This is a genomic window from Pseudomonas sp. S3_A09, from assembly GCF_054668065.1.
In genome coordinates this window covers 614,806-1,076,178 of record NZ_CP162752.1, presented here as the reverse complement: position 1 = coordinate 1,076,178, position 461,373 = coordinate 614,806, and the positions used below count along the sequence as shown (strand labels likewise).

Annotated in this window: 393 protein-coding genes, 2 tRNA genes, 1 other RNA gene, 10 pseudogenes and 1 riboswitch (2 of these 407 cut by a window edge); of the genes and pseudogenes, 235 read left to right on the top strand and 171 right to left on the bottom strand. The window is 60.0% G+C overall.

The features are described from left to right. The 8 genes from AB4N92_RS05065 to AB4N92_RS05030 all read left to right on the top strand — a co-directional run. A protein-coding gene (locus AB4N92_RS05065; RefSeq protein ID WP_045791723.1) for a hypothetical protein crosses the window boundary here: on the top strand, window positions 1–325 show its 3' portion. It extends 161 nt beyond the left edge of the window; the window shows 325 of its 486 coding nt (coding positions 162–486); the start codon falls outside the window, past its left edge; its stop codon occupies window positions 323–325. 162 nt (window positions 326–487) lie between these two features. Then, complete coding sequence (locus tag AB4N92_RS05060) at window positions 488–742, top strand: YkgJ family cysteine cluster protein (protein WP_010208425.1); 255 nt, start codon at window positions 488–490, stop codon at window positions 740–742. A 41-nt stretch (window positions 743–783) separates the two neighbouring features. Then, window positions 784–1,389: an START domain-containing protein gene (locus AB4N92_RS05055; RefSeq protein WP_021491496.1), complete on the top strand. Its 606-nt coding sequence runs from the start codon at window positions 784–786 to the stop codon at window positions 1,387–1,389. A 103-nt stretch (window positions 1,390–1,492) separates the two neighbouring features. Further along, window positions 1,493–1,729: a hypothetical protein gene (locus tag AB4N92_RS05050; RefSeq protein ID WP_010208428.1), complete on the top strand. Its 237-nt coding sequence runs from the start codon at window positions 1,493–1,495 to the stop codon at window positions 1,727–1,729. Window positions 1,730–1,942: 213 nt separating this feature from the next. After that, a complete protein-coding gene (locus tag AB4N92_RS05045) occupies window positions 1,943–2,284 on the top strand; it encodes a ribonuclease E inhibitor RraB (protein ID WP_010208429.1) in 342 nt (113 codons plus the stop codon). A gap of 413 nt (window positions 2,285–2,697) precedes the next feature. Then, a complete protein-coding gene (locus AB4N92_RS05040; protein ID WP_021491497.1) occupies window positions 2,698–4,107 on the top strand; it encodes a circularly permuted type 2 ATP-grasp protein in 1,410 nt (469 codons plus the stop codon). Between the two features lie 4 nt (window positions 4,108–4,111). Then, on the top strand, window positions 4,112–5,062 hold the full coding sequence (locus AB4N92_RS05035) for an alpha-E domain-containing protein (RefSeq protein WP_010208431.1): 951 nt from the start codon (window positions 4,112–4,114) through the stop codon (window positions 5,060–5,062). Continuing rightward, window positions 5,059–5,862 (top strand): transglutaminase family protein, encoded by an 804-nt coding sequence (locus AB4N92_RS05030; RefSeq protein WP_010208433.1) that lies wholly within the window; start codon window positions 5,059–5,061, stop codon window positions 5,860–5,862. The genes AB4N92_RS05035 and AB4N92_RS05030 overlap by 4 nt, the downstream gene beginning before the upstream one ends. Window positions 5,863–5,993: 131 nt before the next feature. Here AB4N92_RS05030 and AB4N92_RS05025 read toward each other — a convergent pair whose 3' ends face one another. Beyond that, window positions 5,994–6,797, bottom strand: coding sequence for a c-type cytochrome (locus tag AB4N92_RS05025; protein ID WP_047540250.1), 804 nt, complete (start codon window positions 6,795–6,797; stop codon window positions 5,994–5,996). Window positions 6,798–7,443: 646 nt separating this feature from the next. On the opposite strand from AB4N92_RS05025, the gene AB4N92_RS05020 reads away from it, so the two are divergent. The 3 genes from AB4N92_RS05020 to AB4N92_RS05010 all read left to right on the top strand — a co-directional run bounded on the left by AB4N92_RS05020 (window position 7,444) and on the right by AB4N92_RS05010 (window position 11,622). Further along, the gene (locus AB4N92_RS05020; protein ID WP_010208436.1) at window positions 7,444–8,649 is read left to right on the top strand and encodes an acetyl-CoA C-acetyltransferase; all 1,206 of its coding nucleotides are present in this window, start codon (window positions 7,444–7,446) and stop codon (window positions 8,647–8,649) included. A 16-nt stretch (window positions 8,650–8,665) separates the two neighbouring features. Continuing rightward, on the top strand, window positions 8,666–10,813 hold the full coding sequence (locus AB4N92_RS05015) for a 3-hydroxyacyl-CoA dehydrogenase NAD-binding domain-containing protein (RefSeq protein WP_236267336.1): 2,148 nt from the start codon (window positions 8,666–8,668) through the stop codon (window positions 10,811–10,813). A gap of 83 nt (window positions 10,814–10,896) precedes the next feature. After that, on the top strand, window positions 10,897–11,622 hold the full coding sequence (locus tag AB4N92_RS05010; protein WP_236267337.1) for an amidotransferase: 726 nt from the start codon (window positions 10,897–10,899) through the stop codon (window positions 11,620–11,622). Here the strand turns inward: AB4N92_RS05010 and AB4N92_RS05005 are convergent. The 3 genes from AB4N92_RS05005 to AB4N92_RS04995 form a co-directional block, all read right to left on the bottom strand. Beyond that, entirely contained in the window at window positions 11,619–12,590 is a 972-nt protein-coding gene (locus tag AB4N92_RS05005) for a magnesium and cobalt transport protein CorA (protein WP_010208441.1), read from the bottom strand. The two genes, AB4N92_RS05010 and AB4N92_RS05005, sit on opposite strands and share 4 nt — an antisense overlap. Before the next feature lie 138 nt (window positions 12,591–12,728). Next, window positions 12,729–13,457 carry a 1-acylglycerol-3-phosphate O-acyltransferase gene (locus AB4N92_RS05000; protein WP_045791728.1) on the bottom strand — a complete coding sequence of 243 codons (729 nt, stop codon included), beginning with the start codon at window positions 13,455–13,457 and terminating at the stop codon, window positions 12,729–12,731. 212 nt (window positions 13,458–13,669) lie between these two features. After that, window positions 13,670–14,362 (bottom strand): crotonase/enoyl-CoA hydratase family protein, encoded by a 693-nt coding sequence (locus tag AB4N92_RS04995; protein WP_010208444.1) that lies wholly within the window; start codon window positions 14,360–14,362, stop codon window positions 13,670–13,672. Window positions 14,363–14,698: 336 nt separating this feature from the next. On the opposite strand from AB4N92_RS04995, the gene AB4N92_RS04990 reads away from it, so the two are divergent. Next, window positions 14,699–14,788: transfer RNA gene (locus tag AB4N92_RS04990), tRNA-Ser, on the top strand. A gap of 314 nt (window positions 14,789–15,102) precedes the next feature. After that, a complete protein-coding gene (locus AB4N92_RS04985; protein ID WP_183702619.1) occupies window positions 15,103–15,579 on the top strand; it encodes a hypothetical protein in 477 nt (158 codons plus the stop codon). A gap of 262 nt (window positions 15,580–15,841) precedes the next feature. Here AB4N92_RS04985 and AB4N92_RS04980 read toward each other — a convergent pair whose 3' ends face one another. The 4 genes from AB4N92_RS04980 to AB4N92_RS04965 form a co-directional block, all read right to left on the bottom strand. After that, the gene (locus tag AB4N92_RS04980) at window positions 15,842–16,111 is read right to left on the bottom strand and encodes a hypothetical protein (RefSeq protein ID WP_010208447.1); all 270 of its coding nucleotides are present in this window, start codon (window positions 16,109–16,111) and stop codon (window positions 15,842–15,844) included. Window positions 16,112–16,501: 390 nt separating this feature from the next. Next, window positions 16,502–17,134, bottom strand: a complete 633-nt coding sequence (locus AB4N92_RS04975) for a hypothetical protein (RefSeq protein ID WP_010208448.1) — start codon at window positions 17,132–17,134, stop codon at window positions 16,502–16,504. A gap of 119 nt (window positions 17,135–17,253) precedes the next feature. Further along, the gene (locus AB4N92_RS04970) at window positions 17,254–17,832 is read right to left on the bottom strand and encodes a DUF4337 domain-containing protein (RefSeq protein WP_236267660.1); all 579 of its coding nucleotides are present in this window, start codon (window positions 17,830–17,832) and stop codon (window positions 17,254–17,256) included. Window positions 17,833–17,886: 54 nt separating this feature from the next. After that, a complete protein-coding gene (locus AB4N92_RS04965; protein WP_198831722.1) occupies window positions 17,887–18,771 on the bottom strand; it encodes a LysR family transcriptional regulator in 885 nt (294 codons plus the stop codon). A gap of 93 nt (window positions 18,772–18,864) precedes the next feature. On the opposite strand from AB4N92_RS04965, the pseudogene AB4N92_RS04960 reads away from it, so the two are divergent. After that, window positions 18,865–19,832: pseudogene (locus tag AB4N92_RS04960) on the top strand (NAD-dependent epimerase/dehydratase family protein). Here AB4N92_RS04960 and AB4N92_RS04955 read toward each other — a convergent pair. Next, window positions 19,792–20,175: a DUF2784 domain-containing protein gene (locus AB4N92_RS04955; protein WP_010208452.1), complete on the bottom strand. Its 384-nt coding sequence runs from the start codon at window positions 20,173–20,175 to the stop codon at window positions 19,792–19,794. The pseudogene AB4N92_RS04960 and the gene AB4N92_RS04955 overlap by 41 nt on opposite strands. 107 nt (window positions 20,176–20,282) lie before the next feature. Between AB4N92_RS04955 and AB4N92_RS04950 the strand changes: the two genes are divergently transcribed. Beyond that, window positions 20,283–20,972 (top strand): HAD-IA family hydrolase, encoded by a 690-nt coding sequence (locus AB4N92_RS04950; protein WP_010208454.1) that lies wholly within the window; start codon window positions 20,283–20,285, stop codon window positions 20,970–20,972. 133 nt (window positions 20,973–21,105) lie between these two features. Here the strand turns inward: AB4N92_RS04950 and AB4N92_RS04945 are convergent, their stop codons facing one another. Beyond that, window positions 21,106–21,852 (bottom strand): 3-oxoacyl-ACP reductase family protein, encoded by a 747-nt coding sequence (locus tag AB4N92_RS04945; RefSeq protein ID WP_021491508.1) that lies wholly within the window; start codon window positions 21,850–21,852, stop codon window positions 21,106–21,108. Window positions 21,853–21,978: 126 nt separating this feature from the next. On the opposite strand from AB4N92_RS04945, the gene AB4N92_RS04940 reads away from it, so the two are divergent. Further along, entirely contained in the window at window positions 21,979–22,908 is a 930-nt protein-coding gene (locus tag AB4N92_RS04940; RefSeq protein WP_044287679.1) for a LysR family transcriptional regulator, read from the top strand. Here the strand turns inward: AB4N92_RS04940 and AB4N92_RS04935 are convergent. The 3 genes from AB4N92_RS04935 to AB4N92_RS04925 all read right to left on the bottom strand — a co-directional run bounded on the left by AB4N92_RS04935 (window position 22,889) and on the right by AB4N92_RS04925 (window position 26,356). Beyond that, a complete protein-coding gene (locus tag AB4N92_RS04935; RefSeq protein ID WP_021491510.1) occupies window positions 22,889–23,605 on the bottom strand; it encodes an aspartate/glutamate racemase family protein in 717 nt (238 codons plus the stop codon). The genes AB4N92_RS04940 and AB4N92_RS04935 overlap by 20 nt on opposite strands. A gap of 13 nt (window positions 23,606–23,618) precedes the next feature. Further along, complete coding sequence (locus AB4N92_RS04930) at window positions 23,619–25,148, bottom strand: NCS1 family nucleobase:cation symporter-1 (protein WP_047540275.1); 1,530 nt, start codon at window positions 25,146–25,148, stop codon at window positions 23,619–23,621. A gap of 473 nt (window positions 25,149–25,621) precedes the next feature. Then, window positions 25,622–26,356, bottom strand: a complete 735-nt coding sequence (locus tag AB4N92_RS04925) for a phosphoadenylyl-sulfate reductase (RefSeq protein WP_010208461.1) — start codon at window positions 26,354–26,356, stop codon at window positions 25,622–25,624. 152 nt (window positions 26,357–26,508) lie between these two features. On the opposite strand from AB4N92_RS04925, the gene thrH reads away from it, so the two are divergent. Continuing rightward, entirely contained in the window at window positions 26,509–27,126 is a 618-nt protein-coding gene (gene thrH, locus AB4N92_RS04920) for a bifunctional phosphoserine phosphatase/homoserine phosphotransferase ThrH (protein ID WP_236267025.1), read from the top strand. A gap of 122 nt (window positions 27,127–27,248) precedes the next feature. Here the strand turns inward: thrH and AB4N92_RS04915 are convergent, their stop codons facing one another. The 6 genes from AB4N92_RS04915 to rloA all read right to left on the bottom strand — a co-directional run bounded on the left by AB4N92_RS04915 (window position 27,249) and on the right by rloA (window position 32,641). Beyond that, entirely contained in the window at window positions 27,249–27,605 is a 357-nt protein-coding gene (locus tag AB4N92_RS04915; protein WP_010208463.1) for a helix-turn-helix domain-containing protein, read from the bottom strand. After that, the gene (locus AB4N92_RS04910) at window positions 27,605–27,907 is read right to left on the bottom strand and encodes a type II toxin-antitoxin system HigB family toxin (RefSeq protein WP_010208464.1); all 303 of its coding nucleotides are present in this window, start codon (window positions 27,905–27,907) and stop codon (window positions 27,605–27,607) included. The genes AB4N92_RS04915 and AB4N92_RS04910 overlap by 1 nt, the downstream gene beginning before the upstream one ends. 229 nt (window positions 27,908–28,136) lie before the next feature. Then, window positions 28,137–29,480, bottom strand: a complete 1,344-nt coding sequence (gene pabB / locus AB4N92_RS04905; protein ID WP_044287675.1) for an aminodeoxychorismate synthase component I — start codon at window positions 29,478–29,480, stop codon at window positions 28,137–28,139. 100 nt (window positions 29,481–29,580) lie between these two features. Next, complete coding sequence (locus AB4N92_RS04900) at window positions 29,581–30,567, bottom strand: alpha-L-glutamate ligase-like protein (RefSeq protein WP_010208468.1); 987 nt, start codon at window positions 30,565–30,567, stop codon at window positions 29,581–29,583. Further along, window positions 30,567–32,099: an osmotic stress tolerance membrane protein RloB gene (rloB, locus tag AB4N92_RS04895; RefSeq protein ID WP_021491514.1), complete on the bottom strand. Its 1,533-nt coding sequence runs from the start codon at window positions 32,097–32,099 to the stop codon at window positions 30,567–30,569. The genes AB4N92_RS04900 and rloB overlap by 1 nt, the downstream gene beginning before the upstream one ends. A 5-nt stretch (window positions 32,100–32,104) precedes the next feature. Continuing rightward, entirely contained in the window at window positions 32,105–32,641 is a 537-nt protein-coding gene (rloA, locus tag AB4N92_RS04890) for a retropepsin-like aspartic peptidase RloA (protein ID WP_021491515.1), read from the bottom strand. 272 nt (window positions 32,642–32,913) lie between these two features. Between rloA and AB4N92_RS04885 the strand changes: the two genes are divergently transcribed. The 6 genes from AB4N92_RS04885 to prpD all read left to right on the top strand — a co-directional run bounded on the left by AB4N92_RS04885 (window position 32,914) and on the right by prpD (window position 41,281). Then, window positions 32,914–33,624: a GntR family transcriptional regulator gene (locus AB4N92_RS04885; RefSeq protein WP_021491516.1), complete on the top strand. Its 711-nt coding sequence runs from the start codon at window positions 32,914–32,916 to the stop codon at window positions 33,622–33,624. Beyond that, the gene (prpB, locus tag AB4N92_RS04880; protein ID WP_021491517.1) at window positions 33,624–34,517 is read left to right on the top strand and encodes a methylisocitrate lyase; all 894 of its coding nucleotides are present in this window, start codon (window positions 33,624–33,626) and stop codon (window positions 34,515–34,517) included. Before AB4N92_RS04885 ends, prpB begins: the two co-directional genes overlap by 1 nt. Window positions 34,518–34,557: 40 nt before the next feature. Next, on the top strand, window positions 34,558–35,685 hold the full coding sequence (gene prpC / locus AB4N92_RS04875) for a bifunctional 2-methylcitrate synthase/citrate synthase (RefSeq protein WP_010208473.1): 1,128 nt from the start codon (window positions 34,558–34,560) through the stop codon (window positions 35,683–35,685). 197 nt (window positions 35,686–35,882) lie between these two features. Next, window positions 35,883–38,477: a Fe/S-dependent 2-methylisocitrate dehydratase AcnD gene (gene acnD, locus AB4N92_RS04870; protein ID WP_236267027.1), complete on the top strand. Its 2,595-nt coding sequence runs from the start codon at window positions 35,883–35,885 to the stop codon at window positions 38,475–38,477. Window positions 38,478–38,486: 9 nt separating this feature from the next. Beyond that, the gene (gene prpF, locus AB4N92_RS04865; protein WP_042571959.1) at window positions 38,487–39,677 is read left to right on the top strand and encodes a 2-methylaconitate cis-trans isomerase PrpF; all 1,191 of its coding nucleotides are present in this window, start codon (window positions 38,487–38,489) and stop codon (window positions 39,675–39,677) included. A 119-nt stretch (window positions 39,678–39,796) separates the two neighbouring features. After that, a complete protein-coding gene (gene prpD, locus AB4N92_RS04860; protein WP_021491519.1) occupies window positions 39,797–41,281 on the top strand; it encodes a 2-methylcitrate dehydratase in 1,485 nt (494 codons plus the stop codon). A gap of 136 nt (window positions 41,282–41,417) precedes the next feature. Here the strand turns inward: prpD and AB4N92_RS04855 are convergent, their stop codons facing one another. Genes AB4N92_RS04855 through AB4N92_RS04835 form a run of 5 tightly spaced genes read right to left on the bottom strand, consistent with a single transcriptional unit; the run spans window position 41,418 to window position 46,891 of the window. Continuing rightward, window positions 41,418–42,146, bottom strand: coding sequence for an alanyl-tRNA editing protein (locus tag AB4N92_RS04855; RefSeq protein WP_010208482.1), 729 nt, complete (start codon window positions 42,144–42,146; stop codon window positions 41,418–41,420). Window positions 42,147–42,148: 2 nt separating this feature from the next. Beyond that, window positions 42,149–43,141 carry a serine O-acetyltransferase gene (locus AB4N92_RS04850; RefSeq protein ID WP_010208483.1) on the bottom strand — a complete coding sequence of 331 codons (993 nt, stop codon included), beginning with the start codon at window positions 43,139–43,141 and terminating at the stop codon, window positions 42,149–42,151. 37 nt (window positions 43,142–43,178) lie between these two features. Continuing rightward, window positions 43,179–44,093, bottom strand: coding sequence for a PLP-dependent cysteine synthase family protein (locus AB4N92_RS04845; RefSeq protein ID WP_236267035.1), 915 nt, complete (start codon window positions 44,091–44,093; stop codon window positions 43,179–43,181). A 15-nt stretch (window positions 44,094–44,108) separates the two neighbouring features. Then, on the bottom strand, window positions 44,109–45,971 hold the full coding sequence (gene moeB, locus AB4N92_RS04840; protein WP_236267028.1) for a molybdopterin-synthase adenylyltransferase MoeB: 1,863 nt from the start codon (window positions 45,969–45,971) through the stop codon (window positions 44,109–44,111). A 26-nt stretch (window positions 45,972–45,997) separates the two neighbouring features. After that, window positions 45,998–46,891, bottom strand: coding sequence for a DMT family transporter (locus AB4N92_RS04835; protein ID WP_162098521.1), 894 nt, complete (start codon window positions 46,889–46,891; stop codon window positions 45,998–46,000). Between the two features lie 160 nt (window positions 46,892–47,051). Between AB4N92_RS04835 and AB4N92_RS04830 the strand changes: the two genes are divergently transcribed. Beyond that, a complete protein-coding gene (locus AB4N92_RS04830; protein WP_021491523.1) occupies window positions 47,052–48,476 on the top strand; it encodes an aminotransferase-like domain-containing protein in 1,425 nt (474 codons plus the stop codon). A gap of 114 nt (window positions 48,477–48,590) precedes the next feature. Here the strand turns inward: AB4N92_RS04830 and ppsR are convergent, their stop codons facing one another. Beyond that, a complete protein-coding gene (gene ppsR / locus AB4N92_RS04825) occupies window positions 48,591–49,409 on the bottom strand; it encodes a posphoenolpyruvate synthetase regulatory kinase/phosphorylase PpsR (RefSeq protein WP_003193298.1) in 819 nt (272 codons plus the stop codon). 178 nt (window positions 49,410–49,587) lie between these two features. Here ppsR and ppsA point away from each other — a divergent pair, with 178 nt between their 5' ends. The 8 genes and pseudogenes from ppsA (at window position 49,588) to AB4N92_RS04785 (ending at window position 57,672) form a co-directional block, all read left to right on the top strand. Beyond that, window positions 49,588–51,963 carry a phosphoenolpyruvate synthase gene (gene ppsA / locus AB4N92_RS04820; RefSeq protein ID WP_021491524.1) on the top strand — a complete coding sequence of 792 codons (2,376 nt, stop codon included), beginning with the start codon at window positions 49,588–49,590 and terminating at the stop codon, window positions 51,961–51,963. Between the two features lie 106 nt (window positions 51,964–52,069). After that, a complete protein-coding gene (locus tag AB4N92_RS04815) occupies window positions 52,070–53,059 on the top strand; it encodes an alpha/beta fold hydrolase (RefSeq protein WP_010208489.1) in 990 nt (329 codons plus the stop codon). A 188-nt stretch (window positions 53,060–53,247) separates the two neighbouring features. Next, the gene (rraA, locus tag AB4N92_RS04810) at window positions 53,248–53,739 is read left to right on the top strand and encodes a ribonuclease E activity regulator RraA (RefSeq protein ID WP_010208490.1); all 492 of its coding nucleotides are present in this window, start codon (window positions 53,248–53,250) and stop codon (window positions 53,737–53,739) included. Between the two features lie 13 nt (window positions 53,740–53,752). Then, window positions 53,753–54,747: pseudogene (locus AB4N92_RS04805) on the top strand (zinc transporter ZntB). An 86-nt stretch (window positions 54,748–54,833) separates the two neighbouring features. Continuing rightward, entirely contained in the window at window positions 54,834–55,079 is a 246-nt protein-coding gene (locus tag AB4N92_RS04800; protein WP_010208493.1) for a hypothetical protein, read from the top strand. Window positions 55,080–55,081: 2 nt separating this feature from the next. Continuing rightward, window positions 55,082–55,906 (top strand): mechanosensitive ion channel family protein, encoded by an 825-nt coding sequence (locus AB4N92_RS04795; RefSeq protein ID WP_003175519.1) that lies wholly within the window; start codon window positions 55,082–55,084, stop codon window positions 55,904–55,906. 87 nt (window positions 55,907–55,993) lie between these two features. Continuing rightward, complete coding sequence (gene sigX, locus AB4N92_RS04790; protein WP_010208495.1) at window positions 55,994–56,584, top strand: RNA polymerase sigma factor SigX; 591 nt, start codon at window positions 55,994–55,996, stop codon at window positions 56,582–56,584. Window positions 56,585–56,691: 107 nt separating this feature from the next. Further along, window positions 56,692–57,672 carry an OmpA family protein gene (locus AB4N92_RS04785; RefSeq protein ID WP_010208496.1) on the top strand — a complete coding sequence of 327 codons (981 nt, stop codon included), beginning with the start codon at window positions 56,692–56,694 and terminating at the stop codon, window positions 57,670–57,672. Window positions 57,673–57,732: 60 nt separating this feature from the next. Here the strand turns inward: AB4N92_RS04785 and cobA are convergent, their stop codons facing one another. The 5 genes from cobA to AB4N92_RS04760 form a co-directional block, all read right to left on the bottom strand. Then, window positions 57,733–58,476, bottom strand: a complete 744-nt coding sequence (gene cobA, locus AB4N92_RS04780) for a uroporphyrinogen-III C-methyltransferase (protein WP_010208497.1) — start codon at window positions 58,474–58,476, stop codon at window positions 57,733–57,735. Window positions 58,477–58,502: 26 nt separating this feature from the next. Further along, window positions 58,503–60,173, bottom strand: a complete 1,671-nt coding sequence (locus tag AB4N92_RS04775) for a bifunctional protein-serine/threonine kinase/phosphatase (RefSeq protein ID WP_010208498.1) — start codon at window positions 60,171–60,173, stop codon at window positions 58,503–58,505. Next, entirely contained in the window at window positions 60,173–61,384 is a 1,212-nt protein-coding gene (locus AB4N92_RS04770; protein ID WP_010208500.1) for a nitrate/nitrite transporter, read from the bottom strand. Before AB4N92_RS04770 ends, AB4N92_RS04775 begins: the two co-directional genes overlap by 1 nt. Before the next feature lie 157 nt (window positions 61,385–61,541). Further along, a complete protein-coding gene (locus AB4N92_RS04765; RefSeq protein ID WP_010208501.1) occupies window positions 61,542–62,117 on the bottom strand; it encodes an ANTAR domain-containing response regulator in 576 nt (191 codons plus the stop codon). Window positions 62,118–62,130: 13 nt separating this feature from the next. Continuing rightward, window positions 62,131–63,357, bottom strand: coding sequence for a CmpA/NrtA family ABC transporter substrate-binding protein (locus AB4N92_RS04760; protein ID WP_044287670.1), 1,227 nt, complete (start codon window positions 63,355–63,357; stop codon window positions 62,131–62,133). 250 nt (window positions 63,358–63,607) lie between these two features. Between AB4N92_RS04760 and sctC the strand changes: the two genes are divergently transcribed. From sctC to AB4N92_RS04735, 5 genes are all read left to right on the top strand, one after another. After that, complete coding sequence (gene sctC, locus AB4N92_RS04755) at window positions 63,608–65,059, top strand: type III secretion system outer membrane ring subunit SctC (protein ID WP_413469071.1); 1,452 nt, start codon at window positions 63,608–63,610, stop codon at window positions 65,057–65,059. Window positions 65,060–65,074: 15 nt separating this feature from the next. After that, complete coding sequence (locus tag AB4N92_RS04750) at window positions 65,075–65,299, top strand: FliM/FliN family flagellar motor switch protein (protein ID WP_010208506.1); 225 nt, start codon at window positions 65,075–65,077, stop codon at window positions 65,297–65,299. 155 nt (window positions 65,300–65,454) lie between these two features. Further along, entirely contained in the window at window positions 65,455–65,850 is a 396-nt protein-coding gene (locus AB4N92_RS04745; protein ID WP_042571955.1) for a winged helix-turn-helix domain-containing protein, read from the top strand. Next, window positions 65,843–66,304 carry a transglycosylase SLT domain-containing protein gene (locus tag AB4N92_RS04740; protein ID WP_021491530.1) on the top strand — a complete coding sequence of 154 codons (462 nt, stop codon included), beginning with the start codon at window positions 65,843–65,845 and terminating at the stop codon, window positions 66,302–66,304. The genes AB4N92_RS04745 and AB4N92_RS04740 overlap by 8 nt, the downstream gene beginning before the upstream one ends. Window positions 66,305–66,388: 84 nt before the next feature. Beyond that, complete coding sequence (locus tag AB4N92_RS04735) at window positions 66,389–67,408, top strand: quinone-dependent dihydroorotate dehydrogenase (RefSeq protein WP_021491531.1); 1,020 nt, start codon at window positions 66,389–66,391, stop codon at window positions 67,406–67,408. 227 nt (window positions 67,409–67,635) lie between these two features. Here AB4N92_RS04735 and rmf read toward each other — a convergent pair whose 3' ends face one another. Beyond that, complete coding sequence (gene rmf, locus AB4N92_RS04730) at window positions 67,636–67,851, bottom strand: ribosome modulation factor (protein ID WP_002553055.1); 216 nt, start codon at window positions 67,849–67,851, stop codon at window positions 67,636–67,638. Window positions 67,852–68,384: 533 nt separating this feature from the next. Here rmf and rlmKL point away from each other — a divergent pair. Both rlmKL and AB4N92_RS04720 read left to right on the top strand, forming a co-directional pair. Then, window positions 68,385–70,649: a bifunctional 23S rRNA (guanine(2069)-N(7))-methyltransferase RlmK/23S rRNA (guanine(2445)-N(2))-methyltransferase RlmL gene (rlmKL, locus tag AB4N92_RS04725; RefSeq protein ID WP_042571954.1), complete on the top strand. Its 2,265-nt coding sequence runs from the start codon at window positions 68,385–68,387 to the stop codon at window positions 70,647–70,649. Window positions 70,650–70,848: 199 nt separating this feature from the next. Continuing rightward, window positions 70,849–73,248 (top strand): sensor domain-containing diguanylate cyclase, encoded by a 2,400-nt coding sequence (locus tag AB4N92_RS04720; RefSeq protein WP_154846722.1) that lies wholly within the window; start codon window positions 70,849–70,851, stop codon window positions 73,246–73,248. Between the two features lie 125 nt (window positions 73,249–73,373). Here the strand turns inward: AB4N92_RS04720 and dacB are convergent, their stop codons facing one another. Continuing rightward, window positions 73,374–74,834 carry a D-alanyl-D-alanine carboxypeptidase/D-alanyl-D-alanine endopeptidase gene (dacB, locus tag AB4N92_RS04715; RefSeq protein WP_010208514.1) on the bottom strand — a complete coding sequence of 487 codons (1,461 nt, stop codon included), beginning with the start codon at window positions 74,832–74,834 and terminating at the stop codon, window positions 73,374–73,376. A 238-nt stretch (window positions 74,835–75,072) separates the two neighbouring features. Between dacB and AB4N92_RS04710 the strand changes: the two genes are divergently transcribed. Continuing rightward, on the top strand, window positions 75,073–75,417 hold the full coding sequence (locus AB4N92_RS04710; RefSeq protein ID WP_010208515.1) for a YggL family protein: 345 nt from the start codon (window positions 75,073–75,075) through the stop codon (window positions 75,415–75,417). A gap of 37 nt (window positions 75,418–75,454) precedes the next feature. Here the strand turns inward: AB4N92_RS04710 and AB4N92_RS04705 are convergent, their stop codons facing one another. Beyond that, on the bottom strand, window positions 75,455–76,645 hold the full coding sequence (locus tag AB4N92_RS04705; RefSeq protein WP_236267029.1) for a benzoate/H(+) symporter BenE family transporter: 1,191 nt from the start codon (window positions 76,643–76,645) through the stop codon (window positions 75,455–75,457). A 226-nt stretch (window positions 76,646–76,871) separates the two neighbouring features. Between AB4N92_RS04705 and AB4N92_RS04700 the strand changes: the two genes are divergently transcribed. Next, window positions 76,872–77,636 (top strand): GntR family transcriptional regulator, encoded by a 765-nt coding sequence (locus tag AB4N92_RS04700; protein ID WP_003175499.1) that lies wholly within the window; start codon window positions 76,872–76,874, stop codon window positions 77,634–77,636. 139 nt (window positions 77,637–77,775) lie between these two features. Here the strand turns inward: AB4N92_RS04700 and guaD are convergent, their stop codons facing one another. From guaD to xdhA, 4 genes are all read right to left on the bottom strand, one after another. Further along, window positions 77,776–79,080, bottom strand: a complete 1,305-nt coding sequence (guaD, locus tag AB4N92_RS04695; protein WP_236267030.1) for a guanine deaminase — start codon at window positions 79,078–79,080, stop codon at window positions 77,776–77,778. Window positions 79,081–79,092: 12 nt separating this feature from the next. Then, window positions 79,093–79,932 (bottom strand): xanthine dehydrogenase accessory protein XdhC, encoded by an 840-nt coding sequence (gene xdhC, locus AB4N92_RS04690; RefSeq protein ID WP_010208519.1) that lies wholly within the window; start codon window positions 79,930–79,932, stop codon window positions 79,093–79,095. A gap of 123 nt (window positions 79,933–80,055) precedes the next feature. Beyond that, window positions 80,056–82,455, bottom strand: a complete 2,400-nt coding sequence (xdhB, locus tag AB4N92_RS04685) for a xanthine dehydrogenase molybdopterin binding subunit (RefSeq protein WP_010208520.1) — start codon at window positions 82,453–82,455, stop codon at window positions 80,056–80,058. After that, window positions 82,448–83,896 carry a xanthine dehydrogenase small subunit gene (gene xdhA, locus AB4N92_RS04680; protein WP_010208521.1) on the bottom strand — a complete coding sequence of 483 codons (1,449 nt, stop codon included), beginning with the start codon at window positions 83,894–83,896 and terminating at the stop codon, window positions 82,448–82,450. Before xdhA ends, xdhB begins: the two co-directional genes overlap by 8 nt. Before the next feature lie 280 nt (window positions 83,897–84,176). Here xdhA and AB4N92_RS04675 point away from each other — a divergent pair, with 280 nt between their 5' ends. The 11 genes and pseudogenes from AB4N92_RS04675 (at window position 84,177) to AB4N92_RS04625 (ending at window position 97,897) form a co-directional block, all read left to right on the top strand. Then, a complete protein-coding gene (locus tag AB4N92_RS04675; protein ID WP_010208523.1) occupies window positions 84,177–84,836 on the top strand; it encodes a GntR family transcriptional regulator in 660 nt (219 codons plus the stop codon). Window positions 84,837–84,838: 2 nt separating this feature from the next. Next, window positions 84,839–88,327: a chromosome segregation protein SMC gene (gene smc, locus AB4N92_RS04670; RefSeq protein ID WP_010208525.1), complete on the top strand. Its 3,489-nt coding sequence runs from the start codon at window positions 84,839–84,841 to the stop codon at window positions 88,325–88,327. 259 nt (window positions 88,328–88,586) lie between these two features. Beyond that, window positions 88,587–89,450, top strand: coding sequence for a cell division protein ZipA (gene zipA / locus AB4N92_RS04665; RefSeq protein ID WP_010208526.1), 864 nt, complete (start codon window positions 88,587–88,589; stop codon window positions 89,448–89,450). A gap of 87 nt (window positions 89,451–89,537) precedes the next feature. Continuing rightward, the gene (gene ligA, locus AB4N92_RS04660; protein WP_137205628.1) at window positions 89,538–91,895 is read left to right on the top strand and encodes an NAD-dependent DNA ligase LigA; all 2,358 of its coding nucleotides are present in this window, start codon (window positions 89,538–89,540) and stop codon (window positions 91,893–91,895) included. A 175-nt stretch (window positions 91,896–92,070) separates the two neighbouring features. Further along, window positions 92,071–93,234 carry a zinc-binding metallopeptidase family protein gene (locus AB4N92_RS04655; protein WP_021490928.1) on the top strand — a complete coding sequence of 388 codons (1,164 nt, stop codon included), beginning with the start codon at window positions 92,071–92,073 and terminating at the stop codon, window positions 93,232–93,234. A gap of 8 nt (window positions 93,235–93,242) precedes the next feature. After that, window positions 93,243–93,329 (top strand): annotated as a pseudogene (locus tag AB4N92_RS04650) (outer membrane lipoprotein carrier protein LolA); the annotation flags it as partial. A 134-nt stretch (window positions 93,330–93,463) separates the two neighbouring features. After that, window positions 93,464–93,560: signal recognition particle sRNA small type (gene ffs, locus AB4N92_RS04645), an RNA gene on the top strand. Between the two features lie 127 nt (window positions 93,561–93,687). Then, window positions 93,688–94,119: a hypothetical protein gene (locus tag AB4N92_RS04640; RefSeq protein WP_042571910.1), complete on the top strand. Its 432-nt coding sequence runs from the start codon at window positions 93,688–93,690 to the stop codon at window positions 94,117–94,119. Between the two features lie 20 nt (window positions 94,120–94,139). Beyond that, on the top strand, window positions 94,140–96,101 hold the full coding sequence (locus AB4N92_RS04635) for a DEAD/DEAH box helicase (protein ID WP_236267031.1): 1,962 nt from the start codon (window positions 94,140–94,142) through the stop codon (window positions 96,099–96,101). A gap of 157 nt (window positions 96,102–96,258) precedes the next feature. Further along, the gene (locus AB4N92_RS04630; RefSeq protein WP_010208531.1) at window positions 96,259–97,305 is read left to right on the top strand and encodes an N-acetylmuramidase family protein; all 1,047 of its coding nucleotides are present in this window, start codon (window positions 96,259–96,261) and stop codon (window positions 97,303–97,305) included. Between the two features lies 1 nt (window position 97,306). After that, the gene (locus AB4N92_RS04625; protein ID WP_021490925.1) at window positions 97,307–97,897 is read left to right on the top strand and encodes a hypothetical protein; all 591 of its coding nucleotides are present in this window, start codon (window positions 97,307–97,309) and stop codon (window positions 97,895–97,897) included. Window positions 97,898–97,953: 56 nt separating this feature from the next. Here AB4N92_RS04625 and AB4N92_RS04620 read toward each other — a convergent pair whose 3' ends face one another. Beyond that, window positions 97,954–98,817: a LysR family transcriptional regulator gene (locus AB4N92_RS04620; protein ID WP_010208534.1), complete on the bottom strand. Its 864-nt coding sequence runs from the start codon at window positions 98,815–98,817 to the stop codon at window positions 97,954–97,956. 102 nt (window positions 98,818–98,919) lie between these two features. On the opposite strand from AB4N92_RS04620, the gene AB4N92_RS04615 reads away from it, so the two are divergent. Beyond that, window positions 98,920–99,879 carry a DMT family transporter gene (locus tag AB4N92_RS04615; protein ID WP_187517044.1) on the top strand — a complete coding sequence of 320 codons (960 nt, stop codon included), beginning with the start codon at window positions 98,920–98,922 and terminating at the stop codon, window positions 99,877–99,879. Here the strand turns inward: AB4N92_RS04615 and AB4N92_RS04610 are convergent. Next, a complete protein-coding gene (locus AB4N92_RS04610) occupies window positions 99,793–100,164 on the bottom strand; it encodes a VOC family protein (protein WP_021490924.1) in 372 nt (123 codons plus the stop codon). The two genes, AB4N92_RS04615 and AB4N92_RS04610, sit on opposite strands and share 87 nt — an antisense overlap. A gap of 321 nt (window positions 100,165–100,485) precedes the next feature. On the opposite strand from AB4N92_RS04610, the gene dnaX reads away from it, so the two are divergent. The 5 genes from dnaX to AB4N92_RS04585 all read left to right on the top strand — a co-directional run bounded on the left by dnaX (window position 100,486) and on the right by AB4N92_RS04585 (window position 106,023). Further along, window positions 100,486–102,540 (top strand): DNA polymerase III subunit gamma/tau, encoded by a 2,055-nt coding sequence (dnaX, locus tag AB4N92_RS04605; RefSeq protein ID WP_042571906.1) that lies wholly within the window; start codon window positions 100,486–100,488, stop codon window positions 102,538–102,540. A 43-nt stretch (window positions 102,541–102,583) separates the two neighbouring features. After that, on the top strand, window positions 102,584–102,922 hold the full coding sequence (locus AB4N92_RS04600; protein ID WP_003175481.1) for a YbaB/EbfC family nucleoid-associated protein: 339 nt from the start codon (window positions 102,584–102,586) through the stop codon (window positions 102,920–102,922). A gap of 134 nt (window positions 102,923–103,056) precedes the next feature. After that, window positions 103,057–104,082: an NADP-dependent oxidoreductase gene (locus tag AB4N92_RS04595; RefSeq protein WP_010208538.1), complete on the top strand. Its 1,026-nt coding sequence runs from the start codon at window positions 103,057–103,059 to the stop codon at window positions 104,080–104,082. A 58-nt stretch (window positions 104,083–104,140) separates the two neighbouring features. Next, window positions 104,141–104,743, top strand: a complete 603-nt coding sequence (gene recR, locus AB4N92_RS04590) for a recombination mediator RecR (protein ID WP_010208540.1) — start codon at window positions 104,141–104,143, stop codon at window positions 104,741–104,743. 131 nt (window positions 104,744–104,874) lie between these two features. Then, a complete protein-coding gene (locus AB4N92_RS04585; RefSeq protein ID WP_021490921.1) occupies window positions 104,875–106,023 on the top strand; it encodes an acyl-CoA dehydrogenase family protein in 1,149 nt (382 codons plus the stop codon). Between the two features lie 134 nt (window positions 106,024–106,157). Here the strand turns inward: AB4N92_RS04585 and AB4N92_RS04580 are convergent, their stop codons facing one another. Beyond that, the gene (locus AB4N92_RS04580; RefSeq protein ID WP_010208542.1) at window positions 106,158–106,706 is read right to left on the bottom strand and encodes an adenine phosphoribosyltransferase; all 549 of its coding nucleotides are present in this window, start codon (window positions 106,704–106,706) and stop codon (window positions 106,158–106,160) included. 80 nt (window positions 106,707–106,786) lie between these two features. Next, complete coding sequence (gene fnr / locus AB4N92_RS04575; protein WP_010208544.1) at window positions 106,787–107,521, bottom strand: fumarate/nitrate reduction transcriptional regulator Fnr; 735 nt, start codon at window positions 107,519–107,521, stop codon at window positions 106,787–106,789. A 152-nt stretch (window positions 107,522–107,673) separates the two neighbouring features. On the opposite strand from fnr, the gene AB4N92_RS04570 reads away from it, so the two are divergent. Beyond that, a complete protein-coding gene (locus AB4N92_RS04570; protein ID WP_010208545.1) occupies window positions 107,674–108,141 on the top strand; it encodes a FlxA-like family protein in 468 nt (155 codons plus the stop codon). A 1-nt stretch (window position 108,142) separates the two neighbouring features. Here the strand turns inward: AB4N92_RS04570 and hemN are convergent, their stop codons facing one another. The 16 genes from hemN to ccoN (AB4N92_RS04490) form a co-directional block, all read right to left on the bottom strand. Next, window positions 108,143–109,525, bottom strand: coding sequence for an oxygen-independent coproporphyrinogen III oxidase (hemN, locus tag AB4N92_RS04565; protein ID WP_010208547.1), 1,383 nt, complete (start codon window positions 109,523–109,525; stop codon window positions 108,143–108,145). A gap of 103 nt (window positions 109,526–109,628) precedes the next feature. Next, the gene (locus AB4N92_RS04560) at window positions 109,629–110,312 is read right to left on the bottom strand and encodes a sulfite exporter TauE/SafE family protein (RefSeq protein ID WP_010208548.1); all 684 of its coding nucleotides are present in this window, start codon (window positions 110,310–110,312) and stop codon (window positions 109,629–109,631) included. Then, window positions 110,305–110,517, bottom strand: a complete 213-nt coding sequence (gene ccoS / locus AB4N92_RS04555; protein WP_010208549.1) for a cbb3-type cytochrome oxidase assembly protein CcoS — start codon at window positions 110,515–110,517, stop codon at window positions 110,305–110,307. Before ccoS ends, AB4N92_RS04560 begins: the two co-directional genes overlap by 8 nt. Before the next feature lie 22 nt (window positions 110,518–110,539). Next, window positions 110,540–112,990 (bottom strand): heavy metal translocating P-type ATPase, encoded by a 2,451-nt coding sequence (locus AB4N92_RS04550; RefSeq protein ID WP_044287662.1) that lies wholly within the window; start codon window positions 112,988–112,990, stop codon window positions 110,540–110,542. A gap of 115 nt (window positions 112,991–113,105) precedes the next feature. After that, entirely contained in the window at window positions 113,106–113,645 is a 540-nt protein-coding gene (locus AB4N92_RS04545; RefSeq protein WP_010208551.1) for a FixH family protein, read from the bottom strand. A gap of 16 nt (window positions 113,646–113,661) precedes the next feature. Next, complete coding sequence (gene ccoG / locus AB4N92_RS04540) at window positions 113,662–115,089, bottom strand: cytochrome c oxidase accessory protein CcoG (RefSeq protein ID WP_010208552.1); 1,428 nt, start codon at window positions 115,087–115,089, stop codon at window positions 113,662–113,664. 207 nt (window positions 115,090–115,296) lie between these two features. Next, a complete protein-coding gene (locus AB4N92_RS04535; RefSeq protein ID WP_029529067.1) occupies window positions 115,297–115,707 on the bottom strand; it encodes a type II toxin-antitoxin system VapC family toxin in 411 nt (136 codons plus the stop codon). Beyond that, on the bottom strand, window positions 115,707–115,961 hold the full coding sequence (locus AB4N92_RS04530; protein WP_010208555.1) for a type II toxin-antitoxin system Phd/YefM family antitoxin: 255 nt from the start codon (window positions 115,959–115,961) through the stop codon (window positions 115,707–115,709). The genes AB4N92_RS04535 and AB4N92_RS04530 overlap by 1 nt, the downstream gene beginning before the upstream one ends. Before the next feature lie 172 nt (window positions 115,962–116,133). Further along, window positions 116,134–117,111 (bottom strand): cytochrome-c oxidase, cbb3-type subunit III, encoded by a 978-nt coding sequence (gene ccoP / locus AB4N92_RS04525; RefSeq protein ID WP_010208556.1) that lies wholly within the window; start codon window positions 117,109–117,111, stop codon window positions 116,134–116,136. Further along, window positions 117,108–117,293 (bottom strand): CcoQ/FixQ family Cbb3-type cytochrome c oxidase assembly chaperone, encoded by a 186-nt coding sequence (locus AB4N92_RS04520; protein WP_003175465.1) that lies wholly within the window; start codon window positions 117,291–117,293, stop codon window positions 117,108–117,110. The genes ccoP (AB4N92_RS04525) and AB4N92_RS04520 overlap by 4 nt, the downstream gene beginning before the upstream one ends. 6 nt (window positions 117,294–117,299) lie before the next feature. Continuing rightward, window positions 117,300–117,908, bottom strand: a complete 609-nt coding sequence (ccoO, locus tag AB4N92_RS04515; RefSeq protein ID WP_003193167.1) for a cytochrome-c oxidase, cbb3-type subunit II — start codon at window positions 117,906–117,908, stop codon at window positions 117,300–117,302. Then, window positions 117,908–119,350 carry a cytochrome-c oxidase, cbb3-type subunit I gene (ccoN, locus tag AB4N92_RS04510; RefSeq protein ID WP_021490916.1) on the bottom strand — a complete coding sequence of 481 codons (1,443 nt, stop codon included), beginning with the start codon at window positions 119,348–119,350 and terminating at the stop codon, window positions 117,908–117,910. The genes ccoO (AB4N92_RS04515) and ccoN (AB4N92_RS04510) overlap by 1 nt, the downstream gene beginning before the upstream one ends. 350 nt (window positions 119,351–119,700) lie before the next feature. Continuing rightward, window positions 119,701–120,648 (bottom strand): cytochrome-c oxidase, cbb3-type subunit III, encoded by a 948-nt coding sequence (gene ccoP, locus AB4N92_RS04505; RefSeq protein WP_021490915.1) that lies wholly within the window; start codon window positions 120,646–120,648, stop codon window positions 119,701–119,703. Then, window positions 120,645–120,845 (bottom strand): cbb3-type cytochrome oxidase subunit 3, encoded by a 201-nt coding sequence (locus tag AB4N92_RS04500; RefSeq protein ID WP_010208563.1) that lies wholly within the window; start codon window positions 120,843–120,845, stop codon window positions 120,645–120,647. The genes ccoP (AB4N92_RS04505) and AB4N92_RS04500 overlap by 4 nt, the downstream gene beginning before the upstream one ends. A gap of 3 nt (window positions 120,846–120,848) precedes the next feature. Further along, window positions 120,849–121,457 (bottom strand): cytochrome-c oxidase, cbb3-type subunit II, encoded by a 609-nt coding sequence (gene ccoO / locus AB4N92_RS04495; RefSeq protein WP_010208565.1) that lies wholly within the window; start codon window positions 121,455–121,457, stop codon window positions 120,849–120,851. A 10-nt stretch (window positions 121,458–121,467) separates the two neighbouring features. Further along, window positions 121,468–122,892, bottom strand: a complete 1,425-nt coding sequence (gene ccoN / locus AB4N92_RS04490) for a cytochrome-c oxidase, cbb3-type subunit I (RefSeq protein WP_021490914.1) — start codon at window positions 122,890–122,892, stop codon at window positions 121,468–121,470. Window positions 122,893–122,971: 79 nt separating this feature from the next. On the opposite strand from ccoN (AB4N92_RS04490), the gene AB4N92_RS04485 reads away from it, so the two are divergent. After that, window positions 122,972–123,664: an alpha/beta family hydrolase gene (locus AB4N92_RS04485; protein WP_236267032.1), complete on the top strand. Its 693-nt coding sequence runs from the start codon at window positions 122,972–122,974 to the stop codon at window positions 123,662–123,664. Window positions 123,665–123,748: 84 nt separating this feature from the next. Here AB4N92_RS04485 and AB4N92_RS04480 read toward each other — a convergent pair whose 3' ends face one another. Beyond that, on the bottom strand, window positions 123,749–125,314 hold the full coding sequence (locus AB4N92_RS04480; protein WP_010208570.1) for a methyl-accepting chemotaxis protein: 1,566 nt from the start codon (window positions 125,312–125,314) through the stop codon (window positions 123,749–123,751). A 73-nt stretch (window positions 125,315–125,387) separates the two neighbouring features. Continuing rightward, the gene (locus AB4N92_RS04475) at window positions 125,388–126,179 is read right to left on the bottom strand and encodes a CPBP family intramembrane glutamic endopeptidase (protein ID WP_047540334.1); all 792 of its coding nucleotides are present in this window, start codon (window positions 126,177–126,179) and stop codon (window positions 125,388–125,390) included. Between the two features lie 406 nt (window positions 126,180–126,585). Here AB4N92_RS04475 and AB4N92_RS04470 point away from each other — a divergent pair, with 406 nt between their 5' ends. Continuing rightward, entirely contained in the window at window positions 126,586–127,446 is an 861-nt protein-coding gene (locus tag AB4N92_RS04470; RefSeq protein WP_236267033.1) for a DMT family transporter, read from the top strand. A gap of 53 nt (window positions 127,447–127,499) precedes the next feature. Here the strand turns inward: AB4N92_RS04470 and AB4N92_RS04465 are convergent, their stop codons facing one another. Next, window positions 127,500–128,888 carry an FAD/NAD(P)-binding protein gene (locus tag AB4N92_RS04465; protein WP_042571896.1) on the bottom strand — a complete coding sequence of 463 codons (1,389 nt, stop codon included), beginning with the start codon at window positions 128,886–128,888 and terminating at the stop codon, window positions 127,500–127,502. 595 nt (window positions 128,889–129,483) lie between these two features. Here AB4N92_RS04465 and AB4N92_RS04460 point away from each other — a divergent pair. The 8 genes from AB4N92_RS04460 (at window position 129,484) to cysC (ending at window position 139,888) form a co-directional block, all read left to right on the top strand. Next, a complete protein-coding gene (locus AB4N92_RS04460) occupies window positions 129,484–130,455 on the top strand; it encodes a glycosyltransferase family 2 protein (RefSeq protein ID WP_029529069.1) in 972 nt (323 codons plus the stop codon). A gap of 185 nt (window positions 130,456–130,640) precedes the next feature. Then, a complete protein-coding gene (locus AB4N92_RS04455) occupies window positions 130,641–132,344 on the top strand; it encodes a sulfotransferase family protein (RefSeq protein ID WP_010208578.1) in 1,704 nt (567 codons plus the stop codon). Window positions 132,345–132,405: 61 nt separating this feature from the next. Beyond that, on the top strand, window positions 132,406–134,055 hold the full coding sequence (locus AB4N92_RS04450; protein WP_187517046.1) for a glycosyltransferase: 1,650 nt from the start codon (window positions 132,406–132,408) through the stop codon (window positions 134,053–134,055). Beyond that, window positions 134,052–135,320, top strand: a complete 1,269-nt coding sequence (locus AB4N92_RS04445) for a hypothetical protein (RefSeq protein WP_010208582.1) — start codon at window positions 134,052–134,054, stop codon at window positions 135,318–135,320. Before AB4N92_RS04450 ends, AB4N92_RS04445 begins: the two co-directional genes overlap by 4 nt. Before the next feature lie 28 nt (window positions 135,321–135,348). Further along, entirely contained in the window at window positions 135,349–136,800 is a 1,452-nt protein-coding gene (locus tag AB4N92_RS04440) for a hypothetical protein (protein WP_010208583.1), read from the top strand. Between the two features lie 265 nt (window positions 136,801–137,065). Beyond that, the gene (locus AB4N92_RS04435) at window positions 137,066–137,905 is read left to right on the top strand and encodes an ABC transporter permease (RefSeq protein ID WP_038453610.1); all 840 of its coding nucleotides are present in this window, start codon (window positions 137,066–137,068) and stop codon (window positions 137,903–137,905) included. Beyond that, window positions 137,895–139,259 carry an ABC transporter ATP-binding protein gene (locus tag AB4N92_RS04430; RefSeq protein WP_175439675.1) on the top strand — a complete coding sequence of 455 codons (1,365 nt, stop codon included), beginning with the start codon at window positions 137,895–137,897 and terminating at the stop codon, window positions 139,257–139,259. The genes AB4N92_RS04435 and AB4N92_RS04430 overlap by 11 nt, the downstream gene beginning before the upstream one ends. A 35-nt stretch (window positions 139,260–139,294) precedes the next feature. Further along, the gene (cysC, locus tag AB4N92_RS04425) at window positions 139,295–139,888 is read left to right on the top strand and encodes an adenylyl-sulfate kinase (RefSeq protein ID WP_010208590.1); all 594 of its coding nucleotides are present in this window, start codon (window positions 139,295–139,297) and stop codon (window positions 139,886–139,888) included. Window positions 139,889–139,904: 16 nt separating this feature from the next. Here cysC and AB4N92_RS04420 read toward each other — a convergent pair whose 3' ends face one another. From AB4N92_RS04420 to AB4N92_RS04405, 4 genes are all read right to left on the bottom strand, one after another. Then, window positions 139,905–140,243: an EamA family transporter gene (locus AB4N92_RS04420; RefSeq protein WP_010208592.1), complete on the bottom strand. Its 339-nt coding sequence runs from the start codon at window positions 140,241–140,243 to the stop codon at window positions 139,905–139,907. After that, the gene (locus AB4N92_RS04415) at window positions 140,240–141,238 is read right to left on the bottom strand and encodes a glycosyltransferase family 2 protein (protein ID WP_010208593.1); all 999 of its coding nucleotides are present in this window, start codon (window positions 141,236–141,238) and stop codon (window positions 140,240–140,242) included. The genes AB4N92_RS04420 and AB4N92_RS04415 overlap by 4 nt, the downstream gene beginning before the upstream one ends. A gap of 430 nt (window positions 141,239–141,668) precedes the next feature. Beyond that, window positions 141,669–142,451, bottom strand: a complete 783-nt coding sequence (locus tag AB4N92_RS04410) for a PIG-L deacetylase family protein (protein WP_080923226.1) — start codon at window positions 142,449–142,451, stop codon at window positions 141,669–141,671. A 16-nt stretch (window positions 142,452–142,467) separates the two neighbouring features. Then, on the bottom strand, window positions 142,468–143,220 hold the full coding sequence (locus AB4N92_RS04405; protein ID WP_010208595.1) for a hypothetical protein: 753 nt from the start codon (window positions 143,218–143,220) through the stop codon (window positions 142,468–142,470). A 382-nt stretch (window positions 143,221–143,602) separates the two neighbouring features. On the opposite strand from AB4N92_RS04405, the gene AB4N92_RS04400 reads away from it, so the two are divergent. Both AB4N92_RS04400 and AB4N92_RS04395 read left to right on the top strand, forming a co-directional pair. Beyond that, a complete protein-coding gene (locus tag AB4N92_RS04400) occupies window positions 143,603–145,093 on the top strand; it encodes an MBOAT family O-acyltransferase (RefSeq protein WP_144407269.1) in 1,491 nt (496 codons plus the stop codon). 9 nt (window positions 145,094–145,102) lie between these two features. Continuing rightward, window positions 145,103–146,275, top strand: coding sequence for an alginate O-acetyltransferase AlgX-related protein (locus AB4N92_RS04395; RefSeq protein ID WP_010208598.1), 1,173 nt, complete (start codon window positions 145,103–145,105; stop codon window positions 146,273–146,275). Window positions 146,276–146,415: 140 nt separating this feature from the next. Here the strand turns inward: AB4N92_RS04395 and AB4N92_RS04390 are convergent, their stop codons facing one another. The 3 genes and pseudogenes from AB4N92_RS04390 to AB4N92_RS04380 all read right to left on the bottom strand — a co-directional run bounded on the left by AB4N92_RS04390 (window position 146,416) and on the right by AB4N92_RS04380 (window position 149,892). Next, the gene (locus AB4N92_RS04390) at window positions 146,416–147,162 is read right to left on the bottom strand and encodes a class I SAM-dependent methyltransferase (RefSeq protein WP_010208599.1); all 747 of its coding nucleotides are present in this window, start codon (window positions 147,160–147,162) and stop codon (window positions 146,416–146,418) included. 156 nt (window positions 147,163–147,318) lie between these two features. Continuing rightward, window positions 147,319–148,214, bottom strand: a pseudogene (locus AB4N92_RS04385) (DMT family transporter). A 52-nt stretch (window positions 148,215–148,266) separates the two neighbouring features. Beyond that, window positions 148,267–149,892 (bottom strand): methyl-accepting chemotaxis protein, encoded by a 1,626-nt coding sequence (locus AB4N92_RS04380; protein ID WP_236266882.1) that lies wholly within the window; start codon window positions 149,890–149,892, stop codon window positions 148,267–148,269. Between the two features lie 390 nt (window positions 149,893–150,282). Between AB4N92_RS04380 and aceK the strand changes: the two genes are divergently transcribed. The 5 genes from aceK to AB4N92_RS04355 all read left to right on the top strand — a co-directional run bounded on the left by aceK (window position 150,283) and on the right by AB4N92_RS04355 (window position 158,324). Continuing rightward, a complete protein-coding gene (gene aceK, locus AB4N92_RS04375) occupies window positions 150,283–151,998 on the top strand; it encodes a bifunctional isocitrate dehydrogenase kinase/phosphatase (RefSeq protein ID WP_021490891.1) in 1,716 nt (571 codons plus the stop codon). A gap of 70 nt (window positions 151,999–152,068) precedes the next feature. Further along, a complete protein-coding gene (gene hrpA, locus AB4N92_RS04370) occupies window positions 152,069–155,980 on the top strand; it encodes an ATP-dependent RNA helicase HrpA (protein ID WP_042571890.1) in 3,912 nt (1,303 codons plus the stop codon). 351 nt (window positions 155,981–156,331) lie between these two features. Further along, the gene (locus AB4N92_RS04365; RefSeq protein WP_010208605.1) at window positions 156,332–157,453 is read left to right on the top strand and encodes a beta-ketoacyl-ACP synthase III; all 1,122 of its coding nucleotides are present in this window, start codon (window positions 156,332–156,334) and stop codon (window positions 157,451–157,453) included. Between the two features lie 17 nt (window positions 157,454–157,470). Continuing rightward, window positions 157,471–158,085 carry an RNA polymerase sigma factor gene (locus AB4N92_RS04360; protein WP_010208606.1) on the top strand — a complete coding sequence of 205 codons (615 nt, stop codon included), beginning with the start codon at window positions 157,471–157,473 and terminating at the stop codon, window positions 158,083–158,085. Beyond that, the gene (locus AB4N92_RS04355) at window positions 158,079–158,324 is read left to right on the top strand and encodes an anti-sigma factor family protein (RefSeq protein WP_010208608.1); all 246 of its coding nucleotides are present in this window, start codon (window positions 158,079–158,081) and stop codon (window positions 158,322–158,324) included. The genes AB4N92_RS04360 and AB4N92_RS04355 overlap by 7 nt, the downstream gene beginning before the upstream one ends. A 107-nt stretch (window positions 158,325–158,431) precedes the next feature. Here the strand turns inward: AB4N92_RS04355 and AB4N92_RS04350 are convergent, their stop codons facing one another. After that, complete coding sequence (locus tag AB4N92_RS04350) at window positions 158,432–159,754, bottom strand: putative porin (protein ID WP_010208610.1); 1,323 nt, start codon at window positions 159,752–159,754, stop codon at window positions 158,432–158,434. Window positions 159,755–160,037: 283 nt separating this feature from the next. Between AB4N92_RS04350 and AB4N92_RS04345 the strand changes: the two genes are divergently transcribed. Then, on the top strand, window positions 160,038–161,162 hold the full coding sequence (locus AB4N92_RS04345) for a GNAT family N-acetyltransferase (RefSeq protein ID WP_010208611.1): 1,125 nt from the start codon (window positions 160,038–160,040) through the stop codon (window positions 161,160–161,162). Between the two features lie 119 nt (window positions 161,163–161,281). Here the strand turns inward: AB4N92_RS04345 and aqpZ are convergent, their stop codons facing one another. From aqpZ to AB4N92_RS04320, 5 genes are all read right to left on the bottom strand, one after another. Next, the gene (aqpZ, locus tag AB4N92_RS04340) at window positions 161,282–161,983 is read right to left on the bottom strand and encodes an aquaporin Z (RefSeq protein ID WP_236266883.1); all 702 of its coding nucleotides are present in this window, start codon (window positions 161,981–161,983) and stop codon (window positions 161,282–161,284) included. Window positions 161,984–162,275: 292 nt separating this feature from the next. Beyond that, a complete protein-coding gene (locus AB4N92_RS04335) occupies window positions 162,276–164,108 on the bottom strand; it encodes an ABC transporter ATP-binding protein (protein WP_010208613.1) in 1,833 nt (610 codons plus the stop codon). Between the two features lie 79 nt (window positions 164,109–164,187). Then, window positions 164,188–164,751 (bottom strand): peptidylprolyl isomerase A, encoded by a 564-nt coding sequence (locus tag AB4N92_RS04330; RefSeq protein ID WP_010208614.1) that lies wholly within the window; start codon window positions 164,749–164,751, stop codon window positions 164,188–164,190. Window positions 164,752–164,754: 3 nt separating this feature from the next. Beyond that, window positions 164,755–165,558: an alpha/beta fold hydrolase gene (locus AB4N92_RS04325; protein ID WP_236266884.1), complete on the bottom strand. Its 804-nt coding sequence runs from the start codon at window positions 165,556–165,558 to the stop codon at window positions 164,755–164,757. Window positions 165,559–165,572: 14 nt separating this feature from the next. Beyond that, window positions 165,573–166,496, bottom strand: coding sequence for a LysR family transcriptional regulator (locus AB4N92_RS04320; protein ID WP_010208617.1), 924 nt, complete (start codon window positions 166,494–166,496; stop codon window positions 165,573–165,575). A gap of 49 nt (window positions 166,497–166,545) precedes the next feature. On the opposite strand from AB4N92_RS04320, the gene AB4N92_RS04315 reads away from it, so the two are divergent. The 3 genes from AB4N92_RS04315 (at window position 166,546) to AB4N92_RS04305 (ending at window position 168,669) form a co-directional block, all read left to right on the top strand. Continuing rightward, window positions 166,546–166,860 (top strand): hypothetical protein, encoded by a 315-nt coding sequence (locus AB4N92_RS04315; protein WP_029529072.1) that lies wholly within the window; start codon window positions 166,546–166,548, stop codon window positions 166,858–166,860. Window positions 166,861–166,999: 139 nt separating this feature from the next. Further along, window positions 167,000–167,599: an FMN-dependent NADH-azoreductase gene (locus AB4N92_RS04310; protein WP_010208620.1), complete on the top strand. Its 600-nt coding sequence runs from the start codon at window positions 167,000–167,002 to the stop codon at window positions 167,597–167,599. A gap of 203 nt (window positions 167,600–167,802) precedes the next feature. Further along, window positions 167,803–168,669, top strand: coding sequence for a carboxylate/amino acid/amine transporter (locus tag AB4N92_RS04305; protein WP_010208622.1), 867 nt, complete (start codon window positions 167,803–167,805; stop codon window positions 168,667–168,669). Window positions 168,670–168,700: 31 nt separating this feature from the next. Here AB4N92_RS04305 and AB4N92_RS04300 read toward each other — a convergent pair whose 3' ends face one another. Then, window positions 168,701–169,999: a mechanosensitive ion channel family protein gene (locus tag AB4N92_RS04300; protein ID WP_021490884.1), complete on the bottom strand. Its 1,299-nt coding sequence runs from the start codon at window positions 169,997–169,999 to the stop codon at window positions 168,701–168,703. 193 nt (window positions 170,000–170,192) lie between these two features. On the opposite strand from AB4N92_RS04300, the gene AB4N92_RS04295 reads away from it, so the two are divergent. After that, window positions 170,193–171,539 (top strand): DEAD/DEAH box helicase, encoded by a 1,347-nt coding sequence (locus tag AB4N92_RS04295; protein WP_010208624.1) that lies wholly within the window; start codon window positions 170,193–170,195, stop codon window positions 171,537–171,539. Between the two features lie 50 nt (window positions 171,540–171,589). Here AB4N92_RS04295 and AB4N92_RS04290 read toward each other — a convergent pair whose 3' ends face one another. After that, entirely contained in the window at window positions 171,590–171,865 is a 276-nt protein-coding gene (locus AB4N92_RS04290; RefSeq protein ID WP_010208625.1) for a hypothetical protein, read from the bottom strand. Window positions 171,866–172,018: 153 nt separating this feature from the next. Between AB4N92_RS04290 and AB4N92_RS04285 the strand changes: the two genes are divergently transcribed. The 5 genes from AB4N92_RS04285 to copD all read left to right on the top strand — a co-directional run bounded on the left by AB4N92_RS04285 (window position 172,019) and on the right by copD (window position 176,356). Beyond that, window positions 172,019–172,408: a hypothetical protein gene (locus AB4N92_RS04285; RefSeq protein WP_010208626.1), complete on the top strand. Its 390-nt coding sequence runs from the start codon at window positions 172,019–172,021 to the stop codon at window positions 172,406–172,408. Between the two features lie 127 nt (window positions 172,409–172,535). Further along, the gene (locus AB4N92_RS04280; RefSeq protein ID WP_460129338.1) at window positions 172,536–174,242 is read left to right on the top strand and encodes a copper resistance system multicopper oxidase; all 1,707 of its coding nucleotides are present in this window, start codon (window positions 172,536–172,538) and stop codon (window positions 174,240–174,242) included. 10 nt (window positions 174,243–174,252) lie between these two features. Further along, window positions 174,253–175,068, top strand: coding sequence for a copper resistance protein B (locus AB4N92_RS04275; RefSeq protein WP_045791762.1), 816 nt, complete (start codon window positions 174,253–174,255; stop codon window positions 175,066–175,068). Window positions 175,069–175,118: 50 nt separating this feature from the next. Next, window positions 175,119–175,505, top strand: coding sequence for a copper homeostasis periplasmic binding protein CopC (gene copC, locus AB4N92_RS04270; RefSeq protein ID WP_010208629.1), 387 nt, complete (start codon window positions 175,119–175,121; stop codon window positions 175,503–175,505). Then, a complete protein-coding gene (copD, locus tag AB4N92_RS04265; protein WP_069673218.1) occupies window positions 175,502–176,356 on the top strand; it encodes a copper homeostasis membrane protein CopD in 855 nt (284 codons plus the stop codon). Before copC ends, copD begins: the two co-directional genes overlap by 4 nt. On the opposite strand, the gene AB4N92_RS04260 is transcribed toward copD, so the two are convergent. The 3 genes from AB4N92_RS04260 to AB4N92_RS04250 form a co-directional block, all read right to left on the bottom strand. Further along, entirely contained in the window at window positions 176,353–177,219 is an 867-nt protein-coding gene (locus AB4N92_RS04260) for a DUF6279 family lipoprotein (protein WP_042571886.1), read from the bottom strand. The genes copD and AB4N92_RS04260 overlap by 4 nt on opposite strands. A 65-nt stretch (window positions 177,220–177,284) precedes the next feature. Further along, window positions 177,285–178,007 (bottom strand): TorF family putative porin, encoded by a 723-nt coding sequence (locus tag AB4N92_RS04255; RefSeq protein WP_042571885.1) that lies wholly within the window; start codon window positions 178,005–178,007, stop codon window positions 177,285–177,287. A 207-nt stretch (window positions 178,008–178,214) separates the two neighbouring features. After that, window positions 178,215–178,394 (bottom strand): hypothetical protein, encoded by a 180-nt coding sequence (locus AB4N92_RS04250; protein WP_003193095.1) that lies wholly within the window; start codon window positions 178,392–178,394, stop codon window positions 178,215–178,217. 322 nt (window positions 178,395–178,716) lie between these two features. Between AB4N92_RS04250 and AB4N92_RS04245 the strand changes: the two genes are divergently transcribed. The 3 genes from AB4N92_RS04245 to AB4N92_RS04235 all read left to right on the top strand — a co-directional run bounded on the left by AB4N92_RS04245 (window position 178,717) and on the right by AB4N92_RS04235 (window position 181,721). Beyond that, window positions 178,717–179,553 (top strand): CvfB family protein, encoded by an 837-nt coding sequence (locus tag AB4N92_RS04245; protein WP_010208634.1) that lies wholly within the window; start codon window positions 178,717–178,719, stop codon window positions 179,551–179,553. A gap of 128 nt (window positions 179,554–179,681) precedes the next feature. After that, on the top strand, window positions 179,682–180,080 hold the full coding sequence (locus tag AB4N92_RS04240; RefSeq protein WP_010208636.1) for a DUF2177 family protein: 399 nt from the start codon (window positions 179,682–179,684) through the stop codon (window positions 180,078–180,080). A gap of 198 nt (window positions 180,081–180,278) precedes the next feature. Then, window positions 180,279–181,721 carry an NCS1 family nucleobase:cation symporter-1 gene (locus AB4N92_RS04235; RefSeq protein WP_010208638.1) on the top strand — a complete coding sequence of 481 codons (1,443 nt, stop codon included), beginning with the start codon at window positions 180,279–180,281 and terminating at the stop codon, window positions 181,719–181,721. Here AB4N92_RS04235 and AB4N92_RS04230 read toward each other — a convergent pair. Next, on the bottom strand, window positions 181,633–182,841 hold the full coding sequence (locus AB4N92_RS04230) for an MFS transporter (RefSeq protein ID WP_460129330.1): 1,209 nt from the start codon (window positions 182,839–182,841) through the stop codon (window positions 181,633–181,635). The two genes, AB4N92_RS04235 and AB4N92_RS04230, sit on opposite strands and share 89 nt — an antisense overlap. A gap of 103 nt (window positions 182,842–182,944) precedes the next feature. Here AB4N92_RS04230 and ptrR point away from each other — a divergent pair, with 103 nt between their 5' ends. After that, window positions 182,945–183,838 (top strand): putrescine utilization regulator PtrR, encoded by an 894-nt coding sequence (gene ptrR, locus AB4N92_RS04225; RefSeq protein ID WP_010208641.1) that lies wholly within the window; start codon window positions 182,945–182,947, stop codon window positions 183,836–183,838. 142 nt (window positions 183,839–183,980) lie between these two features. Further along, window positions 183,981–184,103, top strand: coding sequence for a PA1414 family protein (locus AB4N92_RS04220; RefSeq protein WP_003193089.1), 123 nt, complete (start codon window positions 183,981–183,983; stop codon window positions 184,101–184,103). 278 nt (window positions 184,104–184,381) lie between these two features. On the opposite strand, the gene AB4N92_RS04215 is transcribed toward AB4N92_RS04220, so the two are convergent. Genes AB4N92_RS04215 through speB form a run of 4 tightly spaced genes read right to left on the bottom strand, consistent with a single transcriptional unit; the run spans window position 184,382 to window position 188,704 of the window. Continuing rightward, complete coding sequence (locus AB4N92_RS04215; RefSeq protein ID WP_021490875.1) at window positions 184,382–185,764, bottom strand: sodium:solute symporter family protein; 1,383 nt, start codon at window positions 185,762–185,764, stop codon at window positions 184,382–184,384. Between the two features lie 34 nt (window positions 185,765–185,798). Continuing rightward, window positions 185,799–187,310 carry a purine-cytosine permease family protein gene (locus tag AB4N92_RS04210; protein WP_021490874.1) on the bottom strand — a complete coding sequence of 504 codons (1,512 nt, stop codon included), beginning with the start codon at window positions 187,308–187,310 and terminating at the stop codon, window positions 185,799–185,801. A gap of 21 nt (window positions 187,311–187,331) precedes the next feature. Then, entirely contained in the window at window positions 187,332–187,754 is a 423-nt protein-coding gene (locus AB4N92_RS04205) for a YybH family protein (RefSeq protein WP_010208645.1), read from the bottom strand. Next, window positions 187,754–188,704 carry an agmatinase gene (speB, locus tag AB4N92_RS04200; protein WP_010208646.1) on the bottom strand — a complete coding sequence of 317 codons (951 nt, stop codon included), beginning with the start codon at window positions 188,702–188,704 and terminating at the stop codon, window positions 187,754–187,756. Before speB ends, AB4N92_RS04205 begins: the two co-directional genes overlap by 1 nt. A gap of 149 nt (window positions 188,705–188,853) precedes the next feature. On the opposite strand from speB, the gene AB4N92_RS04195 reads away from it, so the two are divergent. From AB4N92_RS04195 to AB4N92_RS04160, 8 genes are all read left to right on the top strand, one after another. Further along, on the top strand, window positions 188,854–189,747 hold the full coding sequence (locus AB4N92_RS04195) for a LysR family transcriptional regulator (protein ID WP_021490872.1): 894 nt from the start codon (window positions 188,854–188,856) through the stop codon (window positions 189,745–189,747). A 7-nt stretch (window positions 189,748–189,754) separates the two neighbouring features. After that, window positions 189,755–190,345 carry a tRNA-uridine aminocarboxypropyltransferase gene (locus tag AB4N92_RS04190; protein ID WP_044287628.1) on the top strand — a complete coding sequence of 197 codons (591 nt, stop codon included), beginning with the start codon at window positions 189,755–189,757 and terminating at the stop codon, window positions 190,343–190,345. Window positions 190,346–190,418: 73 nt separating this feature from the next. Beyond that, entirely contained in the window at window positions 190,419–196,313 is a 5,895-nt protein-coding gene (locus tag AB4N92_RS04185) for an NEL-type E3 ubiquitin ligase domain-containing protein (protein WP_236266887.1), read from the top strand. A 107-nt stretch (window positions 196,314–196,420) separates the two neighbouring features. Continuing rightward, a complete protein-coding gene (gene cysM / locus AB4N92_RS04180; protein ID WP_021490869.1) occupies window positions 196,421–197,323 on the top strand; it encodes a cysteine synthase CysM in 903 nt (300 codons plus the stop codon). Then, entirely contained in the window at window positions 197,323–198,675 is a 1,353-nt protein-coding gene (gene rlmD / locus AB4N92_RS04175; RefSeq protein ID WP_010208652.1) for a 23S rRNA (uracil(1939)-C(5))-methyltransferase RlmD, read from the top strand. Before cysM ends, rlmD begins: the two co-directional genes overlap by 1 nt. Before the next feature lie 119 nt (window positions 198,676–198,794). After that, window positions 198,795–201,038 carry a GTP diphosphokinase gene (relA, locus tag AB4N92_RS04170; RefSeq protein WP_021490867.1) on the top strand — a complete coding sequence of 748 codons (2,244 nt, stop codon included), beginning with the start codon at window positions 198,795–198,797 and terminating at the stop codon, window positions 201,036–201,038. Window positions 201,039–201,191: 153 nt separating this feature from the next. Continuing rightward, window positions 201,192–202,025, top strand: coding sequence for a nucleoside triphosphate pyrophosphohydrolase (gene mazG, locus AB4N92_RS04165; protein ID WP_042571879.1), 834 nt, complete (start codon window positions 201,192–201,194; stop codon window positions 202,023–202,025). Window positions 202,026–202,050: 25 nt separating this feature from the next. After that, on the top strand, window positions 202,051–202,596 hold the full coding sequence (locus tag AB4N92_RS04160) for a DUF2058 domain-containing protein (RefSeq protein ID WP_021490865.1): 546 nt from the start codon (window positions 202,051–202,053) through the stop codon (window positions 202,594–202,596). A 141-nt stretch (window positions 202,597–202,737) separates the two neighbouring features. Here AB4N92_RS04160 and AB4N92_RS04155 read toward each other — a convergent pair whose 3' ends face one another. From AB4N92_RS04155 to purM, 4 genes are all read right to left on the bottom strand, one after another. Next, a complete protein-coding gene (locus AB4N92_RS04155) occupies window positions 202,738–202,926 on the bottom strand; it encodes a hypothetical protein (RefSeq protein ID WP_010208657.1) in 189 nt (62 codons plus the stop codon). A gap of 377 nt (window positions 202,927–203,303) precedes the next feature. Beyond that, window positions 203,304–204,017, bottom strand: coding sequence for a DUF3108 domain-containing protein (locus AB4N92_RS04150; RefSeq protein WP_010208658.1), 714 nt, complete (start codon window positions 204,015–204,017; stop codon window positions 203,304–203,306). Window positions 204,018–204,025: 8 nt separating this feature from the next. Continuing rightward, on the bottom strand, window positions 204,026–204,676 hold the full coding sequence (purN, locus tag AB4N92_RS04145; RefSeq protein WP_042571878.1) for a phosphoribosylglycinamide formyltransferase: 651 nt from the start codon (window positions 204,674–204,676) through the stop codon (window positions 204,026–204,028). Then, on the bottom strand, window positions 204,676–205,734 hold the full coding sequence (purM, locus tag AB4N92_RS04140; protein ID WP_010208661.1) for a phosphoribosylformylglycinamidine cyclo-ligase: 1,059 nt from the start codon (window positions 205,732–205,734) through the stop codon (window positions 204,676–204,678). Before purM ends, purN begins: the two co-directional genes overlap by 1 nt. Window positions 205,735–206,088: 354 nt before the next feature. Here purM and AB4N92_RS04135 point away from each other — a divergent pair, with 354 nt between their 5' ends. Together AB4N92_RS04135 and AB4N92_RS04130 are read left to right on the top strand one after the other, a co-directional pair. After that, window positions 206,089–207,129, top strand: coding sequence for a DUF2066 domain-containing protein (locus AB4N92_RS04135; protein ID WP_010208662.1), 1,041 nt, complete (start codon window positions 206,089–206,091; stop codon window positions 207,127–207,129). A gap of 32 nt (window positions 207,130–207,161) precedes the next feature. After that, window positions 207,162–208,235: an AI-2E family transporter gene (locus AB4N92_RS04130; protein ID WP_010208663.1), complete on the top strand. Its 1,074-nt coding sequence runs from the start codon at window positions 207,162–207,164 to the stop codon at window positions 208,233–208,235. A gap of 105 nt (window positions 208,236–208,340) precedes the next feature. On the opposite strand, the gene AB4N92_RS04125 is transcribed toward AB4N92_RS04130, so the two are convergent. From AB4N92_RS04125 to AB4N92_RS04110, 4 genes are read right to left on the bottom strand one after another with little or no spacing between them, the layout of a single operon-like run. Continuing rightward, the gene (locus AB4N92_RS04125; RefSeq protein ID WP_236266888.1) at window positions 208,341–212,678 is read right to left on the bottom strand and encodes a glycosyltransferase; all 4,338 of its coding nucleotides are present in this window, start codon (window positions 212,676–212,678) and stop codon (window positions 208,341–208,343) included. Window positions 212,679–212,680: 2 nt separating this feature from the next. Next, window positions 212,681–213,472 carry a class I SAM-dependent methyltransferase gene (locus AB4N92_RS04120; protein WP_010208665.1) on the bottom strand — a complete coding sequence of 264 codons (792 nt, stop codon included), beginning with the start codon at window positions 213,470–213,472 and terminating at the stop codon, window positions 212,681–212,683. Beyond that, window positions 213,469–214,614 carry an ATP-grasp domain-containing protein gene (locus AB4N92_RS04115; protein ID WP_236266889.1) on the bottom strand — a complete coding sequence of 382 codons (1,146 nt, stop codon included), beginning with the start codon at window positions 214,612–214,614 and terminating at the stop codon, window positions 213,469–213,471. Before AB4N92_RS04115 ends, AB4N92_RS04120 begins: the two co-directional genes overlap by 4 nt. Next, window positions 214,611–215,846, bottom strand: a complete 1,236-nt coding sequence (locus AB4N92_RS04110; RefSeq protein ID WP_010208668.1) for a DegT/DnrJ/EryC1/StrS family aminotransferase — start codon at window positions 215,844–215,846, stop codon at window positions 214,611–214,613. The genes AB4N92_RS04115 and AB4N92_RS04110 overlap by 4 nt, the downstream gene beginning before the upstream one ends. A 147-nt stretch (window positions 215,847–215,993) precedes the next feature. On the opposite strand from AB4N92_RS04110, the gene hda reads away from it, so the two are divergent. The 16 genes from hda to AB4N92_RS04030 all read left to right on the top strand — a co-directional run bounded on the left by hda (window position 215,994) and on the right by AB4N92_RS04030 (window position 229,970). Next, window positions 215,994–216,698, top strand: coding sequence for a DnaA regulatory inactivator Hda (gene hda, locus AB4N92_RS04105; protein ID WP_010208669.1), 705 nt, complete (start codon window positions 215,994–215,996; stop codon window positions 216,696–216,698). A 213-nt stretch (window positions 216,699–216,911) separates the two neighbouring features. Beyond that, the gene (locus AB4N92_RS04100) at window positions 216,912–217,541 is read left to right on the top strand and encodes a C40 family peptidase (RefSeq protein ID WP_010208671.1); all 630 of its coding nucleotides are present in this window, start codon (window positions 216,912–216,914) and stop codon (window positions 217,539–217,541) included. Window positions 217,542–217,685: 144 nt separating this feature from the next. Continuing rightward, window positions 217,686–218,225, top strand: coding sequence for a C40 family peptidase (locus tag AB4N92_RS04095; RefSeq protein WP_010208673.1), 540 nt, complete (start codon window positions 217,686–217,688; stop codon window positions 218,223–218,225). Between the two features lie 97 nt (window positions 218,226–218,322). Further along, window positions 218,323–218,573, top strand: a riboswitch (cobalamin riboswitch). 79 nt (window positions 218,574–218,652) lie between these two features. After that, window positions 218,653–219,264, top strand: a complete 612-nt coding sequence (gene cobO / locus AB4N92_RS04090) for a cob(I)yrinic acid a,c-diamide adenosyltransferase (RefSeq protein WP_010208674.1) — start codon at window positions 218,653–218,655, stop codon at window positions 219,262–219,264. Then, window positions 219,261–220,592, top strand: coding sequence for a cobyrinate a,c-diamide synthase (locus tag AB4N92_RS04085; protein ID WP_042571877.1), 1,332 nt, complete (start codon window positions 219,261–219,263; stop codon window positions 220,590–220,592). Before cobO ends, AB4N92_RS04085 begins: the two co-directional genes overlap by 4 nt. Beyond that, window positions 220,589–221,239 carry a 5,6-dimethylbenzimidazole synthase gene (bluB, locus tag AB4N92_RS04080; protein ID WP_042571876.1) on the top strand — a complete coding sequence of 217 codons (651 nt, stop codon included), beginning with the start codon at window positions 220,589–220,591 and terminating at the stop codon, window positions 221,237–221,239. The genes AB4N92_RS04085 and bluB overlap by 4 nt, the downstream gene beginning before the upstream one ends. After that, window positions 221,236–222,144 carry an adenosylcobinamide-phosphate synthase CbiB gene (gene cbiB / locus AB4N92_RS04075; protein WP_010208681.1) on the top strand — a complete coding sequence of 303 codons (909 nt, stop codon included), beginning with the start codon at window positions 221,236–221,238 and terminating at the stop codon, window positions 222,142–222,144. Before bluB ends, cbiB begins: the two co-directional genes overlap by 4 nt. After that, entirely contained in the window at window positions 222,137–223,126 is a 990-nt protein-coding gene (gene cobD / locus AB4N92_RS04070) for a threonine-phosphate decarboxylase CobD (RefSeq protein WP_047540394.1), read from the top strand. Before cbiB ends, cobD begins: the two co-directional genes overlap by 8 nt. Next, window positions 223,123–224,574, top strand: coding sequence for a cobyric acid synthase (locus AB4N92_RS04065; protein WP_460129314.1), 1,452 nt, complete (start codon window positions 223,123–223,125; stop codon window positions 224,572–224,574). The genes cobD and AB4N92_RS04065 overlap by 4 nt, the downstream gene beginning before the upstream one ends. A gap of 91 nt (window positions 224,575–224,665) precedes the next feature. Further along, on the top strand, window positions 224,666–225,187 hold the full coding sequence (gene cobU, locus AB4N92_RS04060) for a bifunctional adenosylcobinamide kinase/adenosylcobinamide-phosphate guanylyltransferase (protein ID WP_010208684.1): 522 nt from the start codon (window positions 224,666–224,668) through the stop codon (window positions 225,185–225,187). Continuing rightward, entirely contained in the window at window positions 225,184–226,239 is a 1,056-nt protein-coding gene (cobT, locus tag AB4N92_RS04055; protein ID WP_236266890.1) for a nicotinate-nucleotide--dimethylbenzimidazole phosphoribosyltransferase, read from the top strand. Before cobU ends, cobT begins: the two co-directional genes overlap by 4 nt. Beyond that, window positions 226,236–226,811 (top strand): alpha-ribazole phosphatase family protein, encoded by a 576-nt coding sequence (cobC, locus tag AB4N92_RS04050; RefSeq protein ID WP_021490858.1) that lies wholly within the window; start codon window positions 226,236–226,238, stop codon window positions 226,809–226,811. Before cobT ends, cobC begins: the two co-directional genes overlap by 4 nt. 2 nt (window positions 226,812–226,813) lie before the next feature. After that, window positions 226,814–227,542: an adenosylcobinamide-GDP ribazoletransferase gene (locus AB4N92_RS04045; RefSeq protein WP_042571873.1), complete on the top strand. Its 729-nt coding sequence runs from the start codon at window positions 226,814–226,816 to the stop codon at window positions 227,540–227,542. A 42-nt stretch (window positions 227,543–227,584) separates the two neighbouring features. Next, window positions 227,585–227,989, top strand: coding sequence for a MarR family winged helix-turn-helix transcriptional regulator (locus AB4N92_RS04040; protein ID WP_010208689.1), 405 nt, complete (start codon window positions 227,585–227,587; stop codon window positions 227,987–227,989). Window positions 227,990–228,053: 64 nt separating this feature from the next. Next, a complete protein-coding gene (locus tag AB4N92_RS04035; RefSeq protein ID WP_162098522.1) occupies window positions 228,054–229,253 on the top strand; it encodes an MFS transporter in 1,200 nt (399 codons plus the stop codon). Between the two features lie 165 nt (window positions 229,254–229,418). Then, window positions 229,419–229,970, top strand: a complete 552-nt coding sequence (locus AB4N92_RS04030; RefSeq protein ID WP_010208695.1) for a glutathione peroxidase — start codon at window positions 229,419–229,421, stop codon at window positions 229,968–229,970. 65 nt (window positions 229,971–230,035) lie between these two features. Here the strand turns inward: AB4N92_RS04030 and AB4N92_RS04025 are convergent, their stop codons facing one another. From AB4N92_RS04025 to AB4N92_RS04010, 4 genes are all read right to left on the bottom strand, one after another. Further along, entirely contained in the window at window positions 230,036–231,325 is a 1,290-nt protein-coding gene (locus AB4N92_RS04025) for an OmpP1/FadL family transporter (RefSeq protein WP_010208696.1), read from the bottom strand. 146 nt (window positions 231,326–231,471) lie between these two features. Further along, entirely contained in the window at window positions 231,472–231,954 is a 483-nt protein-coding gene (locus AB4N92_RS04020) for a hypothetical protein (protein WP_021490856.1), read from the bottom strand. A gap of 277 nt (window positions 231,955–232,231) precedes the next feature. Further along, window positions 232,232–232,456, bottom strand: a complete 225-nt coding sequence (locus AB4N92_RS04015) for a hypothetical protein (RefSeq protein WP_010208698.1) — start codon at window positions 232,454–232,456, stop codon at window positions 232,232–232,234. A gap of 444 nt (window positions 232,457–232,900) precedes the next feature. Then, on the bottom strand, window positions 232,901–233,206 hold the full coding sequence (locus AB4N92_RS04010; protein ID WP_010208700.1) for a hypothetical protein: 306 nt from the start codon (window positions 233,204–233,206) through the stop codon (window positions 232,901–232,903). 457 nt (window positions 233,207–233,663) lie between these two features. On the opposite strand from AB4N92_RS04010, the gene AB4N92_RS04005 reads away from it, so the two are divergent. Together AB4N92_RS04005 and AB4N92_RS04000 are read left to right on the top strand one after the other, a co-directional pair. Further along, the gene (locus AB4N92_RS04005; RefSeq protein WP_029529074.1) at window positions 233,664–233,987 is read left to right on the top strand and encodes an SEL1-like repeat protein; all 324 of its coding nucleotides are present in this window, start codon (window positions 233,664–233,666) and stop codon (window positions 233,985–233,987) included. A 175-nt stretch (window positions 233,988–234,162) separates the two neighbouring features. Further along, window positions 234,163–235,527 carry a DNA recombination protein RmuC gene (locus AB4N92_RS04000; RefSeq protein ID WP_176331999.1) on the top strand — a complete coding sequence of 455 codons (1,365 nt, stop codon included), beginning with the start codon at window positions 234,163–234,165 and terminating at the stop codon, window positions 235,525–235,527. A 46-nt stretch (window positions 235,528–235,573) separates the two neighbouring features. On the opposite strand, the gene AB4N92_RS03995 is transcribed toward AB4N92_RS04000, so the two are convergent. From AB4N92_RS03995 to AB4N92_RS03985, 3 genes are all read right to left on the bottom strand, one after another. Next, window positions 235,574–239,044, bottom strand: coding sequence for a hybrid sensor histidine kinase/response regulator (locus AB4N92_RS03995; protein WP_010208704.1), 3,471 nt, complete (start codon window positions 239,042–239,044; stop codon window positions 235,574–235,576). A 114-nt stretch (window positions 239,045–239,158) separates the two neighbouring features. Beyond that, entirely contained in the window at window positions 239,159–239,542 is a 384-nt protein-coding gene (locus AB4N92_RS03990; RefSeq protein WP_010208705.1) for a YbaN family protein, read from the bottom strand. Between the two features lie 20 nt (window positions 239,543–239,562). Then, window positions 239,563–240,150: a UPF0149 family protein gene (locus AB4N92_RS03985; protein WP_010208706.1), complete on the bottom strand. Its 588-nt coding sequence runs from the start codon at window positions 240,148–240,150 to the stop codon at window positions 239,563–239,565. A gap of 265 nt (window positions 240,151–240,415) precedes the next feature. On the opposite strand from AB4N92_RS03985, the gene recQ reads away from it, so the two are divergent. Next, window positions 240,416–242,542, top strand: coding sequence for a DNA helicase RecQ (gene recQ, locus AB4N92_RS03980; RefSeq protein ID WP_021490852.1), 2,127 nt, complete (start codon window positions 240,416–240,418; stop codon window positions 242,540–242,542). A 121-nt stretch (window positions 242,543–242,663) separates the two neighbouring features. Next, window positions 242,664–243,098 carry a MarR family transcriptional regulator gene (locus tag AB4N92_RS03975; protein ID WP_010208708.1) on the top strand — a complete coding sequence of 145 codons (435 nt, stop codon included), beginning with the start codon at window positions 242,664–242,666 and terminating at the stop codon, window positions 243,096–243,098. Window positions 243,099–243,159: 61 nt separating this feature from the next. Here the strand turns inward: AB4N92_RS03975 and AB4N92_RS03970 are convergent, their stop codons facing one another. Beyond that, window positions 243,160–245,349 carry a patatin-like phospholipase family protein gene (locus AB4N92_RS03970; RefSeq protein ID WP_236266896.1) on the bottom strand — a complete coding sequence of 730 codons (2,190 nt, stop codon included), beginning with the start codon at window positions 245,347–245,349 and terminating at the stop codon, window positions 243,160–243,162. Between the two features lie 84 nt (window positions 245,350–245,433). Between AB4N92_RS03970 and AB4N92_RS03965 the strand changes: the two genes are divergently transcribed. Further along, window positions 245,434–245,721: an Rdx family protein gene (locus AB4N92_RS03965; protein WP_021490851.1), complete on the top strand. Its 288-nt coding sequence runs from the start codon at window positions 245,434–245,436 to the stop codon at window positions 245,719–245,721. Between the two features lie 41 nt (window positions 245,722–245,762). Here the strand turns inward: AB4N92_RS03965 and AB4N92_RS03960 are convergent, their stop codons facing one another. The 3 genes from AB4N92_RS03960 to AB4N92_RS03950 all read right to left on the bottom strand — a co-directional run bounded on the left by AB4N92_RS03960 (window position 245,763) and on the right by AB4N92_RS03950 (window position 247,910). Beyond that, on the bottom strand, window positions 245,763–246,044 hold the full coding sequence (locus AB4N92_RS03960) for a hypothetical protein (protein WP_010208716.1): 282 nt from the start codon (window positions 246,042–246,044) through the stop codon (window positions 245,763–245,765). 132 nt (window positions 246,045–246,176) lie between these two features. Further along, window positions 246,177–247,061: a DMT family transporter gene (locus tag AB4N92_RS03955; RefSeq protein ID WP_021490850.1), complete on the bottom strand. Its 885-nt coding sequence runs from the start codon at window positions 247,059–247,061 to the stop codon at window positions 246,177–246,179. Between the two features lie 99 nt (window positions 247,062–247,160). Further along, window positions 247,161–247,910: an AraC family transcriptional regulator gene (locus AB4N92_RS03950; protein ID WP_044287607.1), complete on the bottom strand. Its 750-nt coding sequence runs from the start codon at window positions 247,908–247,910 to the stop codon at window positions 247,161–247,163. A gap of 137 nt (window positions 247,911–248,047) precedes the next feature. On the opposite strand from AB4N92_RS03950, the gene AB4N92_RS03945 reads away from it, so the two are divergent. After that, window positions 248,048–248,857, top strand: coding sequence for a UDP-2,3-diacylglucosamine diphosphatase (locus AB4N92_RS03945; RefSeq protein WP_069673213.1), 810 nt, complete (start codon window positions 248,048–248,050; stop codon window positions 248,855–248,857). 64 nt (window positions 248,858–248,921) lie between these two features. Here the strand turns inward: AB4N92_RS03945 and AB4N92_RS03940 are convergent, their stop codons facing one another. The 3 genes from AB4N92_RS03940 to phhA all read right to left on the bottom strand — a co-directional run bounded on the left by AB4N92_RS03940 (window position 248,922) and on the right by phhA (window position 251,360). Then, the gene (locus AB4N92_RS03940) at window positions 248,922–250,115 is read right to left on the bottom strand and encodes an amino acid aminotransferase (protein ID WP_010208720.1); all 1,194 of its coding nucleotides are present in this window, start codon (window positions 250,113–250,115) and stop codon (window positions 248,922–248,924) included. Beyond that, entirely contained in the window at window positions 250,115–250,471 is a 357-nt protein-coding gene (locus AB4N92_RS03935) for a 4a-hydroxytetrahydrobiopterin dehydratase (RefSeq protein WP_010208721.1), read from the bottom strand. Before AB4N92_RS03935 ends, AB4N92_RS03940 begins: the two co-directional genes overlap by 1 nt. Before the next feature lie 97 nt (window positions 250,472–250,568). Next, window positions 250,569–251,360 (bottom strand): phenylalanine 4-monooxygenase, encoded by a 792-nt coding sequence (gene phhA / locus AB4N92_RS03930; protein WP_010208722.1) that lies wholly within the window; start codon window positions 251,358–251,360, stop codon window positions 250,569–250,571. Between the two features lie 257 nt (window positions 251,361–251,617). On the opposite strand from phhA, the gene AB4N92_RS03925 reads away from it, so the two are divergent. The 51 genes from AB4N92_RS03925 to yegS all read left to right on the top strand — a co-directional run bounded on the left by AB4N92_RS03925 (window position 251,618) and on the right by yegS (window position 303,718). Continuing rightward, the gene (locus tag AB4N92_RS03925) at window positions 251,618–253,180 is read left to right on the top strand and encodes a sigma-54-dependent phenylalanine hydroxylase transcriptional regulator PhhR (RefSeq protein WP_010208723.1); all 1,563 of its coding nucleotides are present in this window, start codon (window positions 251,618–251,620) and stop codon (window positions 253,178–253,180) included. Window positions 253,181–253,422: 242 nt separating this feature from the next. Continuing rightward, complete coding sequence (locus AB4N92_RS03920; RefSeq protein WP_010208724.1) at window positions 253,423–254,163, top strand: flagellar basal body rod protein FlgF; 741 nt, start codon at window positions 253,423–253,425, stop codon at window positions 254,161–254,163. Window positions 254,164–254,234: 71 nt separating this feature from the next. Then, the gene (gene flgG, locus AB4N92_RS03915; protein ID WP_005790105.1) at window positions 254,235–255,020 is read left to right on the top strand and encodes a flagellar basal-body rod protein FlgG; all 786 of its coding nucleotides are present in this window, start codon (window positions 254,235–254,237) and stop codon (window positions 255,018–255,020) included. Window positions 255,021–255,073: 53 nt separating this feature from the next. After that, the gene (gene flgH / locus AB4N92_RS03910) at window positions 255,074–255,769 is read left to right on the top strand and encodes a flagellar basal body L-ring protein FlgH (protein WP_010208725.1); all 696 of its coding nucleotides are present in this window, start codon (window positions 255,074–255,076) and stop codon (window positions 255,767–255,769) included. 27 nt (window positions 255,770–255,796) lie between these two features. After that, window positions 255,797–256,885: a flagellar basal body P-ring protein FlgI gene (locus AB4N92_RS03905; RefSeq protein WP_183702797.1), complete on the top strand. Its 1,089-nt coding sequence runs from the start codon at window positions 255,797–255,799 to the stop codon at window positions 256,883–256,885. 4 nt (window positions 256,886–256,889) lie between these two features. After that, window positions 256,890–258,161, top strand: coding sequence for a flagellar assembly peptidoglycan hydrolase FlgJ (gene flgJ, locus AB4N92_RS03900; protein ID WP_010208727.1), 1,272 nt, complete (start codon window positions 256,890–256,892; stop codon window positions 258,159–258,161). Between the two features lie 10 nt (window positions 258,162–258,171). Beyond that, complete coding sequence (gene flgK / locus AB4N92_RS03895; protein WP_029529075.1) at window positions 258,172–260,217, top strand: flagellar hook-associated protein FlgK; 2,046 nt, start codon at window positions 258,172–258,174, stop codon at window positions 260,215–260,217. Window positions 260,218–260,231: 14 nt separating this feature from the next. Beyond that, on the top strand, window positions 260,232–261,836 hold the full coding sequence (locus AB4N92_RS03890; protein WP_042571868.1) for a flagellar hook-associated protein 3: 1,605 nt from the start codon (window positions 260,232–260,234) through the stop codon (window positions 261,834–261,836). A gap of 276 nt (window positions 261,837–262,112) precedes the next feature. Then, on the top strand, window positions 262,113–263,042 hold the full coding sequence (locus AB4N92_RS03885; RefSeq protein ID WP_010208730.1) for a ketoacyl-ACP synthase III: 930 nt from the start codon (window positions 262,113–262,115) through the stop codon (window positions 263,040–263,042). A 265-nt stretch (window positions 263,043–263,307) separates the two neighbouring features. Further along, the gene (locus tag AB4N92_RS03880) at window positions 263,308–264,729 is read left to right on the top strand and encodes a flagellin N-terminal helical domain-containing protein (RefSeq protein ID WP_029529076.1); all 1,422 of its coding nucleotides are present in this window, start codon (window positions 263,308–263,310) and stop codon (window positions 264,727–264,729) included. 75 nt (window positions 264,730–264,804) lie between these two features. Continuing rightward, window positions 264,805–265,155: a flagellar protein FlaG gene (locus tag AB4N92_RS03875; RefSeq protein ID WP_010208733.1), complete on the top strand. Its 351-nt coding sequence runs from the start codon at window positions 264,805–264,807 to the stop codon at window positions 265,153–265,155. A gap of 81 nt (window positions 265,156–265,236) precedes the next feature. Continuing rightward, window positions 265,237–266,625 carry a flagellar filament capping protein FliD gene (gene fliD / locus AB4N92_RS03870; RefSeq protein ID WP_010208734.1) on the top strand — a complete coding sequence of 463 codons (1,389 nt, stop codon included), beginning with the start codon at window positions 265,237–265,239 and terminating at the stop codon, window positions 266,623–266,625. 140 nt (window positions 266,626–266,765) lie between these two features. Next, complete coding sequence (gene fliS / locus AB4N92_RS03865) at window positions 266,766–267,170, top strand: flagellar export chaperone FliS (protein WP_010208735.1); 405 nt, start codon at window positions 266,766–266,768, stop codon at window positions 267,168–267,170. A 25-nt stretch (window positions 267,171–267,195) separates the two neighbouring features. Further along, the gene (locus tag AB4N92_RS03860) at window positions 267,196–267,492 is read left to right on the top strand and encodes a hypothetical protein (RefSeq protein WP_010208736.1); all 297 of its coding nucleotides are present in this window, start codon (window positions 267,196–267,198) and stop codon (window positions 267,490–267,492) included. Window positions 267,493–267,662: 170 nt separating this feature from the next. Beyond that, a complete protein-coding gene (locus AB4N92_RS03855; RefSeq protein WP_010208737.1) occupies window positions 267,663–269,138 on the top strand; it encodes a sigma-54 dependent transcriptional regulator in 1,476 nt (491 codons plus the stop codon). 110 nt (window positions 269,139–269,248) lie between these two features. After that, window positions 269,249–270,460: a sensor histidine kinase gene (locus tag AB4N92_RS03850; RefSeq protein WP_031290412.1), complete on the top strand. Its 1,212-nt coding sequence runs from the start codon at window positions 269,249–269,251 to the stop codon at window positions 270,458–270,460. Window positions 270,461–270,467: 7 nt separating this feature from the next. Then, on the top strand, window positions 270,468–271,844 hold the full coding sequence (locus AB4N92_RS03845) for a sigma-54-dependent transcriptional regulator (RefSeq protein ID WP_021490840.1): 1,377 nt from the start codon (window positions 270,468–270,470) through the stop codon (window positions 271,842–271,844). Between the two features lie 131 nt (window positions 271,845–271,975). Beyond that, window positions 271,976–272,305: a flagellar hook-basal body complex protein FliE gene (fliE, locus tag AB4N92_RS03840; protein ID WP_010208741.1), complete on the top strand. Its 330-nt coding sequence runs from the start codon at window positions 271,976–271,978 to the stop codon at window positions 272,303–272,305. A 16-nt stretch (window positions 272,306–272,321) separates the two neighbouring features. Continuing rightward, on the top strand, window positions 272,322–274,100 hold the full coding sequence (gene fliF, locus AB4N92_RS03835) for a flagellar basal-body MS-ring/collar protein FliF (protein ID WP_010208742.1): 1,779 nt from the start codon (window positions 272,322–272,324) through the stop codon (window positions 274,098–274,100). After that, on the top strand, window positions 274,093–275,112 hold the full coding sequence (fliG, locus tag AB4N92_RS03830; protein ID WP_010208743.1) for a flagellar motor switch protein FliG: 1,020 nt from the start codon (window positions 274,093–274,095) through the stop codon (window positions 275,110–275,112). The genes fliF and fliG overlap by 8 nt, the downstream gene beginning before the upstream one ends. Before the next feature lie 10 nt (window positions 275,113–275,122). Beyond that, complete coding sequence (gene fliH, locus AB4N92_RS03825) at window positions 275,123–275,887, top strand: flagellar assembly protein FliH (protein WP_021490839.1); 765 nt, start codon at window positions 275,123–275,125, stop codon at window positions 275,885–275,887. Then, window positions 275,877–277,235, top strand: a complete 1,359-nt coding sequence (gene fliI, locus AB4N92_RS03820) for a flagellar protein export ATPase FliI (protein WP_010208746.1) — start codon at window positions 275,877–275,879, stop codon at window positions 277,233–277,235. Before fliH ends, fliI begins: the two co-directional genes overlap by 11 nt. A 3-nt stretch (window positions 277,236–277,238) precedes the next feature. Beyond that, the gene (gene fliJ / locus AB4N92_RS03815) at window positions 277,239–277,688 is read left to right on the top strand and encodes a flagellar export protein FliJ (protein WP_010208747.1); all 450 of its coding nucleotides are present in this window, start codon (window positions 277,239–277,241) and stop codon (window positions 277,686–277,688) included. A 65-nt stretch (window positions 277,689–277,753) separates the two neighbouring features. Continuing rightward, complete coding sequence (locus tag AB4N92_RS03810; RefSeq protein ID WP_010208748.1) at window positions 277,754–278,059, top strand: STAS domain-containing protein; 306 nt, start codon at window positions 277,754–277,756, stop codon at window positions 278,057–278,059. Further along, a complete protein-coding gene (locus tag AB4N92_RS03805) occupies window positions 278,056–279,774 on the top strand; it encodes an ATP-binding SpoIIE family protein phosphatase (RefSeq protein ID WP_010208749.1) in 1,719 nt (572 codons plus the stop codon). The genes AB4N92_RS03810 and AB4N92_RS03805 overlap by 4 nt, the downstream gene beginning before the upstream one ends. A gap of 30 nt (window positions 279,775–279,804) precedes the next feature. Then, window positions 279,805–280,149, top strand: a complete 345-nt coding sequence (locus AB4N92_RS03800) for an Hpt domain-containing protein (RefSeq protein ID WP_010208750.1) — start codon at window positions 279,805–279,807, stop codon at window positions 280,147–280,149. Window positions 280,150–280,288: 139 nt separating this feature from the next. Next, window positions 280,289–281,620, top strand: a complete 1,332-nt coding sequence (locus tag AB4N92_RS03795) for a flagellar hook-length control protein FliK (protein ID WP_010208751.1) — start codon at window positions 280,289–280,291, stop codon at window positions 281,618–281,620. 152 nt (window positions 281,621–281,772) lie between these two features. Then, entirely contained in the window at window positions 281,773–282,273 is a 501-nt protein-coding gene (fliL, locus tag AB4N92_RS03790; protein ID WP_010208753.1) for a flagellar basal body-associated protein FliL, read from the top strand. A 9-nt stretch (window positions 282,274–282,282) separates the two neighbouring features. Next, a complete protein-coding gene (gene fliM / locus AB4N92_RS03785) occupies window positions 282,283–283,251 on the top strand; it encodes a flagellar motor switch protein FliM (RefSeq protein WP_010208755.1) in 969 nt (322 codons plus the stop codon). 46 nt (window positions 283,252–283,297) lie between these two features. Continuing rightward, window positions 283,298–283,765 carry a flagellar motor switch protein FliN gene (gene fliN / locus AB4N92_RS03780; RefSeq protein WP_010208756.1) on the top strand — a complete coding sequence of 156 codons (468 nt, stop codon included), beginning with the start codon at window positions 283,298–283,300 and terminating at the stop codon, window positions 283,763–283,765. Window position 283,766: 1 nt separating this feature from the next. After that, on the top strand, window positions 283,767–284,210 hold the full coding sequence (gene fliO, locus AB4N92_RS03775; protein WP_010208758.1) for a flagellar biosynthetic protein FliO: 444 nt from the start codon (window positions 283,767–283,769) through the stop codon (window positions 284,208–284,210). Next, window positions 284,210–284,953: a flagellar type III secretion system pore protein FliP gene (gene fliP / locus AB4N92_RS03770; protein WP_010208759.1), complete on the top strand. Its 744-nt coding sequence runs from the start codon at window positions 284,210–284,212 to the stop codon at window positions 284,951–284,953. Before fliO ends, fliP begins: the two co-directional genes overlap by 1 nt. Before the next feature lie 4 nt (window positions 284,954–284,957). Next, window positions 284,958–285,227, top strand: a complete 270-nt coding sequence (gene fliQ, locus AB4N92_RS03765) for a flagellar biosynthesis protein FliQ (protein ID WP_010208761.1) — start codon at window positions 284,958–284,960, stop codon at window positions 285,225–285,227. A 4-nt stretch (window positions 285,228–285,231) separates the two neighbouring features. After that, the gene (gene fliR, locus AB4N92_RS03760; RefSeq protein ID WP_021490834.1) at window positions 285,232–286,017 is read left to right on the top strand and encodes a flagellar biosynthetic protein FliR; all 786 of its coding nucleotides are present in this window, start codon (window positions 285,232–285,234) and stop codon (window positions 286,015–286,017) included. 3 nt (window positions 286,018–286,020) lie between these two features. Further along, window positions 286,021–287,157, top strand: coding sequence for a flagellar biosynthesis protein FlhB (flhB, locus tag AB4N92_RS03755; protein WP_010208764.1), 1,137 nt, complete (start codon window positions 286,021–286,023; stop codon window positions 287,155–287,157). A 366-nt stretch (window positions 287,158–287,523) separates the two neighbouring features. Next, the gene (gene cspE / locus AB4N92_RS03750; protein ID WP_010208766.1) at window positions 287,524–287,727 is read left to right on the top strand and encodes a transcription antiterminator/RNA stability regulator CspE; all 204 of its coding nucleotides are present in this window, start codon (window positions 287,524–287,526) and stop codon (window positions 287,725–287,727) included. A gap of 417 nt (window positions 287,728–288,144) precedes the next feature. Next, on the top strand, window positions 288,145–290,259 hold the full coding sequence (flhA, locus tag AB4N92_RS03745) for a flagellar biosynthesis protein FlhA (RefSeq protein ID WP_197999020.1): 2,115 nt from the start codon (window positions 288,145–288,147) through the stop codon (window positions 290,257–290,259). A 12-nt stretch (window positions 290,260–290,271) separates the two neighbouring features. Beyond that, the gene (flhF, locus tag AB4N92_RS03740; protein ID WP_010208769.1) at window positions 290,272–291,588 is read left to right on the top strand and encodes a flagellar biosynthesis protein FlhF; all 1,317 of its coding nucleotides are present in this window, start codon (window positions 290,272–290,274) and stop codon (window positions 291,586–291,588) included. A 106-nt stretch (window positions 291,589–291,694) separates the two neighbouring features. Next, window positions 291,695–292,528: a flagellar synthesis regulator FleN gene (gene fleN / locus AB4N92_RS03735; RefSeq protein ID WP_003192912.1), complete on the top strand. Its 834-nt coding sequence runs from the start codon at window positions 291,695–291,697 to the stop codon at window positions 292,526–292,528. Then, window positions 292,525–293,265, top strand: a complete 741-nt coding sequence (fliA, locus tag AB4N92_RS03730) for an RNA polymerase sigma factor FliA (protein ID WP_010208770.1) — start codon at window positions 292,525–292,527, stop codon at window positions 293,263–293,265. Before fleN ends, fliA begins: the two co-directional genes overlap by 4 nt. Window positions 293,266–293,433: 168 nt before the next feature. Then, the gene (locus tag AB4N92_RS03725) at window positions 293,434–293,808 is read left to right on the top strand and encodes a chemotaxis response regulator CheY (protein WP_162098512.1); all 375 of its coding nucleotides are present in this window, start codon (window positions 293,434–293,436) and stop codon (window positions 293,806–293,808) included. Window positions 293,809–293,826: 18 nt separating this feature from the next. Continuing rightward, window positions 293,827–294,615 (top strand): protein phosphatase CheZ, encoded by a 789-nt coding sequence (locus AB4N92_RS03720; protein ID WP_010208772.1) that lies wholly within the window; start codon window positions 293,827–293,829, stop codon window positions 294,613–294,615. 11 nt (window positions 294,616–294,626) lie between these two features. Next, window positions 294,627–296,834 (top strand): chemotaxis protein CheA, encoded by a 2,208-nt coding sequence (locus tag AB4N92_RS03715; protein ID WP_010208773.1) that lies wholly within the window; start codon window positions 294,627–294,629, stop codon window positions 296,832–296,834. A gap of 48 nt (window positions 296,835–296,882) precedes the next feature. Then, a complete protein-coding gene (locus AB4N92_RS03710) occupies window positions 296,883–298,010 on the top strand; it encodes a protein-glutamate methylesterase/protein-glutamine glutaminase (protein WP_010208774.1) in 1,128 nt (375 codons plus the stop codon). Then, on the top strand, window positions 298,010–298,750 hold the full coding sequence (locus AB4N92_RS03705; RefSeq protein ID WP_010208778.1) for a flagellar motor protein: 741 nt from the start codon (window positions 298,010–298,012) through the stop codon (window positions 298,748–298,750). The genes AB4N92_RS03710 and AB4N92_RS03705 overlap by 1 nt, the downstream gene beginning before the upstream one ends. A 15-nt stretch (window positions 298,751–298,765) precedes the next feature. Further along, entirely contained in the window at window positions 298,766–299,653 is an 888-nt protein-coding gene (gene motD, locus AB4N92_RS03700; RefSeq protein ID WP_010208779.1) for a flagellar motor protein MotD, read from the top strand. A 51-nt stretch (window positions 299,654–299,704) separates the two neighbouring features. Next, on the top strand, window positions 299,705–300,493 hold the full coding sequence (locus AB4N92_RS03695; RefSeq protein WP_010208781.1) for a ParA family protein: 789 nt from the start codon (window positions 299,705–299,707) through the stop codon (window positions 300,491–300,493). Next, complete coding sequence (locus tag AB4N92_RS03690; RefSeq protein ID WP_010208784.1) at window positions 300,493–301,281, top strand: CheW domain-containing protein; 789 nt, start codon at window positions 300,493–300,495, stop codon at window positions 301,279–301,281. Before AB4N92_RS03695 ends, AB4N92_RS03690 begins: the two co-directional genes overlap by 1 nt. An 81-nt stretch (window positions 301,282–301,362) precedes the next feature. Further along, window positions 301,363–301,845, top strand: a complete 483-nt coding sequence (locus AB4N92_RS03685) for a chemotaxis protein CheW (RefSeq protein WP_010208785.1) — start codon at window positions 301,363–301,365, stop codon at window positions 301,843–301,845. Then, window positions 301,846–302,238 (top strand): DUF2802 domain-containing protein, encoded by a 393-nt coding sequence (locus tag AB4N92_RS03680; RefSeq protein ID WP_010208786.1) that lies wholly within the window; start codon window positions 301,846–301,848, stop codon window positions 302,236–302,238. A 559-nt stretch (window positions 302,239–302,797) separates the two neighbouring features. Further along, window positions 302,798–303,718, top strand: coding sequence for a lipid kinase YegS (gene yegS, locus AB4N92_RS03675; protein ID WP_010208787.1), 921 nt, complete (start codon window positions 302,798–302,800; stop codon window positions 303,716–303,718). Here yegS and AB4N92_RS03670 read toward each other — a convergent pair. The 3 genes from AB4N92_RS03670 to AB4N92_RS03660 form a co-directional block, all read right to left on the bottom strand. After that, entirely contained in the window at window positions 303,677–304,336 is a 660-nt protein-coding gene (locus AB4N92_RS03670) for a response regulator transcription factor (RefSeq protein ID WP_010208790.1), read from the bottom strand. The genes yegS and AB4N92_RS03670 overlap by 42 nt on opposite strands. After that, window positions 304,333–305,223, bottom strand: a complete 891-nt coding sequence (locus AB4N92_RS03665) for a sensor histidine kinase (protein WP_010208791.1) — start codon at window positions 305,221–305,223, stop codon at window positions 304,333–304,335. Before AB4N92_RS03665 ends, AB4N92_RS03670 begins: the two co-directional genes overlap by 4 nt. A 369-nt stretch (window positions 305,224–305,592) precedes the next feature. Next, window positions 305,593–306,042 carry a hypothetical protein gene (locus AB4N92_RS03660; RefSeq protein WP_021490826.1) on the bottom strand — a complete coding sequence of 150 codons (450 nt, stop codon included), beginning with the start codon at window positions 306,040–306,042 and terminating at the stop codon, window positions 305,593–305,595. 539 nt (window positions 306,043–306,581) lie between these two features. Here AB4N92_RS03660 and AB4N92_RS03655 point away from each other — a divergent pair. Both AB4N92_RS03655 and AB4N92_RS03650 read left to right on the top strand, forming a co-directional pair. Then, entirely contained in the window at window positions 306,582–307,517 is a 936-nt protein-coding gene (locus AB4N92_RS03655; protein ID WP_010208794.1) for a chemotaxis protein CheV, read from the top strand. Between the two features lie 39 nt (window positions 307,518–307,556). Continuing rightward, on the top strand, window positions 307,557–308,363 hold the full coding sequence (locus tag AB4N92_RS03650) for an MOSC domain-containing protein (RefSeq protein WP_010208795.1): 807 nt from the start codon (window positions 307,557–307,559) through the stop codon (window positions 308,361–308,363). Between the two features lie 66 nt (window positions 308,364–308,429). On the opposite strand, the gene ppnP is transcribed toward AB4N92_RS03650, so the two are convergent. From ppnP to AB4N92_RS03605, 9 genes and pseudogenes are all read right to left on the bottom strand, one after another. Next, a complete protein-coding gene (gene ppnP, locus AB4N92_RS03645; protein ID WP_460129272.1) occupies window positions 308,430–308,714 on the bottom strand; it encodes a pyrimidine/purine nucleoside phosphorylase in 285 nt (94 codons plus the stop codon). Between the two features lie 32 nt (window positions 308,715–308,746). Further along, window positions 308,747–308,836, bottom strand: a pseudogene (locus tag AB4N92_RS03640) (outer membrane lipoprotein carrier protein LolA); the annotation flags it as partial. Between the two features lie 65 nt (window positions 308,837–308,901). Then, window positions 308,902–309,444 (bottom strand): 3'-5' exonuclease, encoded by a 543-nt coding sequence (locus AB4N92_RS03635; RefSeq protein WP_010208797.1) that lies wholly within the window; start codon window positions 309,442–309,444, stop codon window positions 308,902–308,904. Window positions 309,445–309,517: 73 nt separating this feature from the next. Further along, a pseudogene (locus AB4N92_RS03630) lies at window positions 309,518–311,400 on the bottom strand (acetyl/propionyl/methylcrotonyl-CoA carboxylase subunit alpha). Between the two features lie 117 nt (window positions 311,401–311,517). Beyond that, complete coding sequence (locus AB4N92_RS03625; protein ID WP_010208799.1) at window positions 311,518–312,279, bottom strand: enoyl-CoA hydratase/isomerase family protein; 762 nt, start codon at window positions 312,277–312,279, stop codon at window positions 311,518–311,520. Further along, window positions 312,276–313,433 (bottom strand): citronellyl-CoA dehydrogenase, encoded by a 1,158-nt coding sequence (atuD, locus tag AB4N92_RS03620; RefSeq protein WP_010208800.1) that lies wholly within the window; start codon window positions 313,431–313,433, stop codon window positions 312,276–312,278. The genes AB4N92_RS03625 and atuD overlap by 4 nt, the downstream gene beginning before the upstream one ends. Before the next feature lie 13 nt (window positions 313,434–313,446). Continuing rightward, window positions 313,447–315,063, bottom strand: coding sequence for a geranyl-CoA carboxylase subunit beta (gene atuC, locus AB4N92_RS03615; protein ID WP_010208801.1), 1,617 nt, complete (start codon window positions 315,061–315,063; stop codon window positions 313,447–313,449). A 3-nt stretch (window positions 315,064–315,066) separates the two neighbouring features. Next, on the bottom strand, window positions 315,067–315,939 hold the full coding sequence (locus tag AB4N92_RS03610; protein WP_010208802.1) for an SDR family oxidoreductase: 873 nt from the start codon (window positions 315,937–315,939) through the stop codon (window positions 315,067–315,069). A gap of 13 nt (window positions 315,940–315,952) precedes the next feature. Further along, window positions 315,953–317,731, bottom strand: coding sequence for an acyclic terpene utilization AtuA family protein (locus AB4N92_RS03605; protein WP_010208804.1), 1,779 nt, complete (start codon window positions 317,729–317,731; stop codon window positions 315,953–315,955). Between the two features lie 153 nt (window positions 317,732–317,884). Between AB4N92_RS03605 and AB4N92_RS03600 the strand changes: the two genes are divergently transcribed. Continuing rightward, window positions 317,885–318,508 carry a TetR/AcrR family transcriptional regulator gene (locus AB4N92_RS03600; protein WP_010208805.1) on the top strand — a complete coding sequence of 208 codons (624 nt, stop codon included), beginning with the start codon at window positions 317,885–317,887 and terminating at the stop codon, window positions 318,506–318,508. A 94-nt stretch (window positions 318,509–318,602) separates the two neighbouring features. After that, window positions 318,603–319,391 carry a substrate-binding periplasmic protein gene (locus AB4N92_RS03595; protein WP_010208806.1) on the top strand — a complete coding sequence of 263 codons (789 nt, stop codon included), beginning with the start codon at window positions 318,603–318,605 and terminating at the stop codon, window positions 319,389–319,391. A 42-nt stretch (window positions 319,392–319,433) separates the two neighbouring features. On the opposite strand, the gene AB4N92_RS03590 is transcribed toward AB4N92_RS03595, so the two are convergent. After that, a complete protein-coding gene (locus tag AB4N92_RS03590) occupies window positions 319,434–319,985 on the bottom strand; it encodes an RNA polymerase factor sigma-70 (protein ID WP_005789991.1) in 552 nt (183 codons plus the stop codon). Between the two features lie 302 nt (window positions 319,986–320,287). On the opposite strand from AB4N92_RS03590, the gene AB4N92_RS03585 reads away from it, so the two are divergent. The 3 genes from AB4N92_RS03585 (at window position 320,288) to AB4N92_RS03575 (ending at window position 336,837) form a co-directional block, all read left to right on the top strand. Further along, a complete protein-coding gene (locus AB4N92_RS03585; protein WP_236266893.1) occupies window positions 320,288–321,040 on the top strand; it encodes a thioesterase II family protein in 753 nt (250 codons plus the stop codon). A gap of 54 nt (window positions 321,041–321,094) precedes the next feature. After that, on the top strand, window positions 321,095–333,976 hold the full coding sequence (locus AB4N92_RS03580; RefSeq protein WP_236266894.1) for a non-ribosomal peptide synthetase: 12,882 nt from the start codon (window positions 321,095–321,097) through the stop codon (window positions 333,974–333,976). Between the two features lie 149 nt (window positions 333,977–334,125). Then, window positions 334,126–336,837 (top strand): hypothetical protein, encoded by a 2,712-nt coding sequence (locus tag AB4N92_RS03575; protein WP_010208809.1) that lies wholly within the window; start codon window positions 334,126–334,128, stop codon window positions 336,835–336,837. A gap of 71 nt (window positions 336,838–336,908) precedes the next feature. On the opposite strand, the gene dsbG is transcribed toward AB4N92_RS03575, so the two are convergent. From dsbG to dsbD, 3 genes and pseudogenes are all read right to left on the bottom strand, one after another. Continuing rightward, entirely contained in the window at window positions 336,909–337,670 is a 762-nt protein-coding gene (gene dsbG, locus AB4N92_RS03570) for a thiol:disulfide interchange protein DsbG (protein WP_042571854.1), read from the bottom strand. Continuing rightward, window positions 337,646–338,497 (bottom strand): TlpA disulfide reductase family protein, encoded by an 852-nt coding sequence (locus tag AB4N92_RS03565; RefSeq protein ID WP_010208811.1) that lies wholly within the window; start codon window positions 338,495–338,497, stop codon window positions 337,646–337,648. Before AB4N92_RS03565 ends, dsbG begins: the two co-directional genes overlap by 25 nt. Beyond that, window positions 338,498–340,224, bottom strand: a pseudogene (gene dsbD / locus AB4N92_RS03560) (protein-disulfide reductase DsbD). Window positions 340,225–340,385: 161 nt separating this feature from the next. Here dsbD and AB4N92_RS03555 point away from each other — a divergent pair. From AB4N92_RS03555 to AB4N92_RS03535, 5 genes are all read left to right on the top strand, one after another. Then, the gene (locus AB4N92_RS03555; RefSeq protein WP_010208813.1) at window positions 340,386–341,066 is read left to right on the top strand and encodes a response regulator; all 681 of its coding nucleotides are present in this window, start codon (window positions 340,386–340,388) and stop codon (window positions 341,064–341,066) included. Beyond that, window positions 341,063–342,385: an ATP-binding protein gene (locus AB4N92_RS03550; protein ID WP_045791795.1), complete on the top strand. Its 1,323-nt coding sequence runs from the start codon at window positions 341,063–341,065 to the stop codon at window positions 342,383–342,385. Before AB4N92_RS03555 ends, AB4N92_RS03550 begins: the two co-directional genes overlap by 4 nt. Window positions 342,386–342,508: 123 nt before the next feature. Continuing rightward, on the top strand, window positions 342,509–343,282 hold the full coding sequence (locus tag AB4N92_RS03545; protein ID WP_010208815.1) for an N-acetylmuramoyl-L-alanine amidase: 774 nt from the start codon (window positions 342,509–342,511) through the stop codon (window positions 343,280–343,282). A gap of 141 nt (window positions 343,283–343,423) precedes the next feature. Then, the gene (locus tag AB4N92_RS03540) at window positions 343,424–344,818 is read left to right on the top strand and encodes an aspartate aminotransferase family protein (RefSeq protein WP_021490813.1); all 1,395 of its coding nucleotides are present in this window, start codon (window positions 343,424–343,426) and stop codon (window positions 344,816–344,818) included. A gap of 82 nt (window positions 344,819–344,900) precedes the next feature. After that, window positions 344,901–345,125: an MbtH family protein gene (locus AB4N92_RS03535; RefSeq protein ID WP_198581078.1), complete on the top strand. Its 225-nt coding sequence runs from the start codon at window positions 344,901–344,903 to the stop codon at window positions 345,123–345,125. A gap of 125 nt (window positions 345,126–345,250) precedes the next feature. Here the strand turns inward: AB4N92_RS03535 and AB4N92_RS03530 are convergent, their stop codons facing one another. The 8 genes from AB4N92_RS03530 to minC all read right to left on the bottom strand — a co-directional run bounded on the left by AB4N92_RS03530 (window position 345,251) and on the right by minC (window position 353,361). Then, entirely contained in the window at window positions 345,251–346,597 is a 1,347-nt protein-coding gene (locus AB4N92_RS03530; protein WP_236267112.1) for an amidohydrolase, read from the bottom strand. 17 nt (window positions 346,598–346,614) lie between these two features. Continuing rightward, window positions 346,615–348,780 carry a mechanosensitive ion channel family protein gene (locus tag AB4N92_RS03525; RefSeq protein ID WP_010208819.1) on the bottom strand — a complete coding sequence of 722 codons (2,166 nt, stop codon included), beginning with the start codon at window positions 348,778–348,780 and terminating at the stop codon, window positions 346,615–346,617. A gap of 52 nt (window positions 348,781–348,832) precedes the next feature. Continuing rightward, a complete protein-coding gene (locus tag AB4N92_RS03520; RefSeq protein ID WP_010208820.1) occupies window positions 348,833–349,009 on the bottom strand; it encodes a hypothetical protein in 177 nt (58 codons plus the stop codon). 184 nt (window positions 349,010–349,193) lie between these two features. Continuing rightward, window positions 349,194–350,483, bottom strand: coding sequence for a M18 family aminopeptidase (locus AB4N92_RS03515; RefSeq protein ID WP_010208821.1), 1,290 nt, complete (start codon window positions 350,481–350,483; stop codon window positions 349,194–349,196). A 171-nt stretch (window positions 350,484–350,654) separates the two neighbouring features. Next, window positions 350,655–351,290: an RluA family pseudouridine synthase gene (locus AB4N92_RS03510; protein ID WP_010208822.1), complete on the bottom strand. Its 636-nt coding sequence runs from the start codon at window positions 351,288–351,290 to the stop codon at window positions 350,655–350,657. A 96-nt stretch (window positions 351,291–351,386) separates the two neighbouring features. Beyond that, window positions 351,387–351,641, bottom strand: a complete 255-nt coding sequence (gene minE, locus AB4N92_RS03505) for a cell division topological specificity factor MinE (protein ID WP_010208824.1) — start codon at window positions 351,639–351,641, stop codon at window positions 351,387–351,389. A 3-nt stretch (window positions 351,642–351,644) separates the two neighbouring features. Then, window positions 351,645–352,457, bottom strand: a complete 813-nt coding sequence (gene minD, locus AB4N92_RS03500) for a septum site-determining protein MinD (RefSeq protein WP_003175251.1) — start codon at window positions 352,455–352,457, stop codon at window positions 351,645–351,647. 166 nt (window positions 352,458–352,623) lie between these two features. Continuing rightward, window positions 352,624–353,361, bottom strand: a complete 738-nt coding sequence (minC, locus tag AB4N92_RS03495; protein ID WP_010208827.1) for a septum site-determining protein MinC — start codon at window positions 353,359–353,361, stop codon at window positions 352,624–352,626. A gap of 119 nt (window positions 353,362–353,480) precedes the next feature. Here minC and AB4N92_RS03490 point away from each other — a divergent pair, with 119 nt between their 5' ends. Beyond that, window positions 353,481–354,416: a lipid A biosynthesis lauroyl acyltransferase gene (locus tag AB4N92_RS03490; RefSeq protein ID WP_010208829.1), complete on the top strand. Its 936-nt coding sequence runs from the start codon at window positions 353,481–353,483 to the stop codon at window positions 354,414–354,416. Window positions 354,417–354,446: 30 nt separating this feature from the next. After that, window positions 354,447–355,580, top strand: coding sequence for a patatin-like phospholipase family protein (locus tag AB4N92_RS03485; RefSeq protein ID WP_021490810.1), 1,134 nt, complete (start codon window positions 354,447–354,449; stop codon window positions 355,578–355,580). Between the two features lie 31 nt (window positions 355,581–355,611). On the opposite strand, the gene AB4N92_RS03480 is transcribed toward AB4N92_RS03485, so the two are convergent. The 8 genes from AB4N92_RS03480 to puuE all read right to left on the bottom strand — a co-directional run bounded on the left by AB4N92_RS03480 (window position 355,612) and on the right by puuE (window position 362,819). Then, entirely contained in the window at window positions 355,612–356,397 is a 786-nt protein-coding gene (locus tag AB4N92_RS03480) for an outer membrane protein OmpK (protein WP_236267113.1), read from the bottom strand. 23 nt (window positions 356,398–356,420) lie between these two features. Then, on the bottom strand, window positions 356,421–356,789 hold the full coding sequence (locus AB4N92_RS03475) for a hypothetical protein (protein WP_236267114.1): 369 nt from the start codon (window positions 356,787–356,789) through the stop codon (window positions 356,421–356,423). 44 nt (window positions 356,790–356,833) lie between these two features. Then, a complete protein-coding gene (locus AB4N92_RS03470; RefSeq protein ID WP_010208832.1) occupies window positions 356,834–358,180 on the bottom strand; it encodes a nucleobase:cation symporter-2 family protein in 1,347 nt (448 codons plus the stop codon). Window positions 358,181–358,362: 182 nt separating this feature from the next. Next, the gene (locus tag AB4N92_RS03465) at window positions 358,363–359,664 is read right to left on the bottom strand and encodes a urate hydroxylase PuuD (RefSeq protein ID WP_236267115.1); all 1,302 of its coding nucleotides are present in this window, start codon (window positions 359,662–359,664) and stop codon (window positions 358,363–358,365) included. 51 nt (window positions 359,665–359,715) lie between these two features. Beyond that, a complete protein-coding gene (locus tag AB4N92_RS03460; RefSeq protein ID WP_010208834.1) occupies window positions 359,716–360,219 on the bottom strand; it encodes an ureidoglycolate lyase in 504 nt (167 codons plus the stop codon). A gap of 124 nt (window positions 360,220–360,343) precedes the next feature. Then, window positions 360,344–361,339 (bottom strand): allantoicase, encoded by a 996-nt coding sequence (gene alc, locus AB4N92_RS03455; protein ID WP_010208835.1) that lies wholly within the window; start codon window positions 361,337–361,339, stop codon window positions 360,344–360,346. A 41-nt stretch (window positions 361,340–361,380) separates the two neighbouring features. Further along, window positions 361,381–361,896, bottom strand: a complete 516-nt coding sequence (gene uraD, locus AB4N92_RS03450) for a 2-oxo-4-hydroxy-4-carboxy-5-ureidoimidazoline decarboxylase (protein WP_010208836.1) — start codon at window positions 361,894–361,896, stop codon at window positions 361,381–361,383. Further along, window positions 361,893–362,819 (bottom strand): allantoinase PuuE, encoded by a 927-nt coding sequence (gene puuE, locus AB4N92_RS03445; RefSeq protein ID WP_010208837.1) that lies wholly within the window; start codon window positions 362,817–362,819, stop codon window positions 361,893–361,895. The genes uraD and puuE overlap by 4 nt, the downstream gene beginning before the upstream one ends. Before the next feature lie 396 nt (window positions 362,820–363,215). Here puuE and uraH point away from each other — a divergent pair, with 396 nt between their 5' ends. Continuing rightward, the gene (gene uraH / locus AB4N92_RS03440; RefSeq protein WP_021490807.1) at window positions 363,216–363,569 is read left to right on the top strand and encodes a hydroxyisourate hydrolase; all 354 of its coding nucleotides are present in this window, start codon (window positions 363,216–363,218) and stop codon (window positions 363,567–363,569) included. Between the two features lie 153 nt (window positions 363,570–363,722). Then, window positions 363,723–368,957 carry a dermonecrotic toxin domain-containing protein gene (locus tag AB4N92_RS03435; RefSeq protein WP_236267116.1) on the top strand — a complete coding sequence of 1,745 codons (5,235 nt, stop codon included), beginning with the start codon at window positions 363,723–363,725 and terminating at the stop codon, window positions 368,955–368,957. Here the strand turns inward: AB4N92_RS03435 and AB4N92_RS03430 are convergent. From AB4N92_RS03430 to AB4N92_RS03420, 3 genes are all read right to left on the bottom strand, one after another. Further along, window positions 368,944–369,579, bottom strand: a complete 636-nt coding sequence (locus AB4N92_RS03430) for a LysE family translocator (RefSeq protein ID WP_010208841.1) — start codon at window positions 369,577–369,579, stop codon at window positions 368,944–368,946. The two genes, AB4N92_RS03435 and AB4N92_RS03430, sit on opposite strands and share 14 nt — an antisense overlap. Window positions 369,580–369,592: 13 nt before the next feature. Further along, on the bottom strand, window positions 369,593–370,939 hold the full coding sequence (locus tag AB4N92_RS03425) for an NCS2 family permease (RefSeq protein WP_021490805.1): 1,347 nt from the start codon (window positions 370,937–370,939) through the stop codon (window positions 369,593–369,595). A 175-nt stretch (window positions 370,940–371,114) separates the two neighbouring features. Further along, a complete protein-coding gene (locus AB4N92_RS03420; RefSeq protein ID WP_010208844.1) occupies window positions 371,115–371,546 on the bottom strand; it encodes a MarR family winged helix-turn-helix transcriptional regulator in 432 nt (143 codons plus the stop codon). A gap of 81 nt (window positions 371,547–371,627) precedes the next feature. Between AB4N92_RS03420 and AB4N92_RS03415 the strand changes: the two genes are divergently transcribed. Both AB4N92_RS03415 and AB4N92_RS03410 read left to right on the top strand, forming a co-directional pair. Further along, window positions 371,628–372,794: an aminotransferase-like domain-containing protein gene (locus AB4N92_RS03415; protein ID WP_021490804.1), complete on the top strand. Its 1,167-nt coding sequence runs from the start codon at window positions 371,628–371,630 to the stop codon at window positions 372,792–372,794. 10 nt (window positions 372,795–372,804) lie between these two features. Then, window positions 372,805–373,407: a glutathione S-transferase family protein gene (locus tag AB4N92_RS03410; protein WP_021490803.1), complete on the top strand. Its 603-nt coding sequence runs from the start codon at window positions 372,805–372,807 to the stop codon at window positions 373,405–373,407. A 104-nt stretch (window positions 373,408–373,511) separates the two neighbouring features. On the opposite strand, the gene AB4N92_RS03405 is transcribed toward AB4N92_RS03410, so the two are convergent. Next, a complete protein-coding gene (locus tag AB4N92_RS03405; RefSeq protein WP_010208849.1) occupies window positions 373,512–374,408 on the bottom strand; it encodes a LysR family transcriptional regulator in 897 nt (298 codons plus the stop codon). Between the two features lie 111 nt (window positions 374,409–374,519). On the opposite strand from AB4N92_RS03405, the gene AB4N92_RS03400 reads away from it, so the two are divergent. The 3 genes from AB4N92_RS03400 to AB4N92_RS03390 are packed head-to-tail and all read left to right on the top strand — an operon-like array spanning window position 374,520 to window position 377,456. Beyond that, window positions 374,520–375,812, top strand: coding sequence for a CitMHS family transporter (locus AB4N92_RS03400; protein ID WP_016976366.1), 1,293 nt, complete (start codon window positions 374,520–374,522; stop codon window positions 375,810–375,812). 1 nt (window position 375,813) lies between these two features. After that, window positions 375,814–377,139 (top strand): acyclic terpene utilization AtuA family protein, encoded by a 1,326-nt coding sequence (locus AB4N92_RS03395; RefSeq protein WP_154846756.1) that lies wholly within the window; start codon window positions 375,814–375,816, stop codon window positions 377,137–377,139. Continuing rightward, complete coding sequence (locus AB4N92_RS03390; RefSeq protein WP_010208852.1) at window positions 377,136–377,456, top strand: AtuA-related protein; 321 nt, start codon at window positions 377,136–377,138, stop codon at window positions 377,454–377,456. Before AB4N92_RS03395 ends, AB4N92_RS03390 begins: the two co-directional genes overlap by 4 nt. A gap of 22 nt (window positions 377,457–377,478) precedes the next feature. Here the strand turns inward: AB4N92_RS03390 and AB4N92_RS03385 are convergent, their stop codons facing one another. From AB4N92_RS03385 to AB4N92_RS03365, 5 genes are all read right to left on the bottom strand, one after another. Then, the gene (locus AB4N92_RS03385) at window positions 377,479–377,850 is read right to left on the bottom strand and encodes a glutathione S-transferase N-terminal domain-containing protein (RefSeq protein WP_010208853.1); all 372 of its coding nucleotides are present in this window, start codon (window positions 377,848–377,850) and stop codon (window positions 377,479–377,481) included. A 101-nt stretch (window positions 377,851–377,951) separates the two neighbouring features. Then, entirely contained in the window at window positions 377,952–378,497 is a 546-nt protein-coding gene (gene folE / locus AB4N92_RS03380) for a GTP cyclohydrolase I FolE (RefSeq protein ID WP_003236739.1), read from the bottom strand. 78 nt (window positions 378,498–378,575) lie between these two features. Beyond that, window positions 378,576–379,133 carry a Smr/MutS family protein gene (locus AB4N92_RS03375; protein WP_010208858.1) on the bottom strand — a complete coding sequence of 186 codons (558 nt, stop codon included), beginning with the start codon at window positions 379,131–379,133 and terminating at the stop codon, window positions 378,576–378,578. A 75-nt stretch (window positions 379,134–379,208) separates the two neighbouring features. Continuing rightward, window positions 379,209–379,529 carry a hypothetical protein gene (locus AB4N92_RS03370; RefSeq protein WP_236267117.1) on the bottom strand — a complete coding sequence of 107 codons (321 nt, stop codon included), beginning with the start codon at window positions 379,527–379,529 and terminating at the stop codon, window positions 379,209–379,211. A gap of 142 nt (window positions 379,530–379,671) precedes the next feature. Next, window positions 379,672–380,262 (bottom strand): cysteine hydrolase family protein, encoded by a 591-nt coding sequence (locus AB4N92_RS03365; protein WP_010208860.1) that lies wholly within the window; start codon window positions 380,260–380,262, stop codon window positions 379,672–379,674. 239 nt (window positions 380,263–380,501) lie between these two features. On the opposite strand from AB4N92_RS03365, the gene prmB reads away from it, so the two are divergent. Continuing rightward, window positions 380,502–381,413, top strand: coding sequence for a 50S ribosomal protein L3 N(5)-glutamine methyltransferase (gene prmB / locus AB4N92_RS03360; protein WP_042571844.1), 912 nt, complete (start codon window positions 380,502–380,504; stop codon window positions 381,411–381,413). Window positions 381,414–381,540: 127 nt separating this feature from the next. Here the strand turns inward: prmB and AB4N92_RS03355 are convergent, their stop codons facing one another. Continuing rightward, window positions 381,541–382,347 (bottom strand): hypothetical protein, encoded by an 807-nt coding sequence (locus tag AB4N92_RS03355; RefSeq protein ID WP_010208862.1) that lies wholly within the window; start codon window positions 382,345–382,347, stop codon window positions 381,541–381,543. Between the two features lie 99 nt (window positions 382,348–382,446). Then, window positions 382,447–383,409, bottom strand: coding sequence for an alpha/beta hydrolase (locus AB4N92_RS03350; RefSeq protein ID WP_069672408.1), 963 nt, complete (start codon window positions 383,407–383,409; stop codon window positions 382,447–382,449). Between the two features lie 143 nt (window positions 383,410–383,552). Between AB4N92_RS03350 and aroC the strand changes: the two genes are divergently transcribed. The 4 genes from aroC to AB4N92_RS03330 all read left to right on the top strand — a co-directional run bounded on the left by aroC (window position 383,553) and on the right by AB4N92_RS03330 (window position 386,890). Next, window positions 383,553–384,644, top strand: a complete 1,092-nt coding sequence (aroC, locus tag AB4N92_RS03345) for a chorismate synthase (protein ID WP_010208866.1) — start codon at window positions 383,553–383,555, stop codon at window positions 384,642–384,644. 73 nt (window positions 384,645–384,717) lie between these two features. Continuing rightward, window positions 384,718–385,881 carry an MFS transporter gene (locus AB4N92_RS03340; protein WP_010208867.1) on the top strand — a complete coding sequence of 388 codons (1,164 nt, stop codon included), beginning with the start codon at window positions 384,718–384,720 and terminating at the stop codon, window positions 385,879–385,881. Continuing rightward, on the top strand, window positions 385,878–386,408 hold the full coding sequence (locus AB4N92_RS03335; RefSeq protein ID WP_045791804.1) for an acireductone dioxygenase: 531 nt from the start codon (window positions 385,878–385,880) through the stop codon (window positions 386,406–386,408). The genes AB4N92_RS03340 and AB4N92_RS03335 overlap by 4 nt, the downstream gene beginning before the upstream one ends. Before the next feature lie 212 nt (window positions 386,409–386,620). Next, window positions 386,621–386,890, top strand: a complete 270-nt coding sequence (locus AB4N92_RS03330; RefSeq protein ID WP_010208869.1) for a response regulator transcription factor — start codon at window positions 386,621–386,623, stop codon at window positions 386,888–386,890. A 60-nt stretch (window positions 386,891–386,950) separates the two neighbouring features. Here the strand turns inward: AB4N92_RS03330 and AB4N92_RS03325 are convergent, their stop codons facing one another. Continuing rightward, window positions 386,951–387,229 carry a DUF3509 domain-containing protein gene (locus tag AB4N92_RS03325; RefSeq protein WP_010208870.1) on the bottom strand — a complete coding sequence of 93 codons (279 nt, stop codon included), beginning with the start codon at window positions 387,227–387,229 and terminating at the stop codon, window positions 386,951–386,953. Window positions 387,230–387,581: 352 nt separating this feature from the next. Between AB4N92_RS03325 and AB4N92_RS03320 the strand changes: the two genes are divergently transcribed. Both AB4N92_RS03320 and AB4N92_RS03315 read left to right on the top strand, forming a co-directional pair. Next, complete coding sequence (locus AB4N92_RS03320; protein ID WP_010208871.1) at window positions 387,582–389,408, top strand: long-chain-acyl-CoA synthetase; 1,827 nt, start codon at window positions 387,582–387,584, stop codon at window positions 389,406–389,408. Window positions 389,409–389,517: 109 nt separating this feature from the next. Continuing rightward, window positions 389,518–390,033, top strand: coding sequence for an ankyrin repeat domain-containing protein (locus AB4N92_RS03315; RefSeq protein WP_021490800.1), 516 nt, complete (start codon window positions 389,518–389,520; stop codon window positions 390,031–390,033). A 22-nt stretch (window positions 390,034–390,055) separates the two neighbouring features. Here AB4N92_RS03315 and AB4N92_RS03310 read toward each other — a convergent pair whose 3' ends face one another. After that, window positions 390,056–390,256 (bottom strand): hypothetical protein, encoded by a 201-nt coding sequence (locus AB4N92_RS03310; RefSeq protein ID WP_106119544.1) that lies wholly within the window; start codon window positions 390,254–390,256, stop codon window positions 390,056–390,058. 472 nt (window positions 390,257–390,728) lie between these two features. Between AB4N92_RS03310 and AB4N92_RS03305 the strand changes: the two genes are divergently transcribed. From AB4N92_RS03305 to AB4N92_RS03295, 3 genes are all read left to right on the top strand, one after another. Further along, window positions 390,729–391,259 carry a hypothetical protein gene (locus AB4N92_RS03305; protein WP_010208874.1) on the top strand — a complete coding sequence of 177 codons (531 nt, stop codon included), beginning with the start codon at window positions 390,729–390,731 and terminating at the stop codon, window positions 391,257–391,259. Between the two features lie 68 nt (window positions 391,260–391,327). Beyond that, window positions 391,328–391,519, top strand: a complete 192-nt coding sequence (locus AB4N92_RS03300; RefSeq protein ID WP_003172956.1) for a PLDc N-terminal domain-containing protein — start codon at window positions 391,328–391,330, stop codon at window positions 391,517–391,519. 295 nt (window positions 391,520–391,814) lie between these two features. Next, a complete protein-coding gene (locus AB4N92_RS03295) occupies window positions 391,815–393,902 on the top strand; it encodes an LTA synthase family protein (RefSeq protein ID WP_236267118.1) in 2,088 nt (695 codons plus the stop codon). Window positions 393,903–393,956: 54 nt separating this feature from the next. Here AB4N92_RS03295 and AB4N92_RS03290 read toward each other — a convergent pair whose 3' ends face one another. After that, a complete protein-coding gene (locus tag AB4N92_RS03290) occupies window positions 393,957–394,109 on the bottom strand; it encodes a DUF3309 family protein (protein WP_010208879.1) in 153 nt (50 codons plus the stop codon). A 338-nt stretch (window positions 394,110–394,447) separates the two neighbouring features. On the opposite strand from AB4N92_RS03290, the gene AB4N92_RS03285 reads away from it, so the two are divergent. Together AB4N92_RS03285 and csrA are read left to right on the top strand one after the other, a co-directional pair. Then, window positions 394,448–395,263 carry an SDR family oxidoreductase gene (locus AB4N92_RS03285; RefSeq protein ID WP_010208880.1) on the top strand — a complete coding sequence of 272 codons (816 nt, stop codon included), beginning with the start codon at window positions 394,448–394,450 and terminating at the stop codon, window positions 395,261–395,263. A 129-nt stretch (window positions 395,264–395,392) separates the two neighbouring features. After that, entirely contained in the window at window positions 395,393–395,596 is a 204-nt protein-coding gene (gene csrA / locus AB4N92_RS03280; protein ID WP_010208881.1) for a carbon storage regulator CsrA, read from the top strand. Between the two features lie 8 nt (window positions 395,597–395,604). Here the strand turns inward: csrA and AB4N92_RS03275 are convergent, their stop codons facing one another. The 5 genes from AB4N92_RS03275 to mnmC form a co-directional block, all read right to left on the bottom strand. Next, on the bottom strand, window positions 395,605–395,832 hold the full coding sequence (locus AB4N92_RS03275) for a YheU family protein (RefSeq protein ID WP_003192759.1): 228 nt from the start codon (window positions 395,830–395,832) through the stop codon (window positions 395,605–395,607). Between the two features lie 59 nt (window positions 395,833–395,891). Next, a complete protein-coding gene (locus tag AB4N92_RS03270; RefSeq protein ID WP_010208883.1) occupies window positions 395,892–397,076 on the bottom strand; it encodes an osmoprotectant NAGGN system M42 family peptidase in 1,185 nt (394 codons plus the stop codon). Window positions 397,077–397,100: 24 nt separating this feature from the next. Further along, the gene (gene ngg / locus AB4N92_RS03265) at window positions 397,101–398,834 is read right to left on the bottom strand and encodes an N-acetylglutaminylglutamine synthetase (protein ID WP_044287586.1); all 1,734 of its coding nucleotides are present in this window, start codon (window positions 398,832–398,834) and stop codon (window positions 397,101–397,103) included. A gap of 3 nt (window positions 398,835–398,837) precedes the next feature. Continuing rightward, window positions 398,838–400,610, bottom strand: a complete 1,773-nt coding sequence (locus AB4N92_RS03260) for an N-acetylglutaminylglutamine amidotransferase (RefSeq protein WP_010208886.1) — start codon at window positions 400,608–400,610, stop codon at window positions 398,838–398,840. A 134-nt stretch (window positions 400,611–400,744) separates the two neighbouring features. Continuing rightward, complete coding sequence (gene mnmC / locus AB4N92_RS03255; protein WP_044287585.1) at window positions 400,745–402,745, bottom strand: bifunctional tRNA (5-methylaminomethyl-2-thiouridine)(34)-methyltransferase MnmC2/FAD-dependent 5-carboxymethylaminomethyl-2-thiouridine(34) oxidoreductase MnmC1; 2,001 nt, start codon at window positions 402,743–402,745, stop codon at window positions 400,745–400,747. A 212-nt stretch (window positions 402,746–402,957) separates the two neighbouring features. Here mnmC and AB4N92_RS03250 point away from each other — a divergent pair, with 212 nt between their 5' ends. The 4 genes from AB4N92_RS03250 (at window position 402,958) to AB4N92_RS03235 (ending at window position 411,797) form a co-directional block, all read left to right on the top strand. Next, window positions 402,958–407,805: an NEL-type E3 ubiquitin ligase domain-containing protein gene (locus AB4N92_RS03250; RefSeq protein WP_236267119.1), complete on the top strand. Its 4,848-nt coding sequence runs from the start codon at window positions 402,958–402,960 to the stop codon at window positions 407,803–407,805. A 102-nt stretch (window positions 407,806–407,907) separates the two neighbouring features. Then, on the top strand, window positions 407,908–409,434 hold the full coding sequence (pap, locus tag AB4N92_RS03245; RefSeq protein WP_236267120.1) for a polyphosphate:AMP phosphotransferase: 1,527 nt from the start codon (window positions 407,908–407,910) through the stop codon (window positions 409,432–409,434). A gap of 91 nt (window positions 409,435–409,525) precedes the next feature. Further along, window positions 409,526–410,710: a thiolase family protein gene (locus AB4N92_RS03240; protein WP_010208890.1), complete on the top strand. Its 1,185-nt coding sequence runs from the start codon at window positions 409,526–409,528 to the stop codon at window positions 410,708–410,710. A gap of 130 nt (window positions 410,711–410,840) precedes the next feature. Further along, the gene (locus tag AB4N92_RS03235) at window positions 410,841–411,797 is read left to right on the top strand and encodes a DMT family transporter (protein ID WP_021490795.1); all 957 of its coding nucleotides are present in this window, start codon (window positions 410,841–410,843) and stop codon (window positions 411,795–411,797) included. Here the strand turns inward: AB4N92_RS03235 and AB4N92_RS03230 are convergent. Next, a complete protein-coding gene (locus AB4N92_RS03230; RefSeq protein ID WP_047540511.1) occupies window positions 411,794–413,176 on the bottom strand; it encodes a class II fumarate hydratase in 1,383 nt (460 codons plus the stop codon). The two genes, AB4N92_RS03235 and AB4N92_RS03230, sit on opposite strands and share 4 nt — an antisense overlap. Window positions 413,177–413,369: 193 nt before the next feature. Here AB4N92_RS03230 and AB4N92_RS03225 point away from each other — a divergent pair, with 193 nt between their 5' ends. The 4 genes from AB4N92_RS03225 to AB4N92_RS03210 all read left to right on the top strand — a co-directional run bounded on the left by AB4N92_RS03225 (window position 413,370) and on the right by AB4N92_RS03210 (window position 420,169). Next, a complete protein-coding gene (locus tag AB4N92_RS03225; protein ID WP_010208895.1) occupies window positions 413,370–413,891 on the top strand; it encodes a DUF2059 domain-containing protein in 522 nt (173 codons plus the stop codon). A 12-nt stretch (window positions 413,892–413,903) separates the two neighbouring features. Beyond that, window positions 413,904–414,197, top strand: coding sequence for a BolA family protein (locus tag AB4N92_RS03220; protein ID WP_010208898.1), 294 nt, complete (start codon window positions 413,904–413,906; stop codon window positions 414,195–414,197). Between the two features lie 231 nt (window positions 414,198–414,428). Further along, the gene (locus AB4N92_RS03215) at window positions 414,429–417,311 is read left to right on the top strand and encodes an RHS repeat-associated core domain-containing protein (protein WP_236267121.1); all 2,883 of its coding nucleotides are present in this window, start codon (window positions 414,429–414,431) and stop codon (window positions 417,309–417,311) included. Window positions 417,312–417,436: 125 nt separating this feature from the next. Further along, a complete protein-coding gene (locus tag AB4N92_RS03210; RefSeq protein ID WP_236267122.1) occupies window positions 417,437–420,169 on the top strand; it encodes an RHS repeat-associated core domain-containing protein in 2,733 nt (910 codons plus the stop codon). Window positions 420,170–420,221: 52 nt separating this feature from the next. Here AB4N92_RS03210 and AB4N92_RS03205 read toward each other — a convergent pair whose 3' ends face one another. The 3 genes from AB4N92_RS03205 to AB4N92_RS03195 are packed head-to-tail and all read right to left on the bottom strand — an operon-like array spanning window position 420,222 to window position 432,157. Beyond that, window positions 420,222–424,820 (bottom strand): SpvB/TcaC N-terminal domain-containing protein, encoded by a 4,599-nt coding sequence (locus AB4N92_RS03205; protein ID WP_236267123.1) that lies wholly within the window; start codon window positions 424,818–424,820, stop codon window positions 420,222–420,224. Beyond that, a complete protein-coding gene (locus tag AB4N92_RS03200) occupies window positions 424,817–429,691 on the bottom strand; it encodes a Tc toxin subunit A-related protein (RefSeq protein WP_236298127.1) in 4,875 nt (1,624 codons plus the stop codon). Before AB4N92_RS03200 ends, AB4N92_RS03205 begins: the two co-directional genes overlap by 4 nt. A 36-nt stretch (window positions 429,692–429,727) precedes the next feature. Continuing rightward, window positions 429,728–432,157 (bottom strand): Tc toxin subunit A, encoded by a 2,430-nt coding sequence (locus tag AB4N92_RS03195; RefSeq protein ID WP_236267637.1) that lies wholly within the window; start codon window positions 432,155–432,157, stop codon window positions 429,728–429,730. 235 nt (window positions 432,158–432,392) lie between these two features. On the opposite strand from AB4N92_RS03195, the gene trhO reads away from it, so the two are divergent. From trhO to AB4N92_RS03170, 5 genes are all read left to right on the top strand, one after another. Then, window positions 432,393–433,334, top strand: coding sequence for an oxygen-dependent tRNA uridine(34) hydroxylase TrhO (trhO, locus tag AB4N92_RS03190; RefSeq protein ID WP_010208911.1), 942 nt, complete (start codon window positions 432,393–432,395; stop codon window positions 433,332–433,334). Between the two features lie 36 nt (window positions 433,335–433,370). Further along, window positions 433,371–433,973, top strand: coding sequence for a DsbA family protein (locus tag AB4N92_RS03185; protein WP_175439633.1), 603 nt, complete (start codon window positions 433,371–433,373; stop codon window positions 433,971–433,973). Continuing rightward, window positions 433,966–435,768 (top strand): ABC transporter ATP-binding protein, encoded by a 1,803-nt coding sequence (locus AB4N92_RS03180; protein ID WP_010208913.1) that lies wholly within the window; start codon window positions 433,966–433,968, stop codon window positions 435,766–435,768. The genes AB4N92_RS03185 and AB4N92_RS03180 overlap by 8 nt, the downstream gene beginning before the upstream one ends. A gap of 71 nt (window positions 435,769–435,839) precedes the next feature. After that, a complete protein-coding gene (locus AB4N92_RS03175; RefSeq protein WP_021490788.1) occupies window positions 435,840–438,302 on the top strand; it encodes an EAL domain-containing protein in 2,463 nt (820 codons plus the stop codon). Between the two features lie 79 nt (window positions 438,303–438,381). After that, complete coding sequence (locus tag AB4N92_RS03170) at window positions 438,382–439,149, top strand: TenA family transcriptional regulator (RefSeq protein ID WP_268934420.1); 768 nt, start codon at window positions 438,382–438,384, stop codon at window positions 439,147–439,149. A 21-nt stretch (window positions 439,150–439,170) separates the two neighbouring features. On the opposite strand, the gene AB4N92_RS03165 is transcribed toward AB4N92_RS03170, so the two are convergent. Beyond that, window positions 439,171–440,097, bottom strand: coding sequence for a GGDEF domain-containing protein (locus AB4N92_RS03165; protein WP_010208916.1), 927 nt, complete (start codon window positions 440,095–440,097; stop codon window positions 439,171–439,173). 484 nt (window positions 440,098–440,581) lie between these two features. Then, on the bottom strand, window positions 440,582–441,712 hold the full coding sequence (gene lldD, locus AB4N92_RS03160; protein WP_010208917.1) for an FMN-dependent L-lactate dehydrogenase LldD: 1,131 nt from the start codon (window positions 441,710–441,712) through the stop codon (window positions 440,582–440,584). A 101-nt stretch (window positions 441,713–441,813) separates the two neighbouring features. Between lldD and AB4N92_RS03155 the strand changes: the two genes are divergently transcribed. From AB4N92_RS03155 to AB4N92_RS03145, 3 genes and pseudogenes are all read left to right on the top strand, one after another. After that, window positions 441,814–442,710 (top strand): LysR family transcriptional regulator, encoded by an 897-nt coding sequence (locus AB4N92_RS03155; protein WP_021490785.1) that lies wholly within the window; start codon window positions 441,814–441,816, stop codon window positions 442,708–442,710. Window positions 442,711–442,770: 60 nt separating this feature from the next. Then, window positions 442,771–442,846 (top strand) — tRNA-Asn (locus AB4N92_RS03150). Between the two features lie 93 nt (window positions 442,847–442,939). Further along, a pseudogene (locus AB4N92_RS03145) lies at window positions 442,940–443,188 on the top strand (DUF4113 domain-containing protein); the annotation flags it as partial. Between the two features lie 90 nt (window positions 443,189–443,278). Here AB4N92_RS03145 and AB4N92_RS03140 read toward each other — a convergent pair. Next, on the bottom strand, window positions 443,279–443,593 hold the full coding sequence (locus AB4N92_RS03140) for a hypothetical protein (RefSeq protein ID WP_010208924.1): 315 nt from the start codon (window positions 443,591–443,593) through the stop codon (window positions 443,279–443,281). Window positions 443,594–443,618: 25 nt separating this feature from the next. Here AB4N92_RS03140 and AB4N92_RS03135 point away from each other — a divergent pair. The 5 genes and pseudogenes from AB4N92_RS03135 to AB4N92_RS03115 form a co-directional block, all read left to right on the top strand. Beyond that, window positions 443,619–444,125, top strand: a pseudogene (locus tag AB4N92_RS03135) (transposase); the annotation flags it as partial. 44 nt (window positions 444,126–444,169) lie between these two features. Next, window positions 444,170–444,424, top strand: a pseudogene (locus AB4N92_RS03130) (hypothetical protein); the annotation flags it as partial. Continuing rightward, window positions 444,400–444,666 (top strand): hypothetical protein, encoded by a 267-nt coding sequence (locus AB4N92_RS03125; RefSeq protein WP_010208925.1) that lies wholly within the window; start codon window positions 444,400–444,402, stop codon window positions 444,664–444,666. The pseudogene AB4N92_RS03130 and the gene AB4N92_RS03125, both read left to right, overlap by 25 nt. 1,046 nt (window positions 444,667–445,712) lie before the next feature. Next, window positions 445,713–447,044: an ABC transporter ATP-binding protein gene (locus tag AB4N92_RS03120; protein ID WP_010208927.1), complete on the top strand. Its 1,332-nt coding sequence runs from the start codon at window positions 445,713–445,715 to the stop codon at window positions 447,042–447,044. Between the two features lie 4 nt (window positions 447,045–447,048). Then, complete coding sequence (locus AB4N92_RS03115) at window positions 447,049–447,777, top strand: sulfotransferase family protein (RefSeq protein WP_010208928.1); 729 nt, start codon at window positions 447,049–447,051, stop codon at window positions 447,775–447,777. Here the strand turns inward: AB4N92_RS03115 and AB4N92_RS03110 are convergent. The 4 genes from AB4N92_RS03110 to AB4N92_RS03095 all read right to left on the bottom strand — a co-directional run bounded on the left by AB4N92_RS03110 (window position 447,766) and on the right by AB4N92_RS03095 (window position 450,425). Continuing rightward, the gene (locus tag AB4N92_RS03110) at window positions 447,766–448,104 is read right to left on the bottom strand and encodes an antibiotic biosynthesis monooxygenase family protein (RefSeq protein ID WP_010208929.1); all 339 of its coding nucleotides are present in this window, start codon (window positions 448,102–448,104) and stop codon (window positions 447,766–447,768) included. The two genes, AB4N92_RS03115 and AB4N92_RS03110, sit on opposite strands and share 12 nt — an antisense overlap. Then, the gene (locus tag AB4N92_RS03105; RefSeq protein WP_010208931.1) at window positions 448,101–449,081 is read right to left on the bottom strand and encodes a zinc-dependent alcohol dehydrogenase family protein; all 981 of its coding nucleotides are present in this window, start codon (window positions 449,079–449,081) and stop codon (window positions 448,101–448,103) included. The genes AB4N92_RS03110 and AB4N92_RS03105 overlap by 4 nt, the downstream gene beginning before the upstream one ends. 61 nt (window positions 449,082–449,142) lie before the next feature. Next, window positions 449,143–449,445 carry an ArsR/SmtB family transcription factor gene (locus AB4N92_RS03100; protein WP_010208932.1) on the bottom strand — a complete coding sequence of 101 codons (303 nt, stop codon included), beginning with the start codon at window positions 449,443–449,445 and terminating at the stop codon, window positions 449,143–449,145. A gap of 68 nt (window positions 449,446–449,513) precedes the next feature. Further along, window positions 449,514–450,425, bottom strand: a complete 912-nt coding sequence (locus AB4N92_RS03095) for a LysR substrate-binding domain-containing protein (RefSeq protein WP_021490775.1) — start codon at window positions 450,423–450,425, stop codon at window positions 449,514–449,516. 173 nt (window positions 450,426–450,598) lie between these two features. Here AB4N92_RS03095 and AB4N92_RS03090 point away from each other — a divergent pair, with 173 nt between their 5' ends. The 3 genes from AB4N92_RS03090 (at window position 450,599) to AB4N92_RS03080 (ending at window position 453,883) form a co-directional block, all read left to right on the top strand. Next, a complete protein-coding gene (locus AB4N92_RS03090; protein ID WP_010208934.1) occupies window positions 450,599–451,861 on the top strand; it encodes a dicarboxylate/amino acid:cation symporter in 1,263 nt (420 codons plus the stop codon). Next, complete coding sequence (gene cuyB, locus AB4N92_RS03085; RefSeq protein WP_010208935.1) at window positions 451,858–453,309, top strand: cysteate racemase; 1,452 nt, start codon at window positions 451,858–451,860, stop codon at window positions 453,307–453,309. Before AB4N92_RS03090 ends, cuyB begins: the two co-directional genes overlap by 4 nt. A gap of 115 nt (window positions 453,310–453,424) precedes the next feature. Beyond that, window positions 453,425–453,883, top strand: a complete 459-nt coding sequence (locus AB4N92_RS03080; protein ID WP_010208936.1) for an Hsp20 family protein — start codon at window positions 453,425–453,427, stop codon at window positions 453,881–453,883. A gap of 52 nt (window positions 453,884–453,935) precedes the next feature. Here the strand turns inward: AB4N92_RS03080 and AB4N92_RS03075 are convergent, their stop codons facing one another. From AB4N92_RS03075 to AB4N92_RS03065, 3 genes are all read right to left on the bottom strand, one after another. Continuing rightward, the gene (locus AB4N92_RS03075; RefSeq protein ID WP_042571826.1) at window positions 453,936–455,213 is read right to left on the bottom strand and encodes a cation:dicarboxylate symporter family transporter; all 1,278 of its coding nucleotides are present in this window, start codon (window positions 455,211–455,213) and stop codon (window positions 453,936–453,938) included. Between the two features lie 95 nt (window positions 455,214–455,308). Further along, window positions 455,309–456,514, bottom strand: coding sequence for a pyridoxal phosphate-dependent aminotransferase (locus AB4N92_RS03070; protein WP_154974171.1), 1,206 nt, complete (start codon window positions 456,512–456,514; stop codon window positions 455,309–455,311). After that, window positions 456,511–457,176 carry an RraA family protein gene (locus tag AB4N92_RS03065; RefSeq protein WP_010208940.1) on the bottom strand — a complete coding sequence of 222 codons (666 nt, stop codon included), beginning with the start codon at window positions 457,174–457,176 and terminating at the stop codon, window positions 456,511–456,513. Before AB4N92_RS03065 ends, AB4N92_RS03070 begins: the two co-directional genes overlap by 4 nt. Window positions 457,177–457,299: 123 nt before the next feature. On the opposite strand from AB4N92_RS03065, the gene AB4N92_RS03060 reads away from it, so the two are divergent. Continuing rightward, window positions 457,300–458,196, top strand: coding sequence for a LysR family transcriptional regulator (locus AB4N92_RS03060; protein ID WP_021490774.1), 897 nt, complete (start codon window positions 457,300–457,302; stop codon window positions 458,194–458,196). A 9-nt stretch (window positions 458,197–458,205) separates the two neighbouring features. Next, on the top strand, window positions 458,206–459,129 hold the full coding sequence (locus AB4N92_RS03055; protein WP_021490773.1) for a LysR family transcriptional regulator: 924 nt from the start codon (window positions 458,206–458,208) through the stop codon (window positions 459,127–459,129). Here AB4N92_RS03055 and AB4N92_RS03050 read toward each other — a convergent pair. Beyond that, complete coding sequence (locus tag AB4N92_RS03050) at window positions 459,032–459,736, bottom strand: TetR/AcrR family transcriptional regulator (protein ID WP_047540532.1); 705 nt, start codon at window positions 459,734–459,736, stop codon at window positions 459,032–459,034. The two genes, AB4N92_RS03055 and AB4N92_RS03050, sit on opposite strands and share 98 nt — an antisense overlap. Window positions 459,737–459,857: 121 nt before the next feature. Between AB4N92_RS03050 and AB4N92_RS03045 the strand changes: the two genes are divergently transcribed. Next, window positions 459,858–461,075 carry an MFS transporter gene (locus AB4N92_RS03045; RefSeq protein ID WP_029529082.1) on the top strand — a complete coding sequence of 406 codons (1,218 nt, stop codon included), beginning with the start codon at window positions 459,858–459,860 and terminating at the stop codon, window positions 461,073–461,075. 94 nt (window positions 461,076–461,169) lie between these two features. Then, window positions 461,170–461,373, top strand: the 5' end (the start) of a protein-coding gene (locus AB4N92_RS03040; protein ID WP_042571824.1) for a DNA/RNA non-specific endonuclease. The gene runs 591 nt beyond the window's last position; only the first 204 of its 795 coding nucleotides appear in the window; its start codon is at window positions 461,170–461,172; its stop codon lies beyond the right edge, outside the window.

Below are 461,373 nucleotides of genomic sequence, written 5' to 3'. Positions count from 1 at the left end.
GGTGAAGAAACCCACCGCCGCCGCCAAAAGGCGGGCGGCCACCAAGGCCAAGGCGTCCCGCGAAGTGGCGCAGACACAATTGCCACCGGCACAGTTGGACCTGTCGCTGCCTTCTGACATGGTCAGGCACTTGCAACCCATTGGCACCATGCCCAAGCCGAAAAGCGTGCCCCTGCTGCCGCCGATGTTTGGCGAGAAACCGACTGACAACAGTGCATTCCAGATCAACGGCCGCCTGCTCAGCAATGAGATGAGGCTGCAATTGCGCAACGAAGAGCGGCGCGATGTGGAAGGTGCAGCGCTGGATTTCGAGTTCAAGCAGTAAACTTTTCCCACAAAGGTGACGTCGACCGCCGACCATGTGTCGGAGACTGATCAGTCACTTTTGTTTTCTGCGAAAAACCACTGTTAGGCCATTTTAAAACGGCTGTTTTAGGGCGTACCCTAGCCCGGCCATCCACATTGAGTCGTCGAGGACCTGCTGGTCATGAATTGCCGTGAAGGCTGTGGCGCGTGCTGCATCGCCCCCTCCATCAGTTCGCCATTACCCGGAATGCCACAGGGCAAACCGGCAGGCGAACGCTGCCTGCACCTGTCGGTCGAACAACTGTGCCTGCTGTTCGGTCAGCCGGAGCGACCGGCGGTATGCAGTGATTTCAAGGCGAATATCGAGGTCTGCGGCACCGACCAGGCCGATGCGATCCGTTTGATCGGCTGGTGGGAGCAAATGACGGCGGCTTGATGGGCTTTACTATCGGAACTTCAACAATAAGGAATACAACAATGGGTTCGCTGAAACGAATGGCTGTGTTGTGCGGTTTTACGGTGTTGTTTGCTGCCACTGCCCAGGCTGAGGATTGGCAAGTCGCCAAGGACGAAGACGGTATCAAGGTGTCCCTGAGCGAAATTGCCGGCTCTAAATACAAGGCGTATCGCGGTGTAACGGTGATCAAGGCGCCTGTGGCAAAAGTCGTCGCCCTCCAGGACGACGTAGCCGGTGCCTGTGCCTGGATCCACGAGTGCAAGTCCCAGAAGCTGGTCGATAAGAAAGGCGACGAGAGTTGGACCTACACCCAATTCAAAGCCCCGTTTCCCGTGACGGACCGTGATTCCTACCTGCATATCACCACGACCAAGGCGGCCGACGGCACGCTGACGCGTAAGCTGGAAGGTGTGCCGACCTACAAGCCTGAAGAAAAAGGCTACGTACGTGTCGCCCAGGTCGACGGCTTCTGGAAGCTGGTGCCCAAAGGCGACAACCAAACCGAAGTCACCTACCAGGTGCACACCGAGCCAGGCGGCAGCGTGCCATCGTGGCTGGCCAACAAGTTCGTGGTGGACGCACCGTACAACACCTTGAAAGCCTTGAAAGAACGCGCTGAAAAGTAAGCGCAGTTGATCAGGTGTCTCCTACCTTGGGTGGAACGTTTGCCGAGCCCCCAAGGTCCAGATAGAAGTAAGCCCACACACGGGTTTTATCGAGGAGGCACCGATGCAAAAGTGGCAGATTACCTTCGTTGATGATCACGGCGTGAAGTCCGTCGAGCAGTTCACCTGCGACCAGAAGCCCAGCCTCGAAGATGCGGCACACATGATTCGCAACAAGTTGGTGCCCGTTGCCGCCGAACTCGATCTCAACGACTTCGAAGGCCGCCAGCCCGAACCTACGCTCAAGATCCTCAAAGACCAGAACGGTATCCAGATTCTCGACATCTCTCCCGCCGCCTGAACATTCCCTGTACACCCTTAAAACCCCTCTGGTGGAGGCGAAAGCTTCGCGCTACTCTGCAAGGGAGATCAGCGAATGAATCGCTAGGTTCTGGTCTTGTCAGCTACATGCTTGTTTTCCAGCGGTGAAGTTATTGCCGTAGTTCCCACGCCAGTAAGGCGTGGGCTTCGGGAAGCACGGAAAGTCTATCCATCAATTCGAGGAGCACTTTTCATGAGCACAGCCTATCAAGAAGACATCAGCACCAACGTCCTGCGCCGCATGAAAGAAGGCGGCTTCGACTTCTCGCGTTTTCACCCCATCGAGTTCTACGCCATTTTCCCGGATGAGGAACGTGCGCGCAGGGCTGCGGGTGAGTTTCGTGGGGAATCCCTGAATGCCCAGGTCAGCGCGCGCGACGACGGCGCCTGGTACCTGGAGCTAAGTAAAATCATGTCGGCCACCTACGATGGCATAGGAGACTTCGAGCAGGACTTCGGGGCGGTGGTCGAGCCGCTGGGCGGGATCATCGAGGGATGGGGCGTGAAGCAGGAGGTGCGTGGGTTACCCATGTAGCAGCAGTTTATGAGCAGCACAGCGTGTCGGCTGACCTTTTGGGTCGGCCGATTTTGTTTGTGCAGCATGCTCAACATCGCCCTCGCTGCTACATGTTTCAGGGCGCAAAAAAAAACCACCCAAGAGGGTGGCTTAAAGGGAAGAGCGGTTCGCTGAAGCGCTAGGACGTGTCCTGTTCAGCAGATGGGCCGATTATCCGCAGACTTGGCCAGGCAGTGAAATCAACTCTGACTATGCTGTTGATAGTCAAAGCCCGCATTGCGATGAAGCGTCGGGCGGTGCACCGGGCATTCTGCGCACCAGGACGGTGCGACTGGATTCTGGTTGTAATTCAACTCACTGATTTTTAAGTGTTTATGCCGCTGGCACGGGCCTTGCGATGGTTCTTTCGCCCGGGTGACAAGGAGTTCGGCATGATCCGCACTTATTACGATGAAATGTACGATGGGGCAGGCCAGGTCCGGCCTCATTACCGCGAGTTCGCGCGCTGGTTGGCCGACACCCCTGATGATCTGTTGGCCCAGCGCCGACGCGAGGCCGATTTGCTGTTTCACCGCGCCGGGATCACCTTCACGCTTTATGGCGACGAGCAGGGCACCGAGCGGTTGATTCCTTTCGATACCATCCCGCGCAGTATTCCGGCCAGCGAATGGCGGATTGTCGAGCGCGGCTGTATCCAGCGGGTCAAGGCGCTGAACATGTTTCTCGCCGATCTGTACCACGAACAGCGCATCATCAAGGCCGGAATCATTCCCGCCGAACAGGTGCTGGCCAACGAGCAATACCAGTTGGCGATGCAGGGCTTGGACCTGCATCGTGACCTTTATTCCCACATCTCCGGCGTCGACCTCGTACGCGATGGTGACGGCACCTATTACGTGCTCGAGGACAACCTGCGCACACCGAGCGGCGTGAGCTACATGCTCGAAGACCGTAAGATGATGATGCGCCTGTTCCCCGAACTGTTCGCCGCCCAGCGCATCGCGCCCATCGACCACTACCCCAACCTGTTGCTGGACACCTTGAAAAGCTCCAGCCCTCTGGATAATCCCAGCGTGGTCGTGCTGACGCCGGGCCGTTTCAACAGCGCGTTCTTCGAACATGCCTTTCTCGCGCGAGAAATGGGCGTGGAACTGGTGGAGGGCGCCGATCTGTTCGTGCGCGATGACCGTGTCTTCATGCGCACTACCGACGGGCCCAAGGCCGTGGACGTGATCTACCGCCGTCTCGATGACGCGTTCCTCGACCCATTGGCTTTCAACCCGGCGTCCATGCTTGGTGTGCCGGGCCTGCTTGCGGCCTATCGCTCGGGTAATGTGGTGCTGGCCAATGCGATTGGCACCGGCGTGGCGGATGACAAGTCGGTATACCCTTTCGTCACCGAGATGATCCGTTTTTACCTGGATGAAGAACCCATCCTGAAGAACGTTCCGACGTTCCAGTGCCGTAAGCCCGACGAACTGTCCCACGTGCTGGCCAACCTGCCAGACCTGGTGGTAAAGGAAACCCAAGGCTCAGGCGGCTACGGCATGCTGGTGGGCCCAGCGTCCACCGTTGCGGAAATCGAAGCCTTCCGCGCCCGTATCAAGGCCAAGCCCCACGCCTATATCGCCCAGCCGACCCTGTGTTTATCCACGTGCCCGACCTTTGTCGAAAACGGCATCGCGCCGCGTCATATCGACCTGCGCCCGTTTGTGTTGTCCGGCAAGGAAACCCGTGTCGTGCCTGGCGGCTTGACCCGAGTGGCACTGCGCGAAGGCTCGTTGGTGGTCAACTCGTCCCAGGGCGGCGGCACCAAAGACACCTGGGTGGTCGAGGACTGATGCCATGTTGAGTAGAACTGCCTCGGATCTGTACTGGATGTCGCGCTACCTGGAGCGTGCGGAAAACCTCGCACGCATGCTCGATGTCAGCTATTCGCTGTCGCTGATGCCCCAGGACGGGCGTGGCGATGGCCTGCACGAACTGGCCATGCCGCTGTTGATCACCGGCACCCTGGAGGATTACCACGAACGTCACGGTGAGCTGCACGCCGAACGCCTGTTGCACTTCTTTGCGCTGGATGCTGCCAACCCGGCCAGCATCTACAGCTGCCTTGGCGCCGCGCGGGCCAGCGCCCATGCAGTGCGTGGGCGAATTACCGCCGATATGTGGGAAAACATCAACGCCACCTGGCTGGATATTCGCGATATCGCCCAGCAGGGCTTGAGCCGCTATGGCATGAGCCGGTTCTGTGAGTGGGTAAAAGAGCGTTCTCATCTGTTCCGCGGCGCCACCTACGGCACCATCATGCGTAACGATGCATTTCGCTTCATTCGCCTGGGCACTTTCATCGAGCGTGCCGACAACACGCTGCGCCTGCTGGACGCCCGCTATGAAATGGCCGGCGACCGTGCCGACGCCGTCACCGATGGCACAGCGCACGCCTACTATCAGTGGAGCGCCTTGTTGCGCGCGTTGTCGTCGTTCGAGGCCTACACCGAGATCTACCGCGATGCGCCCGGCGCGCGGCAAGTCGCCGAGTTGTTGCTGTTGCGCGCCGATGTGCCGCGCTCGCTGCGCGCCTGCAGTGAAGAGATCGACCAGATCCTGGCCAGCCTGCCCGGCCTCAACGGCCGGCCTGCCCAGCGCCTGGCCGCCGAAATGGACGCGCGCCTGCGCTTCACCGCCATCGATGAAATCCTCGAGGAAGGCCTGCACGCCTGGCTGACCGACTTTATTCCCCTGGTCCGCCAATTGGGCGACGCCATCTACAGTTCCTACCTGGAGGCGGCATGAGACTCTCCATCAGCCACGAAACCACCTACCACTACGAAGACCAGGTGCGTGCCAGCATCCAGTACTTGCGCCTTACGCCCCACGACAGCGAGCGCCAGCGCGTACTCAGCTGGCAGCTCGACCTGCCGCGCCCGGTGCGTGCCCAGGTGGATCCGTTCGGCAACATCCTGCATGTGCTGACCTTGGATGAGCCCCACGACGCCATCATCATCGGCGCCCGTGGCCAGGTGGACATCGACGAATTGCGCGAGGCCGAACATGAGAGCCAATCGGCGTTCCCGTTTCTGCGTTGCACCCGCCTGACTGAACCTGACGAAGCCTTGCGCGGTTTTGCCGACCAGCAGTGCCATCAACGTCGTGACCGCACCGCGTTGATCGACCTGATGCATGCGCTCAACCAGGCGATGGTCTACACACCCGGCGCCACCGAAGTCGACACCTGTGCCGCCCAGGCCTTCGCGGGTCGTGCGGGGGTGTGCCAGGATCACACCCATGCATTCCTGGCGTGCGCGCGCAGCCTGGGGATCCCTGCGCGGTATGTGTCGGGGTATTTGTACAGTGAGGACAGCACGCACCTGGCCAGTCACGCCTGGGCCGAAGCCTGGCTGGATGACGCCTGGTACAGCTTTGATGTGACCAACCAGCTGTCACGGCCGGAGCGGCATTTGAAACTGGCGGTGGGGTTGGATTACCTCGATGCCTGCCCGGTACGCGGCATGCGCCGTGGCGGTGGGCATGAGCAGATGCATGCCAAGGTGTTTGTGGCGCCGACCCCGGTGATCGCCGTCCAACAGCAATGATCTCCAGAGCGGAGCGTTCCCCCTCAGTGGGAGCGGGCTTGCTCGCGAATACGGTGGGTCAGCCACACATTTATTGACTGACACACCGCTTTCGCAAGCAAGCCCGCTCCCACAGAGGGAATGCGCCAAGCTTATGGCTGCTTACGCCCTGCCATGTGTTTCAAATACCCCACCAACAAATCCAGCTCACTGTCCGGCAACACACTGGCCGCAAACGCCGGCATCTTCGCCTGCGGCCAGTGCCGCAAACTCTGCGGGTCACGGATGTAGCGCTTGAGGAAATCGGCGCCGAAATACTCGGTGGGGTTATACGGAATATTCAAATCCGGCCCCACCTGCGCATCACCGGCACCATTGAGCCGATGACAGGCCAGGCAGTTCTTCTGGAACACTGCAAAACCCTGATTGATCGGGTCGTTGGCCGCCAGTTTCGGGTCAGGCAATAACGCCGGAAAGCGCTCCGCCACGGTCTTCAATTGTTTGATCCTGGAGATCTGGAACGGCCACTGCTCAGGGCTGATGTGTCCGGCTTGCGGATCGGTCCATACCAGGTAGAACGGTCCCGCACTCGGTTTACCTTCCGCCAATGCCGGCCAGGGTTGCGCAGGATCTTCCACCGCCAGCCAGGCGCGTGCGCCGTGGGTTTCCAGCAGTGGCGCGGCCGTGAGTTCGGCGGCGAAACCATCCAAGGCAATGGCTTGCAGATGGCTCTCAGGTTTCAACCCCGGCAGCAGCGACGCCAAAGGCACTGCGCGATAGCTCATAGTGCGCTTGTAGGAAACGTCATCGACGATTTGCACCGTTTGCACCTGGGGATGGGTGAGCAGGTCATCGGTCTGCCACGTCTTGCTGGTGTGGTCGAGTTCGAGAGTCAATTGTGCTGCCGAAGCGGGAAGAGCGATCAGCAAGGCGAGGAGGGCGAAGATCGATTTCAAGAGGGAGGCCCGGTGTGAAGTGGCGATGACGCTCACGATACCGGAAATCGGCGCGCAAAAAGGCAGCCCCTGCAGGACCGCTATGCGCAATGTCCCGGCAGGTGCTGCCAAAAGCTGCAAACCCGGTGCTGTGAAGGCACTGAATGTAGGCGTTGAGGGGTCACCCAATGACCTTGGTCAGGTTGGGCAAAATCAGAATCAGTGTGGTGGCGAACAGAATAAGTCCCGCCTGACGTACTTTCGAATGTTTAAACATGGCTGACTGCCTTTTGTTGTTATTCCTGAGCGTCAAATGCATGCCGGTGTCTTTCAGTATGGCGAGATGACGTGTCGCTTTTCTTACAGCCGCTCCAGCAAAACCCGGCAGCAGCCTCCTACTGATTCAACCTTAGAGCCCTCGTTCTTCGTGGCTTAGACTCATTTCATATCAGCTAATAAGCATTTCTACTTAAAAAGGCATGAGGCATATCGCCATCTTGGCGCCAATGCCTTGGCTAGACAGCTAAAACGATTAACCCGGCAATTAGCTTAGGAGACTACCGTTCGTCCGAGCGAGGGGGTCAAAAGCAATGAGCGCATCCGTCATTGAAACCGTGTCAATCGGGCCTAAGGTAGAGGCACACATGCACAGCGGTTCGAGGACGTCATGACCCAAGCTTTGATCTTTGATGCGATACGCACGCCCCGTGGCAAAGGCAAGGCCGACGGTGCCTTGCACAGTGTCAAACCGGTGAACCTGGTGGCCGGCCTGCTTACGGCATTGGCCCGGCGCAGTGACCTCGACACCCACCAAGTGGACGACATCGTGCTCGGCTGCGTGACCCCGATCGGCGACCAGGGCGCCGACATCGCCAAGACCGCCGCCCTGGTGGCGGACTGGGACATCAGCGTCGCCGGCGTGCAGATCAACCGCTTCTGCGCCTCGGGCCTGGAAGCCGTCAACGTGGGCGCGATGAAGGTGCGCTCCGGCTTCGAAGACCTGGTGGTGGTCGGTGGGGTCGAGTCCATGTCCCGCGTGCCCATGGGCAGCGACGGTGGCGCTTGGGTACTCGACCCGCAGACCAATATGCACAGCCATTTCACCCCACAGGGCATCGGCGCGGACCTGATCGCCACCCTGGAAGGGTTCACCCGCGACGACGTCGACGCCTTTGCCCTGCATTCGCAGCAGAAAGCGGCCAGGGCCCGTGCGGACGGTTCCTTCAACAAGTCGCTGATCGCGGTGCAGGACCAGAACGGTATTGTGCTGCTGGACCATGACGAATTCATCCGCGGCGACTCCACCCTGGAAGGCCTGGGCAAGCTCAAGCCCAGCTTCGAAATGATGGGGCAGATGGGCTTCGATGCAACCGCGTTGAGGGTCTACAGCCATGTGGAGCGCATCCACCATGTGCACACACCGGGCAACAGCTCCGGTATCGTCGATGGTGCCGCGTTGATGTTGATCGGCTCCGAGGCCAAGGGGCGCGAGCTGGGCCTGCAACCCCGCGCGCGTATCGTCGCCACGGCGGTCACCAGTACCGACCCGACCATCATGCTCACCGGCCCTGCGCCCGCCACGCGCAAGGCCCTGGCCAAGGCTGGCTTGCGAATCGAAGACATCGACTTGTTTGAGGTCAATGAAGCCTTTGCCTCGGTGGTGCTCAAGTTCATCAAGGACATGGGCATCGACGCGGCGCGGGTCAACGTGAATGGCGGCTCCATCGCCATGGGCCACCCACTGGGCGCCACCGGTTGCGCGATTCTCGGCACCTTGCTCGACGAACTGGAAGTGCGCCAGCAGCGCTACGGCCTGGCCACCTTGTGTGTCGGCGGTGGCATGGGCATCGCCACCATTATCGAACGCCTCTGAGCCCAAGGAATTTGTCATGACCCAAGCTATTCGTTACGAAAAAGGCCAGGACGGCATCGTGGTGCTGACCCTCGACATGCCCGGCCAAAGCGCCAACACCATGAACGGCGCGTACCGCGAGGCCATGGCGGCGATGGTCGAGCGTCTGGAAGCGCAAAAAGATGACCTTGCCGGCGTGGTAATCACCTCGGCCAAGAAGACATTTTTTGCCGGTGGCGACCTGAATGAACTGATCAAGGTCGACAAGGCCCACGCCAAGGATTTCTACGACAGCGTACGGGAACTGAAAGCGCAACTGCGCCGCCTGGAAACCCTCGGTAAACCCGTGGTGGCCGCCATCAATGGCGCGGCGCTGGGGGGCGGCTGGGAGATTTGCCTGGCGTGTCATTACCGCGTGGCGCTGGACGACAAATCGGTGCAGCTTGGCCTGCCGGAAGTCACCCTGGGCTTGCTGCCGGGCGGCGGCGGGGTGGTGCGCATGGTGCGCATGCTCGGGTTGGAAAAGGCTTTGCCGTATTTGCTCGAAGGCAAGAAAGTGCGGCCGCAGCAGGCGCTGCAAGCCAGCCTGGTAAATGAGCTGGCGGCGGATCGCGACGAGCTGTTGGCCAAGTCCCGCGCCTGGATCCTGGCCAATCCGGACGCCAAGCAACCGTGGGACAATAAGGGCTACCAGATCCCAGGCGGTACACCGTCGAGCCCCAAAGTGGCGCAGATGCTGGCGATTGCGCCGTCGATTCTGCGCAGTAAGACCCAGGGCTGTTTCCCCGCGCCCGAGAAGATCCTCTGTGCCGCCGTCGAAGGTGCCCAAGTGGATTTTGATACTGCGCACCTGATTGAAACCCGCTATTTCACCGAACTGGTGACGGGGCAGGTGGCGAAGAACATGATCGGCACGTTCTGGTTCCAGCTCAATGAGATCAACGCGGGTAGCTCCCGGCCGCAAGGTTTTGCGCCGTACGTCACGCGCAAAGTCGGCGTGCTCGGCGCAGGGATGATGGGCGCAGGCATCGCCTACGTCAGCGCCAGCGCAGGCATCGAGGTGGTGCTCAAGGACATCAACCTGGCGGCCGCCGAGAAGGGCAAGGCGCATTCGGCGGCACTGCTGGACAAGAAAGTCAGCCGTGGGCAACTGACCGCCGAACAGCGGGAAACCTTCTTGGCGCGGATTCATCCTACGGCCACCGATGAAGACCTGGCCGGTTGCGACCTGATTATCGAAGCGGTGTTCGAAGACCGCGAACTCAAGGCCAAGGTCTCAGCCGCCGCGCAAAGTGTGGTCGGTGCCGACGCCGTGATCGCCTCCAACACCTCCACCTTGCCCATCAGCGGCCTGGCCACGGCAGTGCCGGATCAAACCCGGTTCATCGGTCTGCACTTCTTCAGCCCGGTGGACAAGATGCCCCTGGTGGAAATCATCAAGGGTGCGCGCACCAGCGACGAAACCCTGGCCCGTGGTTTCGATTTCGTACTGCAAATCAAGAAAACCCCGATCGTGGTCAACGACAGCCGTGGCTTCTTCACCTCGCGGGTGTTCGGCACCTTCACCAACGAAGGTATCGCCATGCTCGGCGAAGGCGTAGCGGCGCCGATGATCGAGACTGAAGCGCGCAAAGCCGGCATGCCGGTAGGGCCGTTAGCGGTGTCGGATGAAGTTTCCCTCAGCCTGATGAGCCATATCCGGCAGCAGACGGCGAAGGATCAGCAGGCGGAAGGCAAGGCCGTGCCGACACATCCGGCGACAGCGGTGATCGATCTGCTGGTCAACGAATACCAGCGCATGGGCAAGGCGGCGGGCGGCGGCTTCTATGACTATCCCAGCGGCGGGCACAAGTACCTGTGGCCGGAGCTGAAAAGCCGCTTTGAACGGCCCGACCAACGTATCTCGCCACAGGATGTGCGCGACCGCCTGCTGTTTATCCAAGCCATCGAGACCGTACGGTGTGTGGAGGAGGGGGTGTTGATGTCCACGGCGGATGCCAACGTGGGGTCGATCTTCGGCATTGGCTTCGCGGCCTGGAGCGGTGGCGCGTTGCAGTTTATCAACCAATATGGGCTGAACGACTTCATAGCCCGCGCCCGCTACCTGGCCGAGCAATATGGCGAACGCTTCATGCCGCCCGCGTTGTTGCTGGAGAAAGCCGCGCAAGGTGACGTGTTCCGGTGACTAAGAGGGGCTTGCCTTGAAGGGGCATTTCAAGGCAGGCTCTGGGGTGTGCAATATTCCCATCACCGTGTCAGGTATTTTTTATGTCGCTACGCGTCTGTATCCTGGAAACCGATATCCTGCGTCCAGGCTTGATCGATCAATACCAAGGGTACGGGCAGATGTTCAAGCGCCTGTTCTCCAAGCAGCCCATACCCGCTGAGTTTGTCGTGTACAACGTGGTGAACGGCGAATACCCGTCGGAAGATGAAGTGTTCGATGCCTACCTGGTGACCGGCAGCAAGGCCGATTCCTTTGGCACCGACCCATGGATCCAGACCCTCAAGACCTACCTGCTCGAACGTTACGAGCGCGGCGACAAGCTGCTCGGGATCTGCTTCGGCCACCAACTGCTGGCACTGTTGCTCGGCGGCAAGACTGAACGCGCCGGCCAGGGCTGGGGCATGGGCATTCACGACTACAAGCTGGATGCCAAGACACCGTGGATGAGCCCTGAAGTGGAGGAGCTGACGCTACTGATCAGCCACCAGGACCAGGTCACCACGCTGCCGGACAATGCCACGGTCATCGCCTCCAGCGCCTTTTGCCCGTTTGCCGCGTACCACATCGGCGACCAGGTCCTGTGCTTCCAAGGTCACCCGGAGTTTGTCCACGACTATTCCCGCGAGTTGCTGGAGATTCTGCAGACCACATTGGGCGAAAAGGTCTACACGAACGGCGTGGCCAGCCTGGAGCGCGACCACCACGGCGCAACCGTGGCGGAATGGATGATGCGTTTCGTGGCGCACAAGCCCGAGGTCCAGGTTTAAAGCCAGCCCGAACGCTTGAAACTGGCCCACAGGCTGGTGCAACCCACCGCGATAAACCCGAGCACCGCAAAATAGCCGTAGTGCCATTGCAGCTCGGGCATGTTCTGGAAGTTCATCCCGTAGATCCCTGCCACCGCGGTGGGGAACGCGAGAATCGCCGCCCATGCAGCAAACTTGCGCTGCACCACACTCTGGCGCGACGCCTCCAGCAGTACACCGATCTCGATGGTCTGGCTGGCGATATCGCGCAGGGTGGTGAGATCTTCCATCTGCCGTGTCACGTGGATCTGCACATCACGGAAATACGGGCGCATGTTTTTGTCGATGAACGGGAAGTTGAGTTTCTGCAGCTCCTGGCTGATCTCCACCATCGGCGCCACATAGCGCTTGAGCCGCAACACATCGCGACGCAGGCCGTGAATCTTCTGGATATCCCGCTCGCTCAGCGAACTGCACAGCACATTGCGCTCCAGCTCATCGATCTCGGCATGGATCGCCTCGCTCACCGGTTGGTAGTTCTCGGTGACGAAATCCAGCAGCGCATAGAGTACGAAATCTTCCCCATGCTCCAGCAACAGAGGCCGTGCCTCACAACGCTGGCGCACAAAACCGTAGGACGCCGAGTGCCCGTTGCGTGCGGTGATGATATAGCCGTTGCCGGCAAAGATATGGGTCTCGATAAACTCCAGCTTGCCGTTTTCGCGCACCGGTGAGTAGGTGACGATAAACAGCGCATCGCCGAAGGTTTCCAGCTTCGGGCGGCTGTGTTTTTCCAGGGCGTCTTCGATGGCCAATTCATGCAGGTTGAACTGGCGTTGCAGGTTGGAGAGCTCCTGAGCGTCAGGCTCTTCCAGACCGATCCATACAAAGTGGTTGGGTTTGGCGGCCCAGGCCGCCCCTTCATCGAGGGTGATATCCGTGACTTTCTTACCGGCACTGTAGACAGCGGCCGCAACAACTCTACCCATGGTGCTGATCGCTTCTTATTGGGAGGACAGGTGTTGGGCAGCTTAGCCTGAATGGCGTTCCGTTGTAGCTACCGTTGCGGCAAGCTTTTTTGTGGTGAACGAGCTTGCTCGTGCTGGGGGGCGAATCGCTCCAAAGCGTTAAAGAGGGCCCGGTGCCAATTCGCGATCCATCTCCTCTATGCACGCCTCCATCTGCGCATGACACGCCTGCATCAACGCGGGGATGTCATCCGGAGTCATCCCAATGGTAGGAATCGGCGGCAACGACCGTATGAGCACATCCCCACTGTTCCAGCGATTGAGCTGCATATGTGTCACGTAACTGCTGACACACACCTGCACGATCGGCACACCGGCCGCAATCGCCATATGGAACGCGCCTTTCTTGAACGGCAGCAACCCCTTGCCCAAATTGCGCGTGCCCTCCGGGAACACCCAGATCGACGTGTCCTCATGTTGCAACGTGTGAGTGGTGGTGAGCATCGCACGGCGAGCCTTGTACGCATTGCCCCGGTCGATCAGCACGTTACCCGCCAGCCAGAACAACTGACCGAACAACGGCACCCATTTCAGGCTTTTCTTGGCGATACACACGGTGCGGTAAGGCACCACGTTACCGAACACAAACAGGTCATAGTTGGACTGATGGTTGGCGATAACCACGCAGGTGCCGGGCTTGTGGCGCAGCGAGTCCACATCGGCCTTTACGTTCAGCCCCAGAATCCACATGGCCGGCAGCGCGTAGAGGCGAGCACACAGGCGACTGTTGTCCGGGTTGAACGGTCGACACAGACCGACCAACACGCCCAGCACACCGGCGAGCATAAAGTGCAGGCCCATCAACAACATACGCAGCAGAAAAAGCATCGACACAGCCTATCCGGACAAAAGGTGGCGCAGTGTACGGATGTGCACTGTATTCGGCAATTAGCCCTGTAGAGGTAGGAGATAAGCGATGTTTAAGAGCATGTTTCAGCATCTATCGACACGGGCAGGCTAGAGCGGCTCAATAGGATTCGGATTAGTTTGTAAGAAAAAGCCCGACTCAAGGTCGGGCTCTGGCGTATCAAGGGTAGGACTTAGCTCAGGATATGCCCCTGGTCCTGGATGATTGCATCGTCCAGGGCTTCCAGCAGCGCTTTGCGCACCTTCAACTTGGTGTGTTTGTGAGCATTCATGTTCAATTTCTTCAACTGACGCGCCGCTTCCAGGGCTGCCGCATGCAATTCTTCCGGTGCCACCACCTTGTCGAGGAAACCGGCTTGCAACGCGCCCTGTGGGTCAAACATCTCGGCATTGATCACCGAACGATGGAACGCCGACTTACGCAGACGATCTCGCGCCAGCTCGATACCGGCGTGGTGCATGGTCATGCCGATCGCCACTTCATTCAGGCCAATGCTGAACGGGCCTTCCACGCCAATCCGATAGTCTGCTGACAACAGCAGGAACGCACCCTTGGCCACCGCATGCCCAGGGCACGCCACAATCACCGGGAACGGGTGCGACAACAGACGGCGTGCCAAGGTCGAACCGGACGTCACCAGGCCGATCGCCTCTTTAGGGCCGGCGGTCATCACCTTCAAATCATAACCACCCGACAGAATCCCCGGCGTGCCGGTGATCACCACCACCGCCCGGTCCTTCTCCGCCTGATCCAGCGCTTCATTAAACGCACTGACCACCGCCGGAGAAATGGCATTCACCTTGCCGTTGCTCAAGGTCAGGGTCGCGATACCGTCTTCGAGGTGGTAGGCAATCAACTCACTCATGACGCGGTTCCTTGTAGGATTTTTTATAGAAGGCTAGTTAATAGACGTGCATGCGCAGACGTTACCCACCACGCCCGCCCCGGTAAAGCGCTGTGACTGACTGCCCAGTCAGACTTTTCCCGCATATAGGCGTTTGAAAAGCCGGGGGCAGGGCGCAATCGCCGCCCCAGACCCATCCTGCCGATGCCTGAGAATGGCACAATCACCGCCCCTTGCCGGGCGTGGATCGGCATAACCGGCTAACCGCATGAAAATTCTGAAAAAAACCTTTGCCATCAGAAAGGCTTTCGACTACATTAGCGCGCCTCGACAGACTGAACTGGTTTGCCGAGATACGGTGAAGTGTCCGAGTGGCTTAAGGAGCACGCCTGGAAAGTGTGTATACAAGAAATTGTATCGAGAGTTCGAATCTCTCCTTCACCGCCAAATTACGAAAACGCAAACCCCTGACTTTCCTAGAGAAAGTCGGGGGTTTGTGGTTTTTGGCGCCTGAAAAATAGCCCCATGGGACCACCATGGGAATGGTGCGCCTTTTTGGTGCATAAATACTGAGCCCATGGACTCGAACGTCCTCGCTTGCGCCAAGAGTCGGTTCGGTCCCACGTGAGCTAGGCTTTCCGCACCGCTCATCAACGACGAATGCCAGTTTGATAAGGCGTCTCTGAAGTTCGTGAGGCCGAATTCCCCACTAGCCCCGCACCAAGCTGTGCAGGCCGTAGAATCAAAAACTGAGTCCTTCTATGAACAAGATGAGCCTACCACCTTTAGTAGGTGAAATCCGCGATGGCAAACTCACGTGGCAGCGCCTCGATAACTTGAATTACGAGTTAATTGGTTATTTTTTGTCCTGCCATCTCATCATTGAGCACTACCTTGATGAGTACCTAAAGTCCCAATACTCCAAGCTGGACTGGGATTCCTCTAGGCAGTCGTTTGGGCAAAAAGTCTCGCTTCTTGCTTCAGATGGTTATCCGGAGAAGTACAACTCCATTTCCGCTATCAAGCATATGAACAACCTTCGGAATAAGCTCAGTCACAATATCGACTTCAAAATAGGTAGTGTTGAGTTACTTCCGCTCTCTCAATACCTGAAGAAAGCCTGCGGGCCGGAGTACGTGGAATCAACCCAGCCTAAAGAAATTCTAGAGATGTTTACTTCACTGGTGTGCGTTTGGTTTGCCTCTAGAATCAGCTTTAATGCCAATCAGACAAAGTAAAATAGGGGCTGAGTTCAATCTTTGTACGGCAGCTTTCATTACTGTGGGTTGCCTCATCCATTGTCCCTATACAACCGACCGCTTCGGTCGATCGTGGCATTTGCCGACGGGTGAATAGAACGCCGCTTATGTAAAAAAGCCCCCACACTTAGACTTGGTGTGGCGGCCTTTTTGTGTGCCCTCGTAAACCAGAACCCCCTGGATTGCTATTCCGAAGCCAGGGGAATTGGTCGCTAAAGCTCTAAAGCGACCTGCAGTATTTCTAGGGTAGCGGTACATCCATTCGCCGGCCTATGACATCCAGCAAGTCACACCCGTCGCGCATTGGAATTGAGCACAGCAAGGCAAAGTCGCTGAGTACCACCGCATCGCTGCCTATCTCACTACGTAGCGCAAGATTCTCAAGCACCTGCGTCACCGAGCGGATTCGATAGTTGGCGGCATCAAGAAGGATTTCCAACGGGACGGTTGTGTCGACGAAAAGGGCGGGTGTGGCGCTGTCGTTGCTGGTGAGTGCTATGTATTGGTTCATGCCTTAAGTCCGTTCACTTAGAGGATGTGAGCCACGCATTTGTCGCCAAACAAAAGGTGGCAGCTGTACGCAGGTTGGCGAACCGGGACAAGAACGGACAAAGACCGGCAGACCCGAAGGTCTCCCACGCACAGCTACCATGAAGCAGCTTATTGCGTGCAGGGGCATCCCGCAAATCTGCCGGGAAGCTTTTGCCTCTTGTAGTCGAGTCGCCAAACCCGGTCGCCCTGTGAGCGACCGTTGGACTATAGGCGGGGTGAATTTGAAGTGGGAGAGTGGCGCTTCTGAATAGGCCGTAGGAAATTGCCCAAATCAATTATCAGGGCCAGTACAGCCGATTCAGTGGATACACACGCCCGGCCTATTTTCTTCACGCTCAACCGTCGCAGGTTAAGGTGTCTCTTCCGTATTCAATAACGGCCCAACCGACCCAAATGGATAGCTGCCCATTCCGATGCGCAACGGCGCTATCGGGTTCGCTGCGGCGCCTATCAGCAGTACATTGTCGATGACAATGGTTTCCCCTGGCGCACGGTTATCCGCTGCGACGATAAGGTAGTAGGTTCCGCTGTTTTTCACCGTGCCTTTCAAGACCTGGCTGATGACCCCCACGATGCCAGACGCCTTGCCAAAGCCTTCAGCCTGCACATTGCCTTGGGCGTCCATCAGGATCAAATAAGGGTTCAGGGCGTATTTGCTGAATCCCAGGCACGCGTTGACGCACCAAGAGTTAACGTCGATATGGAAGGGTTTATCTTTTATTAAGGCTACGCTGAATAATCGGTAGTTCGACGGGATCCCGTTGATCAGGATGCGCGGTTCTTCGGCCGTGATCTTCCACTGGGGCGGCCGCCACCCTGGGTCGATCGGCATGGGCACCGCTTGAGTGTTACGCATGGCCTCAGAGGGGGTTCGCGCTAACGGCGTGCTGCTGTTTTTGACTTGTTCTTCAAACAGTGTTGTCGGATTGCTTGAACAGGCGGTGATTAACAAACAGCACAGCAATAGAAACAGACTCCGCATTCGTACTTCCCTGTCATTGTCGTTTTCGAGAGGGCAAGACTACCACCCCGCGCGTCAGGCTTGTACGTACACCCAAGCCCTCAACCCCACAGCCACCCCCACCTTTTGACTGCACCGCGTCAGATATGCAGCCACGCCAGGCTGCCCAATACCACTGCCACACCCGCTGCCGCATACGACAGGCGCTTCAACCATTCCCGCCTCGTCAACAACGTAATCGCCGCCAACGAGATCGCGATCTGAATCGCGGTCATTGCCTGGGCCCAGCGGTGATGCTGGTGCAGCGCCTGTTCCGATTTTTCATCCCATTCCTTTGAGGTGGCTTCAAGCGTTTCGGCTTGTTTGCGCACGTCTTCCTTCTGGCGCTTGTAGCGTTCGAGCTCGTCCTTGTAATGCGCTGCATCCACGCCGGGAATGTGAGTGGCCAGTTCCGCAAGGTTCTGCCGGCTGGATTTGGCCTGGTAATAGTTCCACTGGTTCGCGGCTTCGGTCTTGATGATGGCGGCGTTGTTTTTGTCCATGGCCGCTTCACTTTCGGTGGAGCCGGCCTGGTAGCTGAGCATGGCGCCGAGAGTCGCCATGAGGGCGGTCATCACGGCGATGCGGCTGGCGAAACTGTCACCTCGCCCGTGGGCATGTTCGGTGGTGTGCTCGAGGTGTTTTTCGTGGGGGCTGGGGACTTCGAAGGCTTCGGACATGGTGGCGTCTGTGAAGGGACTGAGGGAGTCTGATTCTTCACCAGTGAAGCTGTCTCAATCCTGTACGTAACGCTGCAAACCTTCCACCAGGGCGTCGAACATTACGCGGCAGCGCGGGCTGTTGCGCAGGTCTTCGTGCATCGTCACCCAGGTGTCCAGCCTGAGTGCAACGCCTTCCGGCAGGACTCGGCGCAGGCGTGGGTCGCGCTTGGCCAGTTGGACCTGGCAGCCGCCGATGCCGGCGCCGGCGCGGATCAGGGCCAGTTGCGCCAGGTCGCTGTCGCTGCTGCAGGCGAAGGTGCTGCGTTCGAAGCCCTTGATGGCCAGGCTGCGGATAAACGCATTTTCCTGATCGAAGCCGATCACTGAGTGGCTGGCCAGGTCTTGCATGTGCAGGGGCGTGCCGTGTTTTAGCAGGTAATCATCGCGGGCATGCAGGCCGATTTCGATCAGGCCAATGCGTCGCGCCAGCAGTTGTTCCTGGCTGGGACGGACCATGCGCACGGCGATATCGGCTTCCAGTTGCAGCAGGTCGCTCAGGCGGTTGGTCAGGACCAGTTCGACCCTGAGGTGCGGGTGAGTCTGGCGCAATTGCGTGAGGATCGGCGGCAGCACTTCTACGCCGACCACTTCACTGGCGGACACGCGCACCACGCCGCGCACGTCGTCGCCTTGAGAAGAGGCCGCACGTTCAAGCGCCGCTGCCGTGCGCTCCATGGTTTCGGCGTGGGCGCGCAGGGTGCGGGCCAGTGATGTGGGCAACAAACCGTTCGGTGAACGGGTAAACAGCACCACGCCCAGCGCCGTTTCCAGCGCGGCAATGTGCCGTCCGACCGTGGGCTGTGTAATGCCGAGCTGCCGTGCGGCCCCCGACAGCGATCCCTCCCTGAACACGCCGAGGAACGATCGGTAAAGCTCCCAACCAATAGTCGATGCCATGCATAAATGTATAGCGACTGCATTGTGTTCGGCAATTTATCTATAGCGAGACTGCACACAAAATGGCCACACCAACCACTGTGGGAGAAGGCCATGAAAAAGGTTCTGGTACTGGGTGCAACCGGCGGGATAGGCGGTGAAGTGGCGCCACAGCTGAGTGCTGCAGGCTGGGAAGTGTGTGCGTTGACCCGTGATGTCGACAGAGCCCGCAGCCAGAACGCAGCGTTTACCTGGGTTGAAGGCGATGCGCTCAATCGTGATGCGGTACTGGCGGCTGCCCGTGGGTGCGCGGTCATCGTGCACGGAGTCAACCCACCGGTTATCGCAATTGGGCGGAGCAGGTGCTGCCGATGATCGACAACACCATCGCAGCAGCCCTCGTCGAAGGCGCCACTATCGTATTGCCCGGTACGGTCTATAACTACGGGCCGGATGCATTCCCGGTGTTGCACGAGGATTCACCTCAGCACCCGCAGACCCGCAAAGGCGCAATCCGCGTGCACTTGGAGCAGCGCTTGCTGGACGCCTCCCGTCAGGGGGCGCGGGCGCTGATCGTGCGCGCCGGGGACTTTTTCGGCGCGCGGGTGGCTAACAACTGGTTTGCCCAGGGTTTGGTCAAGCCCGGAAAGCCGGTGCAGGTCGTCAACTACCCAGGTGCCCCGGGTGTGATGCATCAGTGGGCGTATCTGCCCGATGTAGCGCGCACGATGGTCGAGCTGATTGAGCGTCGAGCAACCCTCGACGCCTTCGCCTGCTTCCACATGGCCGGGCACGTGGACGCGGATGGCACACAGATGGTCCAAGCGATTCAGCGCGTAATGCTGCGTAGGACGGGGCATCAACCGCGCGTCAATCGTTTCCCGTGGTGGTTGCTGAAAGTGGCAGCACCCTTTGTCGTCACCCTGCGCGAGATGCAAGAGATGCGCTACCTGTGGCAAACCCCCTTGCGCATGGATAACCAACGCCTGTTGGCGGCCCTGGGCCATGAGCCGCATACGCCGCTCGAAGCAGCGGTGGAAGCTACGTTGGCCAACCTTGGTTGCTTGCCTGCGCACGCCTGATCAAGCACGCATACACCGCGATATTGACCAGCAGCACCACCGTCCCGAGCGCCAATTGAATCCCAGGGGTCAACCCCGCCGGGTAGATCAGCGTGAGGATGTAATGCTCGACAAAACCACCGCCGTAACCGTCTTGTCCGGCGAGGTGACGAAGCAGGTTCTCCCACCGGGTCAACGGGCAGGGCAGGTGCAGCACTTCCACCGCCACGCCCCAGGCGGCCGCCGGCAAATGCAGCCAGATTACCCGGCGCCACTTCAGCGCGAGCAAGCCTCCAAACAGCACGAACAGGATAAAGGTGAGGTGAAACAGCACCAGGCTGTCGGCAGCGAGACGGAAGAGCATTGCGGGTACTTCGAAAGGAGGGGACTACAGTCTAAAGGGTTGCTTGCCGGCAAGCGTGGCCGTTATTGTGCTGAATCCTTTTAGTCCTCTCCCAAGGTTCTGTTGCGATGAATGCACCGCGTACCGCAGTCGGTCCAATCAAGGCCGTGATTTTCGATATGGACGGGTTGTTGCTGGATACCGAAGGCATCTACACCGAAGTTACGCAGATCATCGCCGAACGCTACGGCCGTACCTACGATTGGGGCATCAAGCAGCACATCATCGGGCGCGGTGCCCAGGACTTGGCTGACTACGTGGTGAAGGCGCTGGATTTGCCGATCACACCGGCGCAGTTCCTGGAAATACGCGAGCCGCTGATGAGCGAGCGCTTCCCCAAGGCATTGGGCATGCCTGGCGCTGAAGCCTTGGTGCGGCACTTGAAAGCGCACAATATCCCGATTGCGGTGGGCACCAGTTCGTCGCGCAATTCGTTCGGCCACAAGACCACGCTGCACCGCGAATGGTTTGGCCTGTTCGATACCATCGTCACCGCTGACGACCCGGAAGTCGGTGCTGCCAAGCCTGCGCCGGACATCTTCCTCACCGCCGCCCGCCGCCTGGGCGTTGCGCCCGAGGACTGCCTGGTGTTCGAAGACTCGCCGTTTGGCGTCACCGCCGCCAAGGCCGCGCACATGACCGCCATCGCCGTGCCGGATGAAGCCATGGCCGACAGCAAGTACCACCATGCCGACCAGATCATCCGCAAGCTCGCGGACTTTGACCTGGCGGCCTATGGCTTGCCGCCCCGTCCCTGAATCAAACACAGGTCAACCCTGTGGGAGCGGTCTTGCTCGCGAAAGCGGTGTATCAGTCGATGTATTAAGTGACCGATACTCAGCCTTCGCGAGCAAGCCCGCTCCCACAGGGTTTTGCAGTGTTTAAGAAGTACTAGGCGCTGAAGCCACCATCGATGGTCAAACTGGCACCTGTGATGTAACCCGCTTCCGGCCCTGCGAGGTAAGCCACAAAGCTGGCGATCTCTTCCACATGCCCGTAACGCCCCACCGCCATCAACCCGATCAAGCTTTCGGCAAAATCGCTGTTCGCCGGGTTCATATCGGTGTCCACCGGCCCAGGCTGCACGTTGTTGATGGTGATGCCGCGTGGCCCCAGATCTCGCGCCAGGCCCTTGGTCAACCCCACCAGCGCCGCCTTGCTCATGGCGTACGGGCCGCCACCGCCAAACGGCATGCGCTCGGCATTGGTGCTACCAATGTTGATCACCCGACCGCCGTCACCCATATGCTTGGCCGCTTCCTGGGTCGCGATAAACACGCTGCGTACGTTGATCGCCAACGTCTGGTCAAAATCTTCCAGCTTGAAATCTTCCAGCGGCGCAATGGCCAGCACACCGGCGTTGTTCACCAGAATGTCCAGGCGACCAAAGGCTTTGACGGTGGCGTTGACGGCGTTGCGGATCGCCCCGGCATCGGCGCTGTCGGCGTGGATCGCCAGGGCTTTGCCGCCCTCGCTGATCACGCTGTTCTGCAGTTCTTCAGCCTTGGCGACCGAGCTGACGTAAGTAAAGGCGACTGCTGCACCCTGCGCCGCGAGGCGCTTGACGATGGCGGCGCCGATGCCGCGGGAACCGCCTTGGATCAAGGCGACTTTGCCGCTGAGGTTCTGTGTGGTCATGTCGATCTCCTAGCTGTTCAAGGCAGGATGCCTTGTTGTTGGGGCCGAGTATCGACCTCGCCAGTTCCTCCCGGTAGACCGTGATTGCTATAGTCTGTGTAAACCAAAAGTTTAGAGTGAGTCGATATGGAGAGCTTTGGCAGTATCGAATGCTTCGTGCGCAGCGCTGAAGGCGGCAGCTTTGCGGAGGCTGCCCGGCACCTGAGCCTGACCCCGGCAGCCGTCGGCAAAAGTGTCGCCAAGCTGGAGGCGCGCCTGGGGGTGAGATTGTTCCAGCGCAGCACTCGGCGTCTCACTCTGACCGAAGCCGGAAAACTGTTTCTGGAAGAGGTCAGCGGTAGCCTCACCACCATCCAGAACGCCATGGCCAACCTGGCGAGCGCTGAAGGGCGGCCGGTAGGGACGCTCAAGGTCAGCATGGGCACCGTGTTTGGCAATCGCTATGTGGTGCCACTGCTGGGGGAGTTCATGCAGCGCTTTCCAGACATCAGCCCGGATTGGCATTTCGATAACCGTCAGGTGGACCTGATCGGCCAAGGTTTCGATGCGGCCATCGGCGGCGGTTTTGAACTGCCCCAGGGGGTCGTGGCGCGCAAACTCACACCGGCACATCGGGTATTGGTGGCGTCGCCGGATTACCTGGCGCGACGCGCGCCGGTATTGACCCCAGAGGACTTGGCGCGCTGCACGGGGATTCTCATCCGCTCCCCCCAAACCGGCCGCGTACGCTCCTGGCAGTTGACCAGCACCGAGCGTGAACACCGCCCGCTGGTGCTTAAGTCGAGAATGACCATGAGCGACTCTGAAGCTGCCTGCTGCGCCAGCGCGCAGGGCCTGGGCATCGCCCTAGTGAGCATGCCCATGGCCGTGCCGTTTCTGGACAGCGGCGCGGTGGTGCGGGTGCTGCCCGACTGGTATGTCGACGACGGCAACATCTCCATTTACTACGCCGAACATAAACTGCTACCCGGCAAGACCCGCGCGTTTGTGGATTTCATCATCGAGCAGTTTGCCGAACAGCAGTTGAGCCAGCGTTTTAACGCGGCCAGCCGATGATTTTTTTCGGCCTTGGCGTCGCATAAGTCCTGATTTTCGACGTCGACAACCCCAACCGCACCAGCGATTCGGCGATGGTCACTGCGGCGGTTACGCCGTCCACCACTGGCACGCCGGTGCGCTGGCGGATCTGCTCGTCCAGCCCGGCCATGCCGCCGCAGCCCAGGCAGATCACTTCAGCCTTGTCTTCGCTGATGGCCAGTTCCGCCTGGCGCACGATGGCTTCCATCGCCGCCCGCGGGTTCTCTTCCAACTCCAGCACTGCCATGCCGCTGGCCCGTACCGAGGCACAGCGTTGATACAAGCCGGCCAGTTTCAGGCGGTCTTCGATCAGCGGCACGGTGCGGTCCAGCGTGGTCACCACCGAATAGGCATGGCCCAGAAACATTGCGGTACTGGCGGCCGCTTCGGTGATGTCCACCACCGGCACGTTGAGCAACTCCTGCAAGCCTTCGCGGCCGTGCTCACCGTAACCGGCCTGGATCACCGCGTCGAACGGCTGGTCGTAGGCCATCACGCGGTCCATCACGGCGATGGCCGCCAGGTAGCTTTCAAAGTTGCCTTCCACCGACTCCGCGCCGAAGTAGGGCGTGAGCCCGACAATCTCAGTGCCCGGCGCAGCCACAGCCCGTGCCTGCTGGGCGATGGTTTCAGTGATGGATTCGGTGGTGTTGACGTTGACCACGAGGATACGCATGGAGTGTCCTTGATTAATGACTGACGTTATCGACTGCAATGCTTTCGCCGCTGACATCGGCGTAGAACGGCTGACGCTTGGCGATCAGCAGGTAGAGCAACCCTGCAATACCAGCGCCAAACATCCAGGAAAACGGTGAAACACTGGCGAAACCGGGCAGCAGCGCCAGGAGAATGGCGATCACGGCTGCGGGAATGAATGCTGCCACCGCGCGTAAATTGACCCCACGGCTGTAGTAATAAACGCCATTTGGGTCTTCGCTATACAGCTGCAACACGTCCACCCGGCTTTTACGGATCAGCCAGTAATCAACCATGATCACCCCATACAACGGCCCCAGCAGGGCACCCAGGCCGGAGAGGAAATACACGATCACCAACGGGCTGTTGTAGAGGTTCCACGGCAGGATCAGCACCGCCACGGTGGCACTGATCAAACCGGCGCGGCGGAAGTTCAGGTACTTGGGCGCCAGGTTGCTCAGCACAAAGGCTGGTGCGACGAAGTTGGCCATGATGTTCACTGCCACGGTAACGATCAGGAACGCCAGGCAACCGAGCACCAGGAAAAAGGTGCTGGGAATGGCCGCGATGATTTCAGTGGGGCTTTCGATCACCCGGCCGTTAAGCTGGAATTGCCCGCCGCACAGCAGCACGGTGATCGCGGCAAACACCAGGATATTCACCGGCAGGCCCCAGAAATTGCCGACCTGGATGGTCTTGCGGCACGGCGAAGAGCGGGCGAAGTCGCAGAAATTGAGGATCAGCGTGCCGTAGATCGCCAGCCACAGCGCGCCACCGGCAAAGATATTGCGCCACATCTCGCCGCCGCTCAGCGGGTCGCGGATCGACCAGGCGATGTTCCCGCCCGTCTGGAAGTACATCCAGCCGGCCAGTGACGCTACCGTCAGCAGAATCACCGGTCCGGCGAAGCCTTCGTAGCGGCGCACCATCTCCATGCCGTAGGCCAGGATCACCAGCTGCACCAGCCAGATCGTCACAAAACAGGCCCAGCCGAGGGACGACAGGCCCAGGATCGAGTTGTGGTCATAGTCGGCAAAACCTGGATGAATTGCCGTCAGCAACACGCGGAAAACCACCGAGGCCAGGTAGGTCTGGATACCGAACCAGGCAATCGCAATCACTGCGCGGATCAACGCCGGAATCTGCGCGCCATGGATGCCGAAGCTGATTCGACTCATCACTGGGAACGGCACACCGGTCTTCTGCCCCATATAACCCGACAGGTTCATGAAGAAGTACACCAGCGCCGCGCCGATACCCAGGGACAACAGAATCTGCCAACCGCCCAGACCCAAGGCATACAAGCCAATGGCGAAGGAATAGTTGGCGATGTTGTGCACGTCGTTGGTCCACAGTGCAAAAATGCTGTAGCGCCCCCAGCGTCGGCCTTCGACCTTGGTCGGGGCCAGGTCTTTGTTGTGCAGCCGTGGGCTCAGCACCAGGGGGCCGGGGCTTGTCGCTTCGGGGTTGAGGGGCGAGGAGGGCAGATCCAGTGCGATATTGTTCGAGAGGCTTGGACGCATTCCGGCAGGCTCCAGCGCATCGGCAGCCAGGCCGCAGATGGCAAAGTGTATGTATGTTTTGTATTTATTGTATACAAAGCGCATTTCACCTTAAGCCACTTACGTGCCAGTTTTTGATCTATGAAAGCTGGAGGTAATTTCCTTTTTGCATGTTCTCGAAATAACTATCTGAATTACAAACGATATAAATTGACCGTTTGAACAGCTATTTATTTTGCTGTGGGAAGCGTGCGATGCACGGTGGGAAACTGCGGGCGGATAGAGGTGTTACGTTAGGGTGCGGATCACAGAAAATTGCACACATAAATGCCACCTATGGTTACATCTGTGTGTACACCTTCAGTGTTAAACACATAACAAATGTGGGAGCGGGCTTGCCCGCGATGACGGAAAATCAGTCACGCAAATAGCGACTGATCCACCGCGATCGCGGGCAAGCCCGCTCCCACATTGATTATTTGATCGCGAAGCGCTTAGGCCTTGCTGATGATGTTCCCGGCATGCAGGCCGCATTCCTTCTGCGTGGCTTCTTCCCACCACCAGCGACCTTCGCGTTCATGCTGGTTCGGCAGCACCGGCCGGGTGCAGGGCTCGCAGCCGATGCTGATAAAGCCGCGCTCATGCAGGCTGTTGTACGGCAGCTCCAGCATGCGGATGTAACCCCAGACTTCCTCACTGGTCATCTGCGCCAGCGGGTTGAACTTGTATAGCGTGCGTTCCGGGGTGGAGAAGGCTGTGTCAATTTCCAGCGCCGCCACTTGGCTGCGGGTACCGGGACTCTGGTCACGGCGCTGGCCGGTGGCCCAGGCATTCACGCCTGCGAGTTTGCGGCGCAGCGGCTCGATCTTGCGCACGCCGCAGCATTCGCCATGGCCGTCCTTATAGAAGCTGAACAGGCCCTTCTCTTTGACGAAGGGTTCCAGCTTGCTCTGGTCCGGCGAGATCAGCTCGATGTCGATTTTGTAGAACTCGCGTACCTGCTCGATGAACCGGTAGGTCTCCGGGTGCAGGCGGCCGGTGTCGAGGCTGAATACCTTGACGTTCTTGTTCAGCTTCCAGGCCATGTCGACCAGCACCACGTCCTCGGCACCGCTGAAGGAAATCCACAGGTCATCACCGAACTGGCTGAACGCCAGCTTGAGAATATCCTGGGCGGATTTGTTGGCGTAAGTCGCGGCGAGTTCAGCGACGTCGAAGGCTTGGTTCATCAGGACGGTTCCTACAGGTCAGTGGCGCTGAGCGCTCTATAGGGGAGCGATGGTATCAAAATCCGCTCTGCGTTGCGGCGGTGAGCTTGAATCGCTAGAGTTCGGCAGTCCTTTTGCTCGCTCAACCAACAAACTACAAATGGGAGTGTCTTGTGGAAATTGCCTGTCTCGACCTGGAAGGGGTGCTGGTTCCGGAAATCTGGATCGCCTTCGCCGAAAAAACCGGTATTGAATCCCTGCGGGCGACTACACGGGACATTCCCGACTATGACGTGCTGATGAAGCAACGCCTGCGCATCCTCGACGAACACGGGCTCAAGCTCGCCGACATCCAGGCAGTGATCGCCACTCTCAAGCCGTTGGACGGCGCCATCGAATTCGTCAACTGGCTGCGCGAGCGCTTCCAGGTGGTGATCCTGTCCGACACCTTCTATGAATTTTCCCAACCCCTGATGCGCCAACTGGGTTTCCCGACCCTGCTGTGCCATCGGCTGATTACCGACGACACCGATCGCGTGGTCAGTTACCAACTGCGCCAGAAAGATCCGAAGCGCCAATCCGTGCTGGCCTTCAAGAGTCTGTACTACCGGGTGATCGCCGCCGGCGACTCTTACAACGACACCACCATGCTGGGCGAAGCCGACTGTGGGATTCTGTTCCATGCGCCGGAGAACGTGATCCGCGAATTCCCGCAATTCCCGGCGGTGCATACGTTCGAGGATCTGAAGCACGCGTTCATCAAGGCGTCGAATCGGCCGTTGAGCCTGTAGGTTTTCACCAAGGCTGGTGGCCCCTTCACAGGCAAGCCAGCGCCCACACGTGAACGGGTTTACACGTCAAAATGTGGGAGCCGGGCTTGCCCGCAATGAGGTCCTTACAAACACCGTAAATCTCAGACGCCAGCCAGCAAGCGCTCATAAGGAATACTTAAGCCTTCATGCAGGCGCTTGATCATCGACAAGCTCAGCTTGCGCTTGTGATTCAATACTTCGGACACACGTCCGCTTGTCCCGATGAAAGGCTCAAGATCCCGAGCGGTCATGCCCAACTGCTCCATGCGAAATTTAATCGCTTCCACTGGATCCGAAGGTGGCATTGGATAATGTTCTGCCTCGTATTTTTCTATGAGGACTGCAAGAATTTCGAGCTCGTCACCTTCCGGTGAGCCGACTTCGGCTCCCCATAGCTGCTCGACGCGCGTGAGTGCCGCGGTCAGGTCTTCCTGGGAATGTATAGGTTTGATGTTCATCACACGGTCTCCGCGTTGATCTGGTCGTACTGCGCATGCGTCCCCACGAAACGTATGAACCCAAGCTGGCGCTGATAATCGATCGCCATGATCACTCGATATTTGTTGCCGCCCACGTTGAAGGCAACCCTGCCACCTTTCAGGATACTTGCCGCTCTAAGCTCTGCTTTGAGTGCTTGCGGCGTTGGGTAAGTGGCTTTCTCCAAATGACGGTACAGTTCGACCAGCGGTGTTTTGGCGTCGGAATAAGCTGAGTGGCTTTCCCAGAATATTCGTAGGGTTGAGAGAGCGATTATGCGCATCGCTTCATCCTCCCAATTTGGGAGAATATAGGCGCGGTTGGATCGAGATGCAATCTCGGAAACAATTTCTTAAGAGTAAGCAGTCGGTTCATGTGATCCCTCACAGACGGCTAGTGGACGGTCCGAGCCGGACGCTATCGTCCAGCTCGAATGTCGTCCATAGACGTTCTGATTCAGGTTTTTTCCTGCCGGGCGGCTTTGCGTCCGAGAGCCAGGAGGGGCTTGGCGACTACAGGTTTTCCAAAGTGTGTAACAACACCTTCACCTTGGTCAGCGACTCCTGGTACTCCGCTTCCCACTGCGAGTCCGCGACAATCCCGCCGCCCCCCCAGCAACATACCTGCCCATCCTTGACCAGCAGGCTGCGGATGGCGATGGAGCTGTCCATCTCGCCACGCACGTCCAGGTACACCAGCGAACCGCAGTACAACCCGCGTCGCGTCGGCTCCAGCTCGTCGATGATCTGCATCGCGCGGATCTTCGGCGCGCCGGTGATGGAGCCGCCGGGAAAGCTGCCGGCGATGAGGTCGAGGGCGTCTTTGCCGTCGGCCAATTCGCCGATAACGCTGCTCACCAGGTGGTGCACGTTGGGGTAGCTTTCCAGGTTGAACAGTTCCGGCACGCTCACCGAGCCGGTGCGGCAGGTGCGGCCGAGGTCGTTGCGCAGCAGGTCGACGATCATCAGGTTTTCGGCGCGGTCTTTGGGACTGGCCAGCAGTTCGGCGGCGTTGGCGGCGTCCTCTTCGGGCGTCAGACCGCGTGGGCGAGTGCCTTTGATGGGGCGGGTCTCGACGCGGCGCTCGCTGACATGCACGAAACGCTCGGGCGACAGGCTCAGCACCGCGCCGTCGTCCGGCAGGCTCTGGAACCCGGAGAACGGCGTCGGGCAGGCTTCGCGCAGGGCGCAGTAGGCGACCCAGGGATCGCCGACACACGACGCACGGAAGCGCTGGGCAAAGTTGACCTGGTAGCAGTCGCCGGCCTGGATGTAGTCCTGGATGCGCACGATTGCCTGGCGGTAGGCCTCACCGGTGAGGTCCGGGGCCATGGGGCCGTTAAGTTTGAAGGTCGCTGTGTTGTCGGCTACCGGCCGACCGAACAGGGTGATCAAGCGTTGCCGCTCTGTCTCCGCCAGTGCGGGATGAAACACAAGCTGGCTGGTCCGGGCCTGATGATCACTGATCAGCGCCCAGGCATACAGCCCGAAACGCGCATCCGGCAGGTGCAGATCGTCCACGGCAAGGTGTGGCATTTGCTCAAGGTGCCGGCCGAAGTCATAGCTCAAATAGCCGATCAGGCCACCGGCAAACGGCAGTTCACACCCGGTGGGCAGGTCTGCTTTCCCCAACTGGGTAAGGTTTTTCCGCAAGCGTTGCAGGAAATCACTACCACTTTCGTCAGGTGAAACCGTCAAGGTTGCAAGTGGCCAGGCACTCAGCACGTCATACCGCCCACGCTCGGCTGCCGGTCGCCCGCTATCCAGCAGCACCGCGCCAGGCGCGTGGCGAATCGCCGCAAAATACTCGGCGGGGTTAGCCCGATAGGGCAGCGTATATACGGAGCAGGTCGACATGCGGGGTGGATCAGCTAATGGCGCGGGGGGAGGGGATTGTAGTCCCCTGTAGGATTTGCTCCTAGAGGGGATGTCGGGGATAAGGCGATGAAAAGTCGCGTTAACCTTCTACGGGCGGAATATGCCCAAACATTTCCTGCGCAAACTTCACCCGCTCCTCCGGCGTTTCCGTCACGCCAGCGGCGTTCAGCTCTTCCAGCCGCGCCTCTACTGCATGAGTTCGCAGGGTCAAACCGCAGTCGTTGGCGATCTGGATATTCAGCCCCGGCCGCGCATTCAGCTCAAGAATCAGCGGACCTTTTTCCTGGTCCAGCACCATGTCCACGCCGATGTACCCCAGCCCACACAACTCATAGCAACCCGCCGCAAGCTTCATGAACCCGTCCCAGTTGGGCAGTTGCACGCCATCCACCGCGTTGGTGGTGTCGGGGTGTTTGGTGATGATGTTGTTGAGCCAGGTGCCGCGCAGGGTCAGGCCCGTGGCGAGGTCCACACCCACGCCGATGGCGCCTTGGTGCAGGTTGGCCTTGCCGCCCGATTGACGGGTCGGCAAGCGCAGCATGGCCATCACCGGGTAGCCCATCAGCACGATAATGCGGATGTCCGGCACGCCTTCATAGCTGATGCTCTTGAAGATCTGGTCAGGCACCACGCGGTACTCAATCAACGCGCGGTCGCGGTGGCCGCCGAGTGAATACAGGCCGGTGAGGATGCTGGATATCTGATGTTCGATCTCTTCGTGGCTGATGATCTTGCCGGACACCGTGCGATAGCGCCCTTCAAAGCGGTCCGCCACCACCAGGATGCCGTCACCGCCGGCACCTTGCGCTGGTTTGATCACGAAATCGCTGCGCCCGCCGATGATCTCGTCGAGCTTGTCGATTTCCTTCTCGGTGGAAATCACCCCGTACATTTCCGGCACATGGATGCCGGCGGCCAGTGCGCGTTCCTTGGTGATGATCTTGTCATCCACGATGGGGTACAGGCTGCGCTTGTTGTACTTGAGCACGTAGTCGGCATTACGCCGGTTGATGCCCATGATTCCCCGCGCTTCCAGCGCCTTCCAGGTCTTCCAGAAACCGAACATTACTGGTCAGCCTTCAAGAAGGCCTTGAAACGCACCAGCTCGGTCAAGCGGTAGCCGCGATAACGACCCATGGCCAGCATGAAGCCCACCAAAATCAGCAGGATGGCCGGGAAGGTGAATACAAAGTAGATCAGCTCCGGCACGCTCATGATCAGGTGCGCCAGGGACGCGGCGAACAGCGTGCCAATCGCCACCTTCAGCGCATGGTTGGCGCCACGCTCTTCCCAGGTGATCGACAGGCGTTCGATGGTCATGGTCAAGATCACCATCGGGAACAGCGCCACCGACAGCCCGCGCTCCAGCCCCAGTTTATGGCTGAACAGGCTGATGGCCGCGATCAGCACTACCACGAACGTCAGCACCACCGACAGTCTTGGCAGCATCTGCAGCTTCAAGTGTTCCAGGTACGACCTGAGGGACAGCCCCAGCGCCGTGATAATCGTAAACAGCACAATCCCGAAGCCCAACTGCGTCTCTCGGAACGCCAGGGCGATCAGCACCGGCGTGAACGTGCCCAGCGTCTGCAAGCCGATCAGGTTGCGCAGGACCAGGATCACCAGCACACCGATCGGGATCATCACCATGATCATGAAGGTCTGCTGGGTTTGCAGCGGCAGGCCATACAGCGAGTATTCGAGGAAGTTGGCGTCGGTGTTCTCGTCGGTCAGCTTGGCCAGGCGAATGGCGTTCATCTCGCTGTTGTTCAGGCTGAAGGTTACCGTGGCTTTCTTGCCGCCATCGACGGTGATCAGGTTTTCATCGCCGGTCCACCACAGCAGGCGGTCGGCGGGCAGGCCTTGTTCGCCGGTTTCCGGGTTGAAGTACAGCCAGTCATTGCCGTTGAAGCTGCGCAGCCACAGTTCCGGGGTTTGCGGCTGGTCGGCGACCAGGCGGATGGTGTGGACCTTTTCCACCGGCACGTGGGCGATGGACAGCAGCAACTCGACGATCTTGGCCTTGTGCGGCGTAGACGGATCGCCCGCCAGCAACAGCTTCACGTTGTCATCGTTGAGGTTGTTGGTGCGCTTGATGGCTTCGCTGATAAACGTCTCGACGTCGGCCGAGTGCTGGCGGATCGGCGCCAGCAGGGCTTCGGCAGCGATCTTTTCCGGGCCTTCCACGGCAATGCTGTCGCGGAAGGTCGGGCCCTTGATCTTGACCTTTTCACCGCTGTAACGCTTGGTGAGGACCAGGCGGTAATACAGGGTCTGGTTGCCCTTGGCGCGGCGGGCCGACCAGGTCACCTTGCGGTTGCCATCGGTGCGGTTGACGCTCACGCCGTAGTTGTTCGAGATGAAGCTCTCGTTGAGGCTGACGAAGTCGCGGCTCAGGGGCGGCACGAACATCTGGATCTTCACCGGGTCTTTCGGGCTGGCGACGAACTCGACCTTGGCGTCGATGTTCCACAAGTCGTCGGTGGCGTCCTCGGTGACGGGGATCCCCAGCACGAAGATCTGGTAAGCGGTGACCGAAATACCCAGCACCACCAGGATGGCGATCAGGATTTTCAGGTGCAGGGTCAGAGAGCGCATTCGGTTTACTCGGCGGTATGAGCGTCGGCGGCGCAGGCGGGTTTGCCTGCTGCGTATTTAAGACTGGGGTCGACCAGCGCATCAAAGCGTTTCAGCGCTTCGGAGCCGATCAGCAGCGGGTATTGGAAAGCGCTGCGGTCAGTCAAGTTCACTTCGATGCTGCGTAAAGCAGTGCCCATGCAGATATCCAGGGCAATCACCGGACGGGCGGTGTAGTTCTTGTCCTCATCGGGGTCGTAGTCACCGGCGCGGCGCTTGATCTTGCTGACGCGGGCCAGGGGGCGTTCGATGGGGTGGGAATGGGCGGTGTCGATGGCCAGGTAGAAGCGCACCCAGGATTCGCCGTTGCGCTTGAAGCGCTTGATATCACGGGCACTGAGGGAGGCGGTCTTGGCACCGGTGTCCAGTTTGGCGGCGACTTCCAGGTCGATCCCGGCCAGTTGGGCATATTCGTTGAGGCCATACACGGTCTTCTCGGCGGCAACGCCAAGGCCCGGTGCGGTCAGGAGGCAAGTCAATAAAAGGAAGGGCTTGAGTCTCATAAATCCCGAGGCGGTGCAGTGCGATGTTCAATTCAAGGCGACTGGCATTACTGCGCAAGCTCCCTCGTGCGCCGTTTCATCTCGCGATGTCAGGCAAAAGTGGCGTGCATTCTAACATGATGCTTTTTTGGCGCCAGCGCTGGCAGGCGGCCATGCTCTGGAAGAGTGCAACAGCGGTTATTAGACGATTGTCGACAATGTGCATTTATTCTTTGACTATCCAGGGCTGATTGGCTAGTTTTTGCGGCATTGCTTTTAAAGGTGTCGACAATATGCTGGATCAGCTGGAATCCCCAGTGGTGGCGCAAGACGATTCCCAGACCATGTCCGAGAACGTCTTCCGGCGTATCCAGGCCGCCATCGTCAAGGGTGAGATCGCGCCCGGCAGCAAGATTTCCGAGCCGGAACTGGCGCGCACCTACGGCATCAGCCGTGGGCCGCTGCGCGAGGCGATTCACCGCCTGGAAGGCCAGCGCCTGCTGGTGCGCGTGCCGCATGTCGGCGCGCGCGTGGTTTCGTTAAGCCATGCCGAGCTGGTCGAACTCTATGAAATCCGCGAATCCCTCGAAGGCATGGCCTGTCGCCTGGCCGCCGAGCGCATGACCGACGCGGAAATCGAAGAGCTGCGCCAGGTGCTGCACACCCACGAACGCGACGAAGCCTTCCAGGCCGGCCTCGGTTATTACCAGCAGGAAGGTGACTTCGACTTTCATTACCGGATCATTCAAGGCGCCGGTAACCGTACTCTGACCCAAATGCTCTGCGGCGAGCTGTACCAATTGGTGCGCATGTACCGCATCCAGTTTTCCGCCACCCCCAATCGTCCACGCCAGGCCTTTGCCGAGCACCACCGCATTCTTGACGCGATTGCCGATCGCGACGGTGAACTGGCCGAACTGTTGATGCGCCGGCATATCGGCGCGTCAAAACGCAACATTGCCCGTCACTTCCCGGACGGTACTGCCCAATCACGAGGTGAATGATGAGTTCCAATAATAAGACGACTCCAGGCCAGCGTTTTCGTGACGCGGTCGCCAGCGAGCATCCTTTGCAGGTGGTCGGTGCGATCAACGCCAACCACGCTCTGCTGGCCAAACGCGCCGGGTTCAAGGCGATCTACCTGTCGGGTGGCGGCGTAGCTGCCGGTTCCCTCGGCGTGCCGGACCTGGGCATTACCGGCCTGGATGACGTGCTGACCGACGTACGCCGCATCACCGACGTGTGCGACCTGCCGCTGCTGGTGGACGTCGACACCGGCTTCGGCTCCTCGGCGTTCAACGTGGCGCGCACCGTCAAGTCGATGATCAAGTTCGGCGCGGCTGCGATCCATATCGAAGATCAGGTGGGCGCCAAGCGCTGCGGTCACCGTCCGAACAAGGAAATCGTGTCCCAGCAGGAAATGGTCGACCGCATCAAGGCCGCCGTGGATGCGCGCACCGATGACAGCTTCGTGATCATGGCGCGCACCGATGCCCTGGCCGTCGAAGGTTTGGAATCAGCCCTGGAGCGCGCCGCCGCCTGCATCGAGGCCGGCGCCGACATGGTATTCCCGGAAGCCATCACTGAACTTGAGATGTACAAGCTGTTCGCGTCCCGTGTGAAAGCGCCAATCCTGGCCAACATCACCGAGTTCGGCGCCACGCCGCTGTACACCACCGAACAGTTGAAATCTGCCGATGTTTCCATCGTGCTGTACCCGCTCTCGGCCTTCCGCGCCATGAACAAGGCCGCCGAAAACGTCTACACCGCGATCCGTCGCGACGGCACCCAACAGAATGTGATCGACACCATGCAAACCCGCATGGAGCTTTACGATCGCATCGATTACCACACCTTCGAGCAAAAGCTCGACGCGCTGTTTGCAGCCAAGAAGTAACAAACAGCCTCCCTAATAAATTCAAGATTGGAGAACCGACATGGCTGAAGCAAAAGTATTGAGTGGGGCCGGCCTGCGCGGCCAGGTGGCCGGGCAGACCGCATTGTCCACCGTGGGCCAGGCCGGTGCCGGCCTGACCTATCGCGGCTATGACGTGCGCGAACTGGCCGCCGATGCGCAGTTTGAGGAAGTCGCCTACTTGCTGCTGTACGGCGAATTGCCGACCCAGACCGAACTGGCCGCCTACAGCGCCAAGCTGAGCAAGCTGCGCGACCTGCCGCAAGCGCTGAAGGAAGTCCTGGAACGCATCCCCGCCGACGCCCACCCGATGGACGTGATGCGCACCGGTTGTTCGTTCCTGGGCAACATCGAACCTGAGAAAGACTTCAGTGTGCAGCGCGACGTCACCGACCGCCTGCTGGCCGCTTTCCCGGCGATCATGTGCTACTGGTACCGCTTCAGCCACGACGGCAAACGCATCGACTGCGTGACCGACGAGCCTTCCATCGGCGGCCACTTCCTGCACCTGCTGCACGGCAAGAAGCCGAGCGAGTTGCACGTCAAGGTCATGAACGTATCGTTGATCCTCTACGCGGAACACGAATTCAACGCCTCGACCTTTACCGCGCGGGTGTGTGCTTCGACCCTGTCCGACCTGTATTCCTGCGTCACTGCCGCTATCGGCTCCCTGCGTGGCCCGCTGCACGGCGGCGCCAACGAAGCGGCGATGGAGATGATCGAGCGCTTCTCATCCGCTGAAGAAGCGGTCGAAGGCACTCTCGGCATGCTGGCGCGCAAGGACAAGATCATGGGCTTCGGCCACGCGATCTACAAAGACAGCGACCCGCGTAATGAAGTGATCAAAGGCTGGTCGAAAAAACTCGCTGACGAGGTGGGTGACAAGGTGCTGTTCCCGGTCTCTGAAGCCATCGACAAGACCATGTGGGAACAGAAAAAACTGTTCCCCAATGCCGACTTCTACCATGCCTCGGCATACCACTTCATGGGTATCCCGACCAAGCTGTTCACCCCGATCTTCGTCTGCTCACGCCTCACCGGCTGGGCCGCGCATGTATTCGAACAGCGCGCCAACAATCGCATCATCCGTCCAAGCGCCGAATACACCGGCGTAGAGCAGCGCAAGTTCGTGCCAATCGAACGTCGCTGAATGGAGAAACCGCTGATCCCGGGGTGAAACCGGATCAAAAATGTGGGAGCGGGCTTGCTCGCGAAAGCGGTGTGTCATTCAACACACATGGCGACTGTTAAACCGCTTTCGCGAGCAAGCCCGCTCCCACCTTTTGATCGCATTCCCTCCCAGGATCCGTGGGCTCCTTTTGCAACCACCGTGACCGAGTCCTGACGATGAACACTGAATTCCGCAAACCGCTTCCCGACAGCCGCCTGGATTACTTCGACGCCCGCGCGGCAGTTGATGCAATCAGTCCCGGCGCCTACGCCACGTTGCCTTACACCTCCCGCGTGCTCGCGGAAAACCTGGTGCGTCGCTGCGACCCGGCCACCCTCAACGCGTCCCTGAGCCAACTGATCGAGCGCAAGCGCGACCTAGACTTCCCGTGGTTCCCGGCGCGTGTGGTGTGCCACGACATCCTCGGCCAGACCGCCCTGGTCGACCTCGCCGGTCTGCGCGATGCCATTGCCCTGCAAGGCGGTGACCCGGCGCAGGTCAACCCGGTGGTGCCAACCCAACTGATCGTCGACCACTCCCTGGCCGTCGAAGCCGGTGGGTTCGACCCGGACGCGTTCGAAAAAAACCGCGCCATTGAAGACCGTCGCAACGAAGACCGTTTCCACTTTATCGAGTGGACCAAGAAGGCGTTCAAGAACGTCGACGTGATCCCGCCCGGCAACGGCATCATGCACCAGATCAACCTGGAGAAAATGTCCCCGGTGATCCAGGTGCGCGACGGCGTGGCGTTCCCGGACACCTGCGTCGGCACTGACAGCCACACGCCTCACGTAGACGCGCTGGGCGTGATTGCCATTGGCGTCGGCGGCCTGGAAGCGGAAAGTGTGATGCTCGGCCGCGCCTCATGGATGCGCCTGCCGGAAAGCGTTGGTGTGGAGCTCACCGGCAAGCTGTTGCCGGGTATCACCGCTACTGACATGGTGCTGGCGCTGACTGAGTTCTTGCGTAAACAGAAAGTGGTCGGTGCCTGGCTGGAGTTCTTCGGCGAAGGTGCTTCGGCACTGACCCTGGGCGACCGCGCAACCATTTCCAACATGGCCCCGGAGTACGGCGCCACTGCGGCGATGTTCTACATCGACCAGCAGACTATCGCCTACCTCAAGCTCACTGGCCGTGAAGACGAACAAGTCACCTTGGTGGAGCAATACGCTCGCCACACCGGCCTGTGGGCCGATGATCTGAAAGGTGCGCAATACGAGCGCGGCCTCACTTTCGACCTGTCCAGCGTCGTGCGCAACATGGCCGGTCCAAGCAACCCGCATGCCCGCGTTGCCACCAGCGACCTGGCGTCCAAGGGCATTTCCGGTCAGTGGGATGAAGTGCCGGGCCAAATGCCCGACGGCGCGGTGATCATCGCAGCCATCACCAGTTGCACCAACACCAGCAACCCACGCAACGTGATTGCCGCCGGCCTGCTGGCGCGCAATGCCAACAAGCTGGGGCTGACGCGCAAGCCGTGGGTCAAATCGTCCCTGGCACCCGGCTCGAAAACCGTGGCCATGTACCTGGAGGAAGCGGGCCTGGGTCATGAGCTGGAAAAACTCGGTTTCGGTGTCGTCGCATTTGCCTGCACCACCTGCAACGGCATGTCCGGTGCGCTCGACCCCGTGATCCAGCAGGAAATCATCGACCGCGACCTGTACGCCACCGCCGTGCTTTCGGGTAACCGCAACTTCGACGGGCGTATCCACCCCTATGCCAAGCAAGCCTTTCTCGCCTCGCCGCCGCTGGTAGTGGCCTATGCGATTGCCGGCACCATCCGTTTCGACATCGAAAAAGACGTGCTCGGCCTCGACGCCAACGGCAAGGAAATCCGCCTGCAGGATATCTGGCCGAGCGACGAAGAGATCGACGCGGTGGTCAAGGCCTCGGTCAAGCCGGAGCAGTTCCGCGCGGTGTATATCCCGATGTTTGCCATCCACGAAGACACCGGCCCGAAAGTCGCGCCGCTGTATGACTGGCGCCCGCAAAGCACCTACATCCGTCGCCCACCCTACTGGGAAGGCGCGCTGGCCGGTGCCCGTCCGCTCAAGGGCATGCGCCCGCTGGCGGTGCTGCCGGACAACATCACCACTGACCATCTGTCGCCGTCGAATGCGATCATGCTCGACAGCGCCGCCGGCGAATACCTGGCGAAAATGGGCCTGCCGGAAGTCGACTTCAACTCTTACGCGACGCACCGTGGCGACCATTTGACCGCGCAGCGCGCGACCTTCGCCAACCCGAAACTGTTCAACGAAATGGTGGTTGAGAACGGCAAGGTCAAGCAGGGTTCCCTGGCGCGGATCGAGCCGGAAGGCCAGGTCACGCGGATGTGGGAAGCCATCGAAACCTACATGGAGCGCAAGCAGCCGCTGATTATCATCGCCGGCGCCGACTACGGCCAAGGCTCGTCCCGTGACTGGGCGGCCAAGGGCGTGCGCCTGGCGGGTGTGGAAGCGATTGCCGCCGAAGGTTTCGAGCGCATCCACCGCACCAACCTGGTGGGCATGGGCGTGCTGCCGCTGGAGTTCCTGCCAGGCACGGATCGCCACACCCTGAAGATCGACGGCAGCGAAACCTATGACGTGGTGGGGGCACGCACTCCGCGTGCGCAGTTGACCCTGGTAATCAACCGCAAGAATGGCGAACGTGTCGAAGTGCCGGTGACCTGCCGCCTGGACACCGCCGAAGAAGTGTCGATCTACGAAGCGGGCGGCGTGTTGCAACGTTTTGCCCAGGACTTCCTGGAATCGGCGGCGACGGCCTGAGAGGACACCATGGCACACGTAGCGCAAATCAAGATACCCGCCACCTACATGCGTGGTGGCACCAGCAAGGGCGTGTTTTTCAGCCTCCAGGACCTGCCCGAATCGGCGCAGGTGCCGGGTGCTGCGCGCGACGCCTTGCTGTTGCGGGTGATCGGCAGCCCCGATCCCTACGACAAACAGATCGACGGCATGGGCGGCGCGACATCGAGCACCAGCAAGACGGTGATCCTGGCCAAAAGTACCCGCGCCGATCATGACGTGGACTACCTGTTCGGCCAGGTCTCCATCGACAAGCCCTTCGTGGACTGGAGCGGCAACTGCGGCAACTTGTCGGCGGCGGTCGGTTCCTTTGCCATCAGCGCCGGCCTGGTCGACCCGGCCCGCGTCCCCCACAACGGCGTGGCGGTGGTGCGGGTGTGGCAGGCCAATATCGGCAAGACCATCATTGCCCACGTGCCAATCACTGACGGCGCGGTGCAGGAAACCGGTGATTTCGAACTGGACGGCGTGACCTTCCCGGCCGCCGAAGTGCAGTTGGAGTTCATGGACCCGGCGGCGGAAGAAGAGGGCGGCGGTGGTTCGATGTTCCCCACCGGCAATCTGGTCGACGACCTGGAAGTGCCCGGCGTCGGCACCTTCAAGGCCACGCTGATCAACGCCGGTATCCCGACGATCTTCATCAACGCCGAAGACCTCGGCTACACCGGCACCGAGCTGCAAGGCGCGATCAACAGCGACCCGAAAGCCCTGGCCATGTTTGAAACCGTGCGGGCGTATGGCGCCTTGCGCATGGGCCTGATCAAACACCTGGACGAAGCCGCCCAGCGTCAGCACACCCCCAAGGTGGCGTTCGTGGCCAAGCCTGCGGACTACGTGGCGTCCAGTGGCAAGGCAATCAATGCCGGGGATGTCGACCTGCTGGTGCGCGCACTGTCCATGGGCAAGCTGCACCACGCGATGATGGGCACGGCGGCGGTGGCGATTGGCACAGCGGCGGCGATTTCCGGGACTTTGGTCAACCTAGCTGCCGGAGGTGTGGAGCGCAACGCGGTGCGGTTCGGGCATCCGTCCGGCACCTTGCGCGTGGGCGCTGAAGCTACTCAGGTCAACGGCGAATGGGTGGTGAAGAAAGCCATCATGAGCCGCAGCGCGCGCGTATTGATGGAAGGTTTCGTCCGCGTTCCCGGCGACGCTTTCTAAGGTTCGACACTGCTCCCACAGTGGGGGCTTCTATCCCAAGGCTGGCGATCAGACCGGCCATGACCCCATCAACCGTTAGCCCGAGGACTGTCACCCCACCTACCTTTTGGAGAACTGCCATGAGCGCCAACGTCGACCAGAACAACCGCCCGGACTACGACCAGGTTCTGCAGGATATTGCTGACTATGTCCTCAACTACCGCATCGACTCCCGGGATGCGCTGGACACCGCCCGCAACTGCCTGATGGACACCCTGGGCTGTGGCCTGTTGGCCCTGCGCTTTCCCGAGTGCACCAAGCACCTGGGGCCCATCGTCGAGGGCACGGTGGTGCCGTTTGGCGCGCGGGTGCCGGGCACGTCGTTTCGGTTGGATCCGGTCAAGGCCGCGTGGGACATCGGCTGTATCGTGCGTTGGCTTGACTACAACGACACCTGGCTCGCTGCCGAATGGGGTCACCCCTCGGACAACCTCGGCGGCATCCTCGCTGTGGCTGATCATCTGTCGCAAAAGCGCGTGGCCAATGGCGACGTGCCGTTGACCGTGCGCGCGGTGCTGGAAGCGATGATCATGGCTCACGAAATCCAGGGCGTAATTGCCCTGGAAAACTCTTTTAACCGCGTAGGCCTCGACCATGTACTTCTGGTGAAAGTCGCCTCCACGGCTGTCACCGCCAAGCTGATGGGCGCCAACCGTGAGCAATTGCTGGCAGCCTTGTCCCATGCGTTTGTCGATGGGCAGGCATTGCGAACTTACCGGCATGCGCCGAATGCCGGCTCGCGAAAATCCTGGGCGGCGGGGGATGCGTCGAGTCGCGGCGTACGTCTGGCGGATATCGCCATGCGTGGCGAGATGGGGATTCCTGGCGTACTGAGCGCGCCGCAGTGGGGGTTCTACGACGTGCTGTTCAGCCACACCAACAAGGACCTGGCACTCAAGCCGGAGGATAGACGCGCGTTCAGCCTGTCCCAGCCTTACGGCACTTATGTGATGGAAAACGTACTGTTCAAAATCAGCTTCCCCGCCGAATTCCATGCGCAAACGGCCTGCGAAGCAGCGGTGACATTGCATCCATGGGTGAAAGATCGTCTGCATGAAATCGACCGCATCGTGATTACCACCCATGAATCGGCGATTCGCATCATCTCCAAGGTCGGCCAACTGGCCAACGCCGCTGACCGCGATCATTGCCTGCAATACATGACCGCCGTGCCGTTGGCGTTCGGCAACCTGGTGGCCGAGCAGTACGAAGACGAATTCCACGCCGCCCATCCGATCATCGATCAGTTGCGCGACAAAATGGTCATCGTCGAAGACCCACGCTACAGCCGCGAATACCTGGAGGCCGACAAGCGTTCCATCGCCAATGCGGTGCAGGTGTTTTTCAAGGACGGTAGCTGCACGGAACAGGTGGCGGTGGAATACCCGATTGGCCATCGCCGTCGTCGGGTGGAGGGCATTCCGTTGCTGGAAGACAAGTTCAAGGCCAACCTGGCGACGCGGTTCACCGGGCAGCGCAGTGCCGAGATTTTTGCACTGTGCAAGGACCAGGCACGGCTTGAAGCAACGCCAGTGAACCGCTTCGTGGACCTGTTCGTGATCTAGCAGACACCCCGTATTCATCTGTGCAAACCCAATGAATGTGGGAGGGGGCTTGCCCCCGATAGCGGTGCGGCAGTGCCCGCTGCATCAACTGACAGACTGCAATCGGGGGCAAGCCCCCTCCCACAGTTGACCGTGTTCACTCGAATCGCAGGATTACCCGGCGGTTATGCTTGCTCTTCTTCTCGATCTTCTCGCAGAACACCCGGCCGATTTCTTCGGTGTTGATCACATGGGTGCCCCCACACGGCTGGATATCAATGCCGGCGATTTCAATCACCCTTACCGACCCCTGAATCACCGGCGGGGCCACGGCCTGTGTGCGGGTGATCTGTAGCAGAGTCGAGTATTCGGAAGCCGGCATCGACAGGGTTTTCACCGGGTGGGCCTGTTCGATCAGCGCATTGAGGTCGCGGGTGATGCTGTCTTTATCGAGGGTCATTTCCGGCAGGTCGAAATCCAGTCGGCCCTTGTCCGCACTGATGCTGCAGCCGGTGACCGGTGCGTCGATGATCGAGCACAGCAGGTGCAGGCAGGTGTGCATCTTCATGTGCTGGTAGCGCCGGTCCCAATCGAGGCCGGCATCTACTTGTACGCCTGCAGTCAACTGCGTGGGGCAGTGTTCCACCTGGTGCCAGATGATCGAGCGCAGTACCGGATCGCGCACAGTGCCGGTGACCTCGACTCGCGTACCGTCCGCCAGTGTGAAATGGCCCGTGTCGCCTGGCTGTCCGCCGCCAGTGGGGTAGAACAACGTATGCTCCAGGGCGATGCCGTGTTCGCTGACGGCAATCACCCGGGCGCTGAAGGCATTCTGGTAGGGCGCGCTGTCGAACAGCGCCAGGGTTTCCATGGTGTGCACGGACATGTTCAACCTCCGACAATCAGTGGGCTGGCTTGCAGCAGGGAGCGCACCATTGCACTCAAGCCAGGGGGGGAGAGCAGGGTAATTTCAAATTCCGGGCCGCAGACTTTCAGGTTCAGCGGCAAGCGCGGTAAATGGCTGCCCGACTCGACGCGATGCAAGCGAAATTGCAGGTGGTGGCGCTCCTTCACCGTGGGCTCCAGCATCAGCCCCGGCAAAGGGTGGAAGTCGGCGTCCAGCACTGTCACCTTATGGCTGGCGTTGATCTCGCCCACCACATGCAATCGCTCTTCCAGGGCGAAGGCTCCGAGGTAGTTGCTGTGGTCCGATTCATCGTTTTTTTGCAGCTGGATCTGGTTCACCACCTTCACCTTGGTGCCGGCGGGGACGTCCTGGGTGATCACGCAGGACGGGCTGATAAACACGTTATCGCCGATCAGCACATAGCCCAGCACGCGGGCACCGGAGCCTACCTCGACGTTGTTGCCCAGGCGTGGGTGGCGCTTGCCGTCGGGGTTGTTGGCGATGCCTCGAGCTCCCAGGGTCACGCCGCAGAGGATGTAGCAGTCGTTGCCGATCTCGCAGGTTTCGCCGATCACCGTGCCGTAGCCGTGGTCCAGCACGAAGCGTCGGCCGATGCGTGCCGCTGGGTGGATCTCGGCACCGGAAAGCACCTTGCCCTGGTTGCTCAGCTTGAGGGCAATGCGCGAAAACACGCTATTGGTCTGGTTCGGGAAATGCCATACCAGGTGCGCCAGGCGGTAATACAGTACCGCCTTGAACGAGGCGTAGGACTCCAGGATTAAATCGCCACGCCCGCGTGAGGCCGGATCACGGTAGGCATAGGCGATCAGGTCCTCAGCCACCGCCTGGGCGGCGTTCTGGATCAGCGGGGCCAGGTGCGGTTCCAGTTGTTTCATTTGGGCGGGTGTGAGGGTCTTGATGAGGTGGGTGAGCAACTCATCGTGCAGCTGTTGCATGTCGATAAAACCGCCCATGGGGGCACCCCCGCATTCTGGTTGGCTGGACACCCGTTTATTCGAAACTGGGCAGGTAGCTGTCGGCATTGTCGTAGACCATGGTCAGCACCACCGTTTCGGGTGGTAGTTCGGGGGCGAGCCTGGCGATGGCCACCATGTTGGCGGCGGACGACAGGCCTAGGCTGATGGCGTCGGTGCGCATGATGCGTTTCATCATGTTGATGCAGTCCTGGCGCGAGACCTTGAGCATGCCGTCGATCACGTCCAGGTTGAGGATGCTCGGGATCAAACCGATCGACAGGCCCTGGATGTGATGCGGCGCGTGCTGGTTTTTCAGCAGGTCGCACTCTTCCGGTTCCACGCCCATGACGCGCAGCTCCGGCCAGGCGGTTTTCAGGGTTTCGCCGATGCCGGTGATATGCCCCCCAGTGCCGATGCCGCAGACAAAGTAGTCGGCGCGTTTCTCGCCAAAGGCACGCAGGATTTCCGGTGCGGTGGTGTCGCGATGGGTCTGTGGGTTTGCGCCATTGCGTTGCTGGTTGAGCATCACGTAGCTGGGGTTTTCCAGCTGCAGTTCCATGCACTTTTCGCCATGGGAATTGTTACCCAGGCGACTGTCCGACAGCACCACCTTGGCCCCATATAAACGCAGCAGCTTCTGCTTTTCGGGGCTGTAGTTATCGGGGATCACCAACACCACTTTGTAGCCCAGTACATTGCCGGCCATCACCAGGCCGATGCCGGTGTTGCCACCACTGGGTTCGATGATGGTCTGCCCGGAATCGCGGATCAGCACGCCCCGGCGCTCGGCGTCGAGGATCATGCCCAGGGCGATGCGCGCCTTGTGGCTGCCACCGGGGTTAAGGGACTCAAGCTTGGCGTAGACCTCGATGCCGAGGTCTTCGGAAAACTGCGCCAGGCGCACGATCGGCGTTTGGCCGATCACGTCGAGAATGGAGTTATGCAACATCATTCAGCCCTCGCCTCAATACAACGGCATGTCGGGTTCGACATCGCGAACCCAGTGCTTCATGCCGCCCTGCAGGACTTTGGTATTGGCGAAACCGGCTGCCAGCAAGGTACTTGCGGCTTGCTCCGCGCGGGTGCCGGCGTAGCAAATCAGGTAGTGGGTGTTGTCCCGGCTGAGGCGGTCCAGGTGGCCGTCCAGCTCGGCCAACGGGATATGCACCACGCCCGGCAATTTGCACACTTCCAGTTCGCTGGCGTCGCGCACATCCAACAGCACATCGGCGCTGCTGTGGTGTTCGAGTACTTGTTTGAGTACCTGCGGCTTGATATAGCGCTCTTCGGCCAGCGACGGTGGGCTGGGCATGGTATCTGCGCAGGCGGCCGGTGCCCGGGTCTCGCTGTGGCGCAGCTCTGAGCAGCACGGGCAGTCGACGCGGCGCTTGAAGCGGATTTCACTGAATTTCATCGCCAGCGCGTCGAAGCGCATCAGACGGCCGGATAACGGTTCACCAATACCGATCAGTAGCTTGATGGCCTCGGTGGCCTGGATCATCCCGACCACACCGGGCAGCACGCCGATCACCCCACCGGCACTGCAATTGGGCGCGAGTTCTGCAGGCGGTGCGCTGGGGAACAGGCAGCGGTAGCACGGCCCGCCTTTGTAGTTGAGCACGCTGATCTGCCCGTCGAAGCGGTAGATCGCGCCGTACACCAAGGGCTTACCCAGTTGCACGCACGCGTCGTTGACCAAGTAGCGGGTATCGAAATTGTCGGTGCCGTCGATCACCAGGTCGTAGGCGCCCACCAGCTCCAGCGCGTTGTCGGCGTTCAGGGCGGTGTCGTGGGCGTTGATCTGAATATGGCGGTTCAGGTCCTGCAAGCGCTGCCTGGCGGATTCCACCTTGGGCATGCCGAGGGTGCTGTTGCCGTGGACGATCTGGCGTTGCAGGTTGCTGCTTTCGACCACATCGAAGTCCACCAGTCCCAGGGTGCCTACGCCGGCAGCCGCAAGGTAAAGGCTGATGGGCGAACCCAGACCGCCGGTGCCGATGATCAGCACCTTGGCTTTCTTCAGGTTCAACTGACCTTCGCGACCCACGCCTGGCAGGGTGATGTGGCGCACATAGCGTTGTACTTCTTCATTACTCAGCGCGTCGACGTCCATGCCGCCGGACGTGGCCAGGAGCACTTCGATTTTGGCTTTTTCCGGCAGTGGGTCATCAGCACCGATCAATGCTTCCTCGGCAGTGAACAGGAAGTGCTCCTTGAGCTGGTGGTTTTTTTCGTGAAACAGGTGGGGGCGCAGCTGCGGGTGACTGCTGCAGAGGTTTTCAATGACTTCGCGCAATGTCGATCCGGAGCCCTCAAGGGTCGATTCCGGCAGCTTGGCCACGCGAACCAGAATGTCGGGGAAAGAGACAGCGTTCATGGACAACTCCGTGTGCAGGTCGTTGAAAGGTTGAAGAGCGAAATGCTTGCCATCCCAGGCAAACAGCTTGGAGCCCAGCGCCTGGCCCCGGCGAACGTCGACCACCAGGTAGCTGACGGGGTAGATCGGCTCACCCATGAACAGCGCCTTGTCTTGGTCTTCGTCGCTGAAATAGGCACCCACATCCGGGTGCGAGTGGTAGATCGCCACCACTGGGTTGTCGCTGCGAAACGCCTTGTTCATCAGCAGGGTGTCGGCCACCGAAAACGTGTAGCCGTTGGCCGCGCTGCGCGGGTACATCTCGGGGTGCTTGCGGTGCAGCTCATTCTGGATATTGCTGCCCAGGTACACGCTGCCGTCGGCGAAGACGAAGCCACAGCATTCTTCGGGGTAGCTGCGGCTGGCGTGGGCGTAGATCTGTTCCAGGGCTTTTGGGCGGAGGACGTCCATGTTTCTCTCGCAGGGTTGTAGAAGGGTCAATTTTTCTTGGCCAGGAGTTTTTCTACCGGCAATTTGGTGATCGCAAAACCGGCCAGCAGGATGGCCGAATACAGCATCAGGTCGCGGGAAATCGATACGCCTTCGTACCAGGCGCCGATGATGACCGCGAACACCGGAAAGATGATGAACACAAACGACAGGATGATCGGGCTCAAGCGCTTGAGCAGCATGAAGTAAACGATGAAGCCGCCCACCGAAGCCACCAGGCCCAGGTAGAACAGCGCGCCCCAGGAACGGAGAGTGATGGCTTCGAAGGTCGGCGTTTCAAACCACAGTCCGGCGACGAACAGCATCAGCCCGGCAATGCCGATGGGCAGGGTGTTGTAGGTGATCACACTGATCGCGCTGCCTTTCTGCTTGGTAATCACGTAGCACAGGGCATGCATGATCGCGGCGGTGAGGATTGCCAGTACGCCGAAGAACTCCGCATGGTCCAGGTGCAGGCCCTGGCTCTTGATGATCATGTAGAGGCTGCCGAAACCGATGCCGATGCCAACCACCTGGGAAAGGTAGATGCGCTCGCGCAGGAACAATGCGGAGAAGATCAGGATGAACACCGGCATGCAGCTGAACAGCAGCGCCGTAAGGCCGGACGACACGTGCATCTCGCCATAATTGAGCAGGTAGTAGGGCACGCTGAAGTAGGACAGGGTCACGAACACGAAGAACCAGCGGCTTTCACGGGGGAACAGGATCGGCTCGCGACGCACCATGGCAAAACACAGGAACAACGGGAAGGCGATCAGGAAGCGCAGACCGGCGGACGTCAGTGGCGGCACGCTCTCCACCGCGATCTTGATCCCCAGCCACGTGGTGCCCCAACTCAGGCACACGATCAGGAACATCACGCTGGTGATCAGCCCGGCCAACCACTGTTTTTGGGTTTTGGTCTTGGCGGTGTTTTCGAGAACGGCGGACATTGGCATCGTTTATTGCTTCCCTGAGCCGGAATTGAACTCTATATTGAGCTTGTAATGAGTTGTAAAATTCGGCGATTGAACCCGTAAAAGCACACTATTAGGGCGAAAGATGGCTGTCAAAACAAATATTGACATGGTGTCAATTATGCGTGAGGGGTTGTCCAACGGTCAGGGCGTGAAGTACAAGCGCCTGTCCGATGTCATGGAACGGGGCATCCTTGAAGGCTTGATTGAACCAGGACGAAAACTGCCGCCCCATCGGGTGCTGTCCGACAACCTGGGTGTGACGATCGGCACCATCAGCCGAGCCTACGGCGAACTGGAACGCCTGGGGCTGGTTGTGGCGCGCGTCGGTGACGGCACCTTCGTGCGCAAGCGTGGAATGGAGCGCCAGCGCGACGAAGGCTTTCGCAATTTCAGCGAAGAGCCGCGCCAGTACTTCGACATGAGCCGCAATATGCACATTCCGGGTCAAGAGACCGTTTTCCTGGCCCAGAGCTTCCAGACCCTGTCGACCAACACCAAATTCCTCCAGGACATCAGTGCCTACACCCCGGATGCCGGCCTGCCGCGCTACCGTGAAGCGGGCGCGCAATGGCTGGTGCAGCGTGATTTTCACCCGATCCCCGAACAAGTTATTTGCGTCAATGGCGGCCAGCACGGCTTGCTGTGCTCGATGATGGCGCTGTTGCGGGCCGGCGATACGGTGGTCACCGAGCAACTGACGTATCCGGGCCTGATCACCGCTGCGCGGATGCTGGGTATCCGGTTGATCGGCCTGGAGATGGACGAAGAAGGCGTGCTGCCGAGTGCGCTGGACGAAGTCTGTCGAAATCACCGGGTTTCAGCGCTGTACTGCACCCCGACTATTCAGAACCCCACCACAGCGGTACTTTCGGTGGCGCGCCGCGAAGCATTGGTCAAAGTGTGTCGCGAGCACAATCTGCTGATTCTTGAAGACGAAGCCCACGGTGTATTGGTCGAAGACCGGCCGCCGCCCCTCAGTCATTTCGCCCCGGAACGGACGATTTTGATCAGCAGCCTCAGCAAAGCCGTGTCAGCCGGGCTGCGTGTGGGCTATGTGCATGCGCCACCGGCGTTGGTCAGCCGTATTTCGGCGGCGCTGCGTTCGACTTGCTGGATGGCCACGCCCGTCACCCTGGAACTGGCTACCCAGTGGATCGAAAACGGCACGGCGGAATACCTGCTGCGCCAACAAATCAACGAGATCAGCCGACGCAAAGCCTTGGTGCGCGACTTGCTGACCGGGCTGGAATACCGCACCCACCTCAACAGCCCACATTTCTGGATTGAAGTGCCGGAGCCATGGCGGGCGTCGGAAATTGAGGCGGAGCTCAAGCAGAATAATTACCTGATCGCCACCGCCGAGGCGTTCGCCGTGGGACAGACGGCGGTGCCGCAGTTCATTCGGGCGAGTATCTGCAATACGTCGGGGGATGATCAGTTGCTGAGGGCGGGGTTTGATGCGCTGGCGACCGCGTTGGGGCAGGGCGGTGGAAGGTTTCACCTATAACTGCGTGATCGTTCTTCGCGAGCAAGCCCGCCCACATTCGACCGCGTTGTAGGGTGGAGTATGGTCAAATGTGGGAGCTGGCTTGCCTGCGAAGGGCCGGTCCGGACGACACAACTATTTGAATCTACGCTCCACGCCTTTCTCCACTAGAATCTTCGCGGAAATCTCTTCCACCGAAAAATGCGTGGAATTGATATGCGCAATATTCTCGCGGCGGAACAGATTTTCTACTTCGCGGACTTCGAACTCGCACTGTGCATAGCTGGAATACCGGCTGTTGGGCTTGCGCTCATTGCGGATCGCCGTCAGCCGGTCCGGGTCGATGGTCAGCCCAAACAGCTTATGCGAATGCGCACGCAGGGCGGCCGGCAGCGTCAAATGCTCCATGTCGTCTTCGGTCAGCGGGTAGTTTGCCGCGCGGATGCCGAATTGCATGGCCATGTACAGACAGGTGGGCGTTTTGCCGCAGCGGGACACGCCCACCAGGATCAGGTCGGCCTTGTCGTAGTAGTGGGTGCGGGCGCCGTCGTCGTTGTCGAGGGCGAAGTTCACCGCCTCGATACGCTCCATATAGTTGGAGTTGTGCCCAATGGAATGGGACTTTCCTACCGAGTACGACGAATGCTCACTCAGCTCTTGTTCCAGTGGCGCCAGGAATGTCGAGAAAATGTCGATCATGAAACCATTCGACGTTGCGAGAATCTCACGAATGTCTTGATTGACGATGGTGTCGAAAATGATCGGACGAAAACCGTCTTTTTCAGCCGCCAGATTGATTTGTTGTACCATGGCCCGCGCTTTATCCACGCTGTCGATGTACGGCCGCGTAAATTTGGCGAAGGTAATGTTTTCGAACTGCGCGAGCAGGCTTTGACCCAATGTTTCGGCTGTGATGCCCGTGCCGTCGGAGATAAAGAAAGCAGATCGTTTCATTTGAGCCCTGGGCCTTAAGCTGATGGCGAATCTTGGATATGATAGGCGCGATTTTGCCGTCCCGCAGTGGGCCGCATTCTCACTTATTTTCCAGGTCCAGGCCACAAGCGCTGGCACTCGCTCCTACTGAGCAGCCGGCGTCCTGAGCTTTTCCAACACAGTTAGTGGAGAGATCACCTTGGTAGAGTACGTAGTTTCCCTCGATAAGCTCGGCGTCCATGATGTAGAGCACGTGGGGGGCAAGAACGCATCCCTCGGCGAGATGATCAGTAATCTTGCAGGCGCTGGTGTGTCGGTGCCCGGTGGTTTCGCCACCACGGCCCAGGCTTACCGCGATTTCCTCGAACTGAGCGGCCTCAATGCTCAGATCCACGCCGCGCTGGACGCCCTGGACGTCGATGACGTCAATGCCCTGGCCAAGACCGGTGCCCAGATCCGCCAATGGATCATGGAAGCCGAGTTCCCAGAGAAGCTCAACGAAGAAATTCGCACCGCCTTCGCCACGCTGTCGGCCGGTAACCCGGACGTCGCCGTTGCCGTGCGCTCCTCGGCCACCGCCGAAGACTTGCCGGACGCCTCCTTCGCCGGCCAGCAAGAAACTTTCCTGAACATCCGCGGCGTGGAAAACGTGATCCGCGCGGCCAAGGAAGTATTCGCTTCGCTGTTCAACGATCGCGCCATTTCCTACCGCGTACACCAGGGTTTCGACCACAAGCTGGTGGCCCTGTCTGCCGGTGTGCAGCGCATGGTGCGTTCGGAAACCGGCACCGCCGGCGTGATGTTCACCCTCGATACCGAATCGGGCTTCCGTGATGTGGTGTTCATCACCGGCGCCTACGGCCTGGGCGAAACCGTCGTACAAGGCGCGGTCAACCCCGACGAATTCTACGTACACAAGGGCACCCTCGAAGCGGGCCGCCCGGCCATCCTGCGCCGCAACCTGGGCAGCAAAGCCATCAAAATGATCTACGGCGACGAGGCCAAGGCCGGTCGCTCGGTGAAAACCGTTGAAGTCGACAAGGCTGAACGCGCGCGTTTCTGCCTGACCGACGCTGAAGTCAGCGAATTGGCCAAACAAGCGATGATCATCGAAAAGCACTACAAGTGCCCGATGGACATCGAGTGGGCCAAAGACGGTGACGACGGCAAGCTGTACATCGTGCAGGCCCGTCCGGAAACCGTGAAAAGCCGTACCTCGGCCAATGTCATGGAGCGCTACCTGCTCAAAGAAACCGGCACTGTGCTGGTGGAAGGCCGTGCCATCGGCCAGCGTATCGGTGCCGGCAAGGTGCGGATCATCAAGGACGTGTCCGAGATGGACAAAGTCCAGCCAGGCGACGTACTGGTCTCCGACATGACCGACCCGGACTGGGAACCGGTGATGAAGCGCGCCAGCGCCATCGTCACCAACCGTGGCGGGCGTACCTGCCATGCGGCGATCATCGCCCGTGAACTTGGGATTCCTGCGGTCGTGGGCTGCGGCAACGCGACCCAACTGCTCAAAGATGGCCAGGGCGTCACCGTTTCCTGTGCCGAAGGCGACACCGGTTTCATCTTCGAAGGTGAGCTGGGCTTCGATATCAAGCAAAACTCCATCGACGCCATGCCGGACCTGCCGTTCAAGATCATGATGAACGTCGGCAACCCGGACCGCGCCTTTGACTTCGCGCAGTTGCCGAACGCCGGTGTGGGCCTGGCCCGCCTGGAGTTCATCATCAATCGCATGATCGGCGTGCACCCCAAGGCCCTGTTGAACTACGACGGCCTGCCGCTGGACATCAAGGAAAGCGTCGACAAGCGCATCGCCGGCTACAACGACCCGGTAGGTTTCTACGTCGAGAAACTGGTGGAAGGCATCAGCACCCTCGCGGCGGCGTTCTACCCGAAAAAGGTCATCGTGCGCCTGTCGGACTTCAAGTCCAACGAATACGCCAACCTGATCGGCGGCAAGCTCTATGAGCCGGAAGAAGAAAACCCGATGCTAGGTTTCCGTGGCGCCTCGCGTTACATCAGCGAAGCGTTCCGCGACTGCTTCGAGCTCGAATGCCGCGCCCTCAAGCGTGTGCGCAACGAGATGGGCCTGACCAACGTCGAGATCATGGTGCCGTTCGTGCGTACCCTGGGCGAGGCGAGCCAAGTGGTCGACTTGCTGGCTGAAAACGGCCTGTCCCGTGGCGAAAACGGCCTGCGCGTAATCATGATGTGTGAACTGCCGTCCAACGCCATCCTGGCCGAGGAGTTCCTGGAATTCTTCGACGGTTTCTCCATCGGCTCCAACGACCTGACCCAGCTCACCCTGGGCCTGGACCGTGACTCCGGGATCATTGCGCACCTGTTCGACGAGCGAAATCCTGCGGTCAAGAAGCTGCTGGCCAATGCCATCCAGGCCTGCAACAAGGCCGGCAAATACATCGGTATCTGCGGCCAAGGCCCTTCCGATCACCCTGACCTGGCCAAATGGCTGATGGAGCAGGGCATCGAAAGCGTTTCGCTGAACCCCGATTCCGTGCTGGAAACCTGGTTCTTCCTGGCGGAAGGCCAAGCGTCCGCCTAAGACCGTCACGTCAAAAGTGCCGGTCACCCGTTGTGGGTGACCGGCATTCTTATCTGTGCAGGGCGGAATTCCTTCCGGACGCCGCCCTTTTTTGTGCAAGAGCATTATGCAAAGCAGCAGCAACCTGTTTCCCGTCGCCCTGATCAGCGCTGAACGTCGTGGCGACCTGAGTGAAGACGTGTACCGGCTCAAACCCGGTAACAGTCCCGACGGTACCGTCGAGCTGGCGGTTACCCGTTTGGGCCTGGCCGATGTCCCGGAAAACCGGGGCATCCCGGTCATTTTGTTGCATGGCAGTTTTTCCAATCGGCGTTTCTGGTACTCGCCCAAGGGTATCGGCCTGGGCGCTTACTTGGCGCGCGAGGGGTTTGATGTCTGGATCCCGGAAATGCGCGGCCATGGCCTGTCCAAGCGCAATCATGACTACGCGCGCAACCGCGTCGCTGACTATGCGCGTTATGATTTGCCGGCCATCGGCGCATTCGTGCGTGAGCAAAGCGGGCAGATTCCCCATTGGATCGGCCATTCGCTGGGCGGTACCAGCTTGGCGGCCGCTCTTGGCGGGCAGCACCTTGGTGCGCCGGCAGTGGCGTCGGTGGCGCTGTTTGGCTGCCAGGTCAGTCGCACTCATTGGCCGTTGAAACTGCCACCGGTTGAGTGGACGGGCCGCTTGCTGTTGAAACGCTTCGGCGAGGTCTCTGGCTCGCGCCTGAAGCGGGGCCCCGAGGACGAACCGGCGGGCGTGATGATCGAAGCTATGCGCTGGAATGGCCTGTTTGGCCGCTTTGGCGAAGGCAAGAATGATTGGTGGAAAGGCTTGGCTGAGGTTGATGTGCCGCTGTTGGCCGTCAGCGCAGCCGGGGATCATCAAGACCCCGACTGGGCCTGTCGCAAGCTGTTCGAGCAAATGGGCTCCGAGCACCGTCAGTACCTGTGCCTGGGCCGACAACAAGGCTTTACCGGGGATTTCGGGCATGTGGAGATGCTCGTCAGCAAAGCTGCCCAGTCCGAAGTGTGGCCGTTGGTGGCGCAGTGGCTGAAAGATCCGCTCACACCGCTGTCAGGCGCACAGGCCGAGGTGCGGGCCGCGGTTTGAGGCGGTGCTCTGCCAAGGGCGTTTCGCTTGTGTGTGGTTGCGGCTAAGATATGACGCGTTAAACGCTTCTGGTCATATTCAGTCGCGCAGTGGCTATTGCGTTGCGGCGAGGCGGATGGGATGTTTCGCACCTGCTTGGGCTGGCGCTTCTTTCGAAAGACACTTCTTTGACAGAAAGGAATTTTTCAATGAACCATTACGTGACCCCCGACCTGTGCGACGCCTACCCAGACCTGGTGCAGGTGCTCGAACCGATGTTCAGCAACTTCGGCGGCCGGGACTCCTTCGGCGGCGAGATCGTCACCATCAAGTGTTTCGAAGATAACTCCCTGGTCAAGGAACAAGCCGATCAGCCGGGTGCCGGCAAGGTGCTGGTGGTCGACGGCGGTGGTTCCCTGCGTCGCGCGCTGCTGGGCGATATGATCGCCGAGAAAGCGGCGAAGAACGGCTGGGAAGGGCTGGTGATCTACGGTTGCATCCGTGATGTTGACGTCATTGCCCAGACAGATCTGGGCGTACAGGCCCTCGCCAGCCATCCGATGAAGACTGACAAGCGCGGTATTGGCGACCTGAACGTGGTCGTCACGTTCGCAGGTGTGACCTTTCGTCCGGGTGAATACATCTACGCCGATAACAATGGCGTGATCGTTTCCCCCAGCCCGCTGAAAATGCCTGAATAAGACAGGGGTAAGGATGTTCGAGGAAGAAAACGCGCAATGGGGCCTGGTGCATGCCCTGGTGCTGGACGGTAAAGGCGGTGCGCGTTCGATTGCCCGGACTGAGCTCGACGAATTGCAACTGCAGCCCCAGGAAAGCCTGTGGCTGCATTGGGATCGCAGTCACCCGCAAACCCAGACCTGGCTGCGCAAATCCAGCGGCTTGAGCGAATTTGCCTGTGACTTGTTGCTGGAGGAGAACACCCGTCCGCGCCTGTTGGCGCTGCCGGACTCCGAATTGCTGCTGTTCCTGCGCGGGGTCAACCTCAACCCCGGTGCAGAGCCGGAAGACATGGTCTCGGTGCGCATCTTTGCTGCCGCCAGCCGCGTTATTTCCCTGCGCCTGCGGCCGTTGCGCGCCACTGACGAGCTGTTGGTGCAATTGGCGGACGGCAAGGGGCCTAAGACCGCGTCGGAACTCATCCTTTATATGGCGCAGTACCTGACCAATAAAGTGCAGGATTTGGTCTCCGACCTGTCTGAAATCGTCGACGCAGAGGAAGAAAAACTCGATACCGACGAACGGTATACCCCGGAACATGGCAGCGTTCTACAGATCCGTCGACGAGCCGCAGGGCTGAAGCGATTTTTGGCGCCGCAACGGGATATTTTTGCCCAGCTCACGCGGATCAAATTGCCGTGGTTCTGTGACGACGATGCCGACTACTGGAACGAATTGAACAACAGCCTGACCCGCTATCTGGAAGAGCTCGAATTGACCCGAGAGCGCGTGGGGCTTGTGCTGGAGGCTGAAGACCGGCGTTTGAGCGTGCGCATGAATCGCACCATGTACCGCTTCGGGATCATCACTGGGATCTTTCTGCCGATGAGTTTTTTGACCGGTCTGCTGGGGATCAATGTGGGGGGATTCCGTTCTCCTCCAGCCCCTATGGATTCATGGTTGCGTGCCTGTTAATGGTCTCGGTGGCGCTCGGACAATGGTGGCTTTTTCGACGACTGCGCTGGGTTTGAGCTGAATATGACCTGAACGTAGGAAGGGGCGTATGTGACCCCAATAATTTTACCCTCGTCTTTTAAAACACTTGCGAGAGGTTTTTATGCACGATCCGTTCGAACAGTCTTTGCGTGACATGCTCAATGCCTCGCCGTCCAACCGCGACGACGATGCTTGCCTGGGCCGCGTGTTGAAAACCGCCAACCGTCAGGTGGGGGCGGGTGACCTGTTCGGTCTGCTCGGCCGTTGGGTGCCGGCGCTGATGATGGCCCTGAACAATGGTTCGGCCCATGTATCGCCCGTGTCCCGTCGTAAATCTCTTGCTCGCACTGCTGATAAGGCTGATTGAATATGGAACTTGATCTCTGGACCCAGAGCCTGGTCACCGCGATGACCGCATTGTGGACCAAGGTGGCGAATTTCATTCCCAACCTGTTTGGTGCCCTGGTGCTGGTGTTGCTGGGCTTTGTCGTGGCCAAGTTGCTCGACACCCTGCTGTCCAAATTGCTCGCAAAACTGGGCCTGGATCGCTTGATGGCAGGCACCGGCCTGACCAAGCTGCTGGGTCGCGCAGGGTTGCAGGTGCCGATCTCCACCTTGATCGGCAAGATCGTTTATTGGTTTGTTTTGCTGATTTTTCTGGTTTCTGCGGCTCAATCGCTTGGACTTGAGCGAGTTTCAGCTACGCTCGACATGCTGGCGCTGTATTTGCCGAAGGTTTTCGGCGGCGCGCTGGTATTGCTGGTAGGTGTTTTGCTGGCGCAACTGGCCAATGGGCTGGTGCGCGGCGCTGCCGAAGGCGTGGGTTTGGATTATGCTGCCGGCCTGGGACGAATCGCCCAGGGACTGGTGATCATCATCAGTATTTCGGTCGCGATCAGCCAGTTGGAGGTCAAGACTGACCTGCTCAACCATGTGATTGTGATCGTTTTGATTACCGTTGGTCTGGCCGTTGCGCTGGCCATGGGCTTGGGAAGCCGGGAAATTGCCGGTCAGATTCTTGCGGGAATCTATGTGCGTGAGTTATATCAGGTTGGGCAACAGGTGCGTGTGGGCGAGGTCGAAGGGCAAATTGAGGAGATCGGTACGGTCAAGACGACGGTGCTGACCGATGACGGAGACCTGGTGTCGCTGTCCAATCGGATTCTCCTGGAGCAGCAGGTCAGTAGCCGCTAAACCGGCAAACCCTGCTAATGTACGCCGCCGCTGGCCCGGCTGACCGGGTTGTGGCGGACATTGACCTGACTGTCGGCACGACTTGTTTTGAATAAAGCCCAAACGTTGTCCACGCGCTATGACCCCCGTGAGCTCTCTGATGAGGAGTTGGTCGCGCGCTCGCACACGGAGCTGTTTCACGTAACTCGCGCGTACGAAGAATTGATGCGCAGATATCAACGCACTTTGTTCAACGTTTGTTCAAGGTATTTAGGGAACGATAGAGATGCGGATGATGTCTGTCAGGAAGTGATGCTCAAGGTGCTGTACGGCCTGAAGAACTTCGAGGGCAAATCGAAGTTCAAGACATGGCTATACAGCATCACGTACAACGAGTGCATCACGCAGTATCGGAAGGAACGGCGAAAGCGTCGCTTGATGGACGCGTTGAGTCTTGACCCCCTTGAGGAGGCGTCTGAAGAAAAGGCGCCGGCACCCGAGGAGAAGGGTGGACTTGATCGCTGGTTGGTGTATGTGAACCCGATTGACCGGGAAATTCTGGTGCTACGATTTGTCGCAGAGCTAGAATTCCAGGAAATCGCTGACATCATGCACATGGGTTTGAGTGCTACAAAAATGCGTTACAAACGTGCTCTTGATAAATTACGTGAGAAATTTGCGGGCGAGACTGAAACTTAGTGCGTGGCAAATATCTCTTACGTGTAGGCAAGTTCTGTTAGACTTGTCGCCGAGTTGTCCCCCGGTTTGTGGGACTGCTTTACAATCACCAGATGGGGATTTAACGGATGAAACTGAAAAACACCTTGGGCTTGGCCATTGGTTCTCTTATTGCCGCTACTTCTTTCGGCGTTCTGGCACAAGGCCAAGGCGCAGTTGAAGGCGAGCTGTTCTACAAGAAGCAGTACAACGATAGCGTCAAGCACATCGAAGACGGCTTCAATCCTGGCGCTCGCATCGGTTACTTCCTGACCGACGACCTGTCCTTGAACCTGTCCTACGACAAGACCAACCACACCCGTTCGAACGACGGTACTGGTAACCAGAAGATCAAAGGCGATACCGGCAGCCTGGTTGCCCAGTATCACTTCGGTCAAGCTGGCGTAGACAGCCTGCGTCCATACGTAGAGGGCGGTTTCGGCCACCAGAGCCGTACCAACGTTCAAGCTGACGGCCACAGCGGTCGCGACCAGACTACCTTCGCTACCGTTGGTACTGGCGTGAAGTACTACTTCACCAACAACCTGTACGCTCGTGCCGGTGTTGAAGCTGACTACGGTCTGGACAACGGCAAGTGGGACTACTCCGCACTGGTCGGCCTGGGCGTGAACTTCGGCGGTAACGCTGGCGCAGTTGCTCCAGCTCCTACCCCAGCACCAGCTCCAGAGCCAACTCCAGAGCCAGAAGCTCCAGTTGCTCAGGTTGTTCGTGTTGAGCTGGACGTCAAGTTCGACTTCGACAAATCCGTTGTTAAGCCTAACAGCTACGGCGACGTGAAAAACCTGGCCGACTTCATGGCTCAGTACCCAGCTACCAACGTAGAAGTTGCTGGTCACACTGACTCCGTAGGTCCAGACGCTTACAACCAGAAGCTGTCCCAGCGTCGTGCTGACGCTGTTAAGCAAGTCCTGGTTAAAGACGGCGTTGCTCCTAGCCGTATCACCGCAGTAGGTTACGGTGAGTCCCGCCCAGTTGCTGACAACGCAACTGAAGCTGGTCGCGCTGTTAACCGTCGCGTAGAAGCGTCGGTTGAAGCTCAAGCTCAGTAATTACTGAGTGGTAGAAAAAAGCCCGGCTTAGGCCGGGCTTTTTTTCGCCTGTGATTTGCCTCAGGCGCTCACGGCCTGAGCGAGGCAAGCGGCCTGGCCTGGGGCTGCAACACGGCCAATCACCAGGATGGCCGGGCTTTTCAAGGCAAATGCCTGTGCATCTTCGTGCATACGCCACAGCGCGCTGCGACATTCCCTTTGCTGGGGCAGCGATGCGTTCTCGATCATCGCCACTGGCATATCCGCCGCCATCCCGCCGTCCAGCAGTTGCTGGCAAATTTCCTCCAGCTTCGCCACGCCCATGTACACCACCAGGGTTGTCCCACCTTCTGCCAGCGCACGCCAATTCAGGCTGCTGTCGTCCTGGGTATGCGCCGTGACCAGCGTCACGCCCCGACTCACGCCGCGCAAGGTCAGTGGCACCGCGCAATTCGTCGCGCCTGCCAACCCTGCGGTAATGCCGTTGACCAACTCCACCTCGACGCCCCGTTCACGCAACCACATCGCCTCTTCACCGCCGCGTCCGAAAATGCACGGGTCGCCGCCTTTGAGGCGTACCACGCACTTGCCCTGGCGCGTATAGCGCAGCATCAGCCGGTGGATGAAATCTTGCGGGGTCGACCGGCAGCCACCGCGTTTCCCCACGGTGACCACCCGCGCGTTCGTGCAATGTTCCAGCACGGCCGGGTTGACCAAGTCATCGATCAGCACCACATCGGCCTCACGCAGGGCGCGTACCGCCTTGAGGGTCAGCAACTCCGGGTCACCCGGACCCGCGCCCACCAGCCAGACTTTTGCATTCATAGGGTGTTCCTCGTCCAGGGATGACATCAGCGGTGAAAGAGTGAGTACAACAGCACCAGATTGATCAACAGCGAAAGCAGCGCCAGCGTGCGCCAGACCTTCAAGGGTTCACGCTCCAGCAATGGCTTGGGGCGGACACTCAGTTCCTGCCGGTCAGCCTGTTCCAGCACGCGCAACCACTCTTCGGCGGTTTCATAGCGATGGGCTGGATGGGCGGCCACGGCCCGTTCCAGGCTGAGGGGAAGCCAATCCGGCAGGTCGGGGCGGTAGCGGCTGGCGCTGACAGGCTGAGTGAACCGGGGCCGTTGGAAGGCCTCGATTTCGCCGTAGGGGTAATGTCCGGTCAGCAGGTAATACAAGGTTACGCCTACGCTGTATAAGTCCTGTTGAGTCGTAGGGCGCTCGCCGTTGAAGGCTTCAGGTGCAATAAAGCTAGGCGTGCCCGGCAGCGCATGGACGTGGTCTTCAGACAGGCCTGGGCAATACGCCAGGCCGAAATCCAACACACGTAATTCGCCGTCTTCCCCCAGCAGCAGGTTTTCGGGCTTGAGGTCGCGATGCAGGATCTGCCGACGGTGCAAAATGCCCACGGCCCGCAGCAGACGTTCGGCTATTGCCTGCCATTGTGCCAAGGGCAGTGGGCCTTGACGCTGGAACAGTTCGGCCAGGGTCTGGCCCGAATACTCACGCATCACATAATACAAATGCTGACGCGCGCTACCGGCATGGACCTCAGGGAACGCCCGCCCCGCAACCCGCCGCAGAAACCATTCCTCCGACAGTAAGGCCTGGCCGGCGTCGTGATCATCGTCGCGGCTCAAGGGCAGGGTTTTCAGCAGCCAGGGTTGCTGCTGGGCATCGCGCACCCGGTAGAGCAATGACTGCCGGCTTTGCGCCAATACGCTTTCCACCTGCCAGCCTTCAAAGTGTTGCCCGGCTTTCAACAAGGGCGGCAGTGGCCATTGCTGCAACTGCACCAGCGCATCGCCGAGGGTGGCTGCGCCGAGGGCGTCGATACGCACGAGCAGCGCGCTGGCATTGTCCTGGCTGCCTGCCAGGTGCGCGGCATTCACCAGGGTGTTGACCGCCAATTCCATGTCTGTTTGTTCGCGCAAAATCGTCTGGATACTGGGATCACCCAGGGTTGCCCACACGCCATCACTGACCAACAGGAAACATTCGCCTTCACGCAGCTGACCGTCGAGAAAATCCACCACCAGATGCTGATCCAGGCCAAGGGCGCGCTTGAGCACGTGCTGCATGCCCGGTTGCTCCCACACGTGATCCTCGGTGATGCGCTGTAATTGGCCAGCGAACCAACGATACGCCCGACAATCGCCGACATGCGCCAGGGTAAAACGCTGGCCGCGAAACACCAGCGCACTCAGGGTGGTCAACAGAGGCTGGCCACCGCCATTGGCTTGCAGCCAGCGATTCTGTGCCAGTAGCAACCGCTCCAGGGCCTGGGCCACGCCCCAGGTTTGCGGCGTGGCGTAGTAGTCCAGGGCCAGCGCCTGCAAGGTCGAGCGCGCAGCCAGGCCGCCGTCGGCGCACTGGCTCACCCCATCGGCGATGGCACATAAGTAGCCTTTGCTCGCCGCCAGTTCGGCCACAGGCGTGACCACCCGCAGTGCGTCCTGATTTTCCGTCCGTGGCCCGATGGCACTGGCCTGGGCGACGCTCAGTTGCAGGCTCATCAGACCCGCGCAGCCGTGACGGCAGCCGAGCCCCAGGTGGTTCTCCAGCGACGCTTCACGCCGTGCAGGCCGAACCAGGCCAGCACGCCCAGGCTGGCGAACAACCACAACGCCAGCTGATAGCTGCCGGTGCTTTGCTTGATCGCACCCATGCCCGCCGCCAAGGCAAAGCCGCCGATACCGCCGGCCATGCCGATCAGGCCGGTCATCACGCCGATTTCACGGCGGAAACGCTGCGGCACGAGTTGGAACACTGCGCCGTTTCCTGCGCCGAGACCCAGCATGGTGCAGACGAAGAGCGCGAGCGCCGCAACGGGACTCGGTAGGTTGAAACCCACCGCTGCGATACAGATCGCCGCCACGCTGTACATGCCCAGCAGCGTACGGATCCCGCCGAAGCGGTCCGCCAGCGCGCCGCCCAGTGGGCGCATCAGGCTACCGCCAAAGACACAGGCGGCGGTGTAGTAACCAGCGGTCACCGGGCTCAGGCCGTATTGGTCGTTGAAATAACCGGGCAGGGCGCTGGCCAGGCCGATAAAGCCCCCAAAGGTAACGCTGTAGAAAAACATGAACCACCAGCTGTCACGGTCGCCCAGGGCCTTGAAGTAGTCGGCCATGGACTTCGCCTTCGGCCGTTCTGGTGCATTGCGCGCCAGCCAGGCAAAGACAATCAGGGTCAGCACCAAGGGGATCAGCGCGAAGCCGAACACGTTGCTCCAGCCAAAGGCGGCCGCCAATACCGGTGCCAGCAACGCGGCGAACACCGTGCCGGAGTTGCCCGCGCCCGCGATGCCCATGGCTTTGCCCTGGTGTTCCGCTGGATACCATTGGGAGGCCAGCGGCAGTGCGACCGCAAACGATGCACCGGCCATGCCGAGAAACAAGCCCAGCAACAGCGCTTGTTCGTAGCTGTGGATCCCAAGTTTCCAGGCGCCGAACAGGGCGCAGATGACAATCACCTGGCCAATCAGGCCGGCCGTCTTCGGCGACAGCTTATCCGCCAGCATGCCCATCAGAAAGCGCAACACCGCGCCCGCGAGAATCGGTGTAGCGACCACCAGGCCGCGTTGTTGAGTGGTCAGGTGCAGGTCGGCGGCAATCTGCACGGCCAGTGGGCCCAGCAGGTACCAGACCATAAAGCTCAGGTCGAAATACAGGAACGCGGCAAACAGGGTCGGGGTGTGCCCGGATTTCCAGAAGCTTGATTTCATCACGCACCTCAACGGTTGGGAGTCTTGTAAGAAGGCCAAAACGAAAAAACGCCGCCACCGGGTTCGCGTGAGCAAACCGGGTGTGCGACGTCTTTGTCGTGGAGGGGCAACCGCCGTTGGCTACCTGTGATCAATCCTTAGCAAGAGCTGCGCCACATCAGCCAAGCAGCTCACTCATGGCGATAATCTGCTCTGCCACCTGAATCAGTTTCTGCTGGCGGCTCATGGCTTGGCGGCGCATCAGGGTGTAGGCCTCTTCCTCATTGCAGTCCTTCATTTTCATCAACATGCCCTTGGCCAACTCGATGCGCTTGCGCTCGGCCAACTGTTGGTCCCGCGCCTGGAGCTGCGCGCGCAAGGCCTGATCGCTTTCGAATCGGGCCATGGCCACGTCAAGGATCGGCTGCAGGCGCTGGGCCTGGATGCCTTCGACGATATAGGCGCTGACGCCGGACTTGATCGCCTGGCGCATCACGTTCGGGTCGTGTTCGTCGGTGAACATCACGATGGGCCGGGGTTGGTCACGACTGACCAGCACCACTTGCTCCATTACATCGCGGCCCGGTGACTCGGTATCGATCAGGATCACATCCGGGCGCACCGTTTCGACGCGCGCGGGCAGGTCGATGGTCAGGCCCGACTCATCGATGACGTCAAAACCGGCTTCGATCAGCGCAGTCCTGAGTCGGCCTACTTTGCGCGGCGTGTCGTTGATCAGCAGGATTCGCAGCATGGACGTCCTCCTGTCAGCGCAAGGCTTGGCGGTGGGTGGTATCGGCCAGGGCGTGCAGGCGGAAGCTGCGGGCATAGCCGGCGGGGTCGGAGCCGTCCCAGACTTTGCCGTCGATCAATTGGCTGCTGCGCATGTCCGGGTGTTTTGTGGCGATACCCAGCGCAGCGGCGGCCTGGCGATACAGCGGCAGTTGCTGCACCTGGCGCGCAACGCCGAGGTAGTCGGGGTCTTCGCGCAACAGACCCCACCGCCGGAACTGGGTCATGAACCACATGCCATCAGAGAGGTAGGGCAGGTTCACTTCACCGTCGGCAAAAAATCGCAGCGCGTGGGGATCCTGCCAGTGATTGCCCAGGCCGTCGTCATAGGTCCCCAGCAGGCGCGGCTCGATGCAGTCAAGCGGGGCGTCGAGGTATTCGCGGCCACTGAGCAATTGCGCGGTGGAGCGGCGGTTTTCGCTGCTTTCTTCGATAAAGCGGCTGGCCTCCAGGATCGCCATCACCAGCACGCGTGCAGTGTTGGGATACTGGTCCACGAAAGCCTGAGTGCAGCCGAGCACCTTTTCCGGATGATCCGGCCAGATCGCCTGGGTCGTCGCCAGGGTAAACCCTTGGTTCTGCTTTACCGCGCTGGCGCACCAGGGCTCGCCGACACAAAAGCCATCGATGCGTCCGGCTTGCAGGTGCGCAACCATTTGCGGCGGCGGGACCACCACGCTGTCCACGTCCTGCAACGGGTGAATGCCCTGGCTCGCCAGCCAGTAATACAACCACATGGCGTGGGTGCCTGTGGGAAACGTCTGGGCGAAGGTCAGTTTTGTTCGGCTTTGGTGCACGTGGCGATCCAGTGCCTCAGGAGTGATCACCCCTTGTTGCTGCAAGCCGCGGGACAGGTTGATGCTCTGGCCGTTCTGGTTGAGCCCCATCAGCACGGCCATGTCGGTGGGGGCGACACCGCCGATGCCCAAGTGCACGGCGTAGATCAGCCCGTACAGGCTGTGGGCGGCGTCCAGCTCGCCGCTGACCAGTTTGTCGCGCAGGTTGGCCCAGGACGTTTGGCGCTTGAGGTTCAAGGTCAGGCCGTAGGGTTGAGCGAAGCCCTGGGTGGCTGCCACCACCATTGAGGCGCAGTCGCTCAAGGCCATGAAGCCCAGGTCGAGACTGCTTTTTTCCGGTGCATCACTGCCGTTGACCCAGGCCAGCGGGTCGTTCATCGGGCTGTTGCCATCCGAATCGTTCATCAACACCTACCTTTTATTTCAAAAAAAGCGTCGTTCCCTCAGATGGCGGTGTAAGCCAATGCGGGTAACGACGCCTTTGTCCGTAAGCTCGCTCCGCCATTGGCGCGTGCTCTGATACAGAGTTCATAGCAAGGCACATGCCACGGGTGAGTGGGCCTGGAAAGTCATCAACTTTTCATCAAGATTGAAAGCGGGCGGGCTCTCAGTATGGCCACACCTTCAATGCCCGATCACCCAGGAACTCCCCACGGTGCACGCCGACTTTCTCGCGACGATTTCCTTCCGCCGGTACTGCCGTTGGATGCTGTTTTCTGCGCTGTTGCTGGGAAGTGCGCTGGCCTGGGGCACGCTTTACCAGGCTCAGGATGAAAGTCTGTACACGGTGCTCACCGCACTCTCGGAGCCACTGGGGTTGCCCATCGTCGTCAGTCGCGAAGTCGCACGCAAACGTCTCAGCGCCGCCCTGGATTTCAATGCGCCACAACAGGCCCTGGAGGCGCTTGCACTTCAACAAGGGTTGATCTGGTACAGCGACGGGCAGGCGCTGTATGTCTATGACGCGGGCGAAGCCAAAAACTCTGCGGTCACCTTGCGACACATTTCCGTCGACAGGCTGCGTAGCCTCATGCGCCGCTCGGGCCTCGATGAGTCACGCTATCCCTTGCGGGAAAGCGGAGCGCGCACGTTCTATGTGTCCGGTCCACCGAATTACATCGATCAGGTGCTGCGTCTGGCCCAGTTGATGGACCGGCAAAGAGCGGAGTTGCGGGTAGGCGCTCAGTCCTTTGCCGTCGTCCAGGTGCTCAATACCGATGTGGCAGACCGGCAGTACGGTACGCGCGCTAACCCGGTCACCGTGCCGGGGATGGCGTCGATGATCGAAACCTTCCTGGCCGGCGAACACAAGGGGTTGCTCTCGGACAAGAGCCTCGGCGTGATCGCTTACCCGGATAGCAACAGCTTGTTGATCAAGGGCAAGCCGGCCCAGGTGAGCTTCATCCAGAAACTGGTGGCGGAACTCGACATCCCCAAGCGAGCGATCGAGGTCTCGCTGTGGCTGGTGGATGTTGAGCGCGAAGAATTGAAGAAGCTGGGCCTGGCCTGGGACGAAGAAACGAAGGCGTCGACCACGCGAGTCCTGGCTCCTTTGGACGATAGCCACCTTATGGCAAAGGTCGGTGCATTGGAGCGCCGTCGACGAGCGAAGGTAACGACATTGCCGGTGATCCTCACTCAGGAGAATGTGCCGGCGGTGTTCCAGGACAATCATACGTTTTACCTGCCACCCCGCGGAGATGATCGCGCTGACTGGAAACCGCTGCGTTATGGCACCCAGGTCAGCGTACTGCCGCGTTTTGTCGAGGCTAACCAGATCGAGATGCGTCTTGAGGTGGAAGAAGGGCGCCTGATGAGTGAGGCGAGCCAGCGTGAGAAAAACGCGGCGGTGAGGCAAGTCGGCATCAACAGCGTGGTCCGAGTGCCTCAGGCCAGGCGCCTGTGGCTGGGGGCGTTTCAACGGGAATCAGAAGGGCGGGGGGCTGGTCGTCCGGCCCAGGCGCGCCTGTTTGTGATCCAGGCCACGGCGGTGGGTAGTGAGTCGAAGGGGCTGGAAGAGGCGGGAGGACCACCGCCCATGACTGCGGCGCAATATGAGCGTGTCCAGCGTGCGTTTGTAAGGCCGCAGCGCGATGTCTCACCGTAAACAAGGTGTTAACCCATGCATCTGGAAATTCTTCTACAGGAACAACTGATCAGCCGCAGGCGCCTGGCAGCCTTTGCGCCCGGAAAGGTGTTGCCGTTGATGCCAGAGATCATCCACTGCGTGGAGGTTCGGGTGAATGGGCAATTGCTGGCGTTGGGCGAGTTGGTGCAGTTAGAGGACCGGCTAGGGGTTGAACTGCATGAGGTGTATCAGACGTGGCTGCCTGGAGGAGCAGGGTAGCGAAACCTCCTACAGTGCTTTTTCAAACGCCGCCTGATGTATGGGTTTTTTCCTAGGGCGAGCCATGAGGCAGGTTTTTACAGTGGTGACATGGGCACATGGGCCAGTGATTGGAATGAGGACGTCAATGTCATTAGTCGGAGGTCGGGGTAGCAATGGCTGTCAAGGATGATGGAGGGGCGACGACTACCCTGGTTTTTGCGCGTTGGAAGCTGCATGACCACGGTCGCCTGACGGGTGAAGGGTCGGATGTGCAGTTACCCCCTAAGGAATGGCAGGTGTTGCGGCTATTGTTGGTGTCTGGTGGTGCCTTGATGACCAAGGATCGCTTGCTGGAACTGGGCTGGCCGCAGGGGGAGGTTGCCGAGGAATCGTTGACGCGCTGCATTTATTCGCTGCGCAAGTACCTCGGTGCCGACAAGGGGTTTATCAAGACGATCTACGGCCGGGGGTATCGCTTTATCTGTCCGGTGAGCACAGTGTCGGGTTGTGCGGAACAAGTGTGTTCGGCCTGCGGCCACGTCAGCCAGGGTGTGTTGAAACGTGGCTAGGTTCTGGAGGAAGGGCTTGTTGCTGGGCGCTGTGATAGTCAGTAATCAGGCGTTGGCCTACTGCTGGGAGGAGGCCGCCAGCCACTACCAAATCGAGCCGGAGTTGCTGCAAGCAATCGCCGTCGTGGAGTCGGGTAATCGTGCGCAAGCGATGAATCATGCCAACCGTAATGGCACCCGGGACATCGGGCTGATGCAGATCAACAGCATTCATCTGCCACGTCTGCTCAAGCAAGGTATTACCGAGGACCGCTTGATCAATGAGCCATGCTTGTCGGTTGAGGTGGGGGCTTCGATCCTGGCCGAGTTCATTCAGCGTTTTGGTTACAACTGGACAGCTGTGGGTTCCTATAACGTGGGAACAGGCGCCGGGCCCGAGCGTGAGGCGCTGCGCCTGCAATATGCACAGAAAATCTGGGCGTATTACGAGCAGTTGGTCGCGCACCGTTACTGACATTGAGGTTCACGCCTCGCGCGTGCCCTGTCACCCCGGCTATAATCGCCGCCACCTTTCGCCGCCTTCGAGTCTAGCCCACCCATGTATACCCTGGCCCGCCAGCTGTTGTTCAAACTCTCCCCGGAAACTTCCCACGATCTGTCCCTGGACCTGATCGGTGCCGGTGGACGCCTGGGGCTCAATGGCCTGGTATGCAAGGCACCGGCGAAAATGCCGGTCTCGGTGATGGGGCTCGATTTCCCCAACCCGGTCGGGTTGGCGGCTGGCCTGGATAAAAACGGCGCGGCCATCGATGGCTTTGCACAGCTGGGTTTCGGTTTCGTCGAAATCGGCACCGTGACCCCGCGACCGCAGCCGGGCAACCCCAAGCCGCGCATTTTCCGCCTGCCGGAAGCCGAGGCGATCATCAACCGCATGGGCTTCAACAACCTGGGCGTTGATCATCTGCTGTCGCGGGTTCAGGCGGCGAAGTACAAGGGCATCCTCGGTATCAATATCGGCAAGAACTTCGATACGCCGGTCGAGCGTGCCGTCGACGATTACCTGATCTGCCTGGACAAAGTCTACGCCCACGCCAGCTACGTCACGGTCAACGTCAGCTCGCCCAACACCCCGGGCCTGCGCAGCCTGCAGTTCGGGGACTCGCTCAAGCAACTGCTCGAAGCCCTGCGTCAGCGCCAGGAAGACCTGGCCGTGCGCCATGGCAAGCGCGTGCCGCTGGCCATCAAGATTGCCCCGGACATGAGCGACGAAGAAACCGTATTGGTCGCCCAGGCCCTGGTGGATTCGGGCATGGACGCGGTGATTGCGACCAACACTACCCTCAGCCGCGTAGGTGTCGAAGGCCTGGCCCATGGTGACGAGGCGGGCGGTCTGTCGGGTGCTCCGGTGCGCGAGCAAAGCACTCATATCGTCAAGGTGCTGGCCGCCGAACTGGCTGGACGCTTGCCGATCATCGCCGCCGGTGGCATCACCGAAGGTAAGCACGCGGCCGAGAAGATCGCCGCGGGTGCCAGCCTGGTGCAGTTGTACTCCGGTTTCATTTACAAAGGGCCGGCCCTGATCCGCCAGTCGGTGGATGCGATTGCCGCCCTGCGCTGATGCCTCTCATGTAGGAGCGGTCGTGTTCGCGAAAGCGGTGTTTCAGTAACAGATAGGCTGGCTGACCCACCGCTTTCGTGAGCCCGCTCCCACACAGATTATTCTCCAGCCAATAAAAAGGGCTCCATTAAGGAGCCCCCTGGGCCGAAGCCCGCCGCCCGGATGGGGCGTGCATGGTAAGTCGTTACATATTCAGAAGTGGTGATGTCGGAATTAATTGCCCTTGATTAGCCGACGGCGTGAAGTTCGTTGAGTCTGTGGATGCCCGCAGTGCCAGTCATACCGTCCCAGTTGTCGCCGCGTCCTTCTCGCCAGCCGTTGATCCAGGCTTGGCGTACCGACGGTAGAGTAAATGGGCAAAGCTCACGGGATTTGCCATGAACGCCATATTGATATCCGCGTAAAAATGCTCTTTCCAACGGATCACGCTTAAGTCTTCTCATAGGGTGTTTCCCTCACTTGTTGACTGTCTTGATATCCTTCGGTCTCGTCTGAGGCCGGGCAGAGTTTTTCTGCCGTTGGTGGGCTCGCTGCCGGCGTGGCGAGCCTGAGTGTCGGCGTCGTTACGGCGCCAACCTGTGTTGAGTTCTAACCAATAGGTCACATGGATTCAATGATCGTTTTGTCATAAGCACGTAACGATAACGATGCTATAGCCATAAGCTGGGATGGCTTTTCGCCCCATTTGTTGGGCAAAGCCAGCTATGATGCACCCTGCATAGAGGATGGGTTTAATCCTTTAGTGAGAATACCCGCCCGTTGCAGTCGGTTATTATTCGACGAAGGGTCGGAATATTTCTTTTTGTTACGGCTAATTGTTTATCTGCCCCGTCAATAAAGGCCCAAGCGCCTGTTGGAAAGGGGTGGGACGGCACATTCGTGCCACGCGAGCACTCTTCAAGAAAAGTGCTTGATTGAAAACCGAGCCGGCGATGCGTCGCCCGTTCATTTATTGCTGAAAAGCCTGGAATGCCCCATGTCGGACCGTTTTGAACTCTTCCTCACCTGCCCCAAGGGCCTCGAAGGCCTGCTGATCGAGGAAGCCGTCGGGCTTGGCCTTGAGGAAGCCCGTGAGCACACCTCGGCCGTGCGCGGCATGGCCGACATGGAAACCGCCTACCGCCTGTGCCTCTGGTCGCGCCTGGCCAACCGCGTGCTGCTGGTACTCAAGCGCTTCCCGATGAAGGACGCCGAAGACCTCTACCACGGCGTCCTGGACATCGAGTGGGCCGACCATATGGTGCCGGACGGTACCCTGGCGGTTGAATTCAGCGGCCACGGCTCGGGCATCGACAACACCCACTTCGGCGCGCTGAAGGTCAAGGATGCGATCGTCGACAAGCTGCGTACGCCGACCGGCGAACGCCCGTCCATCGACAAGATCAACCCGGACCTGCGCATCCACCTGCGCCTGGACCGTGGCGAAGCGATCCTGTCCCTCGACCTGTCCGGCCACAGCCTGCACCAGCGTGGTTATCGTTTGCAGCAGGGTGCTGCACCGTTGAAGGAAAACCTGGCGGCCGCGATCCTGATCCGTGCCGGCTGGCCGCGCATTGCTGCTGAAGGCGGCGCGCTGAGCGACCCGATGTGCGGCGTGGGCACCTTCCTGGTGGAAGGCGCAATGATCGCCGCCGACATGGCGCCCAACCTGAATCGTGAACTGTGGGGCTTCACCACCTGGCTTGGGCACGTCCCGGCGCTGTGGAAGAAACTGCACGCGGAAGCGGCTGAACGCGCCGCCGTCGGCATGAACAAGCCGCCGCTGTGGATCCGTGGCTACGAAGCCGACCCACGGCTGATCCAACCTGCGCGCAACAACATCGAGCGCGCAGGCTTAAGCCATTGGATCAAGGTGTACCAGGGCGAAGTCGGCACCTTCGAGCCACGCCCGGACCAGAACCAGAAAGGCCTGGTCATCTGTAACCCGCCTTATGGCGAGCGTCTGGGTGACGAAGCCAGCCTGTTGTACCTCTACCAGAACCTCGGCGAGCGTCTGCGCCAGGCGTGCATGGGCTGGGAGGCGGCGGTGTTCACTGGCGCGCCGGACCTGGGCAAGCGCATGGGCATCCGCAGCCACAAACAGTATTCGTTCTGGAACGGCGCGTTGCCGTGCAAGCTGCTGCTGATCAAGGTCAATCCGGACCAATTCGTCACTGGCGAGCGTCGCACCCCGGAGCAGCGCCAGGCTGAGCGTGAGCAAGCCGCTTACGACCAAGCCCCGGCTGAGCCGCAGGAGCGCCAGTACAACAAGAACGGCAACCCGATCAAACCCGCACCGGCCCCTGTCGTCGAGCAGGCGCGCCTGAGCGAGGGCGGGCAGATGTTTGCCAACCGCCTGCAAAAAAATCTGAAGCTGCTAGGCAAGTGGGCCAAGCGCGAAGGCGTGGATTGCTACCGTGTGTACGACGCCGACATGCCGGAATACTCCATGGCGATCGACCTGTACCACGATTGGGTGCACGTGCAGGAATACGCGGCGCCGAAATCCATCGATCCGGAAAAAGCCTCCGCACGCATGTTCGATGCCTTGGCGGCGATTCCCCAAGCGCTGAACATCGACAAGAGCCGCGTGGTGGTCAAGCGTCGCGAGCGTCAGAGCGGTACCAAGCAGTACGAGCGTCAGAGTGCGCAGGGCAAGTTCACTGAAGTCAGCGAAGGCGGCGTGAAGTTGCTGGTCAACCTCACCGACTACCTGGACACCGGCCTGTTCCTCGACCACCGTCCGATGCGCCTGCGCATCCAGAAAGAAGCGGCCGGCAAGCGTTTCCTCAACCTGTACTGCTACACCGCGACCGCCAGTGTGCACGCGGCCAAGGGCGGTGCACGCAGCACCACCAGTGTCGACCTGTCCAAGACCTACCTGGACTGGGCGCGTCGCAACTTCTCTCTCAACGGTTTCTCCGACAAGAACCGCCTGGAGCAGGGTGACGTGATGGCGTGGCTGGAGGCCAGCCGCGATGAGTTCGACCTGATCTTCATCGACCCGCCGACCTTCTCCAACTCCAAGCGCATGGAAGGCATCTTCGACGTGCAACGAGACCACGTGCAGTTGCTCGACCTGGCCATGGCCCGCCTGGCACCGGGCGGCGTGCTGTATTTCTCGAACAACTTCCGCAAGTTCGCGCTGGAGGACAACCTCAGCGAACGTTATGCGGTCGAGGAAATCAGCGACAAGACCATCGACCCGGATTTTGCGCGCAATGCGAAGATCCATCGGGCATGGAAAATCACCGCACGCTGATCGCCCCCTGTAGGAGCGAGCTTGCTCGCGAAAAACTCACTGTCGACGCGTTTTCATGAATAAACGCGGCGTCTTCAAGTTATTCGCGAGCAAGCTCGCTCCTACAGTTCTTTTGGCTGGTCAAATACGGGGCTGATGGCTATAACTTAAGGTCCAGCCAAAGTGACACCCCCGCACGCTGGCGTTGTGAGTGTTGCCTATGCCGTTGCAAGCCGTCCGCCCGAAAATCCTAGGCTTTATCAGTGAGCAGGCGTCGGCTTGGCTGGTGGCAATAGTGGTGTTACTGGCAGGGTTTACCTTGACGGCGATTGTCGCCTGGGCAGCTTCCGACCTCTATCAGCAGCAGGTGCGCCAGCGCTTTCAGTTGCTGGTCAATGAGCGCTACACCCGCCTGCAGGAGCGTTTCGAAGACCAGGAGCAACGGCTGAACAGCCTGCGGCGCTTCTTCGTCAACTCCGACACTGTGTCCCGCGAAGAATTCGACGGGTTTGCCCAGCCCCTGTTGCTGCGTGCCCGCGCTTACTCCTGGGCGCCACGGGTGTATCGCGAACAGCGCAGCCAGTTCGAGCAAGACGTATCCAGCCAGCTCGGCACACCCTTTGTCATCCGTGAGTTGAATTCGGCCGGTGAGCTGGCCCCAGCGCCCGAGCGCGACGAATACGTACCGGTGTTGTACAGCCAGACTCAAAGCTTGTTGGGCGCGCCCTTCGGCTTTGATCTTCTGGCCCAGCCCCTGCGGCGTTCAACCCTTGAGCGTGCACAAAAGACCGGCAGGCTGGCGGTGTCCCAGCCCATGCAATTGGTGGGGGTGGAGCCGGTCTATGCCACTGGGGTTTTACTGGTGGCGCCGGTCAGCCACCTGGGCACTTCTGATCAGTCCCAGCACGAGCCCTTTGGTTATGTGATGGCCGTGATCAGCATACGCCAGCTGGTGGCCGACGGTTTGCCCAAGCCGGACCGGGACAACCTGGTGATGCAGATCATCGACACGTCCGACCTGCAGAAGCGCGTGCTCTTCGAGTCCAGCAATGTGGTGGGCGACAGCGACCTTGTCGGCGCACGTCGTCTGACGCTGGGTGACCACGTGTATGCCTTGAATCTGCGCCCGAGCCAGGTATTCGACCATGCCAACCACTCCTCGCTGAACACGATCCTGTTCATGGGCGGCCTGCTGAGCCTGCTCCTCAGTGCTTTGCTCTATGTGCTGGTGAGCCAGCGTCAGCGCGCATTGAAGCTGGTGGAGCAGCGCACTGCCCAGTTGCGCCTGCGCGAGCAGGAGTTGCGCGGCGCCCATGGCCAATTGCGCAGCGTGCTGAATGCCGCGACCCAGGTGGCGATCATTGCCACCGACCTGCGCGGCGTCATCAATACCTTCAACGCCGGTGCCGAGCAGATGCTGGGCTTCAAGGCCGAGCAAGTGGTGGGCACGCACACCCTGGAAAGCCTGCACGTGGCGGCGGAGCTGGAAGCGCGCTCGGCGAGCCTGAGTATGGCGTTGGGCAAGCGCATCCCGGCGAGCCAAGCCATGCTGGTGGAAAGCCCTGACAACCTGCATGAAGCCCACGAGTGGACCCTGATCCGCGAAGATGGCAGCCAGTTGACCGTCAACATGCTGGCCACGGTGTTGCTGGACGACCATGGTTTATGGATCGGCCACCTGGCAATTTATCTGGACATCACCGAACAGAAACGTGCCTACGAGGCATTGGCGGCCCGCGACCGCCTGCTCAAAAAACTCAGCGCCCATGTGCCCGGAGGGATCTTCCAGTTCACTCTGGAACCCCAGGACAACTGGAAATTCATCTATGCCAGCGACGGCATGCGCGACATCTATGAAATCGAACCCAATATATTGCAGCAGGATGCGAAGCGGGTCTTCGAGCGTATCCACCCGTTGGATGCGGAGCGGGTGCGTGCTTCGATCCGCTTGTCAGCGTTGCAGTTGAGCCATTGGCGCGAGGAATACCGCGTGGTGTTGCCGCAACGGGGCCTGCGTTGGATTCGGGGTGAAGCGACCCCGGAAGAGTTACCAGCAGGCGGTACGTTGTGGCATGGGTACGTGTCGGATATTTCCGATCTTAAGCGGGTGGAAGAAGAACTGCGTGCGCTCTCCATCACCGACTCCCTGACCGGAATCCATAACCGACGCTATTTCCAGGATCGTCTCAAGGCGGAGATGGTAAGGCTCAACCGCACTTCGGGAAACTTGTCGGTGATCATGCTTGATATCGATCACTTCAAACGCATCAACGACCAGCACGGGCACGCCGTCGGCGATGGCGTATTGCAGGAACTGTGCAGGCGCATCAGCCAGCGCCTGCGCCGCACCGACGTGTTCTGTCGCCTGGGCGGCGAGGAATTCATGGTGCTGTGCCCGCACACCGATGGCGAACAGGCCTACAGCCTGGCCATGGAATTATGGGCGTCGCTGCGCAGTGCGCCGATGGACCCAGTCGGTATCGTCACTGCCAGCTTTGGCGTGGCCAGTTGGCGGGTCGATGAAGGCATCGACGGGCTGCTGTTGCGCGCCGACTCGGCCGTGTACGTGGCCAAGCAGGCGGGCAGGGACCGGGTGGAAGCCGAGCGCTTGCGTGCTTGAGACCGCCGCAGGCCAATGTGGGAGCGGGCTTGCTCGCGAATGCGGTAGACCAGCCACTCCATTTGGCGACTGATACGCGGCATTCGCGAGCAAGCCCGCTCCCACAGGGGGACTGCGTTACCGTCTTAAAGGACGGGAGCGGCCGCCACTGCCTTAGGCTGGCGATACAAATCCAGCAGCACCTGATCCAGCACCGACGAAGCGCCCCATGGCTTTGGATCGTTGAGGATCGCCACCACGGCCCAGGTATTGCCATTGTTGTCACGGCTGAACCCGGCGATGGCACGTACGGTGTTCAACGTACCTGTCTTGACGTGGGCTTCGCCGCGCATGGCGGTGGTTTTCAGGCGTTTGCGCATGGTGCCGTCGGTGCCGGTGATCGGCATCGAGCTGATGTATTCCGCGGCGTAAGGGCTTTTCCACGCGGCTTGCAGCATCGTCGCCATTTCGCGGGCGCTGACGCGTTCGGCACGGGACAGGCCGGAACCGTTCTCCATCACCAGGTGCGGCGCGGTGATGCCTTTCTTCGCCAGCCACTGGCGCACGACGCGTTGTGCAGCCTTGGCGTCGTCGCCATCGGCATCGTTGCGGAACTGCGCACCCAGGCTCAGGAACAACTGCTGGGCCATGGTGTTGTTACTGTATTTATTGATGTCGCGGATGATTTCAGCCAGGTCCGGCGAGAACGCCCGGGCCAGCACCTTGGCATCCTTGGGCACTGGCGCCTGGATATCCCGGCCCTGGATGGTGCCGCCCAGTTCCTTCCAGATCGCGCGCACGGCGCCAGCGGTGTAGGTGGCGTGGTCCAGCAACGACAGGTAGGTCTGCGAACTGCAGCCATCGGCCAATTGGCCGCTGACCGTGACCGTCACGCTGCCATCGGCGGCGGTGACCGGGTTGTAGCGCACGTCGCCGGTGCACTGCTTGGCGTTGGAGACCTTGACCTGGTTGTCGATGCGGATGCTGGCAATCGGCGGCTCGACCGACACCAGCACCCGGCCGGAATCATTGCGGGTCACAAAACGCAGGGCTTTGAGGTTGACCAGCAGCGCGTCCGGCTTGACCAGGAACGGTTTGTTCTCATCGTTGCCGTCGTCATTGAATTCCGGCAACAGCGGCTGGTTGAAGAAACTGCGGTCCAGCACCAGGTCGCCGGTGACTTGCTGCACGCCGTTGGCGCGCAGGTCGCGCATCAGCAGCCAGAGTTTTTCCATGTTCAGCTTGGGGTCGCCGCCGCCCTTGAGGTACAGGTTGCCGTGCAGCACGCCACCGCTGAGGGTGCCGTCGGTATAGAACTCGGTTTTCCACTGGTGGTTGGGGCCGAGCATTTCCAGGGCCGCGTAGGTGGTGACCAGCTTCATGGTAGAGGCGGGGTTCACCGAGACGTCGGCATTGAAGACGGTAGGCGTACCCGGGCCGTTCAGGGGGATCATCACCAGGGACAGCGCTGTGTTTTGCATTTTGGCTTTGGTCAGCGCCTGTTGAACACTCGGCGGCAGGGTGGTGTTGACGGGGGCAGCGGAGACGGAAAAGGCCACTGGCAGAATAAGGCCGGCAAAAAAGATTGAACGCAACGATTTGATCATAAGAAGTAAAACCCTACTGCTGAGGAGGGTGAAAAAGTTGAGGGGGAAATAAGAAAAATCCCTCAATGGTCATGAAAGTGTCGGCATTATGCCCCAAGGTAGAGTCACTTGTAGCTGAACCATAGCGGGTATTCGGCGTTTTTTTTACAGGCATTGTGCCGCCTGTCCCAGAGAGTCGGGCAATCGTCGCCTTAAACTGCTAAAGTGCCGCCCGTTATTACTTATGAGGATTGTTCCAATGGCGACTAACCGTTCCCAGCGTCTGCGCAAAAAACTGTGCGTTGATGAATTTCAAGAGCTGGGTTTCGAACTGAACCTGGACTTCAAAGAAGGCCTGAGTGAAGAAGCTATCGACGCTTTCCTCGAAGCATTCATCAAAGAAGCCATGGAAGCCAACGGCCTGGGCTATGTTGGCGGTGATGACTACGGTCTGGTCTGCCTGCAGAAGCGTGGCTCGGTCTCCGAAGAGCAACGTGCTGCTGTTGAAGCCTGGCTGAAAACCCGTTCCGAGCTGACCAAGGCTGAAGTCAGCCCGCTGCTGGACGTGTGGTATCCGGAAAAGCCGATCAACGCGGCTAAGTGATACTAAATAAAACGGCGACCTGAGGGTCGCCGTTTTTTTATGCCTTGCGCCAATTCAGAATCAGCAGCGTCAACACCCCCGCCACAATCCCCCAGAACGCCGACCCGATGGAAAACAGCGTCAAACCAGACGCCGTGACCATAAAGGTGATCAGCGCCGCTTCCCGCTCCTTCGGCTCATTCATGGCGACGCTCAGCCCATTGATGATCGAGCCAAACAACGCCAGGGCCGCAATCGACAGCACCAGCTCTTTGGGCAAGGCTGCGAACAACGCCGCCAAGGTCGCGCCGAACACCCCGGCAATCCCGTAGAACACCCCACACCACACCGCTGCCGTGTAGCGCTTGTTACGGTCTTCATGGGCATGCGGCCCGGTGCAGATGGCCGCACTGATCGCTGCCAGGTTGATGCCGTGGGAGCCGAACGGCGCCAGCACCAGGGACGCCAGGCCGGTGGCGGTGATCAAGGGGGAGGCGGGCACGTTGTAACCGTCGGCCCTGAGCACGGCGACGCCGGGCATGTTCTGCGAGGTCATCGCGACCACGAACAGCGGAATGCCAATGCTGATGGTCGCCGCCAACGAGAAGTGCGGCGTGGTCCACACGGGCGTTGCGACTTCCAGGTGAAAACCGCTGAAGTCCAGCAGCCCCATCAACCCCGACAATGTGGTGCCGATCAGCAGCGCGGCCAGCACCGCATAACGCGGCGACAGGCGCTTGATCACCAGGTACGTGAAGAACATCCCCAGCACCAGCCCGGTGCGATGCTGCGCGGCGACGAAGATTTCGCTGCCGATCTTGAACAGAATCCCCGCCAGCAAGGCGGCCGCCAACGATGCCGGGATGCGCTTGACCAATTTTTCAAAGCTGCCGGTCATCCCGCAAATCGTCACCAGCACGGCGCAGGTGATATAGGCACCGATGGCCTCGCCATAACTCACACCGCCCAGGCTGGTGATCAGCAGCGCGGCACCCGGTGTCGACCAGGCAATGGTGATGGGGGTGCGATAGCGCAGCGACAGGCCGATGCTGCACACTGCCATGCCGATGGAAATCGCCCAGATCCATGACGAAATCTGCGCCGTGGTCAAACCGGCGGCTTGCCCGGCCTGGAACATCAGGACCAGGGAGCTGGTGTAGCCGGTCATCATGGCGATGAAGCCAGCGACAACGGCCGACGCAGACGTGTCGGCCAGCGGGCGCAAAGGCGCTTGGGTGGCGTCGTTCATGAAGAGGTGTTCCTTTTACCTGGGTTTTAGCCGGTGACGGCGCGGATTCAAGCCTAAACTCAAACGTAACGACTCATTGCAATACAGCCGACGGCGCAAACAGCCGTACAGTGTGTTGGCGCACTGGGTTGTGTACAATGTGCCCTGTTTTTAGGTGATACTTGCCAGCGACCCGCTGTTGCCGTATTACCGTTAATTCGCCGCCGTTCTCCAAACCCGAGTGCCCATGAACGAACAGTTGCAACCTCTCAAGAAACAACCGCGAGCCGGCAAGGCCGGTCGCAGCGGAACCCAGGACGATATCGTCTACGCGCATATCTTCGAAGCGATCCTCGAACAACGCCTGGCACCCGGTACCAAATTGAGTGAAGAGGCACTGGGCGAAATCTTCGGCGTCAGCCGCACCATCATCCGCCGCGCCCTGTCGCGCCTGGCCCATGAAGGTGTGGTGCTGCTGCGGCCCAATCGCGGCGCGGTCGTGGCCAGCCCGAGCGTCGAGGAAGCACGCCAGGTATTTCTCGCGCGGCGTCTGGTGGAGCGGGCAATTACCGAGTTGGCAGTCCAGCACGCCACGGCCGAACAATTGGCCGAGTTGCGTCAGATGGTCAACGACGAGCGCGACAGCTTTTCCCGTGGCGACCGCGGCGCGGGTATCCGCCTCTCCGGTGAATTCCACCTCAAGCTGGCCGAAGCGGCGAAGAACGCGCCGCTGATCAGTTTCCAGCGTAGCCTGGTGTCCCAGACTTCATTGATCATCGCCCAGTACGAAAGCGGCAACCGCTCGCACTGTTCCTACGATGAGCACACCCAGTTGATCGACGCGATCGAAGCACGGGACGCGGCGTTGGCGGTGAACTTGATGATGCATCACATGGATCATATCGACAGCAAGCTCAACCTCGACGAAGAGAGCGCGTCGGATGATCTGCATGCGGTGTTCTCGCACCTGTTGCAGACCAAGAAGCCGGGGCGCTCCTCGGTAAAACTGTAGTTACCCTGGTTCACCTGGGACTAAAAATGTGGGAGCGGGCTTGCTCGCGAATGCTGAGTGTCAGTCACCCGATGTATTGACTGATCCAGCGCATTCGCGAGCAAGCCCGCTCCCACATTTGGTTCCGGCGTGCTTCAGATCAGCGCTGATGCACCAACTGGCCGGCCGCATAGGTCTGCAACACCGTCCGATCATCCCCCAGCGTCATCAGCACGAACAACGTCTCGGCGATGGTCTTCGCCTGCTTCAAGCGATAGCTCAGCAGCGGTGTCGCGTTGTAATCCAGCACTAGGAAGTCCGCATCGGTGCCCGGTTGCAGCGTGCCGATCTTGTCTTCCAACCGCAGCGCCCGCGCACCGCCCAGGGTGGCCAGGTACAGCGACTTGAACGGGCTCAAGCGCACACCCTGCAGTTGCATGACCTTGTAGGCTTCGTTCAGGGTCTGCAGCAGCGAGAAGCTGGTGCCGCCGCCCACGTCGGTGCCCAGGCCCACATTCAGTTTGTGCTTCTCGGCCATCGGCAGGTTGAACAAGCCGCTGCCGAGGAAGAAGTTCGAGGTCGGGCAGAATGCGACCGCCGAGCCGGTCTCCGCCAACCGCGCGCACTCGTCATCGCACAGGTGCACGCCATGGGCAAACACCGAGCGTTCGCCGAGCAATTTGTAATGGTCATACACATCCAGGTAGCCGTTGCGCTCCGGGAACAGTTCCTTCACCCATTCCACTTCCTGCTTGTTCTCGCTGATGTGCGTCTGCATGTACAGGTCTGGGTATTCGCCCAGCAGTTGCCCGGCCAGTGCCAGTTGTTCCGGCGTGCTGGTCGGCGCAAAGCGCGGCGTCACCGCGTAATGCAGGCGGCCCTTGCCGTGCCAACGCTCGATCAGCGCCTTGCTTTCCTGGTAGCCGGATTCGGCGGTGTCGGTCAGGTAGTCCGGCGCGTTGCGATCCATCATCACCTTGCCGGCGATCATGCGCAGATCGAGTTTCTCAGCGGCTTCAAAGAACGCGTTCACCGATTGCGGATGCACGCTGCCAAACACCAGCGCGGTGGTGGTGCCGTTGCGCAGCAGTTCCTTGATGAAAATATCCGCGACTTCTTCGGCGTGGGCCTTGTCGGCGAACTGGCTTTCGCACGGGAAGGTGTAGGTGTTGAGCCAATCCAGCAACTGCTCGCCATAGGCGCCGACCATGCCGGTTTGCGGCAGGTGGATATGGGTGTCGATCAGGCCGGGGGTGATCAGCGCGTCCTGGTAGTGGGTGATGTCGATATCGGCAGGCAGGGTCGGCAGCAAGTCGCTGGCATGGCCGACAGCGCTGATCTGGCCGTTTTCGATCACCAGCAGGCCGTCTTCGAAATACTCATAGGAGGCTTCGATCCCCACTTCAGCAGGGTCGGCGATGCTGTGCAGGAGGGCGGCACGGTAGGCTTTACGCGTTAAAGGCATGGCGATCTCAATTCAAATGGCTTGGCTGCGGCGTGAAGCCGGCAGCAGTTTGGCAATAGGTTCGGCGCTGGCGGTGTGCTGGCCGAAATTGGCGTTATAGGTGGCGATGATTTCGCCGGCGATGGAGATGGCGATTTCCACCGGCAACTTGCCCTTCACCTCGGTGAGGCCCATGGGGCAGCGCATGCGTTGCAAGTGCGCGGTGTCGAAGCCGCGATCTCGCAGGCGGTGTTCGAACTTGACGCGTTTGGTCTTCGAACCGATCAGGCCAAAGTAGGCAAAGTCATTGCGTTTGAGCAGGGCGGCGGTGAGTTCCAAGTCCAGCGCATGATTGTGGGTCATGACGATGCAGTAACTGCCCACTGGCAGGTCAGCAATTTCGTCGACCGGCTCTTCGCTGACGATTTTACGCACGCCCTGGGGTATATGTGCCGGAAACTCCTGGTCACGGGAATCGATCCAGCGCACCCGGCACGGCAGGCTGGCCAGCAACGGCACCAGTGCACGGCCGACATGGCCAGCGCCAAATACCGCGATCTGCGCCTGCACCTGGCCCATGGGTTCGAAGAGCAGCACGGTCACGCCACCGCAGCACTGACCCAGGCTGGCGCCCAGGCTGAAGCGCTCCAGATGAGTGTTCTGCTGACCGCGTACGAGCATGTCGCGGGCGATCTGCATTGCCTTGTATTCCAAGTGCCCGCCACCGATGGTGTCGAAACTCTGCGCGGCGCTGATCACCATTTTGGAACCGGCATTGCGTGGCGTGGAGCCGAGCTCTTCGATGATGGTTACCAGGACGCAGGGTTCGCCCCTGTTTTGCAGGTCGGCGAGGGCGCTGATCCAGTTGTTCATGTCTACCTCAACCTTTCTGTTGTCAGTTCGGCCGTCTTCGCAGGCACGCCAGCTCCCACATTTTATGGGGTTCACACATCAAAATGTGGGCGCCGGGCTTACCCGCGATGGCAGCGCCTCGGTCTAGAGCGAAGCCATCTCGGTTTCAATCTCAACGGCCCTGGCCGCATTCAACTGCCGCATCTGCTCACACCCCCACAACACCCGCTCCGGTGTCGCCGGCGCATCGATCTTGGGCTGATGGCGATAGTCACCCAGGCTCGCCACCGCATCCTTGATCGCGCACCACGACGCGATGCCGAGCATGAACGGCGGTTCGCCCACGGCCTTGGAATGGAACACCGTGTCTTCCGGGTTCTTGCGGTTTTCCACCAGCTTCACCCGCAGGTCCAGCGGCATGTCGGCCACGGCCGGGATCTTGTAGCTGGCCGGGCCGTTGGTCACCAGCTTGCCTTTGTCGTTCCACACCAGTTCTTCCATGGTCAGCCACCCCATGCCCTGGATAAAGCCGCCCTCCACCTGGCCGATGTCGATGGCCGGGTTCAGCGAGGCACCGACGTCGTGCAGGATGTCGGTGCGCAGCATCTTGTATTCGCCGGTCAGGGTGTCGACGATCACTTCGCAGCACGCCGCGCCGAACGCGAAGTAGTAGAACGGCCGACCGCGCGACTGGCTGCGGTCGTAGTAGATTTTCGGGGTCTTGTAGAAGCCGGTGCTCGACAGCGAGACCTGGGCGAAATACGCCTGCTGGATCAACGCCTCGAAGGTGAGGATCTGATCGCGCACGCGCACATGACCGTTGTGGAACGCCACATCCGCTTCGCTCACGTCGTATTTGCGTGCGGCGAACTCCACCAGGCGCTGCTTGATGGTTTCGGCGGCATTCTGCGCAGCCTTGCCGTTCAAGTCTGCACCGCTGGAAGCGGCGGTCGGCGAGGTGTTGGGTACCTTGTCGGTGTTGGTGGCGGTGATTTGAACGCGGTCGATTTCCACTTGGAACACTTCGGCCACAACCTGCGCGACCTTGGTGTTCAAGCCCTGGCCCATCTCGGTGCCACCGTGGTTCAGGTGGATGCTGCCGTCGGTGTAGATATGGATCAGCGCACCGGCCTGGTTGAGAAAGCTGGCCGTAAACGAAATGCCGAATTTCACCGGGGTCAGCGCCAAGCCTTTTTTCAGGATCGGGCTGTGGGCGTTGTACAGGCGGATCGCTTCGCGACGCTCGGCGTATTGGCTGCTGGCTTCAAGCTCGGCGGTCATCTCTTCGAGCATGTTGTGCTCGACGGTCTGGTAGTAGTGCGTGACGTTGCGCTCGTTCTTGCCGTAGTAATTGATCTTGCGCACCGCCAGCGGATCGAGGCCCAGATGGCGGGCGATGGCGTCCATCACTTCCTCGATGGCGACCATGCCTTGCGGGCCGCCGAAACCGCGATAGGCGGTGTTGGACGCCGTGTTGGTCTTGCAGCGATGGCCGTTGACCGTGGCATCGCCCAGGTAATACGAGTTGTCGGAGTGGAACATCGCGCGGTCGACAATCGAGTTGGACAGGTCCGGTGAGCAGCCGCAGTTGCCCGCCAATTCCAGGTTGATTCCGTGAAGGCGGCCCGTGTCGTCGAAGCCCACGTCGTATTCGATGTAGAAGGGGTGGCGCTTGCCGGTCATCAACATGTCTTCGACACGCGGCAGGCGCATCTTGGTCGGCTGGCCGGTGAGGCGCGCGACCACCGCGCACAGGCACGCCGGGCTTGCGGCCTGGGTTTCCTTGCCGCCGAAACCACCCCCCATGCGACGCATGTCCACGACGATTTTGTTCATCGACACGTCCAGCACTTCGGCCACCAGTTTCTGCACTTCGGTGGGGTTCTGCGTGGAGCAATAGACGATCATGCCGCCGTCTTCGGTGGGCATTACCGAAGAAATCTGGGTTTCCAGGTAGAAGTGTTCCTGGCCGCCGATGTGCAGGGTGCCTTGGATGCGGTTTTTCGCGGTCGCCAGTGCGCCTGCCGAATCACCGCGCTGATGGGTGTGGCTGTCGAGCACGAAATGCTTCTTGCGAAACGCCTCGACCACGTCCAGCACGGGTTCCAGGTCTTCGTATTCGATCACGGCGGCCATCGCGGCTTTACGCGCGGTTTCCAGATCGCGGGCGGCTACCGCCAGCACGACCTGGCCGACGAACTGCACCGTATCGATCGCCAACAATGGATCGCCCGGCATCAATGGGCCGATGTCCTTCAGGCCCGGCACGTCTTCATGGGTGATGACAATCCGCACGCCTTCAAAGGCGTAGCAGGGCGCGGTGTCGATGCTGATGATCCGGGCATGGGCACGGTCGGACATGCGCGCATACAGGTGCAATTGGTTGGGGAATTCCAGGCGGTCATCGATGTACTGCGCTTCGCCGCACACATGTTTGGCGGCGCTGTCGTGCTTGACGCTGCGGCCCACGCCAGAGGTGAGGTCCTGTGCGAACAGCTCGGCGAGTTCGGCCTGGGTTTTAACGACGGCGTGATGGTTAGACATAAGCGGTCACCCGAGTCTCGATGTGCGGCGTTTGCAGTTCGATGAAGTATTTGCGCAGCAGGTTCTGGGCGCTGAGCAGTCGGTATTCCTTGCTGGCGCGGAAGTCCGACAGCGGGGTGAAATCCTCGGCGAGGGCGGCACAGGCCTTTTCCACGGTGGCGCAGTTCCAGGTGGCGCCGACCAACGCCGCCTCGCAGTTCTTGGCGCGTTTTGGCGTGGCGGCCATGCCGCCGAACGCGACGCGAGCCTCGCCGATCACACCGTTATCGATCTTCAGGTTGAACGCGGCGCAGACGGCGGAAATATCATCGTCCAGGCGCTTGGAGACCTTGTAGGCACGGAACAAGGCGTGGCCCTTGGGAACGATGATCTTCTCGATGAACTCGCTGTCCTGGCGCGCCGTGACGCGGTAGTCGATGAAGTAATCCTCCAGCGCCAAGGTGCGGCGGGTTTCGCCCTTGCACAGTACGATCTGCGCGCCGAGGGCAATCAGCAGCGGCGGCGAGTCACCGATCGGCGAGGCGTTGCCGATGTTGCCGCCCAGGGTGCCCTGGTTACGGATCTGCAGGGAAGCGAAACGGTGCAGCAGTTCACCGAAGTCCGGGTATGCGTGGTGCAGCGCGGTGTAGCAATCGGAGAGGGCGGCGGCAGCGCCGATTTCCAGGCGGTCGTCGAAGTCGTCGATACGCTTCATTTCTTCAATATTGCCGACGTAGATCATCACCGGCAGCGTGCGGTGGAACTGAGTGACTTCCAGCGCCAGGTCGGTGCCGCCGGCCAGCAGCCGGGCTTGCGGGTAGGCGTCGTAGAGATCGGCGAGGTCGGCGACGGTCAGCGGCACCAGGCAGCGCTTGTCGCCGCTGTTGAGTTCACCGGTTTGCGTCGGCGCAATGGCCTTGAGGCGGGCGATGGTCTCGGCTTGGCGGCTGTCGAACTGATCCTGGGGTTTGTTGCAGCAGGCCTGTTCGGCGGCGGCGAGAATCGGGCGATAACCGGTGCAGCGGCACAGGTTGCCGGCCAGGGCTTCATGGGCCTTTTGGTTGTCGGGGGCGTCGCTGTTCTTTTGCAGGGCGAACAACGACATCACGAAACCGGGGGTGCAAAAGCCGCACTGCGAACCGTGGCATTCGACCATGGCCTTCTGGACGCTGTGCAGTTGACCCTGGTGCTTGAGGTCTTCGACGCTGATCAGTTGCTTGCCGTGCAACGACGACACAAAGGTCAGGCACGAATTGAGACTGCGATAACGAATCTGCTCGGCGCCGGTGTCATCCGTGTGCAGCTCGCCCACCACCACAGTGCAGGCACCGCAATCGCCGCTGGCGCAGCCTTCCTTGGTACCGGATTTGCCCAGGTGCTCACGCAAATAGTTGAGCACAGTCAGATTGGGGTCCAGGGCGTGCTCGCTACGGAGTTCCTGGTTAAGTAAAAACTGGATCACGGAAGGCCTCGCAGACTCATTATTGTTGTTAACCGCTTTGCGCCGAATCTAGTCATGTCTGACTTTTCGGTCAACGATTTTCTGACCAGAAGGTCAAGAAAATGCGGTCGCAACACTTTCAATTATGGTCCAGTCTTCTGGAACCGGCGTTTTTAGGGGCTTCTGGGTGTTCATCTGTGCTTATTCCGTGCCAAATTCTGAAAGGTGGGCGTAGCGCCATCAGCTAGCCAATGCGCTACACTGCCGCGCTTGTACCGATAGAAGATTTTGAAGGTAAAACATGACGTTCAAGGCGCCGGACAGTCTCGCCGAGCAAATTGCTCACCACCTCGCCGAACGCATCATTCGCGGCGATCTCAAGCCTGGAGAGCGGATCCAGGAGCAAAAGGTCACGCTGGCGCTCAATGTCAGCCGTGGCTCCGTGCGCGAAGCCTTGCTGATTCTCGAACGCCGCCACCTGATCGCGATCCTGCCGCGCCGTGGCGCCCACGTCACAGAGCTCACTGCGCACAAGGTGCAGAGCCTGTGCACCTTGATGGGCGAGCTGTACATCCTGCTCGGCAATGCGGTTGCCCAAGGCTGGCAGACGCAGGCCGACATGGCGCCGTTCGTGCAGATCCAGCAGCGCCTGGTCACCAATTTCGAGCGTCAGGACATCCGCGCCTTCGTTGAAGAAAGCTTCAATGTAATGCGCGCCGCCTATCCTTTCGCTAACAACCCGTACCTGCAGGAAACCGTCGAGAACCTGCAACCGGCGATGAACCGCGCCTATTACCTGGCGCTGGATCAGCGCAAGGCGTCCATGAGCGAGTACCTGGCGCTGTTCGAGCAACTGCTCGCCGCGGTACTGGCCCGTGACCTGCCGCACATTCGTCAAGTGCTGTCGACCTACGGCGAGCGCAGTTGCGCGCTGGTCATCGCTGCGTTGGCGGACGCCTAAGCGTGCGGCTCAAGTGCATCAAACTGGCGGGGTTCAAATCCTTCGTCGACCCGACCACGGTGAACTTCCCCAGTAACATGGCGGCGGTGGTCGGGCCCAACGGTTGCGGCAAGTCGAACATCATCGACGCCGTCCGCTGGGTGATGGGCGAGAGCTCGGCCAAAAACCTGCGTGGCGAGTCGATGACCGACGTCATCTTCAATGGCTCCACCAGCCGCAAGCCGGTGAGCCAGGCCAGTATCGAACTGGTGTTCGACAACTCCGACGGCACCTTGATCGGCGAGTACGCGGCCTACGCGGAAATCTCGATCCGCCGCAAAGTGACCCGCGACAGCCAGAACAGCTACTTCCTCAACGGCACCAAGTGCCGACGCCGCGACATCACGGATATTTTCCTCGGCACCGGCCTCGGCCCGCGCAGCTACTCGATCATCGAGCAGGGCATGATCTCCAAGCTGATCGAAGCCAAGCCCGAAGACCTGCGTAACTTTATCGAGGAGGCGGCCGGCATCTCCAAGTACAAGGAGCGCCGCCGCGAGACCGAAAACCGTATCCGCCGCACCCATGAGAACCTCGCTCGCCTGACCGACCTGCGCGAAGAGCTGGAGCGCCAGTTGGAGCGCCTGCACCGCCAGGCCCAGGCTGCCGAGAAGTATCAGGAGTACAAGGGCGAGGAGCGCCAGCTCAAGGCGCAATTGTCGGCTTTGCGTTGGCAGGCGTTGAATGACCAGGTGGGGCAGCGCGAAGCGATCATCGGCACCCAGGAAATCAGCTTTGAAGCCCTGGTGGCCGAGCAGCGCAACGCCGACGCCAGCATCGAACGCTTGCGTGACGGCCACCATGACCTGTCCGAACGCTTCAATCTGGTGCAGGGTCGCTTCTATTCGGTGGGCGGCGACATTGCCCGCGTCGAGCAAAGCATCCAGCACGGCCAGCAGCGCCTGCGTCAGTTGCAGGATGACTTGAAGGAAGCCGAACGCGCGCGGCTGGAAACTGAATCGCACCTGGGCCACGACCGCACCTTGCTGCTGACCCTCGGTGAAGAGCTGGACATGCTCACCCCCGAACAGGAAATCACCAGCGCCGCCGCCGAAGAAGCCGCTGCCGCGCTGGAAGAATCCGAAACCACCATGCACGGCTGGCAGGAGCAGTGGGACACCTTCAACCTGAAGTCTGCCGAACCACGGCGCCAGGCCGAGGTGCAGCAGTCGCGTATCCAGCAGCTGGAAACCAGTATGGAGCGCCTGGCCGAGCGCCAGCGTCGTCTGCAGGAAGAGCGTGTGTTGCTTGCCGCCGACCCGGAAGACGCGGCGATCATGGAATTGAGCGAGCAGCTGGCTGAAAGCGAAATGACGCTGGAAGAGCTGGAAGCCAGTGAAGAGCAACAAGTGGAGCGCCTGGAGCAATTGCGTCAGCAACTGCAACAGGCGACCCAGGCACAGCAACAGGCCCAGGGTGATTTGCAGCGGCTTAATGGCCGCCTGGCGTCCCTGGAAGCCTTGCAGCAAGCCGCCTTGGACCCCGGCACCGGCACCGCTGAATGGCTGCGTGACCAGCATTTGGCCGAGCGCCCGCGCCTGGCGGAAGGCTTGAAGGTCGAGGCGGGGTGGGAGTTGGCGGTTGAAACTGTCCTGGGTGCCGATCTCCAAGCCGTCCTGGTGGATGATTTTGGCGGCTTCGACCTGGCCGGTTTTGCCCAGGGCGATTTGCGTTTGCTCAGCCCTGCGGCGGATGGCACGCGGGTGCCGGGCAGTTTGCTGGATAAGGTTGAGGCGGCGATTGATCTGTCGCCGTGGCTGGGCCAGGTCAAACCGGTTGAATCACTTGAGCAGGCCCTGGCCCAGCGCGGCCAACTGGCGGCCGGCGAAAGCCTGATCAGCCGCGACGGCTACTGGGTCGGCCGCCATTTCCTGCGCGTACGCCGCGCCAGTGAAGCCGAAAGTGGCGTCCTGGCCCGTGGCCAGGAAATCGTAAATCTGATCGCCGAACGCGAAGAGCGCGAAGCCACCCTCGAAAGCCTGGAAACCGAACTGCAAACCCTGCGCGCCACCCAGCGTCAGCAAGAGACCGGCCGCGAACACCTGCGCCGCCTGTTGCAGGACGAAGCGCGCCAGCAAGGCGAATTGAAAGCCCAACTCTCCGCGAGCAAAGCCAAGGTCGAGCAATTGACCTTGCGCCGCACCCGCCTCGACGAAGAAGTCGCCGAGATGGGCGAGCAGCGCGCCCTGGAACACGAACAGATCGGCGAAGCGCGTCTGCACCTGCAGGAAGCCCTCGACAGCATGGCGCTCGACACCGAGCAGCGTGAATTGCTGCTGGCCCAGCGCGACAGCCTGCGCGAACGCCTCGACCGCGTGCGCCAGGAAGCCCGTCAGCACAAGGATCATGCCCACCAGTTGGCGGTGCGCCTGGGTTCGCTCAAGGCCCAGCACGCGTCCACGGCCCAGGCCCTTGAACGCCTGGAGATGCAGTCCGAACGCCTCACTGAAAAGCGCGAGCAACTGAGCCTCAACCTGGAAGAGGGCGAAGCGCCGCTGGAGGAGTTGCGCCTCAAGCTGGAAGAATTGCTCGACAAGCGCATGACCGTCGACGAAGAACTCAAGACCGCGCAAATCGCTCTGGAAGACGCCGACCGCGAATTACGCGACGCCGAAAAACGTCGAACCCAGGCCGAGCAGCAATCCCAGCTGATCCGCGGTCAGCTCGAACAACAGCGCATGGAATGGCAAGCCCTGACCGTGCGCCGCAAGACCCTGCAAGACCAATTGCTGGAAGACGGCTACGACTTGCACGGCGTGCTCAATACCCTGACCGCCCAGGCCAACGAGAAAGAAGCCGAAGAAGAGCTTGAGCGGATTGCTGCACGTATCCAACGCCTCGGCGCGATCAACTTGGCGGCCATCGACGAATACCAGCAACAATCCGAGCGTAAACGTTATCTGGATGCCCAGGACGCTGATTTGGTCGAAGCCCTGGACACCCTGGAAAACGTGATCCGCAAGATCGACAAGGAAACCCGAAACCGCTTCAAAGATACCTTTGATCAGATTAATAGCGGTTTACAGGCGTTATTCCCAAAAGTTTTCGGCGGTGGCAGCGCTTACTTGGAACTGACGGGCGAAGATCTACTCGATACAGGGGTGACGATCATGGCGCGGCCTCCGGGCAAGAAGAACAGCACCATCCATTTGTTGTCCGGCGGCGAGAAAGCCCTGACCGCATTGGCTCTGGTATTTGCCATCTTCAAGTTGAACCCGGCGCCGTTCTGCATGCTCGACGAAGTTGACGCCCCGTTGGATGACGCTAACGTTGGACGGTATGCGCGGTTGGTCAAAGAGATGTCCCAGACCGTGCAGTTCATCTATATCACCCACAACAAGATCGCCATGGAGATGGCTGACCAATTGATGGGGGTAACGATGCACGAGCCGGGCTGTTCGCGTTTGGTCGCGGTGGATGTGGAAGAAGCGATGGCGATGGTGGAGTCTTGATCCTTGTTGGGACAGAATTTTTATAGCGCGCGGTAAGACGCTTTACCGGTCTGGCGAAAGTGGCAAATGGACATATTTGTTCAAGGCTTTTTGACAGACGGTGTAAAGTTATCTTTGGTCGTGCTAGTTTAATGTCAAATTTTCGTATGCGTGGGCAAAACGTCAGTCAGAACATAGAGTTGGCGCCACGTTTTAAAGCGGTTTGCACGTTGCTAAACCCCTTATTTTTCAGCATTTTTTATTAGAGGCACGGGATTACATGGAAATCGGTCTGCGCGAGTGGCTGATCGTCATCGGCATTATTGTCATTGCCGGTATTCTTTTTGATGGCTGGCGCCGCATGCGCGGTGGCAAGGGCAAGCTCAAATTCCGTCTGGACCGCAACCTGTCCAACTTGCCTGACGACGACGGCAGCGCCGAGCTGCTGGGGCCGCCCCGTGTGCTGGATACCCATAAAGAACCGCAGTTGGACGAGCACGACTTGCCGTCCATGAGCGCGCCGGTGCGAGAAGCGCGCGAGCCGTCTTCCAAACGTGGCAAGCGCGCCGCGCCGGTGGTGGCAGAGTCACGTCAGGCTGATTTGGACCTGGACGTCGATGACGGCCCGAGCTTCAGCAGCCGCGACGATGATTTCCCGGACGAAAACGCTGGCAAGAACGCCCCGCGCCAATCCGTGAACGACCAGCCTGCCGCCGAAGAAGTGTTGGTGATCAGCGTGATCTGCCGCGACGCCGCCGGCTTCAAGGGCCCGGCTTTGTTGCAAAATATTCTGGAAAGCGGCCTGCGCTTCGGCGAGATGGATATTTTCCACCGTCACGAAAGCATGGCGGGTAACGGCGAAGTGCTGTTCTCCATGGCCAACGCGGTCAAGCCAGGCACCTTCGATCTGGACGATATCGACCTGTTCAGCACCCCGGCGGTGAGCTTCTTCCTCGGCCTGCCAGGTCCGCGTCACCCGAAACAGGCTTTCGACGTGATGGTGGCCGCAGCCCGCAAGCTGTCCCAGGAACTGAACGGCGAACTCAAGGACGACCAACGCAGCGTCCTCACCGCCCAGACCATCGAGCATTACCGTCAGCGCATCGTCGAGTTCGAGCGTCGCGCCCTGACACAGAAACGCTGAGGTTCGATCTTAAGCGTTGTCTGTAGAATCCGTGCACTAACATATTGAGCAGCTTCGGCTGCTCTTTTGCTTTATGAGAGAACACCCATGACCGCCGCCCACACCCGCATCCTCGAACTGCGCGCTGAACTGGATCAGCACAACTACCGTTACCACGTCCTCGACGAGCCGAGCATTCCGGACGCCGAGTACGACCGTCTGTTCCATGAGCTCAAGGCCCTGGAAGCCGAGCATCCGGACCTGGTCACGCGCGATTCTCCGACGCAGCGGGTCGGCAGTGCGGCGTTGTCGGCGTTCACCCAGGTCAAGCATGAGATCCCCATGCTCAGCCTTGGCAACGCTTTTGACGAAACCACCATGCTGGAATTCGATCGCCGGGTCACCGAAGGCCTCGACCTGCCGGCCGGCGATCTGTTTGGCGGTGGCGCGGCGGTGGAGTACAGCTGCGAACCGAAGCTGGATGGCCTGGCGGTCAGCCTGCTGTATCAGGACGGCGAACTGGTTCGCGGCGCCACCCGTGGCGACGGCACCACCGGCGAAGACATCAGCGTCAACGTGCGCACCGTGCGCAATATTCCGTTGAAGCTGCACGGCAGCGGTTGGCCGGCGAACCTGGAAGTGCGCGGTGAAGTGTTCATGTCCAAGGCCGGTTTCGAACGGCTCAACGCCTCGCAGCTGGAAGTCGGCGGCAAGACCTTCGCCAACCCGCGCAACGCCGCTGCCGGTAGTTTGCGTCAGCTGGATTCGAAGATCACCGCCAGCCGTCCGCTGGAATTCTGCTGCTACGGTGTGACCACTGATATCAGCGACACCCATATCGGCAACCTGCAACAGTTGCAGAAATGGGGCATGCCCATCAGCCGTGAGTTGAAGCTGGCAAAGGGCATCCAGGATTGCCTGGAGTACTACCGCGATATCGGCGAGCGGCGTAACAGCCTGCCATATGAGATCGACGGCGTGGTGTTCAAGGTCAACAGCATCGCTTCCCAGCGAGAACTGGGCTTCCGCGCCCGTGAACCGCGCTGGGCCATCGCGCATAAATTCCCGGCCATGGAGGAGCTGACTGAGCTGCTAGACGTGGAATTCCAGGTTGGTCGTACTGGCGCCGTCACGCCGGTGGCACGCCTCAAGCCGGTCAAGGTCGCGGGTGTCACCGTGTCCAACGCGACCCTGCACAACATGGATGAAGTGGCGCGCCTGGGCGTGATGATCGGCGATACCGTGATCATCCGCCGCGCCGGGGATGTGATCCCGCAGGTGGTCTCGGTGGTGCTTGAGCGTCGTCCGGAAAACGCCCGTGCGGTGCCGATCCCGCAGAGCTGCCCGGTGTGTGGTTCCCACGTGGAGCGTACGCAACTGGTCAAACGCAGCAAGGGCAAGGAAACCGTCAGCGAGGGCGCGGTGTACCGTTGCGTCGGGCGTCTGGCCTGTGGCGCGCAGCTCAAGCAGGCGATTATCCATTTCGTCTCACGCCGCGCCATGGACATTGACGGCCTGGGCGACAAAACCATCGAACAACTGGTGGATGAAAACCTCATCGGCTCGCCGGCCGACCTCTACAAACTCAAGTACGAACACATCATCGACCTGGAAGGCTTTGCCGACATTTCCAGCAAGAAGCTGATCACCGCCATCGAAAACAGCAAATCCCCGACCCTGGCGCGCTTTATCTATGCGCTGGGCATTCCTGATGTAGGCGAGGAGACCGCCAAGGTGCTGGCGCGCTCCCTGGCCTCCCTGGAGCGCGTGCAGAAGGCCTTGCCCGAAGTGCTGACGTACTTGCCGGACGTGGGCCTGGAAGTGGCGCATGAGATCCACAGTTTCTTTGAAGACAGCCATAACCAGGACGTGATCGGCGCGCTGCTGTCGCCGGAAGAGTGCGGCCTGCAATTGCAGGATCAGGGTGACCTGAGTGCCGAATTCGCCGCCAGCACCACCTTGGGCGGGTTGCTCGACAAGCTGCACGTACCGAGCGTCGGCCCGGGCGCCGCGCAAAAGCTGGCGGACAAGTTCGTCACCCTCGAAGGCGTAATCAAGGCCGACTGGCTGGACATGCGCCAGGCCCTGCCGGAGAAACAGGCCAAGGCCGTGCGCGAGTTCTTCGATAATGCCGACAACGCCCACCGCGCCCTGGCCATCGAGCAGCAGCTCAAAGACTTCGGTATGCATTGGGACAGCGAGAAGAAGGTGGTCGAAGGCTTGCCCGAAGCCGGGCACACCTGGGTACTCACCGGTTCGCTGGAGTTGATGAGCCGCGACGTGGCCAAGGAGAAGCTCGAAAGCCTGGGCGCCAAGGTGGCGGGGTCCGTGTCGGCGAAGACCCACTGCGTGGTGGCTGGGCCGGGCGCCGGTTCCAAGCTGGCCAAGGCCAGCGAATTGGGCTTGAAGGTGCTGGATGAAGAAGCCTTCGTCGCCTTCCTCGCCAGGAACAACATCAAGGTCTGAACCGATCCCACTGTAGGGGCGAGCTTGCTCGCGAAAAACTTGAAGCGTCTCGATAAACCAGGAACGCTGCGTCATCGTTGACGTTCTTCGCGAGCAAGCTCGCTCCCACAGAAGCCATGTTGAACGATCGGTAGCGAGAAATGATCTAGTCTCAGTCACCCAGGGAGAGATCGCCATGTTCCGCTACTTCGAGCAACTCAGTTCGCGCATCGCTGCACCGTTCGTAGCCGGCACATCCCGCGACAGCAAAGTGTGGCAGTGCCGTTGCGGCCAATCGCTGTTCTTTCGCAACAGTCAATGCCTGGCCTGCCAGGCGCTGCTCGGCTACCAAGCCCAACAAAGTCGTCTCGCCTCCCTGCAACCCGGCCCCGTCGAAGGCACCTGGCTGCAGGACGGCAACCTCGACGCCGGTGCCTTCCGCCGCTGCGCCAACCTCGATACAGCGGCCGCTTGCAACTGGCTGATCCCGGCCCATAGCACCGCGCCTCTGTGCGTGGCGTGCAGCCTGAACCGCACCATTCCTGACTTGTCGATCGCGCAAAACCACGAACGCTGGCGCAAAGTCGAAACCGCCAAGCGCCGCCTGGTAGCACAGCTCATCAGCCTGGGTTTGCAAGTGGTCCCCAAAAGCGTCGACGAAGAAACGGGCCTGGCCTTCGACTTCGTCGGCATCGACCTGGAGGGCAACGCGCCCATGACCGGCCACGCCAACGGCCTGATCACCCTGGACATCAAGGAGGCCGACGACGCCCACCGCGAGAAAGTCCGCGTACAAATGCGCGAACCCTACCGAACGTTGCTCGGGCACTTTCGCCATGAGGTCGGCCACTACTACTGGGATCGCCTGATCGCCAATACCCACTGGCTTGAACCGTTTCGCCACCTGTTCGGCGACGAACGCGCCAGTTACGCCGACGCCCTCGACCAGCATTACCAAAACGGCCCACGCCCAGACTGGCAGCAAACCTGCGTCAGCGCCTACGCCACCATGCACCCCTGGGAAGACTGGGCCGAAACCTGGGCGCACTACCTGCACATGATGGACGCCGTCGACACCGCCCTTGGCTTTGGCATGAGCGCCCGTGAGATGGACCTGGATTACCAGCCATTCCCGCTCACCACCCTGTACGACCCCGAACACCCCGGCGGCGTGGCCTTCCTGTCGTTCGTCAACGCCTGGATCGAACTGGCCGGCATGCTCAATGAACTGTCACGCAGCATGGGCCAACCGGACTTCTATCCCTTCGTGCTGCCACCGGCGGTGATTGCCAAACTGCACTTTATTCACTTGGTCATTCAGGAAGAAGGCGGCAGGGCCGACGAAGCCGTTCTTTTGTAGGCGCGAGCTTGCTCGCGAAGAGCGTCAACGATGACGCAGTGTTCCTGGTTTATCGAGGCGCTCTCAAGTTTTTCGCGAGCAAGCTCGCTCCTACAGAGAATTATGTGAATCCACCAGGCAAGTGCTTGAACCATCGAATATTTTTAATCCGCCGCCAACGGTTGTAACTTCCGATGAGATCGGTACAATGGCCCCGCTTGCCGAGAGGCAGGCGTCGTTATGGTGACCCCATCGGTCCCCCCGCAACGATTACCCGTGAACCTGGTCAGAGCCGGAAGGCAGCAGCCACAGCGGGAACATTGTGTGCCGGGGTGTGGCTGGTGGGGTTGCCTCCATAACGCTCTTCCTTGCAACATCTCCTCAAATTCAATTCAAAAAAATGCTTTCAAGCCATCTGCCATCGCGCAGTCCATGGCGGCATACTCCAGTGCCTGGCATCCGGAGACAACACACGTGGAAAAAGTCGACGACCTCACTCGCGAAAAACTGCGGGAGTGGCAGATGCGGCGCCTGGAGATCAAGGACCGCATTCAATCGCATCCTGAACAGACCCTGGAATTGTCGAGGGTGCTGGACCTCATGGACGACGAGCACGCGGAAATCCTCAGCCAGGCGGAAATGATCCGGTCTGCGGACGCGTCCCAAGAGCCCGCACCGCCCGCCGAGGCCGTGCCGACGCCCCTCACGGGCGCCTACACGCTGCAGTTGAATGTGGCCGCGCAAAGTGCCGAGGACCTGCGCCGGTTGCTGGATATGGCGGTCTTCGAACTCCAGCAGCAGGTCAATGCGATGGCCGCTAAGGCTGACGCGGGTCCCCATTGCGGCGGTATGTCTGGCTCCCTGGGGGAGTATCGGTTTGAACTGGGCGGTCAGGGCAATGCCTGATTCCCTGGCGGCGAGGCACTATGCAACCGGAACACTTTAATTTATCCAGTCCTGTCTTCCTGCCCGTCACGGATGAAACCTGCACAGGCCTGCTCGGGACGGACGGCGCCAAGACGCTGATGAGCCTGACAGACCCGGAGCTGGCTGCCGTGCTGGTCATCCAGAACCTGGCCCAGGCGGCGGAAAAAGACCTGACCTGCGCTGGCGCCGAGCGCATTTTGGCCAAGCTGCTCGACTGGGCGGTGGACAACCGGGCAGAGGGCGCCGCGACGTTGTTGTCCGAAGCCCAGCGGTTGTTCGATCCCCGCAAGCTGTACTTCGGTTTCAACGCCCTTAAAACGGTCAATCTGCGCCTGCTCTCGCCTGAAGAAGTCGCAGCGCGGGATTACCTGCTGCCCACCGGCAAATGGGATATTGGCTACAAGGTCCGTCATCTGCGCAGCAACGATCCGTTCAGTCAGCAGATGGTCACGCCCCGGCACCGCGAGCGCTGGCTCAGCCCGGCCCAGGACAAGCTGGTGCGGACCTTCCGCGCCAACCTCAACGAAGACCTGCATGTCCAAGGTTACGCCGGCATCGGTAAGAGCCACCTGCTGGGCGCCTTGATGGAGTGCCTGCGGCCCGCCCAGACCTTGATACTGGCGCGTACCGGGGCAAAGCTCGCCACCCTGCGTGAACGCATGGGTTTGGCCAGGGACAGCAAGACCGGCTCGACCTTTGCCGCCTTCGCCAAAGCGCTGTTACAGGGTCAACGACCGTCCGTGCAGGCCTCACCGGCCCGGTTGCCCGGCAAACACGAAGTGTCGCAGACCCTCAATATCCATGGCTGGCGCGGTCACGATGGCGCCGCTACGCTCGATATCTGCCTGAAGGTGCTCGACAGCTATTGCCATTCCAATCATCACAGCCTGTCGGCCCGGCACTTGCCGCATTTCAAGCAACCCTTGTCCAACGTGGATGCCCAGGCGTTGCTGGAGTACTCCAGCCGGTTGTGGACGTATCTGGACGCTAACCCGCAATGGGCCGGTCAGACGGCCTTCGCAGCGCTGTTGCTGATCAAGCGCGCGAGCCTCGATGGCTGCGAGGTGCCGCCCCGGTACACCCATGTGCTGATCGATGAAGCCCAGGACATTCCACCTTCGTTGTTGCAGATCATCGAACGCGGCCGCCAGGTGCTGATCACCCTCGGCGATGAGTACCAGCTGGCCAGCGGTGTGATGGTCAGGCGCAAGCGCGAAGTCCGGCACACCGACATCAATTACTCCGTGCGCTCGGGCCGCAACGTCGAGCGCCTGGTCAACCCGTTGATCAGCGTGCACTCGCAGAAGGGCAAGACCCCCTTCGAAGGCGCGCGGGATGCCGACGTTGGCATTGAGCATTACCCTCAGGGTTTCGTACCGCCGGAAGGCTGCGTGGTATTGACCGCGTCCCATTGGGACACCATGAAATGGGCGATCCAGTTGCAGCAGGCCAACTGCCCATTCGGTTTCTTCGACAGTGCAGCGCAGCAGGATCTCCAGCGCTTCATGATCAGCGTCATCGCGCTGTTCAAGCCGGAGTTCTACAGCAACGAGCACAACGACAATGGCGCCCATGCTTACTTCAGTGACATGGACGATTGGCAACAGGTGCGCGATGCCAGCCAGTACGACGAGTCGTTCCTGTGGGTCGAGAGCGAGCTGGAAAAAGGCTTCAATGTCGCCGATATCACGCGTTTGAACCGCCTGAGCGGCGTCCCTGGCAAACGCTGCCTGCTGATGCTGGCGGAGGAGGCGGGCGGCATGGAGTTCGACCGTGTACTGCTGACGCCCGAACTGCTGACCAACGTGAAATTCAAGGACGCCTACGCGTTCGACCAGCGGCTGTGTGCGGTATACATCGCCATTTCCCGGGCGCGGATGCAGCTTTACCTGCCTTACGATGTGGTCGAGTGGATTGATTTCCACACCTATCAGAAAACCCGTGAATTCCACGGTTACTGATTTAATTAATTCGGCTGTTTCACAACTTTCAGCGGTCGCTCTGGACAACCTAAAACCACCTTGTTAGTTTCCGCCAGCCACTTGTTTCAGAGTGTGACAAGGGTGCGGAGTTGATATTGAAGTGCCATCACCTCTTTAACTAACAAGGATGTCTGTGATGAAAAGCCTGCAAGGGTTGCCCCGTCTTATCAGTGCTTCGGTAGGCGCGCCCGGTAAAGCCCGCAACTTGCCCGCCGATGTGCAGTGCATTCAGTATTTATTCAATTTGATCATTCCCAAACTGGGCTTCCCACTGGCTGAAAACGGTAAGTGCGACGGTCAGTTGGTGCAGTGCATCAGCCAGTATCAGTTCCGTCACCTCAAATATGCGCACCCCGATGGTGTGATCGACCCGACCGGTAAAACCTTCAACAGCCTCATCGAAGAAGCGGTGAAGGTACCGGTGAAGGCGTTCCCGAGCATGCGTATCCCGACCTTCCTGAATGTGTTCGGCAACAACCAGGCAGATGCGGTGCAGGCCACGGTCAATGTGTATCTCGACCGCATGCGCGCGATGATCGAGGCCGAGAAACGCAACCGCCAATTGATGCTCCAGGCCACGTGTGACGGGGGGATGACCCTCAGCGAGACCGACTTCCAGAACGCCGCCACGCAGTTGGGTGGCGGTATTTCGGTGAACATCATCAAGGCCTTCGCCACCGTGGAGTCCGGCGGACGTTCGGGGTTCGGTCCGGCCAAATTGCCGGTGATCGCGTTTGAAGGGCACCTGTTTCGCAAGTACACCAAGCATATCTACGACCAGGCGCACCCGCTGCTGTCCTACCCCTACAAGAAAAAGGCCGGGCCGCAGTGGCAGACCAATAACAAGGACCAGGCCAAGGCCTGGGAAACCATGGCCACTGCCTTTGCGCTGGATCAGGAAGCCGCGTTGATGTCGGCGTCCTGGGGCATGTTTCAGATCATGGGCTTCAATTACGCCTCATGCGGTTACAAGACAGTGTTTGAATTCTCGGCGGCATTAAAAGTGAATGCCGGCAACCAACTAAAGGCGTTCCTTGGTTTTTGCAGCAAGAGCCCGGCGTTGATGAAGGCCATGAAAAGCAAAGATTTCACCAGCATGGCACGTAACTATAACGGCGAGGACTACGGCAACTATGACGTCCTTATGCAGAAAGCCTACGAGAAACTGGAAGGGAAAAAGTAAAATGATGCGTTATCTAGCAGTGGGTGTGTTGTCGTTGTGCGCCGTAGCCCCCGTCTTCGCCGGCTCGCCTGCATTGCATTCCGGCAAGTACGAAGGGCTGATGCTGGCGGTGACGCCCGAGCACCAGGTGGAAGGTTACTACTCGGAAGAAATGGGCGAGGGCGTGACCCGCAGCTGCAGTTTCTACCTGCAAGGCAAGCCCGCCGCGCTGACCACTTGGCTCGATGACGCTTATCCCGGCAGCGTGGCGCCTTCCTCCGACGGCGTGACCCTGACCGTGGCGCAAGGCCGCCAGCATCCCGGTTGCCTCAACGTGCTGATGCCGGAGATTGCCACCGGCCTGGACCTGAGCCAGACCGCAAGCAAAAAATGGATTGGCTTGGTGAAGGTCTCCGCCGACAAGGCTTACCTGCTGAAAAACCCAAATGCCAAGCCTGCTAAACGCCCGTACATCGTCAAGAACGACGTGGTCGGTGTCCTGGCATTCAAGGATGGCTGGGCCCAGGTCGAGTTCATCAATGCCGATGATCGCTCGTTTACGGGGTGGATCAGCCAGGATCAGTACGCGCGGTTAGCGGCCCCCCAGAGCTGATCTCGACAACGATAACAATCTAAGTGTGGGGGCAGTCCCCACATGTTGGATCTTCATTAACCGAATGTTTCGCGCAGTAATCCGGCAAACGCATCCCGTGCCAGGTGCCGCTGCGTGTCCTTGTGCCAGAACAGCAGGTTTTCCACCGCCTGCAGTTCCTCGAACCGGTACGACGCCAGCTGGTTGGCCTGCTCATAGCGGGCCAGGATGCCTTCCGGAGCCAGCGCCACACCAATCCCTGCACTCACACAACCAATAATCGTGCCCCAACTGGCATAGCTGGCGATGGCCGGTTTGAAGGCATGGGGCTTGACCCAGTTTTCCAGCGCCGCCCGATAGGGACAGCCGGGTGGCCACACCAGGAGGGTGCGCCCGGCCAGGTCTTCGGCGCTGCGGATCGGCTCGCTGGAGGCGCTGGCGATCAGTACCAGGCGTTCGCTGTAGACCACGCTGTGTTCGAGCTTTGCGCGTTTGTTGCCGGCGGCCACCAGCGCCACATCCAGGCGATGGTGCTGCAGGTCATCGAGCAGCTCGCCCCAGGCACCGGTCACCAGTTCCAGGCTGACATCCGGGTAGCGCCGGTGATACTCCGCCAGCAGCGGCGGCAGGCGGCCACTGGCGCTGGACTCCACTGCGCCGATGCGCAGGGTGCCACGAGGAATGGCATTGGCGTCCACGGCGCGTTTGGATTCGTCCACCAGGGCCAGGATACGCTCGCAGTACTCCAGGAAAATCTCACCCGCCGCACTGATCGCCAACCCGCGCCCGGCACGGATGAACAGTGGCGTGCCCAACTCGCTCTCCAGCTGCTTGATCCGCGTGGTGATGTTGGACGGCACGCAGTGCAATTGCACGGCGGCTTGGGCCACGCTGCCGGTTTGCGCCACGGCTCGCACCATTTTCAGTTGGGCCAGTTCCATTGCTCAGTTCCAGTGATTTCAGAAGTCAGAAACGGTTAATTGTCCTACGCGTTGCTCGGGCCAAGACTGACAGCATTCCTTCTCAGTATTCGGATGCCGTCGATGAACACCCCGTCCCCCCTGAAGCTTACGCTAGTCATCGCCAGCGTCATCCTTTGTTGGGCCTATTCGCCGATTGGCGTACACATGGGGCTGCTCAGCTACGGCCCTGGTCAGCTGGCGCTGTTGCGGTTCTTGATCGCTTCGGTGTTCATGGCCGGTGTGGCGCTGGTGATGGGCATCGGTCGGCCACGCCTGTGGGATCTACCGTGGCTGCTGGTGTTGAGTTTTTTCGGGGTATTCCTGCACCACACCAGCCTCAATTACGGACAGCAATTCGTGACGGCGGGGGCGTCCAGCGTGCTCGCGCAATCGGCGCCGCTGTTCAGTGTGTTGATTGCGTTTTTCTGCTTGAAGGAACGGGTCAGCCTCTGGCGCTGGAGCTGTGTGCTGCTGGGGTTGCTCGGTGTGCTGGTGGTGATCTGGGGCGATCACGGGGTGGGGAATATCGACCCGCGCGGCTTGCTGCTGCTGTTGGCGGCGGTGTCGTGGAGCCTGTACTTCGCCATCCAGAAGCACTACGCCCACCGCTACAGCCCGCTGACGATGGCGTGCTACATGGTCTGGGGCGGCACCTTGATGCTTTGCGTGAACCTGCCGGGCCTGTCGTCTGCCGTGGTGCAGGCGCCGTTGCCGGAAAACCTTGCGGTGCTGGTGCTTGGGATTTTCCCCAGCGCCTTGGCGTACCTGGCCTGGGGTTATGTGTTGAAACATGTCGAGGTCAGCCGTGCGTCGGTAGCGATGTACCTGATCCCGCCCGTGGCCATGATGATGGCGGCGACGCTGTTGGGTGAACACATCACCCTGCAAGTGGTGCTGGGCGGTGTGATCGTGTTGGCCAGCGTGGCCGCCATCAGCCTGGAAGGGCGCTGGCGCTCAGTCGCTCAGGCAAAACGCGCGCAGCCGGTGGCCGTCGAGGTCCTGAGCGACGAAGGTGTAGCCGAAATCCAGGGTGGTCGGTGACTGGATGATCGTCGCGCCGCGCGCTACCCACTGGTCGTGCAACGCGTCCACAGCGGCCTTGTCGGCCAGAGACAGGCCCACTTCACCCCCGCCGCCCGTGAGCTGCGCCGCCGGCTGCACGGTATGACGTGACCACAATCCCAGCTTCACGCCATTGTCGAGCATGAACAGGGCGAAGGTCGGGTTGAGTTCCACGGGCGGCTTGTCCAACAGGCGACTATAGAAGTTGGCGCTGGTGGCCGGACTGTCGACGTACAGCAAAAAGTAATGGGCGACGGTGTGCATGTTGGCTCCTTGGAAGCGCGTGTTGTGAGGGGCCGAGTCTATAAGGCGGTGCTGTCAGTTCCTGTCAGGAGTCTCACCGGTGTGGAGCTGGATGATTTGCTCGATCTCGCCCGACATCTTCATAGCGGTGGGGGCGCTGCAAGGCTGCCCGTGGCCATCATTCATAAAACGCCCAGATGTGTGCGCCTAAGCTCTCCGGGTTCAGGCCTTTTCGGGGCCAGTCACAAGGGCTTAGTCAGATTAGGCAAGCATGCCGGATGCAATTTCCCCCTTGCTCCGCTAGCATTACCGGCTTCTGTTTCCCAGTTGCGACGGTTTTCGATGAGTTATCAGGTTCTTGCACGTAAATGGCGTCCGCGCTCGTTCCGCGAAATGGTCGGCCAGACCCATGTGCTCAAGGCTCTGATCAATGCCTTGGACAGCCAACGGCTGCACCACGCGTACCTGTTCACCGGTACGCGGGGGGTGGGCAAGACCACCATTGCGCGCATCATCGCCAAATGCCTGAACTGTGAAACCGGGATCACGTCGACGCCCTGCGGCACCTGTTCGGTGTGCAAGGAAATCGACGAAGGACGTTTTGTCGACCTGATCGAAATCGACGCCGCGAGCCGCACCAAAGTTGAAGACACCCGCGAGCTGCTCGACAACGTGCAGTACGCGCCGAGCCGTGGCCGCTTCAAGGTTTACCTGATCGACGAAGTGCACATGCTCTCCAGCCACTCCTTCAACGCCCTGTTGAAAACCCTGGAAGAGCCGCCGCCCTACGTCAAATTCATCCTGGCCACCACCGACCCGCAGAAACTTCCTGCAACGATTCTGTCGCGGTGCCTGCAGTTCTCCCTGAAAAACATGACCCCCGAGCGCGTGGTGGAGCATTTGACCCACGTGCTGGGTGTCGAGAACGTACCGTTCGAAGACGACGCATTGTGGCTGCTCGGCCGCGCCGCCGATGGCTCGATGCGTGACGCCATGAGCCTCACCGACCAGGCCATCGCCTTTGGTGAAGGCAAGGTCATGGCCGCCGACGTGCGCGCCATGCTCGGCACCCTCGACCACGGCCAGGTTTTCGACGTGCTGCACGCGCTGATCGAAGGCGACGCCAAGGCGCTGCTCGAAGCCGTGCGCCATCTGTCGGAACAAGGCCCTGACTGGAACGGTGTGCTTTCGGAAATCCTCAATGTGCTGCACCGCGTCGCCATCGCCCAGGCCCTGCCTGAGGGTGTCGACAACGGCCATGGCGACCGCGATCGCGTGTTGGCCCTGGCCCAGGCGTTGCCGGCCGAAGACGTGCAGTTCTATTACCAGATGGGTTTGATCGGCCGCCGCGACCTGCCCCTGGCACCCGACCCGCGTGGTGGCTTTGAAATGGTGCTGCTGCGGATGCTGGCGTTCCGGCCCGCCGATTCGGCCGATGCGCCGAGACAGCCGCTAAAGCCAGTGGGGATCAGCCAGGCCACAGTTGATTCCGCCAAACCAGTGGCTGGCGCGGCGGTGGTAGCGCCAGTGGTTGCTGCGCCTGCGCCCGTAGCACCTGTGCCAGAGCCTGAGCCTGTGGTCGCTGCACCCGTGGTCGAGCCGGAACCGGTTGTCGTGCCTGAGTCGGTCGTCGACCTGCCCTGGAATGATCCGGTTGACGCTGAAGTCGAAGCTGAGCAATTGCCCGCCGTGGAGCCCGTGCTGGATACCACCGGCGAGCAGCCCGAGTTGACTCCGATGCCTACCCCGACCCCGGACAGCGTGGTGCCTGACGCCCCTGAATGGGTCAGCGCGCCGGTTCCCGAGCCGACCGTGGCCCAGGTGGAAGCGGCGACGCCGGGTATCGACCTCGACGACGAGCCGCCGCTGGACGAAGACTACATCGAGCCGGACATGGATTCGGCCTACAGCTACCTGGACGACCTGGCCAGCGAACACACCACCGAGCCGGCCCCCGAGCCCGAGGCGGAACCCGCTGCCGCACCGGCGACCGGCCTGGCCCTGCAATGGCTGGAATTGTTTCCGAAACTGCCGATTTCCGGCATGACCGGCAGCATCGCCGCCAACTGCACCCTGATTTCCATCGACGGCGATCACTGGCTGTTGCACCTGGACCCGGCCCACAGCGCTCTGTTCAATGCGACCCAGCAACGCCGCTTGAATGACGCGCTGAACCAGTACCATGAGCGCACGCTGAGCATTACCATCGAGCTGATCAAGCCCGAGCAGGAAACCCCGGCCCAGGCCGCGACCCGCCGGCGCATCAACCGTCAGCGTGAGGCCGAGGACTCGATCCATGGTGATCCGCTTATCCAGCAAATGATGCAACAGTTCGGTGCGGTCGTCCGTCACGATACTATTGAACCTGTCGAAGCTCCGGTGCCTCAGGCGTCCTGATACCGGGCTACTAATTTGATCCACGTACTTTGAGGTGATTCCCATGATGAAAGGTGGCATGGCCGGCCTGATGAAGCAGGCGCAGCAGATGCAGGAAAAGATGGCCAAGATGCAGGAAGAACTGGCCAACGCCGAAGTCACCGGTAAAGCCGGTGGCGATATGGTCAGTGTGGTGATGACCGGTCGTCACGACATCAAACGTGTGAGCATCGACCCAAGCGTGCTGCCAGGCGTCGGCGAAGATGATCTGGAAATGCTTGAGGCCTTGTTCGCTGCGGCCGTCAACGACGCCGTGCGCAAAATCGAAGCCAACAGCCAGGAAAAAATGGGCGGCGTGACCGCTGGCATGCAATTGCCTCCGGGCATGAAGCTGCCGTTCTGATCCTGTCGCTTTAGCTAGACTCCAATGCCAGGCCTCGTGCCTGGCATTTTTGTTTGTGCCAAATCTGATCGAACCCTGGCACAGCACGCATGGTCTGCACCCTATACCGATGGATTCGATAAAGGAGCCCCTTCATGCCTCAAGAACCGACCCTCAACCAGCGCATTGTCCTGGTCTCACGCCCGCAGGGCGCACCGACCCCGGAAAACTTCCGTTTGGAACGCGTGAATCTGCCGGAGTTGGCGGACGGCCAAGTCCTGCTGAAAACGTTGTACCTGTCCCTGGACCCCTACATGCGCGGGCGCATGAGTGACGCGCCGTCCTACGCAGCACCGGTGGAAATCGACGAAGTAATGACCGGTGGGGCTGTCAGCCGTATCGAACAATCGCGTAATCCGAAATTCGAAGTGGGCGATCTGGTGGTGGGTGCCACGGGGTGGCAGAGCCACTGCATCTCCGATGGCCGTAACCTGATGCCAGTGCCCAAGGGACTGGCCAGCCCGTCCATGGCCTTGGGTGTGCTGGGCATGCCGGGCATGACCGCCTACATGGGCTTGATGGACATCGGCCAGCCCAAGGCCGGGGAAACCCTGGTAGTCGCCGCAGCGTCTGGCGCGGTGGGTTCGGTGGTGGGGCAGGTGGCCAAGCTCAAGGGCTTGCGCGTGGTCGGGATCGCTGGGGGCGCAGACAAGTGCCGCTACGTGGTAGATGAGTTGGGCTTTGATGTCTGCGTCGATCACAAGAGCGCGACCTTTGCCAATGACCTGGCCCTGGCGTGCTTCAAGGGCGTTGATATCTATTTTGAAAACGTCGGAGGCAAGGTGTTCGATGCCGTGGTGCCGCTGCTCAATCCCAAGGCGCGCATCCCACTGTGCGGGTTGATCGCCGGTTACAACGCCCATGAAGCCCCCAGTGGGCCTGATCGCCTGCCAGCCTTGCAGCGAACGCTGCTGACCAAGCGCGTGCGCATCCAGGGCTTTATCGTGTTCGATGACTACGGCGATCGCCAGCCCGAGTTCCTGAGCGCCATGGCGCCGTGGGTGCGAGACGGCAAGATCAAGTTCCGCGAGGATGTGGTCGAGGGCCTGGAGCAGGCGCCGGAGGCCTTTATCGGTCTACTGGAAGGACGCAACTTCGGCAAGTTGGTCGTGCGCATTTGACGCTAATCCGGGGCGCGGGTATAAACCGCGTCTCGTTGTTTTGTCGGACCCTTCGCCCATGAGCTTCAGCCCCCTGATTCGCCAACTGATCGACGCCCTGCGCACTTTGCCAGGTGTCGGCCAGAAAACCGCCCAGCGTATGGCGCTGCAACTGCTGGAGCGTGATCGTAGCGGCGGCACCCGGTTGGCCCAGGCCCTGAGCCAGGCCATGACCGGTGTGGGTCACTGCCGCCAGTGCCGCACGCTGACCGAAGAAGAACTCTGCCCGCAATGCGCCGACCCGCGCCGCGACGACACGCTGCTGTGCGTGGTGGAAGGGCCGATGGATGTGTACGCGGTGGAGCAGACCGGCTACCGCGGCCGCTACTTCGTGCTCAAGGGCCATCTGTCGCCGCTGGACGGCCTGGGCCCGGAAGCCATCGGCATTCCGCAACTGGTGGCGCGCATCGAAGCACAGGGCACTTTTACCGAAGTGATCCTGGCCACCAATCCGACGGTGGAAGGCGAGGCGACCGCACACTACATCGCCCAACTGCTGACCAATAAAGGCCTGATCACCTCGCGCATCGCCCATGGCGTGCCGCTGGGGGGCGAGTTGGAGCTGGTGGATGGCGGCACGCTGGCGCATTCCTTCGCTGGCCGCAAACCCATCGCACTCTAAAGAACACCGCCATACAAATGGGGGAGCAAACCAGCTCCCACTGTATTTTGTAGGGTGTTCAGTGTTTTGTCTTGCTTGATAACCAAGCAAGCGCTTGGTAAGTTCGCTCCATCTCGCCATGGAGCTTGCCGATGTCTGCCTATCAGGACTACTTCGACCCCAGCCACCAATTGGTCCGCGACAGCGTGCTTCGCTTCGTCGAGCGCGAGCTGTTGCCGGGCATCGAGCAGTGGGAGGAGGCGGAAAGCTTCCCCCGTGAGCTGTACCTCAAGGCCGGCGCGGCGGGAATCCTCGGCATCGGTTACCCCGAAGCGCTGGGCGGCAGCCACGAGGGCGATCTGTTCGCCAAGGTGGCAGCCAGCGAAGCACTGATGCGTTGCGGCTCCGGTGGCGTCGTGGCGGGGTTGGGGTCGTTGGATATCGGCTTGCCGCCCGTCGTCAAATGGGCGCGGCCTGAAGTGCGCGAGCGTGTGGTGCCGCAGGTGCTGTCGGGTGAAAAGATCATCGCCCTGGCGATCACCGAACCGGGCGGCGGCTCCGATGTGGCCAGTCTGCGGACCCGTGCCATTCGCGACGGCGAGCATTACCGCGTCAGCGGCAGCAAGACGTTCATCACCAGCGGCATCCGCGCCGATTTCTATACCGTGGCCGTGCGCACCGGCGCGCCGGGCTTTGCCGGCATCAGCCTGCTGCTGATCGAAAAAGGCACCCCCGGTTTTACTGTCGGCCAGCCCCTGAAGAAAATGGGCTGGTGGGCGTCGGATACGGCTGAATTGTTTTTCGATGATTGCCGAGTACCCGTAGGCAATTTGATTGGCGTCGAGAACATGGGCTTTGCCTGCATCATGGGCAACTTCCAGAGCGAGCGCCTGGCCCTGGCCTTGATGGCCAACATGACGGCGCAGATGGCGTTGGAGGAAAGCCTCAAATGGGCTGCTCAGCGCGAAGCCTTCGGCAAACCCATCGGCAGATTCCAGGTGATCAAGCATCGCCTGGCGGAGATGGCCACCGCCGTAGAGGTTTCACGGGAATTCACCTACCGCCAGGCGGCCAAGATGGCCGTGGGCATCAGCGTGATCAAAGAGATCTCGATGGCCAAGAACCTCGCCACCGACACCGCCGACCGCGTCACCTACGACGCCGTGCAGATCCTCGGGGGCCAGGGTTACATGCGCGGTAGCCTGGTGGAACGGCTGTATCGCGACAACCGTATCCTGTCCATCGGTGGTGGCACCCGCGAGGTGATGAATGAAATCATCAGCAAGCAGATGGGGTTGTGATCTGCGCTGTTCTTGTGGGCCTCATCGCGGGCAAGCCCGGCTCCCACATCTGATAGCGTTCACAGATATGAATGTGTGAACCCAATCAAATGTGGGAGCCGGGCTTGCCCGCGAAGAGGCCGGCCCTGGCAACCTTAACGTTCAGTCAATGCAAACTGCGTCAAACAAAACGTCGGAATCCCCATGTCTTCCAGGCGTTGCGACCCGCCCAGCTCCGGCAGATCAATGATCGCCGCCGCTTCGAAGATCGTCGCCCCCATGCGTCGTACCAGGTTCGCCGCCGCGATCAGGGTGCCGCCGGTGGCGATCAGGTCATCGAACATCAACACTGAATCGCCCTCGCACAGGCTGTCGGCATGCACTTCCAGGAACGCTTCGCCGTACTCGGTTTGATAACCCTCGGCCAAAACGTCTGCGGGCAGCTTGCCCTGCTTGCGGAACAGGATCAGCGGCTTGTTCAACTGGTAGGCGATGATCGAACCGATCAGGAAACCCCGGGCATCCATCGCGCCGATATGGGTGAAATCGGCTTCGACATAACGCTGGGCAAAGCTGTCCGCGACCAGGCGCAGCGCGCGCGGCGATTGGAACAGGGGCGTAATGTCACGGAAGATCACCCCAGGCTTGGGGAAGTCGATGACGGGGCGGATCAGGGATTTGATGTCGAACGAATCGAAGGTCATCGTCGAAGAGTCCTGGGGCTGGAAACGGACTCGAAGTATACCTGCGGCCTCGCCGGTTGGCGCGGCCGCAAGTGTCTGGATCAACCCTCCAGCGAACCACCCGCCAGCGCACACAGCTGGATCGGGTCGAGGATATGCACTTCCTTGCCTTCGGCGGCCAGCAGTGAGTTCTGCTGAAAGCGCGTAAACACACGGGACACGGTTTCCACCGCGAGGCCCAGGTAGTTGCCGATTTCGTTGCGCGACATGCTCAGTCGGAACTGGTTGGCCGAGAAACCACGGGCACGGAAACGCGCCGACAGGTTGACCAGGAAGGTGGCGATGCGCTCGTCGGCAGTTTTCTTGGACAACAGCAGCATCATTTGCTGGTCGTCGCGAATCTCGCGGCTCATCACGCGCATCAACTGGCGACGCAGTTGCGGCAATTGCAGGGCCAGTTCATCCAAGCGTTCGAAGGGGATTTCGCACACCGATGTGGTCTCAAGGGCCTGGGCCGACACCGGGTGAATCTCGGTGTCCATGCCCGACAAGCCGACCAGTTCGCTGGGCAGGTGGAAGCCGGTGATCTGCTCTTCGCCGCTGTCGCTCAGGCTGAACGTCTTCAATGCACCCGAACGTACTGCATAAACGGAATCGAACTTGTCGCCCTGGCGAAACAAAAACTCGCCTTTCTTCAACGGGCGGCCACGTTTAACGATGTCGTCCAGCGCATCCATGTCTTCCAAATTCAACGAAAGTGGCAAGCAGAGGGGGGCCAGGCTGCAATCCTTGCAGTGGGCCTGGCCGTGAGCGCGCAGTTTAACTGGCTCGGACATTTCTTAAATCCTTGTGGGAAAACACACATAAGACGTAAGGGTAACGCACTGGGGGCCAATCAGGCCAGCGTGTACAAAAAACCGCCAGCGGTATAAAGCTTTTTGTATCGGGGCCGATACAACGGGCATACCTATTCGTCGGAGCTCGGATCATGTCTGTTATTGCGGCCTACAACCCTGCCATTCGTATCCCGACTGTGCCGGACGCAAAGCCGATTACCGAGACCAAGGCAACAACACCGGTCATTGAAGCTGCCACTGAAACCAAAGTGGTTGAAGGTGTGACCGTGACTATTTCCGCCGATGCATTCAAGGCCGCAGGTGCGGCCAAGAGTTCCAATGCGGATATCGATGACAGTGGCCTGGACGACAACGTCAAGCAGGTGCTGAAAATGATCCGTCAGTTGAAACAACAGATTGCCGAAAAACAGGCCGAGCTGGCGGCCGTTGCAGCGGCCAATAACCTCTCCCCCGAAGAGGCCCGAGCCAAGACCAGTGCTTTGCAGAGCGAGATAAGCTCTCTGCAGGCGGGCCTGATGTCAGCTCAGGCTTCGTTGGCCAAGGCGATGAAAGGCATGAGTGCCGAGGACTCGATGAAAGCCGCCTCGCTGTCGATGTAAATCAGATCACCCGTGAAAATCGTTGCCTGTTCTGGTGTTCCAGATAGGCATCGAACACCATGCACACCGAGCGCACCAACAAGCGCCCCGCCGGCAGTACGCGAATGCCCTGGGCGTCGAGTTCGATCAGGCCATCCTCGGCCATCGTCTCCAGCTGCGGCCATAGTTCGTCGAAATACCCGCGAAAATCAATATTGAAGGCCTGCTCGATCGCTTCGAATGCCAGGCTGAAATTGCAGATCAACTGCTGAATTACCTCCCGCCGCAATCGATCATCCGTGGTGCACACCAGCCCACGGCTGGTAGCCAGCTGTGCGCCGGCCAATGCGTTCTGGTAGCCGTTGAGGTCGCTGCTGTTCTGGCAGTACAGGTTGCCGATCTGGCTGATCGCCGACACCCCGAGCCCGATCAAGTCGCAGTGCCCGTGGGTGGTGTAGCCCTGGAAGTTGCGTTGCAGGGTGCCTTCTTCCTGAGCGATGGCCAGCTCGTCGTCGGGCAGCGCGAAATGGTCCATGCCGATGTAACGGTAACCGGCCTGGGTCAGTTGCTCGATAGTGGTTTGCAGCATCAAGAGCTTTGAGGCCGGGGAGGGCAGGTCCTCGGTGTTGATGCGCCGCTGGGGCATGAAACGCTCCGGCAGGTGCGCGTAGTTGAACACCGACAACCGGTCGGGTTGCAGCTTGATGACTTCTTCCACGGTACGCGCAAAATTGATCGGCGTTTGCTTGGGCAGGCCGTAGATCAGGTCGATATTGATCGAGCGAAATTGCAGCGTGCGCGCCGCATCGATCACCGCGCGGGTTTCTTCCAGGCTTTGCAGGCGATTGACCGCCCGTTGCACCTCGGGATCGAGGTCTTGCAGGCCGATGCTCACGCGGTTGAAACCCAGCTCACGCAGCAGGCCCATGGTGGCCCAGTCGGCTTCGCGAGGGTCGATTTCGATGCCGTAGTCGCCCGAGTCGTCATCCAGCAGATTGAAGTGCTGGCGCAGGCAGCCCATGACCTGGCGCAGTTCGTCGTGACTGAGAAAGGTCGGGGTGCCGCCGCCGAAGTGCAGTTGCTCAACCCGCTGTTTCGGGTCGAGGTGGCAGGCCATCAGCTGGATTTCCTGCTCCAGGCGTTGCAGGTAGGCCTGGGCGCGACCCCGGTCCTTGGTGATGACCTTGTTGCAGGCGCAGTAGTAGCAGATGTTCGCGCAGAATGGCACATGCACATACAACGACAACGGCCGCGCGGCCTTGCGGCTGTCGCGCAGGGCGTGGAGCAGGTCGAAGGTGCCGACCTGGCTGTCGAATTGTACGGCGGTGGGGTAGGACGTGTAGCGCGGTCCCGCCAAGTCGTAGCGGTGAATCAGATTGGCGTCCCAACGAATGGCGTCGAGCATGCGGGCGTTCCCCCGGATAGGCTAGTGGGCCGAGTCTAGGGGCGTGGCGGGGATGGCATCTTGACTTGCATCAACGGGGAGCGGCGCTATGCCACATGGCGATTTAATGGCCCATTAGCCAGTGCTGGTGTGGACCGGGTAACGTCCAGATACCGAAAAGCATGACCAGCAAACCACCCGCCATCCGCACGCTGCGCTTTCGCAATAACGCCGTCACCCGTTCAGCGGCCAACCCCGTCGCCAGCAAGACCGGCCAGGTGCCCAGGCCAAATGCGAGCATCAGCAGCCCGCTGTCCCAGGCATTGCCTTGGCTCGCCGCCCACAGCAGGGTGCTGTAGACCAACCCACACGGCAACCAACCCCACAGCGCGCCCAACAGCAATGCGCGCGGCACGCTGGACACGGGCAGCAAACGGTTGGCGACGGGCTGTATGTAGCGCCACAGGCCGCGTCCGAGGCTTTCGATACGGGTGAGGCCACTCCACCAGCCGGCCAGGTACAAGCCCATGCAGATCAACAACAACCCGGCCAATACACGCATGAACAGGGCGGCCGGGCTGTTGGCGACTGCCCAACCCGCCAGGCCGATCAACACCCCGGCCGCGGCATAGCTGAAAATGCGCCCCAGATTGTAGGCCAGCAGCAGTTGAAACCTGCGACCGCGCTGTTCCTTGGGGATCGCCAGGGTCAGCGCACCCATCAGCCCGCCGCACATGCCCAGGCAATGGCCGCCGCCCAGCAGGCCGAGGATCAGTGCGGAGACCAGCAGGGGCGCCAGTTCAAGCATGGGGCGGGTCTTTAGGCGGTTGCTCGGGGTGGTTGGCTTCTTCGACGCCGGCCAGGTGGTTCGGGTCCTGATCGTCGAACAGCACGCTATGGGCGGGGCCGTCGAGGTCGTCGTACTGGCCGCTGTCCACCGCCCAGAAGAAGATGTAGATGGCCACGCCCACTAACAGCAGCGCCGCCGGAATCATCACGTATAAAGCTGGCATCTGCACTCCATGTCCCTGCGGCTCACACCGGCAGCGGGCGGGTTACTGAGGGGGCTCGGGTCGCCGGCGCGCTCGGCAGGCGAGTCAGGCGCAGGGCGTTGAGCACCACGGTCAACGAACTGAGGGACATGCCCACGGCCGCCCAGATCGGGGTGATCCAACCCAGGGCGGCAAACGGCAGCATAAGGCCATTGTACAGCCCGGCCCACAGCAGGTTTTCAATGATCACCCTACGGGTGCGCCGCGCCAGGGTGAAGGCTTGTACCAAGGCGTCCAGGCGGTTGGACAGCAGCACGGCATCGGCGCTGGTCTTGGCCAGGTCGGTGGCCGTGCCCATTGCCACGCTGATGTCGGCGGCGGCAAGCACCGGTACATCGTTGACCCCATCGCCGAGCATCAGCACCTTGCGGCCTTCCTTGTGCAGTTGTTGCAGGACTTGCAGCTTGTCATCGGGGCGCAGGCCGCCGTGGGCCTCATCGATACCCAGCTCAGCAGCGACACTGGCGACCATCGGCGAGCTGTCTCCGGACAACAACAGTGTGCGCCAGCCGCGCGCCTTGCACGCGGCCAGCAATGCAGGGGCGTCGCTGCGCAGGCGGTCGTCGAGCACGAACCAGGCCAGGGCGCCTTCGCGGTCGCCCAGCAGTAGCCACTGGCCCGACACTTGCGGTTCGGCAGGAATCGGGCAACCACTGAGTTCACACACAAAACCGGGTTGGCCAATGCGCAATACGCGCTCGCCGACGCGCCCTTCCAGGCCCAGCCCTGGCGAACTGATGACCTCATCAGCGGCCAGTGGCGCTCGCCCAAAGGCGCGGGCAATCGGGTGTTCGGAACGGTTTTCCAGGGCGGCGGCGAGGCTCAGGCACAGGTCGGTGCTCAGGGGGCCGAGGGGCCGGATGGCCCTTAATGCCAGGCGCCCTTCGGTCAGGGTGCCGGTCTTGTCGAAAATCACCGTGTCGATCTGGTTCAACCCTTCCAGCACATGGCCTCGGGTCAACAGCAGGCCGAGTTTGTGCAAGGTGCCGGTGGCGGCGGTGAGGGCGGTGGGGGTGGCCAGGGACAGTGCGCAAGGGCAGGTCGCCACCAGCATTGCCAGCACAATCCAGAACGCCCGCGACGCGTCCAGCTCCCACCACAGCAGGCCGATCAGCGCGGCGGCCATCAGCGAACACAACAGGAACCACTGCGCGGCGCGGTCGGCGATTTGCGCCAGGCGCGGTTTCTCCGCCTGGGCCCGTTCCAGCAGGCGCACGATGGCGGACAGGCGGGTGTCGTGGCCCAAGGCGCGCACTTCGACGGTCAGCGCGCCTTCGACATTGAGCGTGCCTGCCGTGACCGCGTCGCCAGCCTGGCGGGGTTGCGGCAGGTACTCGCCGGTTAGTAGGGATTCATCAATGCTCGATTGGCCTTCCAGAATCACGCCATCCGCTGGCAGCACGGCGCCCGGATGCACCAACACACGATCGCCCAGCGCCAGTTCGGGCAGCAAGATGCGTTCGCTCTGGCCGTCGGCCTTGAGCCGCAGGCACGACGCGGGCAGCAAGTTGACCAACTGCGCGGTGGCCGCGGCCGTGCGTTCACGGGCGCGGCGCTCAAGGTAGCGACCGGCCAGCAGAAACAGCGCGAACATGCCCACCGCGTCGAAGTACAACTCACCCACGCCGGTGATCGCGGTCCAGATCCCCGCCAAATAAGCACCGCCGATGGCCAGTGACACCGAAACGTCCATGGTCAGGTGGCGGGTGCGCAAGTCGCGCATAGCCCCCTTGAAAAACGGTGCGCAGCTGTAGAACACGATGGGTGTTGTAAGAAACATCGCCACCCAGCGCAGGATCACGTGCAGCTCCGGGCTGAGGTCTATATTGAATTCCGGCCAGGTGGCCATGGTTGCCATCATCGCCTGGAACCACAGCAGACCCGCCACGCCCAATTGGCGCAAGGCCAGGCGGTTTTCGCTGGCCAGTTGCTCGGCGGCGCGGTCCGGCTGATAGGGGTGGGCAGCGTAGCCGATATGGCGCAATTCGCTGAGCAGCTGGCTCAGCGGCAGTTGCCCGTCGGCCCAGCGCACCTGCAGTCGATGGTTGGACAGGTTCAACCGCGCCTCGGCCACGGCGGGCAGGCTGCGCAGGTGTTTTTCGATCAGCCAGCCGCAGGCCGCGCAGCTGATGCCTTCCATCAACAAGGTGGCTTCGGCCAGTTCGCCTTCGTGGCGCACGAAAGGTTTTTGCACATCGGCGCGGTCATACAGCGCCAGCTCGTCCACCAGTTGCACCGGCAATGCCTCAGGGTTGGCCGAGGCTTCGCTACGGTGCTGGTAGTAGCTTTCCAGGCCGCCGGCGACAATCGCTTCGGCCACTGCCTGGCAGCCGGGGCAGCAGAGTTCGCGGCGTTCGCCGAGGATCACTGCGGTGAAGCGGCTGCCGGGCGGGACGGGCAGGGCGCAGTGGTAGCAGGGGATCGGGCTGGTCATGGTTATGGATCTTAGTCGGCTGTGAGGGCCTCATCGCGGGCAAGCCCGGCGCCCACAGGGGACCGCGATCCAATGTGGGAGCGGGCTTGCCCGCGATGCGCGAAGCGCAGGTTCGTTACTTCTTCAGGTCTTCGGCACCCTGCAACGGTTCATCGCCCAACAGCAAGTCCTTGTCGTGGCTGACCTGTTCTTCTTCGAACATGCGCCAGGTGCGGTCGCCTTCCACGCCGAGCAACTCGACGAAGCGACGGCCTTCGACCTTGTCGGTGACTTGGCCGATGTAGCGGCCAGGCTCGCTGGCGCTGCGGGCCAGGTTGATCTTGCGATCCTTCTCCGGCTGGGTCGGAGAAATCAGGTTCAATTCCAGGGTAGTCGGGTTGCTGTTGCCGGTGAGGTTCACCTCGACTTCACCGGTCAGCTCATCCAGGTGCACCTTGGCGCGCAGTTGCAGGGTCTGGGCCAGCAGTTCGCGGTCCAGGGAGCGGTTGATGCCTTTGCCGGCCTCGTAGTAGTTGTCGTTGACCAGGTTGTCCGGGTTGTTCACTGCGATGGTCACCATGGACAGGGTCAGCGTCACCGAGCAGGCCAGGATGGCAATGATGATCCAGGGCCAGAGGTGCTTGTACCAGGGGCTTGCGGCAGTTGCTACGGACATTGTTCGGTTCTCTTGATTAACGAACTTGCGGGCCGATGAATCGGCTCTTGGCTTCAATGTGGACGCTGGCGTCATCGGCATCGGTGAGGATGAATTTCACCTCGTTGGTGCTCGACGGCAATTGTTCCGGCGCACTCGACAGCTCGACCGGCATGCTGACGATATCACCGGCAGCCACCTTGATTTCGCGGCGGCCTTGCAGCTTGAGGTCCGGCAGGCCGGCGGCGTCGAGCACGTAGGTGTGGTCGCGCTGATCCTTGTTCATGATCTTCAGGCTGTAGACGTTTTCGATGCGGCCTTCGGCGTTTTCGCGATACAGCACACGGTCCTTGCTCACGTCGAAACCCACCAAAGAGCGCATGAAGAACGCCGCCACCAACAGGCTGATCATCGCCAGCAGCACCAGTGCATAACCGATCAGGCGCGGGCGCAGCTTGTGGGTTTTCTGCCCCGACAGGTTGTGCTCGGTGGTGTAGCTGATCAGGCCGCGCGGGTACTCCATCTTATCCATGATGTTGTCGCAGGCGTCGATACACGCGGCGCAGCCGATGCACTCGATCTGCAGCCCGTCGCGAATGTCGATGCCGGTGGGGCACACCTGCACGCACATCGTGCAATCGATGCAATCGCCGAGGCCCTGGGCCTTGTAGTCGACGCCTTTTTTGCGCGGGCCACGCAGTTCGCCACGGCGTGGATCGTAGGAAACGATCAGGGTGTCCTTGTCGAACATCACGCTCTGGAAGCGTGCATACGGGCACATGTAGATGCACACCTGTTCGCGCAGCCAGCCGGCGTTGCCATAGGTGGCGAGGGTGAAGAACCCCACCCAGAAATACGACCAGCCATCGGCCTGGCCGGTAAAGAAGTCGAACACCAGTTCGCGGATCGGCGAGAAATAGCCGACAAAGGTCATGCCGGTGACAAAACCGATCAGCAGCCACAGCGTGTGTTTGCTGAACTTGCGCAGGAATTTGTTGGCGCCCATCGGTGCTTTATCGAGCTTGATGCGCTGGTTGCGGTCGCCTTCGGTGACCTTTTCACACCACATGAAGATCCACGTCCACACGCTTTGCGGACAGGTGTAGCCGCACCACACACGACCGGCATACACCGTGATAAAGAACAGGCCAAACGCCGCGACGATAAGAATGCCCGAGAGCAGGATGAAGTCCTGGGGCCAGAAGGTCGCGCCAAAAATAAAGAACTTACGCTCCGGCAGGTTCCACCACACGGCCTGGTGGCCACCCCAGTTCAGCCACACGGTGCCGAAGTAGAGCAGGAAAAGACCGGCACCACCGAGCATGCGCAGATTGCGGAACAGGCCGGTGAAGGCACGGGTGTAGATTTTCTCTCGCGAGGCGTAGAGGTCGACGGTTTTACTGTCGGAACCGTTTGTGTGTTTGGCAGGCGGGGTAACGTCATGTACCGGTATCTGGTTGCTCATCATTGCATCCCACGGCGGTGGAGATTTGCCTCGGCCAGTACGTGCCAACCGGGGTCAAATTAAGGGTGTTGCAGTGGCCTGATGATACGCCCCTGAGGGTATGTCAGGGGTGCGACCTTTGGTCGCGTTGGGGAAAATCAATTGATGGTGTACGTGATCTGGATCAATTGACTTGGCAAGTATGGACGGTTTTTGCGGGTAGGGCGGTCATTCGTCCCATGGGTTAATCAGTGAAACGCCGCTGGATTTGAAATCACTGACATTGCGCGTAACGACGGTTAACCCATGTACTAGAGCAGTAGCGGCGATCAGTGCATCGCTTTCATTGGCCCGGTCAGGAACATGCAGATGTGCACAGCGCAGTGCAACCGCAGCATCCACCGGCAGAATCCTGGCATCAAAAGCGGGCATTACATGGCGCTTGAGCCAGGTTCTCAGCACCTTCCCTTGTGCCGGGTCTCGGCGCTCAATACGCAAGACCCCGGTTTCCAATTCTTTCAGCGTAATCGCTGAAATAAACATGCGTGGAGCGATCACACTTTTGGCCCAGGCGACCACCTTTGCATCGGCGTGGGGTTTACGCAGTTCGGAGATAACGTTGGTGTCGAGCAGATACATCAAGAGAGGTCCACGGGTCGATGAGTGATCACGGCACGTTCGGTTTCGAAGTCGATATCGGCCGCTTCCGGCATCACTAGCAGATCAACGATATCGGCATTGAGCCCTGTCAGTTTCTGGTAGTCCTCAATACTTAGCAGTACATGGGCAGGCTTGCCGCGATCGGTGATAAAAACCGGCCCCTGGCGGGCGGCTTTTTTGGCACCACTTGTGTCTTGGTTGAATTCGCGGCTGGAAATGGTTGTGATGGTCATGAGGTGGCCCCCTCCGTCAGACTTCATGTAGTTACGTTACTACTTGGAAGTCGACGGCGGCAAGTCGGAGGCTACAAACGGTCATGTGCTCCAATTTGGACAGCTTCTGGGAGCCAGAAAGACCAAAGCCCCGCCAGCTTGCGCTGCACGGGGCTTTGGTCTTTTCGAGTGGTTACTGCTCTTCAGCCTTCTTATCCCCATGGGACAAGCTGTACACATACGCTGCCAGCAAGTGCACTTTGTCGTTGCCTTGCAGTTGCTCCTGAGCAGGCATCTGGCCCTGGCGGCCCCAGCGGATGGTTTGTTGCAGTTGAGCAAAGCTCGAACCGTAGATGAACGCGCCCGGATGGGTCAGGTCGGGCGCGCCCATGGCAGGGGTGCCTTTGCCGGCAGGACCGTGGCAGGCCACGCAGTTGGCGGCGAAGAGTTTCTCGCCGTTGGCCACATCGGCTTTCACGCCTTCGGGCAGCTTGCGGCCGTCGAGGTTGGTGACGACGAATGCCGCCACATCACTGACGCCTTGCTCCTTGAGGATATCCAGCCAGGCCGGCATCACCGCATGGCGGCCTTTCATGATGGTTTCCTTGATGGTGGCCGGCTCGCCCCCCCAGCGCCAGTCGGCATCGGTCAGGTTGGGGAAGCCATAGGCACCCTTGGCGTCGGAACCGTGGCACACCGAGCAGTTGGAGGCGAACAGGCGGCCGCCCATCTTCAAGGCTTGTGGGTCCTTGGCGACTTCTTCAATCGGCATCGACGCGAATTTGGCGAAGATCGGGCCGAACTTGGCGTCCGACTTGGCCATTTCCTTTTCCCATTCGTGCACGCCGGTCCAGCCGGTCTGGCCGTTGGCGAAGGGGGTTTGCTTGTCGTTGTCGAGGTAGCTGTAGCCCGGCAGCAGGCCCTTCCAGTTACCCAGGCCGGGGTACAGCGCCAGGTAGCCGAGGGCGAAGATGATGGTGCCGACGAACAGCATGAACCACCACTTGGGCAGGGGGTTGTCGTACTCCTCGATGCCGTCGAACGAGTGGCCGACGGTCTCGTCGGTTTGCTCGGCGCGCTGGCCCTTGCGGGTCGACAGCAGCAGCCAGGTCAGGGCGAAGATGGTACCCAGGCTGAGGACTGTGACGTACAGACTCCAGAACGTAGTCATTCTTTGTTACTCCTAGAAGCTTGCTCGACGTGCTTGATGGCTTCGGGATCATCCGCAAAGGGCAGCAAGGTCGCGTCTTCAAACTCCGACTTGCGCTTGGGGCTGAACACCCACAACGCCAGGCCGATAAAGGCCACCATCACCACAACGGTGCCCAGGCCACGAATCATCCCGATATCCATGAAGAATCACCGTTTGCTTTTGATGATGGTGCCCAGGCCTTGCAGGTAGGCCACCAGTGCGTCCATTTCGGTCTTGCCCTTTACGGCTGCGGCTGCACCGGCGATGTCTTCGTCGGTGTAGGGCACGCCCAGGGTGCGCAAGACTTCCATCTTCTTCGCGGTGTCCTTGCCGTCGAGCTTGTTTTCCACGAGGAACGGGTACGCCGGCATTTTCGATTCAGGCACCACGTTGCGCGGGTTGTACAAGTGCGCGCGCTGCCAGTCATCGGAGTAACGCCCACCGACACGGGCCAGGTCCGGGCCGGTGCGCTTGGAACCCCACAGGAACGGGTGGTCCCACACGCTTTCGCCGGCGACCGAGTAGTGGCCGTAGCGTTCGGTTTCGGCGCGGAACGGGCGGATCATCTGCGAGTGGCAGCCGACACACCCGTTGGCGATGTAGACGTCGCGGCCTTCCAGTTCAAGGGCGGTGCGCGGCTTCATGCCTTCGACCGGCTTGTTGGTCACATCCTGGAAGAACAGCGGAACGATCTGGGTCAGGCCGCCGATACTCACGGCGATGACCATGAAGAAGGCCAGCAGGCCGATATTCTTCTCGACTACTTCATGCTTCATCAGTGAGCTCCCACAACGGCGATCTTGGCGGCGGCTTCGGCTTCTGCCGGGTCGGAGGCACGCACGGTGCGCCAGACGTTGTAGGCCATGAACAGCATGCCGGCGGCAAAGAACGCACCGCCCAGGGCGCGGACGATGTAGCCCGGGTGGCTGGCTTGCAGCGCTTCGACGAAGGAGTAGGTGAGGGTGCCGTCATCGTTGATCGCACGCCACATCAGGCCTTGGGTGATGCCGTTGACCCACATCGAGGCGATATAGAGCACGGTGCCGATGGTGGCCAGCCAGAAGTGGGTGTTGATCAGCGCGACGCTGTGCATCTGCACGCGGCCGAACAGTCTGGGGATCATGTGGTAGATCGCACCGATGGAGATCATCGCCACCCAGCCGAGAGCGCCGGCGTGTACGTGGCCGATGGTCCAGTCGGTGTAGTGGGACAGTGAGTTGACGGTCTTGATCGCCATCATCGGCCCTTCGAAGGTCGACATGCCGTAGAAGGCCAGCGATACCACGAGGAAGCGCAGGATCGGATCGGTGCGCAATTTATGCCACGCGCCCGACAGGGTCATCATGCCGTTGATCATGCCGCCCCAGCTCGGCGCCAGCAGGATGATCGACATCGCCATGCCCAGCGACTGCGCCCAATCCGGCAGCGCGGTGTAGTGCAAGTGGTGCGGACCGGCCCAGATGTACAGGGTGATCAGCGCCCAGAAGTGCACGATGGACAAGCGATACGAGTAAATAGGACGTTCGGCCTGTTTCGGCACGAAGTAGTACATCATCCCCAGGAAACCGGTGGTGAGGAAGAAACCTACGGCGTTGTGGCCGTACCACCACTGGATCATCGCATCCGTGGCCCCGGCGTAGGCCGAGTAGGACTTGAACAGGCTGACCGGCAACGAGGCGTGGTTGACGATGTGCAGCATCGCCGTCACCAGGATGAACGCGCCGTAGAACCAGTTGCCCACATAGATGTGCTTGGTCTTGCGCTTGACGATGGTGCCGAAGAACACCACGGCATAGGTCACCCACACGATGGCGAGCAAAATGGCGATGGGCCATTCCAGCTCGGCGTATTCCTTGGTGGTGGTGTACCCCAGCGGCAGGGTGACGATGGCGCCGACGATGACCGCTTGCCAACCCCAGAAGGTGAAGGCCGCGAGGCTGTCGGAGATCAGTCGCGTCTGGCAGGTTCGCTGCACGACATAGTAGGAGGTGGCAAACAATGCACATCCGCCGAAGGCGAAGATCACCAGGTTGGTGTGCAGCGGGCGCAGGCGGCCAAAGGTTGTCCATGGCAAACCGAAATTCAATTCCGGCCAAACCAGTTGCGAGGCGATGAACACCCCGAGCCCCATGCCAAGGATCCCCCAGACCACCGTCATGATGGCGAACTGGCGGACTACCTTATAGTTATAAGCAGTCGGACTGATTGCTGTGCTCATTCTAAGGTTCCACGGTTTAGGTTTTTTTATAGGTAAAATCGGCCGCAAGTATGTAGAAAGCGAGGGGCCATTGCAACGCAATGGCTGACCTGTATCAATGCGTTCCACGCCAGATTCTGCGCCCTTTCCATGTTTGGCGTAAGGACAAAATTCGAAATAAAAAGCTGATCGAGTGGACAGGAAAATTTTGGGGTCGCAACGAATGCCGTCGCGTACGCCAGGATTGGTCCGGCTTGGGAACAAGCGTAGACCCGAAAGTGAGGGGGGGAAAGGTGGGCTTTGGAAGGGTGTGACACTTGGTCGCGTGCGAAGTCGAGCTGCCGCCCCATTGTGGGGCGGCAGTTCAGGGGTTACTCGGGCTGGCTTTCTGGCGTTGCGCCATCAGCGTTGTGGGATAGGCTGTAAACGTAGGCGGCCAACAGGTGCACCTTGTCATTGCCTTGCAGCACTTCCTGCGCCGGCATCTGGCCTTGGCGGCCGTGACGGATGGTCTGCTGCAACTGCGCGAGGCTGGTGCCATAGATGTAGCCGGCCGGTTTGGTCAGGTCGGGCGCACCCATGGCTTCCATGCCGTGGCCTTCCGGACCGTGGCAGGCAACACAGGTGGTGTTGAACGCCGTTTGGCCAGCCGCCAGGTCGGCAGTGCTGTCAGCCGGCAGGGGCAGCTTGGCCACGTCGTGACGCACATAGGCGGCGACGTTTTTCACACCTTCATCGCCGAGCATGTCACCCCAGGCCGGCATCGCGGCATGACGGCCGTTCAGGATGGTGGTCTTGATTGCCTCGGCCGAACCGCCCCAGCGCCAGATGTTGTCCGCCAGGTTCGGGAAACCAAACGCGCCCTTGGCGTCCGAGCCGTGGCACACCGCGCAGTTGGAGGCAAACAGGCGACCGCCCATTTTCAGCGCTTGCGGGTCTTTGGCGACTTCTTCCACGGGCATGGCCGAGAACTTGGCGAAGATCGGCCCGAACTTGGCGTCGGCCTTGGCCATTTCCTTGTCCCATTCCTTGGTCTGGGTCCAGCCGTCTTGATAGCCTGGCAACACGCCTTTCCAGTTGCCCAGGCCCGGGTAGAGGATCAGGTAGCCGACCGCAAACACCAGGGTGCCGGCGAACAGCATGAACCACCACTGGGGCAGCGGGTTGTCGTATTCCTCGATACCGTCGAAGGCGTGGCCCATGGTCTGGTCGACGCTGCCCTTGGTCTCGCCCTTGCGGGTGCCGACCAAAAGCCAGGTCAGGCCGATCAGGCTGCCGAGGGTCAGTACGCAGATCCATGTACTCCAGAATAGGGTCATGGCCGAGTGCTCCTTATTGCAGGCTCTTCTTGAGCGTCGGATGGAGAAGGTTCATCGGCGAAGGGCAGCAGGCGCGCCTGCTCGAATTCCGCATTGCGCCGGTTGTTGAACACCCACAACGACAGGCCGATAAAGGCGATAGCAACCACCAGCGTGCCGAGGCCGCGGATGGTGCCCGCATCGAATTCAAATCCCATGGCTCACCTCTTGCTCTTGATGGCAGTGCCGAGCACTTGCAGGTACGAGACCAGTGCATCCATCTCGGTCTTGCCCTTGAGGCTGGCCACGGCACCATTGATGTCGTCGTCGGTGTACGGCACGCCGAGGGTGCGCATCACGTTCAACTTGGTCTCGGTGTGGCTGCTGTCGACGGCGGCGGTGACCAGCCACGGGTAGGCCGGCATTTTCGACTCGGGCACCACGTTGCGCGGGTTGTACAAGTGCGCGCGGTGCCAGTCGTCCGAGTAGCGGGCGCCGACGCGTGCCAGGTCCGGGCCGGTGCGCTTGGAGCCCCACAGGAACGGGTGGTCCCACACGCTTTCGCCCGCCACCGAGTAGTGGCCATAGCGTTCGGTCTCGGCGCGGAACGGGCGGATCATCTGCGAGTGGCACTGTACGCAGCCCTCGCGGATGTAGATGTCACGGCCTTCCAATTGCAGCGCGGTGTAGGGCTTCATGCCTTCCACCGGTTTATTGGTTACGTCCTGGAAGAACAGCGGGACGATCTGGGTCAGGCCGCCGATGCTCACGGCCAGCACCATGAGCAGCATCAGCAGGCCGACGTTCTTTTCAATCGTTTCGTGTTTCATCACAGACTCCTCAGGCCAGCTGCGCAGTGGTGGTGGCTTCGACGGGCTGCGCCGAACGCACGGTGCGCCAGGTGTTGTAAGCCATCAGGAACATGCCGCAGAGGAACACCGCACCGCCCACCAGCCGCACGATGAAACCAGGGTGGCTGGCCACCAGGGTTTCGACGAAGGAGTAGGTCAAGGTGCCGTCTTCGTTGATTGCACGCCACATCAGGCCCTGGGCGATGCCGTTGACCCACATCGAGGCGATGTAGAGCACGGTGCCGATGGTGGCCAGCCAGAAGTGCGCGTTGATCAGGCCTAGGCTGTACATCTGCTCGCGGCCGAAGACTTTCGGGATCATGTGGTACAGCGCGCCGATGGAGATCATCGCCACCCAACCGAGGGCGCCAGCGTGTACGTGGCCGATGGTCCAGTCGGTGTAGTGGGAGAGGGCGTTGACGGTCTTGATCGCCATCATCGGGCCTTCGAACGTCGACATGCCGTAGAAGGCCAGGGAGACGACGAGGAAGCGCAGAATCGGGTCACTGCGCAATTTATGCCAGGCACCCGACAAGGTCATCATGCCGTTGATCATGCCGCCCCAGCTCGGTGCCAGCAGCACCAGCGACATCACCATGCCCAGGGACTGTGCCCAGTCAGGCAACGCGGTGTAGTGCAAGTGGTGTGGGCCGGCCCAGATGTACAGGGTGATCAGCGCCCAGAAGTGCACAATGGACAAGCGATAGGAATACACCGGACGCTCGGCCTGCTTGGGCACGAAGTAATACATCATGCCGAGGAAACCGGCGGTGAGGAAAAAGCCTACCGCATTATGCCCATACCACCACTGCACCATGGCATCCGTCGCACCGCCGTAGAGGGAGTAGGACTTGGTCAGGCTGACCGGGATTTCCAGGTTGTTGACGATATGCAGGATCGCCACGGTGATGATGAACGCACCGAAGAACCAGTTGCCGACGTAGATGTGCTTGGTGTTGCGCTTCATCACCGTGCCGAAGAACACGATGGCGTAGGCCACCCAGACGATGGTGATGAGGATGTCGATCGGCCATTCCAGCTCGGCGTATTCCTTGGAACTGGTGTAGCCCAGCGGCAAGCTGATTGCGGCCAACAGGATGACCAACTGCCAGCCCCAGAAGCAGAACGCGGCGATCTTCGGCGCGAACAGCCGGGTTTGGCAGGTGCGTTGCACCGAGTAGAAAGAGCTGGCGAATAGCGCGCAGCCGCCGAAGGCGAAGATCACCGCGTTGGTGTGCAACGGGCGCAGGCGGCCGAAACTGGTCCAAGGCAAGTCGAAGTTGAGTGCAGGCCAGACCAATTGGGCGGCGAGAAAAACCCCGAGCCCCATGCCGACGATGCCCCACACCACCGTCATAATGGCGAATTGGCGGACCACCTTGTAGTTATAGGCGGTACTTAAAGTAGTGTTCATGGTTCCCCATCCACGGTTCAACCCAAGCAAGTGCGGCACTTGGGCTGGAGTTATAGGCAGACTGAATAGCGAGGCAAGCATGGGCAAAGAGCACAAGGCCAGTATTGACGGGGATCAATGGGCGCAGTGTGTGCGGGAACACGGCTGGTTGTGGGATGTCGCGTCGACGGTTGCGGGACGTGAACCTGTGACGCTGATCCTGGCCCACGGCGCTGGTGCACCGATGGACTCATCCTTCATGAACGACATGACTGCACGCCTTGCCGGGCATGGGGTCAGCGTGTTGCGCTTCGAGTTTCCCTACATGGCTCAACGCCGTGTCGACGGCGGCAAGCGCCCGCCGAACCCGGCACCGAAACTGCTGGAAGCCTGGCGCGAGGTGGCGGCCGAGGTGCGACGTCATGTCGCTGGGACACTGGCCATTGGCGGCAAGTCCATGGGCGGGCGCATGGCCAGTTTATTGGCTGATGAAGTGGGCGCCGATGGGTTGGTGTGCCTGGGGTATCCGTTCTATGCGCCGGGTAAACCGGAGAAACCACGCACTGAGCATCTGGCTGGGTTGAAGACGCCGACCTTGATTGTGCAGGGCGAGCGCGATGCCCTGGGGAATCGGGCGACGGTGGAGGGGTATGTGTTATCGCCGAGCATCGAGGTGATGTGGTTGGTGGCGGGGGATCATGATTTGAAGCCGTTGAAGGCGTCGGGGTTTACGCATGAGCAGCATTTGGCGGCTGCGGCGGTGAAGGTCGCTGAGTTTCTCGGCGCCTGTTAGGGACCCTTCGCGAGCAAGCCCGCTCCCACATTTGAATGCATTCACACATCAACATGTGGGAGCGGGCTTGCTCGCGAAAGCGATCTACCGGTTAAACCGCTCTACCAGCGAATACTGGGTATTCGCCGTATGGGTCAGCTCTTCACTCAACTGCGCCGAGTTCATCGCCTGTTCCGACGTCTGGTCCGCCAACAGCGCAATCGTACTGATATTACGGCTGATCTCTTCTGCCACCGAGCTTTGTTCTTCGGTCGCTGCCGCGATCTGGGTAGTCATGTCGGTGATATGCGCCACCGCTTCACTGATGCCCACCAACGCCTGATCGGCCTCCATCACCCGCGCCACGCCTTCTTCGGCCTGGCGATGCCCGGCGTCCATGGTTTGCACGGCGGCGGCAGCGGTCTGCTGCAGCTTGGCGATCAAGGCATGGATCTGCCCGGTTGATTCAGCGGTGCGCTGTGCCAGTTGACGGACTTCGTCGGCGACGACCGCAAAACCACGGCCCATCTCGCCGGCACGGGCCGCTTCGATGGCGGCGTTGAGTGCCAGCAGGTTGGTCTGGTCGGCAATGCCTTTGATCACATCGACCACGCCGCCGATTTCATCGCTGTCCTTGGCCAGTTGGGTGACGGTCACACCGGTCTCGCCCACGGCCACTGACAGACGCTGGATCGCCTCGCGGGTTTCCCCGGCGATATCGCGGCCGCGACCGGTCAGGCGGTTAGCCTCCTGGGTCGCATCGGCGGTGCGTTGCACGTGGCTGGCGACTTCCTGCGTGGTGGCTGCCATCTGATTGACTGCGGTCGCCACCTGTTCGGTCTCGACGCGCTGGCGTTCCAGGCCACTGGAGCTGTTATGCGCCAGGGTGTTGGACTGCGCGGCTTGGTCGTTGAGGTGTTCGGCGGTGTCCTGCAAGCGCGTCAGGCAAGTCTTCAGACGTGCCTCCTGGCTGAGGATCGACATTTCCAGACGCGCCTGGGCGCCACGGCTGTCGGTGTACATCTGCGCGATCAACGGGTCGGACGTGGTCTGCTCAGCCAGGCGCAGCAAGCGTTTGAGGCCGCGCTGTTGCCAACTCAGGCCCAGCAGGCCCAACGGCACCGACAACCCCGCCGCCAGGGCAAAGCCCCAGTGGGAGTTCAGCGACGCACCAATCATGAAGCTCAATTGGCTCACCAGGATAAACGGCAGCCAGTCCTGCAACACCGGCAGCCACTTGTCCCGTTGGGGGATCGCCGACTTGCCCTGGTTGATGCGGTGGTAGAGCGCTTCGGCACGGCGGATCTGCTCGGCGGTGGGCTTGATGCGCACCGATTCGTAGCCGACCACCTGATTGCCTTCGAAAACGGGCGTCACGTAGGCGTTAACCCAGTAATGATCACCGGTCTTGCAGCGGTTCTTGACGATGCCCATCCATGGCAAGCCTTGTTTGAGCGTGGACCACATGTGCGCGAACACCGCCGGCGGCACATCCGGGTGACGCACCAGGTTGTGCGGGGCACGCACCAGTTCGTCGCGGGAGAACCCACTGATCTCGACGAAAGCGTCGTTGCAGTAGGTGATCACGCCTTTGGCATCTGTGGTGGAGATCAACCGTTGCTGAGCGGGGAAGGTACGTTCGCGCTGGGTAACGGGTTGGTTATTACGCATGATTGTTCAATCCGCAAGGCTTTCATGGGTTGTCGGCCGCAGCGGGCTTTTATTTAGCTTAATTTTGTAATAATCAGCTGGCCAGCATCGGGTAGGTAAACAACCCGAAGTGAAGCAGATTCAGGCCAAAGTGCGTGGCAATGGCTGCACCCAGTCCGCCAAAGCGATAAGCCAGGCCATAACCGACGCCTGCAATGCTCGCCAGCAGTACCCAATGCCAGCCTGCCCCAAGGTGCACCAGGCCAAATAGCAGGGATGCCAGCAGCAACGCGAGGTTTTCTCCATAGGGCAGGTGCTTGAAGCGCCTGCTCAAGCCGCCTTGGACATAACCACGAAACAGCGCTTCTTCGACAAGAGTCACCAGCAGCAAATTATTCAGCACCCATAACCAGGCCTGTTCCGGCCATTTCGGCGCCCAGGTGATCATCCCCAGCAAGGCGGCGCCGCCCAAGGCCGCGATGGCGGTGAGCGTCAAGGCGAGGGCGGCCACGCAGATCGATAAACGCAGCGAACGCCGCGCCACAATCCACGGGCAGGCCAGCAGCAGCCAGAAGCCAATCAGCGGTTTGTCCTGGTTCAGGTACATCGAGAAGGGCACGGCATCGTCCGTGAGGCGTTGCGGCGCAATGCCACGTCCGTTGTAGAAGCCGGGCAACCAGTGCATCGCCAGGCCCAGGGCCAATACGATAAACAGCCCGTGACCCAGGTAGCGCGCCCACGGCGTGCGTTGCTGGCGTACGGCGTAGGCGGCGATCAGCAGCAGGGCGATGGACACGCCTGCCAGCGCCCCCAGCTGCCCGTAGATCAAGGCCAGCAGATAGCCGATGGAAAGAAGCGCCAGGTACAGCCAGGGCAATGCGATCATGGGGAGTCCTTGGAAAAATCTGGGCGGCATTATAGCGAGCCATCTCGCAGGGCCCACATGAAAACTCCGCCATTCAGGGTGATTGCAAAACCTATCAACGGCTGGTTATAGTCCGAGTCTCTTCATCCCTTCACACAAGATCAGCCCATGTCAGCTCTCCAGCGCACAGCAGTAGTCGATTCAGCGGTCAACGCTGCAGTCGAGCCGTGCGGAGAAAAGCAGCCTGTGCAGATCAGTCACTACCCCCCACCTGTCAGCAGCACGCCGGTGTACGCAGTCGTATCACCGCCGGGTGTTGGTATTTCGGGCTGATCAGCTGATTGCTGTTCCCGTCTGCCCGCCTGAAAAAACCTTGAACTTCAGCTTTTGCTGAGTCGGCTTTTTTGCCTGATTACAGGTGGTAACCATGTCTGTTCTTTCGAAACAATCCGTGGCCGCGGCGGCCTCGACGAGCCTGTTTGTCCTGCTGTGGAGCAGCGGGGCGATCTTCTCCAAATGGGGCCTGGCCCACGCGTCCCCCTTCGCGTTTCTGCTCATCCGCTTTGCCATCGCTCTCGCGGGCCTGATGGTGCTGATACCAATCCTCAAGTTGAAACTGCCGCGCCCCGGCAAGCCCCTGTTGTACGCAGTGGCGACGGGGTTGGTGTTATTGGGGGCCTACCAGATTTTCTATCTGTTGGCCCTGGACCTGAGCGTCACCCCCGGCGTGATGGCAACCATCATGGGCGTACAGCCGATCCTCACCGTGGTGCTGATGGAACGCCAGCGTTCGCTGCGCCGCGTGTTCGGGCTGGGCCTCGGGTTGGCGGGGCTGATCATGGTGGTGTATCAAGGCATCGGTCTGTCCGGCATGTCCCTGGCGGGCATGCTGTTCGGGCTGTTGGCCCTGGCCAGCATGACCTTCGGCTCGATCATGCAGAAGCGCATCACCGACAACCCCTTGGGCACGCTGCCGGTGCAGTACCTGGCGGGGCTGCTGCTGTGTTCGGTATTCGTACCCTTTCAGCCGTTCCACTTTGAATACAGCAGCAGCTTTTACCTGCCGGTGCTGTGGATGGGGCTGGTGGTATCGTTGCTGGCAACGCTACTGCTGTACCGCCTGATCGCCCGGGGCAACCTGGTGAACGTCACCAGTCTGTTTTACCTGGTACCGGCGGTGACGGCGGTGATGGACTACCTGATCTTTGGCAACAGGCTCGCGATGCTGAGCGTGTTGGGGATGGGGTTGATCATTGTTGGGTTGGTGTTTGTGTTTCGCAAAGGTTAGGGACGCGTGCCCTCCTGCGTCGTTGTGGGCGCAGGAGAGCCAGGCCGGAGGGGCTACTGGCTCAGTGTCTCGGCCAGGGATTTCACGTATTCGCGTAATTCCGGTACAGCCGTCGCTTCCCAGTCACGTGCCTGGAGGAAGGGGCCGACATAATACAGCCAGCTTGATTCTGTCCCGTCACACCCTACCAGAGCGCCGGAAGGGGCGATGGCCATGCTTGTTCCAAGTGCGTCCGGAATCAGCAGGCCGCCGATTCGCAGTGATTCCAGTAAGGGGTCGTCCAATTCTCGCAGGTCAAATGCCGGTGTCGTACAGTTGATCACTGCGCCGACTTCAATGCTTTCCTGGATGCAGGTGCCCCGGCGTTGAAAACTTACACTGACATGATCTTCATTGGGGGTGTAGCCGGTTACCCGTCCCGCAAAAAGTTTGAGTTTGCCGCTGGCGATCTCGGCCTGCAGGCGTGCTCCTGGCTGTGGGGCGCAACGGTGGCGATGAGTATCCCAGTACGGGCGCACATGACGCAAAAAGCGCTGTCGCTCGATAATGGGCAGTGCATGCCATAGTTGAGCCGTGGTTGACCTGAGCCCGCCGATGACGTCCCTCCAGTCCCCCCCGGTACGCGCTTGGTGCATGATTGCGTCACGGACTGTGCGCAGATAGTGACGGATCGTGCAGTTGTCTAACATTCGTCGGGACAGGTGTTCATCATAAGAAGGGCGTGCGTTCAGCACCCGATGAGGTTGTGGGGCGAGGCCTCGACGAGATACGGCATAAATCATTCCCTGATGCCCACGGTCACGCAGGTCAAGCACGACGTCCAGCATCGTCAGTCCGCTACCGATGAGAAAAATGGGGGCGTCCGAGCCGACATTGCTGAGTGCGTCGGCTTTCCAGGGGTCATGTATGTAGCGCGGGTTTGCGTAAAACAGTTGGTGCCCTGCTGCGCTGGACGGTTTTTGGCGGGCGCAGCTGCCGATACTCAAGACGACCTTGTCGACCTCCAAATGATCGCCGTTGTTCATGATTAAGCGCGCCCCATCACGCTCTGCGTTGGGTATCACCTCAACAACCTCGCCGATGACATTGTGCAGTTCGCAACCTTTAGCTGCGTTTTGCGAGGCGTTGCTCAACAATGACTCCAAATAGTCACCGTAAAGGCGTCTTTGCACAAAGGATCCGGACGTGATGTTGGAATCATGGTTCTTGGCGAACGCATAGAAACTGTCTTCATCGTCACTCAGGGCGTTCATTCTGCCCGCGGGGACGTTGAGTAGATGCGCGTAAGAGCGGGTTCCATAGGCAATGCCACGCGCAATTGCGCCAGGCCGGCTAATCAACAGGATTTTCTGTCGCGCGCCGGTTGGATTACGCAGTAAACGCACTGCTAGCGTCGAGCCGCAAAAGCCTGCACCAATAATTGCGATGGTCTGGGTCTTCATCCTTGCTCCAGTGTGGATGGGGGGGGGCTCACCTGACAACGTGAGACGTCCAATTTTTTTTGAGGGCGGGTGGTCCTGCAAGCGATGAGCGCATAGTGACGCGGATGGCGGCACCATTCCAGTGCTCAACGGGTAGGCTCGAGCGTTTATTGATAGGGGTCAATGGGCGTGCGGCTATATAGGGAATTAAAACTCAGAAGCTCGAATGATGTTAATGAGCCATATCGATCAAAAGTTAAGTACGTGCTTGGCTATAATTAGTGAACTTTCTTACAGGCCATGCTGTCACTGTTCCTTGGCGCCAAGTTAGTCATATAGCCCATAGCACAAAAATTCTTTCACGAGTAACGTCTTAGTAATAACCCGATGGATATTTCTGGGTGGGTTAAGCCGGCGATTTTCACCTTTCAGGCGCTCTAGCTTCAAGGTGTGTGCCATGCAGCCTTCCGGGCCGTGCCAGGCCTGACTATTACGCCCGACCATTGGTTGTGATACAAGATTGTACGTTCTGAATATAACTGCAATAATTCCAGCTTTCTTAGGGCACATACCGCAGATTCCTACAGGCGAGTAAGTGCGTTGCAGCGGGATATTTGTGTCTATTACTACATTGCATAGTCCTTCTCGTCTTCAACCAAGCGATGTTTGCGAAGCAAAAGTTGTCGTATTGATGTGTACGTACAACGGCCAGGCATTCCTTGCAGAGCAGCTTGACTCGTTTGAACGGCAGACCCATTCCAACTGGACGTTGATGGTGTCGGACGACGGTTCTCAGGATGGAACCCTTTCGCTGTTGGAAGACTACGGTCGCCGCTGGGGTCATGCTCGCCTGGGAATAATGATGGGGCCTAAGAGAGGATACGCTGCCAATTTCCTCTCGTTGACCTATCGAGTGGATGATGCAGATTTCTTTGCCTGGTCCGATCAAGACGACATCTGGAGCGAGGACAAGCTGGAGGTGGCGCTGGCGTGGTTGCGAACCGTGCCAACCCATGTGCCTGCGCTTTATTGCGGTCGTACTCAGTTGATCAGCGAAACGGGCGTGCATCTCGGCTATTCGCCGCGTTTTCGACTCGCTCCCGGTTTTGGCAATGCACTGGTTCAGAGTATTGCGGGGGGGAACACGATGGTTTTCAACAAAGCCGCTCGTGCGCTGTTGTGCGAGGCGGGCTACGACCTGAGTGTGCCTGCTCACGACTGGTGGCTTTATCAGTTGATCTCGGGGGCAGGCGGACGTGTTCACTATGATCCGCAGCCTAAGATGAAATATCGTCAGCATGCTGAGAATGTGATTGGTAGTAATGCTGGTTGGGCGGCACGATTAGTTCGATTGCGGATGGTTTTTCAAGGGCGTTTCCATGAATGGAATGACCAGAACATCCGGGCCCTCGATGCCATGCAACACCGTTTGTGCAAGCAAAATCAAGGGACGCTTGAGTGCTTCAAGCAAGCACGGACGCAGACCGTCTTTCGCAGAATCTCTGGTGTCTGGTTGGCGGGACTTTACCGGCAAACCCTGCTGGGGAATTTGGGGCTTCTGCTGGCAACTATAATGAAGAAGCTCTGAATTCTCTCGAGCGTAAATCCGCACATTCAGCGGATGAGCTTTGGTCAGCACGTCGTTGGCGACGGCCAATTTTCGGTGATTTTCGAGGGCGCTACGCTCTGCTTTTGCGATCATAGATAGGCACTTGAGTGCTAGAACTGTCCCGGTCCCTGTTTTCAAGTTAGCCAATATTAGAGTGTTCGATAATGCATCCAGTTGACGCGAATAAAAATGTAGTGATCGTTCTGGGGATGCATCGCAGTGGCACCAGCGCTATCGCTGCGGGGCTTGAGCAGCTCGGCCTGAGCATGGGAAGTTCTTTGTATCAAGGCGACGAATGGAATCCCAAGGGGTATTTCGAAGAGCGCCAGGTTGTCGAGTTCAATAACAGGCTGCTTGCCTTGCAGAACTGCCGCTGGGACTCCCCCTTGCCTCCAGTGTTGGGGAGTGGAGGGCAATGGGAGGCATATGTCGGTGAAGCTGTCGAGCTGGTCCGAGGTTTGTTTGGCGACGCGCCTGCCTGGGGATTCAAAGACCCACGGATGTGTCAGTTGGCCCCTTTTTGGGGGAGAGTGTTCTCGCAGTTGGAGGTCAAGCCGCAGCTGATGTTAGTGGTGCGTCATCCAGCCGAGGTAGTGCATTCGCTGGCTCGACGTGATGGCATTTCCGTTGAGCGTGGGGCCTGGCTGTGGATGACACATTTGCTTGGGGCCTTGGAATACTTAGATAACGCTGAAGACATGCGATTTTTCGCATTCGATCATTTGCTTTTGCAACCGGCCGACTTTCTTTCAGACGTCGCGAGCTGGCTTAAGTTGACACCCGCCCAAGACACCGTTGAGCGCTTCGCCGGCGACTTCATTGCACCAACATTATCCCATGGCTCGGACGCCCGACATCTGAGCCTCCCGGGGCTAGTTCTGAGAGCTTATGAGGCTGTGCATGGTGCTATCGAGGAGGGCATGACCCCCAGGGCCTTTCGAGAGAGTGCTCAGTGGATTCGTATAACATCTGAATTTCAGCGTGATATCATCCCGAAACTTTTGTCAGTACAAGCGTTTTACAAGGATGATCGGCAGCTTTCGACCTTAGAGTCCCGAATTGTTGCTTTGAGTGAGGGATTGGCAATGGCTGAAAAATTGGCAGTCGAACGTCTGGATGAGATGCAGAGACTCGATACTCAGCTTATTCAGACCAGTGATGCTCTGGCCCGCGCTGAACTGATTGTGTTGGAACAGCGGTCGACGCTTGAGTGTGCAAACGAGCAGCTCGGTAGCGAGCCTGTCGACCAGGCCACGGGCGCGCACTCGCCGTTGGCTGAATCTCAATTTCAGCGAGAAGCATCAGCGCAAATAGAAGCGCTTGATTGCCGTCTTCGCGACGCCGAAACACTTGCGGTTGAGCGTTTGGAGCACATAAATAGGCTTGATGCCCAATTGAGTCAAACCAGTGCCGCGCTTGACCGTGCTGAGCACATCGTGTCGGATCAACAGGCTGCGCTCGAGCGTCAAAACGACGCCTATACTCTGTTCCGTGGGGCTGAGTTGATCGCGATTGAACGTTTGGAACATATACAAAAGCTCGATGCTCAGTTGATCGAAATGAGTGCCGCGCTTTCCCGCGCCGAAGGCATCGTCGTTGAGCAACAGCAGGCATTCCAGCAAAGAGATGCGATGCAAGCAGGCTTACTGGAAGCAGAGAGACTTGCTTTTGAGCGTCTGGCAGAGATGCAGAAACTCAATGCTCAGCTTATTCAAACCTCGGATGCTCTGGCTCACGCTGAACGAATCGTACAGGAGCAACAGGACGCGTTGGAACGCGCATATTTACTGGTATCGCGTAGAGAGATGACGCCAGTAGGTGTGGCGGAGTCATTGCAAAACGCGACGCTGGACCCTCAAATTAAGTAGGTGGCTTTGGCTTATGTCAAAGAACCGTTGTGGTAGTGAGTTGATAGTGGAACCGATATACATGGATGTAGTTGATCCCAGCCTGCAGTATGGCAGCACCCAAGAAGTACTATCGACAACGTTAATCTGTCAGACAGACCATCTCGTACGCCATCCCAATGGCCTGTTCGGATTCGGATGGGCTCTGGATCATGAACATGTAATTGTTCAGGCCTACCTTCATATGCATTTTGCGGGTGGGCGGCTTGAGCGCGTTGCAGTATCTTTGGGCCGGTCGCGGGAAGACGTTGCCGCAGCGTTCCCTGGTAATGCCCAGGCGGCCAACTCTGGTTATATGGTAATCGCCGGGTGGGGAGCTGAAGCGCCCGAAAGGTGTGAACTCGTTTTTGAAATGCGCGCTGGCGTGATAGCTCGTCATGAGCTTGCTTTGCCAGCACACGACGCAGTGCAAAGTACTGAAGTGTCGCAGAGTCTGTATCTCGCTAAGCGAGCCTGGGCCTATCTGCGTCGAGGAAGTATCAAGACGCTGGTCAGAAAGTGCCTTCGATATCGTGGGCGAAACCCTACGCTGGTGAACTCTGACGAGACTGCTCTCGCGGCACGTCTGAAAAACCGCCCATGCCGCCTGGTGATCGATCATTCGATGGGAGGCGGAGCCAATCTGTTTCGCGAGCGCGTGGTTACTGATTGGCGATCCTCGGGCGATACCGTGATATTGCTTAGTTTTCGCGTTTCTTCCATGCAGACTTTTGTGGAAGTACGAGACCGCAGCGGAACCTATTCATGCCAATTGCCCAGCTTGGACAGCTTTGTCGAGTTGCTGGTGCGCATGGATCTTAAGCAAGTGTTTTTCAACTGCGCCGTATCTTTTCCGCATCCGCAAAGCCTTAGAACGTTCATGCTGGCGTTGAAGCAACGGACCAATGCCAGCCTGATCGTGGCCATACATGAGTACTTCCTTGTTTGCCCTTCGCATTTCCTGCTCGACGATGGTGGGCAATATTGCGGCATACCGTCTGTGTCGCGCTGCAATGCCTGTTTGAGCAATCATCCGGACGGATTCGTCTCCCTAACGGGGGAGCGCTCGATCGTACGTTGGCGTGAAATGTGGGGAGAGCTGCTGGATGCGGCCGACGAAATTCGCTGCTTTTCACAATCTTCTTGTACGTTACTTGAGCGTGCCTACCCGGGGATCGGGGGACGCGCGAAGCTCTTTCCTCATTATGTGGAGCCCCTTCGCGAAGTTAGCGTCCCCGCGCCGCCGCGAAAGTATCTGACGATTGGAGTAATAGGTTCGATCTCCCACCACAAGGGCGCAGGCATCCTGCAAGATCTGGCGGCGGCGATTCATCAAGTGGGCGCGCCGGTGCGAATCGTCGTCGTGGGAAGTGTCGACGCGCCATGCCACCCGGAAGTGGTGAAAGAAACAGGCCCCTATGCACAAGACGATTTACCCAAAATCGTTGAAAAGCATGGCATCAGCATGGCTTTTCTGCCTTCAATTTGCCCTGAAACATTCTCATTTGTCGCGCATGAAATACTGTCGATGAAGCTACCGCTGATCTGCCTGGACCTGGGGGCTCAAGCTGACCTGGTTCGCAGTCTTGAAACCGGCTATATCGCGACGCGGCAGGATGGCCCAAGCTTGCTTGAGGATATCCTGGCTTTTGAGCGTTCTCTTCACCCTTTAAGTATTAAGGTCATTTCTTGAAAAAAATACACGTTTACACCAGTGCCGCCTGTAACTACATTCCGAAAGTTCGAGCATTGGTAGAGTCGATCAAAAAATTCCATCCTGATTGGGTCGTGCATTTGGCTCTGTCGGATGAAGTGCCCGCCGGTCTGGATCTTTCCGCAGAGCCGTTTGATGAAATTCACCCGATCAGCAGCCTGGATATTCCGAATGCAAATGGCTGGGCGTTTTGTCACACGATCGTAGAGTTATCGACAGCCATCAAGCCGTTCCTCCTGGCACGACTGCTTGATCGTCCAGATTGTGCCGGGGTCATCTACCTTGATCCAGATACTGTACTGTTTTCACCTCTGCATGATGTGCTGGAAGCTATCCAGCATTCAAATATCGCTCTGACGCCTCACCAGGTCACTCCAGAGCCAACGTTAGCCGCCATTATGGATAACGAGATCTCCAGCCTGAAACACGGCATTTATAACCTGGGCTTCCTTGCCGTTGCGCCAACGGAAATAGGTAAACAGTTCGCGAGATGGTGGTCAGACCGTCTTTATTATTTCTGCCGCGCTGAAATTCACAACGGCTTGTTTACTGATCAGCGCTGGATCGATCTGGTACCGGCTTTTTTCGAGGGTGTATGCATCCTGCGAACTTCGCGTCTGAACGTCGCCCCGTGGAACATTACGACTCGACAAATTACAGGTGAATTACCGGATAACGTCATGGTGGATGGACAGCCTCTCGGCTTCTATCACTTCACAGGGTTTGACAGTGGTGCGCATCGGACCATGGCGTGGAAAAACGCAGCTAACCAGCCAACGGCACATGCGTTGATCAATTGGTATACGGAGACTATTGCTGACCTGGGCAAGGATCCTTTAAGCCAAGTGCCGTGGGCGTTCTCTCGTTTTGCAGACGGTACTGCTATTCCCAAGGCTGCACGCCTCATTTATCGAGAGCGACTGGACCTGCAGCAAACCTTTCCTGATCCTTTTGCAACCGAAGGCGGCGGTTACCTCGCGTGGTGGGAATCCCAGGGGCGTGTGGAGTTCCCGGCACTTTTTGATCCAGCCACTTCTGCAGCGGAGATGCTTCGGGTGACGTCTGCGTTGACGCCGGGTTATCAAGCAGGTGGGGTACCGGTTGTCTTCAGTTCCAGCCGTGTGCGTGAGCATTTGGGTCAAGTACTGGACGACCCTCGTCACGGAGTGTTGTTGGCCAAGCGTGCGTGGGAAGTGCTTCGCACGGAAGGTGTTCCAGGAATCATGAAGCGTATTTCCCGATGATTCTGCCCGCTGAACAGGACTGGACGCAATGTCAATTATAGATGTTAACCAACGGCGCGCCGTGACAAGTCAAAGCAAGTTGTCTGCGCTGGTGACTGTCAATTCGAGCCCTGTGAGCCGCCTCGTTGTTTTGCTCACCTTCGTTCTTGCATGCGCTGCCATTGCGATACATGCCCCGGGGCAGATGTCGATGGACACGAGCATCCAACTTTACGAAGCCAGCCTCGGGCAGTCCGTAAGTTGGGGGCCGCCGTTCATGTCGGCCCTGCTCAGGTGGATGGGGGGTGGGGAGCTTTCGGCTGCGTTGTTTGTGATGATCAATTCGGTTCTTCTTTATGGGGCCTTTGCCGTTGTCACCTTAACAATGCTGCAAGTGCGCGCTGCTCAAGGCCTTAATACTATCCCTACATGGCGGGTCGTTATTGCGTTCTTGCTGATCATGAATCCGATTGTTTTCATTTATGTGGGAATTGTCTGGAAAGATGTGCTTTTCGCGTCATTGTTAACAGCGGCGTGTGCATTTGCGATCGCGGCAACCGTAGGTTCGCCTCTGCGTCGTTATTGCTGTATCGGCTTGTCGATAGTCTTGCTAGCTGCCGGATACCAGGCTCGTCAGCAAGGGGTTTTCATGGCACCGATCCTCTTACTGTCACTTATGGTCGCCGTTTATTCCTTCAGGCCGACTAAGAAAGTTCTGGCTTCGTCAGTGATCATTGTTTTATTCGTGAGTGTTGTTCTGGGCATTCAGCACCAGGTCGCATCGTCGGTGAAAGGCGCCGGTGATCGCGCCAGTTCTGTGGGCTTTCGCAGCATCATACAGTTTGATCTTGCCGGCATTGTCAGTAACTCAAAGCTTCCCCCTGCCGAGATGGCACTCCCTGTGACGCAAGAGCAGCTTTCTGCAATCAAGTCCGCCTACGACCCGGCCAGGATTGACTTTCTTGATCTGAATCCGGTTGTTCGTGCTTGGTTCGCTTCCATACCCAGCGAAACGCTCCGGCATGAATGGTGGGTGATGGTGAAGCAAAATCCGGGCGCCTATTTGGAGCACCGTTTAACGACCTACGCGACTTTGCTGGGGCTACGAGGACTAAATGGCACTCTGCCGGTCTTTGTCGGAGTTGAAGGCAACCCTGAGTACCTGACTGCAGCCCATGTGAGGCCAGGAACCACGTCAAGAGCTCAAGTAGTTTATGACATGGCCGTGTCTTTTTTCAGTTGGCCGATTTACCGTCACGCTTTCTGGATGTTGTCGCTTATAGTGATTGTGGCTGTGGGCGCGCTCAAGATTTCTCCGGGGCCAGTTAAAGCGATTGGTGGCGTGATTGCACTGGCCACAGTCTTGATGTACGGGTCCTTTCTACCGACGAGCATTGCTTCGGATTTCAGGTATTTATTTGCGACGATACCGTTAGTCATGATGTTGGGCTTGATCCTGTTGTTCGGTGCCGGTGAAAAGAGAGTCGCGGAGGGTGAATGACAAACCGATGGCAACGCACTGTGCATTCAAACGTCCAAGTCTGCCTAAGATGAATATCAATTCGGTTTCTCATCGCTGAGCAGCCCGCCCAGCGGTTTTGTCAAATCACTGGGTCTTTTAATCTCGGCCATAGGCTGTCTTATACGTGTGACCCCAAGACGGCCTATCCAAGCTCCGCTCGGAAAGGTTAAACGTCAGGTTTGAGGAGAGCCATTATCAATACCTATATGGAATACGATCTGCAGGGCGACGTGAGAGGTAGGCCATGAATCCTCATGCCCCCCAACCGATTACGATTGGATCACTGCTACGTAGTTTGTGGGTGAATCGCCAGCTTATTGCTCAAATGACAAGGCGAGAGGTGATCGGTCGCTATAAGGGATCATTCCTTGGTTTGGGGTGGTCGTTTCTCAATCCCTTACTAATGCTCGCGGTGTACACCTTTGTCTTTTCTGTTGTATTTCGTTCACGCTGGGGGATAGCGGAGAGTGGCGGCGAGGAAAGCAAGGCGATGTTCGCCGTTGTGCTATTTGTCGGTATGATCGTGTATGGCTTGTTTGCTGAGATACTTAATCGCGCACCCAGCTTGATTGTCGGTAATGTCAATTATGTGAAAAAAGTAGTTTTTCCTCTTGAGATCTTGCCCGTCGTTGCCGCCTGTGCGGCGCTTTTTCATGCACTGGTTAGCCTGACGGTCTGGCTAATGGCATACACATTACTTATTGGTGTGCCTCACTGGCACGTGCTGTTTCTTCCTCTTGTGCTATTTCCGTTATTGGTCCTTGCGTTAGGACTTGCATGGTTTCTTGCAGCCCTTGGCGTTTTCTTGCGGGATGTCGGGCAAACAGTGGCCATTATTACCACCATGATGATGTTTTTGGCGCCGGTGTTCTTTCCCGTCAAAAACCTCCCGCCGGAATTTCAACCGCTTATCATGGCGAACCCCCTGACATTTATAATTGAACAATCTCGCGATGTTTTAATCTGGGGGAAAATGCCGGATTTCATGGGGTTGCTTAATTACTTTATTGTCGCGCTGGTGATGTTCTGGGCAGGGTATATCTGGTTCCAGAAAATGCGAAAAGGATTTTCTGATGTGCTCTGATATTGCGATAAAGGTAAATGCTGTTAGTAAGTGCTTTCACATTTATGACAATCCGCGTGATCGCTTTCTGCAAATGTTTAATGGTCGACGAAAACAATATTTCAGAGAGTTCTGGGCGCTGCGTGATATTTCTTTTGTTGTAAGAAAAGGTGAGACCGTTGGCATCATTGGTCGCAATGGCAGTGGTAAGTCTACCTTGCTGCAAATTATTTGCGGAACGCTAACGCCGACCGCTGGAGATGTTCAGACTTCTGGGCGAGTAGCTGCATTACTTGAGTTAGGTTCAGGGTTCAATCCAGACTTCAGTGGGCGCGAAAATGTCTATATGAATGCCGCAGTGCTTGGCTTGTCGCGGGAGGAAACAGACGCTCGATTTTCCCAAATCGAGGCATTCGCAGAAATAGGCAATTTTATTGATCAGCCGGTCAAGAGCTATTCCAGCGGCATGATGGTGCGCCTTGCTTTTGCGGTGGCGATTAATGTTGATCCGCAAATTCTCATCGTTGACGAAGCATTGTCAGTGGGCGATGAGCTGTTTCAACGTAAGTGTTTTGCTCGAATTGAAGCGATTAAAGCCAACGGTGCGACAATCCTCTTTGTATCGCATTCCGGCAGTGCCGTTGTTGAGCTGTGTGATCGCGCTATTCTTTTGGACAATGGTGACAAGCTTACGGAAGGTGCTCCCAAGAATGTAATCGGGAAATATCAAAAGTTGCTTTATGCTCCTGCCGAGAAGGTTGAGGGTATTCGTGCAGCGGTGAGCGCTGAAGGGGATGTATCGCTGTCGACGTTGAATTCAATCGCAGGGGCGAATGCACACGCCTCCTCGAAGAATACTACGGATGACGTTGAGGAATTTTACGACCCCCATTTGAAATCCCAAAGTGAACTCGCCTATGAATCCCATGGTGCAGTCATTAATTTGCCGCAGATTGTTAATCTGGCAGGCGAGCCGGTTAATTGCCTGGCGCGAGGGAGAACCTATCGCTATACCTATAAAACTGATTTTTCCGTTGCGGCAACCGGTGTGCGTTTTGGCATGATGATTAAAACACTGGCTGGCGTCGAGTTGGGGGGCGCGGCCACCGCGACCAGTCCTCAAGACGCGGTCAGCTATGTATCGCCCGGAACCATCATTCAGGTTGAGTTTGCCTTTGAGTGTAATCTGAACCCAGGGACGTATTTTGTGAATGCAGGCGTGTTGGGATCAGTCAACGGGGAGGAAACATACCTCCATCGGCTACTGGATGCATGCTTGTTCCGAGTGCTGCCAGTGACTGAGCAGTTAGCAACAGGCGTCATAGATTTTAAATGTGTTTCTGATGTACTAATCTCCAGCAGTGAAAGCGTTTAGCACATGAATAATCAACTTTTAATGAGTCCTTTTTAATGGTTAATAATTTGGTGTTTCAAGCGTCTAGCGTCAGTGCCGACGCCAGAGCCACGATGAAAGGGCAGAAGCCCTTAGTATTGTGGTTAACCGGCCTGAGTGGCGCGGGGAAAACTACCGTTGCCAACGCAATTGAAATTGCTTTGGTTGAACGAGGTCGACACACTTTCTTGATCGACGGCGACAATGTTCGCCTAGGGTTATGTCGGGATCTAGGCTTCAGCGACGCTGATCGTGAAGAAAATATCCGGCGTGTTGCGGAAGTGTCACGGTTGTTCGTCGATGCAGGACTGATTGTGATTACCTCGTTTATCTCGCCATTCGAGCGGGATAGAGCGCTTGCGCGCGAAGTTATCGGTGCGGATGCATTTATGGAAATATTCATTGATGCGCCGCTTTCCGAGTGCGAACGCCGTGACCCGAAGGGGCTTTATGTAAAAGCCCGTAAGGGATTGATCAAGAAATTTACCGGTATCGACTCTATCTACGAAGCGCCTCTTGCGCCAGATATACACCTCAACACGTTGAACGATGATGTAGCAACGGTGGTTTCTACGGTGATGACTTATCTGGATGAGCGCGCGTTGGCGTAGATAATGTGGCGCGGGCTCAGGACTTCACGATTACAGTAATGCCTAGCATAATAATTGCTACGCCGACGAAATACTGTGGTTGAAAGCGTTCTCCAAATACAAAGTGACTGCCTATGGGGACTAAGACGAATGCCAGCGCCATCAGCGGGTATGCCTTGCCTAAATCAATTTTTTGCAATACCCATATCCAGGCTATTGTAGTGATTCCGTACAGTGCAAAAGCTGAAAACAAGGTGATCAATGTTTTGGTATCAAACCAACTGCCACTTTGATGAACGGAAAGGGCACTAAGTTTAAATAGGATTTGTCCGGTCGCAATGCCGATGACACAGGCAAACGCTATCAGGTAAATCATGAGCGTTGGTCCCTTTTAGGTAGTATGTGTTTCTTGCGTAACACGTGGAAGGCTCGCCGTGGCGAAGAAGAAATATCATGGCCTATGAAGGCCAGTAGAAGCTGGAAGCCGATTATAACAGGCAGTGCAGACAGCATGACCGTGCCGGCAGGGGTCGGGACATTTTGCTGCAACGACTCTATCCAGTGGCTAATTCCAAACGTTGAGCCGGCGGTCAGCAAGATAAGACCGAAAGGCAACTCTATCGATGCCAGCGACATGCCGCGGAGATAGTAGTTGTAGAAGATACGTTTTCCAAAGTTTCGAATATGCTTAATTAAAAACTCTCCAATCACCTTAGACACTTTAAGGTTGCTGACTTCATCTTCATACTTTGCGTCCATAGGGATGTCGATCACCACAGCGCCCAATGTGTTAAGACGGAATAGCATGTCGGTTTCAAAGAAGTAGCGCTGGCTAATCTTGTCAAGCGGAAGGTGTTTGGCTACTTCGCTATGTATAGCCGTGTAACCATTTGTCGGGTCAAACAGTTCCCAATAGCCGGAGGACAGTTTTGTCATAAATGACAGTACAGCGTTTCCGAAAAGCCGAATTTTCGGCATTTCGGATATTTTTTCCAAATTGAAAAAACGATTGCCTTTGGTGTAGTCGGCGTTGCCTGCGATGATAGGGGATACAAAGTCACTGATCAGGCTTGGGTCCATTTGGCCATCACCGTCAATTTTGACGATGATATCAATTCCATCTGCGATAGCGGTCCGGTAGCCCGTCATGACTGCACCGCCAACGCCCAAGTTGACAGGGTTACGCAACACGATTACCCGTTCGTCTGTGCAGTGTTGAATGACGAAGTCGCCTGATCCATCCGGGCAGCAGTCGTCAACGACGTAGATCTTACAAACTTCCGGCCCGATCAACCGAATAACTTCTAAGATGTGGCTCTTTACTTTATAGCTGGGAATCAGAACCGCTATTTTCGTCGTTTGATCTGACACGCGAGTGCTCCATCTCTCATGTAAAAAATAAAAGTGAGACTAGCATACTCACTTGTGATGAAGAACCGTTGGGTGTGATTAAATTGGTTGTCGTCTGATACAACGCTTGATTGAACGAGAATAGGGTCTACTCATTTGTAAATGGCAGCGGGCGTCAGAGTGCTTGATCATTTGGTCGAGAGGAAGGTGTGGCTGTGACGGAGCGCTGGTCTGTTGAAAATTGACACCTTGCAGGCGTTGGAGGGGATTTTACGAGGAGATCTCTCGTAAGGGATAATCGAGTCGCTGGTTCATGAAGGAGCAGTGAATTTTGCAGGCTTGGACGACGGTGCAGGGGCTGCATTTTTATCGAGGTTGCCAATCCGGGACGGGTAAGCAACCTGATAAACAGGAGCCTCGAAATGCTCTAGCTTAGGTCTGTTAGAGGCAATTAATGATGAACTTGATTCAGGTGCGACAACTTTTTATGAAGTTGCGCGACTGCAAGGCACATAGTAGGCCAGTCTAAAAAGCCCCGTTGTTCATAATACAGAGGCTGTTGATGTGGTGGCTGTTGTAAGCGATGCCGGTCCACCCCTTGTAAAGACTGAACGCCGTAATAAAAATAGTGCCCTCCCACAAAGGGAAATAAACCTAACCAGCTGCGCCATTGAGACGGATAGGAGAGGCAAAGTCTGATGTAGCGAAAGCGCGCTCGCCAGGCAATGGGATGTCGCTCAGCGGGGCCATTTTCTGGCAGCGGCGACATCACACGAAAAAACGGACCTCGACAATTTCGAGCATTGTAGAGTGGGTATTGCCAGACTGTGGCTGGCTGCGCGCGTGCGCTCATCAACTCAACGACAATAGCATGTAGTACGTCGTGGTCAGGGTGTCCGCCTTCCCAGGCGGGTACGAAACAGGCCTGAAGCGTTGGGTGATCATTAAGGAACGCATCGAGCCAGTCGACAAATACGTCGACATGCTGATGCAGTTGACCATCCGTAATTGACAGCTGCCGGCCTATAAAAAAGATATCATCCACTGCAACCCCCAGTTTTTGCAGCACTGCTCGAGACTCACGGTCTCGGAGATCTGGGTCAGCAGTTGCGGAGCCGTCGGTTACGTAGATGCAACGCACACTTCGGCCGGCCGCTAACTCGTGTTCGATTTGATGGAATAAACCAAACTCATCATCTTGGTGAGGCATAAAAAATACAGACGTGGGCTTCATGCAGGGCCTCCCGAAATTAGGGTATATCAATGGTGTCGAGATTTAGGCGTTTTATTTTTTTAAGAAACAGGGTGTTCCTTTCTACGTCTTCGGTGAGGCATTTGTATCCAAAACTTCTCGGTTCGAAAAGAAAGCCAGGAATCTTAATGAAAAACGGGCCGGGTCTATATGCGGATAGGGTAATCACCAGCCCAATATTAGAAGAGTACAACCCATCTGGACCGAGCAGGTTGATAAGCAGAGGCTTTTTCCTCGTGAACCATCCCCCTGTGGGCCTGACGGCTTTCCATAAACCATCTTCTTTGATTGACTGTCTAAAAAACCGCCAGAAAAACGGTATGCCGACATACAAAAACAAGTTTCCATCAAGCGTCCAGCCCAAGCCTTTTTCGCGAATTCTCCGAATATTCTTATTGGGGTAACCACAAACGACGTCAATATCATCGTCTGCAAACGATTTATATAAACGCTTACCAAGGATAATCGACGACCCTTTTTGGGTTCCATCGGACATAGTATCTGTAGAGAGGAAAACAGCAGAACCTTCATGGCTGAGTTTCAGACCGCAGTACGCGGCCACCATGGTGCCATCCTTGATGGAGTAACAAATTCTTGACTCATTTAGCAAGTACTTTTGGAACACGAGCGTTGCGTTGCTTTCGGAGCCGCCGAAACATCTCTGGAAGAGGCGAGTCCATTGGGAAGTGAAGGCGTCGTTGAAATCACTGCGTCCGGCTATGTGAATGCCGTCATCCAATAAGCTGCTCATGAATAAGTCCCTCTCCTTGTGAAAACTTTAAATATTAATAGCGCACAATTGATTGAATGGTGCATTGCCTTTTTGCTTTGTCAGCAGCATAGCCAGTAGGCGAGTCACGAACGGGAAATTGTAAAGGGTTGGAAGAAAACCTACAAACCGTTTGATCGGGTCAGTCGGTCATCGCGGTAGGGAGATCTGCATGCTGTTCTGTCGCAAAATTCAGCAGCATTTTAACCTGAGCCGACTCGGTACCAAGTGAAGCGCTAAGCACAGCGCAAACCGCCTGAGTACGGCGATGAAACGGCCTGCTTGATGATTGTGAGAAAACGGATGGCCACCCACTTGGCTACGTGATGATAAATCTTGGTCTGGCAGTGCGGATTTTGTTCAGTTGTCGCTGTTTTATGGTAGATTTCCGCAAAAATTTACTATGGACGGAAAAGAAATGGTTTTCAGCTCGGTCGTATTTATTTTTTACTTTTTACCCGTTTTTTTATTGATTTATTATTTGACAGGCGTTAGGAACGCCGTGCTTCTGACGGCGAGCGCAGTATTTTATGTGTGGGGGGAGGGGCTTTATTTACTATTGCTAATAGCATTGTTGGCCCTTAACTACAGTGCAGGAAAAATAATAGGCGCAGCAGCTGGGCAGCAACGCAAGTGGACGTTGGGTGTATTTATTTTTATAAACCTTATGGTGTTGGGGGTCTTTAAGTATAGCCAGTTTTTTGTAGATATTATATCGGGTCTTATGGGGAGCGAGCCTCCCCACCTCAATATGCACTTACCTTTGGGGATTTCCTTTTTTATTTTTCAGTTGGTATCTTATCTGGTAGAGGTTTACCGTCAAACGATCAAGCCAGAGAACAGCATTATACGGCTGTCTACATACGTAATGATGTTTCCACATCTGGTGGCGGGTCCGATTGTTCGTTATACCGATATCAACGACGAGCTGCATCATCGGACAGTCGGTATTGAGAAGTTTGGTTTGGGTGTTCAGTATTTTATCGTAGGCCTGTGTCAGAAAGTGATGATTGCCAACTCGGTCGCGCCGGCGGCTGATCACTTGTTTAGTCTTGATCCGACAGGCGTCACATCCGCCGTCGCTTGGATCGGTGCAACAGCTTATACAGTGCAGATCTATTTTGATTTTTGTGGTTACTCCAATATGGCTATTGGTCTTGCCTTTATGTTGGGGTTCAGGTTCCCCAAGAACTTTGACTATCCATACTCATCCAAGTCGATCACTGAGTTCTGGCGGCGCTGGCATATGTCTCTCTCGTTCTGGTTTAGGGACTATGTGTATATACCGTTAGGCGGGAGCCACGGAGGAGAGATTTCGACCATTCGAAATCTGTTGATTGTATTTTTTGTGACGGGCCTCTGGCACGGTGCGGCATGGACCTTCATTTTCTGGGGCCTGTTTCACGGCGTATTCGTTGTATTGGAACGTGTGTTTTTAAAACGTGCGCTTGAAGCGGCCCCTGATTTTTTGGCACGCCTCTACACATTGCTTGTCGTCATGGTGGGATGGGTCTATTTCAGAGCCGATAGCTTTGATCAGGCCTGGGTTATTCTAAAAGCGATGGCTGGGTTTGATAGTGCGCTGCAGGAATGGCAGCCCATGATGGTGTGGATGACGCCTGAAACAGTGGTTGCCTTGATTGCCGGAGTAGTTCTTTCATTTCCGGTTATTCCATGGGTATGTGCGCGGCTAAAGTTCACAAGCGTCAATGGATCTACTGAGCCGGGCAGGCATGGTCGTGATGCAGCGGATGTTCATGCGCTGCCTGCGTTTCTGTTGGTAGGCGGTCTGGTCTGTAGTGTGGTTTTGCTGGCCAGCAGTTCGCTTAATCCCTTTTTATATTTTCGATTCTGAGGCGCGTAAATGAGCTATGCTTCTGAAAGTAGTGAGCGGTCTACTGCGACTAAGCGCACCTATCACTGGTGGTCGTTGATAGGAGGGGTAGTGGCAGTAGTTGTCGTCGTTCATCTGTTTCCCCTGTTCAACATTCCTGAGCCTGGGCTGGCTGAAAATAGGGTGCTTGCAAGTGCTCCTTCAGTGCCAAAAAGCCTGTCTGACTGGGCAGTATTGCCAGCAAAGTTGGACGCGTTTGCGATCGACCAGTTTCCACTGCGCACACACATGATTTCGACGTTGAATTTGATTCGGTACACACTCGGATATTCAGGTTCGAAGCGGATTATTGTGGGTCAGAATGGTTGGCTGTTTTATGATGATGGCAGTCACTTGGTGCAGATGTCAGGCGCGTTAATCCTGGATAAACCTAATATTGATGCCTGGGTCAGCGGCTTTCGCCAGCGTGTGGAATACCTGAGCAAGAGGGACGCAAAGTTTTATTTCATGGTGGCGCCTGTAAAGGAAGATATCTACCCCGAAAATCGACCTTATTGGATGCCTGAACAAAGAGTCAATACAGAGGTCGATGAGATCATTAAGGCTTCCAAAGAAGCGGGGATCGATCAGATCGTGGATCCGCGTGTAGCGATCTTCCAGGAGCGCCATAATCAAAAGCTTTATGATGAGTACGATACACACTGGACAGGGTTGGGTGCTTACATTGCCTACAACCAGCTAATGACCAGAATGTCTGTAGACTTTACCGATATGCAGCCATTGCCTCTGGCCGCCTTTACACCGGTAGTACTACCAATGGTGGGGACCGCTAGAGATTTGTCCTTAATGCTTGGGATTGCAGGTTCTGTTCCGCACGATCGAGTTTCGTTTGCCGAGATGTTGACCCATCCCCTCGAAAAGACGACATTTTTGAGTGATAACCATAGTTGGGTTGGGCCACAAGTTCTTCATACCGATGCCAAAACGGGAAAAACACTGCTTCTGTTGAGGGATTCTTTTTCAACTGAACTGCTCCCATTCCTCAAGGAGCATTTTGATAAGATTGTTACAGCGCATGTTCAAGACGGTTTTTTTCGAACGGATCTCATTGAACAGTTCAAGCCAGACGCCGTTGCGGTTGTCATTATCGAGACCGGAGCGCGGCATACAATGGGAATGATGCCCGCCCTAGAGTCTCAATGAATAGCTGGTTTATAACTGCGTGTTTCTGAATATTTAGCGTCATGCCGAAGACGGTGACCGACGTAGTCGTCAAAGCCGTCGGGTTCTTATCTGGCTGAAGATGCGCCCCACCGTGAAGCTGGTGGGGTTTAGGGGGAGGCTTATTTTGAGCAGTAAAACGTATCTCTCCAGCCTTCGCTGTAATCGACCAGTGCACCTTTGACTTCAGGCTTTTCTGAAATGTATTCATCCCAGTCGAAGGTCTTTGTGGTGTACCCGAAGTGTTTGGCGATGAAGCGTACAGCGCTTCTTGATGGGCGCCCTACAAGGGTCTGTCCATGCCGAGTCAGTGAATCGGAATAGGCCATCTGTTGGTCATCTACCGGGTCAAGCAAGAGCTGGACACCGTAGGGGTTGCCAAACACTACACGAGGGTCACTGGTTTCACCTTCCGGAAACTCATCCACAGTCGGAGTGACCTCGGTGTCGATCACTACCAGTTTAGCCCCTGTACGTTCGATCAAGTCAAATAACTCGGCATGTCGAATAGTGTGGTAATAAAACCCAAGGCAGAAAACAACGTCAAATTCTTTATTGCTGAGGTGGTCGAAGACATCACCGCATAAAAACTCAAAACGCGAAGGGTCGATGCTGTACTCGTTAAATGTCTCTATGGCGTTGTTTATTAGCTCTTGCCTGGGCTCAATACCCGTTACATGAGCTGCACCTGCCTGCAGCGCTGCAAATGACCAACGTCCATCATGGCTTGCTATATCAAGGACACGCTTACCCTTTATAAACTCTATATTTCTTTCCATTATCGCGGTGTGCCGCGAATTCAGGCGGTCTGGAAAAGGGCTGGTTTGGCTGGTTTTATAAAACCTTGGGAAATTATCAAAAAAACCCATATGGCTCCCATACACGCAACTCGGTGAGAGTTGACGTTGAAATGAATAAGGTTCCGATAATACACGACGTACCTGTTGGCGGGAGACCGTAGTCGGATTTATTCGTCTTAAGCAGATGTCCGGATGTGCGGCCTTTATCACCGAGAGTCAAAACACTCAAACAGCTCGCTCACGATTTTTCGGCCTCAACACCAACCACAACGCCCCCCCAATCAACACCCCCCATACACATGCGCCATCGACAACGGCTCCCCCAGCAACAACGCCCCCCACAACACCCCAAACGGCGGAATCATAAACGTCACCGTCATCGACTTAACCGGTCCAATCGAGGTCAGCAGCCTGAAGTACAGGATGTAGGCAAACGCCGTACACACCAGCCCCAGCCCCAGCAACGACCCCCACACCTGCCATCCACCCCAGCTCGCCGGCGGTTGGCTGATGGCGCTGTAGGCAAAGAACGGCAGCAGGAACAGGGTGGCGCCAAGCATGCTGCCCAGGGCTGATAGGCGGCTGTCCAGACCACCGCGCTGATCCAGCCAGCGCCGCGCCAGGAACCCGGCAAAGCCGTAACAGGTGGTCGCGAGCAAACAGGCCAGTGCACCCGTCAGCAATTCCAGGTCAAACGCCACCGGCCCGGCGCGGGTCAGCACGCCCACACCGAACAGTCCCAGACATACTCCGGCGATTTTCGACGGTGTGAGACGTTCGCTGAAGAACAGCCCGCCAATCAACACGCCCATCAACGGTGTGGTGGCGTTGAAGATCGCCGAGTAACCCGCCGGCAGCACCTGGGCCGCCACCGAATACATGGTCGCCGGAATGCCGGAGTTGATCACTCCCAATAGCAACACAGTCCTGAACTTGCCTTGAAAATCCCAGTTCACCCGCATCACCGCCAAAATCACTAGCAACCCGGCTGCGGCGATCGATACGCGGAAAAACGCCGTCGGCACCGTGCCGATCTCGGGCGCAATGATGCGCATAAACAGGAAACTCGCGCCCCAAATGGCGGCGAGCCCCAGCAAGTACAAGGTGTCGACAGGTCTCACGGAATACTCCTACATCAATAAGGCGGCGAGTGTTACACGCCCCCTTTACTGATTACAGGACAAACCGCGCCACCAGCCCATTCAGGTCCACCGCCAGGCGCGACAGTTCCTGGCTGGCCGCTGACGTCTGGGTGGCGCCGGCAGCGGTCTGGGTGGACAGGTCGCGGATGTTAACCAGGCTGCGGTCCACATCGCGTGCCACCAGCGCCTGCTGCTCGGCGGCGCTGGCGATTACCAGGTTGCGCTGGCTGATCTGCGAGATGGCCGCGGTGATTTTCTCCAGGGCGCTGCCTGCGCTGTTGGCGCGTTGCAGGGTGTGGCCGGCCTGTTCGGCGCTGCTGTTCAGGGCTTCGACGGTGTCTTGGGTACCGCGCTGGATACCAGTGATCATCTGCTCGATTTCTTCGGTGGAGTCCTGGGTGCGCTGCGCCAGGGAGCGCACTTCATCGGCCACCACCGCAAAGCCACGCCCGGCCTCACCTGCGCGGGCGGCTTCGATGGCGGCGTTCAGCGCCAGCAGGTTGGTCTGCCCGGCGATGCCACGGATCACTTCCAGCACTTTGCTGATGTCCTGGGCCTGCACGGCGAGGCTTTCGGCCTTATTCGAAGCGCCGAGTACTTCGTCCACCAGGTTCTGGATCGACTTGATGGTTTCGCTGATCTGATAGTGGCCGTGCTTGCTGTCCTCGTCGGAGGCCTGGGATGCCTCGGCGCTGGACACCGCATTGCCGGCCACTTCGTCCACCGCCGCGCTCATTTCGGTCACGGCGGTGGCAGCCTGTTCGATCTCGTCGTTCTGCGCTTGCAGGTCACGGGTGCTTTGTTCCATCACCGAACTCATCTCTTCGGCAGCGCAACCCAGTTGCTGCGCCGACTCGCTGATGCCGCGGAGGGTGCCTTGCAATTGCGCCTGCATGGTGGCCAAGGCTGTCAGCAATTGGGCGGGTTCGTCCTTGCCACTGACGGCGATCGGCTGGCTCAAGTCGCCGCTGGCAATGGTGCGTGCCACAATCAGCGCCTGGTCGAGGGGGGCGGTGATGCTGCGGGTCAGCAGCCACGCCAGCAGTAAGGTGGCGGTCAGCGCGAGCACAATGATTGAGCCGACGATCCACTGCGCGCTGGAATAGGTCTGTGCGGCTGAATCCACAGCGGTTTGCACACCGCTCTGGTTGAAGGTAATCATGTCCGTCAGGCTTTTGTTGAGGATCACACCCTGTGGCGCGAGGCGGCTGTTGAGCAGGTCGATGGCGTCTTGTTGCTGGTCCTTGTCTACCAGGGCAACGATTTGTCCGACAAGGCTCAGGTAAGCGTTCGCATTACCTTCGAGCTGCGTGAGCATTTCGCGCTCTTCATCGCCGCTGAGCAGGGTTTTGTGATGGTCGAGCAGGGTTTGCAGCTCGGTGTGCTGGCGGGTGATCAGGGCTTTGCTGTTGTCGCGGATCCGCGATTCGTCGGTGGTCGCCAGGCGCAATGCCTCCAGGCGGATGCTGGCGACAATGGCCGCGCTGTCGTGGATGTTCTCGATGCTGGGCATCCACGATGCTTCAATGACCAGAGCGCTTTGCCGCAACTTGGCCATCTGACCAAGGCCAAACATTCCTACAATCACCAGCAAGCTGGCCAAAACCCCAAAACTCAGACTGGCACGCAGACCGATCCTCATGTTCCTCAATGACATCTCAATGCTCCTTGGGCGATTAGAACCTGTTCCCGGATCGGTCTTCGGACCTTGTTAGGGTGGGAGAGGGCGCGCTATATATCAAAGTGCTATCACTGTGGTAATCAGGGTTTCCCTTAGTTGGATCCACAGCGCTGCGCGGTAATCGCGCCCGGCGTTGCGCGCGGTTTTCCAGTATCAACCTGCCAGATCCCGCCATTGCAGGGGTGTGAGTAAAACGCGAAGAGACTTCGGGGTGCGTTTATTGACCGAATGGTCGGATTTAGAAAATTGCAAATAAATGTACGAAATGAACGAAGTTGTACAAGACAGTGCAAGAAATGACTCTTCTCCTGTTCTCGTACACTGGCTAAGCTCAGGGCATCCAGATGCCCGTTCGAGGTTTCCCGCATGTCGCAATCCGCCCTCGCTGTCGCCCAGATGATCCTCGATGGCTTCGACGATTACCGTGAGCACTTCCGCCAGATCACCGATGGCGCTCGTGAGCGTTTTGAGAGGGCTCAGTGGCAGCAGGGGCAGGCGGCATCGGCGGCACGGATCAACCTCTATGAGGAAAAGGTCAGTGAAGTGACTGCGCGCCTGCGCGAACACTTCGATGACGGCACACTGCTTGATATCGACACGTGGCCCGTGGTGAAAAGCGCCTACATCGGGCTGATCGACCTGCGTTTCGACGATGAGCTGTCCGAGACCTGGTACAACTCGATTTTCTGCGGGCTGTTCAGTCATGACCTGATCAGTGACGGCTGCATGTTCATCCACACCACCCGGCCCAGCCTGCGCCGGGCACGGGCCGCGCAGACGCGCACGTACACGCCCGCCGGGAACATCCCGCAAATGCTCGCGCAGATCTTTGCCGACTACCGTTTCAGTGAACCTTACGCGGACCTGGCAAGCGACCTGCACCGCCTCGAAACCCAACTGCGGGAAAACCTGCCGGACTGGGTGTGCAAGGACCCGGACCTCAAGGTCGAGCTGTTTTCCTCGGTGCTCTACCGCAACAAGGGCGCCTACCTTGTAGGACGCATCTATACCCGCGACGAACAATGGCCGCTGGTGATTCCCCTGTTGCACCGTGAAGGGCAGGGCATCCAGATCGACGCGTTGATCACCGACGAAGCTGAGGTGTCGATCATCTTTTCGTTCACCCGCTCCTACTTCATGGTGGATGTACCGGTGCCGGCGGAATTCGTCGGCTTTCTCAAGCGTATCCTGCCGGGCAAGCACATCGCCGAGCTGTACACCTCCATCGGTTTCTACAAGCACGGCAAGTCGGAGTTTTACCGCGCGCTGATCAACCACCTGGCGACCACCGATGATCAATTCATCATGGCCCCCGGCGTGCGTGGCATGGTCATGAGCGTATTTACCCTGCCGGGCTTCAACACGGTGTTCAAGATCATCAAGGACCGCTTTTCGCCGTCGAAAAACGTTAACCGCGCCACGGTGATCGAGAAGTACCGCCTGGTTAAGAGCGTCGACCGGGTCGGGCGCATGGCCGATACCCAGGAGTTCGCCGACTTCCGTTTCCCCTTGAGTAAATTCGAGCCCGAATGCCTGGCCGAACTGCTGGAAGTCGCCGCCGGTACCGTCGAAGTGGAAGGCGACACCGTGTTGATCCGCCACTGCTGGACTGAACGACGCATGACCCCGCTCAACCTCTATCTCGACAACGCCAACCCCGCCCAGGTGCGTGAAGCCCTGGAAGACTACGGCCTGGCGATCAAGCAACTGGCGGCGGCGAATATCTTCCCCGGCGACATGCTTTTGAAGAACTTCGGTGTCACCCGCCACGGCCGTGTGGTGTTCTACGACTACGACGAAATCTGCTTTCTCACCGAGGCCAACTTCCGCCACATCCCCGCGCCGCGCACCCCCGAGGATGAAATGGCTTCGGAACCCTGGTATTCCATTGGCCCGCTGGATGTATTCCCCGAGGAGTTCCCGCCGTTCCTGTTCGCCGATGCTGGCCAGCGCAAGCTGTTTGATGAGCTGCATGGCGAGCTGTACAACGCCGATTACTGGAAAGGGCTGCAGGAGGCGATTCGTGCCGGTAAGGTCATCGACGTGTTCCCGTACAGGCGCAAAGACCGCGATAACGAATGAGGGGCGCACGCTTTGGCGGTTTTCTGCGACAATCCGCCCCCTGCATAAATAGACGACCTATACGTACCTGATGACTGATCAAGCGCCCGCTATCGACCAATTGCTGAACAACCTCGACCACGCCATGCTCGCCGACCGCCACCGCTTGCGGCGGCAGCTGCTTGAGCTGCGCAAGAAGCCCGACGAGGAAAAGTTGGCGCAGTGGGTTGCGCGCATGCAGGCGTCCTGCGCCCAGGTCACGGCGCGGCGTGCCAGCCTGCCGGTGATCCGTTATGACGACAGCCTGCCGATCGCGGCCAAGCGCGATGAAATCAAAGAGGCGCTGAACAAGCACCAGGTGCTGATCATTGCCGGCGAGACCGGTTCGGGTAAAACCACCCAGTTGCCGAAGATCTGCCTGGAAATCGGGCGTGGCCAGTTCGGCCTGATCGGTCACACCCAGCCACGCCGGATTGCCGCGCGTAGCGTGGCCAGCCGCGTAGCCGAAGAGCTGGCCACGCCCTTGGGCGCGCTGGTCGGCTATCAGGTGCGCTTCGAAGACCAGAGTGACTCCAATACCCTGATCAAGCTGATGACCGACGGCATCCTGTTGGCGGAAACCCAGAACGATCGCTACCTGGAACGCTACGACACGATCATTGTCGACGAAGCCCACGAACGCAGCCTGAACATCGACTTCTTGCTGGGCTACCTGAAAACCCTGCTGCCGCGTCGCCCGGACCTGAAGGTCATCATCACCTCGGCGACCATCGACCTGGAGCGCTTCTCCAAGCATTTCGACGATGCGCCGATTGTCGAGGTGTCGGGCCGTACTTTCCCGGTGGACACCTGGTATCGCCCGCTGACCCTGGAACAGGATGAAGAAGGCAACCGCGTCGAGGACGACTTGACCGTTGACCAGGCGATCCTCGCCACCCTGGATGAAATCGCCGCCTATGAGCGCAGCGAACGGCGCAGCCCCGGCGATGTGCTGGTGTTCCTGCCGGGAGAGCGTGAGATTCGCGACGCTGCCGAGATGCTGCGCAAGGCCCAGCTCAAGCACACCGAAATCCTGCCGTTGTATGCGCGCCTGTCGCCAGCCGAACAGCAGCGCATCTTCCAATCCCACCCGGGGCGTCGCGTGGTGCTGGCGACCAACGTTGCGGAAACCTCGCTGACCGTGCCGGGCATTCGTTATGTGATCGACAGCGGCACCGCGCGCATCAGCCGTTACAGCTACCGCGCCAAGGTGCAGCGTCTGCCGATCGAGGCGATCTCCCAGGCCAGCGCCAACCAGCGTAAAGGCCGTTGCGGCCGGGTCGAGCCGGGCATTTGCGTGCGCTTGTACAGCGAAGAGGATTTTATCGGGCGTCCGGAGTTTACCGATCCCGAAATCCTGCGCACCAACCTCGCCGCAGTGATCCTGCAGATGCTGCACCTGCGCCTCGGCGAGATCACCGATTTCCCGTTTATCGAACCGCCGGACGGCAAGGCCATCAGCGACGGCTTCAACCTGCTGCAAGAGCTGTCGGCGGTGGACCGCAACAGCCAGCTCACGCCACTGGGTCGCCAATTGGCACGCCTGCCGGTGGACCCGCGCATGGGCCGCATGCTGCTGGAAGCCGCCAAGCTCGGCAGCTTGCAGGAAGTACTGATCGTCGCCAGCGCCATGTCGATCCAGGACCCGCGCGAGCGTCCGCCGGAACGCCAGCAAGCCGCGGATCAGGCTCACGCACAGTGGAAAGATCCGGATTCGGACTTTGCCGGGCTGGTCAATCTATGGCGCGGCTTTGAAGAGCAGCGCCAGGAACTCACCGCCAGCCCGCTGCGCAACTGGTGCCGCAAGAACTTCCTCAACTACCTGCGCTTGCGCGAGTGGCGCGATTCCCATCGTCAGTTGAGCCTGATCTGCCGCGACATGCAGCTGACGGTCAACAAAGAGCCGGCGGACTTCCCGAAACTGCACAAGGCGGTGTTGTCCGGGCTGCTCAGCCAGATCGGCCAGAAAACCGAAGACGGCGATTACCTCGGCGCGCGTCAGCGCCGCTTCTGGATTCACCCGTCGTCGGGCATCGGCAAAAAGCGCCCGCAATGGCTGATGACCGCCGAACTGGTGGAAACCACCAAGCTGTATGCGCGCATGGTCGCCAAGATCGACGCCGACTGGATCGAGCCGCTGGCTGGTCACCTGATCAAGAAAAACCACTTCGAACCCCACTGGGAGAAGAAGCGTGGGCAGGTCGTGGCCTTTGAGCAGATCACGCTGTTCGGGCTGATTGTGGTCGGGCGTCGCCCGGTGCATTACGGTCCGATTGACCCGGTGGTGTCCCGCGAGCTGTTTATCCGCGAGGGCCTGGTGCGTGGCGAGATCCAGTCGCGGGCCAAGTGCCTCACGGCCAACCAGCAACTGCTGGAACAGCTCGACGAGTTGGAAGCCAAGGCGCGCCGTCGTGACATTCTGGCGGACGAAGAAACCCTGTATGCCTTCTACGACGCGCGGTTGCCGGCCGAGATCCACCAGACTGCGACCTTCGACAGCTGGTACAAAATCAACAGCCAGAAAGACCCACAACTGCTGATCATGCGCGAAGAGGACGTGCTGGCCCGCGAAGCCAGTGAAGTCACCGCCGCGCATTATCCGGACACCCTGCACCTGGGTGACCTCGAACTGGCGTTGAGTTACCACTTCGAGCCCAACCACCCGCGTGATGGCGTGACCTTGCGCGTGCCGGCACCGTTGCTGCCGGCCTTGCCACCCGAGCGTCTGGAGTGGCTGGTGCCGGGGGTGATCGAAGCCAAGTGCATTGCCCTGGTGCGCAACCTGCCCAAGGCCCTGCGCAAAAACTTCGTGCCGGTGCCGGACTTCGTCAAGGCCGCGCTGCAACGCATCGAGTTCGGCCAGGGTTCGTTGCCCCAGGCGCTGGGGCGCGAGTTGCTGCGCATGACGGGTGCGCGGGTCAGCGATGAAGCCTGGGCCGAAGCCGCGCAGCAGGTGGAAAGCCACCTGAAGATGAACCTGGAAGTGGTCGACGGCCAGGGCAAGTTCCTGGGTGAAGGCCGCGACCTGGCCGAACTGACCGCGCGCTTTGCCGAGGCCAGCCAGGCCGCGCTGGCAGTGCCGCAAACCGCGAAAAGCCAACAGCCGGTTGAAGCCAAGGTGTTTGCGGCGGTGGCGGAAAAGACCCAGCAGAAGATCGCCGGGCTGTCGATGACGGTGTATCCGGCGTTGGTGGAAGAAGGCGGCACGGTCAAAGAGGGGCGCTTCTCCACCGCTGCCGAAGCTGAATTCCAACATCGCCGCGCCTTGCAACGCCTGCTGATGCAGCAGTTGGCAGAACCGGCAAAATTCCTGCGCGGCAAATTGCCGGGCTTGACTGAGCTGGGCCTGATGTACCGCGAGCTGGGCCGCATCGATGCGTTGGTAGAAGACATCCTGCTGGCCAGCCTCGACACTTGCGTACTCGAAGGCGAAACCAACCTGCCGCGTGATGGTGCCGGTCTGGCTGCCTTGGCCGAGCGCAAGCGCGGCAGTTGGACCGAACACGCCGAGCGCCTGGCGCGCTTGACCCTGGATGTGCTGAAACTGTGGCACGGCCTGCAAAAACGCTTCAAAGGCAAGATCGACCTCGCCCAAGCCGTGGCGCTGAACGACATCAAGCAGCAACTGAGCCACCTGGTGTACCCAGGTTTCGTGCGGGAAACCCCGGCGCACTGGTTCAAGGAGTTGCCGCGTTACCTCAAGGCCATCGAGTTGCGCCTGGAGAAACTGCCGAGCCAGGTGCAAAAGGACCGGGTGTGGAGCGGCGAACTGGCCGGCTTGTGGACGCACTACGAAAACCGTCTGAAAAAGCATGCCCAGGAAGGCAAGCGCGATCCTCAGCTGGAGCTCTATCGCTGGTGGTTGGAGGAATACCGGGTGTCGTTGTTTGCTCAGCAACTGGGCACCAAAGTGCCGATTTCCGACAAGCGCCTGAGTAAACAGTGGAGTTTGGTGGAGGCCTGAGATCGTTCCCGGTCTCAAGGACGACGCAGGTCCAATGTGGGAGTGGGCTTGCTCGCGAAGGCGGTGTGTCAGCCATACATGTAGCGACTGACACACCGCCTTCGCGAGCAAGCTCGCCCCCACACTCGATTTAGGGTGCTCCGGTGAATGCAGTGTTTATTGGGGATATGGCGCCAAAACCCTGGGTTTGTGGCAAACTTCGCGGTTATAAATGCCGGGATCGTCGTGAAGGGCTGCGACGCGATGGAATAAAGCGATGCCAGTTTGATGTCCGCTGGGCGGGATCGAACTACTTATAGTTTGGTACGACGGTACCAATATCTTCTGCCTGACAGATTTAGAGGAACGACCGTGCATAACGTCGTCATCAGCGGCACTGGCCTGTACACCCCGGCCAACAGCATCTCCAACGAAGAGCTGGTGCAGTCTTTCAATGCCTACGTGCATCAGTTCAACAGCGACAACGCCGCCGCCATCGAGCGCGGTGACGTGCAGCCGCTGACTGAATCCAGCGCAGCCTTCATCGAAAAAGCCTCGGGCATCAAGAGCCGCTTTGTGATGGACAAGGACGGCATTCTCGACCCGCAGCGCATGGCCCCACGCCTTCCCGAGCGCAGCAACGACGAATGGTCGGTGCTCTGCCAGATGGCCGTCGGCGCCGCCGAACAAGCCCTGCAACGCGCGGGCAAGACCGCCGCCGACATCGACGGGGTGATCGTCGCCTGCTCCAACTTGCAACGTGCCTACCCGGCCATCGCCATTGAAGTCCAGGAGGCCCTGGGTATCGAAGGTTTTGGTTTTGACATGAACGTGGCTTGTTCCTCGGCCACCTTCGGCATCCAGAACGCGGCCAACAGCATCCAGCTGGGCCAGGCGCGGGCGATCTTGATGGTCAACCCGGAAGTCTGCACCGGCCACCTGAATTTCCGCGACCGCGACAGCCACTTCATCTTTGGTGACGCGGCAACGGCCGTGGTGCTGGAGCGCGCCGACCTGGCGACTTCCGAGCATCAGTTCGACGTGGTGAGCACCAAGCTGCTGACCAAGTTCTCCAATAACATCCGCAACAACTTCGGCTTCCTCAACCGCGCCGCGGAAGAAGGCATCGGCGCGCCGGACAAGCTGTTCGTGCAGGAAGGCCGCAAGGTGTTCCGCGACGTGTGCCCGATGGTGGCCGAGCTGATCGGTGTGCATTTGGAAGAAAACCAGCTGAACGTGGCCGATGTGAAGCGCTTCTGGCTGCACCAGGCCAACCTGAGCATGAACCACCTGATCGTGAAGAAACTGCTGGGCCGCGAAGCCTCGGTGGAAGAAGCGCCGGTGATCCTCGATACTTACGCCAATACCAGTTCGGCGGGCTCGGTGATCGCCTTCCACACCTATCAGGATGATTTGCCCAAGGGCTCCGTGGCGGTGCTCAGCTCGTTTGGCGCGGGCTATTCAATCGGTAGCGTGATCCTGCGCAAACGCTAAGACAATCGAGGTCTTGAATGGCAGCAGCGGACGACGCGCACCTGCTTGAACGGCTGCTCAAGGGTGAGCAGCGGGCCTACAAGGAACTGGTCACCACCTACCAAAGCGCCATGCGGGCGGTGGCCTACGCCATCGTCGGCCAGCGTCACGCCGACGAAGTCGTGCAGGACGCCTGGCTGTCGGTGGTGCGCAACCTGGCCAAGTTCGAAGGGCGTTCCAGCCTCAAGACCTGGCTGCTGACCATCACCGCCAACGCCGCCAAGGGGCGCTACAAGCAGAATCGTCGCGAAGTGTTGCTCGACGACCTGCCTTCGCCCCACGGTACCCTTGGTGATGACCGTTTCTCCCCCGATGATGGTCACTGGGCCGTTGCCCCCTACGCCTGGCACCAGGACACCCCGGAAGCCCTGCTGACCGAGGATGAACTGCGCAAATGCCTGGAGCATACGTTGCTGAGCTTGTCTGAGTTGCAAAGCAGCGTGCTGGTGTTGCGTGAGCGCCAGGGGCTGGAGTTGGAAGAGATTTGTAATCTTCTGACGCTGTCGCTCTCCAATGTCCGTGTGCTGTTGCATCGAGCGCGGCTTAAAGTCTTCGCCACGGTGGAGCATTTTGAGGAAACGGGCGAATGTTGACCTGTAAAGAACAAGTGGCACGTTCCAGTGACTATCTCGATGGGCAATTGACCTTTCGCGAGCGTCTGCTGGTGCGTCATCACTTGATGTTCTGCCCGAACTGTCGCCGGTTTATCCGCCAGATGCGCCTGATGCAGGCGACGCTGAAGATCATGCCGGATGAGCCGGTAGAGGGTGTGGAGGCCTTGGCGCAGCGTCTGGCTGACGAGCGGCTCAAGCATCACAAAGACGGGGAATAAGCAGGCTCGCGTGGGTAGAGCGAACGGATGATGGGGAGCGATCCACCCACGCAAGACGGGTTCTGCCACCTCGGGCCGTCCTGGCCCAAGGTTTTCAACACTGAGCGTTAGAACTTGGCTTCTGCATCGAGCTGCAGGGTGTTGGTGTTCGCATCACGCTGGGTGCGGCTGGCGTAGTCGGCCTTGGTCAGGAAGTAGGTGGCACCGAGAGCGAAGTTCTTGTCGATGTCGTAGCTGACCTTCATCTTATGCCCGCGCGAACCGGTGGTGCCGTTGGCGAAGTCCGAGTCGGTGAAGGCACCCACCACGGCATTACGTTGAATGTCGCGGTAGTTGTAGTCCAGGTTGAAACCGAACACCTTGGACTTGGCGCCGATTAGCCAGGCGGTGTCCTGGTCGGTCACGGCATCGTTGTTTTTCACGTACTGGCCGTAGAACGCCAGCGGTACTGCCAGGCCGCCGATGTCGGCTTGGGCAAAACCTTCATACAAACGGAACTGGTTGTCGGCCGAGTTACCGTTGACCGCCAGTGCGCAAGGCGTGGTGGTGGTTGTGCAACGGCTGTCCTTGTCGTTCTGGTAGGCGTAGACGCTGCCGCCCAGGGTCATTTTCAGGTTGTCGGTGACCGAAAAGCGCGTCCCCAACTGGCCAGAGGTCAGGCGCAGGTCGTGGCGGAATTGCACGCCGTCGCCGTCGACGTTGTCCTTGAGGTTGTAGTTACCGAGGCTGCCGAACAGCTCGGCACTGCTGCCCAGTGGGTATTTGTAAGTCAGGGCCAGGCCTTCAGGGTTGATGTCGCTATCCCAGATGACGTCGCCCATGCTCACCCACGGTTGCAGCATTTTGCCGCCGATCACGTGCAGGTTCTTGATCTGGTCCGGGTGATAGTCGATGTAGCCGAGGTCCAGCCAGATCGACTTCTTGTCGAAGTAGTTGTCCTGGTCCTGGTTGGTCGAACGAGCATCGTCGCTGCTGCCGGTGGCAATGCGGATGCCCGTGTCGACTTGCGAGTTGATCTCGGTGTAGGCGCCCAGGCGGGCACGGATGCGCTGACGGTCCTTGTCGCGGCCGCCATTGTTGGATTCGCCCTGGATTTTCACGGTTTCCTGGCGGAAACGTACGTCACCCTTGAACTGAGTCTTGGCCGCCCAGGCCAGCTTCTGGTCGAAGCTGCTCAGCTCGTTGGTTTTCTTCGCGGTGGCCGCGATCTGTTCGTTGGTCTCTTGTTGAGCTTGCCGTGCGATCTGCTGTTCTTTCTGGTCTTTGGCCAGTTCGCTTTGCAGTTCGGTGTACTGCGCTGCGGTGATCTGGCCGTTGGCCTTGAGCATGTCGAGCAATTTAGCGTCGACTGCAGCGCTGGCTGGAACGCTCAGGGCCAGTAACAGGCCGCCGCACAGAACCGCCGCAGTTTTAGTGGAAGCAAGACGCATATCAATCTCCGAAAGTGAGGAGGGATGGCTAACCATCCAGGACACAACCGACCGATGACGGACGGAAAAGTAGCCGCCGGGTAGAACCAGGCGCTCTAAAAACAGGCGTCAGTATCACGATCGTTTATGACGGAGCAGTGGCGAAGTGATGTCATCTAGATGACAAATTTTTCATGTTCGGAACTATTGGTTTAGTGCCTTGTCGCGCGAAACGGGGGTGTGCCAAGGCCGGCAATCAGCGATACTCGCCAGGCTTTCACGCGCCAAACCAGTGAGGATGCCGATGCCGTTGCAACGCCTGGACAGCCTGTCCGAAATCGCCCCGCAAACCTGGGACGCACTGGTGCCACAGGCCCAGCCGTTCGTGCGGCACGCGTTCCTGAGCGCATTGGAAGACAGCGCCAGCCTGGGCCCGCAATCGGGTTGGCAGCCGGAGCATTTGTTGCATTGGGAGGGCGATCGGCTGGTGGCGGCGCTGCCCAGTTACCGCAAGTGGCATTCCTACGGCGAATATGTGTTTGATCACGGTTGGGCGGATGCCTGCGAGCGGGCTGGCATTGAGTACTACCCTAAGTTGCTGACTGCCGTGCCTTTCAGTCCGGTCAGTGGGCCACGCCTGCTGGCGGCGAGTGCAGACGAGGGTTTCGAACTGCTGAAAAGCCTGCCGGGTTACCTGGAAATTGAAGGCCTCTCCAGTGCTCACATCAACTTCACTGACGAGCTGGCCGACGCCGCGCTGGCCCAACACCCGGGCTGGCTGCAGCGCCTGGGTTGTCAGTTTCACTGGCAGAACCGGGGTTACCGCGACTTCCAGGACTTTCTCGATGCGCTGAGTTCGCGCAAGCGCAAACAGATGCGCAAAGAGCGCGAACAAGTGGCGGGGCAGGGCATCGACTTCGAGTGGCTGCGCGGCCACGAACTGAGCGAGGCGCAGTGGGATTTTGTCTACGCCTGCTACGCCAACACCTACGCTATCCGCCGGCAATCGCCCTACCTGACTCGCGCGTTCTTCAGCCTGCTGGCCGAGCGCATGCCCGAAGCGATCCGCGTGGTACTGGCCAAACAAGGCGCACGCCCGGTGGCCATGGCCTTCAGCCTGATCGGCGGCGACAGTTTCTACGGTCGCTACTGGGGCTGCCTGGCGGAGTTCGACCGCCTGCATTTCGAAACCTGTTTCTATCAAGGTATGGACTACGCCATTGCCCACGGCCTGCAACGTTTCGACGCGGGGGCTCAGGGTGAGCACAAGTTGATTCGCGGGTTTGAGCCGGTGATTACACGGTCATGGCACTACCTGCGCCATCCGGGTTTGAAGAATGCCGTGGAGGATTTCCTCGAGCGCGAGCGGGTGGGGATCGTGGCGTATGCCGAGGAGGCGAGGACGGCCCTGCCTTATCGGCAGGTGTAACGCTCGGGTCCCGCTGTAGGAGCGTGCTTGCTCGCGAAGAACCAAGACCCCACGTAAAACCAGACCGCCCGCGTTATCCTTGACGTTTTTCGTGAGCACGCTCGCTCCTGCAGGGGGGGCTAGGTCGGTTCCTCCTTGCCCAGCCAGCGGTAGGTGACACCACCGATTACCGCGCCCAGGATCGGCGCGAGCCAGAACATCCACAATTGCTGGATCGCCCACCCGCCGACGATCAGGGCCGGACCGGTACTGCGGGCCGGGTTGACCGAGGTGTTGGTCACGGGAATTGAGATCAAGTGGATGAGTGTCAGCGCCAGGCCGATGGCGACGGGCGCAAGGCCCGGCGGGGCACGGCGGTCGGTGGCGCCGAGGATGATCACCACGAACATGGCGGTCATTACCAGCTCACAGACAAACCCCGCCACCATCGAATAACCGCCGGGCGAGTGCTCGCCATAGCCGTTGGACGCCAAGCCCGACGCCAGTTCGAACCCCGGTTTACCACTGGCAATGAAATACAGCAGCGCAGCGGCGATCGTACCGCCGACCACCTGCGCCACGATGTACGCCGGCAGTTCCCTGGCCGGAAACCGTCCGCCCACGACCAGCCCTACCGACACCGCCGGGTTGAGGTGACAACCGCCGATATGCCCGATGGCGAACGCCATGGTCAGCACCGTGAGCCCGAATGCCAGGGACACACCCAACAACCCGATCCCGACTGCAGGAAACGCTGCGGCCAACACCGCACTCCCGCAACCGCCCAACACCAACCAAAACGTACCTAACCCCTCTGTGATTGAACGCTTGAACAAAGACATGCAACCCGTCCTTGATAGATCGCTCTACCGGATCTGTAAATCAGTGATGCTCCCTGCAGATTTACTTCAGCGCCCGTCTGGGCACTGCACTGATTACAGCACGGTTGCGGCACAAATCCAGAGCATGAAAAAGCGCCAGGGGCCGATGAGTTCGCAAGCCTGGCGCTGAGCGAATGTGGGAGCGAGCTTGCTCGCGAATGCGGAGTGTCAGTCACTGGATGTCTTGACTGATCCAACGCATTCGCGAGCAAGCCCGCTCCCACATTTTTGATTGTGTATAAGCTCGGAATTGTCAGTCGATACCGACAAACCCACCCGTCTGATGCTGCCACAACCGCGCATACAGCCCGCCATGGGCGAGCAATTCGGCGTGGCTGCCGCTCTCGGCAATCTGGCCTTTCTCCAGCACCACCAGGCGATCCATTCGCGCAATGGTCGACAACCGGTGTGCGATTGCGATCACCGTCTTGCCCTGCATCAGGGTTTCCAGACTCTCCTGAATGGCGGCTTCCACTTCCGAGTCCAGCGCGGAGGTGGCTTCGTCCATGATCAGGATGGGCGCGTCCTTGAGCAGCACGCGGGCAATGGCGATACGTTGGCGTTGGCCGCCGGAGAGTTTTACGCCGCGCTCACCGACATGCGCGTCCAGTCCGGTGCGGCCCTCGGAGTCCGACAGCAGCGGGATGAACTCATCGGCGCGCGCCTTGTGCACGGCGGCCCAGAGTTCTTCATCGGTGGCGTCCGGTTTGCCGTACAGCAAGTTGTCGCGGATCGAGCGGTGCAGCAGCGACGTGTCCTGGGTGATCATGCCGATCTGTTCGCGCAAACTTTCCTGGGCAACGTCGGCGATGTTCTGGCCGTCGATCAGGATGCGCCCACCTTGCAGGTCGTAGAGGCGCAGCAGCAGGTTGACCAGGGTCGACTTGCCCGCACCGGACGGGCCGATCAGGCCGATCTTTTCACCGGCCTTGATCTCAAGGTTGAGGCCGCCAATGATCCCGCTCTTCTTGCCATAGTGGAAATCCACCTGCTCGAAGCGCACTTCGCCATGGGGCACGCTCAGGCGCGGGGCATTGTCGCGGTCGATCACGGCCAGCGGCTGGGCGATGGTCTTCAGGCCGTCCTGCACCTGGCCGATGTTTTCGAAAATGCCGTTGACCACCCACATGATCCAGCCGGACATGTTGACGATACGGATCACCAAACCGGTGGCCAGTGCAATCGCGCCCACCGAGATCAGCGACTGCGTCCACAACCACAGCGCCAGGCCGGTGGTAGTGACGATCAGCAGGCCGTTCATGGTGGTGATCACGATGTCCATGCTGGTCACCACGCGGCTGGCCAGCTGGGTTTTTTCGGTCTGCTCGATGATCGCTTCCTTGGCGTATTCCTGCTCATAACGGGTATGGGCGAACAACTTCAAGGTGGTGATGTTGGTGTAGCCGTCGACGATGCGGCCCATCAATTTGGAGCGCGCTTCGGAAGAAATCACCGAGCGTTCCTTCACCCGTGGCACGAAGTAGCGCAGCGCCAGGCCGTAGCAAATGATCCAGGTCACCAGCGGGATCATCAGACGCCAGTCGGCTTCGGCAAACAGCACCAGGGAACTGATGGCGTAGATCGCTACGTGCCAGATCGCATCCACCGCCGCCACCGCAGAGTCGCGCAGGGAGTTGCCGGTTTGCATGATGCGCTGGGCAATACGCCCGGCGAAATCGTTCTGGAAGAAATTCAGGCTCTGCTTGAGCACGTAACTGTGGTTCTGCCAGCGGATCAGGCTGGTCATGCCGGGGCTGATGGTCTGGTGCACCAGCAGGTCATGCAGGGCGCCGAAGATCGGGCGCAGCAGCAAGGCGACCACGGCCATCCAGATCAGCTCGGTGCTGTGAACCTGGAAGAAGTCTGCGGGCGGCGTGCCCTGGGCCAGGTCGATGATGCGACTCAGGTAGCTGAACAGCGCGACTTCGATCAGTGCACCGATCAGGCCCACCACCAGCAAGGCGGCGAAGTGCGGCCACACCTGGCGCAGGTAGTAGAGGTAGAAAGGCAGGACTTTGTCGGGCGGGGCGGCGCTGGGGGCGTCGCGGAAAATATCGATCAGTTGTTCAAAACGACGATAGAGCATTAGGTATGACCCGCGTGGCGGGCTCTCCTTTCAAATGCGCGCGCGGCCTTGTGGGCTGCGCGCGGAACTACCTGCTACCTCAGTCGATGCGCTTGGCCGACTTGATGTACACAGGATCGATTGGCACGTTCTGCATGCCCTGCTTGGTAGTGGTCTGCGAATTGACGATCACATCAACCACGTCCATGCCCTTGACCACCTTGGCGAATACGGCGTAACCGGCATCACGACCCGGGTCGAGGAAGGCATTGTCGGCGACGTTGATGAAGAATTGGCTGGTGGCCGAGTTCGGGTCATTGGTGCGCGCCATGGACAGGGTGCCACGTACGTTATGCAGGCCGTTGCTGGCTTCGTTCTTGATCGGGTCCTTGGTTGGCTTTTGGGTCATTGCCTGGGTGAAACCACCGCCCTGGACCATGAAACCTGGGATTACGCGGTGGAAGATCGTGTTGGTGTAGAAGCCGCTGTCGACATAGGCCAGGAAGTTCTTGGTGCTGATCGGCGCTTTGACCGGGTCCAGTTCGATCTCGATGTCGCCATTGGTGGTGGTGATCAATACGTGGGGCGCCTTGGCTGGCTCGGCGGCCATCAGGTTGGCGGCGAACAGAACAGAACCGGCAAAGAAGGCGATTTTTTTCAGCATGGGTCAGTGATCCAGGGTAGTGGTTTCGACTGTCTTTAGAAAATCGAGCAAGGTTGCGTTAAAGACTTCGGGTTGGTCCAAGGGCGTGGCATGGCGGGAATCCTCGATCACCACCAGTCGCGCATTGGGTAGCAGTTTTACATAGTTTTCTTTCTGCGCCACAGGGGTGTAGTCATGGTCGGCGCTGATGACCAGGGTTGGACAGGTGATTCTGGAAAGTCGTTCCTGCACGCCCCAGCCCACGATTGCATCGAAGCTGGCGAGATAAGCACGTTTGTCGTTTTTTGCCCAGCGTTCGGCCATCTTGCGGCGCAGGTCGGCCTGCTGCGGCTTGGGAAACAAGCGGTCGCCCAGCGCCTTACCAATGGTGGCCAGGCTGAATACACGTGCCAGGCTCCAACGTTTAGCCCATTGCCAGTAGTCATCGGCACTGCGCACCTTCACCTCCGGTGCGCTGTTGACGATGCACAGGCTCTTGACCTGTGCGGGTTCATCCACCGCCAGTTGGAATGCGATCATGCCGCCCATGGACAAGCCCACCACGTGGGCGGCTGGCAGGTCCAAGTGTTCGATCAGCGCCAGCAAATCCAAGGTGAAGCCCTGAATGCTGTAGCGTTCTCGCGGTTTGTCCGAGCGTCCGTGACCCCGTACATCCACCACGATCAGGCGGTAATGCCTGGCCAACACTGGAATCTGCAGCTCCCAATCCTGGCTGCTGGAGCCCAGGCCGTGGATCAGGATCAGCGGCGTACCGTGGCCGTATTCCTCATAGTGCAGGCTGCATCCTTCGTGGTCGAACCAGGCCATGCATGAACTCCGTTTCAGGCTTGCTGAGGGGCGGCGAAAGGCGCGTCCAGCGGGGCGGTGTCAAAGGTGCGCAGCAGTTCCACAAGGATCTGCGTGGCGGGCCCCAGGGGTTTGTCCTTGTTTGAGTACAGGAAGAACGTGGGGTGACGGCTGCCGCCCTGTTCCAAGGGGAGTTGCTTGAGCACGCCTTCGGCGAGTTCGCGTTCGATCATGTGTCGGGGCAGCCACGCAAAACCCAGGCCGCTGCCCACGAAGGCGGCGGCGGTGGCCAGGCTGCCGACGGTCCAGCGTTGCTCGGCGCCGAGCCAACCCACATCCCGGGGTTGCTGACGGCCGGAATCGCGGATTACCACTTGCATCTGGCTTTCCAGGTCCTGAAAGCTCAGCTCGCGATTCAAACGGTGCAAGGAATGCTCGGGGTGTGCCACGGCGACAAATTCCACATCGCTCATTTCCGTGCCCAGGTAACCCGGGATGCTGAAACCGGAAATCGCCAGGTCGGCTACGCCTTCCATTAGCAACTCTTCGACCCCCGACAGCACCTCCTCACGCAGGCGCACACGGCAACCCCGGCTCTGCGGCATGAACGCGGTGAGCGCGCGCACCAGGCGTGCGTTCGGATAGGCCGCATCCACCACCAGCCGCACCTCGGCTTCCCAACCTTGTTCCATATGGTGCGCGAGGTCTTCCAACTGGCTGGCGTTTTTCACCAGTTGCCGGGAACGGCGCAACAGCACTTCACCGGCGTCGGTGAGTACCGCTTTGCGCCCGTCGATGCGCAGCAGCGGCACACCCAGTTGGTCTTGCATGCGGGCCACGGTGTAGCTCACCGAAGACTGCGAACGGTGCAGCGCTTCAGCCGCCTGGGCGAAGCCGCCATGGTCGACCACGGCTTGCAGCGTGCGCCATTGATCGAGGGTAACGCGGGGCGCTTTCAAGATGGGTTCCTCTTGTCCTAAGCTGACAGTCCTTATTGGAGACTGCCGAATGAGAAAATTCTGTTGTGTGTTGCTAGCACTGCTGCCGCTGAGCGCATTTGCCTACCCCATCGACGTGACCAAAAAGATCGACGGCGTCAGCATCGATTACACCGCCTCCGACGTGGACGGCGATATCAGTTCGATTCAACTCAATAACTACGGCAAGCAAGACGCGGTTTGCTCGGTAATCTTCACCAACGGCCCGGAATCGCCGCGTCGCCGTACGGTCACGGTGCCGGCAGGCAAAAGCACCAACACCACGGTCAAGTTCAACCGCGCCATCATTAAGATGCGGATCGCCCTGTCGTGTGCGCAGAAGTAACCGAGCAGCGGAGCATGCTCCGCTTATAAACAAATTTATAGATGGGTTATAGCAGTTTTTTGCGCTTTTTAATCGAATTGGCTATGTTTAATCTTCACTCCATCGCCTTACAGCAACTTCTGATGGAGCCTACAACGCCATGTCCAATGTTCTGATCATCGAAAGCAGCGCCCGCCAGCAGGATTCGATTTCCCGCCAACTGACCCAGCAATTCATCAGCCAATGGCAGGCCGCCCATCCGGCTGATCAGATCACTGTGCGTGACGTGGCCCTCAACCCGGTCCCACACTTGGACGCCAACCTGCTCGGCGGCTGGATGAAGCCCGCGGATCAACGCAACGACAGCGAGCAGGCGTCCCTGGACCGCTCCGATGAGTTGACCCGCGAACTGCTGGCCGCCGACGTTCTGGTGATGGCCGCACCGATGTACAACTTCGCCATCCCCAGCACCCTTAAAGCCTGGCTGGATCACGTGCTGCGCGCAGGTGTGACCTTCAAATACACCGCCACCGGGCCACAGGGTCTGCTGACCGGCAAACGTGCCATCGTGCTCACGGCGCGCGGCGGCATCCATACCGGTGCCAGCTCTGATCACCAGGAACCTTACCTGCGCCAGGTCATGGCCTTTATCGGGATTCACGACGTCACCTTCATCCACGCCGAAGGGGTGAACCTCAGTGGTGACTTCCAGGAGAAGGGCATCAACCACGCCAAAGCGCTGCTGGCCCAGGTCGCCTGATCCGTTAATCGTCAGATAATCCCGCGATGGTTATCTAGTGCCACGCAAACCCTTCAAGTACGCGTAACAGACCTCCCTTTGCACTTTCTGCTCCTGAGTGCTCCTGCCCGACTGCCGCTTTAGCGAGGTCGGGTTTTTTTTGCCCCGAGTTTCTTCAACCGCCGAAAACCTTTAATGTCCCGCCCATTCGAAACGAGGCGCGCATGGGCTACTTACTGGTTGTCACCCTGATTCAGGCATTTTCCTTCAGCTTGATCGGCGAATACCTCGCCGGTCACGTCGACAGCTACTTCGCCGTGCTGGTGCGCGTGGTGCTGGCTGGGTTGATCTTCATCCCGCTGACCCGCTGGCGCTCGGTGGAGCCGGCCTTCATGCGTGGCATGCTGGTGATTGGCGCGCTGCAGTTCGGGGTGACCTACGTGTGCCTGTACCTGAGCTTTCGCGTGCTCACGGTGCCGGAGGTGCTGCTGTTCACCATCCTCACGCCGTTGCACGTGACCCTGATCGAAGACGCCCTCAACCGTCGCTTTAACCCTTGGGCACTGATCGCCGCGTTGGTGGCAGTGGCGGGCGCAGCGGTGATCCGCTTCGACCAGATCACCCCGCACTTTCTCGGCGGCTTCCTGCTGCTGCAATTGGCCAACTTCACCTACGCCGCCGGGCAGGTGATGTACAAGCACTTGGTGGCGCGCTATCCGAGCGATCTGCCGCATTACCGGCGCTTTGGCTACTTCTACCTGGGTGCTTTGTTGGTGGTACTGCCGGCGTTCCTGCTGTTCGGCAAGGCCAACTTCCTGCCCGATGCGCCGCTGCAATGGGGCGTGCTGGTGTTCCTTGGGTTGGTCAGTACTGCGCTGGGCATGTACTGGTGGAACAAGGGCGCCTGCCTGGTGCAGGGCGGCACCCTGGCGGTTATGAACAACTTACATGTACCGGTGGGCTTGCTGCTCAACTTGCTGATCTGGAACCAGCACGAACCGCTAGGGCGGTTGGCCTTGGGCGGGTTGGTGATTTTGGCGGCGGTGTGGATGAGTCGGTTGGGTGTACGCAAGGCGCCAGCGCCACGCTGACGCCCTTGCAGGAGCAAGCCGGTAAGCACTGTTAACTTGAATGCTGTTCGATGGCCGGCAAATGACTGGCCCCCAACACCGCCGGCAACACCCCCGCACGCAAATCATTCCCACTCGGCTGCTGATACAGGCTCAAGCCAAACTCCGGCAATACCGCCAGCAGATAGTCAAAAATATCCCCCTGGATACGCTCGTAATCCGCCCACGCCGTGGTGCGGGTAAAGCAGTAGATCTCCAGCGGCACGCCTTGGGCGGTGGTTTGCATCTGGCGCACCATGCAGGTCATGTTCGGCTGGATGTCCGGGTGGCTCTTCAAGTACGCCAGGGCGTAGGCGCGGAAGGTGCCGAGGTTGGTCATGCGCCGGCGGTTGGCCGACAGTTGCGCGCTGTGGCCCTGGGCTTCGTTCCAGGCCTTGAGCTCGGCCTGCTTGCGCCCGATGTAGTCAGTCAGCAGGTGCACCTGGGTCATGCGCAGCTCTTCGTCGTCGCGCAAAAAGCGCACGCCACTGGCGTCGATGAACAGGCTGCGTTTGATCCGTCGTCCGCCGGAAGCCTGCATGCCACGCCAGTTCTTGAACGACTCGGACATCAGGCGCCAGGTGGGGATGGAGACGATGGTCTTATCGAAGTTCTGCACCTTGACCGTGTGCAGGGTGATGTCTACCACGTCGCCATCGGCGCCGACCTGGGGCATTTCGATCCAGTCGCCGACCCGCAGCATGTCGTTGCTGGTCAGTTGCACGCTGGCGACAAACGACAACAGCGTGTCCTTGTACACCAACAGGATCACCGCCGACATGGCACCAAGGCCCGACAGCAGCAACAGTGGCGAGCGATCGATCAGGGTGGCAACGATGATGATCGCGCCAAACACGAACAGCACCATCTTCGCCAACTGCACGTAGCCCTTGATCGAGCGGGTGCGCGCGTGTTCGGTGCGAGCGTAGATATCCAGCAGGGCATTGAGCAGGGCGCTGGTGGCCAGCACCAGGAACAGGATGGTGATTGCCAGGGCCACGTTGCCGATGAACAGGATGGCGGTCTTGCTCAGGTCGGGCACCAGGTACAGGCCAAACTGGATCACCAAGGACGGCGTCATCTGTGCCAGGCGATGGAAGACCTTGTTGTGCCGCAGGTCGTTGAGCCAGTGCAGCGCCGGTTGCCGGCCGAGCAGTTTGACGGCGTGGAGGATGAGGTAACGTGCCACTCGTCCGAGCAACAGGGCCACTACCAGCAACACCAGCAAGCCGAGGCTGGCATGCAGCAGCGGGTGTTCGTCGAGGGCGCCCCAGAGGTCTTGGACGTTGAGCCAGAGCTGTTTGATATCCATGGGTGAAACCGATTCTTCTATAAGACAACACGGGGCGATTAGAGCATTTAAGTGCAACAAAGTTGATGACATGGACAAATGCCCTGACAAAAAAGCGGCTGATTAGCACTGTTCGCGTAAAGAAACTCGGTTTGGACGCCCGAAACCGGTAACCTATGCAGCTGATTTTTTGTATTTCTTCGAGGTAGCACCCGTGTTTTCCCAATTCGCCCTGCACGAACGCCTGCTCAAAGCCGTGGCCGAGCTTAAATTTGTCGAGCCTACGCCTGTGCAAGCAGCGGCCATCCCGCTCGCGCTCGAAGGGCGTGACCTGCGGGTGACAGCTCAAACCGGTAGCGGCAAGACCGCCGCTTTCGTCCTGCCTGTGCTGAACCGCCTGATCGGCCCGGCCAAGGTTCGCGTGAGCATCAAGACCCTGATCCTGCTGCCGACCCGCGAGCTGGCCCAGCAGACCCTGAAGGAAGTCGAGCGCTTCTCGCAGTTCACCTTCATCAAGTCCGGCATCATCACCGGCGGTGAAGACTTCAAGGTCCAGGCCGCCATGCTGCGCAAGGTGCCGGACATCCTGATTGGCACCCCGGGCCGCATGATCGAGCAACTCAACGCCGGCAACCTCGACCTCAAGGAAGTCGAAGTGCTGGTGCTGGACGAAGCCGACCGCATGCTCGACATGGGTTTTGCCGACGACGTCCAGCGTCTGGTGAGCGAGTGCGTCAATCGCCAGCAGACCATGCTGTTCTCCGCCACCACCGGCGGTTCGACCCTGCGTGAGATGGTCGCCAAGGTGCTGAACAACCCTGAGCACCTGCAGGTCAACAACGTCAGCGACCTGAACGCCACCACGCGCCAGCAGATCGTCACCGCCGATCACAATGTGCACAAAGAGCAGATCCTCAACTGGCTGCTGGCCAATGAGACCTATCAGAAAGCCATCGTGTTCACCAACACCCGCGCCGCCGCCGACCGCATCTACGGCCGCCTGGTGGCCCAGGAATACAAGGCATTCGTGCTGCACGGCGAGAAAGACCAGAAGGACCGCAAACTGGCCATTGACCGCCTCAAGGCTGGCGGCGTGAAGATCCTGGTAGCCACCGACGTGGCCGCCCGCGGCCTGGACGTCGACGGCCTGGACCTGGTGATCAACTTCGACATGCCCCGCAGCGGCGACGAATACGTACACCGTATCGGCCGTACCGGGCGTGCCGGCAACGATGGCCTGGCCATCTCGCTGATCTGCCACGGCGACTGGAACCTGATGTCGAGCATCGAGCGCTACCTCAAGCAGTCGTTCGAGCGCCGCACCATCAAGGAAGTCAAAGGCACCTACACCGGGCCGAAGAAGGTCAAGGCGTCGGGCAAGGCCGTGGGCGTGAAGAAGAAAAAGACCGACGCCAAGGGTGACAAGAAGAAAACCGGCGCCAAGTCGCCGACCAAGCGCAAGATCGCCAACCGGCCGAAGACCGACAACCTGTCGCTCGTCAGCAAGGACGGCATGGCGCCTCTCAAGCGCCGCAAGCCGGAAGCCCCGGCTGCCGAATAAGGCTTGAGTGATGTGAAAAAACCGGACAATTGTCCGGTTTTTTTATGCCTTCAGTTTTTGGCCTTGGCCGCTGCTTCCTTGAGTTCCTTCAGACGAGCGTCGATCAACTGGCACTTGTCCGGGAACTCCGCACTTTCAGTGTCCAGGTCCATCTTCTGCAGTTCATCGTTCATTTCCTTGGCCTTGGTCGGGTTCTGCTCGGTCAGCTTGGCCACTTCCTGGGCCAGTTGCTCGCGCTTGGCCGTGGCCTCGTCCGGCGTACAGGCCCAGGCGGGCAGGGCGGCCAACAATGTGGCCGCGAGCGTCAGGTTCATCAGGGTTTTCATGGGTGGACCTCCTTGGCAGGGATATTCAGTGGAGGTCGCCGATACCCGGAAAGTTCACGGGAATGACGCTCGTCTCCTGGGCTGAACGGCCAGTGATGCGGCGGGTCACACCTTTAACGGGCTACCTTCCATCCGCCCGCAGGAGAAATCAGGATGACGACTTACAACTGGGATCTGATCGAACGTCTGCTGCACGAAGTGCAGAACGGCGAAGGCAGTTTCGCCCCGCGCAAATACGCCGAGCAGGAAGCGGCCGAGAAGGCCACGGCGGGCGAGTCCACCGGCAATCTGGACGCGCTCAAGAAGACGGCTGCGGATTATGAAGCGCTGCTGTTCAAGCGCGGTTTTATCGAGTCGCGCCCTGAAGACGAGGGCGGCAATGGCGAGAATTTCATCCTGACCCCGCTGGGCGCGCAGTTGCTGGCGCTGATCGACAGTTCGATCCCTGGCAATGACCACCCGCGCCAAGTGCTGGATGAGCAGCCCGATGCGCTGGACCCGGCGACCTTTGCCGAGGTGGCTTCCAAGGCTCAGATCGCCTGATCGACGTCACGCCTCGGCACAGTCGCAACGTCGGGGCGAAACTGTCAGATCGGTAATCTGTCGCTAAGCTGGCTGACAGCCAGCCCTGCCTACTCTGCTGCCATTCAACTCATGGAATTGAATCGGCATGCACTCCAACACTACCCGACGTACCTTCGTCAAAGGCCTGGCTGCCGGTGGCTTGCTGGGCGGGCTCGGCCTTTGGCGCAGCCCGGTCTGGGCCGTGACCAGTCCGGGCGAACCCACGGTGCTGGCAGGCACCGAGTTTGATCTGTTCATCGACCAAACCCCCGTCAACCTCACCGGCCGCCACCGCACTGCGCTGACGATCAACGGCAGCCTGCCCGGCCCGCTGCTGCGCTGGCGCGAAGGTGACACCGTGACCTTGCGCGTGAAAAACCGCTTGGCCGAACCGACGTCGATCCACTGGCACGGCATTCTCCTGCCGTCGAATATGGACGGCGTACCGGGCTTGAGCTTCAAGGGTATCGAGCCGGGGGGCGTGTTTGTCTACCAATTCACGGTCAAGCAGCACGGCACTTACTGGTACCACAGCCATTCCGGGTTCCAGGAACAGCAGGGCGTGTATGGCCCACTGGTGATCGACCCGAGAGAGCCCGAGCCCTTCACCTACCAGCGCGACTACGTGGTGATGCTGTCGGACTGGACCGACGAAGACCCTGTCGCCTTGATGAAAACCCTTAAGAAACAGTCCGACTACTACAACCTGCACAAGCCCACCATGGGCGACTTCGTGCGGGATGTGGGCAAGCAAGGCTGGTCGGCCACGATTGCCGATTGCCTGATGTGGGCGCAGATGAAGATGAACCCCACGGACCTGGCCGATGTCAGCGGCGAGACCTACACCTACCTGCTTAACGGCCAGCCGCCGGAGCGCAACTGGACGGGTGTGTTTCAGGCGGGCGAGACAATCCGTTTGCGCTTTATCAACGGCTCGGCAATGAGCTACTTCGATGTGCGCATTCCGGGGCTGAAGATGACCGTGATAGCCGCCGATGGCCAGCCCGTGCAGCCGGTGGGTGTCGACGAGTTCCGTATCGCCGTGGCGGAGACCTTCGATGTATTAGTCGAGCCGACGGCCGAGGCCTACACGCTGTTCGCCCAGTCAATGGACCGCAGTGGTTATGCCCGCGGCACGCTTGCCAGACAAACCGGGGCGACGGCCCCCGTACCGGCACTGGATCCGCGACCCTGGATCACCATGGACGACATGGGCATGGGCGGCATGGACCACGGTGCCATGGCGGACATGCCGGATATGGCGGGCATGGATCACAGTGCCATGTCGATGCAGGCCCACCCTGCCAGCGAGCAAGACAACCCGCTGGTGGATATGCAGGCCATGAGCCCGGTGCCCAAGCTCGACGACCCCGGCATCGGCCTGCGCAACAACGGCCGGCGCGTCCTGACTTATGCCGACCTGCGCAGCACCTTTGAGGACCCTGACGGGCGCGATCCCAGTCGCACGATTGAACTGCATCTCACCGGTCATATGGAGAAATTCGCCTGGTCCTTCAATGGCGTGAAGTTCTCCGATGCCGAGCCGTTGCAACTGGCCTATGGAGAGCGGGTCAGGCTGGTGCTGGTTAACGACACGATGATGAGTCACCCCATTCACTTGCACGGTCTGTGGAGTGATCTGGAAGATGAAAACGGCCAGTTCCAGGTGCGCAAGCACACCATCGATATGCCCCCGGGCTCACGGCGCAGCTACCGAGTGACTGCCGACGCGCTGGGGCGTTGGGCCTACCACTGCCATCTGCTGTACCACATGGAAATGGGCATGTTCCGTGAGGTGCGCGTGCATGAATGAGGACGCAAGCATGAGCCGTCGAATTTCACCTGTTTTGCTTGCGCTGGCGTTTGCTCCGCTGGCGCAGGCCGACGAGTTCCAAGGCATGAGCCCAGCGACACCGGCGCTCACCGAAAGTCGCACACCGATTCCCGTGTTGACTGACGCTGATCGTGCTGCGGTCTACAACGCGCCCGGTGGGCACCGTGTCCACGACCATGGCATCAACTCGCTGCTGCTGATCAACCAGTTGGAATGGCAGGGCGGCGAGGGCGACGGCGCGCTGAACTGGGATATTAAGGGGTGGGTCGGTGGTGATATCGATCGCCTATGGCTACGCAGTGAAGGCGAGCGCAGTGCCGGTCGCACCGAAAGCGCCGAAGCCCAGGCGTTGTGGGGGCATGCCATCAGTCCCTGGTGGGACGTGGTCGGCGGCGTGCGCCAGGACTTCAAACCAGGGGACGGCCAGACCTGGGCGGCGTTCGGCGCCCAGGGCATGGCTCTTTACAACTTTGAAGCCGAAGCCACGGTATTTGTCGGTGAGTCTGGGCGTACCGCTGCGCGGTTGGAGGGCGATTACGACTTCCTGCTGACTAATCGGCTGATCCTGCAGCCCACCGCCGAACTCAACTTGTATGGACGCAATGATCCGCAGCGCGGCGTCGGTTCGGGCCTGTCGGACAGTGAGTTAGGCCTGAGACTGCGTTACGAAGTACGCCGCGAATTTGCGCCGTATGTGGGCGTGACATGGCATCGCAGCTACGGCCAAACCGCGCAATACGCCCGAGATGACGGCGAAGACACGAACCAGGTGCGCTGGGTCGTGGGTATGCGCTTGTGGTTCTGACGTTTTTATTTTTCCTATAACTCGCCGCCATGAGCGGCCTGGAGCCTTGCATGTCGATGTTTAAAACCGCCCTGGCGGGCGTTGTGCTGTCGGCCGGTGTGATCATCAGCCTGGGGGCCTCGGCCCATCCGAAGTTGTTGTCGTCCACGCCAGACTCCGGTGCCCAGGGCGCGGCACCGGCAGTGATTGAATTGCGTTTCTCAGAAAACCTGTTGACGCAGTTCTCCGGCGCCAAGCTGATCATGACCGATATGCCCGGCATGCCCCATTCTCCGATGCCGGTAAAGGCCAGTGTCGCGGCCAGTAGCGATCCTAAGGTGATGTTGATCAAACCGGCCTCCACACTGACGACCGGGACCTATCGGGTTGATTGGCGCGCCGTATCGTCCGACACGCACCCGATCCTTGGCAACGTGGTGTTCAGCGTCCAGCCATGAGTGAACTGGTCGCGGTGTTACTGCGTTTCGCGCTGTATCTGGACTTGATGCTGGTGTTTGGCCTGGGGCTGTTTGGCCTGTATGCAGACAGCAGGTTGCTGAATCTGAAGCCGTTGCTGCGGAGGTTGGTGGGGCTGGGGGTGCTGCTGTCGTTGGCGTCGCTGCTGTCCATGACCCAGGCCATGAGTGGCGCCGAGGATTGGCCAACACTGTGGATGCACCTGCAGATGATGCTCTGGCAGACCGAGCTGGGCTGGACTTGGTGGTCGCGCATTGCGGCGCTGGTGCTGGTTGTGCTCAGTACCCGATTGGCCACTTTGTTCGGCGGTGTCGCGTTGGTGACGCTGGCGTGGGCTGGGCATGGCGTGATGCATGAGGGCTCGTTGGGGGGGTGGCATTTGCTAAGCGACAGTGCGCATCTGCTCGCTGCGGCGGGCTGGGTCGGGGCATTGGCGGCGTTCGGGCTGATGCTAGCGAGTGCGTCTGAGCAGGCGGTGCCGGTGTTGGCACACGCATTGACGGGCTTCGAGCGTGTTGGTGTGGTCTTCGTTGCGGTACTGATGGGTACGGGCGTGGCGAATTATCTGTTTGTGGTCGGGCCGAACCTGGATGGCATCACCGGCGGTGTCTACGCAATCCTGTTGTGCTTGAAGTTGGGGGCTTTCGGCTTGATGTTGGGGCTGGCGGCGCTCAATCGCTCGCACTTGACGCCCCTGCTTCAGCGCTCCCTCGCGGCGGGTGACCACCGAGCGGCACGTCAAGCCTTGCGTCGCAGCATCACCCTGGAGTTTGGGGCGGCGGTTTTGATCCTGGGGCTGGTAGCCTGGCTGGGGACCTTGGCTCCCCGCTAGGGCTGCACGCTCTTCAGGCACTTAAGCGCCTGGAAATCGCTGCGCACCTTGTCGATTTTCTGGGTGAGCTTCTGTCGTTGTTGCACGGTGCTTTCGGCCATCACGTCGACAATCAGGCTGCGGGCCGCGGCTTCCGTCTGAGCATAGGCGGTGCGGTATTGCGGGGTCCAAAGGCTTTCGCGGTCCACCAGCAACTGCTGCATTTTCTGCGGGAAATCGGCGTTTTTGCGCTGTTGCACGGCATCGATAAATTGCGCCTGCCAGCGGGCGCGGTTGCCGATCCATTCCTGGTTCTGCTCGCCCAGTGCGATGGACCAGGCCGTCACACGGTTCTGCTGGCTGGCGCTGAGCGGGCCGATCCAGGCGTCCAGGCGCTTGTTCATGCGCTCGGCGCGCTCCTTGATCTGCTGGGCCAGGGGCGGCTTGAGGTATTCGTCCTGGCGCTTGCGCAAGTCCTTGGCCAGGGCCGCGCTCATTTCCTGGACCTGCTGATCGTCCAGGCCTTGGAGCAGTTCGATGGCCGACGGCGTGATCTCACGGGCGACTTCGTCGATGGCCAGTTTGGCTTCGGTGGTACGGGCTTGTAGCGCGGCGTCGGTGACCTGATTGTCGTCGGCCATCCGTTGCAGGCGATCCAGCCAGTCCAGATAGCCTGGCAATTGCGTGGTGCAGTGCCAGGCCAGGTGTTCCTTGAGTGTGTCGTTGAACCAGCTCTTCTGCCCGGCATTCATGTCCAGGTAGTCGTTGAGGGTCCAGGGAATTATCACGTCCAGGTTACGATAGGCGAGGCCCACGCGATTGCAACCGGCGAGCACCAGGCTCAGGGTCAGTAATACCACCAGTAATTTGAGCCGACGCAGCATGGGCGGGTCCTTCGCAGAGTGGGTTATCACATGTGAACCCGCGCCGGGTGCGACAGTTCAGCCCATCAATAAAACGACCGCGCGGCCTTCAGCGTCAACAGGCCATCGCATTGCGAATTGTGTCCGGAATAGGCCGAGCAATCTCCGCCGCTGAGGCTGGAATCGCTGTAGATCAGGTTCAAGTCCACGCCCATCCACTGCCGGGAGAATTGCACCGACCAGTCGCTGAAGGTATGAATGGAGCCCCCATCGACCGAAACCGGGGTGCCCAATTGATGAGTGGTGTATTTCATGCTGACGCCGATGCCGAACGGTTGGGTGCCGCCGAGGTCGGCAAACAGAGTGCTGTCCTGGCGGTCCGGATCGTTACTGAAGGACGCACCGAAGCGGTTGCCCAATAGATTCAGGCCGCCGTAGAACTCCTGGCTGTCGAGGGGGCTGAGCTTGGGGTAGCTGTAGTGGATCAGGCCCACTTCGTAGCCCAGGGTTTGGTCGAAGGGGTGCTTGAAGCCCATGTAGGAATCGACTTCGAGGTTGCTGGACGAGGACAGGCCCATGTTTGGGGAAAACTGCCCGAAGTACAAGCCGCTGTCGTGGCTCAGGTCCAGCCCACCATGGAACGAATCGCTGCCGGGAGACGTCGGCTTGACGAGTCCTTGGGCCATGCTGCGGCTGGGTGTGGTGCCCAGTTTCAAGTCGAAATCACCCAATTCACGCTGAAAGATCTGCGCTTCGGCGAGAGGGCTGGCCACCAGGGCGCCGACCAGGAATATGCAGGATTTGAACATGCTTCACTCCATGAAAAGCGAGGAGCAGTGACGGAGAAAATCGGGCAGATGCCCGTGCTAGACGTGTGCAAGCATACCGGCGAATGCGTGGCGGTGAGGCCCGTTCGTCGATTGGTGCGGTTACGAAGAGAGTGCAGGGAGCATTTCGGGCTCTAGTCCTAGCGCCTTGAAGGCAAGACGCTTAGGGACCAGGTGTGTTGCGCAGTATTACTTCTTACCCAGGCTGATCTGCTTGGATGGGCCGAAAGTCTGGCCGCTCACGCCCTTGGCAATCTGCTGGATTTCGCCGCCGGACTTGAGAAATGCAGCAATCTGGCTGTTGATCGATTCGCTGGTTTCAACGGCGGGAGCTGGCTTTGCTTTGCTGTTGGATGCTTTTACGCGCATGGCGGCCACTAACCTGTAGAAAATTAACTTGGCCAGGCATCGTACAGGAAATACTTGACAATTGCTTGGTAAATATCCCTCAGGAATAACAGGGGCCGTGGGAAATAGCCGAAGTTCATCTTTGAAATAAACCCCTAACTTACTGTTTTAACTCGAAACCATGGATCTGTCGGTGCGTGGCCGGCTGGGAAAAATTGGCTGATTGATCGGACGAGCGGGGCGATGCCACTGCAATGCCACGTCAGCCCGCGATTTTTCGGGCACGCGCGCGTGGCGGGCGCAAGTCGGGTAGAATGCCGCCCACGTAATGAGGGTATTGAAAATGGCTTTGGTCGGGCGCTACAACAGCTTGCAAGTGGTTAAACATACTAACTTTGGTTTGTACCTGGACGGTGCGCAAGATGGCGAAATCCTCTTGCCTAATCGGTATATCCCCAAAGATATTCCCAGTGAAGATGAAGACTGGCTTAACGTTTTCATTTATCTGGACAGCGATGACAAACTTATCGCCACGACTGAAAAACCCAAAGTTCAAGTGGGTGAGTTCGCCAGTTTGAAAGTGGTGGAAGTCAACAGTATTGGCGTGTTCCTCGACTGGGGTTTGCCCAAGGACCTGCTGCTGCCGTATTCGGAAGAAAAACGCCAGTTGAGCGCCGGTGAATACTGCGTGGTGCACGTCTACCTCGACAAACACACCAAGCGCATCACCGCCACCGCACGGCTGGACCGTTACTTGGACAAGACGCCGGCTAACTATCAGGTGGGTCAGGAAGTCGACCTGCTGGTGGCCGAAGCCACTGATATGGGCTTCAAGGCGATCATCAACAACAAGCACTGGGGCCTGATTCACAAGAACGAAGTGTTCAAGTTCCTGCGCCCAGGTAAAGAAGAAAAGGGCTTTATCAAAGAGATCCGTGCCGATGGCAACATCAGCCTGAGCCTGCAACCGGTCGGCCAGGAAGCGGCCTCCAGTCTCAACTCGAAGATCCTTGCCAAGTTGCGTGAAAACAACGGCAGCCTGCCGGTCAGCGACAAGAGTGATCCGGCAGTGATCAGCAACTTGTTCGGCGTGAGCAAGGGCAACTTCAAGAAGGCCATTGGTGCGTTGTACAAGCAGGGCCAGATCGTGATTCACGCGGATCGCATTGAACTAAGCTGACCCCGTTTCGTTCTTCTGTAGGAGCGAGGGGGACCCCTGGTCCTTGCTCGCGAAAAAGGTACATCCGACACCGTGATGCGCCAGGAATATTTTCGCGAGCAAGCTCGCTCCTACAAAGGGCTGCACCCATGTCGAAAAAAATGCTGTTCGCTTACCTCGGCACGTTGCTCGCGTTCCTGATCCTGGACGGCCTCTGGCTAGGTGTCCTCATGGGCCCCACCTATAAGTCCCTGCTGGGGCCGCTGATGCTGGATCAGCCTCGCCTGTTGCCCGCAACACTCTTCTATCTCCTCTATGTGCTCGGTTGTGTCGTGTTTGTGGTCTTGCCCAGCGCAAGCTGGCAACGCGCCGCACGCCTGGGCGCCTTGCTGGGCCTGGTCGCCTACGGCACCTATGACCTGAGCAATTGGGCCACGCTGCAAGGGTGGTCTGCGCAGTTGGCGGTGATGGACATGGCGTGGGGCACCTTCCTGACCGCAGCTTGCTGCACGGCGGGTTATCTGTGTGCACATCGAGTGCAGCGCTGATTGTGTACAGGATTTCTGTGCACCGTTGCTGAGCGCGTTACCCATCGCTAAGCCTGTATCAGCCCCTTTGGGACGCCGTTCCAGAGGGATTGGGTTCAATTGGCACGCATTCTGCTGACTGTCTCGTATACAAACCATGCCGCCTCCCGTATGCACCCTGCAACGGAAGCGCAGGCCGGTATTTCGAGGAGCCCAGCGATGACCGAACAATTGCCCAAAGGCTACAGCCCGCGCCTATACAACCAGGACCTGGGCCCGCTGCCGCAAAAGTGGAACTGGTACAACATCTTCGCCTTCTGGATGAGTGACGTGCACAGCGTCGGCGGTTATGTGTTTGCGGCCAGCCTGTTCGCCCTGGGCCTGGCCAGTTGGCAGGTGCTGATCGCCTTGCTCGCTGGTATCTGCATCGTGCAGTTGATCGCCAACTTGGTGGCCAAGCCGAGTCAGCAAGCCGCTGTGCCTTATCCCGTGATCTGTCGCCTGTCGTTTGGTGTATTTGGTGCGAACATTCCTGCGGTGATACGCGGCTTGATCGCCGTGGCCTGGTACGGGATTCAGACGTACCTGGCGTCGAGCGCCTTGATCATCGTGGTGCTGCGTTTCTTCCCACAGATGGCGGTGTATGCAGAGCCGCATTTCGCAGGTTTGTCCTACCTTGGCTGGTTTGGTTTCCTCAGTCTGTGGTTGCTGCAAGCGGCGGTATTCTGGGCCGGCATGGAATCCATCCGCCGTTTTATCGATTGGGCCGGGCCGGTGGTCTACGCGGTGATGTTCGCCCTGGCGGGTTGGATCGTGTGGAAGGCGGGCTGGTCGAACATCAGCTTCACGCTGGCAGAGAAATCCCTGTCGGGCTGGCAGGCATTCGGCCAAGTGATCGTGGCGACGGCGTTGGTGGTGTCATACTTCTCCGGGCCGACCCTGAACTTTGGCGACTTCAGCCGCTACTGCCGCAGTATGCAAGACGTGCGACGCGGCAACTTCTGGGGGCTGCCGGTGAATTTCCTGGCTTTTTCGCTGGTGACCGTGGTGATCGTCTCGGGCACCTTGCCGGTGTTTGGCGAAATGCTGCATGACCCGATCGCTACGGTTTCGCGGATTGATAACAGCATGGCGGTGTTGCTGGGGGCCTTTGCCTTTGTCACCGCAACCATCGGTATCAATATCGTCGCCAATTTCGTGTCCCCGGCGTTTGACTTCGCCAACGTCGCGCCGAGCAAGATCAGTTGGCGCGCGGGCGGGATGATCGCCGCCGTGGCGTCGATTTTCATCACGCCGTGGAACCTGTTCAATAACCCGCTGATGATCCATTACACCCTGGATATTCTCGCGGCCTTCATCGGACCACTGTTCGGCATCCTGCTGGTGGATTTCTACCTGATCAAAAAACAGAAGATTGACGTGGATGCGCTGTTTGATGACAGCCCGAGCGGGCGTTATTACTTCGATGGCGGGGTGAACTGGACGGCAGTCAAGGCGCTGGTGCCCGCGACGCTGGTGGGCGTCGCGATCACATTCACGCCAGCGCTGCAGGGCATGGCCAACTTCGCCTGGTTTACCGGCTGCTTCCTGGGTGGGCTATTTTTCCTGGTGTTGACGCGTCGTGAACAGGTGCGTGTGCCTGCGCCGCTGGTTGCCGGCTGATCAATATCGAGCCCGCCACCAGCAAACCGGCACCGGCGACCACCAGTGCCGGTTGCAGCCCACCACTCAGGTGGCTGCTGACCGAGGCCAGCAACGTGCCACTCAATTGGCCGATGGCGAAACTGGCGGTCAGCATCCCGGTGTTGCGCTGGTAGCCGTGGGGCGCGACGTCCCGCAGGCGTGCCATCACCAATTGCATACAGGCCAGGAACGGCCCGCCGCATAGCAACACCCCCAGCGCCAGGCCCCAGCCGTTGCCGAGCAAACAGGCGAATACCCCGGCCGCTTGCAGCCACAATGTGGTCATCAGCCAGCGGCGAGTGGTGTCTGGATCCTTGCGGCGCAGGGTCGCCACCACCACGCCGATCGCGGCGGCCAGGCCAAAGCATGGCCAGAACAGGTCGGCTTGCCAGGCGCCCTTGAACTGCGCGCTGGCCATCTGCGACAGGAATGTCGCTGGAATGATGTAGCCAAGGCCATACAACACATAGATCCAGCACAAATGCGCGATGCTGGCATTGCGGCCTGTGTCGACGTGGCCGGCCACGGGCGTGCCGGTGGCGGAGGGCTTGGGCAGGAAGGGCAGGATGGCCAGCAACATCACCAGCGCCACCCCGCCATACACCAGCCACAACGTGGCGGAGTTTTGCCCCATCAGGTTGGAGCCGAGTGCCAGCAAGCCGGTCAACAAAATCCCCAGTCCCGGCCCGGCGAAGACCAAGGCGCCCAGGCGCGGACGCCCGGCGGCAATCGCCAGCGGTTGGCTCAGGCTGGTGATCATTACCAGGGCCCAGGCACTCGCGACACCGGTGCCAAAGCGCAACAACAGATGCGGCCAGAACCCGTGGGCCCCATACGACGCCAGGGTCAGCAGTACACACAACCACAACCCGCCATAGAGACGTCCGCGCACATGATGATGGCTGCGCGCAAAGATCGAATCCACTGCGCCGACGAAGTAGCCCAGGTAGTTGGCGGCGGCGATCAGGCCGGCGCCGGTCAGGTCGATCTGCCCTTCACTGAGCAGATGGGGCATTTGTGGGGTGAGGGCAAAGCGGCCAATGCCCATCGCCATCATCAGGGCGACAAAGCTGGCGAGTAAGCGGACTAAAGGAGACATGGTCGGTGTTCCTGCGGGTAAAGGAATACCCTCAGGCTAAAGCGGATTGACTTTCTGCAAAAATGAATAATAGTGAGTAACTTGTTCAGTTTTGGAGAAAGGTATGGAGTTCAGTCAATTGCGCATTTTTCAGGCGGTGGCGGAAGAGGGCTCCATTACGCGCGCGGCGGACCGCTTGCATCGGGTGCCATCGAACCTGTCGACGCGGCTCAAGCAAATGGAGGAGCAGCTCGGCGTAGAGTTGTTTGTGCGTGAGCGTCAGCGCTTGCAGCTTTCTCCTGCCGGCAAGGTGTTGCTGGACTACAGCACTCGACTGCTGGCCCTGCACGACGAAGCCCACGGCGCGGTGCAAGGTGGCCAACCGGCCGGCGATTTTGTTTTAGGCAGCATGTACAGCACCGCGGCGGTGCATTTGCCGAAGCTGCTGGCGCGCTACCACAAGGCTTATCCGATGGTGAACCTTCAGGTGCAATCGGCGCCCAGCGGTGAATTGCTCGAAGGCCTGATTACCGGCCGCCTGGATGCGGCATTTGTGGATGGCCCCATCACGATCGCTTCCCTGGACGGTGTTGCCTTGTGTGAAGAGCGCCTGGTGCTGATCTGCGAGGCCGACCATCCGCCGGTACAGGGTCCGCAGGATGTGGCGGGACGATCTGTCTTCACGTTCCGTCGCAGTTGCGCCTATCGCACCCGTCTGGAAACCTGGTTTTCCCATGAGCGCGTGGCCATGGGCCGGGCGATTGAGATCGAGTCGTATCAAGGCATGCTGGCGTGCGTGATCGCCGGGTCCGGAGTGGCGTTGATGTCCGAATCCATGCTTGAGAGCCTGCCAGGCAAGGACAGCGTGTCCGTTCATCCGCTGAAAGGGCCTTTTGCCACTGCGACCACCTGGCTGATGTGGCGAAAGGGTATGCTCGGCGCTAACCTCAATGCATGGATCGACCTGCAGCAAGCCGGCAAGACTGGGGTCCTGCAAGACACGCGCGCCATTGCTTGAGCGATCCGTCAGGATTTTGATGAATTCGGTAATAGTTCGTTGTGGTTTCGTTCAAGCATTACGTAGGACTTAGGGCTACTATCAGTGTAGGAAAAGGCGAAAGAACTTGCGCCTACCAGCATTACCCTCAAAGGGGGCAACCATGAAAGAGAAAATTCAAAACTGGCTCCATGATCTGGGTGTTGCACTGGGCTTGATCGAGCCTCCGCTGCAGCCCGTGCCGATTCGCACCGATGACGAGCAACGTCGTCCACGTCGCAGGTAAGTCCTGTAAGCGCTCACGCAATTGCGATGGGCGCACGCTGCATGACGAGTACGACTGGGCGTCTTGTTACCTTGAAGGCACGCTGAACGATCATGGCAAGGCGTGTACTTGGCGGGAGTAACAGGGGAGGTCCTGTGCCCGACAACCGAGCAGTATTTTGGCTGCAAGGCGTGCGGTGATTTGTTTGAAGCGTCCAGCCGGAATGCTGAATAAAAAAAACGGGCACGACATCCGACGTCGCACCCGCTGAAGAAACCGCTTTAACTCCCGGTTTTATCTCAAACTGCGCTAGCCGCAACGCCCGCTGGGCGGCGCGACAGCAAACTCACCACCACAAAACTTACCAACCCCACCGCCAGGCTGTAGTAGATCGGCGTATTCGCATCCAGCCCATCCTTGATCATGAACACCAGCGCAGTGACAAAGCCCAGCGTCATGGAGGTAATCGCGCCGGATGTGGTTGCGCGTTTCCAGAAAATCGCCCCGATCAACGGGATCAACATGCCGCCCACCAACAGGTTGTAAGCCAAGGTCAGGGCGCTGATCACATCGTTCACCACCAGTGCGATACCCAGCACGGCAATACCGGTCAGCAGGGTGAACAGGCGGTTGACGCCCAGGCTCGACTGTTTGCCGCCCCGCAGGCGCGGCAGCAGGTCTTCGGTCAGTACGGTGGAGGCGGCGAGCAGGCCGGCGCTGGCGGTGGACATCATCGCGGCCAGTGCTGCGGCAATCACCAGGCCACGGATCCCGTCCGGCAGCGACATTTTGACGATGGCGGCAAAGGCGTTGTTGACGTTGTCCAAGTCCGGGATCAGCACATGCGCCGCCATACCGATCAGTGCACAGGCCAGGCCGTAGAGGATGCAGTAGAAGCCGGCGAAAGTGCCTGCGTACTTGGCGACTTTTTCGTCACGGGCGGTGAACACCCGTTGCCAGATGTCCTGCCCGATCAGGATGCCGAAGAAGTAGATCATGAAGTAGGTGATGATCGTGTCCCAGCCGATGGCGGTGAAGCTGAAGCTCGACGCTGGCAGCTTGGCAACCAGTTCGTCCCAGCCGCCGACGCGGTACAGGCAGATTGGCAGCAGGATGAACATCAGGCCGACGGTCTTGATCACGAATTGCACGATGTCGGTGAGGGTCAGCGACCACATGCCGCCGATGGTCGAGTACACCACCACCACGCCGCCGCCGAGCAGTACCGAGATCCAGAATGGCAGGCCGAACAGCACTTGCAGCACGGTGCCGATGGCCAGGATCGAGGTCACGCCAATCATCAGGGCGTAGGCCAGCATGATCACGGCGCTGGCCTGGCGGGCCATGGGGTTGTAGCGTTTTTCCAGCACCTGGGTCACGGTGAAGATCTTCAACTGCAACAGCGGCTTGGCCAAAAACAGGTTCAGCGCAATGATGCCCGCGCCCAGCGCGGCACACAGCCAGAAACCGGAGATGCCATGTACATAGCCCAGGCGCACGGTGCCGACGGTGGATGCACCGCCCAATACCGTGGCGGCCATGGTGCCCATGTACAGCGACGGGCCCAGGTTGCGACCGGCCACCAGGTAGTCTTCATGGGTCTTGGCACGGCGCATGCCGTAGTAGCCGAGCACGAGCATGCCAGCGGCGTAGATGAGTACGACGAATAAATCCAAAGCCATGACGGCGGTTCTCCGATTATCTTTTTTATGAGGGTCAGGCGGCCTGTTGCAGCGCCGGTTTAACGCGCGCATCCGTGCGCTTGCTGCGGGAGTCGGTCGGCCCGTAGACAGCCGCCGGTTCCGGGAACACGCGAAGCAAGGTCAAGTACATCAGCGAGGCCAGTCCCAACGTCACCGGCAGGCTTATATCGATGCCCTCGGCGAGGTTGCCCAGTGGCCCGACAAACTGCCCCGGCAGGTTGACGAAGCACAGCCCCACCAGCGCACTCGGAATCCACGCCCCCAGCCCGCGCCAGTTCCAGCCGTGGCTGAACCAGTAGCGCCCGCCGGTTTCACCCCGGGTGAACACCTGCAGGTCATCCGGGCAATAGAAGCCGCGACGCACGATCAGGCCGATGATCATCATCACCATCCACGGCGTGGTGCAGGTGATGATCAGTACGGCGAAGGTCGACACGCTTTGCACCAGGTTGGCGGCGAAACGGCCGATAAAAATGAAGGCAATCGACATCACCCCGATCAGCAACGTGGCCTTGACCCGCGACAGCAGGCGCGGAAACACGCTGGACATGTCCAACCCGGTGCCATACAGCGACGTAGTCCCGGTGGACATGCCGCCGATCACTGCGATCAGGCACACCGGCAGGAAGAACCAGCTCGGCGCCACCGCCAGCAAACCGCCGACATAGTTGTTGGCCGCGATGTAGTCCGGTGCCTTGATTGCCACGATGGTCGCGGTGGCCAGGCCGAACAGGAACGGGATCAAGGTCGCGATTTGCGCCAGAACCACTGCCAGCATGATGCGTATTTTTGGCGTTTCACGCGGGATGTAGCGCGACCAGTCGCCGAGGAACGCACCGAAGGAAATCGGGTTGCTCATGGCCACCAGCGCCGCGCCGATGAAGGCGGCCCAGAAGCCGGTCTGGCCCAGCGCGACAGTGCCGGCGAAGTGGCTGTCGAACGCGGGGGCAAACGCGAAGATCCCCAGCAGGAACAGCAGGCTCGCCGCCCACACTGCAATGCGATTGACCCACAGCATGAAGCGAAAGCCGTAGATGCACACGGTCAGCACCAGGATCGCAAACACGCCGTAAGCCAGGCCCAAGGTCAGGTCAGTTTCCGGCAAGCCGATCAGACGTTTCGCACCGCCCACCAGAGCATCACCTGAACTCCACACTGACAGTGAGAAGAAGGCGATCGCCGTCAGCAGCGAGAGAAATGAACCGACAATCCGCCCGTGAACACCAAAGTGCGCACCGGAAGACACGGCGTTGTTGGTGCCATTGATCGGCCCGAACAGGCCCATGGGCGCCAGGATCAGCGCACCCACCAGTACGCCCAGCACAATCGCCCAGACACCGGCCTGGAATGACAGGCCGAACAGCACGGGGAAGGAACCCAGCACGGCGGTGGCAAAGGTATTGGCACCGCCGAAGATCAGTCGGAACAGATCCTTGGGGCCGGCGGTACGTTCGTGGTCCGGGATCTGCTCGACCCCATTGGTTTCTATCTTGCGAATACTTTTATGGTTGTTTTTATTATTCATGATCTGCTCCGATCACATTGGCTAAGGGGGCGGCAGCCCTTCCGGCATAGCGGACAAATGTTCGTGACAGGCCAGCCACAGGCCTTGTTTTTGTTCTGTGCGGGATCCTTGCCGTTTGAAGACAATGGTCTCGCGTTCCTGGCTAAAAAATTGCTCCCCGTTCATGCGCAGCTCAGTGGCCACGTCATGCATGAAAATCGCCACGTCGCCCTGCAGGCTGACAACGGCGTTGCTCGAGGCGCAGGACAGCACCTCGAACCCCTCGTCCCGACGCCATTGATCCCACAACGCCTGGTAGGCATCGCGACTGAGCAGCGGCTGGGGCAGGGTGTAGAACACGAAGCTGGCATCCGCCGTGAACGCGCCGAAGTAGGCGGTGCGGTCATTGCGGGCGAAGGCCGCCACCAGGTCGGCAGCGGCTTGCAGCACTTCGTGGGTGCTCATCAGCGATGCGCCACACCCGGCAGTACGCAGAGCATCTCGTACAGCAGGTTGGCGCCCAGCAGCGAAGTGTTGCCGGTGGTGTCATAGGGCGGGGAAACCTCTACCAGATCGCAACCAATCAGGTCGAGTCCCTGGCAGCCACGGATGATTTCGATGGCCTGGATGGTGGTCAGCCCACCGATTTCCGGGGTGCCGGTGCCGGGGGCCCAGGCCGGGTCGATGCCGTCGATGTCAAAGCTCAGGTACACCGGGCCGCCGTCGACTTTTTCCCGGACTTCGGCCATCAATGGCGCGAGGGAGTGGTGCCAGCATTCTTCGGCCTGGACCACACGGAAGCCCTGTTTGCGGCTCCAGTTGAAGTCTTCGGCGGTGTAGCCCTGGGCGCGCAGGCCGATCTGCACCACACGGTCGCAATCGAGCAAACCTTCTTCTACCGCGCGGCGGAACGTGGTGCCGTGGGCGATTTTCTCGCCGAACATATGGTCGTTGACGTCGGCGTGGGCGTCGATGTGCACCAGCCCGACCTTGCCATGTTTCTTGTGGATCGCCCGCAGGATCGGCAGCGTGATGGTGTGGTCGCCGCCCAGCGTCAGCGGGATCACGTCATGTTCGAGGATCTCATCGTAGGCTTCTTCGATGATGCGCACGGCGTCGAGCAGGTTGAAGGTATTGATCGCCACGTCGCCAATGTCGGCCACCGACAGCGAATCGAACGGTGCGGCACCGGTGGCCATGTTGTACGGACGGATCATCACGGATTCGGCGCGGATTTCACGCGGCCCGAAACGGGTGCCAGCACGCAGCGAGGTGCCGATGTCCAGTGGCACGCCGATAAAGGCGGCGTCCAGGCCCTTGGCCGTTTGCAGGTGGGGAAGACGCATCATGGTGGCGATGCCGGCGAAGCGCGGCATTTCGTTGCCGCCCAGTGGTTGGTGAAAAATCTTGTCCACAGGAGTGCCTCATCGTTGTTTTGTTTGTTAGGGGTCGATTCTGCGAAATGTGTCGATACGAAAGAATCGGCAGGGGCAAATACTTAGTTCAGGTTTTTCTAAACTAATGCAGGCAGGTAGACTGCAGGCATCCACACCTGGAGCCGACCATGGCCAGCGCCTTGCCCGACCTGAAACTCCTGCGCATCTTCGTCAGCGTTGTGCGGCACCAGGGGTTCGCCAATGCCCAGCACGAACTCAACCTGTCCACCTCGGCCATCAGCACGTACATGAGCCAGCTGGAATCGGCGTTGGGCTTGGTGCTGTGCCATCGTGGGCGGGGCGGGTTCAGCCTCACCAGCAAGGGGGAGTTGTTCCATCAGGAAACCCTGCGCTTATTGGGCGAGCTTGAAGGCTTCGAGCAATACGCCGCCGCGCTCAAAGGCGAGCTGCGCGGTACCCTCAAACTGGGCGTGCTTGATTCCACCGTCAGCGACAAGGCCTTGCCGTTCGCCGAAGTGATCGGCGCCTACAGCCTGGAACACCCGGCGGTACACCTGCATCTGTCGGTGATGAGCCCCTACGAACTGCAACTCGGCGTGCAGGACAATCGCCTGGACCTGGCCATCGGTGCCTTTTCCAACCGGATGAGCGGGCTGATCTACATGCCGCTGTACCGCGAACAACACTGGCTGTATTGCAGCACCCGGCACCCGCTGTTCAACGAGCGACGCATCCCCGAACAAGTGATCACCCAGCAACGCATGGTCGGCCGCGGCTACTGGAGCCAGGCCGAACTGGCGCGCCACGGCTTCAAACACAGCGCCGCCACCGTGGAAAGTATGGAGGCACAACTGATCCTGGTGCTGTCCGGTGCCTATATCGGTTACTTGCCGGAACACTACGCCCAGGCCTGGGCCGACAAGGGCGACCTGCGCGTATTGCTGCCGGCGACCTTTGGCTACCAGGCACCGTTCTCGATGATCATGCGGCGTGGCCGCAGCCGTGAGCCGCTGATCCAGACCTTTCGCGACTTGCTCAAGACTCAGCTCAACCAGGCCTGATAAAACCATGTCCAGACCCCAATGTTCACATTGCCTCAGGCCTGCCACCCACTGCCTGTGCGCGCTGATCCCCAGCCTCGACAGCCGCACCCGTGTGTTGCTGTTGCAGCACCCGAGCGAGGTCAATCATGCGTTGAATACTGCACGGTTGGCGGCGTTGGGGTTGAGCAATGCGCAATTGGTGGTGGGGGAGATATTTGAGGATCTACCGAGCCTGTTGCACCCGCCCGGTTATCAGGCGCGGCTGTTGTTTCCGGCTGAGGATGCCCAACCACTGCAGGCCTACGCGCCCGGCAGTCAGCCATTGCTACTGGTGGTCCCCGATGGCACGTGGCGCAAGGCGCGCAAACTGTTGCACCTCAATCCCTTGCTGGCGGCGTTGCCCCGGGTGACCTTGGCCGAAGGCGCTGCGTCCCGCTATCGATTGCGCAAGGCCCCCGGACCGGGCGCGCTGTCGACAGTGGAAGCGATTGTGCAGGCGTTGCAGGTATTGGAATACCCCACCTCGTTCGAACCGTTACTGCAACCCTTCAACGCGTTGATCGACGGGCAAATTGCGGCCATGGGGCAGGCGGTGTACCAGAAGAACCACACATGAGTCTGCGTATTACATAGCTACCCAATGCGCGCGCGGCAACTGAGTAGGGTGGTCATTTTTCAAGGATAGAAAAATGGCTGAGCCTCCTGCCTATACACCCTCATTGGCTGCCTTCACGGCCGAACAAACGGCTTCGGGACCGTTTCTGACCAGGGACGAATGGTCTTCACTGCAAGCCCTGGACGCTGTGCGAAGCAAGTTCGACGGGTTTCTTGACGGGCTCGACGATGAAGAAAAACGTGAATATGTACGCCTGCAAAAGGCTTGGGTTCAGGCCCGGAAAGCCGTTGAAGACGGTGTCCCCCGGTTTATCGAGCGTTTTGAACAGCAGTCCCTGGCGTCCCTGCGCGATGCTTTAAAAACACTGACGGGTTCAGACGTAGACCCGAAAACCGCAAGGATCTACACCCGCTACCTGGCGCCTGCTCGCCGCGTTCGTCGTGAGGCCCAGGGTGATCAGGTGAAGGTTGCCAGCCTGACCTTATGGGAAGCGGCATGCATGAATTACGACGGCGTGACCGGCTGGAGTTTTCCTGGGAATACGGGGATAGCGGACGCCAGCTATATGGACTCGTCCATCAATGCCAGTGCGGCAGCATTCATTGCCTTGGTACGCAAGCTCAATATTGGCGAGACACTCAGAACGTCTCTTGCCCAGGCATTGCGCGCGTCCTCCTCCCTGGGCGATGCAATCATGAGGCAGGCAAGCGCCGAATTTGAGTTCGCGTTGATCAATGCCCTCAAGGACCGCGCGACCAGCCGCGTGGACAAAGCCAAATACCACCAGCTGAAGCGTGCGCTCGTCGGTGAAGTGCGTTGGGGCCAGATTGAAGAAATGCATCTGTTTATCCCCCACGGTATCGACAACATCAGCTGGGTCCCTCAACACATTGGCTTGACGGGCCAGTATGTAGGGTCACCGCCTGGAGACAGTGTGAAGATTCCTCATATCGTCTTTTCAGTGAGCGGCTGTAAAGGTGCCTTCAGTTATTTCCCCCATCGACCGTCGGGGGCCCTGCTTCACTACGACAGCCACCGGGAAGCATGCACGGAGTTTTACATGGCCTTTCAGGCCTCCTATGGCAACGGTGACGTGTCGTGGCTGTACCCGTTGATGACCTTGCGTGACAGTGTCCGGCTCAAGCAGATAGCGACATCTCAGCCTCGCCCCGAGCAGCTTTCCCCGCAGGCCGAAGTGCTTTATGACCTCGTTGAGTGGTTGCCGAAGACCACGCTTGTGAAGCGCGTCGGATACGTCCGGCAGTCGGTCGAAAAGACCCCAATGGTCTGCTTGCATGATTTTTACACCGCACGTTGTCGCACCAACCTGCAGGAACTGGCAGCCGAAACACCCGGCTGGATGGTGACGGTCAGCCGTGTTTTTCAAACGGTGCTCGGCGAGACGCTTGATCTGTTGCTGATTCCGGCACCGGGCCCGCTCAAAGGCCTGGGACGGCTGAGGGCCGTTGCGATGTTTGCCGTCCTCACGCAGTCCTTGATCGAGGGGGGAGCCATGGCGGTGCAGGGGGACTCGGTTGAGTTGCTCCAAACCTTGGTCGACCTGGCTGATTTGCTGATCAGCAGCCGCTTGCATACTCGCCTGGCACGCAGCGTGATGCGTCGCCACCAAGCGCTGTACCGCCAGTTGTCCCCACCAGGCAGCGTTGCCGGTGAGCGGGTCGATACCGCGCTGTTGGAGAGAATGCTCGGCGCCTCGCAGGCGCCGGTCAAGTCGTTGAACGCAGTGCTTGAGGCGAGCAATACGCCTCGACAACTCCTCGACAAGGTCTGGGAGGGCGAGCGACCGTCGGCTTCCCTGGTGGAGGCTTCGCAGCGCTTTAATGTCGATCGTCTGATCGATTGGGCGTCAAGCCCGTCGCCACCCAGTCATCCACCGCCGACTCAGGCGTTCGAAGTGCTGGGGCCGTTGGTCACTCAATTGGCGCAATGGCCGGTTGATACTGCCTTGAGCGTCGAGAACCCGCAGGGCCTGGAGTTGCGACGTTACACGCAGCAGGCGGGCCGTCCCGCTTCTCGGGTGGTCACGGTGACCCGTCAGGAGAACTTCCAGTTCGCCTACTCATCCCCGCGTCGTTTTACTGCGAATTTTCTCCAGGCTGTGGTGGACTTGTTGCCTGCCGTGTTTTCGGCCGGAGAACCGCCGTTGCGCCAGCAGTTGGCGCTGCGGGCCCGCACCGTGAGGCTTGAGCTGTTCGAGGCACTTACACGCTTTGCCCAGGCCGATCGCGCAACGGCCTCTGGCGCGCCGACGGCGATCAAGAACCTGTTGCCTGAGCGCTTGGGGTCTGATCAGCCCGAACCCGCGGTCATCAGTACCCTACGGGCGTTGCACCCCGAAGTCAGTCTGCCCCGCTTGTTGGAGGTGCTGGATCAGCAGCCTCTTTCTTCCCACCAGCAGACCCAACTGTTGGCGTCAAAACTGCAACCCGAGGCGCTCTATACCGCCTTGCGCAGTGCACGGCGGGCAGCCCGCCGAGAGGCGATGATCGACGGGATTTTCCATGGGCGCCGGTACGACGCGCAGACCCTGCGCTGGGCAGGCGAATTTGCCGGCGCAGTATTAAAAAGCGTCACTGGCCAAGCCTTGGTCATCAGTCGCGCCGATCAGCCGGTGCACTATATGTCGAAAGGTGCCAAAGACCGGACTGTGGTGGTGCTGGACCATGGCCGGGGGCGCTTTGCGCCGTTTGATCATCGCACCTCCCTTGCGGGCGCGAGGCTCGGTACTCCCGACGGTTTTTACCAGGCCATCCTGAACCAGTTAACCCATAACGAACGCGTCCGGCTCGGGCTTGAAGGCCCCCAGGCGGTCACCGATTTCCGTCACCGGATTGCCCGCGCCATGCTCGACCATCGTACGGTCGAGGGGCAGTTTTACCCTCACCAGCGCGACATCGCGCAGTATTCCAGTGCTGCGGATACCATGGGCCTGACCCCTGACGCACTCGGTCTCTTTCGCCAGGGCGCGGACTGCTTTCTGTATATGGACGGCTTGTGTTTCAACGTCTCCCAGGCTGGCCCGACCCTGCCATGGCGCATTCCACACCCCACATTGCACGATGCTTACGCCCCGGTGTTGACGCATAACGGCGCAGGTGCCTGGCGCCATGAATGGGAAACGCCGCTGACCTGGGATGGCCACAAACCGTTTTATCGCCTCGGGCCCGCCGTTGGAGCATGGTCGCCGGATGCCATCAACCAGATTCAACAGGTCAGCGGCGTGACCCCGGCGATGCTGCGTCGCGTGCACCTGCGTAACGAGCGCCCACCTGCGATTTTGATGGAGACCATCGAGCGATTCACGTTGCATCGACGGGTCAAGGCGGGCGTGGAGACGGGATGGGATTTTTTTGACGAGTTACTGGGTGAAATAGGGCCTGAAAGCGCCGATGTGTTGGTGGGCAGTGCGGGCTTGAGCCGCGCTGATCAGGTCAGGCGGCTCGAAACCTTTGTTGCGCAGGACAAGCCAGGTATGGCGCGGCTTTTTTTCAAGGCGTTGCTTCATAAAAGCGCGTTGTCTTCGGAGCCCCTGGCACAGGTGCTGCAGCGTGATTTTCCCAGTTTGACAGCGCAAATCGCCGAAGACCTGGTGCGCGATCTCACCCCGGTTGAGCGTCGAAGCCTGGAGGCCGGCCGTGTCCCGTTGACCAAAACCAAAGCCATCCGCTGGTGGATAGAGTACCTGCGCAAGACCAGGGCGATGGAGGGTGTGCACCTGGGAGGTGCGGCAAGTGCGGACAGCTCAAAGCTGATCCTTCATACAGTGGCCGAGATGGACGGCTGGTCTGTTCAAGCACGGGTTGAAGTACGTGAGCGCGGGCGGCTCATTGACAGTGTCGGCCCTGCTGAAGGGCGGCCCAAGCGGGTGCTGGAGGCGCTTGATGGCCGCTATCAGGCCTTTGCTCCCCAATCGAACGGCACGTTGCAACCGCTCGGAAACCCTGGCGATTTTCTCACGGTCTTACTCGACGCTTTACCTCCCCCTGAGCGTCAGGCGATGGGATATACCCATGCGAGTGGCGTTGAAGAGTTGACCCAGGAGATCGGTTATCGCTTGGAGCGTCACTGGGAGTTTGCCGAAACCCTGCTCGAAATAGGGCGTCGCCCTTGGTACAACCCGCCGCGTCGCGTGGCGGATGGGCGGATTGGTTATCCGTTGAGTGGCGGCAATGAGCTGGGGGCAGTGGACCGTGACCAAGTCGCACGGTTGCGGCAGTTATTTCCGACGAAAACCGATGAACAGGCGTTTGAGATCCTTGAGAATCTGAGTGACTCCGTTCAGGAGCGTGAGGACGCGATCAACACCCTGTTCCGAGAACGCGACGCCTTGAATGACAGCCTTGAACGCTGGTGCTTGCTGGGGAAACCCGAGCAACTCAAGGCACAAGTCGAGGCCTCCGCGCGAATTCGACGTTGCTGGAGCAAAGAGGACTCCCCGCGCGGGGTGATGTTTGAGCTCTATCTGGATGACCTGGCCCTGGAAGACTTGCCACAGGTGACGGCGCATTTCGGTCATGTCATGCAACTGAGCCTGCGGAACAATCAGTTACAAGCGCTGCCGATGAAGTTCCTCGGGCGCTTCCCGGCGCTGCGGACGCTGTTTCTCGACGGCAACCGCTTGGACCATGTGCCTCAGGGCTTGTCTGCGCTTCAACACTTGAAACAACTCAGCCTGGCGAACAATCGCATTCAGCCTGAATCAGCGGATATCAGACGGTTGCAGGGCCTGACGCGCTTGACCAAGTTGAATCTGTCCAACAATCCCCTGGGCAGAGGGAAGCGCTTGAACGTGTATGCGCTGACTGCGCTGGAGGTCCTCAAGCTCAGGAATACTCAACTCGATCTTTTGCCTCTGTGGGTGGTGATGCTGCCAAGACTTCGCACGTTGGATCTGCGAGACAATCGTTTCAAAGTGTTGACCCACTCTGATCTTCACCTCAATGAAACCGTGTACCGCGCCATGAACCTTCACGGTAACGCGCTTTCCCAGGCGACCTTGCGGCTGCTCAGCCAATACCGGAGACGGCCGGGTTATCAAACGATCGATTTTGGCCTGTGGCACGACGGGGCATTTCCGTTGCCCTCGGTTGAACGCTGGCTATTGCCGGTGCCGCTGAATGAAGTGCCGCAACGGCGGGCTGAATGGGCGCTGTTGGCCGGAGCGCAAATGGCGGACGGTTTCTTTAACCTGCTGTGGAACGTGTCTTCCTATCCGCCGTTGATTGCCCCGGAGCATCACGCCTTGCGCCAGGACATTACGCGGCGCGTCTGGCAGTTGATTGACGGGGCCAATCACAACGGGCGCCTGCAACAAATCCTTTTCCAGACACCTTTGCGGTACATGAGCGGGGGGATCGACGGGTGGCTGTTGTGCCTCAATGAGATCGAACTGGCTATGTTGCCGGTACAGATGCTCGTCGGAAACGTGGATGCCGCAGGCCCGGATTTTGTGAATTATTACCGAGCCCTTCGCCGGCTGGGCGCCATCGACCACCACCTGTTGAGGGCGTTTCCGCAGCAGTCTGCGCAGGAAGCCTGCGTGCGTTTCCTGGCCTATCGAATCGCGCTGGCGTCGAGTCTGGACTTGCCTCTTGCATTGCCGGGCCGGTTCGACGCCGCCACTGCGGTGCCGGATGCGCCTTCGGTGATCCGAATACTCCAACGGATCAAAAATGAGGAGTTGAATCTGAATTGGCCCAGTCGGCTTGAAAACGAGGAGTACTGGGTCGAGTTCCTGGAGCGCAAGTACCCGCAACGTTTTGAGGCTGCGCTGGCGCACTACCAGCGTGAGCTGGAACTGGCCACCGACAAAGTCACGAATGGCGACATAAACGAGGGAACCTACAAACACGCGCTCGAAAGCCTTGCTGTACAGATGCGCCAAGCCAAGGCTGATCTGGTCCGCGTGTTGACCCTTCAGGAGTGGACGGAATTTGTAATTGCCTGAGCCAATACTTATGCCTTTAAGGAATAGGCACCACACTTTGCGTGATATGGCCCGCCGGCCTTTCCCGGTATGATGTTCGCCCCCGCAGTCTGGATTGCGAATACGCCATGACCTTGCAGTACCCTACAATCGCCGATTGCGTCGGCAACACGCCCCTGGTCCGCTTGCAACGCATGGCGGGAGACACCAGCAACACCCTGCTGCTCAAGCTCGAAGGGAACAACCCGGCCGGTTCAGTGAAGGACCGCCCGGCGCTGTCGATGATCACCCGTGCGGAGCTGCGCGGGCAGATCAAACCCGGCGACACCTTGATCGAAGCCACCTCGGGTAACACCGGCATCGCCCTGGCCATGGCCGCCGCGATCAAGGGTTACAAGATGATCCTGATCATGCCCGACAACGGCAGCGCCGAACGCAAAGCGGCGATGACCGCCTACGGTGCCCAACTGATCCTGGTCACCCAGGAAGACGGCATGGAAGGTGCGCGCGATCTGGCTGAACGCATGGCTGCCGAAGGCCGCGGCCTGGTGCTGGACCAGTTCGCCAACGGTGACAACCCCGAGGCGCACTACACCAGCACCGGCCCGGAAATTTGGCGCCAGACCCAGGGCACCATCACTCATTTCGTCAGCTCCATGGGCACCACCGGCACCATCATGGGCAACTCGCGCTACCTCAAGGAGCAGAACCCGGCCATCCAGATCGTCGGCCTGCAACCGATGGAAGGCTCGGCCATCCCAGGTATCCGTCGTTGGCCCGAAGAGTATCTGCCGAAGATCTACAACTCGAGCCGCGTCGACCGCATCATCGATATGGCGCAGCGCGAGGCCGAAGACACCACCCGCCGCCTGGCCCGTGAAGAGGGCATCTTCTGCGGCGTGTCTTCCGGTGGCGCGGTGGCGGGTATGTTGCGCTTGTCCAAAGAGGTGGAAAACGCGGTGATCGTCGCGATCATCTGTGACCGAGGCGACCGTTACCTGTCGACCGGCATCTTCGACGAACCCAACTGATGGCCAAGCACGAGAGAGGCCTGCGCTTCCAACCGACGGGCGGCAGCCGCGCCCCGCAGATCCCCGTGGGCAAGAAACAGCGCCTGACCATCGAGCGCCTGGCCAACGACGGCCGAGGCATCGTGTTCTTTGAAGGTCGCACCTGGTTCGTGAACGGCGCGCTGGCGGGCGAAGAAGTCGAAGCACGGGTGCTGGGCACCCATGGCAAGATCGTCGAGGCGCGCACCGAGCGGGTGTTCAGTGCCAGCGAATTACGCCGTCCGGCGCCGTGCGCGCATTTCGGGCGCTGCGGCGGTTGCAGCGTGCAGCACTTGCCCCACGGCGAACAACTTGCCCTGAAACAGCGCATGCTTGCCGAGCAACTGTCCCGCGTGGCGGGTGTCGAACCGCAGGAGTGGGCCGCGCCGTTGAGCGGGGCGGAATTCGGTTACCGTCGCCGCGCCCGCGTGGCCGTGCGCTGGGACGCCAGGGCGAAACAGCTGGAAGTGGGTTTCCGCGCGGTGGCTAGTCAGGACATCGTCGCCATCGACGAATGCCCGGTGCTGGTACAGGCCTTGCAGCCGATCATGCAGCGCCTGCCCAACATGCTGCGTCGCTTGAGCAAACCTCAGGCGCTGGGGCATGTGGAGTTGTTCAGTGGTACGTCCGTCGCCGTGTTGCTGCGCCATATAGCGCCGCTGTCGGAAGCGGACCTGCAGGTGCTGAAAGAATTCTGCGCCTTCCATGAAGCCCAATTGTGGCTGCATGGCGAGGGCCAGCCGGAACCGGTTGAGGCCGATTCGGTGCTCGGGTTTCGCCTGAGTCACTGGGATCTGGAGCTGGCTTACCGGCCCGGAGATTTTGTCCAGGTCAATGCCGGGGTCAATGAAGCGATGGTTGCCCAGGCCTTGGAATGGCTGGCGCCACAACCCGATGAACGGGTGCTGGACCTGTTTTGCGGCCTGGGCAACTTCGCCCTGCCACTGGCGCGCCAGGTGCGTGAAGTGGTGGCGGTGGAGGGGGTGCAGACCATGGTGGAGCGGGCGGCCGTCAACGCCGTCAGCAACGATTTGCATAATGTGCAGTTTTTTCAGGCTGATTTGTCCCAGCCTTTGACTGACGCGGAATGGGCCAAACAAGGCTTTTCTGCGGTACTCTTGGACCCACCCCGTGATGGTGCCCTGGAGGTTGTGCGCAAGCTCGCGACCCTGGGAGCCAAGCGTCTGGTGTATGTGTCCTGCAATCCGGCCACGCTGGCGCGGGACACGGTTGAGTTGGTCAAGCAAGGCTACCGGCTAAAACGTGCCGGGATCCTCGACATGTTTCCGCAAACCGCGCATGTCGAGGCCATGGCGTTATTTGAAGCGGGCTAGGATGCCCGTTTAATCCGACCGGCCTGTCGTCTCCAGGGCCTGTGATCTGCCAGGGAGCAGTAGAAGGTCGGCGATGAATTCTGGCGCATCGAAGGTGCGTCGTAGGGAAGGTAAGCAAGATGGTACAGGTGAGAGCACACCAGCCGATCAACACCGACGGCAGTATCAATCTCGAGGCATGGCTGGATCATGCCATCAGTGTCGACCCGGCACTGGACCGTGAAGCCTTGAAAGCAGCCTGCGAGTTCGCTCGCGAGTCTGAGCAGCAAGACAATGCTTCCAAGAACCTCTGGGCCGAAGGCACTTCAAGCTTTCGCACCGGGTTGGAAATCGCCGAGATCCTCGCCGATCTCAAGCTGGACCAGGATTCACTGATCGCCGCCGTGCTGTATCGCGGCGTGCGGGAAGGGCATATTCAGTTGGCGACCGTGGGCCAGCGTTTCGGCTCCGTGGTGGCCAAGCTGATCGACGGCGTGCTGCGCATGGCTGCGATCAGCGCCAGCCTCAGCCCGCGTCAGTCCATGGTGCTGGGCACTCAGGGCCAGGTCGAGAACCTGCGCAAGATGCTGGTGGCGATGGTCGACGACGTCCGCGTCGCCCTGATCAAGCTGGCTGAGCGTACCTGCGCAATCCGTGCGGTGAAAACCGCCGACGACGAGAAGCGCAACCGCGTTGCCCGCGAAGTCTTCGACATCTATGCACCGCTGGCGCATCGTCTGGGTATCGGCCATATCAAGTGGGAGCTGGAGGACTTGTCCTTCCGCTACCTTGAACCCGATCAATACAAGCAGATCGCCACGCTGCTGCACGAACGGCGGCTCGACCGTGAGCGCTTCATCACCGACGTGATGAACCAGTTGCGCTCCGAGCTGCAGGCCACCGGTGTCGAAGCCGACATCAGCGGCCGTGCCAAGCACATCTATTCCATCTGGCGCAAAATGCAGCGCAAGGGCCTGGCGTTCAGCCAGATCTACGATGTGCGCGCCGTGCGCGTGCTGGTGCCGGAAATGCGCGACTGCTACACCGCGCTGGGTATCGTCCACACCTTGTGGCGGCATATTCCCAAGGAGTTTGACGACTACATCGCCAACCCCAAGGAAAACGGCTATCGCTCGCTGCACACCGCGGTGATCGGCCCCGAGGGCAAGGTGCTGGAAGTGCAGATCCGCACCCACGCCATGCACGAAGAGGCGGAGTTGGGTGTGTGCGCGCACTGGCGCTACAAGGGCACCGACGTCAAGGCCGGGTCCAACCAGTACGAGGAGAAAATCTCCTGGCTGCGTCAAGTGCTGGAATGGCACGAAGAACTGGGCGACATTGGTGGCCTGGCCGAACAGCTGCGCGTGGATATCGAGCCTGATCGGGTCTACATCTTCACCCCTGACGGCCATGCCATCGACTTACCGAAGGGCGCGACGCCGCTGGACTTCGCCTACCGCGTTCACACCGAGATCGGTCACAACTGCCGGGGTGCCAAGATCAACGGGCGCATCGTGCCGCTCAACTACAGCCTGCAGACCGGTGAACAGGTCGAAATCATTACCAGCAAGCACGGTACGCCGAGCCGCGACTGGCTGAACCCGAACCTGGGCTACATCACCACGTCGCGGGCGCGGGCGAAGATCGTCCACTGGTTCAAATTGCAGGCGCGCGACCAGAACGTCGCCGCCGGCAAAACCTTGCTTGAACGCGAATTGGGGCGTCTCGGCCTGCCTCAGGTGGACTTCGACAAGTTGGCCGAGAAAGCCAACATGAAGATCGCCGAAGACATGTTCGCCGCCCTCGGCGCTGGCGATTTGCGCCTGGCGCAATTGGTGAACCTGGCCCAGCAACTGGTCGAGCCGGAACGTGGCAGCGAACAGCTGGAACTGATTCCACGCAAGGCCACCGGCTACAAGCCTGGCAAGCGCGGCGATATCCAGATCCAGGGCGTGGGCAACCTGATGACGCAAATCGCCGGCTGCTGCCAGCCGCTGCCGGGCGACGCCATTGTCGGTTACATCACCCAGGGCCGCGGCGTGAGCATTCACCGCCAGGACTGCGCCTCGGTGCTGCAATTGGGCGGGCGTGAACCGGAGCGGATCATCCAGGTGAGCTGGGGCCCGGTGCCGGTGCTCACCTACCCGGTGGATATCATCATTCGCGCCTATGACCGTTCCGGTTTGCTGCGGGATGTGTCGCAAGTGCTGCTCAACGAGCGGATCAACGTGCTGGCGGTCAACACCCGCTCGAACAAAGAGGACAACACTGCGTTGATGTCCCTGACCATCGAGATTCCGGGGCTGGACGCGTTGGGACGGTTGCTGGGGCGGATTTCCCAGTTGCCGAACATCATCGAGACACGCCGCAACCGTACCCCATGAACATCTGGATGAGCACAGTCTGAACGGTGGGAGGGGGCTTGCCCCCGAAAGCGGAGTGTCAGGTACCAGATTCTTGGTTGACCCACCGCAATCGGGGGCAAGCCCCCTCCCACCGTTGATCGGCGGTGTTCATACCTGATCGGAAGTAGAATGATGTATTCACTGGATGACCTGCTGCACCTGATGAGCCGCCTGCGCGACCCGAAGTACGGGTGCCCGTGGGACATCAAGCAAACCTACGCCACCATCGTCCCGCACACGTTGGAAGAAGCCTACGAAGTCGCCGACGCCATCGAGCGCGGTGACTTCGATCACCTGCAAGGCGAGTTGGGCGACCTGTTGTTCCAAGTGGTGTATTACAGCCAACTGGCGCGGGAAGAAGGGCGCTTCGAATTTGCCGGGGTGATCGACAGCATTACGCGCAAGCTGATCCGTCGCCATCCCCATGTGTTTCCAACCGGTGATCTGTATGCACCGCTGGATATCCCGCAGTTGAGTGAAGAACAGGTGAAGGAGCGCTGGGAGCAGATCAAAGCCGAGGAACGGTCGGAAAAGTCCGACGCGCCGGAGCAGCTTTCCTTGCTGGACGATGTGCCCACGGCGCTGCCGTCCCTGTCCCGCGCCGCCAAATTACAGAAGCGTGCCAGCCAGGTCGGCTTCGATTGGCCCTCCGCCTTGCCGGTGGTGGACAACGTGCGCGAAGAACTGGATGAAGTGCTCGAAGCCATGGCCGACAACGATTCGGTGGCCATTGCCGATGAGGTCGGCGACCTGCTGTTCGCGGCAGTCAACCTGGCCCGTCATCTCAAGGTCGACCCGGAAACCGCGCTGCGTGGCGCCAATGCCAAGTTCGAACGTCGCTTCCGATTTATCGAACAGGCATTGCGCGATACGCACCAATCCATAGAAGATTGCACCCTCGAAACGATGGACGCCCTGTGGGGCGAAGCCAAACGTCAGGAAAAGAATGTGTCCAGCTGCGGTTGAGCAGTTGCCTAAGTGAGTAAGCACCATGAGCCTTTCCCTTCGCGACCAGTTGCTCAAAGCAGGTCTGGTCAACCAAAAGCAGGCCAAGCAGGTCGGCAAAGAGAAACAGAAGCAGCAGCGCCTGGTCCACAAAGGCCAGATCGAGGCGGATGACACCCAGGCCCGCCTGGCGGCCGAAGCGCAGGCCGAGAAGGTCAAACGCGACCAGGAACTGAACCGCCAACAGCAGGAAAAAGCCGAAGCCAAGGCCCGCACCGCCCAGGTCAAGCAACTGATCGAGACCTCGCGCCTGCCCAAGCTGACCACCGAGGACTACTACAACTTCGTGGATGACAAGAAGGTCAAGCGCCTGTCGGTCAACACGTTGATGCGCAACAAGCTGAGCAACGGCTCCCTGGCCATCGTGCACCACGGCGGCAGCTACGAGGTGATCCCGCGCGAGGCAGCACTGAAGATCCAGGAGCGCGCACCAGAGCGTATCGTGCAGCTCAATATCCTGACGGAAAGCCAGGTGCCGGATGAGGATGATCCGTACGCGGCCTACCAGATCCCGGATGATCTGATGTGGTAAAGCTGTAGGCCTGAAGGAGGGTGAGTACGCTTGCCCTGCGCTGCGTAGCAGTGCGAAAAACACAAACCCTGCTCAAAAGGCAGGGTTTGTTTTTGCAGGGGCCCAGCTGCGTGGGCCCGGCCTCTGCACAATTTCAGAGTCTCAGGAGCCTTGCGCCTGGCGTCTCATCTCAAGGGCTTCGAGCTCGTTTTTATAATTATGAGCGTCGCTCTCGTTGTGAAACATGCCGACCAACAGGTCTTGTTGGTGTACATCCCAGATGTGAATCCCATGGCCCAGTGCTTCGTGGGACATATGTTCGTCGTCGCGTTCAGTTACTTTTACAGTCATCTGCTTGCTCCAATCTCTGGTGGATCTGCGGCAAGTCGTCGCAGGCCTTTGTTATATGATTTGTTAGCTTGCTAAGTAAACCGACTTTTCGTGCAACAATTCATTGCGGAAAACGCAACAGTGCTGCAGGCCGCGAAAACCGTGACATTGCGTCGCAGGGTGCTGAGTTTTATGACAAAAGTTTCATGTTGGCGTAAGGCTTCAGCCTCTATTGATTGAGCCGCCGCTATCGCAGGCAAGCCAGCTCCCACCTTTTGAAAAGCATTCCAAATGTGGAAGCTGGCTTGCCTGCGATAGCGCGAGAAGCTTCAAAACAAAACGAGCAGACGAAAAAAAGCCCCGCATTCCGCGAGGCTCTTTTTTGATTCACCAGCGCATCAGCTACCTTTGACAGCCTTACCGTCAACGGTGCCGTCCTGCAGCATGATGTTGTATTCCTTACCGTCGGTTTCCACCTGACGCAGGGCAACCAGGATGCCGCCCTGGTCCTTGGCAAACCACATCTGGGTGATGCGCTTGCTCTGAGTCGGGTCACGCACGCGCTCTACCTTGATCGCGTCGATGGATCCCACCTTGGTCTGGACCTTTTCCGGGCCGATCACGCGGAAGTCGTAGGTGTCGACGTCAGTGCCTTCCACCACGTTGTAGCTCATGCTCTTCTTGCCGGCAGCCACATCGCGCTGCAGGGCCAACTGGTAGGTCGACTTGTCGAGCATGCTGCTTTGCAGGGGCACGTTGACTGGGTCTTTGTTCTCAAAACCGGTGACTTTCTTGGCGGTTTGATCGAAGTCCAGGTTGATCTTCTTTGCCTTGCCCAGACCGCCGCGTTCGAAGGTGTAGCTCTTCGGTTGCAGGGTGTCCTTGTCAAACAGGATCACACTGGTTTCGGTCAGGCTGGCGATCATCATCGAAGCCTTGAAGTTCAAGGTCCAGGTGCCGTCGCTGTTCTTGGTCAGGCTGCGTTCTGCCGAGCCACTCATGGGCAACTGTTTCCAGTCGGCGGTATAGCTGGCGGAGAATGGATGTAAATCTGCTGCTTGCACGGCAGGCAAGGCAAACAGAGCAAAAGCGAAGAGCAAGGCGCGACGCATAAAATCTCCTAGGTTCGAATCAAGTGGCCGCTGGCCGCGAGTAACTGACCGTCCAATAATGCACCCTGGTCACCAAGAATCAACCGTCCCTCGGCAAACCAGCGAACGGCCAGCGGGTAAATCCTGTGTTCCTGGGTATGAACCCGTTGCGCAAGTGTCTGCGCCGAGTCGTCAGACTCTACCGGAACCACTGCCTGTACGACCAGAGGCCCGCCATCGAGTTCCTCGGTGACAAAGTGCACGCTGCAGCCGTGCTCGCTGTCGCCGGCGTCGAGCGCACGCTGGTGCGTGTGCATGCCCTTGTATTTGGGCAGCAGGGACGGGTGGATATTGAGCAGGCGCCCTTCGTAATGCCGCACGAAATCAGCGCTGAGGATGCGCATGAAGCCGGCAAGTACCACGAGTTTGGGGTTGAAGGCGTCGATCAGTTCGATCAAGGCGCTGTCGAAGGCCTCGCGGCCTTCGAAAGCCTTGTGATCCAAGGCGCGGGTGTCGATACCCGCGTCCCTGGCGCGTTGCAGGCCGTAGGCGTCGCTGCGGTTGGAGATCACCGCAGCGATGCGCACCGGGCTGTCGCCGGTGCGCGTGCTGTCGATCAAGGCCTGCAAGTTACTGCCGGTGCCGGAAAGCAGCACCACGACATCACAGGTCTGAGGCATCAGTGAGCCTTGAGGTTCTTCAGTTCAACCTGGGCCGCGCCTTCAGGGGCGGTAGCGATCTGGCCGATGACCCAAGGCTGCTCGCCGGCTTCACGCAGTACATTCAGCGCGGTTTCAACGTGCTCTTGAGCCACGCAGATGACCATGCCCACGCCGCAGTTCAGTACGCGGTGCATTTCGGTTTCGTCGACGTTGCCTTTCTCTTGCAGCCAGTCGAATACCGCAGGACGCTGCCAGCTGGCCACGTCGACGATCGCCTGGGCGCCTTTTGGCAGGACGCGCGGGATGTTGTCCAGCAGGCCGCCGCCGGTGATGTGGGCCATGGCTTTGACCGCGCCAGTGTCCTTGATCAGCTTGAGCAAGGGCTTGACGTAGATGCGGGTCGGGGCCATCAGCAGGTCGGTGAGCGGCTTACCGTCGAGCTGAGTGTTCTCGATCTCGGCGCCGGACACTTCGATGATCTTGCGGATCAGCGAGTAACCGTTGGAGTGCGGACCGGAAGAGGGCAGGGCCAGCAGGGCGTCACCGGCGGCAACCTTGGAGCCGTCGATGATTTCGGCTTTTTCCACGACGCCGACGCAGAAGCCGGCCAGGTCGTAGTCTTCGCCTTCGTACATGCCTGGCATTTCAGCGGTTTCGCCGCCGACCAGGGAGCAACCCGACAGTTCGCAGCCGGCGCCGATGCCGGTAACCACTTGTGCAGCGGTGTCCACGTTCAGTTTGCCGGTGGCGTAGTAGTCCAGGAAGAACAAGGGTTCTGCGCCGCACACCACCAGGTCATTGACGCACATGGCAACCAGGTCGATGCCAATGGTGTCGTGCTTGTTCAGGTTCAGTGCCAGGCGCAGCTTGGTGCCCACGCCGTCGGTACCGGAAACCAGTACAGGCTGCTTGTAGCCGGCCGGGATTTCGCAGAGGGCGCCAAAACCGCCCAGGCCGCCCATGACTTCGGGGCGCGCAGTGCGCTTGGCGACGCTCTTGATGCGTTCGACCAATGCTTCACCGGCGTCGATGTCTACACCGGCGTCCTTGTAGCTCAGGGAGGGTTGCTTGCTCATGATCCAGGCCTTTAGGGGGGATTCAGGGGTAACGACCGAGCGGGCAGGCGCTTTTGGTAAAAGGCCCAGCCGTTGACGGTCTGCGAAGGCGCGCGATTTTATCAGGCTTGAGGGGCAGCGGCCATCCTCGGGCCGACGGGCAGGGCCATATAGGCAAAAAAGCCGGTTAAAAAAATGCTAATCGGCTCTGCTTTGGCGTGTATTAAGGTATAGCCTTTAACCCGCTATCGTTATGACAGTACAAAAACTGCCGAGTCCTCGTGAATGTTTTACCGGTCGCCATGGTCACAGCCTTGGCAAACCGGATCCACGCGGTCTGTTGCAGCCGCTAAATTTGTCGTTCGGGAATCTTCCATGCGTCTGTGTAAATTCTTCTTTGTAGGCTGCTTGTCGTTGCTCAGCCTGGCGAGTCATGCCGAAACCCTCAATGGCCTTTATCAAGTACTTGAACCCGTCAGCAGCCAGTCGCCCCAGGAGCGCGACCAGGCCACCCAGCGCGCCGTGCAGACCCTGGTGATCCGCCTGACCGGCGACGCCAAGGCCGCCGACGGCCCGGGCCTGGCGGCCGTTCGTAAAGATCCGCAACAAATCATCAGCCAGTACGGCTATGACGCCGGCCCGCCGGAAAGCCTGCAAGTGGATTTCGACCCGGTGAGCACCGATCGCGTCCTGCGTGAAGCGGGCTTGTCGATCTGGGGCAGCAATCGGCCGTCGATTCTAGGCTGGTGGCTGAACGACTCCACCGAAGGCAGCAGCCTGGTTGGCGATGGCCAGACCGTCGCCCAAGCGTTGCGCCGTGCTGCGCAACACCGTGGCTTGCCGTTGCGCCTGCCGCTGGGCGACCTGGATGAGCAGGTGGTCGCTACCGCGCCGAACCTGGAAAGTGCCGACGCAACGCCGCTGCGCACCGCCTCCGAGCGTTACGGCGCCGATGCCTTGCTGGCCGTGCATGCGCGCCAGGAAGGCAGTCAATGGCAAGCCAAATGGCGCTTGTGGCTGGGCGACAAGAGCGAGCAGGGCACGGTTCAAGGGGCCGACACCGGCGCCGTGGCCGATGCGGTGATGCTGGCGGTGAGCCAGAAGCTCGCGCCGCGCTTCGCGGTCAAGCCCGGCGTGAGCACCGAACAGTTGCTGGAAGTGCAGGGCATGACCCTGGAGCGTTATGCCGCACTGGGTCATCTGCTGGAGCCTTTTGGCGGTCAGCCGCAGTCAGTGGATGGCAATCGCATCGTGTACCGCGTCAACGGCAGTGCCGATCAGTTGCGCACCCAGTTGAGCCTGGCCAAGTTGCAGGAGATTCCTGCGGGTGAGGCGCCGGTCCAGCAATCGGCAGTGGATGGCGCGCAACCGGCAATGGCACCCGAGCCTCAGGCGCAATTGCGTTTTCGTTGGTAGCGGTTTTCTTCTTTATATAGATGGAGTGGTTTATGGCGGATACGCGTCGTTGGGTGTGGCTTGGCGGGATTGTCCTGCTGTGCGTCTTTGTGTTCTTGCTGCATTCGATCCTGACGCCGTTCCTGGTCGCGTTGCTGCTGGCCTATCTCTTCGATCCGGTGGTGGATCGTCTGGAGAAGGCCGGGCTGTCGCGTACCTGGGGCGTGGTGGCGGTGTTCGCGCTGTTTACCCTGATCATCACGGCGTTGGTGCTGGTACTGGTGCCGATGCTGGCCAAGCAGCTGTTCCGACTCTATGAGCTGGCGCCGCAGATGCTCGATTGGCTGCAGCACACGGCAATGCCATGGGCCCAGGCCAAGCTGGGATTGGCGGATGGCTTCTGGAAGTTCGACAAGGTCAAGGCCGCGATCAGCGAGCACATGGGGCAGACCACCGATATTGTCGGCGTTGTACTAAGCCAAGCCACTGCGTCCAGCCTGGCGCTGATCGGTTGGCTGACCAATCTGGTACTGATCCCGGTGGTCGCGTTCTACCTGCTGCGCGACTGGGACCTCATGATGGCCAAGATCCGCAGCCTGCTGCCGCGTGACCGTGAGGAACGCATCGTCTCCCTCGCCGAAGAGTGCCACGAGGTATTGGGCGCCTTCGTGCGTGGCCAACTCCTGGTGATGTTGGCCCTGGGGATCATCTATGCGGCTGGCTTGATGGCCATCGGCCTGGAATTGGGCCTGCTGATTGGCCTGATCGCCGGCCTGGCTGCGATCGTGCCCTATATGGGCTTCGTGATTGGTATCGGCGCGGCACTGGTGGCCGGGCTGTTCCAGTTTGGTGGTGATTTGTACCCAATGTTGGGCATCGTGGCCGTGTTCATGGTCGGCCAGGCTCTGGAAGGCATGGTCCTGACGCCGCTGCTGGTCGGCGATCGGATTGGCCTGCACCCGGTGGCAGTGATCTTTGCGATCCTGGCGGGCGGTGAGCTGTTTGGCTTTACGGGCATCTTGCTGGCGCTGCCGGTGGCGGCAGTGATCATGGTGCTGGTGCGCCATGTGCACGATTTGTACAAGGATTCGGATGTGTATACAGGGGTTGAAGACCCGGATCTGTAACTTTGTCATCACAAGAAAAAATCGGAATCCGCTAAGGATTCCGATTTTTTTATGCCTGTGGCTCTGAGCCCCGTCGTAGTTAAGAACGTCGCCGGACCGCAGTTTTCACGTTTTCAGCCAGGCGTTTCTCCACGCCACCAGGTGTTCTTCCTTGAGTATCCAGTTCTTGAGCACCGCGCTACGCAGCGCGTCTCCGGCTCGAGCGCTGGCGTCCCGTTCGGTAAGGTGCTCGCGAATGGCGGCAATCCAGTCTTTAGGCGTGTTTCTGACCCGGGTCACCGGCAACTCACCGCTGTAACAACGAATATCCGAGCAAATCACCGGGAAACCACAGGCGCCATATTCCAGTAACCGCAAATTGCTTTTGCAGGCATTGAAAAAGTTGTCTTCCAGCGGCGCCAAGGCCAGATCCAGGTTCAAACCGGCCAGCCGTGATGGGTACTTTTCGATTGTCACACCTTGGTGGAATTCGTGGACATAGGGGCGTAGTTCCGGTGGGCACATACCCATGAATACCCATTCCACATCCTGCGCCAGCTCGCGAACCACTTCGGCGATAACTCGCAGGTCGCCGCCGTGACTTGAACCACCGGCCCAGCCGACCCGTGGCTTGCGGCCTTGTTGGCGATGGCTGGTCAGATCGTTCCACCATGTGCCTGGCAGGCGGTTTTCCATCACGCGGATGTCTGCATTGAAGTGTTCCAGCGCATCGGCGAGCGGCTGGGTCGACACCACCAGCCGGTCGCAGAGGCCGATAGCTTGTTTCAGACGGTTTGCGGTGTCTTTGGGAAACAACTGGCGACTTGCGTTGCCGGTGGGGACATCAAGAATATAGTCATCCAGTTCATAGACCTTGAACGCCTTGGAGAATGCTTTGGTGTTCTCGATAATCTCCAACTGAGGTGTAGTGAATTGCCGCTGGAAAATGATCGTATCCGGCGCATGGCGCTCTACTTCTACAGGTTGTAGTAGCCAGTCGCTGACCGCGCCCTCGATCAGCCCCGCTGCCTTCAGGGCAGCAAAAGGTTGGCGCACGCGGTAGTGCCCACTGCCGAAAAAATCGCCGGGGTAGCAAAGGGCGTAAGGCAATTGATGGCTGGCGAACGGATGCCAGCCCGCGTCGCTACGGCATTCATAGGCAAATCCGCGGCCTTCCAGTGTCAGGTTGCGGTTATAGGCCGGGTCATTGGCGAGCTGCGGCAGCCAGCGCTGGTACATCACCGATTGCTCGCGTTTGAAGCGCTCGCGTTTGGCTTCCAGTCTGGTCGTGTCGACCTTGTTCTGACTGACGTTGGCTTCGTGCATCAGCAATGCATAAGGTGTCCAGACAATCAGTTGCCCGGCTTGGCCCACTTTCAGGCAGAGGTCTACGTCGTTGAATGAAACCCCCAGGCTCGTCTCGTCCATTCCACCCACCTGGTGGTACAGGTCGGCACGGATCATCAGGCAGGCAGCGGTGACCGCGCTGTAGTTCTGGTCAACTTGCAAGCGATGAAGGTAGCCGTTGGACTGTATGGGGTCGCCGACAAAGGGGTGGTCCGCTACGCCGTGCAAACCGAGCACCACGCCCCCGTGCTGAATAGTCCCGTCGAGTAACAACAACTTGGCGCCGACTATCCCCACTTCCGGCCGCTGGGCGTGATGGAGCATGGCGCCGAGCCAGTCGCCATCAATGACCGCAGTGTCGTTGTTGAGGAGCACCAGGTATTCGCCACGGGCTTGGCTGGCGGCGTAGTTATTGATGGCTGAATAGTTGAACGGATGCGGGTAGCGCAGTATGCGTACCTTGGCGTTATTCAACTGCTCCATGCCCGTGAACCACTCACGGGCCTGCGCCGTTTCACTATTGTTGTCGATGATGATCAGTTCGTAGTTCGTGTAGCGGGTTTTCTCCATCACGCTTTCGATGCAGCGCATCAACATCGGCAGTTGGTCCTTGGTCGGGATCACGATGGACACCAATGGTTGCCCGGCGTGTTGGTAAATTACGCGATTGACCATCGGCAAAGGCCCCGTACGCATTTCATGAGCCACGTCCAAACGTTGCAAGTGCGCTTGGACTATAGCTGCCGAGTGTGCAATGACCTGAGGCTCGCCGAGCCACTGGCCGAAGTTGATCTGCTGGTGCACGAGCACATCCGCGAGGTGTCCGACGGTGCCTAGCCCGTGGGTTTCTATCAGCCGAAAGAGCAGGTCATGGGGCGCGAGTTCGGCGAAGGCGGGGTCGAAGCCATTGAGATTCAACGCTGACTCGCGACTGAATGCCAAGGCTCGGCCAACATAGGGATAACTACGCAGCAGGTCCAGATTAAGGTCAGGCTTGAACACCGGGTCTTGGTAACCGGTAGCGGTCAGCGAATCTTCATCGGTGTAGCACATGCTGATGCCCGGGTTAAGGGCGATGCCCTCTGCCAGCAATAGCAACGCGTGGGGATCAAGTCGGTCGCCGCCCCGTAGCAGGTAGCACCAGTCGACCTGGATGGCCTGAAGCAGCTCATTGAGCTGGCTGGGCCAGGACTCCGCCAGCGGTAGCCAGACCAAGTTATCGGCCGGTGTCATCCCGGCCGGCTCGCTGTTTGACAGCACCACGATGGCCGCCGCCTTGTAGAGTTGGCGGTTGATGCTTTCCAGGCTGGCACGTAGCTGCGCAATATCACCGGTAGTATCGGTCAACACCACCAATACGTCGGTGTGCTGTGGCCAGCCAGCCAGCCGTGTTGGCAAGCCTTCGAAGTCCGCGGTAGACAGTTGTCGGGTATCCAGCCATCGCCGATACTGGTCGATATTGCGCTGGTGTTTGCCTGCATTCGCCAGCACGCCGAAGAAGCGCTCGATAGCGTGTGCCAGCGTGCCGGTAAGCTGACCGCGTTCAGTGTCGAAATCTTTGCCGGTGAGGTTCATCCGTTCCAAGGGGGCCAACGCTTCAATGCGTACAAAGAACATGGAGCCGGCAAAAAAATCCGCATCGTCGATTCGTTGTGAATCAATCCCGGCGCGTTCGGCCAGGGCCAGCAGGCGCTGACGGTCTTCTTCTTCAAGGTCCTGAGTGACTTGCGCCCGGTAAGGCTCTGTGCCGAGCAGTGGATGGTGCGATGGGGCGGCAAGATATTCTACCGACTGCCGGAATCGCACAGGGCTGAGCAAATCATCGAAAAGGTCATGTGCCCAGGAGCTCTCGGTGCCCATATGGGCCGAGCGTTTGGTGTGCAGCTTGACCAGCGTGGTGATGTTGTCGGCACGCAAGTTCGCAAGTACGTGGAGGAATGGCAGGGCATCCCTACCGTGATCGGGCACCCGATAGAGCGAGTATTTCAAACCGCTGACGGCGAGGTGGCTGTGTACGGTGTCTTCCAGGCCGGCTACGCACGTTACGTATAGATGCAGGCGTTCATGCAGCAGGACCAGGCGGCGCAAAATGTCTAGCAGCACACCTGGAAGATACACATGGATCACCACGCCAATGGGAGGCTCGCCGTCTTCGAGAACGGGCTGCTCGGCGACAAGTACTTCGCACTCGCCGACAAGCGGGGCGGCACTGTGCGAGGTAATGAGTGGCTGGAAATCGCAAGCCAGGTAGGCGCCCTGTACATGAAACGGCTCAAAGGCCTCAGGGGCTGACAAGGGGGCACGTCGCACCTGCGATGAAGGCTGCGGGTTGTAGAGCCCCAGTGCGTGGATCTGGCGGGTGAAATTGGCGAGGCCCTGATCGAACAGATCCTGCATATCTGGCTGGTTCTGGCGTTGCTCGGCATGCCGGCGAAAGAGTGACAGGGGCTCCTGTATGAAAGCGAGATGGCCGTGTTGCAGCAGGTTCACAAACATGGCCAAGTCGTTAATGGCACGAATAACGACGCCGCCCAAAGCGCAGATATGTGGCGCTTTGTCGATCAGTTGGGCGCGACGAAACATCACTGTGCTAGGTTCGCCAATGAAATTGACAGGCCAGTCGCACAGTAGCGAAATGAGGTCTGCACCCTGCAGGCAGGCGTCTTTGTCGAATACTTCACACGTCTGGAGGATGTCAGGCAGTGGCTCGTCTTCGGTTCCAATCAGTCGGCGCCGTGAAGTGACCAGCGAGATATCGTTACGTGCCTCAAGCACGGCGGCAAGGCGCTCGACGCAATTGGGCAGCAACAGATCGTCGTCATTGAGAAACTTGATGTATTCGCCCCGGGATTCTTCCAGGCAGCGACTGAGGTTGAGCTGGCCACCCAACTGCTGTTCGTTGTGCAGGTAGCGCACCGGCACTGCGGTCTGTGCAGCAAGACGCTCGGTGATCAGGCGGATGCCGTCGTCACGACAATCGTCTGTGATCACTATCTCCAGATTCGCGTAGCTCTGGTTCAGTGCGCTACTCAGCGCGGCCTCGAAGAACCGCGGGTTATAGGCAGGTATCGCAATGCTGACCAGCGGTAAGCGGCTGGTCGGGAGGGTATTGGTCATGCTCACACCAACTTGAACAGGGGGCGAAGGTAGAACTCGCTGAGGCCGCCTTCACGGCCGAGGCGATCACAGGTTTCAGCTTGAGCGAGGGCGCCGGGGCTATCGAACAGCTCGATTTTCCGTGTGTGCGGGTCCAATACCAACCCGATGTGTTCGATCTCCCAGCCGGTGCCTCTCAGTGCTGCATCGACGTAAGCGAGTTTTTCGGCCAGTACATTGCGACCCGCCACGGGTTGCGCGGTGTCGCCACCCCAATTGAAACCCATCTGGTAGAGGAGGCAGTCGGCTGACGGGCGAAGCGCCTTCAGAAAACCCTGGATATAACCTTGCAGGGCATGTTTGTCGGGCACAAGCGCGGCATCGAAATCGACTCCTGCATGATGTAATACGTTGAACAACAACAACGTATCGAAATGCCCCGGCATCGCCTGCGCGACTGCGTAGTCGAGGGCTTGCTGTACGACCTCGACGTTGTTCAAATCGAACTCGACGCTCAAGGCGCGAATAAAGTTGGCGCTGGTCTCGTCCAGCTCCCAGGCAACGCAGTGGCTGCTGGGGTAAGTATGAGCGAGGGTGGTGCTGAATAGTCCGGTATTGGCGCCGACATCCAGCAGCCGTTGGCCGCTGAAGTCGAAGTGCGCTTCCAGGTATTCCAGGCGGCCGTGGTCGGCACGCCAACGCGGGTTCACCGGTACGTCAAAGCCTAGTCGTTCTGTCACGAAAGCAGGCAGCGGTTGGTAACAGGCGTGTTTCCCGGAGTGCATATACAGCGCCAGTAGTTGTTCTTTGGTCATTGGCGTTTGCCTGAACGAAGGAATTCGAAGAAGAACAGCCTCAGGCTGTCAGTGGCGAACCAGATGTCATAGCGCGGCAGCCAACAGCAGGCCTTGAGCAGCCAGCTGCGAGCGCCGGCGAAAAAGCGCATGTCACTGCGTGGCTGTCCGACAAAGCCGCCGAGCCAGAGGTACTTGTCCCGTTGCCAGACGCCTAGAAAACGCTGTTGCGCGGCCATTTGCGGCGTCTGGTGCCGATCTTGCACCAACCAGCTGGCGCGGAAGCCATTTTCAAGCGCCAGTTGCATCGGCCCCCAAAGGCGTGGGTTTGCCTCGATGATGAAGTGTTGGCCGGCGCTTTCCATCACCTCAAACATGATGAAGCCGCAATAGTGATGCTGTTCAAGCAATGCCCGCAGGCGCTGGTCGGTATTTGTATCGGGGCAGCGCACCAGCTCGGCGGCAACCATCGATTTGCCTGCCGCCTGCTGGGCGATGTTGCGTTGATAGAGCGCGACGACACCCGCGTCGTTGCGGAAATAGAGATAGTAAAAACTTTGTCCGTCTATATAGCGTTGAATGAGGTAGCGTGCGGCATCGTAGTGGCGTGCATGTTCAGCATACTCGGCAGCACTACGCACCAGCAGCGGGTAAAGGCGCTGGCCATGGGGGCCGCTTTCGACCCTGGGCTTGAGCACAAAGGGCAACTGGCCTTCAGACAATTGCTCGATTTGCGCGGGTATTTTCAGGCCGACGACTTTTGCCGCCGCCAAGAGTTTTTCCTTATCGGAAAACAGATGGTAAATAGCCGGGCTGACAGATATACCCTGGATGCCTTCCAGGAATAACCAGTCTTGCATGCCCATCAGCAGACGGTTTATCGACTCGGCGCTCGGGGCGATGGTCAGCGGGCGTGTGGGGTGGCTGGCCTTGATGTCGAGCAGTAGGCGCTTGAATTCATTTTCATCAAGGGCATCCTGAGTGCGTTGTGCAAACAGGTAGCGGCGAAGGCGTGTGCGATATAGCGCATCTTGAGTGTTGCGTGTGATTAAGACGAAGTCGATGCGGTCGCGCTGAAGGGAGCGACAAAAAGCGCCGACCGCGCGCTCGTTGGCCCCGGTGAATATGATCACCAAAGGCTTTTCAGCGGGTGTCATCGTCATCGCGCAGCCAGTTGTTCAGCGAGCAATTCGGCCAGGCATTCTATGACTCTATCCACGCATTGATCGCTGAGTGAAAGATGAAACGGCAATCCCAGCAAACGCTCCGCTAATTGGTCAACCACTGGCAGCGGGCCAGCCGTATAGGCTTGGAAAGCGGGGTGGCCATGCAGCGGAGGGCAGTACCAGCGCCGGGTTTCGATGTCTTTGCCCAGCAGGCGCAACTGAATATCTACACCGCGTAACCCCGCGGGCAGCATTACGGGCATCAGGCTGTACACGCCATCGACGGGCTTGGACTGGAGTTTCAGTGCAGGGATTTTTTCATTTAGGCGTTCTACGTAGCGTTGATGCAAATTGCGTCGTGCTTCTGCGACAGTTGGCCAATTGTCCATCGCGGCCAGTGCGACGGCGGCGTGGTATTCGCTCATCTTGCCGTTCTCGCCGGCCTCGAAGACCAGGCCTCCACTCTGTGCATCGATGCCGAAGTTACTTAATGCTCGCATGCTTTGGGCGTAGGCGTGGTGGCGCGAAGCCACGAAACCACCTTCACCTCCCCCTAGGGATTTGGTGGCGTGCAGGCTGAAGGCGACTTTGGTCGTCAGTCCAATCTGCTGGTTACCCCAGGCGCCTGCGGCATCGACGACCACCGGAATTCCGGTTTCGGCACTAAAAAGATCCCAGCCAGCGACATCTTGAGCGCAACCGTACGTGGACACCGGCATCACTGCATCGAAGGGCACTTCGGCCAGCACTGCGCGTGCTATGGCGGGGGTCAGCAACCAATTGTCAGGATCGACGTCGCTGATAAGCGGCGTGAGTCCGGCCCGGATGATTGCGGTAGCCGTGGCAACGAACGTCAATCCGGGTACCAATACGCGGCCGCTCTTGCGAAGCTTCAGGGCTTCCAATGCAATTTGCAGCGCACACGTACCATTCGCCATAGACACAACATGGACTTGCGCGGGCTCGCGACTGAAAGAGCGCGATAGCCGGCCCTCTAGCTCATTGACCAGCGGGCCGAAGTTGGTGTACCAGCGGTTTTCATCGATTTGCTTCCAGTACGCAAGAATCTGCTCGACTTTGGGCATTTCCGGAACGAGCAGCTTGATGATGTTTTTCATGGTACGCACAACCGTCAATGAAATGTCGTTCTTGGCAATATGACGAGGCGAAGCAGGAAACATACCAATTTGGTAAAGGGTCGGCTTGGTGGGTTCGCGGTTCTGCGGCATCGAACAATTTGCATAAAACCAACAAGTTAACGCAAACCTTTGATTTTGCTTGGGGTCTGTTGCATTGTGCGCCCGGCGTCACGGGTATAAACTTTGCAAACTTTACACAGAGGCCACTAACGGTTCGTTTGGAGCCGTTCAGTCAGCATGAAACCGATTCAGCTGCCCTTGGGTGTGCGTCTGCGTGACGACGCCACCTTTATCAACTACTACCCAGGCGCCAATGCCGCTGCACTCGGCTATGTCGAGCGGCTCTGCGAAGCCGACGCCGGGTGGACCGAAAGCCTGATCTATTTGTGGGGCAAGCACGGCGTAGGGCGTACCCACCTGTTGCAGGCCGCGTGCCTGCGTTTCGAGCAAATGGGCGAGCCGGCGGTTTACCTGCCCCTGGCTGAGTTGATGGATCGCGGTATCGGCATTTTCGACCATCTTGAGCAGTACGAGCTGGTGTGCCTGGACGATCTGCAAGCGATCGCCGGCAAGGCGGAATGGGAAGAGGCGCTCTTTCACTTGTTCAACCGTTTGCGTGACAGTGGTCGGCGCCTGCTGATTGCCGCGTCTACCTCGCCACGGGAATTGCCGATCAAGCTGGCCGACCTCAAGTCGCGGATGACCTTGGCGCTGATCTTCCAGATGCGCCCGCTCTCCGACGAAGACAAATTGCGTGCCTTGCAACTGCGTGCTTCCCGTCGTGGCCTGCACCTCACCGATGAGGTGGGGCATTTTATTCTCACTCGCGGTACACGCAGCATGAGCGCATTGTTCGATTTGCTCGAACAGCTCGACCAGGCCTCCTTGCAGGCCCAGCGCAAGCTGACCATTCCCTTCTTGAAAGAAACCCTCGGCTGGTAGACAGCCCTTTGTTTTTGCCGCGTTCGGCAAATTCCAGGCGCCAGAAAACCTGCGTTTGAGCCGATGTGGCTACGCAAAAGGCAGGTACGGGGTGTTAAGGGCTTAGATGTCATGGTCCAAACAAGAAGTCACATAGATCACGATTGAATTTGCAAATCGATGTGATAGAGGGCATAGTCTCGTCTTCTTTACATATCAGCCACGGTCGTGCCCATGCTAAATCGCTTCGCACCCCTCGTGCCCCTCGCACTCGTTACCCTGTTGTTTGGTTGCGCCTCCCACCCTCAACAGGTGGCAGAACAGCAAAAACCACAGGTTCAAAATCAGGCAAAATTCGTTGCTGCACAGTCTGCTTCTGTTTATGAAGAAGAGCTGGCAACTGAAAAAGAGCTGACCAACTTCTCCGGTAGCAAGCCTTACCAGCTTCCCGTTCTGGCCGACAGCATCCTCGAACGCGGCATGTCCCTGATCGGTACCCGTTACCGTTTCGGCGGCACTTCTGAAGCCGGCTTCGACTGCAGCGGTTTCATCGGCTATCTGTTTCGTGAAGAAGCGGGCATGAACCTGCCACGCTCCACCCGCGAAATGATCAACGTGGATGCACCGTTGGTCGCGCGCAACAACCTCAAGCCCGGTGATCTGCTTTTCTTCAGTACAGCAGGGCGTGGTCGTGTGAGTCATGCCGGTATCTACTTGGGCGACAACCAGTTTATCCACTCCAGCAGCCGTCGCAGTGGCGGTGTTCGAGTCGACAATCTGGGCGACAGCTACTGGAGCAAAACCTTCATCGAAGCCAAGCGCGCACTCGCCATGGCCCCGACGACAGTTACCGCTAGCAAGTAAACTTAAAGTGATACTTGAAGTTTGACGTGTAAGCGCTAGAATCCCTGGACATTGTTGTAATCCGTTCGCGCGAGCTTTGCTTGCGCGTTCTGGTTTTCAGCGTTCGGCAGCGAAAGCCGCATCCAGACCAGGATTGTTCTGCCCATGTCGACCTCGGCCCGCCTGATCCTCATTCTTTGCGCCGCGCTGCTCAGCGCCTGCGCAAGTCGTCCACCGCCGCCTGCTCCCGTAGCGGTGAAGCCCAAGCCGGTGTTCAACTATTCCAGCCAGAATTTCTCGCCTGCGGCCGAAGACGTCCTCTTCCGTGCCCTGGGCCTGGTCGGCACGCCTTATCGGTGGGGCGGCAATACACCGGACTCCGGGTTTGATTGCAGTGGCCTGATCGGTTTTGTCTTCCGCGACGCTGCCGGTATCTCCCTGCCGCGTACCACTCGCGAATTGATCGTGATGCGTGCGCAAGATGTCAGCGAGCAGAATCTGCAGACGGGCGACCTGTTGTTCTTTGCCACGGGCGGCGGTTCACAGGTCAGCCACGCCGGGATCTACGTCGGTGAAGGCCGTTTTGTGCATGCACCGCAAACCGGCGGTACGGTGAAGCTGGACACCTTGTCCAAGGCGTATTGGCAGAATGCCTACCTGAGCGCCAAGCGCGTGTTGCCAGGCAATCTGGCGCGTAATCCCTAGAAAGCAGCGGCAGGTTTCACGCGTGAAGCTGCAAGCGGTGCGATGCCTGCTTGCGGCGATCAGCTTGAAGCTTGCAGCTCGCCCCTCAAACTACTACCCTTCGCCGCTTGTTCCAGGTGCTCTGTGGCCCATGGGTCGACGGAGTGAAACAGGGAAGCCGGTGAGTGAGCGCACTTGTACACAGTGACGCCGCGATCCCGGCGCTGCCCCCGCAACGGTAAATGAGTCAAGACGCTGCCTTTTGCCACTGTATCGCTCGCGATATGGGAAGGCGCAGCGTCGGTACGCGCTTCTATAAGACGCGCGCCACTCATGAGCCCGGAGACCGGCCTGCAACATCCAACAGCATCACGGTGGGCGATGCTTGGCTATCTGTTTTTTCTTTTTCCTGCCCGCCGTTTTTGTCCAGCCCCAACGGAGAGCTGCCATGACCGATTCCCCCGACCGCGACGAACGCCACCTGGCGCGCATGCTGCGCAAAAAAGCCGTGATCGATGAACGCATCGCCAACTCCCCGAACGAGTGCGGCCTGTTGCTAGTGCTGACCGGCAACGGCAAAGGCAAGAGCAGCTCCGCGTTCGGCATGCTGGCCCGAGCCATGGGGCACGGCATGCAGTGCGGTGTGGTGCAGTTCATCAAGGGGCGCAACAGTACCGGTGAGGAATTGTTCTTCCGCCGTTTCCCCGAGCAAGTGCGCTTTCATGTCATGGGCGAAGGCTTCACCTGGGAAACCCAGGACCGCCAGCGTGACATCGCCGCCGCCGAAGCCGCCTGGGCGGTTTCCCGCGAGTTGCTGCAGGACCCGTCTATCGGTCTTGTCGTACTCGACGAACTGAACATCGCCCTCAAGCACGGCTATCTCGACCTGGACCAGGTGCTCAGCGACCTGCAAGCCCGCCCGCCGATGCAACACGTGGTGGTCACCGGCCGCGGTGCCAAGCCTGAACTGATCGAAATGGGCGACACCGTCACCGAAATGGGCATGCTCAAACACGCGTTCCAAGCCGGTATCAAGGCACAGAAGGGCGTCGAACTTTGAATCAGCCCCGTCATTGCCCGGCCGTCTTGATTGCCGCACCGGCGTCCGGCCAGGGCAAAACCACCGTCACCGCCGCGCTTGCCCGATTGCACCGCAACCTGGGGCGCAGGGTACGCGTGTTCAAATGCGGCCCGGACTTCCTCGATCCGATGATCCACGAACGCGCCAGCGGTGCGCCGGTGTATCAATTGGACATGTGGATGGTGGGCGAGCAGGAAAGTCGTCGCTTGCTATGGGAAGCGGCGGGGGAGGCGGACCTGATCCTGATCGAAGGCGTGATGGGCCTGTTCGATGGCACACCGTCGAGCGCCGACCTGGCGCGACACTTCGGCGTGCCTGTCTTGGGCGTGATTGACGGTACGGCGATGGCCCAGACCTTCGGCGCGTTGGCCCTGGGCCTGGCACGTTATCAGCCGGATCTGCCGTTTGCCGGGGTGCTGGCCAATCGCGTTGGCACCTTGCGTCACGCACAATTGCTCGAAGGCAGCCTCACCGAAGGCCTGCGCTGGTACGGCGCGTTATCCCGCGAGACCGGTATCGAACTGCCTAGCCGTCACTTAGGCCTGGTACAGGCGAGCGAACTGAACGACCTCGATGTGCGTCTCGATGCAGCCGCCCAAGCGCTGGGCAGCAGTTGCGAAGTGGCTTTGCCGCCGCCAGTGACCTTTGCCGCACCGGAAGTGATCGAAACCCAGCCATTGCTCAACGGTGTGCGCATCGCCGTGGCCCGCGACGAAGCCTTCGCGTTTACCTATGGCGCCAGCCTCGACCTGCTGCGGGCAATGGGCGCTGAACTGGAGTTTTTCTCGCCGATCCACGATCGCGAATTGCCTGATGTCGACAGCCTCTATCTGCCCGGTGGTTATCCGGAATTGCACCACCAGGCGCTGGCGGAGAACACCTCGATGCTTGACGCCATCCGCGCTCATCATGCCGCCGGCAAACCGCTGCTCGCCGAATGCGGCGGCATGCTCTACCTGCTGGACTCGCTGACCGATGTCGAGGGTGTTCGCGCCGAACTGGTGGGCCTGCTGCAAGGCGATGCGGTGATGCAGAAGAAACTCGCGGCCTTGGCGCTGCAAAATGTCGAATTGCCCGAAGGCACGCTGCGCGGCCATACCTATCACCACTCCCTGACCACCACCGAATGGCAGCCGATTGCCCGTGGCCTTAGCCCCAATGGCGGACGCGGTGCCGAGGCGGTTTATCGGCAGGGGCGGATGACGGCTTCCTACGTACACTTTTACTTCCCCTCGAATCCCCAGGCGGTGGCCGCATTGTTCGCGCCCGATCCTGTAGGCGCCGGCTTGCCGGCGATGAGGCCATGACCGACAACGCCTTCCCCGAGGCCGACCGCCAGGCCGTCTACCGCGCCATCGCTGAACGTCGCGACATGCGCCACTTCAGCGGCGGCACTGTCGCCCCCGAATTGCTCCATCGTCTGCTCCAGGCCGCGCACCAGGCACCCAGTGTCGGCCTGATGCAGCCCTGGCGTTTTATCCGCATCAGCGACCGTCCGTTGCGTGGGCAGATTCAACAACTGGTGGAAGAAGAACGCATACGCACCGCCGAAGCCCTGGGTGAACGCTCCGATGAGTTCATGAAGCTCAAGGTCGAAGGCATTCACGACTGCGCCGAAGTGCTGGTGGCGGCGTTGATGGATGACCGTGAGCGGCACATTTTTGGGCGGCGCACGTTGCCTGAAATGGACATGGCGTCACTGTCCTGTGCTATTCAGAATCTTTGGCTGGCGGCCCGTGTCGAAGGGCTGGGCATGGGCTGGGTCTCGCTGTTCGAGCCCCAGGCCCTGGCTGATCTGCTGGGTTTGCCACCCGGCGCGAAACCTTTGGCCGTGCTGTGCCTGGGGCCGGTGGCCGAGTTCTACCCGGCCCCGATGTTGCAACTCGAAGGCTGGACCGAGCCTCGGCCGCTGAGTGACATGTTGTATGAGAATGGGTGGGGAGTGAGTCAATGAGTGTGGCCTTGCTGTGTGTCGCTGCAGTCGCGCTGGATGCGCTGCTGGGCGAACCCAGACGCTGGCATCCGCTGGTGGCGTTCGGCAATTTCGCCGGGCGCATCGAGCAACGTTTCAATACCGGTGGTCGCGGCTGGCGCAGTCATGGCGTGACCGCGTGGGTTATCGCCGTGGTGCCGCTGACTCTGCTGGCTACGGCTTTATCCTGGGCGCCGTACATCGGCTGGGTATTGGAGATCCTGGCGTTGTACTGCGCGCTTGGCATGCGCAGCCTTGGCGAGCATGTGATCCCGGTGGCCCAGGCCTTGCGCAGCGATGACCTGGACGAAGCGCGCCGGCGCGTGAGCTACCTCGTAAGCCGTCAGACCAGTGAACTGGACAGCACCGAAGTCGCCCGCGCGGCCACTGAGTCGGTGCTGGAGAACGGCAGCGATGCGGTCTTCGCCGCGCTGTTCTGGTTTGTGCTCGCGGGGGTGCCGGGCGTGGTGCTTTATCGCCTGAGCAACACCCTTGATGCCATGTGGGGCTATCGCAACGAACGTTTTGAACGCTTCGGCTGGGCGGCGGCAAAGATTGACGACGTGCTGAACTACATTCCTGCACGCCTGGTGGCGTTGACCTATGCGGTACTGGGTAAGACTCGTCTGGCGCTCAAATGCTGGCGCACCCAGGGCCCGACCTGGGACAGCCCGAACGCTGGCCCGGTAATGGCTGCCGGTGCCGGCGCCCTGGGCGTGGAGTTGGGCGGCGCCGCCATCTATCACGGTGAAGTGCACCAGCGTCCGCAACTGGGCGAAGGCCCGGCGGCAGATGCCGATTCCATCGACCGGGGCTGGCAACTGGTGCAGCGCGGCGTATGGTTGTGGCTGCTGATTCTATGCGCGGGGGCGCAATTCTATGCTTGAGCACGGTGGCCGGTTGCGCAGGGCGTCGATTCAGTACGGGATAGCCGAGGCCGATTGGCTCGACCTGTCCAGCGGCCTCGCGCCCTGGCCCTGGCCGATTCCCGAGATCCCGCTGCGGGCCTGGGCGCGCCTGCCGGAAACCGACGACGGCCTGGAGCAGGCCGCCAGCGAATACTATGGCGCTGCACACCTGTTGCCGGTGCCCGGCTCCCAGGCGGCCATCCAGTTGCTGCCACGCCTGCGCCGCGCTGGCAAAGTCGGCGTGTTGTCACCGTGCTATGCCGAACACGCCGAAGCCTGGCGCCGCGCCGGCTACGTGGTGCGCGAAGTGCAAGAGCAGGAAGTCGACTTCTTCTTGGAGGGGCTCGACGTACTGGTGGTGGTCAACCCCAACAACCCCACCGGCCTGAACCTGGCCCCACAACGCTTGCTGGACTGGCATTCGCGGCTGGCCCAGCGGGGCGGCTGGCTGGTGGTAGACGAAGCGTTCATGGATGTCACCCCTCAATTCAGCCTGGCGGGCCATGCCCATCAGGTCGGCCTGATCGTGTTGCGCTCGTTCGGTAAATTCTTCGGTCTGGCCGGGGTGCGGCTGGGCTTTGTATTGGCCGAGCGCAAGCTGCTCAAGTTGCTGGCCGAACAGGTCGGCCCCTGGGCCGTCAGCGGACCGACGCGGGTGTTGGGTCAGATATGTCTGCGCGACACCATCGGTCAGGCGCTCCAACGCGTGCGTTGCATCGAGGCAGGCCAGCGTTTGTTCGCCTTGCTGGAGCGCCACGGCTTTCCCCCCCAGGGTGGCTGCGCGTTGTTTCAATGGCTGATCACGCCTCACGCCGAACGCATGCACGAATTCATGGCCCAGCGCGGCATCCTGCTACGGCTGTTTGTCCACGACAGCAGTCTGCGTTTCGGCCTGCCCGACACCGAGGCTGACTGGCTACGGCTGGACGAAGCCTTGGTCGCCTTTAAGGACGCTACATGAGCACGCTGATGGTGCAAGGCACCACCTCCGACGCCGGCAAAAGCACCTTGGTGACGGCGCTGTGCCGCTGGCTGGTCCGTCAGGGCGTGGCGGTGGTGCCGTTCAAGCCGCAGAACATGGCGCTCAACAGCGCCGTGACCGCAGAAGGCGGCGAAATCGGCCGCGCCCAGGCTGTGCAGGCCCAGGCCGCCAACCTGGCGCCGCACACCGACATGAACCCGGTGTTGCTCAAGCCTAACAGTGACACCGGCTCCCAAGTGATCATCCACGGTCGCGCCGTCACCACCATGAACGCTGTGGCCTACCACGACTACAAATCCATCGCGATGCAAGCGGTGCTGGCTTCCCACGCCCGGTTGAGCCAGGCTTACCCCGTGGTAATGGTGGAAGGCGCGGGCTCCCCGGCGGAGATCAACCTGCGCGCCAATGACATCGCCAACATGGGCTTCGCCGAAGCGGTGGATTGCCCGGTTTTGCTGATCGCCGACATCAATCGCGGCGGGGTGTTTGCCCATTTGGTCGGGACCTTGAAATTGCTATCGCCCACGGAGCAGGCACGGGTCAAGGGCTTTATCATTAACCGTTTTCGCGGTGACATCGCGCTGTTGCAACCCGGTCTGGATTGGCTGGAAGCGCGCACCGGCAAACCGGTGGTGGGCGTGTTGCCTTACGTGATGGACCTGCACCTGGAAGCCGAAGACGGCATCGACAGGCGCCAGACCGACAAGGTGGCCCAGGTACTCAAGGTGGTAGTGCCGGTGTTGCCGCGCATCAGCAACCACACGGATTTCGACCCGCTGCGCCTGCATCCTCAAGTGGATCTGCAATTCATCGGGCCAGGCCAGCCAATCCCCGCCGCCGACTTGATCATCCTCCCCGGCTCGAAAAGCGTACGCAGCGACCTGTCCTATTTGCGCACCAACGGCTGGGACACCGCCGTGGCGCGGCACTTGCGCTATGGCGGCAAGGTGCTCGGCATTTGCGGCGGCCTGCAGATGCTCGGCGAGCAGGTGCATGACCCGCTGGGCCTGGAAGGGCCTGCCGGCTCCAGCGATGGGCTTGGGCTGCTGGCGTTCAGCACTACGCTTGAAGAAGAGAAGCAGTTGCGCAACGTGCGCGGGCGGCTGTTGCTGGAGGATGCCGAAGTCTGCGGCTATGAGATTCATGCGGGCGTGACGTCTGGCGACGCTTTGTCGAACGCTGCCGTGTTGCTGGATGACGGTCGCACGGATGGCGCGCAAAGTGCCGACGGGCAAATTCTCGGCACCTACCTGCATGGCTTGTTCGAAAGCCCGGCGGCCTGCAGCGCCTTGCTGCGCTGGGCCGGTCTGCAGGATGTGCAGGCGGTGGATTACCACGCGTTGCGCGAGCGCGATATCGAGCGCCTGGCGGACCTGGTGGAGAATCACTTGGACACCGATTTATTGCGCAAGCTGTGCGGGGTCTGACGGTGAGTACGCGGTCCCGATGTGGGCGCTGGCTTGCCCGCGATAGTGGCCTTAAGGCCGAGCCTTTTCAGCCAACCCAAGGTGCTGTCCCATGCTGCAACTGATCCTCGGTGGCGCCCGTTCCGGCAAAAGCCGTCTTGCCGAAAAGCTCGCCAGCGACAGCGGCTTGCCCGTCACTTACATCGCCACCAGCCAACCGCTGGATGGCGAGATGAATGAACGCGTCGCCCTGCATCGCCAGCGTCGTCCCGATCACTGGGGGCTGATCGAAGAGCCTGTCGAATTGGCGCGCGTGCTGCGCGAAAACGCCGCGCCCGCGCAGTGTCTGCTGGTGGATTGCCTGACTCTGTGGCTGACCAATCTGCTGATGCTGGAAGACTCGAATCGCCTGGTGGCTGAGCGCGATCAGTTGCTGGAAACCCTGGCCGTGCTGCCGGGTGAAATCATTTTTGTCAGCAACGAGACCGGTCTGGGTGTCGTGCCGCTGGGCGAATTGACTCGCCGCTATGTGGATGAAGCCGGTTGGCTGCATCAAGCCTTGGCCGAGCGCTGTCAGCGTGTTGTCCTGACAGTTGCCGGCCTGCCCCTGACGTTGAAAGGTACTGCGTTATGACTGACACCTGGTGGCTCAACCCCTGTAAGGCGATTGACGCGCACGCATACCAACACGCCCTGGCGCGCCAGCAGCAATTGACCAAACCGTCGGGCTCCCTCGGGCAGTTGGAGGCCCTGGCGGTGCAATTGGCCGGCTTGCAGGGCCAGGTCAAACCGTTGGTGGACCACGTGTGGATCGCCATCTTCGCGGGTGACCATGGCGTGGTAGCGGAGGGCGTGTCGGCGTTTCCTCAGGAAGTCACTGGGCAGATGCTGCACAACTTTGTCAGCGGTGGCGCGGCCATCAGCGTCTTGGCGCGACAGTTGGAGGCACAGTTGGAAGTGGTCGACCTTGGCACGGTCACGCCGTCCCTGGACCTGCCAGGTGTGCGCCACCTGAACATCGGTGCGGGCACCGCCAACTTCGTCAATGGCCCGGCAATGACCGAGGCCCAAGGGGGGCTCGCCCTGCAAGCCGGCCGCGACAGTGCGCGGCGAGCATTGGCAAGCGGGGCACAGCTGTTTATCGGTGGCGAGATGGGCATCGGCAACACCACCGCCGCCAGTGCGCTGGCGTGTGCCTTGCTGGACTGTCAGGTCAGTGACCTCACGGGGCCTGGCACTGGGTTGAATGCTCAGGGGGTCAGCCACAAGGTGGCCGTGATCGAACGCGCCCTGGCGTTACATGCCGGCCAGCGTGGTGATGCGTTGCAAACGCTGTTCAATCTCGGCGGCTTTGAGATTGCCGCACTGGTGGGCGCGTACCTGGCCTGTGCGCAGGAAGGCATCGTGGTGCTGGTGGATGGTTTTATCTGCACTGTCGCAGCGCTGGTTGCGACGCGCTTGAACCCGGCATGCCATGAGTGGCTGGTGTTCGGCCATCGCGGTGCTGAACCAGGTCATCGCCATGTGCTGCAAAGCCTCGACGCGAAGCCGCTGCTGGAATTGGGCCTGCGCCTGGGCGAAGGCAGCGGCGCGGCACTGGCGGTTCCCTTGTTGCGCCTGGCATGTGCGCTGCACGGTCAGATGGCGACTTTCGCCGAAGCCGCCGTGGCAGACCGCCCGGTATGACCTTGCGCCTGGACCTGCTGCGTCACGGCGAGACCGAGTTGGGCGGCGGCCTGCGCGGCAGTCTGGACGATGCACTCACCGCCAAGGGTTGGGCGCAAATGCGCGCAGCCGTGGTGGCGCAGGGGCCGTGGGACCGTCTGGTCAGTTCACCGCTGCAACGGTGCGCGCGGTTTGCCGAGGAACTGGGGGCTCAGCTCCATGTGCCGGTGGCCCTGGAAAAGGATCTGCAAGAGCTGCACTTCGGTGCCTGGGAGGGGCAGAGTGCGGCAGCCTTGATGGAGACCGACGCCGAAGGGCTGGGGTTGTTCTGGGCTGATCCCTACCGCTTTACACCACCGGAGGGCGAACCTGTCAGCGCCTTTTCCGACCGGGTTCTGGGCGCTGTCGCGCGCTTGCATCAGGCCTATGCCGGTGAGCGTGTGTTGTTGATCAGTCATGGCGGTGTGATGCGTCTGTTACTGGCGCAAGCGCGTGGTTTGCCGAGGGAGCAACTGTTGAACGTCGAAGTGGGCCATGGCGGGCTGTTCAGTCTGCACGTCAATGCTGGCGGCACACTGACGGAAGTGGGGTAGACATGCTGCCATTCTGGATCGCCCTGCAATTTCTCAGCAGCCTGCCGATTCGCTTGCCGGGTATGCCGCAGCCTCAGGAATTGGGGCGTTCACTGCTGTTTTATCCGGTCGTCGGTCTGTTGTTCGGTGTGTTGTTGTGGGGCCTGAACTCGGTATTGATGGGCGCGCCGTTGTTGCTGCATGCCGCATTGTTGCTGACGGCCTGGGTATTGCTCAGTGGTGGCCTGCACCTGGACGGTTTGGCGGACAGCGCCGACGCCTGGCTCGGCGGTTTTGGCGACCGCGAACGCACGCTGACGATCATGAAGGACCCCCGCAGCGGCCCGATTGCCGTGGTCACCCTGGGGATGGTGCTGCTGCTCAAATTCACTGCGTTGGTGGCCCTGATCGAGCAACCTAACGGCGCAGCACTGATCCTGGCGCCGTTGATTGGCCGCGCATCGATGCTGGCGCTGTTTCTTACCACGCGCTATGTACGTGCCGGCGGATTGGGCCAGGCATTGTCGGATCATTTACCGAGGATCGTCGGCCAACAGGTACTGATCCTCAGTGGTTTAGCCTGCATCCTCATCGGCGGCTTCAGTGGCGGGCTGGCTGTGCTACTTGCCGCGATCTGCTTCATAGGGTTGCGCCAACTGATGGTCAATCGGCTGGGCGGCACCACGGGCGATACCGCAGGCGCTTTGCTGGAACTGCTGGAAGTCGTGGTTCTGGTCGGCCTGGCGCTGTAACACTTTCTTGCATTTCATAAATCGCGGGTATATACACCTTCTATGCTTGCCTCCCAATGTTTGTGCACCAACCTGCGACGTGCCGCCCGTGGCGTCAGCAGGCATTACGACGGCGCCCTTGATGGCTTCGGGATCAACGTCGCCCAGTATTCTTTGTTGTGTAACCTGCAGCGCCTCGATCAGCCGAGTATTTCCAGCCTGGCGGAAGCCATGGGCCTGGATCGCAGCACCTTGGGGCGGAACCTGCGGGTGCTGGAAGGTGAGGGCCTGGTGAAACTGGTGGAAGGCGATGACCTGCGCAACCGCTTGGTGATGTTGACCGAGGACGGTGAAGCACGACTTGCCGCCGCATTACCCGCCTGGGAAGCGGCGCAGCAAAAATTGATCGATCAACTCGGCGCGGAAAAACGCGAAACCTTGTTGGCCTTGCTGGACGAACTCGCCTGAGCGCGGGGTTTGTTCGAATACAAGCGGGTATATACCCGCGAGCGGAGAATAAGAAATGACCTCAATGTGGCGCACCAGTGGTTGGATTCTTGTAGGGAGTGCGCTGATTCTGGCGTTGTCGTTGGGTGTGCGGCACGGTTTTGGCCTGTTCCTGGCACCGATGAGCAGCGAATTTGGCTGGGGCCGTGAAACTTTCGCCTTTGCCATCGCCTTGCAGAACCTGATCTGGGGCCTGGCACAGCCGTTCACCGGCGCTTTGGCTGACCGTTTTGGCGCCACTAGAGCGGTGTTTGTTGGTGGCATCCTGTACGCGGCGGGCCTGGTGTTGATGGGCATGTCCGATTCGGCGTGGTCGTTGTCCCTCAGCGCCGGCTTGCTGATTGGTATCGGTCTGTCCGGCACCTCGTTCTCGGTGATTCTTGGTGTGGTCGGTCGGGCCGTGGCGCCGGAAAAACGCAGCATGGCCATGGGGATTGCGAGTGCTGCCGGTTCGTTCGGTCAGTTCGCCATGGTGCCGGGCACCTTGGGTTTGATCAGTTGGTTGGGCTGGTCTGCTGCATTGCTGGCGCTGGGCCTGATGGTGGCGCTGATTCTACCGCTGGTGGCGATGCTCAAAGACAGGCCATTACCGGTGCTGGCGGGCCAACAAACCTTGCGCGAAGCCTTGAAGGAAGCCTGCTCCCATTCCGGCTTCTGGTTGTTGGCCTTCGGCTTTTTCGTCTGCGGTTTCCAGGTGGTGTTTATCGGCGTGCATTTGCCGGCTTATCTGGTGGACCAGCATTTGCCGGCCACCGTCGGTACCACGGTGCTGGCACTGATCGGCCTGTTCAACATCTTCGGTACCTACACCGCCGGCTGGCTCGGCGGGCGCATGTCCAAACCGCGTTTGCTGACGGGGTTGTACCTGCTGCGCGCGGTGGTGATCGTGCTGTTCCTGTGGGCGCCGGTCACTGAAGTCACGGCTTACCTGTTTGGCATGGCGATGGGCTTCCTGTGGCTGTCTACCGTACCGCTGACCAACGGCACCGTCGCCACATTGTTTGGTGTGCGAAACCTCTCCATGCTTGGCGGGATAGTGTTTTTGTTCCACCAACTCGGTTCGTTTCTGGGCGGCTGGTTGGGCGGGGTGGTCTATGATCGAACCGGCAACTACGATTTGATCTGGCAGGTGGCGATCCTGCTGAGCCTGCTCGCCGCAGCCCTGAATTGGCCGGTACGTGAGCGCCCGGTGGCGCGATTGCAGGCACAGATGGAGGCGGCATGAGCAGAGTGGCACACGGTGTGATACTGGTTGCGGGGCTGGTCCTGGTGGTGTTGGCCTGGTGGGGCTGGCAGCGTGGCGGGCTGGCGTTGATGCAACTGGGCATGTCGATCTGTTAAGTTTCCGGTCTGGCTGCTTTTAGTCAGGTCTCTTCAAAGGACACATAACATGCAGATGCGTTGGCTCGCTGTACCCGTCCTGATGGCCATTGGCAGTGCTGCCCTGGCCGCCAGTTGCCCGCCGCTGTTGGAAGGCCAATTGCCCAAGCTGCGCGCCAAAGAGTCCATCGACCTGTGCCAGCGCTTTGCGGGCAAGCCGCTGGTCATCGTCAACACCGCCAGCTTTTGTGGGTTCGCCCCACAATTCAAAGGCCTCGAAGCTTTGTATCAACGCTACAAGGGCGAAGGGCTGGAAGTGATCGGCGTGCCGTCGGATGACTTCAAGCAGGAAGCCAAGACCGGCGAAGAGACCGCCAAGGTCTGCTACGTGAATTACGGCGTAACCTTCACCATGACCGAGCCACAAAAGGTCAAGGGGCCGGATGCGGTGCACCTGTTCAAGGTATTGGCGCAGCAGACCGACGCGCCGCCGAAGTGGAATTTCTACAAGTATGTGGTGGATAGGCAGGGCAAGGTGATTGCCAATTTTTCCAGCCTCACCAAACCGGACAGCCCGGATTTGATCAAGGCGGTGGAAGAGGCGTTGGCTTCCAAACCCTGACAATCGCCCATTAAAAAGCCCCGCTTCCTTTGCAGGAGGGCGGGGCTTTTTTATACGGCGTCAGATCAGAACTTGTACGTTACGCCCAGGCCAAAACCGTTGGCGCTGTTTTCGTACTTAGCATTGTAGGACTGACCCAATGCATTGGCACGAGCGACCTTGACTGGTTCTTCCTTGAGGTAGGAGTAAGCCAGGTCCACGGTCATATTCGGCATTACATCGTAGCCAAGGCCGAGACTGAAGATAGTCCGGTCACCGGTTGGGATACGCGGCGAACGGTCGGTGTTGTTGGTCGGCGACTGGTCGAAGGTCAGGCCGGTACGCAGCACCACTTGCTTGGTGACACGATACGAGGTACCCACGGCATAGGCCCAAGTGTCGTGCCAATTCTGGTCTTCTTTGATGGTGCCGACAATTTGCGGAGCCAACACACCGCTACCGGCTGCGGCCGATACACCTTCGTTGTTGACGGTGATGTCTTTCAGGCGGCTCCAGCGGGTCCAGGTAGCGCCTGCGTAGAGTTTCCACGCGTCGCTCATATCTTGAGTAACCGACAGGTCCCAGGATTCAGGTGTGTCGATCTTCAGCGACGCGTCGTAGCGGCCATTGTTCAACAGCGAAGCTGGAACGTTGGTGCCTTTGGTCACTTCGGTATGGCCTTCGAGCTTGTACTTCACTTTCGAGTGGTAGGTCAGGCCCACTCGCGTTGTGTCAGTAGCTTGAACCAGCAGGCCGGCATTGAAGCCGACGGCGGTGTCATCACCCTTGATCTTGATGTTGTTGGAGCCGGTACCCGCGACTGGCAGGTTGATATCGGACTCAAGCGTACCAGCGATACGGTTGATGGTCGGACCAAAACCAATGGAAACCCGATCGTTGAAGGCGTAGCTGACCGTCGGCTGGAAAGTGATGACGGTCACTTCGCTTTTGCTGCCAAAGGCTTTGCCTTGGAAGCCACTTTCGTAATCGGTCACAAGGCCAAACGGAGCATAGACGCCGAAACCGACAGCCCATTGATCGTTGAGTTTATTGGTGTAGAAACCGAAAGGAACGGCAGTGAAAGGCACCATATCGCCTTTGTTCGTGCCGCTGGAGCGGCCGCTGACATCCTTGATGTTGCTTGAGGCATCAATCGCCGCAACACCGCCAGTGACTTGCTGGCCTTCAAGGCGAGCCATACCGGCAGGGTTACCATAAACGGTGCTGGCGTTTTCGGCAGAAGAAGAGCGGCCTGCGAAACCCGTACCCATCCCGGCGACGTCTTGTTCGTTAAGGGCAAAGCCACTTGCGAAAATATGAGAAGAGGCCATGGCAACGGCGAGGCTAAGTGTGGTCTTGAGCATTACTTTTTTCATTATTAGAACTCCGTGGTGATCACCGCTGCGGAAAGTAACAATAAAATTAAGATCGCGCTATAGGCTGTAATGCAGGAGATAGAGCGGTTTTGTAGGACAATCCGACCAAAATCCAGGGTTTTTGACGAATCTTGCAAATTGCCCGGTCAGCAAACCACGTGATTCATGGGTGAAACACAGGTGTGCCAGGCTTGAGTGAAATCGCGCAGCCGTCCTTGTGGGTGAAAAATTTCTTTCCAGATACGTGCCATGGCCAAGACATCACCGGGTGGAGGCAGTGTAGGAGTGTGTTGTTCCACCAACAGCCAGGCGATGGCGGTGGCATAACGCAAGTTTACGGTGAGCTCCAGTTGCGGTGCGCTGAGGAACGCATGCTGGCTCGCGAGTCCGCGTACCAGGCTGGCGCGCTCGGGGTCCAGCGCCAGATAGTTGTCCCACAGGGCACGATGGCGTGGTTCGGTGATGCTGTACAGGCCGTGGCCGCGCCGGTCGTGCAAGGCGGAACCGAGTTCCGACTGGCTGGCGGCAATGCCCAGCAGGAGAGACTCCGCCGTCGGGTGATGGCGGCCGAGGTACATCAAGGTCGGCCGGATCACATATCGAGACAATTCGCTGGCAGCGATACCCATACAAGCCTCAATCCGTGAAAGTGGTCGACGAGGCCTGAGAGGGGGGCTTGGCAGCAGTGGATCGGATCTCAGGCTCGTCGGAAGCGGATCATGCCGCTTGAGTTGAAGTGTAGTGTCATATTTGTGATGTAAAGGACTGTTTTTAAAACATCTTATTCATTTAGTTATAACGGTTATATCTATTTGAACTGAGTGCAACGGCCCAATAGGTAAATTCCGGGCAATAAAAAACCCTGTTTTTTAAACAGGGTTTTTGTGTTTCAGCGACGCGGGTCGATCAGGCAATCAATGCCTGACGGGTACGCTCGATCACGGCCTGCAGCGGTTCTGCGCTGGAGTATTGATCGGGGTACAGGCGTTCGCTGTGACGAGCGATGCCGTGTTCGTTGACCAGGGTGAAGCTGAAGCAGCCTTTGCGAGCGGCCATGATCAGGCAGTTCATTGGAGCAAAAGCGTTGGTGAGGGTGCGAATGGCATCCTGAGTATGGATTTGAGCGTTCATATTATTGGTGTTCCTACAAATGACACGGATTAAGAACCGTGCAACGTTAAAACGTTCCAGTAACGTTGATCACCATTGATCAAACGAAGAACCCGACTGGAACAAAGCAGCCAGTTTGAAGCGCTAATAATTTAGGCGCGCTTGGGCTGGCAGGTAGGTACTTAGGAGGGCAGGCAACACAACAGGGGCAAAGGTTCTGGGCCCGGGGTGAAGATCCTGATCAATTTGCAGGTTGGTTCGGTCAGAGTATGGAAACTTCGCGACACCCTTTGCTTGTTCAAAGGCAGTGTCGTCGCAAGTGATACCTGGAAACCATCGAGGTGGTCGATCCCGTGTTGTGCAGGGGAGTTGTTCGACCAGAATTGACTTTCAGCTTGGTACTAACGCCGCGGATAGTAACGGATTGAAACCGGTAAGGGAAGTATGTTAGCTAAAAAACTTTTATCAGCCGCCCAACAGGCCTCGATAGACCAAGACGGTGATCGCTGCTGCCAGTGAGCAGCCCAGTCCGTAGGCTGCAAGGGTCAAGCGCAGGGATTGGCCGGTCTCGACCACCTTCATCACGTCGCCGATGTCGTTTATCCGGCCTTCGCCCAGCTCGATGCAGAGGCTGACGGCAGTGAACGCCGCCGACAGCAGGATCGCGATGGCGAACAGCGCCCCATCCGGTGACGGCAGTGCTGCATTGATCCCCAAGGAAACGGCGCAGATGGCCAATAGCAACACGGCGAATAACAGAATCCCTTTCATCAACTCACCCACTGTTGCGTTGTAGGTCGGGGAGTGTGGCGAGCCGGGAAAGATTTGAAAAGTCCCTGGTTTGTCCAGGCGGTAACATTTTTGTAGCGAGTGGCTTCAAAAAAGGCCGGCGATATAACCATCGAATGGGTACTTGTGCACATTGGTTGCGGAGTGTGTAACCGCGCTGTCAACTGCACTCCAAGGCCGCCATTTGCCTGCAATGGAAATTTAAGTCAATGAAAAATCTGGCTTTTTTTTATTGGTGAAAAAATCGTCAGTTTGACTGCGGGCCCCATTCCATGGGGCTTTGCGCGAGTTAAAGGCGTGTTGTCCACTGAGTTATCCACAGCTTCTGTGGATTGTCCCGAGCGCTTGCTCTAGAACGGGCGTGCACAGTTTTTTCAGCTTTACCTGTACGAAAAAAAGAGTAGAGTGGCGCGCCTTCCGTTCTGTCTCACAGTGCTTTATGAAGTTTCGCTCAGTATCATCTTCTGTTACCGACACCCCTCAAACTGTTACCGCTCCCAAGCGCTTCTCCTTGAAAGTTGCCTTGTGGTTGCTCGACAGTCCGCGCTTGGGTCACAACACCAACGTAAAGCACCTCGCCGGACGTTTGCTCAAGCAGCCGGCCCGTGAAGGTGTGGTCGCTGCGCAAAGCCGCCTGGGCCAACTGATGTGCCGCGAATGCGGGAATGCCCGCGACCGCCGCATCGGCCACGACCTGCTGCGCCTGGCCGCCCGTGCCGGTGACCGCCGCGCCCAGCGCGAACTGGGTCAGGTCGAAGACTGAGCTGTCCTCAGGCCCTCTGCTCCGCTAACCTTGGTTTTTTTCGGTGATGGCAGACATGTCTATGGTTTTTGACTGGACCAGTGTTGCCTTGGGCCTCGCTGGCGCTGCCGTGCCGTTATTGGCCGTGTGCTGGCAGCTGCAGCGACGCTTGAACGCACGCATGACCGGCTGGGAACTGCTCGAAGAGCGCCTGGCCACCGCACAGCTTGCCCAGGAAGGTCTTGCCGCGCAGTTGGATGCGAGCCGCGATGAGATCAGCGATTTGAGCCAAGCCAATGCCGCCAAGCAGGCTGACCTGGCCGCTGTGCGTCGCGAAGTCGAGTTGCTGCAGATCGACCGCGACAACGCCCGCGATGCCGCTCACGCCTGGAACCTCGACCGTAGCGCCAAAGAGACCGAGCTACGCCGCCTCGATGCCTTGTCGGCGGCCTTGCGCGCCGAGCTGCGTGAACAACAGGACAGTCATCAACAACGCCTGACCGACCTGCAAGGCTCGCGTGATGAGTTGCGTGCACAGTTCGCCGAGTTGGCAGGCAAGATCTTCGACGAACGCGAACAGCGCTTCGCCGAAACCAGCCAGGAACGCCTGGGCCAATTGCTCGACCCCTTGAAGGAGCGCATCCAATCCTTCGAGAAACGCGTGGAAGAAAGCTACCAGAACGAGGCGCGCGAGCGTTTTTCCCTGGCCAAGGAGCTGGAACGCCTACAGCAACTGAACCTGCGTCTGTCGGACGAAGCCACCAACCTGACCCGCGCGCTCAAGGGGCAGAAAACCCAAGGTAACTGGGGAGAACTGATCCTTGAACGTGTGCTGGAGCATGCAGGTCTGGAGAAGGGCCGTGAGTACCAGACCCAGGTCAGCCTCAAAGGCCCGGATGGCGAGCGGTTCCAGCCCGACGTGCTGATCATGTTGCCCGGCGACAAGCAGGTGGTGGTGGACTCCAAGGTCAGCCTGACTGCGTATCAGCAGTATGTGGCGGCGGAGGATGACGTCATTGGCCAGGCAGCCCTGAAGCAGCATGTGCTGTCGCTGCGAAATCATGTCAAAGGCCTGGCCGGCAAGGACTACAAACGCCTGGAAGGCCTGCACAGCCTGGATTTCGTGTTGCTGTTCGTGCCGATCGAAGCGGCGTTTTCCGCTGCGTTACAGGCCGAGCCCAACCTGTTTCAGGAGGCGTTCGATCGCCATATCGTGATTGTCAGCCCAACCACCTTGCTTGCGACCTTACGTGTGATCGACAGCCTCTGGAAACAGGAACGCCAGAGCCAGAACGCCCGGGAAATCGCCGAGCGTGCCGGTTGGCTGTACGACAAGTTCGTGCTGTTTATCCAGGACTTGGATGAAGTGGGTAACCGTTTGCAGCAGTTGGATAAGGCTTACAGTGCGGCGCGAAACAAGCTGACAGATGGACGCGGAAATCTGGTCAGCCGGACCGAGCAATTGCGGTTGCTGGGCGCGCGGGCGAGTAAAAGCCTGCCGGCGGATTTGCTGGAGCGTGCGATGACCGACTCCGATGGTGTGGCACACCTGCCCGAATAAAATACGGCGGTGTGCAAACTCCCATATTTGACCGCGCTGGATCGCCCTACAGCGGCAAATGCCGACTCAGCAACGCCCGCAACGCCGCAGGCTTCACCGGCTTGGCCAGATAATCCAACCCCGCCGCATGCACCTCGGCCACCATCTCCGGGCGGCCGTCAGCGCTGATCACCACGCCGGGAATCGGCTCCGCCAATTGCGCTCGCAGCCAACCCATCAGCTCAGTCCCGGTTTCGCCATGGTCCAGGTGGTAGTCCACCAGGGCCAGTTGCGGGCGCACGCCGTCGGCGAGCAACGCTGCACATTGGGCCTGGTCGGTGGCGGTCCACACCTCGCAGCCCCAACGCGTCAGCAGGCTGCGCATGCCGATCAAGATGCTCTCTTCGTTATCCACACACAGCACCTGTGCACCGCTCAATGGCAGGCCGTTTTCCTGGGGGGGCTTGATCGGAGCGCTGACTTGATTGCGCGCCAACGGCACGCGCACGCTGAACACGCTGCCTTTGCCTGGCCATGAGCGCACGCTCAACCGATGGCCGAGTACGCGACACAAGCCATCGGCGATCGCCAGGCCCAGCCCCAGTCCTTTCTCCGCGCGGGTCTGGTGACTGTCCAGGCGCTTGAATTCTTCGAAGATCACCTTCTGTTTATCCAGCGGGATGCCGGGGCCACGGTCCCACACTTCCAGGCACAGCTCGCCCTTGCGTCGGCGTACGCCCAGCAGTACCGGGCCGTCGGCATAACGGAAAGCGTTGGTCAGAAAATTCTGCAGGATGCGCCGCAGCAACTTGATATCGCTGTCGACGCGCAAGCGACTGCCGCGCAGGCGGAAACGCAGGCCTTGCTCCTGGGCCAGCGCTTTAAACTCCGCGCCCAAGGTGTCGAACAGTTCGTTAAGCACAAAAGGCTGGCGCTGCGGATTGATCTTGCCGTTTTCCAGGCGCGAGATGTCCAGCAGGTCGCTGATCAGGTCCTCGGCAGAGCGTAGGGAACTGTCCAGATGCTGCACCAATTGCCGGGCTTCGCTGGACAGGCCGTCGTTCTGATGGGAAAGGGCGGCGGAGAACAGGCGTGCGGCATTCAAGGGTTGCATCAAGTCATGGCTCACGGCCGCCAGAAAGCGCGTCTTCGACTGGCTCGCGGACTCGGCCACGCCCTTGGCATCGGTGAGCGCGACGTTGAGTTGCGACAGTTCGTAGGTACGCGCGGTCACCCGTTGTTCCAGGCCTTCGTTGGCCTCGGTGAGTGCCTGTTCGGCTTCGCGGAACGCGGTGATGTCAGTGAAACTCATGACGAAACCGCCGCCGGGCATCGGGTTGCCGATCAGCTCGATCACCCGGCCATTGGGGAACAAGCGCTCGGAGGTGTGCGCACGGCCCTGGCGCATCCAGTGCAGGCGGCGCGCCACATGCACTTCGGCCTCGCCCGGCCCGCACAGCCCGCGTTCGGCGTTGTAGCGGATGATGTCGGCGATCGGCCGGCCCACGCTGATCAGCCCGTCCGGATAGTTGAACAGCTCCAGATAACGTCGGTTCCAGGCCACCAGCTTGAGGGACTGGTCGACCACGCTGATGCCCTGGGTGATGTTCTCGATGGCGCCTTGCAGCAACGCGCGGTTGAACTGCAGCACCTCCGAGGCTTCATCAGCGATGCGGACGACGTCCTCCAGCTGCATTTCCCGACCTTCGATGGCCGCTTTTACCACTGCGCGTGTCGAAGACGCTCCCAGCACGCCGGCCAATAAGCGCTCGGTATGGGCGATCCAATCGTTGTCGGCGTTCTGGTTGGGGTTGAAGCCCTTTCCCTGGCGATAGGCGAAGCGGATAAAGCTTTGCTGGGCGCGTTCTTCACCGACAAAACGCGCCGCCAGGCTGAGCAAGTCGCTGATTTGCACCGACAACATCGAGCGGGCGCTGGCGCGTTGGCTGATTTCCTGGCCGATGAAACGCCCGGCTTGCCAGTGTTCTGACACGCGTGTGCGCGACAGCATCGACACCCACACAAACAGCGTGAAGTTACCCGCCAGGGAGAACACGGTGCCCAAGGTCAATGAGGTGACGGACAGCCCCAGCGGGTGGGAGTGCATCCAGGTCAGCCCTGGGAAAAGGCTGAGGGACCAGCCCAGGCTTTTCGCCGTCACCGGTAGGACCAAGGTGTAGAACCACAGGAAAGTACCGGCTGCGAGCCCTGCGAACACACCGCGTCGGTTCGCTTGTTTCCAATACAGCGCACCGAGCATGGCCGGCGCCAGTTGGGTCACGGCGGCAAAGGCGATCTGGCCGATGGTCGCCAGGCTCGCAGTAGAGCCGAGCAGGCGATAGCTGACGTAGGCCAGCAACAGAATGATCACGATGCTCACCCGGCGTACCGACAGCATCCAGTGGCGAAACACTTCGAACGGCCGTTCGGCGCTGGAACGACGCAGCAGCCAGGGCAGCAGCATGTCGTTGGACACCATGGTCGACAGGGCGATGCTCGCCACGATCACCATGCCGGTGGCCGCCGACGCACCGCCGATAAATGCCAGCACGGCCAGCGCCGGATGGGCTTCGGCCATGGGCAGGCTGATCACATAGGAGTCCGGCAATACCGAGCTGGGCAGCAGCATCTTGCCGCCGAGGGCGATAGGGATCACGAACAACGCGGCCAGCACCAGGTACGCGGGAAACACCCACTTGGCCAGGCGCAGGTCCTGGGGATCGATGTTCTCCACCACCGTGACATGGAACTGCCGAGGCAGGCAGATAATCGCCATCATGGCCACACCGGTCTGTACCACCATTGATGGCCAGTTGACGGTCTCCTTCCAGTATTCATCCAGGCGAGGCGCGAGCATGGCCTGGCTGAACAGGTCGCCGAAACCGTCGTACAACCCGTAGGTCACAAACGCGCCGACCGCAAGAAACGCGAGCAACTTGACCAGGGATTCAAACGCAATCGCCAGCACCATGCCGCGGTGGTGTTCCGTGGCATCGAGGTTGCGCGTACCAAACACAATGGTGAACAGCGCCAGCACCAGCGAGACGATCAGCGCGGTGTCCTGGGCGCGGGTGCCGGTGGTGTCGGCGCCGGCGCCGATCAGCAGGTTGACGCCCAGTACGATGCCTTTGAGTTGCAGGGCGATATAAGGCAGCACGCCGACCAGGCAGATCAGTGCGACCACCACGGCGAGGGATTGGGATTTGCCGTAGCGCGCCGCAATAAAGTCGGCGATAGAGGTAATGTTTTCCTGCTTGCTGATCAGAATCATCTTCTGCAGCACCCAAGGTGCCAGTACCAACAACAGCACCGGTCCCAGGTAGATCGGTAAAAATGCCCACAACTGTTCGGCAGCCTGGCCTACAGCGCCGAAGAAGGTCCAACTGGTGCAATACACGGCCAGCGACAGGCTGTACACCCAGGCGCGCATACGCGGCGGCAGTGGCGCACGGCGACGATCACCGTAGAAGGCGATGGCAAACATAATGGCCATATAGGCCAGGGCAACGGTGGCGATCAGCCCGCTGGACAGCGTCATGGTAACTCCGAGCATAAGAACACCCGGGCATTCCGGGCCCGGTTGGACAGTCTCGCAGAATGCTGGGGGTTAGTCAGTGTCGACCAAGGTCTGAGCGCGACGTGATGTCGCGGCCTAGCGGGGAGGCAGGGTTTTCTGGCGCAGGATGTAAATAGTCACCAGCACCGCGCTGGTCAGCATGAAACCACGTGCCCACGGCAGTGGCACCAGGTAGCAGGAGACGCTGATGCTCAGCCACATCAGGCCGATGGCGTAGACCTTGCCCTTGAGAGGGATGCCATTGCCGTCCAGGTAATCACGGATCCATGGGCCCAGGCGGGGGTGTTGCACCAGCCAATGGTAGAAACGCGGAGAGCTTCTGGCGAAACAGGCGGCAGCGAGGAGTAGGAAGGGTGTGGTCGGCAATACCGGTAGGAAAATGCCTATCACCCCCAACGCTACGCTCAGCCAGCCGATGGCCAGCAGCCCGTAGCGCAGGAGCAGTGAACGATTGCCCATGGGTGTCACGGGCAAGCGACTCAGTGGTGACGTGGCTTGAGGATCGCCGGTTTTTCGTCAGGAGCGTTGCACAGCAGGTACAGCGCAGTCAGGGCTTCCGGGATCTGAACGATCATGTCGTCCATCAGGTTGGCATCGGCGGCGATGTCGGCGAACTCAGGCTGGTCGTCGAACAGGCCCGAACCGACCATGATCGGCAGCAGCATTTCGCTGACTTCTTCCTCGGCGGTTTCGAACCAGGCGGCTTCGCGCAGGAACACGCCTTCCATGAAGCCGATGCACCAGCCGCGCAGATCGGAGTCATCCGGTTCTTCGCCCAGGTCCAGCTCGCACGGCAGCTCGAATTCCTCGTCGGAGGCCAGTTGGCGACCGATGTGGGCCTTGAGGGCCAGCAGGGTGGATTCGATTTCTTCGCGTTGGGCGGCGTCGGTGTAGTGCGGCTCTTCGGCGAACAACGCGTCGATCCATTCACGGTCAGGTACGACTTCGGAGCAGATCGACAGGGCGGTCAGGTAGCCGTGGGCGGCCACGTAGTCCAGCGCCTCGTCATGCAGCTCATCGGCGTCGAGGAAGGCTTGCAGGCGGGTTAGTTGCTCAGCGAAGGACATTGAAGGACTACCTTGGGAATAAACGATGCTGAATTCTAGGCTTTCTTGAGCGCACAGGCCAGCCGAACGGCATTTTAGATCGCGGTCGCTATTCGTCAGTGGCGCCCTTTGCCAGGTAGCGCTCGGGTATACTGCCGCGTTTTGTGATGCCCTTGCAGGCCAAGCGCCAGTCCGCGAAAACTTCGCTTACGGATTTTTTCCCGTGAAAGCGCATTTTTTCGGCCAGCCTGTACAGAGGGATTTCGGCACTATTTTGGAGTTTTACATGCTCGAGCAGGCACAACGCGTCCTCAAGGACATCTTCGGCTACGACAGTTTTCGTGGCCGCCAGGGTGCGATCATTGAGCGCGTGGCCAGCGGCGGTGACGCCCTGGTCCTGATGCCTACCGGCGGCGGCAAGTCGTTGTGCTTCCAGGTGCCGGCGCTGTTGCGCAATGGCCTGGCGGTGGTGGTGTCGCCGTTGATCGCGTTGATGGACGACCAGGTGGCGACCCTTGAAGAGCTCGGTGTCGCCGCTGCTTCGTTGAACTCTACCCTCAGTGCCGAGCAGCAGCGCGACTTGGCGGCGCGTATCAAGCGCGGTGAAGTGAAGATGCTGTACCTGGCCCCCGAGCGTCTGGTGCAGCCGCGCATGCTGGCTTTTTTGCAGAGCCTGGAAATCGCCCTGTTCGCCATCGACGAAGCCCACTGTGTATCCCAATGGGGTCATGACTTTCGCCGTGAGTATTTGCAACTGGGTCAATTGGCCGAGCTGTTTCCCGATGTGCCGCGCATTGCCCTGACCGCCACCGCTGATAAGCGTACCCGCGAAGAAATCGTCGAGCGCCTGCACCTGCAGAACGCCGAGCGCTTCCTGTCGAGCTTTGACCGGCCGAATATTTTCTACCGCATCGTGCCCAAGGAGCAGCCGCGCAAGCAGTTGCTGGCGTTCCTCTCGGAGCGACGCAGCGATGCGGGCATCGTCTATTGCCTGTCGCGCAAGAAGGTCGATGAAGTCGCCGCGTTTCTCTGTGAGCAAGGCTACCCGGCGCTGCCGTATCACGCCGGCCTGCCGAATGACCTGCGTGCCTACCACCAGAAGCGCTTCCTCAACGAGGAAGGCCTGATCATGGTGGCCACCATCGCGTTCGGCATGGGCATCGACAAGTCCAACGTGCGATTCGTCGCGCACATGGACCTGCCCAAATCCCTTGAGGCCTACTACCAGGAAACCGGGCGTGCCGGCCGTGATGGTTTGCCGGCGGATGCGTGGATGGTCTACGGCCTGCAGGACGTGGTGATGCTCAAGCAGATGCTGCAGAATTCCGAGGGCGACGAGCGCCACAAGCGCCTGGAGCAACACAAGCTCGACGCGATGCTCTCGCTGTGTGAGGAGACCCGCTGCCGCCGCCAGACCTTGCTGGCGTATTTCGATGAAGACATGCCCGAACCCTGTGGCCATTGCGACAACTGTGTCGACGGCGTGCAGACCTGGGATGCCACTGAGCCGGCGCGCCAAGGCTTGTCCGCTATCTACCGCACCGGTCAGCGTTACGGCGTCGGTCACCTGGTGGACGTGTTGCTGGGCAAGGACAACGAGAAGGTGCGCAGCTTCGGCCACGAAAAACTCTCGGTCTACGGCGTCGGCAAGGCCCGCGCCGAAGGTGAGTGGCGCTCGTTGTTCCGGCAGATGGTGGCGCGTGGCCTGGTGGACATCGATATCGAGGGGTTTGGCGGCCTACGTCTGAATGACAGCTGCCGGCCGTTGCTCAAGGGCGAAGTCAGCCTGGAGCTGCGCCGCGACCTCAAGCCGCAAACCACCGCCAAGAGCAGCACCAGCCAGGCCAGCCAGTTGGTGCGTGGCGAAGAACGCGAACAGTGGGAAGCCTTGCGCACCCTGCGACGCAAACTGGCGCAGGAACACAGCGTGCCGCCGTACGTTATTTTCCCCGACTCCACCTTGCTGGAGATGCTGCGCGAGCAGCCCACCAGCATGGCCGAGATGGCGCGGGTCAGTGGGGTGGGCGCGCGCAAGCTGGAGCGTTACGGCCAGGCCTTCCTCGAAGTGCTCGGCGGCCAGGCCGAGGCGCCAAAGGAAGTCGCCGATATCCGCCACGAACTGATCAGCCTGGCACGCGCCGGTATGACCCCGGTCCAGATCGCCGGTCAGTTGCAGTGCTCGGAGAAGAACGTCTACACCTTGCTTGCCGAATCCATTGGCAAGCAGCAACTGTCGTTGGAGCAGGCCCTTGATTTGCCAGAGGATCTGCTCGGTGAAATCCAAGACGCGTTCTTGGACGGAGAGGGCGAATTGCCACCTGTGGCGGAGATTGCCCCGCTGTTTACCGGGCGTGTTCCGGAAGGTGTTTTGTACTGCGTGCGGGCGGCTTTGCAGTCTGAATTCGAAATTTAGTGCGCCAATTGCGACAATGTAACGAATCAGTACATAGCAACTCTTGCCTACGGGCAAAGCTCATGCTTAGCTGACTAATAATTAGCCACACTTTATTTTCAGTCTAAAACATGAGTTTTTTATGCCGTTAACCGATCAACACCGATTTGGCATGCAATTGGCGCAAATGTCCCGTGGTTGGCGCGCCGAGTTGGACCGCCGCCTGGCCGGGCTTGGCCTGTCCCAGGCGCGCTGGCTGGTGCTGTTGCACCTGGCCCGTTTCGAAGAGGCACCCACCCAACGTGAGCTGGCGCAAAGCGTCGGGGTAGAAGGGCCGACACTGGCCCGGCTGCTGGACAGTCTGGAAGGTCAGGGCCTGGTGCAACGCCAGGCCGTGGTGGAAGACCGTCGTGCCAAGCGTATCTTGTTGTGTGACACCGCCCGTCCCTTGATCGAACAGATTGAAACCATCGCTACCGCCCTGCGGCATGAGCTGTTTGTGGGTGTGGATGAAGCTGATTTGAGCGTGTGCATGCGCGTGCATGCACACATCCTGTCGAATCTCGAAAAGTCCTGAAGAAACCACTGGGCGGGCTCACCACAAAAGCCCGTTCCCACATCGGGTTCAGCGTAAGCCTTTAGAACGTCTGCCCCAGGTTCAGGTACACCGCCTTCTGATTATCATCATTGAACCCATAGCTGAAATTCAGTGGCCCCAGCGGTGTATCGAACCCCAGGAAAATACTCGCCGCATTGATATACCCGCTGTCGAATTCATTGTCGTTGTTCCACGCCCGGCCGCGCTCCAGTGACGCGCCTAGGTACAGCGGGAAATCCAGCGGCAGGTACGAACGCGGCGTGAGCCTGCGGTAGTACACCGCGCGCATCAGGCTGATGTTCTGGCCTGAGATTGCGTCCTGGCGGAAGCCCGACAACTGTCGCGCACCGCCCAGCAGGAAGCTGGAAATCACCACGTCCGAATCATCCAGGGTACGCCCGTAGCGCCCGCCCAGCACCAGGGTATCCGGGCCGTGGCTCATGGCTTTGTCGAGCTTGAACTCCCACTGGCGGTAGCGCTGGTCCGAGCCCAGCCCAGGTTCGAACTCGCGGTAGGCCAGGCCGATGTCTTCACCGGTATGGGGGAAGTACACGTTATCCAGGGAATCGAAGGAGTACTTCAGCTCATAGAAGCCTTCGCTGAAACTTACACTGGGCAGATCCCGGTCGCCGATGCGCACATCCGCCTTACCCCAGGCTTCGCCGACGCCAAAGCGGATTTCGCCGCTGTTGCCGATCTGTCGTCCGACGTTCAAGCCGAAGCCGTAGCGTTCCAGGCGGTATTCGGAGATGGGGTCGTTGTCCAGGATCAGCTCGACGTTCTGAGCCTGGGCGCTGATATACGGCGCGACAAAGTAACGCGAACCGGTGTCCATCGGCTGATAGAACTCGCTGTACAGCTCTTGGCGATCACCGATCTGTACCCGCGTCAGCCATTCGGCGCCGAGGCGGTTGATACCATTCATGCGGTAGCTCGCGCCGAGGTTGAAAGCGCTGTCGCCACGCATGTCATCCGACAGGTTCAACCCCAGTCGCAGGTAGTCGGTGCCGCTGCGTTTGCCGCGCGCACTGATCACCAGGGTATTGTCTTGACCCTTTTTCACCACGCGGTATTGCACCTGCTCAAAATAGTCCAGGCCGTAAAGGGTGCCCATGTCCGTTTGCAGGCGGCCCAGGTTCAGCGGTTCGCCCAGGGGTTGGCGGATGTAGTAGCGGATCACGTCGTCGCTGACTTTCGAGTCGTTTTCCACGTTGATGGCGGTGATCACTGGTGTGCGTTCGCCGGGTGCACGGGCGGCCACCAATTGCGGGTCGATCGGCTCGGCAGGGCGCACGTGGGCCAGGCGGGCATCACGGGCGCGGGTGGCGCGGTAGCCGGCATCGATCATGTCTTTGGCGCGGCCGAAGTCAGTCACGCCGTAGGCGGCGAGGGGGGGCTGGATCAGCACGTCCTTGGGGTGCAGGGCCTTGAGTTGTTCTTCGGAATTACGCCGGGTCATCAGGGTGATCGACTGGTTGAGTACGTCCACCACCGTCGCCAGTTGCTTGCGCGAACGCAGCGGGGTGCCGATGTCGACGACGATGGCGATATCCACGCCCATTTCACGCGCCACATCCAGCGGGATGTTGTCGGTCATGCCGCCGTCCACCAGCAGCCGGCCGTCCAGTTCCACTGGCGCGAATACCGCCGGGATCGACATGCTGGCGCGGATTACCTGGGGGAGGTGACCCTTGCGGAACACCACCTTCTCGCCGGTGGTGATATCAGTCGCCACGGCGCGGAAGGGGATCGGCAGCTTGTCGAAGTTACGCGTGTTGCTGCTGTGGGCGAACATGCTTTCCAGCAGCAGCGCCAGGTTCTGGCCCTGGATCACGCCCAGTGGCAGACCCAGGCTGCCGTCGTCGCGGAAGCTGAGTTTCTGCTTGACCAGGAAATCTCGGTCATCCTGCTTGCGCCGGAACGGCACGTCTTCCCGGGGCGGTGCGTCGGACAGCGCCTGTTGCCAGTCGATGCTCAGCGCCAGTTTTTCCAGCTCATCGATCTTGTAGCCCGACGCGTACAGCCCGCCGATCACCGCGCCCATGCTGGTGCCGGCAATCGCGTCGATCTGGATGCCTTGCTCTTCCAGCGCCTTGAGCACGCCGATATGGGCCAAGCCACGGGCGGCGCCGCCGGACAGCACCAGGCCGATTTTCGGACGTGGCGGTTCAACGGCGTCGGCTAGAAGAGGGATCAGGCACAGAAACAGGCAGGACAGCAGGCGGCGCATCATGAATCTCTAGGCTGGGCGATAAAGGCCGGTATTATAGCCACTCGATCCGCCGAGCCCGTTACGCCTGGAACCTCTCAAATTATGTCTTCGATCAAACCCGAGATCGTCATCACCTATTGCACCCAGTGCCAGTGGCTGCTGCGCGCCGCCTGGCTGGCGCAGGAATTGTTGAGTACGTTTGCCGATGACCTGGGGAAAGTGTCGCTGGAGCCGGCCACCGGTGGCGCGTTTCGCATCACCTGCGACGGCGTGCAGATCTGGGAACGTAAGGCTGATGGTGGCTTTCCTGAAGCCAAAGTGCTGAAGCAGCGTGTACGCGACCGGATAGACCCGCAGCGTGACCTGGGGCACAACGATCGTACGCAGTGAAAGTCACCACCTGATGAGGGCGGTGACCTTGTGGTGCAGCGTTATTTGGCCGCCATCTTTTGTTTGATGAAGCCAATAAGCCAGGTCAGCAACAGCCCACCGACGCCACCGCCAACAATATTGCTGCCGACCGCCGCCACATCCAGCGCCTCGCCGCCGGAGGTGCCCGTCAGTGCCGCGACAAGCTGACCCAGCACCAGTCCGCCTACACCACCGATAACGGTATTGAGCCCGGTCCCCAGGCTCTGTTTGGTCATTCCTGCAATGTTGCCGCCGACGGCCCCGCTGATAATCTGCACCAACAAACTGATGAACATTTCCATAGTAAAGCTCCCGCATCGCGTTGAGTTTTTGACCACTCGCGTGCAGCAACTTCAGAGAATACCCAGGCTGTCGTCGAGCTGTCGGTTATCCGTTGAACGACTACTCACTGTTGCGGATATTTAAAGTATAGATCAGACCGTTACAGCGGGCTGTTTGGCTTGGCTGGCGCTGCCCATCAGGCCGGACAGCACAATGGCGACAATGATCAGCGCGCCCCCCAGCAGCATGCGCAACGTCGGGGTTTCGGCAAACAGCAGCCAGGCCGCGGTGATGCCGTAGACCGGCTCCATGGCAAACACCACCGAAGCAGTGCGTGCCTTGATCACTGCGAGGCTGGCGACAAACAGGCTGTGGGCCAGGCCGGTGCAGAACACGCCGAGCAGGCCGATCCACAGCCAGTCAATCGCCCTGACATCCGCCAGCGCCGGGGCCGCGACGGGCAACAGGCACACCGCGACCACCACGTTCTGGCACAGCGCTGCCTGCACCGCCGGGATGCGCCCGGAACTGGCGCGGTTGTTCAGCGACAGCAGCGAAAACAGCAACCCCGAGGCGATCCCCCAGAGCAACCCGCTGGTGGCTTCGCTGGCGAGGTTGAAGTCCGGGGTCACCAGCACCAGGCCGACGCTGACCAGCGCCACTAGCATCACTTCGTTAGCCCGGATGCGCTCGCGGAAGATCAACCCTTCGAGGATCACGGTAAAGGCCGGGAACGCGGTGAAGCCCAGGGTCGCGACGGCCACGCCGGCCACCTTCACCGCTATAAAGAACGTCACCCAATGCGCCGCCAGTAATACACCGCTGACCAGTAGCCGGCGCCAGTCACGCAGCTCCAGCGTTTTCCAGGCGGTGTTGCTGGCGAACCGTGCAAACACCGCCAGGGCAACCACGGCAAACGCGGCGCGGCCAAAGACGATGACGGCCGGCGAGGCGGCGGCCAGTTTGCCGAATACGCCGGTGAGGCCAAACATCAGTGCGCCGATATGCAGGGCGCCGAGGGCTGAGCGGGGAGTCATTGCGATCCTTGAATAAAACGGGTGACAGAAGCGCAGTCTAGTGGCTCGCCAGTACAGGTGTCTGTCGCTCGGCTCGCGATTTTTATCGCGAGGCTCTCGCTACGCGTTGCGTCGCAAAGCACCCGGGGAGGCGCCAAACTCACGCAGCATCGCCGCCGCAAATGCACTTTGCGAGGTATAGCCGACGCGCTCAGCGATTTCGCCGATGGGCAACGGGGTTTTGCGCAGCAGGTCCAAAGCCATTTGCAGGCGACGGCTACGGATATAGTCCATCGGCGTCTGCCCGCATTCCGCCATGAAGCGTGCATGCAAGCGCGGCACCGACAGGTCGGCGATGCGCGCCAGGTCGGCCACCTGCAGCGGGTGTGCAACATGGCGCTCGATATGCGCGTTGAACGCCGCGTACGGCAAACGCCGGCCCAGCGCCGGTTGGGCTGGCGGATGATTGAGACTGGCCATTAGCAGGATCGCACCTTGCTGGACGATCAGCGGGTCATGCACCGGGCTGTGCGCCAGCCATTGCACCAGTTGGTGCTGCCGTGAGTCCAGGGTCAGCCGCGCCGGTTGATCCAGCAGGCGGCGACTGGCATCGGCGTGTTCCCCCAGCGATTGCAGCACCCAGTGCTCGGTGGGCACATCCAGCACCAGGCAGCGGCTGCCATCGCGACTGCAGCACGCATGGTGGGCGGAGAAGGGCAGCACCATCACGCTGCTTTCGCGCACCTGGCTGCCACGGCCGTTCACTTCCAGGTCCAGATGCCCGGACAGGCCGAACACCAATTGCGCATGGTCATGGCTGTGGGCGAGGGGCGCTTCGACGTAGTGGCGTAGGGTGAGGGCGGGTCCCATTGCGGTCTCCTGGGCGGCAAGCGGGCAGTCTACAACGCTTTGCGGGCACTGAGCGCTGTCATCAGACTGACGCATCGTTGTCATGGGCTATTAATCGCCAGGGTGCAAGCTCGCGAAAACACCGTCGAGGGATGCCCATGACCAGTGCCGAGTTCGCCAAGCCCAGCCGCAAGCAACGGGTTCGTACCCTGTGGATATCCGATGTGCACCTGGGCACCCGGGATTGCCAGGCCGAACATTTGTCGCAGTTCCTCAAGGGTTATCACGCCGACAAGGTCTACCTGGTCGGTGACATCATCGACGGCTGGAAACTGCGTGGCGGCATGTATTGGCCCCAGGCCCACACCAACGTGATCCGCCGCCTGCTGACCATGGCCAAGCGCGGTACCGAAGTGATCTACGTCACCGGCAACCATGATGAATTCCTGCGTCGTTATTCCAAGCTGATCCTGGGCAACATCCAATTGGTGGACGAAGCGGTACACGTGACTGCCGATGGCCGGCATCTGTTGGTGATTCATGGCGATCAGTTTGACGTGATCACCCGTTACCACCGCTGGCTGGCGTTCCTTGGTGACTCGGCCTACGAGTTCACCCTCACGCTGAACCGCTGGCTGAACCACTGGCGTGCGCGCTATGGCTATGGCTATTGGTCGCTGTCGGCGTACCTCAAGCACAAGGTCAAGACGGCGGTGAACTTCATCAGCGATTTCGAAGAAGCCATCGCCCATGAAGTGACCAAACGTAAGCTGCACGGCGTGGTCTGCGGGCATATCCACCATGCGGAGATTCGCAAGGTGGGCGAGGTGGATTACCTCAATTGTGGGGATTGGGTGGAGTCGTGCACGGCGTTGATCGAGCACTGGGATGGGAGTATCGAGTTGTATCGGTTGGCGGATGCGCAAGCGAAAGCAGCACTGCTAAAAGCTGAGATGGTTGCGGGCTAGAGGATTCACACAGCCAAGCAATGTGGGAGATGGCAAGCCAGCTCCCACATGGGGTCCCGGTTTCTCAGTTGGAAACGTCGGCGATGGCTTTGGCCAGCAATGTCAGGCGTGTCGCATCGATGCCGGCCACGTTGGCCCGTCCCGAACTCACCATATACACGCTGTGTTTCTCGCGCAGTTGCTTCACCTGTTCGGCACTCAAGCCGGTGTAGGAAAACATCCCGCGCTGCGCCCCGATATGCGCGAACCGCGCCGACAAGCCGTGTGGCGCCAACGCCTCCACCAGCCCCGAACGCAGGTGGGCGATTCGCGAACGCATGGCTTCAACCTCGTCGCTCCACCGCTTTTTCAGCTCGGCATCACCCAGGATGGTCGCCACCACCGCAGCACCATGGTCCGGCGGCGTCGACCACAGGTTACGCGCCGTGTTGGCAAGCTGGCTGCGTACATCCGTCAGCTTCTCGGCATCCGCCGCACACACGATCAACGCGCCGACGCGGTCGCTGTACAAGCCGAAGTTCTTCGAGCACGAACTGGTCACCAGCACTTCCGGCAGCTCCGCCGCAAACAGCCGCACCGCCCAAGCATCCTGCTCCAAGCCGTCGCCAAAGCCCTGGTAGGCGAAGTCGATCAGCGGCAGCAGCTGGCGCTCGCGCACGATCTGCAGTACCTGGCGCCAATCGTCCTGGGACAGGTCGAAACCCGTCGGGTTGTGGCAGCAGGCGTGCAGCAGCACGACATCGCCCTTGGGCACTGTGGACAAGGTGGCGAGCATCGCCGCCACGTCCAGGCGGTTGTCAGCGCCCACGTACGGGTAATGACTGACTGGAATGCCAGCCTTGGCAAAGATAGTTTCGTGGATCGGCCAGGTCGGATTGCTCAGCCACACGCCACGGCCCGGCAGGTTGTGCGCAATGAAGTCGGCGCTCAGGCGCAGGGCGCCAGTGCCGCCTGGGGTCTGGGTGGCGCCGGCGCGGCGCTCGCGAATCAATGTCGAATCGGCACCGAGCACCAGCTCGCTGATCAGCTTGCCGAAGGCCGCATTACCGTGGCCGCCGATGTAGGTCTTGGTGGTTTGCGTGTCCACCAGGCGTTGCTCGGCCAACTTGACCGAGTGCGGAATCGGCGTCAGGCCCTGATCGTCCTTATAGACGCCCACGCCCAGGTCGAATTTGTTCGGGTTGGTGTCCTGGGCGTACAGGTCCATCAGCCCGAGGATCGGGTCGCCGGGCACGCGGCCAATGGCATCGAAATGCATTACTTGCGGCCCTCAGCGTCCTTGGCCACTTCGTCGGTGCGCGCGGCCATGATGAAGTCGTTGCGGTGCAGGCCTTTGATGGAGTGGCTCCACCAGGTCACGGTGACTTTGCCCCATTCGGTGAGCAGGCCCGGGTGATGGCCTTCGGCTTCGGAGATTTCACCCATGGCGTTGGTAAAGGCCAGGGCGAATTTGAAGTTCTTGAACAGGAAAACCTTTTCCAGTTGCATCACGCCGTCGCGGACTTCGATGTTCCAGTCGGGGATCTGCTTGAGCAGCACCGGCAATTCTTCATCGCTGACTTGTGGGGCATCGGCGCGGCAGGCTTCGCAATGGGCTTGGTTCAACGTGGTCATGGTGGTGTCCTGAATTCGAGTGTTTGAAGATCAGTAGCGTCACCCTAAAGCAACGCGCGGCCAGGGAACAGACTCACCTGGCCTCAAGATGTAAGGTTCACGCCGCCTTGGGCTTGGGCGGAAACTTCGGTGCGTGCAGACCCAACTGCATGCCACGCTCCACCATGCCCATGATGTCCTCCTGCGCCACTTCAAACAGGCGCTTGAGGTCAGGCAGCACGAAATACAGCGGTTGCAGAATGTCGATGCGATACGGCGTGCGCATCGCTTCCAGCGGGTCGAACACTTGATGCTCGGGCTCGGACGACAGGCTGTACACCGTCTCCTTGGGCGACGACAGAATGCCGCCACCGTAGATGCGTCGACCTTCGGGCGTGTCCACCAGGCCGAACTCGATGGTCATCCAGTACAGGCGCGCCAGGTACACCCGTTGCTCCTTGGTGGCCGCCAGGCCGAGCTTGCCGTAGGTGTGGGTGAATTCAGCAAACCAAGGGTTGGTCAGCAGCGGGCAGTGGCCGAAGATCTCGTGAAAAATGTCCGGCTCTTGCAGATAGTCCAGTTCTTCGCGGGTGCGGATAAATGTCGCCACCGGAAACTGTTTGCTGGCGAGTAATTCGAAGAACGTCTGGAAGGGGATCAGCGCCGGCACACGGGCGACCTGCCAACCAGTGGTCTCGGCCAGCACCTTGTTGATTTCACCCAGTTGCGGAATACGATCGTGGGGCAGGCCGAGCTTGTCGATGCCATCCAGGTATTCCTGGCAGGCGCGACCCTCGATCACTTTCAACTGGCGAGTGATCAGGGTGTTCCACACCGCATGTTCTTCCTGCGAGTAGTGGATAAAACCTTGCGCATCGGGCTCGCGGGCCACGTATTGCGTCTGCTTCATACGGCTCTCCTGCTAGGCATTCGTTCTTGTTATGTCCTGCGATGAGCTTATTGATACCCCGTGCGCGGCCAGATTCCATCTGTTTAAAGCGGCCACAGGTAGGAAAAGTTACCGCTTTTCGTAAAGTATTCGTTACGCTTGTGGGGTTGGCCGTTGTGCTGGGCTGTGAAAAGCCCGCAGGCTGTCACATAATCTTGACGACTATCTGCGCCCAGCGACAAAAACACGCGGCGCCTCCCCACTTTTCGGGCCTCTTCATGCGTATCAAAGTGCACTGCCAGAACCGCATCGGCATCCTGCGGGACATCCTCAACCTGCTTGTGGAGTATGGCGTCAACGTCGCCAAGGGCGAGGTGGGCGGTGAGCATGGCAATGCCATCTACCTGTTTTGCCCGAACCTGGTGAACATGCAATTCCAGGCGTTGCGCCCGCAGTTCGAGGCGATTGCCGGGGTCTTTGGTGTCAAAAGGGTAGGGCTGATGCCCAGCGAGCGTCGGCATATGGAGCTCAATGCGCTGCTTGGTGCCTTGGAGTTTCCGGTGTTGTCCATCGATATGGGCGGCTCGATTGTCGCCGCCAACCGCGCGGCGGCGCAGTTGCTCGGGGTGCGTGTGGACGAGGTGCCGGGGATTCCGCTGTCGCGCTACGCCGAGGACTTTGATCTGCCCGAACTGGTCCGCGCCAGCAAATCGCGGATCAACGGCCTGCGGGTCAAGGTCAAGGGCGACGTGTTCCTGGCGGATATCGCGCCGCTGCAATCCTCCGAACATGACGACAGCGAAGCCATGGCCGGTGCCGTGCTGACCCTGCACCGCGCTGACCGCGTCGGTGAGCGCATCTACAACGTGCGCAAGCAGGAACTGCGCGGCTTTGACAGCATCTTCCAAAGCTCCAAGGTCATGGCCGCCGTGGTACGCGAAGCCCGACGCATGGCGCCGCTGGATGCGCCTCTATTAATAGAAGGCGAAACCGGCACTGGCAAGGAACTGCTGGCGCGTGCCTGTCACTTGGCCAGCCCACGTGGGCAATCGCCGTTGATGGCGCTCAACTGCGCGGGCCTGCCCGAGTCGATGGCCGAGACCGAGCTGTTCGGCTACGGCCCCGGCGCGTTCGAAGGCGCACGCGCCGAAGGCAAGTTGGGGCTGTTGGAGCTGACGGCGGGGGGGACGTTGTTTCTCGATGGTGTCGGAGAAATGAGCGCACGCTTGCAGGTGAAATTGCTGCGCTTCCTGCAGGACGGTTGCTTCCGTCGCGTAGGCAGCGATGAAGAGGTCTACCTGGACGTGCGCGTGATCTGCGCCACGCAGGTGGACTTGTCCGAGCTGTGCGCCCGTGGCGAATTCCGTCAGGACCTCTACCACCGCCTCAATGTGTTGTCCCTGCATATCCCGCCCCTGCGCGAATGCCTCGACGGGCTGGCGCCCTTGGTGGATCACTTTCTCGACCAGGCCAGCCGGCAGATCGGCTGCCCCCTGCCGAAGCTGGCGCCGGCTGCGATGGATCGCCTGAGCCACTACCACTGGCCAGGCAATGTGCGGCAACTGGAAAACGTGCTGTTCCAGGCGGTGTCGTTGTGCGAGGGCGGGACGGTGAAGGTCGAGCATATCCGCTTGCCGGATTATGGCGTGCGTCAGCCGCTTGGCGATTTTTCCTTGGAGGGCGGCCTGGAGGACATCGTCGGCCGCTTCGAGAAGGCGGTGTTGGAAGCCTTGTACGCCGAGCATTCCAGCAGCCGACAGTTGGGCAAGCGCCTGGGGGTGTCCCACACCACCATCGCCAATAAGTTGCGTGATTACGAAATTCTCAAGGCTGACAAGTGATTGTCTGACACTCCTAGGTCGACACACATTTGATCTTTGTCGCTAATACGACCGGGGTTTGCCGTTAGCGGCAGTAGTCCGCCGTTTTTTCGACTCGCGCCCAATCACGAAATCATCACGCCTCAGCGCAAACCCCCGCCCCGCCTGCACTTCATCGTCTTTTTAAAAGTTGGTTCGCAAATTGCTTAAGCCTCATCAGTACAGCGGTGGGCGGCAAGCGTCCGTCAGAAAGAGGAAAGAGCGTGGACAAGTACCTTTATGTGGCAATGACCGGCGCCAGCCAGAATGCTCTGGCGCAGAAGGCCCATGCCAACAACCTGGCGAACATTTCCACCAATGGTTTCCAACGTGACCTGGAGCAGGCGCGTTCGATGCCGGTGTTCGGTGACAGCTTTCCGGCGCGGGCGTTTGCCATGACCGAACGCCCAGCCACTGACTTCACCCCCGGCGCCATGATCGAGACCGGCCGTGACCTGGACGTTGCCGTCAATGGCGATGGCTGGATGGCCGTGCAGACTCCGGACGGCGGCGAAGCTTACGTGCGCAGCGCGAGCATGAACGTCGATGCATTGGGCGTGCTGCGCGCCGGCAACGGTATGCCGATCATGGGTAACGGTGGTCCGATTGCCGTGCCGCCGCAGCAGAAGATCGAAGTGGGTTCCGACGGCACCATCAGTATCCGTGCCATGGGCGAGGGCCCGCGGGTGATGGCTGAAGTGGACCGCATCAAGCTGGTCCAGCCTGACCTGAAGAACATGAATAAAGGCCTGGACGGCACCATCCACACCAAGGATGGCCAGCCAGCCCAAGCCGACGCGAACGTCAAGCTGACCTCGGGTTTCCTGCAGGCGAGCAACGTCAATGCCGTGGAAGAAATGACCGCGGTGCTGGCGCTTTCCAAACAGTTCGAGCTGCACATCAAGATGATGAACAGCGCTAAGGAAGACGATCAGGCCATGACTCGCGTCATGCAGATGAGCTGATAGCCGCGTCACTGAACCACGACTAATTTCGCAGCGCAGCGCCAACAAACAGGCGCACGAAGGAGAACAGCATGCTTCCGGCTCTATGGGTTGCCAAAACAGGTCTGTCCGCCCAGGACACCAACCTGACCACCATTTCCAACAACCTGGCCAACGTGTCGACCACGGGTTTCAAACGTGACCGCGCCGAGTTCCAGGACTTGCTTTATCAGATCAAGAAGCAACCAGGCGCCCAGTCGACCCAGGACAGCGAACTGCCGTCGGGCCTGCAATTGGGTACCGGTGTGCAGATCGTCGGCACCCAGAAGAACTTCAGCGCCGGTAACCTGCAACAGACCGGCCAGCCGCTGGACATGGCCATCAACGGCCGTGGCTTCTTCCAGATCCTGCAGCCAGACGGCACGACTTCCTACACCCGTGACGGTACTTTCCACCTGGACTCCAACGGCCAGATCGTCACCGCCAACGGTTTCGCCCTGGAGCCGGCCGTGGTTGTTCCTGCTGACGCCAAGACGTTCACCGTCGGCAACGACGGCACTGTGTCCATCACCGTGGCCGGCAACCCGGCGTCGCAAGTGATCGGCAACCTGCAGACCGCCGACTTCATCAACCCGGCCGGCCTGCAAGCCATGGGTAACAACCTGTTCCTGGAAACCGCCTCCAGCGGCGCGCCGCAAATCGGTACGCCTGGCTTGAACGGTTTCGGCACGACGCTGCAAAGCACCCTGGAAACGTCCAACGTGAGCACGGTTGAGGAGATGGTCAACATGATCACCACCCAGCGCGCCTACGAGATGAACTCCAAGGTGATTTCCACCGCCGACCAGATGCTTTCGTTCGTAACGCAGAATCTGTAATCAAGTCTATGGGGCGCTCTTGAGGGCGCCTGCAACACCGTGAGGTAAGGGTCATGAATCGCTATGTTTCCGTTCTGGCATTGAGTGGGATTGCCGTGCTCGCGGGCTGTGTCGCCCCGACGCCAAAACCCAATGACCCGTACTACGCGCCGGTGTTGCCACGTACGCCGTTGCCAGCGGCTGCCAACAATGGTTCGATCTATCAGGCCGGCTTCGAACAGAACCTGTACAGCGACCGCAAGGCGTTCCGGGTCGGTGACATCATCACCATCACCCTGAACGAGCGCACCCAGGCCAGCAAGAACGCCAACTCTCAAGTCGGCAAGACCAGCAAGGCTGGTATCGGTCTGACGTCGTTGTTCGGCGCTGTGCCCAACGTCAACAACCCATTGGGTGATGGCGACCTGAGCCTCAGCGCCGGCTACAGCGGTGACCGTGCCACCAACGGCAAGAGTGCAGCGGGGCAGGGCAACAGCCTGACCGGTTCGATCACCGTGACCGTGGCCGATGTACTGCCCAACGGCATCATCGCCGTACGCGGTGAAAAGTGGATGACCCTCAACACCGGCGACGAGCTGGTGCGCATTGCCGGCATGGTCCGTGCCGATGACATCTCCACCGACAACACCGTGCCGTCCACGCGGATTGCCGATGCACGCATCACTTATTCCGGCACGGGCGCCTTTGCCGATGCGAGCCAGCCAGGCTGGTTCGACCGTTTCTTCCTTAGCCCGCTGTTCCCTTTCTAGGTGGCCACTTTGAACTTCAAACAGCTGATGGCGGCCGCATTCCTGCTTTCCTTGAGCGCTGTCGCCCAGGCCGAACGCCTGAAGGACATCGCCAGCATCTCCGGCGTGCGTTCCAACCAGTTGATCGGCTACGGCCTGGTGGTGGGGCTCAATGGTACGGGTGACCAGACCACGCAGACCCCGTTCACCCTGCAGACCTTCAATAACATGCTCTCGCAGTTCGGCATCAAGGTGCCGGCGGGATCGGGCAACGTGCAGTTGAAAAACGTCGCGGCCGTGTCGATCAGTGCTGACTTGCCGGCGTTCTCCAAGCCGGGCCAAGTGGTGGACATCACCGTGTCGTCCATCGGTAACTCGAAAAGCCTGCGTGGCGGCACCTTGCTGATGACGCCGCTCAAAGGTATTGACGGCAACGTCTACGCCATCGCCCAGGGCAACCTGGTGGTGGGCGGGTTTGACGCCGAAGGTCGCGACGGGTCGAAGATCACCGTCAACGTGCCATCGGCCGGTCGTATCCCGGGTGGCGCCACGGTTGAACGCACCGTGCCGAGCGGTTTCAACCAAGGCAACAGCCTGACCCTGAACCTCAACCGCTCCGACTTCACCACCGCCAAGCGCGTGGTCGACAAGATCAACGACATGCTCGGCCCAGGCGTGGCCCAGGCCATCGACGGCGGCTCGATCCGTGTGACTGCGCCGCTGGATCCAAGCCAGCGTGTCGACTATTTGTCGATCCTGGAAAACCTGGAAGTCGACCCAGGCCAGGCCGTGGCTAAAGTCATCATCAACTCGCGTACCGGCACCATCGTGATCGGCCAGAACGTCAAGGTGTCGCCGGCAGCGGTGACCCACGGCAGCCTGACCGTGACCATCACCGAAGATCCGATCGTCAGCCAGCCAGGGCCTTTGTCCAACGGCCAGACGGCGGTGGTGCCACGTTCGCGCGTCAATGCTCAGCAAGAAGCCAAGCCGATGTTCAAGTTCGGCCCCGGCACCACCCTGGATGAGATTGTCCGTGCGGTGAACCAGGTGGGCGCAGCGCCCGGCGACTTGATGGCGATCCTTGAAGCGCTGAAACAGGCCGGCGCCTTGCAAGCCGACCTGATCGTGATCTGAGGCCATGGCCATGGATATGCGCAAGAGCGGTATCAGCAGCACGGCGGACTCGGGGTCTTATTCCGACTTGAACCGGCTTAACCAGCTCAAGGTCGGCGACGACAAAAACAGCGAAGGCAACATGCGCAAGGTCGCGCAGGAGTTCGAGTCGCTGTTCTTGAGCGAGATGCTCAAGTCCATGCGTTCGGCCACCGAGGCGCTGGGCAAGGACAACCCGATGAACACGCCGGCCGCCAAGCAGTACCAGGAAATGTACGACCAGCAACTGGCGGTCTCGATGTCCCGCGAAGGCGGTGGCATCGGCCTGGCTGACGTGCTGATGCGCCAGATGCAAAAGAACAAACCGGTGGAGGCCCAGGCCGCCACGTTGCAAGGCCCGGCGGCTGCCGAAGCTGTGAAGAAAGTTGATGTGCCGACGGAGATTGCGGCGGGTACCCAGGCTGTAGGTCCGTTGGGCCGCTCCAATGGCCAGCGCCCGCTGTGGGCTTACCGCGTGGCGGAGCCACAGGCCGGCGCCGTGGCCTCCCACAGCAATGACATGGAGCTGATGAATCAGCGCCGTATTGCCTTGCCAAGCAAGCTGACCGATCGCCTGCTCGCCGGCATCGTGCCGAACGCGCCAGTCGCGATCGATGCCAAAAGCGCACCGCTGCGTAACAGTGCGGCCGACGACAACGTGGTCAACAGCACCGCGCGCACGTTTGCCGTGCCGAGCGGGCGCATGCAGGTCTACGGCCGCGCCGTGGCCCAGCCACCGTTGGCGCCGGCGAAGAAAGCCTTCAGTTCGCAGGACGAATTCGTCGCCACCATGTTGCCGATGGCCAAGGCGGCTGCCGCGCGCATTGGTGTCGATCCGAAGTACCTGGTGGCCCAGGCTGCCCTGGAAACCGGTTGGGGTAAATCGGTGATGCGCGCAGAGGATGGCAGCAGCAGCCACAACCTGTTCGGCATCAAGGCTGGCCAGAGTTGGCAGGGCGGCCAGGCCCGCGCGATCACCAGCGAGTTTCGCGATGGGGCGATGGTCAAGGAGACGGCGCAGTTCCGTTCCTACAGCTCGTACCAGGACAGCTTCCACGACCTGGTGACCTTGCTGCAAAGCAATGATCGCTATAAAGAAGTTGTGAAGTCGGCCGACAACCCGGAACAGTTTGTTCGCGAGTTGCAAAAAGCCGGTTACGCCACCGACCCGGCCTATGCCAGCAAGATTTCGCAGATCGCCAAAACGATGGACAGTTACCAGAACTACGCTGCCGCTGGCGCAACCACACATTTATAAGGTCTGAACCATGAGTTTGCTCAGTATCGGGATGTCAGGGCTAAACGCCTCTCAAGGAGCGTTGTCGGTCTTGAGTAACAACATTGCCAACGCCAATACCTCGGGCTACTCGCGCCAGCAGACCACCCAGAGTGCGAGTGCGTCGAACCCGTATGGCGGCGTGTTCATCGGCAGCGGCACGACCCTGGCGGACGTGCGTCGGGTCTACAACGAATTCCTCGATGCGGCCTACCAGAACAGCACTGCGCTCAACAACGATGCCAAGGCTTATTCGAGCCAAGCCAGTGCCATCGACAAAACCCTGTCGGACAAGACCACCGGCATGTCTTCGGTACTCAGTGCGTTCTTCGCCGCGGTGCAGACCTCTGCGGCAAATCCAAGCGATGTTTCCGCGCGGCAGGTGTTGCTGACCAGCGCCCAGACGTTGAGCAATCGTTTCAACTCGATTTCGACCCAACTGAACCAGCAAAAAGAGTCGATCAACGGCCAGTTGAAGACCATGAGCGATCAGGTCAACCAGTTGACCTCTTCGATTGCCTCCCTGAACAAGCAGATCACTCAGGCGCAGGGCTCAAGCAACAGCGCTCCGGCGAACTTGCTGGATGCACGTAATGAGGCAGTACGTTCGCTGAATGAGTTGGTGGGCGTCACTGCCGTCGAAAAGAACGGTGTATTCAGCGTCAGTACCGGCACAGGCCAGTCCCTGGTGCTGGGTGATCAATCCAACAGCATTTCAGCGGTGCCGAGTTCGAGCGACCCTAGCCAGTACACCATCCAGCTCAATGCAGGCGGCGGGACCTCAGTGGACATGGGTAATGTACTCAGCGGCGGCAGTATTGGCGGCTTGCTGCGTTATCGCAGCGATGTCTTGATGCCTGCCATCAATGACCTGGGGCGTATCGCAATCGTAACTGCGGACACGATCAACAGTCAGCTGGGCCAGGGCGTTGACCTGAACGGTGACTTTGGTTCGTCCTTGTTCAAGGATATCAACAGCGCCGCTGCCATTGCGCAACGTAGCGTGGGCGCGGCGGGTAACAGTGCTGGCTCCGGTAACCTGAATGTGACCATCAGTGATACCAGCAAGCTGACCCCCTACGACTATAAAGTCACCTTCACCAGCGGCAACAACTACACGGTGATGCGTTCCGACGGCAAGTCCATGGGGGCGTTCGACACCACTACCACGCCGCCGCCGGTTATTGATGGTTTCACCCTGGCCCTGGATGGCAAGGGGCCGATGGCCGCAGGCGACAGCTTCAAGGTCAGCCCTACTGCCAACGGCGCCACCAACATTGGCACCGATTTGAAGGACGCAAATAAGATCGCGTTCGCCGGGCCGTTGCTGGGTGAGGGCAGCAAGACCAACCAGGGCACCGGCACCTTTACGCCGCCAACCCTGACGGTGCCTATCGATATTCACGGTGGTGCCAATACCGCTCAACTGCGAACCGGCATTGAGCACTCGATGCCGGTAAAAATGGTGTTTGGTAAGCCCGCGGCTGACGGTACTCAGGCCTACACGGTCAACGATGCTCAAGGTAATCCAATCGGCACGGGCAGCATCATTCCGGGCCAAACCAACAAGATCACCATTGATGTGCCGATGCGTGACGCCAACGGTGCGCTGGTGGTGCCGGCCAAGAGCTTCAAGTTTGATACCGCTGTCGGTGGGGCACCCGCCGATGGCGACAGCACGACCTTTTCTTTCAATGCTTCGGGCAAGTCGGATAACCGTAACGCCCAGGCGTTGCTTGACCTGCAAACCAAGGCCACCGTCGGCCTGGCGGATGGTAGCGGTGGAGGCGTGAGCCTGGTAGCGGCCAACAGCCGGTTGGTGTCAACCGTCGGCGCCAAGGCGGCTTCGGGGATTACCGACACCACCGCCACGGGCGCACTGCTCAAGGCCAACCAGGATGCACGCAACTCGGTATCCCAGGTCAATCTGGATGAAGAGGCCGGTGACATGATCAAGTTCCAGCAGTACTACACCGCGTCGTCGCAGATCATCAAAGCTGCGCAAGAAACCTTCAGTACGCTGATCAATAGTCTTTAAGGGAGCCTGGGACGATGCGCATTTCTACCGCACAATACTTCGAAACCACTTCCGCCAAGTATTCGGATAACTACTCAAGCGTCGTGAAGGCCCAGAACCAGGCCAGCACCGGAGTGCGCGTTGAAACTGCCTCCGATGACCCGGTCGCGGCAGCGCGCCTGTTGATGCTGCAGCAACAGAAAGACATGTTGAGCCAGTTCAACGGCAACATCACTAGCTTGAAGAACTCGCTGACCAACGAAGAAAGCGTGCTGGGCTCGATCAACGACGCGCTGCAGAAAGCCAGTGAGCTGGCCTTGCGTGCGGGCGGCTCGCTGAGCGATGCCGATCGCAAGTCGATTGCCGGCGAAATTGGCGCGATAGAGGATCAAGTGCTGGGCTTGCTCAACAGCAAGGATGCGTCGGGCAACTATCTGTTCTCCGGGTCCAAGACTGCGACCCCGCCTTATAGTCGCAACAGCGATGGCACCTATACTTACCAAGGGGACGAGACCCCATTGAGCCTGCAGGTTTCGGATACGCTGAAGATCCAGGCGGGCGATACCGGCAAGAGCATCATGGGGGGAGCGGCGAATTCGGGTCGCACCCAGGCTACCTGGATAGCACCACCGATCGTCCCGCCGGCGACGGCGCCGGTGCCGAACGACAATAAAGTCTCGTTGTCGGCAGGTCTGGTGACATCGGGCACTGACTACACCAAGCAATTTGCCGACGGCCAGCCTTACAAGTTGACCTTTACCAGCAGCACCCAATACAAGGTCTCCGACAAGAACGGTAACGACATCACTTCGGAAATTCCGGGTAATGGTACTTTCGACTCCACCAAGGAAGGCGGTTCCAGCGTGAACCTGCGCGGCGTGAAGTTCGATATCACGCTGGACCTCAAGGATGTTGCGTCGGGGCCGAACGCGGATGCTCTGGTTAAGGACCGTTCGTTTAGTCTGGCCGCCAAGCCGGACACCTTCAGTGTGTCGCGTACTCCAAGCAACCCATCCACTGCGCAGTTGACCAATGCCTCGGTGACCAATCAGGCGGCGTATGCCAGCACATTCCCGGCGAACAGCGGTGCGGTGATCAAATTCACCTCTGGTACTGCGTACGAGGTGTATGCCCAGCCCTACACGGCTGACAGTAAAGCCATTGCTACAGGTGACACGGGAGGCGGCACGACGGTCACGGCGGCCGGGGTGACGTTTGATGTCAGCGGTACACCGCAAAGCGGCGATCAATTCGCAGTCGCTGCAACGACGCAGAAGACTCAGAATGCACTGGATACCCTCAGCCAGCTGCGTCATGCCCTGGAGCAACCGGCCGACGGTAATCCTGCGGCGATGATCAAGCTCAAGGATGCCCTGGATGCTTCCATCGCCAACTTTGGTAATACCCGTACCCAGGTCGATAATGTCCGCGGGTCCATTGGCGCGCGGCAGAATGCACTGGATATTCAGACCAGCGAGAACACCAGCATCGGCCTGGCTAACACCAGCACCATGAGTGATCTGGGCAATATCGATACGGCTCAAGCCGCAATCAACCTGACCTTGCAGCAAACCATGCTGCAAGCCTCCCAGTTGGCCTTCGTGAAAATCTCGCAATTGAGCCTTTTCAACAAGATGTAAGTGGCTCTACGTCAAGCGGCCCGCTCTGGAAACAGGGCGGGCCGTTGTCGTTTCTGGGGCTTAATTGTTTGAAGGTTTTGCACAAAGCACACAAAATTGAGTGACCTGTGAGTCATAAAGCGCATCTTCACTGTATCGTATGAAAAGGATAAGTCGTCACAGGGTCCTTGCGAGGCGGCTTTCAGCGAGATTTTTATGGGGTTATCCCCTTTATTGTCAGCACTCCGGGCGTAGTCCCAGGGGTGTTCTCCAGCTATTTAGTATTGGGAAGCCACAATGATTGGCATAAAAAGCATCGCCAGTTACGTGCCGGCAGACGGGATCGATAACTACGCCCAGGGTGCCAAATTCGCCAAGGATGAAGAGTTCATCATTGGCAAGATCGGTTCGGCGTTCCTGCCGCGCAAGGAAGCCGCGCAGGAAACCTCCGATCTGTGTGTCGAGGCGGTCAACGCTTTGTTTGCCAATAACCCGGATCTGAAGCGCGAGTCCATCGACGCGCTGATCGTCGTCACCCAGAACGGCGATGAAGAAGGGCTGCCGCACACGGCTGCCATCGTCCAGGACAAACTCGGCCTGCCGACCCACGTGGCAGCCTTTGATATCTCCCTGGGCTGCTCCGGCTACGTCTACGGCATCTACGCGATGAAAGGCTTCATGGAAGCCGCAGGCCTGAAAAACGGCCTGCTGATCACCGCCGACCCGTATTCGAAGATCGTCGACCCGGAAGACCGCAACACCACCATGCTGTTCGGCGATGCCGCCACCGCCACCTGGATGGGCGAAGACGCACCGTGGTTGCTGGGCAAGTCGAAGTTCGGCACCGACGGTTCCGGTGCACCGCACCTGAAGGTCAGCGACGGCGTGTTCTTCATGAACGGTCGTCAGGTGTTCAACTTCGCTTTGCTCAAGGTGCCGGCTCACCTGCATGAGCTGCTCAATGAGTCGGACCTGAAGGCTGATGAGATTGATGCCTTCTGCATTCACCAGGGCAGTGCAGCCATTGTCGACGCTGTGGCGCGTCGTTTTGAAGATGCACCGGTGGACAAGTTCATCAAGGACATGGTCGAGACCGGCAACACCGTGTCGTCGAGTATTCCATTGCTGCTGGAAAAGCACGTGATGGACGCCACCTGGAAACGCGTGGCCATCAGCGGTTTTGGTGTGGGCCTGTCGTGGGGTTCGGCGATTCTCTATCGCCCTTGATGCCTTGATAGCTTCAACAAAAAAACGCCGAGGGTCGAATGACCCTCGGCGTTTTTTATTTGGCGCCAGAAAACCCAATGAAATCGGCGTTTCGGGCCTGCGTAAACCCTTGAATTGCAAGGGGTGGCACGGCGCCAGTAAAAAAATTCAAAAAAATCCTCAAGCAACCGGCTACCACGACGATAACTATTACGTAGGTTCTCAGGCCACACCCGGCGGTTGCCAGGGCCGGAAGCCGCAGTATCCATCCAACGAGGATTTCGTCATGGCTTTAACAGTAAACACCAACATTGCTTCCATCACTACCCAGAACGGCCTTGGCAAAGCGGCCAACTCGCTGCAAACCTCCATGCAGCGTCTGTCCACTGGTCTGAGCATCAACAGCGCTAAAGACAACGCTTCGGGCCTGCAGATCTCCAACCGCCTGACCAGCCAGATCAACGGCCTGGGCCAAGCTGTAAAGAACGCCAACGATGGCATCTCCATCGCGCAAACCGCTGAAGGCGCAATGCAGGCTTCGACCGACATTCTGCAAAAAATGCGTACCCTGGCTCTGTCCTCGGCCACCGGCTCCCTGAGCGACGCTGACCGTACTTCCAACCAGGAAGAATACCAGGCGCTGACTTCGGAACTGACCCGTATCTCGCAGACCACTACTTTCGGTGGCCAGAAACTGCTGGACGGTTCGTACGGCACCAAAGCTATCCAGGTTGGCGCTAACGCTAACGAAACCATCAACCTGTCCCTGGACAACGTTGCTGCTAACAACATTGGTTCGCAGCAAATCAAGAGCGTGGGCGTTGCACCTAGCGCTTCGGGTGTTGCTGGCGGCGTGATCGGTATCACCGGTAACGGCCAGACCAACAGCGTAACCGTAGCTGCCGGCAGCTCGGCCAAAACCATTGCCAGCCAACTGAACGGCGCTGTAGGTGGTCTGAGCGCTTCCGCTAGCACTGAAGCTCAGTTTGTAGTCGGCGCTGCTGCCAAGACTGCACCGGCTACTTTCTCGATGACCGTTGGTGGCCAAACCACCACCTTCACCGGCGTGACCGACACCGCCAGCCTGGCCGACCAACTGAAGTCCAACGCTGCCAAACTGGGTATTAGCGTTAACTTCGACGAAGCCAAGCAAAGCCTGTCGGTTAAATCCGACTCCGGTGAAAACCTTGAGTTCAGCGCTGCAACCGCCGCTGGTTCGATCACTGTTGCGACCAAAGACGGCAGCGGTAGCTACGGTAGCGCCGTGGCCATCGCCAACGGCTTGAAAGCCACTGGCGCGGTGAACCTGGATTCTTCCAAAGGCTACGCTCTGAACGGCGCTGGTGTAACTGGTCTGTTCGCTGCTACTGGCACCGCCGCTGCTTCGGCCAAGACTTCTGTTGCTCAAACCGACGTGACCAGTGCCTTCAACGCACAGTCCGCCATCGCTGTAATCGACAAAGCCATTGGCGGCATCGACAGCGTACGTTCGGGCCTGGGTGCTGTTCAGAACCGTCTGACCACAACTGTAGACAACCTGACCAACATTCAGAAGAACTCCACCGCTGCACGTTCGACTGTACAAGACACAGACTTCGCTGCTGAAACAGCCGAGCTGACCAAGCAACAAACCCTGCAGTCGGCGGCTACCGCGATCCTGTCGCAAGCCAACCAACTGCCATCCGCTGTACTGAAGCTGCTTCAGTAATAACGGCGCTTGGTAACTGACGGAAGGGCGCGTTTACGTGCCCTTTCGTCTTTTCGGTTTTAGAGGAGATTGGACATGGATATGAGTGTAAAGCTAGCCTCGTCTTATCCACCGGTTGCACCTCAAAGCGCACCCGTCCCGGCAGTTGCGGACAAAGACAAAACCAGGGTCGAGGCGATTGTGCCGACCACCGGTGAGCCTGAGCGGGCTGACCTTGAAAAAGCAGTCACTGATATTCGAGAATTCGTACAAGCGGCCCAGCGCAAACTGGACTTTTCCATAGATGATTCCACCCATCGGGTTGTGGTCAAGGTTATCGCCACTGAAAGTGGTGAGGTGATTCGCCAGATCCCGTCGGAAACTGCCTTGAAGTTGGCACAGAGCCTGGCGACTGCCAGTCACGTGTTGTTCGACGAAAAGGTCTGAGCTGGCATGAAACTTGTTGCGCTGACGGATTGAAGTGTTGTTCGTCAAGAAAGCGGCAACAATCGAATTAGGAGAAAGACGATGGCGAGTACCACGGTTAACGGTGTTGGTTCGGGTATCGACATTCAGGGCATTGTGAAGTCGCTGGTGGACGCTGATCGTGCGCCCAAGCAGACCCAGATCAACACCCAGTCACAGAAAGCAACTACTCAGCTGTCGTCGATCGGCAAAATTCAGTCGGCTTTGGATGCGTTCCGGGGCGCAATCAAAAGCATGACTGATGACAATAGTTTCAGTGGCTTGACGGGTACGTCATCGAACGAGAAGGTCGCCACCATGACGACGGGGAAGGGGGCAGCCAACGGCAGCTTCAACCTAGTGGTCAACCAATTGGCCCAGCCTTCCAAGTTGTCGACCACAACGCTGACGGGGGGCGCCTCTACGGTGGTCAACAAGGGGGATACGGCCACGACATTATCCATCTCCCAGTCGGGCAAGAAGTTCGACGTGAGTGTTCCGCCAGGTGCAACCTTGCAGCAGGTGCGTGACTCGATTAACTCGCAGTTTGGCACCTCCGGCCTGAGTGCCAACATCGTGACCGATGCCAGTGGTTCGCGCATGGTATTGACCTCTACCACCGGCGGTGTGGGATCGGATCTTACCCTTTCGGGCAACTCGGGTATCGATACCGGTTACAAAGTGATCGATGAGCCCAAGAATGCCGAGTACACGATTGATGGTGTTGCCTATACGGCCAAGACCAACAACATTACGGATGCGGTCAGTGGCGTCAGTATCAAGCTGCTTTCGGTATCTCCGCCAGTCAGCAGTACCGACCCCACCAAGGCGGTCACGACTATTTCTGTCTCTACCAGTACCGCCGCGCTTAAATCCGGGGTCAAGGGTTTCGTCGATAGCTACAATGCTCTGCTCAAGGCGATGAATGCTGAAACCAAGGTGACGAAGGATGCTGCGGGTAACTCCGTGTCGGCTACTCTGACTGGTGATGCGAACATGCGCTCTTTGCAGAGCGCCCTGCGTTCCGAGTTCAATGCCTTGTCGGGGAACGGCCAGTTCAAATCCTTGGCACAATTTGGTATCGGCACCGATTCCAATACCGGTCTGTTGACCATGGATGACAAGGCCTTTGACAAGGCCGCCTTGACCAACGCAGCTGACATCAACAGTATGCTGGGCGGCAAGGACGGCTTGTTGGCCCGCATGACAGCTGCGACAGACGGCTATGCAAAGCCGACCACTGGAGTCTTCGCGACGCGCTCAAGTGCACTCTCCGACAGCCTCAAGAAGCTGACCAAGGATCAGTCGGACCTGGACGCTCACGTCCAGGACCTGACCGACAGCCTGACTCGCAAGTACGCGGCCATGGACTCCCTGGTCGCCCAGCTGCGCCAGCAGAGCAACAACATCATGGGTACTCTCAACGCGCTGAACAACCAGAAAAACAGTTGATCGCGCGCCCATGAAAAAGCCCAGGTCCATCGGCCTGGGCTTTTTTCTTAGAAAGACCATCGGGTTAAAGTTTTTTGCGGCCCAGTCGACACAATGGTTACTGAAATCCTTTTCGCTGTTACCTGTCACGAGGTAGAACCATGAATCCCATGAGAGCCCTTCGCCAATACCAGAAGGTCAATTCCCATGCCCAGATCTCCGAAGCCAGCCCGCATCGCCTGGTGCAAATGCTGATGGAGGGCGGGCTCGACCGCATGGCACAGGCCAAAGGCGCATTGGCTCGTGGGGACATCGCACAAAAGGGCCTGATGCTCGGTAAGGCCATTGATATCATCATTGGGCTGCGTGATGGCCTGGATGCGGAGAAGAGCGAAGATCCGGCTTACGTCCAGCAATTGGAAAGTCTGTACGCGTACATGACCAACCGTTTGATGGAAGCCAATCTGCACAACGATGCCAGCATGATCGACGAAGTCGCTCGGTTGCTGATTACTGTGAAAGAAGGCTGGGATGCCATCGCACTACCACAAGGTGCCGCACAATAAGGCCATCGGCCTTGAGGAATACATCATGAGCCACGCACTGCAACGCATAGACGAAACCCGCGAAGCCCTGATCGGCGCGCTGGCGGAACGGAACTGGGACGCCATCGGCGAACTCGACCTGGGCTGTCGCAACGTGATCGAGGAAGTGCTCAGCGAAGCGCCAGTGAACGAGGACGTGCTGCGAGAGAAGTTGGAAAGCTTGCTAGTGGTGTATCAGCAGTTGCTTGAGGTGACGACCGGCGAGCGCCAGGCGATTTTTGAAGAGATGTCGCTGATCAACCGAGCTAAAAACGCGTCAAAGGTTTACCATCTGTTCGGCTGAATGGGCTCAGTTGGTCCGAACGGTGCGTCATATATTTGACTGTGCCAGCATTTTTGACTTAACTAGTGCTGTTTTCAGATTTCAGACGTCTAGTAAGGTACAAAGTCTTACAGGCGCCTCGATTGCCCTCACTTCGGGGCATGAAGTTTTACTAGGGAAGTTGCTATTGCATGTGGCGTGAAACCAAAATTCTGCTGATTGATGACGATAGCGTCCGCCGCCGCGATTTAGCGGTGATTTTGAATTTTCTCGGCGAAGAAAATTTGCCCTGCGGCAGCCATGACTGGCAGCAGGCGGTCAGCTCATTGTCATCGAGCCGTGAAGTCATTTGTGTGCTGATCGGGACGGTAAACGCTCCTGGCGCTGTTTTGGGCTTGTTAAAGACACTGTCAACCTGGGATGAGTTCCTTCCCGTGTTGCTAATCGGCGATATTTCTTCCGTCGAACTGCCCGAAGACCAGCGCCGCCGGGTGCTGTCCACCCTGGAAATGCCCCCCAGCTACAGCAAATTGCTCGATTCCCTGCACCGTGCCCAGGTCTATCGCGAGATGTACGACCAGGCCCGCGAGCGCGGCCGCCACCGCGAACCCAACCTGTTCCGCAGCCTGGTCGGCACCAGCCGTGCCATCCAGCACGTGCGCCAGATGATGCAGCAAGTGGCTGATACCGACGCCAGCGTGCTGATCCTCGGCGAGTCCGGCACCGGCAAGGAAGTGGTTGCGCGCAATCTGCACTATCACTCCAAGCGCCGCGACGGGCCGTTCGTGCCGGTCAACTGCGGGGCGATCCCGGCGGAACTGCTCGAAAGCGAATTGTTCGGTCACGAGAAGGGCGCCTTTACCGGGGCGATCACCAGCCGTGCCGGGCGTTTTGAATTGGCCAACGGCGGTACGCTGTTCCTCGACGAAATCGGCGACATGCCGCTGCCGATGCAGGTCAAGCTGCTGCGTGTGTTGCAGGAGCGTACCTTCGAGCGCGTGGGCAGCAACAAGACCCAGAGCGTCGATGTGCGCATTATCGCGGCGACCCACAAGAACCTTGAAAGCATGATTGAGGTCGGCAGCTTCCGCGAAGACCTGTACTACCGCCTTAACGTGTTCCCGATCGAAATGGCTCCGTTGCGTGAGCGCGTGGAAGACATTCCGCTGCTGATGAACGAACTGATCTCGCGCATGGAGCACGAAAAGCGCGGTTCGATCCGCTTCAACTCCGCCGCGATCATGTCCCTGTGCCGCCACGGCTGGCCGGGCAACGTGCGCGAGCTGGCCAACCTGGTGGAGCGCATGGCGATCATGCACCCCTACGGCGTGATCGGCGTGGTCGAGTTGCCGAAGAAATTCCGCTACGTCGACGACGAAGACGAGCAACTGGTCGACAGCCTGCGCACTGACATGGAAGAGCGGGTGGCCATCAACGGCCATACCCCGGACTTCGGTTCCACCGCCATGCTGCCGCCGGAAGGCCTGGACTTGAAGGACTACCTCGGCAACCTCGAACAGGGCCTGATCCAACAGGCTTTGGACGACGCCAACGGTATCGTCGCCCGTGCCGCCGAGCGCCTGCGTATCCGTCGAACCACCTTGGTGGAGAAGATGCGCAAGTACGGCATGAGCCGCAAAGAAGGTGACGAACAGGCGGATGATTGACGCCTGTTTTTCAACTAACTGAAAAATAAGGTTATTTTTTTCGGCACGGGTATTGCTACAGCCCTCGCAACGTTCCGTTTAACTGACGGTCAGCCAAGCGAGAGAGCATGATGCCCCACGCCGCCCAACATTCTTCCAGCTCTGCCATCGCGGGGCTCGTTCCGTCTGTAGAACAGCAAAGCCGCCAGGGCCTGGAACAGGCCTTTTCGCAGTTCAGTCAGATGTCCAGCCAATTGACCGACTCTTACAGCTTGCTCGAAGCCCGGGTGTCCGAGCTTAAAGGCGAGCTGGCCGTGGTCAGTGCCCAGCGCATGGAAGAGTTGGCCGAGAAAGAACGCCTGGCCAATCGTCTGCAAAACCTGCTGTCACTGTTGCCCGGTGGCGTGATTGTCATCGACGAAGAGGGCCGCGTGCGCGAAGCCAACCCGGCCGCCTGCGACATGCTCGGCTTGCCCCTGGAAGGCGAGCTGTGGCGGCATGTCATCACCCGCTGCTTTGCCCCCCGTGAAGACGACGGTCACGAAATTTCCCTTAAGGATGGCCGCCGCCTGTCCATCGCCACCCGTTCCCTGGACGCGGAGCCGGGCCAGTTGGTGCTGCTCAACGACCTGACTGAAACCCGTCACCTGCAAGACCAGTTGGCACGCCATGAGCGATTGTCGTCGTTGGGGCGCATGGTCGCTTCTTTGGCGCATCAGATCCGCACACCGCTGTCGGCGGCCTTGATCTACGCCAGTCATTTGACTGATGAGCAATTGCCCGCCGCCACCCACCAGCGTTTTGCCGGCCGCCTCAAGGAGCGTCTGCATGAGTTGGAGCATCAGGTGCGCGACATGCTGGTGTTTGCCCGTGGCGAATTGCCGCTGACCGACCGCATCACGCCGGCGGGGTTGATGCAGGCCTTGCAAGCGGCGGCTGCGCCCCATATCCAAGACGTCCAGGTGCGCTGGCAATGCGACAGCCATCTCGGTGAACTGCTGTGCAACCGCGACACCTTGGTCGGTTCACTGCTCAACCTGATCGAAAACGCCACCCAGGCCAGCGGCCCGGGCGCGCGGCTCAAGGTGCACCTGTACAACCGCGGGCAAAACCTGCGCTTGTGCATCAGCGACAGTGGCAGTGGTATCGAACCTGCCGTGTTGCAGCGTCTGGGCGAACCCTTTTTTACCACCAAGACCAACGGCACCGGCCTGGGCCTGACCGTGGTCAAGGCAGTGGCACGCGCCCATCAGGGAGAATTGCAGCTGCATTCCCGTGTTGGGCGTGGCACCTGTGCATTGATGACCTTGCCGCTGTTTTCCGGCGCGGCAAGCGCGGAGTAGAAAGGTTATGGCTATCAAGGTTCTGTTGGTGGAAGACGATCGCGCCCTGCGTGAAGCATTGGCTGACACGCTGCTGCTGGCGGGCCATGACTACCGGGCGGTCGGTTCTGCCGAGGCTGCCTTGGAGGCGGTGGAGCAGGAGTCCTTCAGCCTGGTGGTCAGCGATGTGAACATGCCCGGCATGGACGGTCACCAATTGCTCGGCCTGCTGCGTGCGCGCCAGCCGCAATTGCCGGTGTTGCTGATGACCGCCCACGGCGCCGTTGAGCGTGCGGTCGACGCCATGCGCCAGGGGGCGGCGGATTACCTGGTCAAGCCATTCGAGCCGAAAGCGTTGATCGAGCTGGTCGTGCGGCATGCCTTGGGCGTGATCCCGCCCAGTGACGGCGAGGGGCCGATTGCCTTCGAGCCGGCCAGTGCACAATTGCTGGAACTGGCGGCCCGCGTGGCGCGCAGTGATTCCACCGTGTTGATTTCCGGCGAGTCCGGCACCGGCAAGGAAGTGCTGGCGCGCTACATCCATCAGCAATCGACCCGCGCCAAGCAACCCTTTATCGCCATTAACTGCGCGGCGATCCCCGACAACATGCTCGAAGCCACGCTGTTCGGTCACGAAAAAGGCTCCTTCACCGGCGCCATCGCAGCCCAGGCGGGCAAGTTCGAACAAGCTGACGGCGGCACCATCCTGCTCGATGAGATTTCGGAAATGCCCCTGGGCCTGCAAGCCAAGTTGCTGCGGGTGTTGCAGGAGCGTGAAGTGGAACGCGTCGGCGCCCGCAAACCGATCCAGCTGGATATCCGTGTGGTTGCCACCACCAACCGTGACCTGGCGGGCGAAGTGGCGGCGGGGCGCTTCCGTGAAGACCTGTTTTACCGCCTCTCCGTATTCCCCCTGGCCTGGCGGCCCTTGCGCGAGCGCCCGGCGGATATCATTCCGCTGGCCGAGCGTCTGCTGAACAACCACGTCAAAAAAATGAAGCATGCCCAGGCGCGGCTGTCGGCCGAGGCTCAGGCCTGTCTGATCGCATACCCGTGGCCGGGCAATGTGCGGGAATTGGACAACGCCATCCAGCGCGCGCTGATCCTGCAGCAGGGTGGCTTGATCCAGCCCCAGGATTTTTGTTTGGCGATGGGCAGCGGTGCGGCGCCGTTGCCGACTCTGGCGCCCACGCCTGTGGTGGTCGAAGCCGAGACCGCCGGTGCCTTGGGCGACGACCTGCGTCGCCGCGAATTCCAGATGATCATCGACACCCTGCGTTCCGAGCGCGGCCGCCGCAAAGAGGCTGCCGAACGCTTGGGCATCAGCCCGCGCACCCTGCGCTACAAGCTGGCGCAGATGCGCGACGCCGGGATGGATGTGGAAGCGTATCTATTCGCCACATAACCGGTAACAAGGTCGACAAGGTTTGTCGCCTTTTCTTACGAGTTGATACAGAGCTGGCACCCTTGTTGCTACTTCCCTAGTAATTGCGGCGTAGCGTCAAAAAACATGCGGGTTGTCGGAGAGAGAAGTTCATGAGCCAGGGTATTGAGTTCAATCGGTTGATGTTGGATATGCGCGCCATGCAAATGGATGCCATGGCTCAACCGAAATCCGTCGCGCCAGCGCCGGAATTGGGCCAAAGCAGCTTCGCCGATATGCTCGGTCAGGCCATCAACAAAGTCAGTGACACCCAGCAAGCCTCCAGCCAGTTGGCCAATGCCTTTGAAATTGGCAAAAGCGGCGTGGACCTCACCGATGTGATGGTCGCCTCGCAAAAGGCCAGTGTTTCCTTCCAGGCGCTGACCCAGGTGCGTAACAAGCTGGTTCAGGCCTATCAAGACATCATGCAGATGCCGGTTTAAGGACGAGATTTAAGTCATGGCAGAAGCACTCGTGGACAACGCACCCGCCAAGGCAGATGGCAAGCCGCCGCTGTTTGGCCTGTCGTTCCTGGAAAACCTCTCCGAAATGACCATGCTGCGTCAGGTGGGCCTGATGGTCGGCCTGGCCGCCAGCGTGGCGATTGGTTTTGCCGTGGTGCTGTGGTCGCAGCAACCTGATTACCGGCCGCTGTACGGCAGCCTGGCGGGCATGGACTCCAAGCAGATCATGGAAACCCTGGCCGCCGCCGACATCGCCTACACCGTGGAGCCCAACTCCGGGGCCCTGCTGGTCAAGGCCGACGACGTGGCTCGTGCGCGCATGAAGCTTGCCGCCGCCGGCGTGACCCCGTCCGACAGCAATATCGGTTTTGAGATCCTCGACAAGGACCAGGGCCTGGGCACCAGCCAGTTCATGGAAGCCACCCGCTACCGCCGTGGCCTGGAAGGCGAGCTGGCACGCACCATCTCCAGCTTGAACAACGTCAAGGGCGCCCGCGTGCACCTGGCCATCCCGAAAAGCTCGGTGTTTGTGCGCGACGAGCGCAAGCCCAGCGCCTCGGTGTTGGTTGAACTGTTTGCTGGCCGCTCCCTGGAGCCTGGCCAGGTCCTGGCGATCGTCAACCTGGTCGCCACCAGCGTGCCCGAGCTGAGCAAATCGCAGATCACCGTGGTGGACCAGAAGGGCAACCTGCTGTCCGACCAGGCGGAAAACTCCGCGCTGACCCAGGCCGGCAAGCAGTTCGACTACAGTCGTCGCGTCGAAAGCATGCTCACCCAGCGTGTGCACAACATCCTGCAACCGGTGCTGGGCAACGACCGCTACAAGGCCGAAGTGTCGGCCGATGTGGACTTCAGCGCCGTCGAGTCGACCTCCGAGCAGTTCAACCCGGACCAGCCTGCCTTGCGCAGCGAGCAGTCCACCAGCGAACAACGCACCGCCGCCAATGGCCCGCCGCAAGGTGTGCCGGGCGCATTGAGCAACCAGCCGCCAGCCCCGGCTTCGGCGCCGCAAACCACCGGTGGCGCTACTGCCAGTGCTGGCGCGATTCAGCCAGGCCAGCCACTGCTGGATGCCAACGGCCAGCAAATCATGGACCCGGCCACTGGCCAGCCGATGCTCGCCCCGTACCCGGCGGACAAACGTAACCAGTCCACCAAGAACTTCGAACTCGACCGTTCCATCAGCCACACCAAGCAACAACAGGGTCGCGTCAATCGCCTGTCGGTGTCAGTGGTGGTGGATGACCAGGTCAAGGTCAATGCCGCTGACGGCGCCGTCACCCGTGCGCCATGGAGCGCCGACGAATTGGCGCGCTTTACCCGTCTGGTGCAGGACGCTGTGGGTTTTGACGCCAGCCGTGGTGACAGTGTCAGCGTGATTAACATGCCGTTCTCCGCCGAGCGTGGCGAAGTGATCGCTGAACCGGCGTTCTACTCGCAGCCGTGGTTCTGGGACATCGTCAAGCAAGTGCTGGGTGTGTTGTTCATCCTGGTGCTGGTGTTTGGCGTGCTGCGCCCGGTGCTCAACAACATCACCGGCAACGGCAAAAAACAGCTGGCCCTGGCCGGTGGCGACGTCGAGCTGGGCGGCATGGGCGGCCTCGACGGCGAACTGGCCAACGACCGCGTCAGCCTCGGCGGCCCGCAAAGCATCCTGTTGCCAAGCCCGAGCGAAGGCTATGACGCTCAGTTGAACGCAATCAAGAGTCTGGTGGCAGAAGACCCGGGCCGTGTGGCCCAGGTCGTGAAAGAGTGGATCAACGCAGATGAGTGATAATCGAGCCGCTGTTGCCAAGCTCACCAAGGTCGACAAAGCCGCAGTCCTGCTGCTGTCCCTCGGTGAAACCGACGCCGCCCAAGTGCTGCGCCACATGGGGCCCAAAGAGGTTCAACGTGTGGGCGTGGCCATGGCGCAGATGCGCAATGTGCACCGCGAACAAGTCGAGCAAGTGATGAGCGAGTTCGTCGAGATCGTCGGCGACCAGACCAGCCTGGGCGTCGGCTCCGACAGCTACATCCGCAAGATGCTCACCTCGGCCCTGGGCGAAGACAAGGCCAACGGCCTGATCGACCGCATCCTGCTCGGTGGCAACACCAGCGGCCTCGACAGCCTGAAATGGATGGAGCCCCGCGCCGTTGCCGACGTGATCCGCTACGAACACCCGCAGATCCAGGCGATCGTGGTGGCGTACCTGGACCCCGACCAGGCCGGTGAAGTCCTCGGCCACTTCGACCATAAGGTGCGCCTGGACATCATCCTGCGCGTGTCGTCGCTGAACACCGTACAGCCGGCAGCGCTGAAAGAGCTCAACACGATTCTGGAGAAGCAGTTCTCCGGCAACTCGAATGCCTCGCGCACCACCTTGGGCGGTATCAAGCGCGCGGCCGATATCATGAACTTCCTCGACAGCTCGGTCGAAGGCCAGTTGATGGACTCGATCCGCGAGATCGACGACACCCTGTCCGGCCAGATCGAAGACCTCATGTTCGTGTTCAACAACCTCTCCGATGTCGACGACCGTGGCATCCAGGCGTTGCTGCGCGAAGTGTCTTCCGACGTGCTGGTGCTGGCCCTCAAGGGCTCGGACGAAAACGTCAAAGAGAAGATCTTCAAGAACATGTCCAAGCGTGCCTCGGAACTGCTGCGCGACGACCTGGAAGCCAAAGGTCCGGTGCGGGTCAGCGACGTGGAAACCGCGCAGAAAGAAATCCTCACCATTGCCCGCCGTATGGCCGAAGCCGGAGAAATCGTTCTCGGCGGGAAGGGCGGCGAAGAAATGATCTAAGGCGCCTTTCATGTCGAACAAAGATGAGGCGCCCAGCGATCTGATTCGCGCGCGGGACGTCGGTGGGTTCGACATCTGGTCGTTGCCCAGCTTCGATCCACATGTGCCCGAGCCTGAGCCTGAACCGGTTGAAGAGCCGCCGGCGGAAATGGAAGAAGTGCCGCTGGATGAAGTCCAGCCACTGACCCTCGAAGAATTGGAAGCTATCCGCCAGGAGGCCTACAACGAGGGCTTCGCGGCGGGTGAAAAAGATGGTTTTCGCAGCACCACTCTCAAGGTCCGTCAGGAAGCCGAGGAGGCGCTGAGCGCCAAATTGGCCAGCCTGGAGCGCTTGATGGCCGGCCTGTTCGACCCCATCGCCGAGCAGGATTCGCAGATCGAAAAAGCCATGGTCGAGCTGGTGCAGCACATCGCCCGCCAGGTGATCCAGCGCGAGTTGGTGCTGGACTCCAGCCATATCGAAAGCGTGATGCGCGAAGCCCTCAAGCTGCTGCCCCTGGGTGTCGGCAATGTACGGCTGTACATCAATCCCCAGGATTTTGAACAGGTCAAAGCCCTGCGCGAGCGCCATGAAGAAACCTGGCGCATCGTCGAGGACGCGTCGTTGCAGCCCGGTGGTTGTCGAGTCGAAACCGAGCACAGCCGCATCGATGCCACGGTGGAAACCCGCATCAGCCAGATCATGGCCAAGCTGCTGGATCAGGCCCATGAGCAGGTGTTGAACCCCGCCGAGCCAGACCTGAGCGTGGACCTGGACGCCCCCGATGCGCCTTGATCGCACCAGTTTCGCCAAGCGCTTGAGCGGCTACGCCGAAGCCGCCGAGTTGCCTGGCCAGCCGATCCTTGAAGGACGCCTGTTGCGCATGGTCGGCCTGACCCTCGAAGCCGAAGGCCTGCGTGCTGCCATGGGTAGCCGTTGCATGGTGATCAACGACGACAGCTACCACCCGGTGCAGGTCGAAGCCGAAGTCATGGGCTTTTCCGGCAGCAAGATTTTCCTGATGCCCGTGGGCAGCCTGGCGGGCATTGCCCCCGGCGCGCGCGTGGTGCCCTTGGCCGATACCGGCCGCCTGCCGATGGGCATGAGCATGCTCGGCCGCGTGCTTGATGGCGCCGGTCGCGCGCTGGATGGCAAAGGCGGCATGAAGGCCGAAGACTGGGTGCCGATGGATGGCCCCACCATCAATCCGCTCAACCGTAACCCCATCAGCGTGCCGCTGGACGTGGGCATCCGCAGCATCAACGGATTATTGACGGTCGGCCGCGGCCAGCGTCTGGGCCTGTTTGCCGGTACGGGCGTGGGTAAGTCGGTACTGCTGGGCATGATGACGCGCTTTACCGAGGCCGACATCATCGTGGTGGGGCTGATCGGTGAGCGGGGCCGCGAGGTGAAGGAATTCATCGAGCACAGCCTTGGTGAAGAAGGCCTCAAGCGTTCGGTCGTCGTCGCTTCCCCGGCGGACGATGCACCACTGATGCGTTTGCGCGCCGCCATGTACTGCACACGCATCGCCGAATACTTTCGTGACAAGGGCAAGAACGTGCTGTTGCTGATGGATTCGCTCACGCGTTTCGCCCAGGCCCAGCGGGAAATCGCCCTGGCCATCGGTGAACCACCGGCCACCAAGGGGTATCCGCCCTCGGTGTTCGCCAAGCTGCCCAAGCTGGTGGAACGTGCCGGTAATGCCGAGGCGGGCGGGGGCTCGATCACGGCGTTCTATACCGTGCTGTCCGAAGGTGATGACCAGCAAGACCCGATTGCTGACTCGGCGCGGGGTGTGCTCGACGGCCACATTGTGCTGTCGCGGCGTTTGGCCGAAGAGGGGCATTACCCGGCCATCGATATCGAAGCGTCCATCAGCCGGGTGATGCCGGCGGTGGTGACGCCGGAGCATATGATTCGCGCGCAACAATTCAAGCAGTTATGGTCGCGCTACCAACAGAGCCGCGATCTGATCAGCGTCGGCGCCTACGTGGCGGGCGGCGATCGCGACACCGACCTGGCCATCGCCCTGCAACCGCAACTGGTGACCTACTTGCGCCAAGGCCTCAACGACAAGATCAGCATGGGTGAAAGCGAAGCGCACCTGCAGTCGATCTTCGCCCCGGCGCCGGGCGGCTAAGCCATGGCCAACAGCCGCGCCGCACGCCTGGCTCCGGTGGTGGACATGGCCGAAAAGGCCGAGAAAACCGCCGTGCAGCGCCTGGGTTACTTCCAGGGGCAGGTGCGCTTGGCCGAGAGCAAGCTGGGCGACCTGGAGCGCTTTCGGGGCGAATACCAGCAGCAGTGGATCGAGCGTGGCGCCAAAGGTGTGTCCGGCCAATGGCTGATGGGCTACCAGGGCTTTCTCAACCAACTGGAAACGGCTGTCGGCCAGCAGCGCCAGAGCCTGGCGTGGCACCAGAACAACCTCGATAAAGCCCGCGAAAGCTGGCAAGCCGCGTTTGCCCGGGTCGAAGGCCTGCGCAAGCTGGTGCAGCGCTATATCGACGAGGCGCGGGCCATCGAAGACAAGCGTGAACAGAAGCTGCTCGACGAACTCTCCCAACGCATGCCGCGCAAAGACGTCTATTGATAGTTGCCCATGGCGCCTTCTCCTGCTAAACCTTGTGTCATTGCCAATGACAAGGAAGCAGTCGCATGTCAGTCGAGTCAGACGTATCCCTGGATGGGAAGAAGTTAACGATCGTGGTCAAGGGCCGGTTCGATTTCGGCAGCCACCAGACGTTTCGTGATGCCTACGAACGGTTTTACAAGGTTCCCGAGTCGTACGTCGTCGACTTGAAGGAAACCACCTACATGGACAGTTCGGCCTTGGGCATGCTCCTGCTCCTGCGTGACCACGCGGGTGGCGACCAGTCGGAGGTCAGGGTGGTCAATAGCAACTCAGACGTGCGCAAGATCCTCGCCATCTCCAACTTCGACAAGCTGTTCGACATCAGTTGAGCGCCCTGGCCCCGGTCCTTGAACCGCTGACGATCCTGATCGCCGAAGACAGCGCCGCCGATTTGCTGTTGCTGTCGACCATCGTGCGGCGCCAAGGTCACCAGGTACTCACGGCCACCAATGGCGCTGAAGCGGTCGACGTGTTTAGCCGTGAGCGCCCGCAACTGGTGTTGATGGATGCCCTGATGCCGGTGATGGACGGCTTTGAGGCGGCACGGCGGATCAAGCAGTTGGCGGGTGAAGAGTTGGTGCCGCTGATTTTCCTCACCTCCCTGCGCGAGAGCGAAGCGCTGGCCCAGTGCCTGGATGCCGGCGGTGATGACTTCCTGCCCAAACCCTACAACCAGCTTATTCTCGCGGCGAAGATCAACGCCATGGACCGCCTGCGTCGGTTGCAGGCGACGGTCTTGCAGCAGCGCGACCTGATCGCCAAGCATCACGACTATCTCCTGCATGAGCAGCGAGTGGCCAAGGCGGTGTTCGATAAGGTCGCGCATTCGGGCTGTATCAATGCCGCGCCGAATATTCGCTACCTGCAATCGCCCTATGCGCTGTTCAACGGTGACCTGTTGTTGGCGGCCTACACGCCGTCCGGTGATATGCACGTGCTGCTCGGCGACTTCACCGGCCATGGCCTGCCGGCAGCGGTGGGGGCCATGCCTCTGGCGGAAGTGTTCTATGGCATGACCGCCAAAGGCTATGGCCTCGCGCAGACCCTGCGGGAGATGAACGCCAAACTCAAACGCATCCTGCCGGTGGACATGTTCTGCTGCGCCACCCTGTTGTGTCTGAGCACGCAGCGACGGGTGGTGGAGGTATGGAACGGCGGCATGCCCGAAGGCTACAGGCATGAAATCGCCACCGGCCGGCGCACGCCGCTGGAATCGCGGCACTTGCCGTTGGGGGTACTGTCGGCGCAAGCCTTTGATGATCGTACTGAAGTCTGGCCCATGGCCCTGGGTGACCGGGTGTTCCTGCTGTCTGATGGGGTGTTGGATACCGCCGATGCCAACGATCAACTGTTCGGCGCTGAACGCTTGCAACAGGTGTTTGCCGCCAATCGCGAGCCTGATCGTTTATTTGAAGACATCGAACAGGCCCTGGCGGCGTTTCGCGGTGAAGTGCGCGATGACGTGAGCATGGTGGAAATCACCTTGCAGCCTGACCAGCAACTGCGCGCCACGGGGCCGTTGTATGCGGACAGCGGGCAGTCGTGTCCGCTGGATTGGTCGGTGAGTTTCGAGTTTCGCGCCGAGACCTTGAAGCGTTACAACCCGTTGCCGTATCTGCTGCAACTGTTGTTGGAGATTCATGGGTTGCGTGAGCAAAGTGGGGCGCTCTACAGCGTGATGGCGGAGCTGTATTCCAATGCCCTGGAGCACGGCGTCTTGGGTCTGGACTCTCGGCTCAAGCGTGACGCCCAAGGGTTTGCCGAGTATTACCGTCAGCGTAATGACCGCCTCGCGCAACTCAATAGCGGGTATATACGGGTGCATGTGCAGGTGGTGCCGATCGGGGCGGGTGGGAAGATGACCCTGCGCATTGAAGACAGCGGTTCGGGGTTTGATGTGGAGCAGGTGCTGGCGCGGCCGCTGGATATCGACCGTCTGTCTGGCCGGGGCTTGAGTCTGGTACGGCAGTTGAGCAGCGAGGTAGGCTGGTCGGATGGTGGGCGTAGTGTGTGCGTGGAGTTTTCCTGGGAGGCTCTGGCATAATCCGCCGATTCTTGATCAAGGAGCGAGCAAGTGGTTGATCTACATCTGGACCCGGCGGTGTTGTCGGGTTTGCAGGAAGTCATGGAAGGCGAGTATCCGAAGTTGCTTGATACCTTTCTCGATGATTCCCAGAAGCGCGTCGAGGCGCTGCGCAAGGCGCGGGATGATGCGAAGGCGTTGGGGCGGATTGCGCATAGTTTCAAGGGGAGTAGCGGTAACCTTGGGGCGGTGCGGTTGGCGCAGTTGTGTCAGCGGCTGGAGGTTGAGTCGGTTGAATCCACTACGGATTTGGGGGCGCTCGTGGATCAGATTGATCATGAGTTTGCGTTGGTTAAGCCGATGTATGAGTCGGAGCGGCAGCGGTTTGGGGTTTGAGTCGCTGTAAGCGCGAAACCCTAAGCGGCCATTACCGAAAAAATGGATATTTACTCGGTCGATATACCAACCTGGCCCAACTCTTGCTCTACCTCCAGATACTGCATCCCCGACCCCTATGCAGTGGAGACCTTTACCTATGCCAGTCGCCCCGAATTCGCTCCTTCAGGCTGCCCCCGCGGCCAAGCCTCAAGCGCCCGCCGCCAACCCACCGGCAGTGGCAGCGGACCCACGGGACAAGGGCCCTGGCTTCGCTCAAGTGTTTGCCAGCCAGGGTTCCAAGCCCACGGCCAAGGCCGACGACAACGCGCCCAAATCCACCGCAGGCAAGCCTTCCGACGCCAGCGCCAAGCCGGCAGCGGGCAACGACAAGCCTGCCGCCAGCACACCAGCCGTTGCCGATAGCGGCAAACCCTTGCCTGCCACCCCTCCGGCCAACACCGACGACAGTGCCAGCAAGGATGACGACGCGCCCGCCGACCCTTCCCTGGTGCAGCAGCCCCCGGTGGACCCGGTCGTCGACCCTGCATTGATTGCCACCGTCACCCCGGTGGCCGTGCCGGTTGAAACCCCAGCGCCTGTCACCAACAAGGATGAAAAAGCCCTGCCGGTGGTGGCGGCGCCGGTCGCTGCGACTGAGGAGGCCAAGCCGGCCTTCGATCCAGAGGCCGATCCCCTGGACGCCATGCCCGCCGTGCGCCTGGCGATGGAGCAGGGCGGTCACGTGTCGGCCAGCAGTCAGGCCCAGGCAAAAAACGCTCCGGCACCGACCCTGGATCAACCCACCGCCGCACAGAACTTTGCCGCAGGCCTGGCCACTATGGTCGACCAGCAAGCCACCAAGGACAGCACTGACCAGGGCGGTGACAAGGCTTTCAGCGGGCTGATCGACGACGGTCTCAAGGACCTGAAGAACGCCAGCAGCGACACCCGTGTCGATGACTTCGCCAACCGTCTGGCCGCGTTGACGCAAGCCGCCACGCCGAAGACCGCCAACGCCTTGCCGCCGGTGACCAATGCACCATTGGCCATGCACCAGAGCGGCTGGACCGACGAAATCGTCAACCGCGTGATGTACCTGTCCAGCGCCAACCTCAAGTCGGCGGAGATCCAGTTGCAGCCGGCTGAACTCGGTCGCCTGGACATCAAGGTCAACATGACCGCCGACCAGCAGGCCCAGGTCAACTTCATGAGCGCCCATCCGGTGGTACGTGAAGCGTTGGAAAGCCAGTCCGGCCGTTTGCGGGAGATGTTCGCCCAGCAGGGCATGGGCCAAGTGGATGTGAACGTGTCCGACCAGTCCCGTGGCCAGGAGCAACAGCAGCAACAGGCCCAGACCCGTGGCGTGAGCGGCAGCGGCGGGCGCGGTGGTGATAACAGCGACAGTGGTAGCCACATTGATGTGGCTGAAGCCGTGGCGCCGGTCACCTCAACCGTAATCGGCTCCAGCGCCGTCGATTACTACGCCTGACTCGAGCCCTGCACAGGCCCAAATGTGGGAGCGGGCTTGTTCCATGGCCAATATCGTAGCCCTCTTCCAAATCCACCAGACAACTCTGGCATAACACTTGCTCTTGCCTTTCCGTAGATCTATGAATTCCCGAATAGTGACGGATTATTGGCATGGCGAAGAGCGACGACGCAGCAAAAGCACCCGCAGGCAAAGGTAAGCTCAAGCTTATCCTGTTGATAGTCGTGGGCCTGCTCCTGGCCATCGGCGCCTCGGTCGGCGGCACTTGGTACATTATGCACAGCAATGCCAGCAAGCCGGCACCCGCTGCCGAAACCGCCAGTAACGTCAAGCAACCGGCAATCTTCGAGCCGATGCTTCCGGCCTTTGTCGCCAACTTCAATCAGAACGGTCGTCAGCGTTACCTGCAGGTGAGCATCACGTTGCTGGCCCGCAACCAGTCGGACCTGGACGCCCTCAAGGTGCACATGCCAGTGATCCGCAACAACCTGGTGATGCTGTTCTCCAGTCAGGCCTTCGACACACTTGCCACCCCGGTGGGCCAGGAAATGCTGCGCCAGAAGGTCACGGCCAGCGTGCAGGAAGTGGCCCAGAAGGAACTCGGCAAAGTCGTGGTCGAGCAGGCGCTCTTCACTAACTTCGTATTGCAGTAGGATCACGACATGGCCGTGCAAGACCTGCTGTCCCAGGATGAAATCGACGCGCTGCTGCATGGCGTCGACGATGGTCTGGTACAGACCGAAATGGCTGCCGAGCCCGGCAGCGTCAAAAGTTATGACCTCACCAGCCAGGATCGTATCGTCCGTGGGCGCATGCCGACCCTGGAGATGATCAACGAACGTTTCGCCCGTTACACCCGCATCAGCATGTTCAACATGCTGCGCCGTTCGGCGGACGTGGCGGTGGGCGGCGTGCAGGTGATGAAGTTCGGCGAGTACGTGCACTCGCTGTACGTGCCCACCAGCCTCAACCTGGTCAAGATCAAGCCGCTGCGCGGCACCGCGCTGTTCATCCTCGATGCCAAACTGGTGTTCAAGCTGGTGGACAACTTCTTCGGTGGCGACGGCCGTCACGCCAAGATCGAAGGGCGTGAGTTCACGCCTACCGAACTGCGTGTGGTGCGCATGGTGCTGGAACAGGCTTTCATCGACTTGAAAGAAGCCTGGCAGGCGATCATGGAAGTCAATTTCGAGTACATCAACTCGGAAGTGAACCCGGCCATGGCCAACATCGTCGGACCCAGCGAAGCCATCGTGGTGTCGACCTTCCACATCGAACTCGATGGCGGTGGCGGCGACCTGCACGTGACCATGCCTTACTCGATGATCGAGCCGGTGCGCGAGATGCTCGACGCCGGTTTCCAGTCCGACCTGGACGACCAGGACGAACGCTGGGTCAAGGCTCTGCGCGAAGACCTGCTGGACGTCGACGTTCCACTGAGCGCCACCGTGGCCCGTCGCCAATTGCGCCTGCGCGATATTTTGCACATGCAGCCGGGGGACATCATCCCCGTCGAATTGCCGGAAGAAATGATCATGCGCGCCAACGGCGTGCCGTCGTTCAAGGTCAAGCTCGGTTCCCACAAGGGCAACCTGGCACTGCAAGTGGTCGAGCCGATCAACCGTCGCTGATTCGCCCTAATTAATTTATGAATGTTTGCTCCGCCGAGGACATGTAATGGCTACCGAACACGAAAACACTTCCGCCGAAGACCAGGCCCTGGCTGACGAATGGGCGGCAGCCTTGGAAGAAACCGGCGATGTCGGCCAGGACGACATTGACGCGCTGCTGGCCGCTGACGCCGCCACCGCGCCGGCCGGCAACCGCCTGCCGATGGAAGAATTCGGCAGCGTGCCGAAAAACAACGAACCGGTGACCCTCGACGGCCCGAACCTGGATGTGATCCTCGATATCCCGGTGTCGATCTCCATGGAAGTCGGCAGCACCGAAATCAACATTCGCAACCTGCTGCAACTCAACCAGGGCTCGGTGATCGAGTTGGACCGCCTGGCCGGCGAACCGCTGGACGTGCTGGTCAACGGCACCCTGATTGCCCACGGAGAAGTGGTGGTGGTCAACGAGAAGTTCGGCATCCGCCTGACCGACGTGATCAGCCCGAGTGAACGCATCAAGAAGTTGCGCTGATATGAAGTATTCGATGGCGGGACTGTTTCTGGCGCTGCCATTGAGCGCCCTGGCGGCTGAACCGGCCGCGCACGCGACCGCCGCGGCTGCGCCGGTGGTAAGCAGCGGTATCGGCGGGCAATTGACCCAGTTGGTGCTGGGCCTGTTGCTGGTGGTGGGTTTGATCTTCGCACTGGCGTGGTTGCTGCGCCGCGTGCAGCGCGTGGGGCCGGGCAACGGCCAGGTGATCGAGATGATCGGTTCCCGCGCCCTCGGCCCGCGTGATCGGCTGGTGCTGGTGCAAGTGGGCGAGGAGCAGATCCTGCTGGGCATCACGCCCGGTCGCATTACTCCGTTGCATGTGCTCAAGACCCCGGTGAGCGTGGATCAGAACCCGCCCGCCACGCCAGAATTCGCCCAGCGCCTGATGGAATTGCTGGGCAAGGATCAGAAGGATAAGAAGTAATGCGCGTTTTATTGACGCTCATGCTGTTGCTGGCGGCGCCATTGGCGTTTGGCGCCGACCCGTTGTCGATCCCGGCGATTACGCTGGGGACCAACGCGACCGGCGCGCAGGAATACTCGGTCAGCCTGCAGATCCTGCTGATCATGACGGCGCTGAGCTTTATCCCGGCGTTCGTCATGCTGATGACCAGCTTCACGCGGATCATCATCGTGTTCTCGATCCTGCGCCAGGCCCTGGGCCTGCAGCAGACGCCGTCGAACCAGATCCTCACCGGCATGGCCCTGTTCCTGACGCTGTTCATCATGGCGCCGGTGTTCGACAAGGTGAACCAGCAAGCCCTGCAACCTTACCTGGCGGAAAAAATGACCGCCCAGGACGCAATCGACAAGGCCCAGGGCCCGATCAAGGACTTTATGCTGTCGCAGACCCGCTCCAGCGACCTTGAACTGTTCATGCGCCTGTCCAAGCGGACCGACATCGCTACGCCGGATCAGGCGCCGCTGACGATCCTGGTGCCGGCGTTCGTCACGTCGGAATTGAAGACCGCATTCCAGATCGGTTTCATGATCTTCATCCCGTTCCTGATCATCGACCTGGTGGTGGCGAGCGTGCTGATGGCCATGGGTATGATGATGCTGTCGCCGCTGATCATTTCGTTGCCGTTCAAGATCATGCTGTTTGTGCTGGTGGACGGCTGGGCGCTGATTATCGGCACCCTGGCCGGCAGTTTCGGGGGGGTATAGCGCGATGACGCCAGAAGTAGCTGTCGACCTGTTCCGTGAAGCGCTGTGGCTGACCACCGTGATGGTCGCCGTGCTGGTAGTGCCAAGCCTGTTGGTGGGCCTGCTGGTGGCGATGTTCCAGGCCGCGACCCAGATCAACGAACAGACCTTGAGCTTTTTGCCGCGTCTGCTGGTGATGCTGGTTACCCTGATCGTGGCCGGCCCTTGGCTGGTGCAGACATTCATGGAATACATCCTGCAGTTGTACGGCAGTATTCCGCAGTTGATCGGCTGACCTGATGCAGTCGTTGCTGGCGTTGACCGACACCCAGATCAGCACCTGGGTGGCGTCTTTCATCCTGCCAATGTTCCGGGTGACGGCGATGTTGATGGCCATGCCGGTGTTTGGTACCACCCTCGTACCACGCCGCGTGCGCCTGTACTTTGCGGTGGCGATTACCGTGGTGATCGTGCCGGGCTTACCGCCGATGCCGCCGGTCAATGCCATCGATCTCAGTGCGTTGCTGTTGATTGCCGAGCAGATCCTGATCGGCGCGCTGATGGGCTTTTCCCTGACGCTGTTTTTCCAGGCCTTTGTGGTGGCCGGCCAAATCATCTCGATCCAGATGGGCATGGGCTTCGCCTCCATGGTCGACCCTACTAACGGTGTGTCGGCGGCGGTAATCGGTCAATTCCTGACCATGCTGGTGACCTTGCTGTTCCTGGCGATGAATGGCCATCTGGTGGCGTTCGAGGTGATGACCGAAAGCTTCACCACCTTGCCGGTAGGGTCGGGGTTGGTGGTCAATCACTTCTGGGAGGTCGTCGGACGCCTGGGTTGGGTATTCGGCGCGTCGCTGTTGCTGGTGTTGCCGGCGATTACCGCGTTGCTGGTGGTCAACATCGCGTTCGGCGTGATGACCCGTGCAGCGCCGCAATTGAACATCTTCTCGATTGGCTTCCCGTTGACCCTGGTATTGGGCATGGGGATTTTCTGGGTCGGCCTGGCCGACATTCTCAATCAGTATCAACCGCTGGCGACCGACGCCTTGCAGTTCTTACGTGATCTGGCACGGGCGCGCTGAGCCATGGCCGAGAGCGAGAGTGGTCAGGACAAAACAGAAGACCCCACGGAGAAACGCAAAAAAGACTCCAGGGAAAAGGGCGAGATTGCGCGCTCCAAAGAGCTGAATACCGTTGCCACCATGATGGCGGGTGCCGGCGCCTTGCTGATCTACGGTGGCGGCCTGGCGCTGGACCTGATGGAGTTGATGAAGCACAACTTCACTTTGCCCCGCGACGTGTTGCTCAATCCCGATGCCATGGGCCAATACCTGCTGCACTCGGGCAAGATCGCGATCCTGGCGGTACAACCGATTCTGATCACCTTGCTGTTGGCTGCACTGATCGGCCCGGTCGCCCTGGGTGGCTGGCTGTTCGCCGCCGGCAGCATGGCGCCCAAGTTCAGTCGGATGAACCCTGCTGCGGGGCTCAAGCGCATGTTTTCCACCAAGGCCCTGGTGGAGTTGCTCAAGGCCCTGGCCAAATTCATTCTGATCCTGTTTGTGGCGCTGATGGTGTTGTCGTCCGACATCGACGACCTGCTGCGCATCGCCCATGAACCGCTGGAGTCGGCAATCATCCACAGCGTGCAAGTGGTGGGGTGGAGCGCGTTGTGGATGGCCGCCGGGCTGATCATCATTGCTGCCGTGGATGCGCCGATCCAGCTGTGGGAAAGCCACAAGAAATTGCTGATGACCAAGCAGGAAGTGCGCGACGAGCACAAGGACCAGGAAGGTCGCCCAGAGGTCAAACAGCGTATTCGCCAGCTGCAGCGCGAAATGTCCCAGCGCAAGATGATGGCCGCGGTGCCCGACGCCGACGTGGTCATCACCAACCCGACCCACTATGCGGTAGCCCTCAAGTACGACCCGGAGAAGGGTGGCGCGCCGATGCTGCTGGCCAAGGGCAGCGACTTTACCGCGCTGAAAATCCGCGAAATCGCCGTGGCCAACGACATCCTGCTGCTGGAATCGCCGGAACTGGCGCGGTCGATCTTCTATTCCACTGACCTGGACCAGGAAATCCCGGCCGGGCTCTACCTGGCCGTGGCCCAGGTGCTGGCGTATGTCTATCAGATCCGCCAGTACCGCGCGGGCAAGGGCAAGCGGCCTGACCCGCTCAAGGACCTGCCAATCCCGCCGGACCTGCGCCGCGATTCCTGATCGGCTCCGCCTTACCATTCCTCCTGATCGCCCGTCTACCTGTCAACTTTGACAGTAGTCATCCTCTGCGTCTCGCAGTTCTACTACAACCAGCACTGCGCGCAGGCGGTAAACAAGATGCAGGGAGAGGTGGTTTTGAAGGTGTTCAGAGGCACAGTCAAATCTTATGACCGCAAGACAGGGAAAGGTTGGATTGCCCTGGAAGGTGAGGACGACGTGCAAGTGGATCTCTTCGGTTCACGCGGCATTTGGCTTGCCGTGGGCCAGCAAGTGGAATTTCGCATGATCCACCGACCCTGTGGCGTGTATGCGTTAGACGCCACAGTTGTCCCGCACGTCCTTGAATGAGATGTGAGGAGAACGGTAATGGCAACAGGCACGGTGAAATGGTTTAACGCGGAGAAGGGGTTTGGGTTTATTACCCCTGACGATGGCAGCGCTGATGTTTTTGTCCACTATTCGGCCATCAAGAGCGACGGTTTCAAGACCCTTGAAGAGGGGCAAAAAGTCGAGTTCGAGGTTACCCAAGGCGCCAAAGGTGCTCAGGCTGAAAACGTCCGCGTCCTATGAACTTCATGATTGTTTCAGTAGACGCTAAAAAAGCGTCGACTGGGTGTACGGAGACTAGTTAGCGGCTTTCCCAGGGGCCGCCTCAACACCTTGTCGGACATTTCCGCTGTAGCAGCAGGCGGACACAAATCCAAACTGTGGGAGCGGGCTTGCTCGCGAATGCTGACGATCAGTCGCCAGACGTGCTGGCTGACCCTCCGCCTTCGCGAGCAAGCCCGCTCCCACATTTGAATCGATTTACACTTTTTTTTTTGGGGGGGGCGGTTGCTTGTGAGCTCGTCAACGCTCGCGCCGCAAGCGATGTAACCGGGAAAACAAAAGTTGGAAGGCTTCTTGCAATACCACCTGCAAGACGCCTGACCGCGTCAAAACTTTGCTTCAAGGAAACGAGGAATACCGGTGGTGGATCGCTCTCAAATGCTCGGCACGGCCCGGACGACCCTGACTGACCTCTCGCGAGGCAATCTGGGTGTGCCGTTGTTGTTGCTGGTGATGCTGGCAATGATGATGTTGCCGATGCCGCCGTTCCTGCTGGACGTGTTCTTCACCTTCAACATTGCCCTTTCCGTCGTGGTACTGCTGGTCTGCGTGTACGCCCTGCGGCCCTTGGATTTCGCCGTATTCCCGACCATTCTGCTGGTGGCGACCCTGCTGCGACTGGCGCTCAACGTCGCGTCCACCCGTGTGGTCATGCTCCACGGTCAGGACGGTCACGCTGCCGCCGGTAAGGTGATCCAGGCCTTCGGTGAGGTGGTGATCGGCGGTAACTACGTGGTCGGTATCGTGGTGTTCGCGATCCTGATGATCATCAACTTCGTGGTAGTAACCAAGGGCGCCGGGCGGATTTCCGAGGTGAGCGCGCGGTTTACCCTCGATGCGATGCCCGGCAAGCAGATGGCGATCGACGCTGACCTCAACGCCGGCCTGATCGACCAGAACCAAGCCAAGTCGCGCCGCCTGGAAGTGGCCCAGGAAGCCGAGTTCTACGGTTCCATGGACGGTGCCAGCAAGTTCGTGCGCGGTGATGCCATCGCCGGCCTGCTGATTCTGTTCATCAACCTCATCGGCGGTATGGCCGTGGGTATCTTCCAGCATGGCATGACCTTCGGCGATGCGGGCAAGGTGTACGCCCTGCTGACCATCGGTGACGGTTTAGTGGCGCAATTGCCATCACTGTTGTTATCTACAGCTGCGGCGATCATGGTGACTCGTGCTTCGGGCTCCGAAGACATGGGCAAGCAGATCAGCCGGCAGATGTTTGCCTCGCCCAAGGCCTTGGCCGTGGCGGCGGGCATCATGGCGATCATGGGTATTGTACCGGGCATGCCCCACGTGTCGTTCCTGAGCATGGCAGCCATGGCGGCTGGCGGTGCTTACCTGTTCTGGAAAAAGCAGAATGCGGTCAAGGTCCAGGCCCAGCAAGAGATCGCGCGCCAGCAGGAACTGCTGCCATCCCCGGCCCGTGCTCAGGAAACCAAGGAGCTGGGCTGGGATGACGTGACCCCGATCGACATGATCGGCCTGGAAGTCGGCTACCGCCTGATCCCGCTGGTGGACCGCAACCAGGGCGGCCAATTGCTCGCGCGGATCAAGGGCGTGCGCAAGAAGCTGTCCCAGGACCTGGGCTTTTTGATGCCCACCGTGCACATCCGCGACAACCTCGACCTGGCTCCGAGTGCCTATCGCCTGACCCTCATGGGCGTGATCCTGGCCGAAGCCGAGATCTACCCAGACCGCGAACTGGCGATCAACCCAGGGCAGGTGTTCGGCAGCCTCAACGGTATTACCGCCAAAGATCCGGCTTTTGGCCTGGACGCGGTGTGGATCGAAATCAGCCAGCGCAGCCAGGCACAATCCCTCGGCTACACCGTGGTGGACGCCAGCACCGTGGTCGCCACCCACCTCAACCAGATCCTGTACAAGCACTCCCATGAGCTGATTGGCCATGAGGAAGTCCAGCAATTGATGGGTTTGCTGGCCAAAGCGTCGCCGAAACTGGCCGAAGAGCTGGTGCCGGGTGTGCTGTCGCTGTCGCAGTTGCTCAAGGTGTTGCAGGCATTGCTGGCCGAACAGGTGCCGGTACGGGACATCCGCAGCATTGCCGAGGCCATCGCCAACAATGCCGCCAAGAGTCAAGATACTGCCGCCCTGGTGGCCGCGGTGCGCGTCGGATTGTCGCGTGCAATCGTCCAAAGCATTGTAGGGCTTGACTCCGAGCTGCCTGTGATCACCTTGGAACCAAGGTTGGAACAAATATTGCTCAATAGTATTCAGAAGGCAGGACAAGGCCAGGAAGAGGGCGTTCTGCTGGAGCCAAGCATGGCTGAGAAGCTGCAGCGTTCGTTGATCGACGCCGCACAGCGCCAGGAAATGCAGGGCCAACCGGTGATTCTGCTGGTGGCAGGCCCCGTCCGGGCGATGTTGTCGCGGTTTGGACGCCTGGCAGTACCGAATTTGCACGTTTTGGCTTATCAGGAAATTCCTGACAACAAGCAAGTGACTATCGTCGCGACAGTAGGCCCCAATGGCTGAGGGTAGTGGGTTATGCAAGTGAAGCGTTTTTTCGCCGCCGATATGCGTCAGGCCATGAAACTGGTTCGTGATGAGCTGGGCGCTGACGCCGCGATTATCGGAAACCGTCGTATTGCCGGCGGTGTCGAGCTGACGGCTGCCCTGGATTACACCCCCCAGGCCCTGGCGCCGCGTGTGCCGAACATGGAGCTCGAAGACGAGCTGCGCAAGACTGCTTCACGCATTGTCTCGGCCCAGGCGGAACTGAGCATGCGCGGCGACAGCGATGCCACCACTAATCGCCAGTTGTTCGCCGGCCTGCCGCTGACCGCTTCCGAGCCGCTGGTCGAGCCGACCTTCAAAGAACCGCCACGTCCTGCTGCGCCTGCTCCGGCGCCTGCGGTTGACCAGCGGGTGTTCGACTCGATGCGCTTTGAACTCAATGGCCTGCGTGAGCTGCTGGAAGTGCAGCTTGGCTCGTTGGCCTGGAACCAGCTGCAAGGCAGCAAGCCGCAACAGGCCAACCTGTGGCGGCGCCTGCAACGTATCGGCTTGTCCGGCCCGTTGTCCCGCGACCTGCTGGCCTTGACCACCGAAATCGAAGAGCCTCGCCAGGCTTGGCGCATGTTGCTGGCCCACCTGGCACGGATGATCGTTACCCCGGAAATCGAACCATTGGAAGAGGGCGGTGTGATCGCCATGGTCGGCCCTGCCGGCATGGGCAAGACCACCACCCTGGCCAAGCTGGCGGCCCGTTACGTACTCAAATACGGCGCACAGAATATCGCGCTGGTGAGCATGGACAGCTACCGTATTGGTGCCCAGGAGCAGCTCAAGACGCTGGGCCGTATTCTCAATGTATCGGTGACTCACGTCGACCCGGGCCAGTCCCTGGCCAACGCCCTCGACCCGCTGCTGCGCAAACGCGTGGTATTGATCGATACCGCCGGCCTGCAAGCCAGCGACCCGGCATTGCGCATGCAGCTTGAAAGCCTGGCCGGACGTGGCATCAAATCGAAAAACTACCTGGTGCTTGCAACCACCAGCCAGAAACAGGTTCTTACCGCTGCGTATCACAGCTACAAACGCTGCGGCCTGGCCGGTTGCATCCTCACCAAGCTCGACGAAACCGCGAGCCTGGGCGAGGTGTTGAGCCTGGCCATCAGTCATGAATTGCCGGTCGCTTACCTGACCGACGGGCCGCGGATCCCGGATGATCTGCATCTGCCGCGCCGTCATCAGTTGGTCAGCCGTGCAGTCAGCGTGCAAATGCAAGAAGAGCCTAGCGAGGAAGCGATGGCTGATATGTTCGCCGACCTTTATCACAACCCGGCAAAACGGGTCGGTTGAGGGCAGGATGAACACCGTGAAATGTATCTACATCGATGGTCTGCAAGCGATTCACGCGGCCAAGCCATGTAGCCTGCGTCTAAGCAAGACAAGGTAAAGAAATAAAATGGGCAGCATGCATCCCGTACAGGTGATCGCGGTGACCGGCGGCAAAGGTGGCGTCGGGAAAACTAACGTGTCAGTGAATTTGTCCCTGGCCCTGGCAGAGCTTGGCCGTCGCGTCATGCTGTTGGATGCTGACCTGGGCCTGGCGAACGTCGACGTTCTGCTGGGGCTGACGCCCAAACATACCCTTGCCGATGTGATCGAGGGCCGCTGCGAGCTGCGCGATGTGCTGCTGCAGGGCCCCGGTGGCATCCGCATCGTGCCGGCTGCCTCGGGCACCCAGAGCATGGTGCACCTGAGCCCGGCGCAGCATGCCGGCCTCATCCAGGCGTTCAGTGATATCGGCGATAACCTCGACGTGCTGGTGATTGACACCGCCGCCGGGATCGGCGAGTCCGTGGTCAGCTTCGTGCGCGCCGCGCAGGAAGTGTTGCTGGTGGTCTGCGACGAACCCACCTCGATCACCGACGCCTACGCCCTGATCAAACTGCTTAACCGTGACTACGGCATGAACCGCTTCCGCGTCTTGGCCAACATGGCCCAGAGCCCGCAGGAAGGGCGCAACCTGTTCGCCAAGTTGACCAAGGTCACGGATCGTTTCCTCGATGTCGCCTTACAATACGTCGGCGCAGTGCCCTACGACGAGTGTGTGCGCAAGGCTGTGCAAAAGCAGCGTGCAGTCTACGAAGCGTTCCCTCGTTCCAAGTGCGCATTGGCGTTCAAGGCTATTGCCCAGAAGGTCGATACCTGGCCGTTGCCCGCCAACCCACGGGGGCATCTGGAGTTTTTCGTCGAGCGATTGGTGCATCAGACGAGCGCAGGACCCGTGCTATGACAGCGACTGGCTACAACGCTTACAAGAGGTCTGCCCGTGACAGTCAGGGCGAGTTGATCGAGCGCTACGCGCCCTTGGTCAAGCGCATTGCCTACCACCTGCTGGCACGCCTGCCGGCCAGCGTCCAGGTCGAAGACCTGATCCAGGCGGGCATGATCGGCCTGCTCGAAGTGTCGACCAAATATGACGCGAGCAAGGGCGCGAGTTTCGAGACGTATGCGGGGATCCGTATCCGTGGTGCGATGCTTGATGAGGTGCGTAAAGGTGACTGGGCGCCGCGTTCGGTGCATCGCAATACGCGCATGGTCAGTGACGCAATTCGCGCAATTGAAGCAAAAACCGGTCGCGACGCTAAAGATCACGAAGTTGCGGCCGAACTCCAATTGAGTCTCGACGATTACTACGGGATTTTGAACGATACCTTGGGCAGCCGCCTGTTCAGTTTCGACGACCTGTTGCAGGACGGCGAACACGAAGGGCTGCACGAGGACGGCGCGAGCGCTCATATGGAGCCATCGCGTGACCTGGAAGATGAGCGTTTCCAGGGGGCGTTGGCGGACGCGATTGCCAATTTGCCGGAGCGTGAGCGACTGGTGTTGGCGTTGTACTACGACGAAGAGCTGAACCTCAAGGAAATCGGTGAGGTCCTGGGGGTCAGCGAGTCGCGGGTCAGCCAGTTGCACAGCCAGTGCGCAGCCCGCTTGCGGGGGCGTTTGGGAGAGTGGCGAGCGCGCTGACAGGCAGTGTGGGGACACTGCAGACGAGACCGTGAGGGCGACCAGCCTTCGCGGGTTCGACCCGTGGTGCCCTCGGCAGTCCTTTTTGTGTAATGCCTGTTGATTGAAATGGCGCGTCCAGGTGCTGGGCGCGTTTAAGACTGCTTGGAGGTCGAATTGGACAAGAACATGAAAATCCTCATCGTTGATGACTTCTCAACGATGCGGCGGATCATAAAAAACCTGTTGCGTGACCTTGGGTTCACTAACACGGTCGAGGCGGATGACGGCATTACGGCCATTCCGATCCTCAACAGCGGGAGCATCGACTTTCTGGTAACGGACTGGAACATGCCGGGCATGACCGGTATCGACTTGCTGCGCCACGTACGTGCTGACGAAAAGCTGCGCGGCCTGCCTGTGCTGATGGTGACCGCCGAAGCCAAGCGTGAGCAGATCATCGAAGCCGCCCAAGCTGGGGTAAACGGTTACGTGGTCAAGCCATTCACTGCATTGGCCTTGAAAGAGAAGATTGAAAAAATCTTCGACCGCATCGGTCATTGATGCTGCCACGGGGGAGCTATGGAGCATAAAGAATCATCGCAGGCCGACTTCGAGTCGACCCTGAAAAAGCATGCTCACCAGTTGGTCGAAAGCCTTGAAAAAGGTCAGTTCGGCGACGCGGTGCAGTTGATCCATGAGCTCAACCAGACCCGTGATCGCGGCCTGTACCAGGAAGTGGGCAAGCTCACACGCGAGCTGCACAGTGCGATCGTCAATTTCCAGATTGACCCACACATGCCCCAGGCTGAGGAAATCTCGCAGATCACTGATGCCACCGAACGCCTGTCCTATGTGGTCAGGCTGACTGAGGCAGCGGCCAACCGCACCATGGACCTGGTGGAAAACGCCACGCCTCTGGTCAACGGTATGGCCAACGAAGCCCAGGCCCTGAGCAACGACTGGGGCCGTTTCATGCGCCGCGAAGTCGGCGCTGAAGAGTTTCGTGAGTTGGCGCGTCGGGTCGAAGGGTTCTTGTCACGCAGCGAGCAGGAAAACCGCACGGTTTCCAGCAACCTCAACGACATTCTGCTCGCCCAGGATTACCAGGACCTCACCGGTCAGGTGATCAAGCGTGTGACCCAGTTGGTCACCGAAGTGGAAAGCAACTTGCTCAAATTGGTGCTTATGGCAGGCCAGGTTGACCGTTTTGCCGGCATTGAACATGACCGCGAAGCGATCCTCTCGGAAAAAGATCCAAAAAAACATCTCGCCAAGGGTGAAGGTCCGCAGATTCATGCCGATAAACGTGAAGACGTTGTATCGGGTCAAGATGATGTTGATGACCTGTTATCCAGTTTAGGCTTCTAAGGAGCACCCACATGAGCTTCGGCGCCGATGAAGAAATCCTTCAGGATTTCCTTGTAGAGGCCGGCGAAATTTTAGAGCAGTTGTCCGAGCAACTGGTCGAGCTGGAAAGCCGACCGGATGATGCGAACCTGCTCAATGCAATTTTTCGCGGTTTTCACACTGTAAAAGGGGGCGCCGGCTTCCTCCAGCTCCATGAGCTGGTGGAATGCTGCCACATTGCCGAGAACGTGTTCGACATCCTGCGCAAGGGTGAGCGTCACGTTGATTCGGAATTGATGGACGTGATTCTCGAAGCACTGGATGCGGTCAACGGCATGTTCAGCGAAGTCCGCGAACGTGCCCCGATCACCGCGGCCACTCCGGAACTGTTGGCTGCGCTGGCACGTTATGCGGAGCCCGCCGACCTGTCGGCTGCGCCGGTAGCAGAAGCAGCACCCGAGCCAGTGGCTGAGGCCGAGCCGGATGTGACCGACAGCGAATTCGAGCAGTTGCTCAACTCCCTCAGTGCCGTGAAGGCCGAGGCAGAAGCACCGGCTGCGGCTGTTGCCGCGCCAACCAGCGAAGACATCACTGACGCTGAGTTCGAATCCCTGCTTGACCAGTTGCATGGCAAAGGCCAGTTCGCGGCCGACGCCGTGACACCCGCCGCTGTGTCGGAAGCGCCGGCAGCACCGACCGCCAATGCCAACACCGATATCACCGACGACGAATTCGAAGCGTTGCTCGACCAACTGCACGGCAAGGGCACCTTCGTGGCCGACGCCTTGCCGGAAGTCGCCGCCACGGCCGCAGCGCCTGCTGCGGCCAGTGCAGCACCGGCCGGCGACGGCCTGATCTCCGATCATGAGTTCGAATCGCTGCTGGACGAACTGCACGGCAAGGGCAAGTTCAGCGAAGTGGCCCCAGCGGCGACGGTTGCCACGGCTGCTCCGGTTGCCGCCAAAGCTGCAGCGCCTGCCCCTGCACCAGCGGCCAAGCCTGCGCCGGCTGCCGCACCTGCTCCGGCACGTGCCGCCGCCGCACCGGTTGCCGATAAACCCGCCAGTGAAGCCGAAACCACCGTGCGCGTTGATACCGCACGCCTGGACGACATCATGAACATGGTCGGCGAACTGGTACTGGTGCGTAACCGCCTGGTGCGCCTGGGCCTGAGCAGCGGCGATGAAGCCATGCAAAAGGCCGTGTCGAACCTCGACGTGGTGACCGCCGACCTGCAGACCGCCGTGATGAAAACCCGGATGCAGCCGATCAAGAAAGTCTTCGGCCGCTTCCCGCGCCTGGTTCGTGACCTGGCACGCCAGTTGAAGAAAGAAATCAACCTGGAACTGGTGGGTGAAGAAACCGACCTCGACAAGAACCTTGTCGAGGCCCTGGCCGACCCGCTGGTCCACTTGGTGCGCAACGCTGTCGACCACGGTGTGGAAACCCCGGAAGAACGCGAAGCCTCGGGCAAGTCCCGCAACGGCAAAGTGATCCTGGCGGCGGAGCAAGAGGGCGACCACATCCTGTTGTCGATCACTGACGACGGCAAGGGCATGGACCCGGCGATATTGCGCAATATCGCGGTCAAGCGTGGCGTGATGGACAAGGACGCCGCCGACCGCCTGACCGATAGCGAGTGCTACAACCTGATCTTCGCCCCGGGCTTCTCGACCAAGACCGAGATTTCCGACGTGTCCGGCCGTGGCGTCGGCATGGACGTGGTGAAGACCAAGATCAGCCAGCTCAACGGCTCGATCAACATCTACTCGACCAAGGGCCAGGGCTCGAAGATCGTCATCAAGGTGCCGTTGACCTTGGCGATCATGCCGACCCTGATGGTGATGCTGGGCAACCAGGCCTTCGCTTTCCCGCTGGTCAACGTCAACGAGATCTTCCACCTCGACCTGTCGCGCACCAATGTGGTGGACGGCCAGGAAGTGGTGATCGTGCGCGACAAGGCATTGCCACTGTTCTACCTCAAGCGCTGGCTGGTGGCATCGGCCAAGCATGAAGAGCAGCGCGAAGGCCATGTGGTGATTCTTTCGGTGGGCACCCAGCGCATCGGCTTCGTGGTCGATCAACTGGTGGGCCAGGAAGAAGTGGTCATCAAGCCTTTGGGCAAAATGCTGCAGGGAACCCCGGGCATGTCGGGTGCGACCATTACCGGTGACGGCCGGATCGCGCTGATTCTCGATGTTCCGAGCATGCTCAAGCGTTACGCCGCTCGGCGTATTTGATTCTGGTGGGGCAGGGCGGTAGTGCCCGCCCCGCCTAACGGAGTGTTTATGGCAGTCAAGGTCCTGGTGGTGGACGATTCGGGTTTCTTCCGTCGCCGCGTCTCGGAAATTCTTTCCGCCGATCCAAGCATCCAGGTGGTCGGTACGGCCACCAACGGCAAAGAGGCGATTGATCAAGCCATTGCGTTGAAACCGGACGTGATCACCATGGACTACGAGATGCCAATGATGGATGGCATCACGGCAGTCCGGCACATCATGCAACGTTGCCCGACCCCGGTGTTGATGTTCTCCTCGCTGACTCACGAAGGCGCCCGGGTCACCCTGGATGCGCTGGACGCCGGCGCGGTGGATTTTCTGCCGAAGAATTTCGAAGACATCTCGCGCAACCCCGAGAAGGTCAAGCAGATGCTGTGCGAGAAGGTGCACAGCATCTCGCGCAGTAACCGTCGTAGCCTGTTCAGTGCGCCTGCGCCAGCACCCGTTGCTGCGCCTGCTGCTCCCACCAGTTCTTCGTATAGTCGCCCGGCGCCTGCGCCGGTTGCACGGCCTGCGGCGCCGCCGGTACGTACGGCTGCACCTGCGGCGGCGTATTCGCCTGCACCCAAGCGCAAAGCCTATAAGTTGGTCGCCATCGGTACGTCCACGGGCGGCCCGGTTGCCCTGCAACGCGTATTGACCCAGTTGCCGGCCAACTTCCCGGCGCCGATCGTGCTGATCCAGCACATGCCCGCTGCGTTCACCAAGGCCTTTGCCGAGCGCCTGGACAAACTGTGCCGCATCAGCGTCAAGGAAGCCGAGGATGGCGACATCCTGCGTCCGGGTCTGGCGCTGCTGGCGCCGGGTGGCAAGCAGATGATGGTGGACGGCCGTGGCGCGATCAAAATCCTGCCGGGTGACGAGCGCCTGAACTACAAGCCATGCGTGGATATCACCTTCGGATCGGCGGCCAAGTCCTACGGCGACAAAGTTCTGGCGGTGGTGCTCACCGGCATGGGCGCCGACGGCCGTGAAGGCGCGCGCCTGCTCAAGCAAGGCGGCAGCGCCATCTGGGCCCAGGACGAAGCCAGCTGCGTGATCTACGGCATGCCCATGGCCATCGTCAAGGCCGACCTGGCTGACGCTGTCTACAGCCTGGACGACATCGGCAAGCATCTGGTGGAGGCCTGCCTCTGATGGATGTCCTGAGCCTGATCGGCATCATCATGGCGTTTGTCGCGATCATTGGCGGCAACTACCTTGAAGGCGGCCACCTCGGTGCCTTGGCCAACGGCCCGGCGGCGCTGATCGTGATCGGTGGCACCGTGGGTGCTGCGTTGTTGCAATCGCCCCTGAGCTCGTTCAAGCGTGCCATGCAGATTCTGGTGTGGATCATCTTCCCGCCACGTGTCGACCTGCCGGGCGGCATCGACCGTGTAGTCAACTGGAGTCTCACCGCGCGCAAGGAAGGCCTGCTGGGGCTGGAAGGCGTGGCCGATGCCGAGCCGGACAGCTACGCGCGCAAAGGCCTGCAATTGCTGGTGGACGGGGCCGAGCCGGAAGCGATCCGCAGCATCCTGGAAGTGGATTTTTATACCCAGGAAAGCCGCGACATCAACGCCGCCAAAGTCTTTGAAAGCATGGGCGGTTATGCGCCGACCATCGGCATCATCGGTGCGGTGATGGGCCTGATCCACGTGATGGGCAACCTGGCCGACCCTTCGCAACTGGGCAGCGGTATTGCCGTGGCGTTTGTCGCCACCATCTACGGCGTGGCCAGTGCCAACCTGGTGTTGTTGCCGGTGGCGAGCAAACTCAAGTCGATCGCCATGCGCCAGTCGCGTTACCGCGAAATGTTGTTGGAAGGTATTTTGTCGATTGCCGAGGGCGAGAACCCGCGCTCCATCGAATTGAAGCTCCAGGGCTTCATGGATTGATGGGAGGTATGCATTGTGAGCCGTCGCCGTCGCGAGCCTGAAGAACACGTCAACCATGAGCGGTGGCTGGTGTCCTACGCGGACTTCATTACCCTGCTGTTCGCCTTTTTCGTGGTGATGTACTCCATCTCGTCGATCAACGAAGGCAAGTACAAGGTCATTTCCCAGGCCTTGATCGGCGTGTTCAACGACGCCGACCGCTCGCTCAAGGCCATTCCCATCGGCGAGGAGCGACCCAAGACCGTGACCCCGGCCAAGCCGCTGGTCAACGACAGCGATGAAACCGCTGCCGGGGTGGGTGGCACCAGTGATCCGCTGAAAAGCATCGCCGATGACATCAGCGCAGCGTTTGGCGACCTGATCAGTTCCAACCAGATGACCGTGCGCGGCAACGAGTTGTGGGTGGAGATCGAGCTCAATTCCAGCCTGCTGTTTGCCAGCGCCGACGCGTTGCCGAGCGATCAAGCGTTTACCATCATCGACAAGGTGGCGGCGATCCTCAAGCCGTTTGAAAACCCGATCCATGTCGAAGGCTTCACCGACAATTTCCCGATCAGCACCGCGCAGTACCCGACCAACTGGGAGCTGTCCTCGGCGCGCGCTTCAAGCATCGTGCGCATGTTGGCGATGCAGGGCATAAACCCTGGACGCCTGGCGTCGGTGGGCTATGGCGAGTTCCAGCCGGTGGCCAATAACGCGACGGCAGAGGGCCGCGCGAAGAACCGTCGGGTGGTGCTGGTGGTGTCGCGCAACCTGGATGTGCGTCGCAGCCTGACTGGCACCGGCACCGCCAATGCAACACCGGATGCGGCCTTGAAGCGGGCTGGCACACAAACTGCACCGCCCCCTGTAAAACCGCCGGTTCGTCAGAGCGCCGTCAATTCTCCGTCGCCGGCTCAATAACCCTATGCAATGTCTCGGTCGCGCCTGTGCCTGCCGGGAGGAACCAACCGAATGAGAGTCTGGGCAGTTGCCAATCAAAAAGGTGGAGTCGGCAAGACCACCACTTCTATCGCCTTAGCCGGCTTGCTGGCCGAGGCGGGCAAGCGCGTGGTCGTGGTGGACCTGGACCCCCATGGCTCCATGACCAGCTATTTCGGCTATGACCCGGACGCGCTGGAACACAGCAACTACGACCTGTTCCTGCACAAAGGCAGCGTACCGGCCGATTTGCCTGGGCAACTGCTGCTGCCCACCAGTAACGAAAGCATTTCCCTGCTGCCGTCCAGCACCGCCCTCGCCACCCTTGAGCGCCAGTCGCCGGGGCAGAGCGGGTTGGGTCTGGTGATCGCCAAGACCCTGGCGCAACTGTGGCAGGACTTCGACTACGCGATCATCGACAGCCCGCCGCTGCTTGGGGTGTTGATGGTCAATGCCTTGGCGGCGAGCCAGCAGTTGGTGATCCCGGTGCAAACCGAGCACTTGGCCGTCAAAGGCCTGGAGCGCATGGTCAGCACCCTGGCGATGATCAACCGTTCGCGCAAACAGGCGCTGCCGTTCAGCATCGTGCCGACCTTGTTCGACCGTCGTACCCAGGCCTCCCTCGGCACCCTGCGCGTGTTACGCGATGCCTACCCGGACACCATCTGGAACGGCTACATCCCGGTGGACACGCGCCTGCGTGACGCCAGCCGTGCGGGCCTCGCGCCGTCGCAGTTCGACTCGAAAAGCCGCGGCGTACTGGCCTACCGTGCGTTGCTCAAGCACCTGCTGTCGCAGCAACTTGTGGCGCAGGTGGCGTGATGAACCGTCCCGTAGAACTCAAGACCCGGCCGCAACTGGCACTGGAATCCTACCTGGATGCCTTGTTGCAGGATGCGACCGCGCAAGAATTTCCGGAACCGATCCTGGTACTGGAACCGGCTGTTGAACCAGAAGCCGTACTGGATGAATTCCAGTTGGCGGTGCTGGAAGAACAAGCCCGGGATGCGCGAAGCGTGGTGCCGATGACACCGCAGGTGGCGCCGGTGGTGGTTGCCCCTGCCGTGGTCGAGCCAGTGGTGGAAGTGCACCTGCCGCCGAGCATCACGCCGCCGCCGGTGGCCGGTGATGACCGCCCGAGCTGGGCTGCCGAACCGTTCGAATGCCTGCTGTTCGACGTCGCCGGCTTGACCCTGGCAGTTCCGCTGGTGTGCCTAGGCTCGATCTACTCCCTGGAGGGTCAGGAGCTGACGCCGTTGTTCGGGCAACCGGAGTGGTTTCTTGGCATCCTGCCCAGCCAGGCCGGCAACCTGAAAGTCCTGGACACCGCGCGCTGGGTGATGCCCGACCGCTACCGCGACGACTTCCGCCAAGGCTTGCAATACGTGATCTCGGTGCAGGGCTACGAGTGGGGGTTGGCGGTGCATCAAGTCAGCCGCTCGTTGCGCCTGGACCCGAACGAAATCAAATGGCGCAGCCACCGAGGCCAACGGCCTTGGCTGGCGGGCACCGTGATCGAACATATGTGCGCGTTGCTCGACGTCGCCGAACTGGCCGAGTTGATCGCCAGCGGTGCCGTTAAGGCGATGCCAGTGAACAAACGCAGTTGATTGGACAATAAGGGCCGCACGCGCGTGCGGCCAATAGAAGTACACACGCCGCCTACATCGGCATTTGAAGGGGTCAGAGATATGAACAAGTCAGCGTCCGCACAAGGTTTGGATGATCCGATCCTGCAATGGGTTACCTTCAAACTGGACAACGAAACCTACGGTATTAACGTGATGCGCGTGCAGGAAGTGCTGCGCTACACCGAGATCGCTCCGGTTCCCGGTGCGCCAAGCTATGTGCTGGGCATCATCAACCTGCGCGGCAACGTGGTGACGGTGATCGACACCCGCCAGCGTTTTGGCCTGGGCACGGTCGAAGTCAGCGACAACACGCGTATCGTCATCATCGAAGCCGACAAGCAAGTGGTCGGGATCATGGTCGACAGCGTCGCGGAAGTGGTCTACCTGCGCCAATCGGAAGTGGAAACCGCGCCGAACGTGGGCAACGAGGAATCGGCCAAGTTCATCCAGGGCGTGTGCAACAAGAACAACGAACTGTTGATTCTGGTTGAGCTGGACAAGATGATGAGCGAAGAAGAATGGTCGGAACTGGAGAGCATCTGATTGTTCCTTGAAGCTGCGGTGATCGTCCTGGCCCTGTTGTGGGCCGGGACCTTGGCGTTTCTGTTGCGCTATGTGCGTCAGCAGCGCGAATGGTTGTTGCAGCAGGCTGAGCGTGATGCTGTGCGTGACCGGCGCGTGCTTGAGTTGGTGAAGCGGGTCGATCATTACCAGCAGAGTGCGGTGAGGGTGGGGGATGAGGTGCATGAACTGCGCGCGATTCTTGCGCCGTTGCCGGACAAGCTGGCGCAGATCGAGCAGCGGGATCCTTCGAGTCTTTCGTTTGCCCAGGCTGCCAAGCTGGTGGGGATGGGGGCTACGGTGGATGAGCTGACGCAGTCGTGTGGGTTGACTCAGGCTGAGGCGCAATTGATGAGCAAGTTGCATAAGAGCTGATTGAGTACATATCCATTATTTGGGTAACGGCTGCTATTGGTTCCGCCCCAACACTCGGCACCTCGCCTCGGCTCGGTGTGGTGCCCTCACTCCAAAGCCTGCGTTCGGCCAGCGTGTTTGACGGGGCGCCTTAGATCACAAGCAGAAGCGCGGCGGCCTAGTAGCCGACCGGTTTCTGGAAGCCGGTCTCAGTTTCAAATGTGGGAGCGGGCTTGCTCGCGAAGGCGGCGTGTCGGCGATTACATCGCTAACTGATCCACCGCTTTCGCGAGCAAGCCCGCTCCCACAATTTAGATCTCCTATATCAGGTAGATATCAATCTGCTCTGGCTTTGTTTTTGATCTTTGGCGCCCCCCAAATCACTGTCGGATTACGGGCACACCGAGTATTGAGGCTCTTTTCCAAAAGTGACCCGCCGTAAGGGCGGAACCCTAAGCAGCCGTTACCCAAAAAACGGATATGTACTCAATCATCCAATTATTTTCCCATTCGATGGCTTTTTTTCCTCGCCAAAGGTCCACATCTTCCGAGCACCTTTGAATCCAGGAGTAACCCACCCATGACCACCCCCAAAGCCCTGTTGATCCTCCACGGCAAGCAAGCCCTCAACGAGGACGTACGCTCCGCCGTGCAGGCCCGGCGCGAGCAGGGTGGGGAGCTGGCCGTGCGGGTCACCTGGGAAGGTGGCGATGCCCAACGTCTGGTCAGCGAAGCCCTGGCCGACGGCTACACCCACATCATTGCCGGCGGCGGCGACGGTACCTTGCGTGATGTGGCCGAAGCCATGGCCCAGGCCAAGACTGACGCCAGCCTGGTGTTGATGCCCCTGGGCACCGCCAACGACTTCGCCAAGGCTGCCGGTGTGCCGCTGGAACCCGCCCAGGCCCTGGCACTGCTGGATGTGCCGCCAAGGGCCATTGACCTTGGCCAGGTCGGCGGGCAAATCTTCCTCAACATGGCCACCGGCGGTTTCGGCAGCCAAGTCACGGCCAATACCTCTGAAGACTTGAAGAAGGTCCTGGGCGGCGCCGCCTACCTGTTCACGGGTTTGACGCGGTTCAGCGAGCTAAAGGCTGCCTACGCCGAGCTGGACGGCCCCGACTTCCATTGGAAAGGCGAGTTGCTCGCCCTGGGCATCGGCAACGGTCGCCAGGCGGGCGGTGGGCATGAGCTATGTCCAGGCGCCATGGCCGATGATGGCTTGCTGGATGTCAGCATCCTGCCCGCGCCTCAGGAAGTGGTCGGTACTCTGCGAGAACTGATGAGCAATGGCTGGGGCCTGGACACCATGTTTGTGCGGGCGCGCCTGCCATGGGTGAATATCAAGGTCGCGCAGGGCCTGTACATCAACCTGGATGGCGAGCCGCTGGAGGGCGATGACCTGCACTTCGAGGCCTTGCCCAAGGCCTTGCGTGTGCACCTGCCGGTGGATTCGCCGTTAGTCGTCCAGGCTGATGATCTGCTCGCGCACCGCAAATAACACCAGGCCCGCCACGTCGAAAATCTGCAGGCGCTTCATGATCTGCGAGCGGTGCGCTTCCACGGTCTTGATGCTCAGGCCCAGGCCGTGGGCGATTTCCCGGGTAGACTTGCCGCGTACGATCAGGCGCAGAATTTCCAGCTGCCGCGCCGTGAGGTTGTGGCTATGACCCGCGGGCGGGGTTGGACCCTGGCTGCGCACCAGCGCCTGGTTGATCACCGTGTGGGCAATCGCCGGGCTCAGATAGCGCTCGTTGTTGCGCAGGGCCAGGAGCGCGTGTTCCAGCTCGTTGGCGGTGGTGTCCTTGAGCAGGTAGCCGTGGGCGCCGGATTCCAGCGCGCACATGATCAGTTCCGGGTCGGTGTGCATCGACAGGATCAGCACGCGGCTCTTGGGGTAGGCGCGCTTGAGTTGCTGCAGGGCATCCAGGCCGCCGGTGTGTTTCATCGACAGGTCCAGCAGCACGATATCGGGCAACAGGGCGCTGAACCGCTCCAGTAATTGCGCGCCATCGCTGGCTTCGCCGACCACCGTGTAACCAGGAATGTCCTGGACCAGCGCGCGTACGCCGGCCCGGATCAGTGCATGGTCATCCACCAGGAGTAATGTGCAGGTCACTCGAGAACCTTAGGGGAACTGGCCCGTTCGAGGGCGCGGGGCGCCCAGGGGAAAAGCGCGTCGATCCGTGTCCCTTTGCCTGGCTGGCTGCTGACGGATAATGAACCGCCAAGCTGATCAATCCGCTCTGACATACCGGCCATACCTCGCTGGCCTTCCAGGCCCGGGTTGATGGCTGGCGAAAAGCCCTGGCCGTCATCGCTGATAAACAGTGACAGGCCCTCAGGCAGGCGTTGCAGGCGTACCAGCAGATTGCGCGCCTGGGCGTGGCGCAGCATGTTGGTCACCGCTTCCTGGGTAATGCGAAAGGCCGCCACGGCCATTTCTTCCGGAATGCCGGTCAGCCGTTGCTGGCATTCCAGGCTCCAGCACACCTGCGTGTTTTCAAGGGTCTTGAGCAGGTGCGCCCGCAGGCTGGCTTCCAGGCCCAGGCTGGCCAACTGGCGCGGGTTGAGGATGGCGGAGACGTCACGCACCTTGGCCAGGGTTTCATTGAGGGTGTTGCACAGCACCGTGCACTGGCTTTGTAGGTCTTCGGGCAGGCGGCGCTTGAGCCATTCGCTTTGCAGCTTGGCGGCGGTGAGCAGTTGGCCGATGTCGTCATGCAGTTCGCGACTGAGGCGGTGGCGTTCGTTTTCCTGCACTTGCAACAGGCGATCGGCCAGTTCCTGGGGCTGGAACTTGATGGCTTTGCGCGAGTGCCACTGTTGCAGGCCGACCACCACCAGTGTGGTCAGGTTGAGCATCACCAGCAGCGGCAAGGCCGCGGAAAAATGGTAGGCCCACAGGCTCAGCAGCAGCGAGCCAAGGCACAGCGCGAGGATCAAACGGCGTGCATTGCTGCGGGACGCGGACCTTGCGATGAGTGTCTTGAGGGAGGCGTACATAGCGGATGGAGCCAATGAAGGTTCGCTGCGGAAAGTCCGGTCACGGCGGCTGACAGGGCTCTGTTTGGACCGTGTAATCGAATCGTTTTTATGCATGATGAAGTTGAGTCACTTCGAGTGGGGCATAGTACCACCACTATTACCGTTGGTCGCCTGGTGCCGTGCCAGGCAAGGGGTATTAACTGCGCAAATGCTCCGGGCGGTATTCCCAGAGTTCATGGAGTAGGGGCGTTATATTATTTCTGTTTGTTTGTATCGTTATTACCGTTAATGGCTAATTGATATCTTTTTCTGCGCAACGAAATGCCCTTGAAATAATGGGGATGTCGTTTTCAGATAACTTCCGGTTAAACACGACCTGATATTCGCTCAAGACGCGTGGTGCATCCGCTGCTGCGGTTTATAGCTGAAGTCTTTTTGCGGAATCTGTAGCGTGACAGTAGCAATCAGGGTTGCTTGCTCACTCTCATCCATACCCAGTTCGCCGGTGCGGGCATCGATCAGTTCAAGCTGCCATGCCAGTAGCGTCAGGCACGCGTGCAAGGCATCCAGCGCCTGATCATGCAGTTGCATCGGGCTGGCAGCATTGGCAATCAGGTAGTGGATATGCCGGGAAAATTCGCTGATCGCCTGCAGGGCCAGGTTGTCAGCCTTCTCGGCCAGTTTCGTCAGGCTGGCCTTCATGCACTCGATGGCATCGCTGTCGTCGCGGATCAGGTGCAGATGGCTCAAGCACTCTTGCGACTTGGCCAGCAGGGTTTCTGCTTCAAGCAAAAATTCAGGAAGAGTTGTCTGCCATTCATTTGCGCTGTTCATCATACAAGTCTCCGCAACATAAGGTCGGGTGATGAGATGTCGCACCGGGTGAATGGCTTAAAAGTAGCGCTGAAATATGACTGGGATCTGTAGGTTGCTTCTGAATTGTCAGTAGGAAGATTATTAGAGTGACGGCGAGGGATGTGCGCGGCCGTCTTGAACGGGGTCAATTGCACACCTTCAATTGCCGACATTTGAATGTCTAGAAGGCCTGTGGGCCGAGGGCTTGGGATGGCAAACAAAAGCCTGACTCCATTCATGCATTGAGAATGGCGTCACATTAATGGCTATTAGATATTGCGAATATCAGGTTGGGCCTGATTGTGCGTAGGGGAATCCCTTACATGGCGGAACCTTGCACCGAATTGAATGTCGTGCAACGTCGCCGTGCCGCTCTCTGGAGAGGCCAGCGCAGTAAACCATGATGTCAGTGTGACATCAATGGATTTACGTGGCATTTTACAAGGGTCAAGGTCTGGCGCTTGCCGCCGATAACAAGCTGTAAGTGAGCTGCACAACCTTTAGCGCATCAGGAGCATTTAATGGCCGGCATTCTCGACACGGTAGATCAACGCACGCAACTGGTGGGTGAGAATCGCCTGGAAATCCTCATGTTCCGCCTGTTCGGGCGTCAGTTGTTCGCGATCAACGTGTTCAAGGTGCAGGAAGTCCTGCAACTGCCCAAGTTGACCTTGATGCCGCAGCGCCACCCGTTCGTCTGTGGCGTGGTCAACCTGCGGGGCCAGACCCTGCCGGTGATTGACCTGTCCCAGGCCATTGGGATGCGCCCGCTGGTGCCGGGCCCCAACAGCACCATTATCGTCACCGAGTACAACCGCTCGGTGCAGGCGTTCCTGGTGGGCGGCGTGGACCGCATCGTCAACATGAACTGGGAAGCCATCCTGCCGCCACCGACCAGTGCCGGTCGCCAGCATTACCTCACGGCCATCAGCAAGGTCGACGACCAGTTGGTGGAAATCATCGACGTGGAAAAAGTCCTGGCCGAGATCGTGCCGTACAACGCCAAGGTCTCCCGTGAAAAACTCGAAGATCCGGTGCTGGAGCGTGCCCGTGGCCGCGAAGTGCTGCTGGTGGACGACTCCAACGTGGCCCTCTCGCAACTGCGCGACACACTCGGCCAGTTGGGGGTGAAGATGCACATCGCCAGCGACGGTCTCAAGGCGCTGAACATGCTCAAGGCCTGGGCCGACAGCGGCCAGGTGATGACCGACAAGCTGCTGATGATCTTCACCGACGCCGAAATGCCCGAGATGGACGGCTACCGCCTCACCACGGAGATCCGCAACGACCCGCGTCTGCGTGGCTTGTATGTGGTGCTGCACACCTCGCTGTCGGGCAGTTTCAACGATTCGATGGTGAAGAAGGTCGGCTGCGACAACTTCCTGTCCAAATTCCAGCCCGACAAGCTGGTGGATGTGGTGCGTCAGCGTCTGATGCTGGACGAAGTGCCCGCTTGACCTTAGGGTGATGGCTTTGTCCCTCAGGAATGCAGGCTCATGCTTCGTCTCAGCGCGTTGTACCGTTACCCCTTGAAGTCCGGCAAGGCCGAAATACTGCAGCACGTCGGCCTGGATAAACTCGGGGTGGACGGGGACCGACGCTGGATGCTGGTGGATGAAGCCAGTGGACGTTTCCTCACGCAGCGTGCCGTGGCAAAGATGAGCCAACTGTCGGCGTTGTGGAACCGCAGCGGCGGCCTCACCTTGAGTTCGCCGGGTTACACGCCGCTGGACGTGGCGCTGCCCGGCAGCGACGCCGAGTTGCGGGGTGTGACGATCTGGCGCGACACCTTGCGCGTGCCGGACGCGGGCGACGCGGCGGCCGCGTGGGTCAGCGATTTCATCGGCAAACCGACGCGCCTGGTGCAAATCCCCCTCGAACGCGCCCGCACCACTCAGGCCGGTTACGGCAAGGACGACGACCAGGTCGCGTTTGCCGACGGTTACCCGCTGCTGGTGATCGGTCAGGCGTCACTGGACGACCTTTCACAGCGCATCGGCCGCCCCATGGACATGTTGCGCTTTCGGCCCAACCTGGTCATTGAGGGCAGCGCAGCCTTCGCCGAAGATGGCTGGAAACGCTTGCGCATCGGCGACGTGGAGTTTCGTGCGGTCAAGCCGTGCTCGCGCTGCATCCTCACCACCATCGACCCGCAGACTGGCGAGCGCAGCGCTGACCGCGAACCTTTCGCCACGCTTGAGGCATATCGCAAGACCGAAGCCGGCGCGATTTTCGGCCAGAACCTGGTCAACGACGGTATCGGGCGCCTGGAAGTCGGGATGCCGGTGACGATCCTGGAGTAACTTTCCTCACGCATAAAAAAAGCCCGTCTCCTGCGAGACGGGCTTTTTTTTACTTCCGGGAAACCCTTAGCCGCGGTATTCGCACAGGTAAGCGGTGTCCACGGCGACCTTCATCTGGAACTTGCTGTTGGCGGGCACGTTGAACTGGCTGCCGGCGGCGAAGGTTTCCCACTCGCTGGCATCAGGCAGTTTGACGGTCAGGGCGCCAGACACCACGTGCATGATCTCACGCTGGGCGGTGCCGAACTCGTATTCGCCGGGGGCCATTACGCCGATGGTCGCCGGACCTTCTGCGGTGCCGAAAGCGATCGACTTGACGGTGCCGTCGAAGTACTCGTTGACTTTGAACATGGGCGATTCCTCGGAAAAGGGGTTGATGCTTTTATTGTAGGAGCGAGCTTGCTCGCGAAGAACGCCCAGGCACCGCGTTTAATCAGATCACCCGCTTTAGCGTTGACGTTCTTCGCGAGCAAGCTCGCTCCTACAGGTAAGCATCACCAAAAAGGGCGTCCAGTATGCCCAAGGCCAGTGGAGCTGCCTAGACCGGCAAAATCAACGGCAGCAGGCGCGCGGTGTTGCGTGCATCCTCCAGCGCCCGATGCTGTTGGCCATGGAACTGCAACCCCGCCAATTGCAGGGCGCCGTTGAGCCCCAGGGGCTTGTCCAGGCGCCTGGCCTTGGCGAAGCGCTGCTTGAGGTTCAGGTGGGGCGTGGTCGCGAGTGCGCTGGACAGGCCGTGGCGCTGCCATTCGAGCTCCAGTTGCTTACGATCGTAATCACCCCAGCTGGCCCAGCCTTCCAGGCGCGGCTGATGCTGGCCCAGCCAGCGCTCGAATAGCGGCCACACCTCGGTCATCGGCGCCGCGCCATCAATGTTTGCCTGGGTGATGTGGGTCAGTTGGCGACAAAAGGGCGTTAGCAATGGCCGGCGCAGCGGCCGCACAAAGCGCTGGAAGTGATCCAGTTCGCGGCCCTGGCGGTTGACCAGGCTCGCGCCGATCTCGATGACTTCCATCTCCGTCACGGGCCAGCCGCCTTCATCCGTTGTGGCTTCAAGGTCAATAATCAGCCAATGAGGCATCGTGCAGGTTCCCGTACTCTTCCCTTTCTGATGGGGATAGAGCGTAGCCCGGCCCTGTAGTTCCGCCTAGGGGCTAGACGATCTCCAGTAAAACTTGACGATTGCGCACCTGATCACCGGCGATTACTTGCACGCCCTTGATCACACCGTCGATACCGGCCGTCAACGGATGCTCCATTTTCATGGCTTCGAGCACCAGCAACAGTTGGCCTTTGGTCACGCTGTCGCCGGCGCTGACCCGCACATCGACAATTGCACCGTCCATCGGCGCCTTGACCGTGCCGCTGCTGACGTTGGCCTGGCGGCTGGCGACTTGCTGGGTGCGGTCAGTCACCGTGAGGCCAGGTAGCCACAGTTGGTTGCCGACGAGGTGATAGGCGGTGCGGCGGCGGATGCCATTGAACACGTGGTTGGCGTGGCGGCCGTCGGTGGTGAGAGGCAGGGGGCAGCGTTGACGGTGTGGGTGTCGCCGTTGACCTCCAGGCGATAGGTGCAGGGTGCGCTGGTGTTGTTGCGCCATCCCGCCAGGCCTTGGGGATGCTGGTTGGCGCTGTGCTGGTAAAACAGTGCGGCGGCCAGGGCAAGGTGTTCTGCTGACGGCGTCAGGGGCCGGATTTCGCTGAAGTGCTCAGCAATAAACCCGGTACTGAAATCGCCGCCGACAAAGTCCGGATGCTTGAGCAGATCAACCAGCAACGGCTGATTGGTGGTGACCCCGAGCAGCACCGTATCTTCCACCGCCCGTAGCAATTTGCGTCGCGCCTCTTCGCGGGTCGCGCCATAGGCAATGATTTTGCCCAGCATCGGGTCGTAGAACGGGCTGATGCGTTGGCCTTCCGTCACTCCATGGTCGATACGCACGCCAGCGGCCGGATCCCAGCGCAACACCTCACCGGTTTGCGGCAGGAAACCCTGGGCCGGGTCTTCGGCGTACAGGCGCACTTCCATGGCGTGGCCGTTGAGGGAGACGTCCGGCTGTGTCAGCGGCAACGGTTGGCCGGCGGCGATTTGCAACTGCCAGTCCACCAGGTCGAGGCCGGTGATCAGTTCGGTCACCGGGTGTTCCACTTGCAGACGCGTGTTCATTTCCAGGAAGTAGAACCGGCCGTTGCGGTCGAGCAGGAATTCCACGGTGCCGGCGCCGACGTAGTTCACCGCACGCCCGGCGTTCAAAGCGGCTTCGCCCATGGCCTGGCGCAGTTCGGGCGTCATGACCGGGCAGGGGGCTTCCTCGATGATTTTCTGATGGCGGCGTTGGATCGAGCAGTCGCGCTCGCCGAGGTAAATGAGGTGGCCGTGGCTGTCGCCGAACAGCTGGATTTCGACGTGGCGCGGGTCGATCAGGGCTTGTTCGAGGATCAGTTCGCCGCTGCCGAAGGCGTTTTTGGCCTCTGAGCGGGCGGTGTGCAGGTTGTCCAGCAGCTCTTCCGGGTGCTGGACGAGGCGCATGCCGCGACCGCCACCGCCGGCGCTGGCTTTGATCATCAAGGGGTAGCCGATGGCGTCGGCTTCCCGTTGCAGGGTGCTGTCGTCCTGGGCGCTGCCTTGGTAACCGGCGATGCACGGCACGCCCGCGTCGAGCATGGCGAGTTTGGACAGGCGTTTGCTGCCCATCAGTTCGATGGCTTCGGGGCTGGGGCCGATGAAGGTCAGGCCGGCTTGTTGGCAGGCGCGGGCGAAGTCGGGGTTTTCGGAGAGGAAGCCGTAGCCGGGGTGGATGGCATCGGCGCTGGTGACTCTGGCAGCGTTGAGGATGGCGTCGATATTGAGGTATGACTGTTGGACCGGGGCGGGGCCGATGTGCACGGCTTCGTCGGCCATCTGTACGTGCAGGGCCTGGGCGTCGGCATCGCTGTAGACCGCCACCGTGCGATAGCCAAGGGCCTGGGCGGTGCGCTGGATGCGGCAGGCGATTTCACCGCGGTTGGCGATCAGGATTTTGCTGAATGCGGGCATGGGTGTATCCCTTGGCTGATGGGGTGTTTGAGCGGGCCTCATCGCAGGCAAGCCAGCCCCCACAGTTGTAGGTGTTCGCACCTCTGCACTGTGGGAGCTGGCTTGCTCGCGATGGCGTCACTTACACCACCGAGGCTTTCTTTTCTGCACAAACGCCTGCGTCCCCTCAATCCCTTCTTCGCTCCTTACCGCCTCGGCAAACCACTGCGCCCCTCGGTCCAGCACAGCCTCAAGCGGCTCATCCACACTCGCCAGCAACAGGGATTTGGTCCGTCCATTCGCGCCTGGTGCGCAGCGCAGCACGTGTCCCAGTACCTCATCCAAACGCTCTGCCAGCGCCTGCGGGTCGCGCTCGGTAAAATGCACCACCCCCAATCGTTCAGCTTCCACGCCATCAAACCGAGCTGCCGTCAGCGCCAACCGTCGTGCCTGGGTCAGGCCAATCCGCTTGACCACAAACGGCGCAATCTGCGCTGGCAATAATCCCAGGCTGGTCTCCGGCAATCCGAATTGCGCCTGGTGATCGGCTATCGCGATATCACTCACACACGCCAACCCAAACCCCCCGCCCAGCACCGCGCCCTGTAGCACCACGATCACGACTTGCGGCACGCTTTCCACTTCCTGCAGCAAGGTGCCAAACGCCCGGTTCAGTGCCTGTAGTTGGCTACCCGCGGTGACGAGATCCTTCACGTCCGCCCCGGCGCAAAAATGCCCGCCTGAACCGCTGATCACCACCGCCCGCGTCTGGCTGTCCAGCTTCGCCATCACGCTGCGCAGTTCATTGACCATTTCCAGGCTCATCGCATTGCGGTTTTCAGGGCGGTTGAGGGTGATGTGCAACACGCCGTTGTGCGGTTCCAGCAGCAAGGTCTTCATGATTTTTTCCCCGGCAAGGTGCCCATCAGTTTGCAGATGATGCCCAGCATGATTTCGTCGGCGCCGCCGCCGATCGACACCAGGCGCACATCGCGATAAGCGCGGGCCACGGGGTTGTCCCACATAAAGCCCATGCCGCCCCAGTATTGCAGGCAACTGTCGCTGACTTCGCGGCCCAGGCGCCCGGCCTTGAGCTTGGCCATGGAGGCCAGGCGGGTGACGTCCTGGCCTTTGATGTATTGCTCGGTGGCCTGATAGACCAGCGCGCGCAGGCATTCGATTTCGGTGGAGAGCTCAGCCAAGCGAAAGTGAATGACCTGGTTATCGATCAGCGCCTTGCCGAAGGTCTGGCGTTCTTTGCAGTAGTCGATGGTGCTGTCGATGCAGTGCTCCAGGCCCTTGATCATATTGGCCGCGCCAAACAGGCGTTCTTCCTGGAACTGCAGCATCTGCATCATGAACCCCGCGCCTTCATGGCCGATGCGGTTGCGCTGCGGCACGCGCACGTCGTCGAAGAACACCTGGGCGGTCTCGGAGCTGTGCATGCCAAGCTTTTCCAGGGGCGGGCTGACGCTGATGCCGGGGGTGTTCATCGGCACCATGATCAGCGACTTGTTGATGTGCGGTTTGTCGTCGGAAGTGTTGGCCAGCAGGCAGATGAAGTCGGCGCTGGGTGAGTTGGTGATCCACATTTTGCTGCCGTTGATCACGTAGTCGTCGCCGTCCTTGCGCGCATGGGTCTTGAGCCCGGCCACGTCGGAGCCGGCGCCGGTTTCCGAGACGCCGATGCAGCCGACCTGCTCGCCGCTGATGGCCGGACGCAGGAATTCGTCGCGCAGTTCATCGCTGCCGAAGCGGGCGAGGGCGGGGGTGCACATGTCGGTCTGTACGCCAATGGACATGGGAATGCCGCCGCAGCGAATGGTGCCGAATTCTTCGGCGGCGACGATGGAATAGCTGTAGTCCAGGCCCATGCCACCGAATTTCTCCGGCTTGGAAATGCCGAGCAGACCGAGGTCGCCAGCCTTGCGGAAGATCTCATGGATGGGAAAGCGTCCGGCTTTTTCCCATGCGTCCACATGGGGGTTGATCTCGCGGTCGACGAAGGCGCGGACGGTGCGGCGCAGTGCCTGGTGTTCCTGGGTAAAGATCATTTTTATTGTTCTCCTAAAAACGCGCTACACCGAAGGTATTGGCTTGCAACTCACGCACCTGCGCCTCGTGGCAGATATCCAGCAGAAAGCCCAGCAAGGTCCGTGTATCCCGTGGATCAATCAGCCCGTCGTCCCACAAATTGGCACTGCCATAAAGCGCGGTGGATTGGCTGTCGAGCTTCTGTGCGGTGACCTGCTCCAGCATGTCCAGCACCTTGGGGTCCGGCACCAGGCCGTCCTTCAACTGCTTGGCCTCAGTGACGATGCGCAGCACTTTGCCCGCCTGCGCACCGCCCATCACCGCCGTGCGGCTGTTGGGCCAGGCGAAGATAAAGCGCGGGTCCAGGCCGCGGCCGCACATTGCATAGTTGCCGGCGCCGTAGGAGCCGCCCACCACAATCGTGAGTTTAGGCACTCGCGCATTGGCCACCGCCTGGATCATCTTTGCGCCGTGCTTGATCACGCCTTGCTGCTCAGACTCGGTGCCGACCATGAAGCCGGTGGTGTTGTGCAAGAACAGCAGCGGCGTGCGGCTTTGGTCGCACAGTTGGATAAAGTGTGCGGCCTTGGTCGCGCCCTTGGGCGTGATCGGGCCGTTGTTGCCGATCACCCCGACGGCGTGGCCTTGGATGTGCAGGTGGCCGCAGACGGTGTGGGCATCGAACTCGCCTTTGAATTCAAGGAAGCGGGAGCCGTCGGCCAGGCGCGCGAGGATTTCGCGGACGTCGTAGGGTTTCTTCGGGTCGTCAGGGATCAGGCCCAGCAGTTCTTCGATGGGATACAGGGGTTCTGCGTAATCACGGTTTGGCACCATTGGCAGGTGATCATTCCAGGGCAACAGGCCGACGATGTCCCGTGCGATGCGCACACCGTCGGCGTCATTTTCCGCCAGGTATTCGGCGGTGCCGGCGGTGTGTGCGTGCATCTCTGCGCCACCCAGTTCTTCATCGGTGGCCACTTCGCCGGTTGCGGCCTTGAGCAGCGGCGGGCCCGCGAGGAACAGTTTGGCCCGGCCACGCACCACCACCACGTAATCCGACAGCCCCGGCTGATAGGCACCGCCCGCCGTGGCCGAGCCATGCACCACGGTGATCTGCGGCAAACCCATGGCCGACATGCGCGCCTGGTTGGCGAAGCTGCGCGCGCCCTCGACGAAAATCTCGGCGGCGTAGTTGAGGTTGGCGCCGCCGCTTTCGGCCAGGGTCACCACGGGCAGTTTGTTCTCCATGGCGATGTGTTGCAGGCGCAGAGATTTCTTCAGGCCGGTGGGGGAAATGGTGCCGCCCTTGATCGCGCTGTTATTGGCCACCACCAGCATGCGCACGCCGCTGACGTAGCCGATGCCGGCGATCAACCCACCGCCGGCGGCGCTGCCATCCTTGTCGTCGTGCAGCTTGTAGCCGGCCAGGCTGGCCAGTTCCAGGAACGGCGCGCCGGGGTCCAGCAACAGGGCGAGACGCTCGCGGGGCAGCAGTTGGCCGCGCTTGTCGAACTTGGGCTTGGCTTCCTGAGCCTTGGCGAGCAGGGTGTGTTCCAACTGGTGAAGGTGGGCGATGGCCGCCAGCATGGCCTCGCGATTTTGCGCGAACTGGGCGTGGTGGGTGTCGATCAAGGACTCGATTACCGGCATGGTCTATTTCTCCGCCTTGAGCACATCCGGCAGGTAGGCACGGTGAAAGCCATTGAAGGGTTCGCTCGGTGCCTGCGCCTTGTGCAACGGCCAGGCGCGGCTGCCCAGGCTGGCCGCACCGTCGATGCGCAAAGTGCTGCCACTGATGAAGGCGGCGGCGGGGCTGAGCAGGAACACGATGGCCGCGCTGACTTCCGATTCGGTGCCGATGCGCTTGAGCGGCACGTGTTCGCGCAAGGTCGGGATCACCGCCTTGAACGCGCCTTCGTAGGTGTCCATGCCGCTGGAGGCGATCCAGCCCGGCGCCACGGCATTGACCCGTACCCCGGCGTAACCCCATTCGAAGGCGGCGGTCTTGGTGAAGTTGTCCATGCCCGCGCGCGCCGCACCCGAGTGGCCCATGCCGGGCATGCCCCCCCACATGTCCGCGAGCATGTTGACGATGGCGCCGCCATGCTTGCTCATGGATTGGTTGAACACTTCCCGCGCCACCAGGAAGCCGCCGACGAGGTTGGTGCGGATTACGGTTTCGAAGCCTTTTTGGTTGATCGCCGCCAGCGGTGACGGATATTGGCCCCCCGCATTATTGACCAGGCCGTGGATCGGGCCGTGGGCATGAATGATGTGTTTGACCAGCGCCTTTACGGCCTCTTCATCGCGAATGTCGCACGCCTGCCACGCGGCGCTGCCGCCATCTTCGGCGATCTCGATCGCGACGTTTTGCAGCTTTTCCGGCTTGCGTCCCACCAGGATCACCTTGGCACCCAAGGCCGCCAACTCATGGGCGGTACAGCGGCCAATACCGCTGCCACCGCCGGTGACCATCACGGTGTGCCCGTGGAACAGGTTGGCTTTGAAGATCGAGTCGAAGGCCACGGCAACGCTCCTGTCAGGTGAGTGAATCTGCGATGTGTTGCGGCACGGCGATGGGGATTTCCAGCAGTTGCTGGGCGAAGGCTTTGCCCTGCGGGTCGATGCGCAGGCTGGCGATGCCGCCGCCGCCCAAGGCGTTTTCCAGCAGGAAGTTGAGGCTGTGGCTGCCGGGTAAATACCAGCGCTCGACGCGACCGTGAACGGGGTCCAGCACATGGCCCATCCAGTCGACGATCACTTCCGGGGTCAGCGCTTCGGCGATCCAGGGCAAGTACTCGGGGTCGCGGGCGATCACGCCGATGTTGCTGTGGTTGCCCTTGTCGCCGGAACGCGCCACGGCCAGTTTCACCAGAGGGACGCTGGCGTCGGCGCGGCCTCGGGGCTTGGGTGGGTCAATCGGTGCATCGGGCAGGGCGGGGGCGTCGGCAACCGGCAGGGAGCAGGTGTGGCGTTTGTCCTGCAAGTCGATCAACAGCTGGCAGGCGGATTTATCGATCAGGAATGAAAACAGCCGGATCAACGGGTACACGGTTGGCCGTCCGCCCACGATGCCGGTCAGGCCCGGCGCCATGCCGGTGGCGGCTTGAGCGATCTCACGTGCGAACAGCACCAATGCCTGTTTGCTCGGGTGACGCACCGCCAGTTTCACCACCACTTCGCGGCAGTCCTGACGCTTCGCGTGGGCGCCATAGGTCGCTTCACTGCCGAGCAGTTCGATATTCACCTCGGTGTAGGGCGCCCAACCGCGTTGGCTGAACAGTTCCGAGGTCTTGTGGATGATGGCCTGGCTGACCCGCTCGGCCTTTGCCACCGCATCGATCCCGGCGATCAGGCAACTGGCGGTGCAGCGGAAGCCGTCCGGGTAGGTGGCGCTGACCTTGTACTGATCGGTGGGCGGCAAGCCCCTGGCGCCGTGCAGGCGCACACAGTTTTTGCCTTGCTGCTGCAACTTGACCTGGCTGAAGTCGCAGATCACATCGGGCAGCAGATAGGCCCGCGGGTCACCGATCTCATACAGCAACTGCTCGGCCACGCTGAGTTCGCTGATCAACCCGCCCGTGCCGTCGACCTTGCCGACGGTGAACTGCCCGTCGGCGCCGACTTCTACGATGGGAAAACCGATGTGTTCGTAGTCCGGCACATCGCGCCAATCGGTGAAATTACCGCCGGTACACTGTGCGCCGCATTCGATGATATGCCCGGCCAATGCGGCTTGGGCGAGGCGGTCGTAGTCTTGCCAGGACCAGTTGAACTCATGCACCAGCGCCGCGCTGACCACGGCGCTGTCCACCACGCGACCGGTGATGACGATATCCGCGCCCAGTGCCAGTGCCTGGGTAATGCCCGGTGCGCCGAGGTAGGCGTTGGCGGACACGCACACCGGTGGCAACGGCGTGCCGTTGAACATGTCCGTGATGCCGTGCAGTTGCTTGAGTTGGGGGAGCAGGTCATCGCCCAGCAGCACGGCGATGTTCAGTTTGATACCTGCTTTGTCGCAGGCCGCTTGCAGGGCGGCGGCGCAGGCCTGGGGATGGATACCGCCGGCATTGCTGATCACACGAATGCCCTGGCGCTGGATATCCGCCAGCAAGGGCGTGAGCACTTCGACAAAATCCGTCGCGTAGCCCGCCTGGGGATCTTTCATGCGCGCGCCGGCGAGGATCGACAGGGTGACTTCCGCCAGGTAGTCGAACACCAGGTAATCCAGCTTGCCGCCGTGCACCAACTGGGCAGCGGCGGTGCAGGTGTCGCCCCAGAAGGCGCTGGCACAGCCGATACGAACTGTCTTGCTCATGAGAAATCCTTCCTCGAATGGCTGTGGGCGAGACTACCAAGCAAGCGCTTGGTTTGTAAACGCCAGTCACAAGTTTTAGCCAAGCGCTTGCTTGGGTGGCCGCCACGGCCTAAATTGCCGGCCAAGACGTCCGTGGAAGTAGAGGAGAGAGGCATGGATGAGCATAAAGCCCTGCGGGTGATGCGCACCATGGTTGAAGCCGGCCAACTGACCGACCCCGACAGCGCCCGGGGCAAGCTGCTGCAGACCGCGGCCCACCTGTTTCGCAACAAGGGCTTCGAGCGCACGACGGTGCGCGACCTGGCCAGCGCCGTGGGCATCCAGTCCGGCAGCATCTTTCATCACTTCAAGAGCAAGGACGAGATCTTGCGCGCGGTGATGGAAGAAACCATCCATTACAACACCGCGATGATGCGCGCTTCCCTTGAGGAAGCCAGCAACGTGCGTGAGCGTGTATTGGCGCTGATTCGCTGTGAATTGCAGTCGATCATGGGCGGCAGCGGCGAGGCCATGGCGGTGCTGGTCTACGAATGGCGTTCGCTGTCGGCCGAAGGCCAGGCCCAGGTGCTGGCCCTGCGTGATGTGTATGAGGCGATCTGGCTGCAGGTACTGGGTGAGGCCAAGGACGCCGGCTATATCCGGGGCGATGTATTTATTACCCGGCGTTTCCTCACCGGTGCCTTGTCCTGGACCACCACTTGGTTCCGCGCCGAGGGCAGCCTGACGCTTGAGCAGTTGGCCGAAGAAGCCCTGTTAATGGTTCTGAAAGCCGATTGAGGTGCAAGCTATTAATTTGCCGATGGAAAGTTGTCTCGCCAGACGAAAACGCCTAGCTTATCGCCATTAGCGTTTTTGAACGGTGTGTGCCTTGATGTTTTCGCCATGGCGGCTGGCTGCAGGACTTACCTTTTGGGCACTGGGCACCGCGTGGTGGGGGCAGGCTTCGGCTGCGCAACTGGTCCGCATCGGCGCGGCACATTTCCCGCCCTACACCGTGCGCCCCGAGCAGGGTGCCGATACCGGGTTGCTGCCGCAACTGGTCGAGGCCCTGAACGCCTCGCAAACCGACTACCAATTTGTACTGGTGCCCACCTCTATCCCGCGACGTTTTCGCGATTTCGAGCAGGGCCGGGTGGATATGGCCATCTTCGAAAACCCTGACTGGGGCTGGCAGAAGATTCCCCACACCACGGTCGATATGGGCCTGGAAGACGCAGAGATTTTTGTCGCCCAACGTGAGGCCGGTCGCGACCAAAGCTATTTCGCTGACCTCAAGGGCAAACGCCTGGCGGTATTCAGCGGTTATCACTACGCCTTCGCCAACTTCAACCCCGACCCCAAGTACATGGCGGAGCACTTCAACGCCACGTTGACCTACTCCCATGACAGCAACCTGCTGATGGTTGCGCGCGGGCGTGCCGACATTGCCTTGGTGACCCGTTCGTACTTGAGTGACTTTATGGTGCGCAATGCGGAGATGGCGGGGCAGTTCCTGGTGTCGGAGCGCATCGACCAGGTGTATCACCACTTCGCGCTACTGCGCCCGAAAGCACCGATCACGGGGGAGGCCTTTTCCGCATTGCTCAAACGCTTGCGTGATGATGGCGAGATGCTGAAGATTTTCGAGCCGTACCGCATTGATGTGACGGCGGTACCCTGAGTGTGGGAGCAGGCCTGCTCCCACATTTCCTACAGCGGTGTGTCACACCCTACGTGCAAACGTATCGCTATGGCTGCCCGACACTTTGCGGCAGTGCACCAGCGCATCCCGGATCATGAAGTTCACCAGGGTCGGCGATACGCCAAGTTCCTTGGCGATGTCCTTTTGCGGCACGCCGTGCAGGCGGTACATCTCGAACGCGTAGCGGGTGCGTTGCGGCAGCTCCGTCAGGGCGTCGGCGATGTTTTCCAGGGTGTTGAAATTGATGTGCGAGGTTTCCGGTGAAGCGCCGTGAATAACCACATTCAAGCCTTCCTCTTCCGTCCCGGAGTATTTGAGCTCCAGGGCCTGCTTGCGGTAGTGATCGATCGCCAGGTTGCGCACGATCTGGAACAGATAACTCAATTGAGCCTTGAACGATGACGTGATCGTCGGCGCCGACTGCAGCCGGAAGTAGGCGTCCTGCACTACGTCTTCGGCACGGGAGCGGCAGCCGGTAATACGTGCCGCGATCTTCACCAGGATCAGCCGATTATCGACGAATGCCTGGAGAAGCGGTGAGTCGCACCTGCCTGTGGATACTTGTTCCGTCATGGAAATCACCTTGTCGCAAAAGAAGTCAGGGGAGGGCGTCCTTGCTGAGGCCTCCTACACATCGGGCAACAAATTATGCTGAATGATAATGATTGTCAAATGAGAAGGCGAACTAATCTTATGCTTTCTTGTTAGGTGTGAACCACGTCTCGCTCGTACCCGGCGACTAATTATTTGCTGGTGCCGTCCGTTCTTCTGGGTGACAGGTCCGTTAGTAAAACGGCCAAGGACCAGCACCCGCAGGAGGACGAAATGGGTTTTTATCGTGCATACAGCGTGTTTCAGTTTGGAGTCGTCACTCGATGAGTGCGCCGACCCGACTGCGGCTGTTCTGCCTGCCCTATTCGGGCGCCAGCGCCATGGTTTACGCGCGCTGGCGTCGGGCCCTGCCCGAGTGGTTGCAGGTATGCCCACTGGAATTGCCCGGGCGTGGCATGCGCATGGACGAGCCGTTGCAGCGCGACATCAAGGTGTTGGCGGCCCAGCTCGCCGATGAAATCAGCCGCGACCTGAACGGCCCCTACGCCTTGTTCGGTCACAGCCTCGGCGGCCTGCTCGCCTTCGAGTTGGCGCATGCGCTGCGTGCGCGCGACGTGCCGCCGCCGCTGGCCCTGTTCGCTTCCGGCACGGCCGGGCCGGCACGCCGCGACGTCAGCGAATACGCCATCGAAAAGACCGACGAACAACTGATCGCCCGCCTGCGCGAGCTGCAAGGCACCGCCGAAGAAGCCCTGACCAACCCCGAGTTGATGCAGTTGATGCTGCCGATCCTGCGCGCGGATTTCCTGCTGTGCGGCAGCTTCAGCTACGGCGAGCGCACACCGCTGGGCATGCCGATTCACGTGTTTGGCGGCAAACAGGACAGCGTGCGCGCCGACCAACTGCTCGACTGGCAGCTGGATGCCGCCAGTGGCTTTTCCCTGGACATGATCGACGGCCACCACTTCTTCCTCATACAGCACGAAAGCGCCGTGCTGCGCTGCATACGGCGTTACGCCGAGGAACACCTGGCCCGATGGCGCAATGGCGTGGCACGTCCACTTGCCGTCGGCTGAACCAGCCCCCCGAATTCTCGAATTTCCCGTAAGCCGATTTCAGGCAGGAACCCCATGATGGACGCCTTCGAACTTCCCCCTACCCTGGTCCAGTCCCTTCAACGTCGCGCTGCGCAGACCCCGGACCAGGTCGCCTTGCGCTTCCTCGCCGAGTCCGCCGAGCACAGCGTTGTGCTCAGTTATCGCGATCTGGATCAGCGTGCCCGCACCATCGCCGCCGCCTTGCAGGCCAATGCGGACCTGGGCGACCGTGCCGTGCTGTTGTTCCCCAGTGGCCCGGATTATGTCGCGGCGTTCTTTGGTTGCCTGTACGCGGGTGTGATCGCGGTGCCGGCCTATCCGCCGGAGTCCACCCGTCGCCACCATCAGGCGCGACTGCTGTCGATCATCAGCGATGCCGAACCGCGTCTGCTGCTGACCATCGCCAGCCTCGCCGATGGCTTGTCGCAGCTCGAAAATGCGCCGCCCGTATTGAGCGTCGATCGGCTGGAAGGTGCCGGCAATTGGGTCGCCCCTGACCTGCATCCGGACGACATCGCCTTCCTGCAATACACCTCTGGTTCCACCGCGTTGCCCAAGGGCGTGCAAGTCAGCCACGGTAACCTGGTGGCCAACGAAGTGTTGATCCGTCGCGGTTTCGGCATCGACCTGAACCCCGATGACGTGATCGTCAGTTGGCTGCCGCTGTACCACGACATGGGGCTGATTGGCGGTTTGCTGCAACCGATCTTCAGTGGTGTGCCCTGCGTGCTGATGTCGCCGGCCTACTTCCTCGGGCGACCGTTACGTTGGCTGGAAGCGATCAGTGAATACGGCGGCACCATCAGCGGCGGTCCGGACTTCGCCTATCGCCTGTGCAGCGAAAGGGTCAGCGAGACCGCGTTGGAGCGCCTGGATTTGAGCCGGTGGCGCGTGGCCTATTCCGGCTCCGAGCCGATCCGCCTCGACACCCTGGAACGCTTCGCCGAGAAGTTCGCCGCCTGCGGTTTTACCCCGAACCATTTCTTTGCCTCCTACGGCCTGGCCGAGGCGACCCTGTTTGTCGCGGGCGGCAGCCGTGGCCAGGGCATTGCGGCGATGCGCGTCGACGATCAGGCCCTGGCCGCCAATCGCGCCGAGCCGGGGCAGGGCAGTGCGATCATGAGCTGTGGCACCCGCCAGCCGGAACACGCGGTGCTGATCGCTGACCCGCATACCCTTGCCGAGCTGCCCGACAACCACGTCGGCGAACTCTGGGCCACGGGTCCGAGCATCGCCCACGGCTACTGGCGTAACCCCGAAGCCACCGCCAAGACCTTTGTGCAACATGCCGGCCGTAGGTGGCTGCGTACGGGCGACCTGGGCTTCATCCGTGACGGTGAGGTGTACATCACCGGTCGCCTCAAAGACCTGCTGATCGTGCGCGGCCACAACCTGTACCCACAAGACATCGAGCAGACCATCGAGCGCGAAGTGGAGGTGGTACGCAAAGGCCGGGTCGCCGCATTTGCAGTGAATGAGCAGGGCCTGGAAGGCATCGGCATTGCCGCTGAAATCAGCCGCAGTGTGCAGAAAATCCTGGCGCCCGAGGCGCTGATCAAGGCGATTCGCCAAGCCGTCGCCGAGGCGTATCAAGAGGCGCCAAGCGTGGTGGTGCTGCTCAACCCTGGCGCCTTGCCGAAGACCTCCAGCGGCAAGCTGCAGCGCGCGGCCTGTGGGCTTCGTCACAAGGACGGTAGCCTCGACAGCTATGCGCAGTTCCCGAACCTGCACGCGCAGGAGGGCGATGGGGCGCTGGAATCCGAACTGCACAACCAGATTGCGGCGATCTGGTGCGAGCAGTTGCAGGTGGCGACGGTTGCGGCCGATGACCACTTCTTCTTACTCGGCGGCAACTCCATCACCGCCACCCAGGTGGTCGCACGCCTGCGCGAACGCCTCGGCCTGGAGCTTAACCTGCGCATGCTGTTCGAAGCACCGACCCTGGAAGGCTTTGCCGCCAGCGTTGCGCAGTTGCAGCAGGACGGCGGCGTCGCCCAAGGCGCGATCCACAGCCTGTCGCGCCAAGAGGAATTGCCCCAATCCCTGGCACAGAACCGCCTGTGGATCACCTGGCAACTGGACCCCCACAGCAGCGCCTACACCATCCCCGGCGCCCTGCGCCTGCGCGGCGAGCTGGATGAAGACGCGGTGCGTACCAGCTTCCAGCAACTGATCCAGCGCCACGAAGCCCTGCGTACACGCTTCTACGAGCGCGACGGCCAGGCTTTCCAGCGTGTCGATACCAAGGCCGATTTCGACCTGCAAGTCATCGACCTCAGCGACCTGCCCGTTGCCGAGCGCGAAGCCCGTGCACAACAGATCCGCGAAGACGAAGCGCGCACCCAGTTCGACCTGGAAAAAGGCCCGCTGTTGTGGGTGACCCTGGTGCGTCTGGACGATGAAGATCACCAACTGCTGGTGACGCTGCACCACATCATCGCCGACGGCTGGTCGCTCAATATCCTGATGGACGAGTTCTCACGCCTCTATGCCGCCGCAGTCCAGGGCCAGACCCTGGAGCTGCCGCCCCTGGCCCTGCAATACGCCGACTACGGCACTTGGCAGCGCCAATGGCTGGCCGAAGGTGAAGGCCAGCGTCAACTGGCGTACTGGAAAGCGCAGTTGGGTGAAGAGCATCCCACCCTGAGCCTGGCGACCGACCACCCGCGCTCCGCACACCATCGTCACAGTGCCTCACGCCACACTGTGCGCCTTGGCGCGAGCCTCAGCGAAGCCATTCGCCAGACCGCCCGGACCCACGAGTCCACCCCGTTCATGCTGTTGCTGGCAGCCTTCCAGAGCGTGCTCTACCGTTACAGCGGCCAACGCGATATCCGCATCGGCGTGCCCAACGCCAACCGCCCGCGCCAGGAAACCCAAGGCCTGGTCGGCTTCTTCATCAACACCTTGGTGCTGCGTGCCGAGCTGGATGGACGCCTGCCCTTCACTGAACTGTTGGCCGCGACACGCCAGGCTGCGCTGGGCGCCCAGGCCCATCAGGATTTGCCATTCGAACAACTGCTGGAGGCCTTCCCGCAGGCCCGCGAGCAGGGCCTGTTCCAGGTCATGTTCAACCACCAGCAACGCGACCTCAGCGCCTTGCGCCGCCTGCCGGGCATGCTCGCCGACGAGTTGCCGTGGCACAGCCGCGAAGCCAAGTTCGATTTGCAACTGCACACCGAAGAAGACCGCAACGGGCGCCTGAGCCTGTCGTTCGACTATGCCGATGAACTGTTCGAAAGCGCGACCATCCAGCGCCTCGCCGAGCACTACATCAACCTGTTGCACGCCGTCTGCGAACAACCCCGGCAAGCCATCGGCGACCTCATGCTGATGCAGCACGACGAACAAGCCCTTTACAGCGAAGCACCCTGCGCACCGGCCCAAGTGTGGCTGCCCGAACTGCTCAACCAGCAGACCTCGGACACCACCGCGCTGGTCTGGGGCGGCGGCAGCCTGACCTTCGCCCAATTGCACACCCAGGCCAACCGCCTGGCCCATTACCTGCGTGACAAAGGCGTCGGCCCGGACGTGTGCGTGGCCATCGCCGCCGAACGTTCGCCGCAACTGTTGATCGGCTTGCTGGCGATCATCAAGGCCGGGGGCGCTTACGTGCCGCTGGACCCGGATTACCCCACCGAGCGCCTGGCCTACATGCTCAAGGACAGCGGCGTTCACCTGCTGCTGACCCAGACCGCGCTGCTGGAGCAGGTGCCGGCTGCCTGCGGCGTGTGCGTCATCGCCATGGACAGCCTGCACCTGGACAGTTGGCCCACCCAGCCGCCCGGCCTGCATTTGCACGGTGATAACCTCGCCTACGTGATCTACACCTCCGGTTCCACCGGCCAGCCCAAAGGCGTGGGCATCACCCATGCCGCGCTGGCCGAGCGCTTGCAGTGGATGCAGGCCACTTATCCACTCAACGAAACCGACGTGCTGATGCAGAAGGCCCCGATCAGTTTCGACGTGTCGGTGTGGGAATGCTTCTGGCCGCTGATCACTGGGTGCCGCCTGGTACTGGCCGGGCCCGGTGAGCATCGCGACCCGCATCGGATCGCGCAGTTGGTGCAGGAACACGGCGTGACCACGCTGCACTTCGTGCCGCCGCTGTTGCAGTTGTTTATCGACGAACCGCTGGTGGCCGAATGCACCAGCCTGCGGCGCTTGTTCTCGGGCGGGGAAGCCTTGCCCGCCGAACTGCGCAACCGCGTTCTGGCCCAGTTGCCAGCCGTGCAATTGCATAACCGTTATGGCCCGACCGAAACCGCGATCAACGTGACCCACTGGCACTGTCGCGCAGAAGACGGCGAGCGCTCGCCGATTGGTCGGCCACTGGGCAACGTGATCTGCCGCGTGCTGGATGAGCAGCTCAACCCCGTGCCGCTGGGCGTGCCGGGTGAGCTGTGCATCGGCGGTATCGGCCTGGCCCGGGGTTACCTTGGCCGTGCCGGGTTGACGGCTGAGCGTTTTGTCGCCGATCACCAAGGCGCCCGCCTGTACCGCACCGGTGACCGCGCCCGTTGGAGCGCCGACGGTGTGATCGAGTACCTCGGGCGTCTCGACCAGCAGGTCAAGCTGCGCGGCTTCCGTGTGGAGCCGGAAGAAATCGAGGCGCGCATGCTCGCCCTGGAGGGCATCGCTCAAGCTGTGGTGCTGGTGCGTGACGGGCAGTTGATTGGCTACTTCACCGCCCATGGCGACCTGGACGAACAACAGGTCAAAACCGCCCTGGCCGCGGAGTTGCCGGAATACATGGTGCCCGCGCTGCTGATGCCTCTGGACGCCATGCCGTTGAGCCCCAGCGGCAAGCTGGACCGCCGCGCGTTGCCGGCGCCGGTGTGGCAAGTGCGTGAACACGTCGAACCCGAAACGCCGCTGCAACAGCAAATCGCCGCGATCTGGCGCGAAGTTCTCGGTCTGCCAAGCATTGGTCTGCGCGATGACTTCTTCGCCCTCGGCGGCCACTCGTTGCTGGCCACGCAGATCATTTCCCGCACCCGCCAGGCCTGTGATGTGGAACTGCCGTTGCGCACCTTGTTCGACGCCAGTGAACTGGGGGCGTTTGCCGAGCAGGTCGGCTTGATCCAGGCCTCGGGCCAACGCAACCAACAGACCGTCATCGCCAAGGTCGACCGCGGCCAACCCGTGCCGCTGTCCTATTCCCAGCAGCGCATGTGGTTCTTGTGGCAGATGGAACCGGACAGCCCGGCCTACAACGTCGGCGGCATGGCGCGTTTGCGCGGCGTGCTGGACGTGGGGCGTTTCGAGGCGGCGCTGCAAGCGCTGATCATGCGTCACGAAACCCTGCGCACGACGTTTCCGAGCGTCGATGGTGTGGCTTATCAGAACGTTTCGCCGCAGACCGGGCTGCGCATGGATTGGCAGGATTTCTCCGCGCTGAGCGAAGCCGACCGTCAACCGCGCCTGCAACGACTGGCTGATCATGAGGCACACACGCCGTTCAACCTGGAAACCGGGCCGTTGTTGCGTGCGTGCCTGGTCAAGGCCGGCGAGCAGGAACACTACCTGGTGCTGACCCTGCACCATATCGTCACCGAAGGCTGGGCCATGGACATCTTTGCCCGTGAACTCAGCGCGTTGTACGAGGCCTTTATCGACGAGCGCGACTCGCCGCTGGCGCCGCTGCCCGTGCAATACCTCGACTACAGCGTGTGGCAGCGCCAGTGGCTGGAGTCCGGCGAGCGCCAGCGTCAGCTGGATTACTGGACTGCGCAACTGGGCAATGAACACCCGCTGCTGGAACTGCCCGGCGACCGTCCACGCCCGCCTGTGCAAAGCCACCAGGGCGAGTTGTACCGCTTCGACCTCAGCGACGACCTCGCTGCCCGCGTGCGTGCCTTCAATGCCGAGCGCGGCCTGACCCTGTTCATGACCATGACCGCCACCCTGGCCGTGCTGCTCTACCGTTATAGCGGCCAGACCGACTTGCGTATCGGCGCCCCGGTTGCCAACCGTATCCGTCCTGAAAGCGAAGGCTTGATTGGTGCCTTCCTCAACACCCAGGTGCTGCGGTGCCAGCTCAATGGGCAGATGAATGTCGCTGAGTTGTTCGAGCACGTGCGCCACACCGTGATCGAGGGTCAGTCCCATCAAGACCTGCCGTTCGATCACCTGGTGGAGGCCCTACAACCCCCGCGCAGCGCGGCGTACAACCCGCTGTTCCAGGTGATGTGCAACGTGCAGCGCTGGGAATTCCAACAGAGCCGCCAACTGGCCGGCATGACCGTCGAATACCTGGCCAACGATGCGCGGGCGACCAAGTTCGACCTCAACCTGGAAGTCACCGACCTCGACCATCGCCTGGGTTGCTGCCTGACCTACAGCACTGACCTGTTCGACGAGCCACGCATTGCGCGCATGGCCGCCCATTGGCGCAATCTGCTGGAAGCCTTGATCGCGGATCCGCAGCAACGCCTCAGCGAATTGCCGTTGCTCGGTGCGGATGAACAGCGTGTGTTGCAAGACAGCCTGGGCATTGAGAATGGCGAGCACCGTCTCGATCAGTGCATCCACCCACTGTTCAGCCAGCAGGTGGCAGCCCGTGGCGATGCGCCGGCGCTGACCTTTGCCGGCGTGACCCTCAGCTACCGAGAACTCGACGCCCGCGCCAACCGCCTGGCCTGGATGCTGCGCGAACGTGGCGTCGGCCCGCAGGTGCGTGTCGGCCTGGCGTTGCCGCGCTCCCTGGAAATGGTCATCGGCCTGCTGGCGATCCTCAAGGCCGGCGGTGCCTATGTGCCGCTGGACCCGGAATACCCGCTGGACCGCCTGCACTACATGATCGAAGACAGCGGCATCGGCCTGCTGCTCAGCGATGCGGCGATGTTCGAGGCCCTCGGCGAGTTACCGGCCACTGTTGCGTGCTGGTGTCTGGAGGATGACTTGCCGGTGCTGGCCAACTACCCGGCCGATGCGCTGCCGTTTATCAGCCTGCCGCAACACCAGGCGTACTTGATCTACACCTCCGGCTCCACCGGCAAGCCGAAAGGCGTGGTGGTATCCCACGGTGAAATCGCCATGCATTGCGCGGCGGTGATCGAGCGGTTTGGCATGCGCGCGGATGACTGCGAGCTGCACTTCTATTCGATCAACTTCGATGCGGCCACCGAGCGTCTGCTGGTGCCGCTGCTCAGTGGCGCACAGGTGGTGTTGCGGGCTCAGGGGCAGTGGGATGCCGAGGAAATCTGCGGATTGATACGCACCCATGGCATCAACATCCTGGGCTTCACCCCGAGCTACGGCAGCCAGTTGGCGCAGTGGTTGGCGACCCGGCAGCAGACCTTGCCGGTGCGTATGTGCATTACCGGCGGCGAAGCCCTGACCGGCGAACACTTGCAGCGCATCCGTGCCGCGTTCCAGCCCCAGGTGTTCTTCAACGCCTATGGCCCGACTGAAACCGTAGTGATGCCGCTGGCCAGCCTGGCGCCCGAGCACTTGGAGGAGGGCGCCGCCAGCGTGCCGATCGGCAGCATCATCGGTGACCGCGTGGCTTATATTCTCGACGCCGACCTGGCCTTGGTGCCGCAAGGCGCGACCGGCGAGTTATACGTGGGCGGTGCGGGTCTGGCGCAGGGGTATCACCAGCGTCCGGGCATGACCGCCGAACGTTTTGTCGCGGACCCGTTTGCGCGCAACGGCGGGCGCCTGTACCGCACCGGTGACCTCGTGCGCCAGCGCGTCGATGGCTTGGTGGAGTACCTCGGGCGTATTGACCACCAGGTGAAAATTCGCGGTTTCCGTATCGAACTGGGCGAGATCGAAACCCGCCTGCTGGAGCATGACGCCGTGCGCGAAGCGGTGGTGCTGGCGCTGGATGCGCCGAGCGGCAAACAGTTGGTGGCGTATCTGGTCAGCGATGCCGAGCACGTCGCGCTGCGTGATGCGCTGAAGGCCCATCTCAAGGCGCACCTGCCGGACTACATGGTGCCCGCGCACCTGATCGTGCTGGACAGCATGCCGCTGACCGCCAACGGCAAGCTCGACCGCCGTGCCTTGCCGCAGCCGGATCCCGAAGCCAACCGCCAACACTACGTGGCACCCCGCAACGAACTGGAAAGCACCCTGGCGGCGATCTGGTGCGCGGTGCTGAACGTGCAACAAGTCGGCCTGGACGATAACTTCTTCGAGCTGGGGGGCGACTCGATCCTGTCGATCCAGGTGGTCAGCCGCGCGCGGCAGGCCGGGATTCATTTCAGCCCTCGCGACCTGTTTCAGCACCAGACCGTGCAGACCCTGGCTGCTGTGGCTACGCGCTCCGAGCAGGTTACGGCAGAGCAGGGCCTGCTGACCGGCAGTTCGGGTCTCACGCCGATCCAGCATTGGTTCTTCGACACCGAGACCCCGAACCGTCAGCACTGGAACCAGGCGCTGGTCCTCAAGCCGCTGCAGTTGCTCGACCCCCAGCGCCTGGAACAAGCGCTGCTGGCGGTACTGGAACACCATGACGCCTTGCGCCTGAGCTTCTCCAAGCGCGACGCCCAATGGCACGCCGAACACAGGGCCGTGCCGCAGGGCGGCGTGCTGATGCAGGCGCAAGTGCGTGACATGGCGCACTGCACCGCGCTGTTCACCGACACCCAACGCAGCCTCGACCTGGAGCACGGCCCGCTACTGCGCGCCTTGCTGGTGGACGGGCCCGAGGGGCAGCAACGCCTGTTGATCGCGATCCATCACCTGGTGGTGGACGGCGTGTCGTGGCGTGTATTGCTGGAAGATCTACAAACGGTTTATCGCCAGTTGAACGATGGCCAGTCCGTCAGCCTGCCGGCCAAGACCAGTGCCCTGCGTGATTGGGCCGCGCGTTTACAGGCGTATGCCGGTAGCGAATCCTTGCGTGAGGAATTGAGCGTCTGGCAGCACCAGTTGGCCGGCCCTGACGCCGCATTGCCGGTGGCCCGCCCACAAGGGTCGCTGCGCAACCGCGATGCCGACACCGTCAGCGTGCGCCTGGATGCCGAACACACCCGCCAGTTGCTGCAGCAAGCCCCAAGCGCCTATCGCACCCAGGTCAACGACCTGTTGCTGACCGCCTTGGCCCGCGTGTTGTGCCGCTGGAGCGGTCACGCTTGCGCGTTGATCCAACTGGAAGGCCACGGCCGCGAAACCCTGTTCGATGACATCGACCTGACCCGCAGCGTCGGCTGGTTCACCAGTGCCTATCCGCTGCGCCTGACCCCGCAAACCGGGCAGGGCGATTCGATCAAGGCGATCAAGGAACAACTGCGCGCCGTGCCGCATAAAGGCTTGGGCTATGGCGTGCTGCGCTACCTCTCCGATGACCTGTGCAAGCAGACCCTGGCCGCACTGCCGAGCGCGCAGATCACCTTCAACTACCTCGGCCAGTTCGACCAGAGCTTCGGCGCCGATGCGCTGTTCCACCCGCTGGATGAATCCGCCGGCCTGGCCCATGACCCGGACGCGCCGCTGCCCAACGAGTTGAGCGTCGACAGCCAGGTGTATGGTGGTGAGCTGGTGCTGCGCTGGACCTTCAGCCGCGAACGCCACGATCAACAGAGCATCCATGAACTGGCCGATGCCTACCTCACCGAGCTGCAAAGCCTGGTTGCACATTGTCTGGAGGACGACGCCGGTGGTCTTACACCGTCCGACTTCCCGCTGGCGCACCTGACCCAGGCGCAACTCGACAGCTTGCCGATTGCCGCCAGCGCCATCGAAGATGTCTACCCGCTGACCCCGATGCAGGAAGGCCTGCTATTGCACACCCTGCTGGAGCCCGGCACCGGCCTCTACTACATGCAGGACCGCTACCGCATCAACAGCGCCCTGGACCCCGAGCGTTTCGCCCAGGCTTGGCAGGCGGTGATCGCCCGCCACGAAGCCCTGCGCGCGTCGTTCTGCTGGAACGTCGGCGAAGACATGCTGCAAGTGATCCACACACCCGGCAGCACGCCGATTGAGTACCTGGACTGGAGCGACGATCCGGAGGACCAGCAGGAGCCGCGCCTGCAAGCGCTGCTCAAGCAAGAGCGCGAAGCCGGCTTCGATCTGCTCAACCAGGCACCGTTCCACCTGCGCCTGATCCGCGTCGGCGCCGAGCGTTACTGGTTCATGATGAGCAACCACCACATCCTTATCGATGCCTGGTGCCGTTCATTGCTGATGAATGACTTCTTCGAGCTCTACATGGCCCTCGGTGAAGGCCGCGACGCGCAACTGGCCACGCCGCCGCGCTACCGCGACTACATTGCCTGGCTGCAACGCCAGAACCTCAATGAGGCACGCCAATGGTGGCAACAGAACCTGCAAGGCTTCGAGCGCACCACGCCAATCCCGAGCGACCGGCCGTTCCTGCGTGAACACGCGGGCCACAGCGGCGGCATGGTGGTGGGCGATTGCTACACCCGTCTCGATGCCCGCGACGGTGCACAACTGCGCGAACTGGCACAGGCTCACCAACTGACCGTCAACACCTTCGCCCAGGCGGCGTGGGCGCTGGTGCTGCGCCGTTTGAGCGGCGATCGCGACGTGCTGTTCGGTGTCACCGTGGCCGGGCGCCCGGTGGAAATGCCCGAGATGCAACGCACCGTCGGCCTGTTCATCAACAGCATCGCCCTGCGGGTGAAACTGCCCGAGGACGGTCAAGCGTGCAGCGTGCGCCAGTGGTTGAGCGAACTGCTCGACAGCAATATGCAACTGCGCGAGTACGAGTACCTGCCGCTGGTGACGATCCAGGAACACAGCGAACTGCCCAAGGGCCAGCCGCTGTTCGACAGCCTGTTCGTGTTCGAAAACGCCCCGGTGGAAGTCTCGGTGCTGGACCGTGCACAAAGCCTGAACGCCACCTCGGATTCCGGCCGCACCCACACCAACTTCCCGCTGACCGCCGTGTGCTATCCAGGTGATGACCTGGGGCTGCACCTGTCCTACGACCAACGCTACTTCGACGAAACCACCGTGCAAGGCATGCTCGGCGAGTTCAAGCGCCTGCTGCTGGCGCTGGTCCAAGGCTTCCAGGGTGACATGGCCGACCTGCCGCTGATTGGCGAGCAGGAGCGTGAGTTCCTGGTGGAAGGTTGCAATCAGAGCGAGCACGACTACCAGCTGGAGCGCAGCTACATCGAGCTGTTCGAAGAGCAGGTCGCCGCTCATCCGCAGCGCATCGCCGCCAGTTGCCTCGACCAGCAATGGACCTATGACGAACTGAACCGTCGCAGCAACGGCCTGGGCCACGCGCTGATGGCAGCGGGTGTCGGCCTGGATCAACCGGTGGCGTTGTTGGCCGAGCGTAACCTCGACCTGCTCGGCATGATCATCGGCAGCTTCAAGGCCGGTGCCGGCTACCTGCCGCTGGACCCAGGCCTGCCGAGCCAGCGCCTGCGCAGCATCCTCGACTTGAGCCGCACGCCATTGCTGGTGTGCACCGAAGCATCCCGTGAGCAAGCCATCGAGTTGCTGGACGGTTTTGACTGCCAGCTTCTGGTGTGGGAGGAAATACCCGCGCGTGGTGAAAACCCCGGTGTCTACAGCGCTCCGGATAACCTTGCCTACGTGATCTATACCTCCGGTTCCACCGGTCTGCCCAAGGGCGTGATGGTGGAACAGCGCGGCATGCTCAATAACCAACTGAGCAAAGTGCCGTACCTGGCCTTGAGCGACGCGGATGTGATTGCGCAAACCGCGTCGCAGAGCTTTGATATTTCCGTATGGCAGTTCCTCGCTGCGCCGCTGTTCGGCGCGCGGGTGGACATCGTGCCGAACACCATCGCGCATGATCCCCAGGGCCTGCTGGAACATGTCCAGGCCCAGGGCATCACCGTGTTGGAAAGCGTGCCGTCGTTGATCCAGGGCATGCTTGCACAGGACCGCATCGGCCTGGATGGCCTGCGCTGGATGCTGCCGACCGGCGAAGCGATGCCACCGGAACTGGCGCACCAGTGGTTGCAGCGTTATCCGGAGATTGGGCTGGTCAACGCTTACGGCCCGGCGGAGTGTTCGGACGATGTGGCGTTCTATCGTGTCGACCTGGCGTCTACCCGAGGCACCTATTTGCCGATTGGTACGCCCACCGACAACAACCGTTTGTACCTGCTGGATGGCGCACTGGAACTGGTACCGCAAGGCGCGGTGGGTGAGTTGTGCGTGGCCGGCACGGGTGTCGGTCGCGGTTACGTCAGCGACCCGCTGCGCACCGCGCCCGTATTTGTGCCGAACGCCTTCGGCGCACCGGGCGAACGTCTCTACTGCACCGGCGACCTCGCACGCCGTCGCAGTGACGGCGTGCTGGAGTATGTCGGACGTGTCGACCACCAAGTGAAGATTCGCGGCTACCGCATCGAACTGGGTGAAATCGAAGCGCGCCTGCACGAACAACCGGAAGTGCGCGATGCGGCGGTGGGCGTGCAGGAAGGCATGAATGGCAAGCACCTGGTCGGCTACCTGGTGGCGGCGGATGAAGCACTGAACCCAAGCGAACGCCTGGACCGCATCAAGCAACGCCTGCGCGCCGAACTGCCGGAATACATGGTGCCGCTGCACTGGCTCTGGCTCGACCGCCTGCCGCTCAACGCCAACGGCAAACTCGACCGCAAGGCGTTGCCGGCGCTGGAGATCGGCCAGCTGCAAAGCCAGGACTACCTGGCACCGCGCAACGAACTGGAGGCTACGTTGGTCGCCATCTGGGTCGAGGTGCTGAAAGTCGAGAGGGTAGGGGTGCAGGACAACTTCTTCGAACTGGGCGGGCACTCGTTGCTGGCCACGCAGATTGCCTCGCGGGTACAGAAGACCCTGCAACGTGATGTGCCGCTGCGCGCAATGTTCGAGTGCAGCACGGTGGCGGAATTGGCCGAGTATATCGACGGGCTGGCAGCCAATGAGGTCAGTGCCGAGAAAGTAGATCGGTTGAGTGACTTGATGGCGGAGTTGGAGGGGTTGTGAGAGGGCCGTTGGTCGGCAGCAGCGTAGGGCTTCGTCAGAACTGTTAATTCTGACAGTAGGCGAAGGTGCATCAAAGGCGCTCACTAAAGGGCGGCTCTCGGCCTCGGACTGGCTGAGGGCCATAACCCCTCGAACATGGAGTTCCTGTCATGGCTAAAGAAAAAACAACAGCTGAAGTTCCCTCAGATCCTGTCGATGCAAAAACACCAAAGTCGATCAAGCCCCAAGCTCTGGAAGTTGCCGCTCCGTTAATTTCCAGTGAGGTGAATAGCATCATCGAACCCTCCAAAATGCCGGACTCCTACCTGACCGTTGACGCACGCATGGACAACCCGCCCATCACAGTCAAGTTCAGCGCAAAGGAGGTGCCTGAGCTGGTACTTGAGGATGTTGTGGATTCAAGCGGTGAGTCAGGGGCCCGGAAGATAGACATCCCTTTGGCTTACTTGACGAAACTCATGGGGTTCACGGCTCTCATTTCATATTCGGGGAAGTCACAAGGGCAGGCCGTGGAGTCGTTGGTCAAGGAGGTGGGGGTAGCGTTTTACCCTGCCAGTGAAAGTCAAAATCTTGCACCTTACTTACTTCACGAAAAAATCGTGCATAACACGCCTACCTATGACATGCACGATCACACAGGCGATGAGACGGTTCTTGTGCCGGTCCCGCCTCTTGCCAAAGCGGGGGATAAGCTTTACTGCACTGCGGCTACCGAGCAGGACGCTCCTCGGCATGTGTTTTACACAGTGGTTTATGGCTATAAGTTAACGCCTGAAGATGCTGTCCCGGGCAACGTACTTCAGTTCCCAATTCGCCGTGGTTGGTTGGCGCGACGCAAACCATGGCGATCGCTTACCCTTCAATGTGGCTGGATCACGAACGACTTGGAGGCCCAGCCTCCCGCCGAGGTTGACCCGCACCTGGAGACGCGCTTGCCGAGGAATGCGCTCGAAATTCAATATCGCCGAACTGCTGCTTTAATTGTTGACCCTCGGCTAGACCTAAAGGCACCCCATCTGCGGCAGTCTGTGGAGTACAACGGTGGTTGGTGCCTTAATCCTGAACTCACCAGAGACGGAGGGACTGTAGATGTAAGTGACCTGGATACGTATGCGGACGATCGTGTCTGCTTTTTTGTGAGCGGACCTGGTTTCGAGCAGAGACCGTTGGGTTGCGTGACCATTGAATATGACGGGGATCCGGCGTCGGTCAAACTATCGCCCTGTATCGTTGCTTGTTTGTTCAACCAGTCGATGACGCTGACCTACACGGTTGCCTTCAACGAACAAGAACAGCTATCACCTGCACAGTTGGTCAGTGTTTCGGTGCCCCGGTTCATTCACCCGAATATTGAAGAGGCAACTAACGGCACGGTAGACCTCAATATATTCCCAGGGGCCGCACTGGCTACAGTGCCTGTATGGGCGTATGCCGAGTGCTCAAGTTTTTGTTGGATGTGGATCTCGGGTGAATACGAGGACGGCAGCGCTTACCGGTACGACATTTTGCTGGATGAGCCCGTTACTGACGACTGGAAGGCTCGAGGAGTTGAGGCGCCTATTCCAAGGACTGAACTTCAAAAGTTGGCCGATTGCAGCGAATTTAAACTGCACTTCTCGGCGAGCTTTTGTGAGGCGAGTGGGCTAGAGAACGCCTATGAGTTTCCTGCTCAGACCTTCAAAATCGAGCAGGAGCCTCTGTCGCTTCCTATGCCTGCGGTGAGGCAAGCTGATGGCTCCGACCTGACCGCCTGGAATGGGCGCTACGGTGTAGATGTCGAAGTGGATTACCCAAAAAACAACAGCAGGCACAGCATCAGTGTTTGCTGGAAAAAACCGGATGGCACTTGCTGGCCGTTGGCTTCCAAACCCGGCAGTACGGCGGGGGCAGTCATCTTCACTCTGCCGCCGGAAGCGGTGATCGAAAGCATGGGCAAAACCGTGCAAATCACTTACACCGTGACCCCCGCGTGTAAGGCACAGACGTCACTGCCGTTGAACCTGACGATCAGTTTGCCGAGATACTTGCCGCCGCCCGCTGTGGAGCAGGCTACGCCGCCCGCTACCCAAAAGGGTATTTTGGATTTGAGCGCATTTTTCGGGGATGCCGTCATTACCGTGCCGAAATGGTGGTTCATGCGGGTCGGGCACAGAGGTTGGCTGCAGTGCACGGGTATTCAGGAAGATGGGACTGAACTCGTGATTAAGGTAATGCACGCTGAGATCATCACTGCTGGAGACCTGACTAACGGATTATCGCGTGAACTGTCGCGGCTAGAGCTGACAAATTACGTTAGCAACGTGGAACTGACCTTTGAATTCAAGGTGACTGTAGACGGTAGTACTGACGTGACGAAGGCGATCGTCTTTCCTTTGCTCAAGTTGATCTTTCGCAAGCGTTTGATTGATGAAACTAACTTCGATCCGGATGAGAAGGGTTGGAATGGTTGGGAAAGAGGCCGTGGCGCCGCTGACCCCAGGGATCTAGCACTTGCTTTCGGATCACATGGTTTCTGGAACGGCTATTGGCTGCGTGACTGGAGTTATACAGATACAAAGGATCCTGCTACGGATAGCGAAAAACTGTTCAAGACGTTCAACAATCTGGAAGTGGGACGCTCATATCAATTCCTAGCCTGGGTCTGTAATGACGGTAGCTCAGGTGTTTCGCCTCTGATGGCGCTAACTGTTAATAGAGCCGATTTAACCGAGGTAATAGCGCCTGGTTTAGACTGGGAGTTACTCGGAGGGACGTTCAAGGCAACTTCAAACACTGCAAGGCTCAGCGTCGACAATCGCCGGATGGGGTTCCAAAATGGCAACGACTTCAGGGTGACTTGGCTCAGACTTTACGAAGTTTAATTACGTCTCACTGAGCCGCATCAGGATAAGGTCTCTGATAGTTGGAGACCTTATTCATAAGGAAGAGTGCTTTATTTCGGCCCCAATATCTTCCCCAACTTCTCCGGCGAAGGTGCCCCCTGCTGTTGCTGCAACCCACCCTTGTCATCCAGATAGAAGATAGCCGGCGTCGCCGACAACTCCAGCCCATCCATCAATTTCATGTTCCCATCAAGCTTGGCCTCGATATCCGCCGGAATCTTCTCCAACGCCTGCAACTTGCTGCCCTTACCGGCGGCTTCGTGTTCTTCCAGGGCCTTTTGCGGGTCTTTGGCGGCAAACAGCGCGGCGGATTTGCCGGGGCTGTCTTCGCGGATGATGCCGACCATGATGTGGCGCAACTGCACTTTGCCGGCTTTTACCCACGGACGGGCTTGTTCCCAGAACATGTTGCAGTAAGGGCAGTTAGGGTCGCTGAACAGGTAGACGATGCGTGGGGCTTTAACGTCGCCGTCCTGGATCCAGCTGCTTTTTTCCATCTTGGCCCAGACTTCCTTGGCCATCGGTGCATACACCAGTTTTTCCAGGGGCGCGCTGCTCAGGTCATTGCCTTGGGCGTCGTACAGGCTACCGGCAATCACGCTTTTGCCGTCGGCGGTCAGGTACAGGGCCATGCCGCGGTTCTGGTACTGGGCGGCGTAGCCAGTGAGACCGCTGGGGGCGTCGAACTTGCCGAGGATCTTGGCGCCTTTGGCCTCGATCTGTTTGATCGGTGCTGGCCAGTCAGCGGCCTGGGCCAGGGTGGCTGCAAGCGTCAGCGGCAGCAGGGTCAGCAGGTGGCAGAGGCGGGGCATGTCGGTTTCCTTGTGGCAGCAGGAGCGGAGTCGAAGGGTTCCATGGCGCGGGCCAGGCTGGCCTGGGACAGTTCGCCGAGGTGGCTGTTGATCAGGCGTCCATCGGCTTGATAGAACAACGTGGTGGGCAAGGCCATCGAGCCCACGGCCTGGCCGAGGCGACCGCTGGCGTCGAACAGGATGTTGTCCAGAGTCAGGCCTTGTGTGGCGAGGAAGGTGCTGACGCTTTGCATGCTTTCGGCCTGGTTGACGAACAGGAAGGTCACGTCGGGACGTTGATGTTGGGCACGTTCCAGCACCGGCATCTCGCGGCGGCATGGCGGGCACCAGGTGGCCCACAGGTTGATCACCAGCGGGCCGCCTTTGTAATCGGCCAGTTGCACCACGTCGCCATCGGCGTTGCGCAAGGTGATGTCCGGCAGTTGCGAGCCTTTGTCGTACAGGCTCAGGGACAGGCTGGTCAGGCCCCAGAACACCAGGCCGGTGATCACCCCAGCGCCCAGCGGCTTGCGCAGGGCTGGACGCCGCCGGCCGTAGAGCAGCGCACCCAGGATCAGCGCGATCACGCCCGGCCAGGCGAGGAAACCGCCGTCGCGCAGGTCGACCATCTGCAGTGGGGCTTGGCTGTAATCGCTCCAGTACATCAGCACAAAGCTGACGCGGGCCACCAGCATGCCCAGCAGGAAGAGGCTGAACAGCACCGATTCCGGGTTTTCACCACCACGCTTGGCCACGCGCCAGCCCACCAGGGTGGCGAGAATCAGCGCGCTGATCAGCAGGATGTGATTCAGGGCGATGGCGAAGGTGCCGATGGTCAGGGTCAGCATTCAGAGGGCGTCCCGGGTTTGCGTCCAGCGTTGCAGGAAGGCGGCGGCATCCACTTCGCCAGTGATGCGTTGGGCGCGGCGTTCTTCACCGTCCGGGCCGATCCACACGAAGCTCGGTGGGCCAGGCACTTTGTAGCGGCCGAGCAGCTCTCGGCTGGCGGCATTGTCGGCGGTAACGTCCAGGCGCAGCAGGCGTACGTCTTTCAGGGCATCCATCACCTCGGGTTTGCCGAACACCTGCTTTTCCATGATCTTGCACGACACGCACCAGTCGGCGTAATAGTCCACCAGCACCCACTGGCCTTGAGCCTTGGCGCTGTCGAGCTGGCTTTGCAGCACGGCGGGATCGTTGATGGTCATGAAGGCATCGTGGGCGCTCGGTGCGGCGGCGGTCCGCGAAGCGCTGTAGACCTTCAGCGGTTGCCACAGGTCATCGCTGCCACCGGCGGCGCCCACCACCAGCAGTGTGCCCCACAGGCCGAGCACCAGGGAACCGGCGCCGAACACCTTGGCGGCCAGGCCGTATTCGCGGGCCAGGGTCCAGCCGCAGTAGGCCATCACCAGCGCGAGCGTGCCCCACAGGCCGATCCACAGGCTTTCATCGACCACCGGGCGGATCATCAGCACGGCGGTGCCGAGGAACAGGAAGCCGAAGATGCCCTTGAGCACATTCATCCAGGTGCCCGGCTTGGGCAGGAAGCGATTGCCCACGGTCACCAGCAACAACAGCGGAATGCCGATGCCGATGCCCATGGCGAACAGGATCAGGCCACCGTGTAACGCGTTGCCGCTCTGGGCGATGTACAGCAGGGCACCGGCCAGGGGGCGGTCATGCATGGGCCCACCAGCAGGCCGGACAATGCGCCGAGAATCCCTGCGCCGACCAGGCTGCCGCCGCTTTGCTGGCGGCTGACGTTGTCCAGACGATCGCGCAGGAACGCCGGCAGTTGCAGTTCAAAGAAACCAAACATCGGCAGGGCCAGCAGCACGAACAGGGCGGCGAAGCTGCCGAGAATCCACGGCGTCTGCAGCCAGGCGGCAAGGTTGCCACCCAGCAAGGCCGCCAGCACGCCGAGCGCGGCATACACCAGTGCCATGCACACGACGTAGCTGCTGGCCAAGGCAAACCCACGACGCGGGCTGGCGCCACTGCCAACCACCAAACCGGCGAGAATCGGCAGCATCGGCAATGAACACGGCGCAAAGGCCAACAGCAGTCCCAGGCCGAAAAATATCAGCAGGCTCCAGCCCAGACTGCGTTGTTGCAGGCCACTGGCCAGGCTTTGGTCCTGGGCTTCGGCGGTCGCGGCGACGGCCGGGTTGCCCCCCAGGTCCACGGTGATCGACTGCGGCGGATAGCACAGGCCCGCATCGGCGCAGCCCTGCCAGCCCAGTTTGACCTGGCCGGTGGCGCCGGCCGGAATCTTCACTTCCAGGCCTTGGCGATACACTTCCTGGTCGCCGAAGAATTCATCGCTATGGGCCTCGCCTTGCGGCAACGTGGGCTGTTTGGCCAGTCCATCGAACTTCATGCGCTGCTTGTACAGGTAATAACCGTCGGCAATCTGCCAATACAGCTGGGTCTCGCCACTTTCAAGACGTTCGGAGGTAAAAGTGAAGGCTTTGCCCACCGGCAGGAAGTCGGGTTTGGTCTCAAATGGGTTGCCCGGCGCGGCCTGGGCGAACCCCGCGAACAACACCAGCAGAAAGGTAAACAAATGCCGCATGGTCAAGCCTTAGTTCGATGCAAGTAGGCACACAATGTGTGGCGTTGATTAACCGATGATTAACCGAGGCTATTCTAGATTGAGTGTGGGTGGTTTAGCGGCATAATCTGCACTTAATCCGCCGCACTTTTAATCACCCGATCTTTTATGAAGGGTTCACCATGCACGTACTGGTCTGTGAAGACGACGAACTGATCGCCAGCGGCATCGTGGCCGGCCTGACTGCGCAAGGTTTTACCGTGGAGCGTGTGGCCTCGGCCGGTGCCGCGCGCGCGATGCTCAGGGCGGCCACGTTCGACATCATGGTGCTCGACCTCGGCCTGCCGGACGAAGACGGCCTCAAGCTGCTGCAGCAACAGCGCAGCCAGGGCCTGGAAATCCCGGTGCTGATCCTCACCGCGCGCGATTCGGTGACCAACCGCGTCGACGGCCTGCAAGCCGGCGCCGATGACTACCTGCTCAAACCCTTCGACCTGCGCGAACTCGCCGCGCGCCTGCAAACCCTGCTGCGCCGGGTGGCGGGGCGCAGCGTCAACCTGATCGAGCATGGCCGACTGGCCTACGACCCCAGCAGCCGTGAGACTTTCCTGGGGGGCGAGCCGGTAGACCTGTCGCGCCGCGAACAGGCGCTGTTGCAAGCCCTGCTGCACAACAAAGGTCGGGTGCTGTCCAGCGAACAACTCAAGGACAGCGTCTACGGCTTCAACGACGAGTTGGAAAGCAACGCCCTCAACGTGCATATCCACCACCTGCGACGCAAATTGGGCAATGGCATTGTCGAGACCGTGCGCGGTCTCGGCTATCGTCTGGGCCCGGCGGACGGGGGCGAGGACGCATCGTGAAAAGCCTGCGCCTGCGCCTGACATTCAAGCTGGGCGCTGCTTTTGTGTTGATCTGGGCCCTGGCGGCGGCCTGGATGCTCAACGATCTGCGTAACCAGATGATGTTCTCCCTCGATCAACGCCTGGTGGCGTCGGCGCGCATGGTGGCGGGGCTGACCGAGCAGATGCCGGGCCTGGCCAGTGTGAGCGGTGGTGCGCATTTTCATGGGGCACAGCTGAATGTGCCGGGCGGCATGGCGTGCCAGGTCAGCTCCTTGCGCGGCGAAGTGTTGGCGCGCAGCCATGCCACGCCGGATGAAGGCCTGGAATCGCGCCAGAGTGGTTTTCGTGATCAGGTGATCGATGGTGTGAACTGGCGCAGCTTCACGCTTTCCCGTGGCGACCTGTTGATCACCACGGCCGACCGTCAAGTCGAACGTGAGGCGTTGAACCTGTCGATCCTGCTGGCCGCTTCGGTGCCAGTGGGCGTTGCCATGCTCGGCTGCCTGTGCCTGTTGTGGCTGGGCATCGGTCAGAGCCTGGTGCCGCTCAACCGCATGCGTGACGCCTTGATGCGGCGCAGTGCCGACTCCCTTGAACCGCTGCAGATCCACCCGTTACCCAGCGAACTCAAGCCGCTGCTCGACACCCAGAACCAATTGTTGCAACGCATCGCCAAAACCATCGAACGTGAACGCCGCCTCACCGGCGACGCCGCCCACGAGCTGCGCAGCCCGCTGACGGCGATCAAGACCCACCTGCAAGTGGCGCGCATGACCGACGGCGCAGCCCGCGACCAATCCCTCGCCCACGCCGAGGAAGGCGCGGACCGCCTGCACCGCACCCTGGAGCAATTGCTGTTGCTGGCGCGGGTAGAGGGCAACCTCTCATTTGACGATGGTATGCACTCCAGTGCCGAGGACGTGGCACGGCTGGCCATCCAGGATGCCAATGCCGGTGATAACACGCGCATCGACCTGATCCTGCCGGAAAACCTTTCGGCTACCCCGGTGGAAATGCCAGTGGGCCTGGCGGTCGCAGCCCTGCGCAACCTGCTGGACAACGCACTGCGCCACACGCCGGCGGACACGCGGGTGGCGCTCAGCGTGACGACCGACGCCGATAACGTCGTGTTTCGCGTGCGTGACCACGGCAAGCAGATTTCGCCGGAGGACCTGCAATACCTGACCCAGCGCTTCTGGCGCAATGGCAACAGCGAAGGCTGCGGCCTGGGCCTGGCGATTGTGCAAGCGATTGTGCAGCGCTGTTCTTGCTCATTGAAGTTCGACAGCCAGCCGGATGGCCTGCGCGTCGACCTGGGGATGCCGCTGCGACGCTGATCACTTTTCTTTCACGCGCCACATAGTTACCGCCCTCTTGAGGATCAAGCCTTCAGGATGGCGGTAATTTTTTGCGCTTGAACGGGCTGAACGACTCGGCCTGTATTGAAAAGGATGGTTCTCATGTTGGTCATCGATACCAGTTTCCCCGCCAAAGGCTTCAACGAACGTAACGGCGAGCCCGTGCGGCAGGTGATCCTGCATTACACCGCGGCCCCTTTTGCCTCCTCCCTGCGTACCCTGACCCAGGATGGCGTGAGTGCACACTATTTGCTGCCCGACCCTGACGATCCCCGCTATCGCGACGCAGGCTATGAAGAATTGCGGGTGTTCCGGTTGGTGGAAGAAGACAAGCGCGCCTGGCATGCCGGGGTGAGCCACTGGGCGGGGCGCGACAATCTCAACAGTCGCTCGATCGGCATCGAGATCGTCAACCTGGCACGGGATGACGGCGGCGTATTCACCTTTCCAGCCTATGGTGAGGAACAAACCCAGGTGTTGATTGCCTTGGTGCGCGACATTCTCGGGCGTTACCCACAGATTGGGCCTACCGACATTCTCGGGCATTCGGACGTTGCGTTCAGCCGCAAGAGCGATCCAGGACCATGTCTGCCGTGGCGGCGTTTGCATGACGCCGGCGTGGGGGCCTGGTTTGATGAGGCGACCCAGGCGATGTATCAACGCCGCTTTTGCCTCGGGTTGCCGTCGGAAGTCGAGGTGGAGCGCGCGTTTCAGCGCTATGGGTATGCGCCTGCGAAGAATCGGCAGGGGTTTGAACAGCGCACGCGGGCGTTTCAGATGCACTTTCGCCCACGGGATTACTCGGGGTCCCTGGACGCGCAGACCTGCGCGATTCTTTATGCGTTGAATGAAAAGTATCTGGGGTTGTGTGGTTGACGGTTTTTCGCGACCGGAGGAGTAAATCCTCCTGATGCTGGTGCGTTTCCAGAACAGGAAATCCGTGCGCATGCCCCTTGGGCCAGACGCCAGCGGATCGGCAGTTTGGTCACCATCATCAGCGTATTGAGGGATCGAGAAATGTCAGTCGCTACCAGCCGTATCGAAGACGTCCAGGTGCATGAAACACTTTACCAGTTCGACGAAACCCCGCTGCTCGCCCGTCAGCGCCAGCAGGAATCCAACGCCCGCAGCTACCCTCGGCGTATCCCCCTGGCGCTCAAGCGCGCCAAGGGCCTCTACGTTGAAGATGTGGAAGGCCGCCGTTTCATCGACTGCCTGGCCGGTGCGGGCACGTTGGCGCTGGGGCATAACCACCCGGTGGTGATCGAGGCAATCCAGCAGGTACTGGCCGATGAGTTGCCACTGCACACCCTGGACCTGACGACGCCGGTCAAGGATCAATTCGTACAGGACCTGTTCGGCCTGTTGCCGCCAGCGTTGGCGCGGGAAGCGAAAATCCAGTTCTGTGGTCCCACCGGCACCGATGCGGTGGAAGCCGCATTGAAGTTGGTGCGCACTGCCACCGGGCGCAGCACGGTGTTGTCCTTCCAGGGCGGTTACCACGGCATGAGCCAGGGCGCCTTGAGCCTGATGGGTAGCCTGGGGCCAAAGAAGCCTTTGGGTGCCTTGCTCGGTAATGGCGTGCAGTTTTTGCCGTACCCCTACGACTACCGTTGCCCGTTCGGCCTGGGGGGCGCGGAAGGCGTGCGGGTCAACCTGCATTACCTGGACAACCTGCTGAATGATCCCGAGGCGGGCGTTTTGCTGCCGGCGGCGGTGATTGTCGAAGTGGTGCAGGGCGAGGGCGGTGTGATTCCAGCTGATCTCGACTGGCTGCGCGGTCTGCGCCGAATCACCGAACAGGCGGGCGTGGCGCTGATCGTGGATGAAATCCAAAGTGGTTTTGGCCGCACCGGCAAGCTGTTTGCCTTCGAACACGCCGGCATCATTCCGGATGTGGTGGTGATGTCCAAGGCCATTGGTGGCAGCCTGCCACTGGCGGTGGTGGTGTATCGCGACTGGCTCGACACCTGGTTGCCGGGCGCCCATGCCGGCACCTTTCGTGGCAATCAGATGGCGATGGCGGCGGGTTCGGCGGTGATGCGCTACCTCAAGGACCACGACCTGGCCGGTCACGCGGCCGCGATGGGCGAACGCCTGGGCGAACACCTGCGCATCCTGCAGCGCGACTTCCCGCACCTGGGGGATATCCGCGGTCGCGGGCTGATGCTCGGTGTGGAACTGGTGGACCCGAATGGCCCACTGGATGTCCAGGGCCACCCACCCGTGCATCGCCAATTGGCGCCGCTGGTGCAGCGTGAATGCCTCAAGCGTGGCTTGATCCTGGAACTGGGTGGCCGACACGGCAGCGTGGTGCGTTTCCTGCCGCCGCTGGTGATCACTGCCGTTGAAGTCGACCTCGTGGCGGACATCTTCGGGCGTGCGTTGGCGGCGGCGGTCGCCAGCCTCTAATTTTTTGCACGCTTGGTACGTTTCTACAGATATCAGTGCTGCGCGCGGTGCGCAGCCAGGCTTTCAGCGATGGAGAACAGCAATGACCTCAGTATTTGACCGCGACGACCTCCTGTTTCAGGTAGTGGTCAACCACGAAGAACAGTATTCCATCTGGCCCGACTACAAGGCCGTGCCGGAAGGCTGGCGGACGGTGGGCAAGAGCGGCATGAAGAAAGAATGCCTGGCCTACATCGAAGAAGTCTGGACGGATATGCGCCCGTTGAGCTTGCGCCAGAAGATGGACGGGGCCGCGGTCGCGGGCTGATCCACCCAGACGCTCTGTAGGCGCGAGCTTGCTCGCGAAAATCGCAAGGGCACCGCGGGCACTCAGCATGCCCGCGTTTTCGTTAACGTTCTTCGCGAGCAAGCTCGCTCCTACAGGAAGGTGTGTTATTGAGGTTGGCGGGCGTACAGGTAATCCGTCGCCAACGACGCCAGCGTCCTCACCCCCACCACCAACGCCGACTCGTCCACGAAGAACCCCGGATTGTGGTTCGGCGCCGCCTTGCTCATGTCCTGAACCCTCGGCGTCACCCCCAGGAACACAAACAGCCCCGGTGCTTCCTTGGCATAAAACGAGAAGTCCTCGGCACCGCCCACCAGCGGGCCCTGCACCACGTCATCCTTGGCCGCCCAGCGTAGGCTTGGCAGCATTTTCTCGGTCAGCGCCGGGTTGTTGATGGTGGGATCGTATTTCTCGATGATGGTGACTTCGGCCTTGGCGCCACCGCTTTCGGCGATTTTCTCCACGGTCTGCCGTACATCCGCGTGCAGTTTCTGGCGGATGCCGTAGTCGTACGAGCGAATGGTGCCGCTCATGTCCATCGACTCCGGAATGATGTTGTAACGCGTGCCGCCATTGATGGTGCCAATGCTCACCACCGACGGGAATGACGAGATATCGGTGCGGCGGCTGACCACGGTCTGTAGGCCGACAATGGTCTGCGCGCCCACGGTGATCGGGTCGATGCCATCCCAAGGGCGACCGGCGTGGGTCTGTTTGCCGAGGATTTTGATGCGCAAGTCATCCGAACTCGCCAGGGTCGGTCCCGAACGGTAGGCAATCTGACCGGCGGGCACACCCGCCCACACATGCAGACCGAACACCGCGTCCGGCTTGGGCGACTGCATCACGCCTTCCTGCACCATCATTTTGGCGCCCCAGGTGTTTTTGCCGTCGGGGATGAAGTCGCTCGGGCCTTCCTCGGCCGGTTGGAAATAGAACACCACGGTGCCCGGCAGGCGCTCGCGCATGCCGGTCAGAATCTTCGCAGTGCTCAGCAGGATGGCGACGTGGGCGTCGTGGCCGCAGGCGTGCATCACGTCAACCTCCTTGCCCAGGTAGGTGCCTTTGGCTTTGGAGGCGAAGGGCAGGTCGGCGACTTCCTTCACCGGCAGTGCATCCATGTCGGCGCGCAGGGCGACGGTGGGGCCGGGCAGGGCGCCTTTGAGCACCGCAACGACGCCCGTACGGGCGACGCCGGTTTTCACCTCAAGGCCCAGGTCGCGCAGCTGTTTTGCGACCAACTCGGCCGTGCGCGTTTCCGTGTTGCCCAGTTCCGGGTGGGCGTGGATGTCGCGTCGGGTTTCCAGCATCGCCGGTTCAAGGGCTTTTGCCTGGGCGGCGATTTCCTCACGGGCACTGTCCTGGCCGCTGCTGGCGGCTATCGCCGCACTGCTGGCAACCCCGCACAGCACGCCGAAAACCCATGGGGGTGTCAGACCGGTTAAACGCATAAGGACCTCTCCTGAGTTTATTGTTGTTGATCTTTCTCCTGCACAGTGCCGGCGGTCACTACCTGCACACTCAAGCGCGGCGTGGCCAGGTCCAGCCCGGCTTCATCCAGATGACGCTTGAGGGACAGGTTGAACGCCCGCGACACTTCCCACTGCTTGATCGGCGCGGTCTTGAAGCGCGCGCGCAGAATCGCGCTGCCCGACTCGAAACTCTCCACGCCTTGAATCTCCAACGGCGACCAGATATTGCGGCGCTGCAAGGGGTCGTTGCGCATTTTCTGGCCGACATCGCGCATCAGCTTGATGGCGTCGTCGATCTCCATGTTGTAGGGGATCGCCACCCGGAAGATCGCGTAGCCGAACTCCCGTGAGTAGTTCTTGATGCTCTTGATCTCACTGAACGGGATGGTGTGCACGATACCGTCGATGTCACGCAGGCGCACCGTGCGGATGGTCAGGCCTTCGACGGTGCCAAGGTGGCCGCCGACGTCCACGTAGTCATCGATGGCCAGGGAGTCTTCGATGATGATGAACAGGCCGGTGATCAAGTCCGCCACCAGGGACTGTGCGCCGAAACCGATAGCCAGGCCGATCACACCGGCACCGGCCAGCAATGGCGTGACGTTCATGCCCATGTTCGCCAGGGCGACGATGGCCGCGATGATGAAGATGGTCACGAACAGCACGTTACGGATCAACGGCATCATGGTCTGCGCACGGGCATTGGCCAGGCCTTTGCGCGAGCGGGTGAGGGCGTGGTGGATCGCGGTGTCGCTGAGGATCCAGATCAACCAGGCAAACAGCAAGGTCCCTGCCAGCCCAAACAGCTTGACGCTGACTTCATGGCCATCGCCTTCGGTAAAGCGGATCAGTGACAGGCCCCACACCCGCAAGCCCAACTCGATAAACGCCAGCCATACCACCAGGTGGGCCAGGGTGTAGACAAAGCTCTTCAGGCGTTCGGAATACAGCGCATGCCGCTTGTGCCCGCGCTGCGGCTTGAGGGCGTGACGGCGTACCAGGCCGTTGATCACCATGCACAGTACCAGCAGCACCGTGCACAGCAGCGACTGGCGCAATGCCGTGCTGGTATCGCCCGCCGAGACGAAGGTGGCGAACAGCGAGATGCCCACCAACAACAACGCCGGGATGTACCAGAAGGAACCGATGATTTCGATAGTGTCACTGAGGGCCCGGCGTGTGAGGCGACGCGACAGTGGCTGGTTGCGGATCAGGTGGGCGATGGGGCGGCGGAAACGCAGGATGAACACCCCGGTCGACAGCGCCGCCATCACATTGGCGACGGTCGCGGCGGTATGGGACAAGTGCTGTCCAAGCGCCGTGACCAACCGTGGGTCGCTCAAGGCTTCACCGAAGGCGGCGAAGCTGCCGATCCACCACAACGGGCGGAAAGCCTGATGACGCAGGATGTACAGCGCGCGATGGCGATGCGGGCCGTCGAGCACGGAAAATGCAATCACACAGATCGCCGAGAAACAGGTGCCTACCACCAGCGCATAGGCCAATACCATCGCCAAGGATTTGCCCAGGGATGAGGGCAGCGCATAGCTCAGGTAGACCGTGATCACCAGGGCGATCAGCCATGGGCCGAGTTTACGCAGGGCGAAACGCACCATGTCCCAGGTGCGTGGGTGTTGCGGCAACTCTTCAGGCAGGCCGAAGCGTTCGCGTACGCGGTGGCTGAGCCAGATCAGCGCGGCAGCGAGCAGGCTCCATACCGCAAGGATCAAAGCAAAACCGAAAATGATCGGCAGCCATTCGTTGGCCGGCAACATCAGCGCACTGAGTTCTTCCTTGGCCAGGTCGACTTCATTGGACCAGCGCCCCAGCGGGCTGTCGGCCCCGGAAAACTGTGATTCCAGGTTGGCCAGGGTGCCGCCGATCAACCCCAGCACGCCTTCTTCGGCGGCCGGTTGGGCTTTTTTCGTGGCTTCACGCAGCTTTTTCAGATCACTCAGCAGCTGGGTGCGTTGCTGGTCGTTTTCCAGGGTCTTGATCACTTCGTCCAATGACTGCCCCAACGGCACTTGGGCCTGGGGCTGGGTCTTGTTGGTGTTGCCGAGCAGGCCGGGCAAGCCCACGGCGTGGGCAGGCGTCAGCGGCAGCAGCGTCAGCAGGGCGATCAAGCAATAGCAGGGCAGGGCAAACAGACGGGAAAGCACGAGGCGGTCAACCTTGGAAACGACGAGTTGACCGAGTGTACGAGCGCAATCGTTATTCAGCCAGTTTTGCGAGGATCTTGTACACCACGGTGCCGAGAATCAGCAGCATGCCGATCCACATGCCAAACACGCCGAGTGGCTTGTCACGGAAGTTGAAGCCTACGGCAAGCATGATCATGCCGATCAGGATCGGGATAAGCATGGCGTGGAAGGAGGACATGGAGATCATGGTGCGACGGCCTTGTCGGAGTGGGAATACTGACAAGTCTAGGCGCGATTACGGGAAATGGAATTGATGTGAGTCAGATAGCGTGGTGGGTATCTGCAATCGTCATCGCGGGCAAGCCCGCTCTCACAGTTGAAATGCATTCCCCTGTGGGAGCGGGCTTGCCCGCGATGGCCGCGCCTCGGTCTCAGGGCAAGTCGTGGCTCGCGTAGAACGCGCCCAGCACCTTCACCAGATGCGCCAGGTCATGGCTGCCGCACAGCTCACGAATGGAGTGCATGGCAAACGTCGGCAGGCCGATGTCCACGGTGCGCACGCCCAGGTGGCTAGCGGTGATCGGGCCGATGGTGGAGCCGCAGCCCATGTCGCTGCGTACCACGAAGCTCTGCACCGGTACTTCCTGGGCCATGCACAGGTGGCGGAAAAACCCGGCGGTTTCGCTGTTGGTGGCGTAGCGCTGGTTGCTGTTGACCTTGATCACCGGGCCGGCGTTGAGCTTGGGACCGTGGTTGGCGTCATGCTTCTCGGCGTAGTTCGGGTGTACGCCGTGGGCGTTGTCCGCCGACACCAGCAGGGATTTCTGAATGGTACGTACGAATTCATCACCTTCCGGCAACAAGCGACGCAGGGTCTGTTCCAGCATCGGGCCATCGGCACCGCACGCCGAGCAGGAACCGACTTCTTCGTGGTCGTTGCACACCAGCACGCAGGTTTCTTCGCTGTCGCTGGTGAGCAAGGCTTGCAGGCCGGCATAGCAGGACAGCAGGTTGTCCAGGCGTGCACCGGCGATGAAGTCGCCGTTCAGGCCGATGACTGCAGCGCTTTGGGTGTCGTAGAAGCTCAGCTCGTAGTCGAGCACCACGTCGGCGTTCAAACCATGTTCGCGTGCAAGCTGCTCGGTGAGCACGGCACGGAAGTCCACGCGCTCGTCCCCGGCAAATTGCGCGAGGATGGGTGGCAGCTCGGTCTGGGCATTGATCGCCCAGCCCTGGTTGGCTTCACGGTTTAGGTGAATGGCCAGGTTGGGGATGATAGCGATAGGCAGCTTGAAGTCGATCAACTGGCTTTCGACCTTGCCGTCGCGGCGGAACGTCACGCGGCCGGCCAGGGACAGGTCGCGGTCGAACCATGGCGCCAGCAGTGCGCCGCCATAGACTTCCACGCCCAGTTGCCAGAAACCCTGGCGTTGCAGTTCCGGCTGGGGCTTGACCCGCAGGCACGGGCTGTCGGTGTGGGCGCCGACCAAGCGGATACCGCCCTGCAGCGGCGAATGACGGCCGAGCTTGAAGGCGATGATCGAGGAATCGTTGCGGGTCACGTAATAGCGACCGTTGGCCTCGGTGGTCCAGGTTTCGCGCTCATCGAGACGCTGGTAACCGGCCGCTTCCAGGCGCTGGGCCAGGGCGGCAGTGGCATGAAAAGGAGTAGGGGAGACCTTGAGGAAGTCGATCAGGCCTTGATTCAACGCTTCGCGCATAAATAGCTCCAGACAGCAATGCGCGGAGTTTACCGTTCGATGGCCAGAAGTGCACAGAACAAATGTGGGAGGGGGCTTGCTCCCGATTGCGGAGTGTCAGTGAGCAAATACAGTGACTGACACTCCGCCATCGGGGGCAAGCCCCCTCCCACATTTACCCGTGTTCGCAGCTTAAAAGGGGGCAGGGCACTCAAAGCGCAAGCGCTCGCCGCTTTGTGGATGGGTGAAACTGAGCATGCTTGCATGCAGGCACAGCCGCGGCCAGGCAGCCAACGCTTGTTCATGGGCATACAAGCCATCACCCAGCAACGGATGCCCGATGGACAGCATATGCACACGCAACTGGTGCGAGCGCCCGGTGATCGGCGTCAGTTCCACGCGGCACCAGTCGCCACAACGCTCCAACACTTTCCAGAAGGTCAGCGCATGCTTGCCGAATTCGTGGTCCACCACATGCCGTGGTTTGGTTGGCGGGTCGTAGCGCAAAGGCAAGTCGATGCTGCCGCTGTCCAGTTCCGGTTGGCCCCAGGCCAGGGCGGTGTAGGCCTTTTCGGTTTCACGGTCGTGAAACTGGCGGGACAGTTCGCGGTGGGTGTCGGCGTCACGGGCCAGGAGGATGATGCCGGAGGTTTCCCAGTCCAGGCGATGGACGATGCGGGCTTCAGGATAGCCGTTTTCCTGCAGGCGGGTGATCAGGCAGTCCTTGTTGTCGTCGGCGCGGCCAGGCACCGAGAGCAGCAGAGTGGGCTTGTTCACCACCAGGACAGCGTCGTCCTGATAGAGGATATGGATGTTGGACAGCGGCATTAAACAGCCTCGTAACAAACGCCAACGGCGGCTCGCCCACCCGGTTCCCGAAAAGGGATCAAGGTGTGTGAGCCGCCGTGGCGACCGCCTGTTCGATCAACGATCAGGCAGGGTGATATTGAGTTCCAGAATCGAGCAGCTGCCGTCATTTTCCAGAGCGACATGCACGTCATCGTTGCCGATATTGACGTACTTGCGGATCACCTCAACCAGTTCCTTCTGCAAGGCTGGCAGGTAGTCCGGCGTGCTGCGTTGGCCGCGTTCGTGCGCCACGATGATCTGTAGACGCTCTTTCGCTACCGACGCGGTCGTAGGCTTTTTGTTGGCGCGAAAGAAGTCGAGAAATTTCATTGTTTAGTTGCCTCCAAAGATACGCTCGAAGAATCCCTTCTTCTTGACATCGAGGAAGCGGTGTTCCACGGTCTTGCCCAGCAGGCGATCCACTGCATCGCTGTACGCCTGGCCGGCGTCGCTCTGGTCGTCAAGAATCACCGGAACACCCTGGTTGGAAGCCTTCAGGACGGCCTGGGATTCTGGGATCACGCCCAGCAGGGTCACTGCGAGGATTTCCTTCACGTCTTCAACACCCAGCATTTCGCCGTTGCTGACGCGCTCAGGGTTGTAACGGGTGAGCAGCAAGTGCTCCTTGATCGGGTCCTGGCCTTCTTCGGCGCGCTTGGATTTGCTGGCCAGCAGGCCCAGCATGCGGTCCGAGTCACGTACGGAGGAGACTTCCGGGTTGGTCACGACGATGGCTTCATCGGCGAAGTACATCGCCAGGTGAGCGCCGGTCTCGATACCGGCCGGCGAATCGCAGACCACGTATTCGAAGGTTTCCTTCAGCTCGGCCAGGACTTTGCCTACGCCTTCTTTGGTCAGCGCGTCTTTGTCACGGGTCTGGCTGGCGGCCAGCACGTACAGGTTCTCAAGGCGCTTGTCCTTGATCAGGGCCTGTTGCAGGTTGGCTTCACCGTTGACCACGTTGACGAAGTCATACACCACGCGGCGTTCGCAACCCATGATCAGGTCGAGGTTACGCAAGCCGACGTCGAAGTCGACAATAACTGTCTTGTGGCCGCGCAGAGCGAGACCGGTACCGATAGCGGCGCTGGTGGTGGTCTTACCCACACCACCCTTGCCGGATGTAACCACGAGAATCTTGGCCAAGGTGTTTCACCCCTAAGGAAGAAGGACGTTTCGGTCCCTGAAAAACATCTCTTGGAACTCGCTGCAGGCGGACAGCCTTGTAGGAAAAAAATATTCCTACATAAGTAATGCCGGTTTCGCTGTGCTATCAGAGTCTAGAGATGCTTGGAAAATGCGGCAGTATCCGTTAAAGACGGATGATGTTCAACACATCGCCCGACAGGTTGACCTGCACCGAAGCCCCCCACAGCGGATCACGGCGCAAATCTTCTGAAACCTTGTACTGGCCTGCGATGGACACTAGCTCAGCGGTCAACTGCTGGCAAAAAATACGGGCCTTGGTATCACCCTTGATGCCGGCGAGGGCACGTCCGCGCATCGGGCCGTATACATGGATGTTGCCATCGGCAAGAAGTTCCGCCCCCGGGCTGACCGAAGAGATCACCACCAAGTCGCCACCCTGGGCGTAAATCTGCTGTCCGCCGCGTACGGGCGAGGTGATGATCTTTGTAGGCTTGATCGTAGGCTCGGGTGGTTTTTCCGGTTTTTTCTTCTCTTCACCGACCAATGGTTCAAGCGGACGCTCGCGCGCGCCGGACGGTGGCAGTACTGGCAGTTCAATGGCGATTGCAGCGGCAATGTCTTCAATACGGCTGGCGCGGATTGCCAGGGTACGTAGGCCATGGGAGCGGCACACGCGCATCAGACCGGGCAGGTCGATGCTGCCTTGGCCGGCCGGCAGTTTGTCCAGCGCCAGTACCAGCGGGGCATTGTTGAAGAAATTCGGCGCCAGGGCGACCTTGGCGGCGAGCTGGCGGTCCAGGGCGTCGAGGTCGTTACGGGCGAGTTCCAGCACGGTGATGGCGAGCATGCTGCCTTTCAGCTGGAACACGGGATCTTGGTCTAGCGGTTCGGTTTGGCTCATGGTCGGCAAAAGCGGCTTGTCACGAAAAGTGTCGAGACTTATAACGAGAACACTCACCCGCCGCAAGCCGAGTCGAACCGTTGTAGAATGCGCGGCCCTTGTCTTTACCGGAATCTGTAATGGATCGCCCGCGTTTTCGAGCTGTATTTCTTCACCCGCGTTTCTGGCTGTTATGGCTGGGACTCGGCCTGTTGTGGCTGGTCACTCAACTGCCGTATCGCGCGCTGCTGACCATTGGTCGCCTGCTGGGCGCCGGCATGTACCGTGTGGCCGGCGAGCGTCGCCGCATTGCCGCGCGCAACCTGGAACTGTGCTTCCCGGAAAAATCCGCCAAAGAGCGCAAACAGCTGCTCAAGGAAAATTTCGCCTCCACTGGCATCGCCTTCTTTGAGATGGCCATGAGCTGGTGGTGGTCGCGCCAGCGCCTGGCGCGCCTGGCCCACGTCGAGGGCCTGGAACACCTCAAGCAAGCCCAGCTGGATGGCAAGGGCGTGATCCTCATGGCCCTGCACTTCACTACCCTGGAAATCGGCGCGGCGTTGCTGGGGCAAAAGCACACCATCGATGGCATGTACCGCGAGCACGGCAACCCATTGTTCGACTACATCCAGCGCCGTGGCCGCGAGCGCCACAACCTCGATTCCCTGGCCGTGGAGCGCGAAGACGTGCGCGGCATGCTCAAGCTGCTGCGCGCCGGCCGGGCCATCTGGTACGCGCCGGACCAGGACTACGGCGCCAAGCAAAGCATCTTCGTGCCGCTGTTCGGTATCCAGGCCGCCACCGTGCCGGCCACCAGCAAGTTCGCCAAGCTGGGCAAGGCATTGGTGGTGCCGTTCACCCAGCAGCGCCTGGCCGATGGCAGCGGTTACCGCCTGGTGATTCATCCGCCGTTGACTGACTTCCCAGGCGAGAGCGATGAAGTCGACTGCCTGCGCATCAACCAATGGGTAGAAGCCTCGGTACGTGAATGCCCTGAGCAATACCTGTGGACCCATCGCCGCTTCAAGAGCCGGCCACCGGGTGAGCCTAAGCTGTACGAAAAACGCCGCCGATAAGACAGACATTTCCCCACATGGAGTGACGCAATGCGCCCAGCTGAACCGGTTACAGGCTTGATTCTTTCCGGCGGCGGGGCGCGAGCGGCGTATCAAGTGGGGGTATTGGCGGCAATTGCCGAACTGTTGCCGCCGGGCGCACCCAACCCTTTCCCGGTGATTGTCGGCACCTCGGCCGGCGCGATCAATGCGGTGAGCCTGGCCAGTGGCGCCACGGACTTCAGGGCCGCGATACAACGTCTTACCGCTTTCTGGCAGGGCTTCCGTAGCCATCTGGTGCTGCGCAGTGATTGGCCGGGGGTGATCCGCCAGGCCAGCCGTTTCTTGATCCACAGCCTCCTGGGCCTGGGCGCTCAGGTGCCGGTGGCGCTGCTCGACAGCACGCCCCTCAAAGCGCTGCTCAAAGACAAGCTGCACTTGCCCGGCATCGATGAAGCCATTCGCAATAAGCACCTGCACGCGGTGGCGGTCACGGCCTTCGGTTACGAGTCCGGCCACGCAGTGACCTTCTACCAGGGCGGCGGCACCATCGACGCCTGGTTGCGCCATCGTCGCATCGGCATGCCCACACAACTCACGGTTGAACACCTGCTGGCCAGTTCAGCGATTCCCTTGCTGTTTGCGCCGGTCAAGCTCGACCAGGAGTATTTCGGCGACGGCGCCGTACGGCAGTCGGCGCCCATCAGTCCGGCGTTGCACCTGGGGGCCAGTCGCGTGCTGGTGGTTGGCGTCAGCGGCAACCCACGCGGCAATGAACCAGCGACGCAACGTACCTACACCGGCCAGGAGCCGACCTTGGCACAGATCGGCGGGCATATGCTCAACAGCACCTTCATTGACAGCCTGGAAAGCGATATCGAGTTGCTGGAGCGCTTGAATCAGTTCAGCCATGCCGCGCCTGGTGTGGCGGCGGTGGACGTGCTGGTGATTGCGCCCAGCCAGCCGATCGATGAAATCGCCGCGCGGCACCGTCAGGAATTGCCGGCGGCATTGCGCTTGTTTTTGCGTGGGCCGGGGGCGACCAAGACGAGTGGGGCAGGGGTATTGAGTTACTTGCTGTTCGAGGCGGGGTATTGCAGCGAGTTGATCGAGTTGGGGCGCAAGGATGCGCTGGCCAAGCGCGAGGAACTCACCCGGTTCCTCGGCCTGACACCGAACCTGTAGGAGCCGGCTTGCCGGCTCCTACGAGGGTCAATCAGAAGTGATACTTGACCAGGAAGCTCGCAGTGTCCTGGTTAGTCTTGAACGCGCCCGAATCTTCGATCCCGTACTTGTTCTTCCAATAGTCGTATTCAAAGCCGACATACAACTGCTTGTCGCCCCAATGCAGCGCTTTACCCAGGTCATATTTGACCTGCGGGTTGAAGTGCAGGTTGGCGTGGTAAGTGCCACGGGCGTTCTTGTCGTTGTCGACTACCCAGTCCATAAAGCCGTCGATCAGGATATTCGAGTTGCCCACCGGGATCGTGTACGACCACACCGGAGTGATCTGCCAAACACCGTCACCCGGGCGATTGCCTTCGGTCTGGCGCTGGTAGAAGTTCAACTGGAAGTAGTCGAAACCGGGGATGTTCAGGTCAAAGCCGGGGCCGAGCAGGTACGACTCGTTATCGCCTTCGCCAAACTCGTAAGTGAACGCCAGCAGCACGTCTTTGATTGGGCCGAACGACAGGTCTTTATCAAAGATCTTGCCGAACGACAGGCGCGGGCTTATTTCACCGTAGTAAGTACTGGGGCCGACGTTGCCGTCTTCCTTGCCGTTGTAAAAGATGCGGTCGACGAAGATAAAGTTGTCGCCGTATCTCCAGGCATCGGCATGTTCGAACGTGACGGTTTGCTGGATCTGCGGGTTGACGGTAAAGCTCTTGCCCCACAGATAAGTCAGGCTGTTGTTCTGCCACTGCAACAGGTCACCGGCCACGGCTTGGCCACCGGCCAGCAGTGATCCCGCCAGCATCAGGCCTTTGAACATAGGTTTCATTCGGTTGCTCCCGAGTTAAAGTTTTATGGTTTTTCTTCTACGCAGGCGCTCTGGTGTGGCGCCTTTTGGTCCGCTGCAAAAATCGTCTGTTCGGTCAGCTTTAGTGCTTTTAGCAAGAGCTGCGCCAAGGTGTTTAAAAAGCCAAAAAATCCCTGTCGGCTGCATCGGATGCAGTCGAATTCAGAGGACTTTTGCGCACTTTGGCCGCAGACATAAGGCCGGGATAAGTTGGCCTTGCAGTCAGCTTTTACATTCGCTGTTTTTTTTTGAGTCGATTCGAGCGGGCGCGGAGAATACTGGCTCCCAGGCCGTGGCTCAAGTGCGCTGTTAGAGAGCGCGTGGGGCGAGAATGGGGCACGGCTTGTGGCCGGCCCCAAGTGAAGGGTGTGCATGTTGATATTCCTGTTTCGTTATTGTTTTTGTTAGAACGAAGGAATCAATGCGTAGGGGCAACTTCAGGGCGTTCCGCGCCGCCCAGGATGTTGAACAGGATATTCAGCGACAACGCGCTGAGCGTGGCCATGGCGATGCCGCTGTGGGTAATCGGGCTCATCCACAACGGTAGCTGCGCGAAGAACTCCGGGCGCACCACGGGGATCAGGCCCATGCCGATACTGACCGCCACCAGCAACTGGTTGCGACGGTCGGCGATGTCGGCTTCCTGCAGGATCTTGATCCCGGTCGCCGCCACCATGCCGAACATGGCGATGGCCGCGCCGCCCAGCACCGCCGGAGGAATCGACGCCACCAGGTAGGCGGCCTTGGGCAACAGGCTCAGCACGATGAGGAAGACCCCGGCCATAAGGGTGACCGAACGGCAACGCACGCCGGTCATCTGCACCAGGCCGATATTCTGTGCGAACGAGGAGTGGGTAAAGGTGTTGAAGAAACCGGCAAAGAACGACGCGCCGGCATCACACAGCAGCCCGCGACGTAGCATCTTCGGCGTGACGTCTTGGCCGGTGATCTTGCCCAGGGCGAGGAACATCCCGGTGGACTCGACAAAGATGATCACCACCACCAGGCACATCGACAGGATCGGCGCCAACTCGAACGTAGGCATGCCGAAATGCAAGGGTGTCACCACCTGCACCCAGGGCGCCATTGCCAGGCCGCTGAGGTCCACCATGCCGAGTGCACCGCACAAGGCGTAGCCCAGGCCCATGCCGATCAGCACCGAGATGTTCACCCAGAAGCCGCGCATGAAGCGGTTGATCAGCAGGATGGTGGCGAGTACCAGTGCGGCAATCGCCAGGTAGATTGGTGAGCCGAACGTGGCGGTGGCACTGCCGCCGCCGGCCCAATTCACCGCCACCGGAAACAGCGACAGGCCAATTGCGGTGATCACTGTGCCAGTCACCAATGGTGGGAAAAAACGCACGACCTTGGACATGAACGGCGCGATGAGCATGCCAAAGAACCCGGCGGCGATGGTCGCGCCGAAGATCCCCTGCAACCCGATGCCTGGCATGCCGGCCATCGCGACCATGCTGCCGACGGCGGCAAAACTGGCGCCCATCATCACCGGCATGCGAATGCCCACCGGGCCGATGCCGAACGACTGCACCATGGTGGCGATACCGGCCACGAGCAGGTCGGCGTTGATCAGAAAGGCGATTTCTTCACGGCTCAGGCCGGCGGCCTGGCCAATGATCAGGGGCACGGCGACGGCGCCGCCGTACATCAGCAAGACGTGTTGCAGGCCTACCAGAATCAGTTGCAAGAGGGGCAGCCGCACCATGGCGGGCGCGGCGGGAATCTGCGGTTCGGCTAACTCGGTCATGCAACACCTCGGATCTTTTTTATTTTTGTGTTGTGTGGAACGCAATCTCTACAGCACCACAAATCCCCTGTGGGAGCGGGCTTGCTCGCGAATACGGTGTGTCAGTCATTGAATGTGTTGACTGATCCAGCGCCTTCGCGAGCAAGCCCGCTCCTACATTTGGATCTGTGTGAATCAGTCAGTTAATTGGTGCGGGCTCCCTGCTTGATCCAGGTACCAATCAAATCCCGCTCCTGCTGGGTCATCTGGGTGATGTTGCCCAACGGCATGATCTGGCTCGTCACGGCTTGCGCTTGAATACGCGCGGCCTGCTGCTGGATCTGCGCCGGTGTGTCAAACATCACCCCGGCCGGCGCGGTGCTGAACAGCGGGCTGGTGGGCTTGGCCGAATGGCACACAGTGCAACGCTGCTCGATCACGCTGTGGATCTGGCCGAAATCCGTGGTGGCCTGGGCCGGTGCCGGTTCAGCGGCCGGAGCAGCCGGTGCGGCAGGTGCAGCGGGTTTCAAACCACCGCCCAGCGCCGTTTCCGGCAATGGCTGGTACTCGATGGCGGCGGGCGCCTTGGCCACTTCTGGTGCGGTCGACACCGGTTTTGGTCCGGTGACGTAGGCCAGACAGATCATCGCCAGCGCGCCAACCGGCAAGGTCCACGCATACTTCTGGCTGTTGTGACGGGTATTGAAGTAGTGCCGTACCAACACCGCCGCCACCGCGATACCCGCCAGGATCAGCCAGTTGTATTGGCTGCCGTAGGTGCTCGGGAAGTGGTTGCTGATCATGATGAACAGCACCGGCAAGGTGAAGTAGTTGTTGTGACGCGAACGCAGCAAGCCCTTGGCCGGCAGTGCCGGGTCGGGCGTGCGATTCTCTGCGATCGCTGCGACCAACGCGCGTTGCGCCGGCATGATGATGCGGAACACGTTACCGACCATGATGGTGCCGATCACCGCACCGACGTGCAGGTAGGCGCCACGGCCACTGAACACTTTGCTGAAGCCGTATGCGGCGGCAATCAACAGCACGAACAGAATGAAGCCGAGCAGGGCAGGGCGCTTGCCCAGGGCCGAGTCGCAAAGGAAGGAGTAGATGAACCAGCCGGCGAACAGTGAGCCTATGCCCAGCAACACGCCTTCCGGACCACTGAGGCTGCTGCCCGGGGCCAGCAGGTACAACGTGGGGTTCCAGTAAAACACCACGCACAGCAGCGCAATGCCCGACATCCAGGTGAAATAGGCTTCCCATTTGAACCAGTGCAGGTTGTCCGGCATGGTCGGCGGCGCCAGTTTGTATTTTTCCAGGTGGTAGATACCGCCACCGTGGATCGCCCACAAGTCACCGGCCAGGCCGCTCTTGGGGTTGACGCGATTGAGGTTGTTTTCCAGCCAGACGAAGTAGAAAGAAGCGCCGATCCACGCGACGCCCGTGATCATGTGAACCCAGCGCACGCTCAGGTTCAGCCATTCCATCAAATGTGCTTCCACAGTCCTTACCTCTCGCCTGTCACCCTTGTTGTCGGGTGATCAGACCTTCTCTTATTGGTGGGGGGCGAGGATCAACCGCTCATCCTCTTTGAAAAAATGCTCATCGCAGTTATTGCCTGTGCCACTGCGATCAACCACCAGGAAGTCATCCCGCTTTTCGATCGTCAGCACCGGGTGGTGCCAGACGCCGCGATGGTAATTAATGCCCTGCCTGCCGTTGGTGACGAAGGCGCGGACCAAGCCCGATACAGGTTCATCGCCAAGTGGCGCGACCACGATCAGAAAGGGGTTGCCGAGCAGCGGAATGAAAGCCTGGCTGCCCAGCGGGTGTCGTTCCAGCATGCACACAGTCAGCGGCATGTCCTGCGCGTCGGCGCGGAAGATGCTGATGATGGCGTGGTCTTCCGGCTGTGCGGTTTCGACCGTGGCCAATTTGTGAAAGCGCATGGTCGACCCGTTGTTGATCATGAAGTGATCGCTGCCGTCGGTTTCGATAACGTCTCCGAAAGGCGCGAAGGCTTCTTTGGTCAGGGGTTCGATCATCAGTGTGCGCATGGCTGTCTTCTTAAGTTTCCGAATTTGATGTTGTCTGGTCTACCGCTATCGCGGGCAAGCCCGGCTCCCACATTTGACCGCGTACCCCTGTGAGAGCCGGGCTAGCCCGCGATTGGGTTCACCCTTATTTCGCTACCTTGCCCAAGACGCGCAGGCGGCTCACACCACCATCCGGGAACACATTCAGGCGGATGTGGGTAATCGGCCCCAGCGCCTTGATCTGCTCGGCGAAGGTGTGTTCGGCGTGCATTTCCAGTTTCTGCGCCGGCAGCAATTCGCGCCAGAACAACGATTGGGTTTCGATCTGGCTGTCGGTGCCGCCCTTCACGAAGGCGCCCTGGATCGAGCACGTGTCCGGGTAGTTGCCCTTGAAGTGCAGGGTATCGACGATGATCTTCTCGATCTCGCCCGGGTGGCCCAGGGCGACGATCACCCAGTCATTGCCTGGCGTGCGACGACGTGCGGTTTCCCAGCCGTCACCCATGTTGATGCCACGGCCTGGGTTGAGGATGTTGCTCATGCGGCCGAAGTGTTCATCGGAGCAGGCCAGGGCGCGACCGCCGTTCAGTGCGGCAGCCAGGTCGACCTGTTCGTTGTCGCCCACCGAGGACCAGTCGCGGAACGGCACGCCGTACACGCGCAGACGGGCCACGCCGCCATCCGGGTAGATGTTGAAACGCAGGTGGCTGAACGCCTGGTCGTTGTTGATCTCGTGGTAGTGGTGGCTGTTGCCTTGCAACTCGACGGCGGACAGCACTTCCACCCACTGGGTGTTGTCATCCGGCTCGCCCGAAGCCAGGAAGCAGGCTTCCAGGGAGGCCGACGGCGGGAAGTTGCCGGTGAAGAATGAAGTGTCGATGTCCACGCCCTTGATCGAACCGGGTACACCCAGGCGGATCACTGCGCTGTCGTAGCCTTCGAAGCGCTTGCGGCGCGACTCCCAGCCGTCCATCCACTTGCCGTTGTCATCGAAAACGCCCTCCTTCCACACGGCCGGGGTCGGCTGGAACAGGCGGTTGGCGTCGGCGAACCAGTCATCGGTGACGGAGATGATCTTGGTGCCCAGGCGGGCGTCGGCCAGGTTGACGAACTTTTCGAAAGGTACGGCGTAAGCTTTCATTCTTCTTGTCTGCCTTAAAAAGAGTGGCTGGGGATGGTCGTTTAGAGGGTCAGTAATCGGAACAACGCGATCTTGTTGATCTCGGCCAGTGCGCATTTGAACTCAGCGTCCGCCGAGTGGTGGATGCGCGTTTCGAACGCGGCCAGGATCTGATGTCGGTTGCTGCCTTTTACCGCCATGATGAAGGGAAACTTGAACTTGGCCTTGTAGGCATCGTTCAGCTCGGTGAAGCGTGAGAACTCTTCGGCCGTGCATTGGTGAATACCGGCGCCAGCTTGCTCATTCGTGCTGGCTTCGGTCAGTTGGCCCTGGACGGCGGCTTTGCCGGCCAGGTCCGGGTGAGCGTTGATCAGCGCCAGTTGACTGGCATGATCAGCGCTCAACAGGATGTCGCTCATGCGCTGGTGCAGGGTTTCGATCTGGTCGATCGATGCGTCCTGGCCCAGCGCGAAGGCCTTTTCGGCCACCCATGGCGAATGTTCGTAGATGTCGGCGAAGGCGTTGACGAATTCATCGCGGCTCAGGGTCGACGGCTTAAGGGTTTGGAACGCAGTCATTTCGCTGCTCCCGTGTACGGATGGGTTTCCTGCCAGTGACGGGCGATATCGACGCGGCGAGTGAACCACACGTGTTCGTGACCTTTGGCGTACTCGATAAACCGCTTCAACGACGCCAGGCGTGCCGGACGGCCGATCAGGCGGCAATGCAGGCCGATGGAAAGCATCTTCGGCGCCTCGGCGCCTTCGGCGTAAAGCACGTCGAAGGCGTCCTTGAGGTATTCGAAGAAGTCATCGCCCTTGTTGAAACCCTGCACCTGGGTGAAGCGCATGTCGTTGGTGTCCAGGGTGTAGGGAATCACTAGGTGCGGCTTGCCGGTGGGGTTGTTGGGCTCCCAGTAGGGCAGGTCGTCGTCGTAGGTGTCGCAGTCGTAGAGGAAACCGCCTTCCTCCATCACCAAACGCCGGGTGTTGGGGCCGGTGCGGCCGGTGTACCAGCCCAGTGGGCGTTCGCCAGTCAGTTCGGTGAGGATGCGGATCGCTTCGAGCATGTGCTCGCGCTCCTGGGCCTCGTCCATGTATTGGTAGTCGATCCAGCGGTAGCCGTGGCTGCAGATTTCGTGGCCGGCCTCGACCATCGCGCGGATCACATCCGGGTGACGCTGGGCAGCCATGGCCACGGCGAAGATGGTCAGTGGGATATCGAATGCTTTAAACAGCTTGAGGATGCGCCACACGCCGGCACGGCTGCCGTATTCGTACAGCGACTCCATGCTCATGTTGCGTGCGCCTTGCAGCGGCTGGGCCGAGACCATTTCCGAAAGGAAGGCTTCGGACTCTTTGTCTCCGTGCAGGATGTTGCGCTCGCCACCTTCTTCGTAGTTGAGTACGAAAGACAGCGCAATGCGCGCCTTGCCCGGCCAGTGGGGGTGAGGAGGGTTACTGCCGTAACCGATCAGGTCGCGTGGGTAGTCAGCGCTCACTGCAGTCTTCCTTCTTGTTCGTCGTGTTAGCGATGAGTGATTGTATACAACTTATTGTCCACTTTGTAAGCCTAGATTTCTGCATTTTTTCCGCGGGCCACTGGAATAAACACCTGCAAGAAACTTGCCCAACCGGTCAGCTAACCTGGCAAAAATTCCTTGCGGGAGCGAGTGTGCCCGTGAAAAACGTGAGAGCGTCAACTTTCAGCCTGAACGCCAGGGTTTTTGTTGACGATTTTCGCGAGCGCGCTCGCTTCCAAAGGGGAGCGATGGCGTGTTGAATTTATTGTGTACAATTTTATTTAAAAGTGTCTTAATCAGTCACTGCCGGCTTTTTCGCTGCTCTGAAAAGGTGCGGATCACTTTTCTACTGACTATGGGAGGCGCGTAGACGCCATGGGACGTTTGACCACACACGTTTTGGACGCCGCACACGGTTGCCCCGGCAGCGCAATCAAGGTGGAGCTGTACCGCGTCGAAGGCGCACAGCTGGAGCGGGTAGCCACCGCGGTGACCAACAGCGACGGCCGCTGCGACGCACCATTGTTGCAAGGTGATGATTACCGCAGTGGGGTGTACCAGCTGCAATTCAGCGCGGGTGATTATTACCGCGCCCGTGGTGTGCAACTGCCAGATCCTGCCTTCCTCGACGTGGTGGTGCTGCGTTTCGGCATCAGCGCCGAACAGGATCACTATCATGTCCCGCTGCTGATTTCGCCTTACAGCTACTCCACCTATCGCGGTAGCTGAGCGTCACCTCGCTTCACACCCCCAAAGCTCTTCGTTGGTTTCGCCCGCGCACACTGCGGGCTTTTTTTGCCCGTTGCACGGCTAACTATCTAGTGCCGTGGGGCGGTTGGTGATGTTTAGGCTGGGCGTTTTCCTCCTCGATAAGAAAGCATCATGACATTGCCCACGGATCACCCGAGCGCTGCGCCCTCTTTCGATCCCGACGATCCCCATGCGTTACAGTCTATTCGGGAGCCATTGATGCGGCGGATCGCCGCCGCCACCCGCCCCAGCCGTCTGATCAATCAGATCGCGCTTGCCGACTCGCGGTGTAAAGAGTCGACGCATGAACTTGCTCGCCTGATAGGGCGTTCGCCCAAAATCCTGGCGGTCATTCGCGCCCAGTTGCGCAAAGCGTTCGCAATGGAACCGGATAGCCTGTTGTTTACCGAGTCCAGGCCACCGGGCATACCCCACAAAGTCGACAGCCTGACCGACCGGGCGTTGTCGTTACTGGCCCTGCCCACGGTGGTGACCAACGTCAATCAATTCACTGCATTGAGTGTCAGGGGCGATCCGAACAAACAGTTACCGTACACGCCGCAGGAGGTTTTGCAGCGTGTTATAGCGCTGAGGCTCTTTGAGCGACTGGATCACGCGGCCTCGCGCTATTGGAACACCCTGGTGCCTGGATCCTGGCTCACACGTCGCGAGCGTTGGGTCGAGTTGCAAAAGGCGCTCTTCGCCGACCGTGCCTTCATGGCGTTGCAGTTGGAGGAGTTGACGAGTGCGGGCATGGCCATGGTGCAAGCCCTGATCGATGCTCCGGCCGCAGCAGCGCGTGAGCGCGCCGGTGGGGAGTGGGCCAGCGTGAAAGTGAGCCAATTGATGTGGCCGGGTACTCCTGCCGTCGCGATTCCCGGTGCGTTGTATCTTTACCGGGAGGGCAATTCCAGCGACGCGTCACATGTGGTTTATCTACCGGGGGCGGTTCGGAATTTTTACGAGGCCGCGTCCTTCAATGCCCTGCAGTGCGACCTGCTGGCGTTGAACGAGTCCCTGTTCCATGAGCTCTGGGATTGCTTGCCGATCAGTCGCCGTAAGGCGTTGCACCGGCCGGCAGATATATCGCCAGCGGCTGGTTTTATTTGTGGCTTGGAGGTGATGGACGATGCACTGGAGCAGGGCGCCCAGGCGTTACTGGCCGGGCAATGGAACAACGAGCTGGGATGTGCGGTAAAGGTTCATTTTGCGCACGTGTTTTCTGACCAGAAACCCGCACCTCAACCCCTGAACGCAGCGCTGTTTCTTACGCATGCGCAGTGCGCCCGAAAGCAATTGGCCGGTGGCGCTCGGCTCGGCTCCATGGGCGATCACTTGCTCAGGTGGGACCAGCAACGACGCGCTGAAGAAATAGTCTTCGCCAGTTCAGCGCCGGGTTTGGCCCTGCTCACCGAGGAACAGCAGGTCAAGCGCTATGAAAAACGTCTGCTCGCACTGCTCAACCTGGATGACATCAGCGCAGAAACGCCAGCCTATCTGGAGATCATGTCCCTGATGGGGCAACTCAGCGTGCATGCCTTTGTGCTGAATACGGCGATGCAAAACGCAAGGTCCCGGCTGCTCGAGCTGGCTTTCTGGGCGGAGCGTCCTGACGGAGCAGGTAGAGCCCGACGGGTTAATCGTTTTATGCAGGCCCAGACCGAATCCTTGCGGTGTGAGGTTCAGTTGCTACACCGACTCAAGTTGATCGGTACGGCCCATCGAGATTTGGTGATTGAAGTGGTAGCGCAGCCCTCGGCAACCCGATTCGCGGACACTGATACCCGGGTGTTGTCGATTGCGGTGGGCAGCGAGCCGGACGCCTTCTACCCGCTTCATAACGTCTGGGTGATAACGACGGCGGCTGCGATGAGGGTCCCGACCCGCCAGCATCCGGTGGTGTTGTACGCGTTTGGAGTGGAGGGTGGGGTAAAGGCGTTTTCCTGTGTGGACGCATTGACCCGGAGCCTAAAGGCCAGCTTGAGCAGCCTTGACGGCTCGGTGCTGTGGGGCGCTGTCGAGCGTGATAAACGCCGCGACCTGCGTGCCCATGCGGCGCGGGCAACACTCGCTGTTCGTTACCTTGAGATCAAGGGCAAGCCAGCGCTGGCCGCACTGAAAAAATTGCTCGGTTGTTACCATCGCCTGGAGACAAGCACCGAGGACATTACACGCATTTTCAGTGAGGTAAAGGGCCCCGAGTTGAGTCGTGCGCTATTGAGGGGCGAGCTGGAGGAGCAGCTGAAAATCCCCGTCAATAATGCCCTGAGCCAGGCTTGGGCGAATGTCGAGCTACTGCGCAAAACCGTGTCTGAGGCGAAGAAACTGCCCACGTGGCTGGCATATGCCACGCGCGCCCAGCGTAAAAAATTCATGCACTTGCAGCGTCTGTACCTGAGCAGTACCTATGCCTTCGAAAACCGGCTTGAGTACGTGCTGCCTGACCTGTATACGTTCGCCCGTCGCACCTTGAAGACTCGCTTGAGTCAGGATGGTATCTCCCCGCAGTGGGATATCGATGCGCCCTTTATTGATATGCCTGATGGCGTATACGGCAGCTTTTGTGTCGGCTCAGCCACGTGCACGGTGGGCGATCGCAACATAAGACTGACCCCGACCGCTGAGCGGACAACGTTCAGTCTGCTGCAACTGGCACTGCACAACCTGGACCCGCTGGCCCCCTGGACGAAGTGGCGACTCAATCGTGCCCGTTATCTAAAGCCTGACTGGCAGCAGCGGCTCAATGCGGGTTACCTGATCAGTCTGGTGTCCTCACTGGATATCGGCGGCCAGTACGATGCGTTGATCAATGAGGTGTTTTATCCACGCGTTGACGCTCACGGAAGGCCCGGCGAAGGGCGTATTCCCGAGCTATTGAATCGTGCCTTGCGTACCGGCTTTGAGCATCATCTTTTCTCGGCCGCTCAGCGGGGGCTGTCGGCTACCGCACAGCGTGTATTCAACACGGCAATGGCGGCAAGAACACCGCAAGATCTGTTGAAAAACCAGCACCAGTTGCAGTTGTACGTGATTCAATTGGTGGGGCACACGATGCTGCATGATCGCTATATCGCGGGGATTGTGCTGGTGCACGACGAGACTTCCGGGGTGTGCGTGGTCTATTGGCCCGAGGCGGCGCAAAACCTGATACTCACCGAGTACGGCAGCCTGCAACGGGCCCATGATGAACTCAACCGTATCGGTGCATTGCCGGACAACGCCAAGGCGCTGGCGCGACAGGTCGCCCCCGGTTGGGCAATTGATCCAATAACCCATCATCCGGATGGCATCACCTTCAGTTTGCTGGACCGATTACCTGGTTTTTTCATGGTGAAGGGGGTTTGGCAGGGGCTTGAGTTTGTACGCTCATTTAGCATCAAGCACCTGGAGCCCACACCGATACCGGACCTGATTGAAGCTCAAGTCCTCGAGCAGATTGCCTGTGATCCACAGCACTGGCTGGCGGTTGTCCCAACCTCTCACAGCCATGCCCAGGCCTTGCTGTACCGCGCCAGCGTGCTTGAACTGCAACGCCGGACCCAGGCCGCCAGTGATTCCGGCAAGACGCTGCAGGAATATCGAGCTCGCCGCCTGGGTGAGCAGAGCGATGCCACCCGGCGTAGGTTGGTAGGTTTTTTTTCTCCGCTCTACGGGATGTTCAATGAAGCCTATGAGTTGTTGCTGGTCGCGCGGCGTTTTCATCGTTTTGGTGATGCTCACGATGCCGTCGATGTGGGTTTTATGAGCGTGTTTTTGGCGATCGACCTGTTTTCGAACTTCATACCCGGCCCGAGGAAGGCGGGCAGTGCCGTACCCCGTATTGCACGGCCAACACTGAGCGCCGTGTTGGGTCGGATACATCGCTTGCGCATGGCCGAAAACAGTGGGCCTTCGCGCTTTGCGCCACCCGCGGTGACTCAGCTCAAAGCGCTGGAGCGTTTCAAGGTCAAAGGCGTACCTGAGGGAGCCGTAGCGCTCAAAGGTGCCAGCGAGCGTGGTGTCTACGTGAAAAATGGCGAGTGTTTCGTGGAGGATGGCACCCACCAGTTTCCGCTTTACCGGCGCGGCAGCGAGCAGTGGTTGCGTCTGAAAAACCGGCAGTCACCGGGTCAAGACGAACTGATTCTGACTATCCACCAGCCCAGGGAATGGTTACTGAGCGCGGATGCGCCGCAACCGATGGCGGGGCCGAGTTCGGGCAGTCTCAACCCGTGGCGTCCACCCACGCCACCGCCGCCCGATTGGCGCCCACCGACTGTGCACGGGGCAACGGAAGACGCCATTCGTCAGTCCATGACGACGTCTGACCATTGGTTGAATTGGCGTACCCAACCTCCGGACACGCAGATGAGTTCCCCGGCGCCTGGGATATTCCATAACGCGTTGGATGCCCGTGGATTTCCGCACTATCTCCTGCAGATGGCGCCCCCTGATGCAGGCGTGCTTGATCTGTGGAGTGGTTATTACAGGCTGCTCCCGCAAGGTGACCAGGCGCCCTTGGATGGCATCGTGTTTATCCACCGCAATGAGCCGCTGGTTTCACTGGCGACCCTGAGCCTTGAACGTTGGGCAAGCTCGGAGTTACACGAGCAGCCCTTTCCGGTGTCACGTAATCCTGCGGGTCACTGGCAGGTTCATAAACGCTTGTTCGATAGGCCTTTGTCGCAGTCTGTAGGCACAGCGTTCCCGACCCTTACCGCCAAAAGCCGAGAGTTTGCCGTGGCAAGGATTATTGAATTGTCAGGCCCGGAGCGTCCCGCGACGGCCAGCCACATGCTCAATGTCAGGGCGACGCTGGACAATTGGTTGCCCGCGGCCCCCGCGAGGCCGGGTCAGACGGATGATTTGCTGAGAATGCTGCGGGCCACCGAGAGGGGAAGAACATCGATATTCATTAGTCTGGAAGACAAGGCCCCAGGCTTCACTCGTGTCGATTTTCGGATCCACAATTTGGACCCGGCGCTTCGCCCCCGGGGCGGCAGGCAGACGGAGCAGCGGGGTATTGCAATGCGTCAGGCTGTCACGCGGGAGTTGCAGCAGCAGGGCTTCGATGTGCAGCAGGTTCAGGTAAGACGTTCGAATGTACTTGTACATGACCTGATCGCGACTCATGCCCTTTCCAGTTCGAACGAGGTTTACTACCTATCAACCCATTGGACTTACGCAGGTACGATAAGGTTGAACACACGGCTGACGAATGAATGGTTCAAAAAAACCTTCATCGACCATCCTCATCTGCTTCCGTTGGCAAGCGTCAAGCGTGCCATGAGGGAAAACCGTCTGATCAGGATTGTTGCAGGCATTCAATGGAGTACTGAGGGCATGAGTCAACCCAGCGTTTATTTTGCCAAAGTCAGCCCGTCCTGACCTTGATCAGCGCCATCACCCCCGCGCCGCCGAATAGCCCCGCACTGACACGGTTGAACCAGCTCTGGCCGTTGCCGCTGCGCAGATAGCGCGCAGCGCCCTGGGCGCCAAGGCCGTAGGCCAATTTGCAGAGCAGATCGAGCATGGCCCAGGTGGCGATCATGACCAACAGTTGTGAGAGGAACGGTTGCTCGCGGTTGAGAAACTGCGGCAGGAAAGCAGCAAAGAACAGGATGTCCTTGGGGTTACTGGCGCCCAGTACAAAGGCGCGGCCAAACAAGGCGCGAAAACGCGGTGTGGCGATGGCCTGGGGGACCACCGCACCCTGGGAGGGTTGGCGCGATTGCTGCCAACTCTGCCAGGCGAGGTAGAACAGGTAGAGCGCGCCGACGATCTTCAGTGCGCTGAACACTTGTTCTGAGGCCAGCAGCAACGCGCCCAGGCCAAGTGCCGAGGCGCTCAACAGACAGATTGAGGCAAACACGCCGCCAAGAAACGCCGGGTACGAGCGACGCAGACCATAGTTGAGACTGTTGCTGATCATCAACAGGGACAGTGGCCCCGGGATCAGGATCACGATCAATGCCGCGCCGCTGAACAGCAGCCAGGTTTCCAGGGTCATGCGTCACTCCTTTTTATAGAAATACGAACTTGGCGATGAAAATCGCGCACAGCACCCACAGGCTTACGGAAATGTCGCGGTACTTGCCGGTGCCCGCCTTCAGCGCCACATAGGTGATAAAGCCCAGGGCGATGCCGTCGGCGACCGAAAACGTCAGCGGCATCATAATCGCCGTGACGATCGCCGGAATGCTGTCGGTGGCTTCGTCCCAGTTGATATGCGCCATGCTCGCCATCATCAGCATCGCCACATAAATCAGCGCGCCGGCCGTGGCATAGGCTGGGATCATGCCGGCCAGCGGCGCGAAAAACATCGCGGCCACAAACAGGATACCGACGGTCACGGCGGTCAACCCGGTGCGGCCACCGGCGGCCACACCCGCGGCACTTTCCACATAGCTGGTCACCGGCGGCACGCCAACCATGGCGCCGAACACACTGGAAGCGCTGTCGGCTTTCAGTGCGCGGGAGAGGTTATCGATCTTGCCATCGGCATTGACCAAGCCGGCCCGTTGCGCGACGCCCATCAGTGTACCTGCGGTATCAAACATGTGTACAAAAAGAAATGCAAATACAACGCTAATCATGCTGACATTGAACACACCTTTAATGTCCATCGCCATCCACGTCGGCGCCAGGCTCGGTGGGGTGGAGATCATACCGTTGTAGTGCACCAAACCCAGGCCCCAGCCGGCCAGGGTCACAGCAATGATGCTGATCAGGATCGCGCCGAACACGCGGTGGTAGCTGAGGATGGCGATGAGCAGAAAGCACACGGCCGCCAGCAGCGGCGCGGGTTCATGCAGCGAACCGAGCTTGATCAGCGTGGCCGGGCTCTCGACGATAATCCCGGCGGTTTTCAGGCCGATCACCCCGAGGAACAAGCCCACCCCGGCGCCCATGGCGTGGCGCAGGCTGACGGGAATGCTGTTGAGCAGCCATTCACGCACCCGCGAGAGCGTCAGGCCCATGAACAACACGCCGGAGATAAACACCGCGCCCAGCGCGGTTTCCCAGGTGTAGCCCATGGTGCCGACCACGGTGTAGGTGAAGAACGCGTTCAAACCCATGCCCGGCGCCAGGCCCACCGGCCAGTTGGCGTACAGGCCCATCAGCAGGCAACCCAGCGCGGCGGCAATGCAGGTGGCAACGAACGCCGCGCCGTGGTCAATGCCGGCGTCGGCCATGATATTGGGGTTGACGAAGATGATGTAGGCCATGGTGATGAAGGTGGTAAGGCCGGCGATCAGCTCGGTCCTCACTGTGGTGCCATGCAAGCGCAGTTTGAACAGGCGTTCCAGCCAGCCGTTCTGTGAGGGGGCAAGGTCGAGCGTCGGGGCTTCGGATTTGCGGCTATCCACAGCGAGTACTCCTCAAGAGTTTTATTGTTATTTCCAGCGCCGGTCACGGATGGGCCGCAGCGCTTTGAGGTACTGGCGGGTTTTGTTGACCAATAGGTCAGGAACTCGCGCGAAGCGAATTATGCTTTTGTATACAAATAAAGCAAATAATGTTTTCGAATAGCCGCGTGAAGGGCTAGCTCGCGCTCAATGCCTGGTTGACGGCCAGCCATCCCGTCACCGCTTCTTCGCCCGCTTCACTGAACGCGCGTTGCAACAGTTTCACCTGTTCACGACGCAGAGAGTGCTCGAAACGCGAGCCTTCCTCAGTCAATTCCAGCAGGCGTTTGCGCTTGTCGGTCTCGGACGCAACGCTGTTCACCAAGTGCATTTCCTGCAACTGGCGCAATGGAATGTTCAGCGCCTGCTTGCTCACGCCGAGCAATTCCAGCAGTTCCTTCACGCTCAAGGCTGGGTAACGCGCGATAAAAAACACAATGCGCTGATGCACCCGGCTCAGACCACGGCGCTCAAGCATTTCGTCGGCCTTGGCGGTAAACGCCTGGTAGCCGAAGAAGAACGCTTCCATGGCTTCTTGCTGGGCGGTGGGGTTTTTAAGGTCAAGCATATTGACGTATCCGTCTAAGTTGTCGTAATTTCGGTCAATCAGTTTGACGTATTTCCCACAGGCTTCGCTACCGGTGACCTTATGGCCTTCTCTGAACGTGTTACGCGCCTCAAAAGCTCCTTGATCCGTGAAATCCTCGCGGCAGCCCAGCGCCCGCAAGTGATGTCGTTCGCCGGTGGCCTCCCGGCCGAAGCCATGCTGCCCGCGCTGGACTGGGATGACATGCCCCTCAACATCGGCCAATACGGCATGAGCGAAGGCGAGCCGCAGTTGCGTGAACTGCTCGCCGCCGAAGCCCGCGCACTCGGCGTGCCGTGCCAGGCCAGCCAAGTGCTGGTGGTCAGCGGTTCCCAGCAAGCCCTGGACCTGGCGGCCAAGCTGTACATCGATAAAGGCACCCAGGTTCTGTTGGAAGGCCCGACCTACCTGGCCGCGTTGCAGATCTTCCAATTGTTCGGCGCCGATTGCCTCACGGTACAACTGGAGGCCGACGGCCCAAACCTGAGCGCGCTGCGCGCCAGCCTCGAACGCCATCGTCCGGCATTCATCTACCTGATCCCGACGTTCCAGAACCCTTCGGCGGTGCGTTACAGCGAAGCCAAGCGCGAAGCTGTCGCCGCATTGCTCGATGAATTCGGTGTCACGCTCATCGAAGACGAGCCCTACCGTGAACTGACCTTCGATGGCGGCAGTGCCAAACCCATCGTCGGGCGCCTGAAAAAGGCCAGTTGGATCTACACCGGCACCGTGTCCAAGACCCTGTTGCCAGGCCTGCGTGTCGGCTACCTGATCGCCAGCCCGGACCTGTTTGCGCACCTGCTCAAACTCAAGCAATCGGCCGACCTGCACACCAATCGTGTCGGCCAATGGCAGGCGATGCAGTGGATCGGCAGCGAAAAATACCAGCAGCACCTGGTGGAACTGCGCAGTTTTTATCGCGAACGCCGCGATGCGTTCCAGGCTGCGCTACAGCGTCATTTTGCCGATCTGGCCGACTGGCAAGTGCCCCAAGGTGGATTATTCTTCTGGCTGACCTTGAAACAACCACTCGACACCCGCACCTTGTTGGCGCCAGCGTTGGAACAGGACGTCGCGTTCATGCCCGGTGAACCGTTCTTTTCCGAACCGGACCAACACCCTGGTTCGCTGCGGCTCAATTTCAGCCATATCGACCCGGCCCGCCTCGACGAAGGTCTCAAGCGCCTGGCCGCCGTGGTCCGGCAAGCACAGCACGCGCAAGCGGCATAAGGGGAGCCCCATGTACAAGGTTTATGGCGATTACAAATCGGGCAACTGCTACAAGATCAAATTGATGCTCAGCCTGCTGGGCATCCCGTATCAATGGGTGGATGTGGACATCCTCAAGGGTGACACCCAGACCGCCGAATTCCTGGCGAAGAACCCCAACGGCAAGATCCCGGTGCTGGAACTGGAAGACGGCACTTGCCTGTGGGAGTCCAACGCGATCCTCAACTTCCTGGCCGATGGCAGTGAGTTTCTGCCGTCCGAGCCGCGCCTGCGCACCCAAGTGCTGCAGTGGCAGTTCTTCGAGCAGTACAGCCATGAGCCGTACATTGCGGTAGCGCGGTTTATCCAGTTTTACCTGGGGCTTCCCCAGGAGCGTCTGGAGGAATACAAGAAGCTGCACAAGGGCGGTTACAAAGCGCTGAAGGTCATGGAGCGCCAGTTGCAGTTGACGCCGTACCTGGTGGGCGATCAGTTCTCCATCGCCGACGTGGCCTTGTATGCCTACACCCATGTGGCCCATCAAGGTGGTTTTGACCTGGACGCCTATCCGGGTGTGCAGGCGTGGATGGCGCGGGTAGCCAGCCATCCGAAGTATGTGCCGATGCTGGACTGATAACGGGGTCGAAATGTGGGAGCGCGCTTGCTCGCGAATGCAGTGTGTCAGTCACTGATGATTCGACTGACGCACCGCATTCGCGAGCAAGCCCGCTCCCACATTTAGCTCAAGGGTGTGTCAGGGAGTTCGTCGTGCAGCAGATCGAAGCAGCGTTGCGCTGCGGGGCTCAGCCCCATCCCGCTCCGACTGATCAAGCCGATTTCCCGGTTCACGCCGGGATGCTCGATGTTGATGCGCTTCAATCCCTCCAGGCTGTCCGCCGCCGATTCCGGCAGAACACTGATCCCCAGCCCCTGGCGCACCAGCGCCAACACCGTAGACATGTAGTTGGCTTCCATGCCTGCGTTCAGGGTCAGTCGTGTCTGGTCAAACAACGCATCCACCTGCTCGCGCACACTGCTGTCGCGACCGGTGAGGATGATCGGCTGGTCCGCCAACTGCTCCAGGGTCAGTTGGGGAAAGCGGGTGAGGGGATGATCCAGCGGTACAAACGCGCACAAGCGATCATTCAGCACCGGCACGAATTCCAGGCCATGACTGAGCCGTGCGCGCACGCCGATACCAAAATCCACCTCGCCGGAACGCACCTGAGCGTGAATGCGATGGGCCACCAGATCATGCAGGCGCACCTCGATCCCGGCAAAGCGTTCGCGAAACAAGCGTAGAACCGGCGGCAAAGCGCCGGCACATACCGAAGGCAGCGCGGCGATTGTGACCACGCCTCGACGCAGGGCGGCCAGGTCGCGGGAGCCGGTGACGATGTTGTCCAGGTCCAGCAGCAGTTTTTCCATGGGGCCGCGCGCGTCCTGGCCGGCGGCGGTGATGCTGACATGGCGCGGGCTGCGGTCGAGCAGGGCGACGCCGAGCCAATCCTCCAGTTGTTGCACCTGCACGGTCAGTGCAGAAGGCGACAGATGCAGCTCATTGGCTGCCTTGGTGAAACTGCCCGTGCGGGCCACCGCCAGAAACGCTTGAATGTGTTGGATACTGTTCTTCATTTTGTTTTTCCGAACACTAGCTGGTGAATATTCCAATTTACAAAGACTAACCCGCTTCCAATACTCCGGGTAAAACAATAACCGGCCACCAAGGCCGCTCTGGAGTAACCCATGCTCGCTACCCTGGGTGTCATTACCATCCTGTGCCTGCTCGCTGCCGTCATGAGCAAACGCCTCTCGCCCCTGGTGGCCCTGATCGCACTGCCGATCATCGCCGCGTTGCTCGGCGGGTTCGGCCTGCAAACCAGCGCTTTCATCATCACCGGTATCAAGAACGTCGCCCCGGTCGTGGGCATGTTTGTGTTCGCGATCCTGTTTTTCGGGATCATGACCGATGCCGGCATGCTCGACCCCATCATCGATCGCATCCTGCGCACGGTAGGGACGCGTCCTACACGCATTGTCGTCGGTACCGCGACCCTGGCGTTGCTGGTGCACCTGGACGGCTCCGGCGCAGTGACTTTTCTGGTGACGGTGCCGGCGATGCTGCCGCTCTACACACGGTTGGGCATCGATAAACGCATCCTTGCCTGTGTCTGCGCGATGGCGGCCGGGGTCAACTTCTTGCCGTGGACCGGTCCGGTGTTGCGTTCGTCGGCCGCCCTGCACGTGCCGGTGGCAGACCTGTTCCAACCGCTGATCCCGGTGCAGATCGTCGGCCTGATCTTCGTTTTCGCCTGTGCCTGGTGGCTGGGCCGTCGCGAAGAAAAACGCCTGGGCCTCGGCGCCGGCTCCACCGTGGATGCAGTGCCCCAGCGAGTACTCAGTGACGACGATATCAAGCTGCGTCGCCCGCGCCTGTTCTGGGTTAACCTGATCCTGACCGTGCTGGTGATGGTGGTGATGATTGCCGGCTGGGTCGACCCGGTGGTGATGTTCATGCTCGGCACCGTGGTGGCGCTGTGCATCAACTACCCGAACGTCGACGCCCAGCGCGCCCGCATCGATGCCCATGCCAAGACCGCCCTGACCATGGCCAGCATCCTGCTCGCCGCCGGGGTGTTCACCGGCATCATGCAGGGCACCGGCATGCTCAAGGCGATTGCCGAAGTGGCGGTGGCGCAGATTCCCGCCGGCCACGGCAAGTTGATTCCTGCGGTGGTGGGTTTCATTTCCATGCCGTTGAGCATGTTGTTCGACCCAGATTCCTACTATTTCGGCGTGATGCCGGTGATCGCCGAAGTCGGCAAAGCCTTGGGCGTCGACCCCCTGCAAGTGGCCCAGGCCTCGTTGCTGGGTGTGCACACCACCGGCTTCCCCGTCAGCCCGCTGACGCCCGCGACCTTCCTGTTGGTGGGCCTGTGCAAGATCGAACTGGCCGATCACCAGCGCTTCACCATTCCGTTTCTGTTCGCCGCGTCGGTGTTGATGACCCTGACGGCGTTGCTCCTGGGAGTTATTTGAGATGAAAACCTTGCGCATCGGTTCCGGCGCCGGCTATTCCGGCGACCGTATCGAACCTGCCGTGGAACTGGCCGAACAGGGCGACCTGGATTACCTGGTGTTCGAGTGCCTGGCCGAAAGAACGATTGCCTTGGCGCAACAGGCGCGGATCAACGATCCAGACGGTGGCTACGATCCGCTGCTGAGTGAACGCATGCGCCGCGTGCTGCCCTTTGTTGGCGAAAAGGACGGCCGCCGTCGCTTGCGGGTGATCACTAATATGGGCGCGGCCAATCCGGTGTCGGCCGCCAGTGAGGTGCGTCGAATAGCTAAGAAACTGAGCCTTGATCTGAAGGTGGTTGCGGTCGTCGGCGATGATGTGTTGAAGGCGTTGCGGCCCGAGTGTTTGCTGGATAACGGCCAGACCGTCGAGTCCCTTGGCGAGCGGCTGATTTCCGCGAATGCCTATTTGGGCGTCGACGGCATTCTGCAGGCGCTGCGCGCGGATGCGGACGTGGTAATCACCGGGCGCGTGGCTGACCCTTCGCTGTTCCTGGCACCGCAGATGTTTGAATTCGGTTGGGCCGCGGACGATTGGCAGCGCCTGGGGCGTGGCACGTTGGTGGGGCATTTGCTTGAATGCGCCGGGCAAGTCAGCGGTGGCTATTTTGCAGACCCTGGCTTCAAGGATGTGGAGGACCTGGCGCGCCTGGGTTTCCCCCTGGCCGAGATTGACGCAGAGGGTGAAGCCTTGATTACCAAGGTGGCCGGATCCGGCGGGCGGGTCAGCGGGGCAACCTGCACTGAGCAGCTTATCTATGAAGTGCATGACCCGGCGGCGTACCTCACGCCTGACGTGACGGCCGATTTCTCTCGAGTGGGCTTTGTTGAGGAAAGTATTGATCGCGTGCGTGCCCAAGGTGCGGACGGCCGTGCACGCCCCGAAAAGTTGAAGGTCAGCGTCGGCTATCTGGACGGTTGGATTGGTGAGGGGCAGATGTCCTACGGCGGTCCCGGTGCTGTCGCACGGGCGCAGCTGGCGCGGGATGTCGTCCTCAAGCGGCTTGAGTTAATGGGCGTGAAGATGCAGGACGTGCGTGCCGAACTGATCGGCATGGACTCGCTCCACGGCCCACGCAGCACGGTCGAGCCCTGGGAAGTACGCCTGCGCGTGGCAGCGCGCTGTGACGATCGCGGCGAGGCGGTGCGGGTGGGCAATGAAGTGGAAACCCTTTACACCAACGGCCCGTCGGGCGGCGGCGGCGCGAGCAAAAGCGTACGTCAGGTGGTGGCGGTGGCGTCGTTGTTGCTACCGCGCGATAAGGTCAATCCGAGGATCGAAGCATGAAATTGCACACGCTGGCCCATTCCCGTACTGGGGATAAGGGCGATACGTCGAATATCTCGATCATTGCCTACCGTGCCGAGGATTACCCACTGCTGTGCGAACAGTTGACGGCCGAGCGCGTGGCCGAGTTTTTCGCGGGGTTGCGGGAGCCTGGGGCGGCGCCTGTGCGGCGCTATGAATTGCCGAACGTGCAGGCCCTGAACTTCGTACTGCCGGGCATCCTGCGCGGTGGGGTCACCCGTTCGCTGGCGCTGGATGCCCATGGCAAGTGCCTGGGCTCGGCGTTACTCGATCTTGATTTGGCAAGACTGAACTAAATGTGGAAGCGGCGTAAGCCTGTCAGACCGCAGCGAAGCGCTTGTCCAGATAATCAATGATCACCTTGGAGTCATACATCCAGGTGGTCTGGCCATTCTCTTCGATACGCAGGCACGGCACCTTGATCTTGCCACCTTGCTCCAGCAGGGTCTGGCGGGCCTGTTCGTTGTTCTTCGCATCTTTCAGCGCGACGGGCACATTCAGGCGGTGCAAGGTGCGGCGGGTCTTCACACAGAACGGGCAGGCGTGGAACTGATACAGGGTCAGTTCCTTGGCCGCTGCGTTCACCTGTGCCTGTTGCTCGGCGGAACGCTGTTTTTTGCGAGGGCGGGTAAGAAAGTCGCCCGCGATGATGACGTGGCCGAGGCCCACTCGAAGTGCTTTGACGAACATGGCTGAAACCTCTTGCCCATGAAGAAGGGGCCGCAGCTTACCTCAATTTTGCGGGCGAAAAAAAACCGGCGATGAACGCCGGCTTTTTCGTACTCAGCCTGTTACTTGATCAGGCTGAGGAATTCGCTGCGGGTGGCCGCGTTTTCGCGGAATTCACCCAGCATCACCGACGTGATCATCGACGAATTCTGTTTCTCCACACCGCGCATCATCATGCACATGTGCTTGGCTTCGATCACTACGGCCACGCCCAGGGCACCGGTCACTTGCAACACGGCATCGGCGATCTGGCGGCTAAGGTTTTCCTGGATCTGCAGGCGGCGGGCATACATGTCGACAATCCGCGCAACCTTTGACAGGCCCAGCACCTTGCCGCTTGGGATATAGGCTACGTGCGCCTTGCCGATGAACGGCAGCAGGTGGTGTTCGCACAGCGAGTACAACTCGATGTCCTTGACCAGCACCATTTCGCTGTTGTCAGAGCTGAACAAGGCACCGTTGGTGACTTCTTCCAGTGTCTGCTCATAACCGCGGCAGAGGTACTGCATCGCCTTGGCGGCACGCTTTGGCGTGTCGAGCAGGCCCTCGCGGGAAACGTCCTCGCCGAGTTGGCCGAGGATCGCCGTGTAATTCTGTTCCAGGGACATGAAACTACCTGTGGGATTTTCGCAAAGCGCAAGGTTACGGTGACGGGCACATCGCTGCAAGCCTGACGATGGCACTTGTTACTCGTCGCGCCCTTCCATCATGGTGCGTCTGAGCATGACATACACTGCCCCCGCGCCGCCGTGGCGGGCTTGGCATGAGGTAAAGCCGAGCACCTGGGCATGCTGGCGCAGCCAGGTGTTGACGTGGCTTTTGATCATCGGCCGCTTGCCGTCCAGCCGCACGGCCTTGCCGTGGGTGACGCGTACACAGCGGATTTCGAATCGGGTGGCTTCGGCGAGGAAGGCCCACAGGGTTTCCCGGGCTTTCTCCACGCTCATGCCATGCAGGTCAAGGCTGCCTTCGAACGGGATCTGGGCGGCCTTGAGCTTGCGCATCTGGCTTTCCTGCACGCCATCACGGGCCCACATCAGCTCATCTTCGGGGCCGACATCGATGACGAACTGGTCCGACAGGCCATCCACGGTGGTGGCCTCGGTGCGCACAGTCGCGGCCTGGCGCAGTTTGGCGATCTGCGCCCGGTCGGCCTTGGGTTTGCCGGTGTCGGCGCGGTCGTGCTTGATCGGCTTGACGCCGCGCAGCTCGTTTTTGAACAGGGAAAAATCGTCGTCTTGCATGTTGGCCTCCGCGAAGGGCGGGCAGTTTACCTAAATCGCGGCGGCCAGGGCGCAGGAAACGCTATCCAAGCGCCATCAGTCGTGCTTTTTCATCAGGTGTGAAGCGATATTCAGCGACAACGGCTGACGCATTTTCCGCTGGCTGCGTCGCCATAACCATACGCCCAACCACAGCACCAACAGCCCGATCGCCAACAGAATCGCCGAGCCACCTGGGCTGGCATTCAGCTCGCCGAGCGCGGGCGAGTGACCAAACAGACCCGCGCCACCAGCGCCGGCCAACAGCAAACCAACTATCGCCAGCAGCGCGGCAATGCCGGCCACCAGGCGCAGACGCCAGTTGCTCGGGCCCTTGGGGCGCAAGCGACGAGCATCAAAACCATCGGATATCTTCATTCCGACCTTTCCTCCAGGGTATCGGCCCTTCGACCGGACAATACACAGGTTGTTCCGGGGGGAGGGGTAAATGCGCCAAATGAAAGGGCTTTGCGGATGAGCGGGGCAATAAACATTGCCGCGCCGCTCATCAGAAGGTCGATCAGATCAGATCTTTGGTCAACGCCAGGGTGGCGAAGTTGTCGGCCATGATGGCCATTTCAGTCTGCTGCACGTGTTCGGCGCTGAGGATGCCGCCTTTGTAAGGCAGGTCGCGGGTCGCGCAGGCGTCTTCCACCAGGGTGCAGCGAAAGCCCAGGTTCTTGGCCGCGCGCACCGTGGTGCTGACGCTGGAGTGGCTCATGAAGCCGCAAACGATCAAGTCCAGGGAACCGAGGTCCTGCAAGTGTTTTTCCAGGCCTGTGCCGTGAAAGGCGCTGGGCAGCAGCTTACCGATGATGGTTTCGTCGCCTTCAGGCTCAAGGCCGGGAATGAATTCGCCGCGCTCACCCTGCGGGTCGAACAGGCCGCCAACGGTGCCTAGGTGACGGACATGCACGATCGGCCGCCCGGCGTTGCGTGCGGCTGACACAAGTTGCTTGATGTTGCCGACAGCCGCGTCCATGCCCGAGAGGGCGAGGGGGCCGCTGAGGTATTCCTTCTGGGCGTCGATGATCACGAGGGTCGCATGGCTGAGGTTCGCCGCTGCGTAACCACGACCGCTGAGTTGAAACATCGTCTTTGGAACGGACATTCTGGGGCTCCTGTGAGGGGGGCTTTTGCGACATTGTCCACTGGCTGAGCGGTTCTGTGAATCGCTACCATCGTAAGGTACGCCGTTGTTGGCGTGCAGCCATGTCAAGAGGTGGGCCTGTTTACCACAATGATGGCAATTTGGATGAAATCCGACGGATGGCGACGGGTTTCCGTACATCGTCGGTACAGGTGAAGGCTGTTAGAATCGCCAGTCGTTTTTTCCAGGAGCTTGCCCCCGTGACCACTTCTTCCCGCCTGCGCACCTTGCGCGACCATATCCGTTGGGCTGTCAGCCGTTTCCATGGGGAAGACCTGTATTTTGGCCATGGCACCGACAATGCCTGGGACGATGCCCGGCAACTGGTGCTCGGCGCGTTGCACTTGCCGTGGGAAATCGCCGACAGCTACCTCGACTGCAACCTGGAAGAAGAGGAAATTGCCCACCTGCAACGCTTGCTGCACCGCCGCATCCACGAACGCGTGCCGACGCCTTATCTGATTGGGGAGGCCTGGTTCTGCGGCATGTCGTTTATCGTCGATGAGCGCGTGCTGATCCCGCGCTCACCGATTGGCGAACTGATCGAAAACCGCTTCGAACCCTGGTTGGCCCAGCCACCGGCACGCATCCTCGACCTGTGCACCGGCTCCGGTTGCATCGGCATTGCCTGCGCTTATGAGTTCCAGGACGCCGAAGTGGTGCTGGGGGATTTGTCCTTCGAAGCCTTGGAAGTGGCCAACCAGAACATCGAGCGCCATGGTGTCGACGAGCGTGTCTACACCGTGCAGGGTGACGGTTTTGACGGCCTGCCGGGCCAGCGCTTTGACTTGATCGTGTCCAACCCGCCGTATGTGGATGCCGAAGACTTCGCCGACATGCCCGACGAATACCAGCACGAACCGGAACTGGGCCTGGCGTGTGGCGACGATGGCCTGAACCTGGTGCGGCGCATGCTGGCCGAAGCGGCGGACCACCTGACCGAGAAGGGCCTGCTGATTGTTGAAGTGGGCAACAGCCAGGTGCACGTCGAGGCGCTGTACCCGGAAGTGGATTTTGCCTGGCTTGATTTCCAGCGCGGTGGGCATGGGGTGTTTATGTTGACGGCGGAGCAGTGCCGCCAGCATCAGGCAGTATTTGCCGCCAAGGTTTAACGGTAGGAACGCGGTCAGTGTGGGCGCTGGCTTGCCTGCGATAGCGGTGTATCAGTAGCAGATGTGGGAGCTGACCTACTGCTATCGCAGGCAAGCCAGCTCCCACATTTGATTGCGTTTGCGCCCACTAACGGTGCGTCGCAATCCAGATCAACAACCCGGCCTGAAACACCGTAAACGCCACCAGGCAAGTGATGGTAAAGCGCAACCCGCTGTCCTCGCGCTTGAACTTGATCACCTTTTCCTCTTCCTTGCGCAGCTTCACTTCCTGTTCCGCCAGGTTCTGCTCGGCTTGTTGCAGCATCTGCGCCGCTTCCAGAATCTCCACGAACTGCACTTTTTCCGTGTTCCAACTGTCCAGCACGTTGCTGACCTTGCCCGGCTGAACGTTACCTTTCAGGTGCTGCACATCGGCGTAGGCCACATCAAAGCCCTGGATGCGCAGGAAGTGATCGCGGCGCAGGCGGGTGGCTTCGTTCAGCGCATCTTTGTTGGCCAGGTCGACGCCGTCGACGCGATAGTGCGACCACTTCTTTTTCGCCCACGCTGCGCCTTGGGCGACGAGGAAGCGGCCCAAGCCACGGTTGGCCGGCTCGATTTCCAGGCTGTTACCGGGGCCAAAGTGCACGCGATGCGTATCGTGGTCGACCCAGATATCCAGCTGATTCTGTTCACGGCGCACGCGTTGGCCAGGCAACTGAATGACCATGCGCAGCAGGCTACGGTGTTTGTCATGGCGCTCGGCATAGCCGAACTGCACGAACCGCAACGGCCGCACGCCCGTGGCGCGGTCGGTGGCCAGGGGCGCCAGGCGCAGCATCTTGAAATGCTCAGCCTGCACGTCCGCCCACGGCAGGGGCGCCACGTTGACGGCCTCGGTTTGTTCAGCCGGGGTGTCGGCGGTGGATTCCGGTGTTGCTTCAGTGGTTGTCATGCGGCGCGATCCTGTCCAAGCCCAGCTAGCCGACAGTCTTTTTACTGTCGACTCTGGGCTTATCGGCCGTTTTCCCCAGGACTGGAGGCAAATTGTCGCTTAACGGGGTTGAAGTCCGTCGATAAAGCGCACCAGGCGGTTGCCTAGCTCGGCGGCGAGGGGCCGTTGCGGGTCGTTGTAGGAGGCCAATTGCTGCTTCACGTCGTTGGGCACGATACGCATCACGTGGTTCATGCCTTCGATCACTGCAAGCTGCGCGTCGGGCTTGGCCTTTTTCAGTTGCTGAGCGTCGCCCACGCCGACCTGAATATCGTGGGTGCCCTGGATGATCAGTGCCGGCATGTTCAACTTTGCAAAGGCCGCCGACGGATCGGCACGGAACAGGCTGATCAGATACGGCTGCACACTGGGTCGGAAAATGCCTTCCAGCGGGCCAGGCACATCCGCATCCACTTGGCCGGCCTTGAGGTGATCAAGAATTTGGTTGCTGCGCAGCAGCAGGGCAGGGGGCAGGTGATCGGCCAACTGTTGGCGGATGACTTGATCAACCGGGCGCGCGCTACCGGACAGCGAGACCACGCCCGCCGGGTCCAGTTGCGGCGCGGCGAGGGCGGCCACCAGCGCACCTTCGCTATGACCCAGCACAATCAGCGGGCCCAGGCGTTTGTCAGCCTTGAGCAGTTTGCCCCAGGCCACGGCGTCTGCGACGTAAGCGTCCAGGGTCAGGTTGCGTTCATCGGGGGTGGCCGCCAGGCTGGCCGCGACCCCGCGCTTGTCGTAGCGCACGCTGGCGATGTTATGTCGCGCCAGCACCCAGGCCAGGCGCTTGAGGCTATCGTTGCGTGCGCCGTCGGCGCTGTTGCCGTTGCGGTCGGTGGGGCCGGAGCCGGCGATGATCAGCACCACCGGTACGGGTTCTTCGGATTTAGGCAGCAAAAGCGAACCAAACAGCTCGCCGCTGCCCGTGTCCAGGCTGATAGGCCGTTGCAGCACCACAGGGGAGGCGGCGAAGCCAAGGCTGGAAAACAGGGTGAGGGTCAAAAGCAGTACTCGCAGCATCATCGCGCCATCATGAGGAAGGTGCCGGTTGGACCAAGGTCTACCGCTAAGGTTTCGAGGATGAACTACTCGGTTAGCCTGCGTATACTGGCCGCCTTAAGTTATTACGGTTGACTTGATTCAACTGATTTCACGGAGCGCCCTGCATGTCCGGCAATACCTTCGGCAAGCTGTTCACTGTCACCACCGCGGGCGAAAGCCATGGCCCGGCGTTGGTCGCCATTGTCGACGGCTGCCCGCCCGGCCTCGAGCTGTCCCTTGAAGACCTGCAGCGTGACCTCGACCGCCGCAAGCCCGGCACCAGCCGCCACACCACCCAGCGCCAGGAGCCCGACGAAGTCGAAATCCTCTCCGGCGTATTCGAAGGCCGCACCACTGGCTGTGCCATCGGCCTGTTGATCCGCAACACCGACCAGAAGTCCAAGGACTACTCGGCGATCAAGGACCTGTTCCGTCCGGCCCACGCCGACTACACCTACCACCACAAATACGGCGAACGCGATTACCGTGGCGGCGGCCGCAGCTCGGCCCGCGAAACCGCGATGCGCGTGGCGGCAGGTGCCATTGCCAAGAAATACCTGGCCACCCAGGGCATCGTGATCCGCGGCTACATGAGCCAACTGGGCCCGATTGAAATCCCGTTCAAGACCTGGGACAGCGTGGACGACAACGCTTTCTTCAGCCCCGACCCGGACAAGGTGCCTGAATTGGAAGCCTATATGGACCAGTTGCGCCGCGACCAGGACTCCGTCGGTGCCAAGATCACCGTGGTCGCCGAAGGCGTGAAACCCGGTCTGGGCGAACCGATCTTCGACCGCCTCGACGCTGAACTGGCCCATGCGCTGATGAGCATCAACGCGGTGAAAGGCGTGGAAATTGGCGCCGGCTTTGCCTGTGTCTCCCAGCGCGGCACCGAACACCGCGACGAGCTGACCCCGGAAGGTTTCCTCAGCAACAACGCGGGCGGCATCCTCGGTGGTATTTCCTCCGGCCAGCCGATTGTGGCGCACCTGGCGCTCAAGGCGACGTCGAGCATCACCACGCCGGGCCGTTCGATCGATGTGCACGGCAACCCGGTGGACGTGATCACCAAGGGGCGCCACGATCCTTGCGTCGGCATCCGTGCTACGCCGATCGCTGAAGCAATGATGGCCATCGTGTTGATGGACCACCTGCTGCGCAACCGTGGGCAGAATGCCGATGTTCGTGTGAGTACGCCGGTGCTGGGCCAGCTGTGACGACCTGCTGGAAAGAGCCAGCGTGCTGTGGTGAGCGAGCTGGCTCGCGCTGGGCGGCGAAGCAGCCGCAGTTATGACTCCGGCCCTCCCATACTGGCGCCTCTCCAGCTTCTATCTGTTCTACTTCGCCCTTCTGGGGGCGACGGCGCCATTCCTGGCGCTGTACTTCGACCACCTGGGCTTCTCCAGCGCGCGCATCGGCGAACTGGTGGCCATCCCCATGCTGATGCGCTGCGTGGCGCCCAACCTGTGGGGCTGGCTGGGCGACTACACCGGCCGGCGCCTGGCCATCGTGCGCTTCGGCGCGGTGTGCACCTTGGCGAGTTTTTCGCTGATCTTCATCAGCCACACGTATGCCTGGCTCGCCCTGGTCATGGCCCTGCACGCGTTCTTCTGGCACGCGGTGCTGCCGCAGTTCGAAGTGATCACCCTCGCGCACCTGCAAAAACAGACCTCGCGCTATAGCCAGATCCGCCTGTGGGGCTCCATCGGCTTCATTCTCACCGTGGTGATCATGGGCCGCCTGTTCGACTGGCTGAGCTTGGACATCTACCCAGTGGTAGTCGTGGTGATCATGGCCGGCATCATCGGCGCCAGCGTGTGGGTGCCGAATGCGCAACCTGCCAGTCACGGCAATCGTCTGGCGGGCGAGGGCTTTCTCAAACAATTGCGGAGCCCCGGCGTTCTGGCGTTTTATGCCTGCGTGGCGCTGATGCAAATGAGTCATGGCCCGTATTACACCTTTCTCACCCTGCACCTCGAACATCTGGGCTACAGCCGTGGTGTGATCGGCATGCTGTGGGCGTTGGGCGTGGTGGCGGAAGTGCTGATGTTCCTTGCCATGAGCCGCATCCTCTCGCGCTTTTCGGTACGCCGGGTGCTGCTGGCGAGTTTCCTGTTGGCGGCGCTACGCTGGCTGCTGCTGGGCTCGTTTGCCGAGTTTTTCTGGGTGCTGTTGCTGGCGCAGGTGATGCACGCCGCGACCTTCGGCAGCTTTCATGCGGCGGCGATTGCCTTCGTGCAGCGTAGTTTTGGCGACAGGCAACAAGGTCAGGGCCAGGCGCTGTATGCAGCGTTGGCCGGCACCGGTGGCGCATTGGGCGCCCTGTATTCCGGCTATAGCTGGAACCTGTTGGGGCCGACCCTGACCTTCAGCATCGCCAGCGTCGCCGCCCTGGCGGCCGCCGTTATTATCGGTTTTCGATTGCAAGAGCAGAACCAAGGAACCCTTCAATGAGTTATGTCGCTGTCTACTCCGTCGCTACATCGGATACGCCGAACAAGGTCCTGACCCATTTCGATGACATCGTCGCCACCTTGGCCGAGCATGGCGTGCGTTTCGAGCGCTGGCAGCCCGGGCCGGTCGAGAAGGGCGCCAGCGATGCCGAGCTGATCGCCGCCTGTCAGGCGCAGATCGATACCCTCGGCTACCGTGCTGTCGAGGTGCTGAGGGACGCCGGTGATCAGGCGCAGAACGCCGAATTACGTGGGCAGTTTCTCCACGAGCGCCGCTACAGCGAAGACGACGCGCGGTTTTTCCTCGCCGGCCAGGGCCTGTTCGCGCTGCACATTGGCGACTACGTATACGCCGTACGCTGTGAGAAAAACGACCTGCTGGTAATCCCGGCCGGTATGGCGCACTGGTTTGACGCGGGCGAGCACCCGCACTTTGTGGCGTTGCGTTTATTCAATACAGCGGAGGGCGGGATTCCGGAGTTCACGGGTGACGATATTGCCCGGCGTTTTCCCGGATTGGATGATTAATCGCGAGCCATCAGAAACTTCAACCCCCGTACGTTGGAAGTTGTTGTGGGAAGAAACTTAAGCTCGTGTAGGGCCTTGCTGTTTATTCTGGGGGCCACGCTTTAATCCCACGCCTTATGTAACTCTCTTCGGTAAGCACGTTTATATCATCCGTCAATAGGAGGAATCCGAAGGGTGATAGGACGTCCGCCAATAAAAAAGGAGAGAAACTAATGAGAGGCCCAAGTAAATCGTTAGCGGCCCCGTATTTGGTGCCCAACGCAGTCAGGCGGCGTATTAATCTGGCGGGCAAGCGCTTGACGCCCACGGAGCTGGAAATACTGCGCTGGGCCTCGGAAGGCAAGACGGTGTGGGAGATCAGCCAGATACGCGCCACGTCTGAAGCCACGGTGAAATTCCATCTGCGCAATATCTACGGCAAGTTGGAAGTCAGTAACCGTGTCCAGGCGATGAACGAAGCGGCGCGCAAGGGGCTTTGCTGAAGGCATCAAAAAAAGGGCCGCGACACCCTGGGTGTCGCGGCCCTTTTCTGTATCGGCTGCTTAAGCCGAGTGGTAAGTCGGCAGGGCAAAGCGGTTCTGGCTTTGCAGCATCGAAATTTGGGGCAGGTCGCTGGCTTGTTCAGCCAGGTCGCGGCGGATGGCGCTGATCACCCAAGTCAACTGGTCGGCAGTGTGCAACTGCTGGTAGGAGATCGAACGCTTGACCTGCTTGCCTTCGCTGTTACGCAGGGTCAACAGGATGCCACCGTCGGGACGTGGCTGAGTGGTGACGTCGTAGTTGGAAAATACTGAAGCGAATTTATCTTGGATCAGGCTCATGTCTATCAGCTCCGTTGGCTCAAGTTGGCAAGCATGGAGTGATAGGTGCAGTGATTGTGCCAGCTATTGATTTTATAAAATGTCGTTATAAATCAATAAGATACAAAAAGTGTAAATTTTCGATTTCGTGCAATTTGCATGAATGGCCATCATGCATCCTGCATTTTGCGTGGCTCGACACGGCTGGACGGACGCGCCATTACCCTTAAAGACTGCGCCCGCGTTGCGAAATTCCTTTTTCCATCGGTCGTTCATCGGGATACAAAACTTTTCAAATCCTGCGTGTACAGCCCAAGAGAGGCTGACGTACTTTCCTGCAAGGTTTACTAAGAATAAGAAAAAGGACGTTCCCATGAACCATTCGCCAAACGACATGATTACCTGGGGCATGATGCTGCGTAAGGTGCCCGCTATTGTCCGCGCCCTGCCACGGGTAGTGCGCGGCATGCGTGCCGCCAACGTCACCGACCCTCAGCAACCCTGCGGCCTGGGCTGGCACTTCGAGCAAGCCACCCTGCGCAATCCGGATGGCGCCGCGTTGTTGTACGCCGACCGCGTACTCAGCTACACCGAAGTCAACCAGTCGGCCAACCGTATCGCCCACCACTTGCATGCTCAGGGCATCCGTAAGGGCGATGTGGTGGCGATGTTCATCGAAAACCGTCCCGAGTTGCTGCTGAATGTGCTGGCCGTCGCCAAGTTGGGCGGTATCTGCGCCATGCTCAATACGGCGCAGACCCAGGCGGCGCTGGTGCACAGCCTGAACCTGGTGAGCCCGGCGGCGATCGTGGTGGGCGCGGAATTGGTGGCTGCCTACGAGGCCGTACGCAATCAAGTGGCGATTCCCGCCGAGCGCACCTGGTTTGTCGCTGATCAACAGGCCAGCGCGCTGCCTGACGGGTACTCCGACTTGATGGCCGCCAGCACCGAAGCCCCGGTGGATAACCCGCCGAGCAGCGCGCAGATCTTCTTCAACGACCCCTGCTTCTATATCTACACCTCCGGCACGACGGGCCTGCCCAAGGCCGGCATCATGAAACATGGCCGCTGGACCAAGACCGCCGTCAGTTTTGGCAGCATCGCTCTGGACATGGGCCCGGACGATGTCCTCTATTGCACCTTGCCGCTGTACCACGCCACCGGTCTCTGTGTGTGCTGGGGCTCGGCGATTATCGGGGCGTCGGGGTTTGCCATCCGGCGCAAGTTCAGTGCCAGCCAATTCTGGGATGACGCTCGACGGTTCAAGGCGACCACCCTGGGTTATGTCGGCGAATTGTGCCGTTACCTGCTTGATCAACCTACCAACGTCAGCGACCGCGATCATCGTGTGACCAAGATGGTCGGCAATGGCCTGCGTCCCGGCGTGTGGGCGCAGTTCAAGGCGCGGTACGGCGTTGAGCATGTCTGCGAGTTGTATGCGGCCAGCGACGGCAACATCGGCTTCACCAACATATTGAATTTCGACAACACCGTCGGCTTTTGCCTGCAGCATTGGGCGCTGGTGGACTACGCCCATGACAGCGGCGAGCCGGTTCGTGGCAGCGACGGCTTCATGCTTAAAGTGAAGACCGGCGGGCAAGGTCTGTTGCTGGCCAGGATCGATGAAAAGTCGCCCTATGACGGCTACACCGACCCGGAAAAGAACCGTAAGGTGATCCTCACCGACGTGTTCGAGAAGGGCGATCGCTACTTCAATACCGGTGATCTGGTGCGCAGCATCGGCTTCGGTCATGCGCAATTCGTCGACCGCTTGGGGGATACCTATCGCTGGAAGGGCGAAAACGTCTCCACCACCGAAGTGGAGAACGTGCTGCTGCAACACCCGCAGATCGCTGAAGTGGTGGCCTACGGTGTCGAAATCGAAAACACCAATGGCCGCGCCGGGATGGTTGCCATCACCCCGAGTGAGTCGCTGGCCTCGTTGGATATGCGTGAGTTACTGCAATTTGCCCACGGCCAGTTGCCACACTACGCGGTGCCGCTGTTCCTGCGCATCAAGGTCAAAATGGAGACCACCGGTACGTTCAAATACCAGAAGGTGAAGCTCAAGGAAGAGGCGTTCGACCCGGAGAAGGCGGGCAATGACCCGGTCTACGCCTGGTTGCCCGGTTCGGACTGCTATGTGCCGGTCACTGGGCAGCTGTTGGCGCAGATCCAGGCCGGACACTTTCGTTATTAAGCCGCGCGATTGAATATGCCTATGGAGGCTTTTGACAAAAAAGCCATGACAGGTGGGAACTCCCTCGCGACACTGGGCGCCATATAGAGGACCAGACAAGGAGCCCCACATGTCAGACCAAGCCAAACAAATGACCGATGACGAAGCCGCAGAATTTGCCGAGCAGGTGTTCGACGTCGCCCGCAAAGGCGACGCCGCCATGCTCGCCGCACTGCTGGCCAAGGGTTTGCCAGCCAACTTTCGTAATCACAATGGCGACACCTTGCTGATGCTTGCGGCCTATCACGGTCATGCCGACGCGGTAAAAGTGCTGCTGGAATTCAAGGCTGACCCGCTGATTGCCAACGACAAGAACCAGCTGCCGATTGCCGGTGCTGCTTTCAAGGGCAACCTGGAGGTGGTCAAGGCACTGATCGAAGGCGGTGCGCCAGTGGACGCGTCTTCCTCCGATGGCCGTACGGCACTGATGATGGCCGCGATGTTCAATCGCGTGGAAATGCTCGACTACCTGCTCGGCCAGGGCGCCGATCCCAAGGCCACTGATGCACAGGGCGCAACCGCGTTGGCGGCGGCACACACCATGGGCGCAGTGGATACGGCGGCGAAGTTGCAAAAACTGGTGTAGGCCGGGGAAGGCGAATCACGGGTTACAGTAGCTTGGCCCAAACATACCAAGTGAATGCACCGGTAATTTGCAGCCTTGAAAAACAGTAGTAAGCGATAAGCCAGCGTTTCAAAACAATAGGGATCGCGGCGAGCTCCTCTTCGGTGATCTCGCCGCGTTTGATCATTTTTTTGGGTCTGACGGCATAGTCAATGATGGCGCTTAATCGGAATGACTCATTCATGACTGTGTTCCATCACCAGAACTTTTTTTCGGCCTGTACTTCACGGTTGTTGGGGAAGTAGCTTTCCAATTCTTCAAGTCTCCACTTACGTAGGTACCAATGGAGTACACAGTCCAGTACCAGTGCGGGGCGATTACGAGAACGACGACTTTTTCCCATGTCATGACCATCAGTCTTTTGCCTCATAAAGGATGTCCCCAAATTCCTCGCCAACCGAGCCTCCGACATTGCCCCCCGCCAATCCGCCCGCGACCCCTCCAATGATTGCGCAACCCAGCGCACCTAACCCATGCTTTCGTATTTCAGTGTCACGGACTATAAGTAGCTGAAGGCGCCATAAATCAGCGTGTTGGAATTTCGGAATTGGACTACGTACGCACCTGAGCAGGTCCTACAATTGCGCGAAGTTGTTGTACAGGGTAGCCGGTGTTATCTTCCCGGCCCCAATTCAGCCCGCTACAGGACCACGCCCATGAAAACCGCCCTCGTCGAACTCATCAGCAAAATCAGCGCCGGCGTCATGAGCGAGGATGAAGTGGCGCGCATTGCCGATGAAGCGGCCCAGGCCTACGCGGACCCGGCGGCGTTTCTGGCGGCCAACCCGGATATCAACTACGACGACAGCTTCCCGATTCCGTTGGGGGAGTGGGTCGTGGTCGGCAGCCTGCCAGACACCGTGCTGTTCCAGGCCGATACCTACGGCGACCTGTTCGCGCAGATCGTCGCGTCGTTCGGCCCAGGCGTGGCGTTCAACCTCAAACCCAAGCAACTGGCCAAGACCGAAGACCTCACGGCGTTGAACCGCATCCAGATCCAGATGAGTGCCCTGAGTCCGGAAGACGGTGGCTATGTGCTGCTTAACTTCAGCCAACTGCTGGATGACGAGATCCAGGCCGTGCTGGTCTACGGCAACGACCTGCCGCGGGTGCTGGAGTTGTGCGCCGAACTGGGCATCAAGGGCGAGCCGTCCCTGGAAGCGCTGAAGATCGCCGTTCACGTCTGAAATAAAACGGAACCCCCACCAGGGCTGGCTATCCTACAAGTGCATGCCCTCACTTTAGGAGCGACACCATGGGTTCCACTTTTAATGGCTTGATCGGGCTGATCATCCTGGCGCTGGATATCTGGGCGATCATCAACGTATTCAAAAGCGGCGCGAGCACGGGCGCCAAGGTGCTGTGGATTTTGCTGATCCTACTGCTGCCGGTGCTGGGGCTGATCATCTGGGCGATTGCCGGGCCGCGGGGCAATGTGCGGATTTGATTATCCGATAGATCTAGACTGAGCACCGTTCGTGTGGGAGCAAGCCAGCTCCCACATTGGTTTGCGTACACCCATTAGATTTGTGTATCGAAATATTCGTTGCACGGAATTTTCACATCCCATCCAAGACAATTCGCCGGCTTCATTTCCCTGCCAGGGGCTCTAATCCCAGTGCCACTCAAGGCGGGGCAGGGGTGCGCGTTCAGTAATTAATAGCCTTGCTGCCGTTGATCGGGCACCATTTGCGCCACTGCACTACTTCGTCACTTAAACTTCCAATGGGTCCTAAAACGACATGGCAAACCCGGACGCCCTGAATCAGCAGCGAGCTTCTAATCGCCTGCTGCAACCAACCGTCAAATCCCATCTGGCGTACACACTGCTCTGTGCACTGGTCATGATGGTGATGTTCTCCCTGCTGCGCCTCGCGCTGCTGGTGTACAACCGCGAGATGATCCTCGACACGCCGGCCTCGACCTTCCTGGAAGCGTTCGGCAATGGCACGCGCTTGGACATCCGCTTCGTGATGTACGCGTTGATCCCGCTGCTGCTGGCACTGTTCAGCGTCCGCGCCATGGCCGCGCGTGGGTTCTTCCGTCTGTGGCTGACCGTCGTGTCCAGCATTGCCCTGTTCCTGGGCCTGATGGAAATGGACTTCTACCGCGAATTCCACCAGCGCCTCAACGGTTTGGTCTTCCAGTACGTGAAGGAAGACCCGAGTACCGTGATGAGCATGCTCTGGTACGGTTTCCCTGTGGTGCGCTACCTGCTGGCCTGGGCCGTGGGTACGCTGATCCTGAGCATGGCCTTTACAGGTGCCGATCGCGCAACGCGCCCACGCGGCCCGTTCAGCGGTGGCAGCATCGGCACCCGCCAAGTAGCGCCGTGGTACACCCGCATCGCGGTGTTTATGGTCTGCCTGCTGATCGCCGTGGTCGCCATTCGTGGCACCCTGCGCCAGGGCCCGCCGCTGCGTTGGGGTGACGTGTACACCACCGACTCGAACTTCGCCAACCAGCTGGGTCTCAATGGCACGCTGTCGTTGATCGGCGCGGCCAAGGCACGTTTCTCCGAGCACCGTGACAACACTTGGAAGGCCACACTGGAGCAGCCGCTGGCGACCCAGACCGTGCGTGACATGCTGGTGCTGCCGACAGAAAAACTGGTGGATACCGACACCGCCGCCGTGCGCCGTGAGTTCACCCCGCCGGCCGAGAACACCCTGCCAATCAAGAACGTCGTCGTGATCCTGATGGAAAGCTTCGCCGGTCATTCGGTCGGTGCGCTGGGCCGTCCGGGCAATATCACGCCGTACTTCGACAAACTGTCCAAGGAAGGCCTGCTGTTCGACCGCTTCTTCTCCAACGGCACGCACACCCACCAAGGGATGTTCGCCACCATGGCGTGCTTCCCGAACCTGCCGGCGTTCGAATACCTGATGCAGACCCCGGAAGGCAGCCACAAGCTGTCGGGCCTGCCGCAGTTGCTCAGCGCGCGCAAGTTTGACGACGTGTACGTCTACAACGGTGATTTTGCCTGGGATAACCAGTCAGGCTTCTTCAGCAACCAGGGCATGACCAACTTCATCGGTCGTAACGACTTCGTCGACCCGGTGTTCTCCGATCCGACGTGGGGCGTGTCCGACCAGGACATGTTCAACCGTGGTCTGGAAGAGTTGAAAGCCCGTGAAGGCGGCAAGCCGTTCTATGCCCTGCTGCAAACCCTGTCCAACCACACGCCGTATGCGTTGCCGACACCATTGCCGGTGGAAAAGGTCACGGGCCGTGGCAGCCTCGACGAACATTTGACGGCGATGCGCTACTCCGACTGGGCCCTGGGCCAGTTCTTTGAAAAGGCCCGCAAGGAGCCGTACTTCAAGGAAACCCTGTTTGTGATTGTCGGCGACCACGGTTTCGGTAACGAGCAACAGATTACTGAAATGGACTTGGGCCGCTTCAACGTGCCGATGCTGATGATCGCACCGGGCATACAGGAGAAGTTCGGCGAGCGTGACCACACCGTGGGGACCCAGATCGACATCGTGCCGACCATCATGGGCCGTCTCGGTGGCGAAACCCTGCACCAGTGCTGGGGCCGCGACCTGTTGAACCTGCCGGAAGGCGACAAGGGCTTCGGCGTGATCAAACCGTCGGGTAGCGACCAGACCGTGGCGCTGCTGACGGGCGACCGCGTGCTGGTATTGCCTAAGGAAATGCCGCCTAAGCTGTGGTCGTACGAACTGGGCGCCGAGCCGAGTGGTAAGGTCATTTCCGAATCGCCAGACGAGGCCGCACTGAAGCAGAAGCTTGAATCGTTCCTGCAGACAGCGACCAAGAGCCTGTTGGATAACACCGCAGGGGTGGTAGACGGTAAGCCGGACTAATCGACCGGCAATAAAAAAGAGGCCTTCAAGAAGGCCTCTTTTTTTGCCCTGCGTTTATATTTTGCCGAGCAACAACAACACCAGCAGCACGACCAGGACCACGCCCAGGATGCCCGATGGGCCATAACCCCAGCTACGCGAGTGCGGGAACACCGGCAGGCCGCCCACCAGCAGGAGGATAAGGATAATGATCAGAATAAGGCTCATGGTTTTTTTCCTTGTAGGCCTTCTTTAAAGACCGGTTGTTTAAAAAGTAGGCCCGACTTAAAACCGACTTAAATACGGACGCCTTAATAACTCCGACTGCACCTCTTCGTGGAAAATTCCCTGTTTTTTTAAAGCATTTTGCAGTGGCGCTTATTTCTTTTACTGCGTGAACACTTTCTTCTGCTTAGTTGAAAAAGATTGAACTTAGGCTACGCCTCGCTATCCGACCGAGCCCGCGGTTTGCCAGGGCTATTCATCACTCTGATGGTGGATGGGTGTGGGAAAAACCTTCGCTACACTGCCGGTTACTTCTTCCGTGAACCACAAGGCTACTTCCTATGCAAAATCGCATGATGATCACTGGTGCCGGGTCGGGCCTGGGCCGCGAAATCGCTCTGCGCTGGGCCCGTGAAGGGTGGCAGTTGGCCTTGTCGGACGTCAGCGAACCGGGCCTGCAAGAAACCCTCAAGCGTGTACGCGAGAGCGGTGGCGACGGTTTTATCCAACGCTGCGATGTACGCGACTACAGCCAGCTCACCGCATTTGCCCAGGCGTGCGAAGTGAAGCTGGGTGGCATCGATGTGATCGTCAATAATGCCGGTGTGGCCTCGGGCGGGTTCTTCGCCGAACTGTCCCTGGAAGACTGGGACTGGCAGATCGCAATCAACCTGATGGGTGTGGTCAAGGGGTGCAAGGCGTTCCTGCCGCTGCTGGAAAAGAGCAAGGGCCGCATTATCAACATCGCGTCGATGGCTGCGCTGATGCAGGGCCCTGCGATGAGCAACTACAACGTGGCCAAGGCCGGCGTGGTGGCGCTGTCGGAAAGCCTGCTGGTGGAACTCAAGCAGCAGGAAGTCGGCGTGCACGTGGTGTGCCCATCGTTCTTCCAGACCAACCTGCTCGACTCGTTCCGTGGGCCAACCCCGGCGATGAAGGCCCAAGTGGGCAAGTTGCTTGAGAGCTCGCCGATCTCGGCGGCGGATATTGCCGATTACATCTACCAGCGCGTCGCGGAAGGCGAGTTCATGATCCTGCCCCACGAACAGGGGCGGATGGCGTGGGCGTTGAAGCAGAAGAACCCGCAGCTGCTCTATGACGAGATGACCACCATGGCCGACAAAATGCGCGCCAAAGCGCAGGCGGCCAAGGGCTGATCAGGCGCTAGTCTGTCAGGCAATTTACCTGTCTTTGTAGGTGCTGCCTGTTTTCGCCGCGAGCCATTGCTGCGACCCATCCCCTGCGCGCATGGTCAAGGTCCTTTCACTATTAAAAGGACAACCGCCATGTTGGTCTTAAGCCGCGCTGTAGGCGAAGTCATCTCCATCGGCGATGACATCGCCGTACATATCCTTGAGTTGAACGGTAAACAGGTCAAGTTCGGTGTGGAAGCACCGGCCGGGGTGCATGTTCATCGCGCGGAGGTGTACCAGAAAATCCTTGAGCGCCAAGACGCCAGACACCCTCCAGTGCCTGTGCCCAACCCCTGAAACCCCGGTCAGTCGAACAGATGCTTGGGCACATCGTGCTTGAGCATCAACTGGCACTGCTCGCTTTCCGGGTCGAATACGATCAGCGCCTGGCCCTTGGTCAGCGCCTGGCGTACGCGCAGCACGCGGGTTTCCAGGGGCGTGTCGTCGCCATTGTCGGTGCCGTCACGGGTGACGAAGTCTTCGATCAGGCGGGTCAGGGTGTCGACTTCAAGTGCGTCGTAGGGAATCAGCATACAAGCCTCGGGTAATGGATCCCGGCGATGCTACTGCGCCGGGACCCCAGTTGCCAGCCTCAGGACTTGTTGCCCACCAGGCTGTCTACCGACGGCACACGTGTGTCGCTCTCCATCTGCGTCTCGTGCTCGATCTGATGACTGAACCGATCCAGGGAACCCTGGGCCGGTTGTGCATCGCTGGCGAACACCGGCGGGCTGAGAATGTAAGCGCCCAGCAAGCGACTCAGGGCCGCGAGGCTATCGATGTGGGTACGTTCGTAGCCGTGGGTGGCATCGCAACCGAATGCCAACAAGGCAGTGCGGATATCGTGGCCGGCAGTGACCGCCGAATGCGCATCGCTGAAGTAATAGCGGAAGAGGTCGCGGCGTACTGGCAGTTCATTGTCCGACGCCAGACGCAGCAGATGCCGTGACAGGTGATAGTCATACGGCCCGCCGGAATCCTGCATCGCCACGCTCACCGCGTGCTCGCTGGAGTGCTGGCCGGGGGCGACGGGGGCGATATCGATGCCGACAAACTCACTGACGTCCCAGGGCAGAGCGGCCGCCGCACCGCTGCCGGTCTCCTCGGTGATGGTGAACAGTGGATGGCAGTCGATGAGCAAGGGTTCGCCACTGTCGACGATGGCCTTGAGCGCAGCGAGGAGGGCGGCAACACCGGCTTTGTCATCCAGATGGCGGGCGCTGATGTGGCCGCTCTCAGTGAACTCCGGCAGTGGGTCGAAGGCCACATAATCGCCGATGCCAATCCCCAAAGAATCGCAATCGGCACGGGTCGCGCAGTAGGCGTCCAGGCGCAACTCCACGTGGTCCCAGCTCACCGGCATTTCGTCCACCGCGGTGTTGAACGCATGCCCGGACGCCATCAATGGCAACACACTGCCACGGATCACGCCGTTATCGGTAAACAGGCTGACACGGCTACCTTCGGCAAACCGGCTCGACCAGCAGCCCACTGGCGCCAGGCTCAGGCGGCCGTTGTCCTTGATCGCGCGCACGGCGGCGCCGATGGTGTCCAGATGCGCGGACACGGCGCGGTCGGGGCTGTTTTTCTGGCCTTTCAAGGTGGCGCGGATGGTGCCGCGCCGGGTCATTTCAAACGGGATACCCAGTTCTTCCAGACGCTCGGCGACGTAGCGCACGATGGTGTCGGTAAACCCGGTGGGGCTGGGAATGGCGAGCATTTCCAGCAGGACTTTTTGCAGGTAATTCAGATCCGGTTCGGGGATGGTTCGGCTCATAAAGACTCCTGGGGTTCGGATCGTTCAGCTATGGGGAAACAGCAAATCCACAAATTTCTCCGCGGTAGGCTGCGGTTCATGATTGGCCAGGCCGGCCCGTTCGTTGGCTTCGATAAACACGTACTCGGGTTGATCGGCGGCGGGCACCATCAGGTCGAGGCCCACCATGGGGATGTCCAGGGCGCGGGCGGCGCGCACGGCGGCGTCCACCAGCGTGGGGTGCAAGATGTCGGTGACGTCTTCCAGGCAGCCGCCGGTGTGCAGGTTGGCGGTGCGGCGCACGGCCAGGGTCTGGCCACGGGGCAGGATGCTGCTGTAGTCGAAACCGGCGGCTTGCAAGGTGCGTTCGGTCTCACCATCCAGGGGAATTTTGCTTTCGCCGTCGGTGGCAGCCTGGCGGCGACGGCTTTGGGCTTCGATCAACGCGCCGATGGAGTGATGGCCGTCGCCGGTCACCTCGGCAGGACGACGGATCGCCGCGGCGACCACCTCGAAACCGATCACCAGGATGCGCAGGTCCAGACCTTCGTGAAAGCTCTCCAGCAACACACGGCTGTCGAACTGGCGCGCGGTTTCAATCGCCTGTTGCACCTCTTCGATGCTCTGCAAATCCACCGCCACGCCCTGGCCTTGCTCGCCATCCAGTGGCTTGACGACGATACGCTGGTGTTCATCGAGGAAGTCCAGGTTGTCATCGGCGCTGCCTGCCAATTGCTGCGACGGCAGCTTCAAACCGGCGGCTTTCAGCACTTTATGGGTCAGGCTTTTGTCCTGGCACAGGGTCATGCTGATGGCACTGGTCAAATCGCTCAAGGATTCACGGCAACGCACGCGACGCCCACCGTGGCTCAAGGTGAATAACCCGGCATCCGCATCATCCACCTGTACGTCGATACCACGCCGGTGGGCCTCCTCGACAATGATCCGCGCATAGGGGTTGAACTCCGCCTGCGGGCCCGGGCCGAGAAACAACGGCTGGTTGATGCCGTTCTTGCGCTTGATCGCAAAGGTGGTCAGCGCGCGGAAGCCGAGCTTGGCGTAGAGGTTCTTGGCCTGACGGTTGTCGTGCAGCACCGACAGATCCAGGTAACTCAGGCCACGGCTCATGAAGTGTTCCACCAAATGGCGCACCAACACTTCACCCACGCCGGGCCGGGTGCATTGCGGGTCGACCGCCAGGCACCACAGGCTGCAACCGTTTTCCGGGTCGTGAAAGGCCTTCTGGTGATTGAGGCCCATTACACTGCCGATCACGGCGCCGCTGTCTTCATCCTCGGCCAGCCAATACACCGGGCCACCTTGGTGGCGTGGGGTGAGGCGTTCGGCGTCGACGGGCAACATGCCGCGCCCTTGATACAACTGATTCACTGCCAGCCAATCCGCCTCGGACTGCACCCGGCGAATGCGGAAACCGCGAAATACCCGAGTCGCTGGGCGATAGTCGCTGAACCACAGGCGCAAGGTATCAGACGGATCAAGGAACAACTGCTGCGGATCAATCCCCAATATCTGCTGGGGCGCGGCCACGTAGAGCGCGATATCCCTTTCGCCAGCCTGCTCGTTGAGCAACTCCTGAGCGAGGCTGGCGGGGTCTGGAAATGTATGACCGATCAACAATCGGCCCCAACCGCAATGCACGGCAATCGGTTCGGCCGCCAAGGGGCTGCCATCTTCGGCCAGGCGGGCTTGCAGGCGCTCGTAAGTGGGCGCCTGGCCTTTGAGCAAGCGTTGGCTGTAAGCCGCTGCGTGGGGTTTCATTGATCAGATTCCTTGTTCGCTGAGCCACAGGTTCAGCGCCGCCAGTTGCCACAGCTTGGAGCCGCGCAGCGGGGTCAGTTGGCCTTGCGGGTCGGTGAGCAAGCGGTCGAGCATGGTCGGGTTGAACAGGCCGCGATCCTGGCTCGGGTCGAGCAGCAGTTCACGCACCCAGTTCAGGGTATCGCCCTGCAAATGCTTGAGGCCCGGCACCGGGAAGTAGCCTTTCTTGCGGTCGATGACTTCGCTCGGAATCACGCGGCGCGCGGCCTCCTTCAAGACTTGCTTGCCGCCGTCGGGCAGTTTGAACTGGCCGGGCACGCGGGCCGAGAGTTCGACCAGGCGGTAATCGAGAAACGGCGTACGTGCTTCCAGGCCCCAGGCCATGGTCATGTTGTCGACGCGTTTGACCGGGTCATCTACCAGCATCACCGTGCTGTCCAGGCGCAGAGCCTTGTCCACGGCGGCGTCGGCGCCGGGCATGGCGAAATGTTCGCGCACGAAGTCGCCGGCGGCATCATTGGCGGTCAGCCATTTCGGCGCGACAGTGGCTGCGTAATCGTCGTAACTGCGGTCGAAAAACGCGTCGCGATAAGCGGCGTAGGGATCGCTCGCGCCGTCCACCTGCGGGTACCAGTGGTAACCGGCGAACAGCTCATCTGCGCCCTGGCCGCTCTGCACCACTTTGCAATGCTTGGCCACTTCCCGCGACAGCAGGTAGAAGGCGATGCAATCGTGGCTGACCATCGGCTCGCTCATGGCACGGAACGCCGCCGGCAATTGCTCGATGATCTCGCTTTCGGCGATGCGTAACTGGTGGTGGCGGGTGCCATAGTGCTTGGCGATCAGGTCGGAGTACTGGAACTCGTTCCCGGCCTCGCCGCCGGCGTCTTCAAAACCGATGGAAAATGTCGACAGATCCTGTACGCCCACTTCCCGCAGCAGGCCGACGAGCATGCTTGAGTCGACGCCACCGGAAAGCAGCACGCCCACATCCACCGCCGCACGTTGGCGAATGGCCACGGCTTCGCGCGTGCTGTCGAGGACGCGGTCGGTCCAGTCTTCCAGGGTCAGGTTTTTTTCATCTTCATGTGGGCCGTAGGGCAGGGTCCACCAGGTTTTCTGTTCTGTCTTGCCGCTGGCGTCGATGCGCATCCAGCTCGCCGGCGGCAGTTTTTCAATGCCCGCCAGCAAGGTACGCGGCGCAGGCACCACGGCATGGAAATTCAGATAGTGATTGAGGGCGACCGGATCGAGGATCGGGTTGATATCACCGCCCTTGAGCAGCGCCGGCAATGCCGAGGCGAAGCGCAGGCGCTGGCCGGTGCGCGACAGGTACAAGGGCTTCACCCCAAGGCGGTCGCGGGCAATAAACAGGCGCTGGGCATCACGTTCCCAGATGGCAAAGGCAAACATGCCATTGAGCTTGGGCAGCAGCGCCTCGCCCCAGGCGTGATAACCCTTGAGGAGAACTTCGGTGTCGCCACCGGAATAGAAGGCGTAGCCCAAGGCTTCCAGCTCTTGACGCAATTCCGGGAAGTTATAGATCGCGCCGTTGAAGGCCAGGCTGAGGCCGAGCTGCGAATCGACCATCGGTTGGGCTGAGCCGTCCGAAAGGTCCATGATTTTCAGGCGGCGGTGGCCCAGGGCAATCGGCCCTTGGGCATGAAAGCCCCAGGCATCAGGGCCGCGTGGGGCCAAGTGATGGGTGATGCGCTCAATCGCAGCCAGGTCGGCAGGTTGGGCATCGAAACGTAATTCTCCAGCTAATCCGCACATAAATTCCTTACCGGTTTTTCCGTTGGGGAGGGGTCATTCTCAATACGCCCAAAGGGCGCGTACCCAGAAACTGACCCAGTGCTATCCGCGGAGTTTTAGACCAATAAGTTATAAGGCAAATAGCCGTGATGGCTTCAATGCCGCTCTTTGTTGACCGTTGACTTGACTCTTACCAACGCGCGCAGGGCAAACCGATTCGGGTGGCAAGCCTCGGCTACGCTGGCCGGAACCGGCAGCGGTTCGTCATTCAGCCAGGCGGCGAGCAACTCGCCACAGAGCGGCGCGGTGATCAGCCCGCGAGAGCCGTGGCCGCTGTTGATGTACACCCCCGGCAGCCATGGGCAGGGTATGTCCGGTACCTGGCGGGCATCTTTACTCAGTACCGCATAGGTGCGTTGAAACGCCTCGGTGTCGGCCAATGGCCCGACGATTGGCAGGTAGTCAGGGCTGGTGCAACGAAAGGCGGCACGGCCCTCCAGTTGTTCTGGTACCAGTTGATTGGCCCCCAGGCGCTGCACCAGGTCTTCGGAAATCTCGCGCAGCATCGCCAGGTTGCCGGCATGTTCGGCAACCGTTGGTGTGAGGTCGTCATTGTTGAAATCAAAGCTGGCACCCAAGGTGTGTTCGCCACGCCGGGCTGGCGCGACATAACCCTCGGCGCAGACCACCGTGGCCAGGGCCGCACTGGCCGTTGTTTGCGCCAGCCGAGTGATTTGCCCGCGAATACGCTTGAGCGGCAAGTCAGCGCTCAGCGCGAATCGCTTGATGTCGGCAGCCCCGGCGAGCACGACCACCGTGGCGCTGGCTAGTACCCTATCGCCGTCGCGGGCTTGCCACTGGTCGTCGACACGGTGCAACTCAAGGGCCTCATGATGAGTGAGTACCTTAATCAGCGGATGCGCCGCTTGCCATTGGCACAGCGCCGGAGGATGCACCCAGCCACCTTCCGGGAAAAACAGACCGCCCTGGGCCAGCCTGATCCCCGCCTGTTGTTGAGCCTGATCACGGTCCAGCAGGTGCAGCAGGTCCGGTGCGAACGCGTGTGCAAGCTGTGCCTGGCGTTCGGCTTCCTTGGCGTTGAAGGCCAGTTGCAGCACGCCGCAGCCGTCCCAGTCGACGCCACGGTGCAGGTGCTCCAGCAGGCGCCGGGTGTGACCGAACCCAGCGACGATCAGTTGCGACAGCGCTGTGCCATGGGCCGACAGCTTGAGGTACAGCACGCCCTGCGGATTACCCGAGGCCTCCTGGGCCAGGCTCGCGTGGCGCTCCAGCAGGCTGACTTGCCAACCGCGTGCCGCCAGGCTGGAGGCGGTGGCGCAACCGGCCAGGCCGCCGCCGATGACCAGCGCGTGCCGTTCGCCCGCTAACGCCGCAGGGCGCGCAAACCATGGTTTGGCAGCGGACGGTGCGGGTGCGTCCGCCGGCCAGCCGAGGAATTCGCCGCGCAGGATCTCCCACTTGTGGCCAATGCCCGGTGTGCGTTTCATTTTGAACCCGGCGGCATTGATCAGCCGGCGTACCCAACCGGTGCTGGTGAAGGTGCTGATGGTCGAACCTGGAGCCGCCAGGCGCGCCAGTTCGGCAAACAGCTCGGCGGTCCACATTTCCGGGTTTTTCGCCGGGGCGAAGCCGTCGAGAAACCACGCATCGACCTGTGCGTCCAGTTGTGGCAACTGCTCCAGGGCATCGCCGATCAACAGGGTCAAGGTCACGCGACCGTTATCCAGCACCAGGCGCTGGAAACCCTGGTGAATGGCGATGTACTGGGCCAGCAGTTGCGCGGCCAAGGGCTGCAACTCGGGCCAGAGGGCGAGGGCACGTTGCAGGTCGGCGCGACTCAACGGGTACTTTTCTACGCTGACAAAGTGCAGGTGCGCACCGGCTACCGCGTGTTGTTCAAACAGTTGCCAGGCGCATAGGAAATTCAAGCCCGTGCCGAAACCGGTCTCGCCAATCACCAACCGACCGCCCACCGGCAAGGCGGCAAAGCGCTCTTGCAAACGGTTCTGCTCAAGGAACACATAGCGGGTTTCTTCAAGGCCCGACTTGTCGGAGAAGTACACATCGTCGAAGACTCGCGAACGCGGGCGGCCTTGGTCGTCCCAGTCGAGCTGGGCGTGGGTTACGGGGTTCATGGGCGGCTCATAAAAATAACGCAGGCAAAGGCAAGGCGGCCATTCTAGCCGATCACGCGTCACAGGGCTGATCCAGGGTGGTAGCCCTACAGTTTTTGCATGGGAAATACTGCTGCGCGCGCCCGCCAACCCATCAACAATCAGCGTTAATTCCGCGCAGGCCGCTGCGGTATCGTCATTCCTTGATTTTCTGGCAATAAAGGATATTGCTGATGCGGCCCAAGGATGATTTGAATAACAAGTTGAACCAGTTGACCCAGAGGCAACTGCAAGCAGCTTTACTGGAAATGACGGGCGATCTGGACAAGGCCCAACTGCTGCAAAAAAAGCTGCCGGGTTGGATGGTCAACGCGCCGCCTGGCGTGCTGCAAGCACTGGAGAGAGAGGTCGTACAGGTGGCCGGTGCCCAGGCGAGCGTCGCCGAGCGCATGAAGCCCTTGCAGGCGCTGGATGAGTTTTGCAATGAGCGGCTCAAGGACTACTGCCAGACACGGTGGCAGTTGACGCTGGAGCCCAAAAAAGATCGCTTCGTGCGTGCTGTGAACGAGTACGAGACAGAGCTTTTACCGTTGCAGTACGTGAAAAAGGTGAGGCTGGTGCGGGACAGCCTGTTGCATGTGGCGATGCAGAACTTTTCTGAGCAAGAGGCGCAAGCGCAACACTATCCGGCGGGGTCGCTGCTGCAGTCGGGGTCTGCGGCGGGGGAGGTCATCGGCCTGTCACCCCATGCGTTTGCCCAGGGGTGTCGGGCCCTGGATCTTGGCCGCTTGTATCAGCAGCACATCCGTGACGTGCTCAAACTGGACAGCGCCCCGGCGAGTGATGAGCCCTACATCAATGATGTGGCGACCGATATTGGCCGGATGAAAACCCTGGATATGAAAATCGATGCCCATATCGCCCTGATGCGGGGGGATATCACCCAGGCCACCTATGGGATGCTGTGCGCCTTGCTGGACCGCTCACTCACACCGTCCCAGGCTCAGGCGGCAGGGGTGCGCTTTCAAGGGCTTCCGGTCATTTGGCAGGGGTTGAATACACAGGGCGGTTGCTTGTGGAGCATCCTGGTGTTCTCGGGTCGATCGATTGTGCAATACCCGCATGAGCCTTGTGTGGTGTATATGCCCAATGAGCCCGAGCGGCCATTGTTTGAGTATTCCTCGCTGGACGATTTTCAGGTCTACCTTAAGCGCAAGAGTGAAGTAGCCGCCTACCGTACCTTCTTTAGCCGCTACCTGAGTCAGGGCGACCGGGCCGGTTTCTTTAGCCGTTTCGAACATGCCCACACGCTGGGGGTGCTGCAAGAAAACCGCATTACGGTCAGCCTGGCGCAGCATTTTTTCGACGCTTACACAGCAAAGCTGCAAGCCGATGCTCGGGCGCTGGCGGTGCCGGTGGCTGACGTGGATGAAGAGGTCCGTGAACAGCGCTTGCAGGCGTACCTGGATGCCGGGTTGACGGTGCTCAACCTCGCCGGGTTTGTCGTCCCGGAGCTGGGGATTTTGATGACGGGCGTGGCGCTGGGCCAAATGCTCGGGGAGCTATATGAGGGCATTGAAGATTGGCGCCGGGGTGACAAGGAAGAGGCGTTCAAGCAGTTGGCGGGGGTGGCGGAAAATATCACCTCGATGGTGTTATTCGCGGCAGGGAGCAAGGTGGTCGGGTCGGTACTCAAGCGCAGCGGCCTTAGCCTGGATAGCTTTTTTGGCAAGTATGAAGTGGTTCGCCCGGCTGATGGGAACCAGCGGCTGTGGCGCCCCAATTTCATCCAGTACGCCCACGATCGGAGCCTTATCGACGACGAGCCGGCGGACGCTTCTGGCGTCTACAAGGTGGAGGGGCATTCATATGTCGTGATCAATGATTGTGTGCACCGGGTTTCGTTCGACGCCAAACTGGGTCAGTGGCGGGCACACCACCCGGCTCGGCACACGGCTTATCGCCCCGAAGTGCTGCATAACGGTGAGGGGTGTTGGCGTTTTGCGTTGGAAAAACCTGACGAGTGGGAGGACCCCGAGTATCTCTTTTCACGCTTGAAACCGACGGGCCCCGGCGCCTCGCTCCCGCCAAGGAAACTTCTACAGATCAAGTCCATTATGGACAAACCCCACGATTGGGGCGTCTATCAGGCCCAGGAGTGCTTACCCTTTCCCGCACGCTTTCGCGACCTGTACGAGCGTTTCAGGCTGGATCAGTCCATTCGCGATTTGATCTGGCAGTTGGAAAACGGTGCCTCCCCCAGCCTCGAAAACTCAACCGTGCAGATGCACGCCTTGCCCCTGTTACAAGGGTGGCCTGAGGGACGCTATTTTGAGCTGCTGGATGCCCAGGGCAGCGTCAAGGCCCGCTACCCCGCCAACGCAGCGTCTAACCCCGTGAGCCTGCGTTTGCCGGTCACCGAGCAGATGCTCAGCGAGGGGAAAGTGTTCGATGTGCTGTTGTCCGGGCTGGATAAGCCACAAAAAATCGCCCTGCTGGGAGAGGGTGTTGCGGCCGATCAGGAGCACGCGGTGCTGTCCCGTCAGTTGCTCGCGCAGCTCAAGGCTGATCACAAGCCGTTGTTTGAGCAGCTGTATCAGGCCTATGACGGCCCAGTCCCGCCCGAAGGGGCGTTGCTCCGGCGTGCCTATCCGCAATTGCCCTGTACGCTGCTGCGCGAATTGATGGCCGAGACCTCAACGGTGCAGCGTGAGTCCCTGCATGATAATCAACGGATTCCCATGGCACTGGCCGAGGCAGTGCAACGTGCCCTTGGGGAGCAACGCCTGGACCGCGCCCTGATGGGGTTTGAGCAGCCAGAGTTGGCCAGCCTGGATACCGCGCTCCTCGCGGTCCGGTCAATGCCGCGTGTAGCGGGGTGGGGGCGGGAATTGCAGCTCGAGTTGCGCGAGGATTCGCCACAGGGCGAGTTGCTGGCCTTGGGCGCACTCACTGGGGCCAGCGTGCGGCGAGTCGTGGTCAGATCGGACGCCGGGTTTGAAGCGTTCAATGACAAGGGCCTGCGTATCGGTGGGCCTTATGCCGGACCGGACGGCCTGTTCGAGGCAATTGATGCGGCGCTGACGGGGCGCCAGCGGGTGGCACTGGGTTTACCACCCGAGGAGGCCAGCAACCTCTGGCGGTTGCGCTACATGTGCGCGTCGCAGGCGAAGGGGGAACGGGAACTGGCCGCCGAAGCGTTTTCCGGCAAAGTCAAAGAGCCCGTGCTGGAGGCAGCGTCCTGCAGAATGGCCGACTCACCGACGGGGCCGTTGGTTCATCCGCCCGCGCTGGTGCGTAAGGTGAAAGGGTTATACCCCTTGTTCAGTGACGGGCAAGTGTCGTCGTTGCTGCTGGCCTTGGGCGCAGACCATCTTTCCCGGGCCAAGGCGGTAAAGCGTCTGGAGGCAGAGCTGGCTCATTTGCGAGCACTGCTCAGGCACTGGAAGAGCGATATCCAGGGCCTGGATAAACAGCCGGGCCTGAGTGACATCCGGTATAGCCGCGAGCAGGTGGCAGAGCGCCTTGAGGCCTGTTGGCGACGTCAAAGTTTTGCTCTGAATGAACACCAGACGTCCGTACCCAGTTTAAACCTGGACGGGATGCGCATTGGTTCGTTGCCGACGCTGCCCCCTGAAATCCGTTTCGACCATGTCGAGCAGCTGTCACTCAAGAACATGCAGTTAGGCGATGATGTCGCTTATTTCCTGAAGTGTTTCAAGGGGCTGAGGCGTCTGGACCTGGACCGAAACCGTCTGACCCGATTACCGGAAATACTCTCACGCATGTTGGCGCTCGACAGTCTGTCGATGCCCCGCAACCGGTTGGCCCTGACCGAATACACCCGGGTGAAATTGGCTGACATGAGCACGTTGCGGAGGCTGGACTTGAGCCACAATCCCCTGGAAAAGCTGGTGGATGTCGGCAAGATGCGTGATTTGCATACGCTGTTATTGCAGGACACAAAAATCACCGACCTGCCCGTAGGGCTCGGGCGGTTGGCCCAGTTGGAGCAAATGGACCTTCGCGGCAACTCGATCACGGTGCTGCCCGAGTGGGTGTTTACCACGCCGCGTAGTTTCAGCCAGTCGGTTAACCTGGGCGGTAACCCGTTATCCCGTTCGACGGTCGAGGCACTTGAGCGTTATCGCGACGAAGTGGGGATTGGCATGGGGTATGTCGAGGACGATCAACCCCGCATGACTGAGTTGAAAGCCAGGGCGTTGTGGTTGCCAAAGGACACGGCCAGCCGAGATGCCCACAAACGTGCGGTTTGGGCCAACCTTCGCGACGATCCGGAATCGGCACCATTGTTCGAGTTGCTGGCCCAACTGTCAGCGACTGCGGACAGTCGTTACGTACGCGAGGATTTGACCCGGCGCGTCTGGGAGGTCTTGCAGGCGACCCATGACAGTGTCGGGCTGCGTGAGCGGGTCTTTCAACTGGCCGCTCATCCGGCGAACTGTTCAGATGGGACTGCGCAGATTTTCAGTCAGTTGGAAGTCTTGAAGGAGGTTGAGAGCGCGACGCTCCAGGCTGGTCGCGCGCAGGGCAACTCCGGGGCGCTGTTGAAGTTGAGCCGCGGTTTGTTTCGCCTTAGCGAGCTGGAAAAAATTGCTTCGACCTACGCTGCCGAACACTTTTCTGTGGACCCGCTGGAAGTCAGCCTGGCATTCCGGGTCGGCTTGGCCCAGTCCCTGCAATTGCCGGGGCAGCCCAAGCACCTGAATTTTGCACTATTCGCCAATGTGACCAACGAGGGTCTGGAGGTGGCGCACTCCCAAGTGCGCACGGCAGAACTCTCACCTGCATTCCTGCGTTTCATTACACAGTTGGCGTTCTGGAGAGCCCACCTTAAACAGCAATTTCCTGATGCATTCCAGTCAGCGACAGCGTCCTTCGATTCGCGGCAGCAAACACTCTTCGAGAACAGCCAGAACCTCACCGACGCGCAATACCTCGAGCAAATGGAGGCCCTGCGTTCGCCGCGCCGGCGAGCAATAAGCGGCGTGGTGGAACGCCTCACGCAGCAGATGTTGAAGGATCAGGACCTGGGTATTTGCCACGTTCCGGGGAATTAGCCGTCGCCCCCGATGATTGATCCACGGCAAGCCTGTTGGAATTCCTTGACTGGCGTGGTGCCCAATCCGCTAGTCTTGAGTCATCTTGAAACGGAGCTGCCCATGTTCGAATCCGCCGAAATCGGTCACGCCATCGACAAAGACACGTATGACGCCGAAGTGCCGGCCTTGCGCGAAGCCCTGCTGGAAGTGCAGTACGAACTGCAACAACAGAAGCGCTTCCCGGTGATCGTCCTGATCAACGGCATCGAAGGCGCCGGCAAGGGCGAGACCGTCAAGCTGCTCAATGAATGGATGGACCCGCGCCTGATCGAAGTGCGCACCTTTGACCAGCAGACCGACGAAGAACTGGCCCGTCCGCCCGCCTGGCGCTACTGGCGGCAACTGCCCGCCAAAGGCCGCATGGGGATCTTTTTCGGCAACTGGTACAGCCAGATGCTGCAGGGCCGGGTGCATGGGCAGATCAAGGACGCACGTCTTGACCAGGCCATTGCCGGTGCCGAGCGCCTGGAAAAGATGCTGTGCGATGAAGGCGCGCTGATCTTCAAGTTCTGGTTTCATCTGTCCAAGAAGCAGATGAAGGCGCGGCTCAAGTCCCTGGCCGACGACCCACTGCACAGCTGGCGTATCAGCCCGCTGGACTGGCAGCAGTCCGAGACCTACGACAAATTCGTGCATTTCGGTGAGCGTGTGCTGCGTCGTACCAGCCGCGACTATGCACCGTGGCATGTGATCGAAGGGGTCGACAGCAATTACCGTGGGCTCACCGTGGGCAAGCTGCTGCTGGAGGGCATGCAAAATGCGCTGAAGCTGCCCAAAGGCAAGGCCAGCGGTATGAATCCGGCGCCGTTGATTGCGTCGGTGGACAAGAAGAGTCTGCTGGACAGCCTCGACCTGACGCAACGCCTGGAGAAGGACGATTACGAAGAACAGTTAATCACCGAGCAGGCGCGTTTCTCCGGTCTGATGCGCGACAAGCGCATGCGCAAGCACGCGTTGGTCACGGTGTTCGAAGGCAACGATGCGGCAGGCAAAGGCGGGGCGATCCGTCGGGTAGCGGCGGCGCTGGACCCGCGCCAGTACCACATCGTGCCGATTGCCGCGCCCAGTGAAGATGAGCGCGCTCAACCGTATTTGTGGCGGTTCTGGCAGAAGATTCCGGCGCGGGGCATGTTCACCGTGTTCGACCGTTCGTGGTACGGCCGTGTGCTGGTGGAGCGTATCGAGGGCTTCTGCACCCCGACGGACTGGATGCGCGCTTATGGCGAGATCAACGACTTTGAAGAACAACTGCGCGACGCGGCTGTGATTGTGGTCAAGTTCTGGCTTGCCATCGACAAGGCCACCCAGCTGGAACGCTTCCAGGCCCGCGAGGAAATCCCGTTCAAGCGCTTCAAGATCACCGAGGATGACTGGCGCAACCGTGACAAGTGGGACGACTACCGTGCCGCCGTGGGCGATATGGTCGACCGCACCAGCACCGAAATCGCGCCCTGGACGTTGGTGGAAGCCAACGACAAGCGCTGGGCGCGGGTCAAGGTGCTGCGCACGATCAACCAGGCGCTGGAAGAGGCGTTCGAGAAATCCGACAAGCACGACAAGAAAGTCAAGAAAGGCAAGAAGAAGTAGGCCTATCCACAGGGTGAATGATCGTCGCGGTTGACGGGAGCTGGATCTATCCTCGGTCCATCTCCCAACCCTCACAAGATCGAGGTAGCCCATGCGTGAAGTAGTGATCGTCGACAGCGTACGAACCGGCCTGGCCAAATCCTTTCGTGGCAAGTTCAACCAGACCCGCCCGGATGACATGGCGGCCCATTGTGTCAACGCGCTGCTCACCCGCAACGGTATCGACCCGGCCACCGTGGAAGATTGCATCGTCGGCGCCGGCTCCAACGAAGGCGCCCAGGGCTACAACATCGGGCGCAACGTGGCGGTGTTGTCGCAACTGGGCACCGGCACGGCGGGCATGACCCTCAACCGCTTCTGCTCGTCGGGCTTGCAGGCGATTGCCATCGCGGCCAACCAGATCGCGTCGGGCTGCAGCGATATCATCGTCGCCGGTGGCGTCGAGTCCATCAGCCTCACCCTGAAAAGCGTCAACACCGACAACCTGATCAACCCGCTGCTGAAAGAGCAGGTGCCGGGCCTCTATTTCCCCATGGGCCAGACTGCCGAGATTGTTGCGCGGCGCTATAGCGTCAGCCGCGAAGAACAGGACATGTATGCGCTGCAAAGCCAGCAACGTACGGCCCAGGCTCAGGCTGATGGTTTGTTCGACGATGAAATCGTACCGATGGCGGTCAAGTACAAGGTCGAAGACAAGAACACCGGAGAAGCGCAGGTGCTCGATGGCGTAGTCGACCGCGATGATTGCAACCGGCCGGACACCACGCTGGCCAGCTTGCAGGGCTTGAAGCCGGTGTTCGCCGAAGACGGTTCGGTGACGGCGGGTAACTCGTCGCAATTGTCCGACGGCGCTTCGATGACCTTGGTGATGAGCCTGGAAAAAGCCCTGGCACTGGGGCTCAAGCCGAAGGCGTTTTTCCGTGGGTTCACGGTGGCCGGTTGCGAACCGGACGAGATGGGTATCGGCCCGGTGTTCTCGGTGCCCAAGCTGCTCAAGGCCAAAGGCTTGCAGGTGGCGGACATCGACCTGTGGGAACTCAACGAAGCATTCGCCTCCCAGTGCCTGTATGCGCGTAATCGCCTGGAAATCGACAATGCCAAGTACAACGTCAACGGCGGCTCGATTTCCATCGGCCACCCGTTCGGCATGACCGGGTCGCGGCAGGTGGGGCACCTGGTGCGTGAGTTGCAACGGCGTAATCTGCGTTACGGCATCGTCACCATGTGCGTGGGCGGGGGCATGGGCGCCACTGGCTTGTTCGAAGCGGTGCGCTAGTTTCAATTGGCTAAATGAGGTCAATGTGGGAGGGGGCAAGCCCGCTCCCACATTTTGAAATGCGGCGTAGCCCAATCCTTTCGCTTGCCCCTAGAATGCGGCTCCACTTCCTCTGGCTTCTGGGGCACTCATGCACATCTCTTCCGGCCGCTGGGTCTATGGTTTTCTGCTGACCCTGCTGACCGCGCTGCTCTGGGGCATTCTGCCGATCAAACTCAAGCAGGTGCTGCAAGTGATGGACCCGATCACCGTCACCTGGTTTCGCCTGATCGTGGCCGGCAGTTGCCTGTTCGTCTACCTGGCGCTGACCAAGCGCTTGCCCAGCCGCAGCGTGTTGGGCCCCAAGGGTGGATGGCTGGTAGGGATGGCGGTGTGTGGGCTGGTGGGCAACTACGTGTTGTACCTGGTGGGTCTGAAAAGGCTCAGCCCTGGTACGGCGCAACTGGTGGTGCAGATGGGGCCGATCTTCTTGATGATCGCCAGTGTGTTTGTGTTCAAGGAGCGCTTCAGTCGCGGGCAGGTACTCGGGCTGTTTGTGTTGATCGCAGGCTTCGGCCTGTTCTTCAATCAGCGCCTGGAAGAGTTGCTGACGTCCCTTGGCGCCTATACCGCCGGCGTGCTGACCATCCTGCTCGCCACGTCTATTTGGGTGTTCTACGCCCTGGGCCAGAAGCAGTTGCTGACGGTATGGAATTCGCTGCAAGTGATGATGGTGATCTACCTCACCTGCGCCTTGTTGCTCACGCCTTGGGCGCATCCACTGGAGGCCTTGGACCTGAGCCCACTGCAAGCCTGGCTGTTGCTGGCGTGCTGCATGAATACCCTGGTGGCCTACGGTGCCTTTGCCGAAGCGCTGGCCCACTGGGAAGCGTCGCGGGTCAGCGCGACCTTGGCGCTCACACCGCTGGTGACCTTTGTGGCAGTCGCCCTGGCGGCGTGGCTGTGGCCGGCGTATGTGCAGGCTGAAGAAATCAACGCCCTGGGTTATGCCGGGGCATTGGTGGTGGTGCTGGGCTCGGCGACCGTGGCGCTGGCGCCGTCGTTGCTCGCCGGGCTCAAGGCCCGGCGGTTACGCGTGGCGCCCTAGGCACCCAGCATATCTTCCGGACGAACCCACTGGTCGAATTCCGCATCGGTGAGGTAGCCCAGGTCCAGCGCGGCCTCCCTTAGGGTCAGGCCTTCGGCGTAAGCCTTCTTGGCGATTTCTGCCGACTTGTCGTAGCCGATGTGCGGGTTGAGCGCGGTTACCAGCATCAGACCGCGTTCCAGGTGCTCGGCCATTTGCAGGGGGTCGGGCTCAAGCCCGGCCACACAGTGTTCCTGGAAGTTGTTGCTGCCGTCGGCCAGCAGGCGGATGGATTCCAGCAGGTTGTGGATAATCACCGGCTTGTACACGTTCAACTGCAAATGCCCCTGGCTGGCGGCAATGCCGATGGTCACGTCATTGCCCAGCACTTGGCAGGCCAGCATCGACAGCGCTTCGCACTGAGTCGGGTTGACCTTGCCCGGCATGATCGAACTGCCCGGCTCGTTGGCCGGCAACTTCACCTCGGCCAAGCCGGTGCGCGGGCCGGAGCCCAGCAGGCGCAGGTCGTTGGCGATTTTCATCAGGGCCACGGCCAGGGTTTTCAGCGCGCCGTGCAAGGTCACCAGCGGTTCATGACCGGAGAGGGCGGCGAATTTGTTCGGCGCCGTGACGAACGGCAAGCCCGACAGCGCCGCCAGCTCGGAGGCAATCGCCTCGCCAAAGCCATGGGGCGCATTGAGCCCGGTGCCGACGGCCGTGCCGCCCTGGGCCAGTTCGCAGACGGCGGGGAGGGCGGCGCGAATGGCGCGTTCGGCGTAATCGAGCTGGGCGATGAAGGCCGAGAGCTCCTGGCCGAAGGTAATCGGCGTGGCATCCATCATATGCGTGCGGCCGGTCTTCACCAGCTTCATGTGCTTGGCGGCCTGCTCGGCCAGACCACCGGAAAGCGTGGCGATAGCCGGTAACAAACGCTGATGCACAGCCTGGACGGCTGCGATGCTCATCGCTGTGGGAAAGCAGTCATTGGAACTCTGGGAACGGTTGACGTGATCATTGGGGTGCACCGGGCTCTTGCCACCGCGCTGGTTGCCCGCCAGTTCGTTGGCGCGGCCGGCGATCACTTCGTTGGCGTTCATGTTGCTCTGGGTGCCGCTGCCGGTCTGCCAGACCACCAGGGGGAATTGGTCGTCATGTTGCCCGGCGAGTACTTCGTCGGCGGCCTGTTCGATCAGGCGGGCGATGTCGGCGGGCAAGTCGCCATTACGGTCGTTGACCCGTGCCGCCGCTTTCTTGACCAGGGCCAGGGCGTGCAGTACCGCGAGGGGCATGCGCTGTTCGCCGATGGCGAAGTTCACCAGTGAACGTTGGGTCTGGGCGCCCCAGTAAGCGTCATCCGGGACATGGACTTCTCCCAGGCTGTCGGTTTCGATACGGCTCATCGGGCACACTCCTTCAGGTCTGTTTGCGCAGTTTAGGCCTTGATCGACCGGTGGGGTTCCCTAAAAGACGTTTCATCGGGTTCATCCCCCGAGAATCCTTGTCCTACGAGGCCTGGGGTTGAGCCCTAAGGTTTTTTAGGCGCAGAATGGGCGCCCTTGGGGTCTTACCTCGCCTGCTAGAAAAGGAAACTCGATGACTCGTCTTCGTGCCATCTGTACCGCGGTTGCTCTGGTTTGCGCCAGCGGCCAGGTTTTTGCCGATACCGCCAGCCACAACGCCAGTGCCGAAGCCTTCCTTACCCTGGCCCACGCTGACAAGCTGGGTACCCCGGTGTACATGCAAGTGCAGCAAATGTTCGCCCAGCGTTTCGAACAGACCAAGGCGCCTGCCGCCAAGCAGTCCGTACTGGACAGCTACCAGGCCAAGGCCAACGCTGCCCTGGACCAGGCTATCGGCTGGCCAAAACTGAAACCGGACATGGTCAAGCTCTACACCACCAACTTCAGCGAATCCGAACTCAAGGACCTGGTTGCTTTCTACCAGTCGCCGTTGGGCAAGAAAGTCCTGGAAAAAATGCCGCAACTGACCCAGCAATCGGCCCAGATGACCCAGGCCAAGCTGGAAAGCGCCGTGCCGGTGGTGAACAAGCTGCTGGAAGACATGACCAACGAACTGGCACCGGCGAAGAAACCCGCCGCCCCTGCCAAGAAGTAAGTGGAGCCGGCAATGACCATGCAACAGCGTATCGAAACGGCACTTGCCGCACTGGGCCCGAATCACTTGAGCGTGCTGGATGAAAGCCATATGCACAGCCGTGGGTTGCAGACCCACTTCAAGGCTGTGCTGGTGAGCCAGCAGTTCGATGGGCTCAACCGCGTCAAGCGCCACCAGAAGGTCTACGCCACCCTGGGTGACCTGATGAGCGAGTTTCATGCGCTGGCGCTGCATACCTACACGCCTGAAGAATGGGCGAAAATCGACGCAGCCCCGGCCTCGCCGACCTGCGCCGGCGGGCATTGAGGTTGTCTGCAGGTTTCAACCGGCGATGACCGGTTGATGCCTGCATACCCTGAGACCTCCTTTCTCCAAGACATGATCCTTAGGCTTTTCTGACCATTGTGTCATTGGGGTCAGGAAATCATGCCTATTTCACTTCACCGAAACACTCCCTCACTTACGGCATTCGACCCACGTGGATTGATTGTTCGTAACGTCGAGTATCACCGCTCAAGCGCACAGTCTGAACCGCAAGTGCGCATTCATCGTCAGGTGTTTGACAGTTCCGGCTTGATGATCGAGCAGTGGGATCCGCGTCTGTTGCAATTGTCGCACTCAGAGGCTGGCACCCAGGCCAATCAACGCACGGTCTACAGCCTTGGCGGGAATGCATTGCGCATCGACAGCGTGGATGCCGGCTGGCGGCTCACGTTACCGGGTGAGGCCGGGCAGTTATTGGAAGAGTGGGATGGGCGGGGCGCTCATCAGGCGCATCACTACGATCAATACGTGCGGCCCATCGCCGTTTTCGAGCAAGCGGCCAATGACGAGCAACCGCTGTGTGTCGAGCGTATTGCCTATGCTTCACACTCGCTTGAGGAAGCCGCACACAATCGCTGTGGCCGGGTGATTCGGCATGATGACGGCGGTGGTTCGTTGTTCCACGAGTTGTATGGTCTGCACGGAGAAGTTGTCCGGCAAACTCGACGCTTCCGGCAGGCGACTGCGGCGCTGGATTGGCCGCTGGACGATGCGCAACGCGACGCACGCCTGGAACCTGAGGACTTCCAGGCCTCAACGGGTTTCAGCGCGCTGGGTGAGCGCTTGCATCATACGGATGCCAAGGGCAATCGCCTTGAGTATGCCTATGGCATTGACGGCCAACCGGCGAGCATCGTTGTGTTGCCCACGGGCGGCGTGCGCACGCCGTTGATGGGCCAGCGTCGCTACAATGCGGCGGGCCAAGTGATCAGTGAGCGCGCGGGGAATGGCGTTGTGCGTACCCTGCTTTACCGTGAAACCGATGGTCGCTTGCGGCAGATGAGTGCCCGTGTGCAAGGGGCGGCGAGCACGGCGCTGCAAGACCTGACCTACGATTATGATTGCGTCGGCAACATTGTGCGGATCGACGACCTCGCCCAGCCGACACAATGGTCGAGCAACACCCGGATCAGTTCGGCCTGCGTCTATGAGTACGACACGTTATCGCAATTGACCAAGGCCAGCGGGCGCGAAACCGCTGGCAACCAGGGGGGACCCGCGTTACCCGCAAGGCTGGAGTTCGGCTCGACTGACGACAGCGTCTGGCGTCGCTACACCCAACAGTTCAGCTATGACGCGGCCGGCAATTTGCTTGAGTTGCAGCATGTGCCCAGCAGTGGCACGGGTTTCACGCGCCGGATGAGCGTGGCCGCCACCAGTAATCATTTCATGCCGCAGGCCGACGGCAGTGCCGTGTCGGGGTGGGGGCAGGACTTTGACCGGAACGGCAATCTGCAAGCGTTTGAGGGCCATCATGGGATGGGCTGGGATGTGCGCAATCAACTGGTGCGCATCACCCAGGTGCAGCGCGAGGGAGGAAACGACGATGAGGAGCGCTATGCGTACGACGCAACCGGTCGACGCATCCTCAAGCGCCGGGTAACCCACGCCAAGGGCGTGTCGCATACGGCGCAGGTGCGCTACTTGCCAGGGTTGGAGATTCGCCATGACAGTGCAACGGGTGAGCAACTGAATGTACTCAACCTCGATGTCGGTACCCTTACCGTCCGGCTACTGTTCTGGGATCGTCACCCTTCGGGGAGCAGCCAGGATGTGCAGATCCGTTATGGCTTGTCCGACCACTTGGGCAGCAGCACGATGGAACTGGGTGAGCAGGCACAGCTGCTCAGCCAGGAAAGCTATTATCCCTACGGTGGTACCGCGTGGTGGGCGGCGAAAAGCGCCAGCGAGGCGAGCTATAAATTCATCCGTTATTCGGGCAAGGAGCGCGATGCCAGTGGGCTGTCCTACTACGGCTTCAGGTATTACGCGCCGTGGTTGTGTCGCTGGATCAGCCCGGACCCGACCGGCGATGCCGATGGCTTGAATTTGTACGCCATGGTCGGCGGCAACCCCGTTACCAAGGTCGATGAGCAGGGGCTGACGGCGACACCGGCTTTGGAGCAGCCCCGGCAGACACAACTGCGCAGGCTTTCTATCAGTCGCAGGCTCGCGCATATGGCGCGTATTGCTCGACCCAGGATGCAGGCGGGCGCATCGGCTGCGATTCGCGATGGTTTATCCACCTATATTGCCAATGCTATTTCGACAGGTGTCGATCTGGCGGTCTTCAGCAACATCCAGCCCACCGCCCAACGCAACCAAATCTTGCGCCTTACCGTCGCGGTGCTGGATGCCGTCTCCACGGCACATATGAGCACCGGTGTCGCGGGTAACTGGACGCGATTTGCGCCACAGATCGGCGCTCTTTTTGCGGGTGCTGCGGGTGTGGGGTATACCGTTTATGGCGACTCGATAGGTGATCAAGCCGAGCACAGCTGGGACCCGGTGGCAGTCCGGCGGTTGGGTGGGCATGTACGCGCACTCTCCAGGGAACTCGTGCAGCAGGTCCTTCGTGGGCACGGTACCGGCGTCTCCTGGGGCAGCACGCCCCTGCGCGGCAGGGTCACGCGCACCGCCGGAGCAACGGCGGCCTATGGCCTCGCAACGGTGGCCAACGCGGTATACGGCGGGGAAGTGCCTGCGTTGATGCTGCCCAATGTCACACCCGCAATAGAGGCATACGATGCAGCGATGGGAACGATGATTCGTGGAGGTCACCCGACGGCCACCCATGACTCCCATGGTCAAACCCTGCAGCTGCCGGACCCTGTCGCGACGGCGCACGGAGGGCTGAGCAGAATGTTCAATCAGGTGTGGACGCATTGGGCTGCGTCCGGTGTCGAGGCATTGGCCGTTGCGCTGACGGGCTCGCCGGTGGCCTCCCAGGGCCGGGTGACTCGCAACATTGTGATGGTGGCCCGCGGGATGATTTCTGCGCTGACCGAATGGCGTGGCTTTTTCGTACAGTTTGCCAGGCGCGGGTATTCGACCTTGGAGGCGGGCTGGCGCCGAGGCCCGCGGCCTACAAAGTAGGAGGATGAATGGGCCGCCGCAGCGGCTCATTCATATATCGACACACTACATTGCGCTCAGTACCACGTGTGCGTGTGAGCTATCTCTAGGCTTGGCTGATCGTCTGCTATTCAGGTTGTTACGCCATGTCTCATCTCCTGCACCAACATACGCCCACGCTATCGGCCATTGATCCTCGTGGTTTGGCGGTCCGCAGCGTGGCCTATCATCGTGACACCTCCCAGGACCTGCCCCGCGCACGTATTGAGCGCCGGGTGTTTGGCAGCCAAGGGAGGTTGCTGGAACAATGGGACCCACGGCTGCACGCGCTGAGTGAGTCGGCATCGGCCAGCGTCCGCCCCAATCAGCGCCAGTATTACAGCCTCTCGGGGCAATTGCTGTGTACCGACAGTGTGGACGCCGGCTGGCAGATGTCACTGTTGGGCGGGGGCGGTCAAGTGCTGGAACGCTGGGACGCCCGAGGCTCTCACCAGTGTTATGAGTACGATACCCAGGTGCGCCCCTTGGCCATCTTCGAACAAGCGGCGGATCAGCCGGCGCGGCGTTGTGTCGAGCGCCTGACCTATGCGGCAGCCGCGCCCGCCGAGAGGGCTGGCAACCGTTGTGGTCGACTGATTCGTCATGCGGACCCGGCCGGTGTTTTGTGGATGGGTGGGTACGGGATCGGTGGGAGCGTCATCAAGCAGACTCGACGGTTTCGCATGGATACTCCGACAGTTGACTGGCCGCCGAGCGATGAAACTCAAGCCGAACAGCTAGAGCCCAACGCCCATACCACGACCTGGCGCTACGATGCCTTGGGGGCGCTGTTGGAGCAGATCGACGCCAAGGGCAATCGTCGGCACCAGCGCTATGGGCAACAAGGCTGGCTGCTGGAGGTTGCGCTGACCCTGCGCGGGGGCACGCGCCAAGTGTTGATGAACCAGCGTGTGTACAACGCCAGCGGTCTGGTGGAGTCCGAACGGATGGGCAATGACGTCACCAAGAGGGCGAAATACGCCGCTGAAGATAATCGTTTGTTGCAGCTGACGGTGTATCGCAAGGGCGAGGCCGCCAAGCCTCTACAGGACCTTGTGTACGAGTACGATCCGGTAGGTAACATCCTCAGCCTCAGCGACCAGGCCCAGCCGACTAAATGGCACAGCAATGCTCGTGTTGATGCGGTCAGTCGTTACCAGTACGACAGTTTGTACCAGTTAACCCAGGCCAGCGGTCGGGAAAATGCCGGCAACAGAGGTGGTCAGGCAACTGCGGAGCGGGTGACGTTCGGTGCAACCGCTCCCGGACTCTGGCGCAATTACACCCAGCATTACACCTACGATGAGAGTGGCAACTTGACACGTCTCCGCCATGTGCCGAGCAGTGGAGCAGGTTATACCCGGGACATGAATGTAGCAGTGGGCAGCAATCGCGCCTTGTCGGTCACTGACGGAGCGCCGCAACCATGGGCAACGATGTTTGATGCCAGCGGCAACCAACAAATATTGGGCAGCGGCCAGCAGTTAGGCTGGAACGTACGTAATCAACTCACCCACGCGACGCAGGTGCGGCGCGCGCAGGTTGATCCTGATGTGGAACGTTACCTCTACGATGGCCAAGGCCAGCGGGCAGCCAAGATCAGAAGCCAGCAGGTCGCTGGGAAACCCCATACACATATCACGTGTTACTTGCCGGGTTTGCACCTGCATGGACAACCTGGCAAGCGCTTGAGCGTGCTGGAGATTGATACGGGCGGCGGCCGGGCCACGGTGTTGCAGTGGGAGGCCGGTGGCCCCAGTGATAAGAGTGAAGAACAGCTTCAGTTCAGTATCCTTGATCACCTCAATAGCCATTTACTGGAGCTGGACGGGCAAGCGCAGTTGTTGAGCCAGGAACATTATTATCCTTATGGCGCAACGGCGTGGTGGGCTACCAACGGTACGCAGAGGGCTACCTATCAGGTTCGCCGTTACGCGGGTAAGGAGCGCGACGCAACAGGGCTGTATTACTACGGATCGCGGTATTACGCGCCGTGGTTGCAACGATGGATCAGCCCGGACCCTTTGGGTGATGTGGACGGTCTGAATCTGTACGCCATGACGTTGGGCAACCCCCTGCGATTCACGGATGCCGATGGCACGCAAGCGTCGTTTGGCGAACAATTTCAACCCAGTCGAGGCGACATCATTTTCGGTAAGGGCAGTACCGTGACAAGCTACCGCAGCTTTTGGTCAAAGCTGACGGCACGTGGGGACGCAATGGTCACCTATTTCGGGGCTGAAGAGATGGGCGCGGCGATGGCAAGGTTGAAAAAAGAACTCATCCCTATGTACGTTGAGTACGGGAAGGGCAGGCTCACCGACGATGAGTTTGAACAACAGCTCCAGGTGCATGGCGCACCGATCGCGCAGCAGTTCTATGACGCCATTAAGTCGAAGTATGCGGGCTGTACGTCGACCGCCGCCAACCGAGCGTTCGCGAAGAAATTCGTGAGTGACTATTCTTCTGGTACCTATTCGTTCGAGAAAACCCTTTTAGACCATGGCATGAGCTTGCGTACGTTCGAGGGCAAGCTGGTCAGTCGCGCCAGTAAGTCAGCGTTGAAAACGCTGACGGACCCTCAGAGTATTCGCCATGTGCATTTTGCGCTTGATCATCTGGATATGGCCAACGTGATCAATAAGACCGAAACCTCTTTCGCGGGTTCGGAGCTGCGCTGGCTTTATCGACATCGATCGCGCGTGCCAGGCCATGTGACGTTCTATCATCAGAAACAACAGGTTGACGCCCCTTGGCGGTCCGACCCTTCCCTTTGGCGTCGCTACAAACCGGTCAGCTCACTATCCCGCTCCAGCGGTTCAGCGCGGGCGACGCACTGACTGAACGGTTCAGCGTGGCCGCCTTGCAACGGTGGCCACGCTGGCCCAGGCTTTACTGTTCAGTCAATGGAGTTACCTGGAGTGCTCCCTCTGTGTCGTTTTCATCCTCGTTGACGGTGTACCAGGCCCAATAGGTGGTGCGCCGCATGAATCCTCCTGCGGTCAGTGTCTGTGTCGGGCGTCCGAGGGGGTCATAGAACTGTCGGTCGCAGTGGCCCAGTTCGCGCATGGATTGATCGTTGACGTAGGCGTGCTTGTCGGCGAAGTAGGGGCGGTAGACGCGAATGACCAGGCCCTTGTTGTTGTATTCGACACGCTCACTGACGCGCCAGCGGGGGTCGGCTTGCACTTGGCGCAGCTGTTTTTTCAAGGTGCCGGGTGCCTTATCGGGTACCTCATCGACCAGCAGGTTGCCCTTGTCGTCGACCGCATTGGCCAGGCCTGACTCAGTCTTTTGCTTGGTCTGCAAGGTACGACCAAAACCATCCCAACAGGTCAAGGTCATGCGGATCTGTTGGGCGGCATCGTCCGGGTAGCGGTCGGCCTGCAACATGAGCCCATGCACCGGGGTCCGACGGGCGTTGTCGATCAACGCCTTGAGTTGTTTGTCGCTGTCGCTGAGCCCCTGGCGACCGCTACCCTGGCGCGCTCGTGCGCCCAGACGTGCCCTCGCGCCCGCGCGGATATGCCCGCTGGGGAGCAGGTAGGCTTTGGCGACCCACTCTGGCTTGACCAGGGCCAAGTCGACCGCGCCCATCCAACTGAATGGGGCGTAGCAGTGTAGGCGGGCCATGCTCTGCAACACGCTTTGCGCGTGTTCTATGGCAAACCCGGGCGTTACATCCTTGAGCGGGCGGTAGCGCTCCAAGGCGTCGAAACCCACGTTGAGGCTTTGCTCGCGACCGCGAAAGGTGTTGACGAGCATTTGCCCGAAACCGTCATACAGCGCTTCTTGAATATTGCCATTGGGGTCGACAATTTTTGTCGGCAGCAGCAATCGATAGTCGTATTCGGCTTTGGTCACACAACCGTCGGGCATTTTTACACGCACAGTTTGCAACATGTAGGGGTCATGGTTGAGCGTTGTTTCACCATGGGCCTCGGTGGCCCGCAGCGCCCTTATCCGATAAAACTGGGTGGCCTTGCCATAGCGGGGAAAGTGCCGGCGAATCGACCACAGGCGATTTTCCTTGGGCGGCACCTCGCCGGGGAAGAGAAAAAACAGCTCCATGGGGTGATAGCCGCTGTCGCTGAGCTTTTGCACCAGGTCCACCGCAGGTTGGTTGGGCATCGCCGGTATGTCCTTGTAGACATTTAGGGCCTGGTCATCCAGCTCTGCGCTTTCCTGGTAATCGGTCAAGGCCTGGACAGTGGCGACGCCCGGCTCCAGGGTTTTACCGAGGCCACCGGCTTGCCGATAGCGTTGCACCGACAGGCTGCTCAGCTCACGCTTGGCACCTGCGGCCAATGGCCCGTCGAGGTTGTCGATGAACGCCTCATAGGCGATACGCTTGAGGTCTAACCCGCCAGCCGCTGGGGCCTTGCCCAGCACCAGGGCGTTGTGTCGTTGGCGGTAGGGCAAGGCCAGGCGCCAGTGCGGTGCGTCGTCCAAATGAATGTGCTGTGCCAGCGTTTCGCTCAGGTAATAGAACTGTTGCGCGCTGTCATGGGTATCGTGCCACCAGCGCTTGTGATGCTCGTCGACCAACACGGTGGGCGGTGAGCTGTCAGCGTTTGTACGGCGGGCATAGTGCAGGGTGACGCCGTGCACCAGGTAACCATAGGCATCCCAGCGCAGGTTGATCTGGTGCTGGCACACGGGATCATCTTCCACCCCTTCATATTGATAGCTGATCGACTCCAGGGCTAATGGCAGTAGCCGGGCGTAGGGTGTATGGGCGCTGTTCGGCGCCAGTTCACGGATCAGATAACGCTGTTGCGTGACGGTATAGGGCACTGCGTCTTGCGCCGGGTCCGCCGCTGTCACCTCTACCCGTAGCACGCTGCCGCTGAGTGCGCGCGCCACTTCGCGTGCCAGCGACGGCGCAGGATCGCTGATCAAGTCGTCGTGATGATCCAGCGGCTGCGCCCCGGACGTCGCCTTGTATCGGCTGACCAGCGTGCGTCCCATGGCCTTGGCCTGTGGGTCGTGAGTGCTATGGCCGAGGGTGGGCATGTCGATGGATTGCCCGGTATGAAACCAGGTTTTGGTGCGCACGGGTGCGCTGAAACCCTGGAGGTGTTGTGTGTCTGTGCTGCTTTCGGTGTCGGTTTGCAGCACAAGCCCGAAGCCACGAAATTCGCGGTCCGTGCGGTCGTAATACGCCTGGCGATAGCGCCAGCGTTGGGTCAGTTGGTTGCCGGTAATTTCGTCTCGCTGGGTGTGTTGGCTGACCAGCAGCAGCGCAAAGGGTAATTGGCAGAGAGCAGGCTGGCCGTCGGCGGGGCGCTCACGTTTTTCATCCAGCCATTCCTGGGCACTGCTGCGATACTTGATCGAGGCCTGAGCCCCCATGTTGTTGTCGGTGTGCAGGAGCAGCCAGGGCTTTCGGGTAAAAAAGTCGTAGCGCCAGTGCATGGGGGTCTGGTGGGCGGCGGTCAGGATCAGGCTAGGGCAGCCCAGGCCGGTCACGTCGACGACGTTGACCTGACAGTGGTCGTCATACCGCACGCCCTCGGGCCATGGGATTTTGATCGGCTGTACCTCGAAGCCGTTGCCGCCTTTATTGAGGAAAATACTCAGGTGGTCGGCGCTCAAATACAGCAAGTCCGTAGCGCCACCTCCATTCAGGTCGACCAGCAGTACATGGGTTGCCTTGAACATTTCATAACGGAACGGCAGCGTGGCCAACACAAACCCTTGGGCAAAACGTCCTCGACCCAGGTTTGGCCAACATTTCACTTCGTTATGACGTATACGCACCAGATGCTGCTGGCCCGTGGCAAGCACATCGCTGAAGGCCACCAGTTCGTTGGGCGAGGCAGAAATGATCGGCAGGGTATCGTCGAGCGTATGAGACACCTCAATGGCGGGTTCAAAGCCTTTTTTTTGGCGATTGGCATACAGGCGCACGCTACGGGGGCCGATCATGGCAATGTCGGGATGTCCCGTCCCCATCAAGTCGGCGAGTACTCCCTGGGGATGGAAAAACTCCGACGGGAACGCATCGAACGGCGTGAAGGTTGACCAGTTGCGCTGTTCGTCCAGGCTGAAAAAGCCGCTCATTCCCGGGTGGGCAACCAGCCAGTCCAGGCGGCCATCGCCGTCCACATCCGCCAGCGCCTGGTGGATGGGCCGGGTGCTGTCGGCGACCGGCACCCGCGCCAATTCCTGGGCTTCGCCGTAAATCACCTCGTCGCCGGTTTTCGTATGCTGCGGCCGGAGGGGTTCACGGTAGTACCAACTCCTGTCAGCGCGATACAACACACCCGGTAGGCCGTCTCCATACAGATCGACCAATTGATAACGATCGCTGTCATGCAGACCGCGCAGCGAACTGAAGGGCTGATAGCCGCTCTTGTCCACCTTGAGCTGGCTCGATTGGTAAAAACACTCCAGCGGCGGGCGGCTCACGCTATTGCCCGCGCTGTCGAACGCCTGCTCATGCACTCCCATCAACAGGCTGACATGGCTGGGTGCGCGGTATTCCAGCAGCAGACGGTTGACCAGCACCGGGTCGGCGCCCATTTGCGCTTCCTTGGGGAAGTGGTGAAACATCAGCATCTGGTTGCAACAGCGCAGGGTGCGTAACTCGAAGCCGAACGAAAAATCCGAGCAGGGGTCGGGTCGTGCCGGCCATTCCCGCGTGGCCTGGTACGTCGGCCGCTTATCCAGTTCAAGGTCACGTTCGCCATAGTCAAAGAGCAACTGAAAGTGCCAACCCATGTCCGGCTTATCGTCGGTCTGCCAGAGGTAGAGCTGTTCCTGCTCCTTGGCGGTGAAGTTGCCGTAGCAGACGCGCTCCAGGTAATGCTGGGCTCGACAGTCCCTCGGGTAGCGTGAGGGGTCGGTTTCTTGTTTGTAGTGATAATAAATGTGCTCGCCGTGGGCATTCAGGCTTTCCTGCAACAACCATTGCGCCACGTGGTGTGGGCGGTCCGGATCGGCAATCCGGGCCAATGGGGTCTTCCCGTAAAAGTGCTGACTACCATCGGCACTTTGTATCAACCAGAAGCCTGCTGGATCGGTTGCACTATGCCAGTGCTCGATACGGTCGAAGCGGCTCTCGAGCCTGGGAAAGTACCGCGTGACCGTGTAGGCGATGGTCAGTGGAAAATCATTGAACGCGGTCTGGCGACGGCTGACGATTGCCCCTTCGGCGTCGCGCTCGGGTAGCCATATTTGCGCGTCGAGGCCCACTATTACGTCGTGCTCCGTGTAGGCCGGCACGCCATGGGAAGTACGCCGGCTGACGGCAGGCAGGGGCACGCTCCAACCCAATCCGAAGGGACCGTTACCGGCGCCGCTGTGGTAGGTCAGCGACAGGGCTGGTGCATAGCTGCGTGCGGGAGAAACCGGCAAGGGAATTTCAAAGGTGGCCATGCCGCTGGCGCCGACATCGCCCCAGCCTTTGCCGGTGCCTTGAATGGCACCGCCGCCTTTGGGCAGGGCCGGGGTATTGACCTGCAGGTTGAGTGTATCGTCGTTCATGCCCTGCTCCCGTTGGCAGCCGGCACCCTGGCGGTGTAGCGCAGGTGAATGACAATGTCGTTGATTGATTCAAGGACGGCTTTTTGCCGGGCAGGATTGGGGAACTCCAGGATCCAGTTGGAGATGACCCCGGTGTATTCAAATGGCAGGTAACGTGGATCGTTGTCGAAGCTGAGGGTAAACAGGCCGTTATCATCCAGCCCGCGTGACAAGGCGATTTGCTGGTGTGCCCTGAAGTCGTTTTTGGTGATGCCATCAGGCATCTGAATTTTATTACTGGTTTGGGTCAATGTCGCCTTGATGTCTTCATAAGGCCCCAGCGTGGCGGGAAGTGAGACGCTGACGTGCTTGATCCGTCGCAGGGTGTGTCCAGGATAGTCCTCATCCAGTAACGCCTGGGTTAGGGAAAAACCAATCGTGCCGCCGCTTACCAGCCCCGCCTTATGCTCGGTCCAGGTTTTGGCGGCTTGAGACGCCTGCCCTTTGGTTACGACCGAGCACTCGATCAAGCGATGGCGCAGTGACACGGTTTTGCTGATTTCCAACTCCCGTGGCGTGTGCTGCAGGTATGCAGTGTTCATTTTTACCAGGTTCAGTTTCAAGTTTTCAGCACTCAACAGTCCTCGGGAGGCGTGGTGCCAGGCTTCACCTTGAAAGAACTGCCGGCTTTCGGCGGTCTCATACTGCCAGCAGGCTTCAGCGGCCAGGCACAGGGAGTGGACGCTGTCATACAGTGCGTAATAGAACGTGCTCAGTTGCGCAGTGAGCCATTGATAAAGCTGTGCCCCTGTAAAGCGCATGCCGAGGAGTTCGTAGGCTGACTTGGCCTGGGCCAATGCGCTGTGGGCGCTGCGCAGTTGCAGGCGAGTGGCTTTTTCCTGCTCGGCATGCACCAGCAGCAGGGCGTCGATCTGGGCCAATTCCAGGCGGGCCTGTTGTTCGGCGTGGGCCCATTCCTGGGCACGACGATTGAATTGCTCGGTGCGTTCCAGCTCGTTACCGTTGGCGCGGGCGGTGTTGGCCTCGCCCTGGGCGAAGGCCTGGTAGGCTTGGAACGCGCCCTCAAAACGCATCCCCCCGAACGACGTACCGAAGATATTGGGCGCGAGCATGGCGGCACCGGCGCCCATGCCGGCAATCGCGACTTTTCTCTCCCAGGCGGCGCTCTCCAGATAGTGTTGGCCGGCCGACATTTCACCGGTGCTGATGCCTTCGCTGAGCTGGTGCGCCAGGAAGTCCAGTCGCCCGTGGACGATTGCGCGGCTGCGACGTAGTGCGTCTTTGTTTTTTTCGTCGATGGCCAGGGCCTGGGTTTGCTGGGTCAACACCAGCTCGGCGAGTTGCCAGGCGTTCTGTTGCTGCACCTCAAGGTAGTGCGCCTGTTCCTTGCGCTCGATCAGCGTGAGTAGCGTGGTGCCGAACTGCGCCAGGCTGTCGACTGCGCTCAAGGCATGCCCCTGCATGACCTGGAACCGGTAGTGACCCACTTCAGGCCGGACCGGTGACAGGGCACTGGCGCCACCCGTGGCGCTCTGTGCGTTTCGCGTCAGCAGGGCCGCGGGGGGCAAGGGGGTCGCAAAGAGGGTTTGGCGCAACGGCTTGCCGGCAATGTCCAGATGATGGCGCAGCCCATGCAGGCGACTTTCCAATGTGTCCCAGCGTGTGACCAGTTGCGTGTTCAACGGGCGGTAGAAGTAGGGGCTGTCCGTGAGCCAGGTACGTTGCCCGGTGGTTTCACATTGCCGGGACAGTAGCGCGGTGTATTCGGGCTGTTGTTCCAACTGGCGTACTGCCGGAGAGTCCGCTTGCGCCAGTGTGCGCAATGTGCGCGAGGTCCAGGCATCGGCACGTGTGATTGTCGGGCGCAGGCCGAGCAGGTTCTGCGCCTGGATGTACCAGAGTTTGGCTTCGGCCAGGCTGTCGGGGCTTACCTGGCGATAGGCCGCATCGCCCCGGTTGATCAGAATATCCACATTGAGGAGGTACAACGCCTTGCGAAGGTAGGTCGGAAAACTGAGAGCCAGGTAATGCGGGCTCTGGGGGTGTTGGCAGGCGTAGCTCAGCTCAACGGTTTTGCTGAGCAACACACTCAGCGCCCCGGCGTCTGTTCGGCGAGGGTCGAACAAGTAGTGCAACCAGGTTTCAGCCTGAGCGTATTGCTGCTGCTGGTTGAAGCAATGTGCGAGGGTCCAAGGCAAATAGATGAACAGCTCCCGCAAACTTTTGCCGTGCGCACCCTGGAAGTCCAGGGGCACGCGTGAGGCGTCAGCCGTCAATGCCGGTTCCGTCCAATCCTCAGGGGACCGTAAAAATAAGGGGTCGAAGCTGAGCAAGGCAGTCTGGATCAATTGACTCGCAACGCTGGTATTGAGTCGGATTGCCGGGATCTTCCGGACGAAGCTTGTGGAAAAATCAATGGATTCGACCGTCTCTCCGGTTGTTTGCTGCTGGCGCATGATGCGGGGGGAATGGGCAGGCTCGTCGACGGTAAGGGATGTGTCGAGGGTGCATTTGACAGCCTTGAGCGCATAGCCGAGGACTTTCACCTCGTTCTCTTGACTCTCCAGTGTGATGACGCCATGGATCACCGTGATGGCTGATGCGGTTTGCTCATCGGATAACGTTATCCGTGTACTCGCCAGATGCCCGGTTGCTAATTCTGGGAACGCGCCCGCCAGGCTTTCGTGTTCGACGTCCGTAAAGTTAAGGATTCGGGCGGTGTTGTTATTGATGGCTTGCGGGGTGGGTACGTCTTCCAGTTTGGACTGCATGATGACGTGCTTGTAGAAACGCACCTTGGGCATGGAAGTGTTGACGGACTCAAGCCTCAGGTCATTCATGAAGTGCAGTTTTTTGTTGGCGGCCTCATCACCTGGCAGGGCGTAGCCGCTGTAGCGGTCGAGTATCGCCAGGAAGGGATCCTGATGATGGGTATATAAGTGGAGGAATGCATTTTTGTTGAGAAACTTCCCGGCCAGGGAGTATTCAGTGACGGGCTTAACTTGATTTTGTTGTCCCGGTCTCATGTCCGGCATCGTGTTCATCTGCCCCACAAGGTTCAACAATATGGAGTTTTTGTCATAGATGGCGTTGGAAAAGCTTTTTCCGGTCCTGGGGTTTTTAAAGAACATCGAGTGGTAGGTGGCGCTTCCGACGGGGTGTATCGCGCAGTCGATCCTGATGTTCGAGCCGCTCATGAGTTCAACTTCGAATGAGGTCGGGTCATGCAACGCAGATTTGGTGACCAGGGTAATGCTGAACGCGGAGTACTGGGATGCAAGGGTGATGCTGTAAGTCTGCAGAAAGGGCTGAATGGTTTTCGAGGTGAAGACGAACTCTTTGGTGACCGGATCAAAGCTTGTGGTGGCGGTATCGGCAGCCTCTATATCCTTGCTTCTGAATTCAAAGTCCCACGTCTTCTGGTGTTCGATCTCGAGTGCTTGAGCCGCTAAGGTTACGGTTCTTTTGTCCTGCTCCAGCGCTACGCGTGTCTTGAACTGTAAGTTGTCCTTGTTTATATCGAAAAACAGGCGGAAGTATTGGTGGGCAAACGGAGGGAGTAACACGCTGGAAAATACGCTGCCCGGGTCGGCGCCACCCAACAACGCGGTCTGCAGTGGCGTGTTCTTTGTAGCCTCATAGGCTTCCAGCAACCTGATGGTTTCCTGAGCGACGTCTGAGCCCGGCACGATCTTGTATCGGCCAGGGCTGCCCGCAGAAGCGACGATTTTTATACCCAGTGACTGATCGACGCTGATGGCCTGGAAAAAATCGCCCATTTGGTCGCTGCCATGATTCAGGGTGTTGGCCCTTATCCCCAGGAATAGGGTGTGAGGGGCGCGGCTATCAACCACGGCAACGGTCTGCGTGATGCTGATAAGTTGCGCCGACGTGAGTGCGTTGATGCCCCGCGTAACGCAGTGCTCTTCCAGGCCCGTGTGCGGAAGGCTCCAGGTGCCATCCAGTTTTTTATAGGAAAAACACAGGCGAAACTTCACGAACCGGCTGTTCAGCCACTCAGTCTGGCGTTGTTTTTCGTCGTCGCCGTTGTCCTCGTAGTCGCCATTGCCGTTTCCCTGTGCCTTGAAGGATTGGTAGGGCGCAGGCTTGATGCTCTCGGCCCAAACAATAAACAGCCGATGATTGAACAGGACCGGGCGAATACTGTGATCGGGTGTATCGGCGGAAAACGTCAGGTTGACGGCTTCCCAGTCTGTCCAGGCCAGGGGCGCAGGCGCGTCAGGCTTGCCGGTGGAGCGTTTGGACAGGTCCAGTGAACGCCAATAATAGAGGTTGTCGGTGGCGGACTTGCCGACGAAGTAATAGGTGCTGGTATCCAACTGCGCGACATTGCCGTCAATGTAGCCATTGAGCGTATGAATACTGGCGATCCCTTCGAACCGTGACAAATAGCCTTGTATGGCGTTCTGCACAGTGTTGGGTTGAATTCGATGTTGGTTGAGGTCGTTTTCCAGTTGCTGGAAGCTCTCGCTCTTGTCCTCACGCAGTGTGGGGTCGAGAAAGTTATGCGGGTGATAGCGCAGTTGCTGGCTGGCGCTCCACAGGGGGTAGGTGTGCAGGGACTTCTGCCAGGCCAGGCTCTCGTGGGGCGACATGCCCTGGGTCTCATAACCCGGTTCGAGGCCCGAGTGAATCCGGTTGATGTAGTGCTGCAGGCTGGTGATCGCACTGGCGACCGGGCTGGTCGGTACCGCCTGGCTGATCTGAACGTCCAATAGCCAGTAGTCGTACAGGTCGTTGGGGGTGCGCAGCGAGTCTTTAAGCTCGGTGTCGATGCAATGGGCCAGATAGTAGGCGAGCATGGCGTCACGCCAGGCTTCACTGAGGTGCTGGTCGAGGGTCTCAGACATGATCATTCCTTGAGTCTGCTGGTTGAGAGAAAGCCTTTACTGACGTGCGGCGATGATGGCTTCGCCCACGAGCTTCCATTTATTGAAGTCGCTGGCGGTATCCAGCTCGCTGGCGTCGAGCAGCATTTGGCTGGAGAGGCGGGTGATGGTGCAGGCTTGCCGGCAGCGCATGATCCAGTCCAACTGGTCCATGGACTTGACCCTGTGTGTGGGCAAGGTCTCAGTGAGCGCCCGCAGTTCTTTTTCGTCCCACCCCAACCATTGACTTAGCCGGGTATCGAGGGGTTGAGACCCGATGCTGTTGGCGCTCTCGAAATACTCCAATAGGCTGTCCTGTGCCAGGCCATACCTCTCGCAGCAGTCTCTGAAACGCTGCAATAGATAGAGCGTGCCAAGGCTCAGCTCGACCAGTTCTGTGGGGGATTTTTCGCTGTCCAGCCAATGGGGGTTGATCAGTAATTGACGCAGTGACGTGCTGTTAACCGGCAACGGCAACAGCGTGGTGATATCCGGCGCCAGCAGGATCAGGTGGGTGGGCTCAGTGTCCGTTTTTTTGAAATGTAGCCTGTAGTAGCGCTTAAGCTCATTGCTGTAGAGGGCCGGCGCCGGGTTTTCCAAAAACTCTTGGATGCACGCCTCAAGCCCCTTTGGGAGTAAATCGACCCAGCGCTTGAGCGCCGAGTTATCAGCGGCGGGCTCCAGCAGCAATCGCTGGCGCAACTGCGTTACGCTGGTGTCATTGTCCCTGAGCCAGGTGACGGCCCAGTCCAATCGCATGAGCACATCGAGAAAGTCCATCTCGTTGCTTAATGTGGGGGTGGCCAGCTTGCTCCAGGTGGACGGGCCGAGCAGGTCGGCCAGTTGTTTGCAGTGCAAGACAGAAAGGCCGAAAACCTGGGCGATGCGTGCCAGCCGATAGATCCCGGAGTACGTGACCAGGTTCCTGTGGAGAGGGTTGGGGAACGCGTCTGTCAGCAGTTGCAGCGAGTCCGGTGTATCACTCAACGCCAACGCGGCGCAAAGCTGCTGGCGGGTATGCGAATCGAAGGTTTGGTCGTCCAGCGGTAGCGGTCGCCCGGACAATAGTGTGCGATTGAACACCTGATCGAATAAGGCGGGCTCGTTGGCGCTGGCCTGCACGGGTAGGCGATCCAGCCACGCCGAAAATTCCAGCGGCTTGAGCCTGTAGCGTCCACGAAGATAGCGGTAGACCCCCAGTGCGCGCAGGGTGGTGTGGCTTATCTGAAGATCGGCGTTGGCTGTGCCCTCAAGCACCATGGTGCTGACGATCAGCGTATCGAGTTCGGCGAATGGCAGATCGACCCACTTTTGCAGGCGGATCATCCGATGCAGACGGTCGAACCGATCGAGGCTGGTATTGAGTAGTGTCGCTGTTTTCTCGTCGGCGGATTGGCCGACCTCTAGCTTGGGTAGACGGTCTGTGCCATTGACATAGCGGGCACCATAGATCAGCAACTGTTTAGACGCCGAGAGGGAGGCATGGGCGGCGAAACTGTTTTGCGCCAGAAGGGCTTGTAACTGGGTAGTGTCCAGCGCCGTACATTTCAGAAAGTCGTCAAGGTTTTCTGGAGCACTGGGTCTGCCAAAGTAGGTTTCAAACAGTGTGCTTCCCGTGACGTGCGGCTGCGTCAACAGTTCTTGCTGTTGGGGATTCAGTTCGCTTAGCAGGCATTGTGCGTCACTGTTGCGCGTTTTGACCGTGCCATACCGTGTGCTGCCGGCATCGTCAAACGGCAACCGCTTGCTGATTCGATAATTCAATTCACCCAAGGCGTGCTGGGTTCCCGACAGTCCCAGGCGGCATTGAAGGTGATGATGGTGGTAAGGCAGTGTCAAGGGGTAGCGTTGCTTGCTGAGCAGCGCGCGCACCTTCTCCTGCGGGTGATGGAGTTTGATCTGTTTGCGCAACATGTCATCGATCAGCGTCAGCAGCGGGCGCTGGGCAAAGGTCGTGTCGTGGTCAATCGGTAAATTTTTCAGCTCTGGGCGCCGTTGGCTCAAGAGGATTTTGGTTTTCGTTCCCTTGCCGTTTTTTTCAAGCTGAGTTGCAAAAAGAAACAGTGCTCGCAGGTAGGCGACAGGCGAATCGATAGCGGCGATGGCATCGGGGTGGCAGGCATTGCCCCAGTCCTCATTGAGCAGGCTGGGCGCGCTCGGCTCAAGGTCGCGTTTGCTACGGGCATGAGGGGTGTTCAATGGTTGTTGGTCGTACAGCCATTGCAACTGAGTGGTGTAGGAGCATGCGTTTGTATAAGCCTGGGCGCCGTCGTCATCATTGTACTGGGCCAGTCGACGGATGAACTCGGCCTCGGGCAGCTCGACGATGTCGAAGACGCTGGTGAAGCGGAGCAGATCCATGGCAGTGGTGAAGTCGACCTTCCCAACACTTGGAGTAACGGGCTGTTCCACCAGCCTGGCCAATAACGAACGGTTTAAGGTTTCCATGTCATCGATCTTCCTGTGAGCCCAAAGGTGGATCCACTGGGCGACGCAAGACGCTATCACGCAGGTGGCTCGGGCCGAGGTCAGCCAAAGGCGTGAGCGTGTCAGGGAAATATCGTTAACGGAGTGTCGATGCGGTGGCGTCGCGGTTTTGCTAGAATGCGCGCCGCGCGACGTGGTTCGCGTTTTTAGCATCCGGTTCACCCCTTACGAGGGTAGCCACCTGGAGAGAACACCCATGACTCAACCGATTGTCGTGGCGGCACTGTATAAGTTCGTCACCCTCGAAGATTACGTCGCCCTGCGCGAGCCACTGCTGCAGGCGATGGTCGACAACGGCATCAAAGGCACCTTGCTGATCGCCGAAGAAGGCATCAACGGCACCGTTTCCGGCAGCCGCGAAGGCATTGACGGCCTGATGGCCTGGCTGAAGAACGACCCGCGCATGGTCGACATCGACCACAAAGAGTCCTACTGCGACGACCAGCCGTTCTACCGCACCAAGGTCAAGCTCAAGAAAGAGATCGTGACCCTGGGCGTCGAAGGCGTCGATCCGAACAAGAAAGTCGGTACCTATGTCGACCCGAAGGACTGGAACGCGCTGATCAGCGACCCAGAGGTGCTGTTGATCGACACCCGTAACGACTACGAAGTGTCCATCGGCACCTTTGAAGGCGCGATCGATCCGAAAACCACCAGTTTTCGCGAATTTCCCGACTACATCAAAGCCAACTTCGATCCGGCCAAGCACAAGAAAGTCGCCATGTTCTGCACCGGCGGCATTCGCTGCGAGAAAGCGTCGAGCTACATGCTCAGCGAAGGCTTCGACGAGGTCTATCACCTCAAGGGTGGCATCCTGAAGTACCTCGAAGAGGTGCCGCAGGAAGAAACCAAGTGGCAGGGCGACTGCTTTGTTTTCGATAATCGCGTGACCGTGCGCCACGACTTGAGCGAAGGCGACTACGATCAATGTCATGCCTGCCGCACACCCGTCAGTGTCGACGACCGCGCCTCCGAGCATTATGTGGCGGGCATCAGTTGCCCGCATTGCTGGGATAAGCTGCCGGAGAAGACCCGTCGCAGTGCGATCGACCGGCAGAAGCAGATCGAGCTGGCCAAGGCCCGCAACCTGCCGCACCCGATTGGCTTCAACTACAAGCAAACTCCTTCCGAGGCCTGAGCCATGTCCGCGCGCCTGCTCTATGTAATGGACCCGATGTGTTCCTGGTGCTGGGGCTTTGCCCCGGTGGCCAAAGCGTTGGTGGAGCAGGCCCAGGCGGCCGGTGTGGAGCTGCACCTGGTGGTGGGCGGCTTGCGTACCGGCAGTGGCGCGGCACTGGAGCCGACCACCCGGCGCTACATTCTGGAGCATTGGCAGGCGGTCACTGACGCTACCGGCCAGCCGTTCAAACGTGAAGGCGCGTTGCCCGACGGTTTTGTGTATGACACGGAGCCGGCGTGCCGGGCAATTGTCACCGCCCGCAGCCTGGCGCCGGATTGCGCCTGGAAGCTGCTGGGGCTGATCCAGCGTGCGTTCTATGTCGAAGGCCGCGACGTGACCCTCGCCAGCGTGTTGGTGGAACTCGCCGAGCAGGCGGGGATCCCGCGTATCGAGTTCGCCGGCGAATTCGACCGCGCCGAGCAGCATGCGGCCACGGCGGCCGATTTCACCTGGGTGCAGGACCTGGGCATCGCCGGTTTCCCGACGCTGCTGGCCGAGCGTAATGGTCAACTGGCCTTGCTGACCAACGGTTACCAGCCGCTGTCCGAGCTGTCGCCTTTGCTGGGCCGATGGCTGGAGCGAGCCACCTGTGCATGAACCCGCCCAGCGCACCGATCGCCTGACCTGGGCGGAAATTCGCCGCCTGGCCCTGCGTCACAAGAAATCCCTGTGGATCGCCAACGGCGTCGCCGTGCTGGCGACCCTGTGCAGCGTACCGATCCCCTTGCTGTTGCCCCTGCTGGTGGATGAAGTACTGCTGGGCCACGGCGACGCAGCCCTCAACGTGATGAACCACGCGCTGCCGCTGGGCTGGCAGAAAGCGGCCGGTTATATCGGGCTGATGCTGCTGGTGACCCTGTTCCTGCGCTGCGGCGCATTGGTGTTCAACGTGGTGCAGGCGCGGCTGTTTGCGCGGCTGGCCAAGGACATCGTGTACCGCATCCGCGTGCGCCTGATCGAGCGGCTCAAGCGTATTTCCCTGGGCGAGTATGAAAGCCTGGGCAGCGGCACGGTCACCACGCACCTGGTCACCGACCTCGACACGCTGGACAAATTCGTCGGCGAAACACTGAGCCGGTTCCTGGTGGCCATGCTCACGCTGGTGGGCACTTCGGCGATCCTGGTGTGGATGCATTGGCAACTGGCGCTGCTGATCCTGCTGTTCAATCCGCTGGTGATCTATGCCACGGTGCAGTTGGGCAAGCGCGTCAAACACCTGAAGAAGCTGGAAAACGACAGCACTTCACGTTTTACCCAGGCCCTGACTGAAACCCTGGACGCGATCCAGGAAGTCCGCGCTGGCAATCGCCAGGGGTTCTTCCTGGGGCGTCTGGGCCAGCGTGCCCGGGAAGTGCGCGACTACGCGATCCATTCCCAGTGGAAAACCGACGCCTCCAGCCGCGCCAGTGGTTTGCTGTTCCAGTTCGGTATCGACATCTTTCGCGCAGCGGCCATGCTCACCGTGCTGTTCTCCGACCTGTCCATCGGCCAGATGCTCGCGGTGTTCAGTTACCTGTGGTTCATGATTGGCCCGGTGGAACAGTTGCTGAACCTGCAATACGCGTATTACGCGGCGGGCGGGGCGCTGACGCGGATCAATGAGTTGCTGGCGCGTGCCGATGAGCCGCAATACGCCGGGGGCGAAGACCCATTCGTTGGGCGTGAGACCGTCGGCATCGAAGTACGTGGACTCAATTTCGGTTATGGCGAAGACCTGGTGCTTGACCAGTTGAACCTGGCCATCGCCCCCGGCGAGAAGGTGGCAATCGTCGGCGCCAGCGGCGGTGGCAAAAGTACCTTGGTGCAACTCTTGCTCGGCCTCTACACGCCCCAGGCCGGGACTATCCGTTTTGGTGGTGCCACCCAGCAGGAAATCGGCCTGGAGACGATTCGCGAAAATGTCGCCGTGGTGCTGCAACACCCTGCATTGTTCAATGACACCGTGCGCGCCAACCTGACCATGGGCCGTGAGCGCAGTGACCAGGCGTGCTGGCAGGCACTGGAAATTGCCCAACTGGATGCTACCGTCAAGTCACTGCCCTTGGGCCTGGACAGTGTGGTGGGGCGTTCCGGCGTGCGGTTTTCCGGCGGGCAGCGTCAGCGCCTGGCGATTGCTCGGATGGTGTTGGCCGAACCGAAGGTCGTGATCCTCGACGAAGCGACTTCCGCCTTGGACGCCGCCACCGAGTACAACCTGCATCAGGCGCTCGCACGCTTCCTGAGCGGGCGTACTACACTGATCATTGCCCACCGCCTGTCGGCGGTTAAGCAGGCAGATCGAGTATTGGTGTTCGACGGCGGTCACATTGCCGAGGACGGTGATCATCAGCAATTGATTGCCGATGGCGGCTTGTACGCCAAACTCTATGGACACTTGCAACAAGTGCGTTGATTTAGCCTGGGCTGAGCTATCGGAAGCGGATATTCGCGTGCGTATCCAGCAGTGCATGTGCAAGGGACTTCATGAAGCAAAAGCGGACTCTCGGAACGCCAAAACTGTTGGGCATCGTCTGGCCCTTTATCGCCGTTGTACTGTTCCAGGCATTGTTGGGCTGCGTCAGTCTCTACGTGCTCTCGGCAGTGCGTGGCTATGTGGCCGGTGAAAGCCTGTGGTCCAAAGGCCAGAAGGACGCCATCTATTACTTGACGCTGTACGCTGATAGCCGCGACGAAACCACTTACCTCAAATATCAGCAGGCCATTGCCGTGCCTCAGGGCGGCCACGAACTGCGCACTGCCCTGGACCGTCCTACCCCTGACCTGAGCGCCGCACGCCTGGGTATTCTCAAGGGCGGCAACCACCCGGATGACGTGTCCAACCTGATCTGGCTGTACCTCAACTTTCGTCATTTCAGCTACCTGGAAAAAGCCATCGAGTTGTGGGCAGTGGGCGATGGCTACCTGATGCAACTGGATGACCTCGCCCGTGAAATGCACGGCGCGATCACCCGTGATCAGGTCAGCGCCAACGACGTACGCCAGTGGAAAGCACATATCGTTGGCATCAACGAAGGTGTGACGCCGGCCGCCAAGGCGTTCAGTGATGCGTTGGGCGAAGGCTCGCGGATGATCCTGCGGTTGCTGCTGATCACCAACCTGGCCACGGCCCTGGGGCTGATCGTGCTGGCACTGTTGCGCACCCATAAGCTGCTGACCCAGCGCCACGCGTTTGCCGACGCCCTGCAACAAGAGAAAGAGCGTGCGCAGATCACGTTGGAGTCGATTGGCGACGGGGTGATCACCACCGATGTCGACGGCGCCATCACCTACATGAACCCGGCGGCCGAAGCGCTGACCCACTGGAATTCGGCCCAGGCTCAAGGTCTGCCCCTGGCTGCGCTGTTCAACCTGCTGGATGACAATGCGCAACCAGACGGCTTTACCCTGATCGAACATATCGTCAAGGGCCAACTCAGCGGCGGCAGCGAGCATTCCAAAACCATCCAGCGCCTGGATGGCAGCACGGTCTCGGTGACGCTGGTGGGCGCGCCGATCCGCAGCACCGGCAAGGTCACGGGGGCGGTGCTGGTGTTGCATGACATGACCCAGGAGCGGCAATACATCGCCAACCTGTCCTGGCAGGCGACCCACGACGCCCTGACCGGCCTGGCCAACCGTCGCGAATTCGAATTCCGCCTGGAACAGGTACTGCATCCCACCGCCCAGCAGAATGGCGGGCGCCATGCATTGATGTTCCTAGACCTCGACCAGTTCAAGCTGGTCAACGACACCTGCGGCCACGCGGCGGGGGACGAGTTGCTGCGGCATATCTGTGCGCTGCTGCAGTCGGACCTGCGCGAAGGCGACACCCTGGCGCGGTTGGGCGGAGATGAATTCGGCATCCTGCTGGAAAACTGCCCGGCGGCGGTGGCAGAAAAGATTGCCGAGAGCCTGCGCCACACCGTGCAAAACCTGCACTTTGTGTGGAAGGGCCGGCCGTTCATGACCACCGTCAGCATTGGCCTGGTGCACCTGGGGCACACCCCGACCACCTTGGAAACCTCACTGCGCGCCGCTGACATGGCGTGCTACATGGCCAAGGAAAAGGGCCGCAACCGCGTGCAGGTGTACCACGCCGACGACTCGGAACTGTCGCTGCGCTTTGGCGAAATGGCCTGGGTGCAGCGCCTGCACATGGCGTTGGAAGAGAACCGGTTCTGCCTGTACGCCCAGGAAATCTCGCCCCTCGGGCAGACCAATGGTGGCGATGGGCATATTGAGATCCTACTGCGGCTGCACGACGAGGCCGGACGCATCATCCTGCCCGACAGCTTTATCCCCGCCGCCGAGCGTTACGGTCTGATGACGTCCCTGGACCGCTGGGTGGTGGAAAATGTGTTCAAGATCATCAACCGGTGCATGCAGGAGCGGCCGGGGCTTCCCATGGCCATGTGTGCGATCAACCTGTCAGGCATCACCATTGGGGATGATGACTTCCTCGGTTTTTTACGTGAGAAGTTTCATACATACACTATTCCGCCGGGCATGATCTGTTTCGAAATAACCGAAACCAGTGCTATTGCAAACTTGGGTAGTGCGATCCGCTTTATTAATGAACTCAAAGCCTTAGGTTGTCATTTCTCGCTGGATGACTTTTGTGCCGGAATGTCCTCATTCGCCTATCTCAAACATTTACCTGTAGACTTCCTGAAGATCGATGGAAGTTTCGTAAAGGATATGCTGGACGACCCGATTAACCGCGCGATGGTCGAAGTGATCAACCACATCGGCCACGTCATGGGTAAGCGCACAATTGCTGAATTTGTCGAGACACCGCAAATCGAACAGGCATTACTCGAAATTGGTGTGGATTACGCTCAGGGCTACCTGATTGAACGACCGCAATTGTTTACCTTTGATAGCTTGCAGTGTCGACCTGTGCGGCCGCAGCCTCTGTTATTCAAGGCGCCCGGCACATTCCGCTGAAACATTTGCTGGTCTGTACAATCACACTTAAAAAGGAGCCTTAACAGTGATCGACACCTTCATCAGAACCGGCCCGCTTATGGAAGCCTCCAGTTATCCGGCCTGGGCTCAGAAACTGATCCTGGACAGTAGCGAGAGCAAGCGCCGCGTTGTCGAACACGAACTGTACCAGCGCATGCGCGACAACTCGCTCAGTGCCAAGACCATGCGTCATTACCTGATTGGTGGCTGGCCTGTGGTGGAACAGTTTGCCTTGTACATGGCACAGAACCTCACCAAGACCAAATTTGCCCGCCATCCTGGGGAGGATATGGCGCGCCGCTGGCTGATGCGCAATATTCGTGTGGAACTCAACCACGCCGACTATTGGGTGCATTGGTCCCGTGCCCACGGGGTCAGCCTGGAGGACCTGCAGGCCCAGAACGTGCCGCCGGAGTTGCATGCGCTGAGCCATTGGTGCTGGCACACCAGCTCCGCCGATTCGCTGATCGTGGCCATTGCCGCGACCAACTATGCGATCGAAGGGGCTACCGGGGAATGGTCCGCCGTGGTGTGTTCGACCGGCGTCTATGCGGCGGCTTTCCCCGAGGAAGAGCGCAAGCGTGCGATGAAGTGGCTGAAGATGCACGCCCAGTATGACGATGCGCACCCATGGGAAGCGCTGGAAATCATCTGCACCCTGGCCGGGATGAACCCGTCCAAGGAATTGCAGACGGAGCTGCGCCAAGCCGTGTGCAAGAGCTACGACTACATGTACCTGTTCCTGGAAAGCTGCATGCGTCTGGAGAAAGAAAAAGCTCCGGCCGTGGTGCGCGAGCGCCAGGCGCGGGTCGTCAGCGAAGCGTGATGTAACGGTGATGGCGGGGGCTTACCCCGCCATCGCCAGGCGGTTACGCCCTTCGCGCTTGGCCACGTACAAGGCGCTGTCGGCCCGACGCAGCAGGCTTTCGGCGGACTCAGCGGCCAGCAAGGTCGAGCAACCCAGGCTCACCGTCAATTCAATCCGCGTGTCATCCGCCCAGTAATCCTGGGTCTGTGCCGCCTGGCGCAGGCGTTCTCCAACCATCGCCGCCGCATCGCGACCCGTGTTGGACAGTAGGATCAGAAACTCTTCCCCGCCAAACCGGAACACCATGTCCACATTGCGCAACTGGCCTTTGATCGCCGCGGCGACGGCGCGCAGCACGTTATCGCCAGCGGCGTGGCCGTGGGTGTCGTTGATGGTCTTGAAGTGGTCGATGTCCAGCATCAGCAAGGACAGCGGGTTCAGGTGCCTGCGCGCCATGTCGATTTCCCGTTGCAGGGTTTGGTCCATGGCGATGCGGTTGCCGGTCTCGGTCAGCGGGTCGCGCAAGGCACTGCGGGTGGCGGCGCGGTAGAGCAGGGCGTTACGCATCGGGTAGAGCAGGGTGGCCAGCAGGGATTCGAGTTGGCCGAGTTCTTCTTCCGCCAGGCGCTGGTTGCGACGAAAGATCAGCTCGCCCAGGTGCTCGCCTTCATGGCTCAGGCTGTAACTCACTGAATGGTGGCCACGATGGCCGAACTCCAGGCGCAAATCGCTGGCTTGATGGCGGTATTGCAAGGCGTCCAAGGGCACCAGGCGCTGGATCTCACGGAAGAACACCCCGAGGATGCGCTCCGGCTCCAGGCTGGTTTGCAATTGCAGGCCCAGTTGCTGGCGAAGTTGGGCAAGGGTGGTGGGGCGACGTGGTACGAGAGATGGTTGACCAAACCCCAGGCGTTGCAATTTGGCAGTATCGAAGTCAATTGCGTTGGTCTGGGTGGGTGTTTTCATAAACGATCGGCCTCTAAGCACTTGGCTGTCTTACAGGCTCGATGAGAGTGGCGAGTCCCAAGCGTCTTACTGTTCCTTCAGTTCCGTAAAACATAGGTAACAGTCTAGACCGCTTTGCAATGGGTTATAACCCCTGGGCACTGCCGCACGTCTTGTCATCGCCTTACCTGCTAGAACAGGGTTAGAGCGAGATTCATGCCAGAGAGGTTCAACTTAATAAAAAGTCTTATAAATCAAGCGACTGTTTTTACCGCCAAAAACAGTCGCTGAAGGATGACGCCAGTTAATTGGCAACTCGGCGGTGGTCTTGAAGTTTCTGTGGATCGCAGTGTTTATCGGGAATAAATAACGCCGGAATGACACCACAGATAAAATAAGCGCCGCCCATCACCCGCACACCACTGCCCATGGCGCCATGGGACGCCAGACGGCCGCCGGCACCACCGTCTTGCCGCCAGGCCCGCGGGATCGTCGAGCAGCAGGGTTAAACCAAGGTGGAGCGATCGATCTGCGCGATGGAGGTCACGCCGGTGAGGGTCATGGCCACGCGCATTTCCTTGGCGAAGATGTCCAGCAGGTTTTCCACGCCGTGCTGGCCGTCGGCGGCCAGCGCATAGGCTGTCGCGCGACCCAGCAGGCAGGCCTTGGCGCCCAGGGCCAGCATGCGTACCACGTCCAGCCCGGAACGGATGCCGGAATCCACCAGCACCGTGAGGTCATCGCCCACGGCATCGGCAATCGGAGGCAGGGCCTTGGCGGTGGACAGCACGCCGTCCAGCTGGCGACCACCATGGTTGGAGACCACGATGCCATCGGCGCCGAAACTCACCGCGTCCTTGGCGTCCTGGGGGTCGAGGATACCTTTGATGATCATCGGGCCTTTCCAGAATTCGCGGATCCACTCCAGGTCTTTCCAACTGATGGAGGCGTCGAAATTGTTCGCCAGCCAGCCGATGTAATCTTCCAAGTGAGTGGGTTTGCCCAGGTATTTGGAGATATTGCCCAGATCATGGGGGCGCCCCATCAACCCCACATCAAAGGCCCATTGCGGCTTGGTGACGGCTTGCAGCATGCGCCGTTGTGCCGCGAACGGCCCGGACATGCCCGAGTGCGCATCGCGATAACGCGCGCCGGGCGTTGGCATGTCCACGGTAAATACCAGTGTGGTGACGCCCGCGGCTTGCGCGCGCTCCAGCGCGTTGCGCATGAAGCCACGGTCCTTGAGCACATACAGCTGGAACCAGATCGCCTGCGCGCTTTGCGACGCCACCTCTTCAATCGGGCACACCGACACCGTCGACAGGCAGAACGGAATGCCCTTGTTTGCCGCCGCCTTGGCCGCTTGCACTTCGCCACGTCGTGCGTACATGCCAGTCAGGCCCACCGGGCTGAGGATCACCGGCATGTCCAGTTCCTGGCCGAACAGCGTGGTCTTCAGGCTCAGGTTGTCCACGTTGCGCAGGATGCGCTGTCGCAGGCTGATCTCGGCCAGGTCCGAACTGTTCGCGCGCAGCGTGTGTTCGGCGTAGGCGCCGCCGTCGATGTAATCGAACAGGAAACGCGGCAGCTTGCGCTTGGCGGCGGCGCGGTAGTCGGAGGCGGAGGAGATAATCATTATTAGGGGCTCCACAAGGCAAGGTGCAGGCAGGATAGGCATTTCTCTGGCATGATAAAAACAACTTTTATCGATGGTAGTCAGTCGCCAAAGGAATACTGATGAACCTGAGAACATTACGCGCCTTTGTCGAAGTGGTGCGCCAGGGTGGTTTCTCCCAGGCGGCGGAGGTGGTGTCCCTGACCCAGTCCTCCGTCAGCAAGGCCGTCAAGACGTTGGAAGATGAACTGGGCACACCGTTGCTCAATCGCCTGGGCCACCGCAACGAACTGACCGCCGCCGGCGAAATCGCCTACCGTCGCGCGTTGGTCCTGCTCGCCGAGCGCAACGACCTGGTGGCCGAGATCAACGACCTGCGCGGTTTAAAGCGTGGCGTACTGCGCATCGGCCTACCGCCGGTGGGCTGCGGTGTGCTGTTCGCGACGATGTTTGCGACCTACCGCAGCCGCTACCCGGACATCGACATCGAGCTCACCGAGTACGGCAGCAAAAAGCTGCGCGAGTGCCTGGAAGCGGGGGAGGTCGACCTGGCGGCGCTGCTGCTGCCAGTGGACGAAGATTTCGATTACCAGCCCGTGCGCAATGAGCCGCTGATGGCCGTGCTGCCCATGAGCCACCCGCTGGCCCACCTTGAGCGGATCGACTTCACCCACCTGGCCGATTCGCCGTTCATCCTGTTCGAAGCCGGTTTCGCCCTCAACGCCAAGATCCTCGCCGCCTGCGAGCGCAAAGGCGTGACCCCCAAGGTGACGGCCCGCAGCGGGCAGATCGACTTCATCATCGACCTGGTCGCCGCCGGCTTGGGCGTGGCCTTCGTGCCACGCATGCTGGCGTACAAGCATCAACACGCCGGCATCGCCCTGATCCCCTTGGACGAACCCCACACCGACTGGCACATCGCCCTGGCCTGGCGCACCAGCGCCCACCTGCCGCCGGCTGCCTTGGCCTGGCTGGAGTTGGCCAGGGAGCACGCGGTTTCAACCGGTCATCCGATTTAATCGCGCCGAATGCCAGAGAAAGCTTGACTTCTCCTTTTCAATCAGTAACATACGGCGCATTCCGCGATAGCTCAGTTGGTAGAGCAAATGACTGTTAATCATTGGGTCCCTGGTTCGAGTCCAGGTCGTGGAGCCAGATAGCGACATAAAAAGAAGCCTGCAGAGATGCAGGCTTTTTTTTGCCTTGGATTTCTCCGGGGTGATCAAGGCGCGCAGTGTGACCCGCATGAAGGTGTCAGTAATGCTGCTCAACCTTTGCAAACCTGGCGATTACACGAATGATCTTTTCGCCACGTCACCGTTTGTAGAGGCAACACGGGTGATGACGGTCCTGGATCAAATCAACGAGCGTTGGGGCAGGGGGACACTGCGCTCGGCCAGTGTGCCGGTTGATCCGGATTGGGGCATGCGTCGAGAGATGATGAGTCAGAGCTATACAACTAGGCTTGATCAGCTCTGGTCGGTCGATTGCAGGTGAGGGCTGATACCTATCAAGCTCTGTTATTCGCGCAGGGCAGTTAACGGCCCAGAGTGTGTAAAAACACCAACCGTGCTATCGCCGCCGAACTCAAATGGGAAGGAATTCCAACGTTTCAAGGTCGATCTCAGCATAACGCCCCAAATCGGCCTTGTAGAGGTAGATCCTAGAGCCCCCAAACTCCGTCTGCAAGAAAGTGATGAGCTGTCTAAGGTTGCCGCTGGCATGCGCCGTGGTCGGACTTACGACAGTCGCACATCCTGGTTCGTCGTCGTAAGTTCTGATCAGGAACATACCCCCATCGCTCAGCACGCTGTAATTATGACCACGGTACTCATACCCTAAATCGTGGTCGACATCGTCAAAACGGGTAGATTTCACTATCTTCACAGCAGCATCCAACATTCGGGTTCCACAAGAGGATCGTCTCGTGAAGCGCTTTATTCAAGGGGAGCACAGAGGTCAAGGCACCTTACTTCCCGAAAGCCTCGACGACTACGTCAGCGATACCAACCCGGTGCGTATAGTCGACGTCGTCGTCGACGAACTCGACCTGGTCAATTTGGGTGTCGACGGTGCTGTTCCTGCTCTTACGGGCCGACCTGCATACCACCCTGAGGTACTGTTGAAGGTCTATATCTATGGCGATCTCAACCGCATCTAATCGAGCCGACGCCTGGAGCGAGAAGCTCAACGCAACGTTGAGTTGATGTGGTTGACGGGTCGTTTAATGCCGGATTTCAAGACCATCGCCAACTTCCGAAAGGACAACAGCAAGGCCATCCGATGCGTCTGTCGTCAGTTCGTTGTGCTCTGTCAGCCGCTCGCATTGTTCGGAGAAAACCTGGTTTCCATCGACGCAAGTAAATTCAAGGCCGTCAACAGTCGTGACCGCAACTTCACTAGCGTCAAACTAAGGCGGCGAATGGAAGAAATTTAATCGAGCATCAGCCGCTACCTGGCCGCGCTTGATGCTGTTACCCGCCGAAGATATTGGTGCATGCGATGGTCGGTGGGTTACTTGCCCAGGCGACCGGTGGGGACTTCAAGACCGGCGCCCTGGCGGCGGGTATTAACGAAGCGGCTGTAGTTCACTTGGATTCGTTGGTTAGCGGTGATAAGAATCTGCTAGCTATGAGTTCTCAAATAGTCGGTGTTCTGGCGGCAGCTTCGCAAAAAGATGCTGATGCGAAGTCCATCGAGAAAGGTGGATGGATGGTCCATTGGTCTACCAGGGGGCGGATACGTTACTTTCCGCCGGTGCTGGCTTTGGGAAAGTCCCTCTCGTGATGGGAGCTTCGGATGGATTGAGGAAGGGTTCGATCTTCGGGGTTTTGGTTCCGAAGATGGATATTAATTTTTTCATTCCGTTGTTAGGCACGAAAACGCCATTTGGTACTGCGCTAGGTGTGTATGTCGGCGGAGTGGGTTATAAGGGCTACGGCTTTTACGAGGAGGCTAAGGGTGACGGTAAGTAAGTTGATGTCCTCAGCAATAATGGCGGCGGGTGTTTTAGTCGTAATGCTTTCCATAGGATGCCTGCTGGCATTGTTACCAGTCCTGTTTATTTCTGCAGGGTTTGAGGTGGAATTTGATGTGGTATTTGTATGGTTGGGAATGCCATTCTCGATTTTGTTTGCGTTGAGTTGGTTTTATAAGTATGCAGACTTCGCAAAATCAATCATCTTTAGGCACTAGTGAGTCGCGTGCCTGTTAGCAAGGCATGGGGTAAAGCGGATTGGCGAGGTCGGTGCGCGGAGTCTCTTGGTGACTCGAATGATGAGCGGGCGTTGCGTGTTGTACTAACGCTTTTAAAAGCTAGAGAGGAGTCGGTTGTCATTCATGCAATTGAATCAATTGAGTCTGTTTTTTGGCTGGCTACATTGACAGGGCGCAGGTCATGCGGGCTCTAGATTAGGGGTTTGAGGCAGAGAGCAGAACGTTGAAGCTCATGGCGGCTACGTTGGTCAGGAAGTTAAGTGAAGCATGAAGATTGCTCGGTAGCTGACAGAGTGCGCCTCCTTTTCCTGCTGGTCATTGCCTTGCCACGCTTTGACAACCCAATCCAACCCAACTAATTTTCGTGGCGTGCTGCGCTTATGCGGCTCACGCTATGCAGAAACCCTAGATCTCCACCACGTTCTTGCGTGGCACCGTTGCGCCTAACAGCCAGCAAATGACTGTTAATCATTGGGTCCCTGGTTCGAGTCCAGGTCGCGGAGCCAGATAGCGACATAAAAAAGAAGCCTGCAGAGATGCAGGCTTTTTTTGCCTTGGATTTGCCCTGGCAACCCAAGTGCACGGTGTGATTGCTGAAAGGAGTGATCTGACGCCTTCAGTGGGCCTGGCTTGTGATGAGGCTTGCGGTCGTCGTACTCATGGATTCCTTGTCGAGTAATTCCGCACTGTCTTGATTTGAGGCAAGATGCTTGGCGTTACGGGGCTGCTTCAGTACCTTCCAGCATGTTTTTGGTGTGTCGGACAGGCTTCGCATATTTCCAGAAGACACATGGAGTGTTTACAGATGCCCTCTGAGATCGCCATTCAAGTTCGGAATGTCAGCAAGCGTTTCCAGATTTACGACAGCCCAAGGGCGCGGCTGTTGCAGGTGTTCCGCAAGAAGCGCTGTTATACGGAGTTTGTTGCCCTTGATGATGTTTCCTTTGTTGTTAACAAAGGGGAGACCGTGGGTATCGTCGGCCGCAATGGCAGTGGTAAATCCACACTGCTGCAAATGATCTGCGGGACACTGACGCCGACTGAGGGAGAGGTGTCGACCCATGGCAGAATCGCGGCATTGCTGGAGTTAGGCTCTGGATTCAACCCGGAATTCAGCGGCCGCGAAAACGTTTACATGAACGCCTCCGTCCTCGGGCTCTCCCACGCTGAAACCTCTGCTCGCTTTGCCTCTATCGAGGCGTTCGCAGAGATTGGGGATTTCATCGATCGGCCGGTAAAGAGCTATTCCAGTGGGATGATGGTTCGCCTGGCCTTTGCCGTTGCAATCAATGTTGACCCCCAGATTTTGATTGTCGATGAGGCGTTGGCGGTAGGGGATGAGCTCTTCCAGCGTAAATGCTTTGCCCGAATAGAAAGTATCAAGTCTCAGGGCGCGACCATTCTTTTCGTGTCCCATGCCAGCGACACAGTGGTAGCGCTTTGTGACCGTGCGATCTTGCTGGATGGCGGACAGAAAGTAGCGGAGGGAACCCCCAAGGCTATTGTCGGTAAGTACCAGCGCATGCTGAACGCTTCGCCCGCTAAAGCGAAAGAAATGCGCGAGCAGATGATGGCCGGTTCGGTCGAGTTTACATCGGTGGCTGAGGTTGACGCCCCGGCGCTTGATGCGAACTCCGGCTTGGCAAGCGATTATTTTGATCCCCATCTGCTCTCCAAAGCAGTGCTTTCGTATGAGGCACGCGGTGCGGTGATTGCCAATCCTGGATTGCTCAATGCACGCCGGCAAAAGGTCAACTGCCTGAAGGCAGGAGAGACCTATTTGTATACGTATCAAGTTGCGTTCGAACAGGATGCGAGTCACGTACGCTTCGGCATGTTGATCAAGACCACCACTGGCGTTGAACTTGGAGGGGGGACGTCAGCCAAGCGCATCACCGAAGGTATTGAGTTTGTTGCTGCCGGTTCGGTACTGACGGTCGAATACAGTTTTGTATGCCGTCTGAATGAAGGCCTGTATTTTCTTAATGCTGGCGTTTCCGGTGATTGCGGGGAAGGTTTTCGGCACCTGCACAGAGTGGTGGACGCGTTGTGTTTCAGAGTGAATTCGGAGCATACGCAGTACGGCGTGGGCGTCGTGGACTTTTCATGCGCTCCAGAATGGTCGTTGGCAAGGTGACGGAATGTTGAAATTTGTCGGTATCGGCGCGCAAAAAAGCGGTACCAGTTGGTTGTATGAAGTATTGAATAAACACCCATCGATTTGCTTTCCCGGTGGTAAGGAAGTTCACTTCTGGGATTCAAACATCGCCAACGGCGTGGCTTGGTATCACGGCTTGTTTAATGTCGAGGGTCGAACTGCCGGCGACATCACGCCTGCTTACGCCATCCTGTCGCCGGAAACCATTAGAGAGGTTTACTCTCATTTTCCTGCATTACGCATCGTTTTTCTCATGCGTAACCCCATGGACCGTGCGTGGTCATCGGCACGCATGGCTTTGCGTAGGGCTGAGATGGAGTATTCGGAGGCTTCTGATCAGTGGTTTATAGATCATTTTAAATCACAAGGGTCGCTGCTACGGGGCGATTATGCGACTTGCCTGAAGAACTGGATGGGGGTCTATCCACGGGAGCAACTCCTGATTGCGCGCTATGAGGAGATCGTCAAAGATCCCGTGGTTTTGGCTAATCGGGTGTTGAACCATATCGGGCTGGATGGTTTTTTTACCGATGCGCATCGCTGTGAACTTTCGCAGCCGGTGTTCGAAGGCAGTCGCCATGCGCTGCCTCCTGGTTTGGCTGAGCTATTGCGGGCGCTTTACGCCGACAAAATAGATGCGTTGAGTGAGTTTCTGGAAGAAGACTTCTCGCACTGGAAGCAGATTCCAGCGGCACCCTGCTTAAAGCCTTGAATGTTGAGTCGATAGGCACAAGCCGGCGCATCCAGCAAACTCCAGCCCCTCAATGTGATACACCTGCGGCTCGTCCGAAAAATAGTTCTCCAGCCCCAACATGAACACCCGATGGTCTTCACTCGCTTCGAAGCCCGGTGTGTGGTCTTCGAGCGATTCCCAGCGCACGATCAGGTTGAATCGCTCCGGCGTTTCGATGCCTTGCGCGAGCAAATGGCCCAAGTAGCCTTTCGCGCGGCTGAGCAACGGTGCGACCTCCGCAAATGCCAGTCGGAATGCATCGATGTGTTGTTTGTGAACGGGCAGCAGGGCGATCTCGTAAATCATGGCGTGGCGCCTTCAATAGGCGCGACGGCAATCGCAATCTTCCCTTGGACGCCGTTGTTGCGGCTCTCCAGCCGCGCATGGGCGAGTCCAATGTCGGCAAGCGCATAGACCGCGCCGACATGCGGGCGCAACTGACCCTGTACGACCAAGCTGCTTAACTCATCCAGCTTGCCGCGATTTTGCCGCGTGAACACAAAGTGATAACTCGCATTTTTGCCCCAGGCCTGGACCAGGTTTTGCGGCTGGGAGATGTCCACGATCGAGACCACACGGCCCATTTGCGCGAGCGCATCAGGGCTGCGCGACAGTGTGTTGCCGCCGAGGGTATCGAATACCACATCGACTCCACGGCCAGCCGTTTCCCGCATGATGGCGTCGACATAGTCTTCCTTTTCGTAGTCGATGATCACATCGGCGCCCATGCGTTTAACGAACTCAGCATTAGCCTCGCGCACGGTAGTGAACACCTTTGCACCGATAGCTTTTGCCAGTTGGATTGCCACATGGCCGACACCCCCAGCGCCGCCATGTATCAGGATGCTTTCGCCCACCCGCAGTGCCGCGCGCACGGTCAGCGCTTCCCATGCGGTACCGCCAACCAGACTCAGGCTGGCCGCCTCAAGGTGGCTTAACGAGAGAGGCTTCTTTGCCACAATGTTCTCGGCCGCTACATGGTATTCGGCGTAACTGCCGGGGCCGTCGAAGATCTGCGGGGTGTACCAGACTTCGTCGCCTGGTGCGAAGTTGGTCACGCCCGGCCCGATGGCTTCGACAACACCGGAGACGTCGTGGCCGGTGATGGCGGGGAGGGGCACCAGGTCGGCATAGTCGCCACGTCGCACCTGATAATCCAAAGGGTTGATGGACGTTGCGTGAACCCGAACCAGCACTTGCCCGGTGTGCGGTACCGGCTTGGGCACCTCGCAGAGTTCGAACGAATCCGGGCTGCCAAACGACTTAAGTATCTGCGCTTTCATTGCCTCACCTCGTTTCGGTAAAAAGGGATATCGGGAAATCTCGATATCCTGGAGCAAAAAATTACAGGTCCTTGCCAATGATCTCGGCAAGCGCACTGATGGTTGCTTCGTTTCGCTTGTAGTAGGTCCACTGGCCAATGCGCCGTGTTTCGATCAGGCCTGCCCGATGCAGCGTGGCCAGATAATCAGACACGGTTGACTGCGACAGCCCGACGCCCTCCTGAATACTGCTGACACAGACGCCCACGGTATGAACGTCCCCTTCATCCTGTGGCGGGAAGTACTTTTCGGGATCCTTCAAACCTTTCAGGATTTCGAGTCGAGTACGGTTTGAGAGGGCTTTGAATATTTCGAGTAGGTCCATGTCGCGAGGATATCGAGATTTACCGATATGTCAATGCGCAAGATAAAGTCGCGATTTTTACCGCTGTATCAAATTTCCGCCCGCCAGCCTTCCAGTGTGCGCCACAACTTCCGCATCGTCGGGTTTTGGTTTTCAATCGCGCAGTACGAGCGAATTTCCAGACGCGTACTCCATTCCTCACCTGCGGCGCGCACCAGCACGCCACGTTCAAGCTCATCGACCACCGCGCTCTGCGGCAGCCACGCCACGCCGTAACCTTCGATCGCCATGCGCATCAGCAGCATGGCCATGTCAGCTTCGTAGCAGCGTTCCAGCACCGCGGGGGCAGGGCCATTCTTGATCACGATTTCCGCAACCCGACCCAGGAACGTCGTGGCGGTGTACGCCAGATGCGGCACGGGTTTCCCTGCATTTCCCGGCAGGCGATAGAGCGGCCGGCCGCGTTTGTCCGGTGCGCACAGCGGGATAAATGCATCATGCCCCAGGGCCAGGCTGCCAAAGCGTTCCGCGTCCAGCAGGATAGGCGCCAGCGGGTGGTGGTAGACAATCATCAGGTCACAGCTGCCTTCCTCCAGTGCAATCACCGCATCATGAATATTCGCCGCCACCACCCGCGCATTGAACTGCTCGGCGTGTCGCTGGAACTGCGCCAGCCACTTGGGCAGGAAGGTCATCGACAGGCTGTGGCCGGCGGTCACCTGGATCGAGCGTCCCGGCATGCGCTCCACTTCGCGCAGGCTGGCGCGCAGGCGCATGAGGCCGGCGAGGGCATCGCGGCTTTCGCTGCAAAAGGCGACCCCTGCGGCGGTGAGTTGCACCGGGTAGGTGCCGCGGTCGACCAGCTCGACACCCACCCATTCTTCCAATGAGCGAATGCGCCGCGACAAGGCCGACTGGGTCACGCAGCGCACTTCGGCGGCGCGGGAAAAGTTCTTCCACTCGGCGATGGCCAAGAGGTCATCCAACCATTTGATCTGCATGCCGGTTCTCCAGGCGATGAGCCAGGAGTGTAAGCGGTCACGCCCAGGCCAGGCCTGGCTTTTTACAAACTATTCCAAAAGCGCATGGGGTTAGCCGGATTACTCATCATGGGGAGCGGGGGCGGTCCCTAGAATCCGCTGCATACAACAAAAGCCATCCGAGGGCCGCACCTGTGAACAAGAACAAACTCCCGCGTCGTATTGCAGTCGGCATCGCCCTGGGCGTGCTGGTGGGTTGGGCGTGTCACCACTATGCCGGCAGCGAACAAGCGGCCAAGGCGCTGGCCGGGTACTTTTCGATGGTCACCGATATCTTCCTGCGCATGATCAAGATGATCATTGCACCGCTGGTGTTCGCCACCCTGGTGGGGGGCATTGCGAGCATGGGCAACTCGCGTTCGGTGGGTCGCATCGGGATGCGGGCGATGCTCTGGTTTGTCACGGCGTCGCTGGTCTCGCTGATGCTTGGCATGGCGCTGGTCAACCTGTTCCAGCCGGGCGCCGGGTTAAATATGCAGGTGGTGCAGCACGCCACGGCGGCGGTGCCGGTCAACACTGGCGACTTCAGCCTCAAGACCTTCATCAGTCATGTGTTCCCACGCAGCATCGCCGAAGCGATGGCCAACAATGAGATCTTGCAGATCGTGGTGTTTTCGCTGTTCTTCGGCTTCGCCCTGGCCGGCGTCAAGCGTGCGGGTTATACGCGTATCACCGACACCGTGGACGAACTCGCCAAGGTGATGTTCAAGATCACCGACTACGTGATGGCCTTCGCGCCGATCGGCGTATTTGCTGCCATCGCCTCGGCGATCACCACCAACGGCCTGGGCCTGCTGGCGGATTACGCCAAGCTGATCGCCGAATTCTACTTGGGCATCGCCTTGCTCTGGGTCTTGCTGTTCGCCGCCGGCTACCTGTTTCTCGGGCGCTCGGTGTTCACCCTCGGCAAGCTGATCCGCGAGCCGATCCTGCTGGCATTTTCCACGGCCAGCAGCGAGTCGGCCTACCCGAAAACCATGGAGGCCCTGGAGAAATTCGGCGCCCCCAAGCGTGTGTCCAGTTTCGTGTTGCCGCTGGGCTATTCCTTCAACCTTGACGGCTCGATGATGTACCAGGCATTCGCGATCATGTTTATCGCCCAGGCCTACAACATCGACCTGAGTTTCACCCAGCAACTGCTGATCCTGCTGACGCTGATGATCACCAGCAAAGGCATGGCCGGCGTGGCGCGGGCCTCGGTGGTGGTGGTCGCGGCGACCTTGCCGATGTTCAACCTGCCCGAAGCCGGCCTGCTGCTGATCATCGGCATCGACCAGTTCCTCGACATGGCGCGCACTGCCACCAACGTGGTGGGCAACAGCATCGCCACGGCAGTGGTCGCGAAATCCGAGGCCGAAGAAGAACCCGCTGAGCTGCCGCAGGGGGCGCGCGCATGACCACCACTTCTCGATTGGGCATCGTCGGCGGGCTCGGCTCGCTGGCGGGCGGCGATCTGTTCTACAAGCTGGTCAAATCCAGGGCCGTGCTGGAAGACCAGGACCGTTATCATTTCCTATTCGAGCAGCACCCGTTCAAGGATGTGCGGCTGCCCCTGGATCGCCATGCGAGCATGACCGCGCGCAAATTCTATGTGTTCCAGGTGTGCAAGACCTTTGAAGACAGCGGTGTGGATGCCGTGCTGCTACCCTGTTTCGCCAGCCAGACCTTTCGCGAGGAAATCCAGCAGGAACTGGGCATCCCCGTGCTGGACATGATGCAGGCGCTCGTCCGGCACATCCTGCGTTGTGTTGCACCGGGCACCACCTTGGGGGTGATCGCGTCGGACTTCGTGCGCCACTGTGGTCTGTTTGAAAAGCACCTCGGTCAGCACTTTAACCTGGTGTATCCGGAGGACCACGCCCAGGTCGCGCTGATGGAGGCGATGTACGGCGTCAACGGCATAAAGGACGGCCACCTCGATGGCGTGCCGCTGGAGTCGGTGTACCAGGCGTGCTTGTCATTGCAGGGGCAGGGCGCCACGGTGATCGTGCCGGGCATGACCGAGCTGTCGCTGGTGTGCGGCGATCTGCAACGGCGTGGTATCAGCGTGCTCGACATCAACCAGATCTACGCCGAGTTCGCCACCCAGGCCGACGGTCCGACGCGCCAGTCGCCGTTCAAACTGGGCATCGTCGGTGGCGTCGGGCCCGCGGCGACCGTGGACTTCATGGGCAAGGTGGTCGCCCACACGCCGGCAGGCAAGGACCAGGACCATATCAAGATGGTGGTGGAGCAGAACCCGCAGATACCTGATAGAACCGCCAACCTGTTGCGCGACGAAACTGACCCTACCCTGGCCCTGTTCGCCACCTGCAAACGCCTGGAAAGCGCCGGCGCCCAAGCCATCGCGATCCCGTGCAACACTGCCCATGCGTTTGTCGAGCGCATCCAGGCGCACTTGCGCGTGCCCATCGTCAACATGCTCAGCGAGACGGTGGAGTGGATTGTGCACACCTATGGGCGTGGCCAGGCGGTTGGCTTGCTGGCGACTTCAGGCACGCTGCAAAGCCAGGTCTATCACCAGGCCGCGCGACGTTCGGGGTTGGAACTGATCACCCCCGGTTTTGATTACCAGGCGTTGGTGATGGAGGCGATCTACGGCGAGCGGGGGATCAAGGCGGGGTTTACCCAGGGCGTGTGCCGCGAGCAGTTGCTGCTGGCGGCGGAGCATCTGTGTGAACAGGGGGCGAAGGTGCTGATCCTTGGGTGTACCGAGTTGCCTCTGGTACTGGCGCATTGTGACGTGTTTGAAATCGGTGCCCACCGGGTCGCCTTGGTTGATCCCACGACCGTCCTCGCGCGTAGGTGTGTGAGCCTTTCGTCGGGGGCTTATCGCATCGGGTAAATTTTTTTTGTGGGCGCCGCTTGAAAATTTTAAGCCTGAACCTACTTAGGCTTTACGCGATGCCGAATACGGGTCGCGTACCAAATCACTTGGAGAAACCTCAGGAGATTTTGCAATGGCTACTACTCTTTCGTTGGCCCCACTGTTCCGCCATTCCGTCGGCTTTGACCGTTTCAACGACCTTTTCGAATCGGCGCTTCGCAGCGAGGCCGGTACCACCTACCCACCGCACAACGTCGAAAAGCATGGCGAGGACCACTACCGAATCGTCATTGCGGCCGCAGGCCTGGTGGAAGATGACCTGGAAATCCAGGTGGAAAAGGGCGTGTTGACCGTCGCTGGCGGCAAACGCGAACACAATGAAGGTATCACCTACCTGCACCAGGGCATCGCTCAGCGCGCGTTCCGCCTGTCGTTCCGCCTGGTTGACCACATCGAAGTGCAAGGCGCACAGCTTTCCAATGGCTTACTGAGCATCGACCTGCTCAGGGTCGTGCCGGAGGAAGCCAAGCCTAAACGCATTGCCATCGGTGGCGCTGCCAAGGCTGAGGTAAAATCCATCGGCGAGCAGTGAGTTGAAATGAATAAAGGCGCTCTTTGGAGCGCCTTTATTCGTAAGACCCTTGCTACCGTGAAGGCACATTCTTGGCGCTCGGTTCGTGCGTCGCCTTAGCGTCACGGCCCTCCCACTTGGCAATCACCAACGGCGCCAGCGCGTTGCCCAGCACGTTCAGTGCGGTAGTCGGCATCTCCATCAAGCGATACACCCCGGCAATAAACGCGATCCCTTCCAATGGCAATCCGGCACTGGCGAGCGTTGCGGAGAGAATCACGAACATGAACCCCGGCACACCCGCAGCCCCCTTTGAAGTGAGCACCATGGTCACCACCAGTAGCGCCTGATCCCCAAGGCTCAGGTCGATTCCGTATAGCTGCGCCACGAACAGCGTGCCGATCCCAAGGAACAGCGAGGCACCGTCGAGGTTGAACGAGTAACCCACCGGCACCACAAAGCTCACCAGCGAAGGCGACACGCCGTAGGTCTCGAGCTTCTTCATCAATTGCGGCATGACCGACGCTGAACTCGCCGTGGAAAAGGCCAAAATCAGTTCATCCTTGATATGGCGCATCAAGGCAAACAGATTGATCCCGCACAGGCGCGCCACCAGGTTGAGCACCACCAGTACAAAGAACGCGATAGACACGTAACTGACCATGATCAGCTTGGCCAACGGCAGCAACGAACCAAATCCGAAGTTGGCCACGGTCACAGCGATCATGCCGAACACGCCGATGGGCGAGTAGGCCATGATCATCGACGTGACCTTGAACATGGCATCCGACACGCCTCGCAGCAGCGCGATCACCGGGTCTTTGCGCTCGGCGGGCAGGCGTGCCACGCCAAGGCCGAACATCACCGCAAAAAACAGTACCGACAACAGGCTGCCCTGGGCCATGGCACTGATCACGTTATCGGGGATGATCCCGACGATAATCTGCCCCAGGCTGTGACCTGCGCCGCTGCTGGTAGGCAGGGTAATAGACGCTGCATGCAGGCTCGACAGTTCAGTGCCGGCCCCCGGCTTGAGCAGATTGCCCAGCACCAGCCCGACAATGATCGCCAAGGTGGTGATGCAGAAAAAATACCCCAGGGAGCGCGCGCCGATACGGCCCAGGGATTTACCGTCGCCGTGCCCGGCAATGCCCACCACCATGCAGGCAAACACGATGGGCACCACGATCATCTTCATCAGCTTGATAAAGATATCGCCCGCCGGTTGCAGGAGATTGTCCACCAGCCACGGCCGGGATTCGGGGAATTGGTGCAACAGGGCACCAATGGCGATGCCGGCAAGCAAGCCGATCATGATTTGCCAGACCAGCGCGATACGGGGCGTGTGCATAGGAATGCCTCATTTGAGATCAATGATTTTTAAGTTGTTGTTCTAGGCAGTCAAAACAGCGGCCGTCCGGTGGCCGCCGGGTGCAGCAAAGGGCGTCAGCGCAGGTCGCGGCACGCGTCCTTGAGACGACGGCAACCTTCTTCGATCACTTCTGGCGAGCTTGCGAAGGACAGGCGCACATAGGGCGACATGCCATACGCCGCACCGCTCACTGTGGCCAGGCCGTAGTCACGCAACAGGTAGTCCACCAGTTGGGTGTCACTGTCGAGGCGATCACCTTGCGGGGTGAGCTTGCCCATCAGCCCGCTCACGTTGGCGAACACATAGAACGCGCCGTCTGGTGGGGTACAGCTCAAGCCGGGGATGTCCGCCAGCAGAGCCAGCATGCGTGCGCGGCGTTGCTGGTATTCCTCGCGCATGGCGGCGATGGGCGCCTGGTCGCCTGTAAATGCGGCCACGGCGGCGGCCTGGCTGAGGGAGCTGGGGCAGGTAGTGGTTTGCGACAGCAGCTTGGCGATGGCCGCGATCAGCCAGGCCGGGCCTGCACCGAAACCCAGGCGCCAACCGGTCATCGCATAGCCTTTGGACGCGCCGTTGACGATCAGCGTGCGCGGCTTGAGGTCGGGCGCCAGGCGCGTCAATGGCACATGCCGGGCCCTGCCGTAGATGAAGTGTTCGTAGATCTCGTCAGCCATGATCAGCACATGGGGATGACGACGTAACACCTGCGCCAGCGCGAGCAGTTCGGTCTCGTTGTACACCGCACCACTGGGGTTGTTTGGGCTGTTGAGGATCACCCATTTGGTGCGCGCCGTGATCGCCTGTTCAAGGGCGTCGGGGGACAGCTTGAAACCCAGGCTTTCATCGCCGGGAATGATCACCGGTGTTGCATCGTTGAGCCGTGCAATGTCCGGGTACGACACCCAATAAGGCGTGTGCACGATGACTTCATCACCCCGATTCAGCGTGGCGGCCAGCGCATGGTAGATGACGTGTTTGCCGCCGCAACCGGCCACCACTTCATCCAGTCCGTAGGCCAGGTCGTTGTCCTGCTGCAGCTTGAGGCAGATGGCCTGGCGCAGGGCGAGGGTGCCGGTGGTGGATGTGTAGTGGGTGTCGCCGTTGTGCATCGCCTGGCTGGCCGCCGCAAGGATATGCGCCGGGGTGTCGAAGTCCGGCTCGCCCACGGTGAAATTGACGATATCGCGGCCTTGGGCGCGCAGTTCGGTCACCAACGCATTGGCGGCAATGCTGGGGGAGGGCGCGATGCCCAGGACGCGGTCAGACAAAAAGTGCTTCATGGCGCCAACCCTGCGTGGTCCAGGACCTTGTCGATCCAGCTCTGGCGCACGGCACCGCTGGCGATCTCGGCTTTGACGGCTTCTTCATGTTCGGCATGTTGCGCGGCACGGCGCAGCACTTCGGCGGCGTCGGCCTGGGAAAACGCGACCAGGCCGTCTTCATCACCCACCACCAGGTCGCCGGGGTTGACCAGCATGCCACCGATGGACACCGGCACGTTCACTTCACCGGGACCAGTCTTGTAGGGGCCGGTGTGCACCACGGCGCGGGCGTAGCAGGGCGTGTCGTCAAAGCTGGCGACATCGCGGATCGCACCGTCGATCACAAAGCCCACACAACCACGTTGCTGGGCGTAGAGCTTGACCAGCTCACCGATCACCGCGTTATTGGTATCGCCCTGGCCGTCCACCACCAGTACGTGACCAGGTTGCAGCAGGCTCATGGCTTTGTAGATCAGCAGGTTGTCGCCAGGTCGGGTCTTCACCGTGATCGCCGTGCCCACCAGTTTGCCGCTGCGGTTGTAGCGCGTTAGGCCGCGCGCGCCGATATGCCGGCCAAGGTTGTCGCTGATGTGTGGGGTCACCACCTGAGCGAATGCCTCGACCAGTTCGGCCGGGGCCATGGGGGCGTTGGGAAGGATGCGTGAACCGGGCAAGGACATGGCAAATCTCCAGAGTCGTTTGGATAGCGATGGGCTATGGCCGGATCTTAGGAGTGATGATCGGAGAGTTTTAGCGATATTTTATGATGTGATAGCATCGATTTTTTTCATGATAGCCTCGCCATGATCACCTTCAAGCAAATCGACGCGCTTTACTGGATCGCTGAACTGGGCAGTTTTGAAGCGGCGGCCAACAAGCTGAACATGTCGCAGTCAGCGATCTCCAAGCGCATCCAGGAGCTGGAAGAAACCTTCGATGTGGAGATTTTCGACCGCAGCAAGCGCAACGCACGGTTGACGGAAAAGGGCGGCGAGTTGCTGGACTACGCCCGCGACCTGCTCAACAGTCGCGACCAGTTACTGGAGCGGGTCAGCGCCCGTGAAGTGCTAGTGCGCAGGTTTCGCCTGGGCGTCACTGAACTCACTGCACTGACCTGGCTGCCGGCGTTGGTGGAGGCGCTGCGCCAGACCTACCCCAAGGTGCAGATCGAGCCGTCGGTGGAACTCAGCAGCGAGCTGTTTCGCAAACTGGAAAGCGACCAGTTGGACCTGGTGATCGTGCCCGACGTCTACAGCGATCCGCGCTTCCACAGCACCCCCCTGCAATGCGTGAAAAACGCCTGGATGTGCTCCCCTGGCCTGATCCCGGACGTCGACCCCATCAGCCTCGAGACCTTGGCCAGCTACACCGTGCTTACCCAGGGCGCACAGTCGGGAACCGGGATGATCTACGAGCGCTGGCTGGCGGCAAACAACGTGCAACTGCCCCGTACCCTCACCAGCCACAACCTGCTGGTGCAAGCCGGGTTGGCGCTGTCGGGGATCGGCGTGAGCTACCTGCCCTTGGCATGCCTGTCCCATCTGATCGAGCAAGGCACCTTGCGCGCGTTGGTCACAGAGCCGGTGCTGCCGGATATCCAGTATGTGGCGTTGCACCGGATGGACCGGCAATACGGGTTGAATCAAGAGGTGGCGCAACTGGCACAAGCGTGCTGCAATTTCTCGCGGCTGTTGTTCTAGGGAGCGATCATGAAACGCCATTTCGAAGATTTGCAGCTCGGCAGTATCGAACTCTTTTGCCTCGCTGCCGAAGCCAGCAGCTTCACCGCTGCCGCGCAGGTTGCCGGTGTGACCCCCGCAGCGGTCAGCCGCAGTGTCTCGCGCCTGGAAGAACGCTTGGGTTCACGGTTGTTTGTGCGCACCACCCGCAGCATCCGACTGACCGACAGCGGCCGGACCTTCTTCGAGCAATGCCGCCAGGCCCTGACCCAGTTGGTGGAAGCTCAGCAGGAAGTGATGGGCGCGCAGGCCGTGCCGTCTGGCCTGCTGCGCATCAGCATTCCCACCACCTACGCCCATCACCGCTTGCTGCCGCTATTGCCGAGGTTTCGTGCGCTGTACCCGCAAGTCACGGTGGATATCCACATCAGCAACCGCAATATCGACTTCGTCGCCGAAGGTTATGACCTGGCCATCCGCGTGCGCGCCCAGCCGGACTCGTCGCTGATTGCCCGCCTGCTGGAGGACGGCGAGCTGGTGGTGGTCGCATCTCCGTCCTACCTTAGGCGCGCTGGCATCCCACAGACGCTGGAGGATTTATCCGCCCATGAATGCATCCAGTACGAACTGCCGAGCAATGGTCGTCGGATCTCATGGCTGTTCCAGGTAGACGGTAAGGCGCAGGAGTATGCGGGGGAGGCGGGGTACAGCTGCTCCGACGATGTGCTGGGGGGTGTGACCCTGGCCATGCATGGCGCGGGGCTGTTTCAGACCTACAAGTTCATCGTCGAGCAGGCGCTGGCCAACGGTAGCCTGGTGGAGGTGTTGCAGCCGTTTGGTGGGCGCTCGCGGCCGTTTACCTTGTTGTATCCCCATGGGCGATATGTGCCGCATCGGGTGCGGGCGTTTGTGGATTTCCTGATGCAGTGTCGGGACGAATGGGCGGCGCAGTAGAGGCGGCGATATCCCAGGTCAGCAGCAGTTGGCTGATGGCCGCGTCGATAGTGGCATGGGGCACAGTGTCCCGCGCCAGAATCGAAATGCCCTGCAGGAAGCTGTCAAACACCGTTGCCATCACGGCCGGGTTGACGGTCTGTGGCAACTGCCCCAGGCGCATTGCCCGCTCTACGCACGCCACAATCCCCGCGCGGGTGCGCAGCCGCGACTGCGTCAACCCATCTGCCACCCGCGCGTTATCCGGGCTCGGCGCGCTCATCACCCCCAACGCCACCATGCACCCCTTGGGATGCCCGTCTTCACACTGCATGCGCGCCGACTGGCGCAGCGCCGTTTCAACCGCCTGGCGCGGCGGCAGGCTTTCGTCCCACAAGCATTCGGTGACCTTGGCGTAGGTCGCCAGGTAACGCTGCACGCATTCGTCGAACAGCGCCTCTTTGGAGCCGAACGCCGCGTAAAAACTCGGTGCGGAGATGCCGCCACCCAAGCCGGCCTTGAGCTGGGCGAGGGAGGTGGCGTCGTAGCCGTGTTGCCAGAACAGGTGCAAGGCCTGGTCCACAGCGCGTTCGCGGTCGAAGGTACGGGGGCGGCCCATCTGTGCCATGTCAAGTCTCCGGTGGCTAGCGATATAGATACTAGTCGATACATAAGTCGTTGACAACGCGGCGCGCTCAGTTGCAACATTTGTATCGATCAGTATCTAAGTCTCGCTCAAGGAGTGTTCTGTGACACCTTCACTTACGTTATCGGCGTCATCCGACCGCCTGCCCATCGGGGCATTGCTTGCCCTGGCCATGACCGGCTTCATTTGCATCGTCACCGAAACCCTGCCGGCGGGCTTGTTGCCGTTGATCAGCGAAGGCCTGGCGATTTCGCCCTCCATGGCCGGGCAAATGGTCACCGCCTATGCCTTGGGCTCGGTGCTGGCGGTGATCCCCATGACCATCGCCACCCGTGGCTGGCGGCGGCGCAATGTGTTGTTGCTGACCATCGTCGGTTTTTTGCTGTTCAACTCCATCACCGCATGGTCGTCTCATTACGGCGTGACGCTGGTGGCGCGCTTCTTTGCCGGTGTGGCGGCGGGGTTGGCCTGGAGCCTGTTGGCCGGTTACGCCCGGCGCATGGTGGCGCCGCATCAACAGGGCAGGGCGCTGGCATTGGCGATGGTTGGTACGCCGATCGCGCTGTCGTTGGGTGTGCCGTTGGGCACATGGCTGGGTGGGTTGGTCGGCTGGCGCACAACCTTTGGCCTGATGTCGGCGGTGAGCCTGGTGCTGATTGTGTGGGTGTTGGTGAAAGTCCCGGACTATGCGCCTCAACCTACGCATCAACGTTTGTCCCTGGGCAAGGTGTTGACCACTCCGGGCGTACGGCCGGTGTTGGCGGTGGTAATCAGCTGGATGCTGGCGCACAACATTCTGTACACCTACATCGCACCGTTCGTGGCGCCGGCTGGCTTGGCGGATCGGGTTGACCTGGTGTTGTTGGTGTTCGGGGTGGCCGCGCTGGCGGGAATCTGGCTCACGGCCAAATGGGTCGAGCCGCTGCTGCGCCGGACCGTGCTGGTCAGCCTGGTGGCCTTTGCCGCGATGAGCGCGGTGTTCGGCTTGCTCGGGAATGTACCCGTGGTGATCTACTTCGGCGTAGCGGTGTGGGGCCTGAGTTTCGGGGGCGCCGCGACATTGCTGCAAACCGCCCTGGCTGATGCGGCGGGAGATGGCGCTGACGTTGCGCTGTCGCTGAATGTGGTGGCGTGGAACAGCGCGATCGCCGGCAGCGGTGTGGTCGGCGGGGTATTGCTGGACACCTGGGGCGTGGCGTCGTTTCCGTGGGCGATGCTGGTGCTGATCGGCGTATCGCTGGCGATTGCCTGGGGGGCCAGCGCCCATGGTTTCAAGCCGGGCGCGCGGGATGCGGGAAAACCCACAGCGGTCGGGCACTAATCCGACATTCGCCAGTCAATAACCCTCGCAATATCATCCACTTGGCTCCGCTCGACGGAGCCTGTCGCTTCACTCCCTTTCGAAGATTTAATGCATGTACCTACGCAAAATTGCCGTTGGGCTGACCGCCCTTGTTTTGCTTTCTTCCGGGGCCAACGCCCGAAGCCTGCCGGACCTCTATTCCAAACAGGAAAAACAGCTCACCTTCGACAGCTGCGCCGATCTGTTCCCCGCCACCCCGATCAAGACCGCCACCGTCCCGGCCGCGATGAAACCCCTGGCCCTGTGCTCCGACCAT

Coding starts and splice junctions, on each gene's coding strand:
- AB4N92_RS05060 (WP_010208425.1), top strand. CDS start 488: ATGAATTGCCGTGAAGGCTGTGGCGCGTGCTGCATCGCCCCCTCCATC.
- AB4N92_RS05055 (WP_021491496.1), top strand. CDS start 784: ATGGGTTCGCTGAAACGAATGGCTGTGTTGTGCGGTTTTACGGTGTTG.
- AB4N92_RS05050 (WP_010208428.1), top strand. CDS start 1,493: ATGCAAAAGTGGCAGATTACCTTCGTTGATGATCACGGCGTGAAGTCC.
- AB4N92_RS05045 (WP_010208429.1), top strand. CDS start 1,943: ATGAGCACAGCCTATCAAGAAGACATCAGCACCAACGTCCTGCGCCGC.
- AB4N92_RS05040 (WP_021491497.1), top strand. CDS start 2,698: ATGATCCGCACTTATTACGATGAAATGTACGATGGGGCAGGCCAGGTC.
- AB4N92_RS05035 (WP_010208431.1), top strand. CDS start 4,112: ATGTTGAGTAGAACTGCCTCGGATCTGTACTGGATGTCGCGCTACCTG.
- AB4N92_RS05030 (WP_010208433.1), top strand. CDS start 5,059: ATGAGACTCTCCATCAGCCACGAAACCACCTACCACTACGAAGACCAG.
- AB4N92_RS05020 (WP_010208436.1), top strand. CDS start 7,444: ATGACCCAAGCTTTGATCTTTGATGCGATACGCACGCCCCGTGGCAAA.
- AB4N92_RS05015 (WP_236267336.1), top strand. CDS start 8,666: ATGACCCAAGCTATTCGTTACGAAAAAGGCCAGGACGGCATCGTGGTG.
- AB4N92_RS05010 (WP_236267337.1), top strand. CDS start 10,897: ATGTCGCTACGCGTCTGTATCCTGGAAACCGATATCCTGCGTCCAGGC.
- AB4N92_RS05005 (WP_010208441.1), bottom strand. CDS start 12,590: ATGGGTAGAGTTGTTGCGGCCGCTGTCTACAGTGCCGGTAAGAAAGTC.
- AB4N92_RS05000 (WP_045791728.1), bottom strand. CDS start 13,457: ATGCTTTTTCTGCTGCGTATGTTGTTGATGGGCCTGCACTTTATGCTC.
- AB4N92_RS04995 (WP_010208444.1), bottom strand. CDS start 14,362: ATGAGTGAGTTGATTGCCTACCACCTCGAAGACGGTATCGCGACCCTG.
- AB4N92_RS04985 (WP_183702619.1), top strand. CDS start 15,103: ATGAACAAGATGAGCCTACCACCTTTAGTAGGTGAAATCCGCGATGGC.
- AB4N92_RS04980 (WP_010208447.1), bottom strand. CDS start 16,111: ATGAACCAATACATAGCACTCACCAGCAACGACAGCGCCACACCCGCC.
- AB4N92_RS04975 (WP_010208448.1), bottom strand. CDS start 17,134: ATGCGGAGTCTGTTTCTATTGCTGTGCTGTTTGTTAATCACCGCCTGT.
- AB4N92_RS04970 (WP_236267660.1), bottom strand. CDS start 17,832: ATGTCCGAAGCCTTCGAAGTCCCCAGCCCCCACGAAAAACACCTCGAG.
- AB4N92_RS04965 (WP_198831722.1), bottom strand. CDS start 18,771: ATGGCATCGACTATTGGTTGGGAGCTTTACCGATCGTTCCTCGGCGTG.
- AB4N92_RS04955 (WP_010208452.1), bottom strand. CDS start 20,175: ATGCTCTTCCGTCTCGCTGCCGACAGCCTGGTGCTGTTTCACCTCACC.
- AB4N92_RS04950 (WP_010208454.1), top strand. CDS start 20,283: ATGAATGCACCGCGTACCGCAGTCGGTCCAATCAAGGCCGTGATTTTC.
- AB4N92_RS04945 (WP_021491508.1), bottom strand. CDS start 21,852: ATGACCACACAGAACCTCAGCGGCAAAGTCGCCTTGATCCAAGGCGGT.
- AB4N92_RS04940 (WP_044287679.1), top strand. CDS start 21,979: ATGGAGAGCTTTGGCAGTATCGAATGCTTCGTGCGCAGCGCTGAAGGC.
- AB4N92_RS04935 (WP_021491510.1), bottom strand. CDS start 23,605: ATGCGTATCCTCGTGGTCAACGTCAACACCACCGAATCCATCACTGAA.
- AB4N92_RS04930 (WP_047540275.1), bottom strand. CDS start 25,148: ATGCGTCCAAGCCTCTCGAACAATATCGCACTGGATCTGCCCTCCTCG.
- AB4N92_RS04925 (WP_010208461.1), bottom strand. CDS start 26,356: ATGAACCAAGCCTTCGACGTCGCTGAACTCGCCGCGACTTACGCCAAC.
- AB4N92_RS04915 (WP_010208463.1), bottom strand. CDS start 27,605: ATGAACATCAAACCTATACATTCCCAGGAAGACCTGACCGCGGCACTC.
- AB4N92_RS04910 (WP_010208464.1), bottom strand. CDS start 27,907: ATGCGCATAATCGCTCTCTCAACCCTACGAATATTCTGGGAAAGCCAC.
- pabB (WP_044287675.1), bottom strand. CDS start 29,480: ATGTCGACCTGCTCCGTATATACGCTGCCCTATCGGGCTAACCCCGCC.
- AB4N92_RS04900 (WP_010208468.1), bottom strand. CDS start 30,567: ATGTTCGGTTTCTGGAAGACCTGGAAGGCGCTGGAAGCGCGGGGAATC.
- rloB (WP_021491514.1), bottom strand. CDS start 32,099: ATGCGCTCTCTGACCCTGCACCTGAAAATCCTGATCGCCATCCTGGTG.
- rloA (WP_021491515.1), bottom strand. CDS start 32,641: ATGAGACTCAAGCCCTTCCTTTTATTGACTTGCCTCCTGACCGCACCG.
- AB4N92_RS04885 (WP_021491516.1), top strand. CDS start 32,914: ATGCTGGATCAGCTGGAATCCCCAGTGGTGGCGCAAGACGATTCCCAG.
- prpB (WP_021491517.1), top strand. CDS start 33,624: ATGAGTTCCAATAATAAGACGACTCCAGGCCAGCGTTTTCGTGACGCG.
- prpC (WP_010208473.1), top strand. CDS start 34,558: ATGGCTGAAGCAAAAGTATTGAGTGGGGCCGGCCTGCGCGGCCAGGTG.
- acnD (WP_236267027.1), top strand. CDS start 35,883: ATGAACACTGAATTCCGCAAACCGCTTCCCGACAGCCGCCTGGATTAC.
- prpF (WP_042571959.1), top strand. CDS start 38,487: ATGGCACACGTAGCGCAAATCAAGATACCCGCCACCTACATGCGTGGT.
- prpD (WP_021491519.1), top strand. CDS start 39,797: ATGAGCGCCAACGTCGACCAGAACAACCGCCCGGACTACGACCAGGTT.
- AB4N92_RS04855 (WP_010208482.1), bottom strand. CDS start 42,146: ATGTCCGTGCACACCATGGAAACCCTGGCGCTGTTCGACAGCGCGCCC.
- AB4N92_RS04850 (WP_010208483.1), bottom strand. CDS start 43,141: ATGGGCGGTTTTATCGACATGCAACAGCTGCACGATGAGTTGCTCACC.
- AB4N92_RS04845 (WP_236267035.1), bottom strand. CDS start 44,093: ATGTTGCATAACTCCATTCTCGACGTGATCGGCCAAACGCCGATCGTG.
- moeB (WP_236267028.1), bottom strand. CDS start 45,971: ATGGACGTCCTCCGCCCAAAAGCCCTGGAACAGATCTACGCCCACGCC.
- AB4N92_RS04830 (WP_021491523.1), top strand. CDS start 47,052: ATGGCTGTCAAAACAAATATTGACATGGTGTCAATTATGCGTGAGGGG.
- ppsR (WP_003193298.1), bottom strand. CDS start 49,409: ATGAAACGATCTGCTTTCTTTATCTCCGACGGCACGGGCATCACAGCC.
- AB4N92_RS04815 (WP_010208489.1), top strand. CDS start 52,070: ATGCAAAGCAGCAGCAACCTGTTTCCCGTCGCCCTGATCAGCGCTGAA.
- rraA (WP_010208490.1), top strand. CDS start 53,248: ATGAACCATTACGTGACCCCCGACCTGTGCGACGCCTACCCAGACCTG.
- AB4N92_RS04800 (WP_010208493.1), top strand. CDS start 54,834: ATGCACGATCCGTTCGAACAGTCTTTGCGTGACATGCTCAATGCCTCG.
- AB4N92_RS04795 (WP_003175519.1), top strand. CDS start 55,082: ATGGAACTTGATCTCTGGACCCAGAGCCTGGTCACCGCGATGACCGCA.
- AB4N92_RS04785 (WP_010208496.1), top strand. CDS start 56,692: ATGAAACTGAAAAACACCTTGGGCTTGGCCATTGGTTCTCTTATTGCC.
- cobA (WP_010208497.1), bottom strand. CDS start 58,476: ATGAATGCAAAAGTCTGGCTGGTGGGCGCGGGTCCGGGTGACCCGGAG.
- AB4N92_RS04775 (WP_010208498.1), bottom strand. CDS start 60,173: ATGAGCCTGCAACTGAGCGTCGCCCAGGCCAGTGCCATCGGGCCACGG.
- AB4N92_RS04770 (WP_010208500.1), bottom strand. CDS start 61,384: ATGAAATCAAGCTTCTGGAAATCCGGGCACACCCCGACCCTGTTTGCC.
- AB4N92_RS04765 (WP_010208501.1), bottom strand. CDS start 62,117: ATGCTGCGAATCCTGCTGATCAACGACACGCCGCGCAAAGTAGGCCGA.
- AB4N92_RS04760 (WP_044287670.1), bottom strand. CDS start 63,357: ATGAACGATTCGGATGGCAACAGCCCGATGAACGACCCGCTGGCCTGG.
- AB4N92_RS04750 (WP_010208506.1), top strand. CDS start 65,075: ATGCATCTGGAAATTCTTCTACAGGAACAACTGATCAGCCGCAGGCGC.
- AB4N92_RS04745 (WP_042571955.1), top strand. CDS start 65,455: ATGGCTGTCAAGGATGATGGAGGGGCGACGACTACCCTGGTTTTTGCG.
- AB4N92_RS04735 (WP_021491531.1), top strand. CDS start 66,389: ATGTATACCCTGGCCCGCCAGCTGTTGTTCAAACTCTCCCCGGAAACT.
- rmf (WP_002553055.1), bottom strand. CDS start 67,851: ATGAGAAGACTTAAGCGTGATCCGTTGGAAAGAGCATTTTTACGCGGA.
- rlmKL (WP_042571954.1), top strand. CDS start 68,385: ATGTCGGACCGTTTTGAACTCTTCCTCACCTGCCCCAAGGGCCTCGAA.
- AB4N92_RS04720 (WP_154846722.1), top strand. CDS start 70,849: ATGCCGTTGCAAGCCGTCCGCCCGAAAATCCTAGGCTTTATCAGTGAG.
- dacB (WP_010208514.1), bottom strand. CDS start 74,834: ATGATCAAATCGTTGCGTTCAATCTTTTTTGCCGGCCTTATTCTGCCA.
- AB4N92_RS04710 (WP_010208515.1), top strand. CDS start 75,073: ATGGCGACTAACCGTTCCCAGCGTCTGCGCAAAAAACTGTGCGTTGAT.
- AB4N92_RS04705 (WP_236267029.1), bottom strand. CDS start 76,645: ATGAACGACGCCACCCAAGCGCCTTTGCGCCCGCTGGCCGACACGTCT.
- AB4N92_RS04700 (WP_003175499.1), top strand. CDS start 76,872: ATGAACGAACAGTTGCAACCTCTCAAGAAACAACCGCGAGCCGGCAAG.
- guaD (WP_236267030.1), bottom strand. CDS start 79,080: ATGCCTTTAACGCGTAAAGCCTACCGTGCCGCCCTCCTGCACAGCATC.
- xdhC (WP_010208519.1), bottom strand. CDS start 79,932: ATGAACAACTGGATCAGCGCCCTCGCCGACCTGCAAAACAGGGGCGAA.
- xdhB (WP_010208520.1), bottom strand. CDS start 82,455: ATGTCTAACCATCACGCCGTCGTTAAAACCCAGGCCGAACTCGCCGAG.
- AB4N92_RS04675 (WP_010208523.1), top strand. CDS start 84,177: ATGACGTTCAAGGCGCCGGACAGTCTCGCCGAGCAAATTGCTCACCAC.
- zipA (WP_010208526.1), top strand. CDS start 88,587: ATGGAAATCGGTCTGCGCGAGTGGCTGATCGTCATCGGCATTATTGTC.
- ligA (WP_137205628.1), top strand. CDS start 89,538: ATGACCGCCGCCCACACCCGCATCCTCGAACTGCGCGCTGAACTGGAT.
- AB4N92_RS04655 (WP_021490928.1), top strand. CDS start 92,071: ATGTTCCGCTACTTCGAGCAACTCAGTTCGCGCATCGCTGCACCGTTC.
- AB4N92_RS04635 (WP_236267031.1), top strand. CDS start 94,140: ATGCAACCGGAACACTTTAATTTATCCAGTCCTGTCTTCCTGCCCGTC.
- AB4N92_RS04630 (WP_010208531.1), top strand. CDS start 96,259: ATGAAAAGCCTGCAAGGGTTGCCCCGTCTTATCAGTGCTTCGGTAGGC.
- AB4N92_RS04625 (WP_021490925.1), top strand. CDS start 97,307: ATGATGCGTTATCTAGCAGTGGGTGTGTTGTCGTTGTGCGCCGTAGCC.
- AB4N92_RS04620 (WP_010208534.1), bottom strand. CDS start 98,817: ATGGAACTGGCCCAACTGAAAATGGTGCGAGCCGTGGCGCAAACCGGC.
- AB4N92_RS04615 (WP_187517044.1), top strand. CDS start 98,920: ATGAACACCCCGTCCCCCCTGAAGCTTACGCTAGTCATCGCCAGCGTC.
- AB4N92_RS04610 (WP_021490924.1), bottom strand. CDS start 100,164: ATGCACACCGTCGCCCATTACTTTTTGCTGTACGTCGACAGTCCGGCC.
- dnaX (WP_042571906.1), top strand. CDS start 100,486: ATGAGTTATCAGGTTCTTGCACGTAAATGGCGTCCGCGCTCGTTCCGC.
- AB4N92_RS04600 (WP_003175481.1), top strand. CDS start 102,584: ATGATGAAAGGTGGCATGGCCGGCCTGATGAAGCAGGCGCAGCAGATG.
- AB4N92_RS04595 (WP_010208538.1), top strand. CDS start 103,057: ATGCCTCAAGAACCGACCCTCAACCAGCGCATTGTCCTGGTCTCACGC.
- recR (WP_010208540.1), top strand. CDS start 104,141: ATGAGCTTCAGCCCCCTGATTCGCCAACTGATCGACGCCCTGCGCACT.
- AB4N92_RS04585 (WP_021490921.1), top strand. CDS start 104,875: ATGTCTGCCTATCAGGACTACTTCGACCCCAGCCACCAATTGGTCCGC.
- AB4N92_RS04580 (WP_010208542.1), bottom strand. CDS start 106,706: ATGACCTTCGATTCGTTCGACATCAAATCCCTGATCCGCCCCGTCATC.
- fnr (WP_010208544.1), bottom strand. CDS start 107,521: ATGTCCGAGCCAGTTAAACTGCGCGCTCACGGCCAGGCCCACTGCAAG.
- AB4N92_RS04570 (WP_010208545.1), top strand. CDS start 107,674: ATGTCTGTTATTGCGGCCTACAACCCTGCCATTCGTATCCCGACTGTG.
- hemN (WP_010208547.1), bottom strand. CDS start 109,525: ATGCTCGACGCCATTCGTTGGGACGCCAATCTGATTCACCGCTACGAC.
- AB4N92_RS04560 (WP_010208548.1), bottom strand. CDS start 110,312: ATGCTTGAACTGGCGCCCCTGCTGGTCTCCGCACTGATCCTCGGCCTG.
- ccoS (WP_010208549.1), bottom strand. CDS start 110,517: ATGCCAGCTTTATACGTGATGATTCCGGCGGCGCTGCTGTTAGTGGGC.
- AB4N92_RS04550 (WP_044287662.1), bottom strand. CDS start 112,990: ATGACCAGCCCGATCCCCTGCTACCACTGCGCCCTGCCCGTCCCGCCC.
- AB4N92_RS04545 (WP_010208551.1), bottom strand. CDS start 113,645: ATGTCCGTAGCAACTGCCGCAAGCCCCTGGTACAAGCACCTCTGGCCC.
- ccoG (WP_010208552.1), bottom strand. CDS start 115,089: ATGAGCAACCAGATACCGGTACATGACGTTACCCCGCCTGCCAAACAC.
- AB4N92_RS04535 (WP_029529067.1), bottom strand. CDS start 115,707: ATGTATCTGCTCGACACCAACGTTATCTCCGAACTGCGTAAACCCCAC.
- AB4N92_RS04530 (WP_010208555.1), bottom strand. CDS start 115,961: ATGACCATCACAACCATTTCCAGCCGCGAATTCAACCAAGACACAAGT.
- ccoP (WP_010208556.1), bottom strand. CDS start 117,111: ATGACTACGTTCTGGAGTCTGTACGTCACAGTCCTCAGCCTGGGTACC.
- AB4N92_RS04520 (WP_003175465.1), bottom strand. CDS start 117,293: ATGGATATCGGGATGATTCGTGGCCTGGGCACCGTTGTGGTGATGGTG.
- ccoO (WP_003193167.1), bottom strand. CDS start 117,908: ATGAAGCATGAAGTAGTCGAGAAGAATATCGGCCTGCTGGCCTTCTTC.
- ccoN (WP_021490916.1), bottom strand. CDS start 119,350: ATGAGCACAGCAATCAGTCCGACTGCTTATAACTATAAGGTAGTCCGC.
- ccoP (WP_021490915.1), bottom strand. CDS start 120,648: ATGACCCTATTCTGGAGTACATGGATCTGCGTACTGACCCTCGGCAGC.
- AB4N92_RS04500 (WP_010208563.1), bottom strand. CDS start 120,845: ATGGGATTTGAATTCGATGCGGGCACCATCCGCGGCCTCGGCACGCTG.
- ccoO (WP_010208565.1), bottom strand. CDS start 121,457: ATGAAACACGAAACGATTGAAAAGAACGTCGGCCTGCTGATGCTGCTC.
- ccoN (WP_021490914.1), bottom strand. CDS start 122,892: ATGAACACTACTTTAAGTACCGCCTATAACTACAAGGTGGTCCGCCAA.
- AB4N92_RS04485 (WP_236267032.1), top strand. CDS start 122,972: ATGGGCAAAGAGCACAAGGCCAGTATTGACGGGGATCAATGGGCGCAG.
- AB4N92_RS04480 (WP_010208570.1), bottom strand. CDS start 125,314: ATGCGTAATAACCAACCCGTTACCCAGCGCGAACGTACCTTCCCCGCT.
- AB4N92_RS04475 (WP_047540334.1), bottom strand. CDS start 126,179: ATGATCGCATTGCCCTGGCTGTACCTGGCGCTTCTTTCCATCGGCTAT.
- AB4N92_RS04470 (WP_236267033.1), top strand. CDS start 126,586: ATGTCTGTTCTTTCGAAACAATCCGTGGCCGCGGCGGCCTCGACGAGC.
- AB4N92_RS04465 (WP_042571896.1), bottom strand. CDS start 128,888: ATGAAGACCCAGACCATCGCAATTATTGGTGCAGGCTTTTGCGGCTCG.
- AB4N92_RS04455 (WP_010208578.1), top strand. CDS start 130,641: ATGCATCCAGTTGACGCGAATAAAAATGTAGTGATCGTTCTGGGGATG.
- AB4N92_RS04450 (WP_187517046.1), top strand. CDS start 132,406: ATGGATGTAGTTGATCCCAGCCTGCAGTATGGCAGCACCCAAGAAGTA.
- AB4N92_RS04440 (WP_010208583.1), top strand. CDS start 135,349: ATGTCAATTATAGATGTTAACCAACGGCGCGCCGTGACAAGTCAAAGC.
- AB4N92_RS04435 (WP_038453610.1), top strand. CDS start 137,066: ATGAATCCTCATGCCCCCCAACCGATTACGATTGGATCACTGCTACGT.
- AB4N92_RS04430 (WP_175439675.1), top strand. CDS start 137,895: ATGTGCTCTGATATTGCGATAAAGGTAAATGCTGTTAGTAAGTGCTTT.
- cysC (WP_010208590.1), top strand. CDS start 139,295: ATGGTTAATAATTTGGTGTTTCAAGCGTCTAGCGTCAGTGCCGACGCC.
- AB4N92_RS04420 (WP_010208592.1), bottom strand. CDS start 140,243: ATGATTTACCTGATAGCGTTTGCCTGTGTCATCGGCATTGCGACCGGA.
- AB4N92_RS04410 (WP_080923226.1), bottom strand. CDS start 142,451: ATGAAGCCCACGTCTGTATTTTTTATGCCTCACCAAGATGATGAGTTT.
- AB4N92_RS04405 (WP_010208595.1), bottom strand. CDS start 143,220: ATGAGCAGCTTATTGGATGACGGCATTCACATAGCCGGACGCAGTGAT.
- AB4N92_RS04395 (WP_010208598.1), top strand. CDS start 145,103: ATGAGCTATGCTTCTGAAAGTAGTGAGCGGTCTACTGCGACTAAGCGC.
- AB4N92_RS04390 (WP_010208599.1), bottom strand. CDS start 147,162: ATGGGTTTTTTTGATAATTTCCCAAGGTTTTATAAAACCAGCCAAACC.
- AB4N92_RS04380 (WP_236266882.1), bottom strand. CDS start 149,892: ATGTCATTGAGGAACATGAGGATCGGTCTGCGTGCCAGTCTGAGTTTT.
- aceK (WP_021490891.1), top strand. CDS start 150,283: ATGTCGCAATCCGCCCTCGCTGTCGCCCAGATGATCCTCGATGGCTTC.
- hrpA (WP_042571890.1), top strand. CDS start 152,069: ATGACTGATCAAGCGCCCGCTATCGACCAATTGCTGAACAACCTCGAC.
- AB4N92_RS04360 (WP_010208606.1), top strand. CDS start 157,471: ATGGCAGCAGCGGACGACGCGCACCTGCTTGAACGGCTGCTCAAGGGT.
- AB4N92_RS04355 (WP_010208608.1), top strand. CDS start 158,079: ATGTTGACCTGTAAAGAACAAGTGGCACGTTCCAGTGACTATCTCGAT.
- AB4N92_RS04350 (WP_010208610.1), bottom strand. CDS start 159,754: ATGCGTCTTGCTTCCACTAAAACTGCGGCGGTTCTGTGCGGCGGCCTG.
- AB4N92_RS04345 (WP_010208611.1), top strand. CDS start 160,038: ATGCCGTTGCAACGCCTGGACAGCCTGTCCGAAATCGCCCCGCAAACC.
- aqpZ (WP_236266883.1), bottom strand. CDS start 161,983: ATGTCTTTGTTCAAGCGTTCAATCACAGAGGGGTTAGGTACGTTTTGG.
- AB4N92_RS04335 (WP_010208613.1), bottom strand. CDS start 164,108: ATGCTCTATCGTCGTTTTGAACAACTGATCGATATTTTCCGCGACGCC.
- AB4N92_RS04330 (WP_010208614.1), bottom strand. CDS start 164,751: ATGCTGAAAAAAATCGCCTTCTTTGCCGGTTCTGTTCTGTTCGCCGCC.
- AB4N92_RS04325 (WP_236266884.1), bottom strand. CDS start 165,558: ATGGCCTGGTTCGACCACGAAGGATGCAGCCTGCACTATGAGGAATAC.
- AB4N92_RS04315 (WP_029529072.1), top strand. CDS start 166,546: ATGAGAAAATTCTGTTGTGTGTTGCTAGCACTGCTGCCGCTGAGCGCA.
- AB4N92_RS04310 (WP_010208620.1), top strand. CDS start 167,000: ATGTCCAATGTTCTGATCATCGAAAGCAGCGCCCGCCAGCAGGATTCG.
- AB4N92_RS04305 (WP_010208622.1), top strand. CDS start 167,803: ATGGGCTACTTACTGGTTGTCACCCTGATTCAGGCATTTTCCTTCAGC.
- AB4N92_RS04300 (WP_021490884.1), bottom strand. CDS start 169,999: ATGGATATCAAACAGCTCTGGCTCAACGTCCAAGACCTCTGGGGCGCC.
- AB4N92_RS04290 (WP_010208625.1), bottom strand. CDS start 171,865: ATGAAAACCCTGATGAACCTGACGCTCGCGGCCACATTGTTGGCCGCC.
- AB4N92_RS04285 (WP_010208626.1), top strand. CDS start 172,019: ATGACGACTTACAACTGGGATCTGATCGAACGTCTGCTGCACGAAGTG.
- AB4N92_RS04280 (WP_460129338.1), top strand. CDS start 172,536: ATGCACTCCAACACTACCCGACGTACCTTCGTCAAAGGCCTGGCTGCC.
- AB4N92_RS04275 (WP_045791762.1), top strand. CDS start 174,253: ATGAGCCGTCGAATTTCACCTGTTTTGCTTGCGCTGGCGTTTGCTCCG.
- copC (WP_010208629.1), top strand. CDS start 175,119: ATGTCGATGTTTAAAACCGCCCTGGCGGGCGTTGTGCTGTCGGCCGGT.
- copD (WP_069673218.1), top strand. CDS start 175,502: ATGAGTGAACTGGTCGCGGTGTTACTGCGTTTCGCGCTGTATCTGGAC.
- AB4N92_RS04260 (WP_042571886.1), bottom strand. CDS start 177,219: ATGCTGCGTCGGCTCAAATTACTGGTGGTATTACTGACCCTGAGCCTG.
- AB4N92_RS04255 (WP_042571885.1), bottom strand. CDS start 178,007: ATGTTCAAATCCTGCATATTCCTGGTCGGCGCCCTGGTGGCCAGCCCT.
- AB4N92_RS04250 (WP_003193095.1), bottom strand. CDS start 178,394: ATGCGCGTAAAAGCATCCAACAGCAAAGCAAAGCCAGCTCCCGCCGTT.
- AB4N92_RS04245 (WP_010208634.1), top strand. CDS start 178,717: ATGGCTTTGGTCGGGCGCTACAACAGCTTGCAAGTGGTTAAACATACT.
- AB4N92_RS04240 (WP_010208636.1), top strand. CDS start 179,682: ATGTCGAAAAAAATGCTGTTCGCTTACCTCGGCACGTTGCTCGCGTTC.
- AB4N92_RS04235 (WP_010208638.1), top strand. CDS start 180,279: ATGACCGAACAATTGCCCAAAGGCTACAGCCCGCGCCTATACAACCAG.
- AB4N92_RS04230 (WP_460129330.1), bottom strand. CDS start 182,841: ATGTCTCCTTTAGTCCGCTTACTCGCCAGCTTTGTCGCCCTGATGATG.
- ptrR (WP_010208641.1), top strand. CDS start 182,945: ATGGAGTTCAGTCAATTGCGCATTTTTCAGGCGGTGGCGGAAGAGGGC.
- AB4N92_RS04220 (WP_003193089.1), top strand. CDS start 183,981: ATGAAAGAGAAAATTCAAAACTGGCTCCATGATCTGGGTGTTGCACTG.
- AB4N92_RS04215 (WP_021490875.1), bottom strand. CDS start 185,764: ATGGCTTTGGATTTATTCGTCGTACTCATCTACGCCGCTGGCATGCTC.
- AB4N92_RS04210 (WP_021490874.1), bottom strand. CDS start 187,310: ATGAATAATAAAAACAACCATAAAAGTATTCGCAAGATAGAAACCAAT.
- AB4N92_RS04205 (WP_010208645.1), bottom strand. CDS start 187,754: ATGAGCACCCACGAAGTGCTGCAAGCCGCTGCCGACCTGGTGGCGGCC.
- AB4N92_RS04195 (WP_021490872.1), top strand. CDS start 188,854: ATGGCCAGCGCCTTGCCCGACCTGAAACTCCTGCGCATCTTCGTCAGC.
- AB4N92_RS04190 (WP_044287628.1), top strand. CDS start 189,755: ATGTCCAGACCCCAATGTTCACATTGCCTCAGGCCTGCCACCCACTGC.
- AB4N92_RS04185 (WP_236266887.1), top strand. CDS start 190,419: ATGGCTGAGCCTCCTGCCTATACACCCTCATTGGCTGCCTTCACGGCC.
- cysM (WP_021490869.1), top strand. CDS start 196,421: ATGACCTTGCAGTACCCTACAATCGCCGATTGCGTCGGCAACACGCCC.
- rlmD (WP_010208652.1), top strand. CDS start 197,323: ATGGCCAAGCACGAGAGAGGCCTGCGCTTCCAACCGACGGGCGGCAGC.
- relA (WP_021490867.1), top strand. CDS start 198,795: ATGGTACAGGTGAGAGCACACCAGCCGATCAACACCGACGGCAGTATC.
- mazG (WP_042571879.1), top strand. CDS start 201,192: ATGTATTCACTGGATGACCTGCTGCACCTGATGAGCCGCCTGCGCGAC.
- AB4N92_RS04160 (WP_021490865.1), top strand. CDS start 202,051: ATGAGCCTTTCCCTTCGCGACCAGTTGCTCAAAGCAGGTCTGGTCAAC.
- AB4N92_RS04155 (WP_010208657.1), bottom strand. CDS start 202,926: ATGACTGTAAAAGTAACTGAACGCGACGACGAACATATGTCCCACGAA.
- AB4N92_RS04150 (WP_010208658.1), bottom strand. CDS start 204,017: ATGCGTCGCGCCTTGCTCTTCGCTTTTGCTCTGTTTGCCTTGCCTGCC.
- purN (WP_042571878.1), bottom strand. CDS start 204,676: ATGCCTCAGACCTGTGATGTCGTGGTGCTGCTTTCCGGCACCGGCAGT.
- purM (WP_010208661.1), bottom strand. CDS start 205,734: ATGAGCAAGCAACCCTCCCTGAGCTACAAGGACGCCGGTGTAGACATC.
- AB4N92_RS04135 (WP_010208662.1), top strand. CDS start 206,089: ATGCGTCTGTGTAAATTCTTCTTTGTAGGCTGCTTGTCGTTGCTCAGC.
- AB4N92_RS04130 (WP_010208663.1), top strand. CDS start 207,162: ATGGCGGATACGCGTCGTTGGGTGTGGCTTGGCGGGATTGTCCTGCTG.
- AB4N92_RS04125 (WP_236266888.1), bottom strand. CDS start 212,678: ATGACCAATACCCTCCCGACCAGCCGCTTACCGCTGGTCAGCATTGCG.
- AB4N92_RS04120 (WP_010208665.1), bottom strand. CDS start 213,472: ATGACCAAAGAACAACTACTGGCGCTGTATATGCACTCCGGGAAACAC.
- AB4N92_RS04115 (WP_236266889.1), bottom strand. CDS start 214,614: ATGACGATGACACCCGCTGAAAAGCCTTTGGTGATCATATTCACCGGG.
- AB4N92_RS04110 (WP_010208668.1), bottom strand. CDS start 215,846: ATGCCGCAGAACCGCGAACCCACCAAGCCGACCCTTTACCAAATTGGT.
- hda (WP_010208669.1), top strand. CDS start 215,994: ATGAAACCGATTCAGCTGCCCTTGGGTGTGCGTCTGCGTGACGACGCC.
- AB4N92_RS04100 (WP_010208671.1), top strand. CDS start 216,912: ATGCTAAATCGCTTCGCACCCCTCGTGCCCCTCGCACTCGTTACCCTG.
- AB4N92_RS04095 (WP_010208673.1), top strand. CDS start 217,686: ATGTCGACCTCGGCCCGCCTGATCCTCATTCTTTGCGCCGCGCTGCTC.
- cobO (WP_010208674.1), top strand. CDS start 218,653: ATGACCGATTCCCCCGACCGCGACGAACGCCACCTGGCGCGCATGCTG.
- bluB (WP_042571876.1), top strand. CDS start 220,589: ATGACCGACAACGCCTTCCCCGAGGCCGACCGCCAGGCCGTCTACCGC.
- cbiB (WP_010208681.1), top strand. CDS start 221,236: ATGAGTGTGGCCTTGCTGTGTGTCGCTGCAGTCGCGCTGGATGCGCTG.
- cobD (WP_047540394.1), top strand. CDS start 222,137: ATGCTTGAGCACGGTGGCCGGTTGCGCAGGGCGTCGATTCAGTACGGG.
- AB4N92_RS04065 (WP_460129314.1), top strand. CDS start 223,123: ATGAGCACGCTGATGGTGCAAGGCACCACCTCCGACGCCGGCAAAAGC.
- cobU (WP_010208684.1), top strand. CDS start 224,666: ATGCTGCAACTGATCCTCGGTGGCGCCCGTTCCGGCAAAAGCCGTCTT.
- cobT (WP_236266890.1), top strand. CDS start 225,184: ATGACTGACACCTGGTGGCTCAACCCCTGTAAGGCGATTGACGCGCAC.
- cobC (WP_021490858.1), top strand. CDS start 226,236: ATGACCTTGCGCCTGGACCTGCTGCGTCACGGCGAGACCGAGTTGGGC.
- AB4N92_RS04045 (WP_042571873.1), top strand. CDS start 226,814: ATGCTGCCATTCTGGATCGCCCTGCAATTTCTCAGCAGCCTGCCGATT.
- AB4N92_RS04040 (WP_010208689.1), top strand. CDS start 227,585: ATGCTTGCCTCCCAATGTTTGTGCACCAACCTGCGACGTGCCGCCCGT.
- AB4N92_RS04035 (WP_162098522.1), top strand. CDS start 228,054: ATGTGGCGCACCAGTGGTTGGATTCTTGTAGGGAGTGCGCTGATTCTG.
- AB4N92_RS04030 (WP_010208695.1), top strand. CDS start 229,419: ATGCAGATGCGTTGGCTCGCTGTACCCGTCCTGATGGCCATTGGCAGT.
- AB4N92_RS04025 (WP_010208696.1), bottom strand. CDS start 231,325: ATGAAAAAAGTAATGCTCAAGACCACACTTAGCCTCGCCGTTGCCATG.
- AB4N92_RS04020 (WP_021490856.1), bottom strand. CDS start 231,954: ATGGGTATCGCTGCCAGCGAATTGTCTCGATATGTGATCCGGCCGACC.
- AB4N92_RS04015 (WP_010208698.1), bottom strand. CDS start 232,456: ATGAACGCTCAAATCCATACTCAGGATGCCATTCGCACCCTCACCAAC.
- AB4N92_RS04010 (WP_010208700.1), bottom strand. CDS start 233,206: ATGAAAGGGATTCTGTTATTCGCCGTGTTGCTATTGGCCATCTGCGCC.
- AB4N92_RS04005 (WP_029529074.1), top strand. CDS start 233,664: ATGAAGTTTCGCTCAGTATCATCTTCTGTTACCGACACCCCTCAAACT.
- AB4N92_RS03995 (WP_010208704.1), bottom strand. CDS start 239,044: ATGACGCTGTCCAGCGGGCTGATCGCCACCGTTGCCCTGGCCTATATG.
- AB4N92_RS03990 (WP_010208705.1), bottom strand. CDS start 239,542: ATGGGCAATCGTTCACTGCTCCTGCGCTACGGGCTGCTGGCCATCGGC.
- AB4N92_RS03985 (WP_010208706.1), bottom strand. CDS start 240,150: ATGTCCTTCGCTGAGCAACTAACCCGCCTGCAAGCCTTCCTCGACGCC.
- recQ (WP_021490852.1), top strand. CDS start 240,416: ATGCTCGAGCAGGCACAACGCGTCCTCAAGGACATCTTCGGCTACGAC.
- AB4N92_RS03975 (WP_010208708.1), top strand. CDS start 242,664: ATGCCGTTAACCGATCAACACCGATTTGGCATGCAATTGGCGCAAATG.
- AB4N92_RS03970 (WP_236266896.1), bottom strand. CDS start 245,349: ATGCGCCGCCTGCTGTCCTGCCTGTTTCTGTGCCTGATCCCTCTTCTA.
- AB4N92_RS03965 (WP_021490851.1), top strand. CDS start 245,434: ATGTCTTCGATCAAACCCGAGATCGTCATCACCTATTGCACCCAGTGC.
- AB4N92_RS03960 (WP_010208716.1), bottom strand. CDS start 246,044: ATGGAAATGTTCATCAGTTTGTTGGTGCAGATTATCAGCGGGGCCGTC.
- AB4N92_RS03955 (WP_021490850.1), bottom strand. CDS start 247,061: ATGACTCCCCGCTCAGCCCTCGGCGCCCTGCATATCGGCGCACTGATG.
- AB4N92_RS03950 (WP_044287607.1), bottom strand. CDS start 247,910: ATGGGACCCGCCCTCACCCTACGCCACTACGTCGAAGCGCCCCTCGCC.
- AB4N92_RS03945 (WP_069673213.1), top strand. CDS start 248,048: ATGACCAGTGCCGAGTTCGCCAAGCCCAGCCGCAAGCAACGGGTTCGT.
- AB4N92_RS03940 (WP_010208720.1), bottom strand. CDS start 250,115: ATGCATTTCGATGCCATTGGCCGCGTGCCCGGCGACCCGATCCTCGGG.
- AB4N92_RS03935 (WP_010208721.1), bottom strand. CDS start 250,471: ATGACCACGTTGAACCAAGCCCATTGCGAAGCCTGCCGCGCCGATGCC.
- phhA (WP_010208722.1), bottom strand. CDS start 251,360: ATGAAGCAGACGCAATACGTGGCCCGCGAGCCCGATGCGCAAGGTTTT.
- AB4N92_RS03925 (WP_010208723.1), top strand. CDS start 251,618: ATGCGTATCAAAGTGCACTGCCAGAACCGCATCGGCATCCTGCGGGAC.
- flgG (WP_005790105.1), top strand. CDS start 254,235: ATGCTTCCGGCTCTATGGGTTGCCAAAACAGGTCTGTCCGCCCAGGAC.
- flgH (WP_010208725.1), top strand. CDS start 255,074: ATGAATCGCTATGTTTCCGTTCTGGCATTGAGTGGGATTGCCGTGCTC.
- AB4N92_RS03905 (WP_183702797.1), top strand. CDS start 255,797: ATGGCGGCCGCATTCCTGCTTTCCTTGAGCGCTGTCGCCCAGGCCGAA.
- flgJ (WP_010208727.1), top strand. CDS start 256,890: ATGGCCATGGATATGCGCAAGAGCGGTATCAGCAGCACGGCGGACTCG.
- flgK (WP_029529075.1), top strand. CDS start 258,172: ATGAGTTTGCTCAGTATCGGGATGTCAGGGCTAAACGCCTCTCAAGGA.
- AB4N92_RS03890 (WP_042571868.1), top strand. CDS start 260,232: ATGCGCATTTCTACCGCACAATACTTCGAAACCACTTCCGCCAAGTAT.
- AB4N92_RS03885 (WP_010208730.1), top strand. CDS start 262,113: ATGATTGGCATAAAAAGCATCGCCAGTTACGTGCCGGCAGACGGGATC.
- AB4N92_RS03880 (WP_029529076.1), top strand. CDS start 263,308: ATGGCTTTAACAGTAAACACCAACATTGCTTCCATCACTACCCAGAAC.
- AB4N92_RS03875 (WP_010208733.1), top strand. CDS start 264,805: ATGGATATGAGTGTAAAGCTAGCCTCGTCTTATCCACCGGTTGCACCT.
- fliD (WP_010208734.1), top strand. CDS start 265,237: ATGGCGAGTACCACGGTTAACGGTGTTGGTTCGGGTATCGACATTCAG.
- fliS (WP_010208735.1), top strand. CDS start 266,766: ATGAATCCCATGAGAGCCCTTCGCCAATACCAGAAGGTCAATTCCCAT.
- AB4N92_RS03860 (WP_010208736.1), top strand. CDS start 267,196: ATGAGCCACGCACTGCAACGCATAGACGAAACCCGCGAAGCCCTGATC.
- AB4N92_RS03855 (WP_010208737.1), top strand. CDS start 267,663: ATGTGGCGTGAAACCAAAATTCTGCTGATTGATGACGATAGCGTCCGC.
- AB4N92_RS03850 (WP_031290412.1), top strand. CDS start 269,249: ATGCCCCACGCCGCCCAACATTCTTCCAGCTCTGCCATCGCGGGGCTC.
- AB4N92_RS03845 (WP_021490840.1), top strand. CDS start 270,468: ATGGCTATCAAGGTTCTGTTGGTGGAAGACGATCGCGCCCTGCGTGAA.
- fliE (WP_010208741.1), top strand. CDS start 271,976: ATGAGCCAGGGTATTGAGTTCAATCGGTTGATGTTGGATATGCGCGCC.
- fliF (WP_010208742.1), top strand. CDS start 272,322: ATGGCAGAAGCACTCGTGGACAACGCACCCGCCAAGGCAGATGGCAAG.
- fliG (WP_010208743.1), top strand. CDS start 274,093: ATGAGTGATAATCGAGCCGCTGTTGCCAAGCTCACCAAGGTCGACAAA.
- fliH (WP_021490839.1), top strand. CDS start 275,123: ATGTCGAACAAAGATGAGGCGCCCAGCGATCTGATTCGCGCGCGGGAC.
- fliI (WP_010208746.1), top strand. CDS start 275,877: ATGCGCCTTGATCGCACCAGTTTCGCCAAGCGCTTGAGCGGCTACGCC.
- fliJ (WP_010208747.1), top strand. CDS start 277,239: ATGGCCAACAGCCGCGCCGCACGCCTGGCTCCGGTGGTGGACATGGCC.
- AB4N92_RS03810 (WP_010208748.1), top strand. CDS start 277,754: ATGTCAGTCGAGTCAGACGTATCCCTGGATGGGAAGAAGTTAACGATC.
- AB4N92_RS03795 (WP_010208751.1), top strand. CDS start 280,289: ATGCCAGTCGCCCCGAATTCGCTCCTTCAGGCTGCCCCCGCGGCCAAG.
- fliL (WP_010208753.1), top strand. CDS start 281,773: ATGGCGAAGAGCGACGACGCAGCAAAAGCACCCGCAGGCAAAGGTAAG.
- fliM (WP_010208755.1), top strand. CDS start 282,283: ATGGCCGTGCAAGACCTGCTGTCCCAGGATGAAATCGACGCGCTGCTG.
- fliN (WP_010208756.1), top strand. CDS start 283,298: ATGGCTACCGAACACGAAAACACTTCCGCCGAAGACCAGGCCCTGGCT.
- fliO (WP_010208758.1), top strand. CDS start 283,767: ATGAAGTATTCGATGGCGGGACTGTTTCTGGCGCTGCCATTGAGCGCC.
- fliP (WP_010208759.1), top strand. CDS start 284,210: ATGCGCGTTTTATTGACGCTCATGCTGTTGCTGGCGGCGCCATTGGCG.
- fliQ (WP_010208761.1), top strand. CDS start 284,958: ATGACGCCAGAAGTAGCTGTCGACCTGTTCCGTGAAGCGCTGTGGCTG.
- fliR (WP_021490834.1), top strand. CDS start 285,232: ATGCAGTCGTTGCTGGCGTTGACCGACACCCAGATCAGCACCTGGGTG.
- flhB (WP_010208764.1), top strand. CDS start 286,021: ATGGCCGAGAGCGAGAGTGGTCAGGACAAAACAGAAGACCCCACGGAG.
- cspE (WP_010208766.1), top strand. CDS start 287,524: ATGGCAACAGGCACGGTGAAATGGTTTAACGCGGAGAAGGGGTTTGGG.
- flhA (WP_197999020.1), top strand. CDS start 288,145: ATGCTCGGCACGGCCCGGACGACCCTGACTGACCTCTCGCGAGGCAAT.
- flhF (WP_010208769.1), top strand. CDS start 290,272: ATGCAAGTGAAGCGTTTTTTCGCCGCCGATATGCGTCAGGCCATGAAA.
- fleN (WP_003192912.1), top strand. CDS start 291,695: ATGGGCAGCATGCATCCCGTACAGGTGATCGCGGTGACCGGCGGCAAA.
- fliA (WP_010208770.1), top strand. CDS start 292,525: ATGACAGCGACTGGCTACAACGCTTACAAGAGGTCTGCCCGTGACAGT.
- AB4N92_RS03725 (WP_162098512.1), top strand. CDS start 293,434: ATGAAAATCCTCATCGTTGATGACTTCTCAACGATGCGGCGGATCATA.
- AB4N92_RS03720 (WP_010208772.1), top strand. CDS start 293,827: ATGGAGCATAAAGAATCATCGCAGGCCGACTTCGAGTCGACCCTGAAA.
- AB4N92_RS03715 (WP_010208773.1), top strand. CDS start 294,627: ATGAGCTTCGGCGCCGATGAAGAAATCCTTCAGGATTTCCTTGTAGAG.
- AB4N92_RS03710 (WP_010208774.1), top strand. CDS start 296,883: ATGGCAGTCAAGGTCCTGGTGGTGGACGATTCGGGTTTCTTCCGTCGC.
- AB4N92_RS03705 (WP_010208778.1), top strand. CDS start 298,010: ATGGATGTCCTGAGCCTGATCGGCATCATCATGGCGTTTGTCGCGATC.
- AB4N92_RS03695 (WP_010208781.1), top strand. CDS start 299,705: ATGAGAGTCTGGGCAGTTGCCAATCAAAAAGGTGGAGTCGGCAAGACC.
- AB4N92_RS03690 (WP_010208784.1), top strand. CDS start 300,493: ATGAACCGTCCCGTAGAACTCAAGACCCGGCCGCAACTGGCACTGGAA.
- AB4N92_RS03685 (WP_010208785.1), top strand. CDS start 301,363: ATGAACAAGTCAGCGTCCGCACAAGGTTTGGATGATCCGATCCTGCAA.
- yegS (WP_010208787.1), top strand. CDS start 302,798: ATGACCACCCCCAAAGCCCTGTTGATCCTCCACGGCAAGCAAGCCCTC.
- AB4N92_RS03665 (WP_010208791.1), bottom strand. CDS start 305,223: ATGTACGCCTCCCTCAAGACACTCATCGCAAGGTCCGCGTCCCGCAGC.
- AB4N92_RS03660 (WP_021490826.1), bottom strand. CDS start 306,042: ATGATGAACAGCGCAAATGAATGGCAGACAACTCTTCCTGAATTTTTG.
- AB4N92_RS03655 (WP_010208794.1), top strand. CDS start 306,582: ATGGCCGGCATTCTCGACACGGTAGATCAACGCACGCAACTGGTGGGT.
- AB4N92_RS03650 (WP_010208795.1), top strand. CDS start 307,557: ATGCTTCGTCTCAGCGCGTTGTACCGTTACCCCTTGAAGTCCGGCAAG.
- ppnP (WP_460129272.1), bottom strand. CDS start 308,714: ATGTTCAAAGTCAACGAGTACTTCGACGGCACCGTCAAGTCGATCGCT.
- AB4N92_RS03635 (WP_010208797.1), bottom strand. CDS start 309,444: ATGCCTCATTGGCTGATTATTGACCTTGAAGCCACAACGGATGAAGGC.
- AB4N92_RS03625 (WP_010208799.1), bottom strand. CDS start 312,279: ATGAAGACCTTGCTGCTGGAACCGCACAACGGCGTGTTGCACATCACC.
- atuD (WP_010208800.1), bottom strand. CDS start 313,433: ATGATCTTTACCCAGGAACACCAGGCACTGCGCCGCACCGTCCGCGCC.
- atuC (WP_010208801.1), bottom strand. CDS start 315,063: ATGCCGGTAATCGAGTCCTTGATCGACACCCACCACGCCCAGTTCGCG.
- AB4N92_RS03605 (WP_010208804.1), bottom strand. CDS start 317,731: ATGAGCAAGACAGTTCGTATCGGCTGTGCCAGCGCCTTCTGGGGCGAC.
- AB4N92_RS03600 (WP_010208805.1), top strand. CDS start 317,885: ATGGATGAGCATAAAGCCCTGCGGGTGATGCGCACCATGGTTGAAGCC.
- AB4N92_RS03595 (WP_010208806.1), top strand. CDS start 318,603: ATGTTTTCGCCATGGCGGCTGGCTGCAGGACTTACCTTTTGGGCACTG.
- AB4N92_RS03590 (WP_005789991.1), bottom strand. CDS start 319,985: ATGACGGAACAAGTATCCACAGGCAGGTGCGACTCACCGCTTCTCCAG.
- AB4N92_RS03585 (WP_236266893.1), top strand. CDS start 320,288: ATGAGTGCGCCGACCCGACTGCGGCTGTTCTGCCTGCCCTATTCGGGC.
- AB4N92_RS03580 (WP_236266894.1), top strand. CDS start 321,095: ATGATGGACGCCTTCGAACTTCCCCCTACCCTGGTCCAGTCCCTTCAA.
- AB4N92_RS03575 (WP_010208809.1), top strand. CDS start 334,126: ATGGCTAAAGAAAAAACAACAGCTGAAGTTCCCTCAGATCCTGTCGAT.
- dsbG (WP_042571854.1), bottom strand. CDS start 337,670: ATGCCCCGCCTCTGCCACCTGCTGACCCTGCTGCCGCTGACGCTTGCA.
- AB4N92_RS03565 (WP_010208811.1), bottom strand. CDS start 338,497: ATGCTGACCCTGACCATCGGCACCTTCGCCATCGCCCTGAATCACATC.
- AB4N92_RS03555 (WP_010208813.1), top strand. CDS start 340,386: ATGCACGTACTGGTCTGTGAAGACGACGAACTGATCGCCAGCGGCATC.
- AB4N92_RS03545 (WP_010208815.1), top strand. CDS start 342,509: ATGTTGGTCATCGATACCAGTTTCCCCGCCAAAGGCTTCAACGAACGT.
- AB4N92_RS03540 (WP_021490813.1), top strand. CDS start 343,424: ATGTCAGTCGCTACCAGCCGTATCGAAGACGTCCAGGTGCATGAAACA.
- AB4N92_RS03535 (WP_198581078.1), top strand. CDS start 344,901: ATGACCTCAGTATTTGACCGCGACGACCTCCTGTTTCAGGTAGTGGTC.
- AB4N92_RS03530 (WP_236267112.1), bottom strand. CDS start 346,597: ATGCGTTTAACCGGTCTGACACCCCCATGGGTTTTCGGCGTGCTGTGC.
- AB4N92_RS03520 (WP_010208820.1), bottom strand. CDS start 349,009: ATGATCTCCATGTCCTCCTTCCACGCCATGCTTATCCCGATCCTGATC.
- AB4N92_RS03515 (WP_010208821.1), bottom strand. CDS start 350,483: ATGCGCGAAGCGTTGAATCAAGGCCTGATCGACTTCCTCAAGGTCTCC.
- AB4N92_RS03510 (WP_010208822.1), bottom strand. CDS start 351,290: ATGCCGCTGTCCAACATCCATATCCTCTATCAGGACGACGCTGTCCTG.
- minE (WP_010208824.1), bottom strand. CDS start 351,641: ATGAAATTTCTCGACTTCTTTCGCGCCAACAAAAAGCCTACGACCGCG.
- minC (WP_010208827.1), bottom strand. CDS start 353,361: ATGAGCCAAACCGAACCGCTAGACCAAGATCCCGTGTTCCAGCTGAAA.
- AB4N92_RS03490 (WP_010208829.1), top strand. CDS start 353,481: ATGGATCGCCCGCGTTTTCGAGCTGTATTTCTTCACCCGCGTTTCTGG.
- AB4N92_RS03485 (WP_021490810.1), top strand. CDS start 354,447: ATGCGCCCAGCTGAACCGGTTACAGGCTTGATTCTTTCCGGCGGCGGG.
- AB4N92_RS03480 (WP_236267113.1), bottom strand. CDS start 356,397: ATGAAACCTATGTTCAAAGGCCTGATGCTGGCGGGATCACTGCTGGCC.
- AB4N92_RS03475 (WP_236267114.1), bottom strand. CDS start 356,789: ATGCACACCCTTCACTTGGGGCCGGCCACAAGCCGTGCCCCATTCTCG.
- AB4N92_RS03470 (WP_010208832.1), bottom strand. CDS start 358,180: ATGACCGAGTTAGCCGAACCGCAGATTCCCGCCGCGCCCGCCATGGTG.
- AB4N92_RS03460 (WP_010208834.1), bottom strand. CDS start 360,219: ATGCGCACACTGATGATCGAACCCCTGACCAAAGAAGCCTTCGCGCCT.
- alc (WP_010208835.1), bottom strand. CDS start 361,339: ATGAAAGCTTACGCCGTACCTTTCGAAAAGTTCGTCAACCTGGCCGAC.
- uraD (WP_010208836.1), bottom strand. CDS start 361,896: ATGACTGCGTTCCAAACCCTTAAGCCGTCGACCCTGAGCCGCGATGAA.
- uraH (WP_021490807.1), top strand. CDS start 363,216: ATGGGACGTTTGACCACACACGTTTTGGACGCCGCACACGGTTGCCCC.
- AB4N92_RS03435 (WP_236267116.1), top strand. CDS start 363,723: ATGACATTGCCCACGGATCACCCGAGCGCTGCGCCCTCTTTCGATCCC.
- AB4N92_RS03430 (WP_010208841.1), bottom strand. CDS start 369,579: ATGACCCTGGAAACCTGGCTGCTGTTCAGCGGCGCGGCATTGATCGTG.
- AB4N92_RS03420 (WP_010208844.1), bottom strand. CDS start 371,546: ATGCTTGACCTTAAAAACCCCACCGCCCAGCAAGAAGCCATGGAAGCG.
- AB4N92_RS03415 (WP_021490804.1), top strand. CDS start 371,628: ATGGCCTTCTCTGAACGTGTTACGCGCCTCAAAAGCTCCTTGATCCGT.
- AB4N92_RS03410 (WP_021490803.1), top strand. CDS start 372,805: ATGTACAAGGTTTATGGCGATTACAAATCGGGCAACTGCTACAAGATC.
- AB4N92_RS03405 (WP_010208849.1), bottom strand. CDS start 374,408: ATGAAGAACAGTATCCAACACATTCAAGCGTTTCTGGCGGTGGCCCGC.
- AB4N92_RS03400 (WP_016976366.1), top strand. CDS start 374,520: ATGCTCGCTACCCTGGGTGTCATTACCATCCTGTGCCTGCTCGCTGCC.
- AB4N92_RS03395 (WP_154846756.1), top strand. CDS start 375,814: ATGAAAACCTTGCGCATCGGTTCCGGCGCCGGCTATTCCGGCGACCGT.
- AB4N92_RS03390 (WP_010208852.1), top strand. CDS start 377,136: ATGAAATTGCACACGCTGGCCCATTCCCGTACTGGGGATAAGGGCGAT.
- AB4N92_RS03385 (WP_010208853.1), bottom strand. CDS start 377,850: ATGTTCGTCAAAGCACTTCGAGTGGGCCTCGGCCACGTCATCATCGCG.
- folE (WP_003236739.1), bottom strand. CDS start 378,497: ATGTCCCTGGAACAGAATTACACGGCGATCCTCGGCCAACTCGGCGAG.
- AB4N92_RS03375 (WP_010208858.1), bottom strand. CDS start 379,133: ATGCAAGACGACGATTTTTCCCTGTTCAAAAACGAGCTGCGCGGCGTC.
- AB4N92_RS03370 (WP_236267117.1), bottom strand. CDS start 379,529: ATGAAGATATCCGATGGTTTTGATGCTCGTCGCTTGCGCCCCAAGGGC.
- AB4N92_RS03365 (WP_010208860.1), bottom strand. CDS start 380,262: ATGTCCGTTCCAAAGACGATGTTTCAACTCAGCGGTCGTGGTTACGCA.
- AB4N92_RS03355 (WP_010208862.1), bottom strand. CDS start 382,347: ATGACAACCACTGAAGCAACACCGGAATCCACCGCCGACACCCCGGCT.
- AB4N92_RS03350 (WP_069672408.1), bottom strand. CDS start 383,409: ATGATGCTGCGAGTACTGCTTTTGACCCTCACCCTGTTTTCCAGCCTT.
- aroC (WP_010208866.1), top strand. CDS start 383,553: ATGTCCGGCAATACCTTCGGCAAGCTGTTCACTGTCACCACCGCGGGC.
- AB4N92_RS03340 (WP_010208867.1), top strand. CDS start 384,718: ATGACTCCGGCCCTCCCATACTGGCGCCTCTCCAGCTTCTATCTGTTC.
- AB4N92_RS03335 (WP_045791804.1), top strand. CDS start 385,878: ATGAGTTATGTCGCTGTCTACTCCGTCGCTACATCGGATACGCCGAAC.
- AB4N92_RS03330 (WP_010208869.1), top strand. CDS start 386,621: ATGAGAGGCCCAAGTAAATCGTTAGCGGCCCCGTATTTGGTGCCCAAC.
- AB4N92_RS03325 (WP_010208870.1), bottom strand. CDS start 387,229: ATGAGCCTGATCCAAGATAAATTCGCTTCAGTATTTTCCAACTACGAC.
- AB4N92_RS03320 (WP_010208871.1), top strand. CDS start 387,582: ATGAACCATTCGCCAAACGACATGATTACCTGGGGCATGATGCTGCGT.
- AB4N92_RS03315 (WP_021490800.1), top strand. CDS start 389,518: ATGTCAGACCAAGCCAAACAAATGACCGATGACGAAGCCGCAGAATTT.
- AB4N92_RS03310 (WP_106119544.1), bottom strand. CDS start 390,256: ATGAATGAGTCATTCCGATTAAGCGCCATCATTGACTATGCCGTCAGA.
- AB4N92_RS03305 (WP_010208874.1), top strand. CDS start 390,729: ATGAAAACCGCCCTCGTCGAACTCATCAGCAAAATCAGCGCCGGCGTC.
- AB4N92_RS03300 (WP_003172956.1), top strand. CDS start 391,328: ATGGGTTCCACTTTTAATGGCTTGATCGGGCTGATCATCCTGGCGCTG.
- AB4N92_RS03295 (WP_236267118.1), top strand. CDS start 391,815: ATGGCAAACCCGGACGCCCTGAATCAGCAGCGAGCTTCTAATCGCCTG.
- AB4N92_RS03290 (WP_010208879.1), bottom strand. CDS start 394,109: ATGAGCCTTATTCTGATCATTATCCTTATCCTCCTGCTGGTGGGCGGC.
- AB4N92_RS03285 (WP_010208880.1), top strand. CDS start 394,448: ATGCAAAATCGCATGATGATCACTGGTGCCGGGTCGGGCCTGGGCCGC.
- csrA (WP_010208881.1), top strand. CDS start 395,393: ATGTTGGTCTTAAGCCGCGCTGTAGGCGAAGTCATCTCCATCGGCGAT.
- AB4N92_RS03275 (WP_003192759.1), bottom strand. CDS start 395,832: ATGCTGATTCCCTACGACGCACTTGAAGTCGACACCCTGACCCGCCTG.
- AB4N92_RS03270 (WP_010208883.1), bottom strand. CDS start 397,076: ATGAGCCGAACCATCCCCGAACCGGATCTGAATTACCTGCAAAAAGTC.
- ngg (WP_044287586.1), bottom strand. CDS start 398,834: ATGAAACCCCACGCAGCGGCTTACAGCCAACGCTTGCTCAAAGGCCAG.
- AB4N92_RS03260 (WP_010208886.1), bottom strand. CDS start 400,610: ATGTGCGGATTAGCTGGAGAATTACGTTTCGATGCCCAACCTGCCGAC.
- mnmC (WP_044287585.1), bottom strand. CDS start 402,745: ATGAACCCCGTAACCCACGCCCAGCTCGACTGGGACGACCAAGGCCGC.
- AB4N92_RS03250 (WP_236267119.1), top strand. CDS start 402,958: ATGCGGCCCAAGGATGATTTGAATAACAAGTTGAACCAGTTGACCCAG.
- pap (WP_236267120.1), top strand. CDS start 407,908: ATGTTCGAATCCGCCGAAATCGGTCACGCCATCGACAAAGACACGTAT.
- AB4N92_RS03240 (WP_010208890.1), top strand. CDS start 409,526: ATGCGTGAAGTAGTGATCGTCGACAGCGTACGAACCGGCCTGGCCAAA.
- AB4N92_RS03235 (WP_021490795.1), top strand. CDS start 410,841: ATGCACATCTCTTCCGGCCGCTGGGTCTATGGTTTTCTGCTGACCCTG.
- AB4N92_RS03230 (WP_047540511.1), bottom strand. CDS start 413,176: ATGAGCCGTATCGAAACCGACAGCCTGGGAGAAGTCCATGTCCCGGAT.
- AB4N92_RS03225 (WP_010208895.1), top strand. CDS start 413,370: ATGACTCGTCTTCGTGCCATCTGTACCGCGGTTGCTCTGGTTTGCGCC.
- AB4N92_RS03220 (WP_010208898.1), top strand. CDS start 413,904: ATGACCATGCAACAGCGTATCGAAACGGCACTTGCCGCACTGGGCCCG.
- AB4N92_RS03210 (WP_236267122.1), top strand. CDS start 417,437: ATGTCTCATCTCCTGCACCAACATACGCCCACGCTATCGGCCATTGAT.
- AB4N92_RS03205 (WP_236267123.1), bottom strand. CDS start 424,820: ATGAACGACGATACACTCAACCTGCAGGTCAATACCCCGGCCCTGCCC.
- AB4N92_RS03200 (WP_236298127.1), bottom strand. CDS start 429,691: ATGTCTGAGACCCTCGACCAGCACCTCAGTGAAGCCTGGCGTGACGCC.
- AB4N92_RS03195 (WP_236267637.1), bottom strand. CDS start 432,157: ATGGAAACCTTAAACCGTTCGTTATTGGCCAGGCTGGTGGAACAGCCC.
- trhO (WP_010208911.1), top strand. CDS start 432,393: ATGACTCAACCGATTGTCGTGGCGGCACTGTATAAGTTCGTCACCCTC.
- AB4N92_RS03185 (WP_175439633.1), top strand. CDS start 433,371: ATGTGTTCCTGGTGCTGGGGCTTTGCCCCGGTGGCCAAAGCGTTGGTG.
- AB4N92_RS03175 (WP_021490788.1), top strand. CDS start 435,840: ATGAAGCAAAAGCGGACTCTCGGAACGCCAAAACTGTTGGGCATCGTC.
- AB4N92_RS03170 (WP_268934420.1), top strand. CDS start 438,382: ATGGAAGCCTCCAGTTATCCGGCCTGGGCTCAGAAACTGATCCTGGAC.
- AB4N92_RS03165 (WP_010208916.1), bottom strand. CDS start 440,097: ATGAAAACACCCACCCAGACCAACGCAATTGACTTCGATACTGCCAAA.
- lldD (WP_010208917.1), bottom strand. CDS start 441,712: ATGATTATCTCCTCCGCCTCCGACTACCGCGCCGCCGCCAAGCGCAAG.
- AB4N92_RS03155 (WP_021490785.1), top strand. CDS start 441,814: ATGAACCTGAGAACATTACGCGCCTTTGTCGAAGTGGTGCGCCAGGGT.
- AB4N92_RS03140 (WP_010208924.1), bottom strand. CDS start 443,593: ATGTTGGATGCTGCTGTGAAGATAGTGAAATCTACCCGTTTTGACGAT.
- AB4N92_RS03125 (WP_010208925.1), top strand. CDS start 444,400: ATGGATGGTCCATTGGTCTACCAGGGGGCGGATACGTTACTTTCCGCC.
- AB4N92_RS03120 (WP_010208927.1), top strand. CDS start 445,713: ATGCCCTCTGAGATCGCCATTCAAGTTCGGAATGTCAGCAAGCGTTTC.
- AB4N92_RS03115 (WP_010208928.1), top strand. CDS start 447,049: ATGTTGAAATTTGTCGGTATCGGCGCGCAAAAAAGCGGTACCAGTTGG.
- AB4N92_RS03110 (WP_010208929.1), bottom strand. CDS start 448,104: ATGATTTACGAGATCGCCCTGCTGCCCGTTCACAAACAACACATCGAT.
- AB4N92_RS03105 (WP_010208931.1), bottom strand. CDS start 449,081: ATGAAAGCGCAGATACTTAAGTCGTTTGGCAGCCCGGATTCGTTCGAA.
- AB4N92_RS03100 (WP_010208932.1), bottom strand. CDS start 449,445: ATGGACCTACTCGAAATATTCAAAGCCCTCTCAAACCGTACTCGACTC.
- AB4N92_RS03095 (WP_021490775.1), bottom strand. CDS start 450,425: ATGCAGATCAAATGGTTGGATGACCTCTTGGCCATCGCCGAGTGGAAG.
- cuyB (WP_010208935.1), top strand. CDS start 451,858: ATGACCACCACTTCTCGATTGGGCATCGTCGGCGGGCTCGGCTCGCTG.
- AB4N92_RS03080 (WP_010208936.1), top strand. CDS start 453,425: ATGGCTACTACTCTTTCGTTGGCCCCACTGTTCCGCCATTCCGTCGGC.
- AB4N92_RS03075 (WP_042571826.1), bottom strand. CDS start 455,213: ATGCACACGCCCCGTATCGCGCTGGTCTGGCAAATCATGATCGGCTTG.
- AB4N92_RS03070 (WP_154974171.1), bottom strand. CDS start 456,514: ATGAAGCACTTTTTGTCTGACCGCGTCCTGGGCATCGCGCCCTCCCCC.
- AB4N92_RS03065 (WP_010208940.1), bottom strand. CDS start 457,176: ATGTCCTTGCCCGGTTCACGCATCCTTCCCAACGCCCCCATGGCCCCG.
- AB4N92_RS03060 (WP_021490774.1), top strand. CDS start 457,300: ATGATCACCTTCAAGCAAATCGACGCGCTTTACTGGATCGCTGAACTG.
- AB4N92_RS03055 (WP_021490773.1), top strand. CDS start 458,206: ATGAAACGCCATTTCGAAGATTTGCAGCTCGGCAGTATCGAACTCTTT.
- AB4N92_RS03050 (WP_047540532.1), bottom strand. CDS start 459,736: ATGGCACAGATGGGCCGCCCCCGTACCTTCGACCGCGAACGCGCTGTG.